We start from the raw sequence: 447,941 nt of genomic DNA, 5'->3' as shown, positions 1-447,941 counted from the left end.
GGGGATCAAGACGGTGGCCGTGGTCGATGACCGCACGGCTTACGGCCAAGGCCTGGCCGACGAGTTCCGGAAGGCTGCCGAGGCTTCCGGCATCAAGGTTGTCGCCAATGAATACACCACTGACAAGGCCACTGATTTCAAGGCCATCCTGACCAAGATCAAGTCCACCAAGGCCGAACTGGTCTTCTATGGCGGCATGGATGCCCAGGGCGGCCCGATGGCCAAGCAGATGAAGGAGCTGGGGATCAAGGCCAAGTTCCTCGGCGGTGATGGCGTGTGTACGCCGGAGTTCATGAAGCTGGGGGGCGAGGCGGCGGAAGGTCACTACTGCTCCCTGCCGGGCATGCCGCTGGAAAAACTGGCCAAGGGCCCGGAGTTCCGTGACAAGTTCACCAAGAAGTTCAACGCCGAAATCCAACTCTATGCGCCGTACGTTTACGATGCCGTGATGGTCATGGCGGATTCGATGAAGCGAGCCGATTCGGTTGATCCGGCCAAGTTCCTGCCGGTTATCGGTCAGGCCAAATACGATGGCGTGACGGCGCTGATCGAGTTCGACCCGCAGGGCGATCTGAAGGGTGGCGCGATATCGATCTATCAGTACAAGGGCGGCAAGCTGGCCTATGTCGAAACCCTGGGTGGCACGACGGCCGACTCGGTGAAGGCGGACGTCAAGGAGGCCGTTGCCGAAGTGAAGGAAGCTGCCAAGGCGGTGGCAGGGGCTGCGACGGCGGCGGGTACGGAGGCCGTCAAGGCAGGGGCCGAGGCCGTCAAGTCGGGAGCTGAGGCCGTCAAGGAGGCGGCCGACGCGGCCAAGGCCGCAGTCGAGAAGAAGTGATCTAGCATTCCACACCCACGAAACGGCACCGCAAGGTGCCGTTTCCTTATGTTCCGACAAGAAAAACCCAAATGGATATTTTTCTGCAGCAGATCGTCAACGGCCTCGTCCAGGGCAGCATTTACGCCTTGGTCGCGCTGGGCTACACGATGGTCTACGGCATCATGGGCCTGATCAACTTCGCCCACGGCGAAGTGGTGATGATCGGCACCCTGGTCACCATCACGGTTGCCGGCTCGTTGATCAAGGCCGGCATGCCGGTCGCACTGGCCGCCCTGGCCGGGCTGAGTGTCTCGCTGCTGCTCTGCATGGCGCTTGGCTGGGGGCTGGAGCGCATCGCTTACCGGCCCTTGCGCAACGCACCACGCCTGACACCCTTGATCACCGCCATCGGCATGTCCATCGTGCTGCAGAATCTGGCGATGATGATCTGGGGACGCAACTACCTGACCTTTCCGGCCTTGTTGCCGAAGGTGAATTTCGAACTGGCCGGGGCGCATTTCACCTTCATCCAGGTCGTCATCGTGTTGCTCTCCGGTGCCACCATGGCCGGCCTGCTCGGCTTGATCTACCGCACCAAACTCGGCATGGCCATGCGTGCCACGGCCCAGAACCCGGCAGTGGCCAGCCTGATGGGGGTCAATATCAACCGCGTCATCGCCGCCGCCTTCGTCATCGGCTCGGCGCTCGGCGCGCTGGCTGGCGTCATGGTCGGTACCTACTACGAAATCGCCCACTACCAGATGGGCTTCATGCTGGGGCTCAAGGCCTTCACGGCAGCCGTGCTGGGCGGCATCGGCAACCTGGCCGGCGCCATGCTCGGCGGCGTGCTGCTCGGCATCATCGAGGCGCTGGGGGCGGGCTACATCGGCGACCTGACCGGCGGCTTCCTCGGCAGCCACTATCAGGACATCTTCGCCTTCATCGTGCTGATCGTCGTGCTGATGTTCAAGCCGAGCGGCCTGTTCGGCGAAAAGACGGGGGACCGGGCATGAACAAATGGTTGAGTCCCCGTTCTGCATTCGGCATCACGCTGATCGTGGTGGCCCTGCTCGGCCTGCCTTTCGTCGCGGCGATGGGGGGGCAGGCCTGGGTGCGTATTCTCGATTTCGCCATCCTCTATGTTTTCCTGGCCCTCGGCCTGAACATCGTGGTCGGCTTTGCCGGCCTGCTCGATCTCGGCTACATCGCCTTCTATGCCGTCGGGGCCTATGCCTGGGCCTTGCTGGCCAGTCCGCATTTCGGCCTGCACCTGCCGATCTGGGTCATCCTGCCCATCGGTGCCGGGCTGGCCTGCATCGCCGGCGTCCTGCTCGGTTCGCCGACCCTGAAGCTGCGCGGCGATTACCTGGCCATCGTGACCCTCGGTTTCGGCGAAATCGTGCGCATCTTCATGAACAACCTGAATGCGCCGGTTAATATCACCAACGGCCCGCAGGGGATCACGCTGATCGACCCGGTCGCCTTCGGCGGTTTCAAGTTTTCGGGCACGACGCAGGTTTTCGGCTACGCCCTGACCGGCCCGATGAAGTACTACTACCTGCTGGTCGCGTTGGCCATCCTGGTCATCATCATCAACCTGCGCCTGCAGCATTCGCGCATCGGCCGGGCCTGGCAGGCCATCCGCGAGGACGAGATCGCCGCCAAGGCGGTCGGCATCAACACGCGCAACATCAAGCTGCTCGCCTTCGCCATGGGCGCCAGCTTCGGCGGCATCGCCGGCGGCGTCTTCGCCGCCATGCAGGGCTTCGTGTCGCCGGAGAGCTTCTCGCTGATGGAGTCGATCATGATCCTGGCCATGGTCGTGCTCGGCGGCATGGGGCATATCCCAGGCGTCATCCTTGGCGCCGTGCTGCTCAGCATCCTGCCGGAAGCCCTGCGCTACGGCGTCGGACCAGCCCAGATGGCGCTCTTCGGCAAGCAGCTGGTCGATCCGGAGAGCCTGCGCATGCTGGTCTTCGGGCTGGCGCTGGTGCTCGTCATGCGCTTCAAGCCGGCCGGCTTGTGGCCGTCGCCGGAACGCAAGCGGGAACTGGGCGAGAAGCGGATGGAGGTCGCCAAATGAGCGCGAATGTGCCGACAACGCTGCTCGAGGCGAAGGCGGTCGCCAAGCACTTCGGCGGCGTCAAGGCCTTGCGCGACGTGTCGCTGACGATCCGGCGCGGCGAAATCTACGGCCTGATCGGCCCGAATGGTGCCGGCAAGACGACCTTCTTCAACTGCATGACCGGGCTGTACGTGCCAGATGGCGGTGGCTTTGTCTTCGATGGCGTTCCGCTGGTCGCCGATGCGCCGCACCAGGCGGCCGAACGCGGCATCGCCCGTACCTTCCAGAACATCCGCCTGTTCGGCAACATGACGGCGCTGGAGAACGTGATGGTCGGCCGCCATGTGCGGACCCGGGCTGGCGTGCTGGGTGCCATGCTTAACAATGCGGCGACCCGCGCCGAGGAGGCGGCCATCCGCCAGCGCGCGATGGATCTGCTGCATTACGTCCGCATCGAGGACCGCGCCGACGACCTGGCCAAGAACCTCTCGTACGGCGACCAGCGCCGGCTGGAAATTGCCCGCGCCCTGGCCAGCGAGCCCAAGCTGCTCTGCCTGGACGAACCGGCCGCCGGCATGAACGCCACCGAAACGGCGGAGTTGCGCGAACTGATCGAGGGTATCCGGCGCGATGGAACCACGATCTTGCTCATCGAACATGATGTCAAACTGGTCATGGGCCTGTGCGACCGCGTCGCCGTGCTCGACTACGGCGCCCTGGTCATCGAGGACGTGCCCGCCGTGGTGCAGAAAGATCAACGCGTGATTGAGGCTTACCTAGGTGCTTGAAGTAACCGGACTCCACGTCGCCTACGGCGGCATCCAGGCGGTGCGCAGCATCACCTTCCACGTCAACGAGGGCGAGACGGTGGCCTTGATCGGTGCCAACGGCGCCGGCAAGACCAGCACCTTGAAGGCCATTTCGCGCGTGCTCGACGCGGTGGGCGGCGATGTGCATTTCTGCGGCGAGAAGATCAGCCGGATCGCGCCACACCATGTCATCCGCAAGGGCATTGCGCTGGTGCCGGAAGGGCGGGGCGTTTTTCCCCGCCTGACCGTTCAGGAAAACCTGCGCATGGGCGCTTTCGTGCGCGCGGACAACGCCGGCATCGAGCAGGATTTGCAGAAGGTCTTGGCTTATTTTCCCCGCCTCCAGGAGCGTGAGCGCCAGCTGGCCGGCACCCTCTCCGGTGGTGAGCAGCAGATGCTGGCCATCGGTCGGGCGCTGATGAGCCGGCCGAAGCTGTTGCTGCTCGACGAGCCGTCGATGGGTCTGGCACCGATCATGGTGCAGAAGATTTTCGAGGTGATACGCGCCGTGGCCGCCGAGGGCATGACCATCCTGCTCATCGAGCAGAACGCCAAGCTGGCGCTTGAATCGAGCCGGCGCGCCTACGTCATGGAGAGCGGCGAGATCACGCTGCATGGCGAATCGGCGCAACTGCTCGATGATCCCAAGGTGCGTGCCGCTTACCTGGGCGAATGAGCGGCCCAGCTTTTTCAACTGAATCAAACCTTTTGCCCGCGGTATGGGCAACAATGCAGCCCCGTCGACCTCCCGCCATTGAACGCCATGAAGATTCATCAAGCAGCCAGCGTTATCTCCCTTGCCCTGTTGGCGACAGTTGCCCAGGCCGAAGAAATGAACATCAGCGATTTGCCAGCCACGCGGGTCGCCGACAGCACGCCCAGGCTGGCTTATGGCCAGATGATCCATTACGGCGGCAAGACGGTTTTTTCCCCCTGTCGTGACCGTAGCTTCACCCAGTTCGAGGATGCGTCGCGCGATGGTTATATCGGCAAGGTGCTCGACCAGTTGGGCCTGTCAGCCGGCAAGAAGCTCTATGTCGAAGTGCTCGGCATCCGTGAAGGCGATGCGCTGAAAGCGACCGATCTCAATTTCGCCCAGACCGATGGGCGCTGCCAGATGCCGGGCGGCAAGGCCGAAGTGTGGCGTGCGTCCGGCAACGAACCTGCCTGGGTTCTGGCCTTCGGTGCCGAATTCGTCCAGGTCAAGCGGAGCGGGCAGCCGGAGGTTGTCGTGCCGGCGGCCCCGCTCACTCTGGCACCGGGCTTGGCCACCTTCTCGGCCAGCAAGGACAGCCAGAATCTTTCGCTGCGCTTCGAGCGCAAGCTCTGTCACGATACGATGGCCAATGTCGTCTTCGGCTGGACGGCTCGCGTGACGGTCAACGGCGAAACACTGAACGGCTGCGCCTGGCAGCGCTAAGCCGTTCTCGGGCTGCCGGTCGAGCCCGGCAGCCTGCCCGGCGCTCAGTTGCTGGCGAAGCTGAAGGCGTCGGCGAAATACTCTTCTTCCGGCAGGCCGCGGGCCATGAAATCCCGCTTTGCCGCCTCGATCATGGCGGGTGCGCCGCAGGCATAGACCTGATGCCCCGACAGGTCGGGGAAGTCGGCCAGCACGGCCTGATGCACGAAGCCGGTACGGCCGGACCAGGCATCGTCGGCAGCCGGTTCGGAGAGGACGGGGACGTAGCGGATATGGCTGTGCGTCGCAGCCCATTGGGCCGGCAGGCGATCCATGTAGAGGTCGGCTTTCGCCTTGGCTCCCCAGTAGATGAACATCGGTCGTGGGCAGTTTTCGGCGATGGCATGCTCGATGATGGCCTTGATCGGCGCGAAACCCGTGCCACCGGCGAGCAGGATCATGGGCTTGGTCGAATCCTCGCGCAGGTAGAAGCTGCCGTGCGGGCCGTTGAAGCGCAGGATGTCCCGTGCCTTCATGGTCGAGAATACCTGGTCGGTGAACAGGCCGCCCGGCACGTGACGGATATGCAGTTGCAGCAGCGCGTCGTCGTGCGGTGCGTTGGCCAGTGAGAAGCTGCGTTTCCTGCCATCCTTGAGCAGGATGTCGATATATTGCCCGGCGAGAAACTGCAGGCGCTCGCTGGCCGGCAGGCGCAGTTGCAGTTCAATGACATCCGGTGCCAGGCGTTCCAGTTTCTCGATGCGGGCAGGGAGCGTCTTGACAGGAATCTGGCTGCCCGAGGTGATCTGCTTGCATTCGATGACCAGGTCGGTTTGTGGCTTGGCGCAGCAATACAGCGCCATCCCGGCCGCTTTTTCATCATCCTTCAAGGCATGCGGCTGGGCTTTGCCATGATCGACGCTGCCGGACTGGACGTGACCCTTGCAGGCGCCGCAGGCGCCGTCCTTGCAGCCGTAGGGCATGGTCAGACCCTGGCGCAGTGCAGCGTCGAGTATGGTTTCATCGGCCTCGGCCACAAACTGGCGGCCGCTTGGCTGGACGGTGATTTGGTAGCTCATCGGTTCCCCTTCGTGCTCGGCTACAATGCCGGCGTGCAAAAAATCCTGATCGTCGGCAGCGGGGACGTCGCCCGCCGCACTCTCTCCCACCTGTTGCCGCATGCCCGCGTCTTCGCCTTGTTGCGTGATGCCGGGCGTGCTGCAAGCTGGCGAACCGCCGGTGCGACGCCGGTTATCGCCGATCTCGATGACCGGCGCAGTCTCGACCGCCTGGCCGGCCTGGCCGACGTCGTCCTGCATCTGGCTCCGCCGCCGGGCGACGGGCAACGCGACACGCGAACCCGCCATCTGCTGGCCGCGCTGGGCAAGGGCAAAAGTCTACCACGCAGCCTGATTTACGTAAGCACGACAGGGGTTTACGGGGATTGTGCCGGCGCCGCCATCAACGAAACCCGCAAGCTGAAACCGGAGAGCGCCCGTGCCGGCCGGCGGGTCGATGCCGAGCGCATGTTGCGTGCCTGGGGTGCCCGCAACGGTGTCGCAGTCAGCATCCTGCGCGCCCCTGGTATCTATGCTGCCGACCGCTTGCCGGTCGAGCGGTTGCAGCGTGGTACACCGGCGCTGATCGAGGCCGACGATGTGTTCACCAACCATATCCACGCCGACGATCTCGCCGCTGCCTGCCTGGCCGCCATCCGCTACGGGCAGGCCAATCGCGCCTACAATGTGGTCGACGATTCCGACTTGAAGATGGCCGACTATTTCGACCGCGTTGCCGATGCCTTCGGACTGCCGAGAGCGCCGCGCCTGAGCCGGAGCGAGGCCGGGAAAGTCCTCTCGCCGGTGCAGATGTCGTTCATGCGCGAGTCACGGCGTATCGGCAATCGTCGCCTGAAAAACGAATTAAAACTAAAACTCGCTTATCCGACCGTGATCGAGGGTATTGCGAGCGCAAGGAGAAACGCATGCTCGTCGTAAAGACGCTCCACATCTGGATGGTCATATCCTGGTTCGCCGGTTTGTTCTACCTGCCGCGCATCTTCGTCAACCTCGCCATGGTGCCGGCCGACAGCCATGCCGAGCGCGACCGCCTGCTGCTGATGGCGGGCAAACTGTACAAGTTCATGACGCCGCTCGGTTTCCTCGCCGTCGTACTCGGCCTGTGGCTGTGGTTCGGCTATGGGTTTGCCGGTGGCTGGCTGCATGCCAAGACGGCGCTGGTCGCCATCCTGGTCGTCTATCACTGGCATTGCGGGCGGGTGCTCAAGCAGTTCCGGGCCGGCGGCAATGCCCGTAGCCACGTCTGGTTCCGTTTCTACAACGAACTGCCGGTCGTCATCCTGCTCATCGTCCTTTTCCTCGTCGTCCTCAAACCCTTCTGACATGAACAAGTACTTTGCCATCTGCCCACGTGGGCTGGAGGAACTGCTCGCCGACGAACTCCGGGGTATCGGCGGCGAAGAGATCACGGCGGTGCACGGCGGCGTCTTTTTTGCCGGCGACTGGAGCACCTGTTACCGCGCCAACCTCGAATCGCGCATCGCAACGCGTATCCTGTGGCACATCGTCAAGGGGCCGTACGCCAAGGAAGATGACATCTACCGCCTGGCCGTCCGCCAGTTGTGGCCCAACCACTTCGCGGTGAGCTCGACCATGCGGGTCGTGACGACAGCCATCAAGTGCCCCCTCAAATCGCTCGATTACGTCACCCTGCGCGTCAAGGATGCCGTCTGCGACCGCTTCCGTGAAGATCTCGGCGAGCGTCCCGATGTCGATACCCGCAATCCGGATGTCAGCGTCCATGTCTTCCTGACCGAGAACGAGTGCACCCTGTATCTCGATACCTCCGGCCAGCCCTTGTGGCAGCGTGGCTTCCGGAAGGCCAGCGTCGATGCACCGCTGAAGGAAAACCTGGCGGCCGGCATTCTGAAAATGACCGGCTGGCAACCCGGTACGCCGTTGATCGACCCGATGTGCGGCAGCGGAACTTTCCTGCTCGAAGCCGTGCAGGTGGCGCTGGACCGCGCTCCCGGGCTGGATCGTACTTTCGCCTTCGAGCGCCTGAAGCATTTCGAGGCGCTGAATTGGGCCAGCATCCGGGCTGCCGCCGAAGCCCGCGTCAAGCCGGCCGAACCGCTGGATATCCGCGGCTACGATATCGACGAACGTGCCGTGCGAGCGACCCGACGCAACCTGCAGGAAGCCGGTTTCGGGGGGATCGTCACAGTCGATCGCGGCGATGTGTTGGACACCCAGCCGCTGACCGACCACGGCATCCTGTTGGCCAACCCCCCCTACGGCGAGCGCATCGGCGAACAGGATGAACTGGCCGCCTTCTACCCGCAACTCGGCACGGCGCTGAAGCGCAACTGGGCGGGTTGGAACTGTTTCTTCTTCACCGCCGACCTGCGCCTGCCCAAGCTGGTCGGCCTGAAGCCCAGCCGCAAGACGCCCTTGTTCAACGGGCCGCTGGAGTGCCGCCTATTCGAAATCCGCATGGTTGCCGGGAGCAATCGCAAAGGGGCGAATGTTGCGTCGCAATAAGCATTTGAATTTGATATTGGTCAGCTTTTTGGTCTGACCAATATGTGAATATCAATTTTTCCATAAAAAAAGAGGAGAGAAGCGCATGTCAGTTCAGGCTCTATACCAACAAAAACGCATGTCTGCCGCCGACGCCATCCGTGTCGTCAAGAACGGTGACACCATCGTCGTGCCCACCGCCGTCGGCGAGCCGCCCAGCCTGTTGACGGCGTTGTCCGACGCCCGTCGCGATTTTCACAATGTGACGGTGTCGCAGATTCTGGCCGTGCGCAAGTACGGCTATCTTGATCCGGAAACCGTCGAGCACGTCCGCCATACCGCCTATTTCTACAGCGGTGCCACCCGTCCGGGCGGCAAGGATGGCTGGGTTGATTTCATTCCCGCCTATTTCTCTGAAATGCCGCAGTTGATCGAGCGCGGCCTGATGCCGGTCGATGTGGTGTTCAGCATGGCTTCGCCGATGGACGAGCATGGCTTCTTCTCGCTGTCCCTGGCTGCCGACTACACCATGGCCGCGATCGAAAAGGCCCGTGTCGTGGTGCTTGAAGTCAATCCGAATGTACCGTTCGCCAACGGCGACTGCCACATCCACATTTCCCAGGTCGCTGCGCTGTGTGAAAGCGAGGATCCTATCCTCGAAGTCGGCTTGCCGAAAATTGGCCCTGTCCAGGAAGCCATCGGCAAGTACGTCGCCGAGATGATTCCCAACGGTGCCACGCTGCAGATCGGCTATGGCGGCATTCCCGACGCCGTGGTCATGCAACTGACCGACAAGCACGATCTCGGTATCCACACCGAAATGGTTGGCGACGGCATCATGACCCTGGTGGAGGCTGGCGTGGTGACCAACCGCAAGAAGAATTATCACCACGGCAAGATGCTGGCCACCTTCGCCCTCGGCTCGAAGAAGCTGTACCAGTTCATGAATCGCAACCCGGCGCTTGAAATGCACCCGGTCGATTTCACCAACGATCCTTTCCTGGCCGGCCAGAACGACAACCTGCACGCCATCAACGCCACCATGCAGATCGATTTCCTCGGTCAGTGCGGCTCGGAAAGCCTGGGGCCAATTCCTTATTCCGGTACCGGTGGCCAGTCCGATTTCGTGCGCGCCGCCAATCGTTCCAAGGGGGGCAAGGCTTTTATCGTGCTGCCGTCGACAGCCAAGGATGACACGATCTCCCGCATCGTGCCCACCCTGTCGCCGGGTACCCATGTGTCGACCAGCAAGAACGATATCAACTACGTGGTCACCGAATACGGTGTCGCCCAGTTGCGTGGAAAAACTGCCAAGCAGCGCTGCGAGGCACTGATCGGCATCGCCCACCCGGATTTCCGGGGTGAATTGCGCGAGGCGGCCCGGAAGCTCAAGCTGATCTGATCGCTGCTTACAAACTGTAGCAATTTAGTTTTTCCCGACGGGGCATTTATTCGCTATCTTTAAAGCGAGTAAATGCCCCGTTTGGCGATCGCCATGAAATATCGAAATCTTCTCGTTTTGCTGTTGGCCGTGTTGATGACTGGCATCGGTTCCAGTGCTTGGGCACATGGTGGTCGTGTGCGCCTTGGCGTGCATGTCGGCGTCGGCGGTCCCGTCTGGGGGCCTGCTTGGGGACCGGCGTGGGGACCGGCGTGGGGACCGGGCTGGTACCCGCCACCTTACTACTACCCACCGCAGGTCATTGTTGTGCCACCGGCTCAGCCGCCGGTGTATATCGAACAGTCCGAACCGGCGGCGCAGCCTGTCCAGGCCCAGCACTACTGGTACTACTGCAAGAGCGGCAAGGGCTATTATCCCTACGTCAAGGAATGTCCTGATGGCTGGCAGAAAGTTTTGCCGCAACCGGAGCAATGAAATGAGCGAGAAAAGATACCTGCCGAAACTCGGCCTGCTCGGCGCGGCCCTGTTGATGGGTGCCTGCACCGTGATCCCGACCGGACCAAGTGTCATGGTCCTGCCCGGCACCGGCCAGCCCTTCGAGCGTTTCCGGGCTGACGACATGGAATGTCGTCAGTACGCGCAGTACCAGATCGGTGGCAAGACCGCCGGTGATGCGGCGAAGGAATCCGCGGTCACCAGCGCGGCGGTCGGGACAGCGGTCGGTGCGCTGGCTGGCGCAGCCATCGGCGGCGACAGCAAGGGGGCCGCCATCGGCGCCGGCGCCGGCCTGCTCATGGGTAGTGCCACCGGTACCGATGCCTCGCGCGCCTCGACCGTCGGCACCCAGCGTCAGTACGATAACGCCTATATCCAGTGCATGTACGCCAAGGGGCACCGCGTGCCGGTGCCGGCCAATATGAGCTATTCCGCACCGGTTCGCTCGCCGGTGCAAAGCCAACCCCGGGACCCGAGCATTCCCCCCCCGCCTCCGGGGGCGCCACCGCCACCTCCTGGCGGGTCAAAGTAGTTCAGGGCGGCGATAGTTCATTGGTTGATGCTTAGAATCAGCTGTCGCATTTTTTGACAAAAGTATTTGGCTAGGAGTTATCGAGAAAGCTGTTGATTTTTAATTGATTGATTTATTAGTGTTTTTTTTCATGGTCTGAATATTGCTGATTATTCTGGCAGTAGTTCGGTTACTGAAATTCCTTAGTTAGGGGACCATGATGAAACTCAAAAAAACTCTCTCGGCTTTGATCGCAACCGTCGGTTTGACATTTGCATCTGCTGGCCATGCGGTAATTTACTCGGACATCGTCATGATGGTGGATGAATCCGGGTCCATGGGGACTGTGCAGGCTAATCTGCGCAACAACATTTCAACGTTTGCAAGCATCCTGCAGGCAGGTGGGTTGGATGTTCGTTTTGCTTTGGTTGGCTACGGCAGCTCTAACTATTTGCCAAGAACCATGACAAATTTCACCGATGCAGCAGGCTTTGCGACAGCAGCTAATGGCTTGGTTGCATCTGGTGGCACGGAGCCTGGCTATGCTGCTATTCAATTTGCGCTGACTTCGCCTACTCTGACGTGGCGCAGCAATGCTGTGAAAAACCTGATCATCTTCACTGACGAGCCTTCTAATGGAGATCCGTCAGGTACTACCCAAGCAACTGCGGATGCAGCTTTGACGACCGCGAATGCCTTGTTCAATGCGGTACTTAGCGGGGCAAACACAATTGCTTCATATGATGATCTCTACAATGCCCACGGTGGGAATTTGTATGATCTGACCCAATTGGGGTCGACCAATCAAACGGTTGTGCAAAATTTTGTCACTGCATTTGCTAATAGCAAGCTGCAAGAGACCATTGATTTCTGTACGGCTAACCCAACTGCTCCAGAGTGCCAAGGAGGGAATGTTCCAGAGCCGGGCTCTCTCGCCCTGATGGGTTTGGGTATGGCGGGCCTTGCTGGTTTGCGTCGTCGGACAAAGTCCGGCCAAGCTCAAAAGATGGTCTTTGCTTAATGCCCTGATCAGCCGATCGTTCGAGTGGTTAAAAGCCCCGTAATTTTACGGGGCTTTTTTTATAGCATTCCGGCACTATGGGCCTGCTGGTCCGCCCAGTAGCTCGAACGTACCATCGGCGCACAGGCGGCGCCGGAGAACCCCATTTTTTTGGCTTCTTCTTCGTACATCTTGAAGGTATCGGGATGCACGTAGCGGCTGACCGGCAGGTGGTGGCCGGAGGGGGCGAGGTACTGGCCGATGGTCAGCATTTCGACGTCGTTGGCGCGCAGGTCGCGCATGACTTCGAGGATTTCCTCGTCGGTTTCGCCGAGGCCGACCATCAGGCCGGATTTGGTTTTGACCTGCGGATAACGCGCCTTGAACTGCTTCATCAGGGCCAGTGAGTGGGCGTAATCGGCGCCCGGGCGGGCCTGCTTGTAGAGGCGGGGCACGGTTTCCATGTTGTGGTTGAGCACGTCGGGCAGGCCGTTGCCGAGAATGTCGAGGGCGATGTCCATGCGGCCGCGGAAATCAGGAACCAGCGTTTCGATGGTGGTCTTCGGCGAGGCTTCGCGCACGGCGCGGACGACATCGACGAAGTGCTGGGCGCCGCCGTCACGCAGGTCGTCGCGGTCGACGCTGGTGATCACCACGTAGTTCAGCTTGAGCGCCGACACCGATGCCGCCAGTTCGGCCGGCTCGTTCGGGTTGGGCGGCAGCGGCTGGCCATGGCCAACGTCACAGAAGGGGCAGCGACGGGTGCAGATGTCGCCGAGGATCATGAAGGTGGCCGTACCGCGGCCAAAGCATTCGCCGATGTTCGGACAGGCGGCTTCCTCGCAGACGGTATGCAGCTTCTTCTCGCGCAGCATCGACTTGATTTCGCCGAAGCGACCGGCACTGTTGCCAGCCTTGACACGAATCCATTCCGGCTTCCGCAGCGGTTCATCAACCGGGACAATCTTGATCGGGATGCGGGCGGTCTTCAGTTCGCCTTTTTGTTTGACGCCCTTTTGCTTTGCGCCGCTCGGGTTTTCGGTATCAGCCATGCGATTTTTCCAGTTGCTGTAGCAAGTGTTGCGAGAGTTGCTCGCCGGCCTCGTGAGCGGTGAGCGGGATGTTCAGGTCTTTGGTCTGGGTCACCCGCAGGCCAGCATAGCCGCAGGGGTTGATCGCGTCGAATGGGGAAAGATCCATATCGACGTTGAGCGAGACGCCGTGGTAGGAGCAGCCGTTGCGGATGCGCAGGCCGAGAGCGGCGATCTTGGCGTCGCCGACATAGACGCCGGGTGCACCATCACGCCGTTCGGCGGTGACACCATATTCAGCGAGCAAGTCGATCACCGCCTGCTCAATGGCCGTAACCAGTTCGCGCACCTTGACCTTCAGGCGCGGCAGGTCGAGCAGCAGGTAGATCACTACCTGGCCAGGGCCGTGGTAGGTGACCTGGCCGCCGCGGTCGATCTGGACCAGTGGGATGCCGACATCGCGCAGGATGTGTTCCGGCTTGCCAGCCTGGCCGAGGGTGTAGACCGGCGGGTGCTCGACGACCCAGAGTTCATCCGGCGTTTCAGCCGTGCGGCTGGCCGTGAAATCCTGCATGGCCTGGAAGGTCGGCGCATAGTCGACCCGGCCCAGGCGTTTGACGATGAGGATCACCTAGAGGACGACTTTGACTAACGGATGGCTGGTCAGGTCCATGTACAGCGCATCGAGTTGTGGCTTGGAGGTGGCGACCACGGTGCAGGTCAGGCTCAGGTAATTACCGCCGGAGCTGGCGCGCATTTCCATCGTAGCGCCATCGAAATCGGGGGCGTGCTTGGTGACGATGGTGAGTACCGCCTGGGCGAGTTCATCGTGCGCCTTGCCCATGATCTTGAGCGGGAAGTCGCAGGGGAATTCGAGCAGGGTGTCCTTGTACGAAGCCATGTCAGCCTTTGCGCATTACGGTGTTTTTGAAATCCTGGTACCACTGCCACATCTGTGCTGCGTAAGGGCCGGGTGTTCCGGTGCCAACCGGCTTGCCGTCGAGGGTGGTGATGGCCAGGATTTCCTTGGTCGATGAGGTCATCCAGACCTCGTCGGCGGCCCGAAGTTCCGCCTCGCTGATTTCACGTACGACGAGTGGCTGCTGGTGTTGCTCAGCCAGTTCGAGAATCACGTCGTAGGTGATGCCGGGCAGCATCAGGTGGGTCTTGGGCGGGGCGATCAGTACGCCGTCCTTGACGATGAAGATATTGGAAGCGGCACCTTCCTTCATGAACCCGTCGCGGATCAGCAGGGCCTCGGCGCAGTCCTGTTCGACGGCCTGCTGGCGGGCCAGCACGTTGGCGAGCAGCGAGACGACCTTGAGGTCGCAGCGCGACCAGCGCAGATCGGGCACAGTGATCGCGGCGACGCCCTTGGCGCGCACGTCGGCCGGCGCGGTGACCAGCGGCGATGCGAAGGCGAAGGCGGTCGGTGGCACGCTGGCCGGCGGGAAGGCGTGGTCGCGCTTGTTGTCGGCGCCGCGGGTGACCTGCAGGTAGATCGACTGGTCGTCCCAAGGGGCAGCTTCGATCAGCTTGCAGATGACGGCTTGCCATGCCCCGGCGGATAGTGGATTGGCCATCTGGATGCCGTCCAGCGTCGCCTGCAGGCGCTTCAGGTGCTCGTCAATGCGGAAAGGCTTGCGTGAATAGACCGGAATGACTTCATAGACGCCGTCTCCGTACAGGAAGGCACGGTCGAGCGGCGAAATGGCCGCTTCTGCCAGCGGCAGGAAACGGCCATTCAGATAAACCGGGTCGGCGACGTAGGGGGTCATGGTCTTAGGCGAACCACAGGCGGATGGTGTCGATGATACGGATGAAGATATTGCCGAGTTCGACTTTTTCAAGGGCTGTGACCGGGTATTCGCCATAGGGCTTGTCCTCGATGCTGACCTTGACGACGCCCAATTTCTGGCCGACTTCGATCGGCGCGATCAGACGCGGTTCGGCGACGAATTCAGACTTCACCTTGTCGGCATAGCCCTTCGGTACGGCAACGCTCAAGTCGTTCGGTAAACGGGCGGTGATTTCGCTCTGCGCCCCTTTCCAGACGCGGAGCTTGGCCACTTCCTGGTCCTTGGCAAAAACGGCAACGGCGTCATAGGAAATAAATCCCCAGTTGAGCAGCTTCTGCGATTCGCTGGCGCGGGCATTGTCGGAGGCGGTGCCGAGCACGACAGAAAGCAGGCGGCGCTTGTCGCGCAGGGCAGAGGAGATCAGGCAATAGCCAGCGGCTTCGGTGTGACCGGTCTTGACGCCGTCGACCGTGGGGTCGATGAAGAGCAGGCGATTACGGTTCGGCTGGGTGATGTTGTTGTAGCGAAACTCCTTCATCGAGTAGTACTTCTTGTACTCCTCGGGAAAGTCGCGGATCAGCGCCGAGGCGAGCAGCGACAGGTCGCGTGCCGTCGTGTAGAGATTGGGGTCGGGCAGGCCGGTGGAGTTGGTGAAATGGCTGTTCTTCATACCCAGGCGCTGGGCCTCGCGATTCATCATCTGTGCGAAGTTCTCCTCGCTGCCGGCGATGCCTTCGGCTAGCGTGACACAGGCGTCGTTGCCGGACTGGACGATCATGCCCTTGATCAGATCTTCGACGGCTACCTGCGTGTCGACGCGGACGAACATCTTGGAGCCGCCGGTGCGCCAGGCTTTTTCGGAAACCGGCAGTGGCTGGTCGAGCGCCAGCGTCTTTTTGTGGATGGCAGCGAAGGTCAGGTAGGCTGTCATCAGCTTGGTCAACGAGGCCGGTTCGATGCGGTCGTCCGGCTTTTCGGTGTTGAGCACCTGATTGGAGCTCATGTCGAGCAGCAGCCAGGATTTGGCGGCGAGCGAGGGGGGGACGGGCAGTTGCTGGGCCAGCACCTGGCCGGTGAGGGCGATGCTGACAAGAAGGAGAAGCGTCTTGCGGAACAGCGACATGGGGAGATTTCTTTATTTTGCGTTGGGGGCGGAAATTATACCCCCGGCTCTGCAGCGGCCTGCGGCGCCGCGGCGCACAGCGCCTCGACGGCCGGATGGTGGATGCGTCGCTCGCTGGAGATGGCGTAGATCTGCTCGCTGACACCGGACATCGCGCCGATGGGTTCGGCATCGAGTTGGGCGGCGATCTGCTCGGCGAGGGCGAGCGGCGCCGGAAAGATACCCAGCCCGCCGCGCCCGAAGGTCGTGAGCAGCGCGCTGTCCTCGAACTCGCCAACAATCTTCGGCCGAATGCCGGTGCGCTCCAGCCAGCGGTCAATGCGACCGCGCAGGGCATTGTGCCGGGTGGGCAGGAGCAGTGGGGCATCATCCAGGCTCTGGGGGAAATCGCTGCGATAGCGCTCGGCCATTCCCCGGGTCGCGAACAGGCCGGTCGCGAATTCGCCCAGCCGGGTGCTGAATACTTTCAGGTTGCCGCCGACCGGCGCGGCGCGGTCGGTCAGCACGACGTCGAGGCGGTGCAGGGCGAGCTCGGCCAGCAGGCTTTCGAATTCGCCCTCGTCGCAGATCAGTCGGACATCGGCCGGCATTTCGGTGACCGTCGAGAGCAGGCGGTAGGCCAGCAATTTCGGGATACCGTCGGAAATACCGGCGCGCAGACGAAGTGTGGCGCCGCTGTCGCTATGCTGGACGGCATCGACCAGGGCGTCGCCAAGCTGGAAAATCTGGTCGGCGTAACCGAGCGCGACCCGGCCGGCATCGCTCAGCACCAGGCCGCGTCCCTGGCTGTTGAACAGGGCCTTGCCGAGTTGCCGCTCGAGCAGGGAAAGCTGGCCGGAAATGGTCTGGATGGCAACGCCGAGACGTTCGGCGGCCCGGGTGATGCTGCCTTCCTGGGCAACGACCCAGAAGTAGTGCAGGTGTTTGTAGTTGAGTTGGCTCATGGTGTTCGGTAGAAAAAATCGAAGTAATGCTCAATTTTGCTCCGGTTTTTGCGGGTGGTGCAATGGACTAGCATGCAGTCCGTTTCCCTGTGGAGGATAGATCAATGAAACGCATCGTTTTATTTCTGCTGACCAACCTGGCCGTGATGCTGGTGCTCAGCGTCGTGACCAGCCTGCTCGGCGTCAATAAGTTCCTGACCGCCAATGGCCTGAACGTCGGCATGCTGTTCGTCTTTGCAGCGGTGATCGGCTTCGGTGGTGCATTCATTTCGCTGCTCATGTCGAAGAGCATGGCCAAGTGGAGCACGGGGGCGCGGGTCATCGAGCAGCCGAGCAGTTCGACCGAAGTGTGGTTGGTCGATACCGTCGCCAAACTGGCTAAACGCGCCAACCTGCCGATGCCGGAAGTGGCGATCTACGATGGCGAGCCGAATGCCTTCGCGACCGGTGCCACCAAGAACGCCTCGCTGGTTGCCGTGTCGACCGGCCTGCTGCAGAGCATGACGCGCGAGGAGGCGGAGGCGGTGCTGGCCCACGAAGTGGCCCACATCGCGAACGGCGACATGGTGACGCTGACGCTGATCCAGGGTGTGGTGAACACCTTCGTCGTCTTCCTGTCGCGCATCGTCGGTTATGTCGTCGACAGCTTCCTGCGCCGCAATGACGAGGAAAGCAGCGGTCCGGGCATCGGCTATCTGGTGACCAGCATGATCTGCGAAGTCGTCTTCGGTGTCCTGGCCAGCATCATCGTCGCCTGGTTCTCGCGGCAGCGTGAATTCCGTGCCGATGCCGGCGCCGCCAGTCTGATGGGCTCGGCCGTACCGATGCAGAACGCTTTGCGTCGCCTGGGCAATCTTCATACCGAACCCTTGCCGCAGAACATGGCAGCCTCCGGGATCGCTGGCAGCAAGGGAGGGGTCATGGCGTTGTTTGCCACCCATCCGCCCCTGGAGGAGCGTATTGCAGCCCTTGCTAACCGCTAAGCTGACTGCATTCTGACTGGAAGCTGACGCGAAACTGACAAGCTGTTATAGTCCGCGCCTGGTGCGTTGCACAAGATTGATGCAACTTCGTGCAACGCCCAGGTTCAAATAACCTTATAAAATGCGGTATTCCACTCGGTTAAATATGCTTTGCCTTGTCGGAAGACTGCCTCGAAGCCAATCCCGTGTCGATGGACGGTGCTGCAAGTATCGGTGGCACATCGCTTGCTGAAAATAGGTCATGTTGCGACGCAATAAATTACTCACCCTCCTGAGCAGCCTGCTGCTGGCGGCCACTGTTCAGGCTGCCGGCCAGGATTACACGCTGGCTGACCTGGAACGACTGGCGCTCGATTCCAGCCGCAGCGTGATGGCTGTGCGCGAGCAGGCCGTCGCGGCGCGTCATGCGGTGCGCAGCGCCGGGGCCTTCCCCAACCCGGAAATCGAATACCTCGCCGGTACCCAGCGCTCTCGCGCAGCGGGCGGTGGCTCGGGCGATGCGCGTAGTGCGGCACTGACCCAGCCGCTCGATCTGCCCTGGGTGCGTAGTTCGCGCATCGGTGCGGCGGAGGCCGGGGTGCAGGTCAGCGAAGCGACCGTCAAATCCTTTGAGGCTGATACAGTTGCTCATGTTCGCCTGCGCTACTTCGAGGTGCTGCGGCGGAATGCCGAGTTGCGCAACGCCCGGGAGGACGTGAACCTGTTGGAAAGCGCCCGGTCGCGAATCGCGCTGCGCGTCGAGACCGGCGAGGCGGCCCGTTTCGAACTGGTCAAGGCCGATGCCGAACTGCTCAACGCCCAGAAGGCAGTGCAGGCAGCCGGTTTTCGTGCCGAGCAGGCGCGCTCGTATTTGCGGCAGAGCGTCGGTGCCGACCTGCCGGTCGATTACGCTCTGATCGGCTCCCTGCGCGATGTGCCGGAGGTGGCATCGATCGACGTCGTCCGCCAGTCCTTGTCGGGGAGCAATCCGCTGCTTGCCCGGGCGCGCGCCGAAGTTGCGCGGGCCGAACACCAGCTTGACCTGGAGCGCCGTCAGCGCTGGCCGCGGCTGGCGCTGAAAGGGGGCTACGATGAGGACCCGGACATGCGGACCTCGCGTCTCGGCGTGGTGGTTACGGTACCGCTCTGGGATCGACGCAGCGGCCCGGTTGGTGAGGCCTCGGCTAACCTGGCCCGCTCCCGGCATGAGTTGGCGGCCCAGGAATTTTCCCTGGAGCAGCAATTGGCGGTGGCCTACAAGCAGTATGACATTGCCGCCGCCCAGGTTACGGCGCTGGAGTCGGGCATCGTCCGTCAGGCCGAAAATGCCCTGAAGATTGCCCAGGCGGCCTACCGTTTCGGGGAGAGAGGTTTCTTGGAAGTGCTCGACGCGCAGCGGGTTTTCCGGGCCGCGCGCGCCGAGTTGATTGCTGCCCGCTTCGAATTGGCCGCCGCCTGGGTTGACATCGAGCGACTGCGGGCCACCCCGGGAGGAAATCGGGAATGAAAGACGTACGAATGAAGAATGCCCTGGTATTTGCCTTGGTGGGCGCCCTCCTGTTGGGCTGTAACAAGGAGAGCAAGGACGTGGCGGCCCAGCAGGTGCAGGATCCGATGGTGGTTGCGCCGTCGCCCGATCTGTTGGCCCAGCTCAAGCTCGACGATGCGCGGTCCCGGCCCCTGGTAGAAAATCTGCGTGTCGCCGGCCGGATCGATTTCGACGAACATCGCCTGGCTCGCATCGGCGCGACCATCACCGGCCGCGTGACGGAAATCGATGCCTGGTTGGGGCAGGAAGTCAGGAAGGGGGATGTGCTCGCCCGCCTGAACAGCAGCGAACTCTCCGAACAGCAACTGGCCTATCTGAAGGCGCGTGCCCAGCTTGAACTGAACCGCCGCAATGCAGAACGGGCGAAGGCGCTGTTTGAGGCCGACGTCATTGGTGCCGCCGAACTGCAGCGCCGGGAGAGCGAGTACAAGATCTCGCAGGCCGAGACACGGGCTGCCTCCGATCAGTTGCAGTTGCTGGGTGTCAGCCCGGCGGCCATCGAGCGGCTCGGCAAACAGGGCGAGGTCAATTCGGTGACGCCGGTGGTGGCCACGATGAGTGGGGTCGTCGTCGAGCGCAAACTGGCCCAGGGCCAGGTCGTGCAACCGGCCGACAGCCTGTTCGTGGTGGCTGACCTGTCCCGGCTGTGGGCCGTCGCCCAGGTCCCGGAACAGCAGGTCGGTCTGGTCAAGGCCGGCCAGACGGTCAATATCGAGGTGCCGGCGCTGGGCAACGAAAAACTGACCGGCAAGCTGATCTTTGTCGGCCAGACCATTGACCCGGAAACCCGCACGGTGCTTGTCCGTACTGAGTTGGACAATCGAGACGGCCGCCTGAAACCGGCCATGCTGGCCTCCATGCTGATCGAAGCCAAGCCGGTCGAGCGCGTCGTCGTCCCGGCCAGCGCCGTGGTCCGCCAGAACGACGAGGATCATGTCTTCGTCGCCGCGGGCGATGGGGTTTTCCGGCTGGTCAAGGTCAAGCTCGGCCCCGAGCAGGGCGGCGTGCGCGCTGCCTTGAGCGGCCTGAAGGGCGGCGAGAAACTGGTGGTCGACGGGGCTTTCCATCTGAATAACGAGCGTAACCGCAAGGAAATGGAGGGATCGTGATCGAGTCCCTGGTCCGTGCCGCGCTCAAGCAGCGCCTGGTCGTCGCGGTTGTCGCCGCGGTCCTTTTCTTCTTCGGCCTGAACGCCGCGCAGCAACTGTCGGTCGATGCCTTCCCGGACGTCACCAACGTCCAGGTCCAGATCGCGACCGAGGCGCCTGGCCGTTCGCCGGAAGAGGTCGAGCGTTTCGCCACCGTGCCGCTGGAAGTGGCGATGACCGGCTTGCCCGGCCTGGAGGAAATGCGCTCGCTGAACAAGCCGGGCCTGTCGTTGATCACCCTGGTGTTCACCGACAAGACCAATGTCTATTTCGCCCGTCAGCTGGTCATGGAGCGCCTGCTGGAGGTCGGCTCCCGCTTGCCGGAAGGCATCACGCCGGTGCTTGGTCCGGTGTCCACGGGGCTTGGCGAGGTCTATCAATACACCCTGGAACGTTCCGACGATGGCGACCGATCGCTCAGCGAGGAGGAGCTGATGAAGCGTCGCGTGGCGCAGGACTGGGTGGTCCGGCCACTGCTGCGCTCGATTCCGGGGGTCGCCGAAATCAATTCGCAGGGCGGTTTCGCCAAGCAGTATCAGGTGCTGGTCAATCCGGACAAGTTGCGCCATTTCGGTCTGACGGTGGGTGATGTCTATCAGGCGGTCGGCCGCAACAATGCCAACGCCGGAGGCGGCGTGCTGCCGCAGTATGCCGAGCAGTACCTGATTCGCGGCATTGGCCTGGTGCGCGATGTCGAGGACATCCGCGCCATCGTGCTCAAGGAGAAGGACGGTGTGCCGGTTTACGTCCGCGACGTGGCCGACGTCCAGATCGGCCATGAGGTCCGGCAAGGTGCGGTGATCAAGAACGGCGTCACGGAAGCGGTGGGTGGTGTGGTCATGATGATCGCCGGCGGCAACGCCAAGGAGGTGGTCAGCCGGGTCAAGGAGCGGGTGGACGAAATCAACCGCAAGGGCATGCTGCCTGACGGCCTGAAGATCGTGCCTTACTACGACCGTTCTGAACTGGTCGATGCCGCACTGTGGACCGTGACCAAGGTGTTACTCGAAGGTGTTGTGCTGGTTGTCATCGTCCTCTTTCTCTTCCTCGGCGATGTGCGTTCGTCGCTGATCGTGGTCGGTACGCTGGTCCTGACGCCGCTGCTGACCTTCATGGCGATGAACCATCTCGGTATCTCGGCCAACCTGATGTCGCTCGGTGGCCTGGCGATTGCCATTGGCCTGATGGTGGATGGCTCGGTGGTGGTGGTCGAGAACGCCTTCCTGCAATTGGGCCGTACGGCGAAGTCCGGCGAGAGCCAGACGCGGGTGATCCTGCGTGCCGTGGTCGAAGTGGCGACCCCGGTGATCTTTGGTGTCGGCATCATCATTCTGGTTTTCCTGCCCTTGATGACCCTGCAGGGCATGGAAGGCAAGATGTTCGCGCCGCTCGCCTACACCATCGCCATCGCCCTCGGCATTTCGCTGATTCTCTCGCTGTCGCTGACCCCGGTGATGTCCACCTACCTGCTCAAGCCGCCAGCGCACGACGGCGACCACGATACCCGGCTGATCGCGGCGATGAAGGCGCGCTACCTGAAGATGTTGCACTGGGCCCTGGGCAACGAGAAGAAGACCGTCGCCCTGTCGGTCGGCGCCTTCGTGCTGGCCATCGGCATGGTTCCCCTGCTCGGCACCGCCTTCATCCCCGAGATGAAGGAGGGTTCAGTGGTGCCCGGCATCAACCGGGTGCCCAACATCTCGCTCGACGAATCGATCAAGATGGAGATGGAGGCCATGCGCCTGGTCATGCAGGTGCCGGGCGTCAAGTCGGCGGTGTCCGGCGTTGGCCGTGGCGAATCGCCGGCTGACCCGCAGGGGCCGAACGAATCGACTCCCATTGTCAGCCTGAAGCCGCGTAGCGAGTGGCCGTCCGGCTGGACGCAGGACGACATCCAGGATGCCATGCGCGACAAGCTGAAGGCCTTGCCCGGTGTGCAGATCGTGATGGCCCAGCCGATTTCGGACCGGGTCGACGAAATGGTGACCGGCGTCCGTTCCGACATCGCGGTCAAGGTATTTGGCGATGACCTCGAACAGTTGCGCAAGCTGGCCAGCCAGATCGGCAAGGTCGCCCAGTCACTGCAGGGTGCCCAGGATTTGCGTATCGAGCGGATCAGCGGCCAGCAATATCTGTCGATTGAGATCGACCGCCAGGCGATCGCCCGGCTCGGCATCAACGTCGCCGATGTCAACGACCTGCTGGAAACGGCGGTCGGCGGCAAGGTGGCGACCGAAATTTTCGAGGGCGAGCGCCGATTCCCGGGCGTTGTCCGCTTGCCGGAGCGCTTCCGCAACAACGTCGAGGCCATCTCCAACATCCTGATCACCTCGCCGAACGGCGCCCAGGCCCGCCTGGCGGACGTCGCGAAGATCGCCGTTCTGGATGGCCCGGCGCAGATTTCGCGCGAGCTCGGCAAGCGACGCATCGTGATCGGCGTCAACGTCAAGGATCGCGACCTGGGTGGCTTCGTTGCTGAGCTGCAGAAGAAGGTCGAGGCCCAGATCAAGCTGCCGGAGGGCTACTACCTGGAATGGGGTGGGCAGTTCCAGAACATGGAGCGTGCCTTGGGGCATCTGAAGATCATTATCCCGATCACCATCGCGGCGATCTTCTTCCTGCTCTTCCTGCTCTTCAACTCGCTGCGCTTCGCGACCCTGATCATCACCGTCCTGCCTTTTGCCTCCATCGGCGGTGTGGTCGGCCTGTTCGTCACCGGCGAATACCTGTCGGTTCCTGCTTCGGTCGGCTTCATTGCCCTGTGGGGTATCGCCGTGCTGAACGGCGTGGTGCTGGTATCGTACATTCGTGGTCTGCGCGAAGAGGGGCGCAGCGTGCGGGAAGCCGTGGTCGAAGGGGCAACCCTGCGCTTCCGCCCGGTGATGATGACCGCGACCGTCGCCATGCTCGGCCTGATCCCCTTCCTGTTCTCGACCGGGCCGGGTTCCGAAGTGCAGAGGCCGTTGGCCATCGTGGTCATCGGCGGTCTGATCACCTCGACGCTGCTGACGTTGGTGATGCTGCCCACCATCTATCGCTGGTTCGACGAAGAGGGAGTTGAAGCATGAAGGAAATCAAGGCCATCATCCGCCCCAACAAACTGCCCGTCCTGCGTGATGCCCTGGTCGCCTTGCCGGGTTTTCCCGGCATGACGGTGACCCGGGTCGAGGGCTGCAGCGCACCGACCCGCCACATTCCGGCCAAGGTCAAGATCAAAGACGAGCTGACTGACTACACCCCGAAGGTGCGCGTCGAGATCGTCGCGCCCGACGATGTGGCGGAAGCCATCTTCCAGCGCATCACGGATGTCGCCCAGACCGGTCATTACGGTGACGGTCTGGTGTGGATCACTGACATAGAGAAGGCGGCCTTCGTCTTCAAGACGACCCCCGGTCCGGAGTGATCGGGGAGCGCGTCATGGCGTTGGCACGGCGCAGTGCAATTCATGGCGCCCGCGCTGCTTTGATTCTGCCGTGCCGCAGGAGGGCCGGGTAGCTCCGGCTCCTTGCCCCGGTGCTAGATGACGACTGCGTTGATGCCGGCTTCGAGGCCGCGCAGCAGGTCTGTTAGCTTGGCACGGACTGCCGGCTGGTCGAGTTCGCTACCGTGCCGGGTGATACAGTCGGCCAGTTGCCGGGCTAGGTGCATGATGCCCCATATTTCGAGTGTCTCGGCCTGCTGCGCCAGCTTGAGGGCTTCCGTCGTCAGGACGTAGGCATCTGGCGGCAGGGCGGCCAACGCATCGCGCAGCAGTTCAAGCTGCTCGCGCGCCTCGTCGACAAACAGCTGGTCCAGCACGGTCGAGCGTTCGCCGATTTCACCTGCGGCAGCTGCATTTTCCAGCCGGGCTGCAAAATGGCGGGCCCGTTCGCCAAAGGCTTCATGTTCCAGACCGTCCGGCTCACGCAAGGTTTCAATGCTGGCGCTGAGTGCCGCGATCAGGCGGACTGGGGGTGTTTCGTCGTCCAGGCGGTCGGTTGCACTGGCCAGGGCTTCGCCGAGGCGCAGGCAGTCCGCATCGGCGGTTTCCAGCGCAATGGCGTAGAGATTGTAGACGGCCGGTCGTACGTCGCTGGTGTGGCCATGGCGTTCCTGCCAGGCCTGATGGAGCCGCTGGCAGGCCGAGATCCAGCGCTCGTTCAGCCGGGGGGCGAAGCGAGGCGGCTTTGGCTTGGCCAGCCAGGGCAGGATGGCGGCAGTCGCCTCCAGCAAGGGAGCGAGCGCCGCCCGGGATTCCGCGAGGTCGTCCTCCGGAATGTCGGCCATCTCTTCCTAGTTGCCGGCCAGTTTGGCGAAGGCGTCCACCACTTCCTTCGGCGCCTGCACCAGTTCGATCAGCACGCCTTCGCCGCCAATCGGGAATTCCTCATTGCCCTTCGGATGCAGGAAGGTGATGTCGAAACCGGCCGCACCCTTGCGAATACCGCCCGGCGCAAAGCGCACGCCATTGGCCGACAGCCATTCGACGGCCTTCGGCAGGTCGTCGATCCACAGGCCGACGTGGTTGAGCGGGGTGGTGTGCACGGCCGGCTTCTTTTCCGGATCGAGCGGTTGCATCAGGTCGACCTCGACCTTGAACGGGCCGCTGCCCATGGCGCAGATGTCCTCATCGACGTTCTCGCGCTCGGATACGAAGGTGCTGGTCACTTCCAGGCCGAACATGTCGACCCACAGGGTGCGCAGTTTTTCCTTGGAAGGGCCGCCGATGGCGATTTGCTGGATACCGAGAACCTTGAACGGACGCGTCATGACTGTATTCCTGTAGGAGGTTGAACGTAATCCATAATTATAGAAGCTTCTTCCGGTAGGCCAAGACGACCATGGCGACGCCGATCAGGATCATGGGCAGCGATAGCCACTGGCCCATGCTGATCGTGTAGGACTGACCGAAAATTCCGGCATCCGGTTCGCGGAAAAATTCGGTGATGAAGCGGAAGGCGCCATAGCCGATCAGGAACACGCCCGATACGGCCGCCCGCGGGCGGGCTCGTCGGCTGTAGAACCAGAGGATGGCGAACAGCGCCAGGCCTTCCAGTCCAACATGGTAGAGCTGCGAGGGATGGCGCGGCTGCATGTCGCCAGATTGCGGAAAGATCATCGCCCACGGCAAGCCGGGGTCGGCGGCCCGGCCCCAGAGTTCGCCGTTGATGAAGTTGCCGATCCGCCCGGCGGCGAGCCCCAGCGGTACCAGTGGCGCGATGAAATCCATCACGTCGAACCAGTGCCTGCCATGTTTTCGCGTCCATAGCCCCATGGCGACCAGCACGCCGAGGAAGCCGCCATGAAAGCTCATGCCGCCCTTCCAGACCGCCAGGATTTCCAGGGGATTGCTTAGGTAATACGCCGGCTCGTAGAACAAAACCTGCCCCAGTCGCCCGCCGAGGATCACCCCGAGCATGCCGTAGAACAGCAGGTCGTCGAGTTGCTCGAGAGTGAGCAGGCCGGGCCGGGTCTTGATGCGGTAACGGCCGAGCAAAATGAATTGAACGAATGCAACCAGATACATCAAACCATACCAGCGCACCGCCAGCGGCCCGATGGAGAAAGCGACAGGATCGAACTGCGGGTGAAGAAGCATCGTAAGCGCAGAGTGGGCTAGAATTAACCGATTATAGTTCGCGCCCGGTGACAGCATCGAGGCGTCCAGTTTCAGACGGAGAGAAAGTCATGCCGCAATACCGTTCCCGTACCTCCACCCATGGCCGCAACATGGCCGGCGCCCGTGCCCTGTGGCGCGCCACCGGCATGAAGGATGGCGACTTCGGCAAGCCGATCATCGCTGTGGTCAACAGCTTCACGCAGTTCGTTCCGGGCCATGTGCACCTCAAGGACATGGGGCAGTTGGTGGCGCGGGAGATCGAGGCGGCGGGTGGCATTGCCAAGGAATTCAATACCATCGCCATTGATGACGGCATCGCCATGGGCCACAGCGGTATGCTCTACTCGTTGCCTAGTCGCGACCTGATCGCCGACTCGGTCGAATACATGGTGAATGCCCACTGTGCCGACGCGATGGTCTGCATCTCCAACTGCGACAAGATCACCCCGGGCATGCTGATGGCCGCCATGCGATTGAATATCCCGGTGGTGTTCGTTTCCGGCGGCCCGATGGAGGCTGGCAAGGTGAAGTGGCAGGATCAGACGATCAAGGTCGACCTCATTGACGCCATGATCAAGGCTGGCGACAAGACGGTTTCCGATGCCGAGGTGGAAAGCTTCGAGCGTTCCGCCTGCCCGACCTGCGGTTCGTGCTCCGGCATGTTCACCGCCAATTCGATGAATTGTCTGACCGAGGCGCTGGGCTTGTCGCTGCCGGGTAATGGCACCATCGTTGCTACCCATGCCAGCCGCAAGGAACTGTTCCTGCGCGCGGCCCGCCTGTCGGTCGAGTTGTGCAGGCGTTACTACGAGCAGGACGATGCCTCGGTTCTGCCGCGCACCATCGCCAGCAAGGCGGCTTTCGAAAATGCGATGGCCCTCGATGTATCGATGGGCGGCTCGACCAATACCGTGCTGCACCTGCTGGCAACCGCCCAGGAGGCCGGTGTCGATTTCACGATGGCCGATATCGACCGCATCTCGCGCAAGGTGCCCTGCTTGGCGAAGGTCGCACCGGCCACGCAGGAGTACCACATTGAGGACGTGCATCGGGCCGGCGGCATCATGGCCATCCTTGGCGAACTCGACCGTGCCGGTCTGCTCGACCGCGACGTGCCGACCGTGCATACCAAGACCCTCGGCGAAGCCATCGACCGCTGGGATGTCGTGCGCGAGCACGACGTCAAGGTGCACGACTTCTACAAGGCCGCTCCGGGCGGGGTGCCGACGCAAACCGCTTTCTCCCAGAGCCGTCAATATCCAGAGCTCGATCTCGATCGCACCCACGGCTGTATCCGCAACAAGGCCAATGCCTACTCCCAGGATGGCGGTCTGGCCGTGCTCTACGGCAACATCGCCCTCGACGGCTGCATCGTCAAAACCGCCGGTGTCGACGAGTCGATCTGGAAATTCACTGGTCGCGCCCGCGTCTTCGAAAGCCAGGATACGGCCGTCGAGAGCATCCTCGGCGGACAGGTTGTCGCTGGCGACGTCGTCGTGATCCGCTATGAGGGTCCGAAGGGCGGTCCGGGCATGCAGGAAATGCTCTACCCGACCTCCTATCTCAAGTCCATGGGGCTCGGCAAGGAGTGTGCGCTGCTCACCGACGGGCGTTTCTCGGGGGGCACTTCCGGATTGTCGATCGGCCATGCTTCGCCGGAAGCCGCGGACGGTGGAGCCATCGGCCTTGTGGAGGAGGGGGATCGCATCGAGATCGATATCCCGAACCGCCGCATCCATTTGGCCGTCTCCGACGACGAACTCGCCCGCCGGCGCGCTGCCATGGAGGCCAAGGGCGATGCTGCCTGGAAACCGGCCAGCCGGGAACGCGTCGTCTCGGCTGCGCTGCAGGCTTACGCCCTGATGGCTACCTCGGCGGACAAGGGGGCGGTGCGCGACGTCAAGCAGATTCAGCGCCGGAAATGACCCTCGCCGTTTGGCTCGGCTTCCTGGTGGCCGCGATCGTCATCGCGGTCACGCCGGGACCGGGAGCCGTAATCAGCATGAGCACAGGCATGCGGCACGGCTATTGGGCAGCGCTCACGGCCATTCTGGGCCTGCAGACGGCGCTCCTGATCCAGTTGGCGATTGTCGGAATGGGCCTTGGCGCTTTGCTCGCCACTTCGGAAACCGCCTTTCTCGCCGTCAAGTTCTTCGGTGCTGCCTACCTTGTCTGGCTGGGTATCCAGAAATGGCGAACCCCGGCCGCACCGCTTGACGTCGATGCGCCGGAGGTTCGCCGCAAGGGGCTGTTCATCCAGGGAGTGCTGGTGAACCTGACCAATCCGAAGGCGATTATTTTCATGGGTGCCTTGGTGCCGCAATTCATCAATCCGGGCGCCGAGCAGTTGCCCCAATATCTCCTGGTCGCACTCACTCTGTGTGGCACCGATATTGCCGTGATGTCCTGTTATGCCTTGGCAGCATCTCGCCTTGGACGCTGGTTGCGGGATCCAAAGGCCGTTCGCAAGCAGAACCGCCTGTTCGGTGGCCTGTTCGTTTCGGCGGGTGCGCTGCTGGCGGTATCGTCACGACCGGGATGAGCATTCGCCGTCAACCGGCGATCGGGGCGACGCGTTACCCGTTCACGGATGCAGCAACCAGCCGGGCTTTCCGCCTTGGTTTGCAAGGGATAGAAAAGGGTTTTATCATCCGGAGCCGTACTTATCACCAACCCGACAAACGGAGCGAGAGAATGAAAGCTGTTTATGTTGCCATGATGGCTGCTGCTGGTATCGTCATGACCGGTCAGGCTCAGGCTGATGAAGCCCTGGCCAAGGCCAAGAACTGCATGTCCTGCCACGCCATCGACAAGAAGCTGGTTGGCCCGTCTTACAAGGATGTCGCTGCCAAATACAAGGGCGACGCCAAGGCTCCGGCCATGCTGGCTGCCAAGATCAAGGCTGGTGGTAAGGGTACCTGGGGTCAAATCCCGATGCCGCCGAACAACGTCACCGAAGACGAAGCCAAGAAACTGGCTGCCTGGGTTCTGGCGCTGAAGTAATCCAGCCCTGTTTTCGCATAAAAGCCGGCTATATGCCGGCTTTTATGTTTTTGGGTGTTGACAGGGTGTGGAGTCGTCCGGATAATCTCGGGTTCTTCCGGAGGGATACCCAAGCGGTCAACGGGAACAGACTGTAAATCTGTCGGCTCAGCCTTCGAAGGTTCGAATCCTTCTCCCTCCACCAGATTGAATGCTGTAGCGGCCAGTGCTGCGGGCGTAGGGTTTTGCGGGTGTAGCTCAATGGTAGAGCTGAAGCCTTCCAAGCTTAAGACGAGGGTTCGATTCCCTTCACCCGCTCCACGACACGGTACGGCTGGAGTTTTAAGGTAGGCCCATGTGGCTCAGTGGTAGAGCACTCCCTTGGTAAGGGAGAGGTCGGCAGTTCGATCCTGCCCATGGGCACCACCGATTAGCTTGGATTCTGGATTTTTATTTATCTGATTATTGAGGAACTGGAATGGCTAAGGAAAAATTCGAGCGTACGAAACCGCACGTAAACGTTGGCACGATTGGTCACGTTGACCACGGCAAGACCACGCTGACCGCTGCGATCACCACCGTGCTGTCCGCCAAGTTCGGCGGCTCGGCCAAGAAATACGACGAAATCGACGCTGCGCCGGAAGAAAAGGCCCGCGGTATTACGATTAACACCGCCCACGTCGAATACGAAACCGCCAACCGTCACTACGCCCACGTTGACTGCCCGGGCCACGCCGACTACGTCAAGAACATGATCACCGGTGCTGCCCAGATGGACGGTGCCATTCTGGTCTGCTCCGCTGCTGACGGCCCGATGCCGCAAACCCGCGAGCACATCCTGCTGGCTCGTCAGGTTGGTGTGCCGTACGTTCTGGTCTACATGAACAAGTGCGACATGGTTGACGACGCCGAACTGCTCGAGCTCGTCGAAATGGAACTGCGCGAACTGCTCTCCAAGTACGACTTCCCGGGCGACGACACCCCGATCATCCACGGCTCCGCACTGAAGGCCCTGGAAGGCGACCAGTCCGAAATCGGCGAGCCGTCCATCTTCCGTCTGGCTGACGCCCTGGACTCCTACATTCCGACCCCGGAGCGCGCTGTTGACATGCCGTTCCTGATGCCGGTTGAAGACGTCTTCTCGATCTCCGGTCGTGGCACCGTTGTCACCGGTCGTGTCGAGCGCGGCATCATCAAGGTTGGCGAAGAAATCGAAATCGTCGGTATCCGCCCGACCCAGAAGACCACCTGTACCGGTGTCGAAATGTTCCGCAAGCTGCTCGACCAAGGTCAAGCTGGCGACAACATCGGTGCCCTGCTGCGTGGTACCAAGCGTGAAGACGTTGAGCGTGGTCAAGTCCTGTGCAAGCCGGGCTCCATCACCCCGCACACCCACTTCACCGGCGAAGTCTATGTTCTGTCCAAGGACGAAGGTGGTCGTCACACCCCGTTCTTCAACAACTATCGTCCGCAGTTCTACTTCCGTACGACCGACGTGACCGGCGCCATCTCGCTGCCGGAAGGCGTTGAGATGGTCATGCCGGGCGACAACGTCCAGATGACCGTCAAGCTGATCGCCCCAATCGCCATGGAAGAAGGTCTGCGCTTCGCCATCCGCGAAGGCGGCCGTACCGTTGGCGCCGGCGTCGTCGCTAAGATCATCGAGTAATCGATCGCAACAACGCATCAAAAGCGCTCCGGGTAACCGGGGCGCTTCAGTGTCTCTGCAGCAGGGGTGTAGCTCAATTGGTAGAGCGCCGGTTTCCAAAACCGAAGGTCGGGGGTTCGATTCCCTCCGCCCCTGCCACTCTCTTTAAAGATCGCGAACGTCATGGCTGACAAGATCAAGTTTGCGCTGGCGCTGGTTATTCTGGCTGCCGGCGTGGCTGGTTTCTACCTGCTCTCCGAGCAGGCAATGATTTTGCGCGTCCTGGCGGTCCTCGTTGGGTTGGCGCTGGCAGTTGCTGTTGCATGGAAAACTGAGCCGGGTCAGCGCTTCTTTGTCTTTGGCAATGAAGCGGTTGTCGAGGCCAAAAAAGTTGTCTGGCCTACCCGCAAGGAAACACTGCAGACAACGGGTGCTGTCTTCGCTTTTGTCGTGGTGATGGCGATCTTCCTGTATCTGACTGACAAGAGCCTCGAAGTAGTCCTGTACGAATGGGTGCTGGGCTGGAAGAAATCATGAGCAAACGCTGGTACGTCGTACACGCCTACTCCGGCTTCGAAAAAAGTGTGATGCGCGCCATTCAGGAGCGCATCAACCGTTTGGGTATGCAGGAAAAATTCGGCCGCATCCTGGTGCCGGTCGAAGAAGTGGTTGAAATGAAGGGTGGTCAGAAGGCTATTTCGGAGCGCAAGTTCTTTCCGGGCTATGTGCTGTGCGAAATGGAGATGGATGATGACTCCTGGCATCTCGTCAAGAACACGCCCAAGGTGACCGGCTTTGTTGGTGGAACCGCTACCAAGCCGACGCCGATTTCCCAGAAAGAAGTCGACAAGATCATGCAGCAGATGCAGGAAGGGGTAGAAAAACCCCGTCCCAAGGTGCTGTTCGAGGTCGGCGAAGTGGTTCGTGTCAAGGAAGGTCCGTTCACCGATTTCCACGGTTCGGTGGAAGACGTCAATTACGAAAAGAATCGACTGCGCGTTTCGGTGACCATCTTCGGTCGCGCTACGCCGGTTGAATTGGAATTCGGTCAGGTCGAAAAGTCCTGACCATGGATTGAGGGCCAGCCGAAGCCCTGAATTCGGCAAGAGGAGCGTCGGTAGTCGGTGTACAACCGATAAGGGCGCGCTACCACTCATTATCTAGGAGCAATACATGGCCAAGAAAATCATCGGCTATATTAAGCTGCAAGTGCCGGCCGGCAAGGCGAACCCGTCGCCCCCGATCGGCCCCGCGCTGGGTCAGCGCGGTCTCAACATCATGGAATTCTGCAAGGCGTTCAACGCCCAAACCCAAGGCGTCGAGCCGGGCCTGCCGATTCCCGTGGTGATTACCGCCTTCGCGGACAAGTCCTTCACCTTCGTGATGAAGACTCCGCCGGCAACCATCCTGATCAAGAAGGCTGCTGGCATCAAGTCTGGTTCCGCCAAGCCGCACACCGACAAGGTCGGCAAGATCACCCGCGCCCAGTGCGAGGAAATTGCCAAGACCAAGATGCCTGACCTGACCGCTGCCGATATGGAAGCAGCTATTCGCACCATCGCCGGCTCCGCCCGCTCGATGGGCATCACGGTGGAGGGTCTGTAATCATGGCTAAGCTCTCGAAAAAGCAAAAGGCTCTGGCCGAGAAGGTTATCGCCCAGAAGCTCTATCCGTTGCAGGAAGCCCTGGCTCTGGCCAAGGAAACCGCCACGGCCAAGTTCGACGAGTCGATCGACGTCGCTGTCAACCTCGGTGTTGATGCACGTAAATCCGACCAGGTTGTTCGCGGTTCCGTCGTTCTGCCGGCCGGTACCGGCAAGTCGGTTCGCGTCGCTGTATTCGCCCAGGGTGAAAAGGCGGAAGCCGCCAAGGCTGCTGGTGCCGAAGTCGTCGGTTTCGACGACCTGGCCGCCGATATTAAGGCGGGTAATCTGAATTTCGACGTGGTCATCGCCACGCCGGACGCGATGAAGGTTGTTGGTCAGCTCGGTCAGGTGCTCGGTCCGCGCGGTCTGATGCCGAACCCGAAGGTCGGCACCGTGACCATGGATGTCGCTACGGCCGTCAAGAATGCCAAGGCTGGCCAGGTTCAGTACCGTACCGACAAGGCTGGTATCATTCACGCTACCATCGGTCGTGCTTCCTTCTCTGTCGAGAATCTGGAAACCAACCTGAAGGCGCTGATCGATGCGCTGCAAAAAGCCAAGCCGGCTTCTTCCAAGGGTCAGTACCTGAAGAAGATTGCTGTTTCCGCCACGATGGGCCCCGGCGTTCGCGTCGACCAGGCTTCTCTGGCTGGCTAAAAGTACTTTGGGCCATGGCGGATGTTTCGGCATTCGCCATGGATCGTCAAAGACCGCAGGCGCCCCGGTAACGGGGCTTAATGGCGAAAGCAACCTGCGCAGACGGTGTCCCCGAACAAGATTTTCTGCTGACTGGCAACAGGCAGCATAGCTTCTGGTTCAGGTCGCCGTAGGTGCGATGGAGATTCCTTCATCGTGTTATGACTTGAAAGGAGGAAAGACCTGTGGGTCTCAATCTGAACGACAAAAAAGCTGTCGTAGCCGAGGTGTCCGCACAAGTGGCGAACGCCCAGACGATCGCAGTTGCCGAATATCGTGGCATTGAGGTGGGTGATCTCACCGTGCTGCGCAAGAAGGCGCGCGAGTCTGGCGTTTATCTGCGCGTGCTGAAAAACACTTTGGTGCGTCGCGCGGTAGCCGGCACCCCGTTTGCCGGTCTGGCTGACCAGATGGTCGGTCCGCTGATCTACAGCATCTCCGCCGATCCCGTGGCAGCCGCGAAGGTTCTCAATGACTTCGCAAAAACCAACGACAAGCTGGTACTGAAGGCCGGTTCTTACGCCGGCAAAGTGCTCGACAAAGCCGGTGTGCAGGCACTTGCCTCCATCCCGAGCCGCGAAGAGCTGCTCTCCAAGCTGCTGTACGTCATGCAGGCTCCGGTCGCCGGCTTCGTCCGCGCCGTGGATGCACTGGCAAAGAAGCGCGAAGAAGAAGCAACCGCTGCTTGATCCCTACCGCATACGAACTGAATTAGGAGTAGTTTGAAATGGCAATTAGCAAAGAAGACATCCTGGAAGCCGTTGGCTCCCTGACCGTTATGGAACTGAATGACCTGGTCAAGGCATTCGAAGAGAAGTTCGGCGTTTCCGCCGCTGCCGTCGCCGTCGCTGGCCCGGCTGGCGCTGCCGCTCCGGCCGCTGAAGAAAAGACCGACTTCACCGTCGTTCTGGCTGCTGCCGGCGACAAGAAGGTCGAAGTCATCAAGGTCGTTCGTGCCGCTACCGGCCTGGGCCTGAAGGAAGCCAAGGATCTGGTCGACGGTGCTCCGAAGCCGGTCAAGGAAGGCCTGCCGAAGGCTGACGCCGAAGCCCTCAAGAAGCAACTCGAGGACGCTGGCGCCAAGGTCGAACTCAAGTAATCGAGTCCTGCCCAATGGGCTGGTGGTGTTTCGCCACCAGCCCTTTTGTGCTTTGTAAAACAGGTTAATAGACCCACCACCAGTCAATTGACAATCGCCAGCCGGCAAACGCAAACCGATCTTTTCTCTCTCAGCCTGGGGAGAGAAGTCTGTTTGCGTTTGCCTGTTTCCGCAGGTTCCCTGTTTGATTTCATCCTCACGGAGTTACCATGACTTACTCCTTCACCGAGAAGAAACGCATCCGCAAGAGCTTCGCCAAGCGCGCCAGCGTGCTGGACGTTCCGTACTTGTTGGCGACCCAACTGCAGTCCTTCAAGGACTTCCTGCAGGATGAAGTCCCTCCCGAGACGCGGAAAAACGAAGGCCTGCAGGCTGCGTTCACCTCGATTTTTCCGATCGTTTCGCATTCCGGCAATGCCCGTCTGGAATTCGTCAGCTACATGCTCGGCGAGCCCGCTTTTGACGTGACTGAATGCCACCAGCGTGGCCTGACCTTCGCGTCTTCCTTGCGTGCCAAGGTACGCCTGGTGATCATGGATCGCGAAGCACCGGATACCGTGAAGGAGGTCAAGGAGCAGGAAGTCTACATGGGTGAAATCCCCCTGATGACGACCAATGGCTCCTTCGTGATCAATGGTACCGAGCGGGTCATCGTTTCCCAGTTGCACCGCTCGCCGGGTGTCTTCTTCGAGCATGACCGGGGCAAGACCCATAGCTCGGGCAAACTGCTGTTCTCTGCCCGTGTGATTCCCTACCGCGGTTCCTGGCTGGATTTCGAATTCGATCCGAAGGACACCCTGTTCTTCCGGGTTGATCGCCGTCGCAAGATGCCGGTCACCACGCTGCTCAAGGCCATCGGCATGACCTCGGAGCAGATTCTGGAGCAGTTCTTCGAGTTCGACACCTTCCTGCTCGGCAAGGAGAAGGTCGAGTTCGCGCTGGTTCCTGAGCGTCTGCGCGGCGAAGTGGCCCGTTTCGACTTCGTCGGGCCGGATGGCAAGCTGATTGTTGCCAAGGACAAGCGGATTACCGCCAAACATATTCGTGATATCGGTACTGCTGGTATCAAGCAGATCGCTGTGCCTGACGAATTCCTGGTTGGTCGTGTGATCGCCAAGAACATCATCGATAAGGCAACCGGCGAAGTTGTCGCCAACGCCAACGACGAAATCACCGAGACCTTGCTCGCCAAGTTGCGTGAAGCCGGTATTTCCACCGTTGAAACCTTGTACACCAACGAACTCGATCGCGGCGCGTTCATCTCGAACACCCTGCGTGCCGATGAAACCGCCTCCCGGCAGGCTGCCCGGATCGCCATCTACCGCATGATGCGCCCGGGCGAGCCGCCGACGGAAGAAGCGGTCGAAATCCTGTTCAACGGGCTGTTCTACTCCGACGAGCGCTACGATCTGTCCGGCGTCGGCCGCATGAAGTTCAACCGCCGCCTGTCCCGTCAGGACGTCATCGAATACAAGGTGATGGTCAAGGGGCTGGCATCCAAGGCCGAAGCGGCCCTGAAAAACCTGGCCGAGGCGGCCGGTCAGCCGCTCGCCGCGATTCAGGACATGGTCAGCCTGCTGCCCTTCGGTTCGCGGGCCATGATCGAAAACGCCACGCTGGCGGAAGCCGAGGCCCTCGCAGCCAAGCTCAAGCCGCTGGGTGCAAACGTCGAAGTTCGCGAGCAACTGACCTTGTCGCCGCGCGATATCGTTGATGTGATCCGTATCCTGGTCGAACTGCGCAACGGGCGCGGTGATATCGATGATATCGATCACCTCGGCAACCGTCGTGTCCGCTCGGTGGGCGAACTGGCCGAGAACCAGTTCCGCGCTGGTTTGGTCCGCGTCGAGCGCGCTGTCAAGGAGCGTTTGTCGCAGGCAGAATCCGATAACCTGATGCCGCACGACCTGATCAATGCCAAGCCGATCAGCGCCGCGATCAAGGAATTCTTCGGCTCCAGCCAGCTGTCGCAGTTCATGGACCAGACCAACCCGCTGTCGGAAATCACCCACAAGCGCCGCGTTTCGGCTCTTGGCCCGGGTGGTTTGACCCGCGAACGTGCCGGTTTCGAGGTGCGTGACGTGCATCCGACCCACTACGGCCGTGTCTGTCCCATCGAAACGCCGGAAGGCCCGAACATCGGCCTGATCAACTCGCTGGCCCTGTTCGCCCGCGTCAACAGCTACGGTTTCATCGAAACCGCCTACCGCAAGGTCATTGACGGCAAGGTGACCAACGACATCGAATACCTGTCGGCAATCGAGGAAGGCAACTACGTCGTTGCCCAGGCCAACGCCGCACTCGATGGTGAGGGCCGCCTGTCCGACGATCTCGTGACCTGTCGCGAAAAGGGTGAAACCATCCTGGCCGAGCCGTCACGTGTCCAGTACATGGACGTGGCACCGGGCCAGATCGTTTCCGTCGCCGCCTCGCTGATTCCGTTCCTCGAGCATGACGATGCGAACCGCGCGCTGATGGGTGCCAACATGCAGCGCCAAGCCGTGCCCTGCCTGCGTCCGGAAAAGCCGCTGGTCGGCACCGGTATCGAACGCACCGTTGCGGTCGACTCGGGGACAGCTGTCGTTGCCCTGCGTGGCGGCAAGGTCGACTACGTCGATGCCGGTCGTGTCGTGGTCCGCGTCAATGACGACGAAACCATCGCTGGCGAAGTCGGTGTCGACATCTACAACCTGGTCAAGTACACCCGCTCCAACCAGAACACCAACATCAACCAGCGTCCGATGGTCAAGGTTGGCGACGTGATCGCCAAGGGCGACGTGGTTGCCGACGGTGCCTCCACCGACAAGGGCGAACTGGCGCTTGGCCAGAACATGCTGATCGCCTTCATGCCGTGGAACGGCTACAACTTCGAAGATTCGATCCTGATCTCCGAACGCGTCGTTGCCGAAGACCGCTACACCTCGATCCACATCGAGGAACTGACGGTCGTTGCCCGCGACACCAAGCTCGGACCTGAGGAAATCACCCGCGACATCGCGTCGCTGGGTGAAGCCCAGCTGTCCCGTCTGGACGATTCCGGCATCGTGTATATCGGCGCCGAAGTCGAAGCTGGCGACGTGCTGGTCGGCAAGGTCACGCCGAAGGGCGAAACCCAGCTGACGCCGGAAGAGAAGCTGCTGCGCGCCATCTTCGGCGAGAAGGCTTCCGACGTGAAGGACACCTCTCTGCGCGTGCCGTCGGGCATTGCCGGTACCGTCATCGACGTCCAGGTGTTCACCCGCGAAGGCATCGAGCGCGACAAGCGTGCCCAGTCGATCATCGACGAGCACCTGCGTCACTACAAGCTCGACTTGGCCGACCAGATGCGCATCGTCGAACGCGATGCCTTCGAGCGTGTCGGCCGCCTGATCGTTGGCAAAAAGGCCAACGGTGGTCCGAAGAAGCTGGCCAAGGGGTCCGTCATCGAGCAGTCCTATCTGGATGGCATGGATCCGCATCACTGGTTCGACATCCGTCTGTCCGACGACGACATCGCTCAGCAACTGGAGCAGGTCAAGGAAGGCCTCGAACAGGCACGCAAGGATTTTGATATTGCCTTCGAAGCCAAGCGCAAGAAGCTGACGCAGGGTGACGAACTGCCGCCGGGCGTGCAGAAGATGGTCAAGGTTTATGTGGCCGTCAAGCGCCGCCTGCAGCCGGGTGACAAAATGGCCGGCCGTCACGGTAACAAGGGTGTCGTTTCGCGCATCCTGCCGGTGGAAGACATGCCGTACATGGCTGACGGTACGCCGGTCGACATTGTGCTGAACCCGTTGGGCGTGCCGTCCCGGATGAACGTCGGCCAGATTCTCGAAGTTCACCTCGGCCTCGCGGCCAAGGGTCTTGGCTACAAGATTGGCGACATGCTGCGTGCCCAGGCGACGGCCAAGGAGGTGCGTGGTTTCCTCGACCAGATCTACAACGCCAGTGGCAAGTCGGAGAATCTCGACGAGCTGAACGACAGCGAAATCATGGAAATGGCCGGCAACCTGACGTCCGGTGTGCCGTTTGCCACACCGGTGTTCGACGGCGCCAAGGAAGAGGAAATCAAGGGGATGCTGGCCCTTGCCGGCATGCCGTCTTCCGGTCAGATGACCCTGTTCGATGGTCGCACCGGAGAAGCCTTCGAGCGCCAGGTGACGGTCGGCTACATGCATTACCTGAAGCTGCATCACCTGGTCGATGACAAGATGCACGCCCGCTCGACCGGCCCGTACTCGCTGGTGACCCAACAGCCGTTGGGCGGCAAGGCGCAGTTCGGCGGCCAGCGTTTCGGTGAAATGGAAGTGTGGGCACTGGAAGCCTACGGTGCCTCCTACGTGCTGCAGGAAATGCTGACCGTCAAGTCCGACGACGTGAACGGCCGGACCAAGGTCTACGAAAACATCGTCAAGGGCGAGCACAAGATCGATGCCGGCATGCCGGAATCCTTCAACGTGCTGGTCAAGGAAATCCGTTCGCTGGCGATCGACATCGATCTGGAACGTTACTGATTCAGGGCTTAGGAGTTAAACGATGAAAGCATTGCTCGATCTGTTCAAGCAGGTAACCGCCGAGGAGGAATTCGACGCGATTACCATTGGCCTCGCCTCGCCCGAAAAGATCCGTTCCTGGTCCTACGGTGAAGTCAAGAAGCCGGAAACCATCAACTACCGTACTTTCAAACCGGAGCGGGATGGCCTGTTCTGCGCCAAGATCTTCGGTCCGATCAAGGACTACGAGTGCTTGTGCGGCAAGTACAAGCGCCTGAAGCACCGCGGCGTGATCTGCGAGAAGTGTGGCGTCGAAGTGACGCTGGCCAAGGTCCGTCGTGACCGCATGGGTCACATCGAACTGGCTTCGCCGGTGGCCCACATCTGGTTCCTGAAGTCCCTGCCGTCCCGTCTCGGCATGGTCCTCGACATGACGCTGCGCGACATCGAGCGCGTCCTGTACTTCGAAGCCTATGTCGTGACCGATCCGGGCATGGTCTCCAATCTGCAGCGTGGCCAGTTGTTGACGGAAGACCAGTATCTCGAAATGGTCGAGGAGCATGGCGACGAGTTCCAGGCGCTGATGGGCGCCGAGGGCATTCGCGAGATGCTGCGCAACCTCGAACTGAACTCCGAGGTTGAGAACCTGCGTGCCGAGCTCGATGTCACTGGTTCCGAAGCGAAGAACAAGAAACTCGCCAAGCGCCTGAAGATTCTCGAAGGTTTCCAGAAGTCGGGCATCAAGCCCGACTGGATGATCCTCGAAGTGCTGCCGGTCCTGCCACCGGACCTGCGCCCGCTGGTCCCCCTGGACGGTGGCCGCTTCGCGACCTCCGACCTGAACGATCTGTACCGTCGCGTCATCAACCGTAACAACCGTCTGAAGCGCCTGCTCGAACTGAAGGCTCCGGAAATCATCGTGCGCAACGAAAAGCGCATGCTGCAGGAAGCCGTCGACTCGCTGCTCGACAACGGCCGTCGCGGCAAGGCCATGACCGGCGCCAACAAGCGCCCCTTGAAGTCGCTGGCCGACATGATCAAGGGCAAGGGCGGCCGTTTCCGTCAGAACCTGCTCGGCAAGCGTGTCGACTACTCGGGCCGTTCGGTCATCGTGGTCGGTCCGCAGCTCAAGCTGCATCAGTGCGGCCTGCCCAAGCTGATGGCGCTGGAACTGTTCAAGCCTTTCATTTTCCACAAGCTGGAAGTGCTCGGCTACGCCACGACCATCAAGCAAGCCAAGAAGATGGTCGAAGGCCAGGAGCCGGTGGTCTGGGACATCCTGGAAGACGTCATCCGCGAACATCCGGTCATGCTGAACCGCGCACCGACGCTGCACCGTCTCGGTATTCAGGCGTTTGAGCCGACCCTGATTGAAGGCAAGGCCATCCAGTTGCACCCGCTGGTTTGTGCTGCGTTCAACGCCGACTTCGACGGTGACCAGATGGCCGTCCACGTCCCGCTGTCGCTGGAAGCGCAGATGGAAGCCCGCACCCTGATGCTGGCCTCGAACAACGTGCTGTCGCCCGCCAACGGCCAGCCGATCATCGTCCCGTCGCAGGATATCGTTCTCGGTCTGTACTACGCCACCCGCGAGCGCATCAACGCCAAGGGCGAGGGCATGTACTTCGCCGACGTGGCCGAAATCGAACGCGCCATGGCCGCCAAGGAACTGGATATCCATGCCCGTATTTCCGTACGCCTGAAGCAGTACGAACCGGCCGCCGTCGATGGTGAGTGGACCGAGAAGCTGGTGCGTGTCGAAACTACCGCCGGCCGTGCCATCCTCTCCAAGATCCTGCCCAAGGGCCTGCCCTTTAAGGCGATCGACAAGGCGCTGAAGAAGAAGGAAATCTCCAAGCTGATCGACGAATCCTTCCGTCGCTGTGGTCTCAAGGAAACCGTCGTTTTCGCCGACAAGCTGATGCAGAACGGCTATGCCCTGGCGACCCGTGCCGGTATCTCCTTCTGCTCGGACGACATGCGCGTTCCGGCCAAGAAGTACGAGATCATCGCCGAGGCGGAAGCCGAGGTTAAGGAAATCGAGACCCAGTACACCAACGGTCTGGTTACCCAGGGCGAGCGCTACAACAAGGTCGTCGATATCTGGGGTCGTACCGGTGACCAGGTTGCCAAGGTGATGATGGACGAACTCGGCCACGAGGAGGTCATCGACCGCCACGGCAAGAAGGCCAAGCAGGACTCGTTCAACTCCATCTACATGATGGCCGACTCCGGCGCCCGCGGTTCCGCCGCCCAGATTCGTCAGCTGGCCGGTATGCGCGGCCTGATGGCCAAGCCGGACGGCTCGATTATCGAAACGCCGATTACCACCAATTTCCGCGAAGGCCTGAACGTTCTCCAGTACTTCATCTCGACCCACGGTGCCCGTAAGGGTCTGGCCGACACCGCGCTGAAGACGGCGAACTCCGGCTACCTGACGCGTCGTCTGGTTGACGTGACCCAGGACCTGGTGATCACCGAAGACGACTGCGGCACCAAGAACGGTTTTGCCGTGAAGGCGCTGGTCGAAGGCGGTGAGGTCATCGAGCCCTTGCGCGAGCGTATCCTCGGCCGCGTTACGGTGGACGACCTGGTTGATCCGGAAACCCAGGAAACCGTCATCTTCGCCGGCACCATGCTGGACGAGGATCTGGTGGACCTGATCGACAAGCTGGGTATCGACGAAGTCAAGGTCCGCACCCCGCTAACCTGTGATACCCGCTACGGCCTGTGCGCCAAGTGCTACGGCCGTGATCTTGGCCGCGGCACGATGGTCAACGCTGGCGAATCGGTCGGCGTTATCGCTGCCCAGTCGATTGGCGAACCGGGTACCCAGCTGACCATGCGTACCTTCCACGTCGGTGGTGCGGCTTCCCGTGCCGCAGTGGCCGACAAGATCGAGGGCAAGTCGGCCGGTATCGTCCGCTATACCTCGAACATGCGTTTCGTGACCAGTGCCAAGGGCGAGAAGGTCGTTATTTCCCGCTCCGGCGAAGTGCTGATCACCGACGACCATGGTCGTGAACGTGAGCGTCACAAGGTGCCGTATGGCGCCATCCTGGCTGCTGACGAAGGCAAGGCGGTCAAGGCTGGCACCAAGCTGGCGTCGTGGGATCCGCACACCCGCCCGATTATCACCGAGTATGCCGGTACCGTCCGTTTCGAGAACGTCGAAGAGGGCGTCACCGTCGCCAAGCAGGTCGATGATGTGACCGGCCTGTCCACGTTGGTCGTTATTGACCACAAGCGCGGGGGCAAGGCGGCGACGAAGGGGGTGCGCCCGGTCGTCAAGCTGCTTGATGAAAATGGCCAGGAAGTCAGGATTCACGGCAGCGATCACGCCGTTTCCATCGCCTTCCAGGTTGGCTCGATCATCTCGGTGGTCGATGGCCAGCAGGTGGGTGTTGGCGACGTCCTGGCCCGTATGCCGCAGGAATCCGCCAAGACCCGCGACATCACCGGTGGTCTGCCGCGCGTTGCCGAGTTGTTCGAAGCCCGTACCCCGAAGGATGCTTCCGTCCTGGCCGAAACGACCGGCACGATCAGCTTCGGTAAGGATACCAAGGGCAAGCAGCGTCTGATCATTACCGATCTTGACGGCAACGCCCACGAATTCCTGATCTCCAAGGACAAGCACGTTCTGGTGCATGACGGCCAAGTCGTCAACAAGGGTGAGAAGATCGTCGAAGGCGAGCCGGATCCGCACGATATCCTGCGTCTGCAGGGCGTCGAGGCCTTGGCCCGTTACATTACCGACGAAGTGCAGGACGTTTACCGTCTGCAGGGTGTGAAGATCAACGACAAGCACATCGAGGTGATCGTCCGCCAGATGCTGCGTCGCGTGACCATCGTTGAACCGGGTGACACCAAGTTCATCAAGTCCGAACAGGTCGAGCGTGCTGAACTGCTGGCCGAAAACGATCGTGTCAACGCTGAGGGCAAGCTGCCGGCGACCTTCGAGCACATGCTGCTCGGTATTACGAAGGCGTCGCTGTCGACCGACTCGTTCATCTCTGCCGCATCCTTCCAGGAAACCACGCGCGTGCTGACCGAAGCCGCCATCATGGGTAAGCGCGATGAACTGCGTGGTCTCAAGGAAAACGTCATCGTCGGCCGTCTGATTCCGGCCGGTACCGGTCTGGCCTACCACCGCAGTCGCAAGGCGCAGGCGGCTGGCGAAGACCAGGCTGCCGATCGTGTGATCGAAGATGCCGTTGGCGAAAGTGCAACACAGGAGGCCGATCAGGGTCTCTGATGCCGTACCCCAACCCCTGTGTCTCGTTGACATGGGGGTTGATCAACCATAGAATCTATGGTCTTTGTCGGCAGAGGCTAATCATTGTCTCTGCTTTGGATAACAAAATTGCCGTCGTGCACCGTTTTGGGTGCCCGGTTGTTGAAGGAAGTTTGATATGCCGACCATCAACCAGCTCGTGCGCAAGCCGCGCGTTGCCGAAAAGGCCAAGAGCAAGGTTCCTGCGCTGGAAAAGTGCCCGCAGAAGCGTGGCGTCTGCACCCGCGTCTACACCACCACCCCGAAGAAGCCGAACTCTGCTCTCCGTAAGGTTTGCAAGGTTCGCCTGACGAATGGCTTCGAAGTCATTTCGTACATCGGTGGTGAAGGCCACAACCTGCAGGAGCACTCCGTGGTCCTGATCCGTGGTGGTCGTGTCAAGGACTTGCCGGGTGTGCGTTACCACACCGTGCGTGGCTCCCTGGATACGCAGGGCGTCAAAGATCGTAAGCAGGCCCGTTCCAAGTACGGTGCCAAGCGTCCGAAGGCTGCTTGATTCATCAAGCGGCTTGAGTAAGTGGTCGTTCTGTTGGGCGACCGAGAGAGCCGGGGGGGTGAAAACCCCTTCCCGGCTTTTCAACTGAATCGTGTTTAGTAGAGGTTAATATGCCCCGTCGTCGCGAAGTTCCCAAACGTGACATTCTGCCGGATCCGAAGTTCGGCAATGTCGAAGTTTCCAAGTTCATCAACGCCATCATGCAGAGCGGCAAGAAGTCGGTCGCCGAGCGCATTGTTTATGGCGCTTTCGATATCATCACCACCAAGTCCGGCAAGGATCCGCTGGAGGTGTTTGGTGCTGCCATGGGCAACGTCAAGCCGATGGTCGAAGTGAAGTCCCGCCGCGTTGGTGGTGCCAACTACCAGGTTCCGGTAGAAGTCCGTCCGGCCCGTCGTGCTGCGCTGGCCATGCGCTGGTTGCGTGAATCGGCCCGCAAGCGTTCCGAGAAGTCGATGGGTCAGCGTCTGGCTGCTGAAATGCTGGAAGCCTCTGAGAATCGCGGCGGTGCGGTCAAGAAGCGTGATGAAGTTCACCGCATGGCTGAAGCCAACAAGGCCTTCGCTCACTTCCGCTTCTAATTCTCAAAGGGCTTTAACGTGGCACGTAAAACTCCCATCGAGCGCTACCGCAACATCGGTATCAGCGCCCACATCGACGCCGGCAAGACCACCACGACCGAGCGCATCCTGTTCTACACCGGTGTCAATCACAAGATTGGCGAAGTGCATGACGGTGCCGCTACCATGGACTGGATGGAGCAGGAGCAGGAGCGTGGTATCACCATCACCTCGGCCGCGACGACCTGCTTCTGGAAGGGCATGGACATGCAGTTCCAGGAGCATCGCTTCAACATTATCGATACCCCGGGGCACGTCGACTTCACCATCGAAGTCGAGCGCTCGATGCGCGTTCTTGACGGTGCGTGCATGGTCTACTGCGCGGTCGGTGGTGTGCAGCCGCAGTCCGAGACGGTTTGGCGTCAGGCGACCAAGTACAATGTGCCGCGTCTGGCCTTCGTGAACAAGATGGACCGTTCCGGTGCCAACTTCTTCAAGGTCGTTGACCAGATGAAGACCCGTCTGAAGGCCAACCCGGTGCCCATCGTGATTCCGATCGGTGCCGAGGATACCTTCGCTGGCGTTGTTGACCTGATCAAGATGAAATCCATTATCTGGGACGAGGCGTCTCAGGGGATGAAGTTTGAATACCAGGATATTCCGGCTGATCTGGTTGAAACCGCCCAAACCTGGCGCGAACAGATGGTTGAGGCTGCCGCTGAGGCTTCCGAAGATCTGATGAACGAGTACCTGGAAAACGGCGATCTGTCCGAAGAGAAGGTCAAGGAAGGTCTGCGTTTGCGCACTCTGGCTTGCGAAATCCAGCCGATGCTGTGCGGTACTGCCTTCAAGAACAAGGGTGTTCAGCGCATGCTGGATGCCGTCATCGAGCTGCTGCCGTCGCCGGTCGATATTCCGCCGGTCCAGGGGGTCGATGATCGCGAGCAGCCGGCTTCCCGCAAGGCGGATGATGCCGAGAAGTTCTCGGCTCTGGCGTTCAAGCTGATGACCGATCCATTCGTTGGTCAGCTGACCTTCATTCGCGTCTATTCGGGCGTTCTGAATTCCGGTGCAACGGTTCTCAACTCCGTCAAGAACAAGAAGGAGCGCATCGGCCGTATTCTGCAGATGCACGCCAACAACCGCGAAGAAATCAAGGAAGTTCTGGCGGGTGACATCGCTGCCTGCGTTGGTCTGAAGGAAGTCACCACCGGTGAAACCCTGTGCGACCCGGATGCGCCGATCATCCTCGAGCGCATGGTGTTCCCGGATCCGGTGATTCACGTCGCTGTCGAGCCGAAGACCAAGGGTGATCAGGAAAAAATGGGTATTGCGCTGAGCCGCCTGGCTGCCGAGGATCCGTCCTTCCGCGTGCGTACCGATGAAGAGTCCGGTCAGACCATCATCTCCGGTATGGGTGAACTGCATCTCGAAATCATCGTTGATCGCATGAAGCGCGAATTCAACGTTGAGGCCAATGTCGGGGCTCCGCAGGTTGCTTACCGTGAGTGCATCAAGAAGGCTGTCGAGCAGGAAGGCAAGTTCGTCAAGCAGTCGGGCGGTCGTGGTCAGTTCGGTCACGTCTGGCTCAAGATCGAGCCGAACGAGCCGGGTGCGGGTTACGCGTTCGTTGACGCCATCAAGGGTGGTGTGGTGCCGCGTGAGTACATTCCGGCTGTCGATAAGGGGCTGCAGGACGCGATCACCAGCGGCGTGCTGGCCGGTTTCCCGGTTGTCGATATCAAGTTTACGCTGTTCGATGGTTCTTACCACGACGTTGACTCCAACGAAAACGCCTTCCGTATGGCGGCTTCGATGGCTTTCAAGGAGGGTATGAAGAAGGCCTCTCCGTCGCTGCTTGAGCCGATGATGGCGGTCGTGGTTGAGACCCCGGAAGACTACATGGGTAACGTCATGGGCGACCTGTCGTCCCGTCGTGGCATCGTTCAGGGTATGGATGACCTGCCGGGTGGTACGAAGGAAGTGCGTGCCGAGGTTCCGCTGTCCGAAATGTTCGGCTATGCCACCTCGTTGCGTTCCCTCTCCCAGGGTCGCGCCACCTACACGATGGAATTCAAGCACTACTCCGAAGCGCCGAAGAACGTCGCCGAGGCTGTCATCAACAAGAAGTAACCGTTTATTGGAGAACCGATAATGGCTAAGGAAAAATTCGAGCGTACGAAACCGCACGTAAACGTTGGCACGATTGGTCACGTTGACCACGGCAAGACCACGCTGACCGCTGCGATCACCACCGTGCTGTCCGCCAAGTTCGGCGGCTCGGCCAAGAAATACGACGAAATCGACGCTGCGCCGGAAGAAAAGGCCCGCGGTATTACGATTAACACCGCCCACGTCGAATACGAAACCGCCAACCGTCACTACGCCCACGTTGACTGCCCGGGCCACGCCGACTACGTCAAGAACATGATCACCGGTGCTGCCCAGATGGACGGTGCCATTCTGGTCTGCTCCGCTGCTGACGGCCCGATGCCGCAAACCCGCGAGCACATCCTGCTGGCTCGTCAGGTTGGTGTGCCGTACGTTCTGGTCTACATGAACAAGTGCGACATGGTTGACGACGCCGAACTGCTCGAGCTCGTCGAAATGGAACTGCGCGAACTGCTCTCCAAGTACGACTTCCCGGGCGACGACACCCCGATCATCCACGGCTCCGCACTGAAGGCCCTGGAAGGCGACCAGTCCGAAATCGGCGAGCCGTCCATCTTCCGTCTGGCTGACGCCCTGGACTCCTACATTCCGACCCCGGAGCGCGCTGTTGACATGCCGTTCCTGATGCCGGTTGAAGACGTCTTCTCGATCTCCGGTCGTGGCACCGTTGTCACCGGTCGTGTCGAGCGCGGCATCATCAAGGTTGGCGAAGAAATCGAAATCGTCGGTATCCGCCCGACCCAGAAGACCACCTGTACCGGTGTCGAAATGTTCCGCAAGCTGCTCGACCAAGGTCAAGCTGGCGACAACATCGGTGCCCTGCTGCGTGGTACCAAGCGTGAAGACGTTGAGCGTGGTCAAGTCCTGTGCAAGCCGGGCTCCATCACCCCGCACACCCACTTCACCGGCGAAGTCTATGTTCTGTCCAAGGACGAAGGTGGTCGTCACACCCCGTTCTTCAACAACTATCGTCCGCAGTTCTACTTCCGTACGACCGACGTGACCGGCGCCATCTCGCTGCCGGAAGGCGTTGAGATGGTCATGCCGGGCGACAACGTCCAGATGACCGTCAAGCTGATCGCCCCAATCGCCATGGAAGAAGGTCTGCGCTTCGCCATCCGCGAAGGCGGCCGTACCGTTGGCGCCGGCGTCGTCGCTAAGATCATCGAGTAATCGTTCTTTTTGAAATCCGGGGCGGGTCATGAACTTGCCCCATCGTTCTTTGGAAGCCAAGCAAATGCAAAACCAGAAAATCCGTATTCGTCTGAAGGCCTTCGACTATCGCCTGATCGACCAGTCTGCTCAGGAAATCGTCGAAACAGCCAAGCGTACCGGCGCCGTGGTTCGCGGTCCTGTTCCGCTGCCGACGCGCAAGCAACGCTTCGACATCCTGCGCTCGCCGCACGTTAACAAGGCTTCCCGTGATCAGCTGGAGATTCGTACCCATCTGCGTCTGATGGATATCGTTGATCCGACCGACAAGACGGTTGATGCTCTGATGAAGCTGGACCTGCCGGCTGGTGTCGACGTCGAGATCAAGTTGCAGTAATTGTTGTTTTGCGGATATAATCCGCGCCTTTCGGGGGTGGTCGGCAACGACTGCCCATTTGTTGTTTTACATCGACCGGCCAATCGCAGCCGGCGATGAGGAGAATAACCATGAGTCTAGGCCTTGTTGGTCGCAAGGTTGGCATGACTCGCATTTTTGCTGAGGATGGTGCGTCCATCCCGGTGACTGTGCTTGACGTGTCGAACAACCGCGTGACCCAAGTCAAAACGCCGGAGATCGATGGCTACGCAGCCATTCAGGTCGCTTTCGGCAAGCGCCGTGCCTCTCGTGTTTCGAAGCCCCTGGCTGGTCATCTGGCCAAAGCGGGTGTGGAAGCCGGGCATGTGCTCAAGGAATTCCGTGTCGAAGCTGATCAGTTGGCCAATTTCAAGGCTGGCGATCAGGTTGCCGTCACCATCTTCGCCGAAGGGCAGAAGGTTGATGTGACCGGTACCTCCATCGGTAAGGGTTTCCAGGGTGGTATCAAGCGCCACAACTTCAGCTCGAACCGTGCCTCGCACGGTAACTCGATTTCCCATAATGCGCCGGGTTCTATTGGTATGGCCCAGGATCCGGGTCGTGTTTTCCCGGGTAAGCGCATGGCGGGTCATCTGGGTGATGTGCAGTCCACGCTGCAGAGCCTGACTATCGTTCGTGTCGATGCCGAGCGTCAGTTGCTTCTGGTCAAGGGGGCTGTTCCGGGTGCCAAGGGTTCCGACGTCGTCGTGCGTCCGGCGGTCAAGGCTTAAGGGGGCGACATGGAACTGAAGGTTATTAACGAACAAGGTCAGGAAGCTGCCAAGCTGCAGGCTTCCGACGTGCTCTTTGGTCGCGAGTTCAATGAAGCACTGGTTCACCAGATCGTCGTCGCCTATCAGGCGAACGCACGCTCCGGTGACAGCAAGCAGAAGGACCGCTCCGAGGTTCGTCACACCACCACAAAGCCGTGGCGTCAGAAGGGTACTGGTCGTGCCCGTTCGGGTTCCAACGGCTCTCCGTTGTGGCGTGGGGGTGGTCGGATTTTCCCGAACTCGCCCGAGCAAAATTACACCCAGAAGGTCAACAAGAAGATGTTCCGCGCCGGCATGGCTGCGATTCTCTCCGAGTTGGCTCGTCAGGATCGTCTCGTTGTTATCGACGATCTGTCGGTTGATGCGCCCAAGACCAAGCTGTTTGCCCAGAAGCTGAAGGGCATGGGTCTGGAAGGTAACCTGCTGGTGGTTACCGATGAGTTGAACGAGAACCTCTACCTCTCGTCCCGCAACCTGCCGAACGTTCTGGTCCTCGAAGCCCAGGAGGCCGATCCGGTTTCCCTGGTTCGCTTCAACAAGGTTCTGGTTACCAAGAATGCGGTGGCCAAGTTCGAGGAGATGTGGGGATGAATCAAGAGCGTCTGATGCAGGTGCTGCTGGCACCGCAAATCTCCGAAAAGGCTACCTACGTTGCAGACAAGCACGAGCAGGTTGTTTTCCGTGTCGCATCCGATGCGACCAAGCCGGAAATCAAGGCTGCCGTCGAGCTGCTGTTCAAGGTCGAAGTCGAAGGCGTGCAAGTCGCCAACGTCAAGGGCAAGGTCAAGCGTTTCAAGGGGGCGACCGGTCGTCGCAAAGGCTGGAAGAAGGCTTTTGTGAGCCTCAAGCCGGGTCAGGAAATCAATTTCGTCGAGGGGGGTAACGCGTAATGGCTCTCGTCAAAGTAAAACCGACCTCGCCGGGCCGTCGTGCCGTCGTCCAGGTGGTTAATGCAGACCTGCACAAGGGCAAGCCTTTTGCTGGTCTGGTTGAGTCCCAGTCGAAAAACTCGGGTCGCAACAACAATGGTCGCGTGACGGTCCGCCATCAAGGTGGTGGCCACAAGCAGGCGTATCGTCTGGTTGATTTCAAGCGCAACAAGGACGGCATTCCGGCCAAGGTTGAACGTCTGGAGTACGATCCGAACCGCACGGCCAATATCGCGTTGGTCTGCTACGCCGACGGCGAACGTCGTTACATCATTGCCAACAAGGGTATGGTGGTCGGTCAGCAGATCATGAGCGGCTCTGAAGCACCGATCAAGTCGGGTAACGCATTGCCGATTCGCAACATTCCGGTCGGTACGACCATTTGCTGTGTCGAAATGCTGCCGGGCAAGGGCGCTCAGCTGGCTCGTTCGGCCGGTACTTCGGTGCAATTGCTGGCGCGTGAAGGGTCCTACGCCCAGATTCGACTGCGCTCCGGCGAAGTTCGTCGCGTACACGTCGAGTGTCGTGCCACGGTTGGTGAAGTCGGCAACGAAGAAAACAACCTGCGCAAGATCGGCAAGGCCGGTGCGCAGCGCTGGCGTGGTATTCGCCCGACCGTTCGCGGTACTGCCATGAACCCAATCGACCACCCGCACGGTGGTGGTGAGGGCAAGACAGGCGAAGGTCGCGTGCCGGTTAACCCGTGGGGTCAGCCCACCAAGGGTTATCGCACCCGCAGCAACAAGCGCACGAACAGCATGATCGTTCAGCGCCGTCATAAGCGTTAAGGGGTAGGAAATGGGACGTTCTCTCAAAAAGGGCCCGTTTGTTGATGCGCATCTGATCGACAAGGTCGAAGCAGTTCGCGCCACCAGCGACAAGCGCCCGATCAAGACCTGGTCGCGTCGTTCGACGATCCTCCCCGAGTTCATCGGCCTGACGATTGCGGTCCACAATGGCAAGCAGCATATTCCGGTGTTCGTCACCGAGAATATGGTCGGTCACAAGCTCGGCGAGTTCTCGCTGACCCGGACGTTCAAGGGTCACACCGCCGGCAAGAAGGCCAAGAAGTAAGGAGCTGACATGGAAACTCGTGCAAGTCTGCGAGGCGTACGCCTCTCTGCGCAAAAGGGCCGCTTGGTTGCGGATCTCGTGCGCGGCAAGCCGGTCGGTCAGGCTCTTAATATCCTGGCTTTCTGCCCGAAAAAGGGTGCCGGTATCGTCAAGAAGGTTCTGGAGTCGGCAATCGCCAACGCCGAGCACAATGACGGCGCCGATATCGACGAACTGACGGTGAAAACCATCTACGTCGAAAAAGGCATGGTGCTGAAGCGCTTCACCGCCCGCGCCAAAGGTCGTGGCAATCGGATCAGCAAGCCGACCTGCCATATTTATCTGACCGTTGGTAACTAAGGAAGAGCCATGGGACAGAAAATTCATCCGACTGGCTTCCGTCTGGCCGTCACCAAGAACTGGAGTTCGCGCTGGTACGCCAACAGCAAGGACTTTCCGGGTATGTTGCAGGAAGACGTCAAGGTGCGCGAGTACCTGAAGCGTAAACTGGCGCATGCCTCCGTGGGTCGTGTTTTGATCGAGCGCCCAGCCAAGAACGCTCGCGTCACCGTTTACTCGGCTCGTCCGGGTGTGGTGATCGGCAAGAAGGGCGAGGATATCGAACAACTGCGTACGGATCTTCAGCGCATCATGGGCGTCCCGGTCCATGTGTCGATTGAAGAAATCCGTAAGCCGGAAGTCGATGCACAGCTGATCGCCGACTCCATTGCTCAGCAACTGGAGAAGCGCATCATGTTCCGCCGCGCCATGAAGCGCGCCATGCAGAACGCCATGCGTCTCGGTGCCCAGGGTATCAAGGTGATGAGCGCCGGGCGTCTGAACGGTGCGGAGATTGCTCGTAGCGAATGGTATCGCGAAGGTCGTGTCCCGCTGCACACCCTGCGTGCCGACATCGACTACGCGACCTCCGAAGCGCTGACGACCTACGGCATCATCGGTATCAAAGTTTGGGTTTACAAGGGCGACATGCTGGATCGTAACGCTCAGCCGGTTTCCGAGGAACCGGCCGCTGAGGAACGCCGTCCGCGTCGTGGCCCGGGTAAGCAGGAAGGCGACAAGCCGCGCACGCGTACGGTCAAGAAGGCCGATGGCGACGCGCCGGCGAAGCGTGCTGTCAGAAAGGCAGGTGCCTAAATGTTGCAACCTAATCGTCGCAAGTTCCGCAAGGAGCACAAGGGCCGCAATGAGGGCCTGGCGACTCGTGGTACGAAGGTCTCCTTCGGTGAGTGGGGCCTCAAGGCTACCGGTCGCGGTCGTCTGACTGCCCGGCAAATCGAAGCGGCCCGTCGCGCCATGACTCGTCACATCAAGCGGGGTGGCCGCATCTGGATTCGTATCTTCCCGGACAAGCCGATCTCCAAGAAGCCGGCCGAAGTTCGTATGGGTAACGGTAAGGGTAACCCGGAATATTGGGTGGCCGAGATCCAGCCGGGCAAGGTGCTTTATGAGATGGATGGCGTAAATGAAGCGCTGGCTCGCGAGGCATTTGCCCTCGCCGCTGCTAAGCTGCCGATTTCCACCACCTTCGTGACTCGTCATCTGGGGTAATCATGAAAGCTAGTGAATTGAGAACCAAGAGCGTGGACGAGCTCAACAAGGAATTGCTGGACCTGCTGAAGGCCCAGTTCGGACTGCGTATGCAACTTGCTACCCAGCAGTTGTCCAATACCAGCCAAATGTCCAAGGTGCGTCGCGACATCGCGCGCGTTCGCACGCTTATCCGTGAAAAGGCGGTGCAGCAATGAGCGAAACCTCCAGCATCAAGCGCACTCTTATCGGTCGCGTTGTTAGCGACAAGATGGACAAGACGGTTACCGTCCTCGTCGAACGTAAGGTCAAGCACCCCATGTACGGCAAGGTTATGGTTCGTTCCAAGAAGTACCATGCGCACAACGAAGGCAACACTGCCAAGGCTGGCGACCTGGTCGAGATCGTCGAAACCCGTCCGGTTTCGCGTACCAAGACATGGGCGGTGACCAGTGTTCTGGAGAAGGCTGTCGTCGTATAACGATAGTTTTCCAAAAAAAGCTTGCAAGCAATTAAAAGAAGCCGGTATAATCCGGCTTCTTTTTTGCGGGCGCCGCTCTGGGGCCGCAGATTTGTTCAACCCGTACGGGTTCCAAGACTGACCGCCAAAGCGGATTAAGTTGGAGTTAATTTAAATGATTCAGATGCAGACGATTCTGGACGTCGCCGATAACACCGGTGCTCGTTCAGTAATGTGTATCAAGGTGCTGGGTGGTTCCAAGCGTCGTTATGCGGGCATTGGCGATATCGTCAAGGTCAGCATCAAGGACGCTGCGCCGCGTGGTCGTGTCAAGAAGGGTGATGTTTACAATGCCGTGGTGGTCCGTACCGCCAAGGGTGTTCGTCGTCCGGATGGCTCGTTGGTGCGCTTTGATGGCAATGCCGCAGTTCTCCTCAACAACAAGCTCGAGCCGATTGGCACGCGCATCTTTGGCCCGGTGACCCGCGAACTGCGTACCGAGCGTTTCATGAAGATCGTGTCGCTGGCTCCGGAAGTTCTGTAAGGGGCGGTGATGGAAAAAATTCGCAAGGGCGACGAAGTCGTCGTCATTACTGGCAAGGACAAGGGCAAGCGCGGTACCGTCGTCGCTCGTGTTGATGCCGAGCATGTCGTGGTCGAAGGTGTAAATCGTGCCAAAAAGCACGTCAAGCCGAATCCGATCAAGGGTGTGGCGGGTGGTATCGTCGATAAGGACATGCCTATTCATATCTCCAATGTTGCGCTGTTCAACGCGGCAACCAAGAAGGCCGATCGTGTCGGTATCAAGGTGCTCGAAGATGGCCGCAAGGTTCGCGTGTTCAAATCGAACGGCGAACTGGTGAACGCATAAGGGGTAGTCATGGCGCGTTTGCAACAGTTTTACAAGGACAATGTAGTTGCCGATCTGACCAAGCAGTTCGGTTACAAGTCCGTTATGGAAGTGCCGCGCATCACCAAAATCACCCTGAACATGGGTGTGGGTGAGGCGGTCGCCGATAAGAAGGTTCTGGAAAACGCCGTTGGCGACATGCAGAAAATCGCCGGCCAAAAACCGGTCACCACGAAGGCTCGCAAGTCGATTGCTGGCTTCAAGATTCGCGATGGTTATCCGATTGGCTGTATGGTTACCCTGCGCGGTCCGCGCATGTTCGAATTCCTTGATCGCCTGGTGACCATTGCGCTGCCCCGTGTCCGTGACTTCCGTGGTATCTCCGGCAAGGGTTTTGACGGCCAGGGTAACTACAACATGGGTGTCAAGGAGCAGATCATTTTCCCCGAAATCGAGTACGACAAGATCGATGCTCTGCGGGGTATGAACATCAGCATCACCACGACCGCGAAGACCGACGCAGAAGCCAAGGCTCTGCTGCAGGCTTTCAAGTTCCCGTTCAAGAATTGAGGCAATCATGGCAAAACTTGCTCTGATCAACCGTGAAGAGAAGCGCCGCAAGCTGGTGGCTCAGTACGCCAAGAAGCGTGCTGCCCTGGAGGCGATCATCAATAACGTGAGCCTGTCTGACGAGGAGCGTTACGAAGCCCGTCTGAAGCTGCAGGCTCTGCCGCGCAATGCGAGCCCATCTCGTCTGCGCAATCGTTGCCAGCTGACTGGTCGTCCGCGTGGTGTTTTCCGTAAATTCGGTCTGTGCCGTAACAAGATTCGCGAGCTCGCCATGAATGGCGAAATCCCGGGTGTTGTTAAGGCCAGCTGGTAATCAGGAGATACAGAAATGGCTATGAGCGATCCGATCGCGGACATGCTGACCCGCATCCGCAACGCCCAGCTCGCCGAGAAGGCGTCTGTCTCCATGCCGTCGTCCAAGGTCAAGGCTGCAATCGCTGCCGTGTTGAAGGACGAAGGTTATGTTGAAGATTTTGCTGTACGTCAGAACGATGGCAAGGCAACCCTGGAAATCGCGTTGAAGTACTACGCAGGCCGTCCGGTCATTGAGCGTATCGAGCGTGTTTCCAAGCCGGGCCTGCGTATCTACAAGGGCTGCGATGATATTCCGCGCGTCATGAACGGCCTCGGTGTGGCAATTGTCTCCACCCCGAAGGGTGTGATGACCGACCGCAAGGCTCGTGCTACCAAGGTTGGTGGCGAAGTGCTGTGCATTGTGGCATAAGGAGCTGACCGATCATGTCTCGTATTGGTAAGAATCCCGTAGTGCTGCCGGCTGGTGTGGAAGTGACCGTAGGTGAGCAGATTGTCGTCAAGGGTCCGTTGGGTACCCTGAAGACTGCTGCGCACCCGGCTGTTACCGTCGCCGTCGAAGGGCAGAACGTCGTTGTATCCAAGGTTGCTGGCGCCGCCAACGCGGGCGCTATGTGGGGTACCATGCGTGCCAACCTGAACAACATGGTGACCGGCGTCTCGAAGGGTTTCGAGCGCAAACTGCAACTGGTTGGCGTGGGTTATCGTGCCCAGGCTGCCGGCGATACGTTGAACCTGTCGCTCGGTTTCTCGCATCCCGTCGCGCACAAGATGCCGGCTGGTGTAAAGGTTGAGTGTCCGACCCAGACGGAAATCGTCATCAAGGGCGCGGACAAGCAACAGGTCGGTCAGGTAGCTGCCGAAGTTCGGGCGTATCGGAAGCCGGAGCCCTACAAGGGCAAGGGTGTTCGTTACTCGGACGAAGTGGTGGTTATCAAGGAAACCAAGAAGAAGTAAGGGTGGCATATGTTTAACAAGAAGCAAGCGCGTTTGCGCCGTGCCCGCAAAACCCGGGCCAAAATCGCCGAACTCAAAGCTGTGCGTCTGTGCGTTAATCGCACGAACTGCCACATTTACGCCCAGGTCATCTCGCCGTGTGGCGGCAAGGTCCTGGCTTCGGCTTCCACGCTGGACAAAAGCGTTCGTGGTGATGTCGCCAATGGCGGCAACAAGGCTGCGGCCGCTGTTGTCGGCAAGCTGATCGCCGAGCGCGCTAAGGCCGCCGGCATCGAGCAGGTGGCTTTTGATCGCTCCGGTCTCCAGTACCACGGTCGTATTCAGGCGTTGGCTGAGGCCGCGCGTGAAGGCGGCCTGAAGTTCTAACCGACGGCGAAAGGACGAGGTTAAGAAATGGCTAAACCTGAAAGAAACAAGAAGCCGCAACAGGCTGAAGAGCGCGACGACGGTTTGCGCGAGAAGATGGTTGCGGTGAACCGCGTCACCAAGGTGGTGAAGGGCGGCCGGATTCTCGGCTTCGCAGCCCTGACCGTCGTTGGTGACGGCGATGGCGGGATCGGCATGGGCAAGGGCAAGTCCCGTGAAGTGCCGGTTGCCGTGCAAAAGGCAATGGAAGAGGCGCGCCGCAAGATGGCCAAGGTCAGCCTGCGCAATGGTACGGTCCATCACACGGTGATGGGGCGCCATGGCGCTACCACCGTGATGATCCAGCCCGCACCGGATGGTACGGGCATCATTGCCGGCGGTGCCATGCGTGCCGTGTTCGAGGTGGTCGGGGTGACCAACGTCGTCGCCAAGGCGCACGGCTCCACCAATCCCTACAACATCGTGCGTGCCACCATCGACGGTCTGTCGAAGGTGAATACGCCGTCCGAGATCGCCGCCAAGCGTGGCCTGTCGGTCGAGCAGATTCTGGGGTAACTCATGGCTGACAAGAAAATCACTGTCAAGCTCGTCAAGAGCGTCATCGGCACCAAGCAGGACCACCGCGCTACGGTGCGCGGCCTGGGTCTGCGCAAGCTGAACAGCATCGCTGTACTGGAAGACACGCCGGCGGTTCGCGGCATGATCCAGAAGGTGCAGTATCTCGTTAAGGTTGAGGGTTAAGCCATGCGTCTGAATACCATCAAGCCGGCCGAAGGTTCCAAGAAGGCTGCCAAGCGCGTTGGGCGTGGTATCGGCTCTGGCCTGGGCAAGACCTGTGGTCGCGGCCACAAGGGTCAGAAATCCCGGTCCGGCGGATTCCACAAGGTCGGTTTCGAGGGCGGTCAAATGCCGCTGCAGCGCCGTCTGCCCAAACGCGGCTTCAACTCCCTCACGCGTGCTCGTAACTACGAAGTGCGTCTGACGGATCTGGAGCGCCTGCCGGTCGACGAAATCGACCTGCTTGCTTTGCAGGTTGCCGGGATTGTCCCAAGCGATGCGCTGTCGGCCAAGGTCATTCTGTCCGGGTCCATCAGCCGCAAGGTCGTTCTGAAGGGCGTCGGTGCCACCAAGGGCGCCAAGGCTGCGATCGAAGCCGCTGGCGGCTCCATCGCCGAGTAAGTCAGGGAAAGGTTAGAACGTTGGCAGCAAATCCCAATACCGTAGGAAAAGGTGGCAAGTTCGGCGATCTGAAGCGTCGACTTTGGTTCCTGCTGGGCGCGCTCGTGGTTTACCGCATTGGCGCCCATATTCCGGTTCCGGGTATCGACCCCAACGCTCTGGCCGATCTCTTCAATTCGCAAAAGGGCGGCATCCTGGGCATGTTCAACATGTTCTCGGGTGGCGCCTTGTCGCGATTCACGATTTTTGCACTGGGGATCATGCCTTACATTTCGGCATCGATCATCATGCAACTCATGAGTGTCGCCAGCCCGCAACTCGAAGCCCTCAAGAAGGAGGGTGAGGCCGGGCGTCGGAAGATCACTCAGTACACCCGTTACGGTACGGTCATTCTTGCCCTTTTCCAGGGGCTGGGGATCGCCGTCGCACTCGAGGCGCAGGCTGGTCTGGTGAATGATCCGGGCTTCATGTTCCGCCTGACGACGGTTTCCACGCTGCTGACGGGTACGATGTTCCTGATGTGGCTGGGCGAGCAGATCACCGAACGTGGTCTGGGGAATGGCATTTCGATCATCATTTTTGCCGGTATTGCCGCAGGTTTGCCGAACGCGATCGGTGGCTTGCTGGAGTTGGTGCGTACCGGCGCCATGCATCCGCTTACCGCGCTGATTATTTGTGTCTTGGTGGTCGCTGTGACCGCATTTGTGGTTTTTGTTGAGCGTGGCCAGCGCAAGATTCTGGTTAATTACGCCAAACGCCAGGTGGGCAACAAGATTTATGGCGGCCAGAGTTCGCACCTGCCGCTGAAGCTGAACATGTCCGGTGTGATCCCGCCGATTTTCGCGTCCTCCATCATCCTGTTTCCCGCAACGGTGGCCAACTGGTTTGGTTCGAGCGACTCGATGCACTGGCTGAAGGATGTCGCCGCGACGCTGTCTCCCGGCCAACCGATCTATGTGCTGCTTTATGCTGCCGCTATCGTGTTCTTTTGTTTCTTTTACACCGCTCTGGTTTTCAATTCCAAGGAAACGGCGGATAACCTGAAAAAGAGTGGAGCATTCGTGCCGGGTATTCGTCCGGGTGAGCAGACGGCGCGCTATATCGACAAGATCCTGATGCGCCTCACCCTGATCGGCGCAGCCTATATCACGGTGGTCTGTCTGTTGCCGGAATTTCTGATTTTGAAATGGAACGTACCGTTCTATTTTGGCGGGACGTCTCTGCTGATCATCGTAGTCGTGACCATGGACTTCATGTCGCAGGTGCAGGCTTACGTGATGTCGCACCAGTATGAAAGTCTCTTGAAGAAGGCGAACTTCAAAGGTTCGCCGATGATCAAGTAATTGATACGCGCTACAGATGGCAAAAGAAGATTACATCGAGATGCAGGGCGAGGTCGTTGAGAACCTCCCCAATGCAACCTTCAAGGTCAAGCTCGAAAATGGCCACATTGTCCATGGCTTCATCTCCGGCAAGATGCGCATGCACTACATACGCATTCTCCCGGGCGACAAGGTAACCGTTCAATTGACGCCATACGATTTATCCAAGGCCCGGATCGTTTTCCGAGCCAAGTAAAAGTTCTCTACGCAATAACCGCAGAGCAAGGAATCACGGCTGCTTCCAAGCTCTCGCAGACGAGGAGTAAAACATGAAAGTGCAACCTTCAGTGAAGCGCATTTGCCGCAACTGCAAAGTTATCCGTCGCAAGGGTGTCGTGCGCATCATTTGCAAGGATCCGCGTCACAAACAGCGCCAGGGTTAATTCCCTGTCGAGTCCGGCATTCGTTAATTTTCGAAATATTGGAGTGATTCAATGGCCCGTATTGCAGGGGTAAACATTCCGAACCATCAGCATGCTGAAATCGCCTTGACTGCGATTTATGGCATCGGCCGTACCCGCGCACAGAAAATCTGTGATGCAGCCGGCGTTGGTCGTACCACTAAAATGAAGGACCTGTCCGACACGGACATGGACCGTTTGCGCGATGAAGTGGGCAAGTACACCGTTGAAGGTGACCTGCGCCGCGAAGTCACGATGAACATCAAGCGCCTGATGGACCTCGGTTGCTACCGTGGCCTGCGCCATCGCAAGGGCCTGCCCTGCCGTGGTCAGCGCACCCGCACCAATGCCCGTACCCGCAAGGGGCCGCGCAAGGCCATCGCTGGCAAGAAGTAATAGGGACTGAACATGGCTAAGACTGCACCTAAAGTTCGCAAGAAGGTCAAGAAGAACGTCGCCGAGGGCATCGCCCACATCCACGCGTCGTTCAACAACACCATCATTACCATTACCGATCGCATGGGCAACGCGTTGTCCTGGGCGACTTCGGGTGGCGCCGGTTTCCGCGGCTCCCGCAAGTCCACCCCGTTCGCTGCCCAGGTGGCTGCTGAAGCCGCCGGCAAGGCTGCTCAGGAATGCGGCGTCAAGAATCTGGAAGTTCGCATCAAGGGGCCCGGCCCCGGCCGCGAATCTTCGGTCCGTGCGTTGAACGCACTGGGCATCAAGATCACCGCTATTTCCGACGTGACGCCGGTGCCGCACAACGGCTGCCGTCCGCCCAAAAAGCGCCGCATCTAAGGAGAATCACAAGTGGCTCGTAATCTCGATCCGAAATGCCGTCAGTGCCGCCGCGAAGGCGAAAAGCTGTTCCTGAAGGGCGAAAAGTGCTTCACCGACAAATGTGCCATTGAGCGTCGTTCCTACGCTCCGGGCCAGCACGGTCAGAAATCCGGTGCCCGTCTGTCTGACTACGGCGTCCACCTGCGCGCCAAGCAGAAGATTCGTCGCGTGTATGGCGTGTTGGAAGGCCAGTTCCGCAAGACCTTCGCCGAAGCTGAGCGCCGCAAGGGCCAGACCGGTGAAAACCTGCTGCAGCTGCTCGAAGCTCGCCTGGATTCCGTCGCCTACCGCATGGGCTTCGGTGCCTCGCGTACTGAGTCCCGCCAGATTGTCCGTCACAACGGCGTCCTGGTGAATGGCAAGCGCGTCAACATCCCGTCGTTCATCGTCAAGCCGGGTGATGTTGTGCAGTTGACCGATCGCGCCCGCGCTTCGCTGCGTTGCAAGGCTGCTCTCGAGGCTGCCGAATCTCGTGGCTTCCCGGAGTGGATTGCAGTGGACGTCAAGGAAGGCAAGGGCACGTTCAAGGCCATGCCGCAGCGTTCCGAATTGCCGGCGACCCTGAACGAAGGTCTCGTCATCGAACTTTACTCGAAGTAAGCACTGAGCAGAGGATCTAGCCCATGCAAAGTAGTGGACTTCTGAAACCCCGCATCATCGACGTGCAGAGCGTTTCGCCCGTGCAGGCCAAGGTGGTCATGGAGCCGTTCGAGCGCGGTTATGGCCATACCCTGGGCAATGCACTGCGTCGCATCCTGTTGTCCTCGATGGTCGGCTACGCGCCGACCGAAGTTGGCATCGATGGTGTGCTCCATGAGTACTCGACCGTTGACGGCGTTCAGGAAGACGTCGTCGACATCCTTCTGAACCTGAAGGGTGTCGTGTTCAAGCTGCACAACCGTGATGTCGTCAACCTCAAGCTGGTCAAGGAAGGTGAAGGCGCTGTTCGTGCCGGCGACATCGAGTTGCCGCATGACGTCGAAATCATCAATCCGGAGCACGTCATCGCCCATCTCTCTCCCGGCGGCAAGCTGGCGATGGAGATCAAGGTCGAAAAGGGCCGCGGTTACGTCCCGGGTAACGTCCGTAACCTGGGCGATGCCAAGACCATCGGCAAGCTCGTGCTGGATGCCTCGTTCAGCCCGATCCGCCGTGTCGCCTACGCCGTCGAGAGTGCTCGCGTCGAACAACGTACCGACCTCGACAAGCTGATTGTCGATATCGAAACCAACGGCGTCGTCGAGCCGGAAGAAGCCATCCGTTACGCTGCCCGCGTACTGATGGAACAGCTTTCCGTCTTCGCCGATCTCGAGGGTACTGCTCCGGTTGCTGAGGCGTCCAAGCCGGCACAGGTTGACCCTGTCCTGCTCCGCCCGGTGGATGATCTGGAATTGACGGTTCGCTCGGCGAACTGCCTCAAGGCCGAGAACATCTACTACATCGGCGACCTGATTCAGCGTACCGAGAACGAATTGCTCAAGACCCCGAATTTGGGTCGCAAGTCGCTGAACGAGATCAAGGAAGTGTTGGCCGCCCGCGGCCTGACGCTCGGCATGAAACTGGAGAACTGGCCGCCCGCCGGTCTGGAGAAGGCGTAAGCCTTTTCCCGACCCAGGCAGCTTAGGGACGCCTGCAGAACATAGAAAGGATTAACCATGCGTCACCGTAATGGACTTCGCAAACTGAACCGTACCAGCAGCCATCGCCTGGCGATGCTGCGCAACATGACCGTTTCCCTGCTCCGCCACGAGGCCATCAAGACCACGTTGCCGAAGGCCAAGGAACTGCGTCGTGTTGTCGAGCCGATGATCACCCTCGGCAAGACCCCGACCCTGGCCAACAAGCGCCTGGCTTTCGACCGTCTGCGTGACCGCGAGATCGTCGTCAAGCTGTTCGCCGAAATCGGGCCGCGCTACGCTACCCGCCCGGGTGGCTACCTGCGTATCCTGAAGTGCGGCTTCCGCGTTGGCGACAATGCACCGATGGCCTTTGTGGAACTGGTCGATCGTCCGGAACCGACTGAGGCTGTCGAGGTTGAGGAATCGGCTGGCGAATAAGTCAGTGTTGCTGCTTTAAAATGCAAAGGCCGGGGATTCCCGGCCTTTGTTTTTGCTGTTGCGGTGGCTGGTCGATCAGGCACAGTCAATGAGCATCAGCGACACGTCGTCGCTCGCCGGGCAGTTTTTCTGATGTGTTTCGAGCGCCGTCAGGATTCTTTCGAAGCGCTCGCGTGGTGACGTATCAGCGACTGCAGCGATCAGGCCAATTTTCCCGAATTGTTCGGCGCCGGGATTGGTCGCTTCGAGGAGACCGTCGGAACACAGAACCAACTGGCTTTCGGCGTCCCAGGTAAAGGCTTGGGGGGCACCGCCCAGCTCGGTACTGCTGACGATGCCGAGGGGGAGATTGGTTGATGGGAAGGTGGTTGTCACCCGGCCCCGGGCGTCCAGCAGGAAGGCTTCTGGCGTACCGCCGACCCAGATTTCCCCGCGGCGCGAGGCTTCGTCGGGACTGGCCAGCGTGACGGCCACGAAGCGGCCGACCGGCATCGACTCTTTCAACTGCTGATTCAATTCGCTGACAATTTCCTGAACCGAACGATTCCGCTTAGTCATGCGGTAGAACAACGCCAGGACGGGCAGCACGCTGATGGCCGCAGCCAGGCCGTGACCGGTGGCGTCGGCAAGCAGGACGTAGAAGCGACCATCAGTCGAACGGGCGGCGGCAACGATGTCGCCGCTGAAGTGTTCGGCGGGGATGACCCGGTAGCGCAGGCGCGGATCCTGCAATCCGACACGGTGCAACTGCTTTTCCATCAGGCGGAGAGCCAGTTGTTGTTCCGTCTGCGTCTGGTCGTAGTAATTCTGCAACTGCCGGGCGTTATCCCGCAGCTGGCGCTCGGTCTGCTTGCGTTCGGTGATGTCGCGTACGACACCGATCAACATGCGCTGGCTATCCAGGACGACCTGGCTGATCGCGATGGTGGCGGGGAAATAATGGCCGTCCTTGTGCGCCGCAACGACTTCGCGTTCCTGTCCGACGACGCGTGAGGCACGGTCTTCCCGGCAATAGGCGGCAACCCGTTCGGCGTGACCTTCCCGCGTGTCGGGTGGCATCAGCATTCCGATGCTCTGGCCGATGAGTTCGGATGAGGACCAGCCGAAAATCCGTTCAGTGGAATCGTTGACCGAAACGATGATGCCTTGTTCGTCAGTCGTCACGATGGCGTCGAGCACATTGTCCGAAATGGCCTGGACGCGCCGTAGCGAATCGATGGCGGCCTGCTGCATGGCGAGGGAGCGCTGCATTGAGCGCAACTTGGCTTCGAGGACGACGAAATTGATCGGCTTGGTCAGATAGTCGTCGGCACCGGCATCGAGCCCCTCGACGAGATTCTCGTCACGATTGAGGGCGGACAGGAAAATCACCGGGGTCCATCGGTCGCGCGTCATCGCCTTGATGCGTCGGGCGGCTTCGAAGCCGTCCATGACCGGCATCATGATGTCGAGCAGAACGAGATCCGGCAGTTCGGTCTCGAACTTGCGGACTGCTTCCTCGCCGTTTTCGGCCAGGATGACATCGTGCCCGAGTTTCTTGAGGAAGATTTGCAGGATATGAAGGTTGGTCCGGTTGTCGTCGACAGCCAGCACCTTCATTTTGGTCATCAGGGCATTCATTGTTATCTGATTCGGATATCTCGGGATCCTGGCCGGGGCGGCAGCGTGATCGCCCATCGCAATCCCGGCGATCGTACCACGCCCGGCTCACAGACAGCGGGCCTCCGCCAGAGGGGGAGTTCAATAGCCGGCGGACGATTCCTCCTGTTGCTGGAGCATCCACATCGATGCATATTGCCCCCCGGCGGCGAGCAAGACGGGGTGTGTGCCGCGTTCGACAATGTGGCCATCGCGCATGACGAGGATTTCGTCGGCATTCATGACCGTGGACAGACGATGAGCGATGATCAGCGTCGTGTGGCCGACGGCGACCTGCTCCAGTTGCCCCTGGATCGCTCGCTCGGTGGCCGAGTCGAGGGCCGAGGTGGCCTCGTCGAAGATCAGGATGGGCGGGTTCTTGAGCAAAGCACGGGCAATGGCGACGCGCTGTTTTTCGCCGCCGGACAGCTTCAGGCCGCGCTCGCCGACTGTCGTTTCGTACTTGCGGGGCAGCGACTCAATGAATTCGTGCAACTGGGCGGCGCGGGCTGCGACGATGACTTCCTCGCGCGTCGCCTCGGGACGCCCGTAGTTGATGTTGTAGAAAATGGTGTCGTTGAACAGCACCGTATCTTGCGGCACGATGCCGATCGCGGCGCGCAGGCTCGTCTGGCGCAGGCTGCGCAGGTCGTGGCCGTTGATCCGGATGGCGCCACCGGTCACGTCGTAGAAGCGATAGAGAAGCCGGGCGAGGGTCGATTTGCCGGCCCCCGAATGGCCAACCACCGCGACGGTCTTGCCCGCGGGAATCGTGAAGCTGAGCTGTTTCAGAATCTGGCGGTCCGGGTCGTAGGCAAAATCGACGGTGTCGAAATCGATCTGCAATGTTCCGCTCGGCAGGTCATGGGCATCCGGTGCGTCGGCGACTTCCTGGTTTTCCTTGAGCAGGTTGAACATGCGCTCGATGTCGGTCAGCGCCTGGCGGATTTCACGATAGACGATGCCGAGGAAGTTGAGCGGGATGTAGAGCTGGATCAGGAAGGCATTCACCAGGACCAGGTCGCCGATCGTCATCTGCCCGGCGACCACGCCACTCGCGGCGCGCCACATCATGGCGGTGACGCCAAGGGCGATGATCGCGGCCTGGCCGAGGTTGAGGTAAGCCAGCGTGGTCTGGCTGCGGGTCGCAGCTGCCTCCCACTTGACCAGTTGTTCGTCGTAGCGCCGGGCTTCCCAGGCTTCGTTGTTGAAATACTTGACCGTCTCGTAGTTCAACAGGCTGTCGATGGCACGGCTGTTCGCCGCCGAGTCGTTCTCGTTGACGGCCCGTCGGATGTCGATGCGCCAGTTGCTGACCTTGATGGTGAACACCACGTAGGCAACCAGCGAGACGAGTGTGATCAGTACGTAGCCGACGTCGTATTTGACGAACAGGATGCCGAGCACCAGGCCAATCTCGACCAGGGTGGGCAGGATGGAATACAGCGTGTAGGAAATCAGGCTGGAAATCGAGCGGCTGCCGCGCTCGATGTCGCGCGACACCCCACCGGTCTGACGTTCGAGATGGAAGCGCAGCGACAGCGCGTGCAGGTGGCGGAAAACTTCCAGCGAAACCTGCCGAACAGCCCGCTGGGTGACGCGGGCGAAGAGGATTTCGCGCAACTCCGTGAACAGCGAGGTCGAAAAGCGCAGCACCCCGTAAAGGATGAGCAGCACGGCGGGCAGGGCGAGCAATTGCTGCTCGCCACTCAGGCCGTCGATCATTTCCTTGAAGATCATTGGTACGCCGACGTTGGCGACCTTGGCACCGATCAGGCAGCCCAGTGCCGCGAGGACACGCAGGCGATAGCGCCACAGATAGGGAAAGAGCGTACGGATGGTCAGCCAGGCATGGGGGTGCGGCAAGGGTTGGCCGGCTGGAGGCTTGGGCAGTGCAGAGGAGCGGCGCATGGCGTTGGGGGCGGGAATCGGTGATCGGTTCGGGAGTATATGAAAAGCCGCTGCTTTACGGGAAAATCGCGGCATATACGACAGAGGACAAATCATGGCGACAGCTTCCCTCTCCCTTCCGGCCAAGCACTGCACGCTACGCGTCGTACCGATGCCGGCCGATCTCAACCAGAACGGCGATGTCTTCGGCGGCTGGGTCATGGCCCAGGTCGATGTGGCCGGGGCCATCCCGGCCATGCGGCGAGCGCGCGGCCGGGTAGCGACGGTATCGGTCAATTCCTTCCTGTTCAAGCAGCCGGTGTCGGTCGGCGATGTCGTCAGCTTCTATGCCGATATCGTGCGTGTCGGAACGACGTCGATCACGGTACGGGTCGAGGTATATGCCGAGCGCAATTACGCGGCACCGATCATCGTCAGGGTGACTGAGGCGGAACTGACCTACGTGGCGATCGACGGCGATGGCCGCAAGCGCCAGATTCCGCCGGAAAACTGACGGGAAATGGTCTAAAATCCGGCGGTTAAACAATCTACCCGCGCTAGCGAGTCCAACAATGAACAAACTGACCTTGCGTACGCTGCCGGCTCTGCTGCTGGCGGTTTTTTCCGGCGCGGCATCGGCTGCCGCCTTCCAGTTGTGGGAACAGAACGCCAGCGGCCTGGGAACAGCCTATGCAGGGTCGGCTGCGGTAGCCGATAACGCCAGCACGATCTTCTACAACCCGGCCGGGATGTCGGAACTGACGGGCTACCAGGTATCGGTCGGGGTAACCGGTGTCGGGCCGAGCTACACCTTCCGTAACGATGGTTCGACCTTGGCCGGTAACAATGGGGGCGATGCCGGGGGCTGGCATGCTGTCCCCAATCTGTACCTGTCGGGCCGCCTCACCGACAAGCTCTCCCTGGGACTCGGGATTTCCGCTCCCTTCGGGCTGGCAACCGAATACGACAGTGGCTGGGTGGGGCGGGCGCAGACCATCAAGTCGGAAGTGCGGACGATCAATTACAACCCGTCCGTCGCCTATCGCCTGAATGACAAGGTGTCGCTGGGTTTTGGCGTCAATTACCAGAAAATCGATGCCGAGCTGACGAATGCCGGCGGCGTGCTCAAGGGGGATGATTCGACCTGGGGCTGGAATGCCGGTGCCTTGTTCACCCTGTCGCCGGCCATGCGGGTCGGTTTGTCCTATCGTTCCTCAATGAAATACACGCTGGAGGGGACGCTCAATGGTGCGACGCCGGTGCGGGCCGACGTCGAATTGCCGGATACCGCCATCCTCTCCGTCTGGCAGCAGGTTTCCGACCGCTGGGAAGCCATGGGGGATCTGTCCTACACGCGCTGGAACAGCCTGAAGTCGCTCAACGTGATCAGCCGGGCGACGGGCAATGCGATTCCGCCGGCCGGCGAAACCTTCAATTACGACAATGCGTGGCGTATCGCCTGGGGCGCTGCCTACAAGGCCAGCGAGATGGCCAAGATCAAGTTCGGCATCGCCTACGACCGGACCCCAGTGCGCGATGCCGACCGCTCGGCCCGTGTTCCGGACAACAGCCGGCTCTGGCTCTCCCTGGGGGGGCAGTGGAATGCTGGCCGCCACGGTAAGGTCGATCTCGGCTACAGCTACCTCTATGTTCGCGATCCGGACATCAACATGACCAAGAACGGGACGACGCTGCGCGGCAGCTACGATGCGAGCGCTCATATCGTCGGCCTGCAGTACTCGGTCGGCTTCTAAACCGCAAGGGAACGGGGCGGGGTGTCGGTACTGGACCTGGGCGGGATGACGCTGGGGCTGCGCGAGGGCCTGATCGGGCTGATTGCGCTGGTCGCCGTCTACATAATTTTCGTCTTGCTTCGCATGTTCCGCTTGCGCCAGGGGCCGGTTGGCGGCACGGAGAGCCTCGCGCCGCCGGCTGCCGTGCCGGCTGAAACGACACCGGCGGGCACCGGGCAGGCTGTGCCCGAAGCCGTACCCCCGACGAGCTGGGAGCCGGTGCCGAACGGCATGGCGGAAGAGGTCTTGCGCCATGGGCTGGAGTTGGAGCTGGCCCAGTTGCGCGAGGAAGTTGATGCCATTCGCGGCGAGCTGGCCGCACTGCGTAGCGACATGCAGCATGAACTTGCCTCCCTGCGGGCCAGCCAGAGCGTCTCGCCGATTTATGGCGATGCGATGCAACTGGCTGTTTCCGGTTACGATGCAGCGGCGATTGCCGAACGGTGTGGCATTGCGCGGGCCGAGGCCGATCTGGTTGTGGCCCTGGCCAAGAGCCAGGAACATTGAGGCGGAGCATGGCGACAGAACAAACGAAAGAAGCAGCTCAAGACAAGGAAAAGGACACGGACGGCAACGCCGGCGACCTGCGTGGCCAGCTGGTCAAGCGCCTGGCCATGGCCGGCGTGCTGGTCGCCATCCTGCTCGGCGTGCTGGCCTTTTTCGATTATCTGGCCAACCCGCCGGACGAAGCGGAGGAGACGGTATTCACCCAGCCGGTGCCCGTCGCTCCGAAGAAGGAAGTGTCGCAACCGGTCAAACCGGCTGACAACCTGCCCGAGCCGCCGACGACGGACAAGGCCGAACCGGTTGCCGATGTGCCACCGCCGCCGCAGGTCGAAGCGCAGCCTGCGGTGCCTGTCGAAGCCAAACCGGAGGGGCGTCCGGCGCGGCCCCCGGCAACCACCAGCCACGCGGCCCCGGCGCCAGCACCAACGCCCGTCGTACCCGAAGCAACGACGGCGCCATCCAACATCCTGCCGCCGGCGCGTAGTGCAGCACCGGCCGAACCCGCTGCCGCGACAGCCAAGCCGCCAGCCCGCCTCAGCGATGTCAAGCCGGTGGCGCCGACCCCGCCATCAGCGGTATCCCGCCTGTTTTCGGGCTTCGTCCTGCAGGCCGGGGTGTTCTCCAGTGTCCAGCGGGCGGAGGAACTGCATGCCCGCCTGACCCTGAGCGGCGTGCCGTCCACCCTCGAAACCCGGGTTCAGGTCGGTCCCTTCCGCACCCGCCAGGAGGCCGAGGCGGCTCAGGCCAAGTTGAAGGAACTGGGTATCCAGACCATCCTCGTACCGCCGAAGGGCAAGCACTAACCCCCGCTGCGTCAGCGCAGGCCCGGCGGGCGGGGCAGGTCGAGGCCGCGCCGAATGTCGCGGTGCAGGCGCATGGGGGGCGGCAAGGGATGGATCTGCCGACGATCATCGAAATACCGCCCGCGGTAGCCGTCATGATAAGGATGGCGATGCCCGCCCGACTGGTAATAAATGCTGGTTCCCGGATAGACGTAGGTCGGATAGGTTTCGACATAGACCGGACGCGACGGGTAGCCGGCCGAGTAGGTCGGAACGACCGTGCAGGCTCCCAGGCTGCCGATCAGCGCAGCCGCCAGGCCGAGGCGAAGGAAGGTGGGGGGGATTTTCATGGCGGTCGATTCCTGGGTTACCTGACTGAGTAACGCGCTATGGGGTGTCGTCGAGGACGCTGCCTCGCCAATTGTTTGTAACAAATCGTGAACCGGCGCTGCCTCACGGCGGACTGCCGGGAGGTTGGCAGTCAGGATTCGGCTGCCGGCCGCAGGCGCTTGGCAAAGACCTTCATTTCCTTGGCGGCCTGGACGTCGCCCCGGGCGTCGGCAACGGCGATGCCGCGCTCGTAGGCAGCCAGGGCGCCAACGTCGTCCCCGGCTGCGGCCAGCGCCTTGCCGAGGGCTTTCCAGGCGGCGGAATAGGCCGGATCGCGGTCGACGGCGGCCTGGAAGGCTTCGGCCGCCTTGGCTGGCGCTTCGATCTTGAGGTATTCGTTGCCGAGTGAGAAACGGAGCAGGGCGCCGTCGCGCGGGCCACCCAACATTTTTTCCAGGGATGCGATACGTGGGTTCATCTAGAATTTACGTTTTGATCAGTCACAGAGGAAGTTTTTCATGGCCAAGACCATCATCGCCACGCCGAACGCCCCGGCCGCCATCGGCACCTATTCGCAGGCTGTTCGGGTCGGCGACACCGTGTACCTGTCGGGGCAGATCGGCCTCGATCCGGCCTCCATGCAGTTGGTAGACGGCATCGATGCGCAAATCGTTCGCGTTTTCGACAATCTGAAGGCCGTCGCCGAAGCGGCGGGCGGTTCCCTGGCCGACGTGGTCAAGCTCAATGTCTTCCTGACCGACCTGGCCAATTTCGCCAAGGTCAATGAAACGATGGCCAAGTACTTCAGCGAGCCGTTCCCGGCCCGCGCTGCCGTGGGTGTCAAGGAACTGCCGCGCGGCGCGCTGGTCGAGGCCGATGCCGTGATGTTCATTGGCTGATGATGCCAAGCGGGGCTGCCGCTCCGATCAGGGCTTCTGATGCGCTGAAGAAGAAGCTCGCCAAGATCGGCCTCCATAGCGAGGCCGATTTGCTGGTGCACCTGCCGTTGCGCTACGAGGACGAGACGCGCATCACGCCGGTGGCGCGGGCCTTTGGCGGCCAGCCGGTGCAGGTCGAGGTCGTCGTGCACGACAACGAGGTGCAGTACCGGCCACGGCGCCAGATGGTGGTGCGGGCCGGGGACGGCACGGGCGACATCACGCTGCGCTTTTTCAGCTTCTACCCGAACCAGCAGGCGATGCTGGCGCCGGGGGCGCGCATTCGTGCCTTTGGCGAGGTGCGGGGCGGCTTTTTCGGGCTGGAGATGGTGCATCCGCGCTTCCGCAAGGTGGCTGACGATGAGCCGCTGCCCGAAGCGATGACGCCGATTTATCCGTCCACTGCCGGACTGGCCAATTCGGCCTTGCAGAAGCTGATCGGCAAGGCGCTGGCTGGGGGCGATTTGTCCGATACGCTGCCGGACGAGTTGCGCCAGACATTGAAGCTGCCCGGCTTGGCGCGCAGCCTGAAATTCCTGCACAACCCGCCGCCCGGTACCGAGCTGGATACGTTGCATGCACGTAATCACCCGGCCTGGCGGCGAGTGAAGTTCGACGAGGTGCTGGCCCAGCAGTTGTCGCTGCGGCGGGCCTACCTGGCGCGGCGCGAGCAGGGGGCGCCGGTGCTGCGGGCACGGGACGACCTGGGGGCCCGCTTGCTCGACAGCCTGCCCTTTGGCCTGACCGGGGCACAGGCGCGGGCGATGGCCGAGATTGGCGCCGATCTGGCGCAGCCGCACCCGATGCATCGCCTGCTGCAGGGCGATGTCGGGGCGGGCAAGACCATCGTGGCCGCACTGGCGGCCTGCCAGGCGATTTCGGCCGGCTGGCAGGCCGCCTTCATGGCGCCGACCGAGATTCTGGCCGAGCAGCATTTTCTGAAATTGTCCGGCTGGCTGGAGCCGCTCGGCGTCAAGGTGGCCTGGTTGTCGGGCAGCCTGAAGAGCAAGGCCAAGCGCGAGCAACTGGCGGCAACGGCCAGCGAGGCACAGTTGATCGTCGGGACGCATGCGCTGATCCAGGAGGGCGTCGATTTTGCCCGGCTCGGTCTGGCCATTGTCGATGAACAGCACCGCTTCGGCGTCGCCCAGCGGCTGGCCTTGCGCAAGAAGGGTAGCAATCCGCACCAGTTGATGATGTCGGCGACACCTATCCCACGCACGCTGGCCATGAGCTACTACGCCGACCTCGACGTGACGGTGCTCGACGAACTGCCGCCCGGCCGCACACCGATCAAGACGCGGCTGGTCGCCGATAACCGGCGCGAGGATGTGGTGGGCTTCGTCAAGAAGCATGTCGAGGAGGGGCGGCAGGCCTATTGGGTCTGCCCGCTGATCGAGGAATCGGAAGCCTTGCAGTTGCAGACGGCGCAGGATACCTACGCGCAGCTGTCGCAGGACTTGCCGGAACTGCGCGTCGGGCTGGTGCATGGGCGTCTGAAGGCTGATGAGAAGCAGGCGGTGATGGCCGCCTTCGCGGCGGGCGACATCGATGTGCTGGTGGCGACGACGGTGATCGAGGTCGGCGTCGATGTGCCGAATGCCAGCCTGATGGTCATCGAGCATGCCGAGCGTTTCGGGCTGTCGCAATTGCACCAGTTGCGGGGGCGGGTCGGGCGCGGCCCGTACGAATCGAGCTGCGTGCTGATCTACGCCGGGCCGCTGGGTGAGATTGCCCGGCAGCGGCTGAAGATCATTTTCGAGCATACCGACGGCTTCGAAATCGCCCGTCAGGACTTGCAGCTGCGCGGGCCGGGCGAGTTTGTCGGGGCGCGGCAGAGCGGCGTGCCGCTGTTGCGCTATGCCGATTTGGAACTTGATGCCGATCTGGTCGAGATGGCGCGCGGGGTGGCCGAGACGATGCTCGCGGCGCATCCTGAACTGGCCGAGAAGCACCTGCAGCGCTGGCTGGGCTCGCGCGAGGAGTTGCTGAAGTCCTGACGCTTGGCCGGGTCAGGCGGCCTGCCGGCGTTGCGCCGAGGCGACGATGCCCTCGCTCAGGGTGCGCAGGGCGGGCAGCGCCGGGCCTTCGCGCAGCGCGATCATGCCGGTCGGCACCTGGGCGATATCGGGCGGCACGCTTTCGATGACCAGGTCGGCGGCATGCGCCGATTGCTCGACGACGCGGCGCGGCATCAGGGTCCAGCCGAGGCCGACGGCGATGCAGCCGAGGATGCCTTCCAGCGTGCCGAATTCCATGGCGTCGGCGATGGCGTGGCCTTGCTTGCGCTGCCAGGCGATGGCCCGGGTGCGGTAGGCGCAGCCTTCGCGGAACAGGATCAGCGGCAGCAGGACCGGGTCGGCCCCGGCGGCGTGCACCTGCACCAGTTCCTCGACGACCAATTCTTCGAAGCGCAGGTCAGGGTGGATGACCGGGCCGGCGACGAAGGCGCAATCGAGCTTGTGGTCGAGCACCTTCTCGGTCAGCTTGGTGGTGGTGTCGGTGAAGACGCGCAGCTCAAGGCGCGGATGGGCGGCCCGCACCGCTTTCAGGGCGCTCGGCAGGTGCAGGGCGGCGAAGGTTTCCATGGCGCCGATGCGCAGTTCGCCGACGCTTTCGCCGACCTGACGCACGGCGCTCGCCGTTTGCCGTTCCAGCGCTAGCATGCGGCGGGCGTAGTCGAGCAGCACGCGGCCGGAGGGGGCGAGTTCCAGACCGCGGCCCTTGCGGAAGAACAGCTCGGCGCCCAGTTCCTCCTCCAGTTTGCGGATGCGACCGGTGACGTTGGACTGCACGGTGTTCAGCTTGCGCGAGGCGGCCAGGATGCCGCCTTCCTCGACGACGGCCTGGAAGGTGCGCAGGGCAATCAGTTCCATGGTGTTATCTCAATAAAAGAACAGTTTGTTCTTGATAAATCATTTGTGCAGATAATTTAGCGCGGATATCGTGGTGTTTCAAGCCTAAAAAGGAGAACGACCATGAACTCGCAGAGAGAGCGCTTCAAGGTGCTGGGCGCCGGGATATTCAGCCTGATCCTGGTGCTCGGCGTCGCCCGCTTCGCCTATACGCCACTGTTGCCGATCATGCAGCAGCAGGCCGGGCTGGGCCTGGCCGAGGCTGGTTGGCTGGCGGCGCTGAACTACGCCGGCTACCTGAGCGGCGCGCTGATCGCCTCGCTGATCAGCGACCTGGTGCTCAAGGACCGGCTGTATCGCATCGGGCTGGTCGTTGCCATCGTCAGCACGGCGATGATGGGCCTGACCACCGACCCCTGGGTATGGATGCTGTCGCGTTTCATCGCCGGCCTGTCCAGCGCGGCCGGCATGCTGCTCGGCACCGGGCTGATCCTCAACTGGCTGATCCGCCACAACCACCGGCCGGAACTGGGCATCCACTTTTCTGGCATCGGCCTCGGCATCGCCGGCTGCTCGGTGGCGGTCTGGCTGATGGGCGGCGCGCTGGACTGGCGCGACCAATGGTTCGTCTTCACTGCGCTGGCCTGCCTGCTCATCGTGCCGGCCCTGGCCTGGCTGCCGGCGCCGGACACCAGTCCGCTGACGAAAAGCGGGGCGCCGATGCACGACAACCCGCCCAGCCGGCTCTATCTCGGCCTGTTCATGGCTGCTTATTTCTGTGCCGGCTTCGGCTACGTGATCAGCGCCACCTTCATCGTCGCCATCGTGGACAAGCTGCCGGGGTTGCAGGGGCAGGGGGCGCTGGCTTTCCTCGCCATCGGCCTGGCGGCGGCGCCAGCCTGCATCAACTGGGATTTCATCGCCCGCTATATCGGCGAACTGAATGCGCTGATCCTTGCCGCCTTGTTGCAGATTGTCGGCATCGTGCTGCCGGTGGCGGTCGGCGGCCTGATTCCGACGCTGTTCGGCGCCCTGCTCTTTGGCGGCACTTTCATCGGCATGGTCAGCCTGGTGCTGACCATGGCCGGGCGTTTCTACCCGACGCGGCCGGCCAAGATGATGGGCAAGATGACACTTTCGTACGGCGCAGCGCAGATCATCGGGCCGGCCATCGTCGGCTGGCTGGCGACCCGCCTTGGCAACTATTCGATCGGCCTCTACCTGGCCGGCGGCGTAATGGTGGTCGGCACGGTGCTGTTGGCTATACTCAAGTTCGTTGAAAAGCGGGATGCCGCCGTGGCGCTGCAGCCCTGCCTGCAAAACTGACCAAGGAGACGAGGATGTTCAAGGGAATACTGATCGAGAAGGACGACGCCGGCTACCGTGCCGCGGTGAAGGAGATCGACGAGGCGCAGTTGCCCGAGGGTGACGTGACGGTGCGCGTCGAGCGATCGTCGCTGAACTACAAGGACGGCCTGGCGATCACCGGTAAGGGCCCGGTGGTGCGCAAGTTTCCGATGGTGCCGGGGATCGATATCGCCGGTACGGTCGAGGCCAGCGACAACCCGGATTACAAGGTTGGCGACCGCGTCGTACTCAACGGCTGGGGTGTCGGCGAAACGCACTGGGGTGGCCTGGCCCAGAAGGCGCGCCTGAAGGGCGACTGGCTGGTGCCGCTCCCGGATGCTTTCACGGCGCAGCAGGCCGTGGCCATCGGCACCGCCGGTTATACCGCCATGCTGTGCGTGCTGGCGCTGGAGAAGCACGGCGTCAAGCCGGCCGATGGCGAAATCGTCGTCACCGGGGCGGCGGGCGGCGTGGGCAGCGTCGCGATTGCCGTGCTGAGCAAGCTGGGCTACACGGTGGTCGCCGTCAGCGGCCGGCCGGAAGAAGCGGATTATCTGAAGCAGTTGGGGGCGAGCGAGGTGCTTGAACGTAGCGCCTTTTCGGCACCCGGCAAGCCGCTCGGCAAGGAGCGCTGGGCGGGGGCGGTGGATGTGGTGGGCAGTCACACGCTGGCCAACATCTGCGCCACCACCCGGTACCGCGGCGTGGTGACGGCCTGCGGCCTGGCCGGTGGCATGGATTTGCCGGCCAGTGTGGCGCCGTTCATCCTGCGCGGCGTGACGCTGGTCGGCATCGACAGCGTGATGTGCCCGCGTCCCGAGCGGCTGGTCGCCTGGCAGCGCCTGGCGCGCGATCTCGATCCCGCCAAGCTCGGCCTGTTGACGCACGAAGTGTCGCTGGCCGAGGCCATTCCGACGGCGGCCGAGCTGATGGACGGCAAGGTGCGCGGCCGTGTCGTGGTCGACGTGAATCGGTGACCGGGATGCCTTACGTCAATATCAAGATCACCCGCGAGGGCGTCACCGCCGACCAGAAGGCGCGTCTGATCCAGGGCGCGACGCAACTGCTGGTCGATGTGCTGGGCAAGAATCCGCAGACCACCGTGGTCGTCATCGACGAGGTGGACACCGACAACTGGGGAATCGGCGGCGAATCGGTCACCCTGCGTCGGGCGCGCGGCAGCTAGGCACGGCGGCCAGCGGGAAAAACGCAGCGCGGCCGGAACTTTTCGGGAACCGCTTGTCTATACCGCCTCAAATACAACCCATCCACAGAGGCACTACATGGACGAGCTTTCCACCTTCGGCATCGGTTTCGCCGCATTGATCTTCACGCTGGCCTGCTTCATGGCATCCAAGCTGGCATCGAAGAAGGCCTACCACTAAGCCGCACGACAGGCGCCGGTTTTCGGTGCCTGGCCAGGAAAGCCGGGGTTTCCCGGCTTTTTTTACGTCAGGAATTCTTCGATCAGCCGCGCCACTTCGGCTGGCTGGTCGTGATGCAGCATGTGGTCGGCGTCTTCGATCCAGCGTTCGGTCAGCTGTGCGAAGCAGGCCTGGCGGGCTTCCCAGTCGCCGGGGCGCTGGCCGAAATCGCGCACCACCCACGACTGGCGGCCGGCCACCCACAATACCGGGCAGCGTACTTCGCGCCATATCGCCATCGACTCTTCCAGACGGAACAGGTAGGGCGAGAAGTTCTTGTGCCACGGGTCGCCATTCCAGATCACGCCATGCCGGCGCTCGCCGGCCTTGTTGTGGCCCTCGCCGATCTTGGCCAAATGGCGGGCGAGGAACTCGGCGCGCTCGGCAGTCAGGAAACGGTCGGTCTTCATCAAGCGCCGTGCGAAGTCGGCGCGGTCGCGGTACACATGCAGCTTGGGCGTTGCCCGGCTCTGGTCCAGCCATTGACGGTAGCGCTCGGGTGCCATGTCCGGCGTGGTCGGCGCGATGCCGAAACCGTCCAGCGTGACCAGACGCTCGACCCGCTCGGGGCGAATGCCGGCGTACAGGCAGGAGAGGATACCGCCCATGCTGTGCCCGACCAGCCGGACCTGACCCGCCGGCGCGTAATGATCGAGGATGGCCTCCAGGTCGCTGATGTGCTCGGCGAAATAGTAGGGGCGGTGCAGCCATTGCGACGGGCCGAAGCCGCGCCAGTCGGGGGCGACGATGTTCCAGTCGCGCTGCAGTGCGTCGACGACGAACTGGAAGGAGGCGGAAACGTCCATCCAGCCATGCAGCAGGAAGAGGGTCGGGGCCTCGGCATCGCCCCAGCGCCGGATGTGCAGGCGGACGTCGGGCAGGTCGAGGAATTCGGAACGCGAGGGAAGCTGGGTCATGGTGTGGCGGTGGCCGGTGGTTTGGCGAGGGCGGATTGTGCCATGCGAGCGAGGGGGATCAGCGCGCCAGGTTTTCCCAGGCCGGGTAGCCGCCCTCGATCAGCATGACCTGGCGGTAGCCGAGCGCCGTGGCCTGGCGCGCAACGGCATAGCTCAGCCGGGCGTCGGCATGGTCGCAATAGAACACAAGCGGCGTCCCCTTGTCGCCGGGCAGGACGCCAGCGGCCTGTTGCGCAAAGTACTCGGCCGGCAGGTGGCGGGCATTCGGCAGGTGATGTCTCTGGTAGGCCCCGCTGTCGCGTACATCGATCAGCATGCCGGCTTCACCGGTTTCGATCAGCGTTCGCAGATGCCCGGCGCTGATCGCGTAGGGGTTGCCGCGCTTGAACCAGTCCGGAAAGCCTTCGGCATAGACACGGATGTTGGTGTAGCCGAGGTCCTCGGCATCGTCGGCGGCCATGTGGCTGAGCTTGCATTCGATGCCGTCGCAGTAGAACAGGATCAGCGTGTGCTTGTCGGCCGGCAAGAGGCGGGGTGCCAGCGCGTCGAACTGCTTGGCGGGCAGGTTGATGGCGCCTGGGATGTGGCCGACATCGTAGCGCCGTGCCGTATCCCGGGTGTCGATCAGGATGCCGTCGTGGCGCGGCGGGACGACGGCGTAGGGCGCGATGAAATCGTAGCGGACGATCTTGCCATACCAGTGCTCGGGTGGCGGGTCGGGTAACTGGGCGAGAGCCTGGCCGGGGGCGAGTTGGCTGGCGATGCAGGCGAGGGCGCCGAGCAGGGTGTTCAGAAAGCGCATGATCGGGTCCTCCGCATCGGACAGATGAACCTACTTTACCCAAGCCTGGGGCTTGTCGCCATCGGGCTGGCGTTGCCGTGCTGGATCCGGTTCGTCGCTGACCGCGCCAGGGCACTGTGCCGAGGGGCTCAGGATGCCCGTTCGGGCGCATCGATCAGCTGGCGGAGCAGGGCGGTCAGTTGCGCGATGTCGCCGGCGGCCAGCGCCGAACGGATCCACTGCCCGGTGGTGTCGATCATCCGGGACATCGCCGCCTCGATCGCGGTGATGCCCGCTGCCGTCAGTCGAACCGGCTTGACGCGCCGGTCGTCGCCGAACTGCGGGCGCTCGACCAGGCCGCGTGACGCCAGTTGCAGCATCACCTTGGTCAAGCCGCCGGAGGTGATGACCACCTCGTCCTGAACCTGCGACGGCGTCAGCTCGTAGGGGGGCGGCGCATTGCGCAAGGTGGCCAGGACGTCGAATTCAGCCGATGACAGGCGGAATTCGGCCAGCAGGGGCTGCATCTGCTCGATCGACCGCCGGTGGGCCCATTGCAGGGCCAGGAAGAGCGGCGCGATCTGCGGGTCGATGGCGTTATCCCATTGGTGGGTATGCAGGCTGGTGTTCTTTCCCATGGCTGCGTCGTTTCTCCAGATGCCGGGGGCGGAGAAAGATGTTACACAATGTAAGTTATCTTGCGAGAAAGATATTCGGGCGATAACCTGCAATTAACGGAATAGGCAGGAAACGCGACATGAAATCGATCAAAGTGGCGCTTTGGGGCAGCCTGGGCCTGATCAGCCTGCTCTGGCTGATCTCCGAGCAGGCATCGTTCGCCGCGCTGGCCGGATTTTTCGATTGGCGCAATGTGCTGGTGCAATACTCCGGCGTCGTCAGCATCACCGTCATGAGCCTGGCGATGATCCTCGCCGCCCGGCCGCGGATTGCCGAACGCCTGTTCGGCGGCCTGGACAAGACTTATCGCCTGCACAAGTGGCTGGGCATCGCCGCCCTGGTGGTGTCGGTCAGCCACTGGTTGATTGCCAAGGGGCCGAAGTGGGCCGTCGGGCTCGGCTGGCTGGAAAGACGCGGCCGCCCGCCCCGGCCACACTTGCCGGACGGCTCGCTGCAGCAGCTATTGGCCAGTCAGCGTGGCCTGGCGGAAAGCGTCGGCGAATGGGCCTTCTACGCCGCGCTCGTGTTGATGGTGCTGGCCCTGGTCAAGTATTTCCCCTACCGCCGCTTTTTCCAGACGCACCGCATCCTGGCCATCACCTATCTGGCCTTCGTATTTCATGCGGTGATCCTGCTCAAGTTCGATGACTGGACGCGCCCGGTCGGCCTCGTTGTCGGCGTGCTGATGGTGCTCGGCAGTATTTCCGCGGTGCTTTGCCTGGCGCGTCGGCATCTCAGCGGCAGGCCGGTCGCTGGGCGGGTGGCCAGCTGTGAATGGCAAGGCGAACTGGCGACGCTGGCCGTCGACATCCAGCTGGACGCTGGCTGGCCGGGGCATCAGGCCGGCCAGTTTGCCTTTGTCACCTTTCATGCCGACGAAGGTCCGCACCCCTACACCCTGGCTTCGGCCTGGCAGGGTGACGGCCAGTTGCGCCTGCTGATCAAGGCGCTGGGCGACTACACGCGAACCCTGCCGGATCGCCTCGCGGTCGGCGACCGGGTCGTCGTCGAGGGGCCGTATGGCTGCTTCACCTTCGCCGGCGAGGGCAAGCGCCAGATCTGGGTCAGCGGTGGCATCGGCATTACGCCCTTCGTCGCCCGCATGCAGGCCCTGGCCCGGGAGGCCGATGGCAAGCCGGTCGACCTGTTCCACTGCACCGGGCAAATGAATGACGCAGTTCTCGGCCGTCTGCAGGAAGATGCCCGCCTGGCCGGCGTTTCGCTCCACCTATACTGGCGGAAGCGGTTCGAGGTCCGGCATCTGCTGGAAACGGTGGCCGATTGGCGCGAGGCGGACATCTGGTTCTGCGGCCCGGCCCCGTTCGGCCGCCAGCTGCGCGCAGCCCTGCTCGCCCTTGGCCTGCCGGCCGGGCGCTTTCATCAGGAATTGTTCGAGATGCGTTGAAGCCCTGCGAGGGCCTGGTCGGCGAGCGTCCCCCGACCCACCCTCCGCGGGGCCGGTAATGGGCTTAAACCCCCATGCGTTTAAGGTTTATTTAAGCGCGGCCCGCTACGCTTCCAGCTTCTTACGTTTCCGGATACCCCAATGAAAAACGCGAATTGGCCACCTCTCGTCAGAGTCCAGCACTGGTTGACGGTGCTGCTGATGATTCTCTGTATCGGCGCGGTATGGAGCCATGAGGCATTCGACAAATCGAATCCGATGCGGGCCCAACTGATGCAACTTCATTTCCTGTCGGGGGGCGTCATCGGCTTGCTGACATTGCTGCGCGTGGTGACACGAGCCGTGGTCACCGGCCCGGTCCATTCAACGACCCCGCTGGTCACATTGCTCGCCAAGGCCGGCCATCTCGGCCTCTACCTGCTGATGATCTTGCTTCCCCTCTGTGGCTATGTCGCCGTGTCCGGAAAGGGGCTGCCGATCAATCTGCTCGGCTGGCTGGAAATTCCGCCGCTGCCGGTGAGCAGCGGAGTAGCGAAGGTTTTCAAGGAGTTGCACGAGGGCCTGGGCAATGCCCTGATTGCCTTGGTGGCGTTGCACGTCGCAGCGGCACTGTTTCATGCCTTGCTTCTGAAGGACAAGGTACTGCAGTCGATGCTTGGACGCGCCGCTGAATAGCGCTCCGCGCCCGCTTTTCCGGGGTTAAGCGTGACGGGCAGCGGTGGTTGCCGATGCCCTCTTGGCTTGGCGAGAGCACTAAAAACCAAGAAACTGCAGGCTTCTTTGGCGGCATGACTTGGTGGGTTCCTCCCGGTTGGGAGCTGGTGCGGCGTCGGTTTGTGGCCACGCACGCGCCAGAAGATCCACGCGGAAAATCACGATGAGCGGACAATTCGGACTCCTTAAACAGAAGCGCTTTGCGCCCTTTTTTGCCACGCAGTTCCTCGGTGCCTTCAATGACAACCTGTTCAAGAATGCGCTGGTCGTGCTGCTCACCTTTCAGGCGGCGCACTGGACGACGCTGAAGCCGGAGCTGCTCGCCAACCTGGCGGCCGGCATCTTCATCCTCCCCTTCTTCCTGTTCTCGGCGACCGCCGGGCAACTGGCCGACAAGCTCGACAAGGCGATGCTCGCCCGCCTGGTCAAGGTGCTCGAGATGGCCATCATGGGCGTCGCGGCGGTCGGTTTCTTCCTGACCAGCCTGCCGGTGCTGATGGGCGCGCTGTTCCTGCTCGGCTGCCATTCGACGCTGTTCGGGCCCGTCAAGTACGCCATCTTGCCGCAACACCTGCATGCGGACGAACTGGTCGGCGGCAATGCCCTGATCGAGGCCGGTACCTTCGTTGCCATCCTGCTCGGCACGCTGGCTGGCGGGCTGCTCGCCGGTTCGGTCGAGCATCCGGCCTGGATCGCCGTCGGCGCCTTTGTCGTCGCCCTGGCGGGCTATGTGACCAGCCGGGGTATCCCGGCGGCGCCGGCCCCGGTGCCGGAACTCCGGATCAATCTCAATCCGCTCAGCGAAACCTGGCGCAACATCGCCTTCGCCCGCGAGAACCGCACGGTCTTCCTGTCCATCCTCGGCATCTCGTGGTTCTGGCTCTACGGCGCGCTGTTCCTTGCCCAGTTCCCGGCCTATGCCAAGTTTGTGCTCGGCGGCGGTGAATCGTCGGTGACACTGTTGCTCGCCACCTTCACGGTCGGCATCGGGCTCGGCTCGATGCTCTGCGAGCGGATGTCCGGCAAGCATGTCGAGATCGGCCTGGTGCCCTTCGGCTCGATCGGCCTGACGCTCTTCGGCCTCGACCTCTATTTCGCCTCGCCAGCCGGTTTGGCCGGTACGACGCCGCACGACCTGCTCGCCCTGCTCAGCCTCCCGGCCATCTGGCGCGTGCTGTTCGACTTGCTGATGCTCGGCGTCTTCGGCGGCTTCTTCATCGTGCCGATGTATGCCCTGGTCCAGCTGCGCAGTGCGCCGGAGCATCGGGCGCGCGTCATCGCCGCCAACAACATCCTCAATGCGCTGTTCATGGTGGTCGGCGCGCTGGGCGCGGCGGCCTTGCTCGGCCAAGGCATGTCGATCCCGGCCCTGTTCGCGCTCGGGGCGCTGCTCAATGCGGCGGTGGCGATCTACATCTACGGGCTGGTGCCGGAATTCCTGCTGCGCTTCATCGCCTGGCTGCTGGTCCGGGCGGTGTATCGGCTGCGCACCAGCGGGCTGGAGCACATCCCGCATGAGGGAGCGGCGGTGCTGGTCGCCAACCATGTCAGCTTTGCCGATGCGGTGGTGATCATGGGCGCCGCGCCACGCCCGATCCGCTTCGTGATGGATCACCGCATTTTCCGGACGCCGCTGCTGGGTTTCATCTTCCGCCATTGCGGCGCGATCCCCATCGCCTCGGCCAAGGAAGATCCTGCGATGCTGGAAGCAGCCTTCGCCGAGGTGGCACGGGCGCTGGCCAACGGCGACCTGGTCGGTATCTTTCCGGAGGGGGGGCTCACCCGCGATGGCGAACTGCAACCCTTCCGGCCGGGTATCAGCCGCATCCTCCGGGACAACCCGGTGCCGGTGGTGCCGATGGCCTTGTCCGGCCTGTGGGGCAGCTTCTTCTCGCGGATCGAGGGCAAGGCGATGCAAACGCCGTTCCGGCGCGGCATGTTCTCGGCGATCGCGTTGCGTGTCGGCCCTCCGCTGCCGCCCGAGGCGTTGACGCCGGAGCGGCTGTTCGCCAGCGTGCTTGCCCTGCGCGGTGACTGTCGTTGAGGGGGCGGGCGGCCGGGCCGGTAGAATGGCGCCTTTGCTGCTTTCGCCCCCTAGCCATGACGACCCATTCCCAGCCTCCCGCCGACCAACTGGCCTCTCTCGTCAACCCCGACACCCAGCGCCTCGCCGCCCGCATGGCACAGGACGTCTTTGCCGGCGTTTTCCGCCAGGCGGCAGCCAACGAAGGAGCGCCGGACGTCGGCATCCTGGGCGAGGTGGCGGCGCAGTGCGCCAACTGGTGCCGAGCCGGCGGCAGCGACGAGGCGCGCGCCCTGCGCCTGGCCCTGTTGATCAGCGGCCTCGACCAGTGGGGCTTGGCCTACACCCAGGCTTTCGGGCTGACCGCCATCCACCCGCTGACGGCGCTGATCGGCGGCTTGCGCACCCGGCTCGATGCCCGCGAGGAAACACGCTTCCAGCGTTATTTCGAACAGATCGATGCCATCGAATCGGCGGCTGTCGATTTCAAAGTCGATCTACGGCGCGGCATCCATCTGGCGTTGTGGCATGCGATGGCGGCCTGCGAATCGAGCGAGCAGGTCGAGGCCATCGTGCGCACCCTGGGCAGCCTGATGGTCGCCCTCGACCAGAAAATGCCGGAATTCGGCTGGCGGCTGGTCGCCGACGCGCTGGCCCACATCCAGATCGGCCTGCTCTCCGGCCAGGCGCCGGCTTCGCCGCTGGCCCAGGAAGGCACGCAGCGGCTCTTTGCCTCGCTGCGCCATGCCTTGCCGGAAGATCGCTACCAAGCCATCCTCGCCCACTCCGGGCAGGCCGTCGTCGCCTGGCAGCAGGCCGCCCGCAGCCGCGCCCATTGAGCGGCCGGCCCCCCGATGATCGCCAAGGTAGAATCCAACGATGAACTGGCCCGCGCTCAAGGAAAAACTCGATCTCTATGAAAGGCTGATGCGGCTCGACAAGCCGATCGGCATCCTGCTCCTGCTCTGGCCGACACTGTGGGCCTTATGGCTCTCGGCCTTGGGCCGGCCGAACTGGAGCGTGGTCTGGATCTTCATCATGGGCACCGTGCTGATGCGCTCGGCCGGTTGCGTCATCAACGACTACGCCGACCGCGATTTCGACAAGCATGTCGAACGCACCCGGGAACGGCCATTGACGGCCGGCAAGGTGACGGCCAGGGAAGCGCTCTGGCTGTTTGCCGCCCTCTGCCTGCTCTCCTTCGGGCTGGTGCTGGCACTGGGCATGCCGCTCGTCACCTGGCTCTCGGTGCCGGCTGTTTTCCTGGCTGCCAGCTACCCCTTCACCAAGCGCTTCTTCGCCATCCCGCAGGCCTACCTCGGCATTGCCTTCGGTTTCGGCATCCCGATGGCTTACGCCGCCCACCTCGGCAGCGTGCCGGCCGAAGCCTGGTGGCTGCTGCTGGCCAACGTCTTCTGGGCGGTGGCCTACGACACGGAATACGCCATGGTCGACCGCAACGACGACCTGAAAATCGGGATCAAAACCTCGGCCATCACCTTCGGCCGCTTCGATGTGGCGGCGGTGATGCTGTGCTATGCCGCGACCCTGGCCATCATCGGCTGGGTTGGCTGGACGCTGAACATGGGCCTCGCCTTCTACGCCGGACTGGCCGGGGCGGCCGGCATCATGGGCGTGCATTACACCTGGATCAAGGGCCGCGAGCGCATGCCGTGCTTCAAGGCCTTCCTGCACAACAACTGGGTCGGTGCCGCGATTTTCGCCGGCATCGTCGTCGATTTCCTGATTTCCGGAAGGAGTTTCGGATGAAAACGCTATTGGCCATGCTGGCCCTGATTTCGACCGTGGCTGTTGCCGAAGATACCCGCCAGCTGGCGCCGCTGCCGCCTGCCGCGCAGGAATCGCTACGCCAGGAGATGCTCGACAACCTGGTGGCCGTCAATGAAGTGTTGTCGCTGATGGCCGAGGGCAAGGTCAAGGAGGCCGGTGAAGCGGCGGAGACCAAGCTCGGCGTATCGGCAATGGGCAAGCACCGGATGAAACCTTTCGACGCCCGGCCCGGGCCGCACATGCCGCCGGCCATGCACGGTATCGGCATGGATGGTCACAAGGCGGTCAGCGAATTCGCCGCCGTCGCCAAGACCGGTGACCGCGACAAGGCGCTCGCCCTGCTGCCCAATATCACGTCGGCCTGTGTCGGCTGTCACTTCTCCTACCGCACCCGATGAAATACCACGATCTGCGCGACTTCATGTCGCAACTGGAAAAGACCGGCGAACTGAAGCGTATCGCGCGGTCGGTCGATACCCACCTCGAAATGACCGAGATCGGCGACCGCGTGCTGCGTGCCGGCGGCCCGGCGCTGCTCTTCGAGAAGCCCGTCACCCAAGGCAAGCCGCAGGACATCCCGGTGCTGGCCAACCTGTTCGGCACGCCGAAGCGCGTCGCGCTGGGCATGGGCGAGGAATCGGTGACGGCGCTGCGCGAAGTCGGCAAGCTGCTCGCCTACCTCAAGGAGCCGGAGCCGCCCAAGGGCCTGAAGGACGCCTGGGACAAGCTGCCGATGTTGAAGAACGTGCTCAACATGGCTCCGAAGAAGGTGTCGTCGGCCCCCTGCCAGGAGGTCGTCTGGGAAGGCCAGGATGTCGATCTGGCCAAGCTGCCGATCCAGCACTGCTGGCCGGGCGACATTGCGCCGCTGATCACTTGGGGCCTGGTCGTGACGCGTGGGCCGCACAAGAACCGCCAGAACCTTGGCATCTACCGCCAGCAGGTGCTCGGGCCGAACAAGGTGATCATGCGCTGGCTGGCCCATCGCGGCGGCGCGCTCGATTTCCGCGAGCACCAACTGGCCAACCCCGGCCAGCCCTTCCCGGTGGCGGTGGTCCTTGGCTGCGACCCGGCGACCATCCTCGGCGCCGTGACGCCGGTGCCTGATTCGCTGTCCGAGTACCAGTTCGCCGGCCTGCTGCGCGGCAGCAAGACCGAGCTGACGCAATGCCTGGGCTCGACGCTGCAGGTACCGGCCTCGGCCGAAATCGTGCTGGAGGGCGTCATTCATCCCGGTGAGATGGCGATGGAAGGACCGTACGGCGACCACACCGGCTACTACAACGAGCAGGCCGAGTTCCCGGTGTTCACCATCGAGCGCATCACGATGCGGAAGAACCCGATCTACCACAGCACCTACACCGGCAAGCCGCCCGACGAGCCGGCCGTGCTCGGTGTCGCGCTGAACGAGGTCTTCGTACCGCTGCTGCAGAAGCAGTATCCGGAAATCGTTGATTTCTACCTGCCGCCGGAAGGCTGCTCGTACCGGATGGCCATCGTCAGCATCAAGAAGGCTTACCCCGGCAATGCCAAGCGGATCATGTTCGGTATCTGGTCCTTCCTGCGCCAGTTCATGTACACCAAGACCATCATCGTGGTGGACGACGACATCGACATCCGCGACTGGAAGGAAGTGATCTGGGCGATGACGACCCGCATGGATGCGACGCGCGACACGACGCTGGTCGACAACACGCCGATCGACTACCTCGATTTCGCCTCGCCGGTGGCTGGCCTCGGTTCCAAGATGGGGCTGGATGCGACCAACAAGTGGCCGGGCGAGACGAATCGCGAATGGGGGCGGCCGATCGTCATGGATGCCGACGTCAAGCAACGCGTCGACACCATGTGGCAGGAACTAGGCCTTTAGCATGAATTGACCCCGGCGTTGCCCGCTTGAGAAAATCCGCGCTCCCGTTGGAATCGAGATACGGAACACGGTGCGAATCCGTGGCGGGCCCGCCGCTGTAACCGGGGACGAAGACTGCACGGTCGTCAGACCAGCCACTTGGGCGCTTGAGCGCACAGGGAAGGCGCAGCGCTTCGGCTGATCCGGAAGCCAGAAGACGAATCGATCTCCACCAGGAGTCCAGGCAAGGGCTCCGGCTGACTGCATGCATGCGCGTGCCGTCAGCCGGAGCCCTTTTTGTTTTTTTGTCTTCCCGAGGAGTGGAACATGACCCCCAAGCTTCAGCCGAATCCCCAAACCCCGACCGCAACCCCGGCCAAGGCGCAAGCGGCAGCCCCGACCATCGCCGTGCGCAAGAGCTGCAACCCGGACGGCATCGGTCTCTCGCACTACGTGCTGATGGACCGGAAGGCGGCCAAATGAGCCTGGCTATCGCCGAGCGTGCCGCGAGCGGCACGCTTTTCCAGACCCTCGATATCGGCCACCCGGTCTATGCCGCGCTGACCGATCCGCAGACCGCTTTCTGGGCGCTGGTGGACAAGAGCTGCGCTGCGGAAGCCGCGCGCGACCCGGCCCTGCTCGCCAGCTACGGCGCCAAGGCTGGGGCTTTCGCCGACGAGCTGCACGCCCTGCGCTTTGGCCTCAAGCCTTCCGGCGTTTATCTCAACCCGACCGAGCGCTGCAATCTTAACTGCACCTACTGCTACCTGCCCGACCAGCAGCGCAGCGGCGGTTCGCACATGTCGGCTGAGACGCTGCTCGCCTCGCTGGCCAGCCTGCGCGACTACTTCCGCTCGGTGATGCCGGAAGGACGCAAGCCGCGCGCCATCTTCCACGGTGCCGAGCCCTTGATGAATGCGCCGGCGGTGTTTGCAGCGATCGATGCCTTCGCCGACGATTTCGTCTTCGGCCTGCAGACCAATGGCACCCTGCTCGACGATGCGGCGCTCGATTTTCTGACTTCGCGCAACGTCAGCATCGGCCTGTCGCTCGACGGCCCGGTGGCGGAGATCACCGATGCCACCCGGCAGACCTGGGGCGGCAAGAGCGTGCACGGCAAGGTGCTGCGGGCGATCGAAAAGCTGCGCGGCTACGGCTCGTGGAGCGTGATTACCACCTGCACAACAGAGAACCTGCCCTATCTGACGCGCATGGTCGAGCTGTTCCATGCCGCCGAAGTGCCGACCTGCATGCTCAACACCCTGCGCTGCACCTTGCCCGGGGCGCGCGGCGTCAAGCCGGCCGACGAGGCCATGGCCGAGGCCTTCTTTGCCGCCCTCGACCGCACCCACGCGTTGTACCAGGCAACCGGGCGCAAGCTGATGGTGGCCAATTTCGCCAACATCCTGATCGGCATCCTGGCCCCGACCGCACGCCGGCTGATGTGCGACATCTCGCCCTGCGGCGGTGGGCGGGCCTTCTTCGCGCTGGCCGCCGACGGCAGCCTCTATCCGTGCAGCGAGTTCATCGGCCTGCCGCGCTTCAACGGCGGCAAGCTGCTGGAGGAGGGCGTGGCGGTGGCGCTGGCCTCCGAAGCGTTCCGGCCGGTGATCGAGCGCGATGTCGACCGCTTCAGCCCCTGCGGCGATTGCGCCATCCGCCATTTCTGCGGTTCGCCGTGCCCGGCCGAGGCTTTCGAAATGAATGGCGGCATGGACAAGATCGGCGCCTTCTGCGCGTTCTACAAGGAGCAGGTCAATTACGCCCTGCGCCTGATCGCCGACGGCAAGGCCGACGACTATCTGTGGGATGGCTGGGACGAGGGCACCGAAACCGTCTTCGCGCTGGCCTGAGGGCCGGCGATCCGGGTTGAACAATGAGGGAACGCTCCGTACCATGGAGCGCTCCTTCATTGCCCGAGGCCGCGCCTTGTCTTCCGCCGACTCCCTGGCCGTTTGCGCCACCGACTTCACCCTGCCGCAACACGCGGCCGCCTGGCTGGAACTGCTCGACCACTACGCCCGCGATCCGATGGGCGGCGGCACCGGCTTGTCGGATTACGCCAAGGCCAACCTCGTGCGCGAACTGGCCAACCTGCCCAGCTTCCACGGGGCGCTGGCCTTTTCGGGCAACCAGGCGGTCGGCCTGATCAACTGCTTTGCCGGCTTTTCGACCTTCGCCGCCAAGCCGCTGCTCAACGTGCATGACATCGTCGTGCACGCCAGCCGGCGCGGCCAGGGCATCGGCCAGGCCCTGCTGGCCTGGGCCGAGCAGCGGGCCGGCGAACTCGGCTGCTGCAAGCTGACATTGGAGGTGCTCTCCAACAACACGCGGGCGATGGCTGCCTACCAACAGGCCGGGTACGTGCCCTACGTGCTCGATCCGGCCGCCGGCCATGCCTTGCTGATGCAGAAAACGCTTCCGGAGGAAACGGCATGAACCAACCCGTCCCGTCACCTGACCTGCAGGGCGTTCGCCCCTCGCTGGTCCAGCTCACCCACGTCATCTACGGCCTGCATGCGCTGGCCGTGGTCATCGGCGTCACTTCGTCGGCCACCGTCGCCGGCGGCTTTGTTTTTGGCCTGCCATCGCTGATCGCGGTCTTCCTCAATTACCTGAAGCGCGGCGACGTCCGCGGCACCTGGCTGGAAAGCCATTTCGTCTGGCAGATCCGTACCTTCTGGTTCACGCTGCTCTGGCTGGTGGTCTATGGCGTGCTGATCATCACCATCATCGGCATCCCGCTCGCCTGGCTATTGATCGTCCTGCTCGGCCTGTGGGTCGGCTACCGCGTGATTCGCGGCTGGTTGGCCCTGTCCGGCGTCAGGCCGGTCGGCCCCTGAGGCGCTTCAGTCGGCTTCGAGAACCAGCCGGAAGCCGACGAAATCGAAGCGCGCCGTCGGCCGGCAGTGCATGTGGCGCTTGCTGCAGCGCGAGAAGCCGGCGTCGTGCGACCAGGCACCGCCGCGCAGCAGCCGGGCCGGCCCGTCGGCGACATGGCGCGGGTTGTCGCGGCGGTGGTGCACATAGGCGTCCGGTGCGTAGATGTCGGACACCCACTCCCACAAGTTGCCGCTCATGTCGTGCAGCCCCAGCGCGTTGGGCGGAAAGGTGCCGACCGGCACCGTGCCCTCGCCGTGCCGTTCGGCGTATTCGGCCGTATTGGCCCCCGCCGGTGGCGGCTTGCCGCCGAACATCGCCAGCTGCCCGGCGGCGCGGCAGGCGTATTCCCATTCGGCTTCGGTCGGCAGGCGGAAGGTCCGCCCCGGATTGGCCTCGCTCAGGCGGAAGATGAAGCCGGCGATGTCCATCTGGTTGACGCTGTCCACCGGCAGCCGGTCGCTGCCGACATAGGCCGACGGATTGACGCTGACCGCCTTCTGCCATTCGCCCTGCGTCACTTCGTAGCGCCCGATCCAGTAGCTTTTCAGGCAGACCTCGTGCGGTGGCTGCTCGTTCGCCTCGCCCTTGCCGAAGGTGTCGCCCATCACGTAGCAGCCAGCCGGCATGCGGACGAATTCGATACCGGTCAGCGGCTCGCGCCAGGTTTCCTGGGCGAAGATCGGCCGGGGGGCGAGCAGGGCGAGGGCGATGGGGAGTGTCAGGCGCATCAGCGAATGCTAATACGCCGCAGCCCGATCGGCCATGAGCTGAATCAAGCTGACCTGCCGCGTCCCTTCGCCCGACTCAGGTGCCCATGTAGCGGCCGGCCTTGTGATTGACTGCGATAACCAGGTTGAGGGCCAGCGCGCCGACGATCGACAGGCCGACGCTGAGTGGGTCGCGGATGAACAGGGCGGCGCCGAGGATCAGGCAGTCGGCCGCCATCTGCAGCTTGCCGGCACGCCAGCCGCGCGTGTTCTGCCAATGGATGACGAGGATGCCGAGGCCGCCGAGGCTGGCCTTGTGGCGGATCAGCATCAACAGGCTGATGCCGGCCAGGAAGCCGCCCATGATCGCCGCGAACAGGCGGTCCAGGTTATGCAGCTGGACCAGGCTGGGCAGCAGTTCGGTGTACAGCGCGAGCAGGCTGACCGACAGGAAGGTCTTGAGGGTGAAGTCCCGCCCCATCGAGCGCAGGGCCAGCAGGTAGAAGGGCAGATTGATGGTGAAGAGCAGCGCCCCGATCGGCCAGCCGCTCAGGTAGTGCAGCAGGAAGGCGATGCCCACCGTGCCCCCGGTGAGCAGCCCGGCCTCGCGAAAGAGCAGCACGGCAAAGGCGAAGAAAAGCGGGGCGACGAGCAGGGCCTGGGCGTCTTCGAACAGGTTGTGGCGAACGGCGTTCATGCGGCGTAGTAACGGCGGATGACGGCCAGCGACCGGGAATAGCTGTGCGCAATCTGTTCCGGCAAATAGCGGTGCGTGGTGCCGACCGGGCAGGCCTGGCGGGCCAGGCAGCCGAGGGCGCAGGCCGAGGCGGGTTGCAGGCGGTAGCGGCTGCAGGTGTCGAGATCGAAACGGCCGTCGGCCAGGGCACCGGCCGGGCAGCTGCCGATGCAGGGGAGGGTGGCGCAGCTTGGGCAGGGGCTGCGGTCGTGCAGCGGCACCGAAGGCGGGAAGCCGGTGTCGGCGATGGCTACCGCCCGATAGGCATACCAGCTGCCCCATTCCCGGTCCACGCCTACCATGATGGGCGACGGCTGGTGCCAGCCGGCCAGCTGGCCGAGCGCCTGCAGGCCGATCCGTGCCTCGCCCGGGAAGAGCAGGCGATAGCGCCGATCGGGCAGCTGTTCGGCAAACCAGCGGCGCACGGTCCGGATGCTGTAGTCGTCGATCGGATCCTCGCCCGCGATGCCGGCGGCTTGGACGCATTCCCACAGGCGACGCCCGCCATGGCCGAAGAGGATCAGCTGTCGTTCACCGGCCTGCGGTGCCAGGGGCGCCAGGATGTCGGTCGGCAGATCGGCGAGGTCGAAGACGAACTGCCGGTTGAGGCCGGCGGCATCCAGGAAATCGGCCGGGAAGGCGGTCCGCTCAGTCACTTTCCAGCACCCCGCGCGGCTCACCGTGACGGCGTTGCGCCACCCAGTCGATCAGCGCGTCGATCGCAGCACTGCCGGCCTGGGCGCGCGGATGGTTGATCAGGAAGGTGACGGCATGCCGCCGGCCCTGGGCGTCCAGCGCGTAGCCCGCTGCCGTCTTGACGCCGTCCAGCGTGCCGGTCTTGATGTGGGCGCGGCCGGTTGCTGCGGCCTCCTTCAGGCGCTTCTTCATCGTCCCGTCGATGCCGACGATGGGCAGGCTGGCAACAAATTCCGGCATCACCGGACTCTTCCAGGCGTCGAGCAGCAGGCGATTCAGGCTGCCGGCGCTGATCCGCTCGCTGCGCGACAGGCCGGAGCCGTTGTCGAGCACCAGTTCGTCGAAGCGCAGCCGGCGCCCGGCCAGCCAGTCGGCGACGCGCTGCCGGGCACGCTCGGTGGTCGCCGGTGCGGCGCCCCCCAGGGGGATGTCCTTCGCGGCCTCATTGCCGAGGGTCAGGAAAACCTGGCGCGCCATCACGTTGTTGCTGAACTTGTTGATGTCGCGCACGGCGTCGGCCAGCGGGGGCGATTCATGCTCGGTCAGCAGGCGGGCGCCGAGCGGGACGGCACCGGCGCGTACCTGGCCGTTGAGGCTGCCGCCCAGTTCCTTCCACAGGGCGCGGATCAACCCGCTGGCCTGGGCGTCGGCCGGCAAGGGGGCCAGGTTGAGCGTCTTCTCGCCGCACAGCGCGGCGTAGGTGCCGGTGAATTCCAGGCGGCTGCCGCCGTTGTCGGGGATCAGGCGGGTCTGGATGAAATCCTTCCAGTTGCTGCTGCAATCGGCGGCGCTGCTTTTCAACTGGTTGTCGATGCGCAGCCCCTCGCTCGGTGTTTCCTGCAGCACGCGCGGCTTGCCGTTGTCCGGCAGCAGCGTGAAGCGCAGGGCGCGGAAATTGAGCAGCAGGCCATCCGGGCCGACGTTGTAGGGGCGCATCGGCTTGTCGTCGAAGGCGCCGGGGTCGATGGCCGGCACGTTGAAGGCGCTGCGGTCGAGCACCATGTCGCCGTTGATCTGGCGGATGCCGCGCACCTGCATCTGGCGCAGCAGGCTCCACAGGTGTTCGATGGCAAAGCGCGGGTCGCCGCTGCCGCGCAGATAGACGTTGCCGTTCAATACCCCCTCGACCGGCGCCGCTTCAGTCCACAGCGTGGTTTTCCAGGTGTAGGCCGGGCCGAGCAGATCGAGGGCGGCGTAGGTGGTGACCAGCTTCATGACCGAAGCCGGGTTCAGTGCCTGGCTGGCGTTGTGGGCGACCAGCGGCGCAGCGGCATCGACCGGCTGGACGACAACGGCGACGTGGCTGGCGGGAATCTGTGCCGCCTTCAGGGCGCGCATGACGCCGGGTGGCAGGCCGTCGGCCCGGGCCGGCAGGATGGTGGCAAGCAAGGCGAGGGCAAGGCAAGGCGGGAAAAAACGGGAAAGGAGAGAGGCGCGCATCGGAAAACCGGCAAAGAAAAAGGGAGGCCGCAGCCTCCCCGATTCTAAGCGGCGACGCTTACTTGCGGTACAGCTCGAAGCTGGAAATCAACGCTTCCAGTTCGCTCGAGGTGTGCAGCAGTTCGTCGGCGGCCTGACGCGCGGCGCGGGCCGAGGCGGTGTTCTGCTCGATCAGGTCGGTGATCTGCTGCATGCTCTGGGCGACTTCCTCGCTGGCGATGCCCTGCTGGCGCGAGGCGTCGGAAATCTGCGTCGACATCTGCGTCACCACGCTGGCGGATTCGGCAATGCCCTGCAGGCCGGCGACGCTTTCGCGTAGCATGCCGATCCCCGTATCCACTTCGTTCGCCGCCAAGGTCATGCTGGACACCGCCTGGGCGGTGACCGTCTGGATCTCGCTGACCGTGGTGTTGATGTCGGCAGTCGAGGCCGTCGTCCGCTCGGCCAGCTTGCGTACCTCGTCGGCCACCACCGCGAAGCCGCGCCCCTGCTCGCCGGCACGCGCCGCCTCGATCGCGGCATTCAGCGCCAGCAGGTTGGTCTGGCTGGCGATGTCGGCGATGACGCCGGTGATGTCGCCGATCTTGGCGATCGACCGGTTGAGCTGATCGATGGTGCTGTTCGAGGCCTGCACCGCCTCGACGACCCGCGTCGTGGCGAGCATGCTCTGGTTGATGTTGGTGTTGCTCTGGCTGACCTTGGCCTGCGAATCGCGGGCTGCCGCGGCAGTTTCCTGCACGTTGGCCGCCACTTCCTGCACCGACTGGCTGAATTCCTCGGTCGCCGCAGCGACGCCCTCGACGCTCGCCTGCTGCTGTTCAGACTGCTCGGCTACCTGCTGCATCTGCGTTTCCAGCTGCTGGCAGCGTTGATCGATGGCCCGCGACGCGGCGTTGATGTTGTCGAGCATCGCCTTCAACATGACCTGCATGGTCGCCAGGTTGCACAGCAACAGGCCGGTTTCGTCGCGACCCTCGATGTCGATCTCGTCGGTCAGCTTGCCTTCGGCAATGCGCTCGAAATGACCAATCGCCCGGTGCAGCGGACGGGTGATCGAGCGGGTCAGCAGCCAGCCGCCGATGCCGCCGAGCAGCAGGGCGCCGAGCAGGCTGCCGATGGTCAGGTTGCGGATCGTCGCATAGCGGGCCTCGGCTGCCTGGTGGGTCTCGGCCGCGGAGCGTGACAGTTCGCTGATCAGGGCTTCGCCGTCACGCTTCATTTCAGCGTACAGCGGGTTGATCTTGAGCAGCAGCAGCTCGTTTGCCTCGAGATACTTGCCCTCCTTGAGCAGCCTGCGCGCGACATTGATGCCTTCACTGGAGTAGCGTTCGCGGGTAGCGCTGAATTTGGCGAACAGCGCCTGTTCCTGCTCGCTCAGCGGGTGCTTCTTCAGTTCTTCGAGCGCGGCGTTGATTTCCTGGCGATTTTTCAGGGTGTTGTCGACGTGCAGGTCGAGCGGGTGGTCGTGCAGCCTGGCGCTCGGGTTGGCCGGGTCATGCTGCAGGCCGAGCATGATCTGCGACCGGTTGTCCGAGAGCAGGAACATCATCTTGCTGGCCAGGTTGGAAGGGATCTGTTTTTCCTGGTAGAGGGTTTGCAGCGAAACGTTGCTTTCGCTGACGCCGCGCAGGCCGATCACGCCGACCAGCAGCATGAGGGCCAGGATGGCGGCGGTCGAACCCCACAGCCGGGTGGCCAGCGACAGGCTGCGCCGGCCCGTACGCGGCAGGCTGCCGGTTTGCCCGGCGGCCCGGTAGGCGGCCTCCACCGCGCTGCGCCGGCTGGCCGGGGCGGGGGTGCGTACCGACTGGTAGCCGGTGATCCGGCCATCCTGCTTGATCGGTGTGACGAAGGCCTCGACCCAGTAGAAGTCGCCGTTCTTGCAGCGGTTCTTGACCAGGCCGCGCCAGGGCAGGCCTTGCTTGACGGTGGCCCACAGATCGGCGAAGGCGGCTTGCGGCATGTCCGGGTGGCGGACGATGTTGTGGCTGCTGCCGATCAGTTCCTCGCGGCTGAAGCCGCTGATGTCGACAAAGGCATCATTGGCGTAGGTGATGATGCCCTTGAGATCGGTGCGGGAAACGAGGTAAGTGTCGGGAGGAAAAGGGATTTCCCGCTGCGTGACGGGTTGGTTGTTCTTCATGGGGAGGGTGATGCCTTTATAGTTTGTGGTGGCAATATACAAAAAATAAGAAGACCGTGCATGTGCTTTGCCTTTTTTACATTGTTACAATCCTGGGTGTGTCTTGTCTTCGGAGGCATGGACAGCGATGGATGCCATGGACAACGGGTTGGAACAGCGCGTCGAAAGGGCGGCGGTTGGTGGTCCGCGCTATGCGCAGTGGCTGGCGCTCGGTTATCTGGTCGGCATCGTCCTCTGCGCCCTGGTCATCTATGCCGAGTTCCGGCAGATCGACCGCCAGATCGAGACACTGGTCCGTGAGCGGGGCAGCGTGCTGTTCCACCTTGTCGAACTGACGCGTGACTGGAATGCCAGCCACGGCGGCATCTATGCCCCGGTCACCGAGGAAACCCAACCGAATCCCTACCTCAAGCATCCGAAGCGCGATGTCGTGACCACCGACGGCATGCGTCTGACCCTGGTCAATCCAGCCTACATGACCCGGCAGATCGCGGAAGTCGCTGAGCGGGTCGATGGGGTGAAGTTCCACATCACCAGCCTCAACCCGCTGCGCCCGGCCAACGCTGCCGATCCATGGGAGACCGAGGCGCTCAGACTGTTCGAGCAGGGTCGCAGCGAAGTGCTGATGGAACAGAACATCGCCGGTATGCCGGTGCATCGCTACATGGCCCCGCTCTTCGTCAAGGAGTCCTGCCTGAAATGCCACGCCGATCAAGGCTACAAGGTGGGGGATATTCGCGGCGGTATCAGCGTCACCATGCCGGCCGAGAGTATTCTCGCCATCCGGGCCGAGCAGCGCCTGCGGGTGCTGCTGACCTTCGGTGGCGCCGGCGCTGCTATCCTGCTCCTGCTGCATTTTGCCGCCAGTCGGTCGCGCCGCCATTTTCTGCACCTGCAGCAAGTCAGTGCCGGCCAGGAGCGCCTGATCGCCGAACGGACGCAGGCCTTGTCGGAGGCCAACAGCCACCTGCGCGACGAGGTCGCGGAGCGCCAACGCAAGGAGGAGCAGATTTCGCAGAGCGAGGCGCGTTATCGTTCGGTCATCGAAGCCAGCCAGAACGCCATTCTCGTCGCCCAGGCCCCCGATTTCGCCATCGTCTTCGCCAACGAGCAGGCGGCCGTGCTGTTCGGGCAGGAGCCCGAGCGGATCGTCGGCCAGCAGTTGGCTGCCTTCGTCGCGCCGCATGATCGCGACATGGTCGCCGGCCGGCTGGCGCGGCGCATCAAGGGCGAGCCGGTGTCGCCCACGACACGGGTTCGCTTCGCCCGACCGGATGGCAGCCATCTGCGGGTTGGCGATGTCCATGTCGCCCGCATCGAGGCGTCGCCGGCTGCGGTGCAGTGGGTGGTCAGCATCAAGGATGTCACGGAGCGTCTGGCCGACGAGCGTGCCCTGCAGATCGCCGCCGCGGTGATGGAGAGCGCCTCGGAAGGCATCATCGTGACCGATGCCGCCAATCGCATCATCCAGGTCAATCCTGCCTTTACCGCCATCACCGGCTACCGGCCGCAGGAAGTGCAAGGCAAGGATCTGCGTTTCCTCGGGGCCAGCCAGCATGATCCGGAATTCTTCGACCTGCTCTGGCTCAAGCTCGAGCAGGATGGCCACTGGGAGGGCGAGGTCTGGAATCGGCGGCCGGATGGTTCGGTCTATGTCGTCTGGCTCAGCATCTCGGCGATCAGCGACGATGGCGCCGACAGCGGCGGGCGGCATGTCGCCACCTTCATCGACATCACGCAGCGCAAGGAGGTCGAGGAACTGCTCCGTCACCGGGCGCAGAGCGATCCACTGACCGATCTGCCCAACCGCACGCTGTTCTACGACCGCCTGCAGGTTGCGCTTTCCCAGGCGCGTCGCTACGGCCATGAGTTTGCGCTGCTCTACATCGACCTCGATTATTTCAAGGCGGTCAACGACAGCATGGGGCATGCCGCGGGCGACCAGCTACTGGTCGAAACGGCACACCGCCTGCTGCAGGCGGTGCGTGAATCGGATACGGTGGCCCGCCTGGGGGGTGATGAATTCGCCGTCATCCTGCCCCAGATCGGCGGCCGATCGGAAGTCGAGGAAATCGCCCGCCGGGTGCTGAGCGCAGTCGCCCGGCCCTATCAGTTGACCGCCGGCGAAGCCCGGGTGTCGGCCAGTATCGGCGGGGCGATCTACCCGCAGCATGGTGGCGATCTGGAAGGCATCCGCGCCAGTGCGGACGCGGCGCTCTATCGGGCCAAGGAGGCGGGGCGAAACACCTATCGCCTGGCTGAGCGACAATCCGTCTGAACGCAGGGCGCTGCTGTGGGTAAGCGCCGATATATACTTTCGGCGCAGTTGCTTGATGCTTGTCAAGCGTGATCACCGGGGCGCCAGATCCACCAGCAAGCGCAACGCCTGCAGCACGCAAAACGACGTTTGCTAAGCCAAAAGGAGGGGAGGATTCGTTCCATAGGCAGATTTATCCCCCTCCTTCATTTGCCCTAGTATTTCCTTATCGTATTCCTTTGCCTGGATTCACAGCTTGAGCGCAAAATCAAACGACCCGCTGCGCGCGCAGCGGGAACTGCTTTCCGGTAGCCAATTGCTGGGCGGTCTGCCCGCGGCATTGCTCGATACACTGGTGGCAACCAGCCGTCTGGTCAAACTCGCTGCCAACCAGACTCTCTATGCGGCTGGCGACCCGGTGCGCGAAGCGTTCATCCTGTTCTCCGGCAGCGTCCAGCGTGCAATGAACATGCCCGGCGGCACGACGCGGGTCATCCAGCTGGTCCAGGAGGAGCAGTTGCTCAGCCCTGGCGAGGTGTTTGGCGCCAGCCACTACGCATCCAGCTGCACCAGCATCGCAGCCGCCCAACTGGTCGCCATCGATGCGCCCGCCTTGCGCAAATTGATGCACCAGAATCACGACCTGGGTTGCCGCATCGTCAGTTTGCTGGCCCAGCGCCTGTGTGCCACCGAATTCGATGTCACCGGTTTTCACTACGGACTGACCGGCGCCCAGCGCCTGCTCGATTACCTGCTCGAACTGGCCGGCGACCAGGCCGGCCTGGCCGGGGAAACGACCGTGGAACTCAAGGCGAGCAAGAAGGTCGTTGCCGCCCGCATCGGCATGACGCCTGAATCCCTGTCGCGCAACCTGCGCGAATTGAGTGAGCGGGGGGTCATTGTCGTCGAAGGGCGCAGCGTGCATATCCAGAATGCCGCGCTGAGCGACACGATCGGCGGCAGCACCCGGCAGCGGGTCAATTTCAGTCGCAAGCGCAAGGGCGATGTCGCCGGCCGGAAGATATCCTCCGGCGCCCTGATCAACCTGTGTGGCCGCCTGCGCCTGCTCTCCCAGCGCCTGGCGCTCACCTGGGGGGCGGTGGTTTCCGGCCTGGCCCCGGCCCGGGAGCGAGCCCGCTTGCACCAGCTGGAGAGGGAGTTTGTCCGCAACCTGTCGCGTCTGGAACAACTGGAACTGGATGGGGAGCTGCGCTCCGTTCTGGCTGCCATCCAGGACTTGTGGCCGGGCTATCGCGCGGCGCTGAACGAGGAGGATCCGGCTATCGCCGAGCGCGTTTTCAGCCTGAGCGAAGACATGCTTGCCGTTGCCGACCGACTGACCGTCACGGCCACCCGTCTGGTCGGTGTGTCCGAGGTCAGCTATGTCAATCAGGCAGGGCGCAACCGCATGCTGTTGCAGCGTATCGCCAAGCTCTTCCTGTTTCGGGAGTGGGCTGGCCTGCAGGAACGTGTGGCCGAACTGTCGCCGCCCAGTTGTGATGAGTTCGAGAGCAACCTGCGGGAGCTGACTGTCGCCGGTGCCCCGTACCCGGAGGTGGTCGCCCAGCTCGACGTGGTGGACAAGCAGTGGCGCAAGTTCATCCGCACGCTCTGTCCCGATCTGGCCTATGCCGGGTGGAGCAAGCATGCCCGCCTGGTGCTGATCGAGAGTGATCGCCTGCTGCGCGGCGTTGATACGGCGGCCAAACTGTTCGAGCGCTTGTCGAAGTAGTGCGCCGGGCGGCATCCCCTCTCAGGCGGGCCGGCGCGGCCTCTCCGGGTGGCATGTGGCCCGCATTTTCCCGTTGCGGCGATTTCCCTCCCCGCCGAATTTTCCCGAGGGGGCAAGGACAATTTTTTGCAACCTTGCCTCTTGAAAAGGCCGGATGGCACCCCTATTATTAGCACTCACCGACGACGAGTGCTAACAGAATGCCCGTCCGGCTCCCGCGTCCGTGCCCTGCACGACCGGCCCATTTCAGTTTTGTCGCAACTCATTTTGAGGAGTCTGTTCTATGAATATCCGTCCTTTGCACGACCGTGTGATCGTCAAGCGCGTTGAAGCCGAGCGCACCACCGCTTCCGGTATCGTCATCCCCGATTCCGCCGGCGAGAAGCCGGATCAGGGTGAAGTTCTGGCCGTCGGTCCGGGCAAGCGCGACGAGAACGGCAAGCACGTCGCCCTCGACGTCAAGGTCGGCGACCGCGTCCTGTTCGGCAAGTACGCCGGCCAGGCTGTCAAGGTCGATGGCCAGGAAGTCCTGGTCATGCGCGAAGAAGACATCATGGGTGTCCTGCAGAAGTAATTCGGCACGTATCCCAGGGGTGCTTCCTCCGGGGGGCGCCCGACGTTCTCAACAGATCAAAATTCAGGAGCTATTAAATGGCAGCTAAAGAAGTCAAATTCGGTGATTCCGCCCGCGCCCGCATGGTCGAAGGCATCAACATCCTGGCCGACGCCGTCAAGGTCACCCTCGGTCCGAAGGGCCGCAACGTCGTGCTCGAGCGTTCCTTCGGCGGCCCGACCGTCACCAAGGACGGCGTTTCCGTCGCCAAGGAAATCGAACTGAAGGACAAGTTCGCCAACATGGGCGCCCAGATGGTCAAGGAAGTCGCTTCCAAGACCTCCGACATCGCCGGTGACGGCACCACCACCGCCACCGTGCTGGCCCAGGCCATCGTTCGCGAAGGCATGAAGTACGTGGCCGCCGGCATGAACCCGATGGACCTGAAGCGCGGCATCGACAAGGCTGTCGCCGCCACCATCGAAGAGCTGAAGGGCATCTCCAAGCCCTGCACCACGACCAAGGAAATCGCCCAGGTCGGTTCCATCTCCGCCAACTCCGACGCTTCCATCGGCAACATCATCGCCGAAGCCATGGAGAAGGTCGGCAAGGAAGGCGTCATCACCGTTGAAGACGGCAAGTCCCTGAACAACGAACTCGACGTCGTCGAAGGCATGCAGTTCGACCGCGGCTACCTGTCCCCGTACTTCATCAACAACCCGGATAAGCAGATCGCCCTGCTCGACAACCCGTTCGTCCTGCTCTTCGACAAGAAGATCTCGAACATCCGTGACCTGCTGCCGGTGCTGGAACAAGTCGCCAAGGCTTCCCGTCCGCTGCTGATCATCGCCGAAGACGTCGATGGCGAAGCGCTGGCCACCCTGGTCGTGAACAACATCCGTGGCATCCTGAAGACCGTCGCCGTCAAGGCTCCGGGCTTTGGCGACCGTCGCAAGGCCATGCTGGAAGACATCGCCATCCTGACCGGCGGTACCGTCATCTCCGAAGAGACCGGTCTGTCCCTGGAAAAGGCCACCCTGAAGGATCTGGGCCAGGCCAAGCGTGTCGAAATCGCCAAGGAAAACACCACCATCATCGACGGTGCCGGCGATGCCGCTTCGATCGAAGCCCGCGTCAAGCAGATCCGCGTCCAGATCGAGGAAGCGACCTCCGATTACGACCGCGAAAAGCTGCAGGAGCGTGTTGCCAAGCTGGCTGGCGGCGTTGCCGTCATCAAGGTTGGCGCTGCCACCGAAGTTGAAATGAAGGAAAAGAAGGCCCGCGTCGAAGACGCCCTGCACGCTACCCGTGCTGCCGTTGAAGAAGGCATCGTCGCCGGTGGCGGCGTCGCCCTGCTGCGTGCCCGTGCCAACATCGCCAAGCTGAAGGGCGACAACCATGACCAGGACGCCGGCATCAAGCTGATCCTGAAGGCCATGGAAGCTCCGCTGCGCGAAATCGTCGGCAACGCCGGCGACGAGCCGTCCGTCGTGGTCGACAAGGTCGTTCGCGGCAAGGGTAACTACGGTTACAACGCGGCTACCGGCGAATACGGCGACATGGTCGAAATGGGTGTTCTGGACCCGACCAAGGTCACCCGTACCGCCCTGCAGAACGCTGCTTCCGTCGCCGGCCTGATGCTGACGACCGAGTGCATGGTTGCCGAGCTGGCCGAAGACAAGCCGGCCATGCCCCCGATGGGCGGCATGGGCGACATGGGCGGCATGGGCATGGGTATGTAATACCCGCCCGAGCCTCTCCGCTCAACGAAGCCCCGCCTTGTGCGGGGCTTTTTCATTCCTGGGAGGGGGCGCCGGGCTTGCGTTTTCAGGATGATGAACGGGTTGCATCAAATATGGTGCAATCCGTTTACTGCTGTAAGTTAGTTGTAAGAAGGCTCCCCTACATTAGGCTCCGCAGCAATGCCTCTATAAACAAAATCTGAGGAGCAAATCAATGCAAGACGTACTTGATCGGATTACCAAGAATCCGAAATTCCACGAGTTCATTGCCATGCGCAGTCGATACTCGATCATCATGGCAATCGTCAGTGCCGCCATTTACTACGGCTTCATCCTGCTGGTCGCCTTCGACAAGGAACTGCTGGCCAAGAAGATTGGTGCAGGGGTTACCAGTCTGGGCGTGCCGATGGGCGTGGGCGTCATCGTCCTCACCATCGTTCTGACCTGGATCTACGTCCGTCGCGCCAACACCGAGTTCGACGCGACCAACGAAGCCATCATCAAGGAGGCGCAGAAGTAATATGTCCATCAAGCACATTCTCTCCGCCGTTGCCGCGCTGGCTGTCGCCGGCGGTGCCTTCGCAGCCGGCGCCGACCTCGGCGACACGCAGAAGCAGGCAACCAACTGGACGGCCATCGTCATGTTCGGCCTGTTCGTCGCCTTCACCCTTTACATCACCAAGGTCGCTGCAGCCAAGACCAAGTCCGCTGCTGACTTCTACACCGGCGGTGGCGGTATCACCGGCTTCCAGAACGGCCTGGCGATCGCCGGCGACTACATGTCGGCTGCCTCCTTCCTCGGTATTTCCGGTCTGGTGTTCGCCAACGGCTTCGACGGCCTGATCTTCTCGATCGGCTGGCTGGTCGGCTGGCCCGTCATCACCTTCCTGATGGCCGAACGCCTGCGTAACCTGGGCAAGTTCACGTTCGCTGACGTGGCTTCCTACCGTTTCTCGCAGACCCCGGTTCGCGTCTTCGCCGCTTCCGCCTCCCTGGTCATCGTCGCCTTCTACATGATTGCGCAGATGGTCGGTGCCGGTCAGCTGATCAAGGTGCTTTTCGGTCTCGAATACATGTACGCCGAAATCCTCGTCGGCATCATCATGCTGATGTACGTGCTGTTCGGTGGCATGACCGCAACGACCTGGGTGCAGATCATCAAGGCCGTCATGCTGCTCGGCGGTGCCACCTTCATGGCCGTGGCCGTGCTGCTGCAATTCGGCTTCTCGCCGGAGGCGCTGTTCGCCAAGGCGGTTGAAGTGCACTCCAAGAAGGACGCCATCATGGGTCCGGGTGCCCTGATCAAGGATCCGATCTCCGCCATCTCCGTCGGTATGGCGCTGATGTTCGGTACCGCTGGTCTGCCGCACATCCTGATGCGCTTCTTCACCGTGCCGAACGCCAAGGAAGCCCGTAAGTCGGTTGCCTGGGCAACCACCTGGATCGGCTACTTCTACATCCTGACCTTCATCATCGGCTTCGGCGCGATCACCAACCTGATCCAGAATCCGGGCGAGTTCTACATCGGCGGCGAAATTGCCAAGGGCCTGAAGGGTGGCGGCAACATGGCTGCTGTCCATCTGTCCAAGGCTGTCGGCGGCGACCTGTTCCTCGGCTTCATCTCGGCCGTGGCCTTCGCCACCATTCTGGCTGTGGTTGCTGGTCTGACCCTGTCCGGCGCTTCCGCCGTGTCGCATGACCTCTACGCTTCCGTGTTCAACAAGGGCTGCTCGTCGGAACAGGAACTGCGTGTTTCCAAGATCGCCACCATCGCCCTCGGCGTCCTGGCTATCGTTCTCGGTATCGCCTTCGAGAAGGAAAACGTGGCCTACATGGTCATGCTGGCCTTCACCGTCGCCTGTTCCTCCAACTTCCCGGTTCTCTTCATGTCCGTGCTGTGGAAGAACTGCACGACGCGGGGTGCGGTGGTCGGTGGCTTCGTCGGCCTGGTTCTGGCTGCTGTCCTGACCATCGGTTCCGCCAGCGTCTGGGAAGCCGTGCTGCACAACCCGAAGGGTTCTGCCTGGTTCCCGTACAACTCGGCCGCCATCTTCTCGATGAGCGCTGCCTTCTTCACGATCTGGCTGGTGTCCATCCTGGACAACTCGGCTCAGGCCAAGAAGGAGCGCGAGCTGTATCCGGCTCAGCAGCTGCGTTCGGAAACCGGTCTGGGTGCCTCTTCGGCTGCTGCCCACTAATCGGTCAAGCGCCACCAAGCAAAAAGCCCGGGTTTTCCCGGGCTTTTTTTCGTTCATGATGGCCGAGAAACGCGGCATCGGGCAGGGGGCGGAAAATGCGGACGTGCTTGTGCGCTGCGGAAAAACAACCGCAGTTTATTTGTTAGACTGTATGGGTTTGCTGGGGAAAAAAACGGTAGGGGGCTGCCCAGTGCAGGATCGGGCGACCCCCTGAGCAGCGGCGAACCGCATACTCCGAAGACCATAAAAGGAGAACAGCCCGATCAGGTTAAGCGGGCTGCCTTACAGAAATCTTACGCCGTGACAGGCGAATATCGAATCAATGCGCATACTTATCGCTGAAGACGACACGATCATCGCCGATGGCCTTTCCCGTTCCCTGCGCCAGGCGGGCTATGCCGTCGATTGGGCGCCCAACGGCGTCGAAGCTGACACAGCCCTGGCCACGGTGACCTACGATTTGCTGATTCTTGATCTCGGGCTGCCGAAAATGCCTGGCCTCGAGGTGCTCAAGCGCTTGCGGGCCCGCAATTCACAAGTGCCGGTCCTGATCTTGACGGCGCTCGACGGGACGGGCGACCGCGTCAAGGGGCTCGATCTGGGGGCGGACGACTATATGGTCAAGCCCTTCGAGCTGGCCGAGCTGGAAGCGCGGGTCAGGGCGCTGACTCGCCGCTCGGCCGGTACGTCTCCGACCATCCAGTGCGGTGCCCTGACTTACGATCAGGTCGGTCGGGTCGCCGTGATCAATGGTCAACCGCTGGAACTGTCGGCGCGCGAGGTTGGCTTGCTGGAGGTCTTGCTCAGCCGTATGGGCCGCCTGGTCAGCAAGGATCAGTTAGTGGACCACTTGTGCGGCTGGGGCGAGGAGGTCAGCCACAATGCCATCGAGGTTTACGTGCATCGCCTGCGCAAGAAAATCGAACCGGGCGGCGTGAAGATCGCCACCGTACGCGGCCTGGGTTATTGCCTTGAGCGACCCCAAGGCGAGTAATTCCCCGTCGGCGGCATCGGAAACCGAGCGCTCGCTGTTCGGCGAGATCCTCGACTGGATGCTGGCGCCCCTGTTGTTTGTCTGGCCGCTCAGCATCGCGTTCACCCATTACTTCGCCAATAACGTCGCCAACTACCCGTACGACCAAGCCTTGCGCGAGCACGTCGCCGCCATCGCCCGCCAGGTCAAGCTGGTCAACGGCAAGCCACTGCTTTCGCTGCCCGCCTCGACACGCGCCCTCTTGCGGGCCGATGAAACCGATAGCGTGTATTTCCGGGTGGTATCGATGGATGGCAGGCTGCTGGCCGGTGACAAGGATCTGCCGGCCATTGCAGCGCCGGTTGACGAGGAAATGGTGGCGGGCGAGATCTATCTGCGCGATGCGGATTTCAAGGGGCAGGATCTCCGACTGGCCTATACCTACCTCTTCGAGCCCGGCATGGCCAAGGGGCAATGGGTGATCATCGAGGTCGGCGAAACGACCGAGAAGCGCAGTCAACTGGCCAACAAGATCGTCGCCAGTGTCATCCTGCCGCAGTTCATCATCATTCCGCTCGCGGTCATGCTCGTCTGGTTCGGCCTGTCGCGCGGCCTGCGGCCGCTCACCCGCCTGCGCAAGACGATCGATGCGCGACAGCCGGACGACCTGTCGCCGATTGCCACCCGTCGTGTCCCGGAGGAGTTGGAGCCCCTGGTCGAGGCTTTCAACGAAATGCTTGCCCGCATGCAACGCAACGTCGAGGCACAGCAACGTTTCGTGGCCGATGCCGCCCACCAGATGCGAACGCCGCTTACCGGCCTGAAGACCCAGGCCCAGTTTGCCATCCGCGAAACCGACCCCGAAGCGTTGCGCCATGCGTTACGCCAGATCGCCACCGGCGTCGATCGTGCAGGGCGTCTGGTCAATCAACTGCTGACCCTGGCGCGCACCGAGGGTGGTGAACTGGCTCAGCGCAAGCATGAGGTGCTCGATCTCTCAGCCTTGATCCGCGATGTCGTTGCCGACTGGGTGATGATCGCCATCGAGAAGGAGATCGACCTCGGCTTCGAGACCGCCGGACCGGCCATGATCATGGGGAATCCCTTCCTGTTGCGGGAGCTCGCCAAGAACCTGATCGACAATGCGCTGCGGTACACCGGTCGCGGCGGCCATGTCACCTGCCGTATTGTCGCCAACCCCGATACGGTACTGTTCGAGGTCGAGGATGACGGAATCGGCATCAGCGAGGAGCAGGCCGAACTGGTGTTCGAGCGTTTCTATCGGGTTGACGATGCCAGCACCGAGGGGAGTGGTCTCGGCCTTGCCATTGTTCAGGAAATCGCCATGCAACATGATTCCAGGGCCAGCTTGCGCCCCAATCCGGCCGGTAAAGGGGCGATTGCCCGGGTCGCCTTCGCGGCCTGGCATCCGCCAACTCCGCCGACCCTGCCGGACGATTTTTCCGAGCTTTACCGCCAATCCCCACCCATCGGTGCCTGAGCGACGAACAAGAATGCAGAAATGTTCGCCCAAGTCTTGCGCCAGCAGCTGGCCCTCGCTATAATGCGGCCTCTCTTGGCCTGGTAGCTCAGTTGGTAGAGCAGCGGATTGAAAATCCGCGTGTCGGTGGTTCGATTCCGCCCCAGGCCACCAAGATCCAAGCAAAAAGCCCGCTCCTTGTGACCGGGCTTTTTGCTTTTGTCGTTCGGTAGGGCTGCTGCTTGGAGCCCGCAATGCTGCGGTAACATTGCGTGGTCATAATGCTGGCTTTCCAAAAGGGGGGCGATCATGGATTTGTTGCTGTGGCGTCATGCCGAGGCGGAGGATGGTGACGACGACTTGAAGCGCCGCCTGACCGAGCGGGGCGAGAAGCAGGCGCAACAGATGGCGGGCTGGATATTGCGCCATCAGCCCAAGGATTTGCGGATTGTGGTCAGCCCGGCTGTGCGAACCCAACAAACAGCGGAAGCGCTCAAGTTGCCCTTTGAAACCAACCGCAAGATCGGGCCGGATGCCTGCGTATCGGAACTGATTGCAGCTTCCGGATGGCCGCACGCCAAGGGCAGCGTGCTGATCGTTGGCCATCAGCCCTCGCTGGGGCGCATGGCGTCGTTGCTCCTGGCTGGCCAGGAGGCAGAGTGGAGCATCAAGAAGGGGGCGCTGTGGTGGTTGAGCAACCGGGTGCGCCGGAGCGAGGCGCAGACTGTGCTGCGTGCCATGATTCCGGTGGAGTTGCTGGAGTAGACAAGCTCTCCGCTTAGGCGTGAAATGACTCTTTCGCATCGAACGATGGAGAGAGCATGGTTACCAGAAAAAAAGCGACCCCGTTGCCTGAGCAACAAACCCCGCCGGTTTCTCCCAAGGTGCCGCGCGTTCGGCCCCGCAGCGTGGCGGCCGGCGATGTCCCGCCGGTTCTGACGCCGCCCGCCATCGAGGGATTTACCGTGCACGCCTCGGTGGATGCGGCCCAGCAATCCAAGCTGGGCGCCCTGCAGGATGTGGTGGCCGGCCTGCCGGTCGAGGAGTCGGTGGTACTGCTCAAGAGCCTGCTCAAGCAGCAGCGCCTGGCCGCCGGCTTGGCTTCGCCCAATCCGGATGACGAATTGGCACCGGACTGGCGCGACGGCGCATATCCGTACAAGAATCTCATGCAGCGCCGCAACTACGAGCAGCAGAAATACCGGCTGCAGGTCGAGTTGCTGAAGCTGCAGGCCTGGGTCAAGGAAACGGGGCAGAAGGTGGTGATCCTGTTCGAAGGCCGCGATGCGGCCGGCAAGGGGGGCACCATCAAGCGTTTCATGGAACACTTGAACCCCCGCGGTGCGCGCGTCGTCGCGCTGGAGAAACCGACCGAGACCGAGCGTGGCCAGTGGTATTTCCAGCGCTATGTGCAGCATCTGCCGACCCATGGCGAGATCGTGCTGTTCGACCGTTCCTGGTACAACCGGGCCGGTGTCGAACGGGTGATGGGTTTCTGTTCCGATCAGGAATACCTGGAGTTCGTCCGCCAGTGCCCGGAATTCGAGCGCATGCTGGTCCGCAACGGCACGCACGTCATCAAGTTCTGGTTCTCGGTCAGCCGCGAGGAACAGCGTCGCCGCTTCCGCGAGCGCAAGGTGCATCCGCTCAAGCAGTGGAAACTGTCACCGATCGACATGGCCTCGCTGGACAAGTGGGACGACTACACCAAGGCCAAGGAGGCGATGTTTTTCCACACGGATACCGCCGATGCGCCGTGGACGGTGATCAAGTCCAACTGCAAGAAGCGCGCACGCTTGAACGCCATGCGCTATATCCTGCACAAGCTGCCTTACGCCAACAAGGACACGCAGCGCATCGGCAATCTTGATCCGCTTATCGTCGGCCGCGCCAACGTGGTCTACGAGCGCGGTGAGCACCAGGGCGTGCCGATCCTCTGATCAGCTGACGACGTAGGCCCCGCCGCCGGTTGCGATCAGCACGCCGGCTTCATTTTCGAGTGTCATTTGCGTCGACGCGATACGGCCACCCAGTCGGATGACCCGGCCGGTGGCCGTAAACTTCTTGCCGATGCCCTGGTGCAGGAAGTCGGTGCGCAGGTCGATGGTGCCGATGCGGCCAAAGCGGTGGCCGACCTGCTCGGTGTTTTCGTTATTGAATTTCTCGGCAATGGCGACCGTGACGGCGAGGCCGCCCACCGTGTCGAGCACGGTGGCGATCACGCCGCCGTGCAGGCGGCCATGCAGGAAATGGCCGATCAGTTCCTTGCGCATGGAGAAGCTGATCTGCGGGGCGAGCGGGTCGAGCGATTCGACCTTGAAACCGAGCAGTTCGTTGAAACAGAGCTTGTGCTCGAAGACGTCGCGCAGGGAGGCTTCGAGGCGGATTTGCTCTTCGGCGGAGCGGCGGGGGAGGGGCGTGCTTTGGATCATGGTGCCGCGTTTTTAGCACAAAAAATGGGCGACGGGGTTAGCCGTCGCCCAAACCGAACGCTAAAAGATTAGCGTAACGCAGAGGACTTTACTTCTTGCGCGGCGCGGGAACGTCCGTGCAAGTGCCGTGAGCGACCTCGGCGGCCATGCCGACGGTTTCGCCCAGGGTCGGGTGCGGGTGGATGGTCTTGCCGATATCGACCGCGTCGCAGCCCATCTCGATGGCCAGGCAGACCTCGCCGATCATGTCGCCGGCCGACGGGCCGACGATGGCGCCGCCGATGACGCGGTGCGTCTCGGCATCGAAAATCAGCTTGGTAAAGCCGTAGTCGGCACCGTTGGCGATGGCACGGCCGGAGGCAGCCCATGGGAACTTGGCGGTTTCGACCTTGCGACCTTCCTTCTTGGCCTGATCTTCGGTGTAGCCGACCCAGGCCACTTCCGGATGGGTGTAGGCGACGCCAGGGATGACCTGGGCGTCGAAGGCGGCCTTGTGGCCGGCGGCGACTTCGGCCGCGACGTGGGCTTCATGCACCGCCTTGTGCGCCAGCATGGGCTGGCCAACGAGGTCGCCGATGGCGAAGATGTGCGGCACGTTGGTGCGCATCTGGGCATCGACCGGAATGAAACCGCGGTCGGTGACGATGACGCCCGCCTTGTCGGCGGCGATCTTGTTGCCATTCGGCGCACGGCCGGCGGCTTGCAGGATCATGTCGTACTTGACGGCCTCGGTCGGGGCGCCTTCGCCTTCGAACTTGACGTAAAGGCCATCATCCTTGGCGTCGACCGCCACCGTCTTGGTCTTCAGCATGATCTTGTCGAAGCGATGCAGGTTTTGCTTTTCCCAGACCTTGACGGCGTCGCGATCGGGGCCTTGCATCAGCGCGTCGGCCATTTCGACGACATCGACCTTGGCACCCAGCGTCGAATAGACGGTGGCCATTTCCAGGCCGATGATGCCGCCGCCGATGACCAGCATCTTCTCCGGCACGAAGCGCAGTTCGAGCGCCCCGGTCGAATCGACGATGCGCGGGTCGCGCGGGATGAAAGGCAGATGTACCGCGGCCGAACCGGCGGCGATGATGCACTTCTGGAATTTGATGACCTTCTTGGCACCGGTCTTGTCCTGGCCGGTACCGTCGGTGACTTCGACCTCGATGTGGTTCGGATCGAGGAAGTGGCCGTAGCCGCGCACGATGTCGACCTTGCGGCCCTTGGCCATGCCGGCCAGACCGCCGGTCAGCTTGCCGACGACCTTTTCCTTGTGCGCACGCAACTTGTCGATATCGACTTGCGGGGCGGCGAAGGTGACGCCGAGGTCGTTGGCATGCTGCGCTTCCTCAATGATCTCGGCGACGTGCAGCAGTGCCTTGGACGGGATGCAGCCGACGTTCAGGCAGACCCCGCCGAGTGTGGCGTAACGCTCGACGATGACCGTCTTCATGCCGAGGTCCGCTGAGCGGAAGGCCGCCGAGTAGCCGCCGGGGCCGGCGCCAAGGACGAGCATGTCGCACTCGATATCGGCACCGCCGGCGTGGCTGGAGGCCGCCGGTGCAGCCGCCGGAGCGACTGCTGCGGTGGACGGGGCTTTTTCGGCAGAAACCGGGGCGGCCGCTGCGGCAGCGCCGGCCTCGACCTTGATCAGCAGCGAACCTTCGCTGACCTTGGAACCGAGCTGGACCAACACTTCCTTGACCGTGCCTTCGACCGTGCTCGGCACATCCATCGTGGCCTTGTCCGATTCGAGGGTGGCAATGGCGTCGTCGACCTTGATGCTGTCGCCGACCTTGACGAACAGGTCGATCACCGGCACGTCCGAGAAATCGCCGATATCCGGGACTTTGACTTCAACGAGACTCATGGTCATCTCCCCTTACAGCGCAACGCGGCGGAAGTCGGCCAGCAGCTGGGCGACATAGACGTTGAAGCGGGTGGCCAGCGCACCGTCGATCACGCGGTGGTCGGCGGTCAGCGACAGCGGCAGGGTCAGGCGCGGCACGAATTGCTTGCCATCCCACACCGGCTTCATCGTCGACTTGTTGACGCCGAGGATGGCGACTTCCGGTGCATTGACGATCGGGGCAAAGTAGGTGCCGCCGATGCCGCCGAGGCTGGAGATGGTGAAGCAGGCGCCGGACATGTCGGCTGGCTTCAGCTTGCCGTCACGCGCCTGCTTGGCCAGATCGCCGGATTCCTGGGCGATCTCGAAGACCGACTTCTTGTCGGCGTTCTTGATCACCGGCACGACCAGGCCATTCGGGGTGTCGGCCGCGAAACCGATGTTGAAGTACTTCTTCAGCACCAGGTTGTCGCCGTCGAGCGAGGCGTTGAACTCGGGGAACTTCTGCAGGGCCTTGACGCAAGCCTTGACCAGGAAGGCGAGCATGGTCAGCTTGGCGCCGCCACCCTTCTCGTTTTCCTTGTTCAGCTGGACGCGGAAGGCTTCCAGATCGGTGATGTCAGCGTCTTCGTGATAGGTCACGGCAGGAATCATCACCCAGTTGCGGGAGAGGTTCTGGCCGGAAATCTTTTTGATGCGCGACAGCGGTTTGACCTCGATTTCGCCGAACTTGGAGAAATCGACCTTCGGCCAGGGCAGCAGATCGAGTACGCCACCGCCGGTCACACCGCCGCCAGCCGTGGCGACCGGACCGGAAATGGTGCCGGACATCACGCCCTTGACGTACTTGGTCAGGTCTTCCTTGACGAGGCGACCCTTCGGGCCGGACGCCGTGACCTTGCTCAGGTCGATCCCCAGTTCGCGGGCATAGGCCCGGACGGACGGCGAGGCATGAACCGTGGAGCCGATGGGCAGGGCCGGGGCCAGTGCGGCCGTGGCGGCAGCGGGAGCGGTAACCGGCGCTGCTGCAGCGGTGGGGGCGGGCGCTGCAGCCGGGACAGCGGCTTGCGGGGCCGGGGTGGCCAGCGGAGCGGCGGCAGCACCTGCACCGGTTTCGACCTTGATCAGCAGTGACCCTTCGCTGACCTTGGAGCCGAGCTGGACCAGGACTTCCTTGACGGTGCCGGCGACGGTGGACGGTACGTCCATGGTCGCCTTGTCGGATTCGAGGGTGGCGATGGCGTCGTCGACCTTGATCGTGTCGCCGACCTTGACGAACAGGTCGATGACCGGGACGTCTGAGAAGTCGCCGATATCCGGGACCTTCACTTCAACCACGCCGCCGCCAGTCGCGGGGGCTGCGGCAACCGGCGCCGGAGCGGCGGCAGGTGCCGGTGCAGTGGCCGGTGCCGGTGCAGTGGAGGCTTCAGCGGCAGCGCCGCCAGTCTCGACCTTGATCAGCAGCGAACCTTCGCTGACCTTGGAGCCGAGCTGGACCAGCACTTCCTTGACGGTGCCGGCGACGGTGGACGGTACGTCCATGGTCGCCTTGTCGGATTCGAGGGTGGCGATGGCGTCGTCGACCTTGATGCTGTCGCCGACCTTCACGAACAGGTCGATGACCGGAACGCTGTCGAAATCGCCGATATCGGGAACTTTGACTTCGATGATTTGGCTCATGTTCGTCTCCCTTCCTTAAACCGACATCGGATTCGGCTTGGCCGGATCCAGGTTGTACTTGACCAGGGCGGCGGCGACCTTCTCGCGCTCGATCTTGCCTTCGTCAGCCAGCGCCTTCAGGGCAGCCAGGGTGACCCAGTGGCGATCGACTTCGAAGTGGTGGCGCAGCTTCTCGCGGGTGTCGGAACGACCGAAGCCGTCGGTGCCCAGCGTGACGTAGGTGTTCTTCACGAAGGGGCGGATCTGCTCGGCGAACAGCTTGATGTAGTCGGTCGCGGCAACCACCGGGCCTTCGGCACCGGCCAGCTTCTGCTCAACATGCGACAGCTTCGGTGCTTCGAGCGGGTGCAGCATGTTCCAGCGGGCAGTGTCCTGGCCGTCGCGGGCCAGTTCGTTGAAGGACGGGCAGCCCCAGATGTCGGCTTCGACGCCCCAGTCGGCCTTCAGCAGGTCGGCGGCAGCGATGACTTCGCGGAAGATGGTGCCGGAACCCAGCAGCTGCACGCGCAGCTTGCCCTCGCCGCCCTTCTTGAACGAGTACATGCCCTTGATGATGTCGGCCTCGGCGCCCACCGGCATGTCGGGGTGCTCGTAGTTCTCGTTCATCACGGTGATGTAGTAGAAGACGTCTTCCTGCTCGGCGAACATGCGGCGCATGCCGTCCTGAACGATGACCGCGACTTCGTACTGGAAGGTCGGGTCGTAGGAAACGCAGTTCGGCACCAGTTGCGACAGGATCAGGCTGTGGCCGTCTTCGTGCTGCAGGCCTTCGCCGTTTAGTGTCGTGCGGCCGGCGGTGCCGCCGACCAGGAAACCGCGGGCACGTTGGTCGCCAGCCGCCCAGACCAGATCCAGCGTGCGCTGCAGGCCGAACATCGAGTAGCAGATATAGAACGGGATGGTCTGCACGCCATGCACGGAGTACGAAGTGGCGGCGGCGATCCAGTCGCTCATCGCGCCGGCCTCGTTGATGCCTTCCTGCAGCACCTGGCCGGTCTTCGACTCCTTGTAGAACATCAGCTGGTCATGGTCTTCCGGTACATAGTTCTGGCCTTCCTGGTTCCAGATGCCGACGGCGCGGAACATGCCTTCCATCCCGAAGGTGCGGGACTCGTCCGGCACGATGGGCACGACGTTCTTGCCGACCTGCTTGTCCTTCAGCAGCATGTTCATGATGCGGACGATGGCCATCGTCGTGGATAGCTCGCGGCCTTCGCCGGAAGCCTTCAACAGGGCCGCGTAGGTGTCGAGTGCCGGGATGGCCAGCGGTGCGGCCTTGCGGCGGCGGCTCGGCAGGAAACCGCCAAGATCCATGCGGCGCTGGCGCAGGTACTGGTATTCCGGTGAATCTTCCGCGAACTTCAGGTAGGGCAGTTCGCCCAGCTTGTCGTCCGGTACCGGCAGGTTGAAGCGGTCGCGGAAGCGGCCGATCTGCTGGATGTCCATCTTCTTCTGCTGGTGCGAAATGTTCATCGCCTCGCCGGCCTGGCCCATGCCGAAGCCCTTGATGGTCTTGGCCAGGATCAGCGTCGGCTGGCCCTTGTGCTTCACGGCGCGGTCATAGGCGGCGAAGATCTTGAACAGGTCGTGGCCGCCGCGGTTCAGTTGCCAGATTTCATCGTCGGTCCAGTCGGCGACCAGTTCCTTCAGTTCCGGCGTGTTGAAGAAATGCTCGCGGACGTAGGCGCCGTTCTTGGCCTTGAAGGTCTGGTATTCGCCATCCACGCATTCCATCATCCGGCGCTTCAGGATACCCTTCTTGTCGCGGGCGAACAGGGCGTCCCAGTGCGTGCCCCAGATCAGCTTGACGACGTTCCAGCCGGCGCCGCGGAACTCGGCTTCCAGTTCCTGGATGATCTTGCCGTTGCCGCGGACCGGGCCGTCGAGGCGCTGCAGGTTGCAGTTGATGACGAAGATCAGGTTGTCCAGCTTTTCGCGACCGGCCATGCCGATGGCGCCGAGCGACTCGACCTCGTCGGTCTCGCCGTCGCCGAGGAAGGCCCAGACCTTGCGCTGCTCGGCTTTCTTGGCGTCGATCAGGCCGCGCGAGGCGAGGTACTTCATGAAGCGGGCCTGGTAGATGGCCTGGATCGGGCCGAGGCCCATCGAAACGGTCGGGAACTGCCAGAAGTCCGGCATCAGCCAGGGGTGCGGGTAGGACGAAATGCCCTTGCCGTCGGTTTCCTGGCGGAAATTGTCCATCTGCTCCTCGGTCAGGCGGCCGAGCATGAAGGCGCGGGAATAGACGCCCGGCACCGAGTGGCCCTGGAAGAAGATCAGGTCGCCGCCGGTGTCATGGTCGATGCTCTTCCAGAAATGCGAGAAGCCGACGTCGTACAGGGCGGCGGCGGAGGCGAAGGAGGCGATGTGGCCGCCGACGTTGGTGTCCTTGTTGGCGCGCACGACCATGGCCATGGCGTTCCAGCGGATGTAGGAGTGGATCTTGATTTCCATGTCGGCATTGCCCGGGTACTTGGGCTGCTGGTCGACCGGAATGGTGTTGATGTATTCGGTATTGGCCGAGTAGGGGATGTCGACCCCCTGCAGGCGGGCCTGGCCGATGACTTTCTCGATCAGGTAATGGGCCCGCGTCGGGCCCTCGACGTTGATGACGCCTTCGAGGGCATCGATCCATTCCCTGGTTTCCTGCGGATCGGTGTCGGCAGGATCGGGCAGTGCATTCGGCAGATTGGCCATGTTTGTCTCCACGGTTGGTATTGATTCTGTTTTGCCTGTTGAGCAAAACAACTCTAGCTGCTTACGGGTCGGTTCGCGAGCCCGTACTTTCCCTAATGCGTTTTTCGCATTGTAAAAACAAAATTCACATCGTGCAATAACGATAGCAGGATTTTTCGGGTTCTTCCGATCAGGGAAAACCCGGCCCGCGGCTGGCCCGAAAGGGCAGCCGTCAAATAGGGGATGTCGGGGTCAGAGGGTGGCCCAGCGGGCCACGGTAGCGCCGAAGAAGGCGGTGATGACCAGGGCGATCGGCGCGATGGCGATGAAGATCTGGACGACGCGGGCGATGAAGGGATGCGCGATGTGCGTCTCGATGAAGCAGCGGGCGATCAGGGCGCCCTTGAGCCACATGATGGCGGCGACGACCAGCGGGAACCAGGCCAGGTCGCGGGCCCATTCCGACAGGCCGAGGCTGAGCAGGGTCAGGGCGACCAGGGCCAGCCAGGCGGCGGTGAGCAGGGGGAAATGATCCTTGGCGGCGGGCATGGTTAGGCGAGGACGTAGAAGAAGGGATAGATGACCAGCCAGATGATGTCGGTGGCGTGCCAGTAGCTGGCCAGCGCCTCCAGGCCGACGTAGTCCTCGGCGGTGTAGCCGTGGAAGAGCAGGCGGGCGAGGACCCAGAGAATGCCGAGGATGCCCCAGGTGGCATGCACCAGGTGGTTGAAGGTCAGGTAGTAATAGACAGTGAAGAAGATGCCCGACTCGCCGTTGATGCCGTGCGCCAGGTTCCAGTCGATTTCCAGCACCTTGGCCACCGGGTAGCCGAGGGCGATGACCAGTCCGGCGACCAGCCAGAGCACTGCGGCGCGGTGCTTGTCCTGGCGGATGGCATTGACCGAGCAGGCGATGCAGTAGCTGCTGGTGATCATGAGCAGCGTGATGCCGGTGCCGGCCAGCAGGTTCAGGCGCTGGGCACCTTCATGGAAGGCTTCAGGGAAATGGGCGCGGGCGATGAAATAAACCGCGAAAAGCACGGCGAACTCGACGAACTCGCAGGTGATGCCGACCCAGATCCCTTTGTTGCCGGGAATGCGCCGGGCGTTGTCGGCGGGGGGCGGAGCTTGTTCGAGGGTGGCGGTGGTCATGGCGGTACGGCGGAGGGAATGTCGGCATTGTTTGCCGTGGTGTCTGGCAAGGCATTGATGTCCATCAATCGACTGCTGTATGTGACACCAAATGAAAGTGTTATCGAGTTGCGCTGTATCAAATTGCGGGTGGAGAAACCTTCATAGAATCATGGGTTTCGCATCGCGCATTCAAGGAGTCGATATGGCGGCAGTCATGCCCGCGCCGGCAGCCAGCCGGTTACTAATGTCCGGCAACGAGGCGGTCGCCCGCGCCGTCTGGGAGGCCGGGGTCAAGGTCGCCGCCGCCTATCCCGGTACGCCGGCTACCGAAATGCTGGAAGTGCTGTCCACCTACCCGGATGTCTATGCCGAGTGGTCGGTGAACGAGAAAGTATCGCTGGAAGTTGCCATTGGGGCGGCCTATGCCGGCTCGCGCGCCTTCTGTTGCATGAAGCACGTCGGCATGAACGTCGCCTCCGATGCGCTGATGACTCTGACCCTGACCGGCGTGATCGGCGGCCTGGTCATCGCCATTGCCGACGACGTCGGCCTGTCTTCCTCGCAGAACGAGCAGGATTCGCGCTACTGGGGGCGTTTCGCCCATGTGCCGGTGTTCGAGCCGGCCGATTCGCAGGAAGCCTACGCGATGACGCTCGCCGCCTACACGTTGTCGGAAAAGTTCCAGGTGCCGGTCATCCTGCGCATGACGACGCGCATCAACCACGTCAAGGGCCTGGTCACCGTTGGCGAGCGTCTGTCGCGGGTGGGGGCCGGTTTCCAGAAGGATCCGTCGCGCTTCGTGATGGTGCCCGGCAATGCCGGCAAGCGTATTCCGCTGATGTTCCAGCGCGACAAGGCCTTGCGCGCCGAAGCCGAGCAGTCGGCCTGGAACGTCATCGAACCGGGTAGCGATCGCCGGGTTGGCTTCATCACCTCCGGTCCGGCTTACATGCACGTCAAGGAGGTCTTCCCTGATGCGCCGGTGCTCAAACTCGGCTTGTCCTGGCCGTTGCCCTTCGAGAAATGCCGCGAACTGGCGGCCCTGGCCGATCAGGTCGTGGTCGTCGAGGAAGTCGAGCCGTTGGTCGAGACGGAATTGAAAGCGCAGGGCATTGCCCTGCTCGGCAAGGAAATCCTGCCGCTGCAGGGCGAACTGGCGCCCCCGGTGCTCAAGCCGGCCGTCGCCCGCCTGCTCGGCGAGCCGGTCGAGGAGGCCGGTCCGGTTGTCCGTCCGGCCCAGATTTTCCCGCGGCCGCCGACCATGTGCGTGGCTTGCCCTCACCTGGGCGTCTATTACACGCTGTCGCAGGTGCGCAACCTGAACATCGCCGGCGACATCGGCTGCTACACGCTGGGCGCCGGCCATCCGTGGCAGGCGATGGACACCTGTGTGTCGATGGGGGCCTCGATGGGTGTTGCCCTGGGCATGGACAAGGGGCGCGGCGAATCCGACAAGGACAAGCGCATCGTCGCCGTGATCGGTGATTCGACCTTCCTGCACATGGGCATGCAGGGCCTGCTCGACATGGTCTACAACAAGGCCAACGTCACGGTCATGCTGCTCGACAACCGGGCCGTCGGCATGACCGGCGGCCAGGACAACCCGGGCAACGGTCGCGATATCTATGGCGAGGAGGCGCCGCGCGTCGATTTCGCCAAGCTGGTCGAGGCGCTCGGCGTCAAGAAGGAGCGCATCCACGTCGTCAATCCCTACGAGTTGCCGACTTTGTTCAAGACCATCCGCGAGGAGGTCAAGGTGCCGGATGTCTCGGTCATCATCACCGACCAGCCCTGCGTGCTGATCAAGGACTACCACAAGCTGAAGCCCTTCGAGGTCATCGAGGACAAGTGCACCGGTTGCGGCAACTGCCTGGATGTCGGCTGCCCGGCCATCCACGTCACGCGGCGCGCCAAGGAAGTCAAGCCGAGTGGCCGCGAAGTCGATCTGGCCTTCGTGCGCATCGAGTCGTCGGTGTGCACCGGCTGCACGTTGTGTGTCCAGCCCTGTGCCCCGGGCGCCATCGTGCATTACGCGCCAGTGTCGCCGATCAAGCTGGTGTCCAAGGAAGGGTGTTCGGCATGAGCAAGGTGACCAATATTCTCGTTGTCGGTATCGGCGGCCAGGGGGTCATGACGGCGACCGAAATCCTCGCCGAGGCCGCCATCGCGCTCGGCCACGATGCCAAGAAGACCGAGGTCGCCGGCATGGCGCAGCGCGGCGGTGTCGTGTCGTCGCATCTGCGCTTTGGCCCCAGGGTGTTGTCGCCGCAGATCGCGCCGGGTACGGCCGACGTCTTGCTCGCCTTCGAGGCGGCGGAGGGGCTGCGCTGGCAGCACATGCTGCGCCCCGGGGCGATCGCGCTGGTCAATGATTCGCGCTTCGTGCCACCCATCGTCGAGCTCGGCCTGTTTGATTACCCGGCCGATCCGGTGGCCGACATGAAGGCGGCCGGCACCCAGGTGGTCGCTTTCGACGCGACGACCATCGCGCAGGGCCTGGGCGACATCCGCCTGGGCAATACGGTGATGCTCGGCGCCATTGCCGATCACCTGCCGTTCGGTGCCGATGAACTGCTGGCCTGTGTGCTCAAGCGTTTCCAGCGGAAGGGCGAGAAGATGGTGGCGCTGAACCGGCAAGCTTTTGCGGCCGGTCGTGCCGCCGTTGGCGAGGCGCAGGCAGCGACCGCCTGATTCTGATAAAATTCGCGCCAAATCAAGGGGAAAGGCAGTTGCCTTTCCCGTTTTCTTTTTGATGGATGCGACGATGACGGCACAAATTATCGACGGCAAGGCGCTGGCAGAAGAGCTGCGCCAAAGCTTCAAGACCCGCGTGGAGGCACTCACCGCCAAGGGCCACAAGCCCGGCCTGGTGGTCATTCTGGTCGGCGAAGACCCGGCTTCCCAGGTGTACGTGAAGAACAAGGTCAACGGTTGCCTGGCCATCGGCATGCACTCCGAAAAGATCGTATACGACCGTGATGTCGACCAGCAGGTCGTCCTCGACAAGATCGCCGAACTGAATGCCGACCCGTCCATCCACGGCATTCTGGTGCAATTGCCCTTGCCGAAGCATTTCGACGAAGAGAAGGTGCTCGAAGCCATCTCGGCCGAGAAGGACGTTGACGGCTTCCATGCCGAGAACGTCGGCGCCCTGTCGCAAGGCTCGCCACGCTTCATCCCGTGCACCCCGTACGGCGTCATGAAGATGTTCGAGAAGGGCAACGTTGACCTGACCGGCCAGGAAGCCGTCGTCATCGGCCGCTCCAATATCGTCGGCAAGCCGATGGCGATGCTGCTGATCAACGCCGGCGCCACCGTCACCGTCTGCCATTCCAAGACCCGCGACCTGAAGTTCCACACCCAGCGCGCCGACATCGTCGTCGCCGCGGTCGGCAAGCCGAAGTTCGTCAAGGGCGACATGATCAAGCCGGGCGCTGTGGTCATCGATGTCGGCATCAACCGCCTGCCGGACGGCAAGCTGTGCGGTGACGTCGATTACGAGGACTGCCTGAACGTCGCCGGCCAGATCACCCCGGTGCCGGGCGGCGTCGGCCCGATGACCATCACCATGCTGCTGGCCAATACCATCGAGGCCGCCGAACGCAAGGCAGGAATCCGCTAAATGAACGCTGCTCACCAACCGCTCATCGGGGTCGTCATGGGCTCCGATTCCGACTGGCCGACCATGCAGGCCGCCGCCGTCATCCTCAAGGAATTCGGCGTGCCCTTCGAGGCCCGCGTCGTCTCCGCCCACCGCACCCCGGACCTGTTGTTCGACTACGCCGCCATGGCCGGCGAGCGCGGCCTCAAGGCGATCATCGCCGGGGCCGGCGGTGCCGCCCACCTGCCGGGCATGCTGGCCGCCAAGACCACCGTGCCGGTGCTCGGCGTGCCGGTCCAGTCCAAGGCACTGTCCGGCGTCGATTCGCTGCATTCCATCGTGCAGATGCCGAAGGGTATCCCGGTCGCCACCTTTGCCATCGGTGAAGCCGGCGCCGCCAATGCCGCGTTGTTCGCTGTCGCCATGCTGGCCAACGAGAATCCGGCATTGAACGAGAAATTGCAGGCTTTCCGCCAGGCCCAGACCGAGAAGGTCTTGGCCATGAAGCTGCCGGAAGTATGATCAGGTCGCCCATTGCGACCACCTTTAATCATGCTGCGCCGATGAGGTCACTGTCTTGAGCAAAACCATGATTCTTCCGCCCGCCACGCTGGGCATGCTCGGTGGCGGCCAGCTTGGCCGCTTCTTCGTTTCCGCCGCCCACGAAATGGGCTATCAGGTCTGGGTACTCGATCCGGACAAGAACAGCCCGGCCGGCCAGATCGCCGAGCGCCATTTCTGCGTCGATTACAACGACTATGCCGCCCTCGACGAGTTTGCGGCCGGTTGCGCAGCGATCACGACCGAATTCGAGAACGTCCCGGCCGATACGCTGGACTACCTGGCCAAGTTCGTGCCGGTGCGCCCGCACGCGGCGGCGGTGGCCGTTTGCCAGAACCGCATCGCCGAAAAGTCCTTCCTGCGCGACAACGGCTTCCCGCACGGTCCCTTCGCGGCGATCAACTGCGAAGACGATATCCGCAAGGCCGATGCGTCCCTGTTCCCGGCCATCCTGAAAGTCGCCCGCTTCGGCTACGATGGCAAGGGGCAGGCGACGGTGAATAACCGTGAAGAGGCCCTGATCGCTTTCGGCCATTTCAAGGGCGAGCATTGCGTGCTGGAACAGCGCCTGACGCTCGACTACGAAGTGTCGGTTGTCCTGGCGCGTGACGAAAACGGCCAGGTGGCTTGCTTCCCGACCGGTGAAAACCAGCACACCAAGGGTATCCTCGATGTCTCCATCGTGCCGGCGCGCACCACCGGCTGCGTCAAGAGCGACGCCGAGGACGTCGCCGCCCGCATCGCCGAAAAACTCGGCTACATCGGCACCATGGGCGTCGAGTTCTTCGTCAGCCGCGGCCAGCTGATCGTCAACGAAATGGCGCCGCGCCCGCACAACAGCGGCCACTACACGCTCGACGCCTGCGTCACCAACCAGTTCGAGCAGCAGGTGCGCGCCCTGTGCGGCTTGCCGCTCGGCGAACCGCGGGCGCATTCGGCGTCGGTCATGGTCAACCTGCTGGGCGACCTGTGGTACGACGGCGACACCTACCGCGAGCCGGACTGGGCCAAGCTGTACGCCATCCCGAACCTGAAGCTGCATCTCTACGGCAAGCACCACGCCCGCCCGGGCCGCAAGATGGGCCACTTCACGGTGATCGGCGACAACGCCGAGCAAGTGCAGAAGTCCGCGCTGGCCGCCCGCGCCGCCATCGGCATCAAGGACTGATGACGCCTAGCGACGCCGATTATCTGCGTGCCGTCGACCTGCTGGTTGCCGGCGAACTGGTCGCCATCCCGACCGAGACGGTCTACGGCCTGGGGGCGGATGCCGCCAACCCGGCAGCGGTCGCCAAGATATTTGCTGCCAAGGGGCGTCCGGCCGACCACCCGTTGATCGTCCATCTGGCCGGCCACGACGCCGTCGACCATTGGGCCGAGCAGGTGCCGCCCGTCGCCTGGGAATTGATGGAAACCTTCTGGCCCGGCCCGCTGACACTGATCCTGAAAAAGCAGGCCTGGGTACCGGATGCCGTGACCGGCGGGCAGGATACTGTCGGCTTGCGCGTGCCCGGCCACCCGGTGGCGCTCGAACTGCTGCGCCGTTTCGCCCGCGCCAAGGGCGAACATGCCGGCATCGCCGCGCCGTCGGCCAACCGCTTCGGCCGCATCAGCCCGACCACTGCCGAGCATGTCGCCGAGGAACTGGGCGAGCGCGTGCCGCTGATCCTCGACGGCGGCCCGTGCAAGGTCGGCATCGAATCGACCATCATCGATTGCTCGCGCGGCGAGCCGGTCGTGCTGCGCCCCGGCCATATCTCCCCGCTGCACCTCGAAGCCGTGCTCGGTCGCTTGCCCGAGATCGAAACCAGCAGCGGCGCTCCACGGGTCTCCGGCTCGCTGGAAGCCCACTACGCGCCCACCACGCCGCTGCGCCAGGTCTCTGGTGAGCGCCTGCTCGACTTCATCAACGCCCAGCGCCATCGCGGCGGTAAGTGCGCCGTGATCAGCGCCAACCAGCCGCCACAAGCCGGCATGCCGCACGCCTGGCGCCTGATGCCGGCCGATCCGGTCGGCTATGCCCATGATCTCTATGCCGCGTTGCGCGACATGGATCATGCCGGTGTTGATCTGATCGTCGTCGAGGCTCTGCCACCGGGGGCGGATTGGGCGGCGGTTGCCGACCGCCTGCGCCGGGCAGCGGCCGGCGCCGGGCAGGGCTGAGCGCCTTCGTGCCGAATATTCCCCAGACCCTGGTTCTGTTATAGAATCGGACGCTTGATTCGGGCCGATAGCTCAGCTGGGAGAGCGCTGCGTTCGCAATGCAGAGGTCGGGAGTTCGATCCTCCTTCGGTCCACCACAGATTTCAAAAAAGCCTGATTTTTCAGGCTTTTTTCTTTTGTGGCGCCGATTAGGGATTTCCCTCGGGGTGCTTGAAATGTCTCCGGAATCGCCGAATACTAGGTTCGCGTCGGAGCCACCTCGTTCACTCGGTCAGCACCGACCCCCAGAGATGTTTTCCAGTAGAAAAATAACCGGTTGGAGGATCGAGACATGCCCATGACTGCCAAAGTGCGTACGCACACAATATCCAAGAATGTCACCCTGAGCGCTTCCGGATACAACCTCGTTGGCGCCGGTTCGCCGGCGATCGAGGCGATGACGGATTTCCTGCGGGTCAATGTGGTGACGATCGGAGCCAGTGAATCGCTGGTGGACGCCAATGCGCGGATGATTTCGCGCGGGGTGCGCCTGCTGATCGTCAGTGCGCCGGACGATGGCGTGCTGGGCTTGATCACGGCGCGCGACATCATGGGCGAGAAGCCGATGCAACTGGCCCAGTCGCGCGGCTGCAAGCGCGATGAATTGCGGGTTGCCGACCTGATGACGCCGATCGGCAGCGTCGATACGCTGTACCTCAATGAAGTGTTGAACGCCCGCGTGATCGATATTCTCGATGCGCTGAAGCATCTCGGCCGGCAGCACATTCTGGTCGAGGATGTCGACCCGTCCACCGACTTGCCGCGTCTGCGCGGCATGTTCTCGGCCACCCACATCGGCCGCCTGCTCGGTGTGCCGGTCCTTGGCTTCGAACTGGCCAGCACCTTTGCCGAAATCGAGGCGGCGCTGGCCGACTGATTGCCGCACCCCCATTCAACCAGCCAGCCTCCTTTGTGGGGCTGGTTTCATTTTCGGAGTTACCATGCCCTCGCCCCAGCACCCCATCGCCGCCTCGCTACCCGGTTCCGATACCGGCAAGGTCGTTTCTGCCCGCAATGCGGTGCGCCTGATTCGTGATGGCGATACGGTGGCGACCGGCGGCTTCGTCGGGATCGGTTTCGCCGAGAACATCGCGGTGGCCCTCGAGCAGCGTTTCGTTGAGAGCCGCGAAGCGGACCCGCACGGTGTTGGCTCGCCTCGTGATCTGACCCTGGTTTACGCCGCCGGGCAGGGCGATGGCAAGGCGCGCGGCCTCAATCACTTCGGCCACGACGGCTTGGTGGCGCGGGTCATCGGCGGCCACTGGGGGCTGGTGCCCAAGCTGCAGGAACTGGCGGTGGCCAACCGTATCGAGGCCTACAACCTGCCGCAGGGGGTGATCACCCACCTCTTCCGCGACATCGCGGCCGGCAAGCCGGGCACCATCACCCGGGTCGGTCTGGGCACCTTCGTCGATCCGCAATTCGGCGGCGGCAAGCTGAACGACAGGACCACCGTCGACATCGTCCGCCGCATGGCCATCGACGGCGAGGATTACCTGTTCTACAAGGCCTTCCCGATTCACGTCGGCATCATCCGCGGCACCACGGCCGACCCGGACGGCAACATCACCATGGAGAAGGAGGCGCTGACGCTGGAGGCGCAGGCCATCGCCATGGCGGCGAAGAACTCCGGCGGCATCGTCATCGCCCAGGTAGAGCGCATTGCCGAGCGTGGCACGCTGAATCCCCGCCAGGTCAAGATTCCCGGCGTGCTGGTCGATTGCGTGGTAGTCGCCGAGAAGCCCGAGTACCACATGCAGACCTTCATCGAGCCCTACAGCCCGGCCTTTTCCGGCGAGATCAAGGTGCCGATGTCGGCTATCGCACCGATGGGCATGAGCGAGCGCAAGATCATCGCCCGCCGGGCGGCCATGGAATTGAAAGCCAATGCTGTCGTCAACCTCGGCATCGGCATGCCGGAAGGCATTGCCAATGTGGCGGCCGAGGAACACATCATCGACCTGCTGACCCTGACCGCCGAACCGGGCGTGATCGGCGGCGTGCCGGCGGGCGGCCTCAACTTCGGGGCGGCGACCAATACCCAGGCGATCATCGACCAGCCCAGCCAGTTCGATTTCTACCAGGGCGGCGGGCTGGACCTCGCCTTCCTCGGTCTGGCCCAGGCCGACCAGCAGGGCAACCTGAACGTATCGAAATTCGGGCCGCGGCTGGCCGGTTCGGGTGGCTTCATCGACATTTCGCAGAATGCCAAGAAAGTGGTTTTCGTCGGCACTTTCACGGCCGGCAACCTCGACGTGGCCATCGATAACGGCCAGTTGCACATCCGGGAGGACGGCCAGTCGGTCAAGTTCGTCAGCGAGGTCGAGCATCGCACCTTCAGTGGCCCGGAAGCGGCGCGGCGGGGCAAGGAGGTGATCTACATCACCGAGCGTTGCGTCTTCCGCCTGACGCCGGACGGCCTGCAACTGACCGAGATCGCACCGGGCGTCGATCTGCAGAAGGACATCCTCGACAAGATGGCCTTCCGGCCGATCATCGACGGCCAGCCGGTGCTGATGGATGCCCGCATCTTCCGCGATGAGCCGATGGGCATCCGCCCCGAGCTGCTCGACAAGCCGCTGGCCGAGCGTTTCAGCTACGACCCGGCGCAGAACCTGTTCTTCCTCGATTTCTCCGGGCTGGCCGTGCGCAGTACCGACGATATCCGGCGCATCGAGGCGGCCGTCGATACGGCGCTCGACCCGGTCGGCCACAAGGTCAAGGCTATCGTCAATTACGACCGCTTCAGCATCCTGCCGGAACTGATCGACGACTACATCGCCATGGTCAAGGGCGTCGTCGACCGCCATTACCACGACGTGACGCGCTACACGGCGAGCACCTTCCTGCGCATGAAGCTGGGCGAGGCCCTGGCCAAGCGACAGATGGCGCCGAAGATCAGCGAAAGCGAGGCCGATGCCCGGCAGCAGCTGGCCGGGAATTGATGACAGCCGGGTCATTGCTGCCCTGATCTGCCCCGCGGGCGGGGTATCATTGCGGCCTGATTCCGGCGGTTTCGAGACAGGTTCGCGCATGACAATCCATTCTCCGGGGGCGCTGCTCGCGTCCCGGCTCCCCCTTGTGCTGGTGCTGGCTTTCCTGGCCGGCTGCTCCGGCGACAGCAAACCGGCCGCTGAGCCGAAGGCCGCGGTGGCACCGCGCCCGGCGTTGACCGTCCGGCTGACGACGCCACAAACCCTCGACTGGCCGCAATCCTTGCCGGCCAACGGCAACGTCGTCGCCTGGCAGGAGGCCGTGATCGGGCCGGAAATCGCCAATTACCGGATCACCGAAATCCGTGTTCAGGTCGGCGATACCGTGAAGAAGGGCCAGGTGCTGGCGCGCATCGCCGACGATACCGTGGCCAGCGAGCAGGCCGAGGCGAAGGCGGCGGTGGCCGAACTGGAAGCCAGCGCCGCCGAGGCGAAAGCCAATGCCGAGCGGGCCAGGGATTTGCGCGAGAAGGGTTTCTACAGTGCTCAGCTCAATACCCAGTATCAGACGGCCCTGCATACGGCGCAGGCCCGTCTGGCCGCCGGTCAGGCCCGGTTGCAGGCGGCGTCGCTGCGTCTGGGCAAGACCGCCGTGCTGGCTCCCGACGACGGCGTGATCTCGGCGCGCAGCGCGACAGTCGGCTCGCTGACCCAGTCCGGCCAGGAACTCTTCCGTCTGATTCGCGGCGGCCGGCTGGAATGGCGGGCCGAAGTGCCGTCAGCCGACCTCGCCCGGGTGCGGCCCGGCATGCCGGCAACGCTGACCTCGCCGGCCGGCCAGCCGGTGACGGGCAAGGTGCGCGCCGTGGCGCCCAGCGTCGATCCCCAGACGCGCAACGGCCTGGTCTATGTCGACCTGCCGCCGACCGCCGCCGTGCGGGCCGGCATGTTCGCCCGCGGCGAATTCGAACTTGGCCGTAGCCCGGCCGTCACCCTGCCGCAAACGGCCGTCGTGCTGCGTGAGGGTTTCGCCTATCTGTTCCGCCTGGAAGGCGAGGATCGCGTGGTGCAGACCAAGGTCACGCTCGGGCGGCGGAATGGCGAACGGGTCGAGGTGCTTTCCGGTTTGCCCGCCGGGGTGCGGGTGGTCGAATCCGGTGCCGGCTTCCTGGCCGATGGCGACGCCGTGAAGGTGGCGGCACAATGAACGTTTCATCCTGGTCGATCCGCAACCCGACACCGGCCATCCTGTTCTTCCTGCTGCTCACCCTGGCTGGCCTGATCGGCTTCCAGGGCATGAAGATCCAGCAGTTCATGGATATCGACCTGCCCACCGTAACGGTCACCGCCAGCCTGCCCGGCGCAGCGCCGGCGCAGATGGAAACCGAGGTGGCGCGCAAAATCGAGAATTCGGTGGCGACGCTGCAGGGCATCAAGCACATCTACACCAAGGTGCAGGACGGCACGGCCATCGTCACCGTCGAATTCCGCCTGGAAAAGCCGACGCAGGAGGCGGTGGACGACGTGCGCGACGCCGTGTCGCGCATCCGGGCCGACCTGCCGGGCGACCTGAAGGACCCGGTGGTCAGCAAGGTGAACCTGTCCGGGGCGCCGATCCTGACTTATACGGTGGCTTCGCCCCGGATGGACGACGAGGCGCTGTCGTGGTTCGTCGATAACACGGTGAGCAAGGCGCTGCTCTCGGCGCGCGGTGTCGGGGCGGTGGCGCGGGTCGGCGGCGTGACGCGCGAGGTGCGCGTCGAACTCGACCCGGCCCGCATGCTGGCGCTGAACGCCACGGCGGCCGATATCTCGCGGCAGCTACGGCGCATCCAGCAGGAAGCCTCAGGCGGCAAGTCGGACATCGGCGGCATCGAACAGTCGGTACGCACCCTGGCTACCGTGCAGACCGCCGACGAACTGGGCGGCATGGAACTCGTGCTCTCGGATGGCCGCCATATCCGGCTTGATCAGGTGGCGAAAATTACCGATACGGTCGGCGAACAACGCACGGCGGCGCTGCTCAACGGCAAGCCGGTGGTCGGTTTCGAGGTGACGCGTAGCAAGGGGGCGGGCGAAATCGAGGTGCGCGACGCGGTGCTCGCCGCACTGGCCAAGCTGAAGGGCGAGCATCCGGATATCGAGATCACCGAGGCCTTCAATTTCGTCGACCCGGTGGTCGAGAACTACGAAGGCTCGATGAAACTGCTCATCGAAGGCGCGGTGCTTGCCGTGCTGGTCGTCTGGCTCTTCCTGCGCGATGCCCGGGCCACCTTCGTGTCGGCTGCGGCGCTGCCGCTGTCGGCGATCCCCACCTTCTTCGCCATGTGGCTGATGGGCTTTTCGCTCAACGTCGTGACCCTGCTCTCGATGTCGCTGGTGGTCGGCATCCTGGTCGACGATGCCATCGTCGAGATCGAGAACATCATGCGCCACCTGCGCATGGGCAAGACGCCCTACCAGGCGGCCATGGAAGCGGCCGACGAAATCGGCCTGGCGGTCATCGCCACCACCTTCACGCTGATCGCCGTCTTCCTGCCCACGGCCTTCATGAGCGGTGTGGCTGGCAAGTTCTTCGTCCAGTTCGGGTGGACGGCGGCCATCGCGGTTTTCTTCTCGTTGGTTGTCGCCCGCATGCTGACACCGATGATGGCGGCCTACATCCTCAAGCCGGTGGCCGACGAGCATGCGCCACCGCGCTGGCTGCGGGTTTATGAAGGCTGGGCGGCGTGGTGCCTGCAGCATCGACTGCTCACCATGCTGGCGGCGACGCTCTTCTTTGTCGGGTCCTTCATGCTGGTGCCGTTGTTGCCCAAGGGCTTCCTGCCGCCGGACGACCTCTCGCAGACGCAGATCTACCTGACCCTGCCGCCCGGCGTCACCTTCAAGGACTGCTTTGCCGCGGCCGAGCAGGCACGCGCCATTGCCGAGGCCAATCCGCATGTGAAGCTGGTGTATACCGCCGTCGGCGGTGGCAAGGCGGGCAGCGACCCGTTCGCGCCGCAGGGGGCGGCCGAGGTGCGCAAGGCGACGCTGACCCTGAACCTGACGCCGCGCCAGGAGCGGCCGGGCGTCACCAAGCAGGATATCGAGGGCCAGCTGCGCCAGGCGCTGAGCGCGATTCCCGGGGCGCAGATCAAGGTCGGCCTCGGCTCAGCCAACGAGAAATACATCCTCGTGCTGGCCAGCGAGAACGGGCCGCTGCTCAGCGAGCATGCCCGCGTCGTCGAGCGCGAACTGCGCGGCATCCCGGGCATCGGCAACGTGACGACGACGGCCAGCCTGGTCCGCCCGGAACTGGTCATTCGTCCCGATTTTGCACGCATGGCCGACCTGGGCGTGACCTCGGCGGCCATCGCCGACACGCTACGCATTGCCACCGCCGGCGACTACGATCAGGGGCTGGCCAAGCTCAACCTGGCCCAGCGCCAGGTCCCCATCGTCGTCAAGCTGCCGCCAGCAGCGCGCACCGACCTGGCCCTGCTCGAACGCCTGACCGTGCCCGGCGCGCATGGCCCGGTGACGCTGGCCAACGTGGCGTCGATCAGCCTGGCCGGCGGCCCGGCTGAGATCGACCGCTATGATCGGCTGCGCAACATCAATTTTGAGATCGAGCTGAACGGCCAGCCGCTCGGCGAGGTGGAAGCCAGGGCGCTGGCGCTGCCCAGCATCGCCCAGTTGCCGCCGGGCATCCTGCAGACCACGGTGGGTGACGCCGAGGCGATGGGCGAGCTGTTCGCCAGCTTCGCGCTGGCCATGGCGACCGGCGTACTCTGCATTTATATCGTGCTGGTCCTGCTCTTCAAGGATTTCGTGCAGCCGGTGACCATCCTCGCCGCCCTCGTGCTGTCGGTGCCGGGCGCCTTCCTGGCCTTGTTCGTGACGCAGAAGGCGCTGTCGATGCCGTCGATGATCGGCCTGATCATGCTGATGGGCATCGCCACCAAGAACTCCATCCTGCTCATCGATTATGTGGTGCTCGCCCGCCGCGAGCATGGGCTGGACCGCTGGAGCGCGCTGCTCGACGCGTGCCGCAAGCGGGCCCGGCCGATCGTGATGACCACCGTCGCGATGGGGGCCGGCATGATGCCGATCGCGCTGGGCATCGGCGTCGATCCGAGCTTCCGGGCGCCGATGGCGATCGTCGTGATCGGCGGCCTGATCACCTCGACCTTTCTCAGCCTGCTCGTCATCCCGGTGGTCTTCACCTACGTCGATGACCTGATCCGGCGCCTGCAGAGGTTGATCCGACGACGGAGCACCGGCAGCATTTAGCCGGGCTGGTGGCGGGGTATGTCTTTCGCCATAATCGGCATTGGACCCTACAACACAGCGAGTCCCCGGGGGCCTGCTTGCAGAAATTGATAAACAGGATGAGCGCGTGACCAAGGCTTCCTTGCCAAAACTGGGCGGAATTCCGCTGAAGGCGATATTTGCCAGCCTGCTGGCGGTGTGTCTGGCCATCATCTGGCTGGCTGTGACTTACCAACTCGATCGCCGCAAGAGTGCCGATTTGCGTGAGACCCGGCTGAGTACCGAATTCCAGGCACAGGCGGCAGCCGAAAACGCGAATTCGCTGATCAAGCGGCTCAATGAGATCCTGCTCGACCTGCGCACGCGCTGGGATGGCGATGCCCGGCGCTTTGGCGAGATTGTCCGCCAGCGCCAGGGTTACATGGCCGATGTCGCCTTTCAGATCGCCATCATCGACCAGGATGGCTGGTTGGCTTTCTCCAATCTGGAGGCGCCCAAGACGCGGGTCTATCTCGGCGAACGCGAGCATTTCCGGGCCCATGTCGGCGGCGGTGATCGCTTGTTCATCAGCAAGCCGCTGCTCGGCAAGGTGTCGGGTAAGTGGTCGATCCAGTTCACCCGGCCGATCATCGAGGGCGGTGCCTTCAAAGGCGTCCTCGTGGTGTCGGTGAGTCCGGATATTTTCACCGCCTTCCATCAACGCCTGGGCCAGGAGAGCACGATTTCGCTGGTGGCCGACAGCGGCGAATTCATGGCCCGTCATCCAGAGGGCCTGCAGGCGATGGGCAAGAAACTGGCCGACCTGCCTTTCCTGCAGCCCGATCCGGCCCAGTCCGGTTCCTACGTCCGGGTCGGCAAGATCGATGGCGTCGAGCGCATTTACGGGTTCTACCGTTTGCCGGAGTACGGTCTGACCGTCAATGTCGGGCGTTCGGTAGAGCGGGCTTTGCTGCCTTACGTGCATTATCGGCAAATGGTCCTGATGTTCGGCGCTGGCGGCTCCCTGATCGTCATTGTGCTGTTGCTGATGCTGTACCGCGCCCTCGTCACCCGGGCGGTCGTCGAGCAACAGTTGCAGGCCAGCCAGGCCATGCTGCGCTCGGCCGTCGAAACCATCGGCGAGGCCTTCGTCATCTACGATGAGAACGACCGTCTGGCCTTCTGCAACGAGCAGTACCGCGACTACTATCAGACCTCGGCCGACCTGCTGGTGCCGGGCAACACCTTCGAGGAAATCATCCGTACCGGTGCCGAGCGGGGCCAGTACCAGGCGGCCATCGGCCGTGTGGACGAATGGGTGGCCGAGCGCCTGACGGTTCACCGCAGCGGCAACACCGACCTCATCCAGCGGCTCGACGACGGCCGCTGGCTGCGTATCCGCGAGCGCAAGACGCCGGAGGGTTTCATCGTCGGCTTCCGCATCGACATCACCGAGCTCTACCTGGCCAAGGAGGCGGCAGAAAGCGCCAGCCAGGCAAAAAGCCGCTTCCTGGCGACGATGTCGCACGAAATCCGCACGCCGATGAACGGCATCCTCGGCATGGCCCAGCTTCTGCTGGCGCCTGACCTGCCGGCCGGCGAGCGCCTCGATTACGCGCGGACCATCCTGAACTCCGGTCAGACGCTGATGACCCTGCTCAACGATGTCCTCGACCTCTCGAAGATCGAGGCCGGCAAGTTCGAGCTGTCGGACGCCGTTTTCTCGCCGCAGCAGTTGATCCACGAATCCGTCGCCCTGTTCTCGGCCAGCGCCCGGGAGAAATCGCTCGACCTGCAGGGGCAATGGCACGGCGAAGCCGGCCAGCGTTATCGGGCCGACCCGCTTCGTATCCGTCAGATGCTGGCCAACCTGGTCAGCAATGCCGTCAAGTTCACCGCCCAGGGCTACGTCCGGGTCGAGGGCCGCCTGGTCGACAGCGACGACCATCACGCGACACTCGAATTCGCGGTGCGCGACAGCGGCATCGGCATCGCCCCGGAAAAGCAGGGGCTGCTCTTCCATGCCTTCTCGCAAGCCGACAGCTCGACTACCCGGCAGTATGGCGGGACCGGGCTGGGGCTCTCCATCGTCCGCCGGCTGGCCGAGCTGATGGGCGGTTCGGTCGGTGTCGACAGCCGGCCGGGCGAGGGGGCCACCTTCTGGTTCCGCATCCGGGCCGAACGCATCGCTGCCGGCAGCGACAGCCGGCAGGGCGAGCGACTGCCAGTCGCCGCGGCACCGCTTGACGCCCCGGCGGTCCCCGCGATCGGCCGGGTCCTCGTCGTCGATGACAACGCGGTGAACCGCAAGGTCGCCCAGGCCTTGCTCGGCAAACTCGGCATCTCCGCCAGCACGGCCGAGAACGGCCGCGAGGCCGTGCAGCGGCTGACCGGCGGCGAGCCCTGCGAGCTGGTGCTGTTGGACGTCCAGATGCCGGTCATGGACGGCCTCGAAGCGACGCGCCGCATCCGTGACTGGGAGCAGGCCACCGGCCGTTCCCGCCTGCCCATCGTCGCCCTCACTGCCGGGGCCTTTGCCGAAGACAGCGCGCGTTGCCGCGAGGCGGGCATGGATGATTTCCTCGCCAAGCCGCTCGCCCGCGAACAGCTGGCCGCGGTGCTGCAGCGCTGGTTGGGCGGGCAAGCCCCGGTGTGAGGGCGTGGTGATTTCACCGCGCCGGAGCGGTGGATCGTCCGACGTTCAATCGCCTCGCCGTGCGGGCGGCGGAGGGCGGCCGAAGGTCAGGGTGTAGAACACGTCCAGCGCATTGTCGCTGCCGGCCCGGCCGATGACGGCGATCTGCCGGGTCAGGTTGACCGTCAGCTTGACGATGCCTTCCGCCCGGCCCAGCGTCTGCTCGTAGGAGAGCAGCGCATTCGACGACAGGCGCTTGCCGACCGAGAAAATCTGTTGTCCGGTGCTGCCCGTCGTGTCCACGCTGCCGCCCGCCACCCGGCTGACCTGCTGGCGGCCGCCGCTGTCCCCCAGCCGGCCCTGGCGGACGCCGAGTTCGTCGAAGCCGAAGGTTTTCTTGATCTGCTGCACAACATTGCCCGAATCGTTGCCGAGCAGGCCGCTCGCTGCCGAGAGCAGGGTCGTCGCATCGCCCGCACCCATCTGCTCCGAGCCGTGGCCGAGCACCAGCCAGGCGAGTTTTTCGGCGTCCGGCAGTTCGGGATCGGAAACCAGCTTCACCGTCGGCTTCTGCGCCGTGCCGCCGATCTGCACGCCCGGTTCGACGGCCAGGCCCTTGCGAACGGCGCGCACGTCCAGGCCGGGATTGTCGAGCAGGCCGTTGAAGTTGAGCGCGCCGCGCTCGATGGCCAGCTTCTGGCCATAGGCCTCGAAACGGCCGCCACGTGTCCGGATGGTGCCGCTCGCCCGGGGCAGGTCGCGGCCCTGGGCGGTGATGCGGACTTCGCCGGTCAGCCGGCTGTTCAGGCCGGCGCCGTTGAACAGGAAATTGCTGCCCAGCTCCGTGGCGATGTCGAGTTCGACCTTCGGGCGCAGCGTCGCGGCCGGCGCCGCACTCCCCGGGCGGCGAACGACGACGTCATCCGACAGGCGCGGCGTGCCGGCCTTGGCCAGTTGCCAGTAGCCGGCATCGACCGCCAGCCTGGCCCGCGTGCCGAGGGTGCCGTCCTGCCAGCTCAACCGGCCGTTGCCGGAAACGGCGACCCACTGGTCGGGCAACTGGAAGGCACCGAGCCGATCGAGGCGCACGTCGAGCCAGCCGCTTTCGGCGCCCGCCTGGCCACCGAGGCGCAGTTCGCCGCTGACGTCGAGCCGGCCGGGCGTCTTGTCCAGGCCGGAGAGGTCGCCGCGCGCTTCCAGACGAAGCGGGCGGGGCAGGGGCTGGAGCAGGCTGTCGAAAGCGAAGCGGTTGATGTGCAGCAGGTTGTCGCGCAGATCGATGTCCAGTTCGCCATGCGCCAGGTTCAGTCCCTGGGCCGGCAGGCGCAGGGCGAGCTGTTCGCCATGCAGGCGGCCGCTGTGCAACGGCCGGTTCGGGGTGCCGGCCAGCTGCAGCTCACCGTTCAGCCGGCCGGCGCTCTGCCATTCCTCGCCGAGCAGGTCGGCCAGCCAGCCGAGGTCGCCGATGTCGGCGCGCAGGCGGCCCTGCCACGGCGCATCGCGGGCCGGCGACCAGGCGCCGGCAAGGGTGGCGCGCAGGCTGCCTTCGATCTGGCCGATGCGGCTGCCGTGCGCGCTCAGGCTGGCGTCGACCCGCTTGGCGTCGGCGGCGGCCTGCAGCGTTGCCTGCCAGTCGAGCGGGTCGCCGGCCAGGCGCAGCGGGCCGGCCTGCCAGTGCGTCGCCGCCAGGGTGAGCGGTGCCGGGGCGAGCAGGCGGACATTGCGGGCCGGGTCGGGGCTGCTCAGCCGGGCTTCGCCGAGCTGGCCGGACCAGATGCCCGTCGTTGCGTTCCAGCCGCCGTCGAGACGCAGGGCCAGTTGGTCGCGATGGGCGAGGTCGGCCCGGGCGCTCAGGCGATGTGCCAGATTGCTGCCCTCGCCCAGCAGGCGGATGGCGCGCAGCAGGCCGGGCTGATCGGGCAGGTCGAGGCTGGCGACGGCGAGGTCGAGGCGCAGGGGCGCGGCGGCGGCACTGCCGAGCTCGGCTTCCAGCGTCAGGCCGTTGAGCCGTCCGCGCCCCGGCCAGCCCAGCCGCTCGGCGCGCAGCGTCGCGTTGAGCTGCGGCTGCTGCGCCGCGCCGGCTACCTCGCCCTGGCCGTGGAGGCCGCCCTCCAGGCCGAAGGCGGCCAGGCGCGGCGCGTCGAGGGTGAAGCGGATGCGGTCGCCCGGCTGGCCGTAGGCGCCATGCACGGCGAGCCGGTTGTCGCCGGCGGCGAGTTCGATGTCGGCGCGGGGGATGCGCGGCCAGGCGATGTTCAATTGCCCCCGGCCGTTCAGCGCCTGGCCGGCCAGTTGGCTGTCCTGTAGCGTGAAGGCGGCGTCGACCACTGCTTGCGGGGCGAGCCGGCCGCTGGCCGTCAGCCGGGCGTTGAGGCGGCCGGCCGGCAGCTGGCCGAAGCGGCTCGGGTCGAAATGCTGCAGTTCGCCGGTGGCGCTGAACGTGCGTTGTGGGCCGAGATCGAGCTCGACCTTGGCTTCCAGGTGGGCGTCGCCGGCCGCCAGGCGCAGGCGGGGCAGCTGGAGTTTCTGCCCGACCCGCTCGGCTTCGACAAGGAGACTGAAGGTGGCGTCGCGCAGGTCGAGGTGCAGACTTTGCCGCTCGCCGGCCAGCGTCGCGGCCAGCGGCCCGGCCAGGCGGGTAGGGTGCAGGGCGGAGACGAGTTGCCGGGCGTCGAGGCGGCTGGCCTGCAGGTCGAGGTCGAGGCGGCCGGCGCGGAAGCTGCCCTGGCCGGCCAGTTCGCCGCCGCCGGGTAGCGCGGCGTGCAGGGTGGCGAGGTGCAGGGTGTCGTCCTGCCAGGTCAGCGTGCCGGCGAGGGTGCTCAGCGGCAGGCGCTGGCGGTCGAGCGGACCGGGCTGCTGGTTGGTCAGGCCGAAGCTGCCGGCGATGCCGTCGTCGAGCGGCACGATGTCGGCAACCAGGGTCAGTTCGGCCTGCGGCGCCCCGGCCAGCCAGCCGGCCGGGTCGAGGTGGTCGAGTTGCAGGCGGGCGCTGGCGAAGGGCGCGGCGGCAAAGGGGGTGAGCGTCGCGCTAGCCTGGCCGGCAATGCCTTGGCGGGCGACCACCTCTAGCCCGATGCGGTCGAGCTGGCCTTGCGCCGTGGCGGCGAGGGCGAGTGGTCGTTGGTCAAGCTGGCCCTGGAGGTCGAGCGTCGCACTCAGCGGGAAGGGGGGCTGGCCGTCGAGCTTGGCCTGGCCGCTCAGCGCCACATCGGCGGCTTGCAGGTGCAGGTCGCTGATCCGGTGCTGGCGACCGTCGCTGCTCAGGCGTGCGGCGATGGCGCTGGCCAGCGGCTGGCCGTTGAGATGGAGTTGCCCGAGGCTGAGCCGGCCGACCGCGAGACTGACCGGCAGCTGCAGGTCGCCGGGCAGCACGGCGGGCGTGGAGCTGGGTGGTTGGGTGATGGCCAGCGTGTCGATGGCGAGTTCGGTGATGCGCAGTTCGCCCCGGAGCAGGGCGGCCGGCGACCAGTCGAAGCGGATGCCGCTGGCCTCGACCTGCCGGTCGGCCCCCTGCCAGCGCAGGCTGGCGATGCTCAGCGGGCCGATCAGCCGGCCGCTCGCCTGTTCGAACTGCAACTGGCCGCCGCTGGCACGCCGCGCCAGGTCGAGGGCACTGTGCAGGCCGCTGTCGCTGGTGGTCAGCCAGGTGGCGCCGCCGAGGAGCGTGGCGCCGGCGAGCAGCGGGAGGGCAAGGATGCGGCGCCGCATGTCAGAACGGGATAGCCAGCGAGAAATGGAGCTGGAAGCCGCGCGTCCGTTCGCCGTAGGCCAGGTCCACGCCGAGCGGTCCGGCCGGGCTGCGCCAGCGGGCGCCGAGGCCGTAGCCGAGCGCCAGGCGGACATCCTGCAGCGAATCGACTGCGTCGCCGGCGTCGATGAAGGCGGCGACGCCCCAGTCCTCGTCCAGCCAGTGTGTCATTTCGACGCTGGCGATGGCCAGGTAGCGACCGCCGACCGTCGCCGCCCCCTCCTTGATGCCCAGGCTCTGGTAGGCGTAGCCGCGCACGCTGCCGGCGCCGCCGGTACGGAACAGGTAGTCCTGCGGGATGCGGTGGCGCGAATCGGCCAGCGTGTAGCCGAGTTCGCCGCGCAGGATCAGCGTGTCGCGCCGGCCGAGCGGGATGTATTGCTGGACCCGGCTGTGCAGGCGGACGAAGTTCTGGTCGGAGAGGGTGGCCCGGCTGCCGCCGCCGATCTGGCCCATCAGCACGGTGCCCTGGCGCGGATCGAGCCGGTTGTCCACGTGCCGCCAGGTCCACATCGCGTTCGGCACCAAGGCCCGGCTGGTCACCGGCTCGGCGCCGTCCGGCTCGCGCAGTTCGTTCTGCCAGTTGAGCGACAGGCGCTGCTCGACACTGCCGCGCTGCTGCACGGTCTGCGCGCCGAAGGCGTAACGCTCGGTCTGCAGGCCGGCAATGTCGGTCCGCTCTGCCATGACGCCGAGGCTGTGGCGGCGGAAGCGCGGGTCAGGCGGCAGGAAGACGTCGGCGTAGGCGGTCTGCTTCTTCTGCTCCAGGCGCAGGCCGGTGTCCAGTTCCCAGGCCCGGCCGGCCAGGTTGGCATCGTGGTAGTTGAATTCGACGCGGGCGCCGGTGTTGGAGCTGGCGCCAGCACCGAAGGCCATCCGGCGCGGTGAACGCTCGCGGACGCGGACGACGACCGGTACCGTCGCCGTGCCATCGGCACCGATTTCGGCCGCGTCGCGGTCGATGCCGGCCTGCACCGACGAGAAATAGGGGGTTGCCTGCAGCGTGCTTTGCAGCGTGTTCAGGTTGTCCTCGCGGTACGGCTGGCCGGATTCGACGACGCGGTTATAGCGGGCGACCAGTTCCGGCGAGTATTGCTGCAGGCCCTCGACGCGCAGGTTGCCGAAGCGGTAGCGCGGCCCGGCATCGTAATGGGCGCGCAGCGCGGCGCGGTGCGTTTCGACGTCGATCGTCGCTTCGCTGTCGAGCAACCGGGCGTCGGCATGCTCGCCGGCCAAAAGGCGGGCCAGCACCTGCTGCTTGGCGGTGTTCCAGTCTTCCTGGCGGAAGGGCTGGCCGATCGGCAGGCGCCAGTCGCGCACGATATCGGCCCGGGCCGGCGCGTCGAGCGGGCCGTCGATCGCCAGGTCGAGGGAGGCGATGCGGGTGCGCGGACCGGGGTCGATGTTCAGGTGCACCTCGCCATCGACCTCGCGGAAGGTGAATTCCGGCGCGAAATAGCCTTCGGTGGCCAGGATCTCGCTCAGCGTACCCTGCAGCCGGCGGGTGTTGCCGGCTTCCTCGGGCAGGTAGGGGGCGAGCAGTTCGTCGATCTCGTCCGGTGCCTGCAGGACCAACTCGCCCGCCGTCAGCGGCAGGGCGATGGCGAGCAGGCAGGTAGCGAGGAGGGGGGCGGGGCGGCGGGCGAACACGCCGTCATTTTACGCGCCGCCGCCGGTCGGTCGGGGCGGCAGGAAGAAGCTGCGCGGCTGCTGGCGCAGGCGGCGCCACAGCGCACGGAGCAGCGGTCCGCCGTGGGCGAACTGCACGCCGCGGGCGCGCATGGCGGTGCGCAGGGCGAGGGCGAAGCTGACCGTCAGGTTGGTGAACCCGATGGCGGCGACGCCGAGCGCCGCCCAGGCGATGGCCTTGAGCGGCAGGTCGAACTGGAAGCCGATCAGGGCGTAGCCGAGATTGGCCGACGAGAAGGCGATGTGCCGGATGTCGAGCGGCAGGCCGAGGATGGTGCCGATGACGCCGGTCGAGCCGAGCATGCAGCCGAACAGGAAGTTGCCCATGATGCCGCCCAGGCGATCCTGGATGTAGCTGCCGATGCGATTCGCCCGGGCCTGGCCGAAGAGCGCCTTCAGCCAGCCCAGCCGGCCGATGCGCGGGCCGATGTCGCGGTAGGCGGCGCGGTTGTCGAAGTAGCCGGTGATCAGGCCGGACAGGAAGAGGAAGCAGCCGGCGATGGCGGCGTGCGGCAGCGCCCAGCTCAGCGGATCGAGATCGGCCAGCAGGTGGGCGCCCTTGTCGACGCTGATCGGCGGCGCGCCATGCAGGTGGGCGAGGCCGAAACCGACGGCGATGGCGACCGGCAGGGCGACCATCACGTTGCCAGCGATGGCGGCCAGCTGGCTGCGGCAGACGGCCGTGATGACATCGACCAGGCGTTCGAGATCGGCGCTGCGGTTGAGCTTGAGGTCGCCGAGCAGGCCGGCCAGCGTCTGTGCCGTCATGGCCGGCTGCTTGGTGGCGACGGTCATGCCGAGCAGGTAGATCAGCACGAAGCCGAGGCCGTAGATCATGCTGTACAGGAAGGCCTCGCCGAACAGCGGGGCGCCGAGCGCGGCGGCCTTGATCTTGAGCAGGGCCATCAGGCCGATGAAAACCCCGGCGCCGCCGGCCGACAGCCACATCCGGCGATAGTCGGTGTCCGATTCGCAGATGTAGTGTTCGCCGGAACGGGCGGCGTTTTCCGTGACCCGGACGGCGAGCAGGCCGGAGAGCTGGGCCAGGTAGAAACGCAGGCTGTTGCGCCGGTTCTCGGCAATGAAGGCGGCGTGCGCGAATTCGCCCCAGGCGCGGACCGCTGCCGCGTGGGTTTCCGCCCGCTGGCTGGCGACGAGGATGGCGATCAGGTCGCGCAGGCGTTCGAGGCTCTGTTCGCTGCGGGTCAGCAGGTAGGAAAGATGCAGGCTGGTGCCGACCGTGAGTGCCCGCTTGCGGGTTTTCTGCAGTGTTTCCTGGCATTGGTCGGCGATGACCAGCACCTGGCTGCCGTCGTCGGCTTGCTGCCCCGGATCGTCGAGCGCGGCGCGGAAGGCGTTGACGAATTCGAGCGCCTCCGATGACAGCATGATGAAGCGCGGCCGGTCGTCGTCGAAATTGGGCGAGGCGCGCATCAGCTCGCTCTCGATGCCCAGGCCGCTGACCCGGTGGGCGAGGAGCAGCACGGAATCGAGCATCTGCTCCTGGATGCTGCGCCAGTCGATGTTGCCGAGCACCTGCTCGGGGGCGATCAATTCCCAGAAGCGCTGCGCCTGATCGGTCGGCATCTCCTGTAGCCAGCGCCAGTCGTCGGAGCGGTGGAAGATGACATGCAGGCAGTCCTTCAGGCGGCGCTCGTCGGGGACTTCCGGTAGCAAGCGGTTACCGAGGATGCGGCCCCATTCGGAGAAGAAACCGGTGCCCGGCAGGATGCCGCTGTCAGTGAAGAAGGTGATCAGGCGGCGGGTGGCGATGAAATGCACGACATGGCCGCAGAAGGCGGCACGCAGGTCGGGATCGGCGACCAGGCGGTCGAGCATGGCCTTGTAACGCTGGCTGCTCGCCTGGTCGTGGCCATTCGCCGGGCGTAGCACGGCAACCAGGCGGCGGAGCAGCTCCAGCGTGTTGGCTTCGGGCTGGCGGAAGCGCTCCAGCGCCTCGCCCAGCGGATCGCCGGCGGAGACGGATTTGCCCAGCAGCCAGCGGAAAAGGGCGCGAATTCTTGTCATCGTTATTTCGGATTCCTGGCGAGGCGCGAGTCGTCGCCTGATGGGCCGATGTTACCGGAAGTGGCGCCGTTACTGGCCAGTCGGCTGTATGCCAAGAGTGGTTGAACGGTGACGATTCGTAATAGAATCTCACGGTTGCAAATCAAATAAACCAATTTTGGAGTTTGCCCAATATGATGAACATCGCCAAGAAGTCCCTGGTTCTGGCCCTGCTGGCCGGTATCGGTTTCTCCGCTGTCGCGCAGGAGCGCGTCTACCTGATCGACCAGCGCGACGTCGTCGCCAAGAGCGGTTTCGGCCTGTGCTGGCGCGATGGCTACTGGACCCCGGCTGCCGCCGCCCAGGACAAGGCCGGTTGCGAGTGCGACAAGGACCTGCTGCCGAAGGAAGCCTGCGAGCCGAAGTCCGCTCCGGCAGGTGCCGCGGCCGCCCCGGCCGGCGTCAAGCCGACCGGCGAGAAGATCACCGTCGCCGCTGACGCCCTGTTCGACTTCAACAAGGCTGTCCTGCGTCCGGAAGGCAAGGCCAAGCTCGACGAGCTGGTTGCCAAGGCCAAGGAAATCAAGCTGGAAGTGATCCTGGCCGTCGGCCACACCGACCGCATCGGTTCCGATTCCTACAACCAGAAGCTGTCCGAGAAGCGCGCTGCCGCTGTCAAGGAATACCTGGTTGCCAAGGGCATCGAAGCCAACCGCGTCTACACCGAAGGCAAGGGCGAGAAGCAGCCGGTCACCGGCAACAAGTGCAAGGGCGACAAGAAGACCAAGGCACTGATCGACTGCCTGCAGCCGGACCGCCGCGTCGACATCGAAGTCATCGGCACCAAGTAATCCGCCGACGCCGTACCGAAAAGCCCTGCCTCGGCAGGGCTTTTTTTACGCTTGAAAGTGCTCCATGCCCCGTCTCCCCGCCCTGTTCCGCATCCTGAGCATCGCCCTGCTGGCCGCGTCTTCCCTGGCCCAGGCGGCCGATGCCGCCCGGCCGCGCATCGGCCTCGTCCTCGGCGGGGGCGGGGCGCGCGGCGCCGCCCACATCGGCGTGCTGGAAGTGCTCGAGCGGAACCGCGTGCCGGTCGATTGCGTGGCTGGCACCAGCATGGGCGCACTGGTCGCCGGGGCCTGGGCGGCCGGCCTGTCGCCAGCGGCGATGCGCGCCGCATTGGGCGCCGTCGACTGGAACGAGATGTTCATCGATAACCCCGAATACGCCGAACTGAGCCCGCGCAGCAAGCAGCTGGCACGCCGCTTCCTGCCCGGTTCGGAAAGTGGCGTGATGACCGACGGCGTTAAGTACCAGTCCGGCGTCGTCACCGGCCAGAAGATCAAGCTCTTCCTCAACCAGCTGGTGCGCGCCAACCAGGGCGAGCGGAATATCGAGGACTTGCCGCTGCCCTTGTCCATCATCGCCACCGACATCGGCAACGGCGAGCGGGTGGTCTTCCGCGACGGGCCGCTCAGCCAGGCCATGCGCGCCAGCATGTCGGTCCCCGGGCTGCTCGCCCCGGTCGATTACCGGGGGCGCAAGCTGGTCGATGGCGGCCTGGTCGACAACCTGCCGGTGGCCGAGGTGCGCGCCCGCTGTCAGGCCGACGTGGTCATCGCGGTCAATGTCGGCACACCGTTGCTCAGGGCCGAGGAAGTCGGTTCGCTGATCACCGTCTCGGCGCAGATGATCGCCATCCTGACCGAGCAGAACGTCCAGCTGTCGCGCGCCCAGTTGCGCGATGGCGACCTCTACCTGCAGCCGGATCTCGACGGCCTGACCGCCGGCGATTTCTCGCGCCATGCGGAAGCAGCCGAACGCGGCCGGCAGGCGGCCGAAGCGCTGAGCGGGCGCCTGGCCCGACTGGCCGTGTCGCCCGAGGCCTACGCCGCGTGGTGGCAGGGTATCGAAGTCAGGCGGCGCAGTTCGCCGCGCATCGACGAAATCCAGATCGTCGGCCTGCAGAAGGTCAACCCGGCCGTTGTCGAGCGCCACCTGCATGTCGAACCGGGACAGACCATCCGGCCGTCGGAAATCAACCGCGATTTGCTGCGCGTCTATGGCGACGGCTGGTACGAAAGCGTCGATTACAGCGTGCTGACCCAGCGCGACCGGCACATCCTGCGCGTCATGCCGCTCGAAAAGCGCTGGGGGCCGGACTACCTGCGTTTCGGCATCAGCCTGCAGGCCGACAATAGTCAGGGTACGGCCTTCGGCCTGCGCGCCGCCTATCATTCGACCTGGCTCAACCGGCTGGGCGGCGAACTGCTCGTCACCGGCGATGTCGGCTCAACCAACCGGCTTGGCGGTAATTTCTACCAGCCACTCGATGCAGCGCAGCGCTACTTCGTCGAAGCGTCGGCCGGCATCGAGCAGACGCGCCAGAACATTTACCGGAACGACGCCCGCATCGCCCAGTACAAGGTCACCGAACGCGGTTACGGCGTCTATCTCGGCGCCAATGTCGGCCTGCTCGGCCCCCTGCGCCTGGGCTGGGTGCAGCGCCACCGGCATTACGACCTCGACATTGGCAGCCGGTCGCTGCCCGATGTCGATGCGGCCTTCGGCGGCTGGAAGGCGAGCCTCGACTTCGACCAGTTCGACCGCATGCATTTTCCGACCCGTGGCTGGGCGGCCCAACTGGCTTACTTCGATTCGCCGGAAGTCGGCTACTCGCGGGCCGATGCCAACCTGCAGGGGGCGTTCTCGCTCGGCGGCACGGTATTCAATGCCCGCTTCCGCTATACCGGCTCGCCGCGCGGCGTGCTGCCGCTCTACGACGCCGGCTATCTCGGCGGTTTCCTGAACATGACCGCCTATGCCCCGAATCAGGTGATCGGCGACGACATCCGCTACGTTGGCCTGCGCACCGAGCAGATCATTGGCCGCCTGCCGCTCGGTCTGCGCGGCGACATGCGCCTCGGGTTCGCGCTGGAGGCGGCCAAGGTCGGCACCCGCTATTCCGAAGCGAAACGCGACGGCCTGGCCGATTCGGCCGCCATCTACCTGGGCGGCCAGACGCCGCTCGGTCAGGCCTACGTCGGCTTCGGCTATTCGTCGAGCCGGGTGTCCAACCTTTTCCTGTTCATCGGCACGCCCTGAGCGCCCGGGCGGTGGCATACTCCCCGATTCAACGACATCGGGGAGAGCACGCATGCAAGCACGTTTCCTGACTTTTGCCTCGGCCGCGCTGCTCTGGGCCGGCCTGGCGCTGGCCCAGATCAACATCAACACCGCGACGCCGGAAGAACTCGATGGCCTGAAAGGCATCGGGCCGGCCAAGGCGCAGGCCATTGTCGATTACCGCCGGCAACACGGCCCCTTCAAGTCGGTTGACGAGTTGCAGAACGTACCCGGCATCGGCCCCGCGACGCTGCAGGATATCCGCCGCGACGTCGTCATCGGTGGCGGCTCGCGGACCATCAAGGTGCCGCCCGCCCCACCCGCGGCAGCACCGCGCGAGCCGGCCAGGCCCGCTGTGCAGGCGCCGCCGCGTGCCCAGCCCGGCCCGGCGGCAAGTCCCGCCCGCCCGGCTGCCCCGGCGATGCCGGCCGGCCCCGCCCAGGCGTCGAGCGACCTGAAACCGGCGCCGGCCCGTCCGGCTGCACCCGCCATGCCGGCCCGGCCGATGGCCGAGGGCAAGCCGGCAGCCTCGGCGATCGGGGCACCCGCCGCACCGGCCGCACCGGCCATGCCGGGCGCCCGTTCGGCTTCTCCAGCCATTCCTGCGTCGCCGGCCATGCCGCCCCGGCCGGCGGCCCCGGCGCGCCCGGCTTCGGCCAACTGAGCGATTGGACGGAGCGACGCGCTTGAGCGACAGCCTGACCCTGTGCGCCACGACCCGCCTGGCCCAGACCCTGCGCGGCGAAGTGCCGCCCGGCCGCACGGTGTGGCCGACCCGGCGGGCGCTGACGCTCGGCCAGTGGCTGGGCGAACTGGCCGACGCGGCGCAGCTGAGCGGCATTGCCGAGCTGCCGGCGGCGCTCGATCCCTTCGCCGAGCGCCTGCTCTGGGAAAAGGTGATTGCCGCCGCGTTGAATGAGGCGACCCCGCTGTTCGACATCCAGGGCATGGCGGCCTCGGCCGCCGAGGCGCAGGCCCTGTGTCGCGTCTGGCAACTCAAGCCGGGCGGCGCCCTGGCTTCCGACGAGGCGCGCCTGTTCGCCGGCTGGCAGGCCGAGTTCGACAGGCGGTGCCGGGCCGGCGGCTGGCTGGATGCCACCGGCGTGCAGCGGCAATTGATCGATCTGGTTGCGGCTGGCCACTTCGGGTTGCCGGAACGCATTATCTTCGCCGGTTTCGACCGCTTCACGCCGCTCGAACGCGATCTGATGGCCGCCTTGGCTGGCCGTGGCGTCCATGTCGAAACGCTACCGGCCGGCCCGCATGACGGCAGCCGGCGCAGCGTGCTGGCCTGCGCCGACCGGGCGGCGGAATGTGCCGCCGTTGTCGCCTGGGCGCGCCAGCAACTGGCGGAACGGCCAGCCGCCCGGCTCGGCATCGTGGCGCCCGACCTGGCCGGCGTGCGCGACCAACTCGAATTCCTGCTCGACGACGTGCTGCATCCGGCCCTGATCCGGCCGGATGCCGCCGAGCAGCCGCGCTGCTTCAACTTCTCGCTCGGCCGGCCGCTGGCTGACCTGCCGCTGATCCGCGTCGCCCTCGACTGGCTGGCCCTCGGCGGCGGTCGGGCCAAAGTCGAGCAGGCGCGCCTGTCGGCCCTCCTGCTGGCCGGCGGCTGGTCGGCGGCCGAAGGCGAAGCGGATGGCCGGGCCCGGCTGGATGTCGCGCTGCGCCGCGATCTGCCGTATTTCACGACCTGGGCTGCCGTGCTCCGCCTGGCCGAACGCCTGGCGGCCGAGGACGCCCCCCTCTGCCCGCAGACGACGGCCGCCTTGGCCGCGTTTCTCGCGGTGACCGATGCGGTGCCGCGCAAGCTGCTGCCCGGTGCCTGGGCCGGCGTTTTCCGCCAATGCCTGGCGGCGCTCGGCTGGCCGGGCGACCGGCCCTTGTCCAGCCACGAATTCCAGGCCCGCCGGGCCTTCGGCGAGGTGCTTGACGGTTTTGGCCGCTTCGACGCGCTGCTCGGCAGCATCCCCTTTAGCGAAGCGGCCCGGCGCCTCAGCCAGCTCTGCCGGCAGCGCCTGTTCCAGCCGGAAACGCGCGGCCAGCCGGCCATCCAGGTGCTCGGCGTGCTGGAGAGCGCCGGCCTGGCCTTCGACAGCCTGTGGGTAATGGGCATGAACGATGACCAGTGGCCGCCGCCGCCCCGCCCGAATCCGTTGCTGCCGGCCGAGCTACTCCGCGCCGCCGGGGCCAGCCACGCCAGCGCCGAGGTCGAGCTCGACTTCGCCCGGCGGGTGCACGCCCGCCTGCTGCAGGCGGCACCCGATGTCCGTTTTTCCTATGCCGAAGCCGACGGTAACCGCGTGCTGCGCCCTAGCCCCTTGCTCGGCGGGCTGCCGCCGGCCCCGGCCGAGGCGTCGCGCTTGACCACGCTGGCTGGCGAACTGGCTCGTACGGCGGGTGACGCGCTGGCCGAGGTGGAAGATGCCAGTGCACCGCCAGTGGCCGAGGGTGAGAAAGTCTCCGGCGGCAGCTGGCTGCTGCGTGCCCAGGCGATTTGCCCGGCCTGGGCCTATTACCAGTACCGGCTGGGTGGCGAGGCGATGGAGGAGCCGGTCGAGGGCCTCGATCCGGCCGCCCGCGGCACGCTGGTGCATGCGGCGCTGGAAGCCTTCTGGAACCAGGTACGCAGGTCGGAGGCGCTCGCCGCGCTCTCCGGTAGCGACCGCCAGCAGGCCATCGCCGAGGCTGTTGCCGATGCCCTGCAAGGCTTCGAGACAGAGCGGCGGACGGTCCTGCCGGCCCGCTTTCGCGAACTGGAGGCGGGCCGCCTGGTCAAGCTGCTCGATCTCTGGCTGCAGGTCGAGGCCCGGCGTGGCCTGCCTTTCGTGGTCATCGCCTGCGAACAGCCGGCTGAAGTCGAGATCGAGGGCATCAAGGTCCGGATGGTGGTCGACCGCATCGACCAACTGGCCGACGGCCGGCAGGTGATCATCGACTACAAGACCGGTGCCAGCATCGACACGAAGAACTGGGCCGGCCAGCGCCTCACCGAGCCGCAATTGCCGATCTATGCCGCGCTGGTCAACGACGAGGTGGCGGCGGTGGTGTTCGCCAAGGTGCTGCTCGACAAGCCGGCTTTTGCCGGGGTGGCCGACGAAAAGGACATCCTGCCCGGCGTGCAGGGCATCGGCGATGACAAGCAGAAAATCTTCGATCCGGCCGAATTCCCGGACTGGATCGCGGTCATTACGCATTGGCGGGAACGCCTGCATGCGATTGCCGGCGAAGTGAAGGCCGGGGTGGCGGGCGTCTGCTACGCCGACGAGAAGGATCTGCAGTATTGCGAAGTGCTGCCGCTGCTGCGTTTGCCGGAGCGCCGCCGTTTGCTGGCGGTGGCCGGGGAGCTGGCCGTCGGTGGCGATGGGGGCCCTTGAGGTGTTGAACAGGAGAAAATCATGCGCGAACTGAAATTCCTCGGTATCTGCGGCAGCCTGCGCCGCCAGTCCACCAACGCCGGCCTGCTGCGGGCGGCGATGGCCGAACTGCCGGAGGGCGTCTCGATGGAGATCGCCGACCTCTCGGCCGTGCCTTTCTACAATGCCGACCTGAGCGACAAGCCGGCGGCCGTCCAGACCCTGCTCGCCCAGATGGGCGCCGCCGATGCGCTGGTCCTGGCCTGCCCGGAATACAACTATTCGCTCGCCCCGGCCTTGAAGAACGCGCTGGACTGGGCCTCGCGCGAGCCGAACAACGCCCTGCTCGCCGGCAAGCCAGCCGCCATCCTGGGGGCCGGTGGCGGCATGGGCACCTCCCGGGCGCAATACCATCTGCGCCAGGTCTGCGTGTTCCTCGACCTGCACCCGCTCAACAAGCCGGAAGTCTTCGCCAACGCCTTCGCCGGTGGCTTCGATGCCGACGGCAACCTGACCGACGCCCGGCTGATCCAGCAGGTCGCGGCACAGATGCAGGCGCTGGCGGCCTGGGCGCGCCGGATCGTTTGATGGGCGCTCATCGCCGGTGTCTTGGCGATCAGTTGTTTTGAACAGGTAGCGACAAGGAAGAAAAATGGAAATCCAGACTGCCGTCCTCAACGCCACGGCGACCCTGCGCCTGAAGGGGCGCTTCCAGTTCGATTCGCACCGCGAATTCCGGACTGCCTACGAGCCGTATATCGCCGATCCGGCCGTGCGCACCGTTGTCCTCGATTTTTCCGGCGTCGATTATCTCGACAGCGCGGCGCTCGGCATGCTGCTCCTGCTGCGCGAGAAGCTCGGCAACGTGCGCAAGGAGGTCGAACTGACCGGCACGCACGGCATGGTCAAGCAGGTGTTGGAGATCGCCAATTTCGCCCGCCTGTTCCGCATTGCCTGAGCCGATGACGCCGCCCGACCGCCTGGCCGAAGACCACGCCGCCCGCGAACGGGCGCTGGCACTTGCCTCCTTCATCGTCGAGGCGCCGGCCGGGGCGGGCAAGACCGAACTGCTCACCCAGCGCTACCTGCGCCTGCTCGCCACCGTCGAGCATCCCGAGGAAGTGCTGGCGCTGACCTTCACCAACAAGGCAGCGACCGAGATGCGCGACCGCATCCTGCGTAGCCTCGAAACGGCAGCAAGCGGCGTCTTGCCGGTCGAGCCGCACAAGCAGCTGACCTTCCGCCTGGCCAGCCAGGCACTGGCGCGCGATGCCGAGCGCGCCTGGGGCCTGCTCGACCATCCCGGGCGCCTGCGCATCACGACGCTCGACGCGCTGTGCGCCAGCCTGGCTAGGCAGATGCCCTACCTCAGCCGTTTCGGCAGCCAGCCCGGCGTCGCCGAGGACGCCGAAGCGCACTACGCGGCCGCGGCACGCCGTACGCTGGAAATGGTCGAGGCCGGCGGCGACGACGCCGACGTGGTGGCCGGTGCGCTGGCCTTCATGGACAACAACGCCGGGCGTCTGGAAAGCCTGCTCGTCGCCATGCTCGGCAAGCGCGACCAGTGGCTGCACCACGCCTCGCGCATCGAGAGCGGTGCGATGAAGGCCGAGGTCGAAGCCGGCTTCGCGGCGCTGATCGAGCGCGATCTGGCGACGGCGGCCAGCCTGGTGAATGGCCGGGTACAGTCGCTGCTCATGCCGCTGGCCCGCTTTGCCGCCGCCAACGCGCCGGGCATCTGCGATGCGCTGGCCGAATGGGCGGCACCGCTCACTGCCGGCATCGCCGATCTGCCGCGCTGGCAGGCCCTGGCCGGCTTGCTGCTGACCGGTACCGGCAGTGTGCGCAAGACGGTGGACAAACGCTGTGGCTTTCCTGCCGACAAGGAATTCGCCGATCAGAAGAAGGCGATGCTCGAACTGCTTGCCGAGCTGCGCGCCACGAGTGGGGTGGAGGAGGTGCTCGGCGTGCTGCTCGCGCTGCCGCAGCCGCAGCTGAGCGAAACCGAATGGGCGACCGTCGAGTGCTTCTCCCGCCTGCTCCGGCTGGCCGCCGGGCAACTCTGGCTGGCCTTCCAGGAGACCGGCGAGGTCGATTTCATCGAGATCGCCGCCCGTGCCGGCCTGGCGCTGGGTGAGGACGAGGCGCCGACCGATCTGGCGCAGGCCCTCGACTATGCCATCCGCCATCTGCTGGTCGATGAATTCCAGGACACCAGTCCGACCCAGGTCGGCCTGCTCAACCGCCTGACGCGAGGCTGGCTGCCGGACGACGGGCGCACGCTGTTCGTGGTCGGCGACCCGATGCAGTCCATCTACCGCTTCCGCAAGGCCGATGTCGGCCTCTTCCTGCGTGTCCGCGAACGCGGCATCGGCAGCATCCACCTCGAACACCTGCGCCTCTACCGCAACAATCGCTCCTATCCGGGCATCGTCGATTGGGTCAATGGCGCTTTCCCCAGCATCTTCCCGGCCGAGGACTGGCCGGCCACGGGTGCCGTGCGCTATGCCGAATCGACGGCGACCAAAACCGCGCGGGCCGATAGCGGTGTCAGCGTGCATCCGGTCATCGAGCGCCCCGGCTGCGATGCGGCGGCCGAGGAGGCGCGCCAGGTGCTGACGCTGATCCGCCAGGCCCGCCAGGAAGCGCCGGATGAGCGCATAGCGGTGCTGGTCCGGGCGCGCAGCCACCTCGATAAGCTGGTTGCCGAAATCCGCCGCAGCGCGCCCGACCTGCGTTTCCAGGCGGTCGATATCGAAGGGCTGGATGGCCGCCAGCACGTGCAGGACCTGCTTACCCTGCACCGCGCCCTGCATCACCGCGCCGACCGCGTGCATTGGCTGGCCGTGCTGCGCGCCCCGTGGTGCGGCCTGACGCTGGCCGACTTGCATGCGCTGGCCGCCGACGACCGGCGTCGTACGGTCTGGCAACTGATGCAAGACGAAGCCCGCCTGCAGCACCTGTCGGCCGACGGCCGGCAGCGCCTGCTGCATGTCCGCGGCGTATTGCACACCGCCTTTGCCGCCCGTGACCGGCAGCATCCGCGCCGCTGGCTGGAGGGCGTCTGGCTGATGCTCGGCGGGCCGCGCTGCCTGGAGGCGCCGGCAGCACTGGATGACGTCGCGGCCTTCTTCGCGTTGGTCGACCGGCTGGCCGCCGCCGGCAAGTTGAATCCGGAAACCCTCGCCGCCCAGGCCGCCGAACTGTTTGCGCCGGCCGACCCACAGGGCGGGGCGGTGCAGATGATGACCATCCACAAATCCAAGGGCCTCGAATTCGACACCGTGATCCTGCCCGGCCTGCACCGTGAAACGGGGGGCGGCGAGAGCAACCTGCTGCTCTGGGACGAAGTGGCCGGGGTCGATGGCGACGAACATCTGCTGGTCGCACCGATGCGCCAGAAGGGCAGCGACAAGGCCGAGCCGACCGCCTACGACTACCTGCGCAAGCTGGAAGCCGAGCGGGCAGCGCACGAAAGCGAACGCCTGCTCTACGTCGCCGCGACGCGGGCGATTCGTCGCCTGCACCTGGTCGGCAGCGCGGCGGCCGACGAGAAAAAGGATGACGGCCTGAAACCACCGGCCAGCGGCAGCCTGCTGCGCCTGCTCTGGCCGGGTGTCGCCCAGCCGGCCTTTGCTGCCGCGCTGGCCGTCGCGCCAGCCGCGGTGGCGGCGGCCGGCATCGATCCGGCGACCTTCGTGCCGCCCCTGCTCCGCCTGCGCCAACCGGCCGTGCCGGACAGCCTGCAGGCGCCACCGAGCGGTGTTCGCCCGGCCGACAATCCGCTCGATGCCGAGGCGACCGCCAGCGGCCTGTCGCTCGACGCCTCGGTCGGCACGCTGGTCCATCGTTGCCTGGAACTGATCGCCGGGCAGGGCGTGGAAGCCTGGTCGGCCGAACGTGTGGCAGCATTGCAGCCGGCTTATCGCCGCTGGCTGGAAGCGCGTGGCCATGCTGCCGACGAGGCGGCGAGCGGTGCCGCCGAGGCCGTCGCCGCCCTGCGTGCCACGCTGAGCAGCGACACCGGCCGCTGGCTGCTCGCCGCCCACCCCGAGGCGGCGGCCGAGCAGGGCTGGACCTCCGCCGATGCCGCCGGGCTCAGCCATCATGTCATCGACCGCAGCTTCATCGCCGACGGCGCCCGCTGGATCATCGACTACAAGACGGCCCGTCTGCCGGATGCCGAACTGGCTGCGCGCGCCGAGAGCCATCGGCCGCAGCTCGAACGCTACGCCCGGCTATTCGCTGGTGACCCGCTGCCGGTGCGGGCGGCGATCTATTTCCCGCTGCAGGGACGCTTGATCGAACTGCCGCTCGGATAAATTCGCGGGAGTGCGGCACCCTGCGGGTATGCGAATGGCTTATACTGTCCGGTCGTTACTTGCGAATGACTTCGGCATGTCGCGCTATCTCCTCCTGTTCCTGCTCGCGCTCTTGCTGTCTACCCGGGTCGCCGCCCAGGGCGGGCAGCCGGCCGTGCTGCGCGTGCTGGTGCCGACGGATGCCGCGCCGATGGCCTACCACGACGAAACGGGCCGCCTGACCGGGTTCAGCGTCGAGGTCGTCCGCGCCCTGTGCGCCGAAATTCGCGCCACCTGCCAGTTTGACGTGACCAACCAGGACGAATTCCTCGACCGGCTGCAGCAGGGCAGGGCCGATCTGGCAGCGAGCGGCGTGTTCGAAATGCCGGAATTGCGGGGCAAGTTGCCGCAGGCCAACCCCTATTACCGTTCGCTCAGCCTGTGGCTGGCCGGGCAGGACGTGCCCCCGGGGCGCGCCGGCCTGCGTGTCGCCGTCGTTCAGGGTTCGATCCAGGAGGACTATGCCCGGCGCCAGGGGTGGGAGCCCCGGCCGGTGCGCAACAGCCGCGAACTGAAGCGGGTACTGCTGGGCGGTGAGGCGCAGGCGGCCCTGGTGCCGATGATCGTCGCACTGCACATGCAGAAAAGCGAGGCTTTCCGCCGCTTGGGCCTGCTCCCCACCGTGTTGCGCGCACCGGAGTTGGGGGGCGACGTTTCCTTCAGCATTTCGCCGCGCCGCCCGGAACTGCGCCAGGAAATCAACATGGCCCTCGATCGCATCAAGCGCAATGGCGCTTACGATCGCATCAACTCGCGTTTCCTGCCGTTCCGCGTCAGCTGATGTCCGGCGTCCAGCCCCGTCCGCGCGGTGTCCATGCCGACCAGGCCTTTGGCCTGCTGGCCGGGGTCTTCGTGCTGGCTTTCAGCGTCGCCGTCCTCTTGCTCGCCGACGACCAGCAGCGCGTCATCGACACCAACAGCCGGCTGCAGGAGCGGACGGTGCCGGAGATCATCCGTTACCAGCGTCTGGCCCGTAATCTTGAGCAACTGCGCCAGGAAGGCGAGCGCATCTTCGCCGTCAGTTCGCCGGCGGCCCGCCAGCAGTCGATGTTCGTCGTGACGCTGATCGCCAGCCATCCCAGTGTGCTGGAACACCCGGGGGCGGCGGCCATGGCCCGTGAAACCGAGTATTTCCTCGGCCAGGTGGTGCGCCAGTGGGCCGACGGGCGGCCGCGGTCGGCGGCGCAATACGAACAATGGCAGCGGCTGTCGGGGCGGCTTGGCCTGCAGATCGACGATGTGTCGGTCGAGGGCGTGGACCTGGCGAGCGGCGAACTGAACCAGGCGCTGGCTGCCATGAAACTGGCGCGCTACAAGCTGCTGATCGTGCTCGTGCTGGTCGGTTTCTTCCTGCTCGCCTTCATCGTGCTGGTTCGCCGCCACCTGATCCATCCGCTGCAGCGCATCGATCAGGCGCTGTCCAACCTGTCCGCCGAGCAGCCGGAGCCGACCTTCAACACCTCGCGCATGCTGGAAATCCAGGCCGTCGAGGAGGGCATCCGCGAGCACCACGCGCTGCTCATCCAGAACGAGGAGATTCGCCGCGGGCTGGAGGCGCTGGCCAACAAGGACGGCCTGACCGGCCTGATGAACCGCCGTTATTTCCTGCAGGCAGCCGAGATGGAGCAACAGCGGGCGCAGCGTTACCGGCGGCCGGTGACGGTGGCGATGGCCGATCTCGACAGTTTCAAGAAGCTCAACGACACCTACGGCCATGCGGCCGGCGATGCCGTGCTGCGCGCCTTTGCCGAGCAGGTGCGGGAGACCCTGCGCCAGTCCGATCTTGTCTGCCGCTATGGCGGCGAGGAATTCGCCTTTCTCTTCCCCGAAATCGGTCCGGCCGAAACCGCCCGGCTTGCCGAGCGGCTGCGCCTGGCCTGTGCCGGTCACGACGTGCCGCTGGCCGACGGGCGCCGTGTCCGGGCGACCGTCAGCATCGGATTGGCCGATGCCAGCGAATGCCCGATCGAAAGCGCGCTACGCCAGGCTGACGAGGCGCTCTACGAAGCCAAGCGCCAGGGCCGCAACCGCGTGGTGATCAGCCCGCCGCCTGTCACAAATTCACCACAAGAAAACCCCTGAACGGCGGCGGGCCGCCAGTTAGAATTTCGGGTTCGTTTTTTCGGGTGGTTTACATGCGTCGTCCGCTGACAGCGCTCATTTCCTTCGTTCAACGCCTGGCGGCGGGAGAACTCGTCCTCTCCACCGAGGGCGTGCTGTTGCTCGCCAGCCTGTTCTTCGCGCTGTTCTGCAATGGCCTGTTCCTGTCCGGCACGCTGGCCGGCTACGACCTCGCTCAGCCGGGCACCTGGCTGCTGGGCGGTTCGCTGCTGGTTGGCCTGGTTGCCATTCATTTCGTGCTGCTCGGCGTCGTCGCAACGCGCTGGACGACCAAGCCGCTGCTCGCCCTGCTGTTCGTCGTGACGGCCTTCGCCGTGCATTTCATGACCCGCTACAAGGTCTATCTCGACACCGCCATGCTGCGCAACGTGCTGGCCACCGATGTGCGCGAGGCGCGCGATCTGATGACCTGGTCGTTGATCCCGCAGCTTCTGCTCTATGCCGTCCTGCCGATCTGGCTGCTGAGCCGCGTCCGCCTGCGCCAGCGGCCGTTCGGGCGCGCCCTGCTGGTGCGTGCCGGCAGCCTGCTGCTTGCCCTGCTCGTGGCGGGCGGCGCAGTGTTCGTCAATTTCCAGGATCTCGCCTCGTTGATGCGCAACAACCGCGAACTGCGTTTCCTGGTGACGCCGGCCAATTACCTCTATTCGCTGAGCCAGGTGGCGCGTAGCCAGGCCAAGGAGGTCAACCGCGTGCGCGAGCCGGTCGGTGCTGATGCCGTGCCGGGCACCGGCTGGGGCGGCCGGCAGAAGCCGGTGGTCATGGTCATGGTGCTCGGTGAAACGGCGCGCGCCGCCAACTGGGGGCTGTCCGGCTATGCCCGGCAGACGACCCCGGAATTGGCCGCCGAGGCCGGCATCATCAACTTCGCCGACGTGACCAGTTGCGGCACGGACACGGAAACCTCGCTGCCCTGCATCTTTTCACCCTGGGGACGGCGCGCCTATGACGAAACACGCATCCGCAACAGCGAATCGGTGCTCGACGTCGTGGCCCGCGCGGGCTTCCGTGTTGTGTGGGTGGATAACCAGTCCGGCTGCAAGGGCGTTTGCAACGGGGTCGAGTCGCTGCGCCCTGATCCGGCCCTGTCGCCGGCGCACTGTACCGGTAGCGAATGCTTCGACGGTGCGCTGGTCGACACCCTGAAGCAAGTGGTCAGCGAAACGCCGGGCAACCTGCTGATCGTCCTGCACCAGATGGGCAACCACGGTCCGGCCTACTTCAAGCGCTACCCAGATGAATTCAAGCAATTCACGCCGGCCTGCGAGGACCCGGATCTACCCAAGTGCAGCAACGAGAGCATCGTCAATGCCTACGACAATGCGATCCGTTATACCGACCATGTCGTCGCGTCGCTGGTCCGCACCCTGCGCGCGCATGAGGACCATGACTCGGCCCTGCTCTATGTTTCCGACCACGGCGAATCGCTCGGTGAGAAGGGCCTTTTCCTGCACGGTGTGCCATACAAGATCGCCCCTGACGTGCAGACCAAGGTGCCGATGGTGATGTGGTTCTCGTCCGGCTTCCCGGCCAGTTTTGCGCTCGATCAGGGCTGCATCGCTCAGGTGGCGGCAACGCCGCTCAGCCACGACCACCTCTTTCACAGCCTGCTCGGCTTGCTCGACGTGAAGACGTCGGTCTACACGCCGGAAATGGATTTCTCTGCCAAATGCCGCCGGCCCTGAGCCGGCCGGCTCAGTCGGCGCTCAGCGCCACAGCACGCAGGCCCAGATCACGGCGGCGTTGAGCAGCGACAACAGCACGGCGGCACTGCCCATGTCCTTGGCCCGCTTGGCCAGCTCGTGCTTTTCCGGCGAGGCCTTGTCGACCACCGCCTCGACCGCCGAATTGAGGATTTCGACAATCAGGATGAACAGGATGCTGCCAGCGAGCAGGGCCCGCTCAATGCCGGTCTGGCCCAGGTAGAAGGCGAGCGGTAGGGTCACTGCGGCAAGCAGGACTTCCTCGCGAAACGCTGCTTCGTTCTTCCAGGCCGCCGACAAGCCATCCTTCGAATAACCCAGCGCGTTGATCAGCCGGGTCAGGCCCTGCTTGCCCTTGAATTCGTCGATGGCGCTCTTGGCCGGTTCGTGGCTCATGCCGATTTTTCCAGTAGCGGTTTGAGGAAGCGGCCAGTATGGCTGGTTTTGTGTTTCGCGACGATTTCAGGCGGGCCGGCAACCAGGATGCGGCCGCCGCCGCCGCCGCCCTCGGGGCCGAGGTCGACGATCCAGTCGGCGGTCTTGATCACGTCGAGGTTGTGCTCGATGACGACGATGGTATTGCCGTTGGCGGCCAAGCGCTGCAGCACGCTGAGCAGCATCTCGATGTCCTGGAAGTGCAGGCCGGTGGTCGGTTCGTCGAGGATGTACAGCGTGCGCCCGGTGTCGCGCTTGGAGAGTTCGAGGGCCAGCTTGACGCGCTGCGCCTCGCCACCGGAGAGCGTGGTCGCGCTCTGGCCGAGGGTGATGTAGCTGAGGCCGACATCAACCAGGGTCTGCAGCTTGCGGGCGACGACCGGCACGGCATCGAAGAATTCACGCGCCTGCTCGACGGTCATGCCGAGGATGTCGTGGATGTTCTTGCCCTTGTACTGGATTTCCAGCGTCTCGCGGTTGTAGCGCTTGCCGTGGCAGACGTCGCAGGGCACGTAGATGTCGGGCAGGAAGTGCATCTCGACCTTGATCATGCCGTCGCCCTGGCAGGCTTCGCAGCGACCGCCCTTGACGTTGAAGCTGAAGCGACCGGGGCCGTAGCCGCGGGCCCGCGATTCCGGCACTTGCGAAAACAGCTCGCGGATCGGCGTCAGCAGGCCGGTATAGGTCGCCGGGTTGGAGCGCGGCGTGCGGCCGATCGGCGCCTGGTCGACGTTGATCACCTTGTCGAACAGGTCGAGACCGGTGATTTCCTTGTACGGTGCCGGTTCGGTGCTGGAGCCGTAGAGGTGCTTGGCGGCTGCCGCGTACAGCGTGTCGTTGATCAGCGTCGATTTGCCGGAACCCGAGACGCCGGTGATGCAGGTGAATAGCCCGCCCGGGATTTCCAGCGTGACATCGCGCAGGTTGTTGCCGTGGGCACCGATCACTTTCAGTTGCTTATCCGGGTTTGGCTGCCGGCGTTTCGTGGGGGCGAGGATGGCCTTGCGGCCGGACAGGTAATCGCCGGTCATCGACGCCGGATTGGCGGCGACCTCGGCCGGAGTGCCCTCGGCGACGATGCTGCCGCCATGCACGCCCGCCCCGGGGCCGATGTCGACCACGTAGTCGGCGTTGCGGATGGCATCCTCGTCATGTTCCACCACGAGCACGGTATTGCCCATGTCGCGCAGGTTCTTCAGGGTTTCGAGCAGGCGGTCGTTGTCGCGCTGGTGCAGGCCGATGGACGGTTCATCGAGCACGTACATGACGCCGGTCAGGCCGGAGCCGATCTGAGAAGCCAGCCGGATGCGCTGCGCCTCGCCGCCGGACAGCGTTTCGGCCGAGCGTTCGAGACACAGGTAATCGAGGCCGACGTTGATCAGGAAGGACAGGCGGGCAGTGATTTCCTTGAGGATCTTCTCGGCTACCTGCGCCTTGGCGCCGGTCAGCGTCAGGCAGTTGAAATAGTTGCGCGCCTCGCCGAGCGGCAGGCGGCTGATCTCGTGCAGGGTCTTGTCGCCGACGCGGACATGCCGTGCCTCGGTGCGCAGGCGGGTACCCGCACAGGTCGGGCAGGTCGAGTTACTGATGTACTTGGCCAGTTCCTCACGCACGGCGGTCGAGTCGCTGCCCCGGTAACGGCGTTCGAGGTTGGGGATGATGCCCTCGAAGGTGTGCGTGCGTTCGAAGCGGGTGCCCTTTTCGTTCAGGTAGCGGATGTTGATCGACTGGTTGCCGGAGCCGTAGAGGATGGTCTGGCGAACAGTCTCCGGCAACTCCTGCCAGGGCGTATCAACCGAGAAATCATAGTGCGCGGCGAGCGACTCGATGATCTGGAAGTAGAACTGGTTCTTCTTGTCCCAGCCACGAATGGCGCCGGCGGCCAGCGAGGCGGCCGGGTTGGTGACGACGCGCTTGGGATCGAAGAACTGGATGACGCCCAAGCCGTCGCATTTCGGGCAGGCACCCATCGGGTTGTTGAAGGAGAAGAGGCGCGGCTCAAGTTCCTGCAGGGCGTAGGAACAGACCGGGCAGGCGAACTTGGCCGAGAACAGGTGCTCGACGTTGCTGTCCATTTCCAGCGCGATGGCCCGTCCTTCGGCGTGGCGCAGCGCCGTCTCGAAGGATTCGGCCAGGCGTTGGCGCATGTCGTCGCGCACCTTCAGGCGGTCAACGACGACGTCGACGGTGTGCTTCTGCGTCTTGGCCAGCTTGGGTACGGCGTCGATTTCATAGACGGTGCCATCGACCCGGACGCGGGCGAAACCCTGGGCGCGCAGTTCGGTGAACAGGTCGAGTTGTTCGCCCTTGCGGTTGGCCACCACCGGGGCGAGGATCATCAGCTTGGTTTCGGCCGGCAGGGCGAGCACGCTGTCGACCATCTGCGAGACGGTCTGCGCCTCCAGCGGCTGGTTGTGGTCCGGGCAGTAGGGCGTGCCGGCGCGGGCGTAGAGCAGGCGCAGGTAGTCGTGGATTTCGGTGACCGTGCCCACCGTCGAGCGCGGATTGTGCGAGGTCGCCTTCTGCTCGATGGAAATGGCGGGGCTCAGGCCTTCGATCAGGTCGACATCCGGCTTTTCCATCAACTGCAGAAACTGCCGGGCATAGGCCGACAGCGATTCGACATAGCGGCGCTGGCCTTCGGCGTACAGCGTGTCGAAAGCCAGCGAGGACTTGCCGGAGCCGGACAGGCCGGTGATCACGATGAGCTGGTCGCGCGGCAGGTCAAGATTGATGTTCTTCAGATTGTGGGTGCGCGCACCGCGGATGCGGATGGTTTCCATCGCTGTTCGGGAACGGTTGGGGAGAGGGGGAACTATACGCAAAACAGGGCTGACATGCACGAACAGCTGTTGATTTGTACAGTAAGGGGCGGCGGCTGCTTCGGTCGTCTGCTGTGCGTCAATGACAATCAAATTATGCTCATGTGATAATATTTCGGCCCTTGCCGCCGCCTGGCGGCCTTCTCGCCAACACGACAGGATAAATCCATGAACCGTTCTTCTCTTTCCGATAACGCAACAGGCCGCCCGATCCGCCCGCTGTTGGCCGCTGTTCTCGCTGCCTTTACCCTGGCCGCCTGCAGCAATACCGGCAACGTCGCTTCCAGCGCCGATGCCGAAGGGCTGCTCAAGGCCTCGGCGGCAGCAGCCCAGGCCGTGACGCTGAGCGACGCCGACGTGATGCAGCTGGCCGATAAATCCTGTGCCGAGATGGATGGCAAGGCCAAGCTTGCGCCGCCGAAGGGCAAGGCGGCGCAGCGCCTGGCCAGGCTGGTCAAGGGCATGCCCAAGGAGGTCGAAGGCGTCGCTCTCAACTACAAGGTGTACGAGACCAAGGAAATCAATGCCTGGGCCATGAACAATGGCTGCGTACGCGTCTATTCCGGCCTGATGGAGAAGATGAACGACAACGAACTGCGCGGTGTCATCGGCCACGAAATCGGCCATGTCGCGCTCGGCCATTCGAAGAAAGCCATGCAGGTTGCCTACGCCGCCGGCGCCGCCCGCCAGGCAGCCGCCTCCGCCGGCAATTCCGCCGTCGCTGCGTTGTCCGCCTCCGAGATCGGCGATCTGGCCGAGAAACTGGTCAACGCCCAATTCTCGCAGGCCCAGGAAACCGCGGCGGACGACTATGCCTTCGACCTGCTGACCGCCGCCAAGATGCGTCGCGATGGCCTGGTCACCGCCTTCGAAAAGCTGGCCAAGCTGGGCGACAACAGCAGCATGCTCAGCTCGCACCCCGCCTCGTCCGAGCGTGCCCAGCACATCCGAGACCGCCTGGCGGCCGAGAAGACGGCCGGCAAGCTGGCCAAGCCCTAAGCGGCCTTAGCGCCGTTTGGATGAACGAAGCCGGGCGCGCCCCGGCTTTTTCTTTCTGTCGGGGGAGCTTGGCAGATCGGGACGATGCCTGATTGACGATCAGCGGCTCACGATGAGCCGCAGTCCCAGTCCGACGAAGATCATCCCGCTCAGGCGGTCCATTGCCGTGCCAAGCCGCGGGCGGGTATTGATCCACTGACCGACCGCGCCGGAGAAATAGCCGAGCAGGCCGAATATCACGGCGGCCTGCATGGTGAAGATGATGCCCAGCCACGCCATTTGCGCGGCGACGCTGCCATGGCCCGGGACGACAAACTGGGGCAGGAAGGACAGGAAGAACAGGATGACTTTCGGATTGATGGCGTTGGCAATAATGCCCTTGACGAGCAATCTCCGGGGACTGGGCTGGTCGTCGCTCGCCTTTCTGACCGTGGCGCCGCTCGCACTGCGCAGCGCATTGACACCCAGCCAGACCAGGTAAAGCCCGCCGCAGACTTTGAGCGCCGTGAAGGCTTCCGGCGACGCGGCAATCAGGGCGCTGACGCCGATCACCGCCAGCAGGGTGTGGCTCAGGCAGCCGAGCGCACACCCCAGTCCGAAGGCGATGCCGGGCCGGCGGCCCTTCGCCATGCCGAGGCTGAGGACCATCATGTTGTCCGGGCCGGGGGCGACGGTAATGACGGAGGCGGCGAGCAGGAAACCGAAAAACTGTTCAGCGGAGAGCATGTCGATGTCAGGCGAACGGGGTCCCCAGTGTACCGTCTGCTGGCCTTGCCGGAGCGGCCATCGCTGCGGCTATGCCGGGCTGCTCTCGCCCAGCCCGTATTTGCGGATCTTATCGTGCAGCGTGGTCTTGGCGACGGCCAAGGCTTCGGCGGTACGGGCCAGACTACCGTGGCGGCGCAGGGCGTCGGCGATCAAGGCGCGCTCGAAGGCTTCGACGCTTTCGTTGAGCGGGCGGGCGGTATCGGCAGCGGCCAGGCCGAAGGGCGGCGAGCCGGCTTCGATGCCGAGGACGCAACGGTCGGCGACGTTACGCAGCTCGCGCACGTTGCCGGGCCAGGCGTAGCCGACCAGTTGCTGGATACGGCCGGGCAGCGTCGCCGGTACCGCGCGCTCGTGGCGGGCGGCGGCCTGTAGCAGGAAATGCTCGAAGAGCAGCGGAATGTCCTCGCGCCGTTCGCGCAGTGGCGGCAGCGGCAGCGTGGCGACGGACAGGCGGTAATAGAGGTCGGCGCGGAAACGGCCCTGTTCGGAGAGGCCGAGCAGGTCTTCCTTGGTCGCGGCGATCACGCGGCAATCGACCGGAATCGGCGTGTTCGACCCCAGGCGTTCGAGCGTCCGTTCCTGCAGTACGCGCAGCAGCTTGATCTGCATCGGCAGTGGCATGCTCTCGATTTCGTCGAGGAAGAGCGTGCCGCCGTTGGCGTGCTCGATCTTGCCGATGCGCCGCTTGCCGGCACCGGTGTAGGCACCGGCCTCGTGACCGAAGATCTCGCTGTCGAACAGGGTTTCCGGCAGGCCGCCGCAGTTGATCGCGACGAAATTCCCTTTGGCGCGGGGGCTGGCGTCATGCAGGCAGCGGGCGACCAGTTCCTTGCCGGTGCCGGTTTCGCCGTGGATCAGCACGTCGGCCGCGCTGTTGGCCAACGCCCCGATCAGGCCGCGGACGCGCACCATGCCGGGGGAGTTGCCGATCAGCCGGGCTTCCAGACGGTCGCGCTGGTCGAGCTGGCGGCGTAGGGCGCGCACTTCGAGGACGAGCCGGCGTTTTTCCAGCGCGCGGCGGGCGATGTCGACCAGCTGCTCGGGGGCGAACGGCTTTTGCAGGAAGTCGTAGGCGCCATCCTTCATCGCCTGCACGGCCATCGACACATCGCCGTGGCCGGTGATCAGCACCACCGGCAGCTCCGGGTCGAGGGTGTGCAGGTCGCGCTGCAGGCTCAGGCCGTCTTGGCCGGGCAAGCGGATGTCGCTGACCACGATGCCGGGAAAGTCGGCGCCCAGGCGTTTTCGCCCCTGTTCGGCGCTGCCGGCGACTTCGGCCGTAAAGCCTTCGAGCTGCAGCGCCTGCTCGCAGCCAAGCGCAACGTCGGGGTCGTCTTCGATGATCAGGATTCGGAGGTTGTCGGTCATGGCGTGGGGGCGAGCGGGAGTTCGAGGGTGAAGACGGCACCGCCGTCCGGGTGGTTGGCGCCGTGCAGGCTGCCGCCGAAATCGCGGACGATACCGGCCGAAATGGTCAGCCCGAGGCCGAGCCCGTCACCAGCCGGCTTGGTCGTGAAGAAGGGTTCGAACAGGTGGGCCTGTGCCTCGGCACTGAGGCCGGGGCCATGGTCGCGGACATGCAGGCGGACACGGCCGTCGGCGCATTCCCAGGCGAGGTCGATGCGCGGCCGGGGCTGGCCGGCCATGGCGTCGAGCGCGTTGCCGATCAGGTTGACCAGTACCTGCTCCAGGCGATTGGCATCGCACAGCGCCACCGGCTCATCGACCGGGCAGGAACGGGCCACCTCGGCACTGGCCCGGCGCAGGCGGGCATCGAGCAGGTCCAGGGCATTGTCGACGGCGTGGCACAACGCCACCGGGGCCGACTGGCCGCTCGATTTGCGGGCGAAATTGCGCAACTGGCCGGTAATGCGGCCCATGCGATCGACCAGGTCGGCGATGCGGCCGAGATTGGTGCGCGTGGTGTCGACGTCGCCCCGTTCAAGGAAGCGCTCGGCGTTGGCCGACAGGGTACGCAATGCGGCGAGCGGCTGGTTCAGCTCATGAGCGATGCCGGTCGATAGCTGGCCGATCACCGCCAGCTTGCCGGCCTGCACCAGTTCGTCCTGGGCGGCGCGCAATGTGCGCTCGGCGCGGATGCGTTCGCCGATCTCGTCCTGTAGCTGGCGGTTGGCGGCCGAGAGGTCGGCGGTGCGTTCCTCGACCTTGCGTTCCAGGTCGTCGTGCGCCTGCTGGAGCGCCTCGCGGGCAGCCAGCCGGTCGCGCAGGTGGCGGCGCCGTTCGTTGAGGATGATGCCGAGCAGGCACAGGCAGGCAGCAGCGATGGCAGCCAGCGCAGCGCGGCTCTGGGCCAGATTGTCGACCTGTTCGAGATGGGAGAGCACGGTCAGTGTCCACGGTGTGCCGGGCAGGGTGCGCGATTGCTCGAGGAAGCGCCCGGTGACCGGATAGACCGAGATGGTCTCCGGCCCGCTGGCCGCGATGTGCACCAGGCGCACGCCGTAGTCGATGTCGCCGAGCGGCCTGACGCCGAGCGGCTGCAGGGCGCGCCGGTTGTACTGCTGGGTATGGTCGAAGGCGGCGCGGGTGGCCTCGTCGAGCGGCCGGAGCGTGGTGAATTTCCAGCCGGCGACGGCGGAGAGGATGACGACACCGTTCTCGTCGGCGACCAGGACCGGCGCTTCGACCGTGCTCCAGGATTTTTCCAGTTGTTCCAGGCTGACCTTGATCACCGCCACGCCCAGCGTGCCGCTCTCGCCGGTCAGCGCCGAGGCCAGGTAGTAGCCGGGCTCGCCGCGCGTCGTGCCGATGCCGAAGAAGCGGCCGGTGCCAGTTTCGATCGCTTCGCGGAAATAGGGGCGGAAGGAGAGGTCCTCGCCGACGAAGCTGTCCGGTCGACGCCAGTTGCTGGCAGCGGCCACCTTGCCGCTGGCGTCGAGGACGTAGATCGACAGCGTGCCGGCCCGTTCATTCAGTTTTTCCAGATAGGCATTGACCCGCCCGCCTGCCGCATCGCCGCCCTGGCCGGCGAGCAGATCGAGCACTGCCGGTTCAAGGTTGAGCGTGCCGGGCAAGAAGGCGTATTTGCCGATCTCGCGTTCCAGGCTGGCGGCGTAGAGGTCGAGCCGGTGCAGTCCGGTCGCCCGCAGGTCGGCGATGCCGAGGCGCTGCCCGATGCGGTAGGCGGAAAAGCCGCTGAGGCCGACCAGCAGCAGGCAAACGAGAAGCAGCGGCAGGGAGCGGAAGCGGGGCATGGACGGGCGGGGGCAGCGCGATGACCTATGTTACCGCGCCAGGAGGTCGTCAAAATATGGGGAACACCCACCGGAAAGGGGCGAAGACGCACAGCAAACGCCAAGGAAGGCGCTTTGTCTCGCCCTGTTTTCCTTTGCGAAACCTTGGTGCCTGCGCGCCTTTGCGGCGGACTTTGAAATTTTCACAAGCGCTCAGCCGGCGAGATCGGCCAGTTGCTTGGCGATCAGCACGACCACCACGCCGAGGAAGGCCTTGCGGATGAAGCCGGCGCCGTGCTTGAGCGCCAGGTGCGTGCCGAGCCAGGAGCCGGCCAGGTTGCAGACGGCCATCACCAGGCCGACCTGCCAGAGCAACGGCCCGTGGCTGGCGAAGAAGGCGATGGCCGACAGGTTGGTGGCGAAGTTGATGACCTTGGCACTGGCCGATCCCTGCACGAAATCCATGCCGAACAGGCGGATGAAGCCGAAGATCAGGAAGCTGCCGGTGCCCGGTCCGAAGAAGCCGTCGTAGAGGCCGATCAGGCCGCCGAAGGCTGCCCCCTTCCAGCGGTCGCCGGGGAGCAGGGGGCGCGTCACCTGCTGCCCGAAATCCTTTTTCAGGAAGGTGTAGAGCGCGACGGCGATCATCAGTACGACGACCAGCGGGCGCATGGTTTCCCGCGGCAGCCAGGCGACCAGCGCGGCACCGCCCCAGGCGCCGAGCAGGGCGGCGGCGGTGGCGGGCAGCACGACGGGCCACGGGATGCGCACGCTGCGCGCGTAGCGCCACAGGGCGGCCCCGGTGCCGGCGATGCTCGACAGCTTGTTGGTGCCGAACAGTGTCGGGATGGCGGTCTGCGGAAACTGGCCGAGCAGCACCGGAATCTGGATCAGGCCGCCGCCGCCGACTACGGCATCGACCATACCGGCGAAGAAGGCTGCGGGGATGAGGAGGGTCCAGTCGATCATGGCGGGGGCGCGGGGTGAGGCGGGGAGGATACGGAAAAAAAGCCCGGTGCGGGGGGGGCACCGGGCGGACAAGGGGTGGCGGCCGCAAAGGGATGGCCGCACCCGGAGGAGACAAACGGGGGTCAGGCCGGCTGGGCGACGGGCTCGTCCGGCACCGGCAGGGCTTCGTCGGCCTCGGCCAACGCCTCCGGCACCGGGTCGATGGCGCCTTCCCACTTGGCGACGACGCTGGTGGCGATGGCGTTGCCCAGCACGTTGGTGACGGTGCGCCCCATGTCGAGGAAGTGGTCGATGCCGAGCACCAGCAGCAGGCCGGCTTCCGGCAGGCCGAACATGGGCAGCACGGCGGCGACGACGACCAGCGAGGCGCGCGGCACGCCGGCGATGCCCTTGGACGACACCATCAGGACCAGCAGCATGGTGATCTGGGAGGTCAGCGTCATCGGGATGTCGTAGGCCTGGGCGATGAACAGCGCCAGGAAGGTGGTGTACATCATCGAACCGTCGAGGTTGAACGAATAGCCGAGCGGCAGCACGAAGCCGGTGACGCGGTTCTTGATGCCGAACTTTTCCAGTTGTTCCATCAGCTTGGGATAGACCGACTCGCTGCTCGCCGTCGAGAAGCCAACCAGCATCGGACTACGCACCAGCTTGAGCAGACGGAAGATGTCCTTGCCGAGCACCAGATAGCCGGCACCGATCAGGATGGCCCAGAGCACGGCCAGCGCAATATAGAAGCTGGCCATGAATTTGCCGAAGACGAGCAGCATGCCCAGGCCCTGCGTGGTAATTGCCCCAGCCACCGCACCGAAGACGCCAAACGGTGCGAAGCGCATCACGTAGTCGGTGACCTTGAGCATGACATGGACAATTTCGTCCATCGTATTGACCAGCGAACGCGCCGTCTGGTTGTGCAGGTGGCCGAGCGCCAGGCCGAAGAAGACGGCGAAGACGAGAATCTGCAGCACTTCGTTGGCGCCCATCGCCTCGACGATGCTCTTCGGGAAGACGTGGGTGATGAAATCCTTGAGATTCAGCGCACCGGTTTTCAGGTTGAGCCCGGCGGCCGACTCGGGCAGCGGCACGGCGAGCGCGGCACCCGGCTGCAGCAGGTTGGCGAGCAGCAGGCCGATGAACAGCGAGCAGAACGAGGCGCCGACGAACCAGCCGAGCGCCTTGGCGCCGATCCGGCCGACGGTCTTCGAGTCGCCCATGTTGGCCAGGCCGGCGACCAGCGTCGCAAAAATCAGCGGCGCGATGATCATCTTGATCAGGCGCAGGAAGATGTCGGTCAGGATGCTGAAATAGCCGGCGATTTCCTTGGCGGCGGCGGGCGTCGGCGCCAGCGCGTGGCAGGCGTAGCCGACCACGATGCCAAGGACCATGGCGATGCCGATCCAGGTGGTCAGGCGATTCATTTTCATGCGGGTTTCCTCGTCATGCAGGGTTGAAGGTCGCCTGGATCAGGCGCTTGTGCCTGCATTCCATTGCATGTCGCGTGCCAGGTGCCGGCTGCTCCCCAAGTGGCTGTTTTCAAGGGGTTGCACAGGTGCCCGGCGAAGTGCTGCGGTCGGAATTCCGGATCGGCCGCCAACCGGCCGTTCGGAAATCCGAACAGTCGTCGGGGTGGGGACTCTTGCCCCGGCGATTCAGCGAGGCTTCAGTCAAACCTGCTAATATTTGCCTCTCGCTGCAATGCAACATAATCAGAGCAAAATGTCTGCCCCAACCGACCGCATGACCCCGGAGGAACGCCGTACCGGCGCTTCGCTGGCTTCCATCTTCGCCCTGCGCATGCTCGGGCTGTTCCTGATCCTGCCGGTCTTCTCGGTGCACGCCAAGACGCTGCCCGGCGGCGACAACCTGGCGCTGGTCGGCTTCGCGCTCGGCGCCTATGGCCTGACCCAGGCCTTCTTCCAGATTCCCTATGGTGTCGCCTCCGATTACTTCGGCCGCAAGCTGGTCATCGTCGTCGGCCTGCTCGTCTTCGCCCTCGGCAGCTTCGTCGCCGCCTGGGCGCCGGACATGACCTGGATCATCGTCGGCCGCGTGCTGCAGGGGGCGGGCGCCATTTCGGCTGCCGTCACCGCGCTGGCCGCTGACCTGACGCGCGAGCAGCACCGGACCAAGGTGATGGCCATGATCGGCTCCTCGATCGGCCTCGTCTTTGCGTTGTCGCTGGTGGGGGCCCCGGTGCTTTACGGCTGGATCGGCATGTCCGGCCTGTTCGTGCTGACCGGCGTGCTCGCCCTGGCCGCCATCGGCTTGCTGCTCAAGGCCGTGCCGCCGGCCCCGGCGCCGCATGGCCACGAAAAGCTGCCGCTGCGCCGCGTCCTGTTCGATGCCGACCTGCTGCGCCTCAATCTCGGCATCTTCACGCTGCACATGGTGCAGATGGCGATGTTCGTCGTCCTGCCGCACGCCCTGGTCGATTTTGGCGGCCTGCCGCCGGCCGCGCACTGGCAGGTCTACCTGCCGGCCGTGCTGGTGTCCTTCGTGGTCATGGTGCCGGCCATCATCGCCGCCGAGCGCAAGGACAAGATGCGACCGGTCTTCCTGGCTGCCGTCGGCCTGCTCGCCGTCGTCCAGATCGGCCTCTATGTGCTGCACGACAACCTGTGGCTGCTCGCCCTGTGGCTGCTGCTTTTCTTCGTTGCCTTCAACGTGCTGGAGGCAACGCTGCCTTCGCTGGTTTCGCGCACCGCGCCGCCGGCGGCCAAGGGCGCTGCCCTCGGCGTCTACAACACGACGCAGGCCATCGGCCTGTTCATCGGCGGCGCCGCCGGTGGATATATTGCGCAGCATTTCAGCGATAATGCCGTCTTTGCCGCCTGCGCCGGCCTGGCCCTGACCTGGCTGGCGGTGGCAGCGACGATGAATTTCCCGCAGCGGCGACAGCCTGCCGAGGCGGCTCAAACTGCTTAGGAGACATTCGCAATGGCATCGGTTAACAAATGGATAGGCATCGGCAATCTGGGGCGTGATCCGGAAACCCGCTACACTGCCAGCGGCGAGGCGATCTGCAACTTCAGCATCGCCTGCACCGAGACCTGGAAGGACAAGCAGACCGGCGAACGCAAGGAAATGACCGAGTGGGTCCGGATTTCCGCCTTCGGCAAGCTGGCCGAAATTTGCGGCCAATACCTGAAGAAGGGCTCGCAGGTCTATGTCGAGGGCAGCCTGCGCACCCGCAAATGGACGGACAAGGACGGCCAGGAGCGCTACACCACCGAAATCCGCTGCGACGACATGAAGATGCTCGGTTCCCGCCAGGGGATGGGGGCACCGGCCGGCGGCGGTGGCGGTTACGACGAACCGACCGATTACGCACCGGCCCCGCCGAAGAACAAGCCGAAGCCTTCCTTCGACGATCTGGGCGACGACATTCCGTTCTGAGGCCCGTTCGGCTGCCGGGAACACCATGCGTTTCCGGCCCTTCGTCCGCATCACCGTTGCAGGGGTAGTCGCATGACCAACGCCGTCACCTTCAAGATTCTCGAAGATATCGCCCGCGATTTGTCGGGTTCCGAAATCACCTTCCCGACCTTTCTCGACATCACCTTCCAGGTCCGCACCGCGCTCAAGGATCCCAACCTGAGCGTCGATCAGCTGGCCAAGCTGGTTGGTGCCGAGCCGCTGATGAGCGCCAAGATCATCCGCATGGCGAACTCGGTGGCCCTCAACCCGAGCGGTCGCGAGATTGCCGATGTGAAGAGCGCCATTGTCCGCGTCGGCATGGAGGCGGTGCGCACGGTATCCTTCGCGGTGGCCATGGAGCAGCTGCTGAAATCCAAGCAGATGCAGCCGTTCGAGGGCATTTCGCAGCGCCTGTGGGAGCACACCTCGCATGTGGCCGCGCTGTGCCGTGTGCTGGCCCGCAAGCTGGCGAAGATCAACGGCGACGAGGCGATGTTCACCGGCCTGGTGCATGACCTCGGCGTCTTCTATCTGATGTCGCGTGCCGCCAACTTCCCGGAACTGGTTGCCGACAAGGCTGAATTGCATGCCCTGCTGGTCGGCTGGCACGACAACATCGGCCACGCCCTGTTGTCGGCCCTCGGTTCGCCCGAGCCGGTCCTCGAAGCCGTGCGCGACCACGAAACCGATCGCGAAATCAGTGCGGTCTCCAATCTCTCGGACGTGCTCTACGTCGCCAACAAGATCGCCAACCGGACTTCCTGCTGGCGCGATCCGGAACTCGATGCGCCGGTCGATACCTCGATACTCGACACGCTGTTCGATGCCGACACCCTGGCCGAGATCGTCGAGGAGTCGGAAGAAGAAGTGCTGTCGCTGAAGGCCGCGTTGGGCGGCTAATCGGCTGCGATTCGCCGGCGTGTCAGAAAATGGTCAGGCCGGTGCAGCAGGATAAGTGCAGAAAGCGGCTCACCGAGAAGGCCGCGACACGCAGGGAGCAGTCATGAGCAGTCATCAATCGGCCGGCGGGACGACCGGCACGCGCTTCGCCGCCCTGGCGCTGGCCGCCCTCGGCGTCGTCTACGGCGACATCGGGACCAGCCCGCTGTATGCGGTGAAGGAAGTCTTCGCCGGCAATCATCCGATTCCGGTCAACCAGGCCAATATCTACGGCAGCCTGTCGCTGTTCTTCTGGGCGTTGGTCATCGTCGTCTCGGTCAAGTACGTGACCTTCATCATGCGCGCCGACAACCGCGGCGAGGGCGGCATCATGGCGCTCATCGCGCTGGCCCTGCACACGGTGCAGGACAAGCCGCATCACGGAAAATGGATCATGATCGTCGGCGTGCTCGGCGCCGCCATGTTCTACGGCGACGGCATGGTGACCCCGGCGATTTCGGTGCTCTCGGCCGTCGAGGGGCTGGAGGTCGGGGCACCGGCGCTGCACCCCTTCGTCATCCCGATCACCATCGTCGTGCTGTTCGGCCTCTTTTTCGTGCAGAAGAGCGGCACCGCCGTGGTCGGTGCCTTCTTCGGCCCGGTCATGCTGGTCTGGTTCAGCGTGCTGGCGCTGCTCGGCATCCACAGCATCATCGACCATCCGGAAATCCTGATGGCGCTGAATCCGCTGTATGGCTTCGAATTCCTGCTCGCCAACAAGGCCATGTCGCTGGTCGCCATGGGCAACGTGGTGCTCGCCGTGACCGGGGCCGAGGCGCTCTATGCCGACATGGGCCACTTCGGCCGCAAGCCCATATCGCGGGCCTGGTTCGCTTTCGTGCTGCCGGCGCTGGTCCTCAACTACATGGGTCAGGGCGCCGCCATCCTTGCCGACCCGGCGGTGGCTGACAACCCCTTCTACCGCTCGGCGCCGGACTGGGCGCTCTACCCGCTCATCGGCCTGGCGACGCTGGCCACCGTCATCGCCTCGCAGGCGGTCATTTCCGGGGCCTTCTCGGTGACCCGCCAGGCCATGCAGCTCGGCTTCGTGCCACGCATGGAAGTGCAGCACACCAGCGAGAAGGAGCAGGGCCAGATCTACCTGCCGGCGGTCAACTGGGGCCTGATGGTGGCCGTGATGATCCTCGTGCTCGGCTTCAAGTCGTCGAACAACCTGGCCGCTGCCTACGGCATCGCGGTGACTGGCGACATGGTCATCACCTCCATCCTGGCCACCGTCGTTGCCGCCAAGGTATGGGGCTGGGGCTGGCTGCGTGCCGGCCTGTTGTTTGCCTTCTTCCTCGCCGTCGAACTGGTCTTCCTGACCGCCAATATCCTCAAGATTCCGGATGGCGGCTGGTTCCCGCTGGTTGCCGGAATGGCGGTCTTCGTGCTGATGACCACCTGGAAACGCGGTCGCCAGCTGCTTTCCGACCGCCTCAAGGGCGAACGCCTGGAGCTGGCGCTGTTCCTCGATTCGCTGGCCTCGTCGATGCCGACGCGGGTGGCCGGCACCTCGGTCTTCCTCAACGCCGACCCGAAGGGCGTGCCGCACGCGCTGTTGCACAACCTGATGCACAACAAGGTGCTGCACGAGCGCGTCGTGCTCGTCTCAGTGCAGTTCTTCGACGTGCCCTACGTGCCGGACATCGACCGCGTCGAGGTGCGCCAGCTCAAGGAAAACTTCTGGAGCGTCGTCATCCAGTACGGTTTCAAGGATGAGCCGGACATCCCGGTCGCCCTGTCGCTCTGCGCCGATGCCGGCCTGGAATTCAGCCCGCTTGAAACCTCCTACTTCATCGGCCGCGAAACGCTGATCCCGCGCCTGGGCTCGGAAATGGCCTTCTGGCGGGAAAAGATCTTCATTGCCATGTTCCGCAACGCCAGCCCGGCCACCGCCTTCTTCAACATCCCGAGTAACCGCGTCGTCGAACTCGGCACGCAGGTAGTGTTGTAGGGCTTAAAGGCGAAAGGCTTCGGCGCGTCTGCGGTGAAAGGATTTATCTCAAACCCAGGCGTGGCGGTCGCGCCCTGATTGTTTGGCGATGTAGAGCGCCCGGTCGGCACGGGCGAGGGCGCTCAGTTCATCATCGTCCGGCAGGCTTTCGGTGCAGCCGATGCTGGCCGTGAAGGCAATCGGCTGGTGGCTGGCCGGGTGTTCGGCCGGTTTGTGGCGAATCGCGTCGAGCAGGCGGCCGACGACGCCGGCGGCGCTGTCGGCCGGGGTGTCGACCAGCATGATGGCGAATTCCTCGCCGCCGATCCGGGCCAGCTTGTCGATGCCGCGCAACTGCTCGGTGAGCAGTGCCGCGACATGGACCAGCACGGCATCGCCGGCCGGGTGGCCGTGGCTGTCGTTGATCTGCTTGAAATGGTCGATGTCGAGCATCAGTACGGTGAAGCGGCTGCGTAGCCGCTGGCTGCGTGTCAGCTCACCGGCCAGCATGGCCATGAAGGCGCGGCGGTTGAGCAGGCCGGTCAGCGGGGCGGTTGTCGCCAGATAGCGCAGTTCTTCCTCCAGTGCGGCGCGCTCGATGACTTCCTTTTCCAGGCGATCGCGTTCCTCGGCCAGCATCGCGTTCTGCCCCTGCAGGCGGGCCTGGTAGCGCTGAAGCAGGATTTCCGACCAGATCAGCACGGCGCTGAGCAGGCCGTATACGATGGTGAAGCGAAGGATGTAGGCGGCGGAGTAGCTGCTGCTGCCATCGAACCGGCCTCCCTGCAGCATCAGGTAGGCGGCCATCAGCATCGAGCCAGCTGCCCAGATGCCGCCTTCGCGCGGTGGCAGCAGGAGGGTGGAAACCAGCGGCAGGGTCAGTAGCCACAGGGTGCGTACATGTTCCGGCCCGGAAAAGGCGACGAGATAGAGCAGCAAGGCCGTGTAGCAGGCGATGGCCGGGCGCACGGCGGCATAGCCGCGACGGCGTTGCCAGAGGAACAGGAAGCAGACGACGATGGTGGCGGAAGTGATGAAGGCGAGGGCACAGAGCACCCATTCGCTTTCGATGGCGGCCATGATCCCGAAATAGATCAGCGCCGGCACCCCGACGCCGACGAAGGCTGCCGCCCGCAAACGTATGTGCGTTTCCTGTTCGGTCAGCGTGAAGGCTTGCGACTGCGTGGTCATGGCGGGCTTACAGGCGGCGGATCTTCTCCAGCAGCGCCGTCGTCGATTTCTGGTGGATGAAGGGGATGGAGTGCACCGTGCCGCCCCAGCCGCGCACTTCGGTGCAGCCGACGATCTTGTCTATCGGCCAGTCACCGCCCTTGACCAGGATTTCCGGCCGGCAATCGAGAATGCGCTGGAGCGGGGTGTCTTCGTCGAACCAGGTGACCAGCGCCACGCAGCCGAGCGAGGCCATCACCGCGAGGCGGTCTTCCAGTGTATTGACCGGGCGGTCGTCGCCCTTGCCGAGGCGCTTGACCGAGGCGTCGGTATTCAGCGCGACGACCAGGCTGGTGCCGAGCGCGGCGGCCTGCGCCAGGTAGGTGACATGACCGCGGTGCAGGATGTCGAAACAACCGTTGGTGAATACCAGCGGCCGGGCCAGTTGGGCAGCGCGGGCGGCCAGTTGGTCGGGCGGGCAGATCTTGGATTCGAAAGCGGGGGCGGCGTAGGTCATGATCGGTAGGCGGTTGGTGATTTCGACATTTTAATGCGCGGCTGGTCGGTACTGCAGTAATCCTGAAAATCAGAATCAACCCTCGTCGCCGAGACGGTAGGGCGCCAAGCAGGCGCAAAGGGAACAACCTTGTTTGTCCTCGCCTTTCTTGGCCACACCTTTGCGCCTTGGCGTTCAATCCCCCTCACACCCCGTCGAAATCGGCGCGCAGGTTCGCTGCCTGGTGGCGGATGGCGTTTAGTTCGGTGTCGCTCAGGCGGTCGAGATTTTTCAGCGGCATGGCCATCCGGGGATTGGCGGCGAAGCGCTGGCGGTGGCGGGCCAGGAAATCCCAGTACAGCGTGGTGAAGGGGCAGGCACCGGGGCCGACGCGGGTTTTCGGGTTGTAGCGGCAGCCGCGGCAATAGTCGCTCATCCGGTCGATGTAGGCGCCGCTGGCGCAGTAGGGCTTGCTGGTCATGCCCGGCCAAGCGTTGAGCGCCATGCCCAGGGTGTTCGGTTCCTCAACCCAGGCCACGGCGTCGACATAGACAGCAAGATACCAGTCGGCCACCTGGCGCGGTTGCAGGCCGGCGAGCAGGGCGAAGTTGCCGGTGATCATCAGGCGCTGGATGTGATGGGCGTAGCCGTGCTCCAGCGTTTGGCCGATGGCGGCGGCCAGGCAGGCGGCATGGGTGTGGCCGGTCCAGAACCAGCCGGGCAGCGGTGTGGTGTGGCCGTACTGGTTGGCTTCGGCCAGCGCCGGCATCTGTCGCCCATAGACGCCGCGGACGAATTCGCGCCAGCCGAGTATCTGCCGGATGAAGCCTTCGGCAGCAGCGAGCGGCACGCGGCCGGATTCGTAGGCGGCGACGGTGGCGCCGATCACCGTACGCGGGTCGAGCAGCTTGAGGTTCAGCGCGGCCGAGAGCAGGGAGTGCCACAGGAAGGGCTGGCCGCTCCACATGGCGTCCTGCCAGCGGCCGAATTCCGGCAGGCGGTGGGTAATGAAGTCGTCGAGCGCGGTGTGGGCCTGTGCCGTCGTCACCGGCCAGCCGAAATGGGCGGTGCGGCCCGGATGCTCGGGGAAATGGCGTTCGACATCGGCGATGGCCGAGCGGGTCAGGGCGTCGGGCGCGAAGTGCGGAGGCGGCGGTAACAGGCCTGGCCCCTGGCGGCCGAAGGACTGGCGATTGTCGGCATCGAAATTCCACTGGCCACCGACTGGCGTATCGCCGGCCATCAGGATGCCGTGCCGCTTACGTTGCCAGCGGTAGAAGAATTCGAGGCGCAGGTTCGTCTTGTCGCCGGCCCAGGCGTTGAATTCACCCTGCGCGCAGAGAAAGTGCGGATCGGGGCGGTTTTCCAGTGCAACGCCAGCCGCCGTGCAGGCACTCTGGATCGCCTGCTGCAGCCGGTAGTCGCCGGCTTCGAGCATGACGACCTGGCGGGTGCTACCAATTTCAGCGCACAGGGTGGCGCTGAGGCTGGCCTGCGGGTGCTCGCCCAGCTGCCGGTAGGTCAGCGGCAGTCCGGCGGCACGGAAGGCGGCGGCGCGGTGGCGCATGGCGGCCAGGAAAAGCGCGCTGCGTGCCTGGTGGCTCCAGACATGGGTCGATTCCTCGCTGGCCTCGACCATCAGCAGGCGGTCGTGCGCCGGGTCGAAGTCGACGAGCAGCGGGTGCGGATCGGGATGGAGCTGATCGCCGAGGATCAGGAACAGGCGGTTCATGAAAACGCTTCAGGTCGCGCGGGCCTTCCGCCGGCAGGCAACCGAGCAGTAGCGCACGCGCTCCCAGTTGGCCGCCCATTTACGCCGCCAGCTCATTGATCGGCCACAGGACTGGCAGGGCTTGCAGGGCAGGGCGGCCTTGTTGCCGCGAAAGCCGGACTTCAGTGGGTGCCTCGCCAGGCTTGCAGGGCGGCGATGGCGTCGGGTAGCTGGGGTAGCAAGGCGACCCCGGGTTGCGCCGCCAGGCGCCGAATGCCACCGCCGCCGACCCAGAGGGCGACCGTCGGCGGCAGGATCTGGCGCAGGTGCTGAACCAGGCCGCCGATCTGGCGCTGCGGGAAGGCGATGGAGAAGGAGAGCGCGACGATATCGGCCGCGTGGGCTTCGGCGGCGCGGCCGATGTCGAGCAGCGGCATCTGCGTGCCGAGCGGGATGCACTCGGCACCTTCGAGAGCGAGCAGGGCCTCGACCATGAGCAGGCCGAGGACGTGCTGTTCTTCCGGCACGGTGGTCAGCAGCACGCGCGGGCCGCGGCCGGCGGGCAGTGTGGCGATGGTCTGGCGGAGCAGGCGCTTGGTCAGTTCGGTGAACAGGTGTTCCTCGAAGACCTCGATGTTGCCTTCCTCCCAGGCTTCGCCGACGCGGCGCGTCAGCGGGGCCACGGTGTCCTGGACAAACGCCTGCAAGCCCTGGCGCACCAGGCGTTGCTGCATGGCCTGCTGGAAACCCGGCCCATCGTGGCGGCGGATGTATTCGATCAACTCGTCCAGGCTGTCGCCCGCCGCTTTCGGCAGGGGGGCGGCCGTCTCGCGCGGCCGGCGCGGGGCGAGCGCGGCCAGTTCCTCTTCCGGGGCAGCAATCAGCTTGCCCGGTCGATGTCCTTGATCCATCAGGCGTTTGATCAGGCGCAGGCGTTCGACCTGGGCAGCCGGGTAGAGGCGCTCGCCGTTGGCATCGCGTTCGGGAACCGGAAAGCCGTAGCGCCGCTCCCACATGCGCAGGACATCCTTGGACAGCCCGGTGTCGCGCTCGACTGCAGCAATATTGAAACTGAGGGTGCTCATAATTTGTCCTGAACAAAAGTTAGACAAACCGTTGACAAATGATTCTTTGCTCACTATCTTACGAACAAAGACGTAATTTGTCTAGGACAAAACAAAGCGAGGTTGAACATGAACACATTCTTCAAACGTTGGTTCGGTATCGCCGGCCTGCTCTCGGCCAGTGTCGTGCCGCTCGGGGCCTCGGCTGCCTGTCCCTCGCTGCTCGATCACAATTTCACGACCCTGCAGGACGGCAAGCCGATGCCGCTCTGTCAGTACGCCGGCAAGGTCATCCTGGTGGTGAATACCGCCAGCTACTGCGGTTTCACCTCGCAGTACGACGGCCTGGAAAAGCTCTACGCCCGGCTGAAGGACAAGGGCCTGGTCGTGCTCGGCTTCCCGTCCAACGACTTTGGTGAGCAGGAGCCGGGCAGCGACAAGGAGATCGCTGATTTCTGCCGCCTGACCTACGGCGTCGAGTTCCCGATGGCGAGCAAGACGGTGGTCAAGGGCAAGGGTGCCAACGCCTTCTATCGCCAGTTGGCCGACATCACCGGCAGCACCCCGAAGTGGAACTTCCACAAGTACCTGATCAACCGCGACGGTACGAAGGTGGTGGCCTACACCAGCTTCACCAAACCGGAAGACAAGGACCTGCTGAAGAAGATCGACGAATTTCTGAACGCCCCCTAACACCTACCCCACGCCACCCGCCAGGAGCCCACGATGAACGCACCCGAGAATATCTTCCTGCCCGATGTGCAGGCCACCCCGGATAACCGCCGTCTCGCCATCCAGCAGGTTGGCGTCAAGGGACTGCGTTATCCGCTGCAACTGGCCGGTGCTGACGGTGAGCAGGTCGCTACCGTCGCCACGCTGGCGATGACCGTTGGCCTGCCGCCGGAGGTCAAGGGCACCCACATGTCGCGCTTCGTCGAGTTGATCGAAATGCAGCGCGAGGCGCTGACCCAGGACGGTCTGTGCCGCCTGCTCGACGCCATGCTGCTGCGCCTCGATGCACGCAGCGGCCGCATCGAACTGAGCTTCCCGTACTTCATCCGCAAGGCGGCGCCCGTATCGGGCGTTGAAAGCCTGCTCGACTACGACGTGGCGTTGATCGCCGAACGCCGCGAAGGTCAGCGCACCGACCTGACGCTGCGCGTCGTTGCCGCCGTGACCAGCCTGTGCCCGTGCTCGAAGAAGATTTCCGACTACGGCGCCCATAACCAGCGCTCGCACATCACGCTGGAAGCCCGCCTGCGCCAGCCGATGGCGATCGAGGAACTGGTGCGCATTGCCGAGGAGGAGGCCTCCTGCGAGGTGTTCGGCCTGTTGAAGCGGCCGGACGAGAAGTGGGTGACCGAGCGTGCCTACGACAACCCGAAGTTCGTCGAAGACCTGGTGCGCGACATCGCGCTGCGCCTGATGAACGAGCCGCGCGTCGCCGAATGGAAGGTCGCGTCGGAGAACTTCGAATCCATCCATAACCACTCGGCCTACGCCGAGCTTTACGGCAGTAACGACTAAGGGGGCAATCATGAACAGGAAGCAACGCATCGCCGTCGTCGGCGCCGGCATCTCCGGGCTGGCCAGTGCCTGGCTGCTCAGCCGCCAGCATGAGGTGACGCTGTTCGAGGCCGGCAGCTATCTCGGCGGCCATACCAATACCGTCGACGTGACGCTGGAAGGCAAGACGCACCCGGTCGATACCGGTTTCCTGGTCTTCAACGAAAAAACCTACCCCAACCTGATCGCGCTGTTCGCACTGCTCGGGGTGGACAGCGTCGAGACCGAGATGTCCTTCGCGGTCAGCCTGGAAAACCCCGATCTCGAATGGGCCGGCAGCAACCTGGCGACCATCTTCGGACAGAAGCGCAACCTGCTCCGCCGTTCCTTCTGGAGCATGCTGTCCGACATCCTGCGTTTCAACCGCGAGAGCACGGCCTGGCTGGTCAGCCACCCGAACGACCAGCGCAGCGTGCGCGATTTCCTGGAAGCCGGCAAATACTCGGCCGCTTTCTCCGACTGGTACCTGCTGCCGATGGCGGCCGCCATCTGGTCCTGCCCGACCGGCCAGATGCGCGACATGCCGCTCGCCACCTTCATCCGCTTCTGCCAGAACCACGGCCTGTTGCAGGTCTTCGACCGGCCGATGTGGCGCACGGTGCAGGGCGGCGGCCGCGAATACGTGAAGAAGATCGCCGCCCAGCTCGACGACATCCGCCTGGCCTGCCCGGTGCGCGCCGTGACGCGGGCCGCCGACGGCCTGACCGTCGCCCACGACGGCGGCTGCGAGCGCTTCGACCAGGTGGTGATGGCCTGCCACAGCGACCAGGCCTTGGGCATCCTCGGCTTCACGGCCAGCGACGGCCAGCGCGACGTGCTGTCGGCCATCCGCTACCAGCCGAACCGCGCCCTGTTGCACACCGACCCGGCCCTGCTGCCGCGCGACCGGAAGCTGTGGTCGGCCTGGAACTACTTTGCCGGCCAGGGCGAACCGGGTGACCAGCCGGTTGGCGTGTCCTACCTGATCAACAAGCTGCAACCGCTGCCCTTCGAAACGCCGGTCGTCGTCACGCTGAACCCGGCGCGCGAGCCGGATCCGGCCAAGGTCATCGCCGAGTTCGACTATGCCCACCCGATCTTCGATGCCGCCGCCATCGCCGCCCAGCAGCGTCTGGCCGATGTGCAGGGCGAAGGTGGCATCTGGCTGGCCGGTGCCTGGGGCAGCTACGGTTTCAACGAAGACGGCCTGAAGTCGGCACTGCGCGTGGTGAACGGCATGGGCATCCGGGCGCCCTGGCAGGGCGAGACGCCGGCCGTGCTGCACGAAACCGAGACAGCCTGAGGCGGCCATGAACACCCGCCCGCAACTCTGTCTCGGCCACGTCATGCACCGCCGCCTGCGGCCGAAGGTCAATGCCTTCGTCTATCCGGTGTTCTACGTGCAGTTGCCGGTGCGTGATCTGGCGACAGCGAAGTGCGGCATCTTCTCGGTCGACCAGCCCAACCTGCTCAGCTTCCGCAGTCAGGATCATGGTCCACGTGACGGCAGCCCGCTATTGCCGTGGATCGAAGGCCTGCTGCGCCAGCATGGCCTGCCGGCCGACGGCGAGATCGTGCTGCAGACCTTCCCGCGCGTGCTCGGCTACGTCTTCAATCCGGTCAGCTTCTGGTATTGCCACGACCGCAGCGGGGCGCTGATCGCCATCCTGGCCGAGGTGAACAACACTTTCGGCGGCACGCACAGCTATCTGCTGCATCGCCATGGCGAGCCGCTGCACGATGGCGAGGAAATGACGGCAACCAAGCTGTTCCACGTCTCGCCCTTCAACGAAGTCGAAGGGGGCTACCGCTTCCGCTTCCATCTGCAGCGCGCCGTGCAACTGGCCCGTATCGACTACGACGATGCCGAGGGTGAGCTCCTGCTCACCTCCATCTCCGGCAAGCCGCGCGACTGGTCGGCGGCGGCCCTGCTCGGCGCCTTCCTGCGCATGCCCCTGCTGACGCTCGGGGTGATGGCGCGCATCCATTGGCAGGCATTGAAACTCTGGCTCAAGGGCGTGCCCTTCCGCGGCGCGCATCCCGCAACCCAACCCCTACAGGAATCGACAAAATGAATAACACCCTGATTCTGCGCGGCAGTGAAAACCTGGCCCGCGACACCCGGACGGTCTTCGACCTGCTCGAAAAGCTGCAGGGCGGCTTGCTCGAAGTGCGTCTGCCGGACGGCTCCTGCGCCCTTTTCGGCGACGGTGAGGCGGGGGTGACGCTGCAGGTGCACGACGAGGCGATGTTCGGCCGGGTGCTGGCGCGCGGCGACATCGGCCTGGCCGAAGCCTATCTCGACGGCCTGTGGGATTCGCCGGACATCACCGGCCTGCTCACGCTGCTGGTGGCCAACCGCGAGGTGCTGCAGAAGGCGCTCTACGGCTCCTGGCGCCAGCTGCTCGCCGCCCGCGTCCGCCACTGGCTGAACCGCAACAGCAAGGCCGGCAGCAAGCGCAACATCATGGCCCACTACGACCTGGGCAACGCCTTCTACAGTCAGTGGCTCGACCCGAGCATGAGCTATTCGGCGGCCATCTACCGCGATGTCGACGACGGTTCGCTGGAGGCGGCGCAACACGCCAAGTACCAGCGCATCCTGCACTGCCTGCAGGCCAGCCAGGGGCAGAGCGTGCTGGAGATCGGCTGCGGCTGGGGCGGCTTTGCCGAACTGGCCGATCAGGCCGGGCTCAAGGTCACCGGCCTGACCCTGTCGCCGGCCCAGCTGGCCTGGGCGCAGCACCGCGTACCGGCGGCCGACCTGCGCCTGCAGGACTACCGCGACAACAAGGAGCAGTTCGACCATGTCGTGTCGATCGAAATGTTCGAAGCCGTCGGCGAACGCTGGTGGCCGAGCTACTTCAAGACCGTGGCCGGCGCGCTGAAGCCCGGTGGGCGGGCGGTGATCCAGAGCATCACCATCCGCGACGACCTGTTCGCCGCCTACCGCAAGGGCACCGATTTCATCCAGCAATACGTCTTCCCCGGCGGCATGTTGCCCTCGCGTGCCGCCTTCCGCAGCGCGGCCGCCCGCCAGGGCCTGGTCGTGCGCAACGAATACGCCTTCGGCCTCGATTACGCCCGCACCCTGGCCGAATGGCGCGCTGCCTTCGAAACCCGCTGGCCGGAAATCCAGAAGCTCGGTTTCGACGAAACCTTCCGTCGCCTGTGGCGGATGTACCTGTGCTACTGCGAGGCCGGCTTCCGGGCCGGGAGCATCGATGTCGTCCAGTTTGAACTCGCGCATCGTTGATCTCGTCGCGCCCGGGGCGCGGCAGATGGCAGTGGATTCCGAACGGCGACGGGCGCTGCTGTTCGCCCTGGCCGGCTTGCCCTTCGCGGCCTGGGGCAACGGTGATCCGACGGCGGGGCTGAAACGCTGGGGCAATGGCGAATTCCGCCGCTTCGGCTTTCTGGTCTATGAGGCGACCTTGTGGGCCGGCGACGATCCCTTGCGGCCGCCGCTGGCCCTGCGCCTGGACTACAAGCGGAATATCGCGGGCAAGGCGATTGCCGAGGCGAGCGTCAAGGAAATGCGTCGTTTCGTGGCCGACGAGGCCTTGCTGAAACGCTGGGGCGAGGCGATGGCGCGGCTCTTTCCCGATGTGAAGGCGGGCGATCACATTCTGGGTGTGTATCGGCCGGAGGGGGCGGCGTTTCTATTCAACGGGCAGCCCTTGGGGGAAATTGCCGAGGCGGCGTTTGCGCGGCAGTTTTTTGCGATCTGGCTGGATGCGCGGACGAGTGCGCCGGAATTGCGGGAGGCGTTATTGAGGAGGGCGGGGTGAGTTTGTCCTCTGCTCCTGCGGTTGAATTGGGGTCAGACCACGGTTTTGCCGGGTTTGGGGTTTGGCCCTCGTGCAGCCGTTGTTTTTCGCGCTTGCGGCGCGAGCTACTTTCTTCTTGCGTCGCCAAGAAGAAAGTAGCCAAAGAAGAAGGCGACCCTGGTCGACGCCGGGCGTTGCCCGGTTCCTTGCGCTACTCGGTTGGGGCGGGGGCTGCGGAACTCGGGGCTGCACCCCTCAAACAGTCCTCGCCCTTTATCCGCCCCAACCTGCGTTGCTCAGCGTCTCACAAGGGGCCCGAAAGGCGTCGCGGAACAACCGGTAGCGTGGTTTTCCAAGCATGGTGTAGCGGCAGCGGTTTGTGCGCGTGGCGCTTTTCAGCTTCCCGTCGACAGCGCCGAGCAACGGAGGCGTTGGCGGAAAAAGGGCGAGGACTGTCTGAGGGGCGTAGCCCCGAGTTCCGCAGCCCCCGCCAACGACGAGTAGCGCAGGGAACCCGCACAGCGGGCGCTGACGCCGGGTCGCCTTTTCTTTGCGGACTTTCTTTTGGCGAAGCAAAAGAAAGTCCGGCGCGCCTCAAGCGCGAAAAACAACGGTTGCACGAGCGCCAAACCCACAAACCGTGGCCTGACCCCGGTTTGAAGAGCAGGGGAGCACTCTCCCCATGACCTCCCCCCGCATCCTCTCCTACGGTGCCCTGGGCCTCCCCCTGGCCTTCGCCGCCCTCCCCATCTACGTCCACATCCCCCATTTTTATGCCGAAACCACCGGCCTCAGCCTGGCCTTGCTCGGCACCATCCTGCTCGGTGCCCGCCTGCTCGATGCCTTCGTCGATCCCTGGCTCGGCTGGCTGGCCGACCGTCTGCCCCGGCGGGCGATGCTGGCGGTCGCGCTGCTGCCCTTCGCCCTCGGTTTCGTTGCCCTGCTCAACCCGCCATCGAGCGGGGTGGAAGCCTGGCTGCTCGCCTCGCTGGCCCTGACCTATCTCGGCTTTTCCGCTGCGACCGTGGCTTACCAAGCCTGGGGGGCGGATATCGGCCAGATGCCGGAACAACGTACCCGGTTGACCGCTGCCCGCGAGGGTTTCGGTCTGGTCGGCGTGGTACTCGCCGCCGCGCTGCCGTCCTTCCTGGCGAGCGAACTGGCCGAAGGCATCGCCCGGCTGGCCTGGCTGCTGCCGCCGCTCCTGCTCGCCGCCGCGGCGACGACCTTCCTGCGGGTCGGTGCCGGGACGCCGGCCGCGGTCGCCGGTGCGCCGCTCTGGCCCAGCCTGCGGCGGGTCTTTGCCGATTCCGCTTTTCGCCGGCTGCTGGCGGTCTTCGTCGCCAATGGCATTGCCGCTGCCTTGCCGGCCACGCTCTTCCTGTTCTTTGTCGCCGATGTACTGCAGGCGCCGGCGGCGAGCGGCGGCTTGCTGGCCCTGTATTTTGTCGCCGGGGCTTCATCGTTGCCGATCTGGGTGCGCCTGTCGGCTTCCTTCGGGCGTACGTCGGCCTGGCTCGCGGCGATGCTGCTCGCCATGCTGGCCTTCGCCGGGGCCAGCCTGCTCGGGCCGGGCGATCTCTATCCCTTTGCGCTGATCTGCCTCGCTTCCGGCCTGGCGTTGGGCGCCGACCTTGCCTTGCCGGCGGCGATTGCCGCCGATCTCGGCGAACGTCAGGGGCAGGCCGGGGCCTGTTTCGGGGTGTGGAATTTCGTCGCCAAGCTCAACCTGGCGCTCGCCGCTGGCCTGGCGCTGCCCCTGCTCGGCCAACTCGGCTACGTGCCCGGTGGAACGGGCGGGTTGCCGGCGCTGACCTTCACCTACGCCTTGCTGCCGCTCGCCTTCAAGGCCATCGCCGCCGCGCTGTTGTGGCGCTGGCGCGCTTCTCTGGAGATCCGAACATGAAACTGCTGACTGCTGCCCTGTTTTCCCTTGGCCTGACCGCCTGCGCCTCGACCGGGGTCGAGCAATACCGCGCCGAGCAGCCGGCCCTCGACCTGAAGACCTACCTGAATGGCACGCTCGACGCCTGGGGCATGTTCCAGGGGCGTTCCGGCGAGGTGAAGAAGCGCTTCCATGTCGTCATCGACGCCCAATGGCAGGGCGATACCGGCGTGCTCGACGAACACTTCCAGTGGTCGGACGGCACCACCTCGCGCCGGGTGTGGACGCTGAAACGCCAGCCGGACGGCACCTGGCGCGGCACCGCCGACGACGTGGTCGGCGAGGCCATCGGTGAAGTGGCCGGCAATGCGCTACGCTGGCGCTACGTGCTGGCCCTGCCGGTCGATGGCAAGACTTACCACGTCGATTTTGACGACTGGATGTTCCTGATGGACGACAAGGTGATGCTGAACCGGTCGTACATGTCCAAATGGGGTTTCAATCTCGGCGAAGTGACGCTCACCTTCGTCAAGCGAGGCGCGCCATGAACCCGCCGATCCGCGCGTGGCGCGCCAGGCGCGTCTGGCTGGTCGGTGCCTCGTCCGGCATCGGGGCTGCACTGGCGCAGGCCCTGGCCGAGCGCGGCGCCCGCTTGGCCTTGTCGGCACGCCGGGCGGACAAGTTGCAGACGTTGGGCATCGCCGACGCCTTGTGCGTTCCCTGTGACGCGACCGACGCCGCCAGCCTGGCCGAAGCCCGCCGGCAGGTCGTTGCCACGCTGGGCGGCATCGACCTCGTGATCTACCTGGCCGGCGACTATGTGCCGATGCGCGCTGACAGTTTCGATCTGGCGGTTGCCGAGCAGGTGCTCACCGTCAATTTCAACGGCGCCCTGCGCCTGGCGGCAGCCGTCCTGCCCGACCTGCAGCCGGGCGGCGGCATCGCCTTCGTGGCCAGCGTCGCCGGTTATCGCGGCCTGCCCAAGGCCCTGTGCTACGGGCCGGGCAAGGCGGCGCTGATCCACTTCGCCGAGTGCCTGTACCTCGATCTGGCGCCGAAGGGGATCGGCGTCTGGGCGATCAACCCGGGCTTCGTCTCCACCCCGCTCACGGCCAAGAACGATTTCACCATGCCGGCCCTGCAAACACCCGGGCAGGCGGCGCAGGCCATCATCGACGGCTTCGCGGCTGGGCATTTCGAGATTCACTTCCCCAAGCGTTTCACCCGCCTGCTCAAGCTCTTCGCCATCCTGCCCTACCGCTGGTATTTCCCCCTCATTCGCCGCTTTACCGGAGGCTGAGATGAACCTCGACCGCCTGATCGACTTTTACAACAGCTTCGCGCCGGACAGCGTGGCCCGTTTTCCCGAGTTCTACAGCCCCGATGCCTGGTTCAAGGATCCCTTCAACGAAGTGCGCGGTATTCCGGCCATCCAGCGCATCTTCAGCCACATGTTCAAGCAGGTCGACGAACCACGCTTCGTCGTGGTCGACCAGGTCGTCGATGCCGGCGGCGCCATGCTGGTCTGGGAGTTCTGCTTCCGGGTGCGGCTGTGGGGCAAGGGGCAGACGCAGGTCATGCGCGGCGTGTCGCACTTGCGTTTCGACGCCGACGGCAAGGTTTGCTACCACCGCGACTACTGGGACACCGGCGAGGAGCTGTACATGAAGCTGCCCGGCCTCGGTTTGCTGATGCGCGGCCTGCGCCGGGTGCTGGCGGCCTGAAAGCACGGCGTATCGGCGCCTTGCCGGTGGGCTTCAATCCTCCGCCCGCGCCAGCCAGTGATAGAGGCGCTCGAACAGTTGGTCGGGGTCGACCGGCTTGGCGATGAAATCCTTCATGCCCGCTTCTTCGCAGCGCAGGCGATCTTCGGCGAAGGCATTGGCGGTCATCGCGATGATCGGTACGGTGGCGCGGCCGGGCAGGGCGAGGATGCGGCGTGCCGCCTCCAGGCCGTCCATGACCGGCATCTGCATGTCCATCAGGATCACGTCGTAATCGCTCGCTTGCGCCCTGGCCAGGGCCTCGGCACCGTTTTCCGCCGCATCGACGATCAACCCGGTGTCGGCGAGCAGCGCGAAGGCGACCTCGCGGTTGATCTCGTCGTCCTCGACGAGCAGGACCCGGCGCCCGGTGAAGCGCTCGGCGATCGCCCGGTCGTCGACCTTGGCCGGCTCGACGGCCCCGGGCAGCTCACCGTGCGGGTCCTTCTTCAGGCGGGCCGAGAACCAGAACAGGCTGCCCTGGCCCGGCGTGCTGGAAAAGCCGGTGTCGCCTCCCATCAGCTCGGCCAGCTTCCGGGTGATCGCCAGGCCCAACCCGGTACCGCCGTACTTGCGCGTCGTCGAGTTGTCGGCCTGCTCAAAGGCGCTGAACAGGCGGCCCTGTGCGTCGGGGGCGACGCCGATGCCGGTGTCCTCGACCTCGAACCGGATGACCACCGCCTCCGGCTCCTCGGCCAGCAGCCGGGTGCGGAAGGCGATGTGGCCGGATTCGGTGAATTTGACGGCATTGCTCGCGAAATTGAGCAGCGCCTGCTGCAGGCGGGTCGGATCGCCGAGTACACCACAGGGCAGCGGGGCGATGTCGCGGATCAGTGCCAGCTGCTTGGCGTCGGCTCGCTCCTGGATCATCGAGCAGACATTGCCGATCAGGCTGCCGAGATTGACGCGGGTTTCTTCCAGGGCGAACTTGCCGGCCTCGATTTTCGACAGGTCGAGCACGGCGTTGATGATGTCGAGCAGGTGTTCGCTGGCGCTCTCGATGCGGTCCAGGCGTTCGGCCTGCTCCGGCGTGCAGCCGGCGCGGCGCAGCAGATGTGACATGCCGGTGATGGCGTTGAGCGGCGTGCGGATTTCATGGCTCATGTTGGCCAGGAAGGCGCTCTTCGACTGATTGGCCTTTTCCGCAGCTTCCTTGGCGACGCTCAGTTCGTAGGTGCGCTCGGCGACCAGTCGTTCCAGGTCCAGGCGGTAGTTCTCCAGTTCGGTGATGTCGCGGATCGCGCCATAGAGCACTGCCTCGCCATCCGGGCCGAGCTCGATTTCCGCCACGCTGTGCAGGAAGTGCAGCGAACCGTCGCGGTGCTGGGCGCGGACAACGAAGGCGCTGCTCTCGCCGGCTTGCAGCTGGGAGATCTGGCGGGCGAAAAGCGGTTGGTCGTCGGTGCAGACGAAATCGCGCCAGCTGCCGCGCTGGCGGATTTCCGCCGCGCTGTAGCCGAACAGCTTTTCGGCCTGGCCGCCGATCCAGTCGATGCGGAACGCGCCCTCGTCGTCGCGCCGGCAGGAGTAGATCAGGTCGCTGCTCATCGACGAAATGCGCCGGAAGCGGCTCTCGTTTTCGAGCAGAGCCTCCTGTGCCCGCTTGTGTTCCGTCATGTCGCTGCAGAAACCCATGACCCGTTCGCCGGGCAGCATGATGGTGCGCAGCGTCGTATGGATCAGATGCCCGTCCTTGCAGCGCAGGGTGATTTCGCTGTCACTCACGCGGCTGCGCTTGTTGTGCTCGTACTGCACCTCGTGCGTGGCCAGCAGGTTGGGCGGCGCCAGGTCGCGGATATTCATCTGCAGCAATTCGTCGCGGCTATAGCCGACCAGTTCGCAGCCGGCCGGATTGACGTCCACGTAGTCGCCCTGGGCGTCGGCGACGAAAATGCCGACCGGGGCCGATTCGACATAGCTGCGGAAACGCGCCTCGGATTCGACCAGGGCGGCGGTGTGTTCGAGATTGCGCTGCCAGTGGCGGTACATCAGCCAGGCGGCGGCCAGGCTGAGCAGGAAAAAGGCGCTGACAAACAGGATGACGTTGCGCCGCTCCTCGCGCCAGACGTCCAGGTAATCCGCCGGTGCCCGGCCGACGGCCAGGATGTAGGGCAGGCCCTCGATGCGGCGGAAGGCATAGCTCCTTTCGATGCCGTCCGGTGGGTTGAGGGTGTGGAAATGCCCTTCCTTGACGCCGGAATCGAGGATGGCGAGGAATTCGCGCGACACCGTTCGGTCGCCGATCGTCCCGGCCGGGCCATCAATAGCCGGGTAGCGTGTCGCCAGGCTGTGGTTGAGATGCCGGATGATGGCCGAGCCGTGCGGCCCGAGTTTCAGCGTGGACAACTGATCGTAGAAATGGGAGAGCGCGACGGTGGCATTGATGACGCCGGCCAGGCTGCCATCCGGCTTGCGGTAGGAGCGGGTGAAGGGAATCACCCAGATGTTCGACACCCGGCCGATGACCGGTTCGCCGACCACCATGGCCCGGCCCGGCGCAACCTGATGTGCGGCGAAGAAGGGGCGGTCGGCATAGGTTTCCTGCGTTTCCGACGTGACCCCCTTGCCCCAGCGCAGGCGGCCCGTCGCGTCGGTGACCCGGAAGGCATCCACTTCCGGCAACTGCTCGCTCTGCAAGGCGAGTACATGCGCGACCTCCACCGGGTCGATGCCGCCCTGTTCCTGTTCGTGCTCCAGCATATGCACGATGTTGAGCAGGGCAAGGTCGATGCGGCGCGCACTGTCCGCAACGTTCTGCTCGATCAGGAAAGCCAGGTTGGTCGTCGACTCGCGTACCTTTTCCAGCGTCCGGGCATGGCTGTAGAGCAGGCTCTGGATGCCGATGGCGAGGATGACCAGGTTGACGACGACGACGCCCGCCACCAATTGCCAGAAGGCGCGCCCTCGCGTTGCCCGAGATGCGGCGGCAGGCGGCCGGTTCACATCAGGCATGGCGGCCGTCCTGAAGCTGTTGTGCGTATGAATTTGGCATAATTCCCAATAATGGAATTTGGTGGATAAATTTGCCACATTTTAATGTAGGCTAAGCAGGGCGTGTGCAGTTTTGCTCCTTCAGTACTGGAAGCCGGTAACCCGCAGCGGGTGCTGAAATCTGCCCTTCAATGCCAGGGCGTCGGGGAAACCGGAGGGGCGTGGCGCCAGGAGAAAGCAGCAGGTGGGGCTGCCGGGTCAGAAGCGTTTCGGTGCGGCTGTCCGCGCGTAGCTAATGTGTGAGTTGCTCGCGGGGTGCCGAGGCCGCCGGATCAATGCGCAGCCAGCAGCTTGCCGAGCAGGCTGCCGGATTTCTCGTGGCCGTGCAGCACGTATTCCAGTTCGTTGGCGTTGCGCAGCGTCAGTTCCAGGTTGCGCTGGGCGCTCAGCGGGCTGGCGAAGAGCAGCTGGTCGCCGGCCTGCAGGGCTTCGTCGTCGTCCGGCAACAGGCGGCAGGCATCGCCGCGTTCGATCATCAGCGGCACGACCGGCAGACGGCGACTGCGCTCCGTGCCATCGATCAGCAAGTCGCCGACCCGGATGGGCTGGTCATGCATCAGGGCCTGCCAGGCGGCGGGCGCCTCGGCGGCGTTGAGGCGGTTGTCCCAGACGACCGGTGTCCGGCCGCCACAGGCCTCGCTCAGTCGTTCAGCCAACTGGTGGCAGGCGGCTTCGTCGAGGTGCGGCAGGCGTTCGAGAAAGCGGGCGAGCAGCGGGGCGGTGAGCAGGGCGATGCACTCCTGCGCGATGATCCGGCTGGGCAGCACGGTGAAATCGGCGGCATAGGCATCGAACAACGCCGCATTGGCCGCCTGGTTCTGGCGGGCGACAACGAACAGGTCCGGCTTGAGCTCGGCGGCGGTCACGGCGATCGACAGGTTGTTGATGTCGTTGTTGCTGCCGGCGACGATACCGTCGGCCTTTTCAATACCGGCCTGGCGCAGGGTGGATGCCTCGGTGCCGTCGCCGGTGATGTCGTGGTCGCTATCCCGGGCGCTGGAGTCGATGATGGTCAGCGCGATGCCGTTGTTGCGCAGGCGGCTGGCGATGGCATGGCCGAAACGCCCGTAGCCGCAGAGAATCCAGTGCCCGCGCGGCGGCCGGTGTGGCTCGGGGAGGGCGGTTTCCGGCAGGCTGGTGAGCAGTTCGATCAGCCGGAAGCGCTCCGGTGCGGCGATGGCCAGCGCCAGGCTGTCGGCGAAGCGCTCGAACGGATTGATGATGTGGTCGGTACCGAAGGAGGCCATGTTGGCCGCCGTCGCCGCCAACTCGGCGCGGGCGATGACCGGGATTTTCGGGTTGAGCAGGCGGACAGCGATGGCAATGGCCAGGTTGCTCTGGTCGTCGTTGGTCATCGCCAGCACGCCCCGGCATTTCGGGTGATTCAGGCCGGCCAGCTTGAGGTTGTCGGGCAGCCGCGCATCGGCCGCGAGGGCCGGCGTATCGGTCTTGAAATCGAGCAGGTCGAGTTCCTCGACGCGCATTTCGTCCTTTTCCAGCACCACGAAAGCCTGTCCGACATGGTCGAAGCTGCGGGCGATCAGGCCGCCCGTCTCGCCGCAGCCGCAGATCAGGTAGAAGTCCTCTTTGGTCTGCCGGACCCGCCGGGCGAAGCGGTTGGTGGTCAGCGTGTTCTGGAAGCCCTTGTCCTGGAGCAGGGCGATCAGCGTGACGACCGAATACGACCAGCCGACCACGGTCAGGTAGATGCAGACCATCACCCACAGTCTCTGCGCGTCCGAAAAGGCGACCGGAATTTCGCCGAAGCCGATGGTCGTTGCCGTGTAGCTGATGAAATAGAAGGCGTGGAAGAAGCTCATCGGCGGCGTCGGCTTGCCGTCGGCGTCGACACCCGGCACCAGCGTCAGGCCGATCACCGAAATGGCGTAGATGACGATGAGCACGATGATCGGCGCCCGCATGCGCCGGAGCACCAGGAAGAAGGCGCTGTTCATGATGGCGGCCTCAGCGGCGCAGCATCACCGTTTCGACGATCAGGATGACGACGGAGACGATGTTGGCGAACAGCGCGCCGCCCGACAGCGACACGACGCTGGAGGTGACATGCGGCGTCATGCCGACGCCCGTGACATGCACGGCAACGCCCCAGGTGATGGCGGCGGCGATCAGCTGCAGATCGGCGACCAGGCTGGTGGACAGGTGGATGGCGCCGATCTGCGTACGGTCGCCGAATTTGAGCGCCGTGGCGATCAGGCTGACGACCAGCGCGGCCGCGAGTTCATAGACGCTGTGCAGTTCCGGGTTGCCGATGTCCCCGATGAAGAAACCGAAGTTGAGCGTTGCCGCCAACAAAATGAAGAAACCGAAAATGACTTTTTCGAGATTCATGGAGCCCCCTCCCCCAAACGATCAGGGCGCCCCGGCGGTGATCGCCGGGACGCCCTGTCAGCTTACTCCCGTTGTGCGGCGGCGGGAATCAGCGATTCTCGACCGGCGCGCTGGCCGGCGGCGTCTTGCGGGCGCCGAGTACCTGCTGGTCGAGGCGGCGGGTTTCGTCCTCGCCGACCACTTCCAGCACATTAACCACCTTGACGACACCGGCCGTTGTGCGGGCGACGGCGATGGCGACCTTGGCTTCGCGCTCGTTGACAATGCCCATCAGGAAGACGATGCCGCGCTCGGTCAGCACCTTGATGTGGTTGGCCGAGATCTGGTTGCTATCGACCAGGCGGGCCTTGACCTTGGAGGTGATGAAGCTGTCGTTGCTGCGGCTGGAGAGCGGGGTGGCCGGGCCGATGCCGAGTTCGTTGTAGACGTCCTTGACGCCCTCGATCTTGCGCACTTCGCTTTCGATGACCGACTTGGCTTCCTCGTTCGGTACCTCGCCGGTGATCAGCAGGCGACGGTTGAAGGACGTGAAATTGACGTGTGCCGTGTCCTTGTACTGGGCCGGCACGTGGTTGTTGGCCTTCCATTCCGTCGTTTCGTCGTCGGTCTGTGTGCCGGTCGACCGGCGGTCGTGGGCCGACATCACGCCGCTCGCCGCGGCGGTGCCGAGCAGGGCGACTTCGACGCAACCCTGCAGGCCGGGCAGGGCGACGATCAGGGCGAGGGCGGCCAGGCTCAGTTTGGCTTTTTGCATCATTCGACTCCCAACAAAAGTGCGTCGATCCCGTCGCACAGGCAGTGGATGGCAACCAGGTGAGTTTCCTGAATACGTGCCGTACGGTCGGCCGGCACGCAAAGGTGGATATCGTCGTCGCGCAGCATCTCGCCGATCTGGCCGCCGCCCTTGCCGGTCAGCGCGACGACGCGCATGTCGTGCTCGTGGGCCGCCTTGATCGCCTCGATGACGTTGGCGGAATTGCCCGAGGTCGAGATGGCGAGCAGCACGTCGCCGGCGTGACCGAGGCCGCGCACCTGCTTGGAGAAGATCTGGTTGAACGAATAGTCGTTACCGACGGCAGTCAGGATCGAGCTGTCGGTGGTCAGCGCGATGGCTGCCAGTTCCTGGCGCTCGGCCTCGAAGCGGCCGATCAGTTCGGCGGCGAAATGCTGCGAGTCGCCGGCCGAGCCGCCGTTGCCGCAGGCGAGAATCTTGCCGCCGTTGATCAGGCAGTGGAACATCGTCTCGATGGCGGCGGCGATCGGTGCGGCCATCGCGTCGACGGCATTGAGCTTGGTTTGGGCGCTGTCCTCGAAATTCCTGGCAACGCGGGCGATCAAATCCATATCGGTCAAGGGCTTGGGGCTGTAGAAGATCGCATCATTCTACCTCACAGCTCGATGAAGACTTCGAAGGCCACCCGTTGCCAGGGGTTTTTGTTGTCGCTCACCGACGACACGCGCGCTGTCAGGCGGTCGCCGGCATCGAGTGCTGCGGCGATGACCCGATTCTCGGTGCGCGGCACATAACCCAGCGTGTGGCCGCGCCATTCGACGCGGATGGCGTGGCGGTCATGGCGGTTGTCCGCTTCGCGCACCAGCGCCAAGGCGTCACCCGGCCGGATCTCCTGCCACACCGTGCTCAACGCGTAATACTGGCTGCCGGCCAGCGGCGAATGCTGGATCAGCACGCGCCCGCCTTCGGCCCGCGAGACGCCGAGCCAGAACAGCAGGCTAAGCGTCAGCAGAAAACGCATTTTTCAGCCATGCCAGCCGTTCGCCCTCGATCAGCACGCAATCGAAGCGGCAATCGCATTCCGGCTGGCCGGCCAAGTAATGCTGGGCGGCGAGGATGATGCGCCGCTGCTTGGTCGTCGTGATGCTGGCCGCCGCGCCGCCGAAATCGCTGCGGCTGCGCAGGCGCACCTCGACGAAAACCAGTGCCTTGCCGTCGCGGCAGATCAGGTCGATCTCGCCACCGCGCACCCGGAAATTACGCACCACGACGCGCAGGCCGTGGCGCTCCAGATGGCGTGCCGCCCTGTCTTCGGCTTCGCGGCCGCGGGCGGTGGTGGTATCGTCGGCTTTTGTTCGCATGCCCAAACTATGACGGAATCCATGACGCAGGAATGCGCCGCATTGTATGTCGTCCCGACCCCGCTCGGGAACCTGGCCGATCTCACCCGCCGCGCCGAGGAAATCCTGCGCAGCGTGCCCTGGGTGGCAGCCGAAGACACCCGGCACAGCGGCCCGCTGCTCAAGCAACTCGGCGCCCGGGCCCGCACCCTGCCGGCGCACCAGCACAACGAAAACGAAGCGGCCGCCCGCATCGTTGAAAAACTGCAGGCCGGCGAATCCGTCGCCCTGATTTCCGACGCCGGTACCCCCGGCATCTCCGATCCCGGCGCCCGCATCGTCGCCGCCGTGCGCGAAGCCGGTGGCCGCGTCGTGCCGTTGCCCGGCCCCTGTGCCGCCACCACGGCGCTCTCCGCCTCCGGCCTGCTCGACGAGCACTTCCTGTTCTACGGTTTCCTGCCCGCCAAATCCGGCCAGCGCCGCCAGGCCCTCGAAGCCCTGTCCGACATCCCGGCGGCCCTCGTTTTCTACGAAGCCCCGCACCGCGTACTCGATACCGTGGCCGATCTGGCCAGCGTTTTCGGCCAGCGCACCCTGGTCATCGGCCGCGAACTGACCAAGCTGTTCGAAACCATCCATTCCCTGCCGCTGCCCGAGGCGCTGGACTGGCTGAAGGCCGACCCCAACCGCCAGCGCGGCGAGTTCGTGCTGATGCTGTCCGGCGCCAGCGGCGAGGCCGACAGCGGCGAAGGCGAGCGCGTCCTCAAGCTGCTGCTGGCGGATGGCCTGCCCACCAAGCAGGCCGCGAAGCTCGCCGCGAGCATTACCGGGGCGTCAAAAAACGCGCTGTACGACCTGGCGCTGAGTCTGAAGGGCTGATGTCGCTCAGGGCATGATCTCGACGTACTCGTAAACCTCGCAGTCGGTGATCTGCCGGCGTAGCGGCACGGGCAGGCGAGCGAACCACGCTTGCGGGTCGTGCTTGTCGATCTCGCGGCCCATGAAACGTAACAGGTCGCAGATCGGCTCAACGACGTTGGCGCGATAGCGCAGGTCGTTCTTGACGTAGCCCAGCCAGAGGTTCTTCATGCAGTTGCGGCGGCACCACGAGAAGGCCTCGCAACCTTCGCAGGGCATGCTGGCGGCGGGTTGCAGCGGACTCTTCTTCAGCCAGTTGCTGCGCACGTCGCCCATCTGCATGTCGTGGGCGTACATCATGTCCGGGCAGGGGTAGATCTGGCCGTTGGGCATGACGTTGATCAGGTGGGTCGACACGCGGCATTGCGTCAGGCCGGCGTAGAGTTCCTGGCCACGCGTCGGCAGCACCTTGTTGCGGACGATGCCCATCAGCGGGATCAGCGGGTAGAGCACGTCGGTGCGCGAGAAGAATTTTTCGATCAGCGGCACCAGCACGGCCTGGCGTTGCTCGACGGAATCGCCGGCATACATCTCGTCGGCGACGAACTGCCAGTACAGGTAGTCGAAATGGCCGTCGGCGCTGACCAGTTCATCGAGTTCCTCGAACGTGGTGGCCGGGTTGCCCCAGGTGACGCGGGCGGTCACCGTGCCGCCGATCTTGTCGCGCACCGCCGCCAGGTTCTTCAGCACCTGCCGGTAGATGCCGCGGCCGCGATAGCCGTCGGTGGTCGCCTCGCTGCCGTCAATCGAGACGAGGATGTTGGACAGCCGGCCGAGCGCCCAGTCGGGCAGGCCGTCGAGTAGCGTACCGTTGGTCTGTAACTGGAAGCGGAAGAGCGGGAAGCGCTGCATGACCTCCAGCATCATGTCGAGATTCAGCGTCGGCTCGCCGCCGTAGAAGGTGACGTACACCTCCTTGCCCTGCAGATGCTTGTCCACGAAGGCGGCCAGTTCGTCGACGGTGTATTCGACGTGGTTCTGCGAGCCGAGCACGTCGCCGACGCCGAGCGAGCAATAGGTGCATTTCAGGTTGCACTTGAGCGTGGTCAGCAGTTGCAATTCAACCCGGCCGCCGATGATGGGATCCGGGTCGGATGCGGGAATGCGGCGGGAAGCGGGATGGGGCTGCAGTACGATGTCGGTCATGGGGTGTCCTCACGGGAAGCCGGGGATTCTAATGAAGCCGGGGCCGTGGGTCTGTCCTCCTTTCGGCCTGTTAGAATGCGACTATTGGAGGATGTCCCGAGTATGCAACTGACCATTACCCGTCCCGACGACTGGCACCTGCACCTGCGCGATGGCGAGGCGCTGGCCGCCGTTCTGCCGCACACCGCCCGCCAGTTCGGCCGGGCCATCGTGATGCCCAACCTGAAGCCGCCGGTCACCACCGTCGAGCAGGCTGCTGCCTACCGCGATCGTATCCTGGCCGCGCTCCCGGCCGGCCTGGCCTTCGAGCCGCTGATGACGCTGTACCTGACCGACAACACCCCGCCGGCCGAAATCGCCAGGGCGGCCGCCTCCGGCTTCGTCAAGGCTGTCAAGCTCTACCCCGCCGGGGCGACGACCAATTCCGACGCCGGCCTGACCGCCATCGAGAAGGCCTATGACACGCTGGCCGAAATGGAGCGCGTCGGCCTGCCGCTGCTCGTGCACGGCGAGGTCACCGATCCGAAGGTCGATCTCTTTGACCGCGAGAAGGTCTTCATCGACACTGTCCTGGCGCCGCTCACCCAGCGTTTCCCGAAACTGAAGGTGGTGATGGAACACATCACGACCCAGGATGCCGCCGAGTTTGTCGCATCCACGCCGGCCAACGTCGGCGCGACGATCACCGCCCACCACCTGCTCTACAACCGCAACGCCATCTTCCAGGGCGGCGTGCGGCCGCACTGGTATTGTCTGCCGGTGCTGAAGCGCGAAACGCACCGCGAGGCGCTGGTCGCCGCGGCCATTTCCGGCAATCCCAAGTTCTTCCTCGGCACCGACTCGGCGCCGCACGCCAAGGGCGCCAAGGAGGCGGCCTGCGGCTGCGCTGGCTGCTACACCGCCTATGCCGCCATCGAGCTCTACGCCGAAGCCTTCGAACAGGCCGGTGCGCTCGACAAGCTGGAAGGCTTCGCCAGCTTCCACGGCCCGGACTGGTACGGCTTGCCGCGCAACACCGACACCATCACGCTGGCCAAAGAAAGCTGGACGGTGCCGGCCGATTACCCGTACCTGAGCACCGACACCATCGTGCCGCTGCGGGCCGGCGAAACCCTGACCTGGAAAATGCGCTAAGGAAAATCATCATGCGTCTGCGCCATCTGCTGCTTCCCTTGCTGGCCGCCCCGTTGCTGACCGCCTGCGTGAACGATGGCGCGACGTATGAAATCGACAACAGCCGTGAGCATGTCCTGTCGCTGATCCGCGAACAGCCCTATTTCTGGGACAGCAAGGTCAACCTGTTCTTCGTCGTCTCGCGCATGCCGGTCTGCATGCGCCGCCACAGCCTGGGCGTCGGCACCGACAAGACCCGGGTCGAGGTTTACCAGGTGCCGTCCGGCGCTTTCATCATCAAGGCGGGCAAGAAGATGTTTGCCACCGAGACGCAGACCTGCGAGAGCTGGGCGAAGATGGACAGCGAGCCGGCCGAGGGCATGGGCACCCTGATGGGTACCTTCCGCCTCAAAAAGGGCGTGCTGACCTTCGTCAAGGAAGAGGGCGCCGACAAGCCTGCCACTGACGAGTGAGCACCGGCTCCCCCTACCCGTCCTTCCTGTTCGACCCGCTGCGGCACTGGCTGGATCAATTGCCGCCCCGGCCCGATAGTGCGGCGCTTGTCGCGCTGGCCGAGCAGCATCCCCGCCATGTCGCCAGTGGCCAGCGCGTCCGCTTTGTACCACCGCAGGATGACGGCAAGGCCTATGAATGCCGCATCTGGGAGCGCGGCGAAGTCGAGACCCGCCCCGACAACTGGCACGACTTCTTCAACGCCTTGGTCTGGCTGAGTTTTCCGCAGACCAAGAATGCCATCAGCGCCGCCCATGTGCGGGCCATGCAACAGCCGGGCGAACTCCGCGGCCGGGTGCGCGACGCGCTGACCCATTTCGACGAATGCGGCATCGTCGTGCTGTCAGCCCAGCCCCAGCTGCTCAACCTGTTGCGCGATTTCCGCTGGCGCGAGCTGTTCGTCGAGCAGCGGGCCGCCGTCCGCCGCGACATGCGTTTCGTCGTTTTCGGCCACGCCACCTACGAGGCGCTGCTGGCGCCTTTTCGCGGCCTGACGGCCAAGGCCGTCCTCTACGAGGTCGATGCCAGCTGGCTGGCATGGCCACGGGCCGAGCAGGTCGCCGCCGTCGATCGCTGGCTGGCCGCCGACATGGCCGCCGGTCGTTTCGTTCGCCCGCGCGACTTCCACCCCCTGCCGCTGCTGGGTATCCCCGGTGTCGTGCCGGAGAGTGAAGACGCCACCTATTACGACGATACCTGGCAATTCCGGCCGGGCCGGCGGGCGCTGGTTTAACACCCTGTGCGTGAGTGGTGAAATGGTGCAAAATTTGCGTTTTGCATAGAGGTACGTCGGGTGAAGATCGAGGGACAGCTGACCCGTTGGGATGATGAGCGCGGCTTCGGGTTCATTACTCCCTATAACGGTGGCCAGGAAGTTTTTGTGCACATCAAATCGTTTCCTCCTGGCAGCCCTCGCCCGACAATCGGCGAGCAGTTGGCTTTCGAGATTGAACTGAACGGCGATGGAAAAAAGCGCGCAGTGCGTGTCAGCCGGTTGATGAAGCGCCGTCCTGCGGTTAAATCGAAAGTGTCGGGCGACAGCGTGAGAGGGCAGATATCCCTGCTGCCTATCGTGCTATTCGCCCTGCTGCTGCTTGGGCTCGGTACGCTCTGGAAACTGCCCGCATACTGGTTTGCCGTCTACGGCGCGGCCAGCCTGGTCAGCTTTGCCCTGTATGCCTGGGATAAATCGGCTGCCGCCCATGGCGCCTGGCGAACGCCGGAGTCGACGTTGCATCTGTGGGCCCTGGTCGGTGGTTGGCCGGGGGCTTTGCTGGCGCAGCGGCTGATTCGCCACAAGTCGGTCAAGGCCGAATTCCGGGCGGTCTTCTGGGGGACGGTCGCACTCAATGTCGCGGCGCTGATCTGGCTGGCTTCGCCGGGTGGGCGAATGTGGCTGGCCGGGATGTCCATCGGCTGAACATCCCGGGGTGGGCGTTACGCCGCCTGTTCCGCCCGGCCGGCGAGGCCGAGGCGGTTGATGCCGCTGATGATGGCCTTGAGCGAGGCGGTGACGATGTTGCTGTCGATGCCGACGCCGAAGGTTTCCCCCCGGCCGCTGGCCGCCATCTCGACGATGGCGCAGGCGCGGGCGTTGCCGTCCTCGCCCATCGGTACCATCGAGCGTTCCTCGTAGCTGCGTACCTGGACCTTGATGCCGGCCGTTTCGAGGGCGTGCATGGCGGCGTTGATCGGGCCGTTGCCTTCGCCGGTGAGGAGGTGCGGCACGCCGTTGATGTCGACCGAGAGGCGGATGCCCTGGCGCATGTCTTCTCCATGGCCGTGTTCGAAGAGATGATGTTCGCGATAGCGCACCGGGCTGGTCGCGTCGAGGTAGGCGGCGCTGAACAACTGCCAGATGTCGCCGGCGCTCACCTCGCCGCCGTGGGTGTCGGTGTGCTTCTGCACCACACCGGAAAACTCGACCTGCAAGCGACGCGGCATGACGATGCCGTGTTCGGTTTCCATCAGGTAGGCGATGCCGCCCTTGCCCGACTGGCTGTTCACCCGGATCACCGAATCGTAGCTGCGGCCGACGTCGGCCGGGTCGATCGGGAGGTAGGGCACTGCCCATTGCTCGTCCGCCTTTTGAGCAGAGAACCCCTTCTTGATGGCGTCCTGGTGGGAGCCGGAGAAGGCCGTGAATACGAGATCCCCGACGTACGGGTGGCGCGGATGGATCGGGAGCTGGCTACAGTGTTCGAAGGTGCGGGCAACGGCATTGATGTCCGAGAAATCGAGACCCGGATGAACGCCTTGCGTGTACATGTTGAGGGCGAGGGTGACGAGGTCGACGTTGCCGGTCCGCTCGCCGTTGCCGAAGAGGCAGCCCTCGACACGGTCGGCGCCGGCCATGAGGCCGAGTTCGGCGGCGGCGACGGCGGTGCCGCGGTCGTTGTGCGGGTGGAGGCTGATGATGACGCTGTCGCGACGTTCGAGATGGCGATGCATCCACTCGATCTGGTCGGCGTAGATGTTCGGCGTGGCGATCTCGACCGTGGTTGGGAGGTTGAGGATGACCTTGCGCTCGGGGGTGGCGCCCCAGGTGGCGGTGACGGCGTCGCAGACTTCCTTGGCGAAATCGAGCTCGGTGGCGGTGAAGAGTTCCGGGCTGTATTCAAGCGTGATCTCGGTTTCCGGCATCGCCTCGGCTTCGGCCTTGATGAGCTGGACGGCCTCGACGGCCATCTGCACGACCTCGGCCTTGCTCATGTTGAAGACCGTGTCGCGGAAGGTCGGGCAGGTCGCGTTGTAGACGTGCACGATGGCCTTCTTGGCGCCCTTCAGGGCTTCGAAGGTGCGGCGAATGAGGTGTTCGCGGGCTTGCGTGAGCACTTCGATGGTCACGTCGTCCGGGATGTGGCCCCCCTCGATGAGCTGGCGGACGAAGCCGAATTCGGTTTCGGAGGCCGAGGGGAAGGCGACTTCGATTTCCTTGAAACCGATGGCGCAGAGCATCTTGAACATCTGCATCTTCTTGTCGGCATTCATTGGCTCGAAAAGCGCCTGGTTGCCGTCGCGGAGATCGGTGCTCATCCAGACCGGCGGCCGCTCGATGACGCGGTTCGGCCACTGGCGGTCGGTCATCCGGACCGGCGGAAAGGCGGTGTATTTGGTGGCGGGTTGGCGGATCATGGGGCAGCTCCAAAAAACTTTGCGATGGCGGAATCTTACGTAAAAGCGCGAAGCAGGTGCTTGCGTATTGCTGTCTTGTTCGGCTTAATATTGGCAGAAAATTGCGTAAATTTATTCAATGGAGAAATTAGGTGCAGCTAGATCGCTATGATCGGCAAATTCTCGCCATCCTGCAGGCCGATGGGCGCATCAGCAATCAGGATCTGGCTGATCGCATCGGCCTGTCGCCGTCACCCTGCCTGCGTCGTGTCCGGACGCTGGAGGAGTCCGGCCTGATCGCCGGCTACCGCGCTCATCTTGACGCCAAGAAGCTCGGCCTGAGCCTGATGGCGCTGATCGGCATTTCGATGGATCAGCACACCCCGGAACGCTTCGCCAACCTGGAGGCGACCATCGCCGACATACCGGAAGTGCTGGAATGCCTGCTTATCACCGGCCAGCAGTCGGATTACCAGTTGAAGGTCGTGGTGCGCGACATGGATGCCTACCAGGATCTGCTGCTCAACCGGATTACCCGGATTCCCGGCGTGACCGGCGTGCATACCAGTTTCGTGCTGCGCAAGGTGATCGAGCGGGCAACCTTGCCCCTCGGGGAATAAGCGGCACAGCCCGCCAGGGGCGGGCCTTGCCGTGGTGCGTCAACCCTGGCCGGAAAGGGCGGCCGGGTTGTCGCGCCTGGCCAGAATGAATTCCCTGAGCAGGGTTCTGGCCAACACGGCCGGTGGTTGGCCAGCCAGCTGCCGGCTGGTGCCACCGGTCGCGGTGGAGACGACGAGGATCATGCCAGCCACCCAGTAGTGGCCGGAGTAGACATCGCCCTCGATGTCGCAGCTGACCGGATGGCGCTCATAGTGCTGGCCGGTTGATGCGGTCGCCTGGCGATGTCCTGACCTCATGCCGCGTCAGGCCTTGACGCGGCTGAGACTGATTTTCTGGAGCAGGGTGTAAAGCTCGTCCTTGATGGCCAGCTTCTTCTTCTTCAGAACCTCGATCTCGTCCGGTGTGCCCGGTTCCAGGTGGGCTTCCATGTTCTTGATCTTCTGGTCGAGCGTGTTGTGCTTCTCGAACAGGTTCTGGAAGTAACGGTCGCTCGTCTTCAGTTCGGTTATCAGGTCGCGATATTCGTGGAACATGGCAGTCCTCCGTCAGTCAGTGGCGATCGGCTGGTTAAATGACACCCTGGGCCAGCATGGCGTCGGCAACCTTGACGAAGCCGGCGATGTTGGCGCCATTCACGTAGCTCACCTTGCCGTTGGCGTCGCGGCCATAGACCAGGCAGGCTTCGTGGATGTTGCACATGATCTCGTGCAGGCGGGAATCGACCTCGTCGCGTTGCCAGGAGAGGCGCATTGCGTTCTGGCTCATCTCCAGGCCGGAGGTGGCGACGCCGCCGGCATTGCTCGCCTTGCCCGGGGCGTAGAGCACGCCGTTGCTTTCGAAAACCCTCACGGCATCGGCGGTCGACGGCATGTTGGCACCTTCGGCCACGCAGATCACGCCGTTCTTGAGCAGGGTCTTGGCATCCTCGCCGTCCAGTTCGTTCTGCGTGGCGCAGGGCAGGGCGACGTCGACCGGCACGTGCCAGGGACGGACGCCCGGCTGGAAGGTGGCGCCGACGCGCTGGGCGTAATCGCTGACGCGGCCGTAGAGGTGGTTCTTCACTTCCATCAGTTCAGCCAGCTTTTCCGGCGTGAAGCCGCTCTCGTCGATCACTGTGCCGCTCGAATCGGACACCGTGACCACCTTGGCACCCATCGCCATGGCCTTCTCGACAGCATACTGGGCGACGTTGCCGGCGCCGGAGACGCTGACGCGCAGGCCGTCGAAGCTGCGGCCCTGCTGCTTGAGCATTTCTTCGGCGAAATAGACGGTGCCGTAGCCGGTGGCTTCCGGACGGATCAGCGAGCCGCCGAAGCTCAGGCCCTTGCCGGTGAACACGCAGTCGGCGCGGTTGGCCAGCTTCTTGTACATGCCGGCCATGAAGCCGACCTCGCGGCCGCCGACGCCGATGTCGCCCGCCGGCACATCGGTATCGGAACCGACATGGCGGAACAGTTCGCTGACGAAGGCCTGGCAGAAGCGCATGACTTCGCCCGGGCTGCGGCCCTTCGGATCGAAGTCGGAACCCCCCTTGCCGCCCCCCATGGGCAGGGTGGTCAGCGCGTTCTTGAAGGTCTGCTCGAAGGCCAGGAACTTGAGGATGGACAGGTTGACCGACGGGTGGAAGCGGAGGCCGCCCTTGTAGGGGCCGATGGCCGAGGAGTGCTGGATGCGGTAGCCACGATTGACCTGGACATCGCCATGGTCATCGACCCAGGAGACGCGGAACATGATGACGCGTTCGGGTTCGACCAGACGGTCGAGCAGGCCGTGTTCGGCGTATTTCGGGTGCTGGGCGATGTAGGGCCACAGGCTCTCGATGACCTCGGTCACCGCCTGCAGAAATTCCGGCTGGCCCGGGTTGCGGTTGGCTACTTGCCCAATGAAATCCTCAAAATTCTTGTATCGCATCGTCTCTTCCTTGGCTCGTCATGTGGTGAATCGTCTGCAACTGCGCGCAATCCGGGGTGTTTTGCCCGGGTTGGTGAGCGCAAATTGATAGTCAGATGGCAACAATAAATGCCCTGACTTGGTGCAGAATTTTCTGGGGGTATGAAAAAGGGCGCAGTCGATTGCGCCAACGGCCTTGGCAAGTGAGCTGATGATGGGCATTCTCAGTGATTTTTAAGATGTTTTTTGAGAAAGCAGCTTCGGCCGTTGATTGAGGCTACGATAATAGAGTTGGATGCAGGGCTTGATAAGCCGCTCTTTTCGAATAAAACTGTTTCCATTTTGATAACAATCGGGGCGCGCGGTGCACGACGTCAATGACATGCTGTTCTTTGCCCATGTGGTCAAGGTCCGGAGCTTTTCCGAAGCGGCACGGCGGCTCGATGTCTCCAAGTCGCGGGTCAGCAAGGCCATTGCCCGCCTCGAGAGTTCGCTCGGTGTCCGGCTGTTGCACCGGAGCACGCGCAGCCTGAGTCTGACCGATGTCGGCGAAGCCTATTTCGAGCATTGCGACCGCATCCTTGAGGAAGTGGGCCAGGCTGACACGACCATCTCCCGCCTGCATCAGGAACCGCGCGGCAAACTGAAGATCAGCGCGCCGGTCGCCTTCAGCACCATGCATGTCGCCTCGGCGCTGCCCGATTTCATGGCGCTCTACCCCGACCTGACCGTGGACCTGACGATCAGCGACCGCCTGGTCGATCTGGCCGACGAGGGCTACGACATCGCCCTGCGCATTACCCGGGAGCCCGGCCTGAACCTGGTCGCCCGCCAGCTGGCGCCGATCCGCCGGAAAATCTGCGCCAGCCCCGCCTACCTGAGCCGGCGTGGCATTCCGCTGGTGCCGGAGGATCTCGGCGAACACAACTGCCTGGACTACACTTTTCTCGATACCCAGGGCGTCTGGCATCTCAACGGCTACAACGGTGATGTCTCGATCCCGGTATCCGGCACCCTGCGCATCAACGACGATGAGGCGCTGTCGCAGGCCGTGCTCGGCGGCCTGGGGCTGGCCTTGCTGCCCACCTTCATCGTCGGCAAGGATCTGCAGGAAGGGCGCCTGGTCGAGGTGCTGCCGGGTTATGTCCCGACCGAGCGCTTCATTTATGCCGTGCATCTGCCCAACCGGCATTTGCCGCTCAAGGTCCGCGCCTTCATCGATTTCCTGATCGACCGTTTTGGACCGACGCCGTACTGGGACCGTTGATGCTGCCGGATTGTTGCCACCCTATAATCAGGAAGTTCCCCAGCCAAACACAATGGAGCGCACCATGAAAGCCTTGATTACTGCCCTTGTCGTCAGCCTGATGCTCGCCGGATGTGCCGTGTATACCCCGGCCGGCAGCGTTGTTGTCGATCCCAATGGCCCGGGGCCGCGCCACGATGGCGGTTTCTGCCCGCCGGGCCAGGCCAAGAAGGGGAATTGCTGATCATCCGGCGCGCCGTCGGATGGGCGCGGCCAGCGTATAATCCGCCCCGGAAAGTCGGCCAGGCAATCGCTGGATACTTCGGTATCGGGAGGAAAGTCCGGGCTCCACTGGGCAGGATGCCAGCTAACGGCTGGGCGCTATAAGCCGCAAGGCGAAGGCGACGGAAAGTGCAACAGAAAGCAAACCGCCGATGGCCCCGCAAGGGGATCAGGTAAGGGTGAAACGGCGAGGTAAGAGCTCACCGCGTCCACGGTAACGGCGGACGGCACGGCAAACCCCATCCGGAGCAAGACCAAATAGGGAAGCTGAGGCGTGGCCCGCGCTGCTTCCGGGTAGGTTGCTTGAGCCTGTCGGTGACGGCAGGTCTAGAGGAATGATTGCCGAACCCCGCAAGGGGGGAACAGAACCCGGCTTATCGGCCGGCTTTCCACTCTATTTCGACAGGCTGCGCATGGCCCGCTCCAGGCCGTCCAGGGTCAGCGGGAACATCCGGTCATTGCCGATGACCTGCCGGATCATGCCGATCGATGGCGTGTAGCCCCAGTAGGCTTCAGCCAGCGGATTGAGCCAGGCGGCACGTGGCCAGGCATCGACCAGGCGCTGCAGCCAGACGGCGCCGGCTTCCTCGTTCCAGTGCTCGACACTGCCACCCGGACGGGCGACTTCGTAGGGGCTCATGCTGGCATCACCGACGAAGATCAGCTTGTAGTCCGGGCCGTAGGTGTGGATGACATCCCAGGTCGACAGCTTTTCACTGTGTCGGCGGCGATTGTCCTTCCATACGCCTTCATAGACGCAGTTGTGGAAGTAGAAGTGTTCGAGGTGCTTGAACTCGGCACGGGCGGCGGAGAACAGTTCCTCACAGGCCTGGATGTGGTCGTCCATCGAGCCGCCGACGTCGAGGAAGAGCAGCACCTTGATCGCGTTGTGCCGTTCCGGGCGCAGGTGGAGGTCGAGCCAGCCACCATTGCGGGCGGTGCCGGCGATGGTCCCGTCGAGGTCGAGTTCGGTCGCCGCGCCCTTGCGGGCAAAGCGGCGCAGCCGGCGCAGGGCGACCTTGATGTTGCGCACGCCGAGGTCGACCGAGTCGTCGAGGTTGCGGAATTCGCGCTGGTCCCAGACCTTGATCGCCGTGCGGTTGCCGACCGAGTCGCCGCCGATACGCACCCCCTCAGGGTTGTAGCCGCCGTGGCCGAAAGGCGAGGTGCCGGCGGTGCCGATCCACTTGCTGCCGCCGGCATGGCGCTCCTTCTGCTCGGCCAGCCGTTCCTTCAACTGCTCCAGGACCTTCTCGTAGCCGAGCTTCTGCAGGCGGGCGCGGTCGGCTTCCGACAGATGGCGGCGCGCCGCCAGTTCCAGCCACTCCTCGGGGACCATGGCGTCGAAGCCGGGCAGCGCCTCGATACCCTTGAAGTATTCGCCGAAGGCCCGGTCGAAGCGGTCGTACAGCGCTTCATCCTTGATTAGCAGGGTACGCGACAGCAGGTAGAAATCGTCCAGGCTGCCGCTGACCAGCCGGGCTTCCAGCGCTTCGAGCAGGGCCAGCAGTTCCTTGGTCGACACCGGCAACTGGCGCGACTTCAGGTGCAGGAAGAAATCGACGAGCATTGTTTTACGGCTTGCGGCGGCTCATGAAGGCCAGGCGTTCGAACAGATGCACGTCCTGTTCGTTCTTGAGCAGCGCGCCATGCAGTGGCGGGATGGCGTCCTTGGCATCCTTGGCGCGCAGGGCTTCGGGCGGGATGTCCTCGGCGAGCAGCAGTTTCAGCCAGTCGATCAATTCGCTGGTCGACGGCTTCTTCTTCAGGCCGGGTATCTCGCGCAGATCGAAGAAGACCTCCAGCGCTTCCTTGAGCAGTTCGTGCTTGAGGACCGGGAAATGCACCCCGACGATGCGCTGCATGGTCTCCCGGTCCGGGAACTTGATGTAGTGGAAGAAGCAGCGGCGCAGGAAGGCGTCGGGCAGCTCCTTCTCGTTGTTCGAGGTGATGATGATCAGCGGCCGATGCTTGGCCTTGATGGTGCGGTGCAGCTCGTAGCAATGGAATTCCATGCGGTCGAGTTCGCGCAGCAGGTCGTTGGGGAACTCGATGTCGGCCTTGTCGATTTCGTCGATCAGCACCACCGACGGCTGATCGCATTCGAAGGCCTGCCACAGCACGCCATGCACGATGTAATGCGAGATGTCCTCGACACGCGGGTCGCCCAGCTGCGAGTCGCGCAGGCGGGACACTGCATCGTATTCGTAGAGGCCCTGCTGGGCCTTGGTCGTCGATTTGACGTGCCACTGGAACAGCGGCATGTTCAGGGCGCGCGCCACTTCCTCGGCGAGCAGGGTCTTGCCGGTGCCCGGCTCGCCCTTGATGAGCAGCGGGCGTTGCAGGGCGACGGCGGCATTCACGGCCAGGGTCAGGTCGCGCGTGGCGACGTAGCTATCGGTACCTTCGAATTTCATGGTTGCTGTGTTGGGCTGGGAAGCGGGGGATTGTATGACTAAAGGGCGCGCCGGAAGTGCCCTACAATGCGGCATGGAATCGAATCAACTCCCTGAAATCCGCTGGCAGGAAGGCGGTCGCGAACAGGTCGCCGGCTGGCGTTCGGAAGCCGGCGTCGCGCCGCATGCCGACATCCGCATCGCCGATGACCGGACCGCGGCCGACGAGGCCTACCGCCTGCTCGAAGCCGGCACGGCGCTGCTCTGGCGGGGTGACTGGGTCAATGCCCGCCACCTGATGCAGGCGCTAACCAAACGTGCCGACCGCCGTTTCGGCGCAGCGCGCGGCAAGGCGCCGAAGACGCCGGCCGAAGCCTTTGCCCGGCATCGCGAGACACAGGGCAAGCGCGCGGCGCTGCTCAATCGTCTGCTGGTGCCGCTGAACGCTGATTACACCGTCCCGCTGCGTCGGGCGCAGGATGTGGCGGAGGCCTGCCGGGCGGCCTACGGCGAGGTAGGCGGCGAGGCGTCGCTGATCGCCCTGCGCGAACTGCTGGCGGTGATCAGCGCCCACGAGTGGCGCAAGAAGGGCGTCCCGGTGCCGGCCGTACAGGGGCGTATCCATCCGCATTACGGCGTCTTCTCACCAGTGCGCGGCGAATACGTCGATCTGGTCGCCTCGGCGCCGCTGCCGGCCGGTGGCGACCTAGCCTTCGACATCGGCACCGGCTCCGGCATCATCGCCGCCGTGCTGGCCCGGCGTGGCGTCAAGCAGATTGTCGCCACCGACCAGGATGCCCGGGCGCTCGCCTGCGCCACGGAGAATATCGAGCACCTCGGCCTGGCGGCCGAGGTGGTGGTCATCAAGGCCGATCTGTTCCCGGAAGGCAAGGCGCCGCTGGTCGTCTGCAACCCGCCGTGGCTACCGGCCCAGCCGACCTCGCCCGTCGAATACGCCGTCTATGACCCGGATTCGCGCATGCTGCGCGGCTTCCTGGCCGGCCTGGCGGCGCATCTGGCGGATGGGGGCGAGGGCTGGCTGATCATTTCCGACATCGCCGAGTTGCTCGGCCTGCGCTCGCGTCAGCAACTCATGGCGTGGATTGCCGATGGCGGTCTGCAGGTGCTCGGTCGCCTGGATACCCGCCCCAAGCACCCCAAGGTGCAGGATGCAAGCGACCCGCTGCATGCCGCGCGGGCCGCCGAAGTCACCTCGCTGTGGCGGCTGGGCAAGAAAAAGCCGGCTTGATCGCCGGCTTCGAGGATGGCGGGCGCGGCGCCCTCAGTCCTTGATCAGCACCCACTTGCCGTCCTTGACCGTCATCATGACGCGGGCGCGCTGGTCCATGCCGTTGTGGTTCTGGGCGCTCATGTTGAATACCCCTTGGGCGCCGACGACTTCCTTCGACTGCTCCAGCGCATCGCGCAGGGCTTCGCGGAATTCCACGCTGCCTGGCTTGGCCTTCTTCAGTGCCGTCGGGATGGCCTTCTGCAGCAGCAGGCCGGCGTCGTAGGTGTTGGCGCCGAAGGTGGACATCGTGCCGGCCCCGTACTTCGTCTCATAGGCCTTGATGTAACCCTGGGCGACGGCCTTGATCGGGCTGCCGCCCGGCAGGTCATAGGCGACCAGCATCGGTCCGCCGGCCATCAGCGTGCCTTCAACCGCCTTGCCGCCAATACGGATGAAGTCGTTGGTAGCCACGCCGTGCGTCTGGTAGATCCGTCCCTTGTAGCCCTTTTCCTGCAGGCTGGTCTGCGGCAGGACGGCCGGGCCGCCCGTGGCAGCGACCAGCACGGCATCCGGCCGGGCGGCGATGACTTTCAGGGCCTGGCCGGTCACCGACTGATCAGTACGGTTATAGCGCTCACTGGCTACCAGCTTGAGGCCGGCCTTCTCCGCCATGGCACCGAAAACCTTGAACCAGTTCTCCCCATAGGGGTCGTTGAAGCCGATGAAACCCAGGGTCTTCACGCCATGCGCCGTCATGTGCTCGATCAGCGCTTCGGCGATCAGGTCGTCGTTCTGCGTCGTCTTGAACACCCATTTCTTCTTGTCGTCCATCGGCTGGATGATGGCCGACGAACCGACCGTGGTGACCAGCGGGGTTTTGGACTCCGCCACGAAATCGAGCATGGCGAGCGCCGCCGGCGTCGTCGTCGGGCCGATCAGCGCATCCACCTTCTGCTCGGCAATCAGCTTCTTGACGTTGGTCACGGCATTGGTCGGGTCGGATGCGTCGTCGAGTACGATGTACTCCACCTTCTGCCCGCCGATCTCGGTCGGCAACAGGGCCACCGTCTGCTTCTGCGGAATGCCGACCACGGCCGTTGGCCCGGTCGACGAGGCAATGACGCCGATCCGGATGTCGGCAAAGGCCACTCCGGTGGCCAGGAGCAGGGCGAGCAGGGCGGGAAGTTGGCGGCGCAAGGCGATCTCCATCGGACAGTTCGAAACAGCCATTATAAAAAGACTGGAAAGCAAATGGCCTGCGATTTCTCGCAGGCCATTCGGCTTGACTGGTGGGCCCGCACGGACTTGAACCGTGGACCAAAGGATTATGAGTCCTCTGCTCTAACCAACTGAGCTACAGGCCCGGAAAGCTTAGTTGTTGTTGCTGTCGATGAAGCTGCGCAGCTTGTCGGAGCGGGTCGGGTGGCGCAGCTTGCGCAGGGCCTTGGCTTCGATCTGGCGGATGCGCTCGCGGGTGACGTCGAACTGCTTGCCGACTTCTTCCAGCGTGTGGTCGGTGTTCATTTCGATACCGAAGCGCATGCGCAGCACCTTGGCTTCGCGGGTCGTCAGGGTGTCGAGGATTTCCTTGGTCACGCCGCGCAGGCTGGAGTACATCGCCGCATCGGCCGGCGCCAGGGTGGCCTGGTCTTCGATGAAGTCACCGAGATGGGAATCATCGTCGTCGCCGATCGGGGTTTCCATGGAGATCGGCTCCTTGGAAATCTTCATGATCTTGCGGATCTTGTCTTCCGGCATGTCCATCTTCTTGGCAAGCGTCGCGGGATCCGGCTCGACGCCGGTTTCCTGCAGGATCTGGCGGGAGATGCGGTTCATCTTGTTGATCGTCTCGATCATGTGCACCGGGATGCGGATGGTGCGCGCCTGGTCGGCGATCGAGCGGGTGATGGCCTGGCGGATCCACCACGTGGCGTAGGTCGAGAACTTGTAGCCACGGCGGTATTCGAACTTGTCCACCGCCTTCATCAGGCCGATGTTGCCTTCCTGGATCAGGTCGAGGAACTGCAGGCCGCGGTTGGTGTACTTCTTGGCGATCGAGATCACCAGGCGCAGGTTGGCCTCGGTCATTTCGCGCTTGGCGCGGCGGGCCTTGGCTTCACCGGTGGACATCTGCTTGTTGATGTCCTTGAGTTCCTTCAGCGAGATGCCGATGCGGTCCTGCAGGGCGAGTAGCTTCTTCTGCTCTTCCTTGATGTCCGGGGCGCTGCGGGTCAGGATGGCGACGTAGGTCTTCGGGGCGGCGGCGATCTCGGCGTCGGCCCAGTCGAGGTTGATCTCGTTGCCCGGGAAGGACTGGATGAAGTGCGGGCGCGGCATCCGGACGCGATCCACGCAGATGTTCTGGATCTTGCGCTCGCAGGCGCGAACCTGCTCGACCATCTCACGTACGCTGTCGCACAGGCGCTCGATGGAGCGCGAGGTGAAGCGGATGTTCATCAACTCGTCGGAAAGCTGGCTCTGCAGCTTGAGGTAGGCCTTGTCCTGCGAACCCTTGCTGCTCAGCGCCTTCTGCATCTTGGCGTGGATGCCCTTGATGGTCTTGAAACGCTCCAGGGCGTCAGCCTTCAATTGCAGCAGCGAGGCGGACGCGGCGCCACCGCTGCCGCCTTCGCCGTCCTCGTCTTCGTCATCTTCGTCGGCCGCTTCGGCTTCCTCGGCCATCTCGGCAGCCGGTTCTTCCTCGACGGCGTTCGGGTCGATCAGGCCATCGACCAGTTCGTCGATGCGCATCTCGTCGGATTCGACCTTGGCGGCCATGTCGAGGATGTCGGCGATGGTCGTCGGGCAGGCCGAAATGGCCTGGATCATGTGCTTGAGGCCTTCCTCGATGCGCTTGGCGATCTCGATTTCGCCTTCGCGGGTGAGAAGTTCGACCGAGCCCATTTCGCGCATGTACATGCGGACCGGGTCGGTGGTGCGGCCGAATTCGGAATCGACGGTGGACAGCGCCTGCTCGGCCTGGGCTTCGACTTCCTCGTCATCGGCAGCCGAGGCAGCGGTGTCGGACATCAGCAGGTCTTCGGCAGCCGGGGCTTCGTCGAAGACCTGGATGCTCATTTCGCTGAAGGTCGAGATGATGGCTTCGATCGATTCGGCGTCGACGACATCATCCGGCAGGTGGTCGTTGATTTCGGCGTAGGTCAGGTAGCCGCGTTCCTTGCCCAGCTTGATCAGCGCCTTGAGGCGCATCTTGCGCGCTTCGGCATCGAGCGGTTCCGGGGTTTCAGCCATCTGGCCCTGGAGCAGCGCCTTCTCGGCGGCCTTTTCCTTGGCCTTGCTGGCGCGAGCCTTCGGGGCTTCCTTAGCGGTGTCTTTTGCCTTAGCCATGAACACGATCCATAGAATTTTGGAAAACCATAAATATTACCACAACTTAGCTGCGTTTTGACCGGCCCGCCAGGAACTGGATATAGGCCTGTTTCTCGGCGGCAGAGAGGCCGGCGACGCCGAATTGCTGGGCTTTCATCTGCAGTTCGTCAAAGGCCCGTTTTTCGCTGCCGGCCTGCAGTTTTTCCAGGGTGTCGCGAAATTCGGCTTCCGCGCCCTCTTCGTCAAACGGCAGGCCGAGAAGTTCCGAGGCGGCGCTTTCGATCATGCTCTCCTCGGGCAGGCCGCGCAGTTGTTCGCGTAGCACGGCATAACCGCCGAGCGCGGGATAGGCGGAAACCAGTTGATGCAGGCGGAGCAGCGCCGGTCGCTCGGGCGTGTCGGGCAGCAGGTCGGTAGGCAGGCGGGTGGCCCACTGTGGCTTGTGCAGGATGATGCGCAGCAGGTTACGGGTCAGCGATGGCGCGGTGCGCTTCGCCCGGGGCGGCGGTGGGGGGGTGTAGGACTTCAGCTCGCACAGGCGCTCGACCTCGGCCTGGGCAAAGCCGCTCGCTTCGGCCAGGCGCTTGACCAGTTGCAGGCGGAGCAGCGGGGTCGGTAGCTTGTGGAGCAGCGGTTTGGCTTCGTAGATCAGGCGGGCCTTGCCTTCCGAGCTGGTCAGGTCGCAGCGCTGGGCGAGTTCCTTGAGCAGGAAGTCGGAGAGCGGCATGGCCTGGGCGACCAGACGGTCGAATTCCGCCTTGCCGAATGCGCGGATGAAGCTATCCGGGTCATGCTCGGCCGGCAGGAAGACGAAGCCGATCTGCTTATTGTCGGCCAGCGCTTCCAAGGCGTTTTCCAGCGCGCGCCAGGCGGCTTTGCGGCCGGCGTTGTCGCCGTCGAAGGAGAAAACGATGCGGTCGACCTGGCGCAGCAGTTTCTGCACGTGGGTCGGGGTGGTCGCTGTGCCCAGCGTCGCGACGGCATTGCCGACGCCATTTTGTGACAGGGCGATGACGTCCATGTAGCCCTCGGTGACGATGGCGGTGTTCGTCTCGCGCAAGGCCTGGCGGGCCTGCGGCAGGCCGAAGAGTTCGCGGCCCTTCTCGAAGAGGGGCGTTTCGGGCGAGTTCAGGTATTTCGGCTCGCCCTGGTCGATGATGCGGCCGCCGAAGGCGATGATTTCGCCCTTCGGATTGACGATGGGGATCATCAGCCGGTCGCGGAAGCGGTCGTAGCGGCGGCCGGCTTCGTTCTCGATGACCAGGCCGGCGACCTTCAGTTCGTCGGCGTTGTAATCGGCAAAAACGGCTTCCAGGTTCTGCCAGCCATCGGGGGCGTATCCGATGCCATAGCGGGCGGCTACTTCGCCGGAAAGGCCGCGCTTCTTGCAGTAGTCGATGGCGCGCGGCGAAGCCTTCAGCTGTGCTTTGTAGTAGGCGGCAGCGCGGGCCATGACCTCGATCAGGCTGCGGGTCTGGCCGGGCTTCTCATCGTTGAAGCTGCGCCCTTCGCTTTCCGGCACGGTCATGCCGGCGCGGCCGGCCAGTTCCTTGACGGCATCGACGAAGCCCATGCCCTGGTATTCCATGACGAAGCCGATGGCCGTGCCGTGGGCGCCGCAGCCGAAGCAGTGGTAGAACTGCTTGGTCGGACTGACCGTGAAGGACGGCGATTTCTCATTGTGGAAGGGGCAGCAGGCGGCGTAGTTGGCGCCGGCCTTCTTGAGCGGTACGTAGCTGTCCACCAGGTCGACGATGTCGACCCGGGCCAGCAAATCCTGGATGAACGACTCCGGGATCATGGTGCCGATTTAGCCGGCAAGTGCGGCCTTGACCAGCTTGGAGACCTCGGCCATGTCGGCCTTGCCGGCGAGTTGCGGCTTGAGCACGCCCATCAGCTTGCCCATGTCGGCCGGGCCCTTGGCACCGGTTTGCGCTACGGCGGCGGCGACGGCAGCGGCGACTTCCTCGCTGCTCATCTTTTCCGGCAGGTAGGCGGAGAGGATGTCGATCTCGGCTTTTTCGACGTCGGCCAGATCCTGGCGGTTGGCGGCTTCGTACTGGGTGACGCTGTCCTTGCGCTGCTTGACGAGCTTTTCGATGACAGCGGCGACGGCGGCGTCGTCGAGTTCGACGCGCTCATCGACTTCCTTCTGCTTGATGGCGGCGTTGAGCAGGCGGATGGCGGACAGCTTGGCCGCTTCCTTGGCCTTCATGGCGGCCTTCATGTCTTCGGTGATGCGGGCTTTTAGGCTCATGTTCGACTTTCTAAAGCAAAAAGCCGCCGGCTGTTGAGGCTGGCGGCTCTTTTGGTGCTGAAGCGTACTGGATCAGTACAGCTTCGGCGGCAGGGTCAGGCTACGGAGGCGCTTGTGCTGACGTTTAACGGCAGCGGCAGCCTTGCGCTTGCGCTCGGTCGTGGGCTTTTCGTAAAACTCACGGGCGCGCAGCTCGGTCAGAAGACCAGTCTTTTCGACGGTGCGCTTGAAGCGGCGGATAGCAACTTCGAACGGCTCATTTTCTTTGACGCGAATGCTCGGCATATTTTTCACCCCCTTCCTGGTCGGCGCCTGCCGGGGTAGTTGATCGGCAGGTCACTCAAATTTTTCCGCAATGTTGCGGGAAGCCCAACAGTATATTGCAAAAAACCTTTCTGCATCAAGTGTTAAAATGCGCGCCCTATGTTGATCCTCGGTGTCGAATCCTCCTGCGACGAGACGGGTATTGCGCTGTACGACAGCGAAGCCGGTCTGCTTTCCCACGCCCTGCATTCGCAGGTGGCGATGCATGCCGAGTACGGCGGTGTGGTGCCGGAACTGGCGTCGCGTGACCATATCCGGCGCGTCGTGCCGCTGCTGCGAGAGGCCTTGGGGCGTGCCGGCAAGTCGCTGGACGATATCGACGCGGTGGCTTATACCCGCGGGCCCGGCTTGTCCGGTGCATTGCTCGTCGGTTGCGCCTTTGCCGAGGCGCTGGCGCTGGCCATCGACAAGCCGACCATGCCGGTGCATCACCTCGAAGGGCATTTGTTGTCGCCGCTGTTGTCGAGCGACCCGCCGACCTTCCCGTTCGTCGCCCTGCTGGTTTCCGGCGGGCATACCCAGTTGATGAAGGTGACCGGCGTCGGCGAATACGAATTGCTCGGCGAAACGCTGGACGATGCGGCCGGCGAGGCCTTCGACAAGAGTGCCAAGCTGCTCGGCCTGCCCTATCCGGGCGGCGCCCTGCTGTCGAAGCTGGCCGAGACGGGAACGCCCGGCGTTTATGAGCTGCCGCGCCCGATGCTCCATTCCGGCGACCTGAATTTCAGTTTTTCCGGCCTGAAAACGGCGGTTCTGACGCTGGTGCGCGAGCAGGGCGAGGGTTTGGGCGACACCTTCAAGGCCCATGCAGCGCGGGCCTTTCAGGAGGCCATCGTCGAAGTGCTGGTCAAGAAGTCGCTGAAGGCGATGAAGCAGACCGGCCTCAAGCAGTTGGTGGTGGCCGGCGGGGTCGGCGCCAACAAGCAGTTGCGCAACACGCTGAACGACGAGGCCAGGCGCAAGCGCTTCCGCGTCTATTACCCGGAACTGGAGTTCTGTACCGACAACGGGGCGATGATCGCGCTCGCCGGTTGCCTGCGCCTGCAGGCCGGTACGCCGGCCAAGGAAGCCGGCGCCTTCGCGGTTCAGCCGCGCTGGCCTTTGATGGAGATGTCAGTCAGCGGGAGGTAGAAAACGGATCGAATCGTCTGGTCGCCCTGTGCGCCGAGACAACAACCGTCATCGATCCGGTGCTTTTTCTTCTTCCGTTTCGGGCAGTCCTTGCACGGTGGATCGCTCTTGCAGCATTTCTTGGCCATGCCGGCGCTCCTCAGTAAGGCTGGTTGCGCCGGGCAAGCCAGTAGGTTGCACCCTGATGGCCATAGCGTTCGGCATGGGGCACCGCGTATTCGAGACTGAACTCGTCGCCCGGTTGCAGTCGGCGAGTCTCGTCATCGACGGTCAGCCACATTTCACCCTGCACGACCCGCGCCTTCAGGGCGAAGGCATGGGTGTGCGTGTCGATCTGCAGGTCGGCCGGCCAGCTGCGAACGAGGACTTCGTCATAGCCTTCGGAAAGGGCTTGGGCGCGGTAGTCGTCGAAGGCGAGGCTGGCCATGGTCTGGCTCCTTACAGAACGGCGAGGGCGGCGGCGTAGTCCGGCTCGTTCTTGATTTCCGAAACCAGTTCGCTGTGCAGCACGCGGTCGTTTTCGTCGAGCACGACGACGGCACGGGCGGCCACGCCGACCAGCGGGCCGCTGGCGATGGCGACGCCGTAGGCGTCGAGGAATTCACGGCCGCGCATGGTGGACAGGTTGATCACGTTTTCCAGGCCTTCGGCACCGCAGAAACGGCCCTGGGCGAAGGGCAGGTCGGCCGAGATGCAGAGCACCACAGTGTTCGGCTTGGCGTTGGCTTGGGCGTTGAACTGGCGGACCGAGGCAGCGCAGGTCGGGGTGTCGATGCTCGGGAAAATGTTCAGGATCTTGCGCTTGCCGGCGAAGGTGGCCAGCGTGGCATCGGACAGATCCTTGGCGACCAGCGAGAAGGCGGGGGCGGCATCGCCCTTTTGCGGGAACTTGCCATTGACGTTGATCGGGTTGCCGCCGAGGGTAACTTGGGACATCGTTTGCTCCTGTTATCAGTGGTGGTGAGAAGCCTTTGGAGGCGGCGCAAGGCACTTGGTTCCCGGCCGTCCCGCCTGGCTGTCAGAAATTGTCCGGCAGATTGGCCAGCACGTCGATATACGGCTCCCAGGCGACGAGTTCGTCGAACCAGCGGTCGATGATGCGGGAAATCATGGCAGCCTCCTTGTGGGTGCGGCCCGAATCGCGGGCCCGATGCAGGCAGTCTAGGGAGGCTGGCGGTGGCGGTCCAATCGATTGATTGCATCCGGCCGATGACCTTTGGCTATCGGCCGGGCAACAAAAACGCCGGCGTACCGGCGTTTGGGGTAGAGGCTGGAGCAGGACTACTTCTTCTTGCTGCCAATCTTCGATTCCTGGCCGGCCATCAGGCGCTGGATGTTCTGCCAGTGCTTGCCGATCAGCGCCATGCCGAGGATGCCGACAACGACCGTCTGGTTGTTGGCGCCGTGCATCAGGGCCGAAACGACCGGCGCGGCAGCCGCGGCGATCAGCGCGGCGAGCGAGGAGTAGCGGGAAACGTAGGCGACGAGCAGCCAGATGCCGGCGACGGCCAGGCCGAGGATGGGGTCGAGCGCGAGCAGGACGCCGGCGGCGGTGGCAACGCCCTTGCCGCCCTTGAATTTCAGGAAAACCGGGTAGAGATGGCCGATGAAGACGGCCAGCGCGACGAGGGCGATGACCGTGTCGCTGAACCCCATCTGCTGGGCAACGATGACGGCAACGGCGCCCTTCAGTGCATCGCCGATCAGGGTCATCAGTGCCGCCTTCTTGTTGCCGCTGCGCAGCACGTTGGTGGCGCCCGGGTTGCCCGAGCCGTAGGTGCGCGGGTCGGCCAGGCCGAAGACCTTGGAGGAGATCATGGCAAAGGGAACGGAACCGAGCAGGTAGGCGGCGAGGATGGCGAGGGCGGTTGGCATGGGTGAACTGGGTGGCTGGGAGTACAATCGCGGCGAATTTTACACCCCGAGCCCCAACCGACTGCCCCATGGACATCATTTTCATCGAGGAATTGCGCGCCGCAACGTGGATAGGCATCTATCCGCGCGAAAAAGCCATGCCGCAGACGGTCGAAATCTCGTTGCAGATCGGCGTATCCACCGCCTCGGCCGGGGCCAGCGACGATATTCGCGATACCGTGGATTACGCCGTGGTCGTCGAGCGCCTGCGCGCCGACCTGGCGGCCAGCCATTTCAACCTGCTGGAAAAGCTGGCCGAGCACATCGCTACCTGGCTGCTGGAAAACTTCGCTGCCCAGTGGGTGCGCGTTTCGGTCGCCAAGCTGGGCATGATGCCGGGCGTCAAGCGCGTCGGCGTGATCATCGAACGTTCGGTCTGACCGACACCCGGCGGCGGGTGTCGGCCGGGTTGCAACTTACAGGATTTCGGTCAGCACGGCCTTCTGGTCGAGTTCCCGGAAGAAGTGCAAGGCCTCCAGGCCGAGTGCGTCGCGCGAGGACAGCACGCCGATCGGCCGGCCGTCCGGCAGTACCACCGGCAGGTGGCGGAACCCCCCTTCGTGCATGATGTGCAGGGCATGGCCGAACGGCTTTTCGGGGTGAATGGTTTGCGGGTTGGCGGTCATCACTGCGCCGACCGGCGTGGAGACGGCGTCGAGCCCGGCAGCCAGCACCTTGAAGGTCAGGTCGCGCTCGGTGCAGATGCCGAGCAGTTTGCCGTCCTCCGGTGCAACGACCAGAACGACACCTTCGTCGTTGTCGCGCATGTGGGCGGCCACCGCGCGGATACTCTTGTCCGGCGTGGTGGTCAGGAAGTGACGATTCTGGATGATCTTGATGGCAGCGCGATGCGGCATGGTTCGTCTCCTCGGTTGGGGTTGGTTTGCAGAGGAAAGACAAACGCTGTTTGAATTGGTTCTCTGCCATAAACAGGCGTGTTGCCCCGATCAGAAAACACTGGCCAGTGTCGTCATCACGGCGAAGCCGGCCGCCAATCCGGCCGTACCGGCACCGATCCGGCCCGGCCGGTGCGAGGCCGGGATCATTTCGTGGCTGACCACCCAGAGCATGGCACCGGCCGCAGCAGCCAAGGCGAGCGGCAAGGCGGCGCCGGCGAGGGTGCTGGCAATGACGCCGAAAAGGCCGCCAACCGGTTCGACCAGACCGGTGCCGAGCGCGATGAGGGCGGCCCGCAAGGGCGCCGCGCCGAGAGCGATCATCGCGCTGGCGACGATCCAGCCTTCCGGGACGTTCTGCAAGGCGATGCCGAGGCTCATGCCATGGTCGGCCCCGGCTGCCGCTGCGACACCCACGGCAAGGCCTTCCGGCAGGTTGTGGATGGCGATGGCGGCAACGACGAGGGCGACATTGGGCATCAGGCCGCGTGCTTCGACGTCCTCGACATGCTCGTGTGGCAAGCGGCGGTCGAGCGTCTGCATGCCGGCGACGCCGGCGAGAAAGGCCGCTGCCGTGAGGATGCCGAGCAGCCACGGCGCGTCGCTGGCTGCCACCGTCTGCACGGCAGGGACGAGGAGCGAGAAGAGGCTGGCGGCGAGCATCATGCCGCCAGCCAGACCGAGCATCGGCGCCATCAGGCGTTCCGAGGGGCGGCGGAGCAAGAGTACCGGAATGGCCCCCAAACCGGTGGCGGCGCCGGCCAGCAGGCTGGCCTGCAAGCCTTGGGTGGCCATCGGGTGAGCGGCAAGCCACTGCAAACCCTGCTCGATGCCGAAGGTGAGGGCGACGACGGCCATGACCAGCCCGACCCACAAATGACGGCGGGCGGCGGGTTTTTCGTAATGCTGAAGGACGATCTGGGTCATGGTGGCACTCCGGTTGAACGCTTGAGTGCCACTTTATGTCTGCCTGATTTATAGCTCCAATCGATTGATTAAATCGATTTGATTGCGGAATTCAATTGTCAGGCGAGGGCGACCTCGACCACCTTGGGGTGCAGCACGCGCAGGATGTCGTGTGGGTGAATGCCGACCAGGAAACCGCGCCGACCGCCGTTGATATAAATCAGCGGCAAATCAAGAATGCTTTTCTCGATATGCACCGGCATCGCCTTCTTGGTGCCGAAGGGGCTGGTGCCGCCGACCAGGAAGCCGGTATGGCGGTTGGCGACTTCCGGTTTGCACGGTTCGATCCTCTTGCAGTTGATCTGGCGGGCGAGTTCCTTGGTCGATACCTTGCGGTCGCCATGCATCAGCACGATCAGCGGCCTGGCGTTCTCGTCTTCGAAGATCAAGGTTTTGACCACGGCGTGCTCGTCCACATTCAGCTCGCGGGCCGAGACCTTGGTCCCTCCGTGCTCCTCGTAGGCATAGAGGTGGGTCGAGAAGGCGACCTTGTTGGCTTTGAGGAATTGGGTGGCCTGGGTTTCAGGGGCGTGTTCGGTTTTGCTCATGGTGTTTCGGTCAACGGTGGGTGAGCCATTTGAGCAGCGTGGCAAAGACGTGCTCGGGCTCGAAAGGCTTGGTCACGAAATCGTTCATGCCGGCGGCCAGGCAGCGCTGGCGGTCTTCGGCGAAGGCGTTGGCAGTCATCGCAATGATCGGGATGGTGGCGCCGTTCGGCAACTGCCGGATGCGGCGCGTTGCTTCCAGGCCGTCCATGTTCGGCATCTGCATGTCCATCAGGATCAGCGCGTAGTTGTTGCGGCTGGCTAGCTCGACAGCGATGGCGCCGTCCTCGGCGGGGTCGATCTGCAGCCCGCTGTCCTGGAGCAGCATCTCGGTGATTTCGCGGTTGATCGGCTCGTCCTCGGCGAGCAGGATGCGGCTGCCGGCGAAGGCCTCGCGCAGGCGCAGCTCGGCCGAACCGGCCGGTTGTTCGGCGGGGGCGTTCTCCGCCAGCGGGGCCTTGGCCAGGCGGACGGTCAGCCAGAAGGTGCTGCCGATGCCCGGCGTGCTGGTCACGCCAACCGTACCGCCCATCCGTTCGGCCAGCTTGCGGTTGATCGCCAGGCCGAGGCCGGTTCCACCATATTTGCGTGTCGTGCTGCTGTCGGCCTGCTCGAAGGCGTTGAACAGTTTGCCCTGGGCTTCCGGCGCGATGCCGATGCCGGTATCGCTGACCGCCAGGCGCAACAGGATGCTGTCACCGAAATCCTCCTCGACGCTGGCATGCAGCGTGATGCGGCCCCGCTCGGTGAACTTGAGGGCGTTGCCGGCATAGTTGAGCAGGATTTGTTGCAGGCGGGTCTGGTCACCCAGCACGCGGGCCGGCAACGGGCCATGCGTTACCGACAGCGTCAGCTGTTTGGCGACGCAGCGGTCGTGCAGCATGGTGACGACATTGTCGAGCACGGTTTCGATCTGGAAGGGGGTCTCTTCCAGCACCAGGTGGCCGGCATCGATCTTCGACAGGTCGAGGATGGCGTTGATGACTTCGAGCAGGTGGTAGCTGGCGGCTTCCAGCTTGTCGAGCTGTTCACGCTGGGCCGGCGACAGTTCGCCGCGCCGGATCAGGTTGGCCATGCCAGTGATGGCGGTCAGCGGCGTACGGATCTCGTGGCTCATGTTGGCCAGGAAGGCACCCTTGGCGAGATTGGCGCTTTCGGCCGCCGCCTTGGCCTGGACCAGGTCGGCCGTGCGGCTGGCGATCAGGTCTTCGAGGTGCTGGCGATGGCGCTGCAACTCGTTTTCGAACAGCATGCGCTCGGTCACGTCGCGCGAAATGCCGAACGTGCCGATGATACGGCCCGCGGTGTCGCGCAACGGCCCCTTGGTGACGTAGAAGGTCTTGCGTCCGTTGGGCGTGTCGAGTTGTTCGTGGAGGTTTTCGATGATCCCCTTGGCGATAATCCGACGGTTGGTGGCAAGCAGTTCTTCCGCCTGCTTCCGGGGAAAGATCGCGAAGTCGTCGTGGCCGATCACAGCGGCGACCGGCTTGCCGACGAACTGGCTGGCCGCCTGGTTGAAGAGCAGGTAGCGCCCCTCCAGATCCTTGGCGAAGATGGCGTCGGTCGAGCTGTCGGCGACGGTTTCGACCAGCTTGAGGCTGTTGATCCGCTCGGTCAGCGCGGTGCTGTAGCGGCCCCAGTAGCGGTCGAGCAGGAAGTAGAGCAGCAGGGAGGTAATGACGACAAATGCCCAGCCCTTGGCCATGCTGATCTCGACGATCTTCAGCGGATCCGTGGTGATGAGCAGTACGGCCCGGTCGGAGAGGAGAATCCAGGCGGCGGCAAAGACGGCGTAGATCAGGACGATCTTGATGACGCTGTGCCATTTGTCCCGGTTGAGTGCTTGCATGGGCATGAGGAGAGAGGGCAGAGGGCGGGATGGTAGCGAAGCCGGCCGGAACCGTCTGCGGATGATCAGCGCCGCCTGGCTGGGTGGGTGAGGTGAACGAGCAGGCTGAAACAGCCCAGAACCATGCCGCCGATGCCGATTTGCAGCAACGTGACGATCTCGAAACCCATCAGCCAGTGCGAACCGGCCAGGCGGATACCGCCGGCGATCAGGCACAAAGATAGACCGGCGAGGCCGGCCAGGGTTCCCAGGGGGCGCAGGATGTCGGGCATGGCATGGGCTTCGGCTGGCTGTCGATGCCTGCCATGATAGGCGGAAGTCCGAGCCGGTGAAATCGCCGCACCCGGGGCGGGCGCTAAAATTGCGCCCCGAACCATTCGAGAGTCCCGCCATGCCCCGCATTTTCATCGATCGTTTCACCGTCGGCGCCGATTCCATCGACCTGAACGGCCACGTCAACAACCAGGAATACGTACGCTGGATGCAGGACGTCGCCACCGCCCACTCAAGCGCGCAGGGCTGGACGCTGGCGCGCTATCTGGCGGCCGGGGTGACCTGGGTGATCCGCTCCCACTTCATCGAGTATCTGCGTCCTGCCTTTCGCGACGACGAGATCCTGCTGGCGACCTGGGTGGCCGGCATGGACGCCCAGCGCTCGCCGCGCCAATACCGCTTCGTGCGGGCACGCGACGGCAAGACGCTGGTCGAGGCAGAAACCCGCTGGGTCTTTTGCGACCTGCAGAGCGGCCGGCCGCAAGATATTCCGACTGAGGTTGCTGCGGCTTTCCCCATCGTGACGGACGCCGCCGAAGTTCGGGCAGCGATCCAGGCGGCCTGTAGCCGATAGGGACGGCTCAGCCGCGCGGATGGTGCGTGGCGTGCAGCGACTTGAGGCGCTCGCGGGCGACGTGGGTGTAGATCTGCGTTGTCGAGATGTCGGCGTGGCCGAGCAGCAACTGCACGACGCGCAGGTCGGCGCCGTGGTTGAGCAGGTGGGTGGCGAAGGCGTGGCGCAGCACGTGCGGCGACAGTTTCTCGGGCGCGATGCCGGCCAGCAGCGCATAGCGCTTGATCAACTGCCAGAAGGCCTGGCGCGTCATCGGCCCGCCGCGGGCGGTGACGAACAGTGCGTCGCTCTGCTGGCCGTGCAGGATGGCCGGGCGGCCTTCGTGCAGGTAGCGGGTGATCCAGTCGATGGCCAGTTGGCCGAGCGGCACCAGGCGTTCCTTGCTGCCCTTGCCGAGGGCGCGCAACACGCCGTCGGCCAGGCTGATTTCGTGCAGCCGGAGATGGACCAGTTCCGAGACGCGCAGACCGGTGGCGTAGAGCGTTTCGAGCATGGCCCGGTCGCGCAGGCCGAGCGGGGTATCGAGGTCGGGGGCGTCGAGCAGGGCTTCGACCTGTTTTTCCGACATTACCTTGGGCAGGCGCGACGGGCGGCTGGGGTTGGCCAGCTTGAGCGTCGGATCGGCGACGATGCGGCCGCGCCCGAGTTGCCAGCGAAAGAAGCGGCGTAGCGTGGCGAGGTAGCGCGCCTGCGAGGTAGCCTTGGTCTGCCGGGCGAGGTGGGCGATGAAGGCAGTCAGCGTGGTTTCGCGCAGGTCGAGCAGCGGCTCGTGGCCATGCTCGGCGAGCCACTGCGCCAGGCGGCCGAGGTCGGAACGGTAGCTGGCCAGCGTCGCCTTGGCCAGGCCATCTTCCAGCCACAGGGCGTCGCAGAAGCCGTCGATCTCGGCGAGATCAGTCGGCCGGCTGGCCAAGAGGGAAGCCTTCGTGGCGCAACAGCCAGCGTTTGACGTCGAGCAGGAAACCGCCGCGTTCGCGGTTGAAACCGCCCAGGCCGCCGCCGCTGGCGATGACCCGGTGGCAAGGGACGACGATCGGGTAGGGATTGGCGCCGCAGGCCTGGCCGACAGCACGCGGTGCGTTCTTGAGATTTTTGGCCAACTGGCCGTAGGTTTCCACCCGGCCGGGCGGGATGGCCGAAATCTGTTCCCACACCCGGCGCTGGAAAGTCGTCCCGGCCGGCTGCAGCGGCAGGCCGAAAACGAAAGCCGGGTCGGCCAGGTAGGCGCGCAACTGCCGCACTGCTTCGGCCGCCAGCGGGTTGGTGGGCGCCAATTCCGGCTGCGGTTCGATGAACTCGATACCGGTGATTTCCTCGTCGGTGCTGCTGATCCCCAGCGCAAAGCCGGGGGCGGCGACGATGGCCTGGTAGGGATGGGCGATCATGGCGGTCTCCGGTGACAAAGTGTTTCGGTTAAAACGCCGAAAGCCCGGTTTGGGCCCGGCCGAGGATCAGGGCGTGCACATCATGCGTGCCTTCGTAGGTATTGACCACTTCCAGGTTGACCAGGTGCCGGATGACGCCGAAATCGTCCGAGATGCCGTTTCCGCCGAGCATGTCGCGGGCGGTGCGGGCGATGTCGAGGGCCTTGCCGCAGGAGTTGCGCTTCATCAGCGAGACGATTTCCGGCGTCGCGCTGCCGTCGTCCATCATGCGGCCGAGGCGCAGTGCGCCCTGGATGCCGAGGGTGATTTCGGTCTGCATGTCGGCCAGCTTTTTCTGCACCAGCTGGTTAGCGGCCAACGGTTTGTCGAACTGCCGGCGGTCCAGCGTGTATTGGCGGGCGGTATGCCAGCATGCCTCGGCGGCGCCCAGCGCGCCCCAGGCGATGCCGTAGCGCGCCGAATTCAGGCAGGTGAACGGGCCTTTCAGGCCGGTGACGCCGGGCAGCAGGTTCTCGGTCGGGACGAACACTTCGTCCATGACGATCTCGCCGGTGATCGCGGCGCGCAGCCCGACCTTGCCGTGGATGACCGGCGCCGACAGGCCGGCCATGCCCTTGTCGAGGATGAAGCCGCGAATCACCTGGTCGTCATCCTTGGCCCAGACGATGAAGACATCGGCCAGCGGGGCGCTGGAAATCCAGTTCTTGCTGCCTGACAGCTTCCAGCCGCCGGGTACGGCGCGGGCCCGGGTTGCCAGGCTGCCGGGGTCGGAGCCCGAATTCGGCTCGGTCAGCCCAAAGCAGCCGATCAGTTCGCCCTTGCCGAGCTTCGGCAGGTATTTCTGTTTTTGCTCTTCGCTGCCGAAAGCGAAGATGGGCAGCATGACCAGCGAGGACTGCACGCTGAGCAGCGTCCGGTAGGCCGAATCGATGCGCTCGATCTCGCGGGCGATCAGGCCGTAGGAGACGTAGTTGAGGCCGGCGCCACCGTATTGCGGCGGCAGGGTCGGGCCGAGCAGGCCCATGTCGCCCATTTCGCGGAAGATCGCCGGATCGGTGGTTTCGTTACGGAAGGCATCGCGGATGCGCGGCGCCAAGGCTTTCTGGGCGAAGGTTCGGGCTGCATTGCGGACCTGCCGCTCATCGGCGGCCAATTGGCTGTCGAGGAGCAGTGGATCTTCCCAGTTGAAACTTGCCTTCGCCATATGCTTACTCCGAAAAACGCATCCCCGCCGCAGCGGGGATGCCGATGTTGATGCGATGTTAGCGGTTTAACCCCTTACGTGCCCGTCGCCGAGCACGACCCACTTCTGGCTGCTCAGGCCTTCGAGGCCGACCGGGCCGCGGGCGTGGATCTTGTCGGTCGAGATGCCGATCTCGGCACCCAGGCCGTATTCGAAGCCGTCGGCGAAGCGCGTCGAGGCATTGATCATGACTGACGATGAATCGACTTCGCGCAGGAAACGCATGGCCTTCGGGTGGTTTTCGGTGACGATGGCTTCGCTGTGGTGCGACGAGTAGTGGTTGATGTGCGCGATGGCTTCGTCGATGCCGGCAACGACTTTGACCGAGATGATCGGCGCCAGGTATTCGGTGTAGTAATCCTCTTCCGTGGCGGCGACGGCATTCGGCACCAGGGCCTGTGTTTCGGCGCAGCCGCGGATCTCGACGCCCTTGCCGGTGAGCATGGCGGCGATGGCCGGCAGTTGGGCGGCGGCGACGGAGCGGGCGACGAGCAGCGATTCGGCGGTGTTGCAGGTGCCGTAGCGCTGGGTCTTGGCGTTCTCGACGATCTTCAGGGCCTTGGCCGGATCGGCGTCGTCGTCGATATAGACGTGGCAGTTGCCGTCCAGGTGCTGGATCATCGGCACGCGTGATTCGGCCAGCAGGCGGGCGATCAGGCCCTTGCCGCCGCGTGGCACGATGACGTCGACGAACTCGCGCATAGTGATTAATTCGCCGACCGCGGCGCGGTCGGTGGTGTCGATGACCTGCACGCACTCGGCCGGCAACCCGGCGGCCTGCAGGCCTTCCTGGACCAGCGCGGCAATCGCGCGGTTGCAGCGGATGGCTTCCGAGCCGCCGCGCAGGATGGCGGCGTTGCCGGATTTGAGGCACAGCGCCGCGGCATCCGCCGTGACGTTCGGCCGGGCTTCGTAGATGATGCCGATGACGCCGAGCGGCACGCGCATCTTGCCGACCTGGATCCCGGACGGACGGTACTTGATGTCGGTCATCTCGCCGATCGGGTCGGGTAGCTTGGCAACCTGTTCGACGCCCTCGGCCATACCCTCGACGCCCTTCTCGGTCAGCAACAGGCGGTCGATCATCGCGGCTTCCAGGCCATTGGCGCGGGCAGCCGCCACGTCTTCGGCATTGGCGGCGAGCAGGGCGACCTTCTCGCGGCGAATGGCGGCAGCGATCTGCAGCAGGGCGGCATTCTTCTCGGCCGTCGTCGCGCCGGCCAGGCGGCGGGAAGCGGCGCGGGCCTGGCGGCCGACGGTCTGCATGTATTCCTTGATATCCATCGTAGTCATCGTGCTGAGTAAAGGGCAATTATAGCCAGACAAATTAGAGGGAACTTCCGGAAGCGGGTAAACTCTTACCCGCAACGAATTTGGGGTTATCCATCGAGGATCAGATGGCAGAAAAATTGATTTTGCCGACCGAAGTGAAGGTCTGTGCGACCTGCAGCTATTGGGACGGCGAGCGCCACGTCGATGGCGAGATGAAGCTGGTGGTGGTTTCCGATGAATGCGAGGGCGAATGCCTGGTTCAGGAAACCAGCAAACCCGGACTGCACGATGTCCGCCATGAGTGCTCCTGCATCTGGGAGGATCTGGAGCCCGACACGCCGGCCGAAAAAGGCGAGTAAAAGCCGTTTGTTCGGCCTGATGCGGTCAGGCCGATGTCCGTGGCGTCGGCTAGGCTTTGGCCGTGGTCAGTCGCAGGCCCAAGCGGAGGAATTCTTCCCAGATATTCCCCTGGCCGATTCCCTTGACCAGCTTGTCGATCCGCCCGGCGTGTTGCAGGGCGGCTTCCAGCGCCGCCGTATTCAGGCGTTGCAGCGCTTTTCGGACGGCGATGGCGCGCGGTCCCCAAACCTTGGCGTCCTTCAGTAGCTGATCGACCGGCCGGCCGGCATCCAGGCCGGTGCGGATGGTGGTCAGCGCACGGATTTCCTCGCTCATCGCCCAAAGCACCAGCGGCGGCGCTTCGCCTTCCTGCATCAGGCCGTCCAGTGTGCGGCTCAGGCGGCCGATGTCGCCAGAAAGCAGCGCTTCGCGCAGGCCTTCGATGTCGTAGCGGGCGACGTTGAGCACGGCGTCGCGCACCTGCGCCATGCTCAGTTGCCCAGCCGGGTAGAGCAGGCCGAGTTTCTGGATTTCCTGGTGGGCGGCGAGCAGGTTGCCCTCGACGCGCTCGGCAATGAATTTCAGGCTTTCCAGGTCGGCACTCTGCTGCTGGCGGCGCAGGCGGCCGGCGATCCAGCCGGGGAGTTCGGCGAGCGGCGGCGCGTTCAGCTTGAGGGCGACGCCAGCGTTGACCAGGGCGGTAAACCAGGCAGCCTTTTCCTCACGCCAGTCGAGTTCCGGCAGCGTGATGAGCAGCAGGTTGTCGGCCGACAGGTTCTGGCACCACTGCTGCAAGGCGGCACTGCCTTCCTTGCCCGGCTTGCCGGTCGGGATGCGCAGGTCAATCAGTTTCCGGTCACCGAACAGGGACAGGTTGCCGCCGGCGGCCAGTAGCTGGCCCCAGTCGAATTGCGGCAGGACGGTGAGCACTTCGCGCTCGCTGTAGCCCTGCTGGCGCGCCCTGGCGCGGATGGCGTCAGCCGCTTCGAGGACGAGTAGCGGCTCGTCGCCATACAGCACGTAGAGCGGCCGCAACTCGCGTTCGAGGTGCGCGGCGAGCTGTTCGCCCTTGAGCAGCATTATTCCTCGTCTTCCTCGAGGTCCGGGTTCTTCGGCTTGATGATGCTCAGGCGGCGCATGATCTGGTTGACCAGATCGTTGTTCATGTCACGCCATAACAGCCCTTCTTCCAGATCCTTGGCCAGCACGTTCGAGTCGTCGAAGGTGATGTCGCGGGTCAGGTTGATTTCATTGGGCGGCACCAGCACCTGGCCCTTCTGGTTAACGACGCGGAAACGGTAGTCGAGCTGCAGGCGATATTCGCGCACCCGGCCCTGGGCATTGACGCTGAGGATGGTTTTCTGCCGGCTGTCGCCCAGTTGCTGGAAGATGGCGTCGGCCTCCTTGGCGTCATTTTCATCGACGATGGTCGTGCTGCCGCTGGCCTTGATGTAGCGCTGCAGCCAGATGTTCACCTCGGCCGTTTCCGGTAGCGCGATGTACATCGTCTTGTAGGGGAGGTTGCCGCTTCCCACGCCGCGCAGATGAAAGCCGCATCCGGTGAGGGCGGCCGCGAGAATCAGGGCGAGCAGGAAGCGCATGGCGGCCTCTTAAGCGACGATATTGACCAGGCGGCCCGGCACGACGATGACCTTCTTGGCCGGTTTGCCTTCCATGAACTTCTGAGCCTCCGGGTTGGCCAGCGCAGCGGCTTCAATCGTCGCCTTGTCGGCCTCGGCGGCAACGCGGATGGCGCCGCGCAGCTTGCCGTTGACCTGGACCATCAGTTCGATCTCGTCCTGCTTCAGCGCGGCCGGGTCGGCCTTCGGGAAGGCGGCAAGGCCGGCGTCGGCACCCGGCTTCAGCTCGGCGTAGAGCGCCTGGCCGATGTGCGGCACGATGGGGAAGAGCAGCAGCGTGGCCGACTCCAGGACTTCCTGAGCCAGCGCGCGGCCGGCAGCGTCGGCTAGAGCGCATTTGTCGTAGGCGTTGAGCAGCTCCATGACCGCGGCGATGGCGGTGTTGAATTGCTTGCGGCGGCCGTAGTCGTCGGCGACCTTGCCCATGGTCTGGTGCAGCTTGCGGCGCAGGTCGGCCTGGGCGGCACTCAGGCCGTCGTTGCTGGTGCTGGCGGCGACCAGCCCGACTTGGACATGGTCGTGCACCAGCTTCCACAAACGACGCAGGAAGCGGAAGGCACCCTCGACGCCGGCGTCGGACCATTCCAGCGATTGATCCGGGGGCGAGGCGAACATGATGAAGAGGCGGGCCGTGTCGGCGCCGTACTGGTCGATCAGCGCCTGTGGATCGACGCCGTTGTTCTTCGACTTCGACATCTTCTCGGTGCCGCCGATCACCACCGGCAGGCCGTCGGCCTTCAGCGTGGCGCCGGTCGGGCGGCCGCGCTCGTCGGTGACGACATCGACGTCGGCCGGGTTGATCCACTGCTTCTTGCCGCCGTCGAGATCGCGGTAGAAGGTCGGGGCGACGACCATGCCCTGGGTCAGCAGGTTGGCGAAGGGCTCGCCGAGATCGCCGATCAGGCCGACATCGCGCATCAGCTTGGTGAAGAAGCGCGAGTAGAGCAGGTGGAGGATGGCGTGCTCGATGCCGCCGATGTACTGGTCGATGCCGCCCTTGCACCAGTAGGCGACGCGCTCGTCGACCATGGCCGTGGCGTTGTCCGGGCAGGCGTAGCGCAGGAAGTACCAGGACGACTCGAAGAAGGTGTCCATGGTGTCGGTTTCGCGCTTGGCATGGCCGCCGCACTTCGGACAGGTGGTTTCGTAGAACTCCGGCATCCGGGCCAGCGGCGAACCGGCGCCGGTGATCTCGACGTTCTCGGGCAGCACGACCGGCAACTGGTCGTCGGGCACCGGCACGTCGCCGCAGGTCTTGCAGTGAATGATCGGGATCGGGCAGCCCCAGTAGCGCTGGCGGGAAATGCCCCAGTCGCGCAGGCGGAACTGGGTCTTCTTCTCGCCCAGGCCCTTGGCGGCGAGGTCGGCGGCGACGGCATCGACCGCGGCTTCATAAGCCAGGCCGTCGTACTTGCCGGAATTAACGCAGACGCCCTTGGTCTTGTCGCCGTACCACTCCTGCCAGCCGTCGAGGCTGAAGCTTTCGCCTTCGGTGGCGATGACCTGCTTGATCGGCAGATCGTATTTCTTGGCAAACGCGAAATCGCGCTCGTCGTGCGCCGGCACGGCCATCACGGCACCGTCGCCATAGCTCATCAGCACATAGTTGCCGACCCAGACTTCGACCTGTTCGCCGGTCAGCGGGTGGGTGACATAGATGCCGGTCGGCAGGCCCTTCTTTTCCATCGTCGCGAGGTCGGCCTCGGCGACGCCGCCCTTCTTGCATTCCTCGATGAAGGCAGCCAGTTCCGGGTTGTTCGCAGCGGCGCGGGTGGCCAGCGGGTGCTCGGCGGCGACCGCGACGAAGGTGACGCCCATGATGGTGTCGGCGCGGGTGGTGAACACCCAGAGCTTTTCGTCGGCATTATCGGCCAGCGGGAAGGCGAAGCGCACGCCGGTGCTCTTGCCGATCCAGTTCTTCTGCATCAGGCGCACCTGCTCGGGCCAGCCGTGCAGGTTGTCCAACTCAGACAGCAGTTCCTCGGCGTAGGCGGTGATCTTCATGTAGTACATGGGGATCTCGCGCTTCTCGATCAGCGCACCGGAGCGCCAGCCGCGGCCGTCGATGACCTGCTCGTTGGCCAGTACGGTATGGTCGACCGGGTCCCAGTTCACGGTGCCGAGCTTCTTGTACACCAGACCCTTTTCATAGAGGCGGGTGAACAGCCACTGTTCCCAGCGGTAGTACTCGGGCGTGCAGGTGGCGAATTCGCGCTCCCAGTCGATAGCGAAGCCGAGCGACTTCAGCTGGCTGCGCATGTAATCGATGTTGGAGTAGGTCCAGCTGGCCGGTGGCACGTTGTTCTGCAGCGCGGCGTTCTCGGCCGGCATGCCGAAGGCGTCCCAGCCCATCGGTTGCAGCACGTTGTAGCCCTGCATCTTGTGGAAGCGGCTCAGCACGTCGCCGATGGTGTAGTTACGCACATGGCCCATGTGCAGTTTCCCGGAGGGGTACGGGAACATCGACAAACAGTAGTACTTGGGCTTGCTGGCGTCTTCGACGGCACGGGCGGCGCCCGTCTTTTCCCAGTGTTGCTGGGCGGCGCGCTCGATGTCGGCCGGGATGTATTTGTCCTGCATGGGCATGGCGGAATAACTTCGCTGAGAGTCGGAAAGTAACCGCGAATTATACCGCCTCAAGCGGCATGCCCGACGGGCTTGCCAGCGGTGCCGGCGCCCCGCCGGGCGAGGCGGCCGGCAGGTATGGCTTGACCGGGTGAGCCTTTCGCGCTGCCTGCACGCAACGCGAAAGCCGGATCGTCAGATCAGTGTCGCCCGGTCAGGCCGCTTTTTTTTGCGGATACAGGGTGTCCCAGGTGTTCTGCCAGAAGCGGTAGGCGTTCTGTGCGGCGAGCAGGGAAAGCTTCGACATGCGGGTCTGGTGGCGCCACATCCAGGAGGTTTGCGGGGCCGGGGTCAGGCCATAGCCCGGCGCCTTGCCGGCTTCGTCCTCGACAATGGCGAGGAAACGTTCGAGGGCGAGGCTCCAGTATTCGGAACCCTCGGCCTGACCGGTCAGGTATTCGGCCTCGCTGATTGCACGGCGCCACAGTTTCAGCGCCAGTTCGTCGGTAATGCCGGCCTTGCGGGCGATCCAGGGCAGGATCTTGGGGGCTTTCATACGGTTCATGCTGTTACTCCTTTTACTGGGTAGCGTGTAGCTACTCGTTTATCTATGACTGCCTTGTGGGCAAAAAGTTTTGTGCACTGCAATATTGTGTTTGGACGAAGTATACGAGTGCGTCGCCGGGCTGTCTGTGAAAAAATGCATCCTCTTTGTTGCCAGCGTTGCGCGCACGCAACGAATTGGTCAGACCTCTTGCCATCGGCATGCAGGTTTTTGATTTACAAGAATTTTTGGTGTTTTTATGTCTGATCTGCTGGCTAACCTGAATCCCCCCCAACTCCAGGCCGTGACCCTGCCGCCGGTGCATGGTCTGATCCTGGCTGGCGCCGGCAGCGGCAAGACGCGGGTGCTGACGACGCGGATTGCCTGGCTGATTTCAACCGGCCAGGTCGGGCCGCACGGCATCCTGGCGGTGACCTTCACCAACAAGGCGGCCAAGGAGATGACGGCCCGCCTCTCCTCGCTGGTGCCGATCAATGTGCGCGGCATGTGGATCGGCACATTCCACGGGCTTTGCAACCGTTTGCTCCGCGCCCATTACCGCGAAGCCGGGCTGCCACAGACCTTCCAGATTCTCGACTCGGCCGACCAGCTGGCCATGGTCAAGCGCCTGCTCAAGAATCTCAATATCGACGACGAAAAATACCCGCCACGCGAGTTGTGCCACTTCATCAATGCCCACAAGGAACAGGGTATCCGCGCCGGCCAGGCCGAGGTGTACGACAGCTACACGCAGAAGCGGGTCGAGATCTATGCCGAGTACGAAGCCCAGTGCAATCGCGAGGGGGTGGTGGACTTCGCCGAACTGCTGCTGCGCTGCTACGAATTGCTGCAGCGCAACGAACCTTTGCGCGCGCATTACCAGCAACGTTTCCGGCACATCCTGGTCGATGAATTCCAGGATACCAACGTGCTGCAGTACGCCTGGCTGAAGTTGCTGGCCGGGGGCGGGGCGAACGTTTTTGCGGTGGGCGACGACGACCAGTCGATCTACCGTTTCCGCGGCGCCGAGGTCGGCAACATGCGTGAATTCGAGCGCGAGTACGCCGGGCCGAACGTCATTCGCCTGGAGCAGAACTACCGCTCGCACGGCAACATCCTGGCCGCCGCCAACGCCATCATCAAGAACAATCGCGAGCGCCTCGGCAAGAATTTGTGGACCGACGCCGGCGAGGGCGAGCCGATCCGCGCCTTCGAGGCTTATTCCGACCTCGACGAAGCGCGTTTCGTGGTCGAGGAAATCCGCGAACTGGTGCGCGACGGCGTGTCGCCGACGCAGGTTGCCGTGCTCTACCGCTCCAACGCGCAATCGCGGGTCATCGAAAACGAATTGTTCACCAAGGGTGTGCCGTACAAGGTCTATGGCGGCCTGCGCTTCTTCGAGCGCCAGGAAATCAAGCACGCGCTGGCCTACCTGCGCCTGCTCGGCAATCCGGACGACGACACGGCCTTCCTGCGCGTGGTCAATTTCCCGACCCGCGGCATCGGCGCCCGTTCGCTGGAAAACCTTCAGGCCACGGCGCACCAGATGAATTCCAGCCTGTACAACGCCGCCGCCTCGCTGACCGGCAAGGCCGGCCAGACGGTGGGCGCCTTCATCCGGCTGATCGAGGGGCTGCGCCAGGAAACGGCCAATTTGCCGCTGCCGGAAATGGTCGAGCATGTCATCGAGAAATCGGGCCTGGCCCAGCATTACCGGCTGGAAAAGGAAGGCCAGGATCGCCTGGAGAACCTCGATGAACTGATCAACGCCGCCGCCACCTTCATCGACGACGAAGGCGCCATCGGCGAAGGCGGCGCGCTGGTCTCCTTCCTGACGCTGGCCTCGCTGGAGGCCGGCGAGCACCAGGCCGGCGAGGGCCAGGAGGCGGTGCAGCTGATGTCGGTGCATGCCGCCAAGGGCCTGGAATTCGACGTGGTATTCATCACCGGTCTGGAGCAGGGGCTGTTCCCGCACGAGAACTCGGTCAACGAGGGCAAGGACGGCCTGGAAGAGGAGCGCCGGCTGATGTACGTGGCGGTGACCCGGGCGCGTCAGCGGCTCTACGTCTCCTGCGCGCAAACCCGCATGCTGCACGGCCAGACGCGCTACTGCATGCCGTCGAGCTTCCTTGATGAAATCCCGGAAGGCTTGCTGCGCAAGCTGAACAAGAAGGCCGAGGCGGCTTCCTCGGTGCCGGCCTTCGGTTCCTTCGGCGGCGGCTATGCCGAGCCGGCAGCCAGCGGCGGCCTGCGCATCGGGCAGACGGTCGAGCACGCCAAATTCGGCATCGGCGTCATCGTATCGACCGAAGGGCGCGGCGCCGATGCGCGCGTGCAGGTCAATTTCGGTGGCAGCGGCATGAAATGGCTGGCGCTGGAATACGCCAAGCTGACGCCGGTGTGAGGGATCGTGGAAAGGCTTGAAGTCCACCGCCAAGGCGCGAAGGCGCAAAGGGTTCGCCAGGAAAATCAAGGAATGATTGAGCGCTTTCCTTTGCGCTTCCTTGGCGCCTTGGCGTCTTTGCGGTGGGTGTTTCTCCTCTTGCCGCAGCTGTCACGAGGCGCTGGCCGGTGACCGTCGCCTGGGCGATCAAGGGCTTGCTGGCGGCCTTGTTGTTGCCGCCAGGCAATGGGCTGGCTTTGCTCGGGCTGGCTGCGCTTTGCCGTCGGCGGCGCTGGGCGTTTGGCCTGGCCTTGTTCGGCGGTCTGCTGCTCCTGTTGCAATCGCTGCCGACGGTCGGTTCGGCGCTGATGGGTACGCTGGAGGACCGGGCCGGCGCCTGGCAGCCGGATACGGCCGGGGCGCAGGCCATCGTCATCCTCGGCAGCGGCCTGATCCGGCCGGTCGCCGAATTTGGTGGCGAAACGGTGACTGACCGGTCGCTGATCCGCCTCCGCCATGGCGCCCGGCTGGCGCGGGAGACGCAGTTGCCCGTGCTGATCAGCGGCGGCCGGCCGCTGCGGGCGGAAAATTCCGAGGCGGCGGTGATGGCCGACATCCTGAAAAACGAATTCGGTATCGCGGTGCGCTGGCGCGAGGAACAAAGCCAGGATACGGCCGGCAATGCCCGTTACTCGGCGGAAATCCTGCGCCAGGCCGGGATCACGCGCGTCGTGCTGGTCACCCAGGCCTTCCACATGCCGCGTGCCCGGCTGTTGTTCGAGGCGGCCGGGCTGCAGGTGGTGCCGGCGCCGGCTCATTTCGTCAGCAAGACGGGGGGCGGTTTCGCGGCCAGCGATCTGCTGCCCGGCGCGTCGGCCCTGCACCATTCCTACTACGCCCTGCACGAATGGCTGGGTATCGCCTGGGCGCGGCTTTCCGGCGTTTGAGGCGCGTGCCGGAAAGCCCGGCGCAAGGTGGAAGGAAGCGGGGCGGGGTGATAACCTCGCAGTCTCGACAACAAGAATGCCAGGAGACTCCGATGCCCCACGCCATCCGTATTCACCAGACCGGCGGCCCCGAGGTTCTGTGCTGGGAAGCAGTCGACCTGCCCGCCCCGGCCCCCGGCGAAGCGACGGTGCGCCACCACGCCGTCGGCCTCAACTACATCGATACCTATCACCGTACCGGCCTCTATCCGCTGCCCTTGCCCTCGGGCATCGGCCTGGAAGGCGCCGGGGTGGTCGAGGCGGTCGGTGAGGGCGTCACCGAGGTCAAGGTCGGCGACCGCGTGGCCTATGCCGGCGGGCCGATTGGCGCCTATGCCGAGGTGCGCAACATCCCGGCGCATCGCCTGTTGATCCTGCCCGACAGCATCGGTTTCGACACCGGCGCGGCGATGATGCTGCAAGGCCTGACCGCTGCCTACCTGCTGCGCAAGACCTACCGCGTGCAGCCCGGCGATGCCGTGCTGATCCACGCGGCGGCCGGCGGGGTCGGCCTGATCGCCTGCCAGTGGGCCAAGGCGCTCGGTGCAACGGTGATCGGCACCGTCGGCTCGCCGGCCAAGGCGGAACTGGCCAGGGCGCACGGCTGCGACCACGTGATCAATTACGCCAGCGAGAACTTCACCCAGCGCGTGCGCGACATCACCGGCGGCAAAGGCGTGGCGGTGGTATACGACGGTGTCGGCAAGGACACCTTTACCGGTTCGCTGGACAGCCTGCGGCCGATGGGCATGATGGTTTCCTATGGCAACGCCTCCGGGCCGGTGCCGCCGGTCGACCTGATCCTGTTGTCGCAGAAGGGTTCGCTGTTCATCACCCGGCCGACCTTGATGACCTACACCGCCCAGCGGGCCGACCTGCTCGAACTGGGCCGCGAGTTGTTCGACCGGGTCGCCAGCGGCCAGCTGCGCATCGAGGTGAACCAGCGCTACGCCCTGCGCGACGCCGCCCAGGCGCATCGCGACCTCGAGGCGCGCAAGACCACCGGTTCCACCATCCTGCTGCCGTAAGCCGCGAATCATGGCCAAGATCAAAGCCGGACTCCTGTCGCTGCGCGACCTGTTTGCCACCGCCTGGTGGATATTCCTGATCGTCGGCATCGGCTTCGTCGTTGCTTTCCAGTTCGTCGAGCCGGCGCCGCCCAAGCGCATCGTCATCACCACCGGCGGCGAAGCGGGCGCCTACTACCAATTTGCCCAGCGCTACGCGGCGATCCTGGCCAAAAACGGCATCACGCTGGAAGTGAAGTCGTCGGCCGGGTCGCTGGAGAACCTCGCTCGCCTGCAGTCGGACGAGGCGCAGGTCGGCTTTGTCCAGGGCGGCGTCATGCCACCCAAGGAAGACCCGGAGGCCGAGGACGATTCCGGCCTCTTGTCGCTGGGCAGCCTGTTCTACGAGCCGGTCTGGGTGTTCTATCGCGGCGAGCGCGATCTGACCCGGCTGACCGACCTGCGCGGCAAGCGCATCGCCATCGGCCAGGAAGGCTCGGGTGTGCGCCAGCTGGCCCAGCAACTGCTCGCTGCCAATGAGATCGAAGCGGGCGATCATCTGGTACCGCTCTCCGGGCTGAGCGCTGCCGAGGAATTGCAGCAGGGCCGCATCGACGCCGCCTTCATCATCGCCTCCGAAAGCGCGCCGGTGGTGCAGGTACTGCTGCGCTCGCCGGGCATCCGGCTGATGAGCTTCGCGCAATCCGGCGCCTACCAGCGGCGCTTTCCCTTCCTGACCAAGCTGACCTTCCCGCAGGGCGTGGCCGACCTGGTGCGCGACTTCCCGCCCAATGACATCAAGGTGCTGGCGCCGACCGCCAACCTGATCGTCCGCGACGACCTGCACCCGGCCCTGCAATCGCTGCTCCTGCAGGCGGCCAGCGAGGTGCATGGCAAATCCGGGTTCTTCCAGGATCAAGGCGAGTTCCCCGCCTACAAGGACCAGATGCTGCCGCTGTCGCCCGATGCGGCGCGCTATTTCAAGTCCGGACCCTCCTTCCTGCAGCGCTACCTGCCGTTCTGGCTGGCTGTCCTGGTCGACCGCCTGATCGTGCTGCTGGTGCCGGTCTTCGCCCTGCTCATCCCGCTGCTCAAGGTGGCGCCGGCGATCTACAACTGGCGGGTGCGCTCCAAGGTTTTCCGCTGCTACGGCGAACTCAAGTTCCTCGAGGACGACCTGAAGAACCATTTCGACCCGGCCAAGCTCGGCGACTACCGCCGCCGCCTCGACGATCTGGAGGAGGAGGCGGTGCAGCTGCATGTGCCCCTCGGCTTCACCGACCTGGTCTATACGCTGCGCGAGCACGTCAATCTGGTGCGCGGCATCCTCGACAAACGGGAATCCCATTCATGAAGGCCTTTCTCGTCGCCAACCCGAAAGGCGGCTCGGGCAAGAGCACGCTGGCCACCAACCTGGCCGGCTATTTCGCCAGCCAGGGGCACGAGGTAATGCTGGGCGACATCGACCGCCAGCAATCGTCACGCGAATGGCTCGGCATCCGGCCTTTCGAGCTGCCGACCATCGATACCTGGGACATCGGCCCGGACAACATCGCCCGGCCACCCAAGGGCACCACGCACGTCGTGCTCGACACGCCGGCCGGCCTGCACGGCAAGGCGCTGGAGAAGGTCCTCAAGCTGTCGTCGCGCGTCATCGTGCCGGTCCAGCCTTCGCTGTTCGACATGCTGGCCACCCGCCATTTCCTGGCTGAATTGCTGGCCGAGAAAGCCGTGCGCAAGGGCAAGGCCGATGTCGCGGTGATCGGCATGCGGGTCGACGCGCGCACCCGCGCTGCGGCCGAACTGGAGCGCTTCTTCGCGACCTTCGACCTGCCGGTGCTGGCCTACCTGCGCGATACGCAGGTTTATGTGCAGGCCACCGCCGCCGGCATGACCCTGTTCGACCTGCCGCGTTCGCGCGCCGAGCGTGACATCGAGCAGTGGCAGGCGATCATCGACTGGGTCGAGGCCGGCTGATCCTCAATCCGCGTTGCACCGCGCAAGCGGAGGAAGGCCGGCAACTGGGCCCGCAATTTTCAGCCGGACGCCCTGCCGTTCAGCCAGCGGTCGAGCATGGCATAGAGCTGCGGCGGATCGACCGGCTTGGCGAGGAAGTCGCTCATCCCGGCTGCCAGGCAGCTGGCCTTGTCCTCGCTGAAAGCATTGGCCGTCATGGCGACGATGGGTGTTTCCGCGTGGCCGGTCAGTTGCCGGATGGCGCGGCTGGCGGCGACACCGTCAAGGACGGGCATCTGCATGTCCATCAGGATCAGGTCGTAGGGCGCCGCGCTGGCCCGTTCGACGGCCTGCGCGCCGTTTTCGGCGGTGTCGATATACAGCTGCGGGTAATCCGACAGCAACTCGAGCGCCACTTCGCGGTTGATTTCGTCATCCTCGACCAGAAGCAGGCGCCGGACGGCGGCGGCCTGCGCGGCCGGTGTCGGGGCGGTCGGCGATGCGGACGGGAAGGGCGTTGCGGCCAGCGTGCTCTTGTCCAGGCGGACGCTCAGCGTGAAGGTGCTGCCGCGCCCGGCTTCGCTGTGCAGCGTGATGTCGCCGCCCATCAGCCGCGCCAGTTGGCGGACGATGGTCAGGCCGAGGCCGGTGCCACCGTGCTGGCGCGTGGTTGAGCCGTCGGCCTGCTCGAAGGGGGCGAAGATGCGCTCCTGGGCGTCGGCCGGAATACCCTGGCCGGTGTCGGCGACAGTGATGCTGACCGTCATGTCCTCCGCGGTTTCCGCGATGGGGGTGGCGTGCAGGCGGATGGTGCCGTGCTCGGTGAATTTCACGGCGTTTTCGAACAGGTTGATCAGGATCTGGCGCAGGCGGAGCGGGTCGCCCAGTAGCACGACCTCGTCCAGGCGCGGGCTGATGTCGCGCTGGAAGGTCAGCCCCTTGGCCTGGATGCGCTCGCTGGCCAGCGTTTCGACGGTGCCGATCAGTTCTCCGAGCTTGAGCGGGATGCGTTCCAGCGTCAGGTGGTCGGATTCGATCTTCGACAGGTCAAGGATGTTGTTGAGCAGGCCGAGCAGGTGGTCGGCAGCATGGCCGATCTTGCCCAGCTTGTCGCGTTCGACCGGCTCGCGGGTGCGTTGGATGAGCAGGTGGGTGAGGCCGATGATGGCGTTCATCGGCGTGCGCAGTTCGTGGCTCATGTTGGCCAGGAAAGTGGACTTGGCGCGGCTGGCGGCTTCGGCCGCTTCCTTGGCGAGCAGCAGGTCGGCGGTGCGGGCGGCGACCGCTTCCTCGAGGTGGTCGCGGTGGCGTTGCAGTTCGGCCTCGGCCTGCTTGCGCCGGGTGATCTCGTGCCCGACGGTGACCAGCGCCTGGCGCGCGCCGTTCGGGGCCAGCAGCGCGACCTTGGCCAGTTCGAAAATCCGCTCGCTGCCGTCGTCCTGGTGGATGACCAGTTCGTCGTGCAGCCGGGAGCCCTGTTCCCAGGCAGCGGGGTCGGAGCGCTCCAGGTCGGCCAGCGGGGTGGCGTCGAAGGTGTCGGCGCCGATCAGTTCGCGGCTGGTCCTGCCGCGGTAGCCGTCCTCGGCCAGGCCGAACAATTGCAGGAAGACGGCGTTGGCTTCGATCAGGCGGTTGTCGCCGTCCTTCAGGCAGACGGCGTCGGGCATGGTGTCGAGCAGCGTGCGCAGGCGGGCTTCGCTGTTGCGCACTTGTTCGGCGTAGGTCGCGATGTGCTGGTGGTAGCGCTGGCTGCGCAGTTGCCAGAGGACCGAGATGAGGGCGAGCAGGCAACCGGCCAGGCCGATGCCGGCGGGTAGTTGCGAGGCGGTGATGCGGTCGAATTCCGGCCGGCTGCGGAAGTGGGCGAGCCATTGCTGGCCGGCGAAGTCGATGGGCAACTCGACCTGATGCTGGCTGCGCACCCGGGTGGGGCCGGGATGCGAGTCGAATAGCTGGTGGTCGGGGCCGCGGGCGGCATCGAACAGTTCAAGCTCGACATCCTTGTTGTCGGCCGTGATGACGTTGCGCAGCAGGTCGTGGGCGCGGAAGGGGCTGTAGGCGAAGCCGAGCAGTGCGGCGCGGCGTTGCTCGACGGTGGCGGTGGGCAGGCCGTTGCGATAGATCGGCGCGTAGATCAGGAAGCCCGGTTGCACGTCCTGGCGGCCTTCCTGGACGAGGATCACCCGGCCGGAGAGCGCCGGTTCGCCGCTGTCGCGGGCCCGTTCCATGGCCTGGCGCCGGACCGGTTCGGAAAACATGTCGTAGCCGAAGGCCTTCAGGTTGCGTTCGGTAAAGGGTTCGAGATAGACGATGGCCGAATACTGCGCCCGCTTGCCGGGCGGGCTGATTGCGTAATCGGGAAAGCCTTCGGTCCGGATGCGCCGCTCATGCGCCGCTTTGTCGTGCGGGGCGACCATCAGGGCGAAGCCGGTGCCCTGGATGCCGGGGAGTGTCTGGTCGAGTTGCAGCTTGCGGATGTAGTCGCGCCACTCGCTGCGGCTGACGTCGTTGCTGGCGGCAAACAGGGCGGTTGCGCCGCGCAGCACCTGAACATGCGAGGCGAGACGGAAGAGGATCTTGGCCTTTTCCTGCTCGGCCCGGTACAGGAAGCGCTGCTCGGCTTGCTGCCGGGTCTTTTCATGCACGAGGCCGGCAAGGGCGGCCGTCGCCAGCAGCAGGGCGGCCGTGATCAGCCAGCCGATGCCTTTCGGCAGCGATGCCTGGCCGAGCCGTCTGCGCCACAGCGAATGACGGGAGGAGGTGCCGTCCGTATTTTCCACAGTTGGCCTTTTTGGCGTTTGACAGCGTACCTTAGCACTGACCGCCGTACTGTGGGAGGGGGGTTACAGGCCGCTGGTCAGTGTCCGGGCGGTATCCGGGTCGGCCAGGCGATCGAGGAACCAGGCCAGCGCCCGGCCGACCTGCCGGCTGCGCCAGGCGAGGTTGAGCGGCAGTTCCTGGCGCGGTTCGGCGAGGGTTTTTTCGACCAGGTGGCCGGCGGCGATTTCCGGGTCGGCCAGCCAGCGCGGCAAGTGGCCGATGCCCAGTCCGGCCGCCTGGGCGCTGGCCTTGGCGCGGATGTCGGGTACCCGCAGTACGTCCTGTCCTTCGAGCACGCCGACGGTGCGGGCGTCGAGTTCCTGCGAGGTGTCGGCGATGACCACGGCGCGGTGGCGCAGCAGTTCGCCGGCCGGAATCGGTCCGGGCCAGGCGGCCAGCGGATGGTCGGGTGCGACGGCGAAGACGAAGTCGCTGCTCGTGCCGAGGGGGCGGCTGGCGATGCCGCTGCGTGCCGGCACGTCGCCCGGTGCGCCGATGGCCAGGTCGGCCCGGCCGGTGGCCAGCGCATCCCAGGTGCCGCCCAGCACTTCGCCGGTGATCCGGATCTGCGTGCCATGCCCGGCGGCGTAGAAGGTCTGGAGCAGTGGAAAGAGCCGCTCGGCCGGGATGATGGCATCGAGCGCGATGCGCAGCTCCGCCTCCCAGCCGTCGGCAATGCGCTGCACGCGGCGCTCCAGGTCGCCGGCGGCGCGCAGCAGGTGGCGCCCGTCGTCGAGCAGGGCGCGCCCGGCTTCGTTCAGCGTCGCCCGCCGGCCCTCGCGCTGGAACAGCGTGACGCCGAGTTCGTCCTCCAGTTTGCCGACGGCGTGCGACAGGGCCGAGGGGACGCGGTGCAGGGCGGCGGCCGCCGCACTGAAGCTGCCATGGCGGTCGATGGCATCGAGCATGTGCAGCAGTTCGAAGGTGATTTTCATGTGAATTAAATTGAACGATACAACCAATATTATTCGCTTATTTTGCCTGAACTGTTGATGCATCATGGAAACTAATCATTCAAATCATTCACAAAAGGAATTGAAATGATCCGTGTGCGACCTTCCGACCAACGCGGCCACGCCAACCATGGCTGGCTGCGGGCGAAGCACAGCTTCTCCTTCGCCGACTACTACGATCCGGCCGAGATGGGCTGGGGCGTGCTGCGTGTCATCAACGAAGACCGCATCGCGCCCGGCATGGGCTTCGGCATGCATGGCCACCGCGATATGGAGATCGTCACCTACATCCTGTCCGGCTCGCTCGAACACAAGGACAGCCTGGGTAACGGCGGGGTCATCCGGCGCGGCGAGGTGCAGCGCATGACGGCCGGCAAGGGCATCCTGCACAGCGAGTTCAACCCCTCGCCGGACGAGGAAACCCACCTGCTGCAGATCTGGATCGAACCGGCGCAGCGCGGCACCCGCGCCAGCTACGAACAGCAGCCCCTGGCGGTCGACGAAATGCGCGGCCGCTGGCGACTGGTCGCCTCGCCGGACGGCGCCGAGGGCAGCACGACCATCGGCCAGGATGCCCGGCTATGGGCCAGCCACCTCGCCGTCGGCCAGCCTCTCGACTACGCCCTGCAACCCGGCCGCCTGGCGTACGTGCAGGTGGTCAGCGGCCGACTGGCGGTGAATGGCATCGCATTGTCAGCCGGCGACGGCGCCCGGATTGCCAAGGAAAGCAGCCTGCATTTTGCGGCGACGGAGGAGGCGGAAATCCTGCTCTTCGACCTGCCGCCCCACGCGTGATTCAACCTTAACTTCCCGAAAGGACAACTCATGAGCCAAATCATCGTCGTTTATCACTCCGGCTACGGCCACACCCAGCGCGTCGCCCAATACGTTGCCGAAGGGGCCGGTGCCGAACTGCTCGCCATCGACGCCGAGGGCAACCTGCCGGAAGGCGGCTGGGAGAAGCTGGCCGCCGCCGACGCCATCATCTTCGGCACGCCGACCTACATGGGCGGCCCGAGCTGGCAGTTCAAGAAATTCGCCGACGCCTCGTCCAAGGCGTGGTTTGTCCGCGCCTGGCAGGACAAGGTGTTCGGCGGCTTCACCAACAGCGCCAGCCCGGTCGGCGACAAGGGGGCGACGATGATCCAGTTGCAGACCCTGGCCTCGCAGCACGGCGGTATCTGGGTCAGCCTCGGCCAGTTGCCGGCCAATACCAAGGCGGCGACCCATGCCGATGCCAACCACTTGGGCGGCTCGGTCGGCCTGCTGGTGCGCTCGCCGTCCGACGCTGCGGTCGAGGAAATCCCGCAGGGCGACCTCGATACCGCCAAGGCTTACGGCCAGCGCGTCGCCGCCATCGCCGCCCGCCTGCGCGGCTGATCCGGGGCGCCCCGGGCTGTTTCGGCGCCGGGGCGCTGTTATAGTGCCTGTATTCCCCTCTCGCGGAGCACAGGCATGGCAATGATCACCTCCCTGGCCGACCTTTCGGTCGTCTTGGTCGAACCGTCCTCGACGCAGGCGCATCTGGTGCAGCGCATGCTGGAAAACCAGGGTGTCCGCACGGTCACCATCGTCGATACGGCACAGGCTGCCCTGGCCGCCCTGCGGGCTGCCAGTGGCCACACCGTGGTGATCAGCAGCCTCTACCTGCCCGATCAGGCCGGCACCGACCTGGTGACGGCCATGCGCGCCGAGCCCGCCCTGGAGACGGTGCCCTTCATCCTGGTTTCGAGCGAAACCCGGCCGCAGGTGCTCGAGCCGGTGCGCCAGTCCGGCGCCTGCAGCATCGTCGCCAAGCCCTTCACCGAACAGCAGTTGTCGCGTGCCCTCTACGCCGCGGCCGATTACCTGAGTCCGCCGGAGGACATCGATACGGCCGAGGTCGAAAACCTGCGCGTGCTGGTCGTCGACGACAGCCTCGCCTCGCGCCGCCACCTGCGTCGCCTGCTTGAGGAACTCGGCATCACGCGCATCCAGGAAGCGGTCGATGGCAAGGAAGCGGTGACCTTGCTCGAACAGGCGATGGTCGATCTGGTCATCACCGACTACAACATGCCGGAAATGGATGGCCGCGAGCTGATCGAATACATCCGCACCCAGAGCTGGCAGGCCGAAGTGCCGATCCTGATGGTGACCAGCGAGCAGAACATGGGCCGCCTGGCTGCCGTCGAACGGGCCGGCGTCTCGGCCATCTGCGACAAACCCTTCGAGGCCGGCAGCATCCGCCGGCTGATCAGCGACGCGCTGACCCGTTAGGTTGTGCGTCGGCGCCGGAACAGCCCGGCGCGCAGCAGCGCGCCGCCGGCCAGCCCGATGAGCAGCGGGTCGAGCAGCGCTCCCCACAGATTGGCGAACAGGCCACCGGCGTAGGCAAACAGCGCGCCGGCCAGGATCAGCAGCCAGGCCGTCCGGCCTTGCCAGGCCAATACCAGGCCGAGCGGCAGCAGGGCGGCGAGCAGCGGCCAGGGCCGGTAGCCGAGCGCGTACAGATCGCCCGGTAACCCGCCGGCAGTGGCCAGGGCAAGGGCACCCCCGCAACCGACGATGAGCAGCGCCGGGCGCGTTGCACCGCCAGCCGGCAGCCGGCCGGCCAGGTGACAGAGGGCGAGGCCGAGCAGGGTGGCCGACGGCGGCCCGAACACGGCCAGCATGATCGGCGCAATGCCGACCAGCAGCGATACAGCGGTGGTCGCCAGGGCGATGCGGGCACGAAAGATGCCGAAGCCGGGCAAGGCGGCCAGGGCGCCACAGACCAGAGCCTGGCCGAGCAGGCCGTAGGCGGCGTGCAGGCTGATCATCGGGTTGTCTCCGCCGCGGCGACCGGCAAGGCGGGCAGGCGGTCGATCAATTGCCCGGTCACGCTCAGGCGCAGCCAGGGGCCATCGCCACCGGCCTGGGCGAGCGGCAGCAGCAGGCCGCCATCAGCCAGTGGCCGGAGCGTTTCGCCCAGGCGGGGGCCCAGGCCGCCAAAGGGCGTGCTGTCCAGGCGCCGGGCGTTCGTCCACTGGCGCCCGCCATCAGTCGACACGCTGTGCATCAGTACGGCGCCGGCGGCGCTGCCCAGTGGGTGCGCTTCGTACCACAGGTGCAGCCAGCCACCTTCGGCCCACAGCAGCGGACGGCCCAGGCGCTGGGCATGCAGGAAGGCCGCCGCCGCCGTACTTTCCCGGCTGGCAATGCGGCCCATCTCCCGCCATCCGGTAGCGTCGCGGATGACGAGCCGGATGCCGGCGCTCTCCGCTTCGCCATTTTCCAGCCAGGCGACGGCCGCTTGGCCGTTGGCCAGGCGGGTCGGGCTGGGGCGTTCCGGCGAGGCGCGGGCGGCTGCCGGCAGGTCGTCGCCGGCCAGGTGTGCGGCCGGGGCGGGCGACAGCATGGCCGGAGGCGGCGTCGGTGTGCGCCAGCCGGCTGCTGCCAGTCCAAGGCCGAAGAGGGCCAGGGCCAGCCAGCGCAGCAGGTTTCCCGGTTGTTCAGTCATGGCGTGGCGCGGTTTGCGGGCGAGAAAAAGGCCGCATGGCGCGGCCTTTCCGGGTGAGGCTCAAGGCGGCTCAGCGAACGATCTGGTTCAGCTCGCCCTTGGCATAACGCTCGGCCATCTTGTCGAGCGGGATCGCCTTGATCTTGCTGGCGTTGCCCGCGGTGCCGAAGGCTTCGAAACGGGCCAGGCAAATCTTCTTGGCGGCTTCGCGGGCCGGCTTCAGGTAGTCGCGCGGGTCGAACTTGGACGGGTTCTCGGCTAGGTAGCGGCGGATGGCGCCGGTCATCGCCAGACGGATATCGGTGTCGATGTTGACCTTGCGTACACCGTGGGCGATGCCCTTGACGATTTCCTCGACCGGCACGCCGTAGGTTTCCTTCATGTCACCGCCGAATTCGCGGATTTCGGCGAGCAGTTCCTGCGGCACGCTGGAGGAACCGTGCATCACCAGGTGGGTGTTCGGGATGCGGGCGTGAATCTCGGCGATGCGGTCGATGGCGAGGATGTCGCCGGTCGGCTTCTTGGTGAACTTGTAGGCGCCGTGGCTGGTGCCGATGGCGATGGCCAAGGCGTCGCAGTTGGTCTGCTTGACGAAGTCGGCAGCCTGCTCGACGTCGGTCAGCAGGTCTTCGCGGGTCATGTGGCCTTCGGCACCGTGGCCGTCTTCCTTGTCGGCCTTCATGGTTTCCAGCGAACCGAGCACACCCAGCTCGCCTTCGACGGAGACACCGATGGCGTGGGCGAATTCGACCACCTTGCGGGTCACTTCGACGTTGTATTCGTAGGTGGCGACGCTCTTGCCATCGGCCTGCAGCGAGCCGTCCATCATCACCGACGAGAAGCCGGAACGGATGGCGGCCATGCACACCGACGGCGACTGGCCATGATCCTGGTGCATGACGATGGGGATGTGCGGGTAGGCTTCCAGCGCAGCCAGGATCTGGTGACGCAGGAAAGGTTCGCCGGCATATTTGCGGGCACCGGCCGAGGCCTGCATGATCACCGGGGCGTCAACCTGGTTGGCGGCTTCCATGATGGCCCAGACCTGTTCCATGTTGTTGACGTTGAAAGCGGGCAGGCCATAGCTGTTCTCGGCGGCATGGTCGAGCAGTTGGCGCATGGAAACGAGGGGCATGGGAACTCCTGTGCAGTGATTTTGTTTCGGGTGATTTATGTATTCTAGTTGATTTGATGCTCGCCGACGCGGACGATCTTCAGCGTGTTGGTGCCGCCGGTGGTACCGATCGGTTCGCCGATGGTGAGCACGATCAGGTCGCCCTTCTCGACCACGCCGCGGGCGATCAGCAACTGCTCGGCCTCGGCCAGCAGGCGGTCGCGGTCGGTGTGCTGCTGCGCCATGAGCAGTGGATAGACCTCGCGGTAGAGCACCATGCGGGCCACCGACTCGGCGTCCGGGGTCAATGCGTAGATCGGTACGCCGCAGTTCAGGCGGCTCATCCACAGCGCGGTCGAGCCGGACTGGGTCAGTGCGGCGATGGCCTTGACCTTCAGGTGATGCGCCGTCCAGATCGCCGCCATGGCGATCGACTGGTCGATGCGCGTGAAGACGCGATCGAGGAATTCGCGGTCGAGCGTGACTTCGGCCGAGCGCTCGGCCTCGATGCAGATGCGCGACATCGACTCGACGGTTTCCACCGGATACTTGCCGCTCGCCGTTTCGGCCGACAGCATCACGGCATCGGTGCCGTCGAGCACGGCATTGGCGACGTCCGACACTTCGGCGCGGGTCGGCACCGGCGAGGAAATCATCGATTCCATCATTTGCGTCGCCGTGATGGTCAGCTTGTTCATGTCCCGCGCCATGCGGATCATCTTCTTCTGCAGGGCCGGCACGGTCGCATCGCCCACTTCCACCGCCAGGTCACCGCGGGCGACCATGACGCCGTCCGAGGCATCGAGAATCTCGGCCATGTTGGTGATCGCCTCGACACGCTCGATCTTGGCGATCAGCACGGCCGAACTGCCGGCGGCGCGCATCAGCTGGCGCGCCATGTACATGTCGGCGGCGCTCTTCGGGAAGGAAACGGCGACGAAGTCGACACCGATCTGCGCGGCCGTCTTGATGTCGTCCATGTCCTTGGCGGTCAGCGCCGGCGCGGTCAGGCCGCCGCCCTGACGGTTGATGCCCTTGTTGTTCGACAGCTCGCCGCCGACCAGCACGCGGGTATGGATTTCCTGGCTGCGCACCAGCATGACTTCCAGCTTCAGGCGGCCGTCGTCGAGCAGCAGGATGTCGCCGCTGACCACGTCCTTGGGCAGGTCCTTGTAGTCGAGGCCGACCCGCTCCTGGTTGCCGAGCGGGCAGGCTGCATCGAGGATGAAACTGTCGCCGACGGCCAGGGTGATCTTGCCGCCCTCGAATTTGCCGACGCGGATCTTCGGCCCCTGCAGGTCGCCCAGGATGCCGACTGTCCGACCGAACTTGGCGGCCGCGGCGCGAATGCCCTCGGCGCGCGCCTTGTGATCCTCGGCGCTGCCATGCGAAAAATTCATCCGGACGACATCGACGCCGGCCTGGACCAGACGTTCAAGAACCTCGGGCGACGACGAGGCCGGCCCCAGCGTGGCGACGATCTTGGTATGACGCAACATTGCTTCCCTTCCCCCGCAATTTGTATTCCGACTATTCTGCTTGACCGGCCAGCCATCCTGCGGCCGGCCGGTTGACGGTGACGTGCTTAGCCCTTCGCCCGCTCTTCGAGCACGGCGATGGCCGGCAGGGTCTTGCCTTCGAGGAATTCCAGGAAGGCGCCGCCGCCGGTCGAGATATAGCCGACATCGTCGGCGATGTGGAACTTGGCGATGGCGGCCAGCGTGTCGCCGCCGCCGGCGATGGAGAAAGCCTCGGAGTGGGCGATGGCGGAGGCCATCATCTTGGTGCCGCCGGCGAACTGCGGCAGTTCGAAGACGCCGACCGGGCCGTTCCAGACGATGGTGCCGGCGTTGGCGATGATCTCGGCCAGCTTGGCGGCGGTCTTCGGGCCGACGTCGAGGATGCGGTCGTGGGCATGCACGTCCTCGACCGAAATCTTGTTGGCGCGGGCCAGGGCGGAGACTTCGTCGGCGACGACGACGTCGGTCGGCAACGGCACTTCGGCGCCGCGTTCCTTCATGATGTCCATGATGGCATGGGCTTCCTTGACCAGGTCCGGCTCGGCCAGCGACTGGCCGATGCGCTTGCCGTCGGCGAGCAGGAAGGTGTTGGCGATGCCGCCGCCGACGATCAGCTGGTCGACCTTGTCGGCCAGCGACTTGAGGATGGTCAGCTTGGACGACACCTTGGAGCCGCCGACGATCGCGACGAGCGGGCGCTTCGGGTTGTGCAGGGCCTTGGACAGGGCGTCGATCTCGGCGCCCATCAGCATGCCGGCGCAGGCCACCGGGGCGTACTTGGCGATGCCATGGGTGGTCGCTTCGGCGCGGTGGGCGGTGCCGAAGGCATCATTGACGTAGATGTCGCACAGCTTGGCCATCTTCTGGGCCAGTTCGTCGTTGTTCTTCTTCTCGCCCTTGTTGACGCGGCAGTTCTCGAGCAGCACGACTTCGCCCGGCTTGACGTCAAAGCCGCCATCGACCCAGTCGGTGATCAGGCGCACTGGCTGCTTGAGCATCTGGCCGAGGCGCACGGCGACCGGCATCAGGCTGTCTTCCGGGTTGAGTTCGCCTTCGGTCGGCCGGCCGAGGTGGGAGGTGACCATGACCGCGGCGCCCTTTTCGACACAGTACTTGATCGACGGCAGCGAAGCGCGGATGCGGGTGTCTTCGGTGATGTTGCCGGCTTCGTCCTGCGGGACGTTGAGGTCGGCACGGATGAAGACACGCTTGCCGGAAACATCGAGGTCGGCCAGTTTGATGACGTTCATGGTTGATCTCCTGATTGTGGCTGGATGTAATGCGGGGACCAGAGGCGCGACCAGTGCGCGGCGACCTCCAGCATGCGGTTGGCGAAGCCCCATTCGTTGTCGAACCAGACGAACAGATTGACCAGGTGGGCACCGCTGGTGCGCGTCTGGCTGCCGTCGACGATGGCCGAATGGGGGTCGTGATTGAAATCGATCGAGGCGTGTGCGGCCTCGGAATAGGCGACCAGCGATTTGAGCCGGCCGAAAGCGGCGTTGGCGAGCAGGGTGTTGATACTGTGCGCCGACACTGGACGTTCGGTGACGAGGGTCAGGTCGATGGCCGAGACATTGGTCGTCGGCACGCGGATGGCCTTGGCCTGGACGCGGCCGGCCAGGCGCGGCAACAGGCGCTCGATGCCGCGCGCCAGGCCGGTCGACACCGGGATGATCGACTGCATCGCCGAGCGGGTGCGGCGCAGGTCGTCGTGGTGGTAGCCATCGATCAGCGGCTGGTCGTTCATCACCGAGTGCAGCGTGGTGAGCAGGGCTTCCTCGATGCCGACTTCGCGGTCGAGCAGGTCGAGCAGCGGCACGATGGCGTTGGTCGTGCAGGAGGCGGCGGAAACCAGCTTTTCGCTGCCGGTCAGCTTGTCCTGATTGATGCCGGCAACGATGGTCGCGTCGACATCGTCGGCGCTGGCCCCGGGGTGCGAGAGCAGCAGGCGGGGGCAGCCGGCGGCCAGGAAGCGCTGCAGATCGGCGCGCTTGCCGTAGGCGCCGGAGCATTCGACAACCAGGTCGATGTTGCGCCAATCAACCGCTTCCGGCGTCCGCGCATGGCTGACGCGGATCGGCCGATGGTCGATGCGCAGTTCCCCATCGACCGCTTCGACCAGGCCGGGGAAACGGCCATGCGTCGAGTCGTAGCGCGTCAGGTAGGCCATGCTCTCCAGGTTGGCCGGCTCGTTGAGGGCGACGACCTGGAAGGGATGGGCGACCGGGGATTCCAGCAGTGCACGCAGGAAGCAACGGCCGATGCGGCCGTATCCGTTGATGGCGAGGCGATAGGGGGGGCGGTGTGTCACGGAGGGGGCAAAAAAAGGGGCCTTGCGGCCCCTCTATCCTCTTGCGCGCGCTTACTTGGCGTTCATCCAGGCGCGGGCGGCATCCAGCATGCGGCAGGAGTAACCCCACTCGTTGTCGTACCAGGCCAGGACCTTGACCAGCGTCGAGCCGTCTTCAGCCTTCAGGACGCGGGTCTGGGTGGCGTCGAAGGTCGAGGAAACGGTCGTGTGGTTGAAGTCGGAGGAGACCAGCGGCTCGTTGTTGACGGCCATGATGCCCTTCAGCGGGCCGTTGGCGGCGGCGGTCATCAGGGCGTTGATTTCGTCCTTGGTGGTGGCGCGCTCGGCGGTGAAGGTCAGGTCGACCAGCGAGACGTTGATGGTCGGGACGCGCAGCGCGAAACCGTCGAACTTGCCGACCAGTTGCGGCAGCACCAGGCCGACGGCCTTGGCGGCACCGGTCTTGGTCGGGATGATGTTGGCGGCAGCGGCGCGGGCGCGACGCAGGTCCTTGTGACGGACGTCGACGGTGACCTGGTCGTTGGTATAGGCGTGCACGGTGGTCATCAGGCCGGACTTGATGCCGATGGCGTCGGACAGCACCTTGGCCACCGGGGCCAGACAGTTGGTCGTGCAGGAGGCGTTGGAGACGACGGTGTCGCCGGCCTTGAGAACGCCCTCGTTGACGCCCATGACGATGGTCGCATCGACGTCGTCACCGCCCGGGGCGGAGATCAGCACGCGCTTGGCGCCTTGCTCGAGCAGGGCCTGAGCCTTGGCCTTGGTGGTGTAGGCGCCGGTGCATTCGAGCAGGACGTCGACGCCGTGGTCGGCCCAGTTGACGCCCTTCGGGTCCTTGGTCGAGTAGAAGGCGATCTTCTTGCCGTCGATGATGATGCAGTTTTCACCTTCGGTTTCGACCGAGGTGCCGAAGCGGCCGTGCGTGGTGTCGTACTTCAGCAGGTGGGCGTTGGTCGCCAGGTCGCCGGAGGCGTTGATCGCGACGACGTCGAATTCGTTCTGCAGGCCCTGCTCGTAGATGGCACGCAGCGTGCAGCGACCGATACGACCAAAACCGTTGATTGCAACCTTGATAGCCATGGAATTTTTTCCTCTCTGCGTTGAAGTTTTGAATCAGGACAGCAGTGCCTTGGTCGTCGAAACGACATTGGCCACGGTGAAACCGAAAAGATCGAACAACTGGTTGGCCGGCGCGGATTCACCGAAGCGGTCGATGCCGATCACGGCACCGTGCAGGCCGACATACTTGCGCCAGAAATCCGGGTGCGCCGCTTCGATGGCGACGCGCGGCAGGTGGGCGCCGAGCACGGACAGGCGGTAGGCCTTGTCCTGGCGGTCGAAGACGTTGGTGCAGGGCATCGACACGACGCGCACGGCGATGCCTTCGGCGGCCAGTGCAGCCTGGGCGTCGAGGGCCAGCTTGATTTCGGAGCCGGTGGCGATCAGTACGGCCTTGGCGTCGGCGGCGTCGGACAGGATGTAGCCGCCCTTGGCGATCTCGGCATCGGCGATCTTCTGCGTCACGGTCGGCAGATTCTGGCGCGACAGGGCCAGGATGCTCGGGCCGTCGGTGCGTTCGACGGCAGCCGTCCAGGCGATGGCGGTTTCGGTTGCGTCGGCCGGGCGCCAGACATCGACGTTCGGGATGATGCGCAGCGACGGGATATGCTCGACCGGCTGGTGCGTCGGGCCGTCTTCGCCGAGGCCGATGGAGTCATGGGTGTAGACCATGATCTGGCGCTGCTTCATCAGCGCCGCCATGCGGATGGCGTTGCGGGCGTAATCCGAGAAGACCAGGAAGGTCGCGGTGTAGGGAATCAGGCCGCCGTGCAGCGCGATGCCGTTGGCAATGGCGGTCATGCCGAATTCACGCACACCGTAGTAGCAGTAGTTGCCGCCTTCGGTCTTGGTGACGCCCTTGCTGCCCTTGACGAAGGTCAGGTTGGAGCCGGCCAGGTCGGCCGAGCCGCCGAAGATTTCCGGTACGGCCGGAACCAGGGCGGCGATGGCGTTCTGCGAAGCCTTGCGGGTGGCGATGTTCTCGGCCTTGTCGCGGCAGGCGCCGACGTAGGTTGCCTTGGTCGCTTCCCAACTGGCCGGCAGTTCGGATTTCATGACGCGGCGCTCGAACTCGGCCGCTTCAGCCGGGAAGGCCGCGCGGTAGGCGGCGAAACGCTTGTCCCAGTTTTCCTGGAAGACGGCGCCGGCCGGCTTGCGGTTCCAGGCGCTGTAGACGTCGTCCGGAATCTCGAACGGCGCATGCGGCCAGCCGATGTATTCGCGGGCGGCGGCAATTTCGTCCTTGCCGAGTGGCGCCCCGTGGCAGTCGTGCGAGCCCTGCTTGTTCGGCGAGCCCATGCCGATGGTGGTCTTGCAGCAGATCAGGCTCGGCTTGTCGGTGACCGCCTTGGCGGCGAGCAGGGCCTTCTCGATTTCATCGGCATTATGGCCGTTGACCGCCGGGATGACATGCCATCCGTAGGATTCGAAACGCTTCGGCATGTCTTCGGTGAACCAGCCTTCGACGTGGCCGTCGATCGAGATGCCGTTGTCGTCCCAGAAGGCGATCAGCTTGCCCAGGCCGAGGGTGCCGGCCAGCGAGCAGGCTTCGTGCGAGACGCCTTCCATCAGGCAACCGTCGCCCAAGAAGACGTAGGTGTGGTGATTGACGATTTCGTGGCCCGGCTTGTTGAACTCGGCGGCGAGCACCTTTTCGGCGAGTGCCATGCCGACGGCGTTGGTGATGCCCTGGCCGAGCGGCCCGGTAGTCGTTTCAACGCCCGGCGTGTGGCCGAACTCGGGGTGGCCGGCGGTGCGCGACTTGAGTTGGCGGAACTGCTTGAGGTCGTCGATCGACAGGTCGTAGCCGGTCAGGTGGAGCAGCGCGTAGATCAGCATCGAGCCGTGGCCGTTCGACAACACGAAGCGGTCGCGGTCAGGCCATTGCGGATTGGCCGGATTGTGTCGCAGGTGGCGGCGCCATAGCACTTCGGCGATTTCCGCCATGCCCATCGGGGCGCCCGGGTGGCCGGAATTGGCCTGCTGGACGGCGTCCATGGCGAGGGCGCGGATGGCGCCGGTCAAGGGTGAAAACTTGGGAGGTGTGCTGACGCTCATGTTCCGGAAATCCAGCCTGCGAAAAAGGCAAAATTATCCGGCAAAAACCATGATTTGGATAGGGTGCGCGGCCCGTCGTGCCATGTTGCCGGCATGGCGGGCCTCACCTGTCGGCTTAGCGGTAGCCGGTATCCTTCTCGTTGTGGATGACCCACGTCAGATAGAAGTCAGTGCCGAAGCCGGCATTCTGCGAGAAGATCAGACGCCCCTTGCCCTTGTAGGCCATTTCCCAGCGCGCCCGGTCGCTGCCGAAATAGAACGGAATCCAGGCCTTGCCGGTAATGTAGGCACCCTGGTCGGTCGGTTGGCCGGCAAGGTCGATGGCCTGCTGGCGCGACATGCCGATGCGCAGTTTCGTGAAGGTCGTGCCGGCGGCCGGAACGCCGGTGATTTCACCTTCCCAGTCGCGCTCCCCCTTGACCATCGTGCCCTGGCCGGACTGCACCTGGGCAATGTCGGTCACCGGCTTGTTGCCGGAAATGTCGTACTGGCCATGCATGATGCGGCCGGTGCGGGGCGCCGGGGCGACCGGCGCGGCGGCGGGGGCCGTTGCGGTCGAAGCGGCCGGTTTGGCCGGCTCGCAATCGAGCGGCTTGTCCTCGGTCTTGCTCTTCGCCTTGGTCTTGGCGGTCTTTTTCTTGGCTGCCGGCTGCTCCGGCGGGCACACCGGTTTGGCGGCCGGGGCCGGCTCCGGCGCTGATGTCGCAGCCGCAGTTGGCGCCGGTGCCGGCTCTTCCGGTTTGGTTTCGTTGCTCTTGCAGCCGGTGATCAGTGCCCCGGCTGAGAACAGGAGGGCGAGGGTGAGCTTGGACATCGCTGTCATCCTATGACGTTGGGGACCTGCGACTTTAGCAGGTCAGGCCGCGTGATAGCCAGTGACGCGCTCCACCTCGTTCTTCGAACCGAGGATGACCGGCACGCGCTGGTGCAGGTTGTCCGGCTGGATGTCGAGAATGCGCTGGCGGCCCGTCGTCGCGGCGCCGCCGGCCTGCTCGACCAGGAAAGCCATCGGGTTGGCTTCGTACATCAGGCGCAGCTTGCCACCCTTGTCTTTCATCTTGCTGTCCAGCGGGTACATGAAGATGCCGCCGCGCGTCATGATGCGATGCACGTCGGCCACCATCGACGCCACCCAGCGCATGTTGTAGTCCTTGCCGAGCGGGCCTTCCCGGCCGGCCTGCATTTCGGCGACGTAGCGCTGGACCGGTGCCTCCCAGAAGCGCTGGTTCGACATGTTGATGGCGAATTCCTTGGTGTCGGCCGGGATGCGGACATTCTCCTGGGTCAGCACGAACTGCCCCTGCTCGCGGTCGAGGGTAAACACGACGACGCCGTCGCCCACGCTCAGGACGAGCAGCGTGGTCGGGCCGTACACGGCGTAGCCCGCCGCGACTTGCGCCGTGCCGGGTTGCAGGAAGGCCTGTTCGGCGGCTGCCGGCGTGCTCAGGTCGGCGCCGTCCGGGCATTTCAGCACCGAGAAAATGGTACCGATCGACACGTTGACATCGATGTTCGACGAGCCGTCGAGCGGGTCGAAGGTGAGCAGGTATTCGCCCTTCGGGAAACGGTGCGGTACCAGGTGCGGCAAGTCCATTTCCTCGGAGGCCATGGCGGCGAGATGGCCGCCCCATTCGTTGGCGTCGAGCAGGATCTCGTTGGACAGCACGTCGAGCTTCTTTTGCGCCTCGCCCTGCACGTTGTCGCTGCCCGCTTCGCCGAGCACGCCGCCCAGGCCGCCCTTGCCGATGGCAACGGAAATAGCCTGGCAGGCACGGGCGACGATCTCGATCAGGAACTTGAGATCGCCGGTGATGGCGCCCTTGGTGCGTTGTTCTTCGGTCAGATAGCGAGCCAGCGTGCGCTGTGCCATGGGAACTCCTGCGGCGTTGTCGAAAAACGCGATTTTACCCCGCCAGCTGGCGGGCGTGCAGGAAGGCGAAGGCGGTGCCGCTGTTCATCGGCTTGCTGAGCAGGTAGCCCTGCACCTCGTCGCAGCGGTTGCCGCGCAGCAGGTCGAGCTGGTCCTCGGTTTCGACGCCCTCGGCGATGACCTTGAGGCCGAGCGAATGGGCCAGCGCGATGGTGCCGAAGGCGATGGCGCGGTCGTTGAGGTCGTGCTCGATGTCGGCGACGAAGGAACGGTCGATCTTCAGGTGGTCGATCGGGAAGAGCTTGAGGTAGGCGAGCGAGGAATAGCCGGTACCGAAGTCGTCGATGGCCAGCGTGACGCCCATCCGGCCGAGGCGTTCGAGGACCTTGATGGCTTCCTGCGGATTTTCCATCACCGCGCTTTCGGTGATTTCGAGTTCGAGCAACTCCGGCGCCAGACCGGAGGTAGCCAGCGCGTTGGCCACGGTTTCGCAGAAATCGCGGCGGCGCAGTTGCAGGGCCGAGACGTTGACGGCGACCCGCAACGGCTTGAGGCCGGCATGAATCCAGTGGGCCATCTCACGGCAGGCGGCGGTCAGCACCCATTCGCCGATATCGACGATCAGGCCGGTTTCCTCAGCGACCGGAATGAAGCGGGCCGGCGAGATCATGCCGTCGGTCGGGTGATACCAGCGGGCCAAGGCCTCGACGCCGGTCGGCTGGCGGCTGGCAGCGTCGAATTGCGGCTGGAAGTCGATGCTCAGTTCGTTGCGGGCGATGGCATGGCGCAGCATGCGCTCAATGTTCAGGCGCTCGGCGGCCGACTGGTTCATCTCGGCGGCAAAGAACTGGTAGTTGTTCCGGCCGGCTGCCTTGGCGTGGTACATCGCCGTATCGGCATTCTTCAGGATGGTGTTGCCGTCGGTGCCGTCGTCGGGAAAGATGCTGATGCCGATCGACGGGCTGGTGTGCAACTCGTGACCATCGGCCTCGATCGGTGTAGATAGCGTGGCGGTGATCTTGCTGGCGACGGTGGCAGCATCCGCCGGCGTGCTGATGGCGGGCAGGATGATGACGAACTCGTCGCCCCCCAGGCGGGCGACGAAATCGCTTTCGCGCACCAGCCGGGAGAGCCGGCAGGCAACCTCGCGCAGCAACTCGTCGCCGACCTGGTGGCCGAGCGTGTCGTTGATCGTCTTGAAACGATCGAGGTCGAGGAACATCATCGCCACCTTCCACTGGTGGCGGCGGGCATCGGGCAGGATCTGGGCGAGGCGCATGAGCAGCGCCATGCGGTTGGGCAGCCCGGTCAGCGCATCGGTCTGCGCGATGTGGCGCATGCGATCCTCGGCCTCCTTGCGCTCGGTGATATCGGCCAGAATCCAGACGTAGTGGGCGGGCAGGCCACTCTGCGGGTCATCTACCCGGTTGATGCGGGTGCCGGCCGGGAAGGTCTGGCCGTTCTTCTGGGTGACTGCCAGCTCGCCATTCCAGGTGCCGCGCATGACCAGCTGCTCGGACATTTCCTGGGCCGACTGCCCCGCCTCGAATTCGATCAGGGAAAAAACGGTCTGGCCCTGCAGTTCGAAGGGCTCGTAGCCGGTCATCTGCGTGGTGGCCGGATTGATCGACAGAATGCGGTGGGCTTCGTCGGTGAAGATGATGCCGGCCGGCGAATGGCTGTACACCTTCTGGGCCAGTTGCTCACGCTCGGCGCTGTGGCGGCGTTCCGTGATATCGGTGTAGACCGTGACGAAACCGCCCTCGGCGAGGGGGACGCCGCGTATCTCCAGCGTCTTGCCGTTCGGTCGGGTGCGCTCGAAATGATGCTTGCTCGGCTCCCGTACACGCTGCATCAGGCTGCGGGTGATCTGGTCGGGGTCGCCCGAACCGTATTCGCCGCGCTCGGCATTGAAGCGGAACATCTCCCGGATCGAGGTGCCCGGTCGGGTGAGTGTCTCCGGCAGTTCGAGCAGGCGCCCGAATTCGCTGTTGCACAGTTCGAGCTGTGCGTCCTGGTTGAACAGGCTGACCGCGCTCGGGATGCTTTCCAGCACGGTCTGCAACTGATCGCGCTGCTTGCGCAACAGGGTTTCGGCGGCCTTGCGCTCGGTGATGTCGGTGTAGGTGGTGATGAAACCGACGATCTGGTCGCCCAGCGTCAGCGGTTCGCCCTGGACGAGATGGGTCTTGCCGTTCGGCCGTGTTCGCTCGAAGCAATGGGGCTCGAACTGGTGGGCGAGGGCAGTGATGCGCTGAACATGTGCCTCGATGCTGCCCGGGCCGTATTCACCACGGCTGGCGGGAATGCGGATCAGGTCGGCAAAGGGGACGCCTTCATAAACCGCATGATTCGGCAGTTCGAGCACGTTCAGGAAGCCCTGGTTCCAGACGCGCAAGCGCAGCTGTTCGTCGAAGACGCTGATTCCCTGCGGCATGCTCGAGACGACCGCTTGCAGATATGTCAGCTGGCGCTGGATATCGATGGACGACGGCAGGGAATGAGGAGGCGACATCGGGCGATACGGGCAGGGAAGACTTCTATAAAGCCGGATGATAGCCGAGCCCGCCGTTGACGGCTATCAAAGAAAATCGGCTAAATCTCTAATAAATATGCCATTTGATCGAGCAGCCGATGGATGCCATCTGCTCGCGTGGTCCCTGGCCGCTACGGGCGATGTCGCACATCGCCTCGAACAGGTCGCGGCGGGCATCCGGGGGCGCCGGATGGCGGCCCGAGGCATCGAGCCGGCCGCGGTACTGCAGTTCCAGACGGGCGTTGTAGCCGAAGAAGTCCGGTGTGCACACCGCGCCATACGCCCGTGCAACGGCCTGGCTCTCGTCGTACAGGTAGGGAAAGGGGAAGGCCAGTTCCGTGGCCCAGCGTCGCATGTTTTCCGGCGCATCTTCCGGGTAGGAGACGACGTCGTTGCTCATGATCGCCACGCAACCGATACCTTGCCCGGCCAGTTCGCGGCAGTCGCGGATCAGGCGGTCGATGATCGCCTTGACGTAGGGGCAGTGGTTGCAGATGAACATGACCAGCAGACCATTCGGGCCGCGGCAGTCGGCGAGGGTGTAGCGCCGCCCATCGATGCCGGGCAGGTCGAAATCGACGGCCGCTTGGCCGAAATCGCAGACGGGCGGATTCAATGCAACCACGGTTCACCTTTCACGTTTCACCTTGCGCTGCCCCATAATAGCACCGATGAATTTGCCCCGTTTTTACTGCCGTGAAGCGCTCTCCCCGGGGGCGCATGTCGAATTGCCCGAGCCGGTGGCGCGCCATGCCGCACGCGTGCTACGCCTGCCGCCGGGTGCCCCGATGATCCTGTTCGATGGCCGTGGCGGCCAGTATCCGGCTCACATCGAGCGCATCGAGCGCGATCGCGTTTTTGCCGAGCTGGCGGCCTGGCAGGATGTGGAACGCGAGTCACCGCTGGCGATTACGCTGGTCCAGGCGCTACAGGCCGGTGACAAGATGGATTTCACCATCCAGAAGGCGGTCGAGCTCGGGGTGCGCGACATCGTGCCGGTCGAAAGCCGGCGCAGCGTACTGCGCCTGGCCGGCGAGCGGGCTGCCAAGCGTGTTGCGCACTGGCAGGGCGTTGTCGCCTCGGCGTGCGAGCAGTGCGGGCGCAACCAGGTGCCGCTGGTGGCGCCGGTCGACAAACTGGAGAACTGGCTGGCACGGCCAACGGGCGATGGTGTGCTGCGCCTGATGCTAGCGCCGGATGCCGAGGAGAGCTTCGCTTCGATCCGGCCGACCGGGCCGGTTCAATTGTTGATCGGGGCCGAAGGGGGGCTCGATCCGCAGGAAATGATCGCGGCCCGGCAGGCCGGCTTCCAGGCCGTGCGCATGGGGCCGCGCGTATTGCGTACGGAAACCGCAGGTTTGGCTGCACTGGCGGTCATGCAGGCGATGTGGGGCGATTTCAGGGAGGGGTAGATCATGTTTGAATCGGCGGAACTTGGCCACAAGGTCGACAAGGAAACCTTCAAGCGCGAGGTGCCGAAGCTGCGCGCCGAGTTGCTCGACGTGCAATACGACATGCTGCAGAAGAAGGAATTTCCGGTGGTCATCCTGATCTCCGGCGTGGACGGCAGCGGCAAGGGCGAGACGATCAATCTGCTCTACTCGTGGATGGACCCCCGCCATATCTCGACGCTGGCTTTTTCGGCGCCGAGCGACGAGGAGACCTCCCGTCCTTACATGTGGCGCTACTGGCGCGCCCTGCCGCCCAAGGGCAAGGTGGGTATTTTTGCCGGCTCCTGGTATTCGCAGCCGATCACCGATCGCATCAACGGCAATATGCACCGTTCCGAACTGGATGGGCGACTGGAGGATATCAACCGCTTCGAGACCATGCTGGTTAACGAAGGGGCGCTGGTCCTGAAATTCTGGTTCCATCTGTCCAAGGATGGGCAGCGGACCCGCCTCAAGGCGCTGGAGAAAGACCCGCGCACGGCGTGGCGGGTGACCAAGGAAAGCTACAGCCGCCTGAAAACGTACAACCGGCTGCAGCAGGTCGCCGGCCATGTGTTGCGCGTGACCAATACGGCCCATGCGCCGTGGATCATCGTCGAAGGCACCGACGATGAGTACCGTTCGCTAACCGTCGGCCGTATCGTGCTCGACGCGATGAAGCGCCGCCTGAACCAGGAAGGCCTGCAGCACGTGCCGGTGGCGCCGCCCATCGTGCATCCGATCGACAAGAAGAACGTGCTCAGCGAACTCGACCTGACCCAGAAGCTGGCCAAGAAGAGTTACGAAACGCAACTGGCCAAGTACCAGGCCCGACTGTCGGAGCTGGTGCGCGATCCGCGCTTCGTCGGCAGGCGTTCGCTGGTGCTGGTTTTCGAAGGGGCCGATGCGGCAGGCAAGGGTGGCAGCATCCGGCGCGTCGCGGCCGCGATGGATGCCCGGCAGTACCAGATCGTGCCGATTGCCGCGCCGACCGAGGAAGAGCGTGCGCAGCCTTACCTGTGGCGCTTCTGGCGGCACATGCCGCGCACCGGGCGGGCGGCGATTTTCGACCGCTCGTGGTACGGCCGCGTGCTTGTCGAGCGGGGCGAAGGCTTTTGTGCCGAAGCCGACTGGCTGCGGGCCTATGCCGAGATCAACGATTTCGAGCACCAGTTATCCGACGCCGGCGCCATCGTCATCAAGTTCTGGCTGCAGATCAGCGCCGAGGAGCAGTTGCGCCGCTTCAAGGAACGCCAGGACACCGAGTTCAAGCGTTTCAAGATCACCGAAGAAGACTGGCGCAACCGCGAGAAATGGGACGATTACGTCAATGCCGTGTGCGACATGGTGGACCGCACCTCGACCGGCCTGGCGCCGTGGACCTTGGTGGAAGCCAACGACAAGAACTTCGCCCGGGTTAAAGTGCTGAAAACCATTTGCGAGCGCCTGGAAGCGGCGTTGAAGGACGAAGACGGGAAAAACATCGAAAAATGAGCGATACCCCTTACGACGAGCATTTCGTCTCCTGGTTCCGGGCGGTCACCCCCTACATCAACGCCTTCCGTGGCAAGACCTTCGTCATTGCCTTCGGCGGCAAGGCGGTGGAGAGCGAATTCGCCAAGACGCTGGCCTACGACGTGAACCTGCTGGTCAGCCTGGGCATCCGCCTGGTGCTGGTGCATGGCGCACGGCCGCAGATCGAGGAGGAATTGCGCGAGAAGGACCTACCCTCCCAGTACCACCGCGGTTACCGGGTGACCGACGCCGAAACGCTCGATTGCGTGCTTGATGCCGTGGGCAGCGTCTATCTCGAAATCGAGGCCATGCTGTCGCAGGGCCTGCCCAATACGCCGATGGCCAACAGCCGGATCCGTGTCATCGGCGGCAATTTCATCACTGGCCAGCCGATCGGCGTGCTCGACGGTATCGACATGCAGTACGCCGGCAAGGTACGCAAGGTCGATAGCGAAGGCATCAACGCCCAGCTGGGCCTCGGCAACATCGTCTTGCTCAACTGCGAAGGCCCGTCGCCAACCGGCGAAATCTTCAACCTGCAGATGGAGGAGGCGGCCGAGGCCGTGGCGACGGCGATCCGTGCCGACAAGCTGGTCTATCTGACCGACAGCAAGGGCGTCACCGACAAGGGCGGCGAATTGCTCGATGCGATGACCGCCGATGAAGCTTCGCAACTGCTGCGCGATGCCGACTGGCTGAGTACCGACATCATGCGCTACCTGCCCTGTGCCGTACGCGCCAGCCGGGCGGGGGTCGGCCGGGTGCATCTGATCAGCTTCGAGCAGGACGGTGCGCTGCTTCGCGAACTGTTTACCCACGATGGCGTCGGCACTGTCGTGACCCGCGAATCGCTGGAGAACATCCGCGAAGCCAAGCCGGACGACATCGCCGCGCTGATCGCGCTGATCGAACCGATGGAACAGGAGGGCATCCTGGTGCATCGGCCGCGCGAACTACTCGAGCGGGAAATCGACCACTTCTCGATCATGCTGCACGACGGCATCATCGTCGGCTGTGCCGCACTTTATCCGCATTCGGAAGAAGAGGCCGAGCTGGCCTGCCTGGCAGTGGCACCCGACCAGCGCGAATGGGGCTATGGCGAACAACTGATGAAGCGCATCGAGCGCCGCGCCCGCAAGATCGGCGTCAAGCGCCTGTTCGTGCTGACCACGCGCACCGAGCACTGGTTCGTCGAGCGCGGTTTCAAGCTCGGCACGGTCGACGACCTGCCGGCGGCGAAGAAGGAAATGTACAACTACCAGCGGCGGTCCAAGGTGCTGTTCAAGCCCTTATAATCCCGCCCGTCAACACCACGGAGTTTCACATGGCACGTACCGTCAATTGCATCAAGCTCGGCCGCGAGGCCGAAGGTCTGGATTTTCCGCCCTACCCGGGCGCCCTCGGCCAGCGCATTTTCGACAGCGTCTCGAAGGAAGCCTGGCAGCAGTGGATCAAGCTGCAGACCATGATCATCAACGAAAACCGGCTGAACCTGGTCGATGCCAAGCATCGCAAGTACCTGATGGAACAGGTCGAAAAGCACTTCTTCGGCGACGGCGCCGACCAGATCCAGGGCTACGTTCCGCCCAAGGCCTGATGCTTTCTTGCCCCGCCAGGCGGGGCTGAGCCAAGCAAAAGAACCCCCGGTTGTGACCGGGGGTTCTTTTTTTGTGCGATCGTTCAGACGCTGAACTGCAAGGTGGCCTGGTGCAGGCGGCCGGCCAGTGCCGACATCTGCTCGGCAGCTTGGGAGGATTCGGCTGCCGCCGCAGCACCTTGTTCGATCATCTGGGCAACCTGTTCGGTATTGCGTGCGATCTGCTCGGCTGCCACGCGTTGTTCGGCCAGGACGTCGACGATGGCGCGCGCCGCCTGCGTCGAGTCGTCGCAACTTGCCTGGATGGCCGACATTGCCTCGATGGCCGAGGTGGCGAGTTGCGCACCGCGCTGGCTGCGCTCGGCCGTCGATTGCACGGCCGAGGCGGTCTGGCGTGTGGCCTGGTCGAGCCGGTCGACCAGATCCTCGATCTTGTGCGTTGTCTGGGCCGAGTGGTTGGCCAGCTTGCGCACCTCATCGGCGACGACCGCGAAGCCACGACCTGATTCGCCGGCCCGCGCCGCCTCGATGGCGGCATTCAGCGACAGCAGGTTGGTCTGCTCGGAAATCTGCTTGATTTCCTCGGCGAAGCGGCCGATTTCCTGGGTGTGGGCATTCAGTTCGGTCATCAGCCGGGAGGTGATCGCAGCCTGCTCGGCAATGGCGTCGATTTCGCCAATGGCACCGATGATGACCTGGCCGCTCTGCACCGCCCGGGCGTGGGTCAGTTGGCTGCTGTCCGCCGCGCTGCCGGCCTTTTCCGCCATCATGGTCATCGCCACGGTGAGTTCCTGGATACCCGCCGCGATCCGGGCGGCCGAATCGCTTTGGGTGGTGGTCGCGTGGGCGACATGGCGAGCCGACTGGCTGACGATGTCGGCGTCGCTCGATGTCCGCTCGGCGCCCTGCTTGACGTCGGCAATCAGCTCGCGCAGGCGGAGGCGCATGGCGTCGACGGCAGCGACCAGCGAGTCGGCGGCCGCCTTGCCACTATGGATTTCCTGGCTCAGGTCACCCTGTGCGACACGCCGGGTGGCATGGACCACGGGTTCGAGTTCGCCGCCCAGGCGGCACAACATCCGGCGGCTGATGGTGAAGCCAAGGAGCAGCGAGATCAGGCTGCCGGCCATGCCGACCAGGCCGATCAGCCAGGCGTTGCGGGCAAACCGCCGGTCGGCGGCGCTGCTTGCTTCGGTGACGGTGCTCCGGGTGGTCTGGGTCAATTGATCGAAAGCCGCCTTGATCGAAGCGGCCAGCGGCAGGTCCGCCTCGCGCAGCGCCGCATCGACCATCGTCGTGTATTTCGGCATGCCGGCCTCATTTTCGGCCAGCACGTCGTCGTACAGCGTGTCGAGCTCCCGGGCCTGCTGGCGCACGGTGGCAATGCCCTGCGGGTTGCCAGCCCGGTCGCCCAGCGCGGCCAGGGCGTCGAGATGGTGCCAGAGCAGGCGCCGCTGTTCGATGAAGTTTGCCCGGGCCTTGTCGAATTCGGCCGGCATGTAGTTGCGGATCATCATTTCCTGCAAGGCTCGGTTCTGCCCCTGAAAGGCATTCTGGGCAGCGCTGACCAGCGCCAGGGCGGTGCTGGCTTGTTCGACCTGCTGCCCGACGCTGCGCGTATCGGAGCGGAAATCGTCCAAGGCGAGCAGGGCGGTGGCCAGCAGGATGAGGACGCAGAAAGTGCCGACAGCAGCCATGAGTAGTAGCTGGAGCCGGATGGAAAGGCGGGAAAGGAGCATCGTCGTGTGATTCAGAGTCAGAAGCAGGTCTTGAGCAGATAGGCTACCAATCCGCCGCCGGCGGCCGCACAGAGCGTCAGGTGCAGGCAGGCGCGCTTCAGTCCGGAGGCCTGCTCGTCGATGAATTGCTCCATGCCGTCGAACAGTTCGGGGAAGGTGGCGATGTCGTTACCGGAGGTCTTTTCCATGATCGGGTGAGCGGGTCAGGGGTGGTGGACAAGCCGTCAAGGCGGGGGAAGGACGGCCCACTATCGCCAGTGAATGTTTCAGGGGCGTGACGGGAATGCTGCTCCGCCGCCTCAGAAGCGGCGCAGCATCAGGTGCTTGCCGTCGATGCGCCCGTCGCGGATTTCGCGGAAGCCGAGGTCGCGGAAACGCCGGGCCTTGGTCGCCGAGACCAGCACCCGGCCGGATTTGAACTGGCTCTCCAGCCAATCCAGCCGGGCCTTGATGAGTGCCCGGCCGATGCCCCGGCCGCGTTTCTCCGGGGCAACCGCCGATAGGTAGAGGATATGGGTGTGAGACGCCCAGTCGGCAGCCTTGATCCCGCCGATGGCGATGATCTCGCCCGCCTCGATGGCGATGAAGAAGCGGCGGTAGAACACCGGGTCTTCGGCGCACAGTTCGCGGCGGACCCGCTCCGCGCCGTAGCGCTCGGGATCGGCGAAGGCGTTGACGATCAGGGTGACGCAGGCGTCGAGCAGCAGCGGACTGCTGCTGTCGAGCGTGTCGATCCGCAACTGGGCCATCCGCTGCTCAGGGGGCGACGGTGCGCAGGTGGCGCAGGCGTTGGGCAAATTCGGCAGTGCGGCGGGCTGCTTCGCGATTGATGGCGGTTTGTTGCTGGCCGAAGGCTGCGCGCTCGTCGACGCTCTTCACGGCGGCATCGATGCTGCGTACGCAGCGCCAGCGATAGCCCTGGCGGGTCGGGAAAAGCCGCATCTGTTCGATAGGATGATGCACACGGCAGCAGTAGCAGAATTTCGTATCCGACATCGCAACCTCGCTGGTGGGAATCTGTCGTTGCAGCATGAGGTGCCATTGTTACCGCCATGTGAAGTGCTGTCGTCGAACGTTCGCCGGCGTGTCACGTGCCTGAAACCATGGCTTCCTAAACTGGATAGCTGGTTTATTGGAAATGACTGCGATGAATGTTGCGATGGATGGCGAAGCGCTGGAACTCCAACGGCTGTTGAGCGAGAACCTGCTCTTCCCGGTGTTTCAGCCCATACTGGATTTTCGCCTGCGTGCCATTCTTGGCTACGAATCCCTGATCCGCGGCCCGGAAGAGAGTTGTCTGCACCGGCCGGACCGGCTGTTTGCCGTCGCGGCGCGTTGCGGGCGCAGCGCCGATCTGGAACATGCCTGCCGCGAAGCCAGTCTGCGTGCCTTCGCCGCGCAACGCCTGGCGGGGCGCCTGTTCCTCAATGTCACCCCGGGCTGCCTGCTCGATACCCGCCTGATGAACGGCCATACCCGCGCGCTGCTCGCCGAACTGGGTATCGCGCCCAACCGCCTCGTCCTCGAACTGACCGAAAACCAGAAGATCACCGACCTGCCCGGCATCCATGAGGCGCTGCAGCACTATCGCGGCCGCGGCTTCCAGATCGCCATCGACGACCTTGGCGAAGGCTTCGCCAACCTGCGCATGTGGTCGGAGTTGCGCCCGGAGTTCGTCAAGATCGACAAGCATTTCGTGCATGGCATCGCCGACGACCGGATCAAGTTCCATTTTGTCCGCGCCATGCAGGATCTGGCCGAGATCAGCAACACCCTGCTGGTTGCCGAGGGGATCGAACGCAGCGAGGATTTCATCTGTCTGCGCGACATGGGCATCGCCTGCGGCCAGGGCTATTTCATCGGCCATCCGGAGCGTCGGCCACTGCGCCAGCTGACCGGTCCCGCGCTGATGGCGTTCGATGCCCAGTCTCTCACCCTGACCCAAATGACCGGCGGTACCGGACGCTTGCCGACGGCGCGTACCCTGCTCAAGGCGATCGAGCCGGTACCGATGCATGCCAGCAACGCCGACGTCATCGCCCGCTTCGAAGCCGAGCCCGATCTTGACGTGCTGCCGGTGGTACAGGGCACGCAGCCGGTCGGCATGATCAACCGGCACAGCATGGTCGATCGCTTTGCCCGTCCTTTCCGCAAGGAACTGTTCGGGCGCAAAAGCTGCGAACTGTTCATGGACCATGCCCCGCTCGTCGTCGACCAGCACGCCACCATCCAGGAGCTGGCCATGATGCTGTCGCTGGCTCCCAAGCACTACCTGTTCGATGGTTTCATTGTCACTGGCGAAGGGTGTTACCTCGGCGTCGGTAGCAGCCATGATCTGATGGCGACGATTACCGAAATGCAGATCAGCGCTGCCCGCTATGCCAATCCGCTGACGCAGCTGCCGGGCAACGTGCCGATCAACGAACATATCGACCGCATGCTGTCGAGCGGCAGCCTGTTCGTCGCCGCTTATATCGACATTGACGACTTCAAGCCCTTCAACGACACCTTCGGTTACCGGCGCGGCGACGATGTGATCCAGATCCTAGCCCGCCTGCTCTGCGATGCGGTCGACGAGCGGCTTGATTTCGTTGGCCACATCGGCGGCGACGATTTCTTCGTCATTTTCCGCAGCGCCGATTGGGAAATGCGGTGCTGGCAGGTGATTTCCCGCTTCGCCGAGGCAGTGAATAACCTGCTCGGCGTCGATGAGCGCCTGCGGGGTGGCTACATGGCCGAAAGCCGGCGGGGAGAACTGAATTTCCAGCGCCTGCCTGCCTTATCCATCGGCGCCGTGCGGGTCGGGGCGGGCGAGTGCGAATCGCACCGTGAAGTAGCAGCCGCCGCTTCGTCCGCCAAAAAACAGGCCAAGAAACAGGCCCGCAACCTGCACGGCGAGAGCGGGGGCGGCAGCCTGTTCATCGAACGCCGACGAGTCGGTCATGGCGAAACCCAGCCCCTTCGGGCGCCGCTGAACTAGGGGCGCCACCCTGGGAATGCAAGCGATTTATGCTTCGATATAAACGAAGTATCGCTACGTTTTTCGGCTATGCGCAGACGGCTGATTTTGGCTACGATGCTCCGACATTCTGCTCAAAGGAGAGATCGGAACATGAAGGTCAAAGCTTCCATCGAACGCGGTGCCGAATATCTTTGTGTCAAGCTGGGCGAGGTCGTTACGGCCATCGAGCAGATCGGCGTCGTCAAGGGATTGCCGATGTGGGAAGTCGAGCGGCGGATCAACGAGGGGAGCAGAAAGCGCATCATCGTCTCGGCGCGCACCCTGACACCGCTCAAGACCTGAGCTGCATCAGGACTGGTTGACCCGGCTGGCCGGGAACCGGGCGGTGAAGCGGCTGCCCTTGCCCACTTCGCTCTTGATGTGGAGCTGGGCCTGATGTCGGTTCAGCGAGTGCTTGACGATGGCGAGGCCCAGACCGGTGCCGCCCGAGTCGCGCGAACGGCTGCGGTCGACGCGATAGAAGCGCTCGGTCAGGCGGGGAATGTGCTTGGCATCGATGCCCGGGCCGGTATCCTGAACGGCGAATTCGGCGCCTTGCGGTGAAACGTGCCAGTGCAGCGTGATCGTGCCGCCGGCCGGCGTGTAGCGCACGGCGTTGGTCACCAGGTTGCCGAAAGCACTGATCAATTCCGGCTCGGAGCCGAGCAGGTCGCCCTGCCCCTCGCTCTCGACCCGGATGGTGTGCCGGCCGGACGAGAGGGCTTCGGCATCGCGCCGCAGCTTGTCGATCAGGTTGGCCATGTCTACCACTTCGTTCTCCGGCGGCGGTGCCGACTCGATCGCCGACAGGGTGAGCAGGTCCTGCACGATGGACTGCATGCGGCGTGACTGGTCGGCCATCATTTCAAGGTAGCGGTTACGCTCCTCCGGTTCCAGCTCGATTTCCTGCAGTGTCTCCAGGAAGCCAGCGAGTACCGTGAGCGGTGTGCGCAGTTCGTGCGATACGTTGGCGACGAAATCGCGCCGCGTCTGGTCGAGCCGGTCGGCCTGCGTCACGTCCTTGATCTGCATGAGCCGGCGGTTCCCGGCATAGGGAATGACATGAATGGCGTAGACGCGGTCGCGGAAGCGTTCCGGACGCAGGATCAGCGGCCGGCTGAAATCCTCGGCTTCGAGATAGCCGACGAATTCCGGCTGACGCACCAGATTGACCACCGACTGGCCGCGATCGGTGGCGACCTTCAATCCCAGCTGTGCTTCGGCCGTCTGGTTGCAGAACACGATGTGGTTCTGCAGGTCGAGCAGCACCACCCCGTCGGTCAGCGCCTGGGCTGCGGCGATCAGCATGCCGATCTCGTGTTCGCGCTGGGCGATCTGCTGGCGCAAATCCTTCTCGTGCCGGTAGAGCCGGCCAAAGATGTTGTCCCACTCGCCTTCGCCTTCCAGGCTGGCATCGACCAGCGGATTGCGCGACCAGCGGTCAAGGCGCGTGAAGTTGCGGAAATGGAAGACCATCTGCAACACCAGGCCAAGCGAGAAAACCGCCCACCCGTGCCAGGGGCGGGAAAAGAGGCCGACCGGAATGGCGACGGCCGCCGCAACGGCGGCCAGGATCACGGCGCGGACAATGAGCGTAGTCAAGGAGGGTCAGGCTCCCCGAAAACGGTAACCGGTGCCGCGCACCGTTTCCACCCGTTCGTGATGACCGGAGGCCTCCAGCGCGGCGCGCAGGCGGCGGATATGGACATCCACCGTCCGTTCCTCGATGAAGACATGGTCTCCCCAGACCTCGTCGAGCAACTGGGCGCGCGTGTACACCCGCTCGGCGTGGGTCATGAAGAAGAAGAGCAGGCGGAACTCGGTCGGCCCCAGTTCGATCGGCTGGCCGCCGGCCAGCACGCGGTGGGTGGCCGGATTGAGCGACAGGTTGCCGACTTCGACCGCTTCGCCGGCGAGGTGCGGAGCCCGACGGCGTAGCACGGCACGCACCCGGGCAACCAGTTCCTTCGGCGAGAAGGGCTTGGTGACGTAGTCGTCAGCCCCGGCCTCCAGCCCCTGCACCTTGTCCTCTTCATGGACGCGGGCGGTGAGCATGATGATCGGCAATTCCCGCGTCCGCTCGTCGGCGCGCAGCTTCTTGGCCAGTCCGACGCCGGACTGGCCGGGCAGCATCCAGTCGAGAATCAGCAGATCGGGCAGGGCGGCGCGGATGGCGGATTCGCCCTCCTCGGCGCTACTGGCACGAACGACGAGGAAACCGGCGTGCTTCAGATTGATGGCGATCAGTTCCTGGATCGCCGGTTCATCCTCAACGACCAGTATCGTCGGTGTCACTTGGCTTGCTCCTTGACGTGGCGGATGTCGCGTCCCTCGACGATGAAAACCACCTGCTCGGCGACATTCTTGGCATGATCGCCGATGCGCTCGATGGCGCGGGCGATCGAGATGATCTCGATCGAGGTGGTGATGGTGCGCGGATCTTCCATCATGTGCGTGATCAACTGGCGGATGATCGACTTGAATTCGGTATCGACATCGCTGTCGGCCTTGATGACCGACTGAGCGAGCGCCACGTCGAGACGGGCAAAGGCATCAAGGGCCTGGCGGACCAGGCTGAGGGCAGCTTCGGCCAGGTGCCGGATGCCGATACCGTACTGGGCCGGCAAATGGCCGGCTTCATAGATACGGCGGACACCCTTGGCGATCTTCTTGGCCTCGTCGCCGGCACGTTCCAGATCGGTGACGATCTTGCTGATGCCAAGCACCAGGCGCAGGTCGGAGGCAGTCGGCTGGCGCTTCGCGATGACATGGGCGCAATCGTCGTCGATGGCTTTTTCCAGATCATTGATCTTGCGGTCGGCTTCGACGATCGATTTGACGCTCGCCACTTCGCCCGAGCTGTAAGCCTCGATGGCCGACGAGACCTGGGTTTCGACCATGCCGCCCATCTGCAGGACGTGGGTGCGCAGGCGGCCGAGTTCCTCGTCGAACTGGCTGGAGAGGTGTTGGCTTTCGTTCATGTCGTGTTCTCCCTTAGCCCATGCGGCCGGTGATGTAGTCTTCAGTGCGCTTGTCGTTCGGTTTGATGAAGATCTCGTCGGTCTTGCCGAACTCGATCATCTCGCCGAGATACATGTAGGCGGTGTAATCGGACACGCGGGCGGCCTGCTGCATGTTGTGGGTGACGATCAGGATGGTGACGCGTTTCTTCAGTTCATGCACCAGTTCCTCGATGGCGCCGGTGGCGATCGGGTCGAGCGCCGAGGTTGGCTCGTCGAAGAGCAGCAATTCCGGGTCGGTGGCTAGGGCGCGGGCAATGCACAGACGCTGCTGCTGACCGCCGGACAGGTTGGAGGCCAGGTCGTTCAGGCGGTCCTTCACTTCTTCCCACAGTGCGCCACCCTTCAGGGCCTGCTCGACCTTGTCGTCGAGGACGCGCTTGTTGTTCTCGCCGCGTACGCGCAAGCCGTAGGCGACGTTCTCGTAGATCGACTTGGGGAAGGGGTTCGGCTTCTGGAACACCATGCCGACCCGCATACGCACTTCAATCGGGTCCACATCCGGCGACAGCAGGTTAGTGTTGTCCGGGAAGAAGCGGATCTCGCCTTCGTAGCGGTTGCCCGGGTAAAGGTCGTGCATGCGGTTGAAGCTGCGCAGGTAGGTCGACTTGCCGCAACCGGAGGGGCCGATCAGCGCGGTGACCTTCTTGTCGTAGATCGGCATGTTGATGTTCTTGAGCGCCTTGGCTTCGCCGTAATAAAAGTTGAGATTACGGGCTTCCGCCTTGAGCGTCGGGTTGTCATGAATCTGCATGGTGACTCCAGTTCAATATTCGGTTCGGGCAAGCGTGCGGCTTACCACTTGATGTTCTTGCGCATCTTGTAGCGCAGCCAGATGGCGATGCCGTTCATCGACAGCACCATGACCATCAGCACGAAGCCGGCGGCCGCAGCGTTGACTTCGAAGGCCGGGTCGGGGCGCGAGGTCCAGTTGAAGATCTGGATCGGCATCACGGTAAACGGCGACATCAGCCAGTCGAACAGGCCGGCACTGACGCCTGGGCTGACTTCGGTGAAGGGCACCGGCGGCAGGAAGGCGATGAAGGTCAGCGCGCCGATGGTGATGATCGGGGCGGTTTCGCCGATGGCGCGGGCCAGGCCGATGATGACGCCGGTCAGGATGCCGGGCATGGCGTAGGGGATGATGTGGTAGCGGCAGGTCTGCCAGCGCGTTGCGCCGACTGCCATCGAGCCTTCGCGGATCATCGCTGGTATGGCGCGGATCGCTTCACGGGTCGACACGATGACGATCGGCAGGATCAAAAGTGCCAGGGTCAGGCCGGCGGTCAGGATGCTCTGGCCGAAGCCGAAGGCATAGACGAAGATGCCGAGCGACAGCAGGCCATAGACAATCGACGGTACGGCGGCGAGGTTGGTGATGTTGATCTCGATGATCTCGGTCATCCAGTTGCGCTTGGCGTACTCCTCCAGATAGACGCCGGCGGCAACGCCCAGCGGCACGGCGGCGAAGGCGGTGACCAGCATGACCAGCAGCGAGCCGACCCAGGCCGACAGGATGCCGGCCTGCCCGGCACGGCGGGAGGCGAATTGGGTGAAAAAGTCGAGATTGAGTCGGCCAGCACCGCGGATCACCATGTCGGAAACCAGCAGGAAGATCACCAGCAGGCCGATCGCCAGGAAGATGATGCCGACGGCCTGGAACAACGTGTCGCGGAACTTGCCGCGGGCGATCAGCGCGCGGACCTGTTCAGTGGTCAGGGATTTATGTTGCATCTCAGTAGTTCTCCCGGAACTTCTTGCGCAGCCATTGGCCGAGGATGTTGAAGCAGAGGGTGATCAGGATCAGGGTCAGGCCGGCGGCGAAGATGGTCTGGTAGCCGATGGAGCCGTGCGGCAGGTCACCCAGTGCCACCTGTACGATGTAGGACGTGATGGTGGCAGCCGGCTCGGCCGGGTTCCAGGTCAGATTCGGCTGCATGCCGGCGGCGACGGCAAGGATCATCGTTTCACCGACGGCGCGCGAGATGGCCAGAATGTAGGAAGCGGCCAGGCCAGAGAAGGCTGCCGGCACCACGACGTGAATGGCGGTGTACAACTTGGTCGAGCCCATCGCGTAGGAGCCTTCGCGCAGCGACATCGGCACGGCGCGCATCGCATCCTCGGAGAGCGAGGCGATGTAGGGCACGATCATGATGCCCATCACCAGGCCGGCGGAAAGCAGCGAAAAACCCGGCAGTTCCGGGAATATCTTTTGCAGCAGCGGGGTGACCATGAGCAGCGCGAAGTAACCGAACACGATCGTCGGGATGCCGCCGAGCAATTCGAGCACGGGCTTGGCAATTTCGCGAATTTTGGGTTTGGCGAATTCGGACAGGTAAATGGCGATCACGGTGCCCATCGGGATGGCGACAGCCAGCGCAACCGCCGAGGAAACCACGGTGCCGGAAATGAGGACCATGATACCGAAGTGGGCATCATCGAACAGCGGGGTCCATTGGGTATCGGTCAGAAAGTCGACGATGCTGACATTCTGGAAGAAATTGATCGACTCGGAGACGAGTACATAGACGATGCCAACCGTGGTCAACACGGAGACGGCGGCCGCCGCGAAGAGCAGCATCTCGATGATGCGTTCGCTGGCGTGGCGCATGGCGTTCTTGGCCAGGCGGTCGCTGACCGTGGGCAGGTCAGTGGTTTTATTTGCGGTCATGGTGACGGAATTCACTTTGGAGCGATCCTCAAGAATAAGCCCGACCCGGCCGGGTCGGGCTTATTTCGTTTCAGTGATCTCGAAAAATTACAGCTTGGCTTCCCGCTTCATCAGTTCTTCGATGGTGATGCCAACTTCGTTCTTGCCGCCGAACACGGAGCCGTACTTCTTCTTGGCAATGTGCTCGAGGTTGCCGGTGTAGGCGTTCGCCGGCAGCGGAACGTACTTCACTTCCTGGGTCAGCTTGGCGGCATTCTTCATATAGAACTCAATGAATTCCTTCACTTCCGGCTTGTCGAGGGACTTGACCTTGACATAGACGAAGATCGGGCGCGACAGCGGCTGGTAGGTCCCGTCGATGACCGTCTTTTCGGCCGGGGCAACGGCCTTGTCGGTCTTCGGATTGACGATCGGCAGGGCCTTCAGGCGGGCCATGTTCTCGGCGTAATAGGCGTAGCCGAAGTAGCCGATGGCATTGACGTCGCGCGAAACGCCCTGGACCAGCACGTTGTCGTCTTCGGAGGCGGTGTAATCGCCGCGTGACGACTTTGCCTTGCCGACAGTGGCTTCAGTGAAGTATTCGAAAGTACCCGAGTCGGCACCAGCGCCGAACAGCTTGATCGGCTGGTCAGGCCAGGCCGGGTTGACCTGGTTCCACTTGGTGATCTTGCCCTGGGCGGCCGGTTCCCACATCGCCTTCAGTTCGGCCACGGTGATCTGCTTCAGGAAGGTGTTCTTCGGGTTGATGACGACGGTCAGCGCATCGAAGGCGACCGGCATTTCGACGTACTGCACGCCAGCGGCCTTGCAGTCCTCCATTTCCTTGGCCGTGATCGGGCGCGAGGCGTTGGAGATGTCGGTTTCGTCGCGGCAGAATTTCTTGAAGCCGCCGCCCGTGCCGGAGATCCCGACGGTTACCTTGATGGCGTTCTTCTTGGCCTTCTGGAATTCTTCGGCAACGGCTTCGGTAATCGGGTAAACGGTGGAGGAACCGTCAATCTTGATGACCTGGGCCTGGACAGCCTGGGCGCCGAACAGCGTGATGCCGGCAACGGCCAGGGCAGAAACAATCTTGGAATACTGCATGAGGAGACTCCTGCACGGTTTTGGTTAGGGGTGCGTGCAGGTTAGCGGCCGTTTGTTACAGTGACATGACAGGCTGTAACAAACGGCGCTTTTGCCCTAGGGGGCTGGTCGGCTACTTGTGAGGACGTCCGGTCTTGATGCGTTCGACGCGCTCCATGACGGCCTTCAATTCGCTGTCGTTCAGCGCAGTCAATGCCGCAATACCGCCGCGCAACACTTCGCTTTTCTTGGCTGGCTTTCCGAGGGCCGCCAGTCGCTGCTTCAGCTCGTCGATGCGGGCGTATTCCGCTTCCGGCATGGCGAAGCTGTCGCGGACCAGCTTCGGCTTCCTTGCCTTGGGCTGTTTTTCCTTGACCGCTTTGGCGGTCTTGGTCGACTTGATAGCCTCAGGTTTCATGACCTTCGGTTGGTCATAGTTGATGGCCTGTGCCTTCGCCAGTGCATCAGCCAGTACCTTCTGGTGCTTGGCGACTGTCAGCTCCACCTCATTTGGCTGGCGCCGGGGACGAGAGGTGGGGACGGGCTGAGGTGGCGTTTCGGCAGGTTCTACTGCCGTCGTTGCCGTTCGTGCGCTGGCCGCAACGCGGGATGATGTGGGTGTTTGGCCGAGTTGTTTGGCGTGCCCCGGTCTTGCTGCGGGCTTTTTGATCCTATCGTTCATGGCTGGCTCTCCCTGAAAACAGTATGAATAGTTTAGCCAGTACGTTCCCTGCGCAACGTTAAGCTTTTATGACCATTTGCCGTGCCGGTGGCGCGGTAAAATTCGGCCAAACCAATCAGGAGCATTCAGATGACCCAGGACGAACTCAAACAGGCCGTGGCTCGCGCTGCCGCCGATTACGTGGCACAAACAGCCCCGGCCGGCAGCATCGTCGGTGTCGGTACCGGCTCAACCGCCAATTTCTTTATCGATGCGCTGGCCAAGATCAAGGATCGCTATGCCGGAGCTGTGGCCAGCTCGGAGGTGACTCGGCTGCGCTTGGAGCGGCATGGCATCAAGGTGTTCGATCTCAACGACGTGACGGACATTCCGGTCTATGTCGATGGCGCCGATGAGATCGATGCGGGGCTGAATATGATCAAGGGGGGGGGCGGGGCGCTGACGCGCGAGAAGATCGTCGCCGCCGTGGCCCGCGAATTCGTCTGCATCTGTGACGCATCCAAGCTGGTCGATGTGATGGGACGCTTCCCGTTGCCGGTCGAGGTCATCCCGATGGCTCGTGCGCACGTCGCCCGGGAATTGGTCAAGTTGGGTGGCCAGCCGGTATTGCGCGAAGGTTTCGTGACTGACAACGGGAACGTCATCCTCGACGTCAAGGGATTGTCGATCACCGATCCGAAAGATCTCGAAGCGCAAATCAATCAGATCACCGGGGTCGTTACCAACGGCCTCTTTGCCGTGCGGCCGGCCAACCTATTACTGCTTGGTACTGCTGACGGCGTGCGCAGCATGCGATAACTCCCTCTATATATATGGGGTGCGCCGGCCTCGGGTTGCATGACGCGTATACTTGGCGGAGGGGGGCAAAGTAGTGGTACGAGCCACTTCACTCATGGCTGGTTGGTCTCGATCGTCGATTTTGGAAAACAGCAGTTGACGGTGATGAAATCTTCTATATAATGCGCACCTCTTCTGCAGCGGCGGGGTTTTCCGGCGATGTGGAGGGGTCAGGAAGTTTCGAGGATGTTGAAAAATAATTTTCGAAATTGCTTGACGAGATGTAGAGAGTGCTTCATAATCTCGCTTCTCTGCTGCTGACGAATCAAACGAAACGGCGCGGCACTGATCTTTAACAAATTGGACAACCGATAAGTGTGGGTGTCTTGATGCGAAGCAACTTCGGTTGCAAAAAAGTATTAAGGCAAACGCACTGGTGAAAAAGACGAAGAAATTCGTCGAGGTAGAGAAATCTACCGTCAGTGAATTTGCGAGTTTGTTGGATTGAACTGAAGAGTTTGATCCTGGCTCAGATTGAACGCTGGCGGCATGCCTTACACATGCAAGTCGAACGGCAGCACGGACTTCGGTCTGGTGGCGAGTGGCGAACGGGTGAGTAATGTATCGGAACGTACCTTTCAGTGGGGGATAACGTAGCGAAAGTTACGCTAATACCGCATATTCTGTGAGCAGGAAAGCAGGGGATCGCAAGACCTTGCGCTGATTGAGCGGCCGATATCAGATTAGCTAGTTGGTGGGGTAAAGGCCTACCAAGGCTACGATCTGTAGCGGGTCTGAGAGGATGATCCGCCACACTGGAACTGAGACACGGTCCAGACTCCTACGGGAGGCAGCAGTGGGGAATTTTGGACAATGGGGGCAACCCTGATCCAGCCATGCCGCGTGAGTGAAGAAGGCCTTCGGGTTGTAAAGCTCTTTCGGCCGGGAAGAAATCGCATCAGCTAATACCTGGTGTGGATGACGGTACCGGAATAAGAAGCACCGGCTAACTACGTGCCAGCAGCCGCGGTAATACGTAGGGTGCGAGCGTTAATCGGAATTACTGGGCGTAAAGCGTGCGCAGGCGGTTGTGTAAGACAGGCGTGAAATCCCCGGGCTCAACCTGGGAACTGCGCTTGTGACTGCACAGCTAGAGTACGGCAGAGGGGGGTGGAATTCCACGTGTAGCAGTGAAATGCGTAGAGATGTGGAGGAACACCGATGGCGAAGGCAGCCCCCTGGGCCGATACTGACGCTCATGCACGAAAGCGTGGGTAGCAAACAGGATTAGATACCCTGGTAGTCCACGCCCTAAACGATGTCAACTAGGTGTTGGGTGGGTAAAACCATTTAGTACCGTAGCTAACGCGTGAAGTTGACCGCCTGGGGAGTACGGCCGCAAGGTTAAAACTCAAAGGAATTGACGGGGACCCGCACAAGCGGTGGATGATGTGGATTAATTCGATGCAACGCGAAAAACCTTACCTACCCTTGACATGTCCAGAAGCCCGGAGAGATTTGGGTGTGCCCGAAAGGGAACTGGAACACAGGTGCTGCATGGCTGTCGTCAGCTCGTGTCGTGAGATGTTGGGTTAAGTCCCGCAACGAGCGCAACCCTTGTCGTTAATTGCCATCATTTAGTTGGGCACTTTAACGAGACTGCCGGTGACAAACCGGAGGAAGGTGGGGATGACGTCAAGTCCTCATGGCCCTTATGGGTAGGGCTTCACACGTCATACAATGGTCGGTACAGAGGGTTGCCAAGCCGCGAGGTGGAGCCAATCCCAGAAAGCCGATCGTAGTCCGGATTGCAGGCTGCAACTCGCCTGCATGAAGTCGGAATCGCTAGTAATCGCGGATCAGCATGTCGCGGTGAATACGTTCCCGGGTCTTGTACACACCGCCCGTCACACCATGGGAGCGGGTTCCGCCAGAAGTAGGTAGCCTAACCGCAAGGAGGGCGCTTACCACGGCGGGGTTCGTGACTGGGGTGAAGTCGTAACAAGGTAGCCGTAGGGGAACCTGCGGCTGGATCACCTCCTTTCTAGAGAAGCATCCTGGCACCCACAACTTATCGGTTGTTCAGTAGTAGCAAACAGACGAGGGTCTGTAGCTCAGTCGGTTAGAGCACCGTCTTGATAAGGCGGGGGTCGTTGGTTCGATTCCAACCAGACCCACCAACGTCTCAAAACGGGGGATTAGCTCAGCTGGGAGAGCACCTGCTTTGCAAGCAGGGGGTCGTCGGTTCGATCCCGTCATCCTCCACCAGAAACCAGTGTTAAGCATTGTTGTTTAACACTGGCTTTTGAGAAATCAATTGCTACGCTCTTTAACAAAACGGAAGAAGGTTGTGTAACGCTGTGATGAGCAGTGATTACACGTTGTGATTGCATCTGATGGTTCATTACAGCTAGTGAATCATCAGCACAAAGTTTATGAGTTGCCTGTAGCCGGGTCTCTGCCGAGACCCCAAGGTTATAGGATCAAGCGACTAAGTGCATGTGGTGGATGCCTTGGCGATCACAGGCGATGAAGGACGTGCAAGCCTGCGAAAAGCGCGGGGGAGCTGGCAATGAAGCTTTGATCCCGCGATGTCCGAATGGGGAAACCCACCCGCAAGGGTATCCTGTCCTGAATACATAGGGCCAGGAGGCGAACCCGGTGAACTGAAACATCTAAGTAGCCGGAGGAAAAGAAATCAACCGAGATTCCCCAAGTAGTGGCGAGCGAACGGGGAAGAGCCTGCTAGTGATAGCGGAACTGTTAGAAGAACGGAATGGAAAGTCCGGCCGTAGTGGGTGATAGCCCCGTATTCGAAAACAGATCCGTGGTACTAAGTTAGCGAAAAGTAGGGCGGGGCACGTGAAACCTTGTCTGAACATGGGGGGACCATCCTCCAAGGCTAAATACTCGTGATCGACCGATAGTGAACCAGTACCGTGAGGGAAAGGCGAAAAGAACCCCGGGAGGGGAGTGAAATAGAACCTGAAACCGCATGCATACAAACAGTGGGAGCCTCCTTGTGGGGTGACTGCGTACCTTTTGTATAATGGGTCAGCGACTTACGTTATGTTGCGAGCTTAACCGAATAGGGGAGGCGTAGCGAAAGCGAGTCTGATAAGGGCGTTTAGTAGCATGGCGTAGACCCGAAACCGGATGATCTATCCATGGCCAGGATGAAGGTGCCGTAACAGGTACTGGAGGTCCGAACCCACTAACGTTGAAAAGTTAGGGGATGAGCTGTGGATAGGGGTGAAAGGCTAAACAAATCCGGAAATAGCTGGTTCTCCCCGAAAACTATTTAGGTAGTGCGTCACATATCACTTCCGGGGGTAAAGCACTGTTATGGCTAGGGGGTCATCGCGACTTACCAAACCATGGCAAACTCTGAATACCGGAAAGTGCGAGTGTGGCAGACAGACAGTGGGTGCTAACGTCCATTGTCAAGAGGGAAACAACCCAGACCGCCAGCTAAGGTCCCCAAGACACAGTTAAGTGGGAAACGAGGTGGGAAGGCATAGACAGCTAGGAGGTTGGCTTAGAAGCAGCCACCCTTTAAAGAAAGCGTAATAGCTCACTAGTCGAGTCGTCCTGCGCGGAAGATGTAACGGGGCTCAAACTGTGCACCGAAGCTGCGGATATCGAAAGATATGGTAGGGGAGCGTTCTGTAGGTCTGTGAAGGTGTCTTGTAAAGGATGCTGGAGATATCAGAAGTGCGAATGCTGACATGAGTAGCGATAAAGGGAGTGAAAAGCTCCCTCGCCGAAAGCCCAAGGTTTCCTACGCAACGTTCATCGGCGTAGGGTGAGTCGGCCCCTAAGGCGAGGCAGAAATGCGTAGTCGATGGGAAACAGGTCAATATTCCTGTACCGATTCTAGATGCGATGTGGGGACGGAGAAGGTTAGGTCAGCCATCTGTTGGAATAGGTGGTTTAAGCGTGTAGGAGTGTCCCTTAGGCAAATCCGGGGGAATTATCTGAGGCGTGATGACGAGGCACTACGGTGCCGAAGTGATTGATACCAAGCTTCCAGGAAAAGCCACTAAGCTTCAGTCTAGAGTCGACCGTACCGCAAACCGACACAGGTGGGCAGGATGAAAATTCTAAGGCGCTTGAGAGAACTCAGGAGAAGGAACTCGGCAAATTGACACCGTAACTTCGGGAGAAGGTGTGCCCCGGTAGGTTGTAGAGCCTCGCGCTCGAAGGCCGATGGGGTTGCAGTGAAATGGTGGCTGCGACTGTTTAATAAAAACACAGCACTCTGCAAACACGAAAGTGGACGTATAGGGTGTGACGCCTGCCCGGTGCTGGAAGATTAAATGATGGGGTGCAAGCTCTTGATTGAAGTCCCAGTAAACGGCGGCCGTAACTATAACGGTCCTAAGGTAGCGAAATTCCTTGTCGGGTAAGTTCCGACCTGCACGAATGGCGTAACGATGGCCACACTGTCTCCTCCTGAGACTCAGCGAAGTTGAAATGTTTGTGAAGATGCAATCTCCCCGCGGCAAGACGGAAAGACCCCATGAACCTTTACTGCAGCTTTGCATTGGACTTTGAACCGGTTTGTGTAGGATAGGTGGGAGACTGTGAAACCGGGACGCTAGTCTCGGTGGAGTCGTCCTTGAAATACCACCCTGATTTGTTTGAGGTTCTAACCTAGGCCAGTGAATCCTGGCCGGGGACCGTGCATGGTAGGCAGTTTGACTGGGGCGGTCTCCTCCCAAAAGGTAACGGAGGAGTACGAAGGTACGCTTAGGGCGGTCGGACATCGCCCATAAAGTGCAATGGCAAAAGCGTGCTTGACTGCGAGACCCACAAGTCGAGCAGGTGCGAAAGCAGGTCATAGTGATCCGGTGGTTCTGTATGGAAGGGCCATCGCTCAACGGATAAAAGGTACTCTGGGGATAACAGGCTGATACCGCCCAAGAGTTCATATCGACGGCGGTGTTTGGCACCTCGATGTCGGCTCATCTCATCCTGGGGCTGTAGCCGGTCCCAAGGGTATGGCTGTTCGCCATTTAAAGAGGTACGTGAGCTGGGTTTAAAACGTCGTGAGACAGTTTGGTCCCTATCTGCCGTGGGCGCTGGATATTTGAAGGGGGCTGCTCCTAGTACGAGAGGACCGGAGTGGACGAACCTCTGGTGTACCGGTTATGACGCCAGTCGTATCGCCGGGTAGCTATGTTCGGAAGAGATAAACGCTGAAAGCATCTAAGCGTGAAACTCGCCTTAAGATGAGATATCCCGGAGTCTTGAACTCCTTGAAGGGTCGTCGAAGACCACGACGTTGATAGGTCGGGTGTGGAAGCGCAGTAATGCGTTAAGCTAACCGATACTAATTGCCCGTACGGCTTGATCCTATAACCTTGGATCAGCACTACAACAACTCATACATACAATCACAACACCTTCTTCTAGTTTTGCGTTTGACGCGTACCGCGCGGCAAACGTTACAAGTTACGTCTGGCGTCAATAGCCTGCTGGTACCACCCCTTCCCATCCCGAACAGGACCGTGAAACAGCAACGCGCCAATGATAGTGAGCTTCCGCTCGCGAAAGTAGGTCAACGCCAGACTCCCCATTCAAACACCCCCTCCGGATGCCCGGCAGGGGGTGTTGTCGTTTAAAAAAGAAAATATCAGCACTGGCAAGCAGCACCAAAACCGGGATTATCCCCGTTCTACGGCCTCGTCTTTGCTGTTGATGAAAACCAGCAAATCCCTTACGAAACGATCTCGCTGCCATTGATGAGGGGAATGGTCAGTTCCCTCGTAGATGTGGAGGATGGCATCGGGAATCTGGTTGGCGACAAAATGTGCGGTATCCAGTCCGTAGAAGTTGCTTTCGCCGCCATAGACGAGCATGGACGGGACATCGATTCGCGAGAGAACGTCACGGTAGTCGGCCTGCGTGAGACTGGCCCAGCATTCGATGAGGGGAGAAGAGGGCTGCGCGCGCAGCGCGTTGCGCGATTTCTCCCAGCCACTGGCCCCCGCCAGGTATTTTTCCCTGGCTCGGTCATTCAAGCCGAAAGCCGTTAGCTTGAGGACGGCTTCGGCGAAGTCCTCCTTTAACCACGTCATCATTTCGTGCGATTTCGCCGCATCGAAATTTCCGTAGATGCCATGCCGCCAGCCTGAATCGGTCAATAGTTTTGGTGACTGATCGATGAAGCAAAGCCGCGCCAGATGCTGCGTGCCAAAGTCCCGGATGTATTGCCACAGCGTCAAGGCGCCCATCGAGTGGCCAACCACCGTGGCCTGATCGATCTGATAGTGGTCGATCAGGTTGGCCAGGTCACGGGCCATCCGTTCGACGGTTGGTGCCGTCTTGCCGGAAAGGTCGTGGCCGCCGTGGCCGCGAGCGTCCCAGCGAAAGACCTGGTGGTGGGCGTTAAGTTGAGGCAGGAAGGGAAACCATTCCTGATGGCTGGATGTCCAGCCATGCAGCATGATGATGGGCGACCCCTCGCCCGATATCTTGAGATGAATCTTGGCGCCGTCGTCGGCCAGGAAATGGGTCATGATGGTCAGAAGGGCTGAAGACGTCAAAGTATAATCCCTCCGAACAATACGCAGGAGTATGGAATGTTTGATTGGAGAGATTACGGTAACGGTATCGTCGCGTTCGACGCGGGTTACGTCCGGCCCATCCTGGCGGCCATTCATTTGGTGATCGAAAACGGGCGGGCAGCCTTCATCGATACCGGGAGTAACGACGCCCTACCGAATGCCTTGGCTGCACTCGATCGCGTAGGGTTGGGTGTGTCGGCAGTGGATTACGTGATACTGACCCACATCCACCTCGATCATGCCGGCGGGGCCGGCAGTTTGATGCGCGCCGTCCCGAACGCCAAGTTGGTCGTGCATCCGCGTGGGGCCCGCCACATGGCGGAACCGTCGAGGCTGGTAGCCGGTGTAACGGCGGTGTATGGGGCAGAGTATGTCCAGCGCGTGTACGGCGAGATATTGCCGGTGCCGACCGAGCGCATCGTCGAGGCGGTCGACGGCCTGGTTATCGATTTGAATGGCCGGCAGTTGCGTTGCCTCGATACGCCGGGGCATGCGCGACACCACATCTGTATTGTCGATACGAAGGCAAACGGGATTTTCACGGGCGATATGTTCGGCTTGTCCTACCGTGAGCCGGATGTCGATGGGCGGCAGTTCATCTTTCCAACGACGACGCCGACCCAGTTCGAGCCCGAGGAAATGCGGGCATCGATCCGGCGCCTGCTGGCTTTGCAACCGGAGGCGATGTATCTGACGCACTACGGCCAGGTACTGGACGTGCAGCGGCAAGGCACCGAGTTGCTGCGGCATCTCGATCGCCTGGTTGCCATCGCACTGACCCAGCGTCACGCCGGTGAGACGCGTCACGCCCGTATCAAGCAGGTGATGACCGATTATTTGCTGAGCGAGATTCGCCACCATGGCTGTCGCCTGCCGGATGAGCAGCTACTCGCCATCTGGGCGACGGATCTGGAACTGAATGCCCAAGGGCTGGGCGTCTGGTTGGATGGTTTGAAGGACTAGCTAGACGTAACGCCGTCGCCAGAAAAGTAGCAGCATGATGACGGCGATGATCCCGATCAGCTCGATGGCATAGGAAAAGCCGTCAGGGTTGGCCAGCCAGGGCATTTCCCGGAAGTTCATGCCGAAGATGCCGGCGATCAGCGTTGCCGGCATGAAGATGGTGGTGACAACGGTCAGGGTTCGAACTTCCAGATTGACCTTGTGACTGATGGTCGACAAATAGACGTCAAGCAAGCCGGTGGCCAGGTCGCGCAAATCCTCCAGCGATTCGAGGATGTGCACCGTGTGGTCGTAGACGTCGCGTATATAGAGCTGGATGTCGGCCCGGAAAAAATCGCCGGCATCGCGGTGCAGGGTGCCCAGCACCTCGCGTAGCGGATGCAGGTTGCGTCGCAACTGCGAGACGCAGCGCTTGAGCTGGTGGATGCCTTCCAGTGCCTCAGCGCCGGGTTGGCCGAGAATCCGGGATTCCAGCGCTTCGGCGTAGTCATTCAATTGCTCGATGACCCCGAAGTAGCTGTCCACCACTGTGTCGATCAATGAATAGGCCAGCATGTCCACCCCGCCGCGCCGCAACGAGGAGTGATTGGCGCGCAGGCGTTGCCGGATTGGTTCGAAGGTTTTCGAGGGCCGTTCCTGAAAGGTGAGAATGTAATCCCGTCCGATCACCAGGCTGATCTGATCCTGGCCGAGTTCGAGCGATCCGGCGGTGAGTTCATAGCGATGCAGGACGACATAGAGATTGTCTTCGTAAGCGTCCAGCTTCTGGCGTTGGGCGTTGTTCAGGATATCTTCCTGGGCCAGCGGATGCAGCGCGAAAATCTTGCCGATGGTCGCCAGGTCGGACGGACTGTGTGCGCCATAGACGTTGGCCCAGCGCGTGGCGAACTGGCGGGGCTGGGTAGAGAAAGCCTCGGGGCTCGGCAGTTGAAGTTCCTGCAGGCCGCGTTCGTCATAGTCGATGACCGAAAACGCGGGCTGGCTGGTTTTTACCTCGCCGATATGGACCAGTGTGCCCGGTGGCAGGCCTGCCTTTTTGGAGCGCAGTTTGCGGGGTTTGTTCATTGGCTGGCGATCAGGTTAATGACCTGGGCGGCGGCAGCCATGCCGAACACGGAGGTGACGCAGACCGATGAACCGAAGCCCGCACAGTTCAGGCCGGCCGGGCCGGAGGCGGTATCGCAGGCGTTACCCGGCGTCGGATAGCGCAGGGGCTCTGTCGAAAAAATGGCGGAGATGCCGAATTTCTTGCCGGCCGACGGGAACCCGTGGTCACGCCGCAGCGAGGAGCGTACCTTGGCGAGCAGCGGATCCTGGATTGTCTGGCTGAGATCGGCGATGCGTACCTGGGTCGGGTCGATTTGTCCGCCAGCGGCGCCGGCGACGACGATGGGCAGCTTGCGCCGCTTGCAGAAAGCGATCATCGCCACCTTGGCACGGACCTGGTCGATCGCGTCAATGACGGCGGAAAAATCATCATCGAGCAAGGAGCCCGTGTTTTCCGGTGTGATGAAATCCTCGATGCAGGTCACCTGGCAATCCGGGTTGATGGCCATGATTCGCTCGGCCATGGCATCGACCTTGGCCTTGCCGTAGATGTCGCCCAGCGCGTGAATCTGCCGGTTGGTATTCGACTCGGCCACCATGTCGAGGTCGATCAGGGTGATGCGTCCGACACCGGTGCGGGCCAGTGCTTCGGCGGCCCAGGAACCGACGCCGCCAATGCCGACAACGCAGACATGGGCATCGCGTAGCGCGGTACTGCCAGCCTGGCCGTAGAGCCGGCCGACTCCTCCGAAACGGCGTTCGCGGTCGATGGTCATCAGGCTTCGATGGTCTTGCGGATCACCGAATTGAACGGTGCGATCCATTCCGGCGCGAACTGCTTGTCGCAGGCGTTGATCTCGGCAATGGCGCGCAGGACCGAGCGATTCTTGCCGCGGTGGATGTGCTTGAGCATGACTGCTTCGAAAGCGTCGACGATGGCCAGGATTTTGGCCCCGGCACAGATCTGATCGGCGAGCAGGGCGTTCGGATAGCCGCCACCATCGGGCATTTCATGATGTTGTGCCACCATTTCGGCGGCAGGCTCCCAGCCCGGCATGCGGAGCAGCAGGCCGGCGGCGAAGCCCGGATGATTGCACAGAGCCACCTTGTCCTCCGGCGACATCCGGCCGACCTTGAGCCAGATCGACTCCGGCAGCAGCATCATGCCGACATCGTGCAGATAGACCGCAGCCTCCAGTTGCATCGGATCGACCGCGTTGTTGCCCGCCTTGTTGGTTTCCAGGGCCAGCCGCAGGATGCGCATGGTGCGGCCTTTGAAGAGCGGGGAACGACTCTCGAATTGCAGGGCCAAGGAGCGGAAGAATTGTAGGTCGAGGCTGGCATTTTTCTGTTCGCCCCGGGCGGCCGAGCTTTTCGGGGTACGGCTGGATATGTCGGGAATGACCGGGGGGAAGCCCGTGACGGCCTCGATCAGATCAGCGCAACTGGCATCGACCTGGGCGGCGACTTCCTGGGCAATTTCGCCCAGGCCCTCGACCAGGACCGGGAGTTGCAGGTTGTCGAGTGGCTTGTGCAGGAGCAGTGCATCGGTTGCCAGTTCAAGGCGGTCGATGGCGAGCAGGATCAGCTCTGCCAGCATGTCGGAGAATGGAAGTTCTCCTTCCCGGAAACGGGTGAGCATGGTTTCGATGGGGTGGGCCAGCACGACGCCGAGTTCGAACTTGCACAACGCGGCATCGCCCTTGATGTTATGCACTGCCCGGAACAGATCGGCGGTGATTTCACGATCGTGCGGGCTTTTGCGCAGTTCGGCGATGTCGCGCTCGATTTGCGGGGCACGGTCGGTGAGGGCTTCGGCAAATTCGTCGAGCAGTTCACGATCCTGAATGACCGGTGCGACGATCGAGCGAATGTCCATGCCCCCTCCTGCTGTTCTGGTTTAATCGATCAAGTTTATCAAACTGCCCCGGAAACCGTGCGCTTCCTTGATCTGGCTGCCTTGACTGGGCTCCGTGGGACCCCTAAGATTCCGCGCTTCTCCTAGGAATTACCTGCCGTGACTCTGGAACAGCTCTACGCCCTGATCGGGCCTGACATGAAGGCCGTCGACGCGGTCATTCGCGACCGCCTTTACTCCGACGTGGTGCTGGTCAGGCAGGTTGCCGAATACATCATCAACAGCGGCGGCAAGCGCATGCGGCCGGCACTGGTGCTCCTCGCAGCAGGTTCTCTCGGCTATCAGGGCGTTCGACACCATGAGATGGCGGCGGTGGTGGAATTCATCCATACCGCGACCCTGCTGCACGATGACGTGGTCGACGAATCGGCCTTGCGTCGCGGCCGGGATACCGCGAACGCCATGTTCGGCAACGCGGCCAGCGTGCTGGTCGGCGATTTCCTGTATTCCCGCGCCTTCCAGATGATGGTGGCGGTCGACAACATGCGGGTCATGCAGGTGCTGTCCGATGCGACCAACATCATCGCCGAGGGCGAAGTGCTGCAGTTGATGAACTGCCACGATGCCGACGTCGACGAAGCCCGCTACATGCAGGTTATCCACTACAAGACGGCCAAGCTGTTCGAGGCGGCCGCCCAGTTGGGTGCCATCCTCGGCCAGGCAACGCCAGAGGTTGAGAAGGCGCTGGCTACCTACGGCATGCACCTGGGGACAGCGTTCCAGTTGGTCGACGACGTATTGGATTACTCGGGACAGGAAGCCGATACCGGCAAACACCTCGGCGACGATCTGGCCGAGGGCAAGCCGACCCTGCCGCTGATCTATGTCATGCAGCACGGTACGGCGGAACAGGCCGCCTGCGTACGTAAGGCCATCGAGGAAGGCGGGCGCGATGATTTCCCGCTGGTACTCGAAGCGATCCGCAGCAGCGGTGCGCTGGATCACGCCCGGAAGCGTGCCGTGCAGGAAGCGGAATTGGCGAGAGCTTCAATTCAGTGCCTGGGGGATTCCCAATACAAAGAAGCTCTGCTACAATTGTCCTTCTTTGCAGTTGAGCGAAATCACTAGGTCGCTCGGCAGCCATCGGAGTGTAGCTCAGCCTGGTAGAGCACTGCGTTCGGGACGCAGGGGTCGCATGTTCGAATCATGTCACTCCGACCAAATTATCGAGAAAAAGCCCTGTTTTGACAGGGCTTTTTCTTTTTCTGGCTTTCCATGCCAGCGCAGGCTGGGCGTGATTGCCGCTCAATCGCGCAGCGACTTGACCACCCGCTTCAGTTCGTGACCGTCCGGGTGGGGCAGGATGGTGAAGCCGAGACGGGCCATCAGGTTGAGCATTTTCTGGTTGTCGGCGAGGACGTCGCCGACCATGGTGCGGTAGAGCTTTTCACGGGCGCAGTCGATGATGGCGTCCATCAGGCGGCGGCCGAGGCCGCATTTCTGCCAGCGGTCGTCCACCGCCAGACCGAATTCGACTGATTCGCCATCCGGCGTCTGCACGTAACGGGCGCTGCCTACCTGCCGTTCCTGGCCGTCATCGTCGACCACCGCGATCAGGGCCATTTCCCGGTCGTAATCGACCTGGGTCAGCCGGACGAGCTGGCTGGGCGGGAGTTCCCGGGTTCCGTCCATGAAGCGGAAATAGCGCGATTCGTCCGACATGGCACTGACGAAGGCCTGTTCCAGCGGGGCGTCTTCGGGACGGACGGGGCGGACGTGCACGATACTGCCGTCGCGCATCGGCCAGCTCTGGCAGAGGTGGGCGGGGTAGGGGTGGATCGCCATGTGGGCGTAGCGCACCTGGCCGGCGCCGCGTAGCGGGTCGAGGGCCAGCTGGGCGTCGATTGCCAGGCAGCCGTCTTCGTCGACGATCAGCGGATTGATATAGAGCCGGTCGAGGGCGGGCAGGGTGCAGACCAGGTTGGAAAGTGCGAGCAGGGCATCTTCCAGGGCGCTGCGGTCGGCGGCGGGCTGTTTGCTGCTGGCGGCGAGCGTGCGGCCGATGCGCGTGGCGTCGATCAGGTTGCCGGCCAGGAAGCGGTTGAGCGGCGGCAGGGCGACGGCGTAGTCGCGCAGCGCTTCGCCCTGGCTGCCACCGGCGCCGAGGCGGATGACCGGCCCGAAGACCGGATCGCGGAAGACTTCGACAAAAAATTGCCGGGCGTTGGGCCGTTCGCGGTGCGGCGCCAGGGTGACGCCGTGGATGCGTCGCTCGGGGGCCGACTGATGCTGCGCTTCGCTCAGGTCGCGCAGCGCGCCGCGCACGGCCTCGATGCTGGCCAGCTTGCGGCGGACGCGCTTGTCGTCGAAGGCGTCCGGCAATTCAGGCGATTCGAGGTGCATGTCGACCGGCAGGCCGAGCTGTTCGGCAACGAACATCGCTTCCGTCGCCGTGTGGGCGACCAGGCTGGGGCGAACCGGCATGCCGCAGGTGTGGAGCAGGGCGTGGGTTTCCATGTGCGACAGTACGCGGCGCCGCTCGGCGATCAGTGCCTCGGCCAGTACCCGGCCGCTGTCGGTGCGGCCGTCCTGAACCGGGCGGCCGGGGCTGGGTACTTGCAGCAGCAGTTGCTGGTTCTGGTAATAGGCAGCGATGTTGTGAAACAGCTCGATGACGGTATCCGGCGTGCGGAAGACCGGGATGCCGGCTTCCTCCAGTGTTTGCCGGGCCGCGCCGACCTGGCTGCCGCCCATGAAACAGCAGCACAGCGTGATGCGGTGCCGGCGGGCGATGTCCACCAGTCCTTCGGCGACGGCCTTTGGCGAGACCACGGCGAGCGGCGAGAGCATGACCAGGATGGCGTCGATCTGGCCGTCGGCGGCGATCAGGCGGGTCGCTTCGAGATAGCGCTCGCTGTTGGCATCGCCCCCCAGGTCGATCGGATTGGTGCCACGCCACTCGCGAGGCAGCAGCGGTTTCAGGGCGGTGACCGTGTCGGCTTGCAGGGCGCCGAGCGGGATGCCGAGGTGGCGGGCGCTGTCGGCCGCCATGCGGGCCGGGCCGGTGCCGTTGCTGAGGATGGCCAGGCGGCTGCCGCGCGGATGGAAGCCGGCGGCCAAGGCGCGGGCGGCATGGAAGAGCTGGCCGAGATCGCGCACGCGGACGACGCCGGCCCGGCGCACGGCGGCGTCGAAGACCTGGTCGGCCAGTTCGGCGGCGTCGGGCGCCAACTCGTCGTCGCCGGCATGCTGGCCCGATTTGAGCAGGATGACCGGCTTGATGCGGGCCGCCGAGCGCAGGGCGCTGATGAAGCGCCGGGCGTGGCGGATTTTTTCGACGTGCAGCAGGATGTAGCGGGTGCGTTCGTCGTTGGCCAGGTAGTCGAGGACATCGCCGAAGTCGACGTTCATTGCTTCGCCGAGCGAGACGGCGAGCGACAGGCCGATGCGGTTGGTCGTCGCCCAGTCGAGCACGGCGGCACACATCGCGCCGGACTGGGCGACCAGGGCGAGGTCGCCGGGCAGGGCGGCGATGTCGGTGAAGGTGGCGTTCAGCGCGGCGTGCGGGCAGACGATGCCGAGCGATTTCGGGCCGAGGAAGCGGATGCCGGCATTGAGCGCCGCCTCGCGGATGCGCCGCTCGGTGGTTGCGCTGTTGGCGGCGACGGCGGCGGGATGCGAGACGACGATGGCGTTGCGGATACCGGCCCGGCCGCACTGGGCGATGATCTCGGCGATGGTGCGCGGTGCGGTGGTGATGATCGCCAGGTCGACCGGCGCGCCGGCCGATTCGATGTCCGGCACGCAGGGCTGGCCGAGCAGCGTGGTGTGGCGCGGATTGACCGCCAGTAACTGGCCGCGGTAGCCGCTGGCCAGCAGGTTGCGGAAGATGACATGCCCGATGCTGCCCTCCTTCTCGGAAGCGCCGATCACGGCGATGGCACGTGGTTCGAACAGGCCGGCGAGGTAGTGGGTGGTGGACATGCGCTTCTCCTGGGCGGATTTCAGTGCGGTGCGGTGTAAGGCGGGTAGTCGGTGTAGCCGGTGGTGCCACCCTGGTAGAAGGTGGCTGGGTCGGCGGCGGCCAGCGCTTGGCCTTGGGCGATGCGCTCGACCAGATCGGGGTTGGCGATCCAGGCCTGGCCGAAGGCGACGGCATCGCACAGGCCGGCCTTGATGCGATCAGCGGCGCGGGCGGGGTCGAGGGCGCCGTTGTTGATCAGCGGCAGGCCGGTCAGCGGCCGGAAATGGGCGGCGACATCGCTCAGGCCGTGTGGCGTATCGGCCAGCTGGCGGGGATGCACCACCTCGGTCAGGTGCAGGTAGGCAAGGGGCAGGCGGCTGGCTTCGTGCACCAGGTAAGACCACATGGGCACCGTGTCGGCATCGACCGCGATGCCATGAAAACGGTTGAGCATCGGATTGAGGCGGAAGCCGATGCGCGGCAGCGGGACGTGGCGGGCAACTTCAGCGAGCACCTCGAAGAAGAAACGGGCGCGATTCTCGTGCGAGCCGCCGTAGTCGTCGTCGCGCTGGTTCGCGCAAGCGGCAAAGAACTGGTGGAAGAGATAGCCGTTCGACGAATGCAGCTCGACGCCGTCGAAGCCGGCAGCCATCGCGTTGGCTGCCGCCTGGCCGAACTGGCCGACGATGTCGCGGATCTCGCTGCGGCTCAGGGCGTGCGGCGTGACGGTGGTGGCCGGGCCGTCGGCTAGCTGGACGCGCCATTGCGGGTTGATGGCCGACGGGGCGACCGGCAGTTCGCCGCCGGTCAGCGCTGGATGCGAAATGCGGCCGCAGTGCCAGAGCTGGCAGACGATGCGGCCGCCCGCCGCATGCACGGCATCCGTGACCCGGCGCCAGCCATCGACCTGGGCGGTCGACCAGATGCCGGGACTGTTGAGGTAGCCACGGGCGCGCGGTGAAACGATGGTGCCTTCCGAGACGATCAGTCCGGCGGCTGCCCGCTGGGCGTAGTAGGTCGCCATCAGGGCGGTCGGGGCGCTCTCCGGGTTGTCGGCCCGGCAACGGGTCAGCGGCGCCATCACGATGCGGTTGCGGAGTTCGATGTCGCCGAGGCGGCAGGGGGGCAGCAGGGCTTCGCTCATGGCGTGATGCCTCGGCAGGCGGCAGCCGTCGGAGCGGCTGCCGCGTGGAGGGGGTGGAGGAGGGGCGACGGCATCTACATGCCGAGATAGGCGGCGCGCACCTGCTCGTTGCGGATCAGCTCCTGGCCGGTGCCGGTCAGCGTGATGTTGCCGGTTTCCAGCACGTAGCCGCGGTCGGCGATGGCCAGCGCGGCAAAGGCGTTCTGCTCGACGAGGAAGATGGTCATGCCCTGGCTCTTCAGCGTCTTGACGACGTTGAACACCTCCTCGACGAGCAGCGGGGCGAGGCCCATCGACGGTTCGTCGAGCAGCAGCATCTTCGGGCGACCCATCAAGGCGCGGCCGATGGCCAGCATCTGTTGCTGCCCGCCGGACAGGGTGCCGGCCGGCAGGGCGCGCTTTTCCTTGAGGATGGGGAACATCGCGTAGATCTTCTCCAGATCGCCCTCGACCTGGCCTTTCGGCTGGGTGTAGGCGCCCAGGCGCAGGTTGTCCTCGATCGACAGCGGGCCGAACACCTGCCGCCCTTCCGGGCTCTGGCAGATGCCGCGCCGCATGCGCAGGTCGGCGCGCAGGCTGGAAATGTCCTCGCCGTCGAACATGATCCGGCCAGCGCTCATCGGCTGCACGCCGGACAGCGTGCGCAGGAAGGTGGTCTTGCCGGCGCCGTTGGCGCCGACCAGGGCGACCAGTTCGCCCTTGCGCACTTCGAGGTCGATGCCCTTGAGCGCCTTGATCCGGCCGTAGCAGCTTTCCATGCCCTTGACCGAGAGCAGCACGTCGCCGCCGGCCGGGCTGGCGCCCGGTTGCAGTTCGCCGGCGCTGTGCGCACCGAGGCCGATCGATTCGGGGGCGAGGCTGGCGATGCGGTGGAACAGTTCGCGGAACTCGGCCTTCGCCTTGCCGCCGAACAAGGGGTCGTCATTGTCGAGGAAGGCGCGGTCGATCTCGGCCCAGTCGTCGGCGGTCAGCACCTCGCGGGCGAGGGGCATGGCGTCCTTCTCCTCGCTGCGGATGTGGCTCTTGATGGCGCCGGTATAGTTGCGCAGCGCGGCGGTGAAAGCGGCATTGCCCTCGCCGCCGCCCGCCGTGCTGGCCAGCTTGGCGCGCAGGTCGCGGAGGACTTCCGGACCATTGCGGTGCTCGGCCTGCAGGCGGTCGAGGATGACGCCGGCCTCGGTCGACCGCTCGCGCAACAGCCGGAAGAGGAATTCATCCTCCTTGGCGTGGTGGGCGCGGTCCATGAAGTGCTCGATGTAATCGAAAACCGAGGTGAAGAAGGGGGTTTCGACCTTGCCGCCGGCGTCGATTTCGTCGGCAACCATGTCGAGGGTGGTGGCGATGCGCCAGAGGTTCTGGTGCTCTTCGGTGATGATGCGGAGTGCTTCCATGTTCTTCCCCTGCTTAGGCGTGCGCGCCGAGATAGGCGGCGATGACGTCCGGGTTCTTGCGGATTTCCTCGCCGCTGCCTTCGGCCAGTTTCTTGCCGTAGTCGAGGACGAGGATGCGATCCGACAGGTTCATGACCATCTTCATGTCGTGCTCGACCAGTACGACGGTGATGCCGGAATCGGCGATCTTGCGCACCAGATGGTCGACTTCGATGGTTTCCTTGGGGTTGAGGCCGGCCGCCGGTTCGTCGAGGAAGATCAGGCGCGGCTTCATGGCCAGGGCGCGGGCGATCTCCAGGCGCTTCAGCGCACCGTAGGACATCGCGTCGGCGCGGGTCTCGACGTACTGGGCGAGGCCGACGAAGTCCATCAGCTGGGCGGCTTCGTCGCGCAGCGTGCGGTCGCGCTGCTTCAGGCTGGGGAAGCGCAGCGCGGCCTTGACCAGGTTGCGGTCCAGCCGCAAGTGAGCGCCGACCATCACGTTCTCGATGGCGCTCATGTTCATGCAGATCTGCAGGTTCTGGAAGGTGCGGGCGACGCCGCGCCGGGCCAGTTCGTTGGGCGACTTGCCGTGGATCGCCTCGCCGTCCAGCCGGATTTCGCCGGTGGTGGGTTTGTACACCCCGGTGATCAGGTTGAACAGCGTCGTCTTGCCGGCGCCGTTGGGGCCGATGACCGAATAGACGATGCCGGAATCGATGTTGAACGACACGTTCTGCACGGCCTTGACGCCGCCGAAGTGGATGGAGAGGTCTTTGACTTCGAGCAGGCTCATGTTTATTCCCCCTTGCCGAATTTGGCCGCCAGCGTCGGGACGAGGCCCTTGGGCAGGAAGATCATGCAGCCCATCAGGATGGCGCCGAAGACCACCGTTTCCCAACCTTCGAAAGTGGCCAGGGCCTGCGGCAGCGCGGTGAGCAGCACGGCGCCGACCAGCGAGCCATAGACCGAGGCCATGCCGCCGATCACCACCATGGTGACCAGTTCGATGGAGTGGAAAAAATCGGCGAAGTTGGGGCTGACGAAGCCGACGTAGTGCGCCGTGACGCTGCCCATCAGGCTGGCGAAGACAGCGGAGAGGACGAAGATCGCCACCTTGTAGCGCACGACATCGACGCCGACCACCTGCGAGGCGACTTCCGAGCCGTGCAGCGCACGCAGGGCGCGGCCGAAGGGCGAGTCGATCAGGTTGAGCGAGGCCCAGACCGAGACCGACAGCAGCAGCGCGACAACCCAGTACCACTGCTTGTCGCTGGTCAGCTCGAAGCCGAACAGGCCCATCGCCGGTACCGGCATGCCATCCGGCCCGCCGGTCCATTGCGCTTCGTTGCGCAGCGCGATGCTGATGATGATGCCGAGACCGAGCGTCGCCATCGCCAGGTAGTTGCCCTTGAGCTTGAAGATCGGCCGGGCGACCAGCGCGGCGAGGATGCCGGTGGCGACGGCGCCGGCGCCCATGGCGAGCAGCGGATGCCAGCCGAAGTGCGTTGGCAGCACGGCCGAGGCGTAGGCACCGATGCCGAGGAAGCCGGCGTGGCCCAGGCTGATCTGGCCGGCGAAGCCGATCAGGAGATTCAAACCGAGGACGATCACGGCGTTGATCGCCATGCGCACGGCGAGATCAAGATAGAAGCTGTTGGGCAGCACGAAAGGCAGCACCAGCAGGATGGCAATGACCAGATAGAGGCCGTTGTAGACATTTTTTTTCATGCTTACACCCGATCCGTGGATTTGCCGCCGAACAGGCCGCGCGGCATGAAGAAGAGGATGAACAGGATCAACACGAAGGGGATCGCATCCTTGTAGGCCGACGAAATGTAGCCGGCGCCCATCGCTTCGAGGATGCCGACGAGCAGGCCGCCGACCACGGCGCCGAGGCCGTTGCCCAGCCCGCCGAGCACGGCGGCGACGAAGCCCTTGAGGCCGAGCATGATGCCGACGTCGTAGGAGGTCATGGTGATCGGGGTGAGCAGGATGCCGCCCAGGGCGCCGAGCGCCGCTGACATGGCGAAGCTCATGAACAGCACCCAACCGGTGTTGATGCCGACCAGTTCGGCGGCCAGCCGGTTAACCGATGTGGCGAGCATGGCCTTGCCCTGCAGCGTCCGGTTGAAGAAATACCACAGCGCGACGACGACCAGCGCGGTGACGCCGAGTACCCACAGGCTCTGCGGCAGCAGCGTGGCACCGAGGATTTCGATCGGTGCATCGCCCGAGAAGGGCGGCAGGCTGTGCGTGTTCTTGCCGAGGAAGACGGCGACCAGGCCGCGAATGACCAGCGAGGCGCCGATGGTGATGATGATCAGGGTCACCGTCTCGGCGCCCTTGACCGGCTCGATGGCCAGTTTCTCGATCAGCACGCCGACAATGGCCGGCACGATGATGGCGAGCATCAGGGCGACCGGCAGCGGCAGGCCGGCCTGCGTGAACAGCACGGCGAGCATGCCGCCGAGCATGATGAATTCGCCCTGGGCGAAGTTGATCACGTTGCTGGCGTTGTAGATCAGCGTGAAGCCGAGCGCGGCCAGCGCATAGGTGGCGCCGACCGTGACGCCGGAAAAGAGGAATTGCAGGAACTGGGCTAGCATGCTGGCCTCCTTCTCTGGGGGTGCTGGGGGTTCATGTCGTCTCCTGGTTTATCTGTCTTATGCGATTTACAGCGGCAGCAGGTGGTCGGCGTCGGCAACGACCGGCTGCTGCTGGGCGAAGAAGCCCTCGGTGTGGATCAGCTCGTCCTGGGCGCCGAGTGCCTTGACGGCGGCGACGCTGGCGTCCACGAACTCCGGGCTGCCGGCGACGAAAATGGTGTGCTTGGACAGATCGGGGAAAATCTGCGGCAGCACGACATCAACGCGGCCCTTCAGGTAGCCTTCCTTTTCCTCGCGGGTCAGCGTGATCTTGTAGTCGAAATTGCGGTGCTTGGTGCGCCACCAGGCCATCATGCCCTTGCTGTACACGTCGTCTTCGGTACGGGCCGAGAAGAGCATGGTGACCGGCTTGCGGAAGCCGCGACGCAACGCCGCCTCGGCCAGCGCCAGCACGGGGGCGAGGCCGGTGCCGGCGGCGATGCAGAGGACGGGCGTATCGACCGACGGGTCGCCGATGAAGGTGCCGTAGGCGCCGGAAATCTTGACGCTGTCGCCGATCGCCAGCTGATCATGGATCCAGTTGCTGGTCACGCCGCCGTCGGCGCGGGCGACTTGCAGCACCAGTTCGCCATCCGGGCGGGGGGCGTTGGAAATCGAATAGGCGCGGGCCGGGATGTCGGCGCGCGGGTTGCCGATGGTGACGTACTGGCCGGGCCAGTAGCGGATCGGCTGGCCGACCGGGCGCAGGCGCAGTTCGACGACGCGGGCGGCGATGCTTTTCTTGTCGGTGACGACAAACAGCGCGTCCTCGCGCGGCGGGAAGAGCTTGGGCTTGGCATCCTCGGTGCCCCACTCGATGGTCAGTTCCTCGGAAATCGGCTTGGCCATGCACATCAGGCCGTAGCCCTGTTTGCGCTCGTCCTGCGACAAGGCCATGTCGAGCACCATGCCCTGGTCGAACTGGCCTTGGGTAACCTTGACCTTGCATTCGCCGCAGGCGCCGGCGCGACAGTTGTTGGGCAGGGCGTAGCCAGCCTTTTCGAGGGCCATCAGTACCGTGTCGCCGTAGGCGCAATCGACGGACTTGCCCGAGGGTTGCATGATGATGCGAGCCATTTTGTCTCCCCCTAATGGGTGTTGGTTTCTCTGTTGCGGCAAGGCCGACGCCCTGGTGGGGGCGCCGGCCGGAGCAATTACTGCAGGAATTGCGGGTTCATCCGGTGTTTAGAAGACCGGGATGATGTCTTCCATGTCGATGTCGCTGATTTCCTGGCCGGTGATGCCGACTTCCGGAATGGCCGGGAACGGGATGTTGTAGCGATCGAGCACACCCTTCAGGTTGATCATCGCGTTCTTCCAGTTCTGCAGCTTCATGTCGTAGGTCGGGATGCCGAAGCCGGCACCGCGGGCGACTTCCTCGGCCTCGCGCTGGTTGGCGATAAAGTCGGCCGGCAGGTCCCAGAATTCCATCGGCGGCTCGAACAGCACGGCGGACAGGAACAGGTAGCCGGCACGGATCTGCTTGGTGACGATGGCCTTGGTTTCTTCCTTGAGACCCGGGTAGTCACGCTCCATGACGGCCATGCAGATCGCCATGTGGCGGCCTTCGTCGCGGCCGATGTTCTTGAAGCCTTCCTTGAAGACCGGTTCGCGGGAGTTGTCGAACATCTGCTTGAAGATGGTGGCGGCAGCGATCTCGCCCATCAGGAAGGAGCTGAACAGCACGGCCAGGTCGTACTTGGGCACGGCCTGCTTGTAGCCATTCCAGTAGCGCGAACCGTTGAAGTACAGCCACTGCACGTTCTTCTGCAGGCGCTTGCCCAGCTCGGTCTTCGGCTGGTAGGTGATCGGGTCCGGGTGGCCGAGCATCTTGGTGATGGCCAGGCCGCACATGATTTCGTGGTTCTGCTCGTCGCGGGTGACGGAGAAGAAGCACTTGCGGACCGGATCTTCCTCGTGCACTTCGTAGGTCTTGATCAGGGCTTCGGCGAAGACCGGGGGAGCGGAAGCGTCGAACACCGACAGCAGGCTCCACCAGTAGGCGATCGATTCGCGCTCTTCCCAGGTGTAGCTATCGACGTCGAGGGTGTCCCAAGGCAGCTTTTCCGGGTCCCAGTTCTCACGCAGGGCGGCTTCCCAGACTTCCTGCAGCTTCTTGGTCTTGCTGTTCCACGACAGCGGATAGACGTTCGGTTGTTCGATCGCCGGCGGGAATTCCATCTTGTCGGCAAAACGTTCCTTGTTGCTGGCCATGTCTCACTCCTTGTTTAGGTCTGATGATCAATTTGGACTGCCATCCGGTTTGGCCGGTGGCGTGGGGTGAATAGTGATACATCAACACACGCCAAGTCAATAAAAATTGTATCGAATGACTAAAAAATTTTTCGGAACGGATTTTGCGATTCAGAACATCAAAAAATTAAATGAGCTTTGCGATTTGTAAATAATTGATTGATAACGGTTCAAGCAATGAACAGGAACTTATTTTGCTAATCGTAACCTAAGTTTGTATGAAAATTTACGATACTTTTTATTGACTTGCTTGAATGTAATTTGTATCGTGTGTCACAAGTTGGCGTGGTATGGCTGCGCTGCCGTCAAAGAACAAACACCGCGAAGGAGATATCGATGTCGCACCCCCTGCTCGAGAAACACCGCGCCACGCTGGATGGCGCCCTGAATGCCATCGCCACCCGGGGCTACTGGTCGGCCTATAACGAAATGCCGAGCCCGAAGACCTATGGCGAAACGGCGGCCGAAGACGGCAAGAAGGCCTTCGAGGCGCACCTCGGTCGGCAGTTCGTGCTGGAGCAGCCGGGGCAGACGGGCTGGGCGGGGGGCGAACAGTCGCCCTACGGCATCGAGATGGGTATTCAATATCCGGTCTGTGACCACGAGGCGCTGATCGCTGCGGGGCAGCAGGCCATGGCGGGCTGGCAGAAGGTAGGGGCCGCCGGGCGTACCGGCATCTGCCTGGAAATCCTTGATCGCCTGAACAAGCAGAGCTTCGAGCTCGCCCACGCCGTGATGATGACCACCGGCCAGGGCTGGATGATGGCCTTCCAGGCGGGTTCGCCACATGCTCAGGATCGCGGCCTGGAGGCCGTCGCCTACGCCTGGCGCGAGCAGAGCTTCGTGCCGGCCGAAACGGTCTGGGACAAGCCGCAGGGCAAAAATCCGCCGCTGGTCATGAAGAAGCACTTCGAGATCGTCGGCCAGGGCGTCGGCGTCGTTGTCGGCTGCGGCACCTTCCCCACCTGGAACACCTACCCCGGCCTGTTCGCCGCGCTGTCCACCGGCAACGCCGTCATCGTCAAGCCGCACAGCAACGCCATCCTGCCGGCCGCCATCACCGTGCGCACCATTCGCGCCGTGCTCGCCGAGAACGGCATCGACCCCAACCTGGTCACGCTGTGCGTCGCCTCTGACCGCGCCACGACCCAGAAGCTGGTCACCCATTCCGCCGTCAAGTCCATCGACTTCACCGGTGGCAATGTCTTCGGCCAGTGGCTGGTCGACAACTGCCGCCAGGCCCGTGTCTATGCCGAGCTGGCTGGCGTGAACAACATCGTCATCGACTCGACCGACGCCTACAAGCCGATGCTGCGTAACCTGGCCTTCACGCTGTCGCTCTATTCCGGCCAGATGTGCACCACCTCGCAGGCCATCTTCGTGCCGGCCGGCGGTATCGACACCGAAGACGGTCACAAGTCCTACGACGACGTCTGTGCCGACCTGGCCAAGGCCGTCTCCGGCTTCCTGGCCAAGCCGGAAGTCGCCCACGCCGTGCTCGGCGCCGTGCAGTCGGCCGACACACTGAAGCGTATCGAGATGGCCGACAGCGGCACGCTGGGCAAGGTCGTGCTGGCCTCGACCAAGCTGGAAAACCCGGAATTTCCCAAGGCTACTGTGCGCACCCCGGTGCTGCTCGCCTGCGACGCCGCCGACGAGCATGCCTATATGGAAGAGCGTTTCGGCCCGATCAGCTTCATCGTCAAGGTCGCCGACACCGCCGCCGGCATCGCGCTGTCCGAGCGCATCGTGGCCACCCATGGCGCGCTGACCGCCGGCATCTACTCGACCAAGCCGGAAGTGATCGACGCGATGACCGCCGCCACGATGCGTTCCAAGGTCGCCCTGTCGATCAACCTGACCGGCGGCGTCTTCGTGAACCAGTCGGCCGCCTATTCCGACTACCACGGCACCGGCGGCAACCCGGCGGCCAACGCGTCCTACGCCGATGCCGCCTTCGTCGCCAACCGTTTCGTGGTCGTCCAGCGCCGCTACCACATCTGAGAACGCGCCATGAACTTTGAAAACATCACCTTCACCGTCGAGGCTGGCGTCGCCCGCCTGACCCTGAACCGGCCGGACAAGCTGAACAGCTTTACCGGCGCCATGCATGCCGAACTGCGCACCGCGCTGGATGCCATCCAGGCCGACGCGTCGATCCGCGTGCTGGTGCTGACCGGTGCCGGTCGCGCCTTCTGCGCCGGCCAGGACCTGGCTGATCCGGACATGGCCAAGGTCGACGGCAAGATGCCGGACATCGGCAACGTCGTCGAACGCAATTACAAGCCGCTGGTCCTGCGCCTGCAAAACCTGCGCGTGCCGACCATCGCCGCAGTCAATGGCATTGCTGCCGGCGCCGGCGCTTCGGTGGCGCTGGCCTGTGATCTGGTCGTCGCCACCAAGTCGGCCTCCTTCCTGCAGGCCTTCTCCAAGATCGGCCTGATCCCGGATACCGGCGGCACCTGGTTCCTGCCGCAGCGTGTCGGCATGGCGCGCGCCATGGGCCTTGCCCTGCTCGCCGACAAGCTGCCGGCCGAAAAGGCCGCCGAATGGGGCCTGATCTGGGAATGCGCCGAGGATGCCGAGTTTGCCGCCCGCGTCGATGCGCTGGCCAAGCAGTTGTCGACCCTGCCGACCAAGGCGCTGGTCCGTACCCGCCAGGCCATGCACGCCGCACCGGGTCACACCCTGGAGCAGCAACTGTCCTTCGAAGGCGGCTTCATGCGTGAGCTGGGCTGGAGCCCGGATTACGCCGAGGGTGTCCAGGCCTTCATGGAAAAACGTGCGCCGAATTTCACCGGAGAGTGAAACCGTGAGCCAATCACCCCTATCCCAACAGGCGGTCGTCGCCGTCGTCGGCACCGGTGCCATGGGTGCCGGTATCGCCCAGGTGGCGGCGCAGGCCGGGCATGTCGTCAAGCTCCTCGACAACCGGTCGGGCGCTGCCGCCAAGGCGGTTGACGGCATCCGTGCCCAGTTCGCCAAGCTGGCCGAAAAAGGCAAGATCAGCGCCGAGGCGGCCCAGGCGGCCGGCGATCGCCTGGTCGCCGTCGAGCAGCTGGCCGATCTGGCCGATGCCGCCCTGGTTGTCGAAGCCATCGTCGAAAACCTTGAAGCCAAGCAGAAGCTCTACGCCGACCTCGAAGGCATCGTGTCGGCCGACTGCATCTTCGGGACCAATACCTCGTCGATCTCGGTCACCGCCATCGGCGCCGCGCTGCAGCGCCCGGAGCGCCTGGCCGGCCTGCACTTCTTCAACCCGGCCCCGCTGATGGCCCTGGTCGAGATCGTCTCCGGCCTGGCCACCGACAAGGTGGTGGCTGAGACGCTGTTCGCCACGGCCAATGCCTGGGGCAAGACGGCGGTGCATGCCAAGTCGACGCCCGGCTTCATCGTCAATCGCGTCGCCCGGCCGTACTACGCCGAGGCGCTGCGCATCGCCCAGGAAGGTGCCGCCGATTACGCCACCATCGACGCCTGCTGCCGCGAGGCCGGCGGCTTCCGCATGGGGCCGTTCGAGCTGATGGACATGATCGGCCACGACGTCAATTTCGCAGTGACCAATTCGGTGTGGCGCGCCTTCTATAACGATCAGCGTTTCCTGCCGTCGCTGATCCAGCAGGAACTGGTGGATGCCGGTTTCTACGGTCGCAAGAGCGGGCGCGGCTTCTACGATTACCGCGAGGGGGCCGTGAAGCCCGTGCCGCAGACCGAAGCGCCGCAAACGCCGGCCGGCAAGATCACGGTGTTCGGCGAATGCGCCGTTGCCGAGGCCCTGGTCGAGCGCCTGCAGCACAGTGGCTTGTCGTTCGGGCGCGCCCCGGATGCCGACGGCCGCATCGCCGAAATCGGCCTCGCCAAGCTGTACGTCACCGATGGCCGCAGCGCCACGCAGCGCGCCGCCGAAACCGGCGTCGCCAACACCGTACTGATCGACCTGGCGCTCGACTACAGCAAGGCCACCCGTCTGGCGGTCGCTGCCGCCGAGCAGTGCGAACCGGCGGCCGTCGTCTCCGCCGTCGGCCTGTTGCAGGCCGCCGGGTTTGCCGTGTCGCGCTTTCTCGATGTGCCCGGCCTCCTCGTCATGCGCACGGTCGCCATGCTGGCCAACGAAGCGGCCGATGCGGTCAATCAGGGTGTGTGTACTGAAAAGGGGGCCGACCAGGCCATGCGCCTGGGCGTCAATTACCCGCAAGGCCCGCTGGCCTGGGCCGACCAGGTCGGCGTCGCCGCCATCCGCGACGTGCTGGCCAACCTGGGCGCCAGCTATGGCGAGGATCGTTACCGCATCTCGCCGCTGATCCAGCGCGCCGTGTTTGCCGGAAGGAATATCCATGACTGAACCGAAACTCAGCCCGGCCGAGGCGCAAACCCTGGCCGATGCCACCGCCGAAGCGATGTACTCGCGCGACCGCGCCGCCCAGGCGCTGGGCATCAAGATCGTCCGCGTCCAGCCGGGCGCTTCGCTGCTCACCATGACGGTGCGTTCCGACATGGTGAACGGCCACCACATCTGCCACGGCGGCATGATCTTCAGCCTGGCCGATACGGCCTTCGCCTACGCCTGCAACAGCTACAACAAGAACACCGTGGCCTCGGCCTGCCATATCGACTTCCTGGCCCCGGCCAAGGAGGGCGAGACACTGGAAGCGGAAGCCGTCGAGCAGTCGGCATCCGGCCGCACCGGCGTGTACGACATTACCGTGCGCAACAACCACGGCAAGACCATCGCCCTGTTCCGGGGCAAGAGCTATCGCATCAACGGTGAAGTGATCGCCGGACTGCAACAGGCCAACTGAGCCGAAACCCACAGAGAGAGGAGACATCCATGACATCGAAAATGCCATTGCCCGGTGAGCTCGATCCGATCGAAACCGCCAGCCGCGACGAGATTTCGGCCCTGCAGCTCGAGCGCCTGAAGTGGTCGGTGCGCCACACCTACGACAACGTCGAGCCCTACCGCCAGAAGTGCGAGGCCAAGGGCGTCCATCCGGACGACCTGAAGTGCCTGGCCGATCTCGGCAAGTTCCCCTTCATGACCAAGACCGACCTGCGCGACCACTACCCGTTCGGCCTGTTCGCCGTGCCGCGCACCAAGCTGGCCCGCCTGCATGCCTCGTCCGGCACGACCGGCAAGTCGGTGGTGGTCGGCTATACCAAGAACGACCTCGACAACTGGGCCAACGTCGTTGCCCGCTCGATCCGCGCCGCGGGCGGCCGGGCCGGTGACATGGTGCATGTCGCCTACGGTTACGGCATGTTTACCGGCGGCCTGGGGGCCCACTACGGTGTCGAGCGCGCCGGTTGCTGCGCCGTGCCGATGTCCGGCGGCCAGACCGAGAAGCAGGTCCAGCAGATCATGGACTTCAAGCCGGAAATCATCATGGTCACCCCGTCCTACTCGCTGGTCATCGCCGAGGAGTTCGAGCGCCTGGGCATCAAGCCGGACGAGATTTCGCTCAAGGTCGGCATCTTCGGCGCCGAGCCGTGGGGCGAGGGCATGCGCAGCGAGATCGAGCGCAAGCTGGGCATCGACGCCATCGACATCTACGGCCTGACCGAAGTGATGGGGCCGGGCGTCGCCTGCGAATGCATCGAGACCAAGGATGGCCCGGTGATCTGGGAAGACCATTTCTACCCCGAGATCATCGATCCGGAAACCGGCGAAGTGCTGCCCGACGGCGAAGAGGGCGAACTGGTGTTCACCTCGCTGACCAAGGAAGCCTTCCCGGTCATCCGCTACCGTACCCGCGACCTGACCCGCCTGCTGCCGCCGACCGCCCGTTCCTTCCGCCGTATCGGCAAGATCACCGGCCGTTCCGACGACATGCTGATCATCCGTGGCGTGAACGTCTTCCCGACCCAGATCGAGGAGCAGATCCTGCGCGACCAGCGCCTGTCCGGCAACTATCAGGTTGTCGTCACTCGCGATGGCCACCTGGACAACCTGGAAGTGCGCTGCGAACTCCAGCGCGAGCTGTCCGGCAAGCTGGCGCCGGCTGATATCCAGACCATCGGCAAGGAACTGCAGCACCGCATCAAGACCATCATCGGCGTGTCGACCAAGATCACCGTGATGGAATTCGACGCCATTCCGCGTACCCAGGTCGGCAAGGCCAAGCGCGTACTCGACGAACGCCCGAAGCAAAACTGAGGATAGAACAATGACCCAGGCTTTTATCTGTGACGCCATCCGCACCCCCATTGGCCGCTACGGCGGCGGGCTGGCCGGCGTGCGTGCCGACGACCTCGGCGCCATCCCGCTCAAGGCGTTGATGGAGCGCAATCCGCAGGTCGACTGGACGGCCGTCGATGACATCATCTACGGCTGTGCCAACCAGGCCGGCGAAGACAACCGCAACGTCGCCCGCATGTCCGGCCTGCTGGCCGGCCTGCCCATCGAGGTGCCAGGCACCACCGTCAACCGCCTGTGCGGCTCCGGCATGGACGCGGTCGGCCTGGCCGCCCGTTCGATCAAGTCCGGCGAAACCCGGCTGATGATCGCCGGCGGCGTCGAGAGCATGTCGCGCGCCCCGTTCGTGATGGGCAAGGCCGAGACGGCCTGGTCGCGGCAGGCGGCGATCTACGACACGACCATCGGCTGGCGCTTCCCCAACCCGCTGATGAAGAAGCTGTACGACACGCATTCGATGCCGCAGACAGCCGACAACGTCGCTGAGGAATTCAGCATCAGCCGCGCCGACCAGGACGCCTTCGCGCTGCGTTCGCAACAGCGCTGGGCCGCTGCCCATGCCGCCGGTCGTTTCGCCGACGAGCTGGTGCCGGTGGTCATCCCGCAGAAGAAGGGCGACGCCAAGGTGGTCGATACCGACGAGCACCCGCGTCCAGACACCACGCTGGAGATGCTGGCCAAGCTGAAAGGCGTCAACGGCCCCGAGCTGTCGGTTACGGCCGGCAATGCCTCCGGCGTCAATGACGGCGCCTGCGCCCTGCTGCTGGCTTCGGAAGCCGCCGCCGGCCAGTACGGCCTCCAGCCGCTGGCCCGCGTCGTCGGCATGGCCACCGCCGGCGTACCGCCGCGCATCATGGGCTTCGGCCCGGCCCCGGCCGTGCGCAAGGTGCTGGCCCAGACCGGCCTGACTCTGGCCCAGATGGACGTCATCGAACTGAACGAAGCCTTCGCGGCGCAAGGCCTGGCGGTCCTGCGCGATCTCGGCCTGGCCGACGACGAAGCGCGCGTCAATCCCAACGGCGGTGCCATCGCCCTCGGTCACCCGCTCGGCATGAGCGGTGCCCGCCTGGTGACCACCGCTGCCTATGAACTCAAGCGCCGTGGCGGCCGCTATGCCCTGTGCACCATGTGTATCGGTGTCGGGCAGGGGATCGCCATGGTGATCGAGCGTGTCTGATCCATATTCCAACAGAGGAGACAAACCCATGAAGCACAGCATCAAGAAGCTCGTTGCCGGTACCGCCCTGGCGCTCGGCGCACTCGGCGCCTTTGCCGCCGATCCGATCAAGATCGGTTCCGTTCTCTCCGTCACCGGTCCGGCCGCCTTCCTCGGCGACCCGGAACTGAAGACGCTGCAGTTGTATGTCGATGACCTCAACAAGAAGGGCGGCGTGCTCGGCCGTCCGCTGCAACTCGTCCATTACGACGACGGCAGCGATGCCAACAAGGCCAACGGTTTCACCAAGCGCCTGATCGAGGATGACAAGGTCGACGTGCTGGTCGGTGGCACCACCACCGGCGCCACCATGTCTTCCGTGCCGCTGGCCGAGAAGGCGGGTATTCCGTTCATCTCGCTGGCCGGTGCCGTGGTCATCATCGAGCCGGTCAAGAAGTGGGTGTTCAAGACCCCGCACACCGATCGCATGGCGGCTGAGAAAGTCTTCGAGGACATGAAGAAGCGCGGTCTGACCAAGGTCGCCCTGCTCTCCGAAACCTCCGGCTTCGGCGCCTCCGGCAAGAAGGAAACCGAGGCGGTCGCCGGCAAGTATGGCATCACGCTGGTCGCCAACGAGACCTACGGTCCGAAGGATACCGACATGAGCCCGCAGCTGACCAAGATCAAGACCACGCCGGGCGTTCAGGCCGTGTTCGTGTTCGGTCTGGGCCAGGGCCCGGCCATCGTGACCAAGAACTACAAGCAACTCGGCATCACGCTGCCGCTCTACCAGTCGCACGGCGTCGCTTCCGACGAGTTCCTGAAGCTGGCCGGTCCGGCAGCCGAAGGCGTCCGCCTGCCGTCGCCGGCCCAGCTGATCCCCGAGAAGCTGCCGGCCAACGACCCGCAGAAACCGATCGTCACTGCCTATGACAAGGCCTACAAGGCGGCCTACAAGACCGACGTGTCCACCTTCGGCGGCTATGCCTACGACGGCCTGATGCTGGCGGTCGACGCCATCAAGCGCGCCGGCTCCACCGACAAGGCCAAGGTTCGCGATGCGCTCGAAGCGACCAAGGGCTTCGTCGCCACCAGCGGCACCTTCAACATGTCGCCGACCGACCACATGGGCCTCGATCTCTCGGCCTTCCGCCTGCTCGAAGTGAAGGGCGGCGACTGGACCATCGTCCAGTAACACCCCCGCGGCGATGGCGGGCAACCGCCGTCGCCGCTTGCAACAACCCGAAAAGCGACTCCCACCCCACAGGAGAACTTCATGTACACCCAATCATTCAACGTGCCAGACAACGCCGGCGGCAAGACCGTGCCGCTGGCACCGTCGACCGAGGATCCCGTCCTGCAGGCCGCCTTCGATGCCCGCATCGATGCCGACGGCCGCATCGAGCCGCAGGACTGGATGCCCGAGGCCTACCGCAAGACTCTGGTGCGCCAGATCAGCCAGCACGCCCACAGCGAAATCGTCGGCATGCTGCCGGAAGGCAACTGGATCTCGCGCGCCCCGAGCCTCAAGCGCAAGGCGATCCTGATTGCCAAGGTGCAGGACGAGGGCGGCCACGGCCTTTACCTGTATTCCGCCGCCGAAACGCTGGGCACCAGCCGCGACCAGATGCTGGACGGCCTGCACAGCGGCCGCGCCAAGTACAGCTCGATCTTCAATTACCCGACCCTGACCTGGGCCGACGTCGGCGTCATTGGCTGGCTGGTCGATGGCGCCGCGATCATGAACCAGGTACCGCTCTGCCGCTGCTCCTACGGCCCCTACGCCCGTGCCATGGTGCGCGTCTGCAAGGAGGAGTCCTTCCACCAGCGCCAGGGCTACGAAGCCCTGCTGGTCATGATGACCGGCACCGATGAACAGAAGGCGATGGTGCAAGACGCCGTCAATCGCTGGTGGTGGAAGTGCCTGGCCATGTTCGGGCCGCCCGATGCCGACAGCCCGAACAGCGCGCTCGGCATGCGCTGGGGCATCAAGCGCGTTTCGAACGACGAGCTGCGCCAGAAATTCGTCGACGCCACCGTGCCGCAGGCCAAGGTGCTCGGCGTCACGCTGCCCGACCCCGATCTCAAGTGGAACGAGGAACGCCAGCACTACGACTACGGCCAGATCGACTGGGCCGAATTCTGGGAGACCGTCAATGGCAACGGTCCCTGCAACAAGGAACGCCTGGCCACCCGCGTCAAGGCGCATAACGACGGGCAATGGGTGCGCGATGCCGCGCTGGCCCATGCCGCCAAGAAACAAGCTCGTGAAATGAGGGACGCAGCATGACTACCGCACTGAAAGAATGGCCGCTCTGGGAAGTTTTCGTCCGCAGCAAGCAGGGCCTTGAACACAAGCACTGCGGCAGCCTGCACGCCGCCGATGCTGCCCAGGCGCTGGAGATGGCCCGCGACGTCTACACCCGTCGCCAGGAAGGCGTCAGCATCTGGGTGGTGCAGTCGAAGGACATCACCGCCAGCAATCCGGACGAGAAGGGCGAGCTGTTTGATCCGGCAGCCGACAAGATCTACCGGCATCCGACCTTCTACGAAATCCCGGAAGAAGTGGGGCACATGTAATGAGCGCCGCCATCGATTACCTGCTGCACCTCGCCGACAATGCCCTGGTCCTCGGCCAGCGCAATGCCGAGTGGTGCGGGCACGGCCCGATCCTCGAAGAGGATATCGCCCTGTCCAACGTCAGCCTCGATCTGATCGGCCAGGCCCGGCTGCTCTACCAACTGGTCGCCACGCTCAAGGGCGGCGACTGCACCGAAGACAAGCTGGCCTACTTCCGCGAGACGCACGAGTTCCGCAACTACACGCTGCTCGAACTGCCGCACCACGGCCCGCTCTCCGGCTACGCGCAGAGCGATCTCGACTACGGCACGACCATCGTCCGCAACTTCCTGTACAGCGCCCTGATGGCCCTGCTCTGGGAGGCGCTGGAAAAATCGGCCAACGCCGACCTCGCGGCGATTGCCGCCAAGTCGCTGAAGGAAGTGCGCTACCACCTGCGCCATTCGCGCGACTGGCTGGTTCGCCTCGGCGACGGCACCGACGAATCGCATGCCCGCGTCCAGGCGTCGCTCGACCACCTGTTCCCCTACACCCAGGAATTCTGGGTGCAGAGCCCGGCCGAAGCGGCTGCCATCGCCGCCGGTATCGGCGTCGATGTGACGACGCTGCGTGCCGACTGGGACGCCATCGTCGATGCCGCACTGGCCGAGGCCACGCTGCAGCGGCCGGCTGTCGGCGGCTACGTCACCGAAGGCAAGCGCGGCATCCACTCCGAGCATCTCGGCTTCCTGCTGGCCGAAATGCAAAGCCTGGCCCGCGCCCATCCGAACGGGGTCTGGTAAGCCATGCGTAGCGGCGTCGAAGCGGCCTGGGCCGTGTTGGAGGAACTGACCGATCCGGAAATCCCGGTCATTTCCCTGCGCGAACTGGGCATCCTGCGCGATGTGCGGCAGGCGGCCGATGGCCTGGAAGTGGTCATTACGCCGACCTACAGCGGCTGCCCGGCCATGGGCCAGATCGAGGACGACGTCAAGGCGACGCTGGCCCGTGCCGGCATCGCCGCCCGCGTCGTCACGCAACTGGCGCCCGCCTGGACTACCGACTGGATGACCGAGGCGGGCAAGGAAAAGCTGCGCGCCTACGGCATCGCCCCGCCGCACCAGACGCCGGCCGGCAGCAATGTCGTGCGCTTCATCAGCAAGCCGGCCGCTGCGGAAACCGTGCCCTGTCCGCATTGCGGCTCGGCGCGCACGGTCGAATCCTCACATTTCGGGTCGACAGCCTGCAAGGCGCTCTACAAGTGCCTCGATTGCCAGGAACCGTTCGACTACTTCAAGCCTTATTAGCGAGGCAAGCCTTATGTCAGCCCCCCGTTTTCACGAACTCACCATCAAGCGTGTCAGCCCCGAAGCCGCCGGCTCGGTGGCCATCACCTTCGACATTCCCGCCGCTGCGCGCGAAACCTTCGACTTCCAGCCCGGCCAGTTCCTGACCTTGCGCGCCCGGGTCGAGGGTCAGGATGTGCGCCGCAACTACTCGATCAGCAGCCCGAAAAGCCGCCTGGCCAAGGCCGGCGAACTGGAAATCGGCATCCGCCCGGTCGAGGGCGGCCTGTTTTCCAACTGGGCGGCGCAGACCCTGAAGGCCGGCGCCAAGCTCGACGTGATGCCGCCCGAGGGACGCTTCACGATCAAGAAGCCGCGCGCCCTCCATCGCGTCGGCTTTGCCGCCGGTTCGGGCATCACCCCCATCCTGTCGATTGCCGCGACGACGCTGGAAGAGCAGCCGGAGTCCAAATTCACGCTGGTGTACGGCAACCGCCGCATGTCCAGCGTGATGTTCAACGAAGCGCTGCAGGATCTGAAGGACCGCTACCCGGACCGCCTGACGCTGATCCACATCCTGTCGCGCCAGGCGCAGGAGGTCGATTTGCTGCAGGGGCGCATCGACGGTGCCAAGGTGCAGGCCATCATCGACACCCTGTTGCCGGTGGCCAGCATGGACGAGGTCTTCATCTGCGGCCCCGAGGCGATGATCGAGGCGACCGAGCGGGCGCTGCTCGCCGCCGGCGTGCCGGAAAACCGCGTGCACACCGAGCGCTTCACCTCCGGCCCGGCGCAGGCCGCCAAGATCCAGGCCGATACCGACGCCGCTCCGCACAAGCAGGCGGCCGCCAAGGACATCGCACTGACCATCGTGCTTGACGGCAAGGAGCACGAGCTGCACATCGGCGCCGACGAGCATGTGCTCGACGCCGCACTCGACGCCGGCCTCGACCTGCCGTTTTCCTGCAAGGCCGGCGTCTGCTGTACCTGCCGGGCCAAGGTGCTGTGCGGCGAGGTGGTGATGGACAAGAACTTTACGCTGGAGGCCGATGAGGTCAAACAGGGCTTCGTCCTCAGTTGCCAGGCCCGTGCCACCACCAAGAACCTGACGGTCAGCTTCGACGAACGCTGATTGTCCCCCTTCTACTGCACTTGGGCCGCCCTCTTGTCCCCTCGGGGGCGGCCGTTTTTTGGGAGACATCCATGTCCCACGTCGTACTCAGCGAGATCGTCGGCAAGGTCGGCCTGATCCGCATCAACCGCCCGGAGGCGATGAACGCCCTGAACAACGAGGTCGTCGACGGTATCGGCGCCGCCATCGACGCCTTCGAAGCCGACGAGAACATCGGCTGCATCGTCATCACCGGTAATGAAAAGGCCTTTGCCGCCGGCGCCGATATCGGCTTCATGAAGGACTTCGACTACCTGCATGCCTACAAGACCGACTTCATCACCCGCAACTGGGAACGCATCAAGACGGCCCGCAAGCCGGTGATCGCCGCCGTTTCCGGCTTCGCGTTGGGTGGCGGCTGCGAGATGGCGATGATGTGCGACATGATCTTCGCCGCCGATACCGCCAAATTCGGCCAGCCGGAAATCCGCCTCGGCACCTTGCCCGGCGCCGGTGGCACGCAACGCCTGCCGCGCGCGGTGGGCAAGGCCAAAGCCATGGATATGTGCCTGAGCGCCCGCATGATGGACGCGCCGGAAGCCGAGAAGGCGGGGCTGGTCGCCCGCATCTACCCGGCTGACCAGCTATTGGATGAAACCCTGAAGGCAGCGCAGACCATCGCCGGCTTCTCGCTGCCGGTGGTCATGATGATCAAGGAATCGGTCAACCGCGCCTTCGAATCGAGCCTCAACGAAGGCCTGCTCTTCGAGCGCCGCGTCTTCCACGCGGCCTTCGCCGTCGAGGACCAGAAAGAAGGCATGGCCGCCTTCGTCGAGAAGCGCAAGCCGAACTTCAAGCATCGCTGAGGCCCGCCATGTACCAAACCCTGGAAATCGAACGGACCGGCAAGGTCGCCACCCTCTGGATGAACCGCCCGGCCGTCTTCAACGCCTTCGACGAACAACTGATTGCCGAACTGACCCTGGCCTGCCGGGAACTCGATGCCGATGCCGACGTGCGCGTCGTCATCCTCGGCGGGCGCGGCAAGCACTTCTCGGCGGGCGCCGATCTCAACTGGATGAAGCGCGCGTCGCAATTCACCCACGAGCAGAACGTCGAAGATGCCCGCAAGTTCGCCGGCATGTTGCGAACCTTGTCCGGCCTGAGCAAGCCGACCATCGCCCGCGTGCAGGGCGCCGCGCTGGGCGGCGGCACCGGCCTGGCGGCCGCCTGCGACATGGCGGTGGCCAGCGACGACGCGGCTTTCTCCACGTCGGAGGTCAAGTTCGGCATCATCCCGTCGGTGATCAGTCCCTACGTGCTGCGCGCCATCGGGCCGCGCCATGCCCTGCGCTACTTCCAGAGCGCCGAGCGGATCAGCGCCCAGCGCGCGCTGGCCATCGGCCTGGTCGGTGAAGTGGTGCCGCGCGAGGAACTCGACGGCTGCATTGCCGGTATCGTCGAAGCCCTGCTCGCCGGCGGCCCGCAAGCCCAGCAGGCCGCCAAGGACTTGATTGCCGCCGTGCATGGCCGGCCGATCGATGACGCGGTCAGCGAGGAAACCGCGCAGCGCATCGCCCGCCAGCGCGCGACCGACGAAGCGAAGGACGGCATCGCCGCCTTCCTCGACAAGCGTCCGCCACGCTGGCTCTGACGCGGTCAGCCCGCGGTGGCGGAGGCGCCGGCTCAGACTGGCGTCTTCGGCTCGCCGCTGGCACCCAGGCGCAGCGACAAAGCCTCGGCATGCCGCTTCAGGCAGCTCACCACTTCGCCCTCGGCCCGGGTGTCGAACATGCCCTGGACGCCGACGACCAGTACGGCCATGGTGATTTCATTCTTGAAGTTGAAGACCGGCGCCGCCACGGCCTCGACGCCCGGCACGCGATGAAAGCCGCCGGTGTCGGCGAAGCCCTGGTGGCGTACCTGGGCCAGCATGTCCTCGACGCCGGCCTTGCTTCTCAGTTCGGGGGGCACGTCCGGGGCCTTGAGTTCGGCGGCGATGAGCGGCGCGACGGTCTTCTTCGGCATCCACGCCGCGAAGACACGGCCCGTGGCAGAAGAGAGCAGTTCGAGAACCGTACCGGTGATGACGTTGACCGTGATCGGGCGGCGCGGCCGTTCCCAGCGCACGACGACCGGTCCCTTGTCGCCCCAGACGGCGAGGGCAGTGGTCTGGTTGATTTCGTCGCGCATCTCGGCGATGGCGTTGAGGCCCAGGCGGACGCGATCGAGGCGGTCAAGGGCGACGAGGCCGATGTTCAGCGCGAAGGGCCCGAGATCGTAACGCGAGCTCATCGGGTCCTGTTCGACCAGTCCGGCGCGGATCAGGCTGACCAGATAGCGGTGTGCCTTGGAGGCCGGCATGTCGGCTGCCGCGGCAATTTCCTTCAGCATCATCGAACGCTGGCCATTGACCATCGCACGCAGAATGCCCATGCCGATTTCCAGCGACTGGACGCCGTGTTTACCGTCGACTTCATCGTTCATGACTGTTCCCTGGGTTTTGTTATATGGAATTGATTCTATAATATGAAGCCTGTTCGTGAAAGTGAGCCCCTCATGTCAAGCCTGCGCGTCTATGCCATCGACGGCATCGTTCCGGTTGTCGATCCGACGGCCTATGTCCATCCCAGCGCCGTCCTGATCGGCGACGTGATCATCGGCCCGGGCTGCTATGTCGGCCCCTGCGCCAGCCTGCGCGGTGATTTTGGCCGCCTGATCCTGGAGGCCGGCGCCAACCTGCAGGATACCTGTGTCATGCACGGTTTTCCCGGGACCGATACCGTGGTCGAGGAAAACGGCCACATCGGCCACGGCGCGGTGCTGCATGGCTGCCGGGTCGGCCGCAATGCACTGGTCGGCATGAATGCGGTAATCATGGACAACGCCGTGATCGGCGAGGCGAGCATCGTTGCCGCCTCCGCCTTCGTCAAGGCCAGCCAGGAAATCCCGCCGCGCGTGCTGGTCGCCGGCATGCCGGCCAAGATCATCCGGCCCCTGAGCGACGAGGAAATCGCCTGGAAGACGGACGGTACGCGCACCTATCAGGACCTGACGCGCCGCTGCCTGGCCACTCTGGTTGAAACCACGCCGCTGGCGGCAGTCGAGCCGGACCGCAAGCGCATCGAGATGCCGGACGTCATCCCGCTGACCGAACTGAAGAAGCGCGGCGGCTGATCAGGTTTTCTTGAGCGGATCGTATTGCGGGAAACGTTCGGCCAGCGAGTGGTCAAGGCTGGGCACGCTGCCGTCGGCCAGGCAGAAGGCCTGGTCGAGATGGTGGTTGGAAGGTTCTTCCAGCCGTTTGTAGAGTTCCTTGCACAGCAGCCGTGCCTGTTGGCCCGGCCAGGTGGCCGGCAGCAGGACTTCCGGCAGTTCCGGGTCGCGCAGCAGCAGGCGGCGGTAGTCGTGGATGAGCAGGATGCGCAACAGGAAAGCGTCCTGGTTGCTGATCGAGGCCATGTGCCCGCGCCGCAGTTCGTCGAGGATGGGCTGGTAGGCGGCGACGAACTGGCTGTAGGCCTCGGCCAGGCCGCCGAGATCCCAGGCCCGGCTGACCAGATCGGCATCGCTGGCCGATTGCGCCGAGCGCGAGTCGGCGGCAAACAGCGGGAGCAGGGCGCCGAGGGCGGACGACATGCCTTCGGCGATCAGCGTGTCGAGCACACTGGGCAATTCGGCGCTCGGGTGCACGAAGCAGTCGGCGCCCAGCGCACCGAAACCCTGCCAGAACAGGGCGCGGCGCAGTTCCTCGCGCAACTTGGCCTCCAGTTCGCCGACGACGAGGATCAGGCGCCAGCGGCGATCCCAGAGCGGGGCGTTCGAGGCATAGATGTGGCGCGATGCTTCCTCGAAGCGGCGGCGGCCGGACGGGGTCAGCACGTAATCGGCCCGACGCCCGATGCTCTCCGTGCGCAGCCATTGTTCCTTGGCCAACCGGAAAACCGAGGTGCGGATCAGGCGTTCGTTCAGGTCCAGCGGCTCGAGCAGGCGAATCAGGCTGCCCAGCCAGATGCGTCCGCCGCGCGGCAGGATGGCGTCGCCGAAGACGGTGATGATCAGCGAACCGGCCTGGACCCGGCGCTGCTGGCGGAATGCGTTGAGGCGCTGTTGAACGAGGTCGCTCACGATGAAGGATCTGTCGGCGGCCGGTCTGGCCCGTCGCACGACATGAGAATTGACTAAGCCCGATATTGTACTGCAGCGCAAGTATCATTTAACGGCGGCCAGTCATCTTTTGAAGCCCCTTCTGGCCGGGGTGGGGTGCAAATCACGATACGAATTGAATGGCTAATCAGAATGATCGGTATCGCATCTGGCGGCTGGCGGCCGCCTCGGGGAGCCTGCCAAAATGTGATAGATTGCTCGCCGATGCCGCCCGCCAGGCGGTGCCGGTGCCTGCGCGCCACCGGCCTGCCCCGGCCTGGGGCGACTGGCTTGCTCCCCGGCGTGGAGCGTCTTGTGCTGCGGAATGATCGATGAAATATCTGTTGTGGCTTGGCCTGATTGCGGTGATCTGGTGGGTCTGGTCGAAGCGCCAGGCGGTGGCCCGGCGCCCTGGCGAGGAACAGCGCCCGGCCCCGGCGGCCGAGAAGATGGTGCGCTGCGCCCAGTGCGGCGTCTATCTGCCGGAAAGCGACGGCATTGCTGCTGACGGCCGGGTCTATTGCAGCGAAGCCCACCGCCAGCTGGGCCCAGCCGCCGACGGCCGATGACCGACTGGCTGTCGTCTACCTGGGAGGCCAACTGGCGCTCCTTCCAGTATTTCAATCTCTACCGGCTGGTCCTCGCCGCGCTGTTCTTCCTGGCGCTGCTCTTTCCGAACGAATGGACGGCCCGCCTGAACCTGTTGCCCAGCCTGCCGATGTTCGGCCAGGTCGGCTTCTATGCCGCAGCGGCCATCGGCGGCCTGCTCCTCGCCACCCACTGGCAGCAGCACTTCAATGCCCAGCTGTCGGGCCAGGTGATGATCGACATCGGCGTGGTCTGTTCGCTGATGCTGCAGGCAGGGGGCGTTGGCAGCGGGCTCAGCGTGTTGCTCATCGTGTCGCTGGCGGCGGCCAGCCTGGTCGGGCGTGGCCGGCTGGTCCTGTTCTATGCCGCCGTCGCGACGGTGGCCGTGCTGTCGATGCAGGCCTACGGCATCGTGGTCGATCGCTTCGAATATTCCAGCATCGTCCAGGCCGGTCTGATCAGCGCCGGTTTCTTCGCCACGGCCATCCTCGCCCGCCTGCTCGGCCAGCGCGTCATGGCCAACGAGGAACTCGCCCGCCGGCGCGGTATCGCGCTGGCCAACCAGATCGTCATCAGCCTGCGCGTCATCGAGCGGATGCAGGATGGCGTGCTGATCCTGAGCAAGGAGGGGGGCGTGAATCGCTCCAACCCGGTCGCCCAAGGCATGCTCGGCTTGCCGTCCAGCGATGCCCCGATCTCGCTGGCCGCCGTCGCCCGCGACCTGGACGATGCGCTGCTGGCCTGGCGGCAGGGCGAGGGGGCGGACAGTTTCGAGTTCATCGGTAGTGAGGGGCGCTCCCTGCGCGCCCGCTTCGAGGCAACGAGCAGTTCGGACGGCGAGGCACTGGTCTTCCTCGAGGATGTCAGCCGTATCCGGGAGCAGGCGCAGCAACTGAAGCTGGCCTCGCTCGGTCGGCTGACCGCCAGCATCGCCCACGAAATCCGCAATCCCTTGTCGGCCATCGGCCATGCCGGCGAACTGTTGCGCGAAGAGCGGCGCGGTGACATGCAGGACCGCCTGCTGCGCATCCTGAACGACAATGTGGCGCGTCTCGACCGCATCGTGCGCGACATCCTGGAACTCGGCCGGCAGAACCGCGCCGAACCGGAATTGCTGTCAGCCGACGAATTCTGTGCCGGCTTCCTCGAGCAGTTTGTTGATAGCGAAAATCTGGCATCCGGCGTGGTCGAGCTGGAGGTCCGCGACCGCTTCACCATTTGTTTCGACCGTTCGCACCTGCACCAGGTGCTGTGGAACCTGGTCAGCAATGCCTTGCGCCATTCCACCGGAGGCCGGGCGGCGGTACGCGTCGTGCTGCAGAACGGCGCCAGCGACGGCCGGGTAGAATTGCATGTGATCGATGACGGTCCGGGTATACCCGAGGCGGTGCGTGAGCAGATTTTCGAGCCCTTCTTCACGACGCACACCAAGGGTACCGGCCTTGGCCTGTTCATCGCCCGCGAACTGTGCGCGACCAACGGGGCGAGCATCGAGTTGCTGCCTTCCGCCGGTGGGGCCCATTTCATTGTTGCAGGGAGAAACGACACGTGTCAGTTGCCAGAACCGAACGGCGCCCGCGCGGCGAACTGAGCCGGGTTCTCGTCGTCGACGACGAGGCCGATATTCGCGAACTGATTGACCTGACCCTGGCCCGTATGGGTTTGGCGACGGAATGTGCTGGCTCGGTTGGCGAGGCGATTGCGGCCCTCAAGGAGGGCGACTTCCAGCTCTGCCTGACCGACATGCGCTTGCCCGATGGCGAGGGCCTGGAGATCGTCCGCTATATCAACGAGTATTGCCCGCAGACACCGGTTGCCGTGATCACGGCTTTTGGCAGCGCCGGCAATGCGGTGGCGGCGCTGAAAGCCGGAGCCTTCGACTACCTGGCCAAGCCGGTCGGCCTGGAGCAGTTGCGCGCCCTGATCAAATCGGCCCTGCGCCTGCCCGGTAACGGCCAGGACAACGACGATCCGCTGCAGTCCTTGATCGGCGAATCGGCCAGCATGCAGCAGGTGCGCACCATGATCGAAAAGCTGGCACGCAGCCAGGCACCGATCTACATTTCCGGTGAGTCGGGCAGCGGCAAGGAACTGGCCGCCCGCCTGATCCACAGCCGGAGTGCCCGCGCCGCCGGCCCCTTCGTGCCGGTGAACTGCGGGGCGATCCCGGAAAACCTGATGGAAAGCGAGTTCTTCGGTTACCGCAAAGGGGCCTTCACCGGCGCCCAGGACGACCGCGACGGCTTCTTCCTGGCGGCCAGCGGCGGCACGCTCTTCCTCGATGAGGTGGCCGATCTGCCGCTCGCCATGCAGGTCAAGCTGCTGCGCGCCATCCAGGAAAAACGGGTACGCAAGGTGGGGAGCGTGGCCGAGGAACCGGTCGATGTGCGCATCATCTGCGCCACGCACAAGAACCTGCGCGATCTGGTCGACAAGGGGGCCTTCCGCCAGGACTTGTATTACCGCCTGAACGTCATCGAGTTGCGCATGCCGCCGCTCCGTGAGCGGGCCGAGGATATCGCGCCGCTGGTCGATGCCATCCTGCGTCGCCTGTTCGGCGACCAGCCGCCCAGGCTGTCGCCGGGGGCGCTCAAGGCACTGGAGTTCTATTCCTTCCCGGGCAACGTCCGCGAGCTGGAGAACATCCTGGAGCGCGCCACGGCGCTGTGTTCCGGTGACAGCATCGAGGTGGAGGACCTCCATCTCGGCCCGGAGGAGATTCACGATGCCGGGCTGGAGGGGCGCGGCAGCGAAACGCTCGATGAATACCTCAATCGCCTGGAACGTCAGGCCATCCTGGAAGCGCTACAGAAGGCCGAGGGCAATCGCACGGCGGCGGCCCGCCTGCTGGGTGTGACCTTCCGTTCCATGCGCTACCGGCTGGAACGCCTGGGCATCGACTGATGAACTGGCAGGCCGACGGCTGGCTGGAAGGCGCGCGCTGGCTACCTTCGCCCAATTTCGGCGAACGGCCGGCGGGCGAGGCCGTGTCGCTGGTTGTCATCCACAGCATCAGCCTGCCGCCGGATGAGTTCGGCGGTACGTGGGTCGAGGATTTTTTCCTGAACCGCCTCGATCCGGCGGCGCATCCCTATTTCGCGACCATCGCCGATCTGCAGGTGTCGGCGCATTTCTACATCCGGCGCGACGGCCGGGTCATCCAGTTCGTTGGCTGCGACCGGCGCGCCTGGCATGCCGGGCAATCGTGCTGGTGCGAGCGCGCCAACTGCAACGACTACTCGGTCGGCATCGAACTGGAAGGGGCGGACAGCCAGCCCTTCACGGCCGAGCAGTATGCCGCCCTATGGCCCTTGCTCGATGCCCTGCGGGCGCGCTATCCGATTACTGCTATCGCCGGCCACAGCCATGTCGCGCCGGGGCGCAAGACCGACCCCGGGCCGCATTTCGATTGGGCAGCCGTTGCCGCCCGTCATGCCAATCTCGCCTTACCGGCCGAAGTAAGCGCTTAGCCGCTCGATCGCCTCGGCCAGGCGCGGGATGCCGGTCGTGTAGGCGAAGCGGATATGTTTCTCCGGTGCGTTGCTGCCGAAGTCCAGCCCCGGCGTTGCGGCCACGCCGGCCTTCTCCAGCAGGTCGCGGGCCAGCATGAAGCTGTCGTCGGCCAGGGCCGAGCAATCGCAATAAAGGTAAAACGCCCCTTCCGGCCGGGCCGTGATGCGGAAGCCGATGGCTTCCAGGGCCGGCGCCAGGAAATCGCGGCGCCGGCGGAATTCGGCACGCCGGGCTTCCAGAATGTCGATGGTATGTGGCTCGAAGGCCGCCAGCGCGGCGTACTGGGCCGGTGTCGACGGGCAGAGGACGAGGTTCTGCGCCAATTTCTCGATGTCGCGCCCGTAAGCCTCGGGGACGACCAGCCAGCCCAGGCGCCAGCCAGTCATCTGGAAATACTTGGAGAAGCTGTTGATGACCCAGATGTCGTCGCCGGCGGCGCAGGCGGTCGGCGCCGAGATTTCGTACGTCAGGCCGTGGTAGATCTCATCCACCATGAAATGGCCGCCCTTTTCCCGGCATACGGCGGCCAGCGCTTCGATCTCGGCCAGCGTCAGCAGCGTGCCGGTCGGGTTGGCCGGCGAGGCGACGAGCAGACCGGCCGTTTGCTCGGTCCAATGCTGGCGCAGCATGGCCGGCGTCGGCTGGAAGTTGCTCTCCGGGCCAACCGGGATGCTCCGTGGCACGCCTTCGTAGGTACGCAGGATGTGGCGGTTGCACGGGTAACCGGGGTCGGCCAGCAGCCATTCGTCGCCGGGATTGGCCAGTGCCGCGAAGGCGAGGTTAAGTGCCCCGGATGCACCATTGGTGATGGCGATGCGGCTGGCCGGCACGACGACGCCATAGCGTTCGCGGTAAAAATCGGCAATCGCCGCCCGCAGTTCGGGCAGGCCGAGTGCCTGGGTATACAGCGTCTTGCCCCGCTGGATCGCTGCGATGGCCGCCTCGGCAATCGGTTCCGGCGTCGGGAAATCCGGCTCGCCGACTTCCATGTGGATGATGTCGCGCCCCTCGGCCTCCAGTTGCCGGGCACGGGTCAGCAGTTCGACGACGTGGAACGGTTCGATGTCGGCCAGGCGGCGGGCGGGACGGTAAGTCATGGCATTCCTCAAATGAAAACGGCCACCCGCAGGTGGCCGTTCGATTATCGCTCAGCTGGTGCTTAGGCGGCGTCCTTGAAGATGCCCATTTCGAACAGTTCGCGCTTGAGCACGAGTTCGCGCGGCATCTTCTCGCCCATCTTGTCGAACCACTCCTTGTGGCCGGCCAGTTCGGCCTTCCAGGCATCGGCATCGATGGTGGTCAGCGCTTCGAAATCGGCCTTGTCGATTTCCAGGCCGGTCCAGTCGATGTCCTCGAATTTGGGCATCCAGCCGAGGACGGTTTCCTTGGCGGCAACGGTGCCCTTGCAGCGCTGAACGATCCACTTCAGGACGCGCATGTTGTCGCCGAAACCCGGCCACATGAATTCGCCCTTCTCGTTCATGCGGAACCAGTTGACGCAGAAGATCTTCGGCGTGGCGTCGACCGCCTTGCCCATGCGCAGCCAGTGGTTGAAGTAGTCGCCCATGTGGTAGCCGCAGAACGGCAGCATGGCGAACGGGTCGCGACGGACGACACCTTGCTGGCCGAAGGCGGCAGCGGTGGTTTCGGAGCCGAGGGTGGCCGCCATGTAGACGCCGTAGTTCCAGTTGAAGGCCTGGTAGACCAGCGGCACGGTGGTGGCGCGGCGGCCGCCGAAAATGAAGGCCGAGATCGGCACGCCGGCGGGATCTTCCCAGGCCGGATCGACGGACGGGCACTGGCTGGCCGGGGCGGTGAAGCGGGAGTTGGCATGCGCTGCCTTGCGGCCGGCCTTGCCATCTTCCGGCGTCCAGTCCTTGCCTTGCCAGTCGATCAGGTGAGCCGGGGCTTCCTTGGTCAGGCCTTCCCACCACACGTCACCGTCGTCGGTCAGTGCGACGTTGGTGAAGATGATGTTTTCCTTCAGCGTGGCCAGGGCGTTGTAATTGGTCTTCTCGGAGGTGCCCGGGGCGACGCCGAAGAAGCCGGCTTCCGGGTTGATCGCGTAGAAGCGGGTGACGCCGTCCTGGTCGACACGCGGCTTGATCCAGGCGATGTCGTCGCCGATGGTGGTGATCTTCCAGCCGTCGAGCGTCTTCGGCGGGATCAGCATGGCGAAGTTGGTCTTGCCGCAGGCCGACGGGAAGGCGGCAGCGACGTAGGTCTTTTCACCTTCCGGCGACTCGACGCCGAGAATGAGCATGTGTTCGGCCAGCCAACCCTGGTCGCGCGCCATGTTGGAGGCGATGCGCAGGGCGAAGCACTTCTTGCCGAGCAGGGCGTTGCCGCCGTAACCGGAACCGTAGGACCAGATCTCGCGGGTTTCCGGGTAGTGCACGATGTACTTGACGGTCGGGTTGCACGGCCAGGCCACGTCCTTCTGGCCGGCTTCCAGCGGGGCGCCGACGGTATGCACGCAGGGCACGAATTCGCCATCGGTGCCGAGCACGTCGAACACCTTGGCGCCCATGCGGGTCATCGTGCGCATGTTGACCACGACGTAGGCGGAGTCGGAGATTTCGACGCCGATGTGGGCGATCGGCGAACCCAGCGGACCCATCGAGAACGGAATGACGTACATCGTGCGGCCCTTCATGCAGCCCTTGAACAGGCCATTCAGGGTTTCACGCATCTTGGCGGGCTCTTCCCAGTTGTTGGTCGGGCCGGCGTCTTCCTTCTTCTCGGAGCAGATATAGGTGCGGTCTTCGACGCGGGCGACGTCGGACGGATCGGAGAAGGCCAGGTAGGAGTTCGGACGCTTCTGCTCGTTGAGCTTGATCAGGGTGCCGGCCTTGACCATTTCGGCGCACAGGCGGTCATACTCTTCCTGCGAACCATCGCACCAGACGATGCTGTCGGGCTGGGTCAGTTCAGCGATTTCGGCGACCCATTTTTTCAGGGCTTCGTGTTTGACGTATTGGGGCGCGTTCAGCGGTGCGGTCATGGCGATCTGTCTCTCTATAAGTTACTGAAATAGCTAGGTTTACGCCAGTCGCCGGGAGCTGCCACCAAGACTTCGAGCGGCTGGAGGCCGTCGGCTGGGAAGCGCGTAATTATGCATCAAATTAGGGTAAACATCTACTTGACGGCAGGGCCTACGTAATATCCGATGGTGTGGAAATTGAGGCGCACCGTGCTATGATCTTTCGCGATTCAAAACGGCGTTTCACAATACAAAACGGAGACAAGGAAATGGATCCTCGACAGCTACGCGAAGCCGCGCTCTACTATCACCGCCAGCCGAAGCCCGGCAAGATCGCGGTAACCCCGATCAAGCAACTGACCAACCAGTACGACCTGTCACTGGCCTATTCGCCCGGCGTCGCCTACGCCTGCGAGGAAATCGTCGCCGACCCGGCCCAGGCCAGCACGCTGACCTCGCGCGCCAACCTGGTGGGGGTCATCACCAATGGCACCGCCGTCCTCGGTCTCGGTGCCATCGGCCCGCTGGCCGCCAAGCCGGTCATGGAGGGCAAGGGTGTCCTGTTCAAGAAATTCGCCAACATCGACGTCTTCGATCTCGAAATCGAAGAGCGCGACCCCGACAAGCTGATCGACACCATCGCCTCGCTGGAGCCGACCTTCGGCGGCATCAACCTGGAAGACATCAAGGCACCGGAGTGCTTCTACATCGAGAAGAAGCTGCGCGAGCGGATGAAGATTCCCGTTTTCCATGATGACCAGCACGGCACCGCCATCGTCGTCGGTGCCGCCATCCTCAACGGCCTGCACCTGATCGGCAAGGATCTGTCCAAGGTCAAGATCGTCACCTCCGGCGCCGGCGCCGCGGCGCTCGCCTGCCTTGACCTGCTGGTCATGCTCGGTGCGCCGGTCGAGAACATCTGGGTCACCGACATCAAGGGCGTCGTCTATGAAGGCCGTGTCGAGGAAATGGACGAGATCAAGGCGCGTTACGCCAAGCGGACCGACGCCCGCACGCTCGGCGAGGTCATCGCCGACGCCGACGTCTTCCTCGGCCTCTCCGCCGGCGGTGTGCTGAAGCAGGACATGGTCGCCAAGATGGCGGCCAACCCGGTCATCATGGCGCTGGCCAACCCGACCCCGGAAATCCTGCCCGAGCAGGTCAAGGCCGTACGCAACGACGCGATCATCTGCACCGGCCGTTCGGATTACCCGAACCAGGTCAACAACGTGCTGTGCTTCCCCTTCATCTTCCGCGGTGCGCTCGATGTCGGTGCGACGACCATCACCGAAGAAATGAAGATGGCGGCGGTCAAGGCCATCGCCGAACTGGCCCGCGCCGAGCAGTCGGAAGTCGTCGCTTCGGCCTATGGCGAGAAGATCTCTGGCTTCGGCCCGGAATACCTGATTCCCAAGCCCTTCGACCATCGCCTGATTGTCAAGATCGCGCCGGCCGTTGCCCGGGCCGGCATGGAGTCCGGAGTTGCCACCCGGCCGATCCAGGATTGGGATGCCTACCTGCAGGGGTTGAACGAGTTCGTCTATCACTCCGGCCTGATCATGAAACCGGTTTTCTCGCAGGCCAAGCTGGCGCCCAAGCGCATCGTCTTTGCCGAGGGCGAGGATGAGCGCGTGCTGCGCGCCGTGCAGGTAGTGCGCGACGAAGGCATCGCGATGCCGATCCTGATCGGCCGTCACGCCGAGATCAATCGCCGCATCGAGGCGGCCGGTTTGCGCATCCGCGAGGGCGAGGATTTCGAGGTGGTGCATTCCGAGAACTGCAGCTTCTTCGAGGCGCATTACGAGGAGTTCTGGACGACCTACCACCGCATCATGGAACGCAAGGGCGTTTCGCCCGATTACGCCCGCCGCGAAGTGCGTCGCCGCAATACGCTGTATGGCGCGCTGATGGTCAGGCTGGGCTACGCCGACGGCCTGATCTGCGGTACCTTCGGCCGCCACGAGACGCATCGCGAATATGTCCAGAACGTCATCGGTACGCGCCAGGGGCTCGATCGCTACTACGCGATGAACCTGCTGATGCTGCCCGAGCGCACCGTGTTCATCGGCGACACCTATGTCAATTACGATCCGACTGCCGAACAGCTGGCCGACATGACCCTGCTGGCCTGCGAGGAAATCCGCAATTTCGGCATCACGCCGAAGGTCGCGCTACTCTCGCACTCGACGTTCGGCACTGAAGACACGCCGACCTCGCTGAAGATGCGCGAGGTGCTGGCGCAACTCAGCGAGCGGGCGCCGGAACTGGAAGTCGAGGGGGAAATGCACGGCGATGCGGCGCTTGACGAGCAGATTCGCCTCAAAACCTTCCCCAATTCCCGCCTCAAGGGGCAGGCCAACCTGCTAGTCATGCCGACGCTGGATGCCGCCAACATTTCGTTCAACCTGCTCAAGATGGCGGCCGGCGACAACCTGACCATCGGCCCCATCCTGCTCGGTGCTGCCCGGCCGGTCAATATTCTGACGCCGACCGCCACGGTACGCCGGATTGTGAACATGACGGCCCTGACGGTGGTCGATGCCGGCTAAGTTGTTGCTTTAATTTGTTTTTGTATCTGCTTATTTTTATTGAAAATTATCCATCCCCTGCTAAACTTGGTTAGAATTGCCACGATTGGCAGGAGATGGTGAGAATGAAGCAGATACTGAAGGCGGCCTTGCTGGTCGGCGCCGTGTGCGGGTTGTGCGTGCAAACGCCCGTTCTCGCTGCGCAGGCCAGGAAGGCCGAGTCGACGACCGCTAAGAAACCGGGCAAGAGCGCTGCGAAAGCTGCTCCGAAGGCAGCCAGCAAGGCGTTGCCGGGCAAGACAGCGGCAGGCAAATCCGGCAAGGTGGCGGCTGGCAACACAGCCAACGGTCCGACCCGGAAAGTCGCCGCAGCCGCTAAGCCGGCCGGCAAGCCGGTTCGCGCGGCGCTGGAGATGGATGGCGATCCGCGTCGCCTGGCCCTCTACTCGGCATCGGCTCTGGTGATCGACCAGAGCACCGGCCAGCCACTGGTCGAAAAGCAGCCGGATGCCGTGGTCCCCATCGCGTCGATTTCGAAGCTGATGACGGCCATGGTCGTGCTGGACGCTAAGCTCGATTTGCAGGAGGTCATTTCCATCGGCGAAGAGGATGTCGACGGCCTGAAGGGGACGCGCTCCCGTTTGCCGGTCGGTACCACGATGACCCGCGAGACGGCCATGCTGCTGGCTCTGATGTCGTCCGAAAACCGTGCGGCGCATGCGCTGGGTCGCCACTATCCGGGTGGCATGCCGGCCTTTGTCCAGGCCATGAACAAGAAGGCCCACGCGCTGGGCATGTACAACTCCCGCTTCGAGGAACCGACCGGGCTGTCCAGCAACAACGTGTCGACGGCCCACGACCTGGCGCGCATGGTTGCCGCGGCGGCGCGTTATCCGGAAATCCGCCAATACTCGACGACGGCCGAAGCCAAGGTCGAGTTGAACGGGCGCATTCGTGATTTCGGCAACACCAATGCCCTGGTGCGTAGTGACAACTGGGAGATCGGCGTTTCGAAGACCGGCTACATCTCCGAAGCCGGCCGTTGCCTGGTGATGCAGGCACGGGTGGCCGACAAGCCGGTGGTCATCGTGCTGCTCGACTCGGTCGGCAAGATGACCCGTGTCGGCGACGCGAACCGCATCAAGCGCTGGATGGAAAGCGCCTCGCTGGCCTCGGATCGCCGCAAGACCTGACCGGTGCGGGGCGTCATGTGAAAAAGGCCGCAGCAAGCGGCCTTTCATATTTTGGGGCTGGTGCGTATGCCTACTTGCGCGGCCCGGTGTAGCCGAGGGCGTGCGACACGGCGTTTGCGGTTTTCTTGACCTGTAGCGCCCAGTCCGGATCGTGGCGGTCGGCCGGAGCGGAAACCGAGAGGGCGGCGACGATCTGGCCTTCGTCGTCATGGATCGGTGCGGCAACGCACTTGAGCCCGAGTTCGGCCTCCTCGTCGTCGTAAGCGATGCCGTGGCGGCGCACCTTGTCCAGCTCCTTTTCCAGCGCGGCGAGCGTGGTCAGCGAATGCGGCGTCTTGCCAGGCAGGCCCGTGCGCTTGGCATATTCACGCACCTTCTGCGGACCATCGGTGGCCAGGAAGAGCTTGCCGAGCGAGGTCAGGTGCAGTGGTGCACGGCCGCCGACGAGATAGACGACGCGAACCAGGGCGCGGCCGGAGGAGGTGCGTTCCAGATAGACGATCTCGTCGTCGTGGCGGGCACCGAGGTTGATCGCCTCGCCGATTTTTTCATGCAGTTCCTGCATGAAGGGCAGGGCGACTTCGCGCACGTTGATGCGTGATTTGACGATGTTGCCCAGTTCGAGCAGCCGGATGCCGAGGCGATACGTGCCGGCATCTTGACGTTCGACAAAGCGGGCAGCGCTCATCGCTGCCAGAATGCGGTGCGCCGTCGATGGATGCAGTTCGGTGGCAAGTGCCAATTGTTTGAGACTGGCGGCATCGGGTGACGCGGCAAGCGCGTCGAGCAGCGACATCATGCGCTCGATGACCTGGATGGAGCCGGGTGCCTTGGCGGCCCCGCTGACTGCTTCGGACAACTGGATTCCTTTATTGGTATGGTTTGAGTAGCATTGGCCACTTCTCTTTTCTTGTGCGGCGCAATATTAGCATGCGCGTAGCCCTCTACGTTACCTGTCTGGTGGACCTGATGCGCCCCTCCGTGGGCTTTGCGGCCTTGCGCCTGCTCGAAGCGGCCGGCTGCGAAGTCCTTGTTCCGGAAGGACAAACCTGCTGCGGCCAGCCGGCCTGGAGCGCCGGCGAACGGGCGCTGGCCGCCGAGTTGGCGAAGAAGGCCATCGGTGAGCTGGAAGGCTACGATACCGTGGTGATTCCCTCCGGTTCGTGCGCCGATCAGATCCGCAACATCTATCCGCAACTGCTGGCCGACGATGCGGCCTGGAGTGCGCGTGCCCGGGCGCTGGCCGAACGGGCCTACGAACTGACCGCTTTCCTGGCCGACGTGCTGCAGGTGTCGGCCGTGCCGGCCGCGTTCGACGGCAGCGTGACTTATCACGACTCCTGCAAGGGCTTGCGCAGCCTCGGCATCAAGCGCCAACCGCGCGCCCTGCTCGCCAAGGTGCCTGGCCTGACGCTGAAGGAAATGAGCGAATGCGAGGAGTGCTGCGGCTTTGGCGGCGCTTTTTCGGTCAAGTTCGGCGACGTGTCGACGAAAATCGTGGACCGGAAATGCGAGTCGATTGCTGCCGCGGGGGCGGATGCCGTGGTCGGCGGCGATCTGGGCTGCCTGATGAACATCGAAGGTCGCCTGCGTCGGCGCGGCGACGAGACGACACGCGTCCTGCATATTGCCGAAGTTCTGGCCGGGGGGGGGACGTGAGCGCTGCCGCCAGACATTCGCAGGCCATGCACTTCCAGGCGCGGGCCGGCGAGAAAGTGCGCAACCCGGTGTTGCAGCGCGCCCTGCAAAAGGCCAAGCCGCTGTTCGTCGGCAAGCGGGCCAAAGGCATCGCCGCCTTGGCCGACGATGCGCTGGATTTCGAAACCCTGCGCACCACGTGCGAAGGTATCCGTAACCGGACGCTGGCTGATCTCGATGTCTGGCTGGATATTTTCGAGGAACGGGCCACCGCGAGTGGCGCCGAGGTGCTGTGGGCGCGCGACGGTGAGGAGGTCGGCCGGCTGGTCGTCGACATCGCCCGCCGCCATGGAGTGAGCAAGGCGGCCAAGTCGAAGTCGATGCTCTCCGAAGAGGCGCACCTCAACGAAGCGCTGGCCGCTGCCGGCATCCGGCCGGTGGAAACCGATCTCGGCGAATACATCGTGCAACTGGCCGGTGAAACGCCGTCCCACATCATCGCTCCGGCTGTGCACAAGACCATCGAGGAAGTCGAGGCACTGTTCGCCAAGGAGCACGGGCGGCCCATCGAAACCCGTACCTCGGCTGATATTCCGGACATGACCCGCGAGGCGCGCCAGGTGCTGCGCCAGCACTTCCTGACGGCTGAGATGGGCATCACCGGGGCCAATTTCCTGATTGCCGAAACCGGCACCGCCGCATTGGTGACCAACGAAGGCAACGGCCGCATGGTGACGACGCTGCCCAAGGTGCATGTCGTGGTCACCGGCATCGAGAAGGTCATACCGACGCTGGAGGATTTCGCTACGCTGATGCGCTTGCTGCCGCGCTCGGCGACGGGGCAGAGCATTTCCAATTACGTGTCGCTGCTGACCGGTACCCAGCGCGAAGGCGAGCACGACGGCCCGCAGAAGACAGTCTTCATCCTGGTCGACAACGGCCGCGCCAATCTGCTCGGCTCGGCTTACCAGGACATGCTGCGCTGTATCCGTTGCGGTGCCTGCATGAACCATTGCCCGGTCTATTTTTCCCTCGGCGGCCACGCTTACGGCTGGGTCTATCCGGGGCCGATGGGCTCGGTCCTGACACCGCTGTACACCGGCATCGAAAACGCCCTCGATTTGCCGCATGCCACCACCGGCTGCAACCAGTGCGGCAGCGTCTGCCCGGTGCGTATCCCGCTGCCCAGACTGATGCACCAATTGCGCACCGATCAGGTCGAGCGCGGCCTGCGCCCGTTGAGCGAGCGCCTGGCGTTCAAGGCCTGGGCCTGGCTGGCCGGGCGTCCGGCGCTCTATCGCTGGCTGACCCGGCGGGCTGCCCGTTATCTGAGCTGGTTGGCCGGCGAAGACGGCCGCATCCACATTTTCGGCCTGGCGCCGGGGTGGACGGCCGGGCGCGACCTGCCGGTCGCCGGCAACCGGACTTTTCACGAACTCTACAAGGCAAGAAAGCGAGCTTGAGCATGGAATTTGCAACCGAAGGCCCGATGGCCATCCCGATGTGGGTCAACGGCCACGCCTTTTTGACGGTCCCCCAGGATTTCTACACCGTGACCAATCCGGCCACGGGCGAAGCGACCCATCGCGTACCGCTATGCGGTGCCAGCGAAGCCGCCTCGGCGGTGCAGGCGGCGCAGGCGGCGCAGCCGGAATGGGCGATGATGGGCATGCCGGCCCGCCGTGTCTGCCTGGGCCGCCTGGCCGATGCCCTGGAACACTACGCCGGGCACTTCGCCAAGCTGCTGACGCAGGATTGCGGCTTCGATGCAGAACGGGCGACAGCCGAAGTCGGTGAGGCCGTTGCCGCCCTGCGCAGCGCGACCGTCGGCCAGACCGGCGTGATCGGCCTGGTGCTTGATGCGGAGCGCCCGCTGGCCGGCTTTGCGAATAGCATGGCGCCAGCCCTGCTGGCCGGTGCAACGCTGGTCGTCAAGCCCAGCCCGAAGGCTCCCTCGGCCGTGTTTGCGCTGTGCGAACTGACCAGCCGCGAGGAATGGCCGGCCGGTGTGGTCAACCTGCTGCAGGGCGACGTCGCGGCGATCGAGGGCTTGTGCGCCAGCACCATTGAACGCCTGGTTTATTGCGGCAACGCCGCGCTCGGGGCGCAAGTCGGCGCCATCGCCGAGGCCGCCGGCAAGGCCTTCGAACTGCAGGCGGCCTGAAGCCGTGCGCATCGTCCAGCTGGAGGCGGAGTCGCTGATCGCTGCCGTGCGGCGGCCGGCCTTCGCCCATGAATGGGTCGAGTATCCCGCCACGCTGCCGGGGCAGGTCGTTGAGCGCCTGCGTGGCGCGGCTGTGGCGATCACCAACAAGGTGCCGCTCGATGCTGCGGCCATCGCCGCGCTGCCCGAACTGAAAATGATCGCCGTCTCCGCCACCGGTACCAACAACGTCGATCTCGATGCCTGCCGGGCGCGCGGCATCGTCGTTTCCAACATTCGCGGCTATGCCGAGCACACCGTGCCCGAGCATGTCATCGCCCTGCTCCTTGCCCTGTCACGCAACCTGGTCGCCTGGCGGGAAACCCTGCTCGCGGGGTGCTGGCAGCAATCCTCACAGTTCTGCCTGTTCGACCACCCGATCCGCGACCTGCATGGCGCCACGCTCGGCCTGATCGGCAGCGGCACGCTGGGCAACGGTGTCGCCCGGCTGGCCGAGGCCTTCGGGATGCGCGTGCTGCGCGCCGAGCGCAAGGCGGCGGCAACGGTACGGCCCGGCTACACGGCGTTTGGCGACGTGCTGGCACAGGCCGACGCGATCAGCCTGCATTGCCCGCTGACGCCCGAAACCACCGGCCTGATCGGCGAGGCCGAGTTGCAAGCCATGAAGCCCTCGGCCCTGCTCATCAACACGGCGCGCGGCGGCATCGTCGATGAAGCGGCGCTGATCCGGGCGCTCACGGAGGGCTGGATCGCCGGCGCCGGCTTCGATGTCATCACCGCGGAACCGCCGCCGGCCGGGCACCCGATGGTCGATCCGGCACTGCTCGCCCGGCCCAACTTCCTGCTTACGCCGCATGTCGCGTGGTCGAGCCGGCCGGCGATGCAGGCGTTGGCCGATCAGTTGATCGACAACATCGAGGCCTTTGCGGCCGGCACGCCGCGGAACCAGGTGGCATGAGCGCCAAGCAGGAAATCCTCGACCGGGTGCAGCATGGTGTCGGCAAGGGCTATTTCGCCCAGCGCCGGGCCGCTGCACTGGCGGTGCTGGAGGCAAAAGCCCGGGGCCCGCAACCGGCCATCCCGGGCGCGCTGGTCGACCGCTTCCGCGAGAAGGCCGAAAGCCTGGCCAGCACGCTGGCCGGCGTCGTCACCTGGGAAGCGGTACCGGGCGCTGTGGCCGACTACCTGGCGGCGAACCGGCTCGGCAGTCAGGCCGTCGTCACGCCGGAAATCGCCCGCCTCGACTGGGCCGGCTGCGGCATGACGGTCGACGCGCGGGGGGCGGTCGATGCCGATCAGGTGGGTGTCACCGGCTGCTTCTGCGCCGTCGCCGAAACCGGCACGCTGGTCCTGCTTTCCGGCGCCGACACGCCGGCTACTGTCAGCCTGCTGCCGGAAACGCACATCGCGCTGGTCGATACGGCGCGTATCGTTGCTACCATGGAAGACGCCTTCGCCCTGCTCCGCGCCGAACGCGGCGAAGTGCCGCGCGCCATCAATTTCATCTCCGGGCCATCCCGGACCGGCGACATCGAGCAGACCATCGTCCTTGGCGCCCATGGGCCTTGCCGGGTGCATCTGGTACTGGTCGGCGAGGGCGCGCTGCCGCCCGCTTGATCCGACCGGGATCGGCGTTCAGGCTTGCCCGGTGTTGCGGGCGGCCTTTTCGCGCTGTACGCGCTCCGTTGCATCGCGGGCGACGGCGACCGAGCCGATGACCTCACCGGTGGCCGCACAAACCATGGCGAAGCTCATCTCGACGTAGAGGGTTGCGCCGGATTTGTGCAGGGCACGGGTGACGGTCGGGCGACCATTCAGGCGCGTCCGGCCGCTCGCGATGGCGGCATTGAAGCCGCGCCAGTGGGCCTCGCGCAGGCGTTCCGGGATGATGATGTCGAGGCTCTGGCCAATGGCTTCGGCGGCGCTGAAGCCGAACATCGTTTCGGCCGCCGGATTCCATAGCTCGATCAGCCCTTGGCGGTCGGCGTGGATGACGGCTTCCATCATGCAGGCGAGCACGCGCTCGGCCAGGGGCGAATCGGTTTGCGTAGCGGACATGGGCGTTCCTAGGGCTGGGCGGGGAGCGTCCATTCTGCATGAGGCGGGAACAAAATGCTGCAGTCCGGGCACCAATCGATATGGCGTTTCGCCGTTGATCCACCATCGAGAGGGAAGCCATGCGCCCGATGCCCGAATTCCGCCGCCCACCGCCCGACCCGCTGGAAAAGGCGACGGCGGAACGCATCCTGAGCATCCGCCGGTGGAGCGAAAAGCTGTTCTCCGTGCGAGTGTCGCGCTCGCCCGCCTTCCGCTTCACCCCCGGGCAATGGGTTCGCCTCGGCATGCCAAGCGGTAGCGGCCTGCCGGGCAGCGTCATCTGGCGGCCCTATTCGATGGTCAGCGCCGACTACGACGAATACCTTGAGTTCTTCTCCATCCTCGTGCCGGGCGGCGCTTTCAGCAGCCGGCTGGCGGCGGCCGATATCGGCGACATGCTCTACGTCGAAAAACTGCCCTACGGCTACCTGACGGCTGCCCGCTTCACCGGCGGGCGCCACCTCTGGCTGCTGGGCAGCGGCACGGGCGTCGCGCCCTACCTCTCGATCTTGCGCGATCCGGATGTCTGGCAGCGTTACGACGAGCGCGTGCTGGCCTACAGCGTCAGCCAGGCGCGTGATCTCGCCTATCGCGACGAACTGGCCGCCTTGGCGGACGACCCCTTGCTCGGCACTGACCGCCCGCCGCTGCGCTTCGTCGCCATCGTCACCCGGGAAACCGTGCCGGGGACGCTGCAGGCCAGGCTCCCGGCGTTGATCGCCGACGGCAGCCTGGAGCAGGCGGCCGGGCTCGACCTGACGCCGGAGGACAGCCGCATCCTGGTCTGCGGCAACCCGCAGATGCTGGACGACGTGCGCGATGCGCTGCTGGCCCGAGGGCTGCGCCCGGATCGCAGCGCGGCGCCAGGGCATTTCGCGACGGAGAACTACTGGTAGCGTCGGGCCAGACGAGGGTGTGCCGTGGGTGGGCGGTCTACAATGGCGGCCGGGGCAGCAATTCCGCTGCCCGTTTCAGGAAGACGACCATGACCATCCGCTTTGCCGTGCGCGGCGACCATATCCAGCTCGACCAACTGCTCAAGGCGACCGGCCTGTGCGAATCCGGCGGGGCGGCGCATGCGGCCATCGCCGAGGGGCGGGTGAAGGTGGATGGCGCGGTGGATACGCGCAAGCGGGCCAAGCTGCGGCCGGGGCAGGCAGTGGTATTTGGCGGCGAGACGGTGGAACTGGTGGCGGAGTAAGCCGCCTTCAAGCCCAAGGGCGAGCATCCCGCGCCGAGAGGTCAGCCGAGCAAGGGTAGGGAAGGGGTGCTCTCCGAGCTGCGGCGTTGAAAAACGGATTCACGCCAGCCAGCGAACCGGCGAGGCGAGTTCGGGGTGTTTGCCCGAGCGGCCGGCATAGTGGCTGGCGATGGTGGCGATGTCGGCGGCCGGGTCGCCGGTGAGGGTGACGTAGGCGAGGATGCCGGCCTCACGTCGGGCGTAGTCGACGCAGCCGAGGGCGACCGGCACGCCGGCCGTGAGGGCAATGCGGTAGAAGCCGCTTTTCCAGCCTTCGGTGCGGCGGCGGGTGCCTTCCGGGGCCATGATCAGCTGGCAGTGCGCGTCGCAGGCGAAGCGTTCGATCATCTGGTCAACGAAGCCGGTGCGCTGGCGGCGGTTGACCGGGATGCCGCCGAGTCGCTTGAGCAGCGGGCCAGTGGGCCAGAAGAACAGGCTGTCCTTGGCCGCCCAGTGGGCGCGCAGGCCGAGGCCCAGACCGGTGAGCAGGGCGTAGAAGCCATCCCAGTTCGAGGTGTGCGGGTAGGCCAGGATGAGCATGCGGGCCGGGCGGTTGGCCGGCTCGATGAGTTGCCAGCCGAGGGCCTTGAGGATCAGGCGGGCGAGGGTTTGCAGCAAGGGGCGTTACTCAGCGGGGCGCCTTGCCGAGGATGTCGGCAGCCGCTTCGTGGGCTGCCGCATCTTCGTTGGCCGGGCGCGGGGTGAAGTAGGCGAGCCATTCGTCTTCCGACACCGTGGTTTCCTCGACGGTGGGAATGCGCCTTTCGGTTTTGCGCCGCCGCTCCTTCCAGCCGCTGGGGGGGCCGAGATCCTCTGTGCGCCGGTCATTCGGGGCGCGTACCTTGTGCTCCTTGCTCATCTCACGCTCCCCCTCTTGTAGTTTTCTATGACTTTGGGCCTATTTTATTTGATCCCCATGGCGGCAGGGCGTTTCGTGGCGATCAGCACATCTTGACCACGATGTCGTGCAGTGTGTTGGCGCAGTTGGCCATGCGGTCGGCGGCGTTGGACAGGTGGCGATAGATTTCGCGGCGCTTGAACATGTGGATGTAGTCGTCGCCGACGAACAACTCGGCGATGGCCCGGCGGTAGTTCTTTTCGACACGGCGTTCGGCCTTGCGCGCGATGTCGGCATCTTCGGCGGCGAGGGCGGGCTCCTTGGCGAGCCGGGCGTAGCCCTGGACCAGCGCGTCGGTGCCGAGCTTGATGTGCATGGCCATTTCCAGGCAATGCTTGTCGGGCTTGAGGTCGAGCACTTCCATTTCGCTGACCGTGGTCTTGCAGTAATTGACGATCTCGTCGAGGTCGACGATGGCGCGGTAGAGGTCTTCGCGGTCGATCGGTGTCGAGAACGCCTCGTTCAGCGTGTGCAGGTTGCGGATCTTGACCCGGTCGGCCTCGTGCTCGTCCTGGCGTATGCACTGGCCGACGGCGGCATCACCGGTTTCCATGAACTCGACCAGGCGCCCGGTGGTATTGGTGACATATTGGCACTGCTCGGTGAGCAGGGCGAAGAAGTCGGGCATCTTGGGAAAGACGCGTTCGAACAGGCGGCGGAAGATCGAGGGCGGGGTGTCTTCGCTCATGGTTTGCCTCCGAGGAAGAGATTGACGAGGGCGTAGGCCTGGATGGCGACCAGCGCAGCGCCGGGGATGGTGACCATCCAGGTCGTCGCGATGTCCTTGGCCTTGGCCCAGCGCACGGCGCGCGGGCGTTCCGAGGCGCCGATGCCCATGATCGAGGTGGCGACGACATGGGTGGTGGACACCGGGGCGCCGCCCAGCGAGGCGGCCATGATGACGCCGGCCGAGGTGAGTTGCGAGCCGAGGGCGTGGATCGGGCGGACGCGGTAGATGGCGAAGCCGAGGGTGCGCACGATGCGCCAGCCGCCGGAGAGGATGCCGAGGGTAATGGCCGAGGCACAGGCAAGCATGACCCAGAACGGCACGGCGAAACTGGGGATGAAACCGCCGAGGAGCAGGACGAGGGTGAGGATGCCCATGCTCTTTTGCGCATCGTTGGCGCCGTGGGCGAAGGCGAGGCCGGCGGCGGTGACGAATTGCAGGCCGCGCAGGCGGGCGTTGGCAGCGGGGTTGGCGGCCATCAGCAGCCTGTTGAGCAGACGGTGGATGGCGAAGCCGACCCAGAAGCCGATCAGCGGCGAGAGTACCAGGGCGGCGAGTACCTTGACGATGCCGGTCAGGTGGCCGTCGGCCAGTTCGGCAAAGCCCCAGACGACGTGGTCGGGGCCGGCCGACACGACGACGGCGCCGATCAGTCCGCCGACCAGGGCGTGTGACGACGAGGAGGGAATGCCGAAATACCAGGTGGCGAGGTTCCAGACAATGGCACCGATCAGGCCGCAAAGCAGGATGGCAAGCGAGAGCAGTGGTGCGACGTCGTCCATCCTGACGAAGCCGCCGATGGTGTCGGCGACGGCGGTGCCGCCGAGCAAGGGACCGAGGAATTCGAAAAAGCCGACGATGACCACAGCCTGGGCCGGTGTCATGGCGCGCGAGGCGATCACGGTGGCGACGATGTTGGCCGCGTCATGGAAGCCGTTGGTGTAGTCAAACACCAGCACGATGGCAATCGTGACGATGGCGAGCAGGAAGAGCGGGTCCATGCGCTGCACCCCCGGCAGGCGGGGCGTGTCTCCGTTTTGTGGTTTTCCTTCAGTATATCGCCGAAGCGGAGGCGGCGTGGGGCGGCAAAGCCGCCGCAGCCGGGGCGCCGGGTTGATAAAATTAGCGAGAACTAATATTTGGGAAGCCGCACCATGTCGTATCCGAACTTTGCCTATATTTCGCGCACCTTCGCCCCGGGCTGGTTCGCCGCCGTGATGGGCACCGGCGTGTTCGCCCTGACCACGCACAGCCTGGCTGCTGCTTGGCGGCTTCTGATTCGTGACACTGTTCCGCACGATGCGCGGTGTGGCCAGCGGGCCATTTTCCGGCCGCATCCGTGAGCGCCGCATGAGCGTACTGTGGGGCTTGCTGGCGCTGGCCGGTCTGCTCGGCGGGGCGAATGTCGCCATTCGGCGCGGACTGGCGGCGCCGCGCGTGATCGAGACGGGCAATCCGCAAGGCGTGCCCTGGCGGGCGGTGGATATGCCGACAGCGAATGGCAAGCGCTTGTTCGGCTGGTTCATTCCGGCCGGCGAGCCGGCGCCGGCCCTGGTCGTCATGCACGGCTGGGGCGGCAATGCCGAGATGATGCTGCCGCTGGCGGCGCCGCTGCACGCGCGCGGCTATGCCCTGTTGCTGGTCGATGCACGTTGCCACGGGCAGAGCGACGACGATCGCTTCGCCTCGCTGCCGCGCTTTGCCGAGGATATCGACGCGGCCCTGCTCTGGTTGGCCAGGCAGCCGGAAGTCGATGCCGCCCGCTTGGGCATCATCGGCCATTCGGTCGGGGCCGGTGCGGCCCTGCTGGCAGCTTCGCGCCGCCGCGACCTGCGGGCAGTGGTCAGCCTGGCCGCTTTCGCCCACCCGGCCGCCATGATGCGGCGCTGGCTGGCGAGCAAGCGCGTCCCCTATTGGCCCTTCGGTGCCTATATCCTGGCCTACGTGCAACGGGTGATCGGCTACCGTTTCGAAGACATCGCACCATGTCACACCATCGCCCGAGTCACCTGTCCGGTACTGCTGGTGCACGGTTTGGAGGACGATACCGTGCCGGTGGATGAGGCGCGCCAGATACACGCGGCGCGTCCGGGTGAGGCGGTGGAATTGTTGCTGGTCCCGGGCAGCCATGATGACTACGGCGACGTGACGCACCATCTGGCGCAACTGGGCGATTTTCTCGACCGCAGCATGGCCCTCCGCTGAAAAATGGACAAAAAAAGGCGGGAGACCAGCTCCCGCCCAAGCGGAGTCTGCCTCAGGCTACTGAGGCAGGAGGAAAGCAGCTTTCTCGCGGACCTTGATGGCCGGGTTGTCGATCGCGACGATGTCGAAGTGAATCGGGTTGGAACCGACCTTGCCGGCATCGGGCGGCACGCGGACGACGGTATTGGCCGAAGTGAGGCCGGCGGCAACGGCATCGACTTCCGGACTGCCGGCGATTTCGGCGCCAGGCAGGCCGTCGACGCTGATCCGGTAGCGATGCGGGACTTCCTCGGTATTCATGATCTGCAGCATGTACACGTTCTCGATCCGGCCGTCGTCGGCTTCGCGGGCGAGCACCGAGCGATCGCGGATGACATCGACCTTGAGCGGGATGCGGTTGGCGAGGAACCAGGCACAGGCACCGAGGATGATGGCAAGGATGGCGGTGTACAGCAGGATGCGCGGCCGGACGATGTGGGCCAGGATGTCCTTCTTGCCGAGGTGTTGCGCCATGGCGTTTTCGGTGGAGTAGCGGATCAGGCCGCGCGGCAGGCCGACCTTGTCCATTACCTGGTCGCAGACGTCGATGCAGGCGGCGCAGCCGATGCACTCGTACTGCAGGCCGTTGCGGATGTCGATGCCGGTTGGGCAGACCTGTACGCACTGGCCGCAATCGACACAGTCTCCCAGTCCTGCCGCCTTGGCGTCGACACCCTTCTTGCGCGCCCCGCGCGTTTCGCCGCGTTCCGGATCGTAGGTGATGATCAGCGTATCCGGGTCGAACATCACGCTCTGGAAGCGGGCGTAGGGGCACATGTACTTGCAGACCTGCTCGCGCATGAAGCCGGCGAACAGGTAGGTGAAGCCGCCGTAGAGGAAGATCCACACTGACTCCCACGGACCGAGGTTGCCGGTCAGCACGTTGTCGATCAGTTCATGCACCGGCGTGAAATAACCGACCAGCGTGAAACCCGTCCATAGCGACAGGGCTAGCCAGAGCAGGTGCTTGGTGCCCTTGATGCGGATCTTGCGGGCATCGAGCGGCGCCTTGTCGAGCTTGATGCGGGCGTTGCGGTCGCCTTCGATCCAGTTCTCGATCCACATGAACAACTGGGTGTACACCGTCTGCGGGCAGGCGTAGCCGCAGAACAGCCGCCCGGCGACGGCGGTGACGAGGAACAGCGCGTAGGCGGAAACGATGAGGAGGGCGGCAAGGTAGATGACATCCTGCGGCCAGAACACGGCGCCGAAAATATAGAACTTGCGCTCGACGAGGTGGAGCAGGATGGCCTGGCGGCCGTTCCATTCCAGCCACAGGCCACCGTAGAAGATGACCTGGGTGAAAAGGACGAGGGCGATGCGCCAGTTGTCGAAGAAGCCGCGCACGCCCTTGGCGTAGATTTTCCTGCGTTTTTCGTAGAACGAAACTTTCGGGACCGTTTCTGCCTGTGTATTCGTTTCCGGATGGCTCATGGATTCTCTGTTGAGGTTTTTAATTGTCGGGTCGGAAACCGGGGCTGGCGCCCGGGCGATCTGGTTACATAAAGCTAGCCTGCGGGGCGAACTAAGGGGGGAAATGTCGCCATATCGCTTGCCGGTTGCCAGCGCCTGCCCAAACTGGTGGTGAGGAAAGCGCCATGGGCAGGTGCCTCCGGTTTCCGGTTTGATACGTATCAAGATGCGTGCCTGCTTTTGCGGATTTTAAAATCCGTTATTAATCAGATGCTTGCGGTTTGGGCGGTGAATTGGCCTTGTCAGGCGCCGATGGTTTGTGTCAATAATCGATGTCAATTTTGACTGCGGTGACATATCTGACATGACTGCCCACCTCCTGAGCGAGCTGATTTCCTTCCTTGATGGACTGCCCGAGCCGCGCATCGTGATGAGCGCTGATTACCGCATCGTTGCCGCCAACGCCGCCTACATCCGCGAGTTCGGCGACGGCACGCCGCTCGCGGGGCGCATGTGCTACGAGGTGTCGCATCGTTTCGATGTGCCGTGCGACCAGGCGGGCGAATCCTGTCCGCTCAAGCTGAGCCTGGAGGATGGCAATCCGCAGCGCGTCCTGCATCTGCACCACACACCGCACGGCGAGGAGCATGTCGCCGTCGAGACGACGCCGATACGCGACGACGAGGGACGGATCGCCTATTTTGTCGAGACCATGCGCGTCGTCCGTCAGGCGAGCAGCCGGGCGGCGGCGCAGGGCCTGGTCGGCCGCTCGCCGGCCTTCATTGCCATGCTGGAGAAGATCCTGCGTGTCGCCAATTCCGATGCAGCCGTCGTGCTGCTCGGCGAAACCGGGACCGGCAAGGAACTGGTGGCTCGCGCCATCCATGAAGCCAGCGCCCGCGAGGAGGGGCCGTTTGTCGCGGTCGATTGTGCCGGGATGACCGAAACCCTGTTCGAGAGCGAGCTGTTCGGCTACGAGAAGGGCGCTTTCACCGGCGCCACGCATCGCAAGCCGGGCCTGGTCGAGGCGGCGTCGGGTGGCACGCTCTTTCTCGATGAAATCGGCGAATTGCCGCTATCCCTGCAGGTCAAGCTGCTGCGCCTGCTGGAAACCGGTACCTACCGCCGGGTCGGCGGTCTGGACTGGCTGCCGGCCGATTTCCGGCTGGTCACGGCCACCCACCGCGACCTGCGGGCTATGGTGCAAGCCGAAACCTTCCGCCGCGACCTGTATTTCCGCATCAATACCTTCCCGATTCACACGCCGGCGCTGCACGAGCGGAGCGGCGACATCCCGCTGCTTGCCATCTCGTTGCTTGAACGGGTCGACCGCAAGGCCGGCCGGCGCTTCAGCCCGGCGGCCCTCGAATGGCTGGCCGGCCGGCGCTTCAGCCCGGCGGCCCTCGAATGGCTGGCCGGCCGGCGCTACAGCGGCAACATCCGGGAGCTGCGTAACTTGGTCGAGCGCGCCTCGTTGCTGGCCGATGGCGAGGTGATCGACTTGCCGCACCTGATCGACCTGGCCGACGACCTGCCGCCAGAAGCCGGCCCGGCCGCCGGCAGTTTTGCGCTGAACGAGGTGGTGTCGCTCGCCACGCTGGAGCGCCGCTACCTGGCCTGGGCCCGGGCGCGGCCGGGGCTCGATGCGGCCCGGCTGGCCGAGCGCCTGGGGGTCAGCCCGCGCACGCTGTACCGCAAGCTGCAGGGCCGCGCCGCCGACTGAGTCAGTTCCCGGCCCCGGCCGGCACCGTCGAGAGCGGCGGTTTGCGGATCGTCATCGACCTGCCGGTCGAGGCGATGCTGCCCTTAAATGAAAAAAGCCATGCCTTTCCGGCATGGCCCGTCAGTGTCCAGACGACGGTTACTTCTGCAACTGCGGATTCAGCGTGTAGGTGCCGGTCAGGCTGGCCTGGGCCAGGATGTGGCCCTGCATGGCGCGGCGTACCTCCGGACCGCCGAAGCGGCCGTCGAGCGGCAGTTGGTCGATGTCCAGTGCGAATACCGTAAACACGTAGCGATGCACGATTTCGTCGTTCCACGGCGGGCAGGGGCCGTCGTAGCCGTAGTAGTCACCGCGCATGTCGTTGTCGCCGGCGAACCAGTCGGTATAGTTGTTGATGCCCTGGCGGGCGCCGTGCGCCGCCTGTGGGCCGGATTTCCCGCGCGGCGTCACGCTGCTGCTGAATTCGCCTTCCTTCAGCGCGGTCAGCGAGGCTGGCAAATCGACCAGCACCCAGTGGAAGAAATCGACGCGGGGCAGCGAGGCGGGAACGGTGCGGCCTTCCTGGTTGACGTCGTCGCCCTTGCTCGGCACGTCCGGGTCGTGACAGATCACGGCGAAGGAACGCGTGCCGGCCGGTGCGTCGCTCCAGCTCAGCTGCGGGTTCAGGTTGCGGCCAAGGCAGACGTGGTGGGCCGGATCAGGCGTGCAGAAGGCGTAGTCGCCGGGTATGTTCTGGCCATCGGAAAAACTGCTGCTGCTCAGTTTCATCGTTGAGTCTCCTGGTTAGACGGCCGTGCGCCGCTTGAAGTCGCCCAGCCGGAAGCCGAGCAGCCATAGTGTAGCGAAATATGCCGTGGCGCCAAGCGGCACCAGCCAGGCCAGGTGGATGCTGCGGGCCAGGAAGCCGGCCTGCAGCCAGCCGGCTTCGCTGCCCATCCCGAACCACAGCACGCCGGCCATGACGAGCAGGGCAAGGAACAGCTTGGCGATGAAGGCCGGCCAGCCCGGTTGCGGCTGGTAGATATCCATCCGGCGCAGGCCGCGATAGAGCATCGCCGCATTCAGGCAGGCGGCGAGGCCGATGGAGAGCGCCAGGCCGGCATGGCCGATCCAGCCGATGAAGGCCAGGTTCATCACCTGCGTCGCGGCGAGCGAAATCAGCGCGATGCGGACCGGTGTCCTGACGTTCTGTCGGGCGTAGAAGCCCGGCGCCAGTACCTTGACCAGGATCAGGCCGGTCAGGCCGATGGTGTAGGCGACCAGCGCCTCGCGGGTGCGGAAGACGTCCTCGGCGGAAAAGGCGCCATGGAAGAACAGGGTGGCGATCAGCGGCACGGCCAGGATGGCCAGGCCAACGGCGGCCGGGGCGGCGAGGAGCAGGGTCAGGCGCAGGCCCCAGTCGAGCAGCTTGCCGTATTCGACGTGGTTCTCGCTGGCGTGGTAGCGCGACAACGAGGGGAGCAGGATGGTGCCGAGCGCCGCGCCGAGCATGCCGGAGGGGAATTCCATCAGGCGGTCGGCGTAGTAGAGCCAGGACACGCTGCCGGTGGTGAGGAAGGAGGCGAAGATGGTGTTGATCAGGAGGCTGACCTGCGACACCGAGACGCCGATCAGGGCGGGCCCCATCAGCGTGGCGATGCGCCGGACGCCCGGGTCGGCCCAGGCGGCCCGCCAGTTCAGCGTCGGGCGGGGCAGCATGGCGATTTTCTTGAGCGCCGGAATCTGGATTGCCATCTGCAGCAGACCGCCGATGAAAACTGCCCAGGCCAGCGCGAGGACCGGTGGGTCGAAATACGGTGCAGCAAAGAGCGCCATGGCGATGAAGGCGATGTTGAGCAGCACCGGCGTGAAGGCGGGCAGGGCGAAGCGGCTCCAGCTGTTGAGCAGGCCGCCGGCCAGGGCGACCAGCGACATGAAGAGGATGTAGGGAAAGGTGATGCGGGTCAGCGTCACGGTCAGTTCGAATTTGCCGGCGTCGGCGCTGAAGCCGGGGGCGGAGATCCAGACCAGCAGCGGTGCCGCTGCGATGCCGATGGCCGTGACGGCGAACAGTACCATCGACAGCAGGCTGGCGACATGGTCGACCAGTGTCCGCGTCTCTTCCTCGCTGCGTTTGTTCTTGTATTCGCCGAGGATGGGCACGAAGGCCTGCGAAAAGGCGCCCTCGGCGAACATCCGGCGCAGCAGGTTGGGCAGCTTGAAGGCGACAAAGAAGGCATCGGTCGCCATGCCGGCGCCGAAGGCGCGGGCGATCACGAAATCGCGTACAAAGCCGAGGATCCTCGACAGCAGGGTCATTCCGCTGACCGTGGCCAGCGCGCGAAGCAGATTCATGGGAGAGTGGCGTTGCCTGACGGTGGGCAAAAAAGCTATAATTCTACGCTCTGCTTTTTCGGAAGCGGCGAAAGCCTGGCAGTAACGGGTTTTCGGCTCAACCCCGTGTGCCGTTGTAGCTCAGTTGGTAGAGCAACTGATTCGTAATCAGTAGGTCGTGTGTTCGATTCACATCAACGGCACCAGTCAATTCAGCATTTCGCCCAGGCTGCGCTTGGGCTTTTTGCTTTTCTGTTTCGCGACCCTCGCCCCCGGCAAGCGGCCGCGATCGCCGGCAAAGGAGGTATCGATGCCTACACCCCAGCTTCTTCTCGAACACCTGAGAAAACACGGGCAATTGCTCGACCGCGAAATTGCCAATGCAATCAAGATTCCGCTTGCCGAAGTCCGGGAAGCTCTGGCCGAATTGTCCGCCCAGCACGAAATCTCGACTTGCAGTGTGACCAGCTTCAAGGACGGCAAGCCGGTCCAGGCCATTCAATGCCGTATTTTCGGCTACATCCCGAAACCGGCTCCAGGGCGCAAGCCCGGCAGCAAGCCGGCCGAGTAGTTTTCGTGGGTGGCCGTCCGGCTGCCCACCCAGCCTCGGCGGAACGATCCCGGTGCCTGAAATGATCATCGATCTGGCGGCCCAGGCTTGGGTCGCCCTGCATCGTCTCAGCACGCATGCGCTGCTCAACTGGCTGGATGACCCGGCCATTCTGGCCATCGCCTTTTGCTAGGCTGGCGTTAGTTCGCCCCTTCCCTGTTTCAGGCAAGCGTTTCGCGGCTGAGCGAGACACGATTGCGGCCGGCGCGCTTGGCTGCGTACAGGCCGGCATCGGCAAAGCGCAACAGTTGCTGCGGCGCCAGGTGCGGGCCGGGGCGTGCGCTGGCCACCCCGAAACTACATGACAGGCGGCCATCGATGCCGCTGGCATGGGGGATGCATAGTTCCAGCGCAGACTGGCGCATGCGCTCGGCCACGGCGAGCGCGCCTTCGGCGTCGGTGCCCGGCAGGATCGCAACGAACTCCTCGCCGCCATAGCGGGCGACGCTGTCTTCCACCCGGAACAAGGACTCACTGAGCGTGCCCGCTACCGCCTTGAGGCAGGTGTCGCCTGCCTGGTGGCCATAGATGTCGTTGAATTGCTTGAAGAAATCAACATCGCTCAGAACGATGCTGAGCGGTGTTTCGGTGCGCAGACAGCGTTTCCATTCGGTGGCCAGCGTGTCGTCGAAATAGCGACGGTTCGGGATGCCGGTGAGGCTGTCCAGCGTCGCGATCTCCTTGAGCTGGCGATGCACGTGGCAAATTTCGCGTTGCCGTGCCGCGATGCGCAGCATGGCGCGCACTTTGGCAAGCAGGACGACTTCGGAAACCGGTTTGCTGATGAAGTCGTCGCCGCCCGCCAGGATGCCTTGGGCCAGCACATCCTCGTCGGCGACCGAGGACAGGAAGACAATCGGTGTCCATGGTGCGAAGTCGGCTGAAATCCCAGATTGCTCCAGATGGCGGATGGCCCGGGTCAGCGAAATGCCGTCGATGTCCTTTTGCGTGCTGTCGAGCAGGATCATGTTCGGACTGGTCGAGCGGATGACCTCCAGTGCCTCGCCGGCCTCGCCGGCCGCAATGACGCGGACGTCGGGCAATTGCTTCAGGCAGTCGCAGATCTGGGCCCGGTCGGTCGGTGAGGGGTCGATGACCAGAATAGTGGCCAGGCGCAAATGGGCGGGAAGACGATCTGACATGGTCTTGGGCGATCTTCGCAGGATCATCCGATGATGATAGCACCGCCAAAGACACGGGGATTTTTCTTTGACCGAACCCGGGGTAACATGCTCGTTTGTTCCATACGGTACCGTCTGGAATGGTGATTGAAATCAGAGACAGAGGAGAGTGGCAATGCAGATCAAGGACAAGGTATTTCTGGTGACGGGTGGTGGCTCCGGCCTCGGCGCGGCGACCGCGACGGCGCTGGTCGAGGCGGGCGCCAAGGTGGTTCTGGCCGATGTCAATCGCGAGGCGGGTGAGCAACTGGCGGCTCAGCTGGGTGGCAATGCGCTGTTCGTCGAAACCGACGTGACCGGCGAGGCTTCGGCGGCCAATGCCATCAACTCGGCGGTGGCCAAGTTCGGCGCCCTGCACGGCCTGGTCAATTGTGCCGGTGTTGCACCGGCCGAGAAGGTGGTCGGCAAGGAAGGCCCGCATCGCCTGGAGAGCTTCACCAAGGTCATCAACATCAACCTGATCGGTACCTTCAACATGCTGCGCCTGGCTGCTGAGGCGATGCTGAAGAACGAACCGGATGCCGGCGGTGAGCGTGGCGTCATCGTCAATACCGCTTCCGTGGCGGCATACGAAGGTCAGCTCGGCCAGGCTGCCTATGCTGCCTCGAAGGGCGGCATCGTCGCCCTCACCCTGCCGGTGGCACGCGAACTGGCGCGTAGCGGCATCCGTTGCGTCACCATCGCCCCGGGTATCATGGAAACACCGATGCTGCTCGGCATGCCGGCCGAAGTGCAGGATGCGTTGAACAAGATGGTTCCCTTCCCGACCCGCATGGGCAAACCGGCCGAATATGCTGCGCTGGTCAGGCACATCGCCGAAAACGCCTACCTGAACGGCGAGGTCATTCGCCTGGACGGTGCCATCCGCATGGGCGCCAAATAAACTATACTGCGCCTCCGCCCGTGGCTCGAAAGGCACTTCGGTGCCTTTTTTCTTTGGTATGTCAGCATCTTCCTGTTATCACTGTGGCTTGCCCATTCCCGACGACGTCGACCTGTCAGTCAAGATCGGCGGCGAAACGCGGGCGATGTGCTGCTACGGCTGCCAGGCCGTCGCCCAGTCCATCGTCGACAACGGTCTGGCGGATTATTACCGCAGCCGCGACGCACTGCCCGAGTCGCCGCGCGAAGCGATGCCGGCCGTGCTCGATCAGTTGGCGCTATTCGACCACGCCGAATTTCAGAAGAGCTTCGTCAAGGAGCTGGGTGAGAACGAGCGCGAAGCTTCACTGCTCCTCGAGGGCATCACCTGTGCTGCCTGCATCTGGCTGAATGAACAGCATGTCGGCCGTCTGCCCGGTGTCACGGCGGTCGATATCAACTACGCCACCCGTCGGGCCCGGGTCCGCTGGGATGAGTCGCGCATCAAGCTGTCCGATATCCTGGCTGCCATTGCCGCCATCGGTTACCGGGCCTATCCCTACGATGCGGCGAAAAACGAGGAGATTTCCCGCAAGGAACGGCGCGATGCGCTGTGGCGCTTGTGGGTGGCCGGTTTTGGCATGATGCAGGTGATGATGTACGCCTACCCGGTTTACATCGCCGACGGCGACATGACGGCCGATATCGAAAGCCTGATGCGTTGGGCCAGCATGGTGCTCACCGTGCCGGTCGTCTTTTACTCGTCGGCGCCGTTCTTCCGCAATGCCTGGCGCGACATCAAGTTGCGTCGCGTCGGCATGGACGTCCCGGTGGCGCTCGGGGTTGGCGCTGCCTTTCTGGCCAGTTGCTGGGCGACCTTTACGCAGGCCGGCGAGGTCTATTTCGACTCGGTCACCATGTTTGTCTTCTTCCTGCTCGGTGGCCGTTTCCTGGAAATGACCGCCCGCCAGAAAGCGGTCAGCGTGACCGAGGCCCTGGCCAAGCTGCTGCCAGCCTTCGCGCAACGAATGCCGGCTTTTCCTGCTGAGCGCTCAGTCGTGCAATGCGTGGTGGCTGATCTGCAGGTTGGGGATCATGTGCTGGTCCAGGCCGGTGACATCGTGCCGGCGGACGGTCGCATCGTCGAGGGGGTGAGCAGCACCAATGAAGCGCTGCTCACCGGCGAGAGCCGGCCGGTGCCGAAAGCACCGGGCGATCCGGTGACGGGCGGTTCGATCAATGCCGAAAGTCCGCTGGTGGTGCGGGTCGATCAGGTCGGTGAAGGGACGCGCCTGTCCGCCATCATTCACCTGATGGAGCGGGCGGCCGCCGAGAAACCGAAAATCGTCGAGATGGCCGATCGCATCGCCAGCTATTTCGTTGCGGCGCTACTCCTCGTTTCGGTGGCCGTGGCTATCGGCTGGTATCTTGTCGATCCGGCGAAAGCCCTGTGGATCACCGTGTCGGTCCTGGTCGTGACCTGTCCCTGTTCGCTGTCACTGGCCACGCCGATCGCGCTGACCGTCGCCGCCGGGGCGCTGGCCCGGGATGGCCTGCTGGTAACGCGTGGCCACGCCATCGAAACCCTGGCCCGCGCCACGCATTTTGTTTTTGACAAAACGGGAACCTTGACCACCGGGCGCATGCACCTGGTGGATGTCCTGCCTGCAGCCGAGTTGTCGCGCGATGAGTGCCTCGCGCTGGCGGCTGCGCTGGAGCGGGCTTCCGAGCACCCGCTGGCCAGCGCTTTGCGCCATGGTTGGACGGGGGCGGCTCGGGAGGCTGTCGATGTGCGCAGCGAACCGGGGCAGGGGGTCGAGGGGTTGATCGATGGTTGTCGCTATCGTATCGGCCGGCCGGACTTTGCCCTCGCTCTGGCCGAAGGGAGCTTGCCCGAATCTGCCGGCGAGTGGCTGGCGAGCGGCGATACGGTTGTCGTGCTCGGCGACGAGAACGGGTGCCTGGCCCTGTTTCGTATCGGCGACGAACTGCGCCCCGAGGCGGCCCGCCTGGTCGGTCAATTGCGAGCCCTGGGCAAGCAGGTCGTGCTGCTGACCGGTGATGCGGAGAGCGTTGCGCGACGCGTCGCGGCTGCCTTGGGTATCGCGGATGTGCGGGCCGGTGTGACGCCGCAGGGCAAGCATGACTGCGTCAAAGAGCTGCAGGCGGCGGGCGCGGTCGTGGCAATGGTCGGTGACGGTGTTAATGATGCGCCAGTCCTGGCCCAGGCGCAGGTTTCGGTGGCCATGGGCGGCGGGGCGCAACTGGCCCGTACGCAGTCCGATTTCGTCCTGCTTTCCGAGAATCTCGATCACCTGCGGCATGGGCTTTCCCGTGCCCAGCGGACGCTGGTCATCATCCGGCAGAACCTGTGGTGGTCCTTCGCGTACAATTTCGTTGCCTTGCCCCTCGCCATCGCCGGTCACGTCACGCCATGGCTGGCCGGCATTGGCATGTCGGCCAGTTCGCTGCTGGTTGTTCTCAATTCGCTGCGTATCCAGCGCCAGGAGTCTGACTGATGGAAAGTATCTACCTGTTGATTCCCATCTCGGTGCTGTTGGTGTTCGGCATCGCGCTCGCCTTCTGGTGGTCAGTGCGCAGTGGCCAGTTCGACGATCTTGAAGGGCCTGGCTTCCGGGTTCTGATGGATGATCAGCCGCCACCAGCGGTTGATGCGAATAAGGGGAAGGGCGAAGCGAATGCAGCAAAAGCTGAAGAAGTTTGACTTGAGTCAATGCTCCAGGATGGCTGAGCGGTAATAATTCGCGCATTGCAAGGCGGCTGCCTTGCGTCAGTTCTCTGTTGGGGTTGGGGTGCGTTGCGACGCACCCTTTTTTTGTCCACTTTTTTACCCCCTCTTGCGCCAAAACGTAGATATTTCACACTAGTTCGGACTAGATAATTAGTAGGTTGATCTATGTCAAATTGACTCCGGTCGTCTAGAATACTATGCGTTGATATGCCCCTTGTGGTCTGGAAGAGGGGCATTCCGTTTTTCATTAGCGAGAGGTGGGTTCATGTCTGGAACGCAAACCACGTATAACGATAAAGTCGTACGGCAATTCGCCGTCATGACTGTAATTTGGGGCATCGTCGGCATGCTTGTCGGTGTCATCATTGCGGCTCAGCTCGTCTGGCCGGAACTTAACATTGGGCCCTGGTTGCACTTTGGGCGCCTTCGTCCGCTGCATACCAATGCAGTGATCTTTGCCTTTGGTGGCTGTGCGCTGTTTGCCACTTCCTACTGGTGCGTTCAGCGTACCAGCCATGCGCGCCTGTGGGGTGGGCCGCTGGTGCCATTCACGTTCTGGGGATGGCAGATCATCATTGTCCTGGCGGCGATCACCCTGCCGCTCGGTATCACCTCGGGTAAAGAGTATGCCGAGTTGGAATGGCCGATCGACTTGTTGATCACTGCGGTCTGGGTGTCTTATGCCCTGGTCTTCTTTGGCACCATCGCGGTCCGCAAGGTATCGCACATCTATGTGGCCAACTGGTTCTTCGGCGCCTTCATCATCGCTGTCGCGCTGCTGCATATCGTCAATAGCATGGAAATGCCGGTCTCCCTGACCAAGTCCTACTCCATGTATTCCGGCGTGCAGGATGCAATGATCCAGTGGTGGTACGGCCATAACGCGGTCGGCTTCTTCCTGACCGCCGGCTTCCTGGGCATGATGTACTACTTCGTGCCGAAGCAGGCAGGCCGCCCGGTTTATTCCTACCGCCTGTCCGTCGTGCACTTCTGGGCGCTGATCTTCACGTATATGTGGGCCGGTCCGCACCACCTGCACTACACCGCTCTGCCGGACTGGACTCAGTCCGTCGGGATGGTCTTCTCGCTGATCCTGCTGGCTCCGTCCTGGGGTGGCATGATCAACGGCATCATGACCCTGTCGGGCGCCTGGCATAAGCTGCGTGACGATCCGATCCTGAAGTTCCTGATCACCTCGCTGTCCTTCTATGGCATGTCCACCTTCGAAGGCCCGATGATGTCGATCAAGACTGTCAACGCACTGTCGCACTACACCGACTGGACCGTCGGCCACGTGCACTCCGGTGCTCTGGGTTGGGTGGCCATGGTTTCCATCGGTTCCATCTACTACCTGCTGCCGCGTCTGTTCGGCAAGTCCGAGATGTACAGCACCAGCCTGGTGACGGCCCACTTCTGGATCGCCACGATTGGCACCGTCCTGTACATCGCTTCGATGTGGATCGCCGGTGTGATGCAGGGCCTGATGTGGCGTGCCGTCAACACCGATGGCACCTTGGCCTACAGCTTCGTTGAATCCGTCAAGGGGTCCTACCCGTTCTGGGCGATCCGTTGGCTGGGTGGCGTCCTGTTCCTGACCGGCATGCTGATCATGGCCTACAACATGTTCAAGACCATGGCGGGCGGCAAGACCCAGGACATGCCGGTAGTTGCTCCGGCCGGTCATCACGCCTGATTAGGGGGAAATAACAATGCTTAAGCATGAGCAAATTGAAAAAAGCGTCGGCCTGCTCGTTGTTCTGACCTTGTTGGTGGTCAGCGTGGGCGGCCTGCTGGAAATCGTTCCGCTGTTCTTCCAGAAGTCGACCACGACTCCGGTTGAAGGCACCAAGCCCTATGACGCCGTGCGTCTGGCCGGTCGCGATGTTTACATCCGCGAGGGCTGTTTCCTCTGCCATTCGCAGATGATTCGTCCGTTCCGCGCCGAAACCGAGCGTTATGGTCACTACTCCGTGGCTGGCGAATACGTCTATGACCACCCCTTCCAGTGGGGTTCCAAGCGTACCGGGCCGGACCTGCATCGCGTCGGCGGTCGCTACTCCGACGAGTGGCAGCGTGCTCACCTGATGAATCCGCGCGACGTGGTTCCCGAGTCCAACATGCCCGCCTTCGCTTTCCTGGCTGACGTCAAGGCCAAGGACAGCGTGGGGGCCGATATCGAGAAGAAGATGGAGATCATGCGCGGCTACGCTAATGCGCGGGGTATCCCCACCTATTCCGACGAGGAAATCAAGGGTGCCAAGGCGGCCATCGGCGAAAAAACCGAAATGGACGTTCTGATTGCCTACCTGCAGGGCCTGGGTCTGGCGCTGAAGAACGTCAAGTAATAGCCATGGACATCAATGATCTGCGTTCCATCGTTACGGTAGCCGGGTTGCTGTGTTTCCTGGCTATCGTGGGGTGGGCCTATGGCAAGGGCAGCAAGAAGGGCTTCGAGGAAGCCGCCAACCTGCCGTTCGCAGAACGTGATGACGATGGTGCGGCGTCCCGCACGTCGCACCCGCGCTGATATAAAGGAAAGCAAATGAGCGATTTCGTTAGCGATTTTTGGAACCTGTATGTGATCGTGATCGTCGTGGGCAGTATTCTCGCCTGCGCCATTCTGCTGATCGTACAGGGCAAGGCGACTTTCACGCCGGGCAAGACCATGGGTCACGTCTGGGATGAAACCCTCGAGGAATACAACAACCCGATGCCCAAGTGGTGGAGCTGGATGTTCGTGATCACGGTTGTGTTCGCGCTCGTCTATCTTGCCCTCTATCCGGGCTTGGGCAACTTCAAGGGCATGCTCGGCTGGACCTCGGTTGGCCAACACAAGGTCGAAGTCGATAAGATGGACGCCGTCGTCAAGCCGATGTTCGACAAGTATCTGGCCATGGATCTGAAGGCGGTGGCGGCCGACAAGCAAGCGATGGAAATGGGCAAGCGCCTGTATCTGACCTACTGCATGCAGTGCCATGGCGCTGACGCCCGTGGCGCCAAGGGCTTCCCGAACCTGACAGATGGCGACTGGCTGTACGGCGGTGAGCCGGAGCAGATCAAGGAGACCATCGCCAACGGTCGAATGGGCGTCATGCCTCCGCATGAGCAGCTGGGGGGCGATACGATCAAGGATCTGGCGAACTATGTCCGTTCCCTGTCCGGTCTGCCGCATGACTCGGCACGTGCCGCCAAGGGCCAGGAAACCTTTGGTTCGGCTGGTTGCGTTGGCTGTCACGGCATGGATGCCAAGGGCATGCACGCTGTTGGCGCACCGAACCTGACCGACAAGGTCTGGCTGTACGGTTCGTCCGAAGCTGCTATCACCGAGACCATCACCAAGGGGCGTCAGAACCAGATGCCGGCCTGGAAGGAATTCCTCGGCGACGCCAAGGTGCATCTGCTGTCGGCCTACGTGCTCAGCTTGAACCAAGGCGCCAAGTAATGAAGCTTAGCGGGGCGGCATGGCCGCCCCGCTGCTTTTCATGTCAGCTACGCCAGATTTGTATCCAAATTGCGTTGATCGTTCAGCGAACAGGCACTGCCCTAGCGTAATTTCGATACGGATATAGCCACCATGGAACCCAGAGAAAACTCCGGCCAACAAGCCCCTGCGCCCGTTTCGTTCTACGAGAGGCACAAGAAGATCTATATTCGTGATGTCAAGGGCTGGTGGAATACTTGGCGTTGGGTGCTGGTCTGGCTGACTCAGATCATCTTCTATGGCGCGCCGTGGTTGGAGTGGAATGGCCGGCAGGCTGTCCTCCTTCATCTGGTCGAGCGCAAGTTTTACTTGTTCGGCCTGGTTCTGTGGCCGCAGGATGTGTTCTATCTTGCCCTGCTGCTGATCATTTCGGCCTACGCACTCTTCCTGTTCACAGCCATTGCCGGACGCCTGTTCTGCGGCTACGCCTGCCCTCAGACAGTTTATTCCGAGATTTTCATGTGGATCGAAAACCGGATCGAAGGGGATCGTTCGGCCCGCATGAAACTGGACAAAGGGCCGCTTACCACTCGCAAGTTCTACCTGAAGGCGGCCAAACACGCTGCTTGGCTGCTGATTTCGATCTGGACCGGTTTTACGCTGGTTGCTTACTTCACGCCGGTTGACGAACTGCTGGCCGCACTGCCCTTCGGCTTGTCCGGCTGGGAGTTGTTCTGGATCTTCTTCTACGGTGGCTTCCTTTACATGCAGGCCGGTTTTCTGCGCGAGCAGGTCTGCAAATACATGTGTCCTTATGCCCGTTTTCAGGGTGTGATGTTCGATCCGGATACCCTGGTCATTACCTACGACCCGGAACGGGGCGAGCCGCGCGGTGCGCGCAAGAAGGGCGGCGATGCCAATTCGCTCGGCGATTGCGTCGATTGCGGCCTCTGCGTCGCGGTCTGCCCTACCGGGATCGATATACGCAATGGCATTCAGTACGAATGCATCGGTTGCGGCGCCTGCATCGATGCCTGTGATCCGGTCATGGACAAGGTTGGCAAGCCGCGCGGCCTAATCCGTTACACCACCGAGAACGCCCTGGCCAAGCATTTCACACCGAAGGAAGTGGTCAGTCATATCCTGCGTCCCCGTGTGCTGCTTTACACCGCCATCCTGGTCGCCATCGTCGCCGCCTCGGTCTGGTCCCTGGCCACGCGGGTGCCGCTCAAAGTGGATGTGATTCGCGATCGCTCACTTCTGGCCCGCGAGGCGGACGATGGCCGCATCGAGAACGTTTACAACCTCAAGATCATGAACACGACCGAGGAGCCCAGGCGCTACGTACTGTCGGTCGAAGGGATGGACGGTATCGAGATTGTCGGTGACAAGCATGTCGATGTCGCCAGTGCCGAGAATCACGAGGTCACCATTGTCGTCCGCGTACCGCCGGAATCCGGCAAGGCGGGCGCCAACACCATTTATTTTGATATCAAGGCCGAGAACCACGAAGCCATCGCGGTTCATGAAAAGGCCACTTTCCTGATGCCCTGACCATGAGCCAAACGATGACCCTTCGTAGCGATGTTCAACCCTGGTACAAGCAGCGCTGGCCCTGGTTGTTGATGGCCGGCCCGGTCGCCGTCGTCATCGCCGGCGTTGTGACGCTCTGGCTGGCTGTTGCCAGCTACGACGGCTTGGTGACCGACGACTATTACAAACAGGGATTGGCCGTTAATCAGACGCTGAAGCGCGACCATCAGGCGAGTAGCCTTGGCCTTCAGGCTGACCTGATGCGCTCGGGCCAAGGCGTGCGCCTGTTGATCCGGGCCAACGAGGGGGTCGCGATACCCCAGGCCATTGATCTGCGTCTGGCCCATCCGACCCGGGCGGGCCAGGATCAGACGCTGGCCATGGTGTCGGAAGGGCAGGGTTTCTACAGTGGCAAGTTGCAGGGTGAGGTCGGCGGTCGCTGGCTGGTGTCCATCGAGGACCCGGCCGGTCAGTGGCGCCTGCACGGCGAATGGCTGGCCGATTCGGATGAGCCCTTGCGCCTGACGGCGCAACCGGCAAGGTAGTTTTTATTCGTTACAGGGAGGTAACTTATGGCGTGGGAACTGTTGTTTGGTAGTGACATCGGCCTGATGAGCCTGGTCGTCATCATCGGTGTGTTGGTCATCGGTGCCGTCATGGGCAAGATGTACTCGAACAAGGTGGAAGAAGAGTCGCGCAAACTCGGCAAGTAACGCCGGTGCTCCGGTAATCCCCCCGGCCAATAAAGGCGGTCAGAGGTAGAATTTTCTCGTAAAGGGAGAGTTCTGCATGAAGAAGTCGAAGTTTTCGGACAGCCAGATCATCGAGGCGTTGAAGCGGGTCGAGGGTGGGCTATCGGTGCCGGAGTTGTGCCGGGAGTTGGGAATCAGCTCGGCGACGTTCTACAAATGGCGGGCGAAATACGGCGGCCTGGACGTGTCCATGATGGCCCGGATGAAGGAGTTGGAAGCCGAGAATGCGCGGCTCAAAAAGATGTACGCCGAGGAGCGCCTGAAGGCGGATATTCTGAAGGAGTACCTGGGAAAAAAGTAGGTCGGCCATCTCGCCGGCGTGAGATGGCCAAGGAAGTGGTGGCCGGAAAGCGAATTTCGATCCGCTTGGCCTGCGACATTTTCCAGGTGAGCGAGACCTGCTATCGGTATTCGGCCAAGAAGAATGCCGAGAATGAGGAAATCGCCGACTGGCTGATGCGGCTAACCGACAACCACCGCAACTGGGGATTTGGGCTGTGCTTCCTGTACCTGCGCAACGTGAAGGGCTTTGGTTGGAATCACAAGCGGGTGTATCGGATTTACCGGGAGTTGGAATTGAATCTGCGGATCAAGCCCAGGAAACGGCTGGTGCGGGAGAAACCGGAACCGCTGGCCGTGCCGACTGCCATCAACCAGGTGTGGTCTATGGATTTCATGCATGACCAGCTCGAAGACGGGCGCTGTTTCCGGTTGTTCAATGTGATCGATGACTTCAACCGGGAAGCCCTGGGCATCGAGATCGATTTCTCGCTGCCGGCCGAGAGGGTGATCCGTGCCCTGGAGCAGATCATCGAATGGCGGGGGAAACCAGCCGCCATTCGATGTGACAATGGCCCGGAGAACATCAGCGGCCTGGTGCAAAACTGGGCAGAAAAGCGGCAGATCAAGATGGATTACATCCAGCCGGGCAAGCCCCAGCAGAACGCCTACGTCGAGCGCTTCAACCGGACAGTGCGCTACGAGTGGCTATCGCAATATTGCTGGGCAGACCTCGATGAAGTCCAGCTCTTCGCCACCCAGTGGATGTACGACTACAATCACGACCGCCCAAACATGGCCTTGGGCGGCATCACGCCAAAACAGCGGCTGGCCATGGCCGCGTAGCTCTACTTCTGATCGCCCCTAATTCTGGGGGGATTACCCTCCCCTCTTTGGGAGAAGCCAAACCCCTGACCGGACTCCGGCAGGGGTTTGTTTTTTTCGAGCGCCGTAGCACCATGCAGCATGTTCCGTGCATTTGTCATATCGGTTGCCGTTCACTTGCTGCTTATCACCTCGTTGTTTGACCGGGTGCTGCTCCTTCCGGTGCCGCCGTCAACCGAGGGGGTGGCGTTACGCGCCAGATTGGGCGTGCGGCCGGATGACATCCATTCGACGCCAGCCCGGCCCGGCGGGCGAAGAACGCCAACCGCGCCAGTTGAAGCCCTGCCCTGGTCGGCGCCGGACCGCCAAACCAGGGCGGTGAGGCGGGCAAGCGCCCGAGGGCAATACCCTCCGCCGCGGGCAGTCCATTCAGCGGTTTCCCAACGACCCACCGATCTGCAGGGCGAGTCCGATCCGGCCTTGCCGGCAGATGTCGAGCGGGAGTTCCGTCTGCTGCTGGCGCGCCGACTTCGTCACGTGGGGAGTCTGCACCCCTCTGGTGGAAAAGGTACCGTGAAGCTGTCGATTGCGTACTACGGGCCGGCCGGTGGCTCCGAAGTCAGGCTGATGCATTCCAGTGGTGATACGGAACTCGATGCCCGTGCGTTGTCCAGTTTAAAGGCGGCACTGCGTGATGCTTCGCTGCCGCAGGTGGCGCAGGGGCGCAGTTTTCGCATGTCGTTCGTGCTGGAATGCGGCTCGGGAGACTAGCGGCCTACAGCGGGGGCAAGTCTGCTTCGTGAAAGCTGAAGCGTTGCGCTTCCCGGTCACGCAGATAGCGTTCGAGGCACAGGGTGACGCTACGGAAGGCCAGATCCGGCCAGGGGATTTCGCTCGGCGAAAGCAGCTGCACTTCGAGACTCTCTTCCCCCGCCATGAAATCTGGCGAACGCAGCCGGCCGCGATAGAAGAGATGCACTTGATTGATGTGAGGGATGTTGACCATCGCAAAAGGCGCATCGACGGTAACTTCGGCGCCGGCCTCCTCGCGGGTTTCGCGAACGGCTGCTTCGGCTGTGGTTTCTCCGTTTTCCATGAAGCCGCCAGGCAGCGTCCAGTAGCCATGGCGCGGTTCGATGGCGCGCCGGCAGAGCAGGATTTTGCCTTCCCACTCGGCAACGCAGCAGATGACCAGGCGGGGATTCTCGTAATGGATGTGGCCGCAGGCCTGGCATACATGGCGTGGTAGCGAGTCACCGGCCGGAATGCGCAGGGAGACGCTGGCGCCGCAGCGGATGCAATAGTGGATCACGGCAGAACAGGCAGAGTCGAATGCCGGGAAGTTTAGCACCGGGCGCCTGAAATACGCTGGAGTTGCCCGTCTGGCGGGCTTTCTTTGCACAGTGGCAAGCCATGTGGCTACAATAGCAGGACTGATCATGGGTGGATTGGCGCAGGTCGACGGACCGGCGCGAGGGGGCTTGAATGTTTCTGATTGTTGGGTACGTCATAATTTTGGCTGCGGCGTTGGGAACTTACGCCATCCACGGCAGCCTGCTGGCCCTCTGGGTACCAACTGAATATGTCGCCATCATCGGCCTCGTCATCGGTTATTTCGTCGCCGCCAATAACATTTCCGTCATCAAGGCCACGGTTGGTGCAATTCCCGGGATTCTGAAGGGCTCCAAGTTCAACAAGGCCTTCTACATCGATACGCTGGCGATGTTGTTCGAGATTCTGGCCAAAGTCCGCAAGGAAGGCCTGATGTCCATCGAGGGGGACATTGAGAATCCCGAGGCCAGCCCGATTTTTTCCAAGTATCCGACTCTGGTTCAGGATCATCACATTATGGAATTCACGACCGACTACTTGCGCATGATGGTCGGTGGCAACCTGAATACCGTTGAAATCGAAAGCCTGATGGATGTCGAACTCGAGGCGCACCATCATGAAGCCATCGAGCCGAGCCATGTCGTGGCCAGCGTGGCCGGTGCCGTGCCGGCTTTCGGTATCGTCGTGGCGGTGATGGGGGTGGTGAACGTCATGGGCTCCGTCGGGCAGCCGCCGGCCGTGCTCGGCAAGATGATCGGTGGCGCACTGGTCGGTACTTTCCTCGGTATTCTGATTGCCTACGGCTTCGTCGAGCCCGTCGCCAAACTGCTTGAGCAGAAGGCGCAGGAAGGGGCGACCATTTACCGCTGCATCAAGATGGTGCTGCTCGCTTCCATGTCCGGTTATGCCCCTCAGGTGGCCATCGAATTCGGTCGCAAGGCCTTGGATTCCCATAACCGCCCCAGCTTCCGGGAACTGGAAGAAGAACTCAAGGCGCGCAAGGGCAAGTAAGCCCGGCTGGCGCATCAGAGATCAGCGATGAGCGACGATTCCACTCGCCCCATAGTCATCAAGCGCAAGAAGGTCGTCGCCGGCGGCGGGCATGGTGGCGCCTGGAAGATTGCCTATGCCGACTTCGTGACGGCGATGATGGCCTTCTTCCTGCTCATGTGGCTGCTCGGTTCGACCGCCAAGGGTGATTTGCAGGGCATTGCGGATTTTTTTCAGAATCCCTTGAAGGTTTCTCAGCAAGGTGGGGCGGGTTCGGGTGACGCGACCAGCGTCTTGCAGGGCGGGGGCAAGGATTTGACCCGCCAGTCCGGTCAGGTCAAGCGCGGCGATGTCGAGGCGAAGAAATCGACGTCGTTCTCCAAGGAGGCCCAGGCCGAGTTCCGCCGCAAGGAGCAGGAGCGCCTGGAACTCCTGAAGCGCGATATCGAGAAGATGATTGAGCAAAGCCCGCAACTGGCCCAGTTCAAGAAACAGATGTTGCTCGATATCACGTCGGAAGGCTTGCGCATCCAGATTGTCGACGAGCAGAACCGGCCGATGTTCGATTCGAGCAGTGCCGATCTGAAGCCATATACAAGGGACATCCTGCGTCAGATCGGCAAGGCGCTGAACGGGGTATCCAACCGCATCAGCCTGGCTGGGCACACTGATGCCGCCCAGTTTGCGGGCGGTGAAAAGGGTTTCTCGAACTGGGAGTTGTCGGCCAACCGGGCCAATGCCTCGCGTCGCGAGCTGGTACAGGGCGGTATGGATGACAGCAAGGTATTGCGCGTGGTCGGCTTGGCGTCGACTGTCCTGTTCGACAAGAACGATCCGTTGAATTCGGTGAATCGCCGGATCAGCATCGTCGTGCTGAACCGGAAGACCGAGCTGGCGATTCTGCAGGAAGAGGGGCCAGAGTCCGAGGTGGGCGGCGAAGAGATCCTGCCCGAGGGCTTGAGTTTGCCGGGGAGTGGCAAGGGTACCGCCGGTTGAGTCGAACCAACATCGAGGGGGGGCGTGTGGCGCATAGCAGCAAGATGATGTGGTTTGGCTTCGGCTGGTCTGGCCTGGTTCTCGGGGTTCTGCTGGCAGCCGATCCCACAGCCCGCTCGTTAGCCGTCATTGCCGCCCTGGTCGCCGTGGCGGGGGGCTGGTTGCTGCTCGCGCGTTCGCTGGTGGCAGCGGATCGACAGAACGGCGAGGCTGACAACCTCCTTGCGGCAAGGCATGAAATCGTTGAGCGCAGTGGCCAGGCCATCGTTCATGTATCGTCTGAAGCTACCCGCCAGGTCGAGGCGATGCGTCAGGAAATCCGCCGGGCGCAGGACATCTTCAGCGAGGCGATCGACAAGCTGGTCGCCAGTTTTCATGGCATGAACACACAAATCCAGCGCCAGCAGTTGCTCGGCATGCAGGTGGTCGGCGCTGGTGTCGCAGATGGTTCCGTCAGCGAATTCCAGGGCTTTGCGACGAAGACTTCCGAAACGCTGCGCCAGTTTGTCGAGAGCGTCGTCGAGAATTCCCGGTTGGCGATGTCCCTGGTCGAAATGACTGACCGCATCAGCAGCCAGATGAGTGAGGTGCGCGGCATGCTGGGCGAGATCGAAGGAATCTCCAAGCAGACCAACCTGCTTGCTCTCAATGCGGCCATCGAGGCGGCACGGGCCGGTGAGGCCGGGCGCGGCTTTGCGGTGGTGGCCGATGAGGTGCGCGACCTGTCCAGCCGGACCAGCCATTTCAGTCAGCAGATACGTGATTCACTGCTCAAAATGCAGGCCAACATCGAGGCCACCGAGCAGGCCATCAACCAGATGGCGGCCCAGGACATGACCTTCGCGCTGACCTCGAAGAACGATGTCGAAAACGCGATGCTTGGTATCAACGAAATGAACCGGAGGACGGGCGATACGGTCAGTGAATTGAACGTGATTGCGGAACAGGTCGAGCAGTCGGTCAATCAGGCTATCGTGTCGTTGCAGTTCCAGGACATGGTCACCCAGCTGCTTGGCCATGTCGGACGCCGCCTTGAGGTGATGGACGAAATCCTGGCTGACGAACAAAAAATGGCGGCGGTACTGAACAACTCCGGCGACTCGCTGGCGGCCTTGGCGGCGCTTTCTGAAATCTGTCAACACGTCGACCAGATTTCTCAGAAAATGGGTGTAATTTCGCAAAAGGTAGATAATAATCCTGTCAATCAAACCGGCTTCGCCAGCGGCGACGTCGAGCTTTTCTGAATATTTCGCGAGGTAGAGATGGCAAAAACCGTTCTTGCAGTTGATGATTCTGCATCCATCCGTCAAATGGTGTCCTTCACGCTGAAGAGCGCCGGTTACGATGTGGTTGAGGCGGTCGACGGAATGGACGGTCTGGAGAAGGCCAAGACCAAGAGCATCAATCTGGTGCTGACCGACCAGAATATGCCGCGCATGGATGGCCTGACCTTGATCAAGAATCTGCGCGCCATGCCGCAGTACGGCAAGACGCCGATCCTGATGCTGACCACGGAATCTTCCGACGCGATGAAGGCCCAGGGCCGCGCGGCCGGCGCGACGGGCTGGCTGGTCAAGCCGTTCGACCCGCAAAAACTGATCGAAGTCGTGCGTAAGGTGATCGGCTAGGCAGGTGCCGGTTGATCCACGCTATCGTGGATCATTCGCATTCCACATTCGGCTGCCCGATTCAGGCGGCCGTGCTCGGGGGGTAGCATGGCTATCGACATGAGTCAGTTCTATCAGGTGTTCTTCGAGGAATCGGCGGAGCACCTGGCGGCGATGGAAGGGTTATTGCTCGATCTCGATGTCGGCAACCCGGATCCGGAACAGCTCAACGCCATATTCCGCGCGGCGCATTCCATCAAGGGAAGCGCCGGTACTTTCGGTTTCACCGATCTGGCGGAAACCACGCACATTCTGGAAAATCTGCTGGACCGCATCCGCCGGCAGGAACTTGGCTTGCGCGCTGAAATGGTCGATGCCTTCCTCGAATGCGGTGATTTGCTGCGCGACATGCTGGAAGCGCATCAGGGCCGTGGGGCGGTCGATGCGGCAGCCGTCGAGGCGATTTGTGCCCGATTACGCCAGTTATCCAGCGATCAACCGGCCGCTGCTCCGGCCCGGCCGGCGGCCTCGGAGCCCGTCACCGCGAATGCCGCCACTGGTGGCAAGCGCCGGTTCAATATCCAGTTCGTGCCAACCGAGGTTTCGGCAAAGGGCGATGGCGTCAAGCAGCTCCTCGATGAACTGGCCGCACTCGGTACGCTGGAGATCCTCACCCAGCCGGTCGCCGGCGTGCATGACGTTGGTTATTGGCAGGTGCGCCTCAGTTGCAATGTCGGACAGGAGGCTTTTGCCGACCAGGTCGATTTCATTGCCGACAATGGCGCCTGGCGTGTACTCGAGGATGAGCCGTCCGCTGCGGCCGATGATGCTGCCTTTGGCTTCTTCGACGATTCGCCGGGAGCGCCGGAAAGCGATCCGGGTTATGGCTTCTTCGAACCGCCGGGGGAGCCGGTCAGCGAAGCATCGGCCGTTGCCCCTGACGGCGATGGCTACGGTTTCTTCGAACCCCTGCCGGACGTCGTTCCTGCACCAGCGGCTCCGCCGGTCGAAGAAGGCGAAGGCTATGGTTTCTTCGAGCCGGTTGCGACGCTGCCTGCGGCGGAACCGCCGGCGGCTGAGGAGGGCGACGGCTTCGGTTTTTTTGCTCCGCTGCCCCCCGTCGCTGCATCCGATGCCTCGCCCGCCGTTGTTGCGCCTTCCCCGGCCGTTGTCTCGGCACCGGACGAAAAAGCGACGGTTGAACCTCGCGGGCGTGCCAGCAAGGCATCACCCGCCGCATCGGCCAGCGATTCCTCCATTCGCGTCAGTGTCGAAAAGGTCGACCAGCTGATCAATCTGGTCGGCGAACTGGTGATCACCCAGGCCATGTTGCTGCAAACGGCAACCCAGATGCAGGAAAACGCCCCGGAGCGCCTGCTCAGCGGGCTCGTCCAGTTGGAGCGAAATACCCGCGACCTGCAGGAATCGGTCATGTCGATCCGCATGATGCCGATTTCCTTCGTTTTCTCGCGCTTCCCGCGGGTCGTCCGCGATCTTTCCGGCAAGCTGGGCAAGCAGGTCGAACTGAAGACGACGGGCGAGACGACCGAACTCGACAAGAGCCTGATCGAGCGTATCGCCGACCCCCTGACCCACCTGATCCGCAACAGCCTCGATCACGGCATCGAGTTACCCGAGAAGCGGATCGCCGCCGGCAAGAGTCCGGTCGGGACGATTACGCTCAAGGCCTACCACCAGGGCGGCAATATCGTCATCGAGGTGGGCGACGACGGTGCCGGCCTGCCGCGCAACAAGATTCTCGCCAAGGCCCGCGAACGCGGCTTGCAGGTTTCCGATCAGATGACCGATCAGGAGGTCTTCAACCTGATCTTCGAAGCCGGTTTCTCGACCGCCGAGCAGATCACGGACGTTTCCGGGCGCGGTGTCGGCATGGACGTGGTCCGCCGAAACATCCAGTCGATGGGCGGCCGGGTCGAGATCGACTCGATGCTCGGCGTCGGCACCCGCATGACGGTCCGTCTGCCGCTGACGCTGGCCATCCTGGACGGCATGTCGATTGCGGTTGGGGATCAGACCTACATCCTGCCCCTATCCTATGTCGTCGAATCCTTCCAGCCGCAGTTGGGCGACATCAAGACCCTCTCCAACCAGGCGCGGGTGATCCAGGTGCGCGGCGAATACCTGCCGGTCGTCGTGTTGCACGAGTTGTTCAACCTCAAGCCGCAGTCGGGCGATTTCTCGCAGGGCATCATGGTCGTCATAGACGCCGATGGCATCAAGGCGGCCCTGTTCGTCGATGCCCTGGTCGGGCAGCACCAGGTGGTGATCAAGAGCCTGGAGGCGAACTATCGTCGCGTGCCGGGGATTTCCGGCGCCACCATCATGGGCGACGGGCATGTGGCTTTGATCCTGGATGTCTCGGCGATCGCCGGCATGGCCAAGAGCAGTGTGCAGAAAGCCGGTTGACGGCTGAATCGAGGAGAAACGAATGGAAGCGATGACGCAAACCGGTAACCCAACAAGCGACGAGGACCTGGTCGCCAACGAGTATCTGACCTTCACGCTGGGCTGCGAGGAATATGCAATCGATATCCTGAAAGTGCAGGAAATCCGCGGATACGAGCAGCCAACCCTGATTGCCAATGCACCGCCCTTCATCAAGGGCGTGATCAACCTGCGCGGAACCATCGTGCCGATCGTCGATATGCGCATCAAGTTCAATCTGGGCAAGATCGAGTACACGCCATTCACCGTCGTCATCATCCTCAACATCGCCGGGCGAGTCATCGGTACCGTGGTCGACAGCGTATCCGATGTCATTTCGCTGACGCCTGTGCAAGTCCGGCCGGCTCCCGACTTCTCCGGCAGCTTCGATACCAAATACATTCTGGGGCTGGCCACGGTCGATGGCCGGATGATGATCGTCACCGATATCGAACGCCTGATGACCAGTGCCGATATGGAATTGATTGACGACGCTTCGGCGTCGAGTTGACCGGAAAAGGGAATCACCATGCTCAACCGTATGAAGATCGGAACCCGGCTGGTCTGGCAGGCCCTTGGCATGGCCTTCTGGTTCGCGGTGCTGATCCTGGTTGCCGTCTATTACATGGGCGACATCAACCAGGCAACCAAGTCGGTATTCGCCGACAAACTGGAGCCGGGCGTCATTGTCCTGCGCATCCAGGCCTTGATGGCCGAGAACAGCCAGTCGGTGGCGGCCGGCCTGCTGCACGATCCGGAAGGTCGCCAGGCGGCCCTGCATGATCACCCGCTGAGCCGGCATACGGAGGCAATCGTCAAGAACCGCGATGAAATTACTGCTTTGTGGAAACAGTTCAAGGCGCGCGGCCTCAATGATGAGGAGCAAAAGCTGGCGACAGTCTATGAAGAAAAGCGCGGCATCTACGTCAAGGATGGCCTGATGGCGGCCAGTGCAGCCCTGAATCAGGGCGACTTCATGGCGGCGTCCAGGATCTATTCGACCGTGGTGGAGCCGGCCTACCGCGATGCCAAGGCGGCTGCCGATGCCCTGCGCGAGTACTACGCGACGACCGGCCGTGGCTTGTATGAAACAGCCCAGGCCGACTTCCAGTGGTCGGTTCGCTTGATGGTGGGTCTGGTAGCCCTCGTCCTGAGCCTGATTGCTGCCTTTGCCTACATTCTGGGACGCAGCATCACCCGTCCGATCGCGAACGCGGTCGGCGTCGCCGAGCGCGTTGCGGCGGGGCAACTCGACAACCAGATCGATGTCGTCGGCAATGACGAGTCAGCTGTCCTGATGGGCGCCCTGAACCGCATGCAGAGCGAACTCAAGGCCAACATCGAGACCGAGCGCAAGGCCGCGCAGGAAACCTTGCGCATCAAGGTCGCGCTGGACGTGACATCCAACAGCGTCATGGTGGCCGATCCCGACGGCAAGATCATCTATTGCAATAACTCGGTGCTGGAGATGATGCGTCTGGCCGAGGCCGATTTGCGCAAGCAACTGCCCAATTTCCGGGCGGATGCCATTCTCGGCTCCAGCTTCGACATCTATCACAAGAATCCGGCGCATCAACGCAATCTGCTCGGTTCGCTGAAGAGTGTGCACCGGACGGAGATCACCGTTGGCGGCCGCCATTTCTCGCTGGTCGCCTGTCCGATCGTCAGCGATACGGGCGAGCGCTTGGGTACGGCGGTTGAATGGCGCGACCGGACAGCCGAGGTGAATATCGAGCAGGAGGTGGCCGGCATCATCTCGGCGGCCGCCTCGGGGGATTTCAGTCGCCGCCTCGACACCGCCGAGATGAGCGGCTTCTTCCGGCAGATTTCCGATGGCATCAACAACCTGCTGGAAGCCAACAGCAAGGCGCTGGGCGATGTGGGCGCCATGTTCGCTCGCCTGGCCCAAGGCGACCTGACGCAAAAGATCGATGGTGATTACCAGGGCATGCTGGGCATGCTCAAGGACGATGCCAATTCGACTGTCGACAACCTGGTGCAGATCATCGCGTCGATCAAGGAAGCGACGGACGCGATCAACACGGCGGCGAAGGAGATTGCGTCGGGCAATCAGGACCTGTCGAGCCGGACGGAAGAACAGGCGAGCAGCCTGGAAGAAACGGCGTCCAGCATGGAGCAGCTGACCAGCACGGTGAAGCAGAATGCCGACAACGCGCGGCAGGCCAACGAACTGGCCGGGACGGCACAACAGGTGGCGGTCAAGGGCGGCGAAGTGGTCGGCCAGGTGGTCGACACGATGAGTGCCATCCACCAATCGAGCAGCAAGATTGCCGACATCATCGGGGTGATCGACGGCATCGCCTTCCAGACCAACATCCTGGCGCTCAATGCGGCGGTTGAAGCGGCACGGGCCGGGGAACAGGGGCGCGGCTTCGCAGTTGTCGCCACCGAGGTCCGCAATCTGGCGCAACGCAGCGCCGCGGCAGCCAAGGAAATCAAGGGGCTGATCTCGGACTCGGTCGACAAGGTCGAAGCCGGTAACCGCCTGGTGGACCAGGCCGGACGGACGATGGAAGAAGTCGTCAGCAGCATCAAGCGGGTGGCCAAGATCATGGGCGACATCTCGGATGCCAGTCGCGAGCAGAGCTCGGGCATCGAGCAGGTCAGTCTGGCGGTCAGCCAGATGGACGAGGTGACGCAGCAGAACGCGGCCCTGGTCGAAGAGGCGGCGGCAGCGGCCGAGAGCCTGGAAGAGCAAGCGGGCAATCTGGCCCAGTCCGTGGCGGTGTTCCGCCTGAACGGCGGTCCGGTGGCTGGCCAGCCGGCGCGCCGCGAGCCGCGTCGGGTGGCGTTGCCGCACCATGAACCGGTCCGTCTGCAATCCGCCCCGGTGGGCACTCGCGTGGCAGTGCCCAAAGCGCTGGATGACGACGAATGGGAAGAGTTCTGAATGGCCAGCCAGACGCCTGATAAGACGAGGAGCGAGCAGTGCGCAACAACCAACCGATAACCAACGTCGAGATTCCCCTCAACGACGATACCCTGATTGTCTCCAAGACCGATCTGAAGGGGCGGATCACCTATATCAACCGTGATTTCCTGCAGATCAGCGGCTTTACTGAGCAGGAGCTGCTGGGCGAACCGCACAATATCGTCCGCCACCCCGACATGCCGGTCGAAGCATTCGAGGACATGTGGCGTGACCTCAAGGACGGGCGCCCGTGGACGGGGCTGGTCAAGAACCGCTGCAAGAATGGCGATTATTACTGGGTGCTGGCGACGGCCACGCCGACCCACGATGCCGCTGGCAATCACGACGGCTACATGTCGGTTCGTCGCAAGCCGGCAGCGCAGCAGGTTCGGGCGGCGGAAGAGGCCTATCGCCTGTTCCGCGAGCAGCGGGCCGGCGGCTTGCGCATCCGCCACGGCGCGGTAGTCAAGGGCGGCGATTCGCTGTTCGCCAACCTGTCGCTCAAGGCGCGAATGATGAGCGGCTTCGGGCTCATGCTGGCAGCCTTGCTCGTCGTGGCCCTGCTGGGCATGTGGGGCATGTCGCGAACGAACGATGAAGTGACCGGCATCTACGAGCGCCGTGTCATTCCGCTCCAGGAAATTTCGATCGTCGGCAAGTTGATGGCGGACAATCGCACGCAGATTCTGGCGGCCCTCCAGCACGATCCGGCCAACTCCTACGCCAAATTGCACGATCATGGGATCGATACCCACCTGGCGGCCATCGATAAGAACATTGCCGCGATTTCCGAGCACTGGGCCATCTACCGCAAGCAGGTACGCTCGAGTGAGCACCTGAAACAGGTCGAGGTGCTGGACCAGGCCCGGGAACGCTATCTCAAGGATGGCTTGCTGCCGGCGCGGGCTGCGCTGGCTGAAGGGCGTTATGCCGATGCCAACGAGATTCGGCACAAGCATGTGGATCCGGCCTATGCCGATGCTTCGCAGGGCATCGAGAGCCTGCTCAACTACCTGAGAACATCGGGCGAGAGCCAGGTCGCCGAGGCCGGGAATTCCTACGCCAGCATCCGGCTGTGGATGGTGCTGGCCGGCGTTATCGCGCTGGCGATCGGCGTCCTGGTTGCCCGTGCCTTGATCCAGACAGTGACCCGTCCGATTGCCGATGTGCTGGCTACCTTCAAGTCCCTGGCTAACGGGGATTACACCCGCAACGTCGATATTTCCCGTAACGATGAGATGGGGAAGGTGCTGCAGGGGTTGCAGTCGATGCAGATCCAGCAGGGCTTCAATGTCGCCGAGGCGGCCCGTGTTGCCGAGGAGAACCTGCGCATCAAGATCGGTCTCGACTGTGTGGATAGCCCGGTCCGCATTGCCGACAACGAGGGGCGCATCATCTATGCCAACCGCGCCTTGCTCAAGGCATGCGGCGAAATGGAGGACGCCTTGCGCGCCTACATTCCCGGCTTTACAGCCAATGCCCTGGTGGGGAGCGACCTGGGTGTCTTCTATCGCGAAAACCGCGAGGAAGCCCTGGAGCGCCTGCGTAACCTGAACGAGACTCGGCGTTCGGAACTGGCAATCGGTGACCGTGTTTATATGGTGACCACCAATCCGATCGTCAGTGAGCGTAACGAGCGCCTCGGTACGGTCGGAGAATGGCGTGACCGGACGGCTGAAATCGCTGTCGAGAAAGAGGTCGCCGGCATCGTCGGCGCTGCGGCCAATGGCGAGTTCAGCCGCCGGGTCGATGTCGCTGGCAAGACAGGTTTCTTCCTCAAACTGGCGGAAGACCTTAACCGCCTGCTCGATACCAGTCAGCAGGGGCTGGAGGATGTCGGCCGGGTGCTGTCGGCGATCGCCGGTGGCGATCTGTCACAGAACATCACCGCCGACTATGCCGGGACCTTCGGACAGTTGAAGGACGATACCAATGCCACGGTCGCCCGCCTGCAGGAAATCGTCGGGCAGATCAAGGAAGCGACGGACGCGATCAACACGGCGGCGAAGGAGATTGCGTCGGGCAATCAGGACCTGTCGAGCCGGACGGAAGAACAGGCGAGCAGCCTGGAAGAAACGGCGTCCAGCATGGAGCAGCTGACCAGCACGGTGAAGCAGAATGCCGACAACGCGCGGCAGGCCAACGAACTGGCCGGGACGGCACAACAGGTGGCGGTCAAGGGCGGCGAAGTGGTCGGCCAGGTGGTCGACACGATGAGTGCCATCCACCAATCGAGCAGCAAGATTGCCGACATCATCGGGGTGATCGACGGCATCGCCTTCCAGACCAACATCCTGGCGCTCAATGCGGCGGTTGAAGCGGCACGGGCCGGGGAACAGGGGCGCGGCTTCGCAGTTGTCGCCACCGAGGTCCGCAATCTGGCGCAACGCAGCGCCGCGGCAGCCAAGGAAATCAAGGGGCTGATCTCGGACTCGGTCGACAAGGTCGAAGCCGGTAACCGCCTGGTGGACCAGGCCGGACGGACGATGGAAGAAGTCGTCAGCAGCATCAAGCGGGTGGCCAAGATCATGGGCGACATCTCGGATGCCAGTCGCGAGCAGAGCTCGGGCATCGAGCAGGTCAGTCTGGCGGTCAGCCAGATGGACGAGGTGACGCAGCAGAACGCGGCCCTGGTCGAAGAGGCGGCGGCAGCGGCCGAGAGCCTGGAAGAGCAAGCGGGCAATCTGGCCCAGGTCGTGGCTGTCTTCAAACTGGACGACGGTGCGGTTGCGCCACGCCTGGCGGCACCGCGTTCGGCCTCCGCCCCAAAGCAGGCGCCACGCAATGCGCGGCTGGGGGGACGCAAGGCAAACATGCCGACCAGCCTCGACGACGAATGGGAAGAGTTCTGATCATGAGCGATTTGAAGAAAACAATTCCCCCTGTTTCGCCCTTGCGCTCGGCGCTGTCTTCCAGCCTGCCGAAGCGGGATGCCACCGTTCGGGAATTCTCGTTTTCACCAGCCGATTTCGAGCGCGTGCGCAAGCTGATTCATCAGCATGCCGGGATTTCGCTGTCACCGGTCAAGCAGGATATGGTCTATTCCCGCCTGGCCCGTCGCTTGCGGGCGACCGGCAAGCAGTCCTTTGCTGAGTATCTCGATGCCCTGGAAAAGAACGGTGGTGACGAGTGGGAGCGTTTCGTCAATTCGTTGACCACCAACCTCACCTCCTTCTTCCGCGAGCCACACCACTTTCCGATCTTCGCCGAACATCTGCGCAAGCTCGGCAACCGGCGCCCGATCCGGGTGTGGTGCTCGGCTGCTTCGACGGGCGAGGAGCCCTATTCGATCGCGATCACGGTGCTCGAAACCTTTGGTGCCAACGCCTCGCATGTCTCCATCGTCGCCTCCGACCTTGACACCAATGTGCTGGCCACGGCGCAAAAGGGCGTCTATCCGGCCGAGCGCGTCGAGAAGCTGTCGCCGGAACGCCTGCGCCGGTTTTTCCTGCGCGGTACGGGGGCACAGGAGGGCTTTGTCTCGGTGCGTCCGGAGCTAAAGAGCTTGATCCAGTTTCAGCGCATCAACCTGCTCGACGCGAGCTATGCCGTGAAGGGGCCGCTCGACGTGATTTTCTGCCGGAACGTCATGATTTACTTCGACAAGCCGACCCAGTACAAGATCCTGTCGCGCTTCGCACCGCTCATGCAGCCGGATGGCCTGATGTTCGCCGGACATTCGGAGAGTTTCCTGCATGCGGCCGATCTGTTCCGGTCGCAGGGCAAGACCGTTTACACCCTGGCCAGCGCACGATAGGGAAAAGCAGCTGTGCAACACGGCTACGACGAAAATCTCGCAACGAACTGCTACTTCGACCGCAAGTTCGGTCTGGAGGCTGCCAAGATTTTGCCGGGCGAGTATTTTGTCGCCAATCGGGAGGCTTTGCTGGTCACTGTTCTCGGCTCCTGTGTTGCGGCCTGTATTCGCGATACAGACTCGGGCATCGGCGGCATGAATCATTTCATGTTGCCGGATGACGGGGGGCGCGACACCGTCGGGAGTTCGGCGCGCTATGGCACCTACGCCATGGAGGTGTTGATCAACCACCTGCTCAAGCTCGGGGCGCGCCGTAATCGCCTGGAGGCGAAGGTCTTCGGCGGCGGGGCCGTGCTGGCCAGCTTGGCGAGCAGCAACGTCGGGGTGCGCAATGCCGAGTTCGTCCTGAACTTCCTGAAAACCGAGAAAATTCCGGTAGTCGCCAAGGACCTGCTGGATTCCTACCCACGGAAAATCTACTATTTCCCGCAGACTGGCCGGGTTCTTGTCAAGAAACTGCACCGCGTGCACAACGACACTCTCTTCAACCGCGAAAACGATTACAAGACCCGGCTTTCGGGAGCGAAGATGGAAGGCGAAGTGGAATTGTTCATTTGAGACGCCGCTCGTGGATTGCGCCTAGAACCCATTAATAGATAACAAAATGCCCCAAAAGATCCGAGTCCTGGTGGTTGACGATTCCGCCCTGATGCGCGGCCTGCTGAGCCAGATGATTGCTACGGCGCCCGACATGGAGGTGGTCGGAGCGGCACCGGATGCGCCGACGGCGAGGGAGATGATCAAGGCCCTGAATCCGGACGTCCTGACCCTGGATGTCCAGATGCCGAAAATGGATGGCCTGGAGTTCCTCGAGCGCCTGATGCGCCTGCGGCCGATGCCGGTGGTGATGGTCTCCTCCTTTACCGAGGCGGGCTCGGAAACGACACTGAAGGCCCTGGAGTTGGGCGCCATCGATTTCATCGGCAAGCCGCGGTCCGATGGCGGGAGGAGCATGGAGAACTATGCGGAAGAACTCATCGATAAAATTCGCGCCGCCAAGGGCGCTCGTCTGCGCCGCCCGGCGGCTGCGTCCGCTGCCATGTCGACGGTAAAACCGGCGGTGGCGCCGAAAGCCGGCTTGGGAAACAGTGGCAAGATCATTTTCCTCGGTGCCTCGACCGGTGGCACGGAAGCGATCAAGGATTTCCTGCTCGGTGTACCGGCCGATTGCCCCCCCATCCTGATCGTTCAGCACATGCCGGAGGCTTTCACAGCCTCCTTCGCCCGGCGCCTGGACAGCCTCTGCGCACCGCGCGTCATCGAGGCCCAGGGCAACGAAAAGGTGGAACCCGGAACGGTTTACATCGCGCCGGGTCATTCCCACATGCAGATCAAGCGGACCACCAACGGTTACGCCATCGAACTGGCGTCGACCCCGCCGGTCAATCGGCACCGTCCCTCGGTCGATGTCCTGTTCGACTCGGCCGCCAGTCTGGTCGGCCGCAAGGCGATCGGGGTGATCCTGACCGGCATGGGCAAGGATGGTGCCCAGGGGTTGTTGCGCATGCGCCAGGCCGGTGCCCGGACCTTCGGACAGGATGAAGGCAGTTGCGTCGTCTATGGCATGCCGCGCGAGGCTTATCTGATCGGTGCGGTCGAGGAGCAATACCCCCTCGATGAGATAGCCCGACGGGTGCTCGCCGCCGCTCCTGCCTAGGAACAATGGCTTGTTCTCGGTGGGTAAAGGTTTAAACTAATGTGAGATTTGCTCTTTTTGGATAGGAATACTCATGCAAGCAAGCGTTCTTAACGAGTCTGGCAAGGCAACCATCAAGCTGGCTGGTCGTTTCGATTTCAATACGCATCGCGAATTCCGCAGTGCCTACGAGCCCTTGGTGACCGACGCTGCTGTACGCTCGGTCGTTGTCGATTTTTCCGGAGTCGATTACCTCGATAGTTCTGCGCTGGGTATGTTGTTGATGTTGCGGGATAAACTGGGTGGTGCCAACAAGGAAGTCGCCCTGAGCGGGGTGCGTGGCAACGTAAAGCAGGTGCTCGATATTGCTAACTTTGGTAAATTGTTTCAGATTTCCTAAATGTTGTAGGTGGCCTGCCGTTAATATAATGATGGCCTGGTGAACAAAGATAGGGGCAGGCTTCGCTGCCAAGAAGTTGCCGGAGGCAAGCCTGAGCCTGGCAGCATGCGAAAGGAAGACGATGTCGGAACTACTGAAGAATATTGATGCGCGAACCAAGCTGGCGGGGACGAACAAGCTGGAAATCCTGCTCTTCTTTCTCGGAGTGGACCAGCGTACCGGCCGCCGCGAGACTTATGGCATCAACGTCTTCAAGGTTCGTGAAGTCATGCGCACGCCGGCCATCACCGCCGCTCCAGACATGCCTTCGTCGGTCGAGGGAATGGTCAGTCTGCGCGGCGCATTGGTGCCGGTGATCGACCTGGCCAAGTACTCCGGCATTGCGGCCAGTACGCCGCGCGAAATCATGATCGTGACCGAGTACAACGGTCACACCCAGGGTTTTCTGGTCGAGGGGGTGGACACCATCCTGCGCCTGGACTGGAGCAAGATGCGGGTGCCGCCCGAAATGCTGACCGCCCAGACCGGCGGTCTGGTGACGGCGGTGACGGAACTGGAAGATAACCGTCTGGTGATGATGATGGATGTCGAGAAGGTGCTCTCCGAGACCACCAGCATCGATAACGAGATCATGTATCGCGGCGTGGTTCCGGTTGATCGCCCGGACTGCACGGTTTTCTATTGCGACGATTCCAGTGTCGCCCGCAAGCAGATCGAACGCACGCTCGTTGCCATGGGCGTCAAGGGGGTTGCGGCGGTCAACGGCCGACAGATGTGGGAAGAGATGGAGAAGGTTGCCGTCTATGCGCAGTCAGTTGGCAAGCCGGCATCTGCGATCATCAATCTGGTGCTGACCGATATCGAGATGCCGGAAATGGATGGCTACATCCTGACCAAGAAAATCAAATCCGATCCCCGCTTCAACGGGATTCCGGTGGTCATGCATTCGTCCCTGTCGGGTATGTCCAATCAGAAGCTCGGGATGTCGGTCGGCGTCGATGAATACGTGCCCAAGTTTGAACCACTGCGCTTGTCGGAAACCCTGGCGCGTCGTCTGGGCGTTGATATCGCGCCGGTCGTCTCGGCTTGAGAGCGGGAGTGAACGATGAACCTCGTTGAGAACAAGAATCTTCTGGATAGTGTTGATGCGCGGACGCGGCTGGCCGGTTCCAACAAAATGGAAATCCTGCTTTTCACGCTCGGGACGCGCGAGATTTTCGGCATCAACGTCTTCAAGGTGCGCGAGGTCGGGCGTACGCCGCACATTACCAAGACCCCCAACATGCCGCGCGGCGTCGAGGGGCTCATCTCGTTGCGCGGCAACGTGATCCCGGTCCTGTCGCTGGCGCCATTCCTGCATCTCGATACCCAGCCGGGGCGTGGCAAGACCATGATGGTCGCCGAATACTCCAAGCGCACCCTCGGCTTCCTGGTGCATGAGGTCGATCGCATTATCCGGGTCGATTGGGAGCGCGTTAAGGCACCGGAAAGCGTTTTGTCGGCCAACCAGGGGTTGATCACGGCAGTCATCGAACTAGAGGATGGCGGCCTGGTTTCCATTCTCGATGTCGAACAGATACTGGCCAACGCTTTCGGTGAGGCGATGATCGTCGATATCCCGCCGGCGCGTGTCGATCCCGATACCAGTGTCTTCTTCGTCGATGACTCGATCGTTGCCCGACGCAAGATTTCGGAGGTACTCGACAAGCTCGGTGTCCGCCACAAGCATGCGACGAACGGCATGGAGGCCTGGACGCGGCTGCAGGGCATCGCTGCGCACGCCATGCAGATGGGGCGCAACATTCGCGACGACGTGCGCCTGATTCTGGTCGATGCCGAAATGCCCGAGATGGATGGTTATGTGCTGACCAAGAACATCAAGTCCGATCCCCGGTTCGAAGGGGTGCCTGTGGTCATGCACTCCTCCCTCTCTTCCGAGGCAAATCGCGCCATGGGCAAGGCGGTCGGTGTCGACGCCTACGTGGCGAAATTCGATGCCGAAGCGCTGGCCGATACCTTGCGCCCGCTAATTGAACGATAACAAACAAGAGTTTCTGGAGTAGTCGATGGCTGATCCCAAAATGCGTTTTCTGGTGGTGGATGATTTCTCCACGATGCGCCGTATTGTCCGCAATCTGTTGAAGGAGCTCGGCTTTACCAATGTCGATGAGGCCGAGGACGGGGCCATCGCCCTGCAGAAGCTGCAGGCCGGCGGCTTCGAGTTCGTCGTCACCGACTGGAACATGCCGAACATGGATGGCCTGACCTTGCTGCAAACCATCCGGGCAACGCCAAACCTCAAACACTTGCCGGTCTTGATGATCACGGCTGAAGCCAAGAAGGAAAACATCATCGCTGCTGCCCAGGCCGGGGCAAGCGGCTACATCGTCAAGCCCTTTACTGCAGGAACGCTTTCCGAAAAGCTGAACAAGATTTTCGAGAAAATGGGCCAGGCCTAAGGGGATAGCATGTCTGCCACCAACGATTCCGCCGATCTGGAAGCCCTCTTCGAATCGATCGCTTCCGATTACGCCCCGCCCGCTGCCACACCGGCGCCCGCACCCGCACCTGAGCCCGCTGCTGCAGCCAATGCGGATTCTGACGACCTGCAGGCGCTGTTCGACAGCATCGCTGCCGAAACGGTGACGCCCCAAACGCAGGCTGAGCCAGCGAACATCCAACCGGACGCCGCCGAGACCGCCTCTGGCGGCGAAGAATGGCCAAAGCAGGAAGCGGTCTTCAATCGCATCGGCCATATGGCACGCGCATTGCACGATACCCTGGGCCAACTGGGATACGACAAACTGCTCGAGCAGACTGTCTCCGCCCTGCCTGATGCCAAGGACCGCCTGGCCTACGTCGCAAACCTGACCGAGCAGGCGGCTTGCCGGGTGCTCAATGCGACCGATATTGCCGGCCCGCTGGTCGACGAGATTGAGAGCTCTTCTTCAGCCCTGGCGGCTCGCTGGGACAAGGCGTTCGCCAACCAACTCGGTGTCGCCGAGTTCAAGCAACTGGCCGAGGAAACGCGGGCGCATCTGAAGGATCACATCCCCGCCAAGACCCGAGCGACACATGCCCAGTTGACCGAAATCATGATGGCGCAGGATTTTCAGGATTTGACCGGCCAGGTCATCAAGAAGGTTGTCGCCCTCGCGCAGGAACTGGAGGCCGGGCTGATGGGGGTGCTGCTCGAGGTTGTGCCGGAAACCAAGCGGACTGGGGAGGTGGCCAGTTTGATGAATGGGCCGGTCGTGAACGCCGAAGGGCGTTCCGATGTTGTGGTAAACCAGGCGCAGGTGGATGACCTGCTCGACAGCCTCGGATTCTGAGGAGGGGCACTATGAGTGACTTTAGCGGCATGGAAGATCTCCTGCACGATTTTCTGCAGGAGGCGAGCGACTTGTTGTCCGATGTCGACAACAAGCTGGTCGATCTGGAAAAAATGCCGGATGACCGCGGATTGCTCAACGATATTTTTCGGGGCTTTCACACCGTCAAGGGGGGGGCGGGCTTCCTCAATGCGACCGAACTGGTGACCCTGTGCCACCTGACAGAGAACCTGTTCGACCGCCTGCGCAACGGTGAGCTGGAACTGACGCCGGAGTTGATGGACGTCATCATGGCGGCCACCAAGGGGGTTCGCGAAATGTTCGGCGAGTTGGGGCAGATGGTTCAGCCACAGCCAGCTGATCCGGGCGTGCTTGCCGCGCTGCAGGGTGCCCTGGCCGGCGAGGTACCGGTCATCGCCGCGGCTCCCGCGAGTGCGCCGCCGCCGGTTGCTGAAGCAGTGCCGCCTGTCACCCCCGGGGAGCCGGACTGGAATGTCCTGCACGCGGCCGTGACTGGCCAGGCAGCGGCGCCGCAGCAGGCTGCAACAGGCGAAGTGCTGGCCAAGGCGCCGGCACCGGCCGCGGCGGCCGAAATTGCCGTGGTGCCGGCGGCCGGCATGCCGGCCGATGCCGGGCAAGCCACTGCGGCTTCGCCCTACGGTCGTCGCGCCACTGACCGTCCGGGCGGTCAACCGGTCAATGCCCGGCGTGCCGAGGAGCGGGTACGCGAGAACACCATCCGGGTCGATACCTCCCGTCTTGACCAAGTGCTGAACTTGTCGGGCGAAATCGGCCTGACCAAGAACCGCCTGACCAGCCTGCGTGCTGATATCCTGGCCGGCAAGAATGATTCCGAGACGCTGCACGCTCTCGATCAGGCAGTCAGCCAGCTCGACCTGCTGGTTTCCGATCTGCAGAACTCGGTCATGAAGACCCGCATGCAGCCCATTGGCCGCCTGTTCCAAAAGTACCCGCGCATTGCCCGCGATCTGGCTCGCCAGTTGGGCAAGGATGTCGAGCTGGTGCTGGCCGGTGAGGAGACCGAGGTCGACAAGACGATGATCGAGGATCTGGCCGATCCGCTGATCCACCTGATCCGCAATGCGGTCGACCACGGCGTCGAGATGCCGACCGAGCGCCTGGCGGCCGGCAAGCCGTCGAAGAGCCTGGTTCGTCTCGAGGCGCGCCAGGAGGGTGATCACATCGTGCTGATCATTGCCGATGACGGCAAGGGCATGAGCGCCGAGCGCATCCGGGCGAAGGCCATCGAGAAGGGGCTGATTTCGGAAGAAGAGGCGAACGTCCTGGATGAGCGGCAGAGTTTGAACCTGATTTTCCTGCCGGGGTTCTCGACCAAAACGCAGATTTCCGACGTGTCCGGCCGTGGTGTCGGCATGGATGTCGTGAAAACCAATATTCAGAAGCTGAACGGCTCGATCGAGATTCGCTCCGAACCGGGCAAGGGCTCCGTTTTCATCATCTCGCTGCCGTTGACCTTGGCGATTCTGCCGGTGCTGCTGGTGCTGCTGGGCGATCAGCCGTTCGCCCTGCCCTTGTCGCTGGTACGCGAGATCCTGCCAATCGACAAGTCGCGCATTCAGGAGGTCGGCGGCAAGGAAACGTTGGTTGTGCGGGGCGAGGTCCTGCCGGTCATCACGCTTTCCCGTCTGCTAGGCTGGCCGCTCGAACGCGATCCGGAGTATGGCGTGTTCATGCAGACTGCCGAGCGCAGCTTCATCCTCGGTGTCGATAGCTTTGCCGGGCGAGACGATGCGGTGATCAAGTCGCTGGAAGACTTCCGTCCGCGTGGCGTTGCAGGGGTGACGACCTTGTCCAACGGGCAGATCGTGCTGATTCTGGACATGAAGGAACTGCTGGCCGACCTCGGGCAGCATGTCGATATCGGCTCGGCCGTCAGGGCGCTCGACTTCGCCTGATTCCCGTTTAAGGTCAACGAGTTGAGAGGGGGCTTCGGCCCCTTCTTTGTTTTTGGATGTTTACTCTGTTGTCATGTGCTTGCGTTCGGCATCTGAGAAACATTCTAAAAAAGGTGGTGTACCTATTTAATTTTTCTAGTTTTTTCCTATAATGGCCGTAACCTAGACACTGAACGGCCATGGCGGAAGATAGCGACCTCGAAAAAACCGAAGAGCCTACTGGCAGGCGAATCGAACAGGCCCGCGAGCAAGGCCAGGTCCCCCATTCCCGTGAACTCGGCACATTTCTCGTTCTGGTGGTTGCTGCAGCGACGATCTGGATGATGGGTGGCTGGTTCGTCCAGCGCTCGATGGCCCTCATGCGCAAGGGATTCCTCATTGAAGCGCCGGTCATGCGCGAACCCGCCCTGATGCTGCCTCGCCTGGCCGAACTCTCCGGCGATGCCTTGCTAACTTTCTCGCCCTTGCTGGCGGTAATGTTTGTTGCGGCTATCCTGCCGCCGTTTTTCCTGAACGCCTGGGTTTTCTCGCCGAAGGCCCTGGTTCCCGACCTGAAACGACTGAACCCCCTGAGCGGCTTCGGCCGGATGTTCTCCTGGTCCAGCCTGATGGAGTTGGTCAAAGCGCTGCTCAAGGCCGTGCTGGTCGGCGGAATTGCTGCCTTGCTGATCTGGAAGGAGCGCGACGAGCTGTTCGGCTTGCTCAGCGAACCCCTTGAGGTTGGTCTGGCTCATGCCGGGCATCTGGTTTCATTTTCCTTCCTGATCCTGGTCGCCGCCCTGGTCATCATCGTCGCTGCCGATGTTCCCTTCCAGCTCTGGCAATACTTTGACAAGCTGAAGATGACCAAGGAAGAGGTCAAGCAGGAAATGAAGGAAATGATGGGCGACCCGCACGTCAAGGGCCGCATCCGCAGCCTGCAGATGCAAGCTGCCCGCAAGCGGATGATGGCGGCGGTACCCCAGGCGAACGTGGTGGTGACCAATCCGACCCACTATGCCGTTGCTTTGTCCTATCAAGCGGGTATGGCGGCGCCGAAAGTGGTGGCCAAGGGGGTCGGGGCGGTTGCCCTGAAAATACGCGAACTGGCCGGCGAGCATGCTGTGCCGATACTCGAGGCGCCACCCCTGGCGCGAGCCCTCTACAAGCATACGGAAATCGACGCCGAAATCCCCTCCGCCCTGTACAACGCAGTCGCGGAGGTTCTTGCTTATATCTACCAGTTGGCCAACTGGCGCCAGGCGGGTGGCGTCTATCCGGTGCCGCCGCGCGACTTGCCGGTGCCGCCCGAGCTTGTTCCGGAGGCTGCGTAAATGGCCGCCTCGTCGATGAGCATGCAGAATTTCCTGGGACGGCTGAATGTGACGCAGCTGGCGGCGCCCGTTCTCATCCTGATGATTCTGGCGATGATGGTGTTGCCGCTTCCGGCTTTCGTGCTGGATGTCTTCTTCACCTTCAATATCGCCATCTCGGTGCTGGTTCTGCTCGTTGCGGTCAATACCCAGAAGACACTCGATTTTTCGGTGTTCCCGACTGTTCTTCTGGTCACGACGCTGCTTCGTCTGTCACTCAACGTGGCATCGACCCGGGTGGTCATGCTCGAAGGACATAGCGGTCCGGACGCAGCCGGCAAGGTGATCGAGGCTTTCGGCCACTTCCTGGTCGGCGGTAACTTCGCCGTCGGTATCATCGTCTTCATGATCCTGGTGGTCATCAACTTCGTGGTCATCACCAAGGGTGCCGGCCGGGTGGCGGAAGTCTCGGCCCGCTTCACGCTGGACGCGATGCCCGGCAAGCAGATGGCCATCGATGCCGACCTCAATGCCGGCTTGATTGGCGAGGAAGAAGCCCGCAAGCGGCGTTCGGACATCTCCCGCGAATCGGAATTCTTCGGCTCGATGGACGGTGCCTCCAAGTTCGTCCGGGGTGATGCGGTGGCTGGCATCATCATCATGCTGCTCAACGTCGTGGGCGGCCTGATCGTTGGTGTGCTCCAGCACAACATGGAACTGGCCCAGGCCGCCAAGGTATACACACTGCTGACCATCGGTGACGGTCTGGTCGCCCAGATTCCCGGACTGATCATCTCGATTGCGGCCGGCATGGTGGTGACCCGTGTCTCCGACGATCGCGACATCGGCCAGCAGGTGATGGGCCAGATGTTCCGGAATCCCAAGGCAATCGGCATCACGGCCGCCATCGTCGGTTTCCTCGGCATGATCCCGGGCATGCCGAACCTGGTCTTCCTGCTCCTTTCCTCGGCCCTCGCCTGGTTCGCCTGGAACATGACGCAGCGTGAGAGGCGTGTCGTCGAAACCCCGGTTCCCGTAGCGCCGCCCCCCGTGCAGGAGGCCCTCGAGGCGAGCTGGAACGATGTCGCGCCGCTCGACGTGCTCGGCCTGGAAGTCGGCTACCGCCTGATCCCGCTGGTCGACAAGTCTCAGGACGGCGAGCTGCTGCGCCGTATCCGCGGCATCCGCAAGAAATTTGCCCAGGAGGTCGGCTTCCTCGTCTCGCCGGTGCATATCCGGGACAACCTGGAGCTCAAACCAAACGCCTACCGCATCCTGCTCAAGGGGGTCGAAATCGGTCAGGGTGAAGCCTTTGCCGGTCAGTATCTGGCGATCAATCCCGGTCGCGTGGCCGGTACGCTCAATGGCACCAATACCACGGATCCGGCCTTCGGCCTGCCGGCGACCTGGATCGATGCCGGCCAGCGCGACCAGGCCCAGGCCTACGGTTATACGGTGGTCGATGCCTCGACCGTCGTGGCAACCCATCTCAATCACCTGATCCTGACCCACGCCGCCGAACTGCTCGGCCGCCAGGAGGTGCAGCAGTTGCTCGATCACCTGGCCAAGGAAATGCCGAAGCTGGTTGAGGATCTGGTGCCCAAGGTGCTGCCGCTCGGTACCCTGCAGAAGGTTCTGCAGGCCATGCTGGAAGAAGGTGTTCATATCCGCGACATGCGTACCATCATCGAGACGGTGGCCGATCATGCGACGCGCACGCAGAATGCCGACGATCTGGCGACGCAGGTGCGTGTCGCCCTCGGCCGGGCCATCGTCCAGCAGCTCTTCCCCGGCAATGGCGAGATGCAGGTCATGTCGCTTGACCCGACGCTGGAGCGCCTGCTCGCGCAAGCGGTTGCCGGCGGCTCCGAAAACACCAGCTTCGAGCCCGGTCTGGCCGATACGCTGATCCGCGAAACCGCCGCTGCCGCGCAGCGCCAGGAAAGCCTCGGCCTGCCCGCCGTGCTGCTCGTGCCAGCCAGCCTGCGCCTGCTCCTGTCGCGCTTCCTGCGGCGAACCGTTCCTCAACTCAAAGTGCTTTCCCACACCGAAGTGCCGGAAGCCCGAATCATCAAGGTGACCTCGATCATCGGAGGTAAAACATGAACGTCAGAAAATTCATCGCTGCCAATGCCAGGGATGCCTTGAGGAAGGTCAAGGAGACACTGGGCAACGACGCGATCATCCTCTCCAACCGGGGCGTGCCCGGTGGCGTGGAGATCATGGCCGTCGCCGCCCGCGACATGGCCATGATCGTGCCGACCCCGGTTGCCGAAAGCGCGTCGGCGCCTCGTCAGTCCTTCCCCCCGGCTGCTGCCCAGCCGGCGTCGCGCGCGCCGTTGGTGGATAGTGATGACGATTATCGCGTCGTGCTGAATTCGGCGCGGGCGCGCATTTCACAGCCCATGCCGCAAAATGCCGTACCGCCGGCGCCGACCATGCAACGCCCGGCAGTCAATCACGCGATCCCCGCGAAAGCTGCCGCCACGGTCAATGCCGGTATTCCCAAGAACGGCGCCCTGCGTAACCTGGATCTGAATCGCCCGGCGCAAACGCCGGTCCCGCCGCGCGTGACGCCTGCCGCGGAACCGACCCAGCAGCCAGCCTCGGCCTCCCCGCCGTCGGCGGCGCGTCGTACCGAGGCGGAAGTGGTGCCGCTGGCGGTCATGGAAGAAATCCGCTCCCTGCGCAAGATCGTCGAGCAACATCTGGCCGGCTTTGCCTGGGGCGAGGTGGCGCGTTCCGAGCCGGTCAAGACCGACATCCTGCGCCAGATGCTGGATGCTGGCTTTTCGCCGCAGTTCGCCCGTGACTTGCTGACTGAACTGCCGCAGGATATGAGCACGATCGAAGCGATGGCCTGGGTAAAAGGGGCGGCGGACCGCTCCCTGCTGACCATCGGCAACGAAGACGACATCGTCGACCGCGGCGGTGTTTATGCGCTGGTCGGGCCTACGGGCGTTGGCAAGACGACCACCACCGCCAAACTGGCGGCACGTTGCGTCCTGCGTCACGGGCCGAGCAAGGTCGCGCTGGTGACGACGGACGGCTACCGGATCGGTGCCCATGAGCAACTGCGCATCTACGGTCGCATCCTCGGCGTTTCCGTGCATCTGGTGAAGGATGCCGTCGAGTTGCGTCAGACCCTCAGCGAGTTGCAGCACAAGCACATGGTCCTGATTGACACCATGGGCATGAGCCAGAAAGACAAGCTGGTTCCGGAGTTGACCGACATGCTGGCCGGCTGCGATGTGCAGCGCCTGCTGCTGCTCAACTCCACCGCACGGGGCGATACCCTGGATGACGTGGTGCGGGCCTACGCCGGCGAATCTCTGGCCGGTTGCATCCTGACCAAGATCGACGAAGCGGCGAGCCTGGCGACTGCCCTCGACGTGATCATGCGCCACCGCCTTCGCCTGCTTTATGTCTCGAACGGCCAGCGTGTACCGGAAGACCTGCACCTGCCCAACCGCAGCTATCTGCTGCATCGTGCCTTCAAGGATGTGCCGGAGAGTTCGCCGCACAAATACGACGGTATCGAACCGGGCATGCTGATGGCGAACGCCGGGATGATGGCGGTCGGAGGTCGTCGTGGCTGATTTCCGCGTCGACCAGGCCGCCGGACTGCGGCGCCTGTTGGGCGGTGGCCAGCAACTGCAGGTCGTTACCTTCGTTGCCGGATGCGAAGGCGTGGGGCGCAGTGTGGCCGTGGCCAACATCGGCGTTGCCATGGCTCGCCTGGGCAAGGAAGTCCTGATCATCGACGAGCATCCACCGGGCGACGATATTGCGACGACCTTTGGCCTGGTTGCGCGTGGCGATCTGCTCAATGTTGTGCAGCGTGAAACGGCACTCTCCCTGGTTCTGCTGCAGCCGATGCGCGGCCTGCGGGTGTTGCCGGCGGCACGTGCTGTCAAGAAGCTGGGGCGGCTTTCCCTGCACCAGCAGCAAACCCTGCTCGATGCGATGTCCGGCCTGGACCGGCCGGTCGATGTCATTCTGGTTGACGCCAGCACGGCCCATCCGCATGGTTTTTCTCCCTTCGGCCTTGCCGCCCAGGAGGCCGTGGTTGTCCTCTCCGGCAGCAGCGCCTCGATCACCGAGGCCTATGCGCTGATCAAGAAGGTCAGCCATGCCTTTGCCCGCAAGCATTTCCGCATTCTGGTGAACAAGGTGCGCAGCCAGCCGGATGCTCGTTCGATCTACGAGAACATCGCCCAGGTTGCAGCGCAGCGCGGTATTGCCCGCCTCGACTACGCCGGCGCGGTACCCCTTGACGAATCCCTGCGCCAGGCCGTCCAGCTGGGGCGCCCGGTGTTGCTGCAGGCGCCTGATTCACCATCGGCGGCGGCCTTCCGCGACATTGCCTCGGACATGCTCTATTGGCAGCGCAGCGACAGCGAGGCGGCCGGGGTCGAGCAATTCATGCAGCAACTGTTACACTTGAGCCAACGTATAACTCCCCACGCATTACGAGCCTGATGTATACCGCTGCCGGGCAGCCAAACAGGGAACAGTTGGTTCAGCGCTACGTGCCGCTGGTGAAGCGTATCGCCTATCACCTGATGGCCCGCCTGCCACCCAGCGTTCAGTTCGACGATCTGGTCCAGAACGGGATGATCGGGCTGCTCGACGCCATCGACCGCTATCAGGAGGGTTTCGGCGCCCAGTTCGAAACCTATGCCACGCAGCGGGTGCGCGGCGCCATTCTCGACGGCCTGCGCGAGAACGACTGGTTGCCTCGCAACTTGCGGCGCGAACTGCGCCGTATCGAGGCGGCCATCAACCAGCTTGAACATGCACATGGCCGTGCCCCCTCGGAGCGGGAATTGGCCGACGCGTTGGGTATGTCGCTTGGTGATTACCAAAAGACGCTGCAGGATGCCCGCGGGCACCAGCTGGTCTATCTTGAGGATTTTACCGGCGATGGCGACGAGGATTACCTGGAGCGCCATTTCACCGATAACGACGCCGATCCTGCCGCTATTCTGGAGGATCAGGGCATCAAGGCCATGTTGGTCACTGCCATCGGCCAGTTGCCGGAGCGCGAGCGGCTGATGATGGCATTGTACTACGAACAGGATCTCAATTTGCGCGAAATCGGCGAAGTGATGGGTGTGACCGAATCGCGCGTCTGCCAGTTGCACAGCCAGGCGATCTCACGCCTGCGGGCGAAAATCACCGGCGAGGTGCCAAAGGCGGCCAAGCGGCGCAAGGAGACGGCGCGTGGATAAGATCAGCCTGGCTGGCCTGGCGATTGGTCTGGTGGCGATCATTGGCGGGCAGATTCTGGAGGGCGGCCATGTCGGCTCGCTGGTCCAGCCGACCGCCCTGCTGATCGTGCTGGGGGGGACCCTGGGCGCGGTGCTGCTGCAAAGCCCGGTCCATGTCTTTCGCCGCGGCATCGTGATGGCGAAGTGGGTGTGGGTGCCGCCGGTCATCGAGCAGAAGCGCCTGATCGAACAGATTCTAGTCTGGAGCCAGTTGTCCCGGCGGGAAGGGTTGCTCGCGCTGGAGAACCAGATGCCGCGCGTCAAGGACGAATTTACCAAGCGGGGCCTGCAACTGTTGGTCGATGGTGCCGACCCCGAACGCATCCGCGAATTGCTCGAAGTCGAGATCAACACCTTTGAGGATGAATGGCGGCAATCGGCCAAGATCTGGGAATCGGCCGGCGGCTATTCGCCGACCATCGGCATTCTCGGTGCGGTGATGGGGCTCATTCACGTCATGGAAAACCTGTCCGATCCTACCAAGCTGGGGGCGGGCATTGCCGTTGCCTTCGTCGCCACCATCTACGGGGTCGGGCTGGCCAACCTGGTTTATCTGCCGATCGCCGGCAAACTGAAGTATTACATCGGGCGCATGGTGTCGACCCGGGAGATGTTGATCGACGGCCTGGTCGGTATCGCTGTCGGCGACAACCCGCGCATCATCGAAGCCCGTCTCAAGGGCTATCTGCACTGATGGCCCGGCGGCGTCGCGAGGAAGAGCACGAGAACCACGAACGCTGGCTGGTTTCCTACGCCGATTTCATCACGCTGCTGTTCGCGTTTTTTGTCGTGATGTATGCCATCTCGTCGGTCAACGAGGGGAAGTACAAGGTGCTTTCCAATTCCCTGGTCAACGCCTTCAAGAATACGACTGCCCAGCCGGGCGGTCAGCCGATTGCAGTGATCCAGGGGGCGCCGCTGCTGCCGGTCAAGCCGGTGGCCAAACCGGATAAAGCAGTCGACCAGAAGAAGGTCGAGCAGCGCCAGAAAATGAAGAACATGGCTGACGACATCAAGAATGCGCTGCAACCCTTGATTGCCCAGGGCAAGGTCAAACTGCTCGAAACCAGTCGCGGCGTAACGATTGAAATCAACGACAGCGTCCTCTTTCCAGCCGGTCAGGCCAAGCTGGAGCCGGCTTCGATGAGTGCCATGCTGGCCATTGCGCAGGTTCTCGCGGCATCGGATTTTCCGATCACCATCGAAGGGCACACCGACAACGTTCCGATCGCAACGCCGCAATTCCCCTCTAACTGGGAGTTGTCCGCCATGCGGGCGACCACCGTGTTGCGCCTGTTCAATGATGGCGGGGTCGGGGCGGAAAGACTGACGGCAATCGGCTACGGCGAAACGCGGCCGGTCGATACCAATACGACGCCTGAGGGCAGGGCGAGGAATCGCCGGGTGAGCGTCCTGATCGACTCCAATCGTCCGGAAGAGCCGACCGAACTGAGAGAAGCCCGACCGTCGCCTTAGTGTTGTAGCGTGGAAACCGGCAGTTGCGGGTCTAGGCCGAATCGATGATCCGGCTACCGCTGGCCGCCAGTGTCTGGCCGTTGGCGCTGTACAGCGCCGGTTTTTCGCCCTGCTGCGTCAGGGCGGCGAGCAGTTCGCTGGTTTGCCGGGCATGCATGTCGAGCAGGCGGGCATTGAGATCGTGTGTGGTTTTGGCCTGGCGGGCGAGTTCCAGCAATTGGCGCCACAACTCGGCGGCTTGGCGCTCGGTGCTGTGCGTTTTCAGCCAGCCTTCCATGGCGCCGGGCTGGCGTTCGAGCCCCAGGGTGGTGAGTCGTTCGGCTTCCAAGGCATTGAGTTGGTCGACGAGCCGGGCTTTTTCCGCCGTCAGTGACGGCAATTCGCTGATGCGCGCATGCTTGAGGGTGTCCTGTTCCTCATGCAGAACCGAAACAAAACGGGAAATCAGCGCGATTTCCCGTTCGATCAGTGCGGACAGGGCCGACATCAAGCCCGGCGCTGGTTGCTGGCCGTATTGACCAGATCGCGCGCAGACTCCAGCAGGCGATCGGCGATGGCTTCCGGATTGATCTTGAAACGCCCTTCGGAAATGGCCTGCTTGATTTCCTGGATGCGGGCCGTGTTGACCGGTTGCTGTTCCATGCCACGCAGGCTGCCGGCCAGTTGGCTCAGGCTCACAGCATCCTGGGCGGGCGTTGCGGCCGCCGGTTGGCGGGTCGTATTTTGTGCCGGCAGGGCCGTGCCGGTTGGCTTATAGGTGTTGTCGATCTTCATGGCGATGATCCCAATTCTTTGAACTCGAACAGTTTAACGGCATCCGGCCGCAAACCTTTAGGCTAATTGGAAATTTCCACGCTGCCGTTGGCGGTTGCAATGCCGCTGACCGTTTGCCCGGTGGCCATGCGTACCTGCGCCAGTTGCCCCTCCGCCGCATTGTTCAGGGCGCGACCTTCCGCCGTCGCGGCGAATCCGCTACCGCGGACAATGACACGCACGCTTTGCCCCTGCCGGATGACCAGCGGTGCCAGCAACTGATCATTGCGCAATGGCTGACCGGCGCCGAGGGAGTGGCGCAAGGTCTTGCCGACGGCAGTCTGCGGGTCGGTGACGATGCCGGCAGGCAGCGAGGCCAGATCGCCGGTCGCCAGATTCAGGTCGCCCGGCGCGACGGTCTGGCCGGCGACGAGCGGCCGGGCGGTGGTGACATAGTCGCCGGCAATGGCGATCCGCACCGGCAGCAGGACGCTCCAGGTGTTGGGGGCGAGGCAGCGGATGCCGATGTGTGTCCGCCCGCTGAGCCGCGTGCCGGGCGGCAGATAGGCTTCGTGCGTCGTGCACGGCGGCAGGCGGCTGAGATCGAGTTTGCCGACGGTCAGTTGAACCTTGCCGGGCAGGCCTTGTGTCTGCTGCCGAACGAAACGTTCGGCGGTGGCGGCGACGGCATCCGCCTCGTCGGCAGGCAGGCTGCCCGTGGCGAGCATGATCGCGCAGAGTGCGAGGAAGCGGCAAAAACGGGGAAACGGCATCTGCACATTTTGCCTGAGCCATCCTCGCCTTGGCCATGGCTTCCGGCAAGTTTTGCCGATGCCCCTTGCCGCCATCCGTGGCAACGCAGGCGCTATACGGTGTTTTTGGTGTGGCATGGAGCGTGCTTTCAGTCCTTCGAACTCTGGAGCGAATCATGGCATCTCTCGAACAACACGTATCGGTTTACAGTCAGGCCCTGAATCTGCGGGCCCAGCGCCATCAGGTGCTGGCGTCGAACATCGCCAATGCGGATACGCCGCACTACAAGGCCCGTGACTTCAATTTCGAAACCGCCATGCAGCACGCCCTGGCCGGTCGCCAGAATGGTGGCGACGTGACGATGGCCCGCACCCAGGCCGGTCACATGGCCGGTACGGGCGGCAGCGGTCTGGCCAAGTTGCTCTATCGCGGCGAGACGCAATCGGCAGTCGACGGGAACACGGTGGACATGGATGTCGAACGGACGCAGATCGCCGACAACGCCATGCAGTACCAGATCCTGACGCAACTGATCGGTGACAAGTTCAAGGGCATTCGCAGCGCCCTGGCTTCGACCAACTCCTAAGGTGAAATCATGAGCCTTTTCAATGTCTTCCAGGTTTCGTCGAGTGCCATGACGGCCCAGTCGATGCGTCTGAACGCGGTCGCCTCCAACCTGGCCAATGCCGACAGCGTCGTTTCGTCGGACGGCAAACCCTACCGCGCCAAGCAGGTCGTCTTTCAGGCGACGCCGATGGGCAATGTGGGCGAGCTGTCGAAGGGGGTGCGGGTGACCCAGGTCGTCGAGGATGCCGCGCCGCCGCGCCTGGTCTATGACCCGAAAAATCCGGCTGCCGACGAGAAGGGCTACGTCGCCTTTCCCAACGTCAATGTGGTCGAGGAAATGACCAACATGATTTCCGCCTCGCGTTCCTACCAGACCAACGTCGAGGTCATGAATACCGCCAAGACCATGATGCTGCGCACGCTGAGCATCGGTCAGGGCTGATAACCGGAGAACGCCATGAGCACCGTTAATTCAACCAGCAGCACGAACGACCTGATCAAGGCGCTGAACGGCACCAATGGATCAAGCGCCAGCAAGCCCAAATCAGCCCAGGACATGCAGGACAACTTCCTGACCATGCTGACCACGCAACTGCAGAATCAGGATCCGCTCAATCCGATGGATAACGCGCAGATGACCTCGCAGTTGGCGCAGATCAGCATGCTGGAAGGCATCCAGGGACTGAACACGACGCTGACCAGTCTGCTTGCCTCGTACAACACCTCGCAGGCCCTGCAGGCCGCTGGTGCCATCGGTTCCAACGTGCTGGTCGAAGGCAGCCGTCTGGCGCTGGCCAGCGGCCAGGCGCAGGGTGGCGTGATCCTGGGCAGTGCGGCGACCTCGGTGGTCGTCACGATCAAGGACGGCACCGGCAAGACGGTGCAGACCCAGGAGCTGGGCAAGCAGCCGGCCGGTACCGTCGCTTTCCAGTGGGACGGCAAGGATGCCAATGGCGCGCAGGTGGCGGACGGCAATTACACCTTCTCGGTCGAGGCCTCGGCGAGCGGCACCAAGGTCAGTGCCACGCCGATCCAGCTTGGCACGGTTTCTGCTGTTGTTAGAAACGGCACCTCCTTCGTACTCGAACTGACGACCGGGGAAACGGTCGCCTTCGACGATGTTCTGCAATTCATGTGATTTCGGGAGACAGCAATGGCATTCCAACAAGGGCTGAGCGGCCTCAATGCTTCATCCAAGGCGCTGGATGTGACCAGCAACAACATTGCCAACGCCAGCACTGTGGGCTTCAAGGGGGCGGCCACCCATTTCGCGGACGTCTATGCGGCCTCCTTGTCGGGTGGTGGCGCCTCGCAGGTGGGTATCGGCGTCTCGGCCAGCGCCATCGTTCAGCAATACACCCAGGGCAACATCACGACGACCAGCAACTCGCTCGACATCGCGATCAACGGCAACGGCTTTTTCCGCATGTCGCAGGATGGCGCGGTGACCTACTCGCGCAACGGACAGTTCCACATCGATGCCAACGGCTATCTGGTGAACGACACGCAGGATAACGTGACCGGTTACATCGCCGATGCCGCCGGCCTGATCACCGCCAGCACACCGGAAGCACTGCGCATCTCGACCCGCAGCATCGATCCGGTGGCGACCGGCGCCAGCGGCTCGGCCCGGGCCGGGGTCTATGCCTCGCTGCAACTGGACTCGACACAGGGCACGAAAACCTGGGTGACGCCGGCCACGGCAACGCAGGCGCCGAACACCAATTCGTACAATTATTCGACGGCGCTGACTATCTACGATTCCCTGGGTAATCCGCACAGCATGACCATGTATTTCACGAAGGATGCGGTGGCGGGTACCGATGCAGCCGGGACGACCGGGGCCTGGAACGTTCATTACCAGGTGGATGGGGTGAATGGTGAAAGTCTGACGCCCCCCATGGCGACGACTCGCCTCAATTTCAATAACAGCGGCACGCTCATTTCCCCGGCCTTGCCCAGCAACATCAGTATCGATCTGGCTGATGTGATGACAGCCAACGGCAAGACGAACAGTGCCGCGACCCCCTTGTCCTTCACCATCGACTACCGCGACTCCACCCAGTTCGGCGCCAAGTTCAGCGTCAATGAGCTGACCCAGGACGGCTACACGTCGGGCAACCTGGCCGGCCTGTCGATCGGTCCGGATGGTGTCATCCAGGGCAACTACAGCAACGGCCAGACCAAGAACCTGGCGCAGATCGTCCTTGCCAACTTCACCAACCCGAATGGCCTGATGTCGGTCGGCAACAATGCCTGGATGGAGACGGCCGCCTCCGGTCAGCCCAGGGTCGGCACGCCGGACACCGGTACGCTGGGCGTGCTGCAATCCGGCGCGGTCGAGGAGTCGAACGTCGACCTGACGGGGGAACTGGTCAACATGATTGTCCAGCAGCGCAACTACCAGGCGAACGCGCAGTCGATCAAGACCCAGGACCAGATCATGCAAACCCTGGTCAACATTCGCTAAGTAAGCCGGGATTCATCGCATGGACCGTCTGATCTACACCGCGATGACCGGCGCCAAGCATGTCTTCATGCAGCAGGCCGGGACAGCGAACAATCTGGCCAACGCCAGCACCATCGGTTTCAAGGCGCAGGAGCATCGCTTCCGCGCCGTGCCGGTGATCGGCGAAGGTATGCCGACGCGGGCGTTCACGGTCGATGCCTCGGTCAGCGACGTGATGGACGAGGGGCCGCTGATGTTCACCGGCCGCAATCTGGACGTCGCGGTCAATGGGCGCGGCTGGATCGCCGTGCAGTTGCCGGACGGTAGCGAAGCCTACACCCGGGCCGGCAGCCTGGATGTCGATGTGACCGGCCTGTTGCAGACCAAGAGCGGCTACACCGTGGCCGGCGACGGCGGGCCGATCAACATCCCGCCCGACAATACCATCGAGATCGCCCCGGACGGCACGGTATCGGTGGTGCCGAATTTCGGGACGCCGAACAACGCCAATGCCATCGGCCGCATCAAGCTGGTCAATCCGCCGGAAGGTGATCTGGTGCGGGGGGCTGACGGCCTGTTCCGCCTGCGTAACGGCCAGCCGGCACCGGCCGACGAGCGCGTCCGGCTGACCTCCGGCACGCTCGAAGGCAGCAATGTCAATGTCACCGATTCGATGGTCAACCTGATCAGCCTCGCCCGCCAGTTCGAAATGCAGGTCAAGTTGCTGCAAACGGCGGATACCAACGCCCAGCGCGCCGACCAGTTGTTGTCCCTGAATGCCTGATAGGAAGAAATCATGATCCGTTCCCTGTGGATTGCCCGTACCGGCCTCGATGCGCAGCAGACGCAGCTCGACGTCATCTCGAACAACCTGGCCAACGTCAGCACCAACGGTTTCAAGCGTGGCCGGGCGGTATTCGAAGACCTGCTGTACCAGACCCTGCGTCAGCCGGGGGCGCAATCCTCGCAGCAGACGCAGATTCCGACTGGCCTGCAGCTGGGTACCGGTGTACGCCCGGTATCGACCGCCCGCATCTTCACCCAGGGCAACATCCAGAAGACGGACAGCACGCTGGATGTCGCCATCCAGGGCAACGGCTTCTTCCAGGTGCTGCTGCCCGACGGCACCATCGGTTACACCCGCGATGGTTCCTTCCAGAAGGATAACCAGGGCCAGATCGTGACGGCGGATGGTTACCCGGTGCAGCCCAACATCACCATCCCCAACAATGCGCTGACCGTCAGCATCGGCAGCGATGGCACCGTGTCGATCACTCAGCCCGGTACCGCCGCGACGACCCAGATCGGCAGTATTCAGCTCGCCACCTTCATCAATCCGGGCGGCTTGCAGAGCATTGGCCAGAATCTTTTCCTGGAAACCGCCGCGAGCGGCACGCCAACACCCAATACGCCGGGAACGAACGGGGCTGGCATCGTGAACCAGGGGTATGTCGAAACTTCCAACGTCAATGTGGCGGAGGAACTGGTCACCATGATCCAGACCCAGCGCGCCTACGAACTGAATTCCAAGGTGGTTTCCACCTCGGACGCCATGCTGGGGCGACTGACCCAATTGTGAGGTAAGACCATGAAACGCTTGTCCTGGCTCTTCCTGTTGGCGACGGCAGCCTGCTCGACGGTGCCACCGACCAACGTGCACCAGCCGATGACCATGCGTCCGGTGCCCCGTATGGAGGCCGGCAACCCGAACGGGGCCATCTTCCAGGTTGCCTCGGCCCGGCCCCTGTTCGAGGACAGGCGGGCCCGCTACGTCGGCGACACGATCACGGTCAAGATCACCGAAAGCACCTCGGCCTCGACCAAGTCCAACAACAAGGTGGACAAGTCGAATACCCAGAAGGCTTCGATCGGGGCCTCGGCCGGCATGTTCAGCCGGGTTATGCCGGGCGCGGCTGAGTTCTCGGCGGGGAGCTCCACCGCTTTCAGCGGCAAGGGCGAGGCGGCCAACAACAACGTCTTCACCGGCAACATGACGGTCACCGTGATCGACGTCCTGCCCAACGGCAACCTGCTGGTTTCCGGCGAAAAGCAGGTGGCGGTGGGGGATGAGCAGGAATTCGTGCGGATTTCCGGCGTCATCAATCCGAGCTTCGTCGATGCGACCAATACCGTCGAGTCGTCGAAAATCGCCGACGCCCGGATCGAATACAAGTCCTCGGGTCAGGTGGCCGAGGCGCAGACTATGGGGTGGTTGGCACGTTTCTTCCTTAATGTCTTGCCGTTCTAGTCAGCAAGACAGCGGAGGCAGCACATGAAGGAAAAAAGCGGCAAAGTATTCCGGCGAACGGCAATTCTGGCCGCCTGCCTGCTGCCGCTCTGGAGCCAGCCTGCCCTGGCCGAGCGCATCAAGGATCTGGCGACGATCCAGGGGGTCCGCAACAACCAGTTGCTCGGCTACGGCATCGTCGTCGGTCTCGACAATACCGGCGACCAGACGACGCAGACCCCGTTCACCACCCAGGCGATCGGCAACATGCTGTCGCAGATGGGCCTCAACCTGACGCCTGAACAATCCCAGAAGCTGCAGTTGAAAAACGTCGCTGCCGTGATGGTGACGGCGAGCCTGCCGGCTTATGCCCGTCCCGGCCAGCCGATCGACGTGACGGTTTCGTCGATGGGCAACGCCAAGAGCCTGCGCGGCGGCACGCTGTTGATGACGCAGATGAAGGGGGCCGACGGCCAGGTGTATGCGATGGCCCAGGGCAACGTGGTGGTTGGTGGCGCGGGGGCTTCGTCCGGTGGTTCGAAGGTGACGGTCAATCATCTCTCGGCCGGCCGCATTCCGGCGGGGGCGACAGTCGAGCGGGCTGTGCCGACGGCTGTCGGGCAGGGCGGCATGGTTTATTACGAATTGTCGTCGACCGATTTCGGAACGGCGCAAAAGGTGGTCGATGCCATCAATCTGGCTTCCCAGCCGGGAACCGCCCAGGCCATCGATGGCCGGCGCATCGCCGTGCGCGTGCCGGACGATGCTGACGCACGTGTCGCTTTCCTCGGCCGGGTCGATAACCTGGAGGTTCAGCCGGTGCTCGGTGCGGCCAAGGTGATCGTCAATTCCCGCAATGGCTCGGTGGTGATGAACCAGAAGGTGACCCTCGAGGCCTGCGCCGTGGCGCATGGCAACCTGTCGGTGGTGGTCGATGCGGCGCAGCCGCAATTCGGGCAGGGAGCCGATATCCAGGTCAAGCAGGACAATGGCAGCCTGATGAGCGTCAAGGCCGGGGCGAGCCTGGCCGAAGTGGTCAAGGCGCTGAATGCCTTGGGGGCCAACCCGATGGATCTGCTGGCCATCCTGCAGGCCATGAAGGCGGCCGGCGCCCTGCGCGCCGAACTCGAAGTCATCTGATCGCACGATGGCCAGCAACATCCAGAATCAGCCGAACCGGGCGGCGTTCGACGTCAGTTCCGTCCAGGATCTGCGCAACCGCTTCGCCAGCAACCCGCAGGAAGGCCTGAAGGCAGCCGCGCAGCAGTTCGAGGCCTTGTTCCTGCAGCAGGTCATGAAGAGCATGCGCGACACCGTGCCGCAGGACGGCTTGCTCAACAGCGACAGTTCCCGTTTTTATACCAGCCTGCTCGACCAGCAATTGGCCCAGAACCTGGCCTCCAGCGGCAAGGGCATCGGCTTTGCGCGCCTGATCGAACAGCAACTGGGCAAGAACCTCGGAGCCAGCCAGACGCTGGGCGAACCGGCGGCGGCAAATGCTGCCGCCGCCGGCAATGCCTTGCCCCTCGCCGCTTCGGACGGGCGGCATCTGCGCCCGGTGCCCGTTGCCTCGTCGATGCCAACGTCGGCCGCCTACCCGGCACCGGGGGCGCCGGCCAAATCGGCGACCAGCCCGGCGGTCGGAGAAGGCGATCTGCCGCCTTCCGGCAAGGAGTTCGTCGGTCGCGTCTGGCCGCACGCGGTCGAGGCGTCGCGTTCCACCGGCATTCCGCCGCAGTTCCTGGTTGCCCATGCCGCGCTGGAAAGCGGCTGGGGGCGCAGCGAGATTCGTCGTGGCGATGGCTCGACCAGCCACAACCTGTTCGGCATCAAGGCCGGCAAGGGCTGGAGCGGGCCTTCCGTCGAGGCGACGACCACCGAGTATGTCGATGGCCAGGCCCAGAGCACGGTCGAGCGGTTTCGGGCGTATGGCTCCTATGACGAGGCTTTTCGCGACTACGCCAGCCTGCTGCGCAATAACCCGCGCTATGGCGGGGTGATCGGCTCGCAAGATGGCGCGGAGTTTGCTAAAGGATTGCAGAGGGCAGGTTATGCCACCGATCCGGCCTACGCCGACAAGCTGAGCCGGATCATCAATGGCCCGACACTACGCCTGGCATTGCTCGGCTGAGGTCAAGAAAATCCCGTCCTTGCCGTTAATGAGGATCGGGAAGGAGAGAAACTATGGGAAGCGGTTTGATCAGTATCGCCATGACCGGCATCAATGCCGCTCAGGCCGGGTTGTTGACGACGAGCAACAACATTTCCAACCTCAGTACGGAAGGTTATACCCGGCAGCGCACCATCCAGGCTTCCAACCCGACCGTGATGACCGGTGCCGGTGGGATCGGCCAGGGCGTGCATGTGGTGACCGTTCAGCGCATGTTCAGCCAGGCCTTGACCACCCAGGTCCTGAACGCGCAAACCAATGTCAGCGCGCTCGATACCTACTACGCCCAGGTGTCGCAGATCGACAACATGCTGGCCGACAAGGAAGCGGGCCTGACACCGTTGATGCAGCAGTTTTTCGACGCCGCGCAGTCCGTGGCGGCCAATCCCTCGTCGATCTCGGCCCGCCAGTCCATGGTTTCGGCAGCCGATACGATGACGACCGGCTTTCGCAGCATCTACGAGCGTCTGACCGAGATCAATGATGGCGTCAATTCCCAGATCAGGAGCACGGTCGGTCAGATCAACACCTACACCGAGCAGATTGCCGACCTGAATGAGAGGATCATTTCGGCGGCCGCCCTCGGTGGTCAGCCGGCCAACGATCTGTATGACAAGCGCGACAAGCTGGTCGCCGATCTCAATGAACTGGTCAAGGTCACGGTGACCAGCAATGACAACGGCAGCTACAACGTCTTTGTGGGCAGTGGCCAGCAACTGGTGGTTGGCTCCCAGGTCACGAAGATGTCAGCCGAGCCGGCTTCGGCTGACATCTCGCGCACTGTTGTCGGGCTGCTCGGTCCCACCGGCAACGTTCAGGAGTTGCCCGAATCCCTCATCAATGGCGGCAAGCTGGGTGGCCTGCTCAGCTTCCGCCGCGAGGCGCTGGATACTTCGTTCAATCAGCTCGGCCTGATGGCGACGGCTTTCAGCCAGACCTTCAATGCGCAGCATGCCCAAGGCCAGGATTTGCTGGGTAACGTTAATGGCAACGCCAATTTTGTCAGCCAGTTCTTTTCGGTCGGGGCGCCCGAGGTCATCGCTAGTACGAACAACGCAACAGGCAGCCCGACGGTTTCCGTCACCCTGGATCCCGTTTCGAATAACGGCACGAATTATTACTCGAACCTGACGGCCAGTGATTACCAGCTGTCGTTTCAGTCCGGCACGCTGACCCTGACCCGCTTATCCGACAATGCTTCCTGGTCCGGTGCCAATGTGGCAGCCATCAACACCCAGCTTGCAGCAGACCCGCAGGGGTTTTCCCTTAATCCGGCGGCTGGTTTTTCCAATGGCGACAGCTATCTGATCCAGCCAACCCGCGATGCCGCCCGTGCCTTCACCCTGAACGAAAAGGTGGCGGCTGACCCCCGCTTGATCGCTGCTGGCTTGCCGGTGGCGCTTGGTACGGCTGGCAGTAGCAATACGGGAACGGGCAGGGTGTCCTCCGTTTCCTATGCTTCGCCTTACACCGTTGGCAGCACCGGCCTGACGCTGACCTACAATTCAGGAACCAATGAGCTCAGCGGCTTCCCGGCCACCGGGACCGTCGCCGTCAATGTCGGCGGCACGACGACGACCTATGCCATGCCAGCGCCCGTGCCCTACACCGCCGGTGCAACCCTCACCATCAATGGCGGGGGCTGGTCAGGGGTTTCCCTGGTTCTGAGCGGCGCGCCGGCGAACGGGGATACCTTCAGCCTGGCCAGAGGAAATGGCCCTGAAGACGGCCGCAACATCGTCAAGCTCGGCAACTTGCAGACGCAGGACACCATGCTGGGCGGCAAGGCAACGTATCAGGACAATTACGCGTCCTTCGTCAATGATGTCGGCAACAAGACTGCCTCGGCGGAAATTTCCTCCGTCGCCCAGACCAGCCTGCTCAACCAGGCGGTTGCCGCCCGCGAAGCGGTATCCGGCGTCAATAGCGATGAAGAGGCGGCGAAACTGATCGAATACCAGCAGGCCTACCAGGCATCCGCCAAGGTGCTCCAGGTTGCCTCGACACTGTTCGACACCTTGTTGTCGATCGGTCGCTAACTTCGGGAGAAACCCATGAGCATGCGCATCAGCACCATGCAGATTTATAACGGCGGTACCGCCGGTATCCAGAAACTGCAAAGCGATCTCTACTCCGCACAAAACCAGGTCAGCACCGGGCGGCGTATCGTCACGCCGAAGGACGATCCGATCGGTGCGGCACAAGCCCTGATGGTTACCCAGGCGGGGGCGGTCAACGAGTTGTACCTGAAAAACCTGGGAACGGCAGACAGCAAGCTGTCGGCTCTCGACAGCACGCTGCAGGGTATCAACGACGAATTGGTCGGCATATACGAAAAATCGATCGCCGCAGGCAATGGCGCTTATTCCGATTCGGACCGGAAGGCGATTGCCGCCGAACTGACCGAGCGCCTCGACAGCCTGATCAGCCTGGCCAATACCCAGGATGGCAACGGGCGTTATGTCTTTGCCGGTTTCCAGTCGACGACCAAGCCTTTCAGCGGTTCGCCGGTCGTGTACGCCGGTGACGACGGGCAACAGAAGTTGCAGGTGACGGCCAGCCAGTACGTGACGACCAATCTGAGCGGCAATGATGTCTTCATGAACGTCGTTGATGCGAATGGTGTGTCCACCGGGCAGTCCATGTTCCAGTCCGTGCAGGACATGATCACCTTCCTCAACACGCCGGGCGGCTCGGCTGGAAGTCCTGCCTACACCACTGCACTGAGCAATATCAGCGCCTCGATTGACAATGTCCTGCGCAACCAGGCCACCGTCGGCGCCCGCCAGTCTTCGCTGGAGAGCATGACCAATACGGCCGAGGACCGCGTGGTGCAATACGCTCAGCAACTGTCGGACATCGAGGATCTCGATTACGCCAAGGCGATCACCGAGATTTCCCAGAAAAAGCTGCAATTGGATGCGACGCAGGCCACGTTTGCCAAGACGGCACAGCTTTCCCTGTTCGATTACATATGAAAGGGCGTCTGACGGCCATCGCCCTCCTGCTGGGGGGCGTTATGCTCACCGGTTGTAGCTCGACGAGCGGGGGGAGTTCTCCGCTGATTCCCGACAAGGCCATTCAACTGACGGCGGGAACCTCGATTTCCCTGTCGACGCTGGCTTCCGCTGCCATGCTCGGGGCCGCGGTCTATGTCATCTATGACCCGTTGGCCCCGAACTGGGAAATCGAAGAAACCCGCCTCAATGATTCGACCTTCCGGTTCGCGATGAAAATGAAGCGTTATCACACGGGGGGCGCCGGCGAGTCGATCCAGATCCTCAAGCGGCGGGCCAGCCAGTTGCAGTACGAGCAGGGGTTCGGCAGCTATCAGATTCTCGAATACAGCGAAGGTATTGATTCCCAGACGATTGGCGCCCGCCGGGTCGCCGAGGGGGTGGTCAGGCTGGTTCGGCCACAGCAGGCCGACTCCTTCCTGCTCAACTGACTCAGGGTTTGGCTGGGGCGACGTAGCCCAGCATCGCTTCCAGGCCGACTTCGAAAATGCCCTGGATCGGCGTCGCCATGTAATTCAGGCTGATCGCTAGGGCGAAGAAACCACCGAGCAAGGTCAGCGGAAAACCCAGCGCGAACAGGTTGAGTTGCGGCGCAGCGCGCGTCAGCACGGCGAGCGCCACGTTGGTGATCATCAGCGCGGCCATCACCGGCAAGGAGAGCAGTAGCCCCGCCGAGAACATGCGGCTGCCCAGTTCGGCGAGGTTCAGCCAGGAGCCGGCCGCGATCGGTGTGGCACTGACCGGAATGGCCGAAAAGCTTTGCGCCAGCGTCGCCAGATACAGCAGGTGGCCGTTCATCGACAGAAAGAGCAGCAGTGCCAGCAGGTTGATGAATTCGGCAATGACCGGCGTCTGGGCCGAACTCAGCGGATCGTAGAAGGTGGCGAAGCCGAGGCCCATCTGGGTGCCGATGAATTCACCCGCCACGTTGAAAGCAGCAAAGACGATCTTGACGGCGAAGCCCATGCCGATGCCGATCAGCATTTGCTGGGCCATTATCCACAGGCCGGTGAGCGATGCCGGTTGAACAACCGGCATCGGCGGCAGGCTGGGCGTCAGGGCGACGGCGATGGCCAGGCCGAGGATCAGCCGGGTACGGGCCGGGACGCCGTTACTGCTCCACAGTGGCGCGGTCGCAATGAAGCCGAGGATACGGGTCAGCGGATAGATAAAGGCCACGATCCAGGCATCGATCTGGGCCGATCCGATGCTGATCATGCCGCTACCCGATCAATTGCGGAATGCTGCCGAACAGACGCTGGATGTAGTCGATCAGGTACTGCAGCATCCACGGACCGGCGAGCAACAGGACCACAAACATGGCGACCAGCTTGGGGACGAATTGCAGTGTTGACTCGTTCAACTGTGTCGCAGCTTGGAAAATGCTGATGATCAGGCCGACGACGAGGGCCGTGACGAGCATCGGTGCAGCGATCAGCAAGGTCACCTCGATGGCCTGGTGGCCGATTTCCATCACAATGCCCGGCGTCATGGCGAGAAACTCTGTATCAGGGAGCCGATGACCAGATGCCAGCCATCGACCAGCACGAAGAGCATTAGTTTGAAGGGCAGGGCGACCATGACGGGAGACATCATCATCATACCCATCGACATCAGCATGCTGGCCACCACCATGTCGATGACCAGGAAGGGGATGAAGATGATGAAGCCGATTTGGAAGGCGGTTTTCAACTCGCTGATCACAAAGGCCGGGACCAGGATGCGCAAGGGGGTTTCTTCCGGCTTCTCGATGCGCTCGATCTTGGCGATGCCGGCAAAGAGCGCCAGGTCCGATTCCCGCGTCTGCTTGAGCATGAAGCCGCGCATCGGGATGGCAGCCCGTTCGGCGGCCTCCATGACGTTGATCTTGTTCTCCGCCAGCGGCAGGTAGGCCTCGGTGTAGACCCGGTCGAGCACCGGGCTCATCACGAAGAAGGTGAGGAACAGTGTCAGGCCGACCAGCACCTGATTGGGGGGGGTGGTCTGGGTTCCCAGTGCCTGGCGGAGCAGCGACATGACGATGATGATGCGCGTGAACCCGGTCATCATCAGCACGATGGCCGGGATGAAGGTCAGCGCCGTCATCAGCAACAGCGTCTGGATCGTCAGCGAGTAGGTCGTGCCGCCACCGGCGGCCGGCGTGCTGGTGATGGCTGGCAGGCCGCCTGTCGCCTGGGCGAAGGCCAGGCCAGCCGGCAGCAGCAGGGCCAGCGTGGTGATCGATCGCTTAATCATGGCTCGGCCGTTGCGTCACGCTCTGCAGCCACTGGGCGAAGGGCTTGTCGCTGCCGGTCGGCAGGGCGCCATCCGGCAGCTTGCCCTTTGCCAGCCGATGCAGGGTACGGATTTGCCCGGGAACGATGCCGACGACCAGCCAGTCGTCGCCGACTTCGACCAGTACGATGCGTTCCCGCGGGCCGAGCGCGACACCGCCGATCACCTTCAGGCCCCCCTGGCCAAATCCCTTGCCGCCCGAAACCTTGCGGGCCAGCCATGCGGTGGCGCCGAGCAGTCCGACGATCAGGGCCAACGCCAGGCCAGCCTGCACGTAAGTGCCAGCCGAGACGCCGGCCGGCGCAGCTTCGCTGGCTTGCGCGGCGATCGGGAACAACAGGAAAAGCGCTGAAAATATGCGTGACAAGGCGGGTTTCGCGGGCGGCTATCGTTAGCCCGCTATCTTAATCGAAACTCCGCAGGGCGTTTAGCGATTGATTTTTCGCATCCGCTCGGATGGTGTGATGATATCGGTCAGGCGAATGCCGAATTTGTCGTTGACCACGACGACCTCGCCCTGCGCGATCAGCGTGCCGTTGACCATGACATCCATCGGCTCGCCGGCCATGGCATCGAGTTCGACGACCGAGCCGTGGGCCAGTTGCAGCAGGTTCTTGATCGTGATCTTGGTACGGCCAAGTTCGACGGTGATCTGGACGGGAATGTCCAGGATCATGTCGAGTTCGTTCATCATGCCGGCAGCGCCGCCGGTGCCGCCGAAAGAGGGGAAGATATTTGCCGGCTGAGCGTCGACCGCTGCCGCCGGCGCATCGGTAATGGCCTGTTCCGCCATCGCGGCCGCCCAGTCGTCCTCGCTGATTTGGCCGTCGTCCTCGCTCAGGTTTTCGATATTGTCCATTTCGTCAGCCATTTTTTTCTCCTGTCGCCGGTTCCACTTGCGGAGCTTCCGGCGGGTTTGCGACGAATCGCTCCACCTTCAATGCGTATTGTCCGTTCTGCTGGCCGTAGGTGCACTCCATCAGCGGAACGCCATCGACCAGGGCTTCGATCTTTTCCGGGATGTTCAGCGGAATGACATCACCGACCTTCAGCTTGAGAATCTGGCCCAGGGAAATCCTGCCTGAGCCCAGTTGCGCCACGATTTCCACCTCGGCCCCCTGCAATTGCTTGCGCAACGTGCCGATCCATCGCTTGTCCGAAGAAAGCTGATCGCTCTGCATCGTGCTGTAGAGCAGGTCGCGGATCGGCTCCAGCATCGAATACGGGAAGCAGATGTGCATATCCGCCGTCGCGCCGCCGAACTCCAGCGTGAAGGTCGTCGATACGACGATCTCGGATGGCGTGGCAATGTTGGCGAACTGCGAGTTCATCTCGGAGCGGATGTAAGTGAACTCGATCTCGTAAACCGGTTTCCAGGATTTGCTGTATTCCGTGAACACGACATTGAGCAGCCCCTGGATGATGCGCTGCTCGGTTGGCGTGAAATCGCGCCCCTCGACCCGGGTATGGAAACGCCCGTCGCCACCGAACATGTTGTCCACGACCAGAAAGACCAGGTTCGGGTCGAAGATGAACAGCGCGGTACCGCGCAAGGGCTTGGCGATGACCAGGTTCAGGTTGGTCGGCACGACCAGGTTGCGGATGAATTCGCTGTACTTTTGCACGCGGATCGGCCCGACCGAGATTTCGGCGTTCCGGTGCATGTAGTTGAACAGTCCAATGCGCAGGTAACGAGCAAAACGCTCGTTAACCAACTCCAGTGTTGGCATCCGGCCACGAACGATCCGCTCCTGGGTGCCGATGTTGTAGGCGCGAACCCCCCCACCGTCACCCTCGCTTGTCTCGGGTTCGTCGGTTTCACCGGTGACGCCCTTGAGTAGGGCGTCTACCTCGTCCTGGGAGAGAAAGTCGCCGGCCATGGCTCCTTACTGGATGATGAAGGAGGTGAACAGAACCGATTTGACCGGGCCTTCGGGCATCACCAGTTCTCCCTTCTTGTTCTTCTTGGGCGGTTCGATGACGCTGTTGATCTCGTCCCGCAGCGATTCGGCCAACTGTTCCTTGCCCTCCTTGGGCATCAGTTCCGATGCCTTCTTGGATGACAGCAGCAAGGTGATGTTGTTGCGAATCTTCGGCATGACGGCCTTGAGAGCGGGTTCTTCCACGATGTCTTCAAGCTCCAGTGAAAGCGCCACCTGCAGGTATTGGTCACCGGTTTCCGGCACCAGGTTGACGGTGAACGGATCCAGGTTGATGAAGGCCGGTAAGGCATGGGCGTCCTTCTTCTTTTCCTTCTTCTTGGGCTTGGCAGTTTCCTCGGCGACTTCCTCGTCGCCCTCCTCATGGTCGCTCTTCTTGAGCAGCATGAAAGCAGCTCCTCCCCCGCCGAGAACGAGTAGCAGGACGACGGCCAGGATGATGATCAACAGTTTCTTGTTTTTCTTGGGGGCGGTTTCCGCCCCGTCGTCCGCCGGCTTGGCATCCTTGGCCATGTTCCCTCCTGTCTGGTTATTCCTTAAGCGTCAGGCGAACAGGTCTACCAGGCCCCGGCCATGGTGCAGAGGCGTTGCGGTACCTGCGACTGGCGCATTGTCATTGGCCGGGAGTATAGCGTTTTCGAGGGTCGATTGGGCTCTGTTCGGGGGCTGGAAGGCATTGTTCTGGTTTTGCTGGGCCAGATTCGCTCCCACGTTGGCGTCACCCAATGCGATACCAGTGGCTGACAGCATGTCACGCAGCTGCGGTAGCGAACTTTCGATGGCTTGGCGGACTTCGGCGTGCGGCGAGGCAAATACGGCAGTTGCCTGATCGCCGCTCAGGTTCAAGGTGATCTGCAGCGGACCGAGCTGCGGTGGATTCAGGTTGATCTGGGCGGTTTGCTGGTCGTTCTTTACCATCCAGACCAGCTTTTCACCAAACTGCTGCGGCCATGCCTGACTGTGCAGCGGTGCGGCGATACTCGCCGGCTGGCTGGTGGGCGATTCGCGTGTCTGCTGGGCGGCGCTCAGATTTACCTGGAAGGGTGATGCCGGGGGCACCTGCTCGCCGGGGGCGGCAATATTTGCCGCGTCGGCACGCTGGGCCCGGTCAGTTGCGCCAGACAGCCCTGCGCTTGGCCGTTCGTCTAGGGCAGTCAGCGAGGCCGCAAGCGGTGTGTCGCGCTGGGTATCGCCCCGGCGATCGTTGCCCAGTTGCGGGCTGGACAAACCGGCATCCGGGGTGAGGGCGTCGTTGGCAGATGGCTGTTCCTGGCCGATCGTCGGGCGTGTCGAAATGGTGGGCTGGACCTGGGGATTGCCGAGCAGGGCGACCAGTGCCGCCGGATCGATCGGGTTCGTCGCCGGGTCTGTCATCAGGGCTTCGCCGCTACCCCTCTCCTCCCCATCCAGCCCTGCTTTGCCGGGTAGGCCCGGTGAGCTTGCTGCCGGTGCGAGCAGGCTAGCCAGCGTCTGGCCGGAAAGCAGCGCCGCAAAACTGCCGGGCAGGGCGCCGGTTGCTTCACTCGTCAGGTTGGCTGACGTCGTGTTAACGGGGGGGGCAATAGCGGAAATGACACTCAGGCCCATGGCCTTCTCCCTGGAATGGATATCTCAGGGGTTGGTAAGCAATGTGCGTGCCCGATGCGGCGCGGGAGTCCGCCTAATCGTCGCTGCCGTCGGAAGGGGCGGGGGGGCCGAACTTGCGGGTGGTGAACTCGTCCTGCAGCTTCTGCTCCTGACGGTTTTCACGATAGCGCTGGCGGGCGTCGTGGCGTTGCGACAGGGTATCGATCGCCTTGAGCTGGCGGTTCTGGGCCTTCCACTGCTCCTGTCCGGCCTTGGTGCTGAGTTCGGAGTTCTGGACGACGATCCGTTGCTGCTCGATGGCTTCGTCGATACGGGCGAGGAATTCCTGGTAGTTCAGCATGACCAGCCGCGTGATGCCTTGGGCGATACTGTCCCGTAGGCGCTGGGCGTATTCCTCGCGGTATTGCTCGAGCATCTGCAGCCGGCTGCGCTGGCTTTGCTCCGCTGCGATCAGTTTGCCGAGCGTCCGCGTCGCCTCATCGGTGCGCGTCTGCATCAGTTCGAGCAGGGGTTGCAGGGAGAAGGGTTGGGCCATGGACGATTAGAGCAGGTTGCGAAGGGCGTCGAGACTGTTGGGGAAATCGGATTGCTCGACCAGTTGTTGTTGCAGGAAGGCTTCCATGCGCGGATAGAGGGCGATGGCCTGGTCGAGTACCGGGTCCGAGCCGGGGGCATAGGCGCCGACCGAGATCAGGTCGCGCGAGCGCTGGTAGCGGGCGAACAGGACCTTGAACTTGCGGATCTGGTCGAGATGCTCCGCGTCGATCAGGTTGACCATGGCCCGGCTGATCGACTGTTCGATGTCGATAGCCGGGTAATGACCGGCATCGGCCAGCGTGCGGGAGAGCACAATATGGCCGTCGAGGATGGCGCGTGCCGAATCGGCGATCGGATCCTGCTGGTCGTCGCCCTCGGCCAGCACGGTGTAGAAGGCCGTGATCGAGCCGCCCCCTTCGGGACCGTTGCCGGCGCGTTCGACCAGTTGCGGCAGGCGGGCGAAGACGGAGGGCGGGTAGCCCCGAGTCGCCGGGGGTTCGCCGATGGCCAGGGCGATCTCGCGTTGTGCCATGGCATAGCGGGTGAGCGAATCCATGATGAGCAGCACCTGCTTGCCCTGGTCGCGGAAATATTCGGCGATGGTCGTCGCGTAGGCGGCGCCCTGCAGGCGCATCAGGGGTCCGGTATCGGCCGGCGCGGCGACGACGACGGAGCGGCGCATGCCTTCGTCGCCCAGGATGTGCTCGATGAATTCCTTGACCTCGCGGCCGCGTTCGCCGATCAGGCCGACGACGATGACCTCGGCCTCGGTGTAGCGGGCCATCATGCCGAGCAGGACCGACTTGCCGACGCCCGAGCCGGCGAACAAGCCCATGCGCTGGCCGCGGCCGACGGTGAGCAGGGCATTGATGGCGCGGATGCCGACGTCGAGCGGCTGCTCGATGGCTGCCCGCATCATCGGGTTGAAGGGCCGGCTCTGCAGCGAGCGGGTGGCATCGACGGCCAGCGCGCCCTTGTTGTCGAGCGGCCGCCCGACGCCGTCAACGACACGCCCCAGCAATTGATCGCCGACCGGCACCTGTTTCGCCTTGTCGATAGCCCGGCGCCGCTTGAAATAGGGCGCGTCGACCCGTAAGGGCGTGGCCGGGAGATCGACGGCTTCAACCCGGGCACCCGGTGCCAGACCAAAGACATCATCGGAAGGCATCAGGTAGATCTTCTCGCCGGCAAAGCCGACGACTTCCGCCTCGACCGGTGTACCACTGCCGGGAATGATGCTGCAGGTGCTGCCCAGCGGCAGCTTCAGGCCGGAGGCCTCCATGACCAGGCCGTTGATGCGGGTCAGCCGGCCGCTCGGCCAGAGCGGTTGTGCCTGGCTGACCGCCGTCTGGCAGTTGGCCAGGTAACGTTGCCAGCGACCGATATGGTCGGAAGGGGTTACGGGTTCGGCAGCCATTCCTTGGCTTTAATGCCGATCGCTTCCAGCACGCGACGCCAGCGGACGCCCATGCTGGCATCGATCTCGCTGCTGCCGGCTTTGATCACACAGCCGCCTTCGGCAATGTTGCTGTCAGCCACGATGTGGGCTCCGGTGTGCGTCAGCTGTTCCTTGAGCAGCGGGGTGAGGGCTGTGGCATCGGCCGGATTGAGGTAGAGCGAAATGGTGCCGTGGTGTAGCGGCAGCTCGTTGATGGCTTCACGGATGAGCGGCAACAACAGTTCCCGATCGATTTTCAGGCTGGTTCGCAGAATCTGCGCTGCGACCTCAAGCGACAGGTCGAGCAGTTGGTCGGCGACATGCTGATCGAGTTGGGTGAGCGAAGTCTGCAGGTTGCCGATGAGGTTCGTCAAATGGGCGACTTGTTCGTCCATTTTTGCCTGCAACTCGGCTTCACCGGCGGCCCGGCCTTCCTCATAACCCCGCTGGTAACCCTCGCTGCGCGCTTCCTCGTTGATCCGGGCCAGATCGTCAGCGGTGGGAAAGGGGATACTCGCGACGGTCTCGATCGCTTCCTCCGGCTCGGCTGGCTGGCTGGTGGGGGGGGGCGGGGCCGGCTCGCTGGCCGGCCGGGCGGGGGCAACGGCTGGCTTGTCGAAAGAGCCGATCTGCCAGCGCTGATAACCTGCGAGTTTCTCCTTGGGGATGACGCCGGACATGGTCAGACCATCTGTTCGCCGCCGGCACCGCCGAGCACGATTTGCCCTTCGTCGGCCAGGCGGCGCACGATCTTGAGGATTTCCTTCTGCTCGGCTTCGACTTCGGACAGGCGGACCGGACCCTTCGATTCGAGGTCTTCGCGCAGCATCTCGGCGGCCCGCTGCGACATGTTCTTGAAGATTTTCTCGCGCAGTTCGGGCGAGGCCCCCTTCAGGGCTAGGATCAGCGAATCGGATTGCACCTCGCGCAGGATCAACTGGACCGAGCGGTCGTCGATATCCATCAGGTTCTCGAAGACGAACATCTCGTCGAGGATCTTCTGGGCGAGGTCCGGGTCGTACTCGCGAATCGCGTCGACCACCGAAGTCTCGTTCGCCGTACCGATGAAGTTGAGAATCTCCGCCACCGTGCGCACCCCGCCCATCGCCGTCTTCTTCATGCTCGCCGAGCCGGCCAGGATGCGCATCATCGCCTCGTTCAACTCGCGCAGGGCGGCTGGCTGGATGCCTTCCAGCGTCGCGATGCGCAGCACTACGTCGTTGCGCAGGCGCTCCGTGAAGTGGTTGAGGATCTCACTGGCGTGGTCGTGCTCCAGGTGCACCAGGATGGTCGCGATGATCTGCGGATGTTCGTTCTTGATCAGATCGGCGACCGTGCCGGCATCCATCCACTTCAGGCCCTCGATACCGGATGTCTCGCCGCTCTGCAGGATGCGCGAAATCAGGTTGGAGGCCTTGTCGTCGCCCAGCGCCTTGGTCAGCACCGAGCGGATGTAGTTGTCGGTGTCGACGTGGACAGCCGCGTGCTCCTCGGAAATCTGCAGGAATTCGTCCAGAATGCCCTCGACCTTGGCGCGCGGTACCGACTTGAGGGAGGCCATGGCATGGCCAAGTTTCTGTACCTCGCGCGGGCCGAGATGCTTGAGCACCTCGGCGGCGTGATCCTCGCCCAGCGCAATGAGCAGCGTGGCGCTCTTCTCGAGTCCTTCTTCGGGGCTAGTTGCCATTGACGCCCATCCAGTCCTTGATCATGTTGGCGATTGCCTTCGGATCCTTGTCGGCGATATCGCGCGCCTTCTGTACCTTGACCGCGTAGTGGTCGATATGCACCTCGGTCGCACCTTCCTCCTCCCCTTCCGCGCCGGCGACCCCGCCGAACAGACCGCCACCTTCCCCGCCGGCTTCGCCCGGCTGTTCCTTCTCTGGCGGCGGGAACATCGTCTTCAGCGAAGGCTGGATGATCTTGAGATAGATGAAGGCGACGATACCGGCGATCAGCAGGTACTTCAGGATGTCCTTCAGGTAGGCAACGTTTTCCGGATCCTTCCACACCGGCAAGTCGCTCTCGCTCTTGTCGACGGCAGTGAAGGGTGCATTGGCGACCGACAACGTGTCGCCCCGTTCCCTGCTGTAGCCCATCGCTTCGCGCACCAGATCGTTGATCTGCTTCATTTCGGCGTCGGCCAGCGGCTTGGTGACCGGCTTGCCGGTCTTGTCGACATCCTTGCGGTGATTGACCACGACGGCAGCCGACAAGCGGCGGATGTCGCCCATGCCCTGGCGGGTGTAGCGGATGGTCTTGTCCAGCTCGTAATTGATGGTCGAGTTCTTGCTTGTGCTGATCGGTTGCCCGGCTGCGTTGAGCGGAGCCGTGACGCCGGCCGCGTCGATCTTGCCGGGCGGTACCTCGCCCGGCTTGCCCGGCACCGGGGCGGGCGGCACGTTGCCGGTCGGTGGCGCGGTGAGCGGCGCTGTGGCGGGAACCGGCGGCTGGTTGGTCAGTGCGCCGGGTACGCCGCCTGCTGCCTGGTTGACGTTGGCCGTTTCGTTGTTTTGCTGACTGCGGATGCTGGTCGATTCCGGCGTGCTGTTCGGGCGGTAGCTCTCGGCCGTCTGCTCGGTTTGCGAAAAATCGATGTCGGCCGCCACCTGTACCTTGTAATTACCTTGGCCGAGCATCGGGCTCAGGATATCCTCGATGCGCTTGACCACGGTGTTTTCGATTTCGCGCACGTACTTGATTTGCGTCGGATCCAGTCCGGCCTCGGTCAGCCGGTTCTTCAACTGCGACAGCAAGGCACCGTTCTGGTCGATTACCGTGACATTCGACGCCGGCAGTTGCGGCACGCTGGAGGACACCAGGTGGGTGATGCCGGCAATCTGTGCGCCATCCAGCGCCCGGCCGGGATAGAGGTTGAGCATCACCGAGGCGGTCGGCTTCAGTTCTTCGCGCACGAAGACCGAAGGCTTGGGAATGGCCAGGTGAACACGGGCCGACTGCACCGCGCCGATCGATTGGATGGTCCGCGCCAGTTCGCCCTCCAGGCCGCGCTGGTAGTTGACCTGTTCGGCAAACTGACTGACGCCGAATTTCTGGTTCTCCATCAGTTCGAAGCCGACCATGCCACCTCGAGGCAGCCCCTGCGAGGCCAGCTTCAGACGGACCTCATGCACGCGCTCGCTCGGAACGAGCAGTGCACCGCTATCGCTGTAACGATGCGGAATGTTCTGCTGCTCGAGAACGGCGGCGATCGAGCCGCCATCCTTCTCGTTCAGGTTGGAAAAGAGGACTTTCCAGTCCGGTTGCCGGCTCCACAGGATCGTGCCGACGATCACCGCGACGAGAGCGGCGATGGCGACCATGAAGACGATCTTCTGCTGGCTGCCGAGGCGGTCGAAGGCCTCGCGCAGACGCTCGACCGGGTTGCCTGCCGGTGCGCTTCCTGCTGTCGTCTCAGTGGTTGCTGCCATCAATGCTCGGGTGAAATACGGTGAAACAGAAGAAGAATCAATCAAGAAGCCAAATTTTCCTAGAAATATTCTACTATTACCGCGCCTGAATCCACCCTAACTTTTTTCGATGCCAGCCGACCAGGCAAATCCCCCAAAGCCTCTCGCCGACGACAAGACCGCCGAACTGCAGCGGGCTTTCGCCATGTTCAACCAGGTGTCGGCCGAGTTGACGCAGGCATACGAGGCGCTGCAGGGCCAGGTTGCCTCGCTGACCGAGGAACTGGCGGTTGCCAACGGTGAGTTGCGGCGGCAATACCAGGAAAAGGAAGCGCTTTCCGAGCGCCTCTCCTCGCTGCTCGATGCCCTGCCGGCCGGCGTGATCCTGCTCGATGCACTGGCTGTCGTCGCGGCGGTCAACCCGGCGGCCATCGCGCTGTTCGGTGCCGACATTGTCGGCCGCCACTGGGGCGATGTCGCTCGCGATCACCTTGAACCGACGCTCACCGTCGGCGAATGGCTGTGTGGCAGCCGGCGCCTCTCTATCGCGGAGAGCGCGCTGCCCTCGGCCGGCGGCAAGATTCTGCTGGTGCACGACATCAGCGCGGCACATCGCATGAAAACCGAACTGGAGCGCAGCCAGCGCCTGGCCGCAATGGGCGAAATGGCCGCCTCCCTCGCCCACCAGTTGCGTACCCCGCTGGCCGCTGCCCTGCTATACACGGCCAATCTCGGACAACCGGGCGTCGCCGACGAAGCCCGGGCGCGCTTTTCGGATAAGGCGACGGCCCAGTTGCGCCGCCTGGAGCGCTTGATCCAGGACGTACTCCTCTTCGCCCGGGGCGAAAGCATCGGGCGCGATGTAATCGACGCCAGCGACCTGCTGGCTGAAGCGGCGCAAACCGTCGAACCCCTGATGCGTGAGCATGGCCTGACATTTGCAATAGATGACGACTGCCAGCGGGCGATCATCGTCGGCAGCCGCAAGGCCCTGTTCGGTGCGCTGGTCAATCTGCTGGAAAACGCCATGCAGGCGACACCGGCCGGCGGCAAAATTTGCCTCACCGGCAAACGCAGCGGCGATCTGCTGGCGCTCGGCGTGCGCGATAGCGGCCCCGGCATCAGCCGGGAAAACCAGGCGCGGATCTTCGAGCCCTTTTTCACCACCAAGGGGCAGGGTACCGGACTGGGGCTGGCCATCGCGCTGGGCGTCGCCCGCGCCCATGGCGGCAGTATCGAACTGCTTTCCGAGCCCGGTGCCGGCGCCGAGTTCATATTGGCCTTGCCGGTCGCCTCCCCGGAAAACGAAAGAGAAGTGAATGTCTGAACACAACCTGCCTGTTCTCGTCGTCGAAGACGATCCCAGCCTGCGCGAGGCCATTGGCGATACGCTCGAACTGGCCGGACGCGCCTACGTTGCTGTCGATGGCGGGGAAGCAGCCTTGCGGGTGCTCGGCGAGCAAGCCTTTTCCATCGTGGTCAGCGATGTGCGCATGATGCCGATGGATGGCATCACCCTGCTCAAGGAGATCCGCGCCCGTCTGCCGCACCTGCCGGTCGTGCTGATGACCGCCTATGCCGAGGTCGACAAGGCGGTCGACGCCATGCGCTCCGGCGCTTGCGACTTCCTGCTCAAACCCTTCGAGCCGCAGGCGCTGCTCGCCCACATCAATAAATACGAATTGCCGGCGGCGGACGATGGGGCCGGCGTGGTTGCCAACGACCCGGCCAGCCGCGAACTATTTGCCATCGCCCAGCGTGTCGCGCAAACCGATGCGACCGTGCTGCTCACGGGTGAATCGGGCGTTGGCAAGGAAGTGGTCGCTCGCTTCATCCATCGCCATTCGGCTCGCCAGGCAGGCCCCTTCGTTGCCATCAACTGTGCCGCCATTCCGGACAGTCTGCTCGAAGCGACCTTGTTCGGTTATGAAAAGGGCGCCTTTACCGGGGCGCAGCAGGCGCAGGCCGGAAAATTTGAGCAGGCGCAGGATGGCACCTTGCTGCTCGACGAAGTCACGGAAATGCCGATGGGCCTGCAGGCCAAATTGCTGCGCGTGCTGCAGGAGCGTGAAGTCGAGCGGGTCGGCGGCAAGAAGCCGGTGCCGCTCAACATCCGCATCGTGGCTACCTCCAATCGCGACATGGCGGAGGCCGTCGCCAAGGGGGTCTTTCGTGAAGACCTCTACTACCGGCTCAATGTCTTCCCCATCGCCATTCCTGCCCTGCGCCAGCGGCCGGAGGACATCGTGCCCATCGCCCGCCATTTCGTTGCCGAGCATGGCGGGCGCTTCGGGCGGACGGGTATGCGCCTGTCGTCGGCTGCCGAAGCCCAACTCCGTGCACATACCTGGCCGGGCAACATCCGGGAGCTGGAAAACATCATTCAGCGCGCCCTGATCATGGCTTCCGGCCCGGTCATCGAACCTGAAGCGCTCAACCTGGCGCCTCGCCCCACCGAAGCTGCGTCGCCGCCATTGGCTGCTGAAATCCCCGCCCCGTCGGCGCTGCCGGAAACCGAAAAAAGAGCCGATAATATGAAGGACTTGGAGCGCGACCACATTCTGCGCACCCTGGCCGAAGTGGGCGGGTCACGCAAGAAAGCCATTGAGCGCCTCGGTATCTCGGAGCGAACCTTGCGCTACAAGCTGCAGCAATACCGTGACGAAGGTTATTTTCAGGGTTGATCTGGCCTGAGAATTGCTTGTAATCCAGCGGTCGAATGGGAGCCAATCATGGATACGAACGGAATCGAACAAATGTTGAGCGTGCTGCGCAGTACGGCCGCACAAGCCACCGGCAAGCCTGCCGCCGGCACGGCGCCGGTTGCAGGCGCCACCGATTTCGCTCAGGTTTTGCAAAACTCCATCGACAAGGTCAACCAGACCCAGCAGAGCGCCAATCAGATGGCGGAAAAACTTGCCGCCGGCGATACCAGCCAGAATCTCCACGAGGTCATGATCGCCCTGCAAACTGCCAGCGTTTCCTTCCAGGAGATGGTGCAGGTGCGTAACAAGCTGGTCACGGCCTATCAGGACGTGATGAACATTCAAGTCTAGGGTTAATCCGCCAGACCGGAAAATTTTGCCGTTCGTTGTCGCTCAATCCGCGTGATGTAGCGCTCCACCACGGCCAGGCGGCTGGCGGGTACGTTCACGAACTTGCATCCCACTCGTAGCTGGTTCAGTCCGTGCTCGGTGGACAATTCCACAACCTTCCTCACCCGCAGGTTGATGAGAACAACCCCGTCATCGGGGATTTCCAGTCGGCAGTTTTCCAGCAGGGTGTCGGGCCGGCAGGCGGCTTGTTCAGTCATGGGGACAATCAGGCTGACGCCACCGGCACTGATATCGGCCACGCCCCATTCGACGAGCCGGTTTTCCCCTGCTGCATCGGTCAGTTCGATCCGGCAGCGGAGCGGGGCGGCGACAGGCGGTTGGAGGCGAAAGTATTCCCGGCGCTGCAGGCGTAGCAGGCGGTCCGGGAGTGGTGCAGCCAGCGCGCGCCGGTCCTGGTGCTTGTCCTCCACCGGGGGCGGCAGGCGGAACTGCATCTTCACCCGGTTCAGGCTGGCGGTCAGCGTCAGTTTGCCGGCTGCTTTCGCCTGAATGTTCAGGGCTTCGTCCGAAGCCGGATCAAGCAAGAGCAGGCCGCGCGCTTCATCCAGTCCGAGCAGGGCGGTCAGGAAATAGCGCGCCCCACCATCGATATATACCGACAATAATTTTCCCTTGCGAATTAGCAAGTTCAGGTAATACGCAATTTCCGAGGGGCTATCGACGAAATACTGCCCGTATTCCGTCAAATGATCGATTTCGAAATCCGGTGCGGAGTGATCGTCGCGAGAGGCTGTCATGCGCGGCTAACAGGAGTGAATTGACGCAATGGTAAACCATCCCGCCGCTCACGTCGTTCATGCCACCGGATTAGCGTGGCAACTCCGGGCCGGCATGGCCATGCTCGATCCGGTAAAGCCAGGCCAACAATTCGGCAACCGCCAAGTACAGCTGGGGGGGAATGTGCTCGTCAATGTCCACCTGCGTCAATAGCGCCACCAACTCTGGCGACTCATGGACATACACCCCATGTTCCTTGGCCCGGGCGATGATCTGTTCGGCGATCAGCCCCTTGCCCTTGGCCACCACGCGGGGCGCCGCGTCGGTCTGGCCGTAGGCAAGGGCAACCGCCTCGCGCGTCGTGTCACTCGGCGATTTCGCCATGTTGTACCTGAGCCTGAACGAGCCGCAGGCCGCTTGCTTCGAATTGATTGCGCAGATCGCCGATGCGCTCGCGCAAGCGAGCCTCGCTGGCTGTCGAGTTGGCCGTCAGCGCCAGTTCGACATTTCCGCCTGGCTGCAGGCGCAGTGCTGCGTCGATGCCACCTAGGCTGGGCAAGGCCAAACGCAGCCGCGTCTGCCAGCTGCTTGAAGTCTCGCCTGTCTCCTGTGCCTGGCGGTCCGGGTTTTCTGAAATTTCCCAGTGCATCTGCTGCCCGGGCCAGATTTGCCCCTGCCACGCGTAATTCTGTGTCGCCAGTGCATCAAGCTGCTGCTGAACCACCGGTCTGACTTCCTGTGGGATGCCTCCGGCCTGAGGGGGCGCTTCTGGGCGTGCGCTCTGGGGGGGTACTTCGGAGCGGGGCGGCGGCGAGGTGTCTGCCAATCCCGACGGGATGCCGGCTGGTAACTTACCCTGCGGCTCCTGGCGCAAGGTGTCGGTCGACAACTCGCCAGCTACCCAGCGGGCCTGATGAGCCTCATAGAAAACTCCGCTCTTGGTCAATGCTTCCTTGAGCACGGGTGCCAGATCAGCCCCTTGCCTCGGAAAATCATCTACCAGCGGCTGGTTGCCGTTGAGCGGCGCGGGGCTGGCTCGTTTGGTCGGGTCGTCTACATTGCCAATCAGGTCGCCGATCAACTTGCCTGTCTGGCTGAGCGACGTACTGGCAGAAGCCATTTGCCCGCCGGCTGCATCCCCTCGGCCACGGTTGGTTACGACGGCAAAGGCCAATTGCCCATCGTTATCGACAACCTCAAGCTCCAGGCTGTCGCCGGCCTTGGCTGAGAAAGGCAAGGCGAGCGTAATGTCACGTTGTCCGACAACGGCACGGTAACTGCCATTGGGCAACAAGGCCTGGATCTCCGCCATGATGCGCTGCCCCGGTTGCAGGTCACGCAGTGCGTCAGTTATCCGTTGTGCCGCAACAACCGGCTGATTTTGGGGTTGCTCGGCCGTCAGCCTCGCCTGGTCGGGCAGTTGCAGACGCAGCGCACTGGCGACGTCGGGCGGGATCATTTGGGTTTGGTCGAACTCTGCAGCCCAGCCAGCAAGGTTTTCACGCTGGCCATCCAGGGTTCGACATGGCTACGCACATCGCTGTCACACCGCTGAATCTGCTTGAGCAGGTCGACGAACTCGGGAGTGGCCGAGTCTGACAGCCCATTGAGGGAAAGTCGGGCAAGTACGGCAGCCCGCCGACGTTCCGTTTCAGCCAACGTTTCCCACGCCTGGGCATGGGCCAGTTTCACCATTTCTTCGGACAGGCAAGCAGCTTCCCTGGCAAGTGCTAGAGGCGTCATTTAGGCTGCAGCCTGTTCTCCCGGGGCGATCTGGGTCCAGGCATCGCGCAGGGTGTCCAGCAAGCCGACAACCTCATCCAGCGCAGCAATGCTGTTGTTCAGATTGGCGAACAGCAAGCGCTGAATCATGTAGTCATACAGTGCAGCTAGTCTTTCGCCCAGTTCGCCCCCGGCATCTACATCCAGGCTGGCCCGCAAGCCATTGCTGACGATGTCGATCGCCTTGGAAATCGATGCCCCTTTTTTGGGAATATCACCCGCCTCCAGTTCAAACTTGGCAATATTGATGGCAGCAATTGCGCCGTCGAACAGCATCAGGATCAACTTGTGGGGGCTGGCGGTTTCAACCGCCACCTCCAAGCCAACCTTGGCGTAGCTTTGAGCGGGGTTGCGCATCATGCCGAACATGTTCGATATCCTGTCTGTAAGTTACTTGTTTGAATTATTGACTTCCAGCGCGCTCAGCATCGAAGCAAGCGAAGAGGAGGTCTGGTTGAAGCCAGCGATCATGGTGTCCAGCGCAGAGAATTGCTTGAAGTAGCGCTCTTCGATTTTGTCCAGCCTGTCCTGCATTGCTTCCTGACGCTTTTGCAATTCCTTGACCAGTCGATTGGCACTCTCGGTAGCTGACGTAACGCTGCCGGATGAGTCAATCAGGCTGTTGAGGCCTGTTTTGAAACCTGTGCCGACCGCACTCACCATTTCACTGACGGCAGCAAAGTCGTTCTCAATCGCCTTGTTGAGTTTAGTGCTATCCAGCTTCAGGGTGCCATCCTTTTGCAGGGAGATACCGAGGTCTGAAAGGGTCTGCAGGTCGCCGGTTCCATACTTGGCCGTGACGAGGCGGGAAACCTGAGCCTGAGCTGAACGTAACACCGCGTCGCCCTGCAATGCACCAGCCACCTTGGTTGTTGCGTTGTATGCGCCCATGCTCTTCATCGAGGAGGCAGCCGTGTTATATGCGGTCACGAAAGCATTCAAGGCTGACGTGATGCTGCTCGTATTGTCCTGAGTGACATTGATTGTGGTGCCTGCTGAACTGGCCTTGAGCAAATTAATCGACAGGCCGGACACTGCATCGGAAATTGTATTGCTCTGACTGGTGATGGTCAGGCCATTGACATCGACAGAGGCGGAGGTTGCGGCCTGTTGCGAAACCCAGCTATTGGTGTCCGCGCTGGCCGAACTCGGGCGGAAGTTGAAACCTTCCCAGCCGGTGCTGCCGGTAATGCTAATGGTGTTGTTAGCCCCACTTTCCTTGGCCGTAATCACGAGGTGCTTGGCGGTGCCGTCATTGATCACGCTGGCTGTTACGCCAGCCTTGGAGCTATTGATTGCCTTGGCGATGTCGGTTAGTGAGGCGCCATTATTGACGCTGACATCCACGCTATCGCCGCTGCCGACCTTGATGCTCAGTGTTCCGCTACCTGTACCGGAGGGGATGCCCAGTGCGGTTTCGGTTTTCCGCACTTGTTCCGCGCTGGCCAAGGTAATGTTGGTCAGTGTGTACTTCGTTGCGGCCACGCCGCTTTTGGCGGTAGCGGTGGCAACCGTTTCATCGGCGCTCTTGGCGGTGAAGCTCGAAAACTTCTCGGCGAGTGTCTGCGTGGTGCCCGGCACCAGGTTGCCAGCAGCGGTCTGCAGGGAGGCCAGGGCGCTCTTGAGCGTACCCAGTGCCGAAATGCGGCTTTCCACCGTTGACTGCCTGGTTTTCAGTGCGGTTAAGGGCTGCTTTTCAACTGCCATTAGGCCGGAAACGATGCTGCCGAGATCGAGGCCGGAGCCTACACCCAAAGACGTAATGGTCGCCATGATTTACTCCTGCAAGAGACGCCGCTGCTGATTCAAGCCTTTTGTTGAATCAACAACCCTTTCATTGTATCCAGCGCCTTGGCCAAAGCCAGCATTTCTTCCGAGGGGATCTGGCGGATCACCTCCTTCGTGCTCTGGTCGATGACCTTTACCACGGTTGTTTTGCTTTCCTGGTCGACGCTGAAATTCAGTGCGTTATTGAACGGCTTGACAAACTCGTTCACAGCCTTGATGGCTTGATCCAGTTCTTCCGGCTTCGGCTTTGTCGTTGAGTCGGTTGCCGAAGTGGTCTGCGCGCTTTGTACAGGGAGATTGTCGACGGCAGTGGCGCGGTTGGCTGTCTGCCGCTCCGGCAGGATGTTGCCGATGGCAGCAGTACCGGGTGGTGAGGATGGGATGCTGGAAACGTTCATGGCATGCTCCTGATCGTAAGTGTGCCAAGGGCGCGGGGCGTTTCCGCCACCGCGCCCGGCCGCCCTGGCCGGGCGGGGCTACTGCGGGATGCTTACTGCAGCAGGGACAGAACGTTCTGCGGCAGGGCCTTGGCCTGGGCCAGCATCGCGGTACCCGCCTGTTGCAGAATCTGCGTACGGCTCAGGTTGGCGGTTTCCACAGCGTAATCGGCATCCTGGATACGGCTGCGGGCGGCGGACAAATTCTCGGTCGTAGAGGACAGGTTCGAGATTGTCGAAGCGAAGCGATTTTGAATTGCGCCCAAGTTGGCACGAGACGTGTTGACGCTCTTCAACGCATTGTCAATCTGCGTAATGGTTTGTTGCGCGTTGGTAAAGGAGCTGACTGTCAAGGCCGTAATCCCGGTCGTGCTGGTCGAAGTGCCCACCGAACCGTTTGCCCAGCCGGCCACGGTTGCACTGTTGGTGGTACCTGCAACAGTGATGGCTGCATTCGAGGTCAGGGTGATTTGACCGCTGACGGCATCGTAAGAGGCGCCCACAGCGGTGGTGCTCGACACACGGTTGATGGCCTCCACCAATTGTCCGGCACGTTCCTGCGCGTTGCCGGCTGCCGCGATAGCGCCGATATCGGTGCCGTTGATGGTGACGCCGCCTGCAGCGATTTGAGTGGCATATCCCGTCAGGCTGCTGGCGCTGATCGCAGCACTGTAGCGGGTCAAGGTTCCACCAAGAGCGGCGGTCTGGGCGTTGGCGATGCTCGAAACGGTGATGGTTTGGCCTGCGTCGGCGCCTACCTGGAAAGCCACGCCGGTGAAAGAGCCGTCGATCAGCTTGGTGCCGTTAAAGGTGGTCTGTTCGGCAACGCGCTGAATTTCGGATTTGAGTTGGGTAACTTCTGCATCCAGCGCATCGCGGTCGACCTGAGTGTTCGTGCCGTTCGAGGCTTGTACGGCCAGTTCGCGAATACGCTGCAGGTTGGAACTGATTTCCCCGAGGGCGCCTTCTGCCGTTTGGGCGAGAGAGATGCCATCGTTCGCATTCCGCTGGGCAACAGACAGCCCCTTGATTTGAGAGGTCATGCGCTCGGAAATGGCCAAGCCCGCCGCATCGTCCTTGGCGCTGTTGATACGCAGACCGGAAGAAAGGCGCTGCAGCGACGTATTCAGCGAGTTTTGCGAAGTGTTCAGATTGCGCTGAGCATTCAGGGACGCAATGTTGGTATTGATGATTTGTGCCATTTTCAATCTCCTTGGATCGGTTGACCTTTTTGCCGGCCTTCGACGCCAGCGCCTTTAAAACCTCGGCTTTGCTGTACTGTGCATCACCGTTAAGTTTATTTACGGACGGCACAAAAGAAACTTTAGGCAAAAAGAAGGTTTTTTAATTGCCTTGCGGGGTTTGTTGATTTTGGTGTTTTCCTTGGTCGAAGCCGATCGCTGGGAGGGGCGCTTGAGGGAGTGCGCCGAAGAACCGCGTTCGTCGTTTCTTGCTTCAGGAGTGAGAAAGTGATGTATCGGAGGATGTTGCCTTCGACCACCCGGGCAGAGGGTAGGGCACTACGCCAGCTGGATCGAGTCCCATCCAGGACATGGGGCTTCGAGGCAGAAGCTTCTTCTATATCGAAGCCGTAGTAGGCCGCCCATTCAAAGAGAGCCGAGAGTGCTGCTACACGGTCAGCAGGCGATGCCGGATTCGAAGTAAATCTCGTCCATGCCGAGCTTGATTTCCAGGCTGGCGATTTCGACGGTGTCGCCGGGTTCGTCGGTGATGATCCCCAGCAGATGTCGCCGTGCGGGCGGTAGATTTCGACCTGGGCTTCGATAATTTGTTGCAGGCTGTTGAGTTCCTGCAGGCGGTCTTCGGAGGTGAGCATCACGTCCGGGTAGAAATAGCTTTGTTCTTTGCGCAGCCGGAGTTTGACGCCTTCAATCAGGGCGCGGCAGGGACTGCCTTTGAGGTGGGTGCGCAGTTCGGCGAAGAGGTTGCCGGCAATGACGTTGTGGCGGATCGAGGCGCCATGGTAAAGACTTTGCCGCCGATGTGTTCCTGGCGTACGGGAAGCTTCGTAGGCGAGTTAATCGTTTTCGCCGTAGGTGGTGGTCATGTTCGGCCCTAAACACCTACCGGGTAGCAAAGACCCGATTTTTGCCGGACTGTTTGGCGTTGTACATGGCTTCGTCGGCGCGCTTGATGACACTTTCCCGGCTGTCGTCGCTACGCATCTGGGTGACGCCGGCACTAAAGGTAATCAGTACCTTGTCGTTTCCGTGCAGGAAGAATTTTTTGGTGAGTTCGCGCTGCAGCCGGGTGAGGGCGGCGGAGGCATCGGCCAGAGGGGTGTCCGGCAGCAGGATGATGAATTCTTCCCCTCCGTAGCGTGCCACCGTGTCCTGCGGGCGAAGGGTGTCACGGCACACGCGTGCCAGATGGATCAATGCTTCATCGCCGGCGGCGTGGCCCATGGCGTCGTTCAGTTTTTTGAAGTTGTCGATATCGAGCAGTGCAACGCACAGCTCAGTCTCGTGCCGGGTGGCGCGGGCGGCTTCCTTGGTAAAGATTTCCTCCAGGCCGCGCCGGTTGAGTGCGCCGGTTAGTTGGTCGTGGCGGACAAGTTCGCTGGTGCTTTCGAGCTCACGTTCCAGTTCCTTGATGCGCGCTTCGGATTCGAGCACCTGCTGCCGGGTTTGCTGCAATTCGTCACGGGAACGTTGCGCGTTGATTTGTATGGTTCGCGTTTCACGCATGACTTCGCCGAGTACGTCTTGCAGTTCAGAGATGTCCTTGGCGGCGCTGATCTTGTCGGCGCAGGATTCAATCTTGTCGTGGTAATCAGAGGTGGCTTCGGCAAAGTCGGCTAGGTGGTCGACAAAACCGGCGAGCATTTGCTTGATGGCTTCCCGGGCTTCGAAGAGGCTGGCCTTGAGTTGCGCCTGTTTGAACAGGACTTCCTTGAGGCGGCGCTCGGCGTCGTCCAGCGCACGTTGGGAGAGCGGGGTGCCGATGATTTCGCGTACTACTTCGATCTGCCCGTGCAGCCAGTGGTCGTCCAGCACCAGTTCGCTGATGTTTTCGACGAGCAAGCGGAGCAGGCCGAGCAGGCTCAGGCGGAGTTCTGCCTGATCTTCGGCCAGTAGTTCGAGCTTGAAGGCAAAACGCTTCAGGCGGGCCAGGAAGTCTTGCATTTGCCGGACGCTGGCTGCCTTGCGAATCTCGGCGGCAAGTGCCTTAGCATCGCTGGTCAGTTGTGGGCTTTCCAGCAATTGGCTGGTAATAGCGGTTTCCAGGGTGAAGGCAAGCAGTTCGCGAAGTTCCGGTTGCAGTTCGCTGGTGCTCGCGGGCGGCTTGGAGGGGATTTCGGCTGCTTCCGTGTTGTCTTGAGGGTACTCTTCCCCTCCGCTTTCTTCGCTCGCCCCGCCCTTGCCCCAGCCCCTGAGCAAATTCTGGAGTCGGGTGAACAGTGTTTCCGGGTTGGCGCCGCTACTGTTCAGTACGTGTTCAAGTGATTCTCTTTTGCGTGCCAACGTCAGCCCGGGGTGCTTGGCCTCCCATTGCTTCAACAATTCAGCTATCAGCGTGGCCCAGGTCAGCTTCTGCGTCTCGGCCAAGCCATTGATGAATTCAACCAGCCGGTCCTTATATTCTTCCCAATTGCCAGCCTTGACGGACTCATCGAGCTGCCGGGCTAGCCGGAGTTGCTCGGGCGATGACTTCGGCAGTGCAGCGGCCAGCGAGCGTAACTGTGTTTCAGGAAATGCCATTGCCGCCGGTTTGCTTCCGGCGATCTCATGGTAGAGCGTCAGGTAATTGTCCGGTGTTGGCGCAATACGGCGTGCGGCCAGAAGGCGCAGTGTTTCCCGGGCAATTTCGAATGGGTTGGTCGGTGCTGTCATATCGATTTTGAAGCGATCAAGCTATAATGCGCCCTCGCTTTCCATGCCCCCGTAGCATGAAGGTCGTGCAGTTGATTTGTAATCATCAGGTAGCGGTTCGATTCCGTTCGGGGGCACCAGTAAAATCAAGCATTTAGGCCATTCTTCGGAGTGGCTTTTTTGTTTTTCATTGTCCGTTGCTCCTTGGTTGCTCCTGTGGCGATCAACACTATACCGATCACCTGTTAATCAATTCAGCATGATAACTTGGGGTGGAGTAGGGCTGGAAGTATTTGCATGCCACTCCTTCGCAGGGAAGTGCCCGCGTTTTCTGACTATCTCCGAGGCCAGTTTTGTGAGCCGGGAATGTATGGCTTGAAATGATCATGCTGAGTGATCCCACGCAATATCCCGTGGATTTTAGTTTTTTTCAATCACATATCACCTTCTTGAGAAGGTGATCGTCTGTCGCAAAACATGGCAGATTGGCCAGAGTCAAGCAGCTGGCCTCAGTACCTAACTCCTCATTACGTTCAAATCAGCGAGTGCCAGAAATGGTGTTCGTTGATTTCGTTCGTCCTTTCCATCTACAGGAGTCAGAGAATGAACATTCAATGCCCAAACTGTCACTCTGCACGTATCACCACCCGCAATCGCGCCCGAAAGACTGCCGGCCTGATCGGCACGGTCGGCGGCTGTGTTGGTGGTGCCACCGGTAGTCTGTCCGGAATCGAAATCGGCATGACCGTCGGCATCGTCGCCGGTCCGCCTGGCATGGTCTTCGGCGGTGTCCTCGGTGCGCTCTTCGGCGCCGTGGTTGGCGGCACGGCCGGTGGCCTGTCCGGTGCCCGGTTGGGCGAACTCGTCGACCGTCGCATCCTCGACAACTACCGCTGCCTTGCATGCGGCCACTGCTTTAGTCTCACCGTATCCGAGCCACCCAGCTACTGATCGGCTTGCTCGACCTCTGCCGTCTGCAACGGACGGCATCGCAGTTCTCGTCTTTCTCTCCCATTGATTCAACGCCTCCCGTCTCTGCCGTGCCCCCTGCGGAGCGGCTGCGCCCATTCATTCCCGAAAGGAAATCTCATGGCACACCTCGTTCAACAAATGGCCTATGTCGGCGCCGAACCCTGGCACGGACTCGGCAATCGTCTTCCGGCCAAACAACCCATCGAAGTCTGGGCTAAATCTGCCGGTATGGACTGGACCATCCAGGAGTCCCCGGTCCGTTTCATGGCCGACAGCATTGGCAGTCTGGGCACCATCCATTCCTTCGAAGATCAGAAGGTTCTTTACCGCTCGGACACAAAGGAAGCGCTGTCGGTTGTCTCTCAGCGCTATCAGGTAGTCCAGCCCAAGGAGGTATTGGAGTTCTACCGCGATCTCACCGACGTTTCCGGCTACCAGCTGGAGACGGCTGGTGTATTGAAAGGCGGCAAGAAGTTCTGGGCACTGGCCAAGACCGGTCAAACTACCGCCTTGAAGGGAAACGATCAGGTCAATGGCTATTTGTTGTTAGCTACGTCATGTGACGGCACCCTCGCCACCACGGCAACCCCCACGACCGTCCGTGTCGTCTGCAACAACACACTGTCCATTGCCGTGAATGGTGCGAGTCAGGCGATCAAGGTGCCGCACAGCACCCGCTTTGATCCGCAAGCGGTTAAACAGCAACTGGGCATTGCCGTATCCCAATATGACGCTTTTATGTACCGCATGCGCACCTTGGCCGAACGCAAAGTGAAATCGCACGAAGCCATGAACTACTTCCTGCGCGTGATGTGCGATGTACAGCCCGGCACGATCGATCCGGCTGGCCTGGCTAACGAACGTGCCTTGAAGAGGGTGCAAGCCCTCTACGACGGCCAAGGTAAGGGGGCTGAGTTGGAAGCAGCCAAGGGCACTGCTTGGGGGCTGCTCAATGCCGTCACCGAGTACGTCGACCACGAACGGCGTGCCCGTAGTACCGAGTACCGGATGGACTCCGCCTGGTTCGGCCAGGGGGCCGTCCTCAAACAACGCGCACTCGATACGGCCCTGCAACTCGTCGCCTGATCATCGGCGGAATCCGCGTTTCATCATTCATCCCGCGCACATGCCCAGTTCAGCTCTTTGGCTAACTGGGCATTTTGCATTCTGGAAGGAGTAGAACTATGCAACCACACGCCTTACCCAATGCCACCCCGCTCAAGCATCGTCCAGCACTCAAACTGGTCAAGACCAAGGACTTGCCTCGCGATGATTGGCTGACCGTCCGCAAACAAGGCATCGGCAGTTCGGATGCCGCAACAGCCGTTGGCTTGAACCCTTACAAGAGCCAACTCGAACTCTGGATGGAGAAGACCGGCCGTGATGGCAATCTTCCCAAGGTCGATCCCCACGATGAAGAGTCCCCAATGTACTGGGGGAACATCTTGGAGCCAATCGTGGCGGCCCACTACACCAAACGCACCGGCAATCGGGTACGGCGCATCAACGCCGTCTTGCAGCATCCAAATCCCGGCTTACCGTGGATGCTGGCCAACATCGACCGGGAAGTCACCGGATCGAGTGCAGTACAGATCCTCGAATGCAAGACCGCTGGCATCAACGGTGCAAAGCTCTGGAAGGACGGCGTACCTGAATACGTTCAACTCCAGGTCATGCACCAACTCGCTGTTACCGGCAAGCAAGCCGCCGATGTCGCCGTACTGCTGGGTGGTCAGCACCTCGAAATCCACCGTATTGAACGCGATGAGCGCTTGATTGACCGCTTGATCGAACTCGAACGGCACTTCTGGCACTACGTTGAGACCGATACGCCGCCACCGGCAGATGGCAGTGAATCGGCCGATCTGGCGCTACGTTGTCTCTATCCGGCAGACGATGGCCAGACCCTCGATTTCACCGAGGAACGAAACCTGTCAGCCACCTTCGCCGATTGGCTGTCGGTTCGGCAAAGCATCGCCGAGGCCGAGAAGCTGGAAGCACAACTCAAGCAAAGCCTGCAGCAAGCCATGGGCAGTGCCACGAGAGCGAACTTCGAAACCGGCAGCGTCACCTGGAAGAAAGCCAAGGATAGCGTGGTGCTCGATGTTACTGGCCTGCTCAAGGATCACCCCGAGTTCCAACAGCGCTACGCCCTGACCAAGCCAGGCAGCCGGCGCTTTCTGGTTGCCTGATTTCCACCTACACCCCTTACCACTCAATCAGCCTTCCCAACCTGCCACCCCAGCGGTGCAGGCGGAAGGCATTTTTTACAGGAGTCACTGATATGTTGAAAGGTCTCGCCATTACTCCGCCCCTACTTGGCCGAATCTCCATCGGCAAGGTGGTCGAGAAGAACGGCAAGCGTTTGCCGGAGAAGGATGATCAATTCACCATCACCAGCCAGGTTCAGAGCAAGGATGGCTGGTTGCCGCATCCACTCGATGAAGTCTTGCGTAAGGAACAGGGCGGCAAGATTCGCAATATTCCGATCCGCTTGTTGTTCAACGATCCCGATCTCAACTTCCGGGCCGAGTACAGCTTGTTTGACCGGACAACCGGGCGGCCACTCTGTGTCGGCGATGGACAGAACTGCAAGCGCCAGACGGAAGAGGGCATCAGGTCGTTTCCATGCTCGTCACCGGATGCTTGTCCGCTGGCAAAGGGCGGTTGTAAACCCTACGGACGCTTGAATGTCGCGTTGGGTGATGATGATCCGCTTGGGAGCTTCGTATTCCGAACCACAGGGTTCAACAGTATTCGGACGCTGAGTGCACGGCTGCAATATTTCCAGGCAATCTCGGGAAACAAGCTTTCCTGCTTGGCGCTGGAACTGCGCTTGCGTGGGAAATCGACGCGGCAGAGCTTGGGGACACCGATCTACTACGTGGATATCACGCCGCAGACAGGGTTGTCGACGGAAGAAATGCTGGGGCAGGCCAAGCAACTAGATGAAGCACGCCGGCTGGCTGGGTTTGATCAGGAAGCCTTGGATCAAGTAGCCAAGCTGGGTCTGGGAAATGGGGCGTTTGAAGAGGGAGAGGAAGACGGAGGCGCAGTAGTGGAGGAGTTCTTCTCTTCTACTCCGGATGCCGATCCTTCGGCAGCTTCTACAATTCCAGATACGCCAATGAACAAGACGCTGGGGCAGAAACTAGAGGCTAAGGCTCTGGCGGTGTTGGGATAGGCAGGAGTTGTTTTGCAGCCTCAAGCAGTGACGTCCGCTGATTTGCTTCCAATTGCCCCCAAGCTGCAATCAATTCTGCAAGCTCGTCCTCTGGTGTGAAAAAGAACGGAATGGGAACACCTGTTGCGTTTGCCAGATGCTCGACCGTTAGCAAATCAGGTAGGTGCTTGCCCTTTTCATACTGATTCATGCGCGGACTAGCACTGAATTGATCAATGCCTGCTTTGATCCCCAGCGCCTTTTGCGAGAGGCCGCTTTTCTGACGGGCTTCTCGCAAACGTCGTGCGAAATACGTCGATTGATTCATGAATCCCAAGGCCCAGATTTGACCTAAGAGATTCTTAGTTTCTTAATTGACACGATACTAAGGAATACTTAGCATCGCTTTGCCTATGTCAGCAGAGTAAGTGCTGCATCACGTTTGCTCATCGCGCAAAAACTTAAAGGAACTCTGATGAACAACCCATCACCTCTCGAAACCCTCGCGAGTTATGCCATCACGTTCGTTGCCGGCGCTCTGACCACGGTTTGTGTGGCGGCTTACGGCAAATGGATGAAGCAGCAGGGCCGTGTCACTGGTCCGGTCGTTTCCCCGTAATCAGTAATCGGCGAGTTACTCGTCACATACCAAAAGGACCATGCATGTCGATTGATATTCAGAAATTTACCGCCGACGAACTCACCCTGGAAAAGCTCGACACGCTGGCCATGCGCCACGAGTCGTTCCAGGTCGTCGCCGTTTCCAACATCAGCGCTGTCGTTGAAAAAATCGAAGGGCGACTGGAAAAACAGGATCTCAAATGCCGTGTCTATTCCGAATACCGCTCTGCGGCGATGGCGGCGACTTTCAGTCCGGCTGCCGTGGTCGGGCTGGGGGCGGCGGTCGGTATCGGGTTGCACAACCTCGCTACCTTCAATCCTGACTACGAGATTGCCAAAAACAAGTTGGCCGGCACGGTCACCGTCAAATACGTGAAGTGAAACGATTCGGTATCGGCCGTGTATGGCCGATAGTGGATCACATAACCAAAATGCTTAAGGGAGAGAAATGAGAACACCGACTACCTGCGCCCTCCTGGCGCTCGCCTGCCTGCCGCTGTCCGGTCTGGCCCAAACCTATGTTGGCATCGGTGCAGGGAAGGCCGACTACAGCGATTTCACCCTGCGCGACATGGAATGGGATTCCCTCAATGTCACGCAACAGAAAGACAAACCTACGGCTGTCGGCCTCTATGTCGGTGAACGCCTCAATGACTACCTGGCCGTCGAGCTGGGCTACATGAACTTGGGTACCCGCAAGATCAGCGGCTATGTCACTGGCGGTGGCAGCACCGCCAGTGTCGACGGCAAGACCCGTCTCGAAGGCCTGGGTCTCTCCGTTCTCGGTAGCTATCGCATCGGCAGCTTTGCACCCTATGTTCGCCTCGGTCTGATGTATGGGCATCAGGACCGGAAGGCAAACAAGAACGATCCGGGCTTGTTGTTCCAGAATCCGAACAACGAATCCAGTACCACGGATGTGGTCCGGCCGATCTACGGCCTCGGTCTTGAGTACCAAGTCACCGAAGCTGTGGCTGTCCGTCTCGACCATACCGTGATCCACCACGCCAGCGTCGACACCATCAACAACATCGACAATGGCACCATTCGTCGGGATGCCTCGATTACTACCTTGGGATTGCTCTACAGCTTCGGCGCTAAACCGAACCAGACGGATTGGGGGAGTAGCAAATGGTCGATGGGCTTGGCCGGTGGTTGGTCGAAAACTTCGGCTCGCATGAGCGGCGGAGGTTACAACGGCAATGTCTGGAATCTACAGACCCATACTGTCAATGCCCAGGTGGCCGGCGGCATGTCGGACGACAAGACCGATACGGCCTATCGCCTGTCGCTCTTCCGGAACGAGGGAAGCATCGAGTACGAGGTGTATCTGGCCACGCTGGGTGAGTTCCAGTCACGCAGTGCCAACGATGGCATCACCGGTGGTGGGAATGCCCTGACTGGCGCAACGACAAGGACGGCGAATGCTCTGGGGGCTAACGTCGGCTATCGCTTCGAACCGATCAAATCCCTGACCATCCAGCCGAAGCTGGGTCTGGCGGCGGTGCACACGCGGGATGAAATCTACAACAGCCTGGATTTCGCAGGTGTCGGTGGTTCAGCACAGAGTTCAGTGGTGAAGAAGATGGTGCTCTCCCCAACGGCGGGGCTGGTTATTGGCTATCAGCTGACCAAGGCTATCGAGGCTCGGCTTGGCTATGAGCATTACTTCCTGTCCGGCAGCGATGCGGCGCTAGGAAAAGGCAATATCGGGATGGTCATGGCAGGGGTACGGGTCGGCTTGTAGGAGGATCAACGTACTGCATAGAGAGAAGGGGCTGCGGCCCCTTCGTCCTTTTGCAGTTATTTTTTTTGGGGTTTTTTGAGGCTTGCTGGGCAGAGACTCGGCCGAAGCCATCACTCGAGGAAGAGCAAAATGTAGTCCGAAATCCCACTCTATGTTGCCGTTAATACGCTGTCACTGGTAACCGAGTATCTAACAGCGATGAGGTGATTCATTCGTTCGGCAAGCGGTCGTCTATAGCTACACGCGCTAGATAGCCGCTCTCTACAGGCACTCTCCCAAGACTATCTCACCGAGCACTTGTTCGAGATGGATGGGGTCGACAAGGGTTACCTAGTGGAGTAAGGCCTCACTCGTAGTTCTAGCGCACATCGGTACCAGGAAACATGGTGTTTGCTCTCTTCCTTTCGTGTATATCCAGATCACACCTATTGGTTCAATTAGAGAAATTGAGGAGGAGACACCGGTCTTGCTTATTCATGCAGGTCCGTAGAGGGGGGTAACGCCATTCCGTGTACCCCTGGAATGTGATTTCCCATTGGCTCCGCGCTTATGCCCGATTGCGACAAGCCTTCAAGAATCCCGCAAGTCGAGGCTTGACGGTTATCAGGACAACGACTGCGCAGCTCAAGAAGCTGTTTTTCCAGCGCTTGGAGTTCACCGATGCGACGGACGACATGCCCGATGTGTTCATCCAGCAAGCGGTTAACCTCGCCGCAATTTTCCTCCGGTGATTCCTTGAAGCGCAATAGCGTCCGAATCTCGTCGAGTGTCATGTCCAAGCTACGACAGTGCCGAATGAAGGTCAATCGCTCCTGGTGCATTACCCCGTAGATGCGGTAATTTCCCTCGCTCCGCCCTGGTTTCGGCAACAGTCCTTCCCGCTCGTAGTAGCGGATCGTTTCGACATTACTTCCCGCTAAACGCGCCAGTTCGCCGATTTTCATTTCTGTCTCCTTCTTTCGCTCATCACGTCCGGCCAGGCTGCAAAGCGATGATGGCCATGCCACCGAGGCATACGGCACTGCCCAGAAAATCCCAACGGGTCAGGGGAATTCCATCGACCTGCCATAGCCATAACAAGGCGACCGCAACATAGACACCGCCATACGCTGCGTAGATGCGACCGGCGGCGCCCGGATGCAATGTAAGCAGCCAGGCAAACAGAGCCAGTGACATGGCAGCCGGGATCAGAAGCCAACGCTGGCGACCCTGCGTCAGCACCAGCCAGGGCAAATAGCAACCGATGATTTCGGCCAGCGCGGTAACGACGAAGAGACCTAATATCTTCAGGAACTCCAACATACTTTTCTCCTTGAACATTTTCATTGTAGCCGCTTGACCTTGTAGCGACTCAAGGGTTTTTAATGGCATCAACGAATAGGAGATTGCCATGCCCACCCATGCCGAGAAGCACCGATCCAATGAGCCTGAGCGTTGCGCGTGTTCAGGTCGCGGTGTGACGGATACGACCTCCATACAGGATGTGCCGCGTGTCGCTGTACCTAACTCCTCAGGGAATTCGAGCGTTTTTCGGATTCCCGCCATGGACTGCCCGAACGAAGAAAACGATATCCGCAAGGTGCTGACAGGCATTGAGGGGATTCGGTCACTACGCTTCGAACTGGCGTCCCGGACCCTGACCATCGATGGCGAGCAGTCTGCCCAGGAAAGTGCGTTACAGGCCATCCGCCACCTTGGTTTTGAAGTGCTGCCCATCGAGCATGAACAGATGGCTGAAACCCCATCAGGTCTCGGCGAGATCAGTAAGGCATTGATCGCCCTGGCATTGGCCATCGGGGCCGAGGTTTTGGATTTCTTCGCACCCGACACCTTGCCGTTCAAGGGGCTGGGTATGGCGTTGGCAGCAGCTGCCATCGCTTTCTCTGGATTCTCCACCTATCGCAAGGGACTGGCCGCATTGCGGCGCGGCCAGTTGAACATGAATGCCCTGATGGGCGTCGCCGTGACCGGTGCCTTCCTGATCGGCCAATGGCCGGAGGCCGCCATGGTCATGGCGCTTTACGCCATCGCCGAACTAATCGAGGCACGGTCCGTCGATCGGGCACGCAACGCTATCAAGGGGCTCCTTGCCTTGGCCCCGGAAACCGCAGAGATTCGACTAGGCGATGGTGGCTGGCTGGAGACGCCGGCTGACAAGGTTGCCATTGGCGCACTCGCCCGGGTGAAACCTGGCGCCCGAATTCCGCTGGATGGGCGAGTAACCGCCGGCAGCAGTGCGGTCAATCAGGCGCCAGTTACCGGCGAAAGTATTCCGGTAGACAAGACGACCGGTGATCCTGTTTTCGCCGGCACCATCAACGAGACCGGTATGCTGGAATTTGAGGTGACGGCTGCCGCCAACAACACGACCCTGGCCCGCATCATCCATGCCGTCGAGGCAGCCCAAGGTACACGAGCACCCACGCAACGTTTCGTGGATCGCTTTGCCACTATCTACACGCCGGCCATTTTTGTGATCGCCGTGGCCGTGGCCATCGGTGGCCCCGGGCTGTTCGACTGGACGTGGACACAGGCGCTCTACAAGGCGTTGGTTCTCCTGGTGATCGCCTGTCCCTGCGCGTTGGTCATCGCCACACCGGTTACCGTTGTCAGCGGACTGGCCGCAGCTGCTCAGCGCGGCATCCTGATCAAGGGCGGCGTCTATCTGGAAGAGGCCCGGAAACTGCGTGCCATTGCTCTCGACAAGACCGGCACCATCACCGAAGGCAAGCCTCGGTTGGTCGCCACAGAAGTGTTGTCCTCCACTGATCAGGAGGCGAAGGTTCTTTCCTGGGCCGCCAGTCTGGCCGGTCATTCGGATCATCCCGTATCAAAGGCTATCGCCACCGGCCTGAACCTGCCGGAAAACGGCCTCTCCGACTTCACTGCGCTTCCCGGTCGCGGCATCGAGGCTCGCCTGGATGGGCATACATTGATTCTGGGTAATCATCGGTTGATTGAGGATCGTGGGCTGTGCAGCCCCGAGATCGAGGCGCGTCTCGCCATTCATGAGAATCAGGGGCGAACCGTGACCTTGCTGGCCGCCGAGGACCGGGTACTGGCCATCTTCGCGGTGGCCGACACCATCAAGGAAAGCTCGCGGGAGGCGATTACCGATCTGCGTCGCCTTGGGGTCACGTCAGTCATGCTCACCGGCGACAACGTCGCAACCGCAACCAGTATTGCCCGCCAGGCAGGGATCGACGATGCACGAGGCAATTTGCTGCCGGAAGACAAGCTGGCTGCAATCGAGGAACTGCAGGAGCGTCATGGCCCGACAGCCATGACCGGTGATGGGATCAACGATGCGCCCGCCTTGGCTCGCGCCGATATTGGTGTCGCCATGGGCGGTGCCGGCACCGATACCGCCATGGAGGCCGCCGACGTGGTCATCATGAACGACGATTTGCGGCGTATCCCAGAAACCATCCGTTTGTCCCGCCAGACACACGCTGTGCTCTGGCAGAACATCGCACTGGCCTTGGGCATCAAGGTCGTATTTCTCGGGCTCGCGGTGTTCGGAAATGCCACGATGTGGATGGCGGTATTTGCTGACATGGGCGCCAGTCTGCTGGTCGTCGCTAACGGCCTGCGAACGTTGCGAACCTCTGCGCCGCAAACCAGAGACTGAAGACCCGTTGGCCTGCATCGGCGAAAGCAGCGAGGCGGTCAGCAGTCCAGTCGTACGCCTATTTCGGTCTCGCCATCGGCGGACAATGCAAATGCCGCCCCGTCATGCATCCGGGCAATCGCGCTAACGATGGCGAGACCCAGTCCATGATTTTGGTGGCCGTGGCTACGTGACGTGTCTACGCGGAAGAAACGATCGAAGATATGGGGCAGGCTTGCAGCAGGAATCGGTTTGCCTCGGTTGATCACCGAGAGTTCGAGTCGTCCATCTGTTTTCGGCGTTATCCGGATCACGATTGCACTCCCGTGATCGGCATATCGAGCTGCATTATTTAGTAAATTGGACAGTACGCGCCGTAGCAGTGCAGCATCGAATAGGCCGGAAGCGTCACCTTCAATCGACAACTGAAGGTCGGACTCAATCAGCACGGCTTCATAGTAGTCAGCCACCTCAGTGCAGAGTTGGGCGAGGCTTTGAATGGGTTTCCGCCGGGCTTTTGCACCCCGGTCAGCTTGCGACAGGAACAGCATGTCATTCACGATGCCCGATAGCCTGTGCATTTCTTCGAGATTCGCACCGATGCAATCACGCAGATTTTCATCCTTGTCGTTGCTACGCAAAGCCAACTCACTGCTAGCGATGATATTCGCCAACGGCGTTCTCAATTCGTGCGCTACATCGGCATTGAATCCTTCGAGCTGCTGGTAGGCTTTTTCCAGTCGGTTTAGCAAATCGTTGAACTGATCGACAAGGACTTGTAGCTCGGCGGGAATCCCCTCAGTTTCCAACCGTTTGTCGAGGGAAAGTATTGCGAGACAGCGCGTTTGCTCAGCCAGTGTCCGAATGGGGGCCAGTCCAAAATAGACGAGCAGGTAACCGCCCACGGTGATCGCAGCACTGCCGATCAATGCAGCCCCCCAGAGAATGGCTGCGAGGCGATCCAGAATAGCCTCGTCGGGTGCAGTGTCGAGCGCCAATTCGGCAACGGCAAAATCTGTCCTCGAAGCTTCCTCGGGGAGTGCAAGCGAGAGAAAGCGCGCTTTTAACGGCCAAGCATTTTGCGTCGAAATGAAACGAGCCTCACCCAATCTATCGAGTAACTTGAGATGCAAGTCCCGATTGATCTTCAGAAGATCTTCCAGGTCATGTTCCAGTGTTCCCGGTTGCAGGTGTGCCGGCGTTTCTTCAAACAGGTGCTGAATTGCCGTACTGAGCTTTTCAAGGCGTAGATCCTGTTGTGACTCAAGATTGATTTTGACCGAGAAAAACACGCCGAGACACAAACATCCAAGGACACCCAAACTTAGTGAGGCAAGCCAGCGTACAAGGCGACCGCTCAGCGTCGGGTTAATCTGTTTGCCAAGTTTCATTCGCGCATTTCGAGGACATAACCCATGCCTCGTACGGTGTGCAGTAGTTGGAGCTCGAAGGGTGTATCCATTTTGGCGCGAAGTCGCTTGATCGAAACTTCGACTACATTGGTGTTGCTGTCGAAATTCATATCCCAAACCTGCTCGGCAATCTCGGTACGCGATAGCACCTCGCCTTGTTTCCTCAGAAACAGAGAAAGCAGCAGGAACTCCTTGGCACTCAGGTCGATACGTTGACCATTCCTGGAGACCTTGCGGCGAGCCAGATCCATTTCAAGATCGTGCAATGCCAGACGGTTTGACGTGCTTTCCTGTTGATGCTGTGCCGAGCGGCGCAGCAGTCCCTGGATTCGAGCGATCAGCTCAGAAAAGGCGAACGGCTTGACCAGATAATCGTCGGCGCCAGTCTGCAAACCGTTGACCCGGTCTTCCACTTTACCCCGCGCGGTCAGCATCAAGACCGGGGTTTGTTTTTGGGTACGCAGGGCAGCCAGCAAGGCAAGTCCGTCCATGCCAGGCAGCATGGAGTCCAAGATGATGGCGGAGTAATCAAACTCCAGACTCATGTGAAGTCCGGTTACTCCGTCATGGGCAAGGTCGACAACGAAGCCTGCCGTACCCAATCCCTTTTGCAGGTACTGGGCAAGCTTTTGCTCATCTTCGACAACCAATAGTTTCATTTCTTTCCAAATCGAAAGATGTCAATTTTGTAAACTTCCTGTTGGCGTTCTGTCAGTGCTGTTTCTTTATAGTTCATCCATGCCGTTCAGTTGTTCGGCATACATCAAACCCGATGAACGAAACATCAATGAAGGAGTTCCATCATGAACGTCAAACAAGCCCTTTCCATCCCCGTTCTTTGTGCCGGTTTGCTCCTGTCAGGTCAGGTGTTGGCCGACTCGGTCATGCACAGCACGCCGGAGGGCGCGACAAAATTCTACCCGGCGCACGGTTCGGGCAGCAAATCCGCCCAGCAAGTGCAACAGGAACTCGATGACTTCAAACGCAACCCGGTAAGTGCGGACGGCCAGTATCGTTATGTTGGCGGTGATCAAGGCTGGGTGCTGATTCCGCACGAATATGCCTATCGCGATGGGAAATGGCAACACGTCGACAAACTCCAGCACAACACGCCTGCGCCATCCATGCAAATGACGCCGGAAGAAAAGAAGCAACGCGAGGCGTTGTACCTGGGCGGTTAATTCCGCCCCGAGGACGAATGTGTTGCCCATCGGACGATGACCAGGAAAACCCTGGTCATCCGCAACCCGCCTTTCCATACGTTACCCTCCGCAGACTTGTTGTTTGAACACACTTTTGTTCTGTTACCATTCATCCCATGCGTCGCTGGCTATCCATTTTCCTGTTGATTGTTTTGCCGCTCCAGATTTCCTGGGCGGTGGCAGCGACCTATTGCCAGCATGAAACGGGATCGGCGAAGCACTTTGGTCACCACGACCACAAGCATCAGACAGACGATAGCGAGAAGCTTGCCAAAGGTTCTATTTCTGATGTGGACAATGATTGCGGTGTCTGTCATGCGGGCTGTATTGCCGCGTTGACCGCCTTCAGCGGTTCTCTACCCGAATTCGAGGGAGTTGCTGATCTTTTTCAGACAGTTCCGTTGGTGACTTCACTGCCTGGCGACCAGCCCGAACGCCCCAACTGGTCCATCTCCGCCTGATCGGCGGGGCTGGGGCATTTTCCCAAACCTTTTTGCTGCGGCCTGAGCCGCGCTCTGTGCCATTCTGCTTGTCAGTTGGCGCCCCGCCGATTCCCCAACGTGTATTTCATCACTGGAGAATCGGATGTACCCAAGAAATTTTGCTGTCACGTTGCTGCTCCGAACCCTGTTCGGATTCACGGTGTTGGCCAGCACCCATCTCAATGCCCAGTCGCAAGACCGGCTGACTTCGACGACGTTCGCACCTACGCTTGTCACGGAGCCGGTTGGAACCTTGACCCTTTCGGCGGCGATTGATCTCGCGCTAACGTCCAATCCGGAATTATCAGCAGCCACCAACGAATTACGTGCTGTCGAAGGGGTCGTAATCCAAGCTGGCATTCTGCCCAATCCGGAAATTTCGACTTCCGTTGAAGATACGCAGAATAAGGCCACGCGAACCACAACTATCCAGCTGAGCCAACGGATCGAGCTTGGTGGCAAGCGCTCGGCTCGAATTGCATCTGCCGAGCGGGGCCGTGATGTAGCAGCAGCCGATTTGGCAGCCAAACGCCTTGACATACGCGCAACCGTGATCGGGGCCTTCTTCGATGTTCTGGTTGCTCAGGAGCGTATTCAACAGGCCGAGGACTTGCTCGGCTTGGCCCAACGCGCCAGCCAGGCGGCTTCACGACGCGTGACTGCCGGCAAAATCTCGCCGGTTGAGGAAACAAAGGCCCGTGTGGCGGAAGCCTCAGCACGAGTGGAGTTGAATCAGGCACAACGCGAACTGGTGTCGGCCCGAAAGCGTTTGGCGGCAAGTTGGGGAAGTTCGACACCACGGTTTGAACAGGCTGAAGGGCGTACCGATTTGTTGCCGCCGATCCGCTCCACCGAAGAAATCACCCGCCGCTTGAATGCATCTCCGGCACTTCTTCGTGCGCGCCATGAAGTCGATCGTGTTTCTGCTCTCGCGGACTTGGAGCGTTCTCGCCGGATTCCCGACGTTACAGTCAGCCTGGGATCCAAAAAGGTTGAAGAACTTGGGCGCAACCAAACCATCGTGGGTGTCTCAATTCCCTTCCCAATCTTCGACCGTAATCAGGGCAATGTGCTTGAGGCGCAGCGTCGAGCCGACAAGGCACGGGACGAGCTCAGTGTTACTGAGGTTCGTTTAAGTACGGAGGTAACACAAAACGAGGAACGTCTAAAAGCCCTGGTTGTTGAAGCGCAAACCCTGCAAAGCGAAATCATGCCGGGCGCTCGCAGCGCCTATGACGCTGCCAGCAAAGGATTTGAACTGGGAAAATTCAGTTTTCTGGAGGTATTGGATGCCCAACGTACCTTCTTTCAGGCGAGAGCCCAATACCTGAGAAGTTTGTCCGATGCTCATCGGACCGCGGCCGAACTGGAGCGCGTCCTGGGCTCCATCGATTCAATGCCAACTGCCGTACCCAGCCGTCCGTAGGAGCGCGTCGTGAAAATGAATTTCAACAAGAACACTTTCAATCTCACCAGAAAGCAAGGGATCGCCATTGCCGTGATTTTGGCGACAGGAATTGTCGCCGGCACTTGGATACTGGGGGGCAGTACTTCCCAACCTGCTGGAGAACAGCATGAACACGCCAGCCATGCAGAAGCCAAGGGGCATGCCGATGCCGAGCATCATGGCAGCAAAGCTGGCGATGGTCACGAGCATGCCAAAGAACATGGAGATGCAGAGCACCATGAGGATGAGCCCCAATCGGGGCCGCATGGTGGCAAGCTTTTTACCGAGGATGGTTTTGGTCTGGAATTGCTGTTGTCCGAAGATGGTGGTGAGCCAGGTTTCCGTGTCTGGTTGTTCCAGGAAGGAAAGCCGCTTGCACCAACTGCAGCAAAAGTCTCGATAACACTGACGCGACCGGGTGAAGAGAAGCAGGAAGTCCTTTTTTCAGCCGAGAAAGACTATCTGAAGAGTACCAGCCGAATTGCAGAGCCGCATGTGTTCGAAGCTTCCATATCGGTGCTAATGGGAAACACCCCATTCCTGTTCATCGATACCCGGGAAGAAGGAAAAATCGAGCTAACGGACGAGCAAGTTAAAGCTGCTGCCATCGGTATCCAGAGGGCCACTCCCGCCAAAATCAAAACAGCGGCTCAGCTTCCCGGCGAAATCCGGTTTAACGAGGACCGTACCGCGCATGTCGTACCTCGTCTTGCCGGAGTCGTCGAGAGTGTTCCTGCCAATCTGGGACAAACGGTCAAGCGCGGTCAGATTCTGGCTGTGATCGCCAGCACTGGCCTTTCGGAACAACGCAGCGAACTTCTGGCAGCACAGAAACGCTTTTCGCTCGCCAAATCGACCTATGAGCGAGAGAAGAAGCTCTGGGAAGAAAAAATCTCTGCCGAACAAGACTACCTGCAAGCCCAGCAAACTTTAAGGGAAGCCGAAATCGCCGTTGCCAACAGCCAGCAAAAGTTGATTGCGCTGGGTGCCGGTGCCACGGTTTCGGGCAGTCTCAATCGTTATGAAATCCGCGCACCTTTCGACGGCATGATCGTTGAGAAACACATCGCGCTTGGCGAGGCAGTCAAGGAAGATGCCAGTATCTTCACGATTTCCGACTTGTCTTCCGTATGGGCGGAAATTGTCGTTCCTGCCAAGGATTTGAACGTCATCCGGGTTGGTGAAAAGGTCGTTGTCAAGGCAACTGCCTTCGACTCGAAAGCCGAAGGCAGCATCTCCTACGTGGGCGCATTGCTCGGGCAGGATACGCGCACGGCCAAAGCGCGGGTCACTTTGGCCAACCCGAAGATGGCTTGGCGTCCTGGATTGTTCGTAAATATCGAAGTCGTTTCCAGTGAAGCCGAAGTTCCAGTCAGCGTTCTAACCGAAGCTATCCAGACGCTTGGTGACAAGAGCGTCGTTTTCATCAAGGTGCCTGACGGTTTCGTTGCACAACCGGTGACATTGGGCCGTTCGGATGGCAAATTCATCGAAGTGGTTAGTGGAATGAAAGCAGGAACCCCTTATGCAGCGTCAGGCAGCTTCGTCCTGAAGTCGGAACTCGGCAAGGGTAGCGCCGAGCACAGCCACTGAGGCGAGGGAGAACAACATGTTTGAACGCATCATCCGCCTCGCCATCGAACACCGCTGGCTGGTCTTACTGGCCGTCCTCGGCATGGCCGGCTTGGGAGTCTATAACTACCAGCGCCTGCCGATTGACGCAGTACCCGATATCACGAATGTTCAAGTACAGATCAATACGGCAGCGCCGGGCTATTCACCGCTCGAAGTCGAGCAGCGCGTGACCTTTCCGGTCGAGACAGTCATGGCCGGCCTACCTCACCTGGAGCAGACCCGTTCCCTGTCGCGTTACGGCTTGTCGCAGGTTACGGTGATTTTCAAGGATGGAACGGATATCTATTTTGCCCGCCAACTGGTCAATCAGCGGATTCAGGAAGCCAAGGAAAAACTCCCTGCCGGAATAGCGCCGGCAATGGGGCCCATCTCTACTGGCCTGGGTGAAATCTATCTCTGGACGGTAGAAGCAGAGGACGGCGCCAAAAAGCCGGATGGCACTCCCTATACACCGACTGATTTGCGCGAAATACAAGATTGGATCATCAAGCCGCAACTGCGCAACGTGACAGGCGTGACTGAAATCAACTCGATTGGTGGCTTTGCCAAAGAGTATCAGGTAGCACCCAGCCCGGAAAAGCTGGCTTCCTACGGCCTGACACTTCAGGACGTGGTAATCGCCATCGACCGCAACAACAGCAACGTCGGCGCCGGTTATATCGAGAAGCGCGGCGAACAGTATCTGATTCGTGCTCCTGGCCAAGTGCGTAGCATCGAGGATATTCGTAACGTCATCCTGGGCAATGTCCAGGGCGTGCCGATCCGTATCCGCGACGTGGCCGATGTTGGCATCGGTCGCGAGCTACGTACTGGTGCCGCCACTGACAACGGGCGTGAAGTCGTTCTGGGTACCGTGTTCATGTTGATTGGCGAGAACAGTCGCACCGTCTCACGAGCGGTCGACCAGAAAATGGTCGAAATCAACCGCAATCTGCCGGAAGGCATCAAGGCAGTGACAGTCTATGACCGCACCGTCCTTGTGGACAAAGCGATCAATACCGTCAAGAAGAACCTTCTGGAAGGGGCGATCCTGGTCATCGTCATTCTGTTCCTGTTCCTCGGCAACATGCGGGCGGCTGTAATCACCGCCATGGTGATCCCGCTCTCCATGCTGTTTACCTTTTCGGGGATGGTGACCTACCAGATTAGTGCCAACCTGATGAGCCTCGGCGCTCTTGACTTCGGGATCATCATCGATGGTGCAGTCGTCATTGTGGAGAACTGTGTTCGCCGTTTGGCCCACGCCCAGGCACATCACGGGCGACCATTGACCCGGACCGAGCGCTTCCACGAAGTCTTTGCCGCTTCGAAAGAGGCTCGCCGAGCGCTGCTATTCGGTCAGCTCATCATCATGATTGTCTATCTGCCGATCTTCGCGCTCACCGGCGTCGAAGGAAAAATGTTCCACCCTATGGCTTTCACCGTGGTCACCGCGCTCGTAGGTGCCATGATCCTCTCCGTCACCTTTATTCCCGCAGCAGTCGCACTGTTTATCGGTGAAAAGGTGGATGAAAAGGAAAACTTCCTGATGCGGGCAGCCAAGCGCTGGTATGAGCCCGTTCTGGCTGGTGTCATGGCGAACAAGCCGGTAGTCCTGGTCTTCACGACGGTGATGGTTCTTCTCTCTGGCTTGGTCGCTACGCGCATGGGGAGTGAGTTCGTACCGAGCCTGAATGAAGGCGACTTCGCGATTCAGGCACTGCGTATTCCAGGAACCAGTCTTTCGCAGTCAGTAGCCATGCAGCAACAGTTGGAAAAGGGGCTCAAGGCGGAGTATCCGGAAATCGACAGGATTTTCGCGAGAACCGGGACGGCCGAAATCGCCTCAGATCCGATGCCACCCAATATTTCGGATGGCTACATCATGTTGAAACCTGAAGCGGAATGGCCGGAACCACGGAAATCTCGGGACGAACTGCTGGCCGCTATCCAAAAGACCGTTGGAAAACTGCCGGGGAACACCTATGAGTTTTCCCAACCGATCCAATTGCGTTTCAATGAGTTGATCTCCGGTGTACGCAGCGATGTTGCCATCAAAATATTCGGTGATGACATGGATGTTATGAACGATACGGCCAGCAAGATTTCCGCTGTATTGGAGAAAATCCCAGGCGCTTCCGAGGTCAAGATCGAGCAGACGACGGGCTTGCCTATGCTGACCGTGAATATTGACCGGGAGAAAACGGCGCGCTACGGACTCAATATTGGTGATGTCCAGGATGCGATCTCGACAGCGATTGGTGGTCGAGAGGCTGGAACCATGTTTGAAGGTGACCGACGCTTCGATATTGTCGTACGTTTGCCGGATAGCCTGCGTTCGGATCTCGAATCGCTAAAGCGTTTGCCGATTGCTTTGCCGAAGGGGGCTTCTGCTGCCAACGGAGGGGATGTACGCACGACCTACATCCCATTGGGGGAAGTCGCCAGTCTTGAGCTCGCACCGGGTCCGAACCAAGTTAGCCGGGAAAACGGCAAGCGTCGCGTTGTTGTTAGTGCCAATGTTCGGGGACGAGATATCGGCTCCTTTGTTGGCGAGGCTCAGAGCCGTCTAGCCGAGGTCAAGATTCCGAGCGGCTACTGGACGGCCTGGGGTGGAACTTTTGAACAACTGGAGTCTGCCTCGAAACGTCTCAAAATTGTGGTGCCCGTGGCCTTGCTGTTGGTATTCACGCTGCTGTTCGCGATGTTCGGGAACGTGAAAGATGGGCTGCTGGTGTTTACCGGCATTCCGTTTGCGCTGACAGGCGGCATTGTCGCACTCTGGCTAAGGGACATTCCGCTCTCGATCTCGGCGGGCATCGGTTTTATCGCCTTGTCCGGTGTGGCGGTACTGAACGGCTTGGTGATGATTTCCTTCATCCGTAATTTACGTGAAGAGGGGCGCTCTTTGGATGATGCCATTCACGAAGGGGCGCTGACTCGATTGCGTCCTGTGCTGATGACGGCATTGGTTGCCTCGCTTGGTTTTGTCCCCATGGCGATTGCAACAGGTACCGGTGCGGAAGTCCAACGCCCGCTGGCCACCGTGGTGATTGGTGGAATCCTGTCGTCGACAGCGCTGACGCTTCTCGTGTTGCCGCTTCTATATCGCCTTGCTCACGGCAAAGATGCCGACGAAGAGGACTTCACGAAATCGATAGACGAGTCATCTGAGGCCTAGCGTTTACCGTTCGTGACCGGGGGCTTCGTGCCAGATTCGGCATAAACCGTCGGTCACCCATTCTTCCACTCAACTACGGAGGCTGTTATGGGATTTTTTGAAAAACTCTTGCGAGGAGTCGCCGGTTCGCATGGCGGAGATCATCATGGCCGCGAACGGAATAGCGGACATCATGGCTGGGGGAATAGTTACCCCTCAAATTCAGCGCCGCCAACCAATAGCGCTGCTGGTGGCCCCTCATGCCCGAAGTGCGGCTTCGCGACCAACCCTGGGGGACGCTACTGCGCCCAATGCGGCACAGCCTTGGTGCCCGGCAATTGTGCGGACTGCAATGCGAACCTCGCCCCGGGCACTAAGTTTTGCCCGAATTGCGGCAAGGCGCAGCAGTCCTGAGCTTGGTGCCGTCTCCTCATGTTTAAGCATTTGATCCACAGCCACCTTGAATTCCAGCTTCTCATGCTCGGCCTGGGGATGATGCTGACTTTTCTGGTGCTTTACGGATGGTTTTGCTGGCGGGAAGAGCGGCGCCAAAAGACACCAAAGTATTCAAAAAACCTTCAGTTCCGTCTCCAGGCGATGAAACAAAAATTGAAGCGCTGCCACCACAACGATAAAGGGCGGGTCCCATGAGTACAAGCCACACACACGGCATCCCGAGCACTGAGAATGAGCGCGCCCTGCGCTTTGCCCTGGCGCTGACCGGCTGTTTTCTAATTGCCGAAGTTATTGGCGGCGTATTGACTGGCAGTTTGGCCCTCATCTCGGATGCCGCTCACATGCTGACCGATACTGCCGCGCTCGCTATCGCATTGGCGGCCATTCGTGTTGCCCGTCGCCCGGCCGATCGTCGCCGAACCTATGGCTATCACCGCTTTGAGATTCTGGCGGCAGCCTTCAATGCCATGCTGCTGTTTGCCGTGGCGCTCTACATCCTGGTTGAGGCATACCGGCGATTCACCTCTCCGCCCGAAATCCATTCGGTTGGGATGCTCGTCGTCGCCAGTATTGGCCTCATCGTCAATCTGATCAGCATCCGCCTGCTGAGCGGGGGACAGTCAAATAGCCTCAACGTAAAGGGAGCCTATCTCGAAGTGTGGAGTGACCTTCTGGGGTCGGTCGGCGTGATCGTGGGCGCGGTGGTGATTCAGCTAACCGGCTGGTCCTGGGTAGATCCACTTGTGGCTGTAGCCATTGGCCTCTGGGTTTTGCCACGCACCTGGATCCTACTGAAGGACAGTCTGAACATCCTGCTCGAAGGTGTGCCCGAGGGCATCGATTTAGGAGAGGTGGAGCAGGCCATGCTGGCTGTGCCAGGCGTACTCGGCATCCATGACCTGCATCTCTGGGCGCTGACGACCGGCAAGACCAGCCTGACCGCGCATGTGGTTTACGACCAGACCTACTCCCCCGAGAAAACTTTGATGCCCGCCTTGCAGACGGTGTTAGCTAACCGCTTCAAGGTGGTCCACACGACGCTGCAGTGCGAAACAAAACCCTGTGCGCACCAACCGGAAGGTTGCACCTACGTCGGCAGCACATCCGAGCACGACGATAACCCAAATTTTCATTAACCGATTTATCAACTGACATGGAGCTCCCATGAAACCTTCCACGGTACTCTTTGCTTGCTTCGTCAATCTGGCATCCGCTGCGGACGACCATAAGGGCCATGCCCATACCGAGAAACCGGGCCAGTCCCACGCCCATGACGCAAAGCCACAGCATGGTGGCGTCGTATCGGTCATCAAGGACATCAGCTACGAGTTGGTGGCGAAGGCTGACTCCCTCACGCTCTACGTGACCGATCACGACCAGCCTGTCGATACCCGGAATGCGTCAGCTACCATAACGCTGCTGTCTGCATCAGACAAGACCGAAGCCAAATTGCTGCCAGCAGGAAGTAACCAGTTGCGTGCCCAAGGAGCCTTCAAGATCCAAGCCGGCACAAAGGCTGTCGCCATAGTCAAACTCGGCGACAAGCCTGGCCAGAGTGTACGTTTCGTCTTGAATTAGGCGAGATGCTCACCTTACCGTCCATTTGTTCACTGACAGCCCAGGCAAAGGGGCAGCGCAATGCGTGGGCGGTACCCCTTAGGAAATCGGACACAGCCAATAGCTCCCACGGCCGCATTTCATCCAACGAGTTTCTATGTCTGAGATTTCAGCTTTGTTCCCGGTAAGGCCGGGGGGATTTATTGGAAATGCAGCGCCTCGCATCTCCGACGCAGGTGAAACTCAAAGCTCGGCAACATTTTCAAGCATCCTTGAAAACGCCGTCGCACGTTCGGCGGCTGCCAATGTTGCCTTAAGCGACAATCTCGACCCCGCCGGGAAATTGACTCTTGGCACAACCCATTCATCTCACTTACCAGCGAACGAGAACGGCTTAGGCAAGAAAAACGAGGATTTCCAACAAAAAATGCTCGGAATAAGGGCCTATAGGCAGCAAATTCTTGCGTCTAATATCGCCAACGCTGACACCCCTGGCTACAAAGCGATGGATATTGATATTGCTGAGGCCGCTGGTGGCGAGCAATCTCCTCCTCTTCAATTGAACGCCTCCTCGCCGGGACATTCGAAGGGCAATTCTTCTTGGCAGTCGCCACCCGTAAGCCTGAAATATCACGTTCCTTCTCAGGCTGCGGCTGACGGAAATACCGTTGAAATGGATGTTGAGCGCCAGAAATTCGCAGAGAACTCATTGATGTATCAATTCTCCCTTGACCGGGTTGGTGGTGAGTTCAAGCACATGAAAGAGCTATTTCAATCACTGAAATAACAGGGGGGCTTTTGTGTGTCGGTCTCGTTTCATTTTTCAACCCCGGGGCATTACCTAACGGAACGACGAACCCCTGAGTCACGTTTTTGAAAGCCTTTGGGCAGAAATTGTCAGGAAGAAAATCTTCCATTTCGTACCATCCTTACATGGTTGTTCCGCTCCGGCGCTTACTGTCCCCTGGTAATCCCCCCGGCCAATAAAGGCGGTCAGAGGTAGAATTTTCTCGTAAAGGGAGAGTTCTGCATGAAGAAGTCGAAGTTTTCGGACAGCCAGATCATCGAGGCGTTGAAGCGGGTCGAGGGTGGGCTATCGGTGCCGGAGTTGTGCCGGGAGTTGGGAATCAGCTCGGCGACGTTCTACAAATGGCGGGCGAAATACGGCGGCCTGGACGTGTCCATGATGGCCCGGATGAAGGAGTTGGAAGCCGAGAATGCGCGGCTCAAAAAGATGTACGCCGAGGAGCGCCTGAAGGCGGATATTCTGAAGGAGTACCTGGGAAAAAAGTAGGTCGGCCATCTCGCCGGCGTGAGATGGCCAAGGAAGTGGTGGCCGGAAAGCGAATTTCGATCCGCTTGGCCTGCGACATTTTCCAGGTGAGCGAGACCTGCTATCGGTATTCGGCCAAGAAGAATGCCGAGAATGAGGAAATCGCCGACTGGCTGATGCGGCTAACCGACAACCACCGCAACTGGGGATTTGGGCTGTGCTTCCTGTACCTGCGCAACGTGAAGGGCTTTGGTTGGAATCACAAGCGGGTGTATCGGATTTACCGGGAGTTGGAATTGAATCTGCGGATCAAGCCCAGGAAACGGCTGGTGCGGGAGAAACCGGAACCGCTGGCCGTGCCGACTGCCATCAACCAGGTGTGGTCTATGGATTTCATGCATGACCAGCTCGAAGACGGGCGCTGTTTCCGGTTGTTCAATGTGATCGATGACTTCAACCGGGAAGCCCTGGGCATCGAGATCGATTTCTCGCTGCCGGCCGAGAGGGTGATCCGTGCCCTGGAGCAGATCATCGAATGGCGGGGGAAACCAGCCGCCATTCGATGTGACAATGGCCCGGAGAACATCAGCGGCCTGGTGCAAAACTGGGCAGAAAAGCGGCAGATCAAGATGGATTACATCCAGCCGGGCAAGCCCCAGCAGAACGCCTACGTCGAGCGCTTCAACCGGACAGTGCGCTACGAGTGGCTATCGCAATATTGCTGGGCAGACCTCGATGAAGTCCAGCTCTTCGCCACCCAGTGGATGTACGACTACAATCACGACCGCCCAAACATGGCCTTGGGCGGCATCACGCCAAAACAGCGGCTGGCCATGGCCGCGTAGCTCTACTTCTGATCGCCCCTAATTCTGGGGGGATTACCCCCTGTCTTACCCCTCAGCATTAGCGGTAAATCACCTGTTCTATGCTCCGACTTGTCCATGGCGCAATCGCTGCACGCCAATTTGCCAGCGAAACAGCCTGCGCCTTCTCGTAAGCAGCGATTGCATCTTCTACCGAAAGCCCTCCATAAATCATCGAGAGAATCGGCACTGCGCTATCGTCAATTGCCTTGCAAATACGATTGAACGTTGTCTCGATCTCTGATTCCTGCAATTCAGTATCTGTCAGCTCGATTTGTAACATCGTCCAAACTGCGTTGTCAGAAGGATCCAACTCCAGTTGCGGCAGGCAGCGAACCATTGCAGCATCCAAGAATTGCTTGATCTCCGACAGTTTGGCGGCTGGAGTCGCAATCCCGTTTGATGCGCTCAGAAAGAACGAGTCAAATGATCGGTTGTAGCTAATCGTTACCCAGCAATTGCTCTGCGCCAGGCGTTGATAGTTCATCAGGATTGGGTTTTCGCAACTTGATGAAAGAATCGTTGGCGAACCAAAGCGCAACACCCATTGATAGATCATGCTGTAGGCAGCTTTCGGGTTGTGGCGATTGGCGATCGGGGAAAAAGGTGTATTCATGTCACTCTCCAAAGTCAAAGGTGGTGTGTTCTTCAAAGCATGGGGCCTGGCTGTAAAAAATCACCAGACGGATGCCCACCTCTTCGAACCGAGACTTTTTCTCCCTGAATCATGAGTTGCCGAGGACGTCCCCGCGTTTCCAATGCACGGGGCTTGTATTGCCCCTTCGTCAGTGCCCTTGTTCCTGGTGGTACGTCATCACCCAAGGCCTGAGAATGCTTCGTCAGGTAGATCAACGCAGAAATCAAGTGCCAGCGCTTCAACTCATCCGAGTGCTGCACCATGCCGATGCCGTCATACCGATATCCTGCAGTTCGTGCCTTGTGGTTACAGTTGAAGTACCAAATCTTGGTCTGCTCATCTGCCGGAGTACGCGACGAATTGACGATTCGGTTCTTCCAGTAATCGATGATTTGTTTAGCCAGTTCGACGTCATTCTTCACCTTCTGCCCATCAAACAGAATGAAACAGTGGAAGTGATAGCCTCGTCCGTTGCCACCGTTGTCTGTAGTGGAGCTAGTACCTCGTTCACGTCCGATCACGTAGCCGATGCTGTGCTTAAAGCATGCCTGCCACTGTCGGTAATTGATGAAACGCTGAATGTCACCATGGGCCCGTTCAAAGCTGATCTTGTCTGCCTCATCGGCCTGATAGCCGAGATCGACACGCACCACCAGTATCTTCGGATTGTCCTGGAATAGATCATCGAAGTACCTCACTACGCTCTTCAGTTCATCGAGATCGTAGTCTTCTGCAAAGTTCAGATAGTTCTTGCAACGCTTATCAGTGCGAGCACGCTTACGGATCAGTTCCAGGAAGGCATTGAACAGTTCAGCACCATTCATGTCCTTCCCATCACTACCAAGACGATGATAGTCACCAGGTTTGCCAAACGGGTTGTAGTACAGCTTCAACTCGATGCAGCAATCACGGAACAGACCGACAAACCCTGCAGGATCACTACCTTCAGGGATGCGAGCCATGAAGTTGTTCATCAGGCGATAGAACCGCTTACCCAGGGATAACGGTTCAATACGTTTGTCTCCGTTCTTCTTCACGAAGATTTGAAAGCCAGGAGATTCCTTGCCCAGTACCAGACGAACAAACTCATGAATATCCCAGAGAGGTTCACGGAATGATTGATAGGCAGATACGGAAGGCTGCTTGGTTACAGTTGGTAATGACTCCATGTTATGAGTGTCGATAGCACTCATGATGGGATTGATCGGATCGGTAGGAGTAGGGATAGGTTGATTGTTAATTGTCATGGTAAATATATAAATAAGTATTGATTAATTAATCTAATAGGAAACGCGCGCCTAAATACGAGGTGATCGAAACAAGCGGGAAGCAATCGATAGTCAAGATCGCTCTTCCCGTTGTGCCGATGGTTTTTATGTCCGGCCACACCTCATAGTTATCGGTGTTTGCGGTAAAAAAATATCGAGAGCGCATGGAGGGATCATGTTGCGTGGAACCACTTCTTAGTGATGCTATTCAAAGCACTCTGAATGGTGCCTATAAAAGTGCTAACATTGGTGCGAACTGGAACAGGAGGCAGTTATGGCCCACCAAATATTGTCTGAAACGGCAGCAAGCATTTCCGAGCTAAAACGCAACCCCATGGGTACGGTTGCAGCGGGAGAAGGATTCCCTGTGGCGATCCTGAACAGGAACGAGCCAGCCTTTTATTGCATTCCGGCTCGTGCATTCGAGAGCATGATGGATCGCCTGGAGGATTTGGAATTGAATGCTATTGCGGATGCTCGTGCAGGCCAGAAGCGAGTGAAGGTCAAAATCGATGAGCTATGAGCTTGAGTTTCTTGAAGAGGCTTTGTCCGAATGGCAGCGTCTGGATGGCTCGATCAAGGCTCAGTTCAAGAAAAAGCTGGCTGAGCGCTTAGTTGAGCCACGGGTACCCTCCGCCAAGTTGTCGGGGCACCCTGATCGCTACAAAATCAAGCTGCGCAGTATCGGCTACCGGCTCGTCTACGAAGTCCAGGATGGTCGATTGGTCGTGCTGGTCGTCGCCGTAGGCAAGCGCGACAAAAATGCAGTCTACAAGGCCGCTGAGGGGCGTTGACTCCCCTTGAATACGGGGCGATCCTTGGAAAGATATGAAGCGATTTCCGATATTTCCGCTACGAGTAGCGGAAGTATCGGGTTTAGCAGATGGTTCGATGCTGAAAATCAGCATTGGCTGGGTTCATGACCCTAGGTCAAAGAGTCTGGCCGTTGCCGCCTTGCCCAAGGAAATAGTGGGGATTCAAAACGATGAACAGCGTTTTTCCTTGCTTTTGAAGTTGGGCTACGCAACGCCAAATGAGTACTTGAAGGGCGGCGTTAAGGCGACTCTTGTTGCGAAGCGGATTGGGGCCGGATTGAAGAGCCACGTTCTTTGGGAAAGCCAGGGTTTTGTGCGTATGTGAGAAGCTGCGCAACCATGCCTCCAGCAGAGCGGCATCAGCTTGATTTTGGGGGATCGGGGGCGGCGCTGCGAAAAGACGTTTGAACTCGTAGGTGTACCATTTCATCACCTCAGATGCACGCTCTACGGTTTCAACCGAGATGTCGCCCTCTTGTTTGCTGAAAAAATGAAAGAGTGCGGCAATACGAGCCATATTGTCAGCAGCCTTCGAGCCGAAATCTCGAATGTCGAACAGGAAACCGCCAGGGGTTAGTTCGAATTCGATATTGTTATAGGCTTGAATCCAACGAGCTCGTGCTTCGGGCGTAAACTGAAGAACCAGCCCAGATTCTCCTTCGCTCCTACAGTGGGTTTCGGTCTGCTCCAAGATTTCTTCGATACGACGCTTGAATTTCTCAGTGCTTGACCATGACAAATTACTCTGGTGAATGAAACGAGTGCCTTGGGTGGAGAGGGGGAATGCCTGTTGACGCTCGTTGAAAACTGACCAGAAAAGCGAGGTTGTGCGCGCTGAAAATTGACCAGGGTGATTAACTCGTCCGCTCATTTTTTGAGCAGGATTTTAGGAGATGATCACCATGAAGGATCTGGGAAGGATTCGGCGGTTGTTTTATCGGGATGGCCTGTCGCTGTCCGAGATTTCGCGGAAGACGGGGTATAGCCGGAACACCGTCAAACGTTGGTTACGGACACCGGAAGGGACGGAGCCGAGGTACGAACGGCAGAACCCGAACGTCAAGATTGCCCCGTATGCGGCGCGCCTGATCAAGGCACTGGAGGCGGATGCCCGGCGCCCGAAACGGGATCGGCGTACCGCGCTGAAACTCTTTGGCGAATTGCAGGCTGCCGGATTCACCGGCACCTACTGCCGGGTCACCGAGTTCATCCGGCGCTGGCGGGCCGATGGCGGTGCAGCCGTCAGTAAAGCCTTCGTTCCGCTCCACTTCGAGTTGGGCGAAGCCTTCCAGTTCGACTGGAGCGAAGAGCATCTGGTCATTGGCGGCGTCTGGCGGAAGATACTTGCCTCACATCTGAAACTCTGCGCCAGTCGGGCCTTTGTCGTTCAAGCCTACCCGACGCAAGGTCACGAAATGCTGTTTGATGCCCACACCCGCTCGTTTGCTGCCTTGGGCGGCATTCCCCGACGCGGCATCTACGACAACATGAAGACGGCCGTCGATAAGGTGCAGAAAGGCAAATCCCGCATCGTCAATTCGCGCTTCTCGGCGATGGCCTCCCACTACCTGTTTGATCCGGATTTCTGCAATGTCGCCAGCGGCTGGGAGAAAGGCGTTGTCGAGAAGAACGTCCAGGATAGTCGGCTGCGGCTCTGGCAGGATGCCGGTAAGGAACGGTTCAGTTCGTTCACCGAACTGAACGTTTGGCTGCTCGAGCGCTGCCGGGGGCTGTGGCAGGAATTGCGTCATCCCGAGTACGCCGATCTGACGGTGGCCGAGATGCTCGAACACGAGCAACCCAGCCTGATGCCGATGGTGGCGCCGTTCGATGGCTATGTCGAAACATTGGGCAAGGTATCGAGCACTTGTCTGGTGACACTGGATCGCAACCGCTACTCGGTCCCTTGCGAACTCGTGGGCCAGGCCGTCAGCCTGCGTCTTTATCCAGAGCGGATCGACATTGTGGCGCACGATACTCGGGTGGCCAGTCATCCCCGCAACTTCAGTCGCCAGCAAACCCTCTACGACTGGCAGCACTACATTCCGCTGATTGAACGAAAGCCCGGTGCCTTGAGAAACGGTGCGCCGTTTGCCGACATGCCGGAACCGTTGCAACGATTACGCAACTTGCTCCTGCGCCGGGAAGGTGGGGATCGGGTGATGGCCAAAGTGCTGTCAGCGATTGCGCAGTTTGACCTGGAAGCGGTGCTGGTCGCCGTCGATCTGGTGCTGGAGTCCGGCCTACCCAGTGCCGAGCACATCGAGAACATGCTCAACCGCCTGAAGTCGGGTCCCATGCCGCCACCGGTGGAAACGCCACTCACCCTCAGCGAAGTGCCGATTGCCGATACTGGCCGCTATGACCGCTTGCGTACCGAGGTGACTGATCATGCGTGAGCTGATGAGCGAGTTCAAGGAACTGCGTCTGCACGGCATGGCCGGTGCGTGGGAGGAACTGACAGCCAACGGTGGCAGCCGTGTCGAAGCCTCCCGCTGGCTGATCGAGCATCTACTGCAAGCCGAGCATACGGATCGCGTGATGCGTTCGATTGGCTATCAGATGCATGCGGCCCGCTTCCCGGTACATCGTGATCTGGCCGGATTCGACTTCGAGCAATCGAAAGTGGATCAGAAGCTGATCCGGCAACTGGCCGACCTCTCCTTTGCCGAGGAAGCCCAGAACGTCGTGTTCATTGGCGGTACGGGCACCGGCAAGACGCACCTGGCCACGGCGCTGGGTGTCTCGGGCATCACCCATCACAGCAAACGGGTGCGTTTCTTCTCGACAGTCGATCTGGTCAATGCGCTGGAACAGGAGAAGGCTGCCGGCAAAGCCGGGCGGATTGCCTTGGGGCTGCTGCGTATGGACCTGGTCATTCTCGATGAGTTGGGCTACCTGCCGTTCAGCCAGGCCGGTGGCGCCTTGCTGTTCCACTTGCTCTCAAAGCTCTACGAGCACACCAGTGTGATGATCACGACCAATCTGACCTTCGCTGAATGGCCGAGCGTCTTCGGTGATGCCAAGATGACCACCGCCTTGCTCGACCGGCTGACGCATCACTGCCATATCGTGGAAACGGGCAACGAGTCGTTTCGCTTCCGGCACAGCACGGCCACTGCCAAGTCGAGGATCAAGGCACGGGAGCAGAGCAAGCGGGGAAATCCACCCGAAGCAGATCCGTTCTGATCGGGGCCGCGTTGGGAAATCCGTTCCGGACTTCGTCCTCCACGGCTTCCCCAACGCATTCGTCGTGGCTCGGAAATCAGTTGTTCTGAGCTACACTTATCCACAAGCCAACCTATGTCAGGCGGCTATCACACCTGGTCAAAATTCAACGCGCACAGGTGGTCAAATTTAAACGCGCGCCGACACCTTGCTCTATAACTTTCCGAATCAAGGTGGCCGCGTGGTCTGAATCGATCTCGGAGGCAGGAAGGGAGGCGATGTCAGGGAACGCCTCGAATACATGCACCTTCAGGATTGAACCGGCTTGTCGTGCGCTGTCTGCCTTACCTCTAGTTTTGAGGTGATCGCAGTAAGCATTGCAAAGGGATTCTAGGGTGTATTGCTTTTTATCCTCTGCTGCAGCTCGCTCTGCTTCTTTGGCAGCAATTGCGGCGGCTTTGGCTGCTGTCTTCTCTCGCTCAACTTCTCTTGGGTCGATTCCCTTGTCGATCTGCGTTTGCAGTCGGCGTGCAGCTTCGCGTGCATCGTCCAAGTTCCATACATTAGTTGATCCGATGGTGATGCGGAGTGGTGTGCCGTTCAGTTTTCCGGCATAGACGAACGACTTTGCTCCGGCAGGAGTGATGCGAACGCAAAGCTGCTTCGGGTCGTCGTCAAAGGCGTAGGTCGCTTGGTTTCCAGATGGCGGTTGCAGTTTGCGGATGCGTTCAAGCGTTAGATGCAGTCGTTCTGTATTGCGAGCCATGACGATACCCCTTGGAGATCGGGAGCAATGGAGTGGTGTATTAAATCCATTGCTCCACCATTGCTCCCGAGTGTATCAATTCAGATCAACATAAAGCAATCTGTCCATTGGCGTAAAACGCCTATTTGCAAGGGTTGTAAGGATTTTTGTTTGCTGGCATCAATCTGTATCAACGCTGATAATCATCTGTTTTTGATGATTTGTAATCATCAGGTAGCGGTTCGATTCCGTTCGGGGGCACCACTTATTATTCTGCGGGAATCCCGCCGAATCCCAAGCGATGCGAAAGCGCTGCAGCGGCTTCCCGCATCGCCTTTGCAGTCGGACTGTCCCACTCAACATCGAATTCCCCAATCGCACCCAGCGATGTGATTGCTGCGACCATGTTGCCGGAGTGGTCGTAGACCGGGGCGCTGAAGCCGTTGATGCCCGGAGTCAGGCTGCCGGTGGCGCGAGCTATACCGTGTTCGCGTATCTCCGTGAGGGTTTTTTCGAGTTGCCGGCGAACTGTCGTAACGGCAACCTTGGTGGATTCGGAAATTTCCTTCAACTCGCTATCCAGCATCTTCTTCAAGTATGGCGAGCGGTAGAACGTAGCGAACGCTCGCCCAGTTGCTGAGTTGCAAAGAGGCAGAGTCGTTCCTGGGCGCAGGGTTATCGTGATGGGGCCGCCGGCGTCGGCGATCCGGACGATGGTTGCACCATGGGTGCCCCATACGGCGAGAGCAACCGTTTCGTGGATTTCTTCGCAGAGCGATTCCAGAATCGGGCCTGCCAGTCGTACCGGGTCAAGACGGCCAAGTCCGGATAGCCCCAGTTCGAGTGCATAAGCTCCCAAGTCATACCGGCCGCTGCTGGGGTCCTGCTCGACGATGCCGATTCGCAAAAAACTGACCATGTAGCGGTGAGCTTTTGCCGCAGGCATGCCGGCACCCTTGGCTATATCCCGCAACATCATCGGGCGATTGGTGGCGGCCAGAACTTTCAAAAGCCGGAAACCAACCTCGACGGACTGTATACCTTGGCGGTCGCTGGCAACCTTTGTGACCATGATGAGTTCAATTGAATAAAAGCGACATTCTATGCATCTATGAGGTCCTTGAGGCGACGAATATAATCCTCGCACAATCAAAGAGGAGGTTTTATGCGGGCGGTACTGGTTGCAAATCCAAAGGGGGGGGCTGGCAAGACAACGCTAGCGACGAATTTGTCTGGCTATTTTGCTAACCAAGGAAAGAAAACCACGTTGTGCGATCTCGATCGCCAGCAATCCTCCCTGCGCTGGATGGCGTTTCGCGATCCTGTATTGCCTGCCATTACTGGCTATTACGGTGGCAATCAGATTTCACTGAATCTCCCCCGTGAGGCGGATTGGGTCGTCGTTGACGCACCTGCCGGATTGCAGGGGTACAAGTTGTCCGACTATCTGCGCACTGTCGATAAGGTGCTGGTGCCTTTGGTCCCCTCTGTATTTGATATGGCAGCAACTGAAGACTTTCTTAATACGGTACGCGGCGAGGTTCGTGGTGTGCGCGCCAAAGTTGGTATCGTGGCCATGCGCGTCGATCCTCGAACCAAGGCGGCCAGCATGCTGGAAGAGTTCCTCAAGCACTTCGATATCCCGATCGTCGCTTATTTGCGTAACACCCAAAACTACGTCAACGTTGCGGCCGCTGGTGCAACTGTTTTTGATCCCCCCAAGGCCAAGCATCGGAGAGATCTCGAACAGTGGTCGTCATTAATTAGCTGGCTGGAGAAAAAATAGTAGGTTCTGGCTTAGATTTTTGTTGACGCACTTAGGGTAAGTCTGGATAATGCGCCCCTCTGACGGACGCGGGGTGGAGCAGTTGGCAGCTCGTCGGGCTCATAACCCGAAGGTCGCAGGTTCAAGTCCTGCCCCCGCAACCAGCCGAAAGGCAGTCAGAGCAAGCGTTTAGAAAAAATAATTTTCGAAATAGCTTGACGAGATGTAGAGAGTGCTTCATAATCTCGCTTCTCTGCTGCTGACGAATCAAACGAAACGGCGCGGCACTGATCTTTAACAAATTGGACAACCGATAAGTGTGGGTGTCTTGATGCGAAGCAACTTCGGTTGCAAAAAAGTATTAAGGCAAACGCACTGGTGAAAAAGACGAAGAAATTCGTCGAGGTAGAGAAATCTACCGTCAGTGAATTTGCGAGTTTGTTGGATTGAACTGAAGAGTTTGATCCTGGCTCAGATTGAACGCTGGCGGCATGCCTTACACATGCAAGTCGAACGGCAGCACGGACTTCGGTCTGGTGGCGAGTGGCGAACGGGTGAGTAATGTATCGGAACGTACCTTTCAGTGGGGGATAACGTAGCGAAAGTTACGCTAATACCGCATATTCTGTGAGCAGGAAAGCAGGGGATCGCAAGACCTTGCGCTGATTGAGCGGCCGATATCAGATTAGCTAGTTGGTGGGGTAAAGGCCTACCAAGGCTACGATCTGTAGCGGGTCTGAGAGGATGATCCGCCACACTGGAACTGAGACACGGTCCAGACTCCTACGGGAGGCAGCAGTGGGGAATTTTGGACAATGGGGGCAACCCTGATCCAGCCATGCCGCGTGAGTGAAGAAGGCCTTCGGGTTGTAAAGCTCTTTCGGCCGGGAAGAAATCGCATCAGCTAATACCTGGTGTGGATGACGGTACCGGAATAAGAAGCACCGGCTAACTACGTGCCAGCAGCCGCGGTAATACGTAGGGTGCGAGCGTTAATCGGAATTACTGGGCGTAAAGCGTGCGCAGGCGGTTGTGTAAGACAGGCGTGAAATCCCCGGGCTCAACCTGGGAACTGCGCTTGTGACTGCACAGCTAGAGTACGGCAGAGGGGGGTGGAATTCCACGTGTAGCAGTGAAATGCGTAGAGATGTGGAGGAACACCGATGGCGAAGGCAGCCCCCTGGGCCGATACTGACGCTCATGCACGAAAGCGTGGGTAGCAAACAGGATTAGATACCCTGGTAGTCCACGCCCTAAACGATGTCAACTAGGTGTTGGGTGGGTAAAACCATTTAGTACCGTAGCTAACGCGTGAAGTTGACCGCCTGGGGAGTACGGCCGCAAGGTTAAAACTCAAAGGAATTGACGGGGACCCGCACAAGCGGTGGATGATGTGGATTAATTCGATGCAACGCGAAAAACCTTACCTACCCTTGACATGTCCAGAAGCCCGGAGAGATTTGGGTGTGCCCGAAAGGGAACTGGAACACAGGTGCTGCATGGCTGTCGTCAGCTCGTGTCGTGAGATGTTGGGTTAAGTCCCGCAACGAGCGCAACCCTTGTCGTTAATTGCCATCATTTAGTTGGGCACTTTAACGAGACTGCCGGTGACAAACCGGAGGAAGGTGGGGATGACGTCAAGTCCTCATGGCCCTTATGGGTAGGGCTTCACACGTCATACAATGGTCGGTACAGAGGGTTGCCAAGCCGCGAGGTGGAGCCAATCCCAGAAAGCCGATCGTAGTCCGGATTGCAGGCTGCAACTCGCCTGCATGAAGTCGGAATCGCTAGTAATCGCGGATCAGCATGTCGCGGTGAATACGTTCCCGGGTCTTGTACACACCGCCCGTCACACCATGGGAGCGGGTTCCGCCAGAAGTAGGTAGCCTAACCGCAAGGAGGGCGCTTACCACGGCGGGGTTCGTGACTGGGGTGAAGTCGTAACAAGGTAGCCGTAGGGGAACCTGCGGCTGGATCACCTCCTTTCTAGAGAAGCATCCTGGCACCCACAACTTATCGGTTGTTCAGTAGTAGCAAACAGACGAGGGTCTGTAGCTCAGTCGGTTAGAGCACCGTCTTGATAAGGCGGGGGTCGTTGGTTCGATTCCAACCAGACCCACCAACGTCTCAAAACGGGGGATTAGCTCAGCTGGGAGAGCACCTGCTTTGCAAGCAGGGGGTCGTCGGTTCGATCCCGTCATCCTCCACCAGAAACCAGTGTTAAGCATTGTTGTTTAACACTGGCTTTTGAGAAATCAATTGCTACGCTCTTTAACAAAACGGAAGAAGGTTGTGTAACGCTGTGATGAGCAGTGATTACACGTTGTGATTGCATCTGATGGTTCATTACAGCTAGTGAATCATCAGCACAAAGTTTATGAGTTGCCTGTAGCCGGGTCTCTGCCGAGACCCCAAGGTTATAGGATCAAGCGACTAAGTGCATGTGGTGGATGCCTTGGCGATCACAGGCGATGAAGGACGTGCAAGCCTGCGAAAAGCGCGGGGGAGCTGGCAATGAAGCTTTGATCCCGCGATGTCCGAATGGGGAAACCCACCCGCAAGGGTATCCTGTCCTGAATACATAGGGCCAGGAGGCGAACCCGGTGAACTGAAACATCTAAGTAGCCGGAGGAAAAGAAATCAACCGAGATTCCCCAAGTAGTGGCGAGCGAACGGGGAAGAGCCTGCTAGTGATAGCGGAACTGTTAGAAGAACGGAATGGAAAGTCCGGCCGTAGTGGGTGATAGCCCCGTATTCGAAAACAGATCCGTGGTACTAAGTTAGCGAAAAGTAGGGCGGGGCACGTGAAACCTTGTCTGAACATGGGGGGACCATCCTCCAAGGCTAAATACTCGTGATCGACCGATAGTGAACCAGTACCGTGAGGGAAAGGCGAAAAGAACCCCGGGAGGGGAGTGAAATAGAACCTGAAACCGCATGCATACAAACAGTGGGAGCCTCCTTGTGGGGTGACTGCGTACCTTTTGTATAATGGGTCAGCGACTTACGTTATGTTGCGAGCTTAACCGAATAGGGGAGGCGTAGCGAAAGCGAGTCTGATAAGGGCGTTTAGTAGCATGGCGTAGACCCGAAACCGGATGATCTATCCATGGCCAGGATGAAGGTGCCGTAACAGGTACTGGAGGTCCGAACCCACTAACGTTGAAAAGTTAGGGGATGAGCTGTGGATAGGGGTGAAAGGCTAAACAAATCCGGAAATAGCTGGTTCTCCCCGAAAACTATTTAGGTAGTGCGTCACATATCACTTCCGGGGGTAAAGCACTGTTATGGCTAGGGGGTCATCGCGACTTACCAAACCATGGCAAACTCTGAATACCGGAAAGTGCGAGTGTGGCAGACAGACAGTGGGTGCTAACGTCCATTGTCAAGAGGGAAACAACCCAGACCGCCAGCTAAGGTCCCCAAGACACAGTTAAGTGGGAAACGAGGTGGGAAGGCATAGACAGCTAGGAGGTTGGCTTAGAAGCAGCCACCCTTTAAAGAAAGCGTAATAGCTCACTAGTCGAGTCGTCCTGCGCGGAAGATGTAACGGGGCTCAAACTGTGCACCGAAGCTGCGGATATCGAAAGATATGGTAGGGGAGCGTTCTGTAGGTCTGTGAAGGTGTCTTGTAAAGGATGCTGGAGATATCAGAAGTGCGAATGCTGACATGAGTAGCGATAAAGGGAGTGAAAAGCTCCCTCGCCGAAAGCCCAAGGTTTCCTACGCAACGTTCATCGGCGTAGGGTGAGTCGGCCCCTAAGGCGAGGCAGAAATGCGTAGTCGATGGGAAACAGGTCAATATTCCTGTACCGATTCTAGATGCGATGTGGGGACGGAGAAGGTTA

The 447,941-nt window shown here is 62.8% G+C and carries 433 protein-coding genes, 15 tRNA genes, 5 rRNA genes, 1 other RNA gene and 1 riboswitch (2 of these 455 cut by a window edge); of the genes, 286 read left to right on the top strand and 168 right to left on the bottom strand.

The features are described 5' to 3' along the window. The 6 genes from K420_RS0102845 to K420_RS0102820 form a co-directional block, all read left to right on the top strand. Positions 1 to 838 carry the 3' portion of a branched-chain amino acid ABC transporter substrate-binding protein gene (locus tag K420_RS0102845; protein WP_027456721.1) on the top strand. It extends 539 nt beyond the left edge of the window, so only the last 838 of its 1,377 coding nucleotides appear in the window; its start codon lies beyond the left edge, outside the window; it ends in the stop codon at positions 836 to 838. Between the two features lie 71 nt (positions 839 to 909). Beyond that, entirely contained in the window at positions 910 to 1,833 is a 924-nt protein-coding gene (locus tag K420_RS0102840) for a branched-chain amino acid ABC transporter permease (protein WP_027456720.1), read from the top strand. Beyond that, complete coding sequence (locus K420_RS0102835) at positions 1,830 to 2,903, top strand: ABC transporter permease subunit (protein WP_027456719.1); 1,074 nt, start codon at positions 1,830 to 1,832, stop codon at positions 2,901 to 2,903. Before K420_RS0102840 ends, K420_RS0102835 begins: the two co-directional genes overlap by 4 nt. Next, positions 2,900 to 3,673: an ABC transporter ATP-binding protein gene (locus K420_RS0102830; RefSeq protein WP_027456718.1), complete on the top strand. Its 774-nt coding sequence runs from the start codon at positions 2,900 to 2,902 to the stop codon at positions 3,671 to 3,673. Before K420_RS0102835 ends, K420_RS0102830 begins: the two co-directional genes overlap by 4 nt. Further along, positions 3,666 to 4,370: an ABC transporter ATP-binding protein gene (locus tag K420_RS0102825; protein WP_027456717.1), complete on the top strand. Its 705-nt coding sequence runs from the start codon at positions 3,666 to 3,668 to the stop codon at positions 4,368 to 4,370. Before K420_RS0102830 ends, K420_RS0102825 begins: the two co-directional genes overlap by 8 nt. Before the next feature lie 87 nt (positions 4,371 to 4,457). Further along, the gene (locus K420_RS0102820; protein WP_027456716.1) at positions 4,458 to 5,114 is read left to right on the top strand and encodes a COG3650 family protein; all 657 of its coding nucleotides are present in this window, start codon (positions 4,458 to 4,460) and stop codon (positions 5,112 to 5,114) included. Between the two features lie 44 nt (positions 5,115 to 5,158). Here the strand turns inward: K420_RS0102820 and K420_RS0102815 are convergent, their stop codons facing one another. After that, positions 5,159 to 6,172, bottom strand: coding sequence for a CDP-6-deoxy-delta-3,4-glucoseen reductase (locus tag K420_RS0102815; RefSeq protein WP_027456715.1), 1,014 nt, complete (start codon positions 6,170 to 6,172; stop codon positions 5,159 to 5,161). Positions 6,173 to 6,205: 33 nt separating this feature from the next. On the opposite strand from K420_RS0102815, the gene K420_RS0102810 reads away from it, so the two are divergent. The 7 genes from K420_RS0102810 (at position 6,206) to K420_RS20805 (ending at position 12,064) form a co-directional block, all read left to right on the top strand. Further along, positions 6,206 to 7,090, top strand: a complete 885-nt coding sequence (locus tag K420_RS0102810) for an NAD-dependent epimerase/dehydratase family protein (RefSeq protein WP_027456714.1) — start codon at positions 6,206 to 6,208, stop codon at positions 7,088 to 7,090. Beyond that, positions 7,078 to 7,494, top strand: coding sequence for a CopD family protein (locus K420_RS0102805; protein WP_027456713.1), 417 nt, complete (start codon positions 7,078 to 7,080; stop codon positions 7,492 to 7,494). Before K420_RS0102810 ends, K420_RS0102805 begins: the two co-directional genes overlap by 13 nt. 1 nt (position 7,495) lies before the next feature. Continuing rightward, on the top strand, positions 7,496 to 8,656 hold the full coding sequence (locus tag K420_RS0102800) for a THUMP domain-containing class I SAM-dependent RNA methyltransferase (protein ID WP_027456712.1): 1,161 nt from the start codon (positions 7,496 to 7,498) through the stop codon (positions 8,654 to 8,656). A gap of 85 nt (positions 8,657 to 8,741) precedes the next feature. Continuing rightward, positions 8,742 to 10,037, top strand: a complete 1,296-nt coding sequence (locus K420_RS0102795; RefSeq protein WP_027456711.1) for an acetyl-CoA hydrolase/transferase family protein — start codon at positions 8,742 to 8,744, stop codon at positions 10,035 to 10,037. 93 nt (positions 10,038 to 10,130) lie between these two features. Further along, the gene (locus tag K420_RS0102790) at positions 10,131 to 10,511 is read left to right on the top strand and encodes a hypothetical protein (RefSeq protein ID WP_027456710.1); all 381 of its coding nucleotides are present in this window, start codon (positions 10,131 to 10,133) and stop codon (positions 10,509 to 10,511) included. Position 10,512: 1 nt separating this feature from the next. Then, positions 10,513 to 11,064 (top strand): YMGG-like glycine zipper-containing protein, encoded by a 552-nt coding sequence (locus K420_RS0102785; RefSeq protein WP_027456709.1) that lies wholly within the window; start codon positions 10,513 to 10,515, stop codon positions 11,062 to 11,064. Positions 11,065 to 11,260: 196 nt separating this feature from the next. Continuing rightward, positions 11,261 to 12,064: a VWA domain-containing protein gene (locus tag K420_RS20805; RefSeq protein WP_027456708.1), complete on the top strand. Its 804-nt coding sequence runs from the start codon at positions 11,261 to 11,263 to the stop codon at positions 12,062 to 12,064. A 59-nt stretch (positions 12,065 to 12,123) separates the two neighbouring features. Here the strand turns inward: K420_RS20805 and lipA are convergent, their stop codons facing one another. The 6 genes from lipA to nhaR are packed head-to-tail and all read right to left on the bottom strand — an operon-like array spanning position 12,124 to position 16,940. Beyond that, the gene (lipA, locus tag K420_RS0102775) at positions 12,124 to 13,095 is read right to left on the bottom strand and encodes a lipoyl synthase (protein ID WP_051452926.1); all 972 of its coding nucleotides are present in this window, start codon (positions 13,093 to 13,095) and stop codon (positions 12,124 to 12,126) included. Then, positions 13,088 to 13,705: a lipoyl(octanoyl) transferase LipB gene (gene lipB / locus K420_RS0102770; protein WP_027456706.1), complete on the bottom strand. Its 618-nt coding sequence runs from the start codon at positions 13,703 to 13,705 to the stop codon at positions 13,088 to 13,090. Before lipB ends, lipA begins: the two co-directional genes overlap by 8 nt. Beyond that, positions 13,706 to 13,975 carry an HP0495 family protein gene (locus K420_RS0102765; RefSeq protein WP_027456705.1) on the bottom strand — a complete coding sequence of 90 codons (270 nt, stop codon included), beginning with the start codon at positions 13,973 to 13,975 and terminating at the stop codon, positions 13,706 to 13,708. A 1-nt stretch (position 13,976) separates the two neighbouring features. Further along, positions 13,977 to 14,852: a D-amino acid aminotransferase gene (locus K420_RS0102760; protein WP_027456704.1), complete on the bottom strand. Its 876-nt coding sequence runs from the start codon at positions 14,850 to 14,852 to the stop codon at positions 13,977 to 13,979. A 4-nt stretch (positions 14,853 to 14,856) separates the two neighbouring features. Continuing rightward, positions 14,857 to 15,996: a D-alanyl-D-alanine carboxypeptidase family protein gene (locus tag K420_RS0102755; protein ID WP_027456703.1), complete on the bottom strand. Its 1,140-nt coding sequence runs from the start codon at positions 15,994 to 15,996 to the stop codon at positions 14,857 to 14,859. Between the two features lie 35 nt (positions 15,997 to 16,031). Further along, positions 16,032 to 16,940, bottom strand: a complete 909-nt coding sequence (nhaR, locus tag K420_RS0102750; protein WP_027456702.1) for a transcriptional activator NhaR — start codon at positions 16,938 to 16,940, stop codon at positions 16,032 to 16,034. Between the two features lie 104 nt (positions 16,941 to 17,044). Here nhaR and htpX point away from each other — a divergent pair, with 104 nt between their 5' ends. The 5 genes from htpX to K420_RS0102725 all read left to right on the top strand — a co-directional run bounded on the left by htpX (position 17,045) and on the right by K420_RS0102725 (position 24,002). Further along, the gene (gene htpX / locus K420_RS0102745) at positions 17,045 to 17,923 is read left to right on the top strand and encodes a protease HtpX (protein WP_027456701.1); all 879 of its coding nucleotides are present in this window, start codon (positions 17,045 to 17,047) and stop codon (positions 17,921 to 17,923) included. 241 nt (positions 17,924 to 18,164) lie between these two features. Then, complete coding sequence (locus K420_RS0102740) at positions 18,165 to 19,409, top strand: TolC family protein (RefSeq protein ID WP_027456700.1); 1,245 nt, start codon at positions 18,165 to 18,167, stop codon at positions 19,407 to 19,409. Beyond that, the gene (locus K420_RS0102735) at positions 19,406 to 20,560 is read left to right on the top strand and encodes an efflux RND transporter periplasmic adaptor subunit (RefSeq protein WP_232422721.1); all 1,155 of its coding nucleotides are present in this window, start codon (positions 19,406 to 19,408) and stop codon (positions 20,558 to 20,560) included. Before K420_RS0102740 ends, K420_RS0102735 begins: the two co-directional genes overlap by 4 nt. Then, positions 20,557 to 23,667: an efflux RND transporter permease subunit gene (locus K420_RS0102730; RefSeq protein WP_027456698.1), complete on the top strand. Its 3,111-nt coding sequence runs from the start codon at positions 20,557 to 20,559 to the stop codon at positions 23,665 to 23,667. Before K420_RS0102735 ends, K420_RS0102730 begins: the two co-directional genes overlap by 4 nt. Beyond that, positions 23,664 to 24,002, top strand: coding sequence for a P-II family nitrogen regulator (locus tag K420_RS0102725; protein ID WP_027456697.1), 339 nt, complete (start codon positions 23,664 to 23,666; stop codon positions 24,000 to 24,002). Before K420_RS0102730 ends, K420_RS0102725 begins: the two co-directional genes overlap by 4 nt. Before the next feature lie 113 nt (positions 24,003 to 24,115). Here the strand turns inward: K420_RS0102725 and K420_RS0102720 are convergent, their stop codons facing one another. Genes K420_RS0102720 through lgt form a run of 3 tightly spaced genes read right to left on the bottom strand, consistent with a single transcriptional unit; the run spans position 24,116 to position 26,177 of the window. Then, the gene (locus tag K420_RS0102720; protein ID WP_027456696.1) at positions 24,116 to 24,865 is read right to left on the bottom strand and encodes a hypothetical protein; all 750 of its coding nucleotides are present in this window, start codon (positions 24,863 to 24,865) and stop codon (positions 24,116 to 24,118) included. A gap of 6 nt (positions 24,866 to 24,871) precedes the next feature. Continuing rightward, on the bottom strand, positions 24,872 to 25,348 hold the full coding sequence (locus tag K420_RS0102715; RefSeq protein WP_027456695.1) for a VOC family protein: 477 nt from the start codon (positions 25,346 to 25,348) through the stop codon (positions 24,872 to 24,874). Positions 25,349 to 25,385: 37 nt separating this feature from the next. Beyond that, positions 25,386 to 26,177 carry a prolipoprotein diacylglyceryl transferase gene (gene lgt / locus K420_RS0102710; protein WP_027456694.1) on the bottom strand — a complete coding sequence of 264 codons (792 nt, stop codon included), beginning with the start codon at positions 26,175 to 26,177 and terminating at the stop codon, positions 25,386 to 25,388. A gap of 89 nt (positions 26,178 to 26,266) precedes the next feature. On the opposite strand from lgt, the gene ilvD reads away from it, so the two are divergent. From ilvD to rplQ, 49 genes are all read left to right on the top strand, one after another. After that, positions 26,267 to 28,123, top strand: a complete 1,857-nt coding sequence (ilvD, locus tag K420_RS0102705; RefSeq protein ID WP_027456693.1) for a dihydroxy-acid dehydratase — start codon at positions 26,267 to 26,269, stop codon at positions 28,121 to 28,123. Then, the gene (gene rhtB, locus K420_RS0102700; protein WP_027456692.1) at positions 28,120 to 28,740 is read left to right on the top strand and encodes a homoserine/homoserine lactone efflux protein; all 621 of its coding nucleotides are present in this window, start codon (positions 28,120 to 28,122) and stop codon (positions 28,738 to 28,740) included. Before ilvD ends, rhtB begins: the two co-directional genes overlap by 4 nt. Before the next feature lie 152 nt (positions 28,741 to 28,892). Further along, positions 28,893 to 29,201 (top strand): c-type cytochrome, encoded by a 309-nt coding sequence (locus K420_RS0102695; RefSeq protein WP_027456691.1) that lies wholly within the window; start codon positions 28,893 to 28,895, stop codon positions 29,199 to 29,201. Between the two features lie 99 nt (positions 29,202 to 29,300). Further along, positions 29,301 to 29,385 (top strand) — tRNA-Tyr (locus tag K420_RS0102690). Between the two features lie 42 nt (positions 29,386 to 29,427). Beyond that, positions 29,428 to 29,501: transfer RNA gene (locus K420_RS0102685), tRNA-Gly, on the top strand. Positions 29,502 to 29,531: 30 nt separating this feature from the next. Further along, a tRNA-Thr gene (locus tag K420_RS0102680) sits at positions 29,532 to 29,606 on the top strand. Between the two features lie 52 nt (positions 29,607 to 29,658). Beyond that, on the top strand, positions 29,659 to 30,849 hold the full coding sequence (gene tuf / locus K420_RS0102675; protein ID WP_027456679.1) for an elongation factor Tu: 1,191 nt from the start codon (positions 29,659 to 29,661) through the stop codon (positions 30,847 to 30,849). A gap of 62 nt (positions 30,850 to 30,911) precedes the next feature. Further along, a tRNA-Trp gene (locus K420_RS0102670) sits at positions 30,912 to 30,987 on the top strand. Positions 30,988 to 31,011: 24 nt separating this feature from the next. After that, positions 31,012 to 31,365, top strand: a complete 354-nt coding sequence (gene secE, locus K420_RS0102665; RefSeq protein WP_027456690.1) for a preprotein translocase subunit SecE — start codon at positions 31,012 to 31,014, stop codon at positions 31,363 to 31,365. Further along, positions 31,362 to 31,895, top strand: coding sequence for a transcription termination/antitermination protein NusG (gene nusG / locus K420_RS0102660; protein WP_027456689.1), 534 nt, complete (start codon positions 31,362 to 31,364; stop codon positions 31,893 to 31,895). The genes secE and nusG overlap by 4 nt, the downstream gene beginning before the upstream one ends. Before the next feature lie 106 nt (positions 31,896 to 32,001). Further along, complete coding sequence (gene rplK / locus K420_RS0102655) at positions 32,002 to 32,433, top strand: 50S ribosomal protein L11 (protein WP_027456688.1); 432 nt, start codon at positions 32,002 to 32,004, stop codon at positions 32,431 to 32,433. Positions 32,434 to 32,435: 2 nt separating this feature from the next. Beyond that, positions 32,436 to 33,131 (top strand): 50S ribosomal protein L1, encoded by a 696-nt coding sequence (rplA, locus tag K420_RS0102650; RefSeq protein WP_027456687.1) that lies wholly within the window; start codon positions 32,436 to 32,438, stop codon positions 33,129 to 33,131. A gap of 224 nt (positions 33,132 to 33,355) precedes the next feature. Continuing rightward, a complete protein-coding gene (gene rplJ / locus K420_RS0102645; protein ID WP_027456686.1) occupies positions 33,356 to 33,859 on the top strand; it encodes a 50S ribosomal protein L10 in 504 nt (167 codons plus the stop codon). A gap of 38 nt (positions 33,860 to 33,897) precedes the next feature. After that, complete coding sequence (rplL, locus tag K420_RS0102640) at positions 33,898 to 34,269, top strand: 50S ribosomal protein L7/L12 (RefSeq protein ID WP_027456685.1); 372 nt, start codon at positions 33,898 to 33,900, stop codon at positions 34,267 to 34,269. 209 nt (positions 34,270 to 34,478) lie between these two features. After that, on the top strand, positions 34,479 to 38,762 hold the full coding sequence (gene rpoB, locus K420_RS0102635) for a DNA-directed RNA polymerase subunit beta (protein ID WP_027456684.1): 4,284 nt from the start codon (positions 34,479 to 34,481) through the stop codon (positions 38,760 to 38,762). A gap of 22 nt (positions 38,763 to 38,784) precedes the next feature. Then, entirely contained in the window at positions 38,785 to 42,996 is a 4,212-nt protein-coding gene (gene rpoC, locus K420_RS0102630; RefSeq protein WP_027456683.1) for a DNA-directed RNA polymerase subunit beta', read from the top strand. A 157-nt stretch (positions 42,997 to 43,153) separates the two neighbouring features. After that, entirely contained in the window at positions 43,154 to 43,531 is a 378-nt protein-coding gene (gene rpsL, locus K420_RS0102625; RefSeq protein WP_027456682.1) for a 30S ribosomal protein S12, read from the top strand. Between the two features lie 110 nt (positions 43,532 to 43,641). Beyond that, a complete protein-coding gene (gene rpsG / locus K420_RS0102620) occupies positions 43,642 to 44,112 on the top strand; it encodes a 30S ribosomal protein S7 (protein ID WP_027456681.1) in 471 nt (156 codons plus the stop codon). Between the two features lie 18 nt (positions 44,113 to 44,130). After that, positions 44,131 to 46,224: an elongation factor G gene (gene fusA, locus K420_RS0102615; protein WP_027456680.1), complete on the top strand. Its 2,094-nt coding sequence runs from the start codon at positions 44,131 to 44,133 to the stop codon at positions 46,222 to 46,224. A gap of 21 nt (positions 46,225 to 46,245) precedes the next feature. Beyond that, on the top strand, positions 46,246 to 47,436 hold the full coding sequence (gene tuf / locus K420_RS0102610; protein ID WP_027456679.1) for an elongation factor Tu: 1,191 nt from the start codon (positions 46,246 to 46,248) through the stop codon (positions 47,434 to 47,436). 64 nt (positions 47,437 to 47,500) lie between these two features. Next, positions 47,501 to 47,812, top strand: coding sequence for a 30S ribosomal protein S10 (gene rpsJ, locus K420_RS0102605; protein WP_027456678.1), 312 nt, complete (start codon positions 47,501 to 47,503; stop codon positions 47,810 to 47,812). A 110-nt stretch (positions 47,813 to 47,922) separates the two neighbouring features. After that, entirely contained in the window at positions 47,923 to 48,561 is a 639-nt protein-coding gene (gene rplC / locus K420_RS0102600; protein WP_027456677.1) for a 50S ribosomal protein L3, read from the top strand. Between the two features lie 9 nt (positions 48,562 to 48,570). Further along, positions 48,571 to 49,194 (top strand): 50S ribosomal protein L4, encoded by a 624-nt coding sequence (rplD, locus tag K420_RS0102595; protein WP_027456676.1) that lies wholly within the window; start codon positions 48,571 to 48,573, stop codon positions 49,192 to 49,194. Next, positions 49,191 to 49,493, top strand: coding sequence for a 50S ribosomal protein L23 (gene rplW, locus K420_RS0102590; protein ID WP_027456675.1), 303 nt, complete (start codon positions 49,191 to 49,193; stop codon positions 49,491 to 49,493). Before rplD ends, rplW begins: the two co-directional genes overlap by 4 nt. Next, on the top strand, positions 49,493 to 50,320 hold the full coding sequence (gene rplB, locus K420_RS0102585) for a 50S ribosomal protein L2 (protein WP_027456674.1): 828 nt from the start codon (positions 49,493 to 49,495) through the stop codon (positions 50,318 to 50,320). The genes rplW and rplB overlap by 1 nt, the downstream gene beginning before the upstream one ends. Before the next feature lie 10 nt (positions 50,321 to 50,330). Then, positions 50,331 to 50,606: a 30S ribosomal protein S19 gene (gene rpsS, locus K420_RS0102580; RefSeq protein WP_011286091.1), complete on the top strand. Its 276-nt coding sequence runs from the start codon at positions 50,331 to 50,333 to the stop codon at positions 50,604 to 50,606. Positions 50,607 to 50,615: 9 nt separating this feature from the next. Next, positions 50,616 to 50,945, top strand: coding sequence for a 50S ribosomal protein L22 (gene rplV / locus K420_RS0102575; protein ID WP_027456673.1), 330 nt, complete (start codon positions 50,616 to 50,618; stop codon positions 50,943 to 50,945). Between the two features lie 9 nt (positions 50,946 to 50,954). Continuing rightward, the gene (rpsC, locus tag K420_RS0102570) at positions 50,955 to 51,740 is read left to right on the top strand and encodes a 30S ribosomal protein S3 (RefSeq protein ID WP_027456672.1); all 786 of its coding nucleotides are present in this window, start codon (positions 50,955 to 50,957) and stop codon (positions 51,738 to 51,740) included. Next, entirely contained in the window at positions 51,741 to 52,154 is a 414-nt protein-coding gene (rplP, locus tag K420_RS0102565) for a 50S ribosomal protein L16 (protein ID WP_027456671.1), read from the top strand. It begins immediately after the preceding gene. Positions 52,155 to 52,156: 2 nt separating this feature from the next. Further along, positions 52,157 to 52,351 (top strand): 50S ribosomal protein L29, encoded by a 195-nt coding sequence (gene rpmC, locus K420_RS0102560; protein ID WP_027456670.1) that lies wholly within the window; start codon positions 52,157 to 52,159, stop codon positions 52,349 to 52,351. Continuing rightward, the gene (gene rpsQ, locus K420_RS0102555; RefSeq protein WP_027456669.1) at positions 52,348 to 52,614 is read left to right on the top strand and encodes a 30S ribosomal protein S17; all 267 of its coding nucleotides are present in this window, start codon (positions 52,348 to 52,350) and stop codon (positions 52,612 to 52,614) included. The genes rpmC and rpsQ overlap by 4 nt, the downstream gene beginning before the upstream one ends. Before the next feature lie 154 nt (positions 52,615 to 52,768). Continuing rightward, the gene (gene rplN / locus K420_RS0102550; protein WP_027456668.1) at positions 52,769 to 53,137 is read left to right on the top strand and encodes a 50S ribosomal protein L14; all 369 of its coding nucleotides are present in this window, start codon (positions 52,769 to 52,771) and stop codon (positions 53,135 to 53,137) included. Positions 53,138 to 53,146: 9 nt separating this feature from the next. After that, complete coding sequence (gene rplX, locus K420_RS0102545) at positions 53,147 to 53,464, top strand: 50S ribosomal protein L24 (protein WP_027456667.1); 318 nt, start codon at positions 53,147 to 53,149, stop codon at positions 53,462 to 53,464. Positions 53,465 to 53,473: 9 nt separating this feature from the next. Continuing rightward, a complete protein-coding gene (gene rplE / locus K420_RS0102540; RefSeq protein ID WP_027456666.1) occupies positions 53,474 to 54,013 on the top strand; it encodes a 50S ribosomal protein L5 in 540 nt (179 codons plus the stop codon). A 7-nt stretch (positions 54,014 to 54,020) separates the two neighbouring features. Further along, positions 54,021 to 54,326 (top strand): 30S ribosomal protein S14, encoded by a 306-nt coding sequence (rpsN, locus tag K420_RS0102535; RefSeq protein ID WP_027456665.1) that lies wholly within the window; start codon positions 54,021 to 54,023, stop codon positions 54,324 to 54,326. A 15-nt stretch (positions 54,327 to 54,341) separates the two neighbouring features. Next, entirely contained in the window at positions 54,342 to 54,737 is a 396-nt protein-coding gene (gene rpsH / locus K420_RS0102530) for a 30S ribosomal protein S8 (protein WP_027456664.1), read from the top strand. 14 nt (positions 54,738 to 54,751) lie between these two features. Further along, positions 54,752 to 55,282: a 50S ribosomal protein L6 gene (gene rplF, locus K420_RS0102525; RefSeq protein WP_027456663.1), complete on the top strand. Its 531-nt coding sequence runs from the start codon at positions 54,752 to 54,754 to the stop codon at positions 55,280 to 55,282. 9 nt (positions 55,283 to 55,291) lie between these two features. Further along, a complete protein-coding gene (rplR, locus tag K420_RS0102520) occupies positions 55,292 to 55,648 on the top strand; it encodes a 50S ribosomal protein L18 (protein WP_027456662.1) in 357 nt (118 codons plus the stop codon). Between the two features lie 27 nt (positions 55,649 to 55,675). Then, a complete protein-coding gene (gene rpsE / locus K420_RS0102515; RefSeq protein ID WP_027456661.1) occupies positions 55,676 to 56,203 on the top strand; it encodes a 30S ribosomal protein S5 in 528 nt (175 codons plus the stop codon). Positions 56,204 to 56,206: 3 nt separating this feature from the next. Continuing rightward, the gene (rpmD, locus tag K420_RS0102510) at positions 56,207 to 56,389 is read left to right on the top strand and encodes a 50S ribosomal protein L30 (RefSeq protein ID WP_027456660.1); all 183 of its coding nucleotides are present in this window, start codon (positions 56,207 to 56,209) and stop codon (positions 56,387 to 56,389) included. A gap of 3 nt (positions 56,390 to 56,392) precedes the next feature. Next, complete coding sequence (rplO, locus tag K420_RS0102505; RefSeq protein WP_027456659.1) at positions 56,393 to 56,827, top strand: 50S ribosomal protein L15; 435 nt, start codon at positions 56,393 to 56,395, stop codon at positions 56,825 to 56,827. 20 nt (positions 56,828 to 56,847) lie between these two features. Next, complete coding sequence (secY, locus tag K420_RS0102500) at positions 56,848 to 58,170, top strand: preprotein translocase subunit SecY (RefSeq protein ID WP_027456658.1); 1,323 nt, start codon at positions 56,848 to 56,850, stop codon at positions 58,168 to 58,170. A gap of 16 nt (positions 58,171 to 58,186) precedes the next feature. Next, on the top strand, positions 58,187 to 58,405 hold the full coding sequence (infA, locus tag K420_RS0102495; protein ID WP_027456657.1) for a translation initiation factor IF-1: 219 nt from the start codon (positions 58,187 to 58,189) through the stop codon (positions 58,403 to 58,405). A gap of 73 nt (positions 58,406 to 58,478) precedes the next feature. Next, positions 58,479 to 58,592, top strand: a complete 114-nt coding sequence (gene rpmJ / locus K420_RS19985) for a 50S ribosomal protein L36 (protein ID WP_011286109.1) — start codon at positions 58,479 to 58,481, stop codon at positions 58,590 to 58,592. Positions 58,593 to 58,643: 51 nt separating this feature from the next. Continuing rightward, complete coding sequence (gene rpsM / locus K420_RS0102490; RefSeq protein ID WP_027456656.1) at positions 58,644 to 59,006, top strand: 30S ribosomal protein S13; 363 nt, start codon at positions 58,644 to 58,646, stop codon at positions 59,004 to 59,006. Between the two features lie 12 nt (positions 59,007 to 59,018). Continuing rightward, entirely contained in the window at positions 59,019 to 59,408 is a 390-nt protein-coding gene (gene rpsK / locus K420_RS0102485; protein ID WP_027456655.1) for a 30S ribosomal protein S11, read from the top strand. Positions 59,409 to 59,420: 12 nt separating this feature from the next. After that, positions 59,421 to 60,050: a 30S ribosomal protein S4 gene (rpsD, locus tag K420_RS0102480; RefSeq protein WP_027456654.1), complete on the top strand. Its 630-nt coding sequence runs from the start codon at positions 59,421 to 59,423 to the stop codon at positions 60,048 to 60,050. A 23-nt stretch (positions 60,051 to 60,073) separates the two neighbouring features. After that, entirely contained in the window at positions 60,074 to 61,048 is a 975-nt protein-coding gene (locus tag K420_RS0102475) for a DNA-directed RNA polymerase subunit alpha (protein WP_011286113.1), read from the top strand. A 57-nt stretch (positions 61,049 to 61,105) separates the two neighbouring features. Then, a complete protein-coding gene (gene rplQ / locus K420_RS0102470) occupies positions 61,106 to 61,507 on the top strand; it encodes a 50S ribosomal protein L17 (protein WP_027456653.1) in 402 nt (133 codons plus the stop codon). 75 nt (positions 61,508 to 61,582) lie between these two features. Here rplQ and K420_RS0102465 read toward each other — a convergent pair whose 3' ends face one another. Both K420_RS0102465 and K420_RS0102460 read right to left on the bottom strand, forming a co-directional pair. Continuing rightward, the gene (locus K420_RS0102465; RefSeq protein WP_232422720.1) at positions 61,583 to 63,115 is read right to left on the bottom strand and encodes a SpoIIE family protein phosphatase; all 1,533 of its coding nucleotides are present in this window, start codon (positions 63,113 to 63,115) and stop codon (positions 61,583 to 61,585) included. A 132-nt stretch (positions 63,116 to 63,247) separates the two neighbouring features. Then, on the bottom strand, positions 63,248 to 65,056 hold the full coding sequence (locus K420_RS0102460) for an ABCB family ABC transporter ATP-binding protein/permease (RefSeq protein ID WP_027456651.1): 1,809 nt from the start codon (positions 65,054 to 65,056) through the stop codon (positions 63,248 to 63,250). Positions 65,057 to 65,150: 94 nt separating this feature from the next. Between K420_RS0102460 and K420_RS0102455 the strand changes: the two genes are divergently transcribed. The 4 genes from K420_RS0102455 to K420_RS0102440 are packed head-to-tail and all read left to right on the top strand — an operon-like array spanning position 65,151 to position 68,138. Further along, complete coding sequence (locus tag K420_RS0102455; RefSeq protein ID WP_027456650.1) at positions 65,151 to 65,549, top strand: acyl-CoA thioesterase; 399 nt, start codon at positions 65,151 to 65,153, stop codon at positions 65,547 to 65,549. Positions 65,550 to 65,607: 58 nt separating this feature from the next. Further along, positions 65,608 to 66,789, top strand: a complete 1,182-nt coding sequence (locus K420_RS0102450; RefSeq protein WP_027456649.1) for an OmpP1/FadL family transporter — start codon at positions 65,608 to 65,610, stop codon at positions 66,787 to 66,789. Positions 66,790 to 66,810: 21 nt separating this feature from the next. Beyond that, the gene (locus K420_RS0102445) at positions 66,811 to 67,335 is read left to right on the top strand and encodes a DUF2802 domain-containing protein (protein ID WP_027456648.1); all 525 of its coding nucleotides are present in this window, start codon (positions 66,811 to 66,813) and stop codon (positions 67,333 to 67,335) included. Positions 67,336 to 67,343: 8 nt separating this feature from the next. Continuing rightward, the gene (locus K420_RS0102440; RefSeq protein WP_027456647.1) at positions 67,344 to 68,138 is read left to right on the top strand and encodes an SPOR domain-containing protein; all 795 of its coding nucleotides are present in this window, start codon (positions 67,344 to 67,346) and stop codon (positions 68,136 to 68,138) included. 11 nt (positions 68,139 to 68,149) lie between these two features. Here K420_RS0102440 and K420_RS17920 read toward each other — a convergent pair whose 3' ends face one another. Beyond that, positions 68,150 to 68,467, bottom strand: coding sequence for a hypothetical protein (locus K420_RS17920; protein WP_035854414.1), 318 nt, complete (start codon positions 68,465 to 68,467; stop codon positions 68,150 to 68,152). 131 nt (positions 68,468 to 68,598) lie between these two features. Beyond that, positions 68,599 to 68,925 carry a hypothetical protein gene (locus K420_RS0102430; RefSeq protein WP_027456646.1) on the bottom strand — a complete coding sequence of 109 codons (327 nt, stop codon included), beginning with the start codon at positions 68,923 to 68,925 and terminating at the stop codon, positions 68,599 to 68,601. Between the two features lie 40 nt (positions 68,926 to 68,965). Between K420_RS0102430 and K420_RS0102425 the strand changes: the two genes are divergently transcribed. Both K420_RS0102425 and recG read left to right on the top strand, forming a co-directional pair. Further along, a complete protein-coding gene (locus K420_RS0102425) occupies positions 68,966 to 69,346 on the top strand; it encodes a RidA family protein (RefSeq protein ID WP_027456645.1) in 381 nt (126 codons plus the stop codon). After that, positions 69,346 to 71,385, top strand: coding sequence for an ATP-dependent DNA helicase RecG (recG, locus tag K420_RS0102420; RefSeq protein WP_084019534.1), 2,040 nt, complete (start codon positions 69,346 to 69,348; stop codon positions 71,383 to 71,385). Before K420_RS0102425 ends, recG begins: the two co-directional genes overlap by 1 nt. Before the next feature lie 12 nt (positions 71,386 to 71,397). Here the strand turns inward: recG and K420_RS0102415 are convergent, their stop codons facing one another. Continuing rightward, positions 71,398 to 72,261, bottom strand: coding sequence for a LysR family transcriptional regulator (locus K420_RS0102415; protein ID WP_027456643.1), 864 nt, complete (start codon positions 72,259 to 72,261; stop codon positions 71,398 to 71,400). A gap of 102 nt (positions 72,262 to 72,363) precedes the next feature. On the opposite strand from K420_RS0102415, the gene K420_RS0102410 reads away from it, so the two are divergent. Genes K420_RS0102410 through K420_RS0102400 form a run of 3 tightly spaced genes read left to right on the top strand, consistent with a single transcriptional unit; the run spans position 72,364 to position 74,773 of the window. Continuing rightward, the gene (locus tag K420_RS0102410; RefSeq protein ID WP_027456642.1) at positions 72,364 to 73,566 is read left to right on the top strand and encodes a YbfB/YjiJ family MFS transporter; all 1,203 of its coding nucleotides are present in this window, start codon (positions 72,364 to 72,366) and stop codon (positions 73,564 to 73,566) included. 14 nt (positions 73,567 to 73,580) lie between these two features. After that, a complete protein-coding gene (gene acuI / locus K420_RS0102405; RefSeq protein ID WP_027456641.1) occupies positions 73,581 to 74,564 on the top strand; it encodes an acrylyl-CoA reductase (NADPH) in 984 nt (327 codons plus the stop codon). 5 nt (positions 74,565 to 74,569) lie between these two features. Then, positions 74,570 to 74,773, top strand: coding sequence for a tautomerase family protein (locus tag K420_RS0102400; protein ID WP_027456640.1), 204 nt, complete (start codon positions 74,570 to 74,572; stop codon positions 74,771 to 74,773). A 261-nt stretch (positions 74,774 to 75,034) separates the two neighbouring features. Here K420_RS0102400 and K420_RS0102390 read toward each other — a convergent pair whose 3' ends face one another. The 3 genes from K420_RS0102390 to K420_RS17910 form a co-directional block, all read right to left on the bottom strand. After that, positions 75,035 to 75,928 carry an alpha/beta fold hydrolase gene (locus tag K420_RS0102390; protein WP_027456639.1) on the bottom strand — a complete coding sequence of 298 codons (894 nt, stop codon included), beginning with the start codon at positions 75,926 to 75,928 and terminating at the stop codon, positions 75,035 to 75,037. Positions 75,929 to 75,986: 58 nt separating this feature from the next. Then, the gene (locus K420_RS17915; RefSeq protein WP_035855179.1) at positions 75,987 to 76,730 is read right to left on the bottom strand and encodes a rhodanese-like domain-containing protein; all 744 of its coding nucleotides are present in this window, start codon (positions 76,728 to 76,730) and stop codon (positions 75,987 to 75,989) included. A 128-nt stretch (positions 76,731 to 76,858) separates the two neighbouring features. Then, on the bottom strand, positions 76,859 to 77,347 hold the full coding sequence (locus tag K420_RS17910; protein ID WP_051452925.1) for a MarR family winged helix-turn-helix transcriptional regulator: 489 nt from the start codon (positions 77,345 to 77,347) through the stop codon (positions 76,859 to 76,861). Positions 77,348 to 77,466: 119 nt separating this feature from the next. On the opposite strand from K420_RS17910, the gene K420_RS0102375 reads away from it, so the two are divergent. The 11 genes from K420_RS0102375 (at position 77,467) to K420_RS0102325 (ending at position 88,012) form a co-directional block, all read left to right on the top strand. Next, complete coding sequence (locus K420_RS0102375) at positions 77,467 to 78,792, top strand: ferredoxin reductase family protein (protein ID WP_027456638.1); 1,326 nt, start codon at positions 77,467 to 77,469, stop codon at positions 78,790 to 78,792. A 141-nt stretch (positions 78,793 to 78,933) separates the two neighbouring features. Beyond that, a complete protein-coding gene (locus K420_RS17905) occupies positions 78,934 to 79,467 on the top strand; it encodes a cytochrome b (protein WP_084019533.1) in 534 nt (177 codons plus the stop codon). A gap of 202 nt (positions 79,468 to 79,669) precedes the next feature. Continuing rightward, positions 79,670 to 81,550, top strand: a complete 1,881-nt coding sequence (locus tag K420_RS0102365) for an MFS transporter (protein ID WP_027456637.1) — start codon at positions 79,670 to 79,672, stop codon at positions 81,548 to 81,550. Positions 81,551 to 81,606: 56 nt separating this feature from the next. Further along, on the top strand, positions 81,607 to 82,368 hold the full coding sequence (locus K420_RS0102360; RefSeq protein WP_027456636.1) for a hypothetical protein: 762 nt from the start codon (positions 81,607 to 81,609) through the stop codon (positions 82,366 to 82,368). Between the two features lie 40 nt (positions 82,369 to 82,408). Beyond that, on the top strand, positions 82,409 to 83,299 hold the full coding sequence (ubiA, locus tag K420_RS0102355) for a 4-hydroxybenzoate octaprenyltransferase (RefSeq protein WP_027456635.1): 891 nt from the start codon (positions 82,409 to 82,411) through the stop codon (positions 83,297 to 83,299). Further along, positions 83,296 to 83,718 carry a cytochrome c gene (locus K420_RS0102350; RefSeq protein WP_051452923.1) on the top strand — a complete coding sequence of 141 codons (423 nt, stop codon included), beginning with the start codon at positions 83,296 to 83,298 and terminating at the stop codon, positions 83,716 to 83,718. The genes ubiA and K420_RS0102350 overlap by 4 nt, the downstream gene beginning before the upstream one ends. Then, positions 83,715 to 85,190 carry a 4-hydroxy-3-polyprenylbenzoate decarboxylase gene (gene ubiD / locus K420_RS0102345; RefSeq protein WP_027456633.1) on the top strand — a complete coding sequence of 492 codons (1,476 nt, stop codon included), beginning with the start codon at positions 83,715 to 83,717 and terminating at the stop codon, positions 85,188 to 85,190. Before K420_RS0102350 ends, ubiD begins: the two co-directional genes overlap by 4 nt. 62 nt (positions 85,191 to 85,252) lie before the next feature. Beyond that, positions 85,253 to 85,388, top strand: a riboswitch (cobalamin riboswitch). A 108-nt stretch (positions 85,389 to 85,496) separates the two neighbouring features. Beyond that, positions 85,497 to 85,652, top strand: coding sequence for a modified peptide precursor CbpA (cbpA, locus tag K420_RS19980; RefSeq protein ID WP_084019532.1), 156 nt, complete (start codon positions 85,497 to 85,499; stop codon positions 85,650 to 85,652). Then, positions 85,649 to 87,022, top strand: coding sequence for a peptide-modifying radical SAM enzyme CbpB (cbpB, locus tag K420_RS0102335; protein ID WP_027456632.1), 1,374 nt, complete (start codon positions 85,649 to 85,651; stop codon positions 87,020 to 87,022). Before cbpA ends, cbpB begins: the two co-directional genes overlap by 4 nt. 43 nt (positions 87,023 to 87,065) lie before the next feature. Next, entirely contained in the window at positions 87,066 to 87,608 is a 543-nt protein-coding gene (locus K420_RS0102330; RefSeq protein ID WP_027456631.1) for a GNAT family N-acetyltransferase, read from the top strand. Next, positions 87,605 to 88,012 (top strand): DUF4870 family protein, encoded by a 408-nt coding sequence (locus K420_RS0102325; RefSeq protein ID WP_027456630.1) that lies wholly within the window; start codon positions 87,605 to 87,607, stop codon positions 88,010 to 88,012. Before K420_RS0102330 ends, K420_RS0102325 begins: the two co-directional genes overlap by 4 nt. Before the next feature lie 6 nt (positions 88,013 to 88,018). On the opposite strand, the gene K420_RS17900 is transcribed toward K420_RS0102325, so the two are convergent. From K420_RS17900 to K420_RS0102300, 5 genes are all read right to left on the bottom strand, one after another. After that, entirely contained in the window at positions 88,019 to 88,780 is a 762-nt protein-coding gene (locus tag K420_RS17900) for a formylglycine-generating enzyme family protein (protein ID WP_051452922.1), read from the bottom strand. Positions 88,781 to 88,856: 76 nt separating this feature from the next. Beyond that, positions 88,857 to 89,456 carry a YitT family protein gene (locus K420_RS0102315; protein WP_027456629.1) on the bottom strand — a complete coding sequence of 200 codons (600 nt, stop codon included), beginning with the start codon at positions 89,454 to 89,456 and terminating at the stop codon, positions 88,857 to 88,859. Next, the gene (locus tag K420_RS0102310) at positions 89,453 to 90,151 is read right to left on the bottom strand and encodes a hypothetical protein (RefSeq protein ID WP_027456628.1); all 699 of its coding nucleotides are present in this window, start codon (positions 90,149 to 90,151) and stop codon (positions 89,453 to 89,455) included. Before K420_RS0102310 ends, K420_RS0102315 begins: the two co-directional genes overlap by 4 nt. Then, complete coding sequence (gene dacB / locus K420_RS0102305) at positions 90,144 to 91,631, bottom strand: D-alanyl-D-alanine carboxypeptidase/D-alanyl-D-alanine endopeptidase (RefSeq protein WP_084019531.1); 1,488 nt, start codon at positions 91,629 to 91,631, stop codon at positions 90,144 to 90,146. The genes K420_RS0102310 and dacB overlap by 8 nt, the downstream gene beginning before the upstream one ends. A 58-nt stretch (positions 91,632 to 91,689) precedes the next feature. Next, a complete protein-coding gene (locus K420_RS0102300) occupies positions 91,690 to 93,774 on the bottom strand; it encodes a methyl-accepting chemotaxis protein (protein ID WP_027456626.1) in 2,085 nt (694 codons plus the stop codon). 136 nt (positions 93,775 to 93,910) lie between these two features. Between K420_RS0102300 and K420_RS19535 the strand changes: the two genes are divergently transcribed. The 11 genes from K420_RS19535 (at position 93,911) to ppk2 (ending at position 106,649) form a co-directional block, all read left to right on the top strand. Continuing rightward, positions 93,911 to 96,052, top strand: coding sequence for a diguanylate cyclase domain-containing protein (locus K420_RS19535; RefSeq protein ID WP_198293783.1), 2,142 nt, complete (start codon positions 93,911 to 93,913; stop codon positions 96,050 to 96,052). A gap of 235 nt (positions 96,053 to 96,287) precedes the next feature. Further along, entirely contained in the window at positions 96,288 to 97,763 is a 1,476-nt protein-coding gene (locus K420_RS0102290; RefSeq protein ID WP_027456625.1) for a type IV pili methyl-accepting chemotaxis transducer N-terminal domain-containing protein, read from the top strand. A gap of 283 nt (positions 97,764 to 98,046) precedes the next feature. After that, complete coding sequence (locus tag K420_RS0102285) at positions 98,047 to 98,337, top strand: co-chaperone GroES (protein ID WP_027456624.1); 291 nt, start codon at positions 98,047 to 98,049, stop codon at positions 98,335 to 98,337. A gap of 77 nt (positions 98,338 to 98,414) precedes the next feature. Continuing rightward, complete coding sequence (gene groL, locus K420_RS0102280; RefSeq protein ID WP_027456623.1) at positions 98,415 to 100,058, top strand: chaperonin GroEL; 1,644 nt, start codon at positions 98,415 to 98,417, stop codon at positions 100,056 to 100,058. Positions 100,059 to 100,272: 214 nt separating this feature from the next. Beyond that, on the top strand, positions 100,273 to 100,578 hold the full coding sequence (locus K420_RS0102275) for a DUF485 domain-containing protein (protein ID WP_027456622.1): 306 nt from the start codon (positions 100,273 to 100,275) through the stop codon (positions 100,576 to 100,578). Position 100,579: 1 nt separating this feature from the next. Next, a complete protein-coding gene (locus K420_RS0102270; protein ID WP_035854407.1) occupies positions 100,580 to 102,256 on the top strand; it encodes a cation acetate symporter in 1,677 nt (558 codons plus the stop codon). Between the two features lie 322 nt (positions 102,257 to 102,578). After that, a complete protein-coding gene (locus tag K420_RS17885) occupies positions 102,579 to 103,250 on the top strand; it encodes a response regulator transcription factor (protein WP_035854406.1) in 672 nt (223 codons plus the stop codon). Next, a complete protein-coding gene (locus K420_RS0102260; protein ID WP_027456620.1) occupies positions 103,228 to 104,730 on the top strand; it encodes a sensor histidine kinase in 1,503 nt (500 codons plus the stop codon). Before K420_RS17885 ends, K420_RS0102260 begins: the two co-directional genes overlap by 23 nt. A 77-nt stretch (positions 104,731 to 104,807) precedes the next feature. Then, a tRNA-Phe gene (locus K420_RS0102255) sits at positions 104,808 to 104,883 on the top strand. 135 nt (positions 104,884 to 105,018) lie between these two features. Beyond that, a complete protein-coding gene (locus K420_RS0102250; RefSeq protein ID WP_027456619.1) occupies positions 105,019 to 105,474 on the top strand; it encodes a SixA phosphatase family protein in 456 nt (151 codons plus the stop codon). A 56-nt stretch (positions 105,475 to 105,530) separates the two neighbouring features. Continuing rightward, positions 105,531 to 106,649: a polyphosphate kinase 2 gene (gene ppk2 / locus K420_RS0102245; RefSeq protein WP_027456618.1), complete on the top strand. Its 1,119-nt coding sequence runs from the start codon at positions 105,531 to 105,533 to the stop codon at positions 106,647 to 106,649. Here ppk2 and K420_RS0102240 read toward each other — a convergent pair whose 3' ends face one another. The 6 genes from K420_RS0102240 to K420_RS0102215 all read right to left on the bottom strand — a co-directional run bounded on the left by K420_RS0102240 (position 106,650) and on the right by K420_RS0102215 (position 114,488). Further along, a complete protein-coding gene (locus K420_RS0102240; protein WP_027456617.1) occupies positions 106,650 to 107,141 on the bottom strand; it encodes a thioesterase family protein in 492 nt (163 codons plus the stop codon). An 88-nt stretch (positions 107,142 to 107,229) separates the two neighbouring features. Further along, complete coding sequence (lpdA, locus tag K420_RS0102235; RefSeq protein WP_027456616.1) at positions 107,230 to 109,002, bottom strand: dihydrolipoyl dehydrogenase; 1,773 nt, start codon at positions 109,000 to 109,002, stop codon at positions 107,230 to 107,232. A 12-nt stretch (positions 109,003 to 109,014) separates the two neighbouring features. Then, entirely contained in the window at positions 109,015 to 110,661 is a 1,647-nt protein-coding gene (gene aceF / locus K420_RS0102230; protein WP_027456615.1) for a dihydrolipoyllysine-residue acetyltransferase, read from the bottom strand. A gap of 15 nt (positions 110,662 to 110,676) precedes the next feature. After that, entirely contained in the window at positions 110,677 to 113,358 is a 2,682-nt protein-coding gene (aceE, locus tag K420_RS0102225) for a pyruvate dehydrogenase (acetyl-transferring), homodimeric type (protein WP_027456614.1), read from the bottom strand. A 231-nt stretch (positions 113,359 to 113,589) separates the two neighbouring features. After that, positions 113,590 to 113,886 carry a hypothetical protein gene (locus K420_RS0102220; protein ID WP_027456613.1) on the bottom strand — a complete coding sequence of 99 codons (297 nt, stop codon included), beginning with the start codon at positions 113,884 to 113,886 and terminating at the stop codon, positions 113,590 to 113,592. A gap of 2 nt (positions 113,887 to 113,888) precedes the next feature. Further along, positions 113,889 to 114,488, bottom strand: a complete 600-nt coding sequence (locus tag K420_RS0102215) for a cytochrome c oxidase subunit 3 family protein (protein WP_027456612.1) — start codon at positions 114,486 to 114,488, stop codon at positions 113,889 to 113,891. Positions 114,489 to 114,672: 184 nt separating this feature from the next. Between K420_RS0102215 and K420_RS0102210 the strand changes: the two genes are divergently transcribed. The 12 genes from K420_RS0102210 to K420_RS19530 all read left to right on the top strand — a co-directional run bounded on the left by K420_RS0102210 (position 114,673) and on the right by K420_RS19530 (position 130,656). Beyond that, complete coding sequence (locus K420_RS0102210; RefSeq protein WP_027456611.1) at positions 114,673 to 116,553, top strand: thiamine pyrophosphate-dependent enzyme; 1,881 nt, start codon at positions 114,673 to 114,675, stop codon at positions 116,551 to 116,553. Continuing rightward, entirely contained in the window at positions 116,550 to 117,161 is a 612-nt protein-coding gene (locus K420_RS0102205) for an indolepyruvate oxidoreductase subunit beta (protein WP_027456610.1), read from the top strand. Before K420_RS0102210 ends, K420_RS0102205 begins: the two co-directional genes overlap by 4 nt. Before the next feature lie 73 nt (positions 117,162 to 117,234). Further along, positions 117,235 to 118,092: a bifunctional methylenetetrahydrofolate dehydrogenase/methenyltetrahydrofolate cyclohydrolase FolD gene (gene folD / locus K420_RS0102200; RefSeq protein ID WP_027456609.1), complete on the top strand. Its 858-nt coding sequence runs from the start codon at positions 117,235 to 117,237 to the stop codon at positions 118,090 to 118,092. Then, positions 118,093 to 118,593 (top strand): 5-(carboxyamino)imidazole ribonucleotide mutase, encoded by a 501-nt coding sequence (purE, locus tag K420_RS0102195; RefSeq protein WP_027456608.1) that lies wholly within the window; start codon positions 118,093 to 118,095, stop codon positions 118,591 to 118,593. 67 nt (positions 118,594 to 118,660) lie between these two features. Beyond that, on the top strand, positions 118,661 to 119,800 hold the full coding sequence (locus tag K420_RS0102190) for a 5-(carboxyamino)imidazole ribonucleotide synthase (RefSeq protein WP_027456607.1): 1,140 nt from the start codon (positions 118,661 to 118,663) through the stop codon (positions 119,798 to 119,800). Further along, entirely contained in the window at positions 119,800 to 120,795 is a 996-nt protein-coding gene (locus K420_RS0102185; protein ID WP_027456606.1) for an L-threonylcarbamoyladenylate synthase, read from the top strand. The genes K420_RS0102190 and K420_RS0102185 overlap by 1 nt, the downstream gene beginning before the upstream one ends. Before the next feature lie 61 nt (positions 120,796 to 120,856). Beyond that, a tRNA-Ala gene (locus K420_RS0102180) sits at positions 120,857 to 120,932 on the top strand. A gap of 200 nt (positions 120,933 to 121,132) precedes the next feature. After that, positions 121,133 to 121,711: a CBS domain-containing protein gene (locus K420_RS17880; RefSeq protein ID WP_084019731.1), complete on the top strand. Its 579-nt coding sequence runs from the start codon at positions 121,133 to 121,135 to the stop codon at positions 121,709 to 121,711. Between the two features lie 64 nt (positions 121,712 to 121,775). Next, on the top strand, positions 121,776 to 123,779 hold the full coding sequence (locus tag K420_RS0102170; protein ID WP_027456605.1) for an acyl CoA:acetate/3-ketoacid CoA transferase: 2,004 nt from the start codon (positions 121,776 to 121,778) through the stop codon (positions 123,777 to 123,779). An 88-nt stretch (positions 123,780 to 123,867) separates the two neighbouring features. Continuing rightward, complete coding sequence (locus K420_RS0102165; protein WP_027456604.1) at positions 123,868 to 124,974, top strand: efflux RND transporter periplasmic adaptor subunit; 1,107 nt, start codon at positions 123,868 to 123,870, stop codon at positions 124,972 to 124,974. Next, entirely contained in the window at positions 124,971 to 128,042 is a 3,072-nt protein-coding gene (locus K420_RS0102160; RefSeq protein WP_027456603.1) for an efflux RND transporter permease subunit, read from the top strand. The genes K420_RS0102165 and K420_RS0102160 overlap by 4 nt, the downstream gene beginning before the upstream one ends. Before the next feature lie 106 nt (positions 128,043 to 128,148). Next, positions 128,149 to 130,656 carry an ATP-binding protein gene (locus tag K420_RS19530; protein WP_051452920.1) on the top strand — a complete coding sequence of 836 codons (2,508 nt, stop codon included), beginning with the start codon at positions 128,149 to 128,151 and terminating at the stop codon, positions 130,654 to 130,656. Positions 130,657 to 130,701: 45 nt separating this feature from the next. Here the strand turns inward: K420_RS19530 and K420_RS0102150 are convergent, their stop codons facing one another. Genes K420_RS0102150 through K420_RS0102130 form a run of 3 tightly spaced genes read right to left on the bottom strand, consistent with a single transcriptional unit; the run spans position 130,702 to position 138,100 of the window. Further along, complete coding sequence (locus tag K420_RS0102150) at positions 130,702 to 134,343, bottom strand: translocation/assembly module TamB domain-containing protein (RefSeq protein ID WP_051452919.1); 3,642 nt, start codon at positions 134,341 to 134,343, stop codon at positions 130,702 to 130,704. A 1-nt stretch (position 134,344) separates the two neighbouring features. Continuing rightward, positions 134,345 to 136,033: an autotransporter assembly complex protein TamA gene (locus K420_RS0102135; protein ID WP_027456600.1), complete on the bottom strand. Its 1,689-nt coding sequence runs from the start codon at positions 136,031 to 136,033 to the stop codon at positions 134,345 to 134,347. Positions 136,034 to 136,042: 9 nt separating this feature from the next. Beyond that, the gene (locus tag K420_RS0102130) at positions 136,043 to 138,100 is read right to left on the bottom strand and encodes a site-specific recombinase (protein WP_051452918.1); all 2,058 of its coding nucleotides are present in this window, start codon (positions 138,098 to 138,100) and stop codon (positions 136,043 to 136,045) included. Between the two features lie 173 nt (positions 138,101 to 138,273). Between K420_RS0102130 and K420_RS0102125 the strand changes: the two genes are divergently transcribed. From K420_RS0102125 to K420_RS0102080, 10 genes are all read left to right on the top strand, one after another. After that, the gene (locus K420_RS0102125) at positions 138,274 to 138,930 is read left to right on the top strand and encodes an OmpA family protein (protein WP_027456598.1); all 657 of its coding nucleotides are present in this window, start codon (positions 138,274 to 138,276) and stop codon (positions 138,928 to 138,930) included. Between the two features lie 64 nt (positions 138,931 to 138,994). Beyond that, entirely contained in the window at positions 138,995 to 141,184 is a 2,190-nt protein-coding gene (locus K420_RS0102120) for a patatin-like phospholipase family protein (protein WP_027456597.1), read from the top strand. A 52-nt stretch (positions 141,185 to 141,236) separates the two neighbouring features. Then, positions 141,237 to 141,869 carry a ComEA family DNA-binding protein gene (locus K420_RS20680; protein ID WP_084019530.1) on the top strand — a complete coding sequence of 211 codons (633 nt, stop codon included), beginning with the start codon at positions 141,237 to 141,239 and terminating at the stop codon, positions 141,867 to 141,869. 22 nt (positions 141,870 to 141,891) lie between these two features. After that, entirely contained in the window at positions 141,892 to 144,585 is a 2,694-nt protein-coding gene (locus tag K420_RS0102110) for a PD-(D/E)XK nuclease family protein (RefSeq protein ID WP_051452917.1), read from the top strand. A gap of 21 nt (positions 144,586 to 144,606) precedes the next feature. After that, positions 144,607 to 145,152, top strand: coding sequence for an NADPH-dependent FMN reductase (locus K420_RS0102105; protein ID WP_027456594.1), 546 nt, complete (start codon positions 144,607 to 144,609; stop codon positions 145,150 to 145,152). A 64-nt stretch (positions 145,153 to 145,216) separates the two neighbouring features. Continuing rightward, entirely contained in the window at positions 145,217 to 145,522 is a 306-nt protein-coding gene (locus K420_RS0102100; protein ID WP_027456593.1) for an STAS domain-containing protein, read from the top strand. Positions 145,523 to 145,526: 4 nt separating this feature from the next. Then, a complete protein-coding gene (locus K420_RS0102095; RefSeq protein ID WP_027456592.1) occupies positions 145,527 to 148,886 on the top strand; it encodes a UvrD-helicase domain-containing protein in 3,360 nt (1,119 codons plus the stop codon). Positions 148,887 to 148,962: 76 nt separating this feature from the next. Beyond that, a complete protein-coding gene (locus tag K420_RS0102090) occupies positions 148,963 to 149,706 on the top strand; it encodes a substrate-binding periplasmic protein (protein ID WP_027456591.1) in 744 nt (247 codons plus the stop codon). Continuing rightward, the gene (locus K420_RS19520; RefSeq protein ID WP_051452916.1) at positions 149,706 to 151,007 is read left to right on the top strand and encodes a GGDEF domain-containing protein; all 1,302 of its coding nucleotides are present in this window, start codon (positions 149,706 to 149,708) and stop codon (positions 151,005 to 151,007) included. The genes K420_RS0102090 and K420_RS19520 overlap by 1 nt, the downstream gene beginning before the upstream one ends. A gap of 53 nt (positions 151,008 to 151,060) precedes the next feature. Next, positions 151,061 to 152,728: a phosphoethanolamine transferase gene (locus K420_RS0102080; RefSeq protein WP_027456590.1), complete on the top strand. Its 1,668-nt coding sequence runs from the start codon at positions 151,061 to 151,063 to the stop codon at positions 152,726 to 152,728. 21 nt (positions 152,729 to 152,749) lie between these two features. On the opposite strand, the gene K420_RS0102075 is transcribed toward K420_RS0102080, so the two are convergent. Together K420_RS0102075 and uvrA are read right to left on the bottom strand one after the other, a co-directional pair. Continuing rightward, positions 152,750 to 153,142, bottom strand: a complete 393-nt coding sequence (locus K420_RS0102075) for a diacylglycerol kinase (protein WP_051452915.1) — start codon at positions 153,140 to 153,142, stop codon at positions 152,750 to 152,752. Next, a complete protein-coding gene (uvrA, locus tag K420_RS0102070; RefSeq protein ID WP_027456588.1) occupies positions 153,139 to 155,964 on the bottom strand; it encodes an excinuclease ABC subunit UvrA in 2,826 nt (941 codons plus the stop codon). The genes K420_RS0102075 and uvrA overlap by 4 nt, the downstream gene beginning before the upstream one ends. 207 nt (positions 155,965 to 156,171) lie before the next feature. Between uvrA and K420_RS0102065 the strand changes: the two genes are divergently transcribed. Further along, on the top strand, positions 156,172 to 157,002 hold the full coding sequence (locus tag K420_RS0102065) for a M48 family metalloprotease (RefSeq protein WP_084019528.1): 831 nt from the start codon (positions 156,172 to 156,174) through the stop codon (positions 157,000 to 157,002). Between the two features lie 99 nt (positions 157,003 to 157,101). Here the strand turns inward: K420_RS0102065 and K420_RS0102060 are convergent, their stop codons facing one another. The 5 genes from K420_RS0102060 to K420_RS0102040 form a co-directional block, all read right to left on the bottom strand. Next, a complete protein-coding gene (locus K420_RS0102060; RefSeq protein ID WP_027456586.1) occupies positions 157,102 to 157,728 on the bottom strand; it encodes a LysE family translocator in 627 nt (208 codons plus the stop codon). A gap of 69 nt (positions 157,729 to 157,797) precedes the next feature. Next, positions 157,798 to 159,138 carry a sigma-54-dependent transcriptional regulator gene (locus tag K420_RS0102055; protein WP_027456585.1) on the bottom strand — a complete coding sequence of 447 codons (1,341 nt, stop codon included), beginning with the start codon at positions 159,136 to 159,138 and terminating at the stop codon, positions 157,798 to 157,800. After that, on the bottom strand, positions 159,135 to 160,985 hold the full coding sequence (locus K420_RS0102050) for a sensor histidine kinase (RefSeq protein WP_027456584.1): 1,851 nt from the start codon (positions 160,983 to 160,985) through the stop codon (positions 159,135 to 159,137). Before K420_RS0102050 ends, K420_RS0102055 begins: the two co-directional genes overlap by 4 nt. 192 nt (positions 160,986 to 161,177) lie before the next feature. Next, positions 161,178 to 161,933 (bottom strand): sulfite exporter TauE/SafE family protein, encoded by a 756-nt coding sequence (locus tag K420_RS0102045; protein ID WP_027456583.1) that lies wholly within the window; start codon positions 161,931 to 161,933, stop codon positions 161,178 to 161,180. Positions 161,934 to 162,055: 122 nt separating this feature from the next. Then, a complete protein-coding gene (locus K420_RS0102040; RefSeq protein ID WP_027456582.1) occupies positions 162,056 to 163,357 on the bottom strand; it encodes a dicarboxylate/amino acid:cation symporter in 1,302 nt (433 codons plus the stop codon). 292 nt (positions 163,358 to 163,649) lie between these two features. On the opposite strand from K420_RS0102040, the gene K420_RS0102035 reads away from it, so the two are divergent. From K420_RS0102035 to K420_RS0102020, 4 genes are all read left to right on the top strand, one after another. Beyond that, on the top strand, positions 163,650 to 164,858 hold the full coding sequence (locus K420_RS0102035) for an MFS transporter (protein ID WP_232422719.1): 1,209 nt from the start codon (positions 163,650 to 163,652) through the stop codon (positions 164,856 to 164,858). Between the two features lie 12 nt (positions 164,859 to 164,870). Continuing rightward, a complete protein-coding gene (locus tag K420_RS0102030; RefSeq protein WP_027456580.1) occupies positions 164,871 to 165,329 on the top strand; it encodes a single-stranded DNA-binding protein in 459 nt (152 codons plus the stop codon). A gap of 72 nt (positions 165,330 to 165,401) precedes the next feature. Then, positions 165,402 to 166,250: an HDOD domain-containing protein gene (locus tag K420_RS0102025; RefSeq protein ID WP_027456579.1), complete on the top strand. Its 849-nt coding sequence runs from the start codon at positions 165,402 to 165,404 to the stop codon at positions 166,248 to 166,250. A gap of 103 nt (positions 166,251 to 166,353) precedes the next feature. After that, positions 166,354 to 168,246 carry a potassium transporter Kup gene (locus tag K420_RS0102020; RefSeq protein WP_027456578.1) on the top strand — a complete coding sequence of 631 codons (1,893 nt, stop codon included), beginning with the start codon at positions 166,354 to 166,356 and terminating at the stop codon, positions 168,244 to 168,246. Between the two features lie 48 nt (positions 168,247 to 168,294). On the opposite strand, the gene K420_RS19515 is transcribed toward K420_RS0102020, so the two are convergent. The 5 genes from K420_RS19515 to K420_RS0102000 all read right to left on the bottom strand — a co-directional run bounded on the left by K420_RS19515 (position 168,295) and on the right by K420_RS0102000 (position 172,687). Continuing rightward, positions 168,295 to 169,416 carry a GGDEF domain-containing protein gene (locus K420_RS19515; protein ID WP_051452914.1) on the bottom strand — a complete coding sequence of 374 codons (1,122 nt, stop codon included), beginning with the start codon at positions 169,414 to 169,416 and terminating at the stop codon, positions 168,295 to 168,297. Positions 169,417 to 169,423: 7 nt separating this feature from the next. Further along, entirely contained in the window at positions 169,424 to 169,912 is a 489-nt protein-coding gene (rfaE2, locus tag K420_RS0102010) for a D-glycero-beta-D-manno-heptose 1-phosphate adenylyltransferase (protein ID WP_027456577.1), read from the bottom strand. 184 nt (positions 169,913 to 170,096) lie between these two features. After that, a complete protein-coding gene (locus K420_RS0102005; protein ID WP_027456576.1) occupies positions 170,097 to 171,623 on the bottom strand; it encodes a cryptochrome/photolyase family protein in 1,527 nt (508 codons plus the stop codon). Positions 171,624 to 171,632: 9 nt separating this feature from the next. Continuing rightward, positions 171,633 to 171,755: a DUF2256 domain-containing protein gene (locus tag K420_RS20800; protein WP_269746434.1), complete on the bottom strand. Its 123-nt coding sequence runs from the start codon at positions 171,753 to 171,755 to the stop codon at positions 171,633 to 171,635. 29 nt (positions 171,756 to 171,784) lie between these two features. Beyond that, positions 171,785 to 172,687, bottom strand: coding sequence for a MerR family transcriptional regulator (locus K420_RS0102000; RefSeq protein ID WP_027456575.1), 903 nt, complete (start codon positions 172,685 to 172,687; stop codon positions 171,785 to 171,787). A gap of 108 nt (positions 172,688 to 172,795) precedes the next feature. On the opposite strand from K420_RS0102000, the gene K420_RS17860 reads away from it, so the two are divergent. From K420_RS17860 to K420_RS0101950, 10 genes are all read left to right on the top strand, one after another. Continuing rightward, on the top strand, positions 172,796 to 173,359 hold the full coding sequence (locus K420_RS17860; RefSeq protein WP_035854399.1) for a glutathione peroxidase: 564 nt from the start codon (positions 172,796 to 172,798) through the stop codon (positions 173,357 to 173,359). 33 nt (positions 173,360 to 173,392) lie between these two features. Beyond that, positions 173,393 to 174,193: a GTP cyclohydrolase FolE2 gene (gene folE2 / locus K420_RS0101990; RefSeq protein ID WP_027456574.1), complete on the top strand. Its 801-nt coding sequence runs from the start codon at positions 173,393 to 173,395 to the stop codon at positions 174,191 to 174,193. A gap of 10 nt (positions 174,194 to 174,203) precedes the next feature. After that, positions 174,204 to 175,514, top strand: coding sequence for an NAD(P)/FAD-dependent oxidoreductase (locus tag K420_RS0101985; RefSeq protein ID WP_027456573.1), 1,311 nt, complete (start codon positions 174,204 to 174,206; stop codon positions 175,512 to 175,514). Between the two features lie 7 nt (positions 175,515 to 175,521). Beyond that, positions 175,522 to 176,286: a DUF1365 domain-containing protein gene (locus K420_RS0101980; protein ID WP_027456572.1), complete on the top strand. Its 765-nt coding sequence runs from the start codon at positions 175,522 to 175,524 to the stop codon at positions 176,284 to 176,286. Beyond that, positions 176,283 to 177,467, top strand: coding sequence for an SAM-dependent methyltransferase (locus K420_RS0101975; RefSeq protein ID WP_084019527.1), 1,185 nt, complete (start codon positions 176,283 to 176,285; stop codon positions 177,465 to 177,467). The genes K420_RS0101980 and K420_RS0101975 overlap by 4 nt, the downstream gene beginning before the upstream one ends. Then, positions 177,448 to 178,002 carry a chalcone isomerase family protein gene (locus K420_RS0101970; RefSeq protein ID WP_232422718.1) on the top strand — a complete coding sequence of 185 codons (555 nt, stop codon included), beginning with the start codon at positions 177,448 to 177,450 and terminating at the stop codon, positions 178,000 to 178,002. Before K420_RS0101975 ends, K420_RS0101970 begins: the two co-directional genes overlap by 20 nt. Positions 178,003 to 178,663: 661 nt before the next feature. Next, entirely contained in the window at positions 178,664 to 179,887 is a 1,224-nt protein-coding gene (locus K420_RS0101965) for an MFS transporter (protein WP_027456569.1), read from the top strand. Continuing rightward, positions 179,884 to 180,414: a DUF3833 domain-containing protein gene (locus tag K420_RS0101960; protein ID WP_027456568.1), complete on the top strand. Its 531-nt coding sequence runs from the start codon at positions 179,884 to 179,886 to the stop codon at positions 180,412 to 180,414. Before K420_RS0101965 ends, K420_RS0101960 begins: the two co-directional genes overlap by 4 nt. Next, positions 180,411 to 181,166 carry an SDR family NAD(P)-dependent oxidoreductase gene (locus K420_RS0101955; RefSeq protein ID WP_027456567.1) on the top strand — a complete coding sequence of 252 codons (756 nt, stop codon included), beginning with the start codon at positions 180,411 to 180,413 and terminating at the stop codon, positions 181,164 to 181,166. The genes K420_RS0101960 and K420_RS0101955 overlap by 4 nt, the downstream gene beginning before the upstream one ends. Position 181,167: 1 nt before the next feature. Next, positions 181,168 to 181,590: a nuclear transport factor 2 family protein gene (locus K420_RS0101950; protein ID WP_027456566.1), complete on the top strand. Its 423-nt coding sequence runs from the start codon at positions 181,168 to 181,170 to the stop codon at positions 181,588 to 181,590. A 33-nt stretch (positions 181,591 to 181,623) separates the two neighbouring features. Here the strand turns inward: K420_RS0101950 and K420_RS17855 are convergent, their stop codons facing one another. From K420_RS17855 to K420_RS0101915, 7 genes are all read right to left on the bottom strand, one after another. Continuing rightward, positions 181,624 to 184,581, bottom strand: coding sequence for a PAS domain S-box protein (locus K420_RS17855; protein WP_084019526.1), 2,958 nt, complete (start codon positions 184,579 to 184,581; stop codon positions 181,624 to 181,626). A 311-nt stretch (positions 184,582 to 184,892) separates the two neighbouring features. Further along, positions 184,893 to 186,575, bottom strand: coding sequence for a potassium channel family protein (locus K420_RS0101940; RefSeq protein WP_027456565.1), 1,683 nt, complete (start codon positions 186,573 to 186,575; stop codon positions 184,893 to 184,895). A 10-nt stretch (positions 186,576 to 186,585) separates the two neighbouring features. Continuing rightward, positions 186,586 to 186,969: a DUF6394 family protein gene (locus K420_RS0101935; RefSeq protein ID WP_027456564.1), complete on the bottom strand. Its 384-nt coding sequence runs from the start codon at positions 186,967 to 186,969 to the stop codon at positions 186,586 to 186,588. Between the two features lie 88 nt (positions 186,970 to 187,057). After that, a complete protein-coding gene (locus K420_RS17850) occupies positions 187,058 to 187,723 on the bottom strand; it encodes a BON domain-containing protein (protein ID WP_035855146.1) in 666 nt (221 codons plus the stop codon). Beyond that, a complete protein-coding gene (locus K420_RS0101925; RefSeq protein ID WP_027456563.1) occupies positions 187,723 to 188,313 on the bottom strand; it encodes a phosphoheptose isomerase in 591 nt (196 codons plus the stop codon). Before K420_RS0101925 ends, K420_RS17850 begins: the two co-directional genes overlap by 1 nt. A 44-nt stretch (positions 188,314 to 188,357) precedes the next feature. Beyond that, positions 188,358 to 188,723, bottom strand: a complete 366-nt coding sequence (locus tag K420_RS0101920; protein WP_027456562.1) for an HIRAN domain-containing protein — start codon at positions 188,721 to 188,723, stop codon at positions 188,358 to 188,360. Continuing rightward, positions 188,701 to 189,063, bottom strand: coding sequence for a YraN family protein (locus K420_RS0101915; RefSeq protein ID WP_027456561.1), 363 nt, complete (start codon positions 189,061 to 189,063; stop codon positions 188,701 to 188,703). Before K420_RS0101915 ends, K420_RS0101920 begins: the two co-directional genes overlap by 23 nt. Before the next feature lie 21 nt (positions 189,064 to 189,084). Between K420_RS0101915 and rsmI the strand changes: the two genes are divergently transcribed. Next, the gene (gene rsmI, locus K420_RS0101910; RefSeq protein WP_027456560.1) at positions 189,085 to 189,921 is read left to right on the top strand and encodes a 16S rRNA (cytidine(1402)-2'-O)-methyltransferase; all 837 of its coding nucleotides are present in this window, start codon (positions 189,085 to 189,087) and stop codon (positions 189,919 to 189,921) included. A 6-nt stretch (positions 189,922 to 189,927) separates the two neighbouring features. Here the strand turns inward: rsmI and K420_RS0101905 are convergent, their stop codons facing one another. Further along, positions 189,928 to 191,106, bottom strand: a complete 1,179-nt coding sequence (locus K420_RS0101905; RefSeq protein ID WP_051452910.1) for a radical SAM/SPASM domain-containing protein — start codon at positions 191,104 to 191,106, stop codon at positions 189,928 to 189,930. Between the two features lie 102 nt (positions 191,107 to 191,208). On the opposite strand from K420_RS0101905, the gene pyrC reads away from it, so the two are divergent. From pyrC to K420_RS0101885, 4 genes are read left to right on the top strand one after another with little or no spacing between them, the layout of a single operon-like run. After that, positions 191,209 to 192,240: a dihydroorotase gene (pyrC, locus tag K420_RS0101900; RefSeq protein ID WP_027456558.1), complete on the top strand. Its 1,032-nt coding sequence runs from the start codon at positions 191,209 to 191,211 to the stop codon at positions 192,238 to 192,240. 11 nt (positions 192,241 to 192,251) lie between these two features. Further along, positions 192,252 to 192,692 (top strand): hypothetical protein, encoded by a 441-nt coding sequence (locus tag K420_RS0101895; protein ID WP_027456557.1) that lies wholly within the window; start codon positions 192,252 to 192,254, stop codon positions 192,690 to 192,692. Then, on the top strand, positions 192,689 to 193,465 hold the full coding sequence (locus K420_RS0101890) for a DUF3025 domain-containing protein (RefSeq protein ID WP_027456556.1): 777 nt from the start codon (positions 192,689 to 192,691) through the stop codon (positions 193,463 to 193,465). Before K420_RS0101895 ends, K420_RS0101890 begins: the two co-directional genes overlap by 4 nt. 60 nt (positions 193,466 to 193,525) lie before the next feature. After that, positions 193,526 to 194,152: a DUF1294 domain-containing protein gene (locus tag K420_RS0101885; RefSeq protein ID WP_027456555.1), complete on the top strand. Its 627-nt coding sequence runs from the start codon at positions 193,526 to 193,528 to the stop codon at positions 194,150 to 194,152. Positions 194,153 to 194,169: 17 nt separating this feature from the next. Here the strand turns inward: K420_RS0101885 and leuA are convergent, their stop codons facing one another. Continuing rightward, on the bottom strand, positions 194,170 to 195,867 hold the full coding sequence (leuA, locus tag K420_RS0101880; protein WP_027456554.1) for a 2-isopropylmalate synthase: 1,698 nt from the start codon (positions 195,865 to 195,867) through the stop codon (positions 194,170 to 194,172). Positions 195,868 to 195,998: 131 nt separating this feature from the next. On the opposite strand from leuA, the gene K420_RS0101875 reads away from it, so the two are divergent. Beyond that, the gene (locus K420_RS0101875) at positions 195,999 to 196,466 is read left to right on the top strand and encodes an Lrp/AsnC family transcriptional regulator (RefSeq protein ID WP_027456553.1); all 468 of its coding nucleotides are present in this window, start codon (positions 195,999 to 196,001) and stop codon (positions 196,464 to 196,466) included. A 39-nt stretch (positions 196,467 to 196,505) separates the two neighbouring features. Here K420_RS0101875 and K420_RS0101870 read toward each other — a convergent pair whose 3' ends face one another. Genes K420_RS0101870 through gdhA form a run of 3 tightly spaced genes read right to left on the bottom strand, consistent with a single transcriptional unit; the run spans position 196,506 to position 198,378 of the window. After that, positions 196,506 to 196,763 carry a hypothetical protein gene (locus tag K420_RS0101870; RefSeq protein WP_027456552.1) on the bottom strand — a complete coding sequence of 86 codons (258 nt, stop codon included), beginning with the start codon at positions 196,761 to 196,763 and terminating at the stop codon, positions 196,506 to 196,508. Between the two features lie 6 nt (positions 196,764 to 196,769). Continuing rightward, positions 196,770 to 197,000: a YdcH family protein gene (locus tag K420_RS0101865; RefSeq protein WP_027456551.1), complete on the bottom strand. Its 231-nt coding sequence runs from the start codon at positions 196,998 to 197,000 to the stop codon at positions 196,770 to 196,772. 34 nt (positions 197,001 to 197,034) lie between these two features. Beyond that, positions 197,035 to 198,378 (bottom strand): NADP-specific glutamate dehydrogenase, encoded by a 1,344-nt coding sequence (gdhA, locus tag K420_RS0101860; RefSeq protein WP_027456550.1) that lies wholly within the window; start codon positions 198,376 to 198,378, stop codon positions 197,035 to 197,037. Between the two features lie 343 nt (positions 198,379 to 198,721). Between gdhA and K420_RS0101855 the strand changes: the two genes are divergently transcribed. The 3 genes from K420_RS0101855 (at position 198,722) to rnpB (ending at position 200,278) form a co-directional block, all read left to right on the top strand. After that, positions 198,722 to 199,624: a LysR family transcriptional regulator gene (locus K420_RS0101855; RefSeq protein ID WP_027456549.1), complete on the top strand. Its 903-nt coding sequence runs from the start codon at positions 198,722 to 198,724 to the stop codon at positions 199,622 to 199,624. A 64-nt stretch (positions 199,625 to 199,688) separates the two neighbouring features. After that, positions 199,689 to 199,847 (top strand): hypothetical protein, encoded by a 159-nt coding sequence (locus K420_RS20675; RefSeq protein WP_088177856.1) that lies wholly within the window; start codon positions 199,689 to 199,691, stop codon positions 199,845 to 199,847. Between the two features lie 50 nt (positions 199,848 to 199,897). Next, positions 199,898 to 200,278, top strand: an RNA gene (gene rnpB, locus K420_RS19920) — RNase P RNA component class A. Between the two features lies 1 nt (position 200,279). Here the strand turns inward: rnpB and K420_RS0101845 are convergent. After that, entirely contained in the window at positions 200,280 to 201,455 is a 1,176-nt protein-coding gene (locus K420_RS0101845; protein WP_027456548.1) for a vWA domain-containing protein, read from the bottom strand. A gap of 4 nt (positions 201,456 to 201,459) precedes the next feature. Continuing rightward, entirely contained in the window at positions 201,460 to 202,302 is an 843-nt protein-coding gene (locus K420_RS0101840; RefSeq protein WP_027456547.1) for an AAA family ATPase, read from the bottom strand. A 73-nt stretch (positions 202,303 to 202,375) separates the two neighbouring features. Here K420_RS0101840 and K420_RS0101835 point away from each other — a divergent pair, with 73 nt between their 5' ends. Beyond that, on the top strand, positions 202,376 to 203,530 hold the full coding sequence (locus K420_RS0101835; protein ID WP_051452909.1) for a methyltransferase: 1,155 nt from the start codon (positions 202,376 to 202,378) through the stop codon (positions 203,528 to 203,530). Positions 203,531 to 203,563: 33 nt separating this feature from the next. Here the strand turns inward: K420_RS0101835 and K420_RS0101830 are convergent, their stop codons facing one another. The 6 genes from K420_RS0101830 to rpsU all read right to left on the bottom strand — a co-directional run bounded on the left by K420_RS0101830 (position 203,564) and on the right by rpsU (position 209,384). Beyond that, a complete protein-coding gene (locus K420_RS0101830; RefSeq protein WP_035854395.1) occupies positions 203,564 to 204,721 on the bottom strand; it encodes an ABC transporter substrate-binding protein in 1,158 nt (385 codons plus the stop codon). Between the two features lie 78 nt (positions 204,722 to 204,799). After that, positions 204,800 to 204,876: transfer RNA gene (locus K420_RS0101825), tRNA-Ile, on the bottom strand. A gap of 7 nt (positions 204,877 to 204,883) precedes the next feature. Beyond that, complete coding sequence (gene rpoD / locus K420_RS0101820) at positions 204,884 to 206,860, bottom strand: RNA polymerase sigma factor RpoD (protein ID WP_027456544.1); 1,977 nt, start codon at positions 206,858 to 206,860, stop codon at positions 204,884 to 204,886. A gap of 46 nt (positions 206,861 to 206,906) precedes the next feature. Next, positions 206,907 to 208,643, bottom strand: a complete 1,737-nt coding sequence (gene dnaG, locus K420_RS17845) for a DNA primase (protein WP_035854394.1) — start codon at positions 208,641 to 208,643, stop codon at positions 206,907 to 206,909. Between the two features lie 9 nt (positions 208,644 to 208,652). Further along, the gene (locus K420_RS0101810; protein WP_027456543.1) at positions 208,653 to 209,099 is read right to left on the bottom strand and encodes a GatB/YqeY domain-containing protein; all 447 of its coding nucleotides are present in this window, start codon (positions 209,097 to 209,099) and stop codon (positions 208,653 to 208,655) included. A gap of 72 nt (positions 209,100 to 209,171) precedes the next feature. Next, positions 209,172 to 209,384: a 30S ribosomal protein S21 gene (gene rpsU, locus K420_RS0101805; RefSeq protein WP_027456542.1), complete on the bottom strand. Its 213-nt coding sequence runs from the start codon at positions 209,382 to 209,384 to the stop codon at positions 209,172 to 209,174. Positions 209,385 to 209,522: 138 nt separating this feature from the next. On the opposite strand from rpsU, the gene tsaD reads away from it, so the two are divergent. Next, complete coding sequence (gene tsaD / locus K420_RS0101800) at positions 209,523 to 210,554, top strand: tRNA (adenosine(37)-N6)-threonylcarbamoyltransferase complex transferase subunit TsaD (protein ID WP_027456541.1); 1,032 nt, start codon at positions 209,523 to 209,525, stop codon at positions 210,552 to 210,554. 139 nt (positions 210,555 to 210,693) lie between these two features. On the opposite strand, the gene K420_RS0101795 is transcribed toward tsaD, so the two are convergent. The 3 genes from K420_RS0101795 to plsY form a co-directional block, all read right to left on the bottom strand. Next, complete coding sequence (locus tag K420_RS0101795; RefSeq protein ID WP_027456540.1) at positions 210,694 to 210,981, bottom strand: cupin domain-containing protein; 288 nt, start codon at positions 210,979 to 210,981, stop codon at positions 210,694 to 210,696. 11 nt (positions 210,982 to 210,992) lie between these two features. Beyond that, positions 210,993 to 211,490 (bottom strand): thiol peroxidase, encoded by a 498-nt coding sequence (gene tpx, locus K420_RS0101790; RefSeq protein WP_027456539.1) that lies wholly within the window; start codon positions 211,488 to 211,490, stop codon positions 210,993 to 210,995. Between the two features lie 345 nt (positions 211,491 to 211,835). Further along, positions 211,836 to 212,429 (bottom strand): glycerol-3-phosphate 1-O-acyltransferase PlsY, encoded by a 594-nt coding sequence (gene plsY / locus K420_RS0101780; protein ID WP_027456538.1) that lies wholly within the window; start codon positions 212,427 to 212,429, stop codon positions 211,836 to 211,838. Positions 212,430 to 212,497: 68 nt separating this feature from the next. Between plsY and K420_RS0101775 the strand changes: the two genes are divergently transcribed. Continuing rightward, positions 212,498 to 212,848, top strand: a complete 351-nt coding sequence (locus tag K420_RS0101775; protein WP_027456537.1) for a dihydroneopterin aldolase — start codon at positions 212,498 to 212,500, stop codon at positions 212,846 to 212,848. Between the two features lie 36 nt (positions 212,849 to 212,884). Here the strand turns inward: K420_RS0101775 and K420_RS0101770 are convergent, their stop codons facing one another. The 5 genes from K420_RS0101770 to K420_RS20670 form a co-directional block, all read right to left on the bottom strand. Continuing rightward, entirely contained in the window at positions 212,885 to 213,325 is a 441-nt protein-coding gene (locus K420_RS0101770) for a CBS domain-containing protein (RefSeq protein WP_027456536.1), read from the bottom strand. Between the two features lie 90 nt (positions 213,326 to 213,415). Then, positions 213,416 to 214,291, bottom strand: a complete 876-nt coding sequence (locus K420_RS0101765) for a ZIP family metal transporter (protein ID WP_027456535.1) — start codon at positions 214,289 to 214,291, stop codon at positions 213,416 to 213,418. Positions 214,292 to 214,389: 98 nt separating this feature from the next. After that, a complete protein-coding gene (gene ybaK, locus K420_RS0101760) occupies positions 214,390 to 214,878 on the bottom strand; it encodes a Cys-tRNA(Pro) deacylase (RefSeq protein ID WP_027456534.1) in 489 nt (162 codons plus the stop codon). Positions 214,879 to 214,888: 10 nt separating this feature from the next. Continuing rightward, positions 214,889 to 216,724 (bottom strand): PAS domain-containing hybrid sensor histidine kinase/response regulator, encoded by a 1,836-nt coding sequence (locus K420_RS17840; RefSeq protein ID WP_051452908.1) that lies wholly within the window; start codon positions 216,722 to 216,724, stop codon positions 214,889 to 214,891. Between the two features lie 65 nt (positions 216,725 to 216,789). Next, entirely contained in the window at positions 216,790 to 216,996 is a 207-nt protein-coding gene (locus K420_RS20670; protein WP_027456533.1) for a hypothetical protein, read from the bottom strand. A 119-nt stretch (positions 216,997 to 217,115) separates the two neighbouring features. Here K420_RS20670 and K420_RS17835 point away from each other — a divergent pair, with 119 nt between their 5' ends. Next, entirely contained in the window at positions 217,116 to 217,571 is a 456-nt protein-coding gene (locus K420_RS17835) for an acyl-CoA thioesterase (RefSeq protein WP_051452907.1), read from the top strand. 7 nt (positions 217,572 to 217,578) lie between these two features. Here the strand turns inward: K420_RS17835 and xerD are convergent, their stop codons facing one another. The 4 genes from xerD to K420_RS0101725 all read right to left on the bottom strand — a co-directional run bounded on the left by xerD (position 217,579) and on the right by K420_RS0101725 (position 221,483). After that, positions 217,579 to 218,484 (bottom strand): site-specific tyrosine recombinase XerD, encoded by a 906-nt coding sequence (xerD, locus tag K420_RS0101740; RefSeq protein ID WP_027456532.1) that lies wholly within the window; start codon positions 218,482 to 218,484, stop codon positions 217,579 to 217,581. After that, positions 218,465 to 218,956 (bottom strand): methylated-DNA--[protein]-cysteine S-methyltransferase, encoded by a 492-nt coding sequence (locus tag K420_RS0101735; RefSeq protein WP_035854389.1) that lies wholly within the window; start codon positions 218,954 to 218,956, stop codon positions 218,465 to 218,467. Before K420_RS0101735 ends, xerD begins: the two co-directional genes overlap by 20 nt. Positions 218,957 to 218,984: 28 nt before the next feature. Beyond that, entirely contained in the window at positions 218,985 to 220,160 is a 1,176-nt protein-coding gene (locus K420_RS0101730) for an acyl-CoA dehydrogenase (RefSeq protein WP_027456530.1), read from the bottom strand. A gap of 66 nt (positions 220,161 to 220,226) precedes the next feature. Continuing rightward, entirely contained in the window at positions 220,227 to 221,483 is a 1,257-nt protein-coding gene (locus tag K420_RS0101725; protein WP_027456529.1) for a glutamate-5-semialdehyde dehydrogenase, read from the bottom strand. Positions 221,484 to 221,596: 113 nt separating this feature from the next. Between K420_RS0101725 and K420_RS0101720 the strand changes: the two genes are divergently transcribed. Then, positions 221,597 to 221,830, top strand: a complete 234-nt coding sequence (locus K420_RS0101720; RefSeq protein WP_027456528.1) for a hypothetical protein — start codon at positions 221,597 to 221,599, stop codon at positions 221,828 to 221,830. Positions 221,831 to 221,879: 49 nt separating this feature from the next. On the opposite strand, the gene holA is transcribed toward K420_RS0101720, so the two are convergent. From holA to K420_RS0101700, 4 genes are all read right to left on the bottom strand, one after another. Beyond that, entirely contained in the window at positions 221,880 to 222,890 is a 1,011-nt protein-coding gene (gene holA / locus K420_RS0101715; RefSeq protein ID WP_027456527.1) for a DNA polymerase III subunit delta, read from the bottom strand. Further along, on the bottom strand, positions 222,890 to 223,411 hold the full coding sequence (locus K420_RS17830; RefSeq protein ID WP_035854387.1) for an LPS-assembly lipoprotein LptE: 522 nt from the start codon (positions 223,409 to 223,411) through the stop codon (positions 222,890 to 222,892). The genes holA and K420_RS17830 overlap by 1 nt, the downstream gene beginning before the upstream one ends. Positions 223,412 to 223,420: 9 nt before the next feature. Then, entirely contained in the window at positions 223,421 to 226,030 is a 2,610-nt protein-coding gene (leuS, locus tag K420_RS0101705) for a leucine--tRNA ligase (RefSeq protein ID WP_027456526.1), read from the bottom strand. Positions 226,031 to 226,229: 199 nt separating this feature from the next. Further along, positions 226,230 to 226,580: a hypothetical protein gene (locus K420_RS0101700; protein WP_027456525.1), complete on the bottom strand. Its 351-nt coding sequence runs from the start codon at positions 226,578 to 226,580 to the stop codon at positions 226,230 to 226,232. Positions 226,581 to 226,818: 238 nt separating this feature from the next. On the opposite strand from K420_RS0101700, the gene K420_RS0101695 reads away from it, so the two are divergent. From K420_RS0101695 to K420_RS0101675, 5 genes are all read left to right on the top strand, one after another. After that, a complete protein-coding gene (locus K420_RS0101695) occupies positions 226,819 to 228,963 on the top strand; it encodes a UvrD-helicase domain-containing protein (RefSeq protein WP_027456524.1) in 2,145 nt (714 codons plus the stop codon). A 167-nt stretch (positions 228,964 to 229,130) separates the two neighbouring features. Further along, on the top strand, positions 229,131 to 229,889 hold the full coding sequence (locus K420_RS0101690) for a YdcF family protein (protein ID WP_027456523.1): 759 nt from the start codon (positions 229,131 to 229,133) through the stop codon (positions 229,887 to 229,889). A 92-nt stretch (positions 229,890 to 229,981) separates the two neighbouring features. Then, positions 229,982 to 230,956 (top strand): quinone oxidoreductase family protein, encoded by a 975-nt coding sequence (locus K420_RS0101685; RefSeq protein ID WP_027456522.1) that lies wholly within the window; start codon positions 229,982 to 229,984, stop codon positions 230,954 to 230,956. A 10-nt stretch (positions 230,957 to 230,966) separates the two neighbouring features. Then, complete coding sequence (locus K420_RS0101680; protein WP_035854381.1) at positions 230,967 to 232,289, top strand: TAXI family TRAP transporter solute-binding subunit; 1,323 nt, start codon at positions 230,967 to 230,969, stop codon at positions 232,287 to 232,289. After that, positions 232,286 to 232,912, top strand: a complete 627-nt coding sequence (locus tag K420_RS0101675) for a ParA family protein (protein WP_027456520.1) — start codon at positions 232,286 to 232,288, stop codon at positions 232,910 to 232,912. The genes K420_RS0101680 and K420_RS0101675 overlap by 4 nt, the downstream gene beginning before the upstream one ends. 59 nt (positions 232,913 to 232,971) lie before the next feature. Here the strand turns inward: K420_RS0101675 and K420_RS19510 are convergent, their stop codons facing one another. Beyond that, on the bottom strand, positions 232,972 to 235,671 hold the full coding sequence (locus K420_RS19510) for a CHASE domain-containing protein (protein WP_051452906.1): 2,700 nt from the start codon (positions 235,669 to 235,671) through the stop codon (positions 232,972 to 232,974). A gap of 63 nt (positions 235,672 to 235,734) precedes the next feature. Further along, positions 235,735 to 236,646: a LysR family transcriptional regulator gene (locus K420_RS0101665; protein WP_027456519.1), complete on the bottom strand. Its 912-nt coding sequence runs from the start codon at positions 236,644 to 236,646 to the stop codon at positions 235,735 to 235,737. 105 nt (positions 236,647 to 236,751) lie between these two features. Here K420_RS0101665 and K420_RS0101660 point away from each other — a divergent pair, with 105 nt between their 5' ends. The 3 genes from K420_RS0101660 (at position 236,752) to K420_RS0101650 (ending at position 238,920) form a co-directional block, all read left to right on the top strand. Next, positions 236,752 to 237,459, top strand: a complete 708-nt coding sequence (locus tag K420_RS0101660) for a pirin family protein (RefSeq protein ID WP_027456518.1) — start codon at positions 236,752 to 236,754, stop codon at positions 237,457 to 237,459. A 30-nt stretch (positions 237,460 to 237,489) separates the two neighbouring features. After that, positions 237,490 to 238,044 carry a flavodoxin family protein gene (locus K420_RS0101655; protein WP_027456517.1) on the top strand — a complete coding sequence of 185 codons (555 nt, stop codon included), beginning with the start codon at positions 237,490 to 237,492 and terminating at the stop codon, positions 238,042 to 238,044. A gap of 75 nt (positions 238,045 to 238,119) precedes the next feature. Then, positions 238,120 to 238,920, top strand: coding sequence for a response regulator (locus K420_RS0101650; RefSeq protein ID WP_198293782.1), 801 nt, complete (start codon positions 238,120 to 238,122; stop codon positions 238,918 to 238,920). Here K420_RS0101650 and K420_RS17820 read toward each other — a convergent pair. The 12 genes from K420_RS17820 to K420_RS0101590 all read right to left on the bottom strand — a co-directional run bounded on the left by K420_RS17820 (position 238,917) and on the right by K420_RS0101590 (position 253,238). Beyond that, positions 238,917 to 239,462, bottom strand: coding sequence for a hypothetical protein (locus K420_RS17820; RefSeq protein WP_035854373.1), 546 nt, complete (start codon positions 239,460 to 239,462; stop codon positions 238,917 to 238,919). The genes K420_RS0101650 and K420_RS17820 overlap by 4 nt on opposite strands. Then, positions 239,459 to 240,142 carry an exo-alpha-sialidase gene (locus tag K420_RS0101640; RefSeq protein WP_027456515.1) on the bottom strand — a complete coding sequence of 228 codons (684 nt, stop codon included), beginning with the start codon at positions 240,140 to 240,142 and terminating at the stop codon, positions 239,459 to 239,461. The genes K420_RS17820 and K420_RS0101640 overlap by 4 nt, the downstream gene beginning before the upstream one ends. A gap of 70 nt (positions 240,143 to 240,212) precedes the next feature. After that, a complete protein-coding gene (fba, locus tag K420_RS0101635) occupies positions 240,213 to 241,277 on the bottom strand; it encodes a class II fructose-bisphosphate aldolase (RefSeq protein WP_027456514.1) in 1,065 nt (354 codons plus the stop codon). A gap of 44 nt (positions 241,278 to 241,321) precedes the next feature. Beyond that, complete coding sequence (gene pyk, locus K420_RS0101630) at positions 241,322 to 242,755, bottom strand: pyruvate kinase (RefSeq protein ID WP_027456513.1); 1,434 nt, start codon at positions 242,753 to 242,755, stop codon at positions 241,322 to 241,324. Between the two features lie 86 nt (positions 242,756 to 242,841). Further along, positions 242,842 to 244,026, bottom strand: coding sequence for a phosphoglycerate kinase (locus K420_RS0101625; RefSeq protein ID WP_027456512.1), 1,185 nt, complete (start codon positions 244,024 to 244,026; stop codon positions 242,842 to 242,844). Continuing rightward, the gene (locus K420_RS17815) at positions 244,023 to 245,090 is read right to left on the bottom strand and encodes a type I glyceraldehyde-3-phosphate dehydrogenase (RefSeq protein ID WP_084019524.1); all 1,068 of its coding nucleotides are present in this window, start codon (positions 245,088 to 245,090) and stop codon (positions 244,023 to 244,025) included. The genes K420_RS0101625 and K420_RS17815 overlap by 4 nt, the downstream gene beginning before the upstream one ends. Before the next feature lie 51 nt (positions 245,091 to 245,141). Beyond that, on the bottom strand, positions 245,142 to 246,170 hold the full coding sequence (gap, locus tag K420_RS0101615; RefSeq protein WP_027456511.1) for a type I glyceraldehyde-3-phosphate dehydrogenase: 1,029 nt from the start codon (positions 246,168 to 246,170) through the stop codon (positions 245,142 to 245,144). A 33-nt stretch (positions 246,171 to 246,203) separates the two neighbouring features. Further along, entirely contained in the window at positions 246,204 to 248,207 is a 2,004-nt protein-coding gene (gene tkt / locus K420_RS0101610; RefSeq protein ID WP_027456510.1) for a transketolase, read from the bottom strand. Positions 248,208 to 248,322: 115 nt separating this feature from the next. Further along, positions 248,323 to 249,021, bottom strand: a complete 699-nt coding sequence (locus K420_RS20795; RefSeq protein WP_232422717.1) for a hypothetical protein — start codon at positions 249,019 to 249,021, stop codon at positions 248,323 to 248,325. A 42-nt stretch (positions 249,022 to 249,063) separates the two neighbouring features. Then, complete coding sequence (locus K420_RS0101600) at positions 249,064 to 250,077, bottom strand: class 1 fructose-bisphosphatase (protein ID WP_027456508.1); 1,014 nt, start codon at positions 250,075 to 250,077, stop codon at positions 249,064 to 249,066. 34 nt (positions 250,078 to 250,111) lie between these two features. After that, positions 250,112 to 252,592, bottom strand: a complete 2,481-nt coding sequence (locus K420_RS0101595) for an EAL domain-containing protein (RefSeq protein ID WP_027456507.1) — start codon at positions 252,590 to 252,592, stop codon at positions 250,112 to 250,114. An 88-nt stretch (positions 252,593 to 252,680) separates the two neighbouring features. Further along, on the bottom strand, positions 252,681 to 253,238 hold the full coding sequence (locus K420_RS0101590) for a thioredoxin family protein (protein ID WP_027456506.1): 558 nt from the start codon (positions 253,236 to 253,238) through the stop codon (positions 252,681 to 252,683). 46 nt (positions 253,239 to 253,284) lie between these two features. Between K420_RS0101590 and K420_RS0101585 the strand changes: the two genes are divergently transcribed. Genes K420_RS0101585 through K420_RS0101570 form a run of 4 tightly spaced genes read left to right on the top strand, consistent with a single transcriptional unit; the run spans position 253,285 to position 257,155 of the window. Further along, positions 253,285 to 254,025 (top strand): 16S rRNA (uracil(1498)-N(3))-methyltransferase, encoded by a 741-nt coding sequence (locus K420_RS0101585; RefSeq protein ID WP_027456505.1) that lies wholly within the window; start codon positions 253,285 to 253,287, stop codon positions 254,023 to 254,025. A gap of 3 nt (positions 254,026 to 254,028) precedes the next feature. Beyond that, a complete protein-coding gene (pap, locus tag K420_RS0101580; RefSeq protein WP_027456504.1) occupies positions 254,029 to 255,537 on the top strand; it encodes a polyphosphate:AMP phosphotransferase in 1,509 nt (502 codons plus the stop codon). Then, the gene (gene argA / locus K420_RS0101575) at positions 255,534 to 256,853 is read left to right on the top strand and encodes an amino-acid N-acetyltransferase (protein ID WP_027456503.1); all 1,320 of its coding nucleotides are present in this window, start codon (positions 255,534 to 255,536) and stop codon (positions 256,851 to 256,853) included. Before pap ends, argA begins: the two co-directional genes overlap by 4 nt. 29 nt (positions 256,854 to 256,882) lie before the next feature. Beyond that, positions 256,883 to 257,155, top strand: coding sequence for an oxidative damage protection protein (locus tag K420_RS0101570; protein WP_027456502.1), 273 nt, complete (start codon positions 256,883 to 256,885; stop codon positions 257,153 to 257,155). Positions 257,156 to 257,238: 83 nt separating this feature from the next. On the opposite strand, the gene K420_RS0101565 is transcribed toward K420_RS0101570, so the two are convergent. The 4 genes from K420_RS0101565 to K420_RS17810 all read right to left on the bottom strand — a co-directional run bounded on the left by K420_RS0101565 (position 257,239) and on the right by K420_RS17810 (position 259,890). Then, positions 257,239 to 258,894, bottom strand: a complete 1,656-nt coding sequence (locus K420_RS0101565) for a methyl-accepting chemotaxis protein (RefSeq protein WP_084019523.1) — start codon at positions 258,892 to 258,894, stop codon at positions 257,239 to 257,241. A 17-nt stretch (positions 258,895 to 258,911) separates the two neighbouring features. Then, a complete protein-coding gene (locus K420_RS20365) occupies positions 258,912 to 259,082 on the bottom strand; it encodes a hypothetical protein (RefSeq protein ID WP_157274961.1) in 171 nt (56 codons plus the stop codon). Positions 259,083 to 259,193: 111 nt separating this feature from the next. Next, positions 259,194 to 259,643: a GNAT family N-acetyltransferase gene (locus K420_RS0101555; protein WP_027456500.1), complete on the bottom strand. Its 450-nt coding sequence runs from the start codon at positions 259,641 to 259,643 to the stop codon at positions 259,194 to 259,196. Positions 259,644 to 259,650: 7 nt separating this feature from the next. Continuing rightward, positions 259,651 to 259,890: a hypothetical protein gene (locus tag K420_RS17810; protein ID WP_035854366.1), complete on the bottom strand. Its 240-nt coding sequence runs from the start codon at positions 259,888 to 259,890 to the stop codon at positions 259,651 to 259,653. A gap of 142 nt (positions 259,891 to 260,032) precedes the next feature. On the opposite strand from K420_RS17810, the gene K420_RS17805 reads away from it, so the two are divergent. Continuing rightward, positions 260,033 to 261,874: a GGDEF domain-containing protein gene (locus K420_RS17805; protein ID WP_232422716.1), complete on the top strand. Its 1,842-nt coding sequence runs from the start codon at positions 260,033 to 260,035 to the stop codon at positions 261,872 to 261,874. 132 nt (positions 261,875 to 262,006) lie between these two features. Then, positions 262,007 to 262,198, top strand: coding sequence for a hypothetical protein (locus K420_RS0101540; RefSeq protein ID WP_027456499.1), 192 nt, complete (start codon positions 262,007 to 262,009; stop codon positions 262,196 to 262,198). Positions 262,199 to 262,204: 6 nt separating this feature from the next. Here the strand turns inward: K420_RS0101540 and phoR are convergent, their stop codons facing one another. The 8 genes from phoR to K420_RS0101500 all read right to left on the bottom strand — a co-directional run bounded on the left by phoR (position 262,205) and on the right by K420_RS0101500 (position 269,156). After that, the gene (gene phoR, locus K420_RS0101535) at positions 262,205 to 263,497 is read right to left on the bottom strand and encodes a phosphate regulon sensor histidine kinase PhoR (RefSeq protein WP_027456498.1); all 1,293 of its coding nucleotides are present in this window, start codon (positions 263,495 to 263,497) and stop codon (positions 262,205 to 262,207) included. Positions 263,498 to 263,503: 6 nt separating this feature from the next. After that, complete coding sequence (gene phoB / locus K420_RS0101530) at positions 263,504 to 264,190, bottom strand: phosphate regulon transcriptional regulator PhoB (protein WP_027456497.1); 687 nt, start codon at positions 264,188 to 264,190, stop codon at positions 263,504 to 263,506. After that, positions 264,187 to 264,876: a phosphate signaling complex protein PhoU gene (gene phoU, locus K420_RS0101525; RefSeq protein ID WP_027456496.1), complete on the bottom strand. Its 690-nt coding sequence runs from the start codon at positions 264,874 to 264,876 to the stop codon at positions 264,187 to 264,189. Before phoU ends, phoB begins: the two co-directional genes overlap by 4 nt. Before the next feature lie 13 nt (positions 264,877 to 264,889). Further along, entirely contained in the window at positions 264,890 to 265,669 is a 780-nt protein-coding gene (pstB, locus tag K420_RS0101520; RefSeq protein ID WP_027456495.1) for a phosphate ABC transporter ATP-binding protein PstB, read from the bottom strand. Positions 265,670 to 265,710: 41 nt separating this feature from the next. Next, positions 265,711 to 266,649 (bottom strand): phosphate ABC transporter permease PstA, encoded by a 939-nt coding sequence (gene pstA / locus K420_RS0101515; RefSeq protein WP_027456494.1) that lies wholly within the window; start codon positions 266,647 to 266,649, stop codon positions 265,711 to 265,713. Between the two features lies 1 nt (position 266,650). Next, positions 266,651 to 267,586, bottom strand: a complete 936-nt coding sequence (gene pstC, locus K420_RS0101510) for a phosphate ABC transporter permease subunit PstC (RefSeq protein WP_027456493.1) — start codon at positions 267,584 to 267,586, stop codon at positions 266,651 to 266,653. A gap of 87 nt (positions 267,587 to 267,673) precedes the next feature. Then, positions 267,674 to 268,672 carry a PstS family phosphate ABC transporter substrate-binding protein gene (locus tag K420_RS0101505; RefSeq protein ID WP_027456492.1) on the bottom strand — a complete coding sequence of 333 codons (999 nt, stop codon included), beginning with the start codon at positions 268,670 to 268,672 and terminating at the stop codon, positions 267,674 to 267,676. 112 nt (positions 268,673 to 268,784) lie between these two features. Beyond that, positions 268,785 to 269,156: a hypothetical protein gene (locus K420_RS0101500; protein WP_051452905.1), complete on the bottom strand. Its 372-nt coding sequence runs from the start codon at positions 269,154 to 269,156 to the stop codon at positions 268,785 to 268,787. 306 nt (positions 269,157 to 269,462) lie between these two features. Between K420_RS0101500 and rpiA the strand changes: the two genes are divergently transcribed. The 6 genes from rpiA to rrf all read left to right on the top strand — a co-directional run bounded on the left by rpiA (position 269,463) and on the right by rrf (position 275,685). Continuing rightward, a complete protein-coding gene (gene rpiA, locus K420_RS0101495; RefSeq protein WP_027456490.1) occupies positions 269,463 to 270,131 on the top strand; it encodes a ribose-5-phosphate isomerase RpiA in 669 nt (222 codons plus the stop codon). Between the two features lie 485 nt (positions 270,132 to 270,616). After that, positions 270,617 to 272,154 (top strand): 16S ribosomal RNA (locus tag K420_RS0101490). 59 nt (positions 272,155 to 272,213) lie between these two features. Continuing rightward, positions 272,214 to 272,290, top strand: a tRNA-Ile gene (locus tag K420_RS0101485). Positions 272,291 to 272,302: 12 nt separating this feature from the next. Continuing rightward, a tRNA-Ala gene (locus tag K420_RS0101480) sits at positions 272,303 to 272,378 on the top strand. Between the two features lie 213 nt (positions 272,379 to 272,591). Then, positions 272,592 to 275,470 (top strand): 23S ribosomal RNA (locus K420_RS0101475). A 102-nt stretch (positions 275,471 to 275,572) separates the two neighbouring features. Further along, positions 275,573 to 275,685 (top strand): 5S ribosomal RNA (gene rrf / locus K420_RS0101470). Together the 16S, 23S and 5S rRNA genes with 2 tRNA genes alongside form the textbook arrangement of a ribosomal RNA operon. Positions 275,686 to 275,779: 94 nt before the next feature. Here the strand turns inward: rrf and K420_RS0101465 are convergent. Then, on the bottom strand, positions 275,780 to 276,634 hold the full coding sequence (locus K420_RS0101465; protein ID WP_027456489.1) for an alpha/beta fold hydrolase: 855 nt from the start codon (positions 276,632 to 276,634) through the stop codon (positions 275,780 to 275,782). Between the two features lie 63 nt (positions 276,635 to 276,697). On the opposite strand from K420_RS0101465, the gene K420_RS0101460 reads away from it, so the two are divergent. Continuing rightward, complete coding sequence (locus K420_RS0101460) at positions 276,698 to 277,645, top strand: MBL fold metallo-hydrolase (RefSeq protein ID WP_027456488.1); 948 nt, start codon at positions 276,698 to 276,700, stop codon at positions 277,643 to 277,645. Here the strand turns inward: K420_RS0101460 and corA are convergent, their stop codons facing one another. From corA to K420_RS0101445, 3 genes are read right to left on the bottom strand one after another with little or no spacing between them, the layout of a single operon-like run. Further along, positions 277,646 to 278,710, bottom strand: a complete 1,065-nt coding sequence (corA, locus tag K420_RS0101455; RefSeq protein WP_027456487.1) for a magnesium/cobalt transporter CorA — start codon at positions 278,708 to 278,710, stop codon at positions 277,646 to 277,648. Continuing rightward, complete coding sequence (tcdA, locus tag K420_RS0101450) at positions 278,707 to 279,468, bottom strand: tRNA cyclic N6-threonylcarbamoyladenosine(37) synthase TcdA (RefSeq protein WP_027456486.1); 762 nt, start codon at positions 279,466 to 279,468, stop codon at positions 278,707 to 278,709. Before tcdA ends, corA begins: the two co-directional genes overlap by 4 nt. Then, positions 279,468 to 280,571, bottom strand: a complete 1,104-nt coding sequence (locus K420_RS0101445) for an HD-GYP domain-containing protein (protein WP_027456485.1) — start codon at positions 280,569 to 280,571, stop codon at positions 279,468 to 279,470. Before K420_RS0101445 ends, tcdA begins: the two co-directional genes overlap by 1 nt. A 138-nt stretch (positions 280,572 to 280,709) precedes the next feature. On the opposite strand from K420_RS0101445, the gene ispB reads away from it, so the two are divergent. Then, positions 280,710 to 281,678, top strand: a complete 969-nt coding sequence (gene ispB, locus K420_RS0101440) for an octaprenyl diphosphate synthase (RefSeq protein ID WP_027456484.1) — start codon at positions 280,710 to 280,712, stop codon at positions 281,676 to 281,678. A 16-nt stretch (positions 281,679 to 281,694) separates the two neighbouring features. After that, positions 281,695 to 281,771, top strand: a tRNA-Pro gene (locus K420_RS0101435). An 84-nt stretch (positions 281,772 to 281,855) separates the two neighbouring features. On the opposite strand, the gene K420_RS0101430 is transcribed toward K420_RS0101435, so the two are convergent. The 8 genes from K420_RS0101430 to K420_RS0101395 all read right to left on the bottom strand — a co-directional run bounded on the left by K420_RS0101430 (position 281,856) and on the right by K420_RS0101395 (position 291,890). Next, positions 281,856 to 284,534 (bottom strand): bifunctional acetate--CoA ligase family protein/GNAT family N-acetyltransferase, encoded by a 2,679-nt coding sequence (locus tag K420_RS0101430; RefSeq protein WP_027456483.1) that lies wholly within the window; start codon positions 284,532 to 284,534, stop codon positions 281,856 to 281,858. A gap of 20 nt (positions 284,535 to 284,554) precedes the next feature. Further along, entirely contained in the window at positions 284,555 to 285,658 is a 1,104-nt protein-coding gene (locus K420_RS0101425) for an alkene reductase (protein ID WP_027456482.1), read from the bottom strand. Between the two features lie 74 nt (positions 285,659 to 285,732). Continuing rightward, entirely contained in the window at positions 285,733 to 287,049 is a 1,317-nt protein-coding gene (locus K420_RS21120) for an ATP-binding cassette domain-containing protein (protein WP_084019522.1), read from the bottom strand. Between the two features lie 13 nt (positions 287,050 to 287,062). Further along, positions 287,063 to 287,824, bottom strand: a complete 762-nt coding sequence (locus K420_RS0101415; protein ID WP_027456480.1) for an ABC transporter ATP-binding protein — start codon at positions 287,822 to 287,824, stop codon at positions 287,063 to 287,065. Between the two features lie 2 nt (positions 287,825 to 287,826). Then, positions 287,827 to 288,759, bottom strand: a complete 933-nt coding sequence (locus K420_RS0101410; protein WP_027456479.1) for a branched-chain amino acid ABC transporter permease — start codon at positions 288,757 to 288,759, stop codon at positions 287,827 to 287,829. 2 nt (positions 288,760 to 288,761) lie between these two features. After that, positions 288,762 to 289,637 (bottom strand): branched-chain amino acid ABC transporter permease, encoded by an 876-nt coding sequence (locus tag K420_RS0101405; protein ID WP_027456478.1) that lies wholly within the window; start codon positions 289,635 to 289,637, stop codon positions 288,762 to 288,764. Between the two features lie 66 nt (positions 289,638 to 289,703). After that, positions 289,704 to 290,753 (bottom strand): 2Fe-2S iron-sulfur cluster-binding protein, encoded by a 1,050-nt coding sequence (locus K420_RS0101400; RefSeq protein WP_027456477.1) that lies wholly within the window; start codon positions 290,751 to 290,753, stop codon positions 289,704 to 289,706. Positions 290,754 to 290,861: 108 nt separating this feature from the next. Further along, the gene (locus tag K420_RS0101395) at positions 290,862 to 291,890 is read right to left on the bottom strand and encodes a diiron oxygenase (RefSeq protein ID WP_027456476.1); all 1,029 of its coding nucleotides are present in this window, start codon (positions 291,888 to 291,890) and stop codon (positions 290,862 to 290,864) included. Between the two features lie 375 nt (positions 291,891 to 292,265). On the opposite strand from K420_RS0101395, the gene paaN reads away from it, so the two are divergent. From paaN to K420_RS0101325, 14 genes are all read left to right on the top strand, one after another. Then, the gene (paaN, locus tag K420_RS0101390) at positions 292,266 to 293,933 is read left to right on the top strand and encodes a phenylacetic acid degradation protein PaaN (RefSeq protein WP_027456475.1); all 1,668 of its coding nucleotides are present in this window, start codon (positions 292,266 to 292,268) and stop codon (positions 293,931 to 293,933) included. 9 nt (positions 293,934 to 293,942) lie between these two features. Next, positions 293,943 to 294,737 (top strand): 2-(1,2-epoxy-1,2-dihydrophenyl)acetyl-CoA isomerase PaaG, encoded by a 795-nt coding sequence (gene paaG / locus K420_RS0101385; RefSeq protein ID WP_027456474.1) that lies wholly within the window; start codon positions 293,943 to 293,945, stop codon positions 294,735 to 294,737. A gap of 61 nt (positions 294,738 to 294,798) precedes the next feature. After that, positions 294,799 to 296,271 (top strand): 3-hydroxyacyl-CoA dehydrogenase PaaH, encoded by a 1,473-nt coding sequence (paaH, locus tag K420_RS0101380; RefSeq protein WP_232422812.1) that lies wholly within the window; start codon positions 294,799 to 294,801, stop codon positions 296,269 to 296,271. Continuing rightward, on the top strand, positions 296,264 to 296,728 hold the full coding sequence (gene paaI / locus K420_RS0101375; RefSeq protein ID WP_027456472.1) for a hydroxyphenylacetyl-CoA thioesterase PaaI: 465 nt from the start codon (positions 296,264 to 296,266) through the stop codon (positions 296,726 to 296,728). The genes paaH and paaI overlap by 8 nt, the downstream gene beginning before the upstream one ends. Positions 296,729 to 296,757: 29 nt before the next feature. Next, positions 296,758 to 298,083 (top strand): phenylacetate--CoA ligase PaaK, encoded by a 1,326-nt coding sequence (paaK, locus tag K420_RS0101370; protein WP_027456471.1) that lies wholly within the window; start codon positions 296,758 to 296,760, stop codon positions 298,081 to 298,083. A 10-nt stretch (positions 298,084 to 298,093) separates the two neighbouring features. Then, positions 298,094 to 299,299: a 3-oxoadipyl-CoA thiolase gene (pcaF, locus tag K420_RS0101365; protein ID WP_027456470.1), complete on the top strand. Its 1,206-nt coding sequence runs from the start codon at positions 298,094 to 298,096 to the stop codon at positions 299,297 to 299,299. 28 nt (positions 299,300 to 299,327) lie between these two features. Beyond that, positions 299,328 to 300,473, top strand: a complete 1,146-nt coding sequence (locus K420_RS0101360) for an ABC transporter substrate-binding protein (protein WP_027456469.1) — start codon at positions 299,328 to 299,330, stop codon at positions 300,471 to 300,473. An 81-nt stretch (positions 300,474 to 300,554) separates the two neighbouring features. Further along, positions 300,555 to 301,568 carry a 1,2-phenylacetyl-CoA epoxidase subunit PaaA gene (gene paaA, locus K420_RS0101355; protein WP_027456468.1) on the top strand — a complete coding sequence of 338 codons (1,014 nt, stop codon included), beginning with the start codon at positions 300,555 to 300,557 and terminating at the stop codon, positions 301,566 to 301,568. Continuing rightward, positions 301,565 to 301,858, top strand: coding sequence for a 1,2-phenylacetyl-CoA epoxidase subunit PaaB (gene paaB / locus K420_RS0101350; protein WP_027456467.1), 294 nt, complete (start codon positions 301,565 to 301,567; stop codon positions 301,856 to 301,858). Before paaA ends, paaB begins: the two co-directional genes overlap by 4 nt. After that, positions 301,858 to 302,640, top strand: a complete 783-nt coding sequence (paaC, locus tag K420_RS0101345; RefSeq protein ID WP_027456466.1) for a 1,2-phenylacetyl-CoA epoxidase subunit PaaC — start codon at positions 301,858 to 301,860, stop codon at positions 302,638 to 302,640. Before paaB ends, paaC begins: the two co-directional genes overlap by 1 nt. 3 nt (positions 302,641 to 302,643) lie before the next feature. After that, entirely contained in the window at positions 302,644 to 303,144 is a 501-nt protein-coding gene (gene paaD / locus K420_RS0101340; RefSeq protein ID WP_027456465.1) for a 1,2-phenylacetyl-CoA epoxidase subunit PaaD, read from the top strand. A gap of 13 nt (positions 303,145 to 303,157) precedes the next feature. Next, positions 303,158 to 304,255, top strand: coding sequence for a 1,2-phenylacetyl-CoA epoxidase subunit PaaE (paaE, locus tag K420_RS0101335; protein ID WP_027456464.1), 1,098 nt, complete (start codon positions 303,158 to 303,160; stop codon positions 304,253 to 304,255). Positions 304,256 to 304,326: 71 nt separating this feature from the next. Further along, positions 304,327 to 305,100, top strand: a complete 774-nt coding sequence (locus tag K420_RS0101330) for an enoyl-CoA hydratase (RefSeq protein ID WP_027456463.1) — start codon at positions 304,327 to 304,329, stop codon at positions 305,098 to 305,100. 8 nt (positions 305,101 to 305,108) lie between these two features. Continuing rightward, positions 305,109 to 305,888 (top strand): enoyl-CoA hydratase/isomerase family protein, encoded by a 780-nt coding sequence (locus tag K420_RS0101325; protein ID WP_027456462.1) that lies wholly within the window; start codon positions 305,109 to 305,111, stop codon positions 305,886 to 305,888. A gap of 32 nt (positions 305,889 to 305,920) precedes the next feature. Here K420_RS0101325 and K420_RS0101320 read toward each other — a convergent pair whose 3' ends face one another. Beyond that, entirely contained in the window at positions 305,921 to 306,721 is an 801-nt protein-coding gene (locus tag K420_RS0101320; RefSeq protein ID WP_027456461.1) for an IclR family transcriptional regulator, read from the bottom strand. Between the two features lie 72 nt (positions 306,722 to 306,793). On the opposite strand from K420_RS0101320, the gene paaY reads away from it, so the two are divergent. Beyond that, positions 306,794 to 307,411 (top strand): phenylacetic acid degradation protein PaaY, encoded by a 618-nt coding sequence (gene paaY / locus K420_RS0101315; protein ID WP_027456460.1) that lies wholly within the window; start codon positions 306,794 to 306,796, stop codon positions 307,409 to 307,411. On the opposite strand, the gene paaX is transcribed toward paaY, so the two are convergent. Further along, entirely contained in the window at positions 307,412 to 308,362 is a 951-nt protein-coding gene (gene paaX, locus K420_RS0101310; protein WP_035855134.1) for a phenylacetic acid degradation operon negative regulatory protein PaaX, read from the bottom strand. Between the two features lie 350 nt (positions 308,363 to 308,712). Here paaX and K420_RS0101305 point away from each other — a divergent pair, with 350 nt between their 5' ends. The 4 genes from K420_RS0101305 to ampD are packed head-to-tail and all read left to right on the top strand — an operon-like array spanning position 308,713 to position 312,438. Further along, complete coding sequence (locus K420_RS0101305; RefSeq protein WP_027456458.1) at positions 308,713 to 308,949, top strand: PP0621 family protein; 237 nt, start codon at positions 308,713 to 308,715, stop codon at positions 308,947 to 308,949. Further along, positions 308,946 to 310,559 carry a sensor histidine kinase gene (locus K420_RS17800; RefSeq protein ID WP_051452904.1) on the top strand — a complete coding sequence of 538 codons (1,614 nt, stop codon included), beginning with the start codon at positions 308,946 to 308,948 and terminating at the stop codon, positions 310,557 to 310,559. Before K420_RS0101305 ends, K420_RS17800 begins: the two co-directional genes overlap by 4 nt. Next, the gene (locus tag K420_RS0101295; RefSeq protein ID WP_084019520.1) at positions 310,517 to 311,872 is read left to right on the top strand and encodes a sigma-54-dependent transcriptional regulator; all 1,356 of its coding nucleotides are present in this window, start codon (positions 310,517 to 310,519) and stop codon (positions 311,870 to 311,872) included. Before K420_RS17800 ends, K420_RS0101295 begins: the two co-directional genes overlap by 43 nt. Then, on the top strand, positions 311,872 to 312,438 hold the full coding sequence (ampD, locus tag K420_RS0101290; RefSeq protein ID WP_027456456.1) for a 1,6-anhydro-N-acetylmuramyl-L-alanine amidase AmpD: 567 nt from the start codon (positions 311,872 to 311,874) through the stop codon (positions 312,436 to 312,438). Before K420_RS0101295 ends, ampD begins: the two co-directional genes overlap by 1 nt. Here the strand turns inward: ampD and K420_RS0101285 are convergent. Continuing rightward, on the bottom strand, positions 312,415 to 313,578 hold the full coding sequence (locus K420_RS0101285; RefSeq protein WP_027456455.1) for a pyridoxal phosphate-dependent aminotransferase: 1,164 nt from the start codon (positions 313,576 to 313,578) through the stop codon (positions 312,415 to 312,417). The two genes, ampD and K420_RS0101285, sit on opposite strands and share 24 nt — an antisense overlap. 62 nt (positions 313,579 to 313,640) lie before the next feature. Next, positions 313,641 to 315,485 (bottom strand): phosphoenolpyruvate carboxykinase (GTP), encoded by a 1,845-nt coding sequence (locus tag K420_RS0101280; protein WP_027456454.1) that lies wholly within the window; start codon positions 315,483 to 315,485, stop codon positions 313,641 to 313,643. Between the two features lie 248 nt (positions 315,486 to 315,733). Here K420_RS0101280 and K420_RS0101275 point away from each other — a divergent pair, with 248 nt between their 5' ends. Both K420_RS0101275 and pbpG read left to right on the top strand, forming a co-directional pair. Continuing rightward, positions 315,734 to 318,013 carry an NADP-dependent malic enzyme gene (locus K420_RS0101275; RefSeq protein WP_027456453.1) on the top strand — a complete coding sequence of 760 codons (2,280 nt, stop codon included), beginning with the start codon at positions 315,734 to 315,736 and terminating at the stop codon, positions 318,011 to 318,013. A gap of 104 nt (positions 318,014 to 318,117) precedes the next feature. Then, positions 318,118 to 319,185 carry a D-alanyl-D-alanine endopeptidase gene (pbpG, locus tag K420_RS0101270; RefSeq protein ID WP_027456452.1) on the top strand — a complete coding sequence of 356 codons (1,068 nt, stop codon included), beginning with the start codon at positions 318,118 to 318,120 and terminating at the stop codon, positions 319,183 to 319,185. Positions 319,186 to 319,255: 70 nt separating this feature from the next. Here pbpG and K420_RS0101265 read toward each other — a convergent pair whose 3' ends face one another. Next, entirely contained in the window at positions 319,256 to 319,984 is a 729-nt protein-coding gene (locus K420_RS0101265) for an IclR family transcriptional regulator (protein ID WP_084019727.1), read from the bottom strand. 131 nt (positions 319,985 to 320,115) lie between these two features. Here K420_RS0101265 and K420_RS0101260 point away from each other — a divergent pair, with 131 nt between their 5' ends. The 5 genes from K420_RS0101260 to K420_RS0101240 are packed head-to-tail and all read left to right on the top strand — an operon-like array spanning position 320,116 to position 324,604. Next, positions 320,116 to 320,844, top strand: coding sequence for a (Fe-S)-binding protein (locus tag K420_RS0101260; protein WP_027456450.1), 729 nt, complete (start codon positions 320,116 to 320,118; stop codon positions 320,842 to 320,844). Beyond that, positions 320,841 to 322,286 (top strand): lactate utilization protein B, encoded by a 1,446-nt coding sequence (locus tag K420_RS0101255; protein ID WP_332308155.1) that lies wholly within the window; start codon positions 320,841 to 320,843, stop codon positions 322,284 to 322,286. Before K420_RS0101260 ends, K420_RS0101255 begins: the two co-directional genes overlap by 4 nt. Before the next feature lie 2 nt (positions 322,287 to 322,288). Continuing rightward, positions 322,289 to 322,987 (top strand): aldehyde dehydrogenase family protein, encoded by a 699-nt coding sequence (locus K420_RS0101250; protein WP_027456448.1) that lies wholly within the window; start codon positions 322,289 to 322,291, stop codon positions 322,985 to 322,987. A 4-nt stretch (positions 322,988 to 322,991) separates the two neighbouring features. Then, a complete protein-coding gene (locus tag K420_RS0101245; RefSeq protein WP_027456447.1) occupies positions 322,992 to 323,945 on the top strand; it encodes a D-2-hydroxyacid dehydrogenase in 954 nt (317 codons plus the stop codon). Continuing rightward, complete coding sequence (locus K420_RS0101240; protein WP_027456446.1) at positions 323,942 to 324,604, top strand: LutC/YkgG family protein; 663 nt, start codon at positions 323,942 to 323,944, stop codon at positions 324,602 to 324,604. Before K420_RS0101245 ends, K420_RS0101240 begins: the two co-directional genes overlap by 4 nt. 18 nt (positions 324,605 to 324,622) lie before the next feature. Here K420_RS0101240 and K420_RS0101235 read toward each other — a convergent pair whose 3' ends face one another. Further along, a complete protein-coding gene (locus tag K420_RS0101235) occupies positions 324,623 to 325,045 on the bottom strand; it encodes a PAS domain-containing protein (RefSeq protein ID WP_027456445.1) in 423 nt (140 codons plus the stop codon). 119 nt (positions 325,046 to 325,164) lie between these two features. Between K420_RS0101235 and K420_RS0101230 the strand changes: the two genes are divergently transcribed. After that, positions 325,165 to 325,980: a ferredoxin--NADP reductase gene (locus K420_RS0101230; protein WP_198293781.1), complete on the top strand. Its 816-nt coding sequence runs from the start codon at positions 325,165 to 325,167 to the stop codon at positions 325,978 to 325,980. A gap of 89 nt (positions 325,981 to 326,069) precedes the next feature. Next, complete coding sequence (locus K420_RS0101225; RefSeq protein WP_027456443.1) at positions 326,070 to 326,285, top strand: RNA-binding S4 domain-containing protein; 216 nt, start codon at positions 326,070 to 326,072, stop codon at positions 326,283 to 326,285. A gap of 99 nt (positions 326,286 to 326,384) precedes the next feature. Here K420_RS0101225 and K420_RS0101220 read toward each other — a convergent pair whose 3' ends face one another. From K420_RS0101220 to K420_RS0101205, 4 genes are all read right to left on the bottom strand, one after another. Next, a complete protein-coding gene (locus K420_RS0101220; RefSeq protein ID WP_027456442.1) occupies positions 326,385 to 326,942 on the bottom strand; it encodes a 1-acyl-sn-glycerol-3-phosphate acyltransferase in 558 nt (185 codons plus the stop codon). 10 nt (positions 326,943 to 326,952) lie between these two features. After that, positions 326,953 to 327,183 carry a hypothetical protein gene (locus tag K420_RS0101215; RefSeq protein WP_027456441.1) on the bottom strand — a complete coding sequence of 77 codons (231 nt, stop codon included), beginning with the start codon at positions 327,181 to 327,183 and terminating at the stop codon, positions 326,953 to 326,955. A gap of 82 nt (positions 327,184 to 327,265) precedes the next feature. Then, positions 327,266 to 327,910 (bottom strand): DUF47 domain-containing protein, encoded by a 645-nt coding sequence (locus tag K420_RS0101210; protein WP_027456440.1) that lies wholly within the window; start codon positions 327,908 to 327,910, stop codon positions 327,266 to 327,268. Then, entirely contained in the window at positions 327,907 to 328,950 is a 1,044-nt protein-coding gene (locus K420_RS0101205) for an inorganic phosphate transporter (protein WP_027456439.1), read from the bottom strand. The genes K420_RS0101210 and K420_RS0101205 overlap by 4 nt, the downstream gene beginning before the upstream one ends. A gap of 153 nt (positions 328,951 to 329,103) precedes the next feature. Between K420_RS0101205 and K420_RS20665 the strand changes: the two genes are divergently transcribed. Then, positions 329,104 to 329,292, top strand: coding sequence for a hypothetical protein (locus K420_RS20665; RefSeq protein ID WP_027456438.1), 189 nt, complete (start codon positions 329,104 to 329,106; stop codon positions 329,290 to 329,292). 7 nt (positions 329,293 to 329,299) lie between these two features. After that, positions 329,300 to 330,154 carry an alpha/beta hydrolase gene (locus tag K420_RS0101195; RefSeq protein WP_027456437.1) on the top strand — a complete coding sequence of 285 codons (855 nt, stop codon included), beginning with the start codon at positions 329,300 to 329,302 and terminating at the stop codon, positions 330,152 to 330,154. A gap of 57 nt (positions 330,155 to 330,211) precedes the next feature. Here K420_RS0101195 and ccoG (K420_RS0101190) read toward each other — a convergent pair whose 3' ends face one another. Continuing rightward, the gene (gene ccoG / locus K420_RS0101190; RefSeq protein WP_027456436.1) at positions 330,212 to 331,627 is read right to left on the bottom strand and encodes a cytochrome c oxidase accessory protein CcoG; all 1,416 of its coding nucleotides are present in this window, start codon (positions 331,625 to 331,627) and stop codon (positions 330,212 to 330,214) included. Positions 331,628 to 331,970: 343 nt separating this feature from the next. Between ccoG (K420_RS0101190) and K420_RS0101185 the strand changes: the two genes are divergently transcribed. Continuing rightward, complete coding sequence (locus K420_RS0101185; RefSeq protein WP_035854356.1) at positions 331,971 to 333,329, top strand: sigma-54 interaction domain-containing protein; 1,359 nt, start codon at positions 331,971 to 331,973, stop codon at positions 333,327 to 333,329. A gap of 138 nt (positions 333,330 to 333,467) precedes the next feature. On the opposite strand, the gene K420_RS0101180 is transcribed toward K420_RS0101185, so the two are convergent. Both K420_RS0101180 and murJ read right to left on the bottom strand, forming a co-directional pair. Further along, positions 333,468 to 334,097 carry a YbhB/YbcL family Raf kinase inhibitor-like protein gene (locus K420_RS0101180; RefSeq protein ID WP_027456434.1) on the bottom strand — a complete coding sequence of 210 codons (630 nt, stop codon included), beginning with the start codon at positions 334,095 to 334,097 and terminating at the stop codon, positions 333,468 to 333,470. 15 nt (positions 334,098 to 334,112) lie between these two features. Beyond that, entirely contained in the window at positions 334,113 to 335,663 is a 1,551-nt protein-coding gene (murJ, locus tag K420_RS0101175) for a murein biosynthesis integral membrane protein MurJ (protein WP_027456433.1), read from the bottom strand. Between the two features lie 109 nt (positions 335,664 to 335,772). Here murJ and K420_RS0101170 point away from each other — a divergent pair. Further along, positions 335,773 to 335,848 (top strand) — tRNA-Thr (locus K420_RS0101170). A 104-nt stretch (positions 335,849 to 335,952) separates the two neighbouring features. Continuing rightward, the gene (locus K420_RS0101165) at positions 335,953 to 336,213 is read left to right on the top strand and encodes a rhodanese-like domain-containing protein (protein WP_027456432.1); all 261 of its coding nucleotides are present in this window, start codon (positions 335,953 to 335,955) and stop codon (positions 336,211 to 336,213) included. Positions 336,214 to 336,413: 200 nt separating this feature from the next. On the opposite strand, the gene K420_RS0101155 is transcribed toward K420_RS0101165, so the two are convergent. Further along, the gene (locus K420_RS0101155) at positions 336,414 to 337,394 is read right to left on the bottom strand and encodes a diguanylate cyclase (RefSeq protein ID WP_084019726.1); all 981 of its coding nucleotides are present in this window, start codon (positions 337,392 to 337,394) and stop codon (positions 336,414 to 336,416) included. 154 nt (positions 337,395 to 337,548) lie between these two features. Between K420_RS0101155 and K420_RS0101150 the strand changes: the two genes are divergently transcribed. The 12 genes from K420_RS0101150 to K420_RS20355 all read left to right on the top strand — a co-directional run bounded on the left by K420_RS0101150 (position 337,549) and on the right by K420_RS20355 (position 348,627). Continuing rightward, the gene (locus K420_RS0101150; protein ID WP_027456430.1) at positions 337,549 to 338,316 is read left to right on the top strand and encodes a 3-hydroxyacyl-CoA dehydrogenase; all 768 of its coding nucleotides are present in this window, start codon (positions 337,549 to 337,551) and stop codon (positions 338,314 to 338,316) included. Positions 338,317 to 338,374: 58 nt separating this feature from the next. After that, a complete protein-coding gene (locus tag K420_RS0101145; protein ID WP_027456429.1) occupies positions 338,375 to 340,813 on the top strand; it encodes a heavy metal translocating P-type ATPase in 2,439 nt (812 codons plus the stop codon). Next, positions 340,813 to 341,019 (top strand): cbb3-type cytochrome oxidase assembly protein CcoS, encoded by a 207-nt coding sequence (ccoS, locus tag K420_RS0101140; protein WP_027456428.1) that lies wholly within the window; start codon positions 340,813 to 340,815, stop codon positions 341,017 to 341,019. The genes K420_RS0101145 and ccoS overlap by 1 nt, the downstream gene beginning before the upstream one ends. Before the next feature lie 292 nt (positions 341,020 to 341,311). Continuing rightward, positions 341,312 to 342,739 carry a cytochrome-c oxidase, cbb3-type subunit I gene (gene ccoN, locus K420_RS0101135; RefSeq protein WP_027456427.1) on the top strand — a complete coding sequence of 476 codons (1,428 nt, stop codon included), beginning with the start codon at positions 341,312 to 341,314 and terminating at the stop codon, positions 342,737 to 342,739. A 10-nt stretch (positions 342,740 to 342,749) separates the two neighbouring features. Continuing rightward, entirely contained in the window at positions 342,750 to 343,391 is a 642-nt protein-coding gene (ccoO, locus tag K420_RS0101130) for a cytochrome-c oxidase, cbb3-type subunit II (protein ID WP_088177823.1), read from the top strand. A gap of 5 nt (positions 343,392 to 343,396) precedes the next feature. After that, complete coding sequence (locus tag K420_RS0101125) at positions 343,397 to 343,573, top strand: CcoQ/FixQ family Cbb3-type cytochrome c oxidase assembly chaperone (protein ID WP_027456425.1); 177 nt, start codon at positions 343,397 to 343,399, stop codon at positions 343,571 to 343,573. Positions 343,574 to 343,588: 15 nt separating this feature from the next. Then, positions 343,589 to 344,488 carry a cytochrome-c oxidase, cbb3-type subunit III gene (gene ccoP / locus K420_RS0101120; protein WP_027456424.1) on the top strand — a complete coding sequence of 300 codons (900 nt, stop codon included), beginning with the start codon at positions 343,589 to 343,591 and terminating at the stop codon, positions 344,486 to 344,488. Between the two features lie 132 nt (positions 344,489 to 344,620). Further along, positions 344,621 to 346,021, top strand: coding sequence for a cytochrome c oxidase accessory protein CcoG (gene ccoG / locus K420_RS0101115; protein WP_027456423.1), 1,401 nt, complete (start codon positions 344,621 to 344,623; stop codon positions 346,019 to 346,021). Between the two features lie 14 nt (positions 346,022 to 346,035). Continuing rightward, positions 346,036 to 346,545 (top strand): FixH family protein, encoded by a 510-nt coding sequence (locus tag K420_RS0101110; protein ID WP_232422715.1) that lies wholly within the window; start codon positions 346,036 to 346,038, stop codon positions 346,543 to 346,545. A gap of 27 nt (positions 346,546 to 346,572) precedes the next feature. After that, the gene (locus K420_RS19960; protein ID WP_084019519.1) at positions 346,573 to 346,713 is read left to right on the top strand and encodes a DUF3149 domain-containing protein; all 141 of its coding nucleotides are present in this window, start codon (positions 346,573 to 346,575) and stop codon (positions 346,711 to 346,713) included. A gap of 76 nt (positions 346,714 to 346,789) precedes the next feature. Further along, a protein-coding gene (locus tag K420_RS0101095; protein WP_198293780.1) for an IS3 family transposase occupies positions 346,790 to 347,877 on the top strand; the annotation gives its coding sequence in 2 pieces (ribosomal slippage) (positions 346,790 to 347,042 and positions 347,042 to 347,877; 1,089 coding nt in all). 552 nt (positions 347,878 to 348,429) lie between these two features. Beyond that, positions 348,430 to 348,627 carry a hypothetical protein gene (locus K420_RS20355; RefSeq protein ID WP_157274959.1) on the top strand — a complete coding sequence of 66 codons (198 nt, stop codon included), beginning with the start codon at positions 348,430 to 348,432 and terminating at the stop codon, positions 348,625 to 348,627. A 4-nt stretch (positions 348,628 to 348,631) separates the two neighbouring features. On the opposite strand, the gene K420_RS0101085 is transcribed toward K420_RS20355, so the two are convergent. Next, a complete protein-coding gene (locus K420_RS0101085; protein ID WP_027456420.1) occupies positions 348,632 to 349,165 on the bottom strand; it encodes an NUDIX hydrolase in 534 nt (177 codons plus the stop codon). Between the two features lie 176 nt (positions 349,166 to 349,341). Here K420_RS0101085 and motA point away from each other — a divergent pair, with 176 nt between their 5' ends. The 24 genes from motA to motD all read left to right on the top strand — a co-directional run bounded on the left by motA (position 349,342) and on the right by motD (position 377,321). Then, the gene (gene motA / locus K420_RS0101080) at positions 349,342 to 350,199 is read left to right on the top strand and encodes a flagellar motor stator protein MotA (RefSeq protein WP_027456419.1); all 858 of its coding nucleotides are present in this window, start codon (positions 349,342 to 349,344) and stop codon (positions 350,197 to 350,199) included. Positions 350,200 to 350,226: 27 nt separating this feature from the next. Beyond that, positions 350,227 to 351,174, top strand: coding sequence for a flagellar motor protein MotB (motB, locus tag K420_RS0101075; protein ID WP_027456418.1), 948 nt, complete (start codon positions 350,227 to 350,229; stop codon positions 351,172 to 351,174). Beyond that, a complete protein-coding gene (locus tag K420_RS0101070) occupies positions 351,171 to 352,418 on the top strand; it encodes a methyl-accepting chemotaxis protein (RefSeq protein WP_232422714.1) in 1,248 nt (415 codons plus the stop codon). The genes motB and K420_RS0101070 overlap by 4 nt, the downstream gene beginning before the upstream one ends. Positions 352,419 to 352,436: 18 nt before the next feature. Then, complete coding sequence (locus tag K420_RS0101065) at positions 352,437 to 352,802, top strand: response regulator (protein WP_027456416.1); 366 nt, start codon at positions 352,437 to 352,439, stop codon at positions 352,800 to 352,802. An 87-nt stretch (positions 352,803 to 352,889) separates the two neighbouring features. Then, entirely contained in the window at positions 352,890 to 355,208 is a 2,319-nt protein-coding gene (locus tag K420_RS0101060; RefSeq protein WP_027456415.1) for a chemotaxis protein CheW, read from the top strand. 22 nt (positions 355,209 to 355,230) lie between these two features. Beyond that, positions 355,231 to 355,737, top strand: a complete 507-nt coding sequence (locus tag K420_RS0101055) for a chemotaxis protein CheW (RefSeq protein ID WP_035854354.1) — start codon at positions 355,231 to 355,233, stop codon at positions 355,735 to 355,737. A gap of 18 nt (positions 355,738 to 355,755) precedes the next feature. Next, positions 355,756 to 358,137, top strand: a complete 2,382-nt coding sequence (locus tag K420_RS21020) for a methyl-accepting chemotaxis protein (RefSeq protein WP_051452901.1) — start codon at positions 355,756 to 355,758, stop codon at positions 358,135 to 358,137. Between the two features lie 38 nt (positions 358,138 to 358,175). Beyond that, positions 358,176 to 361,010: a methyl-accepting chemotaxis protein gene (locus K420_RS21015; RefSeq protein ID WP_027456413.1), complete on the top strand. Its 2,835-nt coding sequence runs from the start codon at positions 358,176 to 358,178 to the stop codon at positions 361,008 to 361,010. Positions 361,011 to 361,012: 2 nt separating this feature from the next. After that, on the top strand, positions 361,013 to 361,915 hold the full coding sequence (locus K420_RS0101040; RefSeq protein WP_084019518.1) for a CheR family methyltransferase: 903 nt from the start codon (positions 361,013 to 361,015) through the stop codon (positions 361,913 to 361,915). Positions 361,916 to 361,927: 12 nt separating this feature from the next. Then, positions 361,928 to 362,533 carry a chemoreceptor glutamine deamidase CheD gene (gene cheD, locus K420_RS0101035; RefSeq protein WP_027456411.1) on the top strand — a complete coding sequence of 202 codons (606 nt, stop codon included), beginning with the start codon at positions 361,928 to 361,930 and terminating at the stop codon, positions 362,531 to 362,533. A 46-nt stretch (positions 362,534 to 362,579) separates the two neighbouring features. Continuing rightward, entirely contained in the window at positions 362,580 to 363,632 is a 1,053-nt protein-coding gene (locus tag K420_RS0101030) for a protein-glutamate methylesterase/protein-glutamine glutaminase (protein ID WP_027456410.1), read from the top strand. A gap of 73 nt (positions 363,633 to 363,705) precedes the next feature. Then, positions 363,706 to 364,011, top strand: a complete 306-nt coding sequence (locus K420_RS0101025) for an STAS domain-containing protein (protein ID WP_027456409.1) — start codon at positions 363,706 to 363,708, stop codon at positions 364,009 to 364,011. Positions 364,012 to 364,132: 121 nt separating this feature from the next. Next, positions 364,133 to 365,101, top strand: a complete 969-nt coding sequence (locus tag K420_RS0101020) for a chemotaxis protein (protein WP_027456408.1) — start codon at positions 364,133 to 364,135, stop codon at positions 365,099 to 365,101. Between the two features lie 15 nt (positions 365,102 to 365,116). Then, on the top strand, positions 365,117 to 366,052 hold the full coding sequence (locus K420_RS0101015) for a chemotaxis protein (RefSeq protein ID WP_027456407.1): 936 nt from the start codon (positions 365,117 to 365,119) through the stop codon (positions 366,050 to 366,052). A 25-nt stretch (positions 366,053 to 366,077) separates the two neighbouring features. Next, positions 366,078 to 366,470, top strand: a complete 393-nt coding sequence (gene cheY, locus K420_RS0101010) for a chemotaxis response regulator CheY (RefSeq protein WP_027456406.1) — start codon at positions 366,078 to 366,080, stop codon at positions 366,468 to 366,470. 9 nt (positions 366,471 to 366,479) lie between these two features. After that, positions 366,480 to 367,343, top strand: coding sequence for a protein phosphatase CheZ (gene cheZ, locus K420_RS0101005; protein ID WP_027456405.1), 864 nt, complete (start codon positions 366,480 to 366,482; stop codon positions 367,341 to 367,343). A gap of 11 nt (positions 367,344 to 367,354) precedes the next feature. After that, positions 367,355 to 369,280, top strand: a complete 1,926-nt coding sequence (locus K420_RS0101000) for a chemotaxis protein CheA (protein ID WP_027456404.1) — start codon at positions 367,355 to 367,357, stop codon at positions 369,278 to 369,280. 179 nt (positions 369,281 to 369,459) lie between these two features. After that, positions 369,460 to 370,593: a flagellar biosynthesis protein FlhB gene (gene flhB / locus K420_RS0100995; protein ID WP_027456403.1), complete on the top strand. Its 1,134-nt coding sequence runs from the start codon at positions 369,460 to 369,462 to the stop codon at positions 370,591 to 370,593. Further along, on the top strand, positions 370,594 to 372,678 hold the full coding sequence (gene flhA / locus K420_RS0100990) for a flagellar biosynthesis protein FlhA (protein ID WP_027456402.1): 2,085 nt from the start codon (positions 370,594 to 370,596) through the stop codon (positions 372,676 to 372,678). Beyond that, complete coding sequence (gene flhF / locus K420_RS0100985; protein ID WP_027456401.1) at positions 372,675 to 374,171, top strand: flagellar biosynthesis protein FlhF; 1,497 nt, start codon at positions 372,675 to 372,677, stop codon at positions 374,169 to 374,171. The genes flhA and flhF overlap by 4 nt, the downstream gene beginning before the upstream one ends. Beyond that, entirely contained in the window at positions 374,164 to 375,054 is an 891-nt protein-coding gene (locus K420_RS0100980; RefSeq protein WP_027456400.1) for a MinD/ParA family ATP-binding protein, read from the top strand. The genes flhF and K420_RS0100980 overlap by 8 nt, the downstream gene beginning before the upstream one ends. Then, entirely contained in the window at positions 375,054 to 375,806 is a 753-nt protein-coding gene (locus K420_RS0100975; protein WP_027456399.1) for an RNA polymerase sigma factor FliA, read from the top strand. Before K420_RS0100980 ends, K420_RS0100975 begins: the two co-directional genes overlap by 1 nt. After that, on the top strand, positions 375,799 to 376,539 hold the full coding sequence (locus K420_RS0100970) for a flagellar motor protein (protein WP_027456398.1): 741 nt from the start codon (positions 375,799 to 375,801) through the stop codon (positions 376,537 to 376,539). Before K420_RS0100975 ends, K420_RS0100970 begins: the two co-directional genes overlap by 8 nt. Further along, positions 376,539 to 377,321 (top strand): flagellar motor protein MotD, encoded by a 783-nt coding sequence (gene motD / locus K420_RS17790; RefSeq protein WP_035854352.1) that lies wholly within the window; start codon positions 376,539 to 376,541, stop codon positions 377,319 to 377,321. Before K420_RS0100970 ends, motD begins: the two co-directional genes overlap by 1 nt. Positions 377,322 to 377,352: 31 nt before the next feature. On the opposite strand, the gene K420_RS0100960 is transcribed toward motD, so the two are convergent. The 3 genes from K420_RS0100960 to flgA all read right to left on the bottom strand — a co-directional run bounded on the left by K420_RS0100960 (position 377,353) and on the right by flgA (position 378,847). Beyond that, positions 377,353 to 377,808, bottom strand: coding sequence for a flagella synthesis protein FlgN (locus K420_RS0100960; protein ID WP_027456397.1), 456 nt, complete (start codon positions 377,806 to 377,808; stop codon positions 377,353 to 377,355). Further along, on the bottom strand, positions 377,808 to 378,095 hold the full coding sequence (gene flgM / locus K420_RS0100955; RefSeq protein WP_027456396.1) for a flagellar biosynthesis anti-sigma factor FlgM: 288 nt from the start codon (positions 378,093 to 378,095) through the stop codon (positions 377,808 to 377,810). The genes K420_RS0100960 and flgM overlap by 1 nt, the downstream gene beginning before the upstream one ends. Positions 378,096 to 378,157: 62 nt before the next feature. Beyond that, on the bottom strand, positions 378,158 to 378,847 hold the full coding sequence (gene flgA, locus K420_RS0100950; protein ID WP_027456395.1) for a flagellar basal body P-ring formation chaperone FlgA: 690 nt from the start codon (positions 378,845 to 378,847) through the stop codon (positions 378,158 to 378,160). A 155-nt stretch (positions 378,848 to 379,002) separates the two neighbouring features. Here flgA and flgB (K420_RS0100945) point away from each other — a divergent pair, with 155 nt between their 5' ends. From flgB (K420_RS0100945) to K420_RS17785, 12 genes are read left to right on the top strand one after another with little or no spacing between them, the layout of a single operon-like run. Further along, positions 379,003 to 379,413, top strand: coding sequence for a flagellar basal body rod protein FlgB (flgB, locus tag K420_RS0100945; RefSeq protein ID WP_051452899.1), 411 nt, complete (start codon positions 379,003 to 379,005; stop codon positions 379,411 to 379,413). Between the two features lie 9 nt (positions 379,414 to 379,422). Further along, positions 379,423 to 379,836, top strand: a complete 414-nt coding sequence (gene flgC, locus K420_RS0100940) for a flagellar basal body rod protein FlgC (RefSeq protein WP_027456393.1) — start codon at positions 379,423 to 379,425, stop codon at positions 379,834 to 379,836. A gap of 15 nt (positions 379,837 to 379,851) precedes the next feature. Next, positions 379,852 to 380,532 carry a flagellar hook assembly protein FlgD gene (locus tag K420_RS0100935; protein WP_027456392.1) on the top strand — a complete coding sequence of 227 codons (681 nt, stop codon included), beginning with the start codon at positions 379,852 to 379,854 and terminating at the stop codon, positions 380,530 to 380,532. A 15-nt stretch (positions 380,533 to 380,547) separates the two neighbouring features. Further along, positions 380,548 to 381,864 (top strand): flagellar hook protein FlgE, encoded by a 1,317-nt coding sequence (gene flgE / locus K420_RS0100930; RefSeq protein ID WP_027456391.1) that lies wholly within the window; start codon positions 380,548 to 380,550, stop codon positions 381,862 to 381,864. A gap of 19 nt (positions 381,865 to 381,883) precedes the next feature. Then, entirely contained in the window at positions 381,884 to 382,627 is a 744-nt protein-coding gene (locus tag K420_RS0100925) for a flagellar basal body rod protein FlgF (RefSeq protein ID WP_027456390.1), read from the top strand. A 12-nt stretch (positions 382,628 to 382,639) separates the two neighbouring features. Continuing rightward, positions 382,640 to 383,422 (top strand): flagellar basal-body rod protein FlgG, encoded by a 783-nt coding sequence (gene flgG / locus K420_RS0100920; RefSeq protein ID WP_027456389.1) that lies wholly within the window; start codon positions 382,640 to 382,642, stop codon positions 383,420 to 383,422. Between the two features lie 9 nt (positions 383,423 to 383,431). Continuing rightward, the gene (locus tag K420_RS0100915; RefSeq protein ID WP_027456388.1) at positions 383,432 to 384,091 is read left to right on the top strand and encodes a flagellar basal body L-ring protein FlgH; all 660 of its coding nucleotides are present in this window, start codon (positions 383,432 to 383,434) and stop codon (positions 384,089 to 384,091) included. A 24-nt stretch (positions 384,092 to 384,115) separates the two neighbouring features. Next, on the top strand, positions 384,116 to 385,210 hold the full coding sequence (locus K420_RS0100910) for a flagellar basal body P-ring protein FlgI (protein ID WP_027456387.1): 1,095 nt from the start codon (positions 384,116 to 384,118) through the stop codon (positions 385,208 to 385,210). A 7-nt stretch (positions 385,211 to 385,217) separates the two neighbouring features. Beyond that, complete coding sequence (flgJ, locus tag K420_RS0100905; protein ID WP_027456386.1) at positions 385,218 to 386,201, top strand: flagellar assembly peptidoglycan hydrolase FlgJ; 984 nt, start codon at positions 385,218 to 385,220, stop codon at positions 386,199 to 386,201. Positions 386,202 to 386,254: 53 nt separating this feature from the next. After that, the gene (flgK, locus tag K420_RS0100900) at positions 386,255 to 388,279 is read left to right on the top strand and encodes a flagellar hook-associated protein FlgK (RefSeq protein ID WP_027456385.1); all 2,025 of its coding nucleotides are present in this window, start codon (positions 386,255 to 386,257) and stop codon (positions 388,277 to 388,279) included. 15 nt (positions 388,280 to 388,294) lie between these two features. Continuing rightward, positions 388,295 to 389,218, top strand: coding sequence for a flagellar hook-associated protein FlgL (gene flgL, locus K420_RS0100895; RefSeq protein WP_051452897.1), 924 nt, complete (start codon positions 388,295 to 388,297; stop codon positions 389,216 to 389,218). Then, entirely contained in the window at positions 389,215 to 389,688 is a 474-nt protein-coding gene (locus K420_RS17785; protein ID WP_035854349.1) for a hypothetical protein, read from the top strand. Before flgL ends, K420_RS17785 begins: the two co-directional genes overlap by 4 nt. Position 389,689: 1 nt before the next feature. On the opposite strand, the gene fliR is transcribed toward K420_RS17785, so the two are convergent. From fliR to fliF, 13 genes are all read right to left on the bottom strand, one after another. Beyond that, a complete protein-coding gene (gene fliR, locus K420_RS0100885; protein ID WP_027456383.1) occupies positions 389,690 to 390,475 on the bottom strand; it encodes a flagellar biosynthetic protein FliR in 786 nt (261 codons plus the stop codon). A 4-nt stretch (positions 390,476 to 390,479) separates the two neighbouring features. Continuing rightward, positions 390,480 to 390,749 (bottom strand): flagellar biosynthesis protein FliQ, encoded by a 270-nt coding sequence (gene fliQ, locus K420_RS0100880; protein ID WP_027456382.1) that lies wholly within the window; start codon positions 390,747 to 390,749, stop codon positions 390,480 to 390,482. Continuing rightward, positions 390,746 to 391,492 carry a flagellar type III secretion system pore protein FliP gene (fliP, locus tag K420_RS0100875; protein WP_027456381.1) on the bottom strand — a complete coding sequence of 249 codons (747 nt, stop codon included), beginning with the start codon at positions 391,490 to 391,492 and terminating at the stop codon, positions 390,746 to 390,748. Before fliP ends, fliQ begins: the two co-directional genes overlap by 4 nt. Continuing rightward, positions 391,485 to 391,898 (bottom strand): flagellar biosynthetic protein FliO, encoded by a 414-nt coding sequence (fliO, locus tag K420_RS17780; RefSeq protein ID WP_088177822.1) that lies wholly within the window; start codon positions 391,896 to 391,898, stop codon positions 391,485 to 391,487. Before fliO ends, fliP begins: the two co-directional genes overlap by 8 nt. Positions 391,899 to 391,958: 60 nt before the next feature. Next, positions 391,959 to 392,402, bottom strand: a complete 444-nt coding sequence (fliN, locus tag K420_RS0100865) for a flagellar motor switch protein FliN (protein WP_027456380.1) — start codon at positions 392,400 to 392,402, stop codon at positions 391,959 to 391,961. Next, complete coding sequence (fliM, locus tag K420_RS0100860; protein ID WP_027456379.1) at positions 392,395 to 393,411, bottom strand: flagellar motor switch protein FliM; 1,017 nt, start codon at positions 393,409 to 393,411, stop codon at positions 392,395 to 392,397. The genes fliN and fliM overlap by 8 nt, the downstream gene beginning before the upstream one ends. A gap of 6 nt (positions 393,412 to 393,417) precedes the next feature. Further along, entirely contained in the window at positions 393,418 to 393,984 is a 567-nt protein-coding gene (locus tag K420_RS0100855) for a flagellar basal body-associated FliL family protein (RefSeq protein ID WP_027456378.1), read from the bottom strand. Between the two features lie 30 nt (positions 393,985 to 394,014). After that, entirely contained in the window at positions 394,015 to 395,058 is a 1,044-nt protein-coding gene (locus K420_RS19505; protein ID WP_027456377.1) for a flagellar hook-length control protein FliK, read from the bottom strand. Between the two features lie 73 nt (positions 395,059 to 395,131). After that, on the bottom strand, positions 395,132 to 395,593 hold the full coding sequence (fliJ, locus tag K420_RS0100845) for a flagellar export protein FliJ (RefSeq protein WP_027456376.1): 462 nt from the start codon (positions 395,591 to 395,593) through the stop codon (positions 395,132 to 395,134). Between the two features lie 6 nt (positions 395,594 to 395,599). Next, complete coding sequence (gene fliI / locus K420_RS0100840; protein WP_051452896.1) at positions 395,600 to 397,012, bottom strand: flagellar protein export ATPase FliI; 1,413 nt, start codon at positions 397,010 to 397,012, stop codon at positions 395,600 to 395,602. Then, the gene (locus tag K420_RS0100835; RefSeq protein ID WP_027456374.1) at positions 396,994 to 397,713 is read right to left on the bottom strand and encodes a flagellar assembly protein FliH; all 720 of its coding nucleotides are present in this window, start codon (positions 397,711 to 397,713) and stop codon (positions 396,994 to 396,996) included. The genes fliI and K420_RS0100835 overlap by 19 nt, the downstream gene beginning before the upstream one ends. 2 nt (positions 397,714 to 397,715) lie before the next feature. Beyond that, entirely contained in the window at positions 397,716 to 398,720 is a 1,005-nt protein-coding gene (gene fliG / locus K420_RS0100830; RefSeq protein ID WP_027456373.1) for a flagellar motor switch protein FliG, read from the bottom strand. After that, a complete protein-coding gene (gene fliF / locus K420_RS0100825) occupies positions 398,710 to 400,464 on the bottom strand; it encodes a flagellar basal-body MS-ring/collar protein FliF (protein ID WP_027456372.1) in 1,755 nt (584 codons plus the stop codon). The genes fliG and fliF overlap by 11 nt, the downstream gene beginning before the upstream one ends. Before the next feature lie 109 nt (positions 400,465 to 400,573). Between fliF and K420_RS17770 the strand changes: the two genes are divergently transcribed. The 3 genes from K420_RS17770 to fliE are packed head-to-tail and all read left to right on the top strand — an operon-like array spanning position 400,574 to position 403,499. Beyond that, a complete protein-coding gene (locus tag K420_RS17770) occupies positions 400,574 to 401,770 on the top strand; it encodes a sensor histidine kinase (RefSeq protein ID WP_035854345.1) in 1,197 nt (398 codons plus the stop codon). Beyond that, positions 401,763 to 403,127: a sigma-54-dependent transcriptional regulator gene (locus K420_RS0100815; protein WP_027456371.1), complete on the top strand. Its 1,365-nt coding sequence runs from the start codon at positions 401,763 to 401,765 to the stop codon at positions 403,125 to 403,127. Before K420_RS17770 ends, K420_RS0100815 begins: the two co-directional genes overlap by 8 nt. Before the next feature lie 48 nt (positions 403,128 to 403,175). Continuing rightward, positions 403,176 to 403,499 (top strand): flagellar hook-basal body complex protein FliE, encoded by a 324-nt coding sequence (gene fliE, locus K420_RS0100810; protein ID WP_027456370.1) that lies wholly within the window; start codon positions 403,176 to 403,178, stop codon positions 403,497 to 403,499. 2 nt (positions 403,500 to 403,501) lie between these two features. Here fliE and K420_RS17765 read toward each other — a convergent pair whose 3' ends face one another. From K420_RS17765 to K420_RS0100770, 8 genes are all read right to left on the bottom strand, one after another. Continuing rightward, complete coding sequence (locus K420_RS17765) at positions 403,502 to 404,296, bottom strand: flagellar brake protein (RefSeq protein ID WP_051452895.1); 795 nt, start codon at positions 404,294 to 404,296, stop codon at positions 403,502 to 403,504. 70 nt (positions 404,297 to 404,366) lie between these two features. Continuing rightward, positions 404,367 to 404,660, bottom strand: coding sequence for an EscU/YscU/HrcU family type III secretion system export apparatus switch protein (locus K420_RS0100800; protein WP_027456369.1), 294 nt, complete (start codon positions 404,658 to 404,660; stop codon positions 404,367 to 404,369). Next, positions 404,641 to 405,735, bottom strand: coding sequence for a flagellar hook-length control protein FliK (gene fliK, locus K420_RS17760; protein WP_051452894.1), 1,095 nt, complete (start codon positions 405,733 to 405,735; stop codon positions 404,641 to 404,643). The genes K420_RS0100800 and fliK overlap by 20 nt, the downstream gene beginning before the upstream one ends. After that, positions 405,732 to 406,019: a flagellar protein FliT gene (locus tag K420_RS0100790; RefSeq protein ID WP_084019517.1), complete on the bottom strand. Its 288-nt coding sequence runs from the start codon at positions 406,017 to 406,019 to the stop codon at positions 405,732 to 405,734. Before K420_RS0100790 ends, fliK begins: the two co-directional genes overlap by 4 nt. Continuing rightward, the gene (fliS, locus tag K420_RS0100785) at positions 406,020 to 406,427 is read right to left on the bottom strand and encodes a flagellar export chaperone FliS (RefSeq protein ID WP_027456367.1); all 408 of its coding nucleotides are present in this window, start codon (positions 406,425 to 406,427) and stop codon (positions 406,020 to 406,022) included. Positions 406,428 to 406,448: 21 nt separating this feature from the next. Next, positions 406,449 to 407,831: a flagellar filament capping protein FliD gene (fliD, locus tag K420_RS0100780; protein ID WP_084019516.1), complete on the bottom strand. Its 1,383-nt coding sequence runs from the start codon at positions 407,829 to 407,831 to the stop codon at positions 406,449 to 406,451. Positions 407,832 to 407,863: 32 nt separating this feature from the next. Then, positions 407,864 to 408,244 (bottom strand): flagellar protein FlaG, encoded by a 381-nt coding sequence (locus tag K420_RS0100775; RefSeq protein WP_027456365.1) that lies wholly within the window; start codon positions 408,242 to 408,244, stop codon positions 407,864 to 407,866. 92 nt (positions 408,245 to 408,336) lie between these two features. Beyond that, the gene (locus K420_RS0100770; protein WP_027456364.1) at positions 408,337 to 409,485 is read right to left on the bottom strand and encodes a flagellin; all 1,149 of its coding nucleotides are present in this window, start codon (positions 409,483 to 409,485) and stop codon (positions 408,337 to 408,339) included. A gap of 551 nt (positions 409,486 to 410,036) precedes the next feature. Here K420_RS0100770 and K420_RS20760 point away from each other — a divergent pair. After that, a complete protein-coding gene (locus K420_RS20760; RefSeq protein WP_232422713.1) occupies positions 410,037 to 410,363 on the top strand; it encodes a hypothetical protein in 327 nt (108 codons plus the stop codon). A 4-nt stretch (positions 410,364 to 410,367) separates the two neighbouring features. On the opposite strand, the gene K420_RS0100760 is transcribed toward K420_RS20760, so the two are convergent. Next, positions 410,368 to 412,137: a GGDEF domain-containing protein gene (locus tag K420_RS0100760; RefSeq protein ID WP_027456362.1), complete on the bottom strand. Its 1,770-nt coding sequence runs from the start codon at positions 412,135 to 412,137 to the stop codon at positions 410,368 to 410,370. A 45-nt stretch (positions 412,138 to 412,182) separates the two neighbouring features. Here K420_RS0100760 and K420_RS0100755 point away from each other — a divergent pair. From K420_RS0100755 to K420_RS0100735, 5 genes are all read left to right on the top strand, one after another. Next, positions 412,183 to 412,256 (top strand) — tRNA-Thr (locus K420_RS0100755). 463 nt (positions 412,257 to 412,719) lie between these two features. Next, the gene (locus K420_RS0100750; RefSeq protein WP_027456361.1) at positions 412,720 to 413,067 is read left to right on the top strand and encodes a hypothetical protein; all 348 of its coding nucleotides are present in this window, start codon (positions 412,720 to 412,722) and stop codon (positions 413,065 to 413,067) included. A 138-nt stretch (positions 413,068 to 413,205) separates the two neighbouring features. Beyond that, complete coding sequence (locus K420_RS0100745; protein WP_027456360.1) at positions 413,206 to 414,174, top strand: DUF932 domain-containing protein; 969 nt, start codon at positions 413,206 to 413,208, stop codon at positions 414,172 to 414,174. Between the two features lie 98 nt (positions 414,175 to 414,272). Continuing rightward, positions 414,273 to 415,280, top strand: a complete 1,008-nt coding sequence (locus K420_RS0100740) for a YqaJ viral recombinase family nuclease (RefSeq protein ID WP_027456359.1) — start codon at positions 414,273 to 414,275, stop codon at positions 415,278 to 415,280. Positions 415,281 to 415,372: 92 nt separating this feature from the next. After that, positions 415,373 to 416,272 (top strand): recombination directionality factor, encoded by a 900-nt coding sequence (locus tag K420_RS0100735; protein ID WP_027456358.1) that lies wholly within the window; start codon positions 415,373 to 415,375, stop codon positions 416,270 to 416,272. On the opposite strand, the gene K420_RS19955 is transcribed toward K420_RS0100735, so the two are convergent. Beyond that, complete coding sequence (locus K420_RS19955; protein ID WP_084019515.1) at positions 416,247 to 416,579, bottom strand: helix-turn-helix domain-containing protein; 333 nt, start codon at positions 416,577 to 416,579, stop codon at positions 416,247 to 416,249. The genes K420_RS0100735 and K420_RS19955 overlap by 26 nt on opposite strands. Positions 416,580 to 416,914: 335 nt before the next feature. Here K420_RS19955 and K420_RS0100730 point away from each other — a divergent pair, with 335 nt between their 5' ends. Together K420_RS0100730 and K420_RS0100725 are read left to right on the top strand one after the other, a co-directional pair. Further along, complete coding sequence (locus K420_RS0100730) at positions 416,915 to 417,253, top strand: hypothetical protein (protein ID WP_051452893.1); 339 nt, start codon at positions 416,915 to 416,917, stop codon at positions 417,251 to 417,253. Between the two features lie 67 nt (positions 417,254 to 417,320). After that, positions 417,321 to 418,619: an outer membrane beta-barrel protein gene (locus K420_RS0100725; protein ID WP_027456356.1), complete on the top strand. Its 1,299-nt coding sequence runs from the start codon at positions 417,321 to 417,323 to the stop codon at positions 418,617 to 418,619. A 470-nt stretch (positions 418,620 to 419,089) separates the two neighbouring features. Here the strand turns inward: K420_RS0100725 and cadR are convergent, their stop codons facing one another. Then, positions 419,090 to 419,563 carry a Cd(II)/Pb(II)-responsive transcriptional regulator gene (cadR, locus tag K420_RS19950; RefSeq protein WP_084019514.1) on the bottom strand — a complete coding sequence of 158 codons (474 nt, stop codon included), beginning with the start codon at positions 419,561 to 419,563 and terminating at the stop codon, positions 419,090 to 419,092. Positions 419,564 to 419,585: 22 nt separating this feature from the next. Then, positions 419,586 to 419,921, bottom strand: a complete 336-nt coding sequence (locus tag K420_RS0100715; protein WP_027456355.1) for a YnfA family protein — start codon at positions 419,919 to 419,921, stop codon at positions 419,586 to 419,588. A 241-nt stretch (positions 419,922 to 420,162) separates the two neighbouring features. Between K420_RS0100715 and K420_RS17755 the strand changes: the two genes are divergently transcribed. After that, complete coding sequence (locus tag K420_RS17755) at positions 420,163 to 422,250, top strand: heavy metal translocating P-type ATPase (RefSeq protein WP_035854342.1); 2,088 nt, start codon at positions 420,163 to 420,165, stop codon at positions 422,248 to 422,250. Between the two features lie 38 nt (positions 422,251 to 422,288). Here K420_RS17755 and K420_RS0100705 read toward each other — a convergent pair whose 3' ends face one another. Then, positions 422,289 to 423,620, bottom strand: coding sequence for a heavy metal sensor histidine kinase (locus tag K420_RS0100705; protein WP_027456354.1), 1,332 nt, complete (start codon positions 423,618 to 423,620; stop codon positions 422,289 to 422,291). Beyond that, entirely contained in the window at positions 423,617 to 424,300 is a 684-nt protein-coding gene (locus tag K420_RS0100700) for a heavy metal response regulator transcription factor (RefSeq protein ID WP_027456353.1), read from the bottom strand. Before K420_RS0100700 ends, K420_RS0100705 begins: the two co-directional genes overlap by 4 nt. A 144-nt stretch (positions 424,301 to 424,444) precedes the next feature. Here K420_RS0100700 and K420_RS0100695 point away from each other — a divergent pair, with 144 nt between their 5' ends. The 11 genes from K420_RS0100695 (at position 424,445) to K420_RS0100640 (ending at position 435,677) form a co-directional block, all read left to right on the top strand. Beyond that, positions 424,445 to 424,822, top strand: coding sequence for a hypothetical protein (locus tag K420_RS0100695; RefSeq protein WP_027456352.1), 378 nt, complete (start codon positions 424,445 to 424,447; stop codon positions 424,820 to 424,822). Positions 424,823 to 424,959: 137 nt separating this feature from the next. Further along, positions 424,960 to 425,304: a cation efflux protein, CzcI family gene (czcI, locus tag K420_RS0100690; RefSeq protein ID WP_027456351.1), complete on the top strand. Its 345-nt coding sequence runs from the start codon at positions 424,960 to 424,962 to the stop codon at positions 425,302 to 425,304. A 124-nt stretch (positions 425,305 to 425,428) separates the two neighbouring features. Beyond that, entirely contained in the window at positions 425,429 to 426,751 is a 1,323-nt protein-coding gene (locus K420_RS17750; RefSeq protein ID WP_084019512.1) for a TolC family protein, read from the top strand. A gap of 15 nt (positions 426,752 to 426,766) precedes the next feature. After that, the gene (locus K420_RS0100680; RefSeq protein WP_027456350.1) at positions 426,767 to 428,365 is read left to right on the top strand and encodes an efflux RND transporter periplasmic adaptor subunit; all 1,599 of its coding nucleotides are present in this window, start codon (positions 426,767 to 426,769) and stop codon (positions 428,363 to 428,365) included. A 16-nt stretch (positions 428,366 to 428,381) separates the two neighbouring features. Next, positions 428,382 to 431,567: a CusA/CzcA family heavy metal efflux RND transporter gene (locus K420_RS0100675; RefSeq protein ID WP_027456349.1), complete on the top strand. Its 3,186-nt coding sequence runs from the start codon at positions 428,382 to 428,384 to the stop codon at positions 431,565 to 431,567. Positions 431,568 to 431,654: 87 nt separating this feature from the next. Beyond that, positions 431,655 to 431,960, top strand: a complete 306-nt coding sequence (locus K420_RS21145; RefSeq protein WP_027456348.1) for a zinc ribbon domain-containing protein — start codon at positions 431,655 to 431,657, stop codon at positions 431,958 to 431,960. Positions 431,961 to 431,978: 18 nt separating this feature from the next. Next, on the top strand, positions 431,979 to 432,197 hold the full coding sequence (locus K420_RS0100665; protein WP_027456347.1) for a hypothetical protein: 219 nt from the start codon (positions 431,979 to 431,981) through the stop codon (positions 432,195 to 432,197). After that, positions 432,194 to 433,138 (top strand): cation diffusion facilitator family transporter, encoded by a 945-nt coding sequence (locus K420_RS0100660; RefSeq protein ID WP_027456346.1) that lies wholly within the window; start codon positions 432,194 to 432,196, stop codon positions 433,136 to 433,138. Before K420_RS0100665 ends, K420_RS0100660 begins: the two co-directional genes overlap by 4 nt. Before the next feature lie 28 nt (positions 433,139 to 433,166). Beyond that, positions 433,167 to 433,580: a hypothetical protein gene (locus tag K420_RS0100655; RefSeq protein WP_027456345.1), complete on the top strand. Its 414-nt coding sequence runs from the start codon at positions 433,167 to 433,169 to the stop codon at positions 433,578 to 433,580. A gap of 136 nt (positions 433,581 to 433,716) precedes the next feature. Next, positions 433,717 to 434,346 (top strand): flagellar basal body rod protein FlgB, encoded by a 630-nt coding sequence (flgB, locus tag K420_RS19940; RefSeq protein WP_084019511.1) that lies wholly within the window; start codon positions 433,717 to 433,719, stop codon positions 434,344 to 434,346. Between the two features lie 243 nt (positions 434,347 to 434,589). After that, positions 434,590 to 435,677 (top strand): IS3 family transposase gene (locus tag K420_RS0100640; protein ID WP_198293780.1). Its coding sequence is split into 2 segments (ribosomal slippage): positions 434,590 to 434,842 and positions 434,842 to 435,677, totalling 1,089 coding nucleotides; the frame shifts between segments, so codons are not numbered across the junction. A gap of 58 nt (positions 435,678 to 435,735) precedes the next feature. On the opposite strand, the gene K420_RS0100635 is transcribed toward K420_RS0100640, so the two are convergent. Both K420_RS0100635 and K420_RS19500 read right to left on the bottom strand, forming a co-directional pair. After that, positions 435,736 to 436,311 (bottom strand): hypothetical protein, encoded by a 576-nt coding sequence (locus K420_RS0100635; RefSeq protein WP_157274956.1) that lies wholly within the window; start codon positions 436,309 to 436,311, stop codon positions 435,736 to 435,738. A gap of 32 nt (positions 436,312 to 436,343) precedes the next feature. Next, entirely contained in the window at positions 436,344 to 437,525 is a 1,182-nt protein-coding gene (locus K420_RS19500; protein WP_157274955.1) for a YagK/YfjJ domain-containing protein, read from the bottom strand. 349 nt (positions 437,526 to 437,874) lie between these two features. On the opposite strand from K420_RS19500, the gene K420_RS0100625 reads away from it, so the two are divergent. Together K420_RS0100625 and K420_RS0100620 are read left to right on the top strand one after the other, a co-directional pair. Beyond that, a complete protein-coding gene (locus tag K420_RS0100625; RefSeq protein ID WP_027456339.1) occupies positions 437,875 to 438,123 on the top strand; it encodes a type II toxin-antitoxin system Phd/YefM family antitoxin in 249 nt (82 codons plus the stop codon). Then, complete coding sequence (locus tag K420_RS0100620; protein ID WP_027456338.1) at positions 438,113 to 438,394, top strand: type II toxin-antitoxin system RelE family toxin; 282 nt, start codon at positions 438,113 to 438,115, stop codon at positions 438,392 to 438,394. The genes K420_RS0100625 and K420_RS0100620 overlap by 11 nt, the downstream gene beginning before the upstream one ends. A 136-nt stretch (positions 438,395 to 438,530) precedes the next feature. Here K420_RS0100620 and K420_RS0100615 read toward each other — a convergent pair whose 3' ends face one another. Next, positions 438,531 to 439,286: a DUF3987 domain-containing protein gene (locus K420_RS0100615; protein WP_084019510.1), complete on the bottom strand. Its 756-nt coding sequence runs from the start codon at positions 439,284 to 439,286 to the stop codon at positions 438,531 to 438,533. 31 nt (positions 439,287 to 439,317) lie between these two features. Here K420_RS0100615 and istA point away from each other — a divergent pair, with 31 nt between their 5' ends. Then, positions 439,318 to 440,814: an IS21 family transposase gene (istA, locus tag K420_RS0100610; RefSeq protein WP_157275146.1), complete on the top strand. Its 1,497-nt coding sequence runs from the start codon at positions 439,318 to 439,320 to the stop codon at positions 440,812 to 440,814. Then, positions 440,804 to 441,604, top strand: coding sequence for an IS21-like element helper ATPase IstB (gene istB / locus K420_RS0100605; protein ID WP_456297580.1), 801 nt, complete (start codon positions 440,804 to 440,806; stop codon positions 441,602 to 441,604). The genes istA and istB overlap by 11 nt, the downstream gene beginning before the upstream one ends. A 145-nt stretch (positions 441,605 to 441,749) precedes the next feature. Here istB and K420_RS19935 read toward each other — a convergent pair whose 3' ends face one another. Together K420_RS19935 and K420_RS0100600 are read right to left on the bottom strand one after the other, a co-directional pair. Continuing rightward, positions 441,750 to 442,349, bottom strand: a complete 600-nt coding sequence (locus K420_RS19935) for an Arm DNA-binding domain-containing protein (RefSeq protein ID WP_084019509.1) — start codon at positions 442,347 to 442,349, stop codon at positions 441,750 to 441,752. Between the two features lie 247 nt (positions 442,350 to 442,596). After that, on the bottom strand, positions 442,597 to 443,400 hold the full coding sequence (locus K420_RS0100600; protein ID WP_027456334.1) for an IclR family transcriptional regulator: 804 nt from the start codon (positions 443,398 to 443,400) through the stop codon (positions 442,597 to 442,599). A 93-nt stretch (positions 443,401 to 443,493) separates the two neighbouring features. On the opposite strand from K420_RS0100600, the gene K420_RS0100595 reads away from it, so the two are divergent. The 6 genes from K420_RS0100595 to K420_RS0100570 all read left to right on the top strand — a co-directional run. Then, positions 443,494 to 444,114 (top strand): ParA family protein, encoded by a 621-nt coding sequence (locus K420_RS0100595; RefSeq protein WP_027456333.1) that lies wholly within the window; start codon positions 443,494 to 443,496, stop codon positions 444,112 to 444,114. A gap of 67 nt (positions 444,115 to 444,181) precedes the next feature. Next, a tRNA-Met gene (locus K420_RS0100590) sits at positions 444,182 to 444,257 on the top strand. Positions 444,258 to 444,541: 284 nt separating this feature from the next. Continuing rightward, positions 444,542 to 446,079: ribosomal RNA gene (locus K420_RS0100585) — 16S ribosomal RNA — on the top strand. A 59-nt stretch (positions 446,080 to 446,138) separates the two neighbouring features. Further along, positions 446,139 to 446,215: transfer RNA gene (locus K420_RS0100580), tRNA-Ile, on the top strand. A 12-nt stretch (positions 446,216 to 446,227) separates the two neighbouring features. Beyond that, positions 446,228 to 446,303: transfer RNA gene (locus K420_RS0100575), tRNA-Ala, on the top strand. A 213-nt stretch (positions 446,304 to 446,516) separates the two neighbouring features. Continuing rightward, positions 446,517 to 447,941 (top strand): 23S ribosomal RNA (locus K420_RS0100570); it runs 1,454 nt beyond the window's last position.

Source organism: Dechloromonas agitata is5, from assembly GCF_000519045.1.
GTDB lineage: Bacteria > Pseudomonadota > Gammaproteobacteria > Burkholderiales > Rhodocyclaceae > Azonexus > Azonexus agitatus.
The sequence above is the reverse complement of the archived record's forward strand: the minus strand, read 5'-3'. Positions and strand labels throughout refer to the sequence as shown.

What these genes read in the sequence shown, in the direction of transcription:
- K420_RS0102840 (WP_027456720.1), top strand. Translation starts at nt 910, where the DNA reads ATGGATATTTTTCTGCAGCAGATCGTCAACGGCCTCGTCCAGGGCAGC.
- K420_RS0102835 (WP_027456719.1), top strand. Translation starts at nt 1,830, where the DNA reads ATGAACAAATGGTTGAGTCCCCGTTCTGCATTCGGCATCACGCTGATC.
- K420_RS0102830 (WP_027456718.1), top strand. Translation starts at nt 2,900, where the DNA reads ATGAGCGCGAATGTGCCGACAACGCTGCTCGAGGCGAAGGCGGTCGCC.
- K420_RS0102820 (WP_027456716.1), top strand. Translation starts at nt 4,458, where the DNA reads ATGAAGATTCATCAAGCAGCCAGCGTTATCTCCCTTGCCCTGTTGGCG.
- K420_RS0102815 (WP_027456715.1), bottom strand. Translation starts at nt 6,172, where the DNA reads ATGAGCTACCAAATCACCGTCCAGCCAAGCGGCCGCCAGTTTGTGGCC.
- K420_RS0102805 (WP_027456713.1), top strand. Translation starts at nt 7,078, where the DNA reads ATGCTCGTCGTAAAGACGCTCCACATCTGGATGGTCATATCCTGGTTC.
- K420_RS0102800 (WP_027456712.1), top strand. Translation starts at nt 7,496, where the DNA reads ATGAACAAGTACTTTGCCATCTGCCCACGTGGGCTGGAGGAACTGCTC.
- K420_RS0102795 (WP_027456711.1), top strand. Translation starts at nt 8,742, where the DNA reads ATGTCAGTTCAGGCTCTATACCAACAAAAACGCATGTCTGCCGCCGAC.
- K420_RS0102790 (WP_027456710.1), top strand. Translation starts at nt 10,131, where the DNA reads ATGAAATATCGAAATCTTCTCGTTTTGCTGTTGGCCGTGTTGATGACT.
- K420_RS0102785 (WP_027456709.1), top strand. Translation starts at nt 10,513, where the DNA reads ATGAGCGAGAAAAGATACCTGCCGAAACTCGGCCTGCTCGGCGCGGCC.
- K420_RS20805 (WP_027456708.1), top strand. Translation starts at nt 11,261, where the DNA reads ATGATGAAACTCAAAAAAACTCTCTCGGCTTTGATCGCAACCGTCGGT.
- lipA (WP_051452926.1), bottom strand. Translation starts at nt 13,095, where the DNA reads ATGGCTGATACCGAAAACCCGAGCGGCGCAAAGCAAAAGGGCGTCAAA.
- K420_RS0102765 (WP_027456705.1), bottom strand. Translation starts at nt 13,975, where the DNA reads ATGGCTTCGTACAAGGACACCCTGCTCGAATTCCCCTGCGACTTCCCG.
- K420_RS0102760 (WP_027456704.1), bottom strand. Translation starts at nt 14,852, where the DNA reads ATGACCCCCTACGTCGCCGACCCGGTTTATCTGAATGGCCGTTTCCTG.
- K420_RS0102755 (WP_027456703.1), bottom strand. Translation starts at nt 15,996, where the DNA reads ATGTCGCTGTTCCGCAAGACGCTTCTCCTTCTTGTCAGCATCGCCCTC.
- nhaR (WP_027456702.1), bottom strand. Translation starts at nt 16,940, where the DNA reads ATGAGCCAACTCAACTACAAACACCTGCACTACTTCTGGGTCGTTGCC.
- htpX (WP_027456701.1), top strand. Translation starts at nt 17,045, where the DNA reads ATGAAACGCATCGTTTTATTTCTGCTGACCAACCTGGCCGTGATGCTG.
- K420_RS0102740 (WP_027456700.1), top strand. Translation starts at nt 18,165, where the DNA reads ATGTTGCGACGCAATAAATTACTCACCCTCCTGAGCAGCCTGCTGCTG.
- K420_RS0102735 (WP_232422721.1), top strand. Translation starts at nt 19,406, where the DNA reads ATGAAAGACGTACGAATGAAGAATGCCCTGGTATTTGCCTTGGTGGGC.
- K420_RS0102725 (WP_027456697.1), top strand. Translation starts at nt 23,664, where the DNA reads ATGAAGGAAATCAAGGCCATCATCCGCCCCAACAAACTGCCCGTCCTG.
- K420_RS0102720 (WP_027456696.1), bottom strand. Translation starts at nt 24,865, where the DNA reads ATGGCCGACATTCCGGAGGACGACCTCGCGGAATCCCGGGCGGCGCTC.
- K420_RS0102715 (WP_027456695.1), bottom strand. Translation starts at nt 25,348, where the DNA reads ATGACGCGTCCGTTCAAGGTTCTCGGTATCCAGCAAATCGCCATCGGC.
- lgt (WP_027456694.1), bottom strand. Translation starts at nt 26,177, where the DNA reads ATGCTTCTTCACCCGCAGTTCGATCCTGTCGCTTTCTCCATCGGGCCG.
- ilvD (WP_027456693.1), top strand. Translation starts at nt 26,267, where the DNA reads ATGCCGCAATACCGTTCCCGTACCTCCACCCATGGCCGCAACATGGCC.
- rhtB (WP_027456692.1), top strand. Translation starts at nt 28,120, where the DNA reads ATGACCCTCGCCGTTTGGCTCGGCTTCCTGGTGGCCGCGATCGTCATC.
- K420_RS0102695 (WP_027456691.1), top strand. Translation starts at nt 28,893, where the DNA reads ATGAAAGCTGTTTATGTTGCCATGATGGCTGCTGCTGGTATCGTCATG.
- tuf (WP_027456679.1), top strand. Translation starts at nt 29,659, where the DNA reads ATGGCTAAGGAAAAATTCGAGCGTACGAAACCGCACGTAAACGTTGGC.
- secE (WP_027456690.1), top strand. Translation starts at nt 31,012, where the DNA reads ATGGCTGACAAGATCAAGTTTGCGCTGGCGCTGGTTATTCTGGCTGCC.
- nusG (WP_027456689.1), top strand. Translation starts at nt 31,362, where the DNA reads ATGAGCAAACGCTGGTACGTCGTACACGCCTACTCCGGCTTCGAAAAA.
- rplK (WP_027456688.1), top strand. Translation starts at nt 32,002, where the DNA reads ATGGCCAAGAAAATCATCGGCTATATTAAGCTGCAAGTGCCGGCCGGC.
- rplA (WP_027456687.1), top strand. Translation starts at nt 32,436, where the DNA reads ATGGCTAAGCTCTCGAAAAAGCAAAAGGCTCTGGCCGAGAAGGTTATC.
- rplL (WP_027456685.1), top strand. Translation starts at nt 33,898, where the DNA reads ATGGCAATTAGCAAAGAAGACATCCTGGAAGCCGTTGGCTCCCTGACC.
- rpoB (WP_027456684.1), top strand. Translation starts at nt 34,479, where the DNA reads ATGACTTACTCCTTCACCGAGAAGAAACGCATCCGCAAGAGCTTCGCC.
- rpoC (WP_027456683.1), top strand. Translation starts at nt 38,785, where the DNA reads ATGAAAGCATTGCTCGATCTGTTCAAGCAGGTAACCGCCGAGGAGGAA.
- rpsL (WP_027456682.1), top strand. Translation starts at nt 43,154, where the DNA reads ATGCCGACCATCAACCAGCTCGTGCGCAAGCCGCGCGTTGCCGAAAAG.
- rpsG (WP_027456681.1), top strand. Translation starts at nt 43,642, where the DNA reads ATGCCCCGTCGTCGCGAAGTTCCCAAACGTGACATTCTGCCGGATCCG.
- tuf (WP_027456679.1), top strand. Translation starts at nt 46,246, where the DNA reads ATGGCTAAGGAAAAATTCGAGCGTACGAAACCGCACGTAAACGTTGGC.
- rpsJ (WP_027456678.1), top strand. Translation starts at nt 47,501, where the DNA reads ATGCAAAACCAGAAAATCCGTATTCGTCTGAAGGCCTTCGACTATCGC.
- rplC (WP_027456677.1), top strand. Translation starts at nt 47,923, where the DNA reads ATGAGTCTAGGCCTTGTTGGTCGCAAGGTTGGCATGACTCGCATTTTT.
- rplD (WP_027456676.1), top strand. Translation starts at nt 48,571, where the DNA reads ATGGAACTGAAGGTTATTAACGAACAAGGTCAGGAAGCTGCCAAGCTG.
- rplW (WP_027456675.1), top strand. Translation starts at nt 49,191, where the DNA reads ATGAATCAAGAGCGTCTGATGCAGGTGCTGCTGGCACCGCAAATCTCC.
- rplB (WP_027456674.1), top strand. Translation starts at nt 49,493, where the DNA reads ATGGCTCTCGTCAAAGTAAAACCGACCTCGCCGGGCCGTCGTGCCGTC.
- rpsS (WP_011286091.1), top strand. Translation starts at nt 50,331, where the DNA reads ATGGGACGTTCTCTCAAAAAGGGCCCGTTTGTTGATGCGCATCTGATC.
- rplV (WP_027456673.1), top strand. Translation starts at nt 50,616, where the DNA reads ATGGAAACTCGTGCAAGTCTGCGAGGCGTACGCCTCTCTGCGCAAAAG.
- rpsC (WP_027456672.1), top strand. Translation starts at nt 50,955, where the DNA reads ATGGGACAGAAAATTCATCCGACTGGCTTCCGTCTGGCCGTCACCAAG.
- rplP (WP_027456671.1), top strand. Translation starts at nt 51,741, where the DNA reads ATGTTGCAACCTAATCGTCGCAAGTTCCGCAAGGAGCACAAGGGCCGC.
- rpmC (WP_027456670.1), top strand. Translation starts at nt 52,157, where the DNA reads ATGAAAGCTAGTGAATTGAGAACCAAGAGCGTGGACGAGCTCAACAAG.
- rpsQ (WP_027456669.1), top strand. Translation starts at nt 52,348, where the DNA reads ATGAGCGAAACCTCCAGCATCAAGCGCACTCTTATCGGTCGCGTTGTT.
- rplN (WP_027456668.1), top strand. Translation starts at nt 52,769, where the DNA reads ATGATTCAGATGCAGACGATTCTGGACGTCGCCGATAACACCGGTGCT.
- rplX (WP_027456667.1), top strand. Translation starts at nt 53,147, where the DNA reads ATGGAAAAAATTCGCAAGGGCGACGAAGTCGTCGTCATTACTGGCAAG.
- rplE (WP_027456666.1), top strand. Translation starts at nt 53,474, where the DNA reads ATGGCGCGTTTGCAACAGTTTTACAAGGACAATGTAGTTGCCGATCTG.
- rpsN (WP_027456665.1), top strand. Translation starts at nt 54,021, where the DNA reads ATGGCAAAACTTGCTCTGATCAACCGTGAAGAGAAGCGCCGCAAGCTG.
- rpsH (WP_027456664.1), top strand. Translation starts at nt 54,342, where the DNA reads ATGGCTATGAGCGATCCGATCGCGGACATGCTGACCCGCATCCGCAAC.
- rplF (WP_027456663.1), top strand. Translation starts at nt 54,752, where the DNA reads ATGTCTCGTATTGGTAAGAATCCCGTAGTGCTGCCGGCTGGTGTGGAA.
- rplR (WP_027456662.1), top strand. Translation starts at nt 55,292, where the DNA reads ATGTTTAACAAGAAGCAAGCGCGTTTGCGCCGTGCCCGCAAAACCCGG.
- rpsE (WP_027456661.1), top strand. Translation starts at nt 55,676, where the DNA reads ATGGCTAAACCTGAAAGAAACAAGAAGCCGCAACAGGCTGAAGAGCGC.
- rpmD (WP_027456660.1), top strand. Translation starts at nt 56,207, where the DNA reads ATGGCTGACAAGAAAATCACTGTCAAGCTCGTCAAGAGCGTCATCGGC.
- rplO (WP_027456659.1), top strand. Translation starts at nt 56,393, where the DNA reads ATGCGTCTGAATACCATCAAGCCGGCCGAAGGTTCCAAGAAGGCTGCC.
- infA (WP_027456657.1), top strand. Translation starts at nt 58,187, where the DNA reads ATGGCAAAAGAAGATTACATCGAGATGCAGGGCGAGGTCGTTGAGAAC.
- rpmJ (WP_011286109.1), top strand. Translation starts at nt 58,479, where the DNA reads ATGAAAGTGCAACCTTCAGTGAAGCGCATTTGCCGCAACTGCAAAGTT.
- rpsM (WP_027456656.1), top strand. Translation starts at nt 58,644, where the DNA reads ATGGCCCGTATTGCAGGGGTAAACATTCCGAACCATCAGCATGCTGAA.
- rpsK (WP_027456655.1), top strand. Translation starts at nt 59,019, where the DNA reads ATGGCTAAGACTGCACCTAAAGTTCGCAAGAAGGTCAAGAAGAACGTC.
- K420_RS0102475 (WP_011286113.1), top strand. Translation starts at nt 60,074, where the DNA reads ATGCAAAGTAGTGGACTTCTGAAACCCCGCATCATCGACGTGCAGAGC.
- rplQ (WP_027456653.1), top strand. Translation starts at nt 61,106, where the DNA reads ATGCGTCACCGTAATGGACTTCGCAAACTGAACCGTACCAGCAGCCAT.
- K420_RS0102465 (WP_232422720.1), bottom strand. Translation starts at nt 63,115, where the DNA reads ATGACCAAAATGAAGGTGCTGGCTGTCGACGACAACCGGACCAACCTT.
- K420_RS0102460 (WP_027456651.1), bottom strand. Translation starts at nt 65,056, where the DNA reads ATGCGCCGCTCCTCTGCACTGCCCAAGCCTCCAGCCGGCCAACCCTTG.
- K420_RS0102455 (WP_027456650.1), top strand. Translation starts at nt 65,151, where the DNA reads ATGGCGACAGCTTCCCTCTCCCTTCCGGCCAAGCACTGCACGCTACGC.
- K420_RS0102450 (WP_027456649.1), top strand. Translation starts at nt 65,608, where the DNA reads ATGAACAAACTGACCTTGCGTACGCTGCCGGCTCTGCTGCTGGCGGTT.
- K420_RS0102440 (WP_027456647.1), top strand. Translation starts at nt 67,344, where the DNA reads ATGGCGACAGAACAAACGAAAGAAGCAGCTCAAGACAAGGAAAAGGAC.
- K420_RS17920 (WP_035854414.1), bottom strand. Translation starts at nt 68,467, where the DNA reads ATGAAAATCCCCCCCACCTTCCTTCGCCTCGGCCTGGCGGCTGCGCTG.
- K420_RS0102430 (WP_027456646.1), bottom strand. Translation starts at nt 68,925, where the DNA reads ATGAACCCACGTATCGCATCCCTGGAAAAAATGTTGGGTGGCCCGCGC.
- K420_RS0102425 (WP_027456645.1), top strand. Translation starts at nt 68,966, where the DNA reads ATGGCCAAGACCATCATCGCCACGCCGAACGCCCCGGCCGCCATCGGC.
- recG (WP_084019534.1), top strand. Translation starts at nt 69,346, where the DNA reads ATGATGCCAAGCGGGGCTGCCGCTCCGATCAGGGCTTCTGATGCGCTG.
- K420_RS0102415 (WP_027456643.1), bottom strand. Translation starts at nt 72,261, where the DNA reads ATGGAACTGATTGCCCTGCGCACCTTCCAGGCCGTCGTCGAGGAAGGC.
- K420_RS0102410 (WP_027456642.1), top strand. Translation starts at nt 72,364, where the DNA reads ATGAACTCGCAGAGAGAGCGCTTCAAGGTGCTGGGCGCCGGGATATTC.
- acuI (WP_027456641.1), top strand. Translation starts at nt 73,581, where the DNA reads ATGTTCAAGGGAATACTGATCGAGAAGGACGACGCCGGCTACCGTGCC.
- K420_RS0102400 (WP_027456640.1), top strand. Translation starts at nt 74,570, where the DNA reads ATGCCTTACGTCAATATCAAGATCACCCGCGAGGGCGTCACCGCCGAC.
- K420_RS0102390 (WP_027456639.1), bottom strand. Translation starts at nt 75,928, where the DNA reads ATGACCCAGCTTCCCTCGCGTTCCGAATTCCTCGACCTGCCCGACGTC.
- K420_RS17915 (WP_035855179.1), bottom strand. Translation starts at nt 76,730, where the DNA reads ATGCGCTTTCTGAACACCCTGCTCGGCGCCCTCGCCTGCATCGCCAGC.
- K420_RS17910 (WP_051452925.1), bottom strand. Translation starts at nt 77,347, where the DNA reads ATGGGAAAGAACACCAGCCTGCATACCCACCAATGGGATAACGCCATC.
- K420_RS0102375 (WP_027456638.1), top strand. Translation starts at nt 77,467, where the DNA reads ATGAAATCGATCAAAGTGGCGCTTTGGGGCAGCCTGGGCCTGATCAGC.
- K420_RS17905 (WP_084019533.1), top strand. Translation starts at nt 78,934, where the DNA reads ATGAAAAACGCGAATTGGCCACCTCTCGTCAGAGTCCAGCACTGGTTG.
- K420_RS0102365 (WP_027456637.1), top strand. Translation starts at nt 79,670, where the DNA reads ATGAGCGGACAATTCGGACTCCTTAAACAGAAGCGCTTTGCGCCCTTT.
- K420_RS0102360 (WP_027456636.1), top strand. Translation starts at nt 81,607, where the DNA reads ATGACGACCCATTCCCAGCCTCCCGCCGACCAACTGGCCTCTCTCGTC.
- ubiA (WP_027456635.1), top strand. Translation starts at nt 82,409, where the DNA reads ATGAACTGGCCCGCGCTCAAGGAAAAACTCGATCTCTATGAAAGGCTG.
- K420_RS0102350 (WP_051452923.1), top strand. Translation starts at nt 83,296, where the DNA reads ATGAAAACGCTATTGGCCATGCTGGCCCTGATTTCGACCGTGGCTGTT.
- ubiD (WP_027456633.1), top strand. Translation starts at nt 83,715, where the DNA reads ATGAAATACCACGATCTGCGCGACTTCATGTCGCAACTGGAAAAGACC.
- cbpA (WP_084019532.1), top strand. Translation starts at nt 85,497, where the DNA reads ATGACCCCCAAGCTTCAGCCGAATCCCCAAACCCCGACCGCAACCCCG.
- cbpB (WP_027456632.1), top strand. Translation starts at nt 85,649, where the DNA reads ATGAGCCTGGCTATCGCCGAGCGTGCCGCGAGCGGCACGCTTTTCCAG.
- K420_RS0102330 (WP_027456631.1), top strand. Translation starts at nt 87,066, where the DNA reads ATGGAGCGCTCCTTCATTGCCCGAGGCCGCGCCTTGTCTTCCGCCGAC.
- K420_RS0102325 (WP_027456630.1), top strand. Translation starts at nt 87,605, where the DNA reads ATGAACCAACCCGTCCCGTCACCTGACCTGCAGGGCGTTCGCCCCTCG.
- K420_RS17900 (WP_051452922.1), bottom strand. Translation starts at nt 88,780, where the DNA reads ATGCGCCTGACACTCCCCATCGCCCTCGCCCTGCTCGCCCCCCGGCCG.
- K420_RS0102315 (WP_027456629.1), bottom strand. Translation starts at nt 89,456, where the DNA reads ATGAACGCCGTTCGCCACAACCTGTTCGAAGACGCCCAGGCCCTGCTC.
- dacB (WP_084019531.1), bottom strand. Translation starts at nt 91,631, where the DNA reads ATGCGCGCCTCTCTCCTTTCCCGTTTTTTCCCGCCTTGCCTTGCCCTC.
- K420_RS0102300 (WP_027456626.1), bottom strand. Translation starts at nt 93,774, where the DNA reads ATGAAGAACAACCAACCCGTCACGCAGCGGGAAATCCCTTTTCCTCCC.
- K420_RS19535 (WP_198293783.1), top strand. Translation starts at nt 93,911, where the DNA reads ATGGACAACGGGTTGGAACAGCGCGTCGAAAGGGCGGCGGTTGGTGGT.
- K420_RS0102285 (WP_027456624.1), top strand. Translation starts at nt 98,047, where the DNA reads ATGAATATCCGTCCTTTGCACGACCGTGTGATCGTCAAGCGCGTTGAA.
- groL (WP_027456623.1), top strand. Translation starts at nt 98,415, where the DNA reads ATGGCAGCTAAAGAAGTCAAATTCGGTGATTCCGCCCGCGCCCGCATG.
- K420_RS0102275 (WP_027456622.1), top strand. Translation starts at nt 100,273, where the DNA reads ATGCAAGACGTACTTGATCGGATTACCAAGAATCCGAAATTCCACGAG.
- K420_RS0102270 (WP_035854407.1), top strand. Translation starts at nt 100,580, where the DNA reads ATGTCCATCAAGCACATTCTCTCCGCCGTTGCCGCGCTGGCTGTCGCC.
- K420_RS17885 (WP_035854406.1), top strand. Translation starts at nt 102,579, where the DNA reads ATGCGCATACTTATCGCTGAAGACGACACGATCATCGCCGATGGCCTT.
- K420_RS0102250 (WP_027456619.1), top strand. Translation starts at nt 105,019, where the DNA reads ATGGATTTGTTGCTGTGGCGTCATGCCGAGGCGGAGGATGGTGACGAC.
- ppk2 (WP_027456618.1), top strand. Translation starts at nt 105,531, where the DNA reads ATGGTTACCAGAAAAAAAGCGACCCCGTTGCCTGAGCAACAAACCCCG.
- K420_RS0102240 (WP_027456617.1), bottom strand. Translation starts at nt 107,141, where the DNA reads ATGATCCAAAGCACGCCCCTCCCCCGCCGCTCCGCCGAAGAGCAAATC.
- lpdA (WP_027456616.1), bottom strand. Translation starts at nt 109,002, where the DNA reads ATGAGTCTCGTTGAAGTCAAAGTCCCGGATATCGGCGATTTCTCGGAC.
- aceF (WP_027456615.1), bottom strand. Translation starts at nt 110,661, where the DNA reads ATGAGCCAAATCATCGAAGTCAAAGTTCCCGATATCGGCGATTTCGAC.
- aceE (WP_027456614.1), bottom strand. Translation starts at nt 113,358, where the DNA reads ATGGCCAATCTGCCGAATGCACTGCCCGATCCTGCCGACACCGATCCG.
- K420_RS0102220 (WP_027456613.1), bottom strand. Translation starts at nt 113,886, where the DNA reads ATGCCCGCCGCCAAGGATCATTTCCCCCTGCTCACCGCCGCCTGGCTG.
- K420_RS0102215 (WP_027456612.1), bottom strand. Translation starts at nt 114,488, where the DNA reads ATGACCACCGCCACCCTCGAACAAGCTCCGCCCCCCGCCGACAACGCC.
- K420_RS0102210 (WP_027456611.1), top strand. Translation starts at nt 114,673, where the DNA reads ATGGCGGCAGTCATGCCCGCGCCGGCAGCCAGCCGGTTACTAATGTCC.
- K420_RS0102205 (WP_027456610.1), top strand. Translation starts at nt 116,550, where the DNA reads ATGAGCAAGGTGACCAATATTCTCGTTGTCGGTATCGGCGGCCAGGGG.
- folD (WP_027456609.1), top strand. Translation starts at nt 117,235, where the DNA reads ATGACGGCACAAATTATCGACGGCAAGGCGCTGGCAGAAGAGCTGCGC.
- purE (WP_027456608.1), top strand. Translation starts at nt 118,093, where the DNA reads ATGAACGCTGCTCACCAACCGCTCATCGGGGTCGTCATGGGCTCCGAT.
- K420_RS0102190 (WP_027456607.1), top strand. Translation starts at nt 118,661, where the DNA reads ATGATTCTTCCGCCCGCCACGCTGGGCATGCTCGGTGGCGGCCAGCTT.
- K420_RS0102185 (WP_027456606.1), top strand. Translation starts at nt 119,800, where the DNA reads ATGACGCCTAGCGACGCCGATTATCTGCGTGCCGTCGACCTGCTGGTT.
- K420_RS17880 (WP_084019731.1), top strand. Translation starts at nt 121,133, where the DNA reads ATGACTGCCAAAGTGCGTACGCACACAATATCCAAGAATGTCACCCTG.
- K420_RS0102170 (WP_027456605.1), top strand. Translation starts at nt 121,776, where the DNA reads ATGCCCTCGCCCCAGCACCCCATCGCCGCCTCGCTACCCGGTTCCGAT.
- K420_RS0102165 (WP_027456604.1), top strand. Translation starts at nt 123,868, where the DNA reads ATGACAATCCATTCTCCGGGGGCGCTGCTCGCGTCCCGGCTCCCCCTT.
- K420_RS0102160 (WP_027456603.1), top strand. Translation starts at nt 124,971, where the DNA reads ATGAACGTTTCATCCTGGTCGATCCGCAACCCGACACCGGCCATCCTG.
- K420_RS0102150 (WP_051452919.1), bottom strand. Translation starts at nt 134,343, where the DNA reads ATGCGGCGCCGCATCCTTGCCCTCCCGCTGCTCGCCGGCGCCACGCTC.
- K420_RS0102130 (WP_051452918.1), bottom strand. Translation starts at nt 138,100, where the DNA reads ATGACAAGAATTCGCGCCCTTTTCCGCTGGCTGCTGGGCAAATCCGTC.
- K420_RS0102125 (WP_027456598.1), top strand. Translation starts at nt 138,274, where the DNA reads ATGATGAACATCGCCAAGAAGTCCCTGGTTCTGGCCCTGCTGGCCGGT.
- K420_RS0102120 (WP_027456597.1), top strand. Translation starts at nt 138,995, where the DNA reads ATGCCCCGTCTCCCCGCCCTGTTCCGCATCCTGAGCATCGCCCTGCTG.
- K420_RS20680 (WP_084019530.1), top strand. Translation starts at nt 141,237, where the DNA reads ATGCAAGCACGTTTCCTGACTTTTGCCTCGGCCGCGCTGCTCTGGGCC.
- K420_RS0102105 (WP_027456594.1), top strand. Translation starts at nt 144,607, where the DNA reads ATGCGCGAACTGAAATTCCTCGGTATCTGCGGCAGCCTGCGCCGCCAG.
- K420_RS0102100 (WP_027456593.1), top strand. Translation starts at nt 145,217, where the DNA reads ATGGAAATCCAGACTGCCGTCCTCAACGCCACGGCGACCCTGCGCCTG.
- K420_RS0102095 (WP_027456592.1), top strand. Translation starts at nt 145,527, where the DNA reads ATGACGCCGCCCGACCGCCTGGCCGAAGACCACGCCGCCCGCGAACGG.
- K420_RS0102090 (WP_027456591.1), top strand. Translation starts at nt 148,963, where the DNA reads ATGTCGCGCTATCTCCTCCTGTTCCTGCTCGCGCTCTTGCTGTCTACC.
- K420_RS19520 (WP_051452916.1), top strand. Translation starts at nt 149,706, where the DNA reads ATGTCCGGCGTCCAGCCCCGTCCGCGCGGTGTCCATGCCGACCAGGCC.
- K420_RS0102080 (WP_027456590.1), top strand. Translation starts at nt 151,061, where the DNA reads ATGCGTCGTCCGCTGACAGCGCTCATTTCCTTCGTTCAACGCCTGGCG.
- K420_RS0102075 (WP_051452915.1), bottom strand. Translation starts at nt 153,142, where the DNA reads ATGAGCCACGAACCGGCCAAGAGCGCCATCGACGAATTCAAGGGCAAG.
- uvrA (WP_027456588.1), bottom strand. Translation starts at nt 155,964, where the DNA reads ATGGAAACCATCCGCATCCGCGGTGCGCGCACCCACAATCTGAAGAAC.
- K420_RS0102065 (WP_084019528.1), top strand. Translation starts at nt 156,172, where the DNA reads ATGAACCGTTCTTCTCTTTCCGATAACGCAACAGGCCGCCCGATCCGC.
- K420_RS0102060 (WP_027456586.1), bottom strand. Translation starts at nt 157,728, where the DNA reads ATGCTCTCCGCTGAACAGTTTTTCGGTTTCCTGCTCGCCGCCTCCGTC.
- K420_RS0102055 (WP_027456585.1), bottom strand. Translation starts at nt 159,138, where the DNA reads ATGACCGACAACCTCCGAATCCTGATCATCGAAGACGACCCCGACGTT.
- K420_RS0102050 (WP_027456584.1), bottom strand. Translation starts at nt 160,985, where the DNA reads ATGCCCCGCTTCCGCTCCCTGCCGCTGCTTCTCGTTTGCCTGCTGCTG.
- K420_RS0102045 (WP_027456583.1), bottom strand. Translation starts at nt 161,933, where the DNA reads ATGATCGACTGGACCCTCCTCATCCCCGCAGCCTTCTTCGCCGGTATG.
- K420_RS0102040 (WP_027456582.1), bottom strand. Translation starts at nt 163,357, where the DNA reads ATGAAAATGAATCGCCTGACCACCTGGATCGGCATCGCCATGGTCCTT.
- K420_RS0102035 (WP_232422719.1), top strand. Translation starts at nt 163,650, where the DNA reads ATGTCTGCCCCAACCGACCGCATGACCCCGGAGGAACGCCGTACCGGC.
- K420_RS0102030 (WP_027456580.1), top strand. Translation starts at nt 164,871, where the DNA reads ATGGCATCGGTTAACAAATGGATAGGCATCGGCAATCTGGGGCGTGAT.
- K420_RS0102025 (WP_027456579.1), top strand. Translation starts at nt 165,402, where the DNA reads ATGACCAACGCCGTCACCTTCAAGATTCTCGAAGATATCGCCCGCGAT.
- K420_RS0102020 (WP_027456578.1), top strand. Translation starts at nt 166,354, where the DNA reads ATGAGCAGTCATCAATCGGCCGGCGGGACGACCGGCACGCGCTTCGCC.
- K420_RS19515 (WP_051452914.1), bottom strand. Translation starts at nt 169,416, where the DNA reads ATGACCACGCAGTCGCAAGCCTTCACGCTGACCGAACAGGAAACGCAC.
- rfaE2 (WP_027456577.1), bottom strand. Translation starts at nt 169,912, where the DNA reads ATGACCTACGCCGCCCCCGCTTTCGAATCCAAGATCTGCCCGCCCGAC.
- K420_RS0102005 (WP_027456576.1), bottom strand. Translation starts at nt 171,623, where the DNA reads ATGAACCGCCTGTTCCTGATCCTCGGCGATCAGCTCCATCCCGATCCG.
- K420_RS0102000 (WP_027456575.1), bottom strand. Translation starts at nt 172,687, where the DNA reads ATGAGCACCCTCAGTTTCAATATTGCTGCAGTCGAGCGCGACACCGGG.
- K420_RS17860 (WP_035854399.1), top strand. Translation starts at nt 172,796, where the DNA reads ATGAACACATTCTTCAAACGTTGGTTCGGTATCGCCGGCCTGCTCTCG.
- folE2 (WP_027456574.1), top strand. Translation starts at nt 173,393, where the DNA reads ATGAACGCACCCGAGAATATCTTCCTGCCCGATGTGCAGGCCACCCCG.
- K420_RS0101985 (WP_027456573.1), top strand. Translation starts at nt 174,204, where the DNA reads ATGAACAGGAAGCAACGCATCGCCGTCGTCGGCGCCGGCATCTCCGGG.
- K420_RS0101980 (WP_027456572.1), top strand. Translation starts at nt 175,522, where the DNA reads ATGAACACCCGCCCGCAACTCTGTCTCGGCCACGTCATGCACCGCCGC.
- K420_RS0101975 (WP_084019527.1), top strand. Translation starts at nt 176,283, where the DNA reads ATGAATAACACCCTGATTCTGCGCGGCAGTGAAAACCTGGCCCGCGAC.
- K420_RS0101965 (WP_027456569.1), top strand. Translation starts at nt 178,664, where the DNA reads ATGACCTCCCCCCGCATCCTCTCCTACGGTGCCCTGGGCCTCCCCCTG.
- K420_RS0101960 (WP_027456568.1), top strand. Translation starts at nt 179,884, where the DNA reads ATGAAACTGCTGACTGCTGCCCTGTTTTCCCTTGGCCTGACCGCCTGC.
- K420_RS0101955 (WP_027456567.1), top strand. Translation starts at nt 180,411, where the DNA reads ATGAACCCGCCGATCCGCGCGTGGCGCGCCAGGCGCGTCTGGCTGGTC.
- K420_RS0101950 (WP_027456566.1), top strand. Translation starts at nt 181,168, where the DNA reads ATGAACCTCGACCGCCTGATCGACTTTTACAACAGCTTCGCGCCGGAC.
- K420_RS17855 (WP_084019526.1), bottom strand. Translation starts at nt 184,581, where the DNA reads ATGCCTGATGTGAACCGGCCGCCTGCCGCCGCATCTCGGGCAACGCGA.
- K420_RS0101940 (WP_027456565.1), bottom strand. Translation starts at nt 186,575, where the DNA reads ATGAACAGCGCCTTCTTCCTGGTGCTCCGGCGCATGCGGGCGCCGATC.
- K420_RS0101935 (WP_027456564.1), bottom strand. Translation starts at nt 186,969, where the DNA reads ATGAATCTCGAAAAAGTCATTTTCGGTTTCTTCATTTTGTTGGCGGCA.
- K420_RS17850 (WP_035855146.1), bottom strand. Translation starts at nt 187,723, where the DNA reads ATGCAAAAAGCCAAACTGAGCCTGGCCGCCCTCGCCCTGATCGTCGCC.
- K420_RS0101925 (WP_027456563.1), bottom strand. Translation starts at nt 188,313, where the DNA reads ATGGATTTGATCGCCCGCGTTGCCAGGAATTTCGAGGACAGCGCCCAA.
- K420_RS0101920 (WP_027456562.1), bottom strand. Translation starts at nt 188,723, where the DNA reads ATGCGTTTTCTGCTGACGCTTAGCCTGCTGTTCTGGCTCGGCGTCTCG.
- K420_RS0101915 (WP_027456561.1), bottom strand. Translation starts at nt 189,063, where the DNA reads ATGCGAACAAAAGCCGACGATACCACCACCGCCCGCGGCCGCGAAGCC.
- rsmI (WP_027456560.1), top strand. Translation starts at nt 189,085, where the DNA reads ATGACGCAGGAATGCGCCGCATTGTATGTCGTCCCGACCCCGCTCGGG.
- K420_RS0101905 (WP_051452910.1), bottom strand. Translation starts at nt 191,106, where the DNA reads ATGACCGACATCGTACTGCAGCCCCATCCCGCTTCCCGCCGCATTCCC.
- pyrC (WP_027456558.1), top strand. Translation starts at nt 191,209, where the DNA reads ATGCAACTGACCATTACCCGTCCCGACGACTGGCACCTGCACCTGCGC.
- K420_RS0101895 (WP_027456557.1), top strand. Translation starts at nt 192,252, where the DNA reads ATGCGTCTGCGCCATCTGCTGCTTCCCTTGCTGGCCGCCCCGTTGCTG.
- leuA (WP_027456554.1), bottom strand. Translation starts at nt 195,867, where the DNA reads ATGATCCGCCAACCCGCCACCAAATACACCGCCTTTCCGCCGGTCCGG.
- K420_RS0101870 (WP_027456552.1), bottom strand. Translation starts at nt 196,763, where the DNA reads ATGAGGTCAGGACATCGCCAGGCGACCGCATCAACCGGCCAGCACTAT.
- K420_RS0101865 (WP_027456551.1), bottom strand. Translation starts at nt 197,000, where the DNA reads ATGTTCCACGAATATCGCGACCTGATAACCGAACTGAAGACGAGCGAC.
- gdhA (WP_027456550.1), bottom strand. Translation starts at nt 198,378, where the DNA reads ATGCGATACAAGAATTTTGAGGATTTCATTGGGCAAGTAGCCAACCGC.
- K420_RS20675 (WP_088177856.1), top strand. Translation starts at nt 199,689, where the DNA reads ATGAAAGCCTTGATTACTGCCCTTGTCGTCAGCCTGATGCTCGCCGGA.
- K420_RS0101845 (WP_027456548.1), bottom strand. Translation starts at nt 201,455, where the DNA reads ATGCTCGTCGATTTCTTCCTGCACCTGAAGTCGCGCCAGTTGCCGGTG.
- K420_RS0101840 (WP_027456547.1), bottom strand. Translation starts at nt 202,302, where the DNA reads ATGAAATTCGAAGGTACCGATAGCTACGTCGCCACGCGCGACCTGACC.
- K420_RS0101835 (WP_051452909.1), top strand. Translation starts at nt 202,376, where the DNA reads ATGGAATCGAATCAACTCCCTGAAATCCGCTGGCAGGAAGGCGGTCGC.
- K420_RS0101830 (WP_035854395.1), bottom strand. Translation starts at nt 204,721, where the DNA reads ATGGAGATCGCCTTGCGCCGCCAACTTCCCGCCCTGCTCGCCCTGCTC.
- rpoD (WP_027456544.1), bottom strand. Translation starts at nt 206,860, where the DNA reads ATGGCTAAGGCAAAAGACACCGCTAAGGAAGCCCCGAAGGCTCGCGCC.
- dnaG (WP_035854394.1), bottom strand. Translation starts at nt 208,643, where the DNA reads ATGATCCCGGAGTCGTTCATCCAGGATTTGCTGGCCCGGGTCGACATC.
- K420_RS0101810 (WP_027456543.1), bottom strand. Translation starts at nt 209,099, where the DNA reads ATGAGCCTAAAAGCCCGCATCACCGAAGACATGAAGGCCGCCATGAAG.
- rpsU (WP_027456542.1), bottom strand. Translation starts at nt 209,384, where the DNA reads ATGCCGAGCATTCGCGTCAAAGAAAATGAGCCGTTCGAAGTTGCTATC.
- tsaD (WP_027456541.1), top strand. Translation starts at nt 209,523, where the DNA reads ATGTTGATCCTCGGTGTCGAATCCTCCTGCGACGAGACGGGTATTGCG.
- K420_RS0101795 (WP_027456540.1), bottom strand. Translation starts at nt 210,981, where the DNA reads ATGGCCAGCCTCGCCTTCGACGACTACCGCGCCCAAGCCCTTTCCGAA.
- tpx (WP_027456539.1), bottom strand. Translation starts at nt 211,490, where the DNA reads ATGTCCCAAGTTACCCTCGGCGGCAACCCGATCAACGTCAATGGCAAG.
- plsY (WP_027456538.1), bottom strand. Translation starts at nt 212,429, where the DNA reads ATGCCAACCGCCCTCGCCATCCTCGCCGCCTACCTGCTCGGTTCCGTT.
- K420_RS0101775 (WP_027456537.1), top strand. Translation starts at nt 212,498, where the DNA reads ATGGACATCATTTTCATCGAGGAATTGCGCGCCGCAACGTGGATAGGC.
- K420_RS0101770 (WP_027456536.1), bottom strand. Translation starts at nt 213,325, where the DNA reads ATGCCGCATCGCGCTGCCATCAAGATCATCCAGAATCGTCACTTCCTG.
- K420_RS0101765 (WP_027456535.1), bottom strand. Translation starts at nt 214,291, where the DNA reads ATGACCCAGATCGTCCTTCAGCATTACGAAAAACCCGCCGCCCGCCGT.
- ybaK (WP_027456534.1), bottom strand. Translation starts at nt 214,878, where the DNA reads ATGAGCAAAACCGAACACGCCCCTGAAACCCAGGCCACCCAATTCCTC.
- K420_RS17840 (WP_051452908.1), bottom strand. Translation starts at nt 216,724, where the DNA reads ATGCAAGCACTCAACCGGGACAAATGGCACAGCGTCATCAAGATCGTC.
- K420_RS20670 (WP_027456533.1), bottom strand. Translation starts at nt 216,996, where the DNA reads ATGCCCGACATCCTGCGCCCCCTGGGAACCCTGGCCGGCCTCGCCGGT.
- K420_RS17835 (WP_051452907.1), top strand. Translation starts at nt 217,116, where the DNA reads ATGCCCCGCATTTTCATCGATCGTTTCACCGTCGGCGCCGATTCCATC.
- K420_RS0101735 (WP_035854389.1), bottom strand. Translation starts at nt 218,956, where the DNA reads ATGATCGCCCATCCCTACCAGGCCATCGTCGCCGCCCCCGGCTTTGCG.
- K420_RS0101730 (WP_027456530.1), bottom strand. Translation starts at nt 220,160, where the DNA reads ATGGCGAAGGCAAGTTTCAACTGGGAAGATCCACTGCTCCTCGACAGC.
- K420_RS0101725 (WP_027456529.1), bottom strand. Translation starts at nt 221,483, where the DNA reads ATGGATATCAAGGAATACATGCAGACCGTCGGCCGCCAGGCCCGCGCC.
- K420_RS0101720 (WP_027456528.1), top strand. Translation starts at nt 221,597, where the DNA reads ATGGCAGAAAAATTGATTTTGCCGACCGAAGTGAAGGTCTGTGCGACC.
- holA (WP_027456527.1), bottom strand. Translation starts at nt 222,890, where the DNA reads ATGCTGCTCAAGGGCGAACAGCTCGCCGCGCACCTCGAACGCGAGTTG.
- K420_RS17830 (WP_035854387.1), bottom strand. Translation starts at nt 223,411, where the DNA reads ATGCGCTTCCTGCTCGCCCTGATTCTCGCGGCCGCCCTCACCGGATGC.
- leuS (WP_027456526.1), bottom strand. Translation starts at nt 226,030, where the DNA reads ATGCAGGACAAATACATCCCGGCCGACATCGAGCGCGCCGCCCAGCAA.
- K420_RS0101700 (WP_027456525.1), bottom strand. Translation starts at nt 226,580, where the DNA reads ATGAACCGTATGAAAGCCCCCAAGATCCTGCCCTGGATCGCCCGCAAG.
- K420_RS0101695 (WP_027456524.1), top strand. Translation starts at nt 226,819, where the DNA reads ATGTCTGATCTGCTGGCTAACCTGAATCCCCCCCAACTCCAGGCCGTG.
- K420_RS0101685 (WP_027456522.1), top strand. Translation starts at nt 229,982, where the DNA reads ATGCCCCACGCCATCCGTATTCACCAGACCGGCGGCCCCGAGGTTCTG.
- K420_RS0101680 (WP_035854381.1), top strand. Translation starts at nt 230,967, where the DNA reads ATGGCCAAGATCAAAGCCGGACTCCTGTCGCTGCGCGACCTGTTTGCC.
- K420_RS0101675 (WP_027456520.1), top strand. Translation starts at nt 232,286, where the DNA reads ATGAAGGCCTTTCTCGTCGCCAACCCGAAAGGCGGCTCGGGCAAGAGC.
- K420_RS0101665 (WP_027456519.1), bottom strand. Translation starts at nt 236,646, where the DNA reads ATGAAAATCACCTTCGAACTGCTGCACATGCTCGATGCCATCGACCGC.
- K420_RS0101660 (WP_027456518.1), top strand. Translation starts at nt 236,752, where the DNA reads ATGATCCGTGTGCGACCTTCCGACCAACGCGGCCACGCCAACCATGGC.
- K420_RS0101655 (WP_027456517.1), top strand. Translation starts at nt 237,490, where the DNA reads ATGAGCCAAATCATCGTCGTTTATCACTCCGGCTACGGCCACACCCAG.
- K420_RS0101650 (WP_198293782.1), top strand. Translation starts at nt 238,120, where the DNA reads ATGGCAATGATCACCTCCCTGGCCGACCTTTCGGTCGTCTTGGTCGAA.
- K420_RS17820 (WP_035854373.1), bottom strand. Translation starts at nt 239,462, where the DNA reads ATGATCAGCCTGCACGCCGCCTACGGCCTGCTCGGCCAGGCTCTGGTC.
- K420_RS0101640 (WP_027456515.1), bottom strand. Translation starts at nt 240,142, where the DNA reads ATGACTGAACAACCGGGAAACCTGCTGCGCTGGCTGGCCCTGGCCCTC.
- fba (WP_027456514.1), bottom strand. Translation starts at nt 241,277, where the DNA reads ATGCCCCTCGTTTCCATGCGCCAACTGCTCGACCATGCCGCCGAGAAC.
- pyk (WP_027456513.1), bottom strand. Translation starts at nt 242,755, where the DNA reads ATGTTGCGTCATACCAAGATCGTCGCCACGCTGGGGCCGGCCTCGTCG.
- K420_RS0101625 (WP_027456512.1), bottom strand. Translation starts at nt 244,026, where the DNA reads ATGAACGTCATCAAACTGGCCGACCTCGATGTTTCCGGCAAGCGTGTC.
- gap (WP_027456511.1), bottom strand. Translation starts at nt 246,170, where the DNA reads ATGGCTATCAAGGTTGCAATCAACGGTTTTGGTCGTATCGGTCGCTGC.
- tkt (WP_027456510.1), bottom strand. Translation starts at nt 248,207, where the DNA reads ATGAGCGTCAGCACACCTCCCAAGTTTTCACCCTTGACCGGCGCCATC.
- K420_RS20795 (WP_232422717.1), bottom strand. Translation starts at nt 249,021, where the DNA reads ATGTCCAAGCTCACCCTCGCCCTCCTGTTCTCAGCCGGGGCACTGATC.
- K420_RS0101600 (WP_027456508.1), bottom strand. Translation starts at nt 250,077, where the DNA reads ATGGCACAGCGCACGCTGGCTCGCTATCTGACCGAAGAACAACGCACC.
- K420_RS0101595 (WP_027456507.1), bottom strand. Translation starts at nt 252,592, where the DNA reads ATGTCGCCTCCTCATTCCCTGCCGTCGTCCATCGATATCCAGCGCCAG.
- K420_RS0101585 (WP_027456505.1), top strand. Translation starts at nt 253,285, where the DNA reads ATGAATTTGCCCCGTTTTTACTGCCGTGAAGCGCTCTCCCCGGGGGCG.
- pap (WP_027456504.1), top strand. Translation starts at nt 254,029, where the DNA reads ATGTTTGAATCGGCGGAACTTGGCCACAAGGTCGACAAGGAAACCTTC.
- argA (WP_027456503.1), top strand. Translation starts at nt 255,534, where the DNA reads ATGAGCGATACCCCTTACGACGAGCATTTCGTCTCCTGGTTCCGGGCG.
- K420_RS0101570 (WP_027456502.1), top strand. Translation starts at nt 256,883, where the DNA reads ATGGCACGTACCGTCAATTGCATCAAGCTCGGCCGCGAGGCCGAAGGT.
- K420_RS0101565 (WP_084019523.1), bottom strand. Translation starts at nt 258,894, where the DNA reads ATGCTCCTTTCCCGCCTTTCCATCCGGCTCCAGCTACTACTCATGGCT.
- K420_RS20365 (WP_157274961.1), bottom strand. Translation starts at nt 259,082, where the DNA reads ATGGAAAAGACCTCCGGTAACGACATCGCCACCTTCCCCGAACTGTTC.
- K420_RS0101555 (WP_027456500.1), bottom strand. Translation starts at nt 259,643, where the DNA reads ATGGCCCAGTTGCGGATCGACACGCTCGACAGCAGCAGTCCGCTGCTG.
- K420_RS17810 (WP_035854366.1), bottom strand. Translation starts at nt 259,890, where the DNA reads ATGTCGGATACGAAATTCTGCTACTGCTGCCGTGTGCATCATCCTATC.
- K420_RS17805 (WP_232422716.1), top strand. Translation starts at nt 260,033, where the DNA reads ATGACTGCGATGAATGTTGCGATGGATGGCGAAGCGCTGGAACTCCAA.
- K420_RS0101540 (WP_027456499.1), top strand. Translation starts at nt 262,007, where the DNA reads ATGAAGGTCAAAGCTTCCATCGAACGCGGTGCCGAATATCTTTGTGTC.
- phoU (WP_027456496.1), bottom strand. Translation starts at nt 264,876, where the DNA reads ATGAACGAAAGCCAACACCTCTCCAGCCAGTTCGACGAGGAACTCGGC.
- pstB (WP_027456495.1), bottom strand. Translation starts at nt 265,669, where the DNA reads ATGCAGATTCATGACAACCCGACGCTCAAGGCGGAAGCCCGTAATCTC.
- pstA (WP_027456494.1), bottom strand. Translation starts at nt 266,649, where the DNA reads ATGCAACATAAATCCCTGACCACTGAACAGGTCCGCGCGCTGATCGCC.
- pstC (WP_027456493.1), bottom strand. Translation starts at nt 267,586, where the DNA reads ATGACCGCAAATAAAACCACTGACCTGCCCACGGTCAGCGACCGCCTG.
- K420_RS0101505 (WP_027456492.1), bottom strand. Translation starts at nt 268,672, where the DNA reads ATGCAGTATTCCAAGATTGTTTCTGCCCTGGCCGTTGCCGGCATCACG.
- rpiA (WP_027456490.1), top strand. Translation starts at nt 269,463, where the DNA reads ATGACCCAGGACGAACTCAAACAGGCCGTGGCTCGCGCTGCCGCCGAT.
- K420_RS0101465 (WP_027456489.1), bottom strand. Translation starts at nt 276,634, where the DNA reads ATGACCCATTTCCTGGCCGACGACGGCGCCAAGATTCATCTCAAGATA.
- K420_RS0101460 (WP_027456488.1), top strand. Translation starts at nt 276,698, where the DNA reads ATGTTTGATTGGAGAGATTACGGTAACGGTATCGTCGCGTTCGACGCG.
- corA (WP_027456487.1), bottom strand. Translation starts at nt 278,710, where the DNA reads ATGAACAAACCCCGCAAACTGCGCTCCAAAAAGGCAGGCCTGCCACCG.
- tcdA (WP_027456486.1), bottom strand. Translation starts at nt 279,468, where the DNA reads ATGACCATCGACCGCGAACGCCGTTTCGGAGGAGTCGGCCGGCTCTAC.
- K420_RS0101445 (WP_027456485.1), bottom strand. Translation starts at nt 280,571, where the DNA reads ATGGACATTCGCTCGATCGTCGCACCGGTCATTCAGGATCGTGAACTG.
- K420_RS0101430 (WP_027456483.1), bottom strand. Translation starts at nt 284,534, where the DNA reads ATGTCCACCACCCACTACCTCGCCGGCCTGTTCGAACCACGTGCCATC.
- K420_RS0101425 (WP_027456482.1), bottom strand. Translation starts at nt 285,658, where the DNA reads ATGAGCGAAGCCCTGCTGCCCCCCTGCCGCCTCGGCGACATCGAACTC.
- K420_RS21120 (WP_084019522.1), bottom strand. Translation starts at nt 287,049, where the DNA reads ATGGAAGCACTCCGCATCATCACCGAAGAGCACCAGAACCTCTGGCGC.
- K420_RS0101415 (WP_027456480.1), bottom strand. Translation starts at nt 287,824, where the DNA reads ATGAGCCTGCTCGAAGTCAAAGACCTCTCCATCCACTTCGGCGGCGTC.
- K420_RS0101410 (WP_027456479.1), bottom strand. Translation starts at nt 288,759, where the DNA reads ATGAAAAAAAATGTCTACAACGGCCTCTATCTGGTCATTGCCATCCTG.
- K420_RS0101405 (WP_027456478.1), bottom strand. Translation starts at nt 289,637, where the DNA reads ATGCTAGCCCAGTTCCTGCAATTCCTCTTTTCCGGCGTCACGGTCGGC.
- K420_RS0101400 (WP_027456477.1), bottom strand. Translation starts at nt 290,753, where the DNA reads ATGGCTCGCATCATCATGCAACCCTCGGGCAAGTCCGTCGATTGCGCC.
- K420_RS0101395 (WP_027456476.1), bottom strand. Translation starts at nt 291,890, where the DNA reads ATGGCCAGCAACAAGGAACGTTTTGCCGACAAGATGGAATTCCCGCCG.
- paaN (WP_027456475.1), top strand. Translation starts at nt 292,266, where the DNA reads ATGTCGCACCCCCTGCTCGAGAAACACCGCGCCACGCTGGATGGCGCC.
- paaG (WP_027456474.1), top strand. Translation starts at nt 293,943, where the DNA reads ATGAACTTTGAAAACATCACCTTCACCGTCGAGGCTGGCGTCGCCCGC.
- paaH (WP_232422812.1), top strand. Translation starts at nt 294,799, where the DNA reads ATGGGTGCCGGTATCGCCCAGGTGGCGGCGCAGGCCGGGCATGTCGTC.
- paaI (WP_027456472.1), top strand. Translation starts at nt 296,264, where the DNA reads ATGACTGAACCGAAACTCAGCCCGGCCGAGGCGCAAACCCTGGCCGAT.
- paaK (WP_027456471.1), top strand. Translation starts at nt 296,758, where the DNA reads ATGACATCGAAAATGCCATTGCCCGGTGAGCTCGATCCGATCGAAACC.
- pcaF (WP_027456470.1), top strand. Translation starts at nt 298,094, where the DNA reads ATGACCCAGGCTTTTATCTGTGACGCCATCCGCACCCCCATTGGCCGC.
- K420_RS0101360 (WP_027456469.1), top strand. Translation starts at nt 299,328, where the DNA reads ATGAAGCACAGCATCAAGAAGCTCGTTGCCGGTACCGCCCTGGCGCTC.
- paaA (WP_027456468.1), top strand. Translation starts at nt 300,555, where the DNA reads ATGTACACCCAATCATTCAACGTGCCAGACAACGCCGGCGGCAAGACC.
- paaB (WP_027456467.1), top strand. Translation starts at nt 301,565, where the DNA reads ATGACTACCGCACTGAAAGAATGGCCGCTCTGGGAAGTTTTCGTCCGC.
- paaC (WP_027456466.1), top strand. Translation starts at nt 301,858, where the DNA reads ATGAGCGCCGCCATCGATTACCTGCTGCACCTCGCCGACAATGCCCTG.
- paaD (WP_027456465.1), top strand. Translation starts at nt 302,644, where the DNA reads ATGCGTAGCGGCGTCGAAGCGGCCTGGGCCGTGTTGGAGGAACTGACC.
- paaE (WP_027456464.1), top strand. Translation starts at nt 303,158, where the DNA reads ATGTCAGCCCCCCGTTTTCACGAACTCACCATCAAGCGTGTCAGCCCC.
- K420_RS0101330 (WP_027456463.1), top strand. Translation starts at nt 304,327, where the DNA reads ATGTCCCACGTCGTACTCAGCGAGATCGTCGGCAAGGTCGGCCTGATC.
- K420_RS0101325 (WP_027456462.1), top strand. Translation starts at nt 305,109, where the DNA reads ATGTACCAAACCCTGGAAATCGAACGGACCGGCAAGGTCGCCACCCTC.
- K420_RS0101320 (WP_027456461.1), bottom strand. Translation starts at nt 306,721, where the DNA reads ATGAACGATGAAGTCGACGGTAAACACGGCGTCCAGTCGCTGGAAATC.
- paaY (WP_027456460.1), top strand. Translation starts at nt 306,794, where the DNA reads ATGTCAAGCCTGCGCGTCTATGCCATCGACGGCATCGTTCCGGTTGTC.
- K420_RS0101305 (WP_027456458.1), top strand. Translation starts at nt 308,713, where the DNA reads ATGAAATATCTGTTGTGGCTTGGCCTGATTGCGGTGATCTGGTGGGTC.
- K420_RS17800 (WP_051452904.1), top strand. Translation starts at nt 308,946, where the DNA reads ATGACCGACTGGCTGTCGTCTACCTGGGAGGCCAACTGGCGCTCCTTC.
- ampD (WP_027456456.1), top strand. Translation starts at nt 311,872, where the DNA reads ATGAACTGGCAGGCCGACGGCTGGCTGGAAGGCGCGCGCTGGCTACCT.
- K420_RS0101285 (WP_027456455.1), bottom strand. Translation starts at nt 313,578, where the DNA reads ATGACTTACCGTCCCGCCCGCCGCCTGGCCGACATCGAACCGTTCCAC.
- K420_RS0101280 (WP_027456454.1), bottom strand. Translation starts at nt 315,485, where the DNA reads ATGACCGCACCGCTGAACGCGCCCCAATACGTCAAACACGAAGCCCTG.
- K420_RS0101275 (WP_027456453.1), top strand. Translation starts at nt 315,734, where the DNA reads ATGGATCCTCGACAGCTACGCGAAGCCGCGCTCTACTATCACCGCCAG.
- pbpG (WP_027456452.1), top strand. Translation starts at nt 318,118, where the DNA reads ATGAAGCAGATACTGAAGGCGGCCTTGCTGGTCGGCGCCGTGTGCGGG.
- K420_RS0101265 (WP_084019727.1), bottom strand. Translation starts at nt 319,984, where the DNA reads ATGATGTCGCTGCTCGACGCGCTTGCCGCGTCACCCGATGCCGCCAGT.
- K420_RS0101260 (WP_027456450.1), top strand. Translation starts at nt 320,116, where the DNA reads ATGCGCGTAGCCCTCTACGTTACCTGTCTGGTGGACCTGATGCGCCCC.
- K420_RS0101250 (WP_027456448.1), top strand. Translation starts at nt 322,289, where the DNA reads ATGGAATTTGCAACCGAAGGCCCGATGGCCATCCCGATGTGGGTCAAC.
- K420_RS0101240 (WP_027456446.1), top strand. Translation starts at nt 323,942, where the DNA reads ATGAGCGCCAAGCAGGAAATCCTCGACCGGGTGCAGCATGGTGTCGGC.
- K420_RS0101235 (WP_027456445.1), bottom strand. Translation starts at nt 325,045, where the DNA reads ATGTCCGCTACGCAAACCGATTCGCCCCTGGCCGAGCGCGTGCTCGCC.
- K420_RS0101230 (WP_198293781.1), top strand. Translation starts at nt 325,165, where the DNA reads ATGCGCCCGATGCCCGAATTCCGCCGCCCACCGCCCGACCCGCTGGAA.
- K420_RS0101225 (WP_027456443.1), top strand. Translation starts at nt 326,070, where the DNA reads ATGACCATCCGCTTTGCCGTGCGCGGCGACCATATCCAGCTCGACCAA.
- K420_RS0101215 (WP_027456441.1), bottom strand. Translation starts at nt 327,183, where the DNA reads ATGAGCAAGGAGCACAAGGTACGCGCCCCGAATGACCGGCGCACAGAG.
- K420_RS0101210 (WP_027456440.1), bottom strand. Translation starts at nt 327,910, where the DNA reads ATGAGCGAAGACACCCCGCCCTCGATCTTCCGCCGCCTGTTCGAACGC.
- K420_RS0101205 (WP_027456439.1), bottom strand. Translation starts at nt 328,950, where the DNA reads ATGGACCCGCTCTTCCTGCTCGCCATCGTCACGATTGCCATCGTGCTG.
- K420_RS20665 (WP_027456438.1), top strand. Translation starts at nt 329,104, where the DNA reads ATGTCGTATCCGAACTTTGCCTATATTTCGCGCACCTTCGCCCCGGGC.
- K420_RS0101195 (WP_027456437.1), top strand. Translation starts at nt 329,300, where the DNA reads ATGAGCGTACTGTGGGGCTTGCTGGCGCTGGCCGGTCTGCTCGGCGGG.
- ccoG (WP_027456436.1), bottom strand. Translation starts at nt 331,627, where the DNA reads ATGAGCCATCCGGAAACGAATACACAGGCAGAAACGGTCCCGAAAGTT.
- K420_RS0101185 (WP_035854356.1), top strand. Translation starts at nt 331,971, where the DNA reads ATGACTGCCCACCTCCTGAGCGAGCTGATTTCCTTCCTTGATGGACTG.
- K420_RS0101180 (WP_027456434.1), bottom strand. Translation starts at nt 334,097, where the DNA reads ATGAAACTGAGCAGCAGCAGTTTTTCCGATGGCCAGAACATACCCGGC.
- murJ (WP_027456433.1), bottom strand. Translation starts at nt 335,663, where the DNA reads ATGAATCTGCTTCGCGCGCTGGCCACGGTCAGCGGAATGACCCTGCTG.
- K420_RS0101165 (WP_027456432.1), top strand. Translation starts at nt 335,953, where the DNA reads ATGCCTACACCCCAGCTTCTTCTCGAACACCTGAGAAAACACGGGCAA.
- K420_RS0101155 (WP_084019726.1), bottom strand. Translation starts at nt 337,394, where the DNA reads ATGTCAGATCGTCTTCCCGCCCATTTGCGCCTGGCCACTATTCTGGTC.
- K420_RS0101150 (WP_027456430.1), top strand. Translation starts at nt 337,549, where the DNA reads ATGCAGATCAAGGACAAGGTATTTCTGGTGACGGGTGGTGGCTCCGGC.
- K420_RS0101145 (WP_027456429.1), top strand. Translation starts at nt 338,375, where the DNA reads ATGTCAGCATCTTCCTGTTATCACTGTGGCTTGCCCATTCCCGACGAC.
- ccoS (WP_027456428.1), top strand. Translation starts at nt 340,813, where the DNA reads ATGGAAAGTATCTACCTGTTGATTCCCATCTCGGTGCTGTTGGTGTTC.
- ccoN (WP_027456427.1), top strand. Translation starts at nt 341,312, where the DNA reads ATGTCTGGAACGCAAACCACGTATAACGATAAAGTCGTACGGCAATTC.
- K420_RS0101125 (WP_027456425.1), top strand. Translation starts at nt 343,397, where the DNA reads ATGGACATCAATGATCTGCGTTCCATCGTTACGGTAGCCGGGTTGCTG.
- ccoP (WP_027456424.1), top strand. Translation starts at nt 343,589, where the DNA reads ATGAGCGATTTCGTTAGCGATTTTTGGAACCTGTATGTGATCGTGATC.
- ccoG (WP_027456423.1), top strand. Translation starts at nt 344,621, where the DNA reads ATGGAACCCAGAGAAAACTCCGGCCAACAAGCCCCTGCGCCCGTTTCG.
- K420_RS0101110 (WP_232422715.1), top strand. Translation starts at nt 346,036, where the DNA reads ATGACCCTTCGTAGCGATGTTCAACCCTGGTACAAGCAGCGCTGGCCC.
- K420_RS19960 (WP_084019519.1), top strand. Translation starts at nt 346,573, where the DNA reads ATGGCGTGGGAACTGTTGTTTGGTAGTGACATCGGCCTGATGAGCCTG.
- motA (WP_027456419.1), top strand. Translation starts at nt 349,342, where the DNA reads ATGTTTCTGATTGTTGGGTACGTCATAATTTTGGCTGCGGCGTTGGGA.
- motB (WP_027456418.1), top strand. Translation starts at nt 350,227, where the DNA reads ATGAGCGACGATTCCACTCGCCCCATAGTCATCAAGCGCAAGAAGGTC.
- K420_RS0101065 (WP_027456416.1), top strand. Translation starts at nt 352,437, where the DNA reads ATGGCAAAAACCGTTCTTGCAGTTGATGATTCTGCATCCATCCGTCAA.
- K420_RS0101060 (WP_027456415.1), top strand. Translation starts at nt 352,890, where the DNA reads ATGGCTATCGACATGAGTCAGTTCTATCAGGTGTTCTTCGAGGAATCG.
- K420_RS0101055 (WP_035854354.1), top strand. Translation starts at nt 355,231, where the DNA reads ATGGAAGCGATGACGCAAACCGGTAACCCAACAAGCGACGAGGACCTG.
- K420_RS21020 (WP_051452901.1), top strand. Translation starts at nt 355,756, where the DNA reads ATGCTCAACCGTATGAAGATCGGAACCCGGCTGGTCTGGCAGGCCCTT.
- K420_RS0101040 (WP_084019518.1), top strand. Translation starts at nt 361,013, where the DNA reads ATGAGCGATTTGAAGAAAACAATTCCCCCTGTTTCGCCCTTGCGCTCG.
- K420_RS0101030 (WP_027456410.1), top strand. Translation starts at nt 362,580, where the DNA reads ATGCCCCAAAAGATCCGAGTCCTGGTGGTTGACGATTCCGCCCTGATG.
- K420_RS0101025 (WP_027456409.1), top strand. Translation starts at nt 363,706, where the DNA reads ATGCAAGCAAGCGTTCTTAACGAGTCTGGCAAGGCAACCATCAAGCTG.
- K420_RS0101020 (WP_027456408.1), top strand. Translation starts at nt 364,133, where the DNA reads ATGTCGGAACTACTGAAGAATATTGATGCGCGAACCAAGCTGGCGGGG.
- K420_RS0101015 (WP_027456407.1), top strand. Translation starts at nt 365,117, where the DNA reads ATGAACCTCGTTGAGAACAAGAATCTTCTGGATAGTGTTGATGCGCGG.
- cheY (WP_027456406.1), top strand. Translation starts at nt 366,078, where the DNA reads ATGGCTGATCCCAAAATGCGTTTTCTGGTGGTGGATGATTTCTCCACG.
- cheZ (WP_027456405.1), top strand. Translation starts at nt 366,480, where the DNA reads ATGTCTGCCACCAACGATTCCGCCGATCTGGAAGCCCTCTTCGAATCG.
- K420_RS0101000 (WP_027456404.1), top strand. Translation starts at nt 367,355, where the DNA reads ATGAGTGACTTTAGCGGCATGGAAGATCTCCTGCACGATTTTCTGCAG.
- flhB (WP_027456403.1), top strand. Translation starts at nt 369,460, where the DNA reads ATGGCGGAAGATAGCGACCTCGAAAAAACCGAAGAGCCTACTGGCAGG.
- flhA (WP_027456402.1), top strand. Translation starts at nt 370,594, where the DNA reads ATGGCCGCCTCGTCGATGAGCATGCAGAATTTCCTGGGACGGCTGAAT.
- flhF (WP_027456401.1), top strand. Translation starts at nt 372,675, where the DNA reads ATGAACGTCAGAAAATTCATCGCTGCCAATGCCAGGGATGCCTTGAGG.
- K420_RS0100975 (WP_027456399.1), top strand. Translation starts at nt 375,054, where the DNA reads ATGTATACCGCTGCCGGGCAGCCAAACAGGGAACAGTTGGTTCAGCGC.
- motD (WP_035854352.1), top strand. Translation starts at nt 376,539, where the DNA reads ATGGCCCGGCGGCGTCGCGAGGAAGAGCACGAGAACCACGAACGCTGG.
- K420_RS0100960 (WP_027456397.1), bottom strand. Translation starts at nt 377,808, where the DNA reads ATGTCGGCCCTGTCCGCACTGATCGAACGGGAAATCGCGCTGATTTCC.
- flgM (WP_027456396.1), bottom strand. Translation starts at nt 378,095, where the DNA reads ATGAAGATCGACAACACCTATAAGCCAACCGGCACGGCCCTGCCGGCA.
- flgA (WP_027456395.1), bottom strand. Translation starts at nt 378,847, where the DNA reads ATGCCGTTTCCCCGTTTTTGCCGCTTCCTCGCACTCTGCGCGATCATG.
- flgB (WP_051452899.1), top strand. Translation starts at nt 379,003, where the DNA reads ATGGCATCTCTCGAACAACACGTATCGGTTTACAGTCAGGCCCTGAAT.
- flgC (WP_027456393.1), top strand. Translation starts at nt 379,423, where the DNA reads ATGAGCCTTTTCAATGTCTTCCAGGTTTCGTCGAGTGCCATGACGGCC.
- K420_RS0100935 (WP_027456392.1), top strand. Translation starts at nt 379,852, where the DNA reads ATGAGCACCGTTAATTCAACCAGCAGCACGAACGACCTGATCAAGGCG.
- flgE (WP_027456391.1), top strand. Translation starts at nt 380,548, where the DNA reads ATGGCATTCCAACAAGGGCTGAGCGGCCTCAATGCTTCATCCAAGGCG.
- K420_RS0100925 (WP_027456390.1), top strand. Translation starts at nt 381,884, where the DNA reads ATGGACCGTCTGATCTACACCGCGATGACCGGCGCCAAGCATGTCTTC.
- flgG (WP_027456389.1), top strand. Translation starts at nt 382,640, where the DNA reads ATGATCCGTTCCCTGTGGATTGCCCGTACCGGCCTCGATGCGCAGCAG.
- K420_RS0100915 (WP_027456388.1), top strand. Translation starts at nt 383,432, where the DNA reads ATGAAACGCTTGTCCTGGCTCTTCCTGTTGGCGACGGCAGCCTGCTCG.
- K420_RS0100910 (WP_027456387.1), top strand. Translation starts at nt 384,116, where the DNA reads ATGAAGGAAAAAAGCGGCAAAGTATTCCGGCGAACGGCAATTCTGGCC.
- flgJ (WP_027456386.1), top strand. Translation starts at nt 385,218, where the DNA reads ATGGCCAGCAACATCCAGAATCAGCCGAACCGGGCGGCGTTCGACGTC.
- flgK (WP_027456385.1), top strand. Translation starts at nt 386,255, where the DNA reads ATGGGAAGCGGTTTGATCAGTATCGCCATGACCGGCATCAATGCCGCT.
- flgL (WP_051452897.1), top strand. Translation starts at nt 388,295, where the DNA reads ATGAGCATGCGCATCAGCACCATGCAGATTTATAACGGCGGTACCGCC.
- K420_RS17785 (WP_035854349.1), top strand. Translation starts at nt 389,215, where the DNA reads ATGAAAGGGCGTCTGACGGCCATCGCCCTCCTGCTGGGGGGCGTTATG.
- fliR (WP_027456383.1), bottom strand. Translation starts at nt 390,475, where the DNA reads ATGATCAGCATCGGATCGGCCCAGATCGATGCCTGGATCGTGGCCTTT.
- fliQ (WP_027456382.1), bottom strand. Translation starts at nt 390,749, where the DNA reads ATGACGCCGGGCATTGTGATGGAAATCGGCCACCAGGCCATCGAGGTG.
- fliP (WP_027456381.1), bottom strand. Translation starts at nt 391,492, where the DNA reads ATGATTAAGCGATCGATCACCACGCTGGCCCTGCTGCTGCCGGCTGGC.
- fliN (WP_027456380.1), bottom strand. Translation starts at nt 392,402, where the DNA reads ATGGCTGACGAAATGGACAATATCGAAAACCTGAGCGAGGACGACGGC.
- fliM (WP_027456379.1), bottom strand. Translation starts at nt 393,411, where the DNA reads ATGGCCGGCGACTTTCTCTCCCAGGACGAGGTAGACGCCCTACTCAAG.
- K420_RS0100855 (WP_027456378.1), bottom strand. Translation starts at nt 393,984, where the DNA reads ATGGCCAAGGATGCCAAGCCGGCGGACGACGGGGCGGAAACCGCCCCC.
- K420_RS19505 (WP_027456377.1), bottom strand. Translation starts at nt 395,058, where the DNA reads ATGGGCCTGAGTGTCATTTCCGCTATTGCCCCCCCCGTTAACACGACG.
- fliJ (WP_027456376.1), bottom strand. Translation starts at nt 395,593, where the DNA reads ATGGCCCAACCCTTCTCCCTGCAACCCCTGCTCGAACTGATGCAGACG.
- fliI (WP_051452896.1), bottom strand. Translation starts at nt 397,012, where the DNA reads ATGGCTGCCGAACCCGTAACCCCTTCCGACCATATCGGTCGCTGGCAA.
- K420_RS0100835 (WP_027456374.1), bottom strand. Translation starts at nt 397,713, where the DNA reads ATGTCCGGCGTCATCCCCAAGGAGAAACTCGCAGGTTATCAGCGCTGG.
- fliG (WP_027456373.1), bottom strand. Translation starts at nt 398,720, where the DNA reads ATGGCAACTAGCCCCGAAGAAGGACTCGAGAAGAGCGCCACGCTGCTC.
- fliF (WP_027456372.1), bottom strand. Translation starts at nt 400,464, where the DNA reads ATGGCAGCAACCACTGAGACGACAGCAGGAAGCGCACCGGCAGGCAAC.
- K420_RS17770 (WP_035854345.1), top strand. Translation starts at nt 400,574, where the DNA reads ATGCCAGCCGACCAGGCAAATCCCCCAAAGCCTCTCGCCGACGACAAG.
- K420_RS0100815 (WP_027456371.1), top strand. Translation starts at nt 401,763, where the DNA reads ATGTCTGAACACAACCTGCCTGTTCTCGTCGTCGAAGACGATCCCAGC.
- fliE (WP_027456370.1), top strand. Translation starts at nt 403,176, where the DNA reads ATGGATACGAACGGAATCGAACAAATGTTGAGCGTGCTGCGCAGTACG.
- K420_RS17765 (WP_051452895.1), bottom strand. Translation starts at nt 404,296, where the DNA reads ATGACAGCCTCTCGCGACGATCACTCCGCACCGGATTTCGAAATCGAT.
- K420_RS0100800 (WP_027456369.1), bottom strand. Translation starts at nt 404,660, where the DNA reads ATGGCGAAATCGCCGAGTGACACGACGCGCGAGGCGGTTGCCCTTGCC.
- fliK (WP_051452894.1), bottom strand. Translation starts at nt 405,735, where the DNA reads ATGATCCCGCCCGACGTCGCCAGTGCGCTGCGTCTGCAACTGCCCGAC.
- K420_RS0100790 (WP_084019517.1), bottom strand. Translation starts at nt 406,019, where the DNA reads ATGACGCCTCTAGCACTTGCCAGGGAAGCTGCTTGCCTGTCCGAAGAA.
- fliS (WP_027456367.1), bottom strand. Translation starts at nt 406,427, where the DNA reads ATGTTCGGCATGATGCGCAACCCCGCTCAAAGCTACGCCAAGGTTGGC.
- fliD (WP_084019516.1), bottom strand. Translation starts at nt 407,831, where the DNA reads ATGGCGACCATTACGTCTTTGGGTGTAGGCTCCGGCCTCGATCTCGGC.
- K420_RS0100775 (WP_027456365.1), bottom strand. Translation starts at nt 408,244, where the DNA reads ATGAACGTTTCCAGCATCCCATCCTCACCACCCGGTACTGCTGCCATC.
- K420_RS0100770 (WP_027456364.1), bottom strand. Translation starts at nt 409,485, where the DNA reads ATGGCACAAATCATCAATACCAACATTGCGTCCCTGAATGCTCAGCGC.
- K420_RS0100760 (WP_027456362.1), bottom strand. Translation starts at nt 412,137, where the DNA reads ATGACAGCACCGACCAACCCATTCGAAATTGCCCGGGAAACACTGCGC.
- K420_RS0100750 (WP_027456361.1), top strand. Translation starts at nt 412,720, where the DNA reads ATGAACATTCAATGCCCAAACTGTCACTCTGCACGTATCACCACCCGC.
- K420_RS0100745 (WP_027456360.1), top strand. Translation starts at nt 413,206, where the DNA reads ATGGCACACCTCGTTCAACAAATGGCCTATGTCGGCGCCGAACCCTGG.
- K420_RS0100740 (WP_027456359.1), top strand. Translation starts at nt 414,273, where the DNA reads ATGCAACCACACGCCTTACCCAATGCCACCCCGCTCAAGCATCGTCCA.
- K420_RS0100735 (WP_027456358.1), top strand. Translation starts at nt 415,373, where the DNA reads ATGTTGAAAGGTCTCGCCATTACTCCGCCCCTACTTGGCCGAATCTCC.
- K420_RS19955 (WP_084019515.1), bottom strand. Translation starts at nt 416,579, where the DNA reads ATGAATCAATCGACGTATTTCGCACGACGTTTGCGAGAAGCCCGTCAG.
- K420_RS0100730 (WP_051452893.1), top strand. Translation starts at nt 416,915, where the DNA reads ATGTCGATTGATATTCAGAAATTTACCGCCGACGAACTCACCCTGGAA.
- K420_RS0100725 (WP_027456356.1), top strand. Translation starts at nt 417,321, where the DNA reads ATGAGAACACCGACTACCTGCGCCCTCCTGGCGCTCGCCTGCCTGCCG.
- cadR (WP_084019514.1), bottom strand. Translation starts at nt 419,563, where the DNA reads ATGAAAATCGGCGAACTGGCGCGTTTAGCGGGAAGTAATGTCGAAACG.
- K420_RS0100715 (WP_027456355.1), bottom strand. Translation starts at nt 419,921, where the DNA reads ATGTTGGAGTTCCTGAAGATATTAGGTCTCTTCGTCGTTACCGCGCTG.
- K420_RS17755 (WP_035854342.1), top strand. Translation starts at nt 420,163, where the DNA reads ATGGACTGCCCGAACGAAGAAAACGATATCCGCAAGGTGCTGACAGGC.
- K420_RS0100705 (WP_027456354.1), bottom strand. Translation starts at nt 423,620, where the DNA reads ATGAAACTTGGCAAACAGATTAACCCGACGCTGAGCGGTCGCCTTGTA.
- K420_RS0100700 (WP_027456353.1), bottom strand. Translation starts at nt 424,300, where the DNA reads ATGAAACTATTGGTTGTCGAAGATGAGCAAAAGCTTGCCCAGTACCTG.
- K420_RS0100695 (WP_027456352.1), top strand. Translation starts at nt 424,445, where the DNA reads ATGAACGTCAAACAAGCCCTTTCCATCCCCGTTCTTTGTGCCGGTTTG.
- czcI (WP_027456351.1), top strand. Translation starts at nt 424,960, where the DNA reads ATGCGTCGCTGGCTATCCATTTTCCTGTTGATTGTTTTGCCGCTCCAG.
- K420_RS17750 (WP_084019512.1), top strand. Translation starts at nt 425,429, where the DNA reads ATGTACCCAAGAAATTTTGCTGTCACGTTGCTGCTCCGAACCCTGTTC.
- K420_RS0100680 (WP_027456350.1), top strand. Translation starts at nt 426,767, where the DNA reads ATGAATTTCAACAAGAACACTTTCAATCTCACCAGAAAGCAAGGGATC.
- K420_RS0100675 (WP_027456349.1), top strand. Translation starts at nt 428,382, where the DNA reads ATGTTTGAACGCATCATCCGCCTCGCCATCGAACACCGCTGGCTGGTC.
- K420_RS21145 (WP_027456348.1), top strand. Translation starts at nt 431,655, where the DNA reads ATGGGATTTTTTGAAAAACTCTTGCGAGGAGTCGCCGGTTCGCATGGC.
- K420_RS0100665 (WP_027456347.1), top strand. Translation starts at nt 431,979, where the DNA reads ATGTTTAAGCATTTGATCCACAGCCACCTTGAATTCCAGCTTCTCATG.
- K420_RS0100660 (WP_027456346.1), top strand. Translation starts at nt 432,194, where the DNA reads ATGAGTACAAGCCACACACACGGCATCCCGAGCACTGAGAATGAGCGC.
- K420_RS0100655 (WP_027456345.1), top strand. Translation starts at nt 433,167, where the DNA reads ATGAAACCTTCCACGGTACTCTTTGCTTGCTTCGTCAATCTGGCATCC.
- flgB (WP_084019511.1), top strand. Translation starts at nt 433,717, where the DNA reads ATGTCTGAGATTTCAGCTTTGTTCCCGGTAAGGCCGGGGGGATTTATT.
- K420_RS0100635 (WP_157274956.1), bottom strand. Translation starts at nt 436,311, where the DNA reads ATGAATACACCTTTTTCCCCGATCGCCAATCGCCACAACCCGAAAGCT.
- K420_RS19500 (WP_157274955.1), bottom strand. Translation starts at nt 437,525, where the DNA reads ATGAGTGCTATCGACACTCATAACATGGAGTCATTACCAACTGTAACC.
- K420_RS0100625 (WP_027456339.1), top strand. Translation starts at nt 437,875, where the DNA reads ATGGCCCACCAAATATTGTCTGAAACGGCAGCAAGCATTTCCGAGCTA.
- K420_RS0100620 (WP_027456338.1), top strand. Translation starts at nt 438,113, where the DNA reads ATGAGCTATGAGCTTGAGTTTCTTGAAGAGGCTTTGTCCGAATGGCAG.
- K420_RS0100615 (WP_084019510.1), bottom strand. Translation starts at nt 439,286, where the DNA reads ATGAGCGGACGAGTTAATCACCCTGGTCAATTTTCAGCGCGCACAACC.
- istA (WP_157275146.1), top strand. Translation starts at nt 439,318, where the DNA reads ATGAAGGATCTGGGAAGGATTCGGCGGTTGTTTTATCGGGATGGCCTG.
- K420_RS19935 (WP_084019509.1), bottom strand. Translation starts at nt 442,349, where the DNA reads ATGGCTCGCAATACAGAACGACTGCATCTAACGCTTGAACGCATCCGC.
- K420_RS0100600 (WP_027456334.1), bottom strand. Translation starts at nt 443,400, where the DNA reads ATGGTCACAAAGGTTGCCAGCGACCGCCAAGGTATACAGTCCGTCGAG.
- K420_RS0100595 (WP_027456333.1), top strand. Translation starts at nt 443,494, where the DNA reads ATGCGGGCGGTACTGGTTGCAAATCCAAAGGGGGGGGCTGGCAAGACA.